This window comes from Rhodoferax sp. GW821-FHT07G04 (assembly GCF_059418585.1).
In genome coordinates this window covers 1325840-1740250 of the sequence record NZ_JBWKQD010000002.1, presented here as the reverse complement: position 1 = coordinate 1740250, position 414411 = coordinate 1325840, and the positions used below count along the sequence as shown (strand labels likewise).

Annotated in this window: 390 protein-coding genes and 2 riboswitches (1 of these 392 running past the window's edge); of the genes, 176 read left to right on the top strand and 214 right to left on the bottom strand. The window is 62.6% G+C overall.

Annotation, left to right across the window (positions count from 1 at the left end; translation table 11 throughout):
• Positions 1-271 precede the first annotated feature (271 nt).
• Positions 272-1165, bottom strand: a complete 894-nt coding sequence (locus AC07OO_RS17305) for a DMT family transporter (protein WP_495083328.1) — start codon at positions 1163-1165, stop codon at positions 272-274.
• 90 nt (positions 1166-1255) lie between these two features.
• On the opposite strand from AC07OO_RS17305, the gene AC07OO_RS17300 reads away from it, so the two are divergent.
• From AC07OO_RS17300 to AC07OO_RS17270, 7 genes are all read left to right on the top strand, one after another.
• Entirely contained in the window at positions 1256-2185 is a 930-nt protein-coding gene (locus AC07OO_RS17300; protein ID WP_495083327.1) for a LysR family transcriptional regulator, read from the top strand.
• Entirely contained in the window at positions 2182-3039 is an 858-nt protein-coding gene (locus AC07OO_RS17295) for a nucleotidyltransferase family protein (RefSeq protein WP_495083326.1), read from the top strand. Before AC07OO_RS17300 ends, AC07OO_RS17295 begins: the two co-directional genes overlap by 4 nt.
• Before the next feature lie 23 nt (positions 3040-3062).
• Positions 3063-3809 (top strand): c-type cytochrome, encoded by a 747-nt coding sequence (locus AC07OO_RS17290; protein ID WP_495083325.1) that lies wholly within the window; start codon positions 3063-3065, stop codon positions 3807-3809.
• 22 nt (positions 3810-3831) lie between these two features.
• Complete coding sequence (locus tag AC07OO_RS17285) at positions 3832-5145, top strand: c-type cytochrome (protein WP_495083324.1); 1314 nt, start codon at positions 3832-3834, stop codon at positions 5143-5145.
• Between the two features lie 99 nt (positions 5146-5244).
• Positions 5245-5931 carry a phytanoyl-CoA dioxygenase family protein gene (locus AC07OO_RS17280; RefSeq protein WP_495083323.1) on the top strand — a complete coding sequence of 229 codons (687 nt, stop codon included), beginning with the start codon at positions 5245-5247 and terminating at the stop codon, positions 5929-5931.
• A gap of 65 nt (positions 5932-5996) precedes the next feature.
• Positions 5997-7982, top strand: coding sequence for a sensor histidine kinase (locus tag AC07OO_RS17275; protein WP_495083322.1), 1986 nt, complete (start codon positions 5997-5999; stop codon positions 7980-7982).
• Complete coding sequence (locus tag AC07OO_RS17270; protein WP_495083321.1) at positions 7979-8635, top strand: response regulator transcription factor; 657 nt, start codon at positions 7979-7981, stop codon at positions 8633-8635. The genes AC07OO_RS17275 and AC07OO_RS17270 overlap by 4 nt, the downstream gene beginning before the upstream one ends.
• Positions 8636-8657: 22 nt before the next feature.
• On the opposite strand, the gene AC07OO_RS17265 is transcribed toward AC07OO_RS17270, so the two are convergent.
• Positions 8658-10166 (bottom strand): S10 family peptidase, encoded by a 1509-nt coding sequence (locus AC07OO_RS17265; RefSeq protein ID WP_495083320.1) that lies wholly within the window; start codon positions 10164-10166, stop codon positions 8658-8660.
• 58 nt (positions 10167-10224) lie between these two features.
• Positions 10225-10926 (bottom strand): TetR/AcrR family transcriptional regulator, encoded by a 702-nt coding sequence (locus AC07OO_RS17260; RefSeq protein ID WP_495083319.1) that lies wholly within the window; start codon positions 10924-10926, stop codon positions 10225-10227.
• Positions 10927-11008: 82 nt separating this feature from the next.
• Between AC07OO_RS17260 and AC07OO_RS17255 the strand changes: the two genes are divergently transcribed.
• From AC07OO_RS17255 to AC07OO_RS17245, 3 genes are read left to right on the top strand one after another with little or no spacing between them, the layout of a single operon-like run.
• Positions 11009-11434, top strand: a complete 426-nt coding sequence (locus AC07OO_RS17255) for an LIC_13387 family protein (protein ID WP_495083318.1) — start codon at positions 11009-11011, stop codon at positions 11432-11434.
• 28 nt (positions 11435-11462) lie between these two features.
• Positions 11463-11858, top strand: coding sequence for a DUF4345 domain-containing protein (locus AC07OO_RS17250; protein WP_495083317.1), 396 nt, complete (start codon positions 11463-11465; stop codon positions 11856-11858).
• A 49-nt stretch (positions 11859-11907) separates the two neighbouring features.
• On the top strand, positions 11908-13326 hold the full coding sequence (locus AC07OO_RS17245) for a putative bifunctional diguanylate cyclase/phosphodiesterase (RefSeq protein WP_495083316.1): 1419 nt from the start codon (positions 11908-11910) through the stop codon (positions 13324-13326).
• Here the strand turns inward: AC07OO_RS17245 and AC07OO_RS17240 are convergent.
• A complete protein-coding gene (locus AC07OO_RS17240; RefSeq protein ID WP_495083315.1) occupies positions 13254-13613 on the bottom strand; it encodes a PspC domain-containing protein in 360 nt (119 codons plus the stop codon). The genes AC07OO_RS17245 and AC07OO_RS17240 overlap by 73 nt on opposite strands.
• A 385-nt stretch (positions 13614-13998) precedes the next feature.
• On the opposite strand from AC07OO_RS17240, the gene AC07OO_RS17235 reads away from it, so the two are divergent.
• From AC07OO_RS17235 to AC07OO_RS17215, 5 genes are all read left to right on the top strand, one after another.
• Positions 13999-14214 carry a hypothetical protein gene (locus AC07OO_RS17235; RefSeq protein ID WP_495083314.1) on the top strand — a complete coding sequence of 72 codons (216 nt, stop codon included), beginning with the start codon at positions 13999-14001 and terminating at the stop codon, positions 14212-14214.
• Between the two features lie 37 nt (positions 14215-14251).
• Entirely contained in the window at positions 14252-14920 is a 669-nt protein-coding gene (gene lepB, locus AC07OO_RS17230; RefSeq protein ID WP_495083313.1) for a signal peptidase I, read from the top strand.
• Between the two features lie 170 nt (positions 14921-15090).
• Positions 15091-17442, top strand: a complete 2352-nt coding sequence (locus AC07OO_RS17225; protein WP_495083312.1) for an NADP-dependent malic enzyme — start codon at positions 15091-15093, stop codon at positions 17440-17442.
• Between the two features lie 152 nt (positions 17443-17594).
• Positions 17595-17990, top strand: coding sequence for a guanyl-specific ribonuclease (locus tag AC07OO_RS17220; RefSeq protein WP_495083311.1), 396 nt, complete (start codon positions 17595-17597; stop codon positions 17988-17990).
• A 34-nt stretch (positions 17991-18024) separates the two neighbouring features.
• Positions 18025-18426 carry a barstar family protein gene (locus AC07OO_RS17215; RefSeq protein WP_495083310.1) on the top strand — a complete coding sequence of 134 codons (402 nt, stop codon included), beginning with the start codon at positions 18025-18027 and terminating at the stop codon, positions 18424-18426.
• A 269-nt stretch (positions 18427-18695) separates the two neighbouring features.
• Here the strand turns inward: AC07OO_RS17215 and rsmA are convergent, their stop codons facing one another.
• Genes rsmA through AC07OO_RS17200 form a run of 3 tightly spaced genes read right to left on the bottom strand, consistent with a single transcriptional unit; the run spans position 18696 to position 23349 of the window.
• The gene (gene rsmA, locus AC07OO_RS17210) at positions 18696-19517 is read right to left on the bottom strand and encodes a 16S rRNA (adenine(1518)-N(6)/adenine(1519)-N(6))-dimethyltransferase RsmA (protein WP_495083309.1); all 822 of its coding nucleotides are present in this window, start codon (positions 19515-19517) and stop codon (positions 18696-18698) included.
• Positions 19518-19560: 43 nt separating this feature from the next.
• Entirely contained in the window at positions 19561-20871 is a 1311-nt protein-coding gene (locus AC07OO_RS17205; protein WP_495083308.1) for a peptidylprolyl isomerase, read from the bottom strand.
• A gap of 6 nt (positions 20872-20877) precedes the next feature.
• On the bottom strand, positions 20878-23349 hold the full coding sequence (locus tag AC07OO_RS17200; RefSeq protein ID WP_495083372.1) for an LPS-assembly protein LptD: 2472 nt from the start codon (positions 23347-23349) through the stop codon (positions 20878-20880).
• Between the two features lie 79 nt (positions 23350-23428).
• Between AC07OO_RS17200 and AC07OO_RS17195 the strand changes: the two genes are divergently transcribed.
• From AC07OO_RS17195 to AC07OO_RS17175, 5 genes are all read left to right on the top strand, one after another.
• Positions 23429-24547 carry an aminoglycoside phosphotransferase family protein gene (locus tag AC07OO_RS17195; RefSeq protein ID WP_495083307.1) on the top strand — a complete coding sequence of 373 codons (1119 nt, stop codon included), beginning with the start codon at positions 23429-23431 and terminating at the stop codon, positions 24545-24547.
• A 65-nt stretch (positions 24548-24612) separates the two neighbouring features.
• A complete protein-coding gene (locus AC07OO_RS17190) occupies positions 24613-25368 on the top strand; it encodes a 16S rRNA (uracil(1498)-N(3))-methyltransferase (protein ID WP_495083306.1) in 756 nt (251 codons plus the stop codon).
• A 236-nt stretch (positions 25369-25604) separates the two neighbouring features.
• A complete protein-coding gene (locus tag AC07OO_RS17185) occupies positions 25605-26876 on the top strand; it encodes an iron-containing alcohol dehydrogenase (protein ID WP_495083305.1) in 1272 nt (423 codons plus the stop codon).
• A 148-nt stretch (positions 26877-27024) separates the two neighbouring features.
• The gene (locus tag AC07OO_RS17180) at positions 27025-29331 is read left to right on the top strand and encodes a DUF8754 domain-containing protein (RefSeq protein WP_495083304.1); all 2307 of its coding nucleotides are present in this window, start codon (positions 27025-27027) and stop codon (positions 29329-29331) included.
• A gap of 145 nt (positions 29332-29476) precedes the next feature.
• On the top strand, positions 29477-30655 hold the full coding sequence (locus tag AC07OO_RS17175) for an MFS transporter (RefSeq protein WP_495083303.1): 1179 nt from the start codon (positions 29477-29479) through the stop codon (positions 30653-30655).
• Positions 30656-31439: 784 nt separating this feature from the next.
• On the opposite strand, the gene AC07OO_RS17170 is transcribed toward AC07OO_RS17175, so the two are convergent.
• The gene (locus AC07OO_RS17170; protein WP_495083302.1) at positions 31440-32282 is read right to left on the bottom strand and encodes an alpha/beta hydrolase; all 843 of its coding nucleotides are present in this window, start codon (positions 32280-32282) and stop codon (positions 31440-31442) included.
• 43 nt (positions 32283-32325) lie between these two features.
• Positions 32326-33786 carry a M20/M25/M40 family metallo-hydrolase gene (locus AC07OO_RS17165; protein ID WP_495083301.1) on the bottom strand — a complete coding sequence of 487 codons (1461 nt, stop codon included), beginning with the start codon at positions 33784-33786 and terminating at the stop codon, positions 32326-32328.
• Between the two features lie 152 nt (positions 33787-33938).
• On the opposite strand from AC07OO_RS17165, the gene AC07OO_RS17160 reads away from it, so the two are divergent.
• The gene (locus tag AC07OO_RS17160; protein ID WP_495083300.1) at positions 33939-34949 is read left to right on the top strand and encodes a Bug family tripartite tricarboxylate transporter substrate binding protein; all 1011 of its coding nucleotides are present in this window, start codon (positions 33939-33941) and stop codon (positions 34947-34949) included.
• Here AC07OO_RS17160 and AC07OO_RS17155 read toward each other — a convergent pair whose 3' ends face one another.
• From AC07OO_RS17155 to AC07OO_RS17095, 13 genes are all read right to left on the bottom strand, one after another.
• Positions 34950-35849, bottom strand: coding sequence for an esterase/lipase family protein (locus tag AC07OO_RS17155; RefSeq protein WP_495083299.1), 900 nt, complete (start codon positions 35847-35849; stop codon positions 34950-34952).
• Entirely contained in the window at positions 35846-36646 is an 801-nt protein-coding gene (locus tag AC07OO_RS17150; RefSeq protein WP_495083298.1) for an alpha/beta hydrolase family protein, read from the bottom strand. The genes AC07OO_RS17155 and AC07OO_RS17150 overlap by 4 nt, the downstream gene beginning before the upstream one ends.
• A 56-nt stretch (positions 36647-36702) precedes the next feature.
• On the bottom strand, positions 36703-38199 hold the full coding sequence (locus AC07OO_RS17145; protein ID WP_495083297.1) for a wax ester/triacylglycerol synthase family O-acyltransferase: 1497 nt from the start codon (positions 38197-38199) through the stop codon (positions 36703-36705).
• Between the two features lie 26 nt (positions 38200-38225).
• Positions 38226-39077 carry an esterase/lipase family protein gene (locus tag AC07OO_RS17140; protein WP_495083296.1) on the bottom strand — a complete coding sequence of 284 codons (852 nt, stop codon included), beginning with the start codon at positions 39075-39077 and terminating at the stop codon, positions 38226-38228.
• A gap of 256 nt (positions 39078-39333) precedes the next feature.
• Entirely contained in the window at positions 39334-41460 is a 2127-nt protein-coding gene (locus AC07OO_RS17135; protein ID WP_495083295.1) for a PAS-domain containing protein, read from the bottom strand.
• 147 nt (positions 41461-41607) lie between these two features.
• Positions 41608-43203, bottom strand: a complete 1596-nt coding sequence (gene treF, locus AC07OO_RS17130) for an alpha,alpha-trehalase TreF (RefSeq protein ID WP_495083294.1) — start codon at positions 43201-43203, stop codon at positions 41608-41610.
• Positions 43200-44534: an MFS transporter gene (locus tag AC07OO_RS17125; RefSeq protein ID WP_495083293.1), complete on the bottom strand. Its 1335-nt coding sequence runs from the start codon at positions 44532-44534 to the stop codon at positions 43200-43202. Before AC07OO_RS17125 ends, treF begins: the two co-directional genes overlap by 4 nt.
• A 68-nt stretch (positions 44535-44602) precedes the next feature.
• Complete coding sequence (locus AC07OO_RS17120; RefSeq protein WP_495083292.1) at positions 44603-47140, bottom strand: TonB-dependent receptor; 2538 nt, start codon at positions 47138-47140, stop codon at positions 44603-44605.
• Positions 47141-47304: 164 nt separating this feature from the next.
• The gene (locus AC07OO_RS17115) at positions 47305-48312 is read right to left on the bottom strand and encodes a LacI family DNA-binding transcriptional regulator (protein WP_495083291.1); all 1008 of its coding nucleotides are present in this window, start codon (positions 48310-48312) and stop codon (positions 47305-47307) included.
• Positions 48313-48369: 57 nt separating this feature from the next.
• Positions 48370-48852 (bottom strand): CYTH domain-containing protein, encoded by a 483-nt coding sequence (locus AC07OO_RS17110; protein ID WP_495083290.1) that lies wholly within the window; start codon positions 48850-48852, stop codon positions 48370-48372.
• A gap of 16 nt (positions 48853-48868) precedes the next feature.
• Positions 48869-49912, bottom strand: coding sequence for a threonine aldolase family protein (locus tag AC07OO_RS17105; RefSeq protein WP_495083289.1), 1044 nt, complete (start codon positions 49910-49912; stop codon positions 48869-48871).
• 59 nt (positions 49913-49971) lie between these two features.
• Positions 49972-51123 carry an ATP-binding protein gene (locus tag AC07OO_RS17100; RefSeq protein ID WP_495083288.1) on the bottom strand — a complete coding sequence of 384 codons (1152 nt, stop codon included), beginning with the start codon at positions 51121-51123 and terminating at the stop codon, positions 49972-49974.
• Between the two features lie 108 nt (positions 51124-51231).
• Positions 51232-51600: a VOC family protein gene (locus tag AC07OO_RS17095; RefSeq protein ID WP_495083287.1), complete on the bottom strand. Its 369-nt coding sequence runs from the start codon at positions 51598-51600 to the stop codon at positions 51232-51234.
• Between the two features lie 167 nt (positions 51601-51767).
• On the opposite strand from AC07OO_RS17095, the gene AC07OO_RS17090 reads away from it, so the two are divergent.
• Positions 51768-53351 (top strand): alkaline phosphatase D family protein, encoded by a 1584-nt coding sequence (locus AC07OO_RS17090; protein WP_495083286.1) that lies wholly within the window; start codon positions 51768-51770, stop codon positions 53349-53351.
• 11 nt (positions 53352-53362) lie between these two features.
• On the opposite strand, the gene AC07OO_RS17085 is transcribed toward AC07OO_RS17090, so the two are convergent.
• Both AC07OO_RS17085 and mtnP read right to left on the bottom strand, forming a co-directional pair.
• Entirely contained in the window at positions 53363-53941 is a 579-nt protein-coding gene (locus AC07OO_RS17085) for a hypothetical protein (RefSeq protein ID WP_495083285.1), read from the bottom strand.
• 205 nt (positions 53942-54146) lie between these two features.
• Entirely contained in the window at positions 54147-55031 is an 885-nt protein-coding gene (gene mtnP, locus AC07OO_RS17080) for an S-methyl-5'-thioadenosine phosphorylase (RefSeq protein ID WP_495083284.1), read from the bottom strand.
• Between the two features lie 181 nt (positions 55032-55212).
• Between mtnP and AC07OO_RS17075 the strand changes: the two genes are divergently transcribed.
• The 3 genes from AC07OO_RS17075 to AC07OO_RS17065 all read left to right on the top strand — a co-directional run bounded on the left by AC07OO_RS17075 (position 55213) and on the right by AC07OO_RS17065 (position 57347).
• Positions 55213-55962, top strand: a complete 750-nt coding sequence (locus AC07OO_RS17075; RefSeq protein ID WP_495083283.1) for a substrate-binding periplasmic protein — start codon at positions 55213-55215, stop codon at positions 55960-55962.
• 26 nt (positions 55963-55988) lie between these two features.
• Complete coding sequence (locus tag AC07OO_RS17070) at positions 55989-56729, top strand: substrate-binding periplasmic protein (RefSeq protein ID WP_495083282.1); 741 nt, start codon at positions 55989-55991, stop codon at positions 56727-56729.
• A 150-nt stretch (positions 56730-56879) separates the two neighbouring features.
• A complete protein-coding gene (locus tag AC07OO_RS17065; protein WP_495083281.1) occupies positions 56880-57347 on the top strand; it encodes a hypothetical protein in 468 nt (155 codons plus the stop codon).
• Here the strand turns inward: AC07OO_RS17065 and AC07OO_RS17060 are convergent.
• The 6 genes from AC07OO_RS17060 to AC07OO_RS17035 all read right to left on the bottom strand — a co-directional run bounded on the left by AC07OO_RS17060 (position 57344) and on the right by AC07OO_RS17035 (position 63061).
• A complete protein-coding gene (locus AC07OO_RS17060; RefSeq protein ID WP_495083280.1) occupies positions 57344-58186 on the bottom strand; it encodes a YiiX/YebB-like N1pC/P60 family cysteine hydrolase in 843 nt (280 codons plus the stop codon). The genes AC07OO_RS17065 and AC07OO_RS17060 overlap by 4 nt on opposite strands.
• Positions 58187-58224: 38 nt before the next feature.
• Positions 58225-59598: a chromate efflux transporter gene (chrA, locus tag AC07OO_RS17055; RefSeq protein WP_495083279.1), complete on the bottom strand. Its 1374-nt coding sequence runs from the start codon at positions 59596-59598 to the stop codon at positions 58225-58227.
• On the bottom strand, positions 59595-60506 hold the full coding sequence (locus tag AC07OO_RS17050; RefSeq protein WP_495083278.1) for a chromate resistance protein ChrB domain-containing protein: 912 nt from the start codon (positions 60504-60506) through the stop codon (positions 59595-59597). The genes chrA and AC07OO_RS17050 overlap by 4 nt, the downstream gene beginning before the upstream one ends.
• 111 nt (positions 60507-60617) lie before the next feature.
• Positions 60618-61205, bottom strand: coding sequence for a methionine biosynthesis protein MetW (gene metW, locus AC07OO_RS17045; protein WP_495083277.1), 588 nt, complete (start codon positions 61203-61205; stop codon positions 60618-60620).
• Positions 61202-62350: a homoserine O-succinyltransferase MetX gene (metX, locus tag AC07OO_RS17040; protein ID WP_495083276.1), complete on the bottom strand. Its 1149-nt coding sequence runs from the start codon at positions 62348-62350 to the stop codon at positions 61202-61204. Before metX ends, metW begins: the two co-directional genes overlap by 4 nt.
• Positions 62351-62500: 150 nt before the next feature.
• Positions 62501-63061, bottom strand: coding sequence for a TMEM165/GDT1 family protein (locus AC07OO_RS17035; protein WP_495083275.1), 561 nt, complete (start codon positions 63059-63061; stop codon positions 62501-62503).
• 171 nt (positions 63062-63232) lie between these two features.
• On the opposite strand from AC07OO_RS17035, the gene AC07OO_RS17030 reads away from it, so the two are divergent.
• The 4 genes from AC07OO_RS17030 to AC07OO_RS17015 all read left to right on the top strand — a co-directional run bounded on the left by AC07OO_RS17030 (position 63233) and on the right by AC07OO_RS17015 (position 65943).
• Positions 63233-63793, top strand: a complete 561-nt coding sequence (locus tag AC07OO_RS17030) for a cytochrome b (protein WP_495083274.1) — start codon at positions 63233-63235, stop codon at positions 63791-63793.
• A 50-nt stretch (positions 63794-63843) separates the two neighbouring features.
• Entirely contained in the window at positions 63844-64431 is a 588-nt protein-coding gene (locus tag AC07OO_RS17025; protein WP_495083273.1) for a YceI family protein, read from the top strand.
• A gap of 61 nt (positions 64432-64492) precedes the next feature.
• Positions 64493-65074, top strand: coding sequence for a YceI family protein (locus AC07OO_RS17020; protein ID WP_495083272.1), 582 nt, complete (start codon positions 64493-64495; stop codon positions 65072-65074).
• Positions 65075-65193: 119 nt separating this feature from the next.
• Positions 65194-65943, top strand: coding sequence for a DUF1223 domain-containing protein (locus AC07OO_RS17015; RefSeq protein ID WP_495083271.1), 750 nt, complete (start codon positions 65194-65196; stop codon positions 65941-65943).
• An 8-nt stretch (positions 65944-65951) separates the two neighbouring features.
• On the opposite strand, the gene AC07OO_RS17010 is transcribed toward AC07OO_RS17015, so the two are convergent.
• The gene (locus AC07OO_RS17010) at positions 65952-66572 is read right to left on the bottom strand and encodes a hypothetical protein (RefSeq protein ID WP_495083270.1); all 621 of its coding nucleotides are present in this window, start codon (positions 66570-66572) and stop codon (positions 65952-65954) included.
• Between the two features lie 241 nt (positions 66573-66813).
• On the opposite strand from AC07OO_RS17010, the gene AC07OO_RS17005 reads away from it, so the two are divergent.
• The 5 genes from AC07OO_RS17005 to AC07OO_RS16985 all read left to right on the top strand — a co-directional run bounded on the left by AC07OO_RS17005 (position 66814) and on the right by AC07OO_RS16985 (position 69875).
• The gene (locus AC07OO_RS17005; protein ID WP_495083269.1) at positions 66814-67248 is read left to right on the top strand and encodes a hypothetical protein; all 435 of its coding nucleotides are present in this window, start codon (positions 66814-66816) and stop codon (positions 67246-67248) included.
• Between the two features lie 74 nt (positions 67249-67322).
• Positions 67323-67745, top strand: coding sequence for a hypothetical protein (locus tag AC07OO_RS17000; RefSeq protein WP_495083268.1), 423 nt, complete (start codon positions 67323-67325; stop codon positions 67743-67745).
• A gap of 208 nt (positions 67746-67953) precedes the next feature.
• On the top strand, positions 67954-68334 hold the full coding sequence (locus AC07OO_RS16995) for a hypothetical protein (protein ID WP_495083267.1): 381 nt from the start codon (positions 67954-67956) through the stop codon (positions 68332-68334).
• A gap of 120 nt (positions 68335-68454) precedes the next feature.
• The gene (locus AC07OO_RS16990) at positions 68455-69117 is read left to right on the top strand and encodes a hypothetical protein (RefSeq protein WP_495083266.1); all 663 of its coding nucleotides are present in this window, start codon (positions 68455-68457) and stop codon (positions 69115-69117) included.
• Between the two features lie 197 nt (positions 69118-69314).
• A complete protein-coding gene (locus AC07OO_RS16985) occupies positions 69315-69875 on the top strand; it encodes a 3'-5' exonuclease (RefSeq protein ID WP_495083265.1) in 561 nt (186 codons plus the stop codon).
• A gap of 269 nt (positions 69876-70144) precedes the next feature.
• Here the strand turns inward: AC07OO_RS16985 and AC07OO_RS16980 are convergent, their stop codons facing one another.
• Positions 70145-71407, bottom strand: coding sequence for a YbfB/YjiJ family MFS transporter (locus AC07OO_RS16980; RefSeq protein WP_495083264.1), 1263 nt, complete (start codon positions 71405-71407; stop codon positions 70145-70147).
• A gap of 211 nt (positions 71408-71618) precedes the next feature.
• On the opposite strand from AC07OO_RS16980, the gene AC07OO_RS16975 reads away from it, so the two are divergent.
• The 5 genes from AC07OO_RS16975 (at position 71619) to AC07OO_RS16955 (ending at position 74449) form a co-directional block, all read left to right on the top strand.
• Complete coding sequence (locus AC07OO_RS16975) at positions 71619-72833, top strand: ABC transporter substrate-binding protein (protein ID WP_495083263.1); 1215 nt, start codon at positions 71619-71621, stop codon at positions 72831-72833.
• Positions 72834-72936: 103 nt separating this feature from the next.
• Positions 72937-73257, top strand: coding sequence for an ElaB/YgaM/YqjD family protein (locus AC07OO_RS16970; RefSeq protein ID WP_495083262.1), 321 nt, complete (start codon positions 72937-72939; stop codon positions 73255-73257).
• A 34-nt stretch (positions 73258-73291) separates the two neighbouring features.
• Positions 73292-73714 carry a phage holin family protein gene (locus AC07OO_RS16965; RefSeq protein ID WP_495083261.1) on the top strand — a complete coding sequence of 141 codons (423 nt, stop codon included), beginning with the start codon at positions 73292-73294 and terminating at the stop codon, positions 73712-73714.
• Complete coding sequence (locus tag AC07OO_RS16960; RefSeq protein WP_495083260.1) at positions 73695-74009, top strand: YqjK family protein; 315 nt, start codon at positions 73695-73697, stop codon at positions 74007-74009. The genes AC07OO_RS16965 and AC07OO_RS16960 overlap by 20 nt, the downstream gene beginning before the upstream one ends.
• A gap of 26 nt (positions 74010-74035) precedes the next feature.
• Positions 74036-74449 carry a hypothetical protein gene (locus AC07OO_RS16955; RefSeq protein ID WP_495083259.1) on the top strand — a complete coding sequence of 138 codons (414 nt, stop codon included), beginning with the start codon at positions 74036-74038 and terminating at the stop codon, positions 74447-74449.
• A gap of 191 nt (positions 74450-74640) precedes the next feature.
• On the opposite strand, the gene AC07OO_RS16950 is transcribed toward AC07OO_RS16955, so the two are convergent.
• Together AC07OO_RS16950 and AC07OO_RS16945 are read right to left on the bottom strand one after the other, a co-directional pair.
• Complete coding sequence (locus AC07OO_RS16950) at positions 74641-75948, bottom strand: hypothetical protein (RefSeq protein WP_495083258.1); 1308 nt, start codon at positions 75946-75948, stop codon at positions 74641-74643.
• A gap of 430 nt (positions 75949-76378) precedes the next feature.
• The gene (locus AC07OO_RS16945) at positions 76379-77371 is read right to left on the bottom strand and encodes a GlxA family transcriptional regulator (RefSeq protein ID WP_495083257.1); all 993 of its coding nucleotides are present in this window, start codon (positions 77369-77371) and stop codon (positions 76379-76381) included.
• Positions 77372-77572: 201 nt separating this feature from the next.
• Here AC07OO_RS16945 and AC07OO_RS16940 point away from each other — a divergent pair, with 201 nt between their 5' ends.
• On the top strand, positions 77573-79639 hold the full coding sequence (locus AC07OO_RS16940) for a M13 family metallopeptidase (protein WP_495083256.1): 2067 nt from the start codon (positions 77573-77575) through the stop codon (positions 79637-79639).
• Between the two features lie 14 nt (positions 79640-79653).
• Positions 79654-80412, top strand: a complete 759-nt coding sequence (msrA, locus tag AC07OO_RS16935; protein WP_495083255.1) for a peptide-methionine (S)-S-oxide reductase MsrA — start codon at positions 79654-79656, stop codon at positions 80410-80412.
• Between the two features lie 46 nt (positions 80413-80458).
• On the opposite strand, the gene AC07OO_RS16930 is transcribed toward msrA, so the two are convergent.
• The 4 genes from AC07OO_RS16930 to AC07OO_RS16915 form a co-directional block, all read right to left on the bottom strand.
• Entirely contained in the window at positions 80459-82471 is a 2013-nt protein-coding gene (locus AC07OO_RS16930) for an ankyrin repeat domain-containing protein (RefSeq protein ID WP_495083254.1), read from the bottom strand.
• Between the two features lie 71 nt (positions 82472-82542).
• The gene (locus tag AC07OO_RS16925; RefSeq protein WP_495083253.1) at positions 82543-83283 is read right to left on the bottom strand and encodes a PA3715 family protein; all 741 of its coding nucleotides are present in this window, start codon (positions 83281-83283) and stop codon (positions 82543-82545) included.
• 124 nt (positions 83284-83407) lie between these two features.
• Positions 83408-84169, bottom strand: coding sequence for a hypothetical protein (locus tag AC07OO_RS16920; RefSeq protein WP_495083252.1), 762 nt, complete (start codon positions 84167-84169; stop codon positions 83408-83410).
• A gap of 63 nt (positions 84170-84232) precedes the next feature.
• Positions 84233-87178: a hypothetical protein gene (locus tag AC07OO_RS16915; protein WP_495083251.1), complete on the bottom strand. Its 2946-nt coding sequence runs from the start codon at positions 87176-87178 to the stop codon at positions 84233-84235.
• 241 nt (positions 87179-87419) lie between these two features.
• On the opposite strand from AC07OO_RS16915, the gene AC07OO_RS16910 reads away from it, so the two are divergent.
• Both AC07OO_RS16910 and AC07OO_RS16905 read left to right on the top strand, forming a co-directional pair.
• Positions 87420-88361, top strand: coding sequence for a class I SAM-dependent methyltransferase (locus tag AC07OO_RS16910; protein ID WP_495083250.1), 942 nt, complete (start codon positions 87420-87422; stop codon positions 88359-88361).
• The gene (locus AC07OO_RS16905) at positions 88354-89073 is read left to right on the top strand and encodes a YkgJ family cysteine cluster protein (protein ID WP_495083249.1); all 720 of its coding nucleotides are present in this window, start codon (positions 88354-88356) and stop codon (positions 89071-89073) included. The genes AC07OO_RS16910 and AC07OO_RS16905 overlap by 8 nt, the downstream gene beginning before the upstream one ends.
• On the opposite strand, the gene AC07OO_RS16900 is transcribed toward AC07OO_RS16905, so the two are convergent.
• Positions 89065-91455: a heavy metal translocating P-type ATPase gene (locus tag AC07OO_RS16900; RefSeq protein ID WP_495083248.1), complete on the bottom strand. Its 2391-nt coding sequence runs from the start codon at positions 91453-91455 to the stop codon at positions 89065-89067. The genes AC07OO_RS16905 and AC07OO_RS16900 overlap by 9 nt on opposite strands.
• A 126-nt stretch (positions 91456-91581) precedes the next feature.
• On the opposite strand from AC07OO_RS16900, the gene AC07OO_RS16895 reads away from it, so the two are divergent.
• The 3 genes from AC07OO_RS16895 to AC07OO_RS16885 all read left to right on the top strand — a co-directional run bounded on the left by AC07OO_RS16895 (position 91582) and on the right by AC07OO_RS16885 (position 92741).
• Positions 91582-91779 carry a heavy-metal-associated domain-containing protein gene (locus AC07OO_RS16895; RefSeq protein ID WP_495083247.1) on the top strand — a complete coding sequence of 66 codons (198 nt, stop codon included), beginning with the start codon at positions 91582-91584 and terminating at the stop codon, positions 91777-91779.
• Positions 91763-92212 (top strand): Cu(I)-responsive transcriptional regulator, encoded by a 450-nt coding sequence (gene cueR / locus AC07OO_RS16890; RefSeq protein WP_495083246.1) that lies wholly within the window; start codon positions 91763-91765, stop codon positions 92210-92212. Before AC07OO_RS16895 ends, cueR begins: the two co-directional genes overlap by 17 nt.
• A 97-nt stretch (positions 92213-92309) precedes the next feature.
• Positions 92310-92741 (top strand): YMGG-like glycine zipper-containing protein, encoded by a 432-nt coding sequence (locus AC07OO_RS16885; protein WP_495083245.1) that lies wholly within the window; start codon positions 92310-92312, stop codon positions 92739-92741.
• Positions 92742-92755: 14 nt separating this feature from the next.
• Here the strand turns inward: AC07OO_RS16885 and AC07OO_RS16880 are convergent, their stop codons facing one another.
• Entirely contained in the window at positions 92756-93664 is a 909-nt protein-coding gene (locus tag AC07OO_RS16880; protein ID WP_495083244.1) for a recombination-associated protein RdgC, read from the bottom strand.
• A gap of 202 nt (positions 93665-93866) precedes the next feature.
• On the opposite strand from AC07OO_RS16880, the gene AC07OO_RS16875 reads away from it, so the two are divergent.
• Positions 93867-94457 carry a Spy/CpxP family protein refolding chaperone gene (locus tag AC07OO_RS16875; protein WP_495083243.1) on the top strand — a complete coding sequence of 197 codons (591 nt, stop codon included), beginning with the start codon at positions 93867-93869 and terminating at the stop codon, positions 94455-94457.
• 21 nt (positions 94458-94478) lie between these two features.
• Here the strand turns inward: AC07OO_RS16875 and AC07OO_RS16870 are convergent, their stop codons facing one another.
• The 4 genes from AC07OO_RS16870 to AC07OO_RS16855 form a co-directional block, all read right to left on the bottom strand.
• Positions 94479-94844, bottom strand: coding sequence for a glutaredoxin (locus tag AC07OO_RS16870; RefSeq protein ID WP_495083242.1), 366 nt, complete (start codon positions 94842-94844; stop codon positions 94479-94481).
• 110 nt (positions 94845-94954) lie between these two features.
• Complete coding sequence (locus tag AC07OO_RS16865) at positions 94955-95533, bottom strand: NnrU family protein (RefSeq protein ID WP_495083241.1); 579 nt, start codon at positions 95531-95533, stop codon at positions 94955-94957.
• 44 nt (positions 95534-95577) lie between these two features.
• Positions 95578-97134 (bottom strand): sensor domain-containing diguanylate cyclase, encoded by a 1557-nt coding sequence (locus AC07OO_RS16860; RefSeq protein WP_495083240.1) that lies wholly within the window; start codon positions 97132-97134, stop codon positions 95578-95580.
• 92 nt (positions 97135-97226) lie between these two features.
• Positions 97227-98180 (bottom strand): alpha/beta fold hydrolase, encoded by a 954-nt coding sequence (locus tag AC07OO_RS16855; RefSeq protein ID WP_495083239.1) that lies wholly within the window; start codon positions 98178-98180, stop codon positions 97227-97229.
• A gap of 440 nt (positions 98181-98620) precedes the next feature.
• Here AC07OO_RS16855 and minC point away from each other — a divergent pair, with 440 nt between their 5' ends.
• From minC to minE, 3 genes are read left to right on the top strand one after another with little or no spacing between them, the layout of a single operon-like run.
• Positions 98621-99427 carry a septum site-determining protein MinC gene (minC, locus tag AC07OO_RS16850; protein WP_495083238.1) on the top strand — a complete coding sequence of 269 codons (807 nt, stop codon included), beginning with the start codon at positions 98621-98623 and terminating at the stop codon, positions 99425-99427.
• Positions 99428-99447: 20 nt separating this feature from the next.
• A complete protein-coding gene (minD, locus tag AC07OO_RS16845) occupies positions 99448-100263 on the top strand; it encodes a septum site-determining protein MinD (protein WP_495083237.1) in 816 nt (271 codons plus the stop codon).
• A 3-nt stretch (positions 100264-100266) separates the two neighbouring features.
• A complete protein-coding gene (minE, locus tag AC07OO_RS16840; RefSeq protein ID WP_209393518.1) occupies positions 100267-100530 on the top strand; it encodes a cell division topological specificity factor MinE in 264 nt (87 codons plus the stop codon).
• 82 nt (positions 100531-100612) lie between these two features.
• On the opposite strand, the gene AC07OO_RS16835 is transcribed toward minE, so the two are convergent.
• The 5 genes from AC07OO_RS16835 to AC07OO_RS16815 form a co-directional block, all read right to left on the bottom strand.
• The gene (locus AC07OO_RS16835; RefSeq protein WP_495083236.1) at positions 100613-101779 is read right to left on the bottom strand and encodes a metallophosphoesterase; all 1167 of its coding nucleotides are present in this window, start codon (positions 101777-101779) and stop codon (positions 100613-100615) included.
• Positions 101780-101898: 119 nt separating this feature from the next.
• Complete coding sequence (locus AC07OO_RS16830; RefSeq protein ID WP_495083235.1) at positions 101899-102672, bottom strand: NRDE family protein; 774 nt, start codon at positions 102670-102672, stop codon at positions 101899-101901.
• A 13-nt stretch (positions 102673-102685) separates the two neighbouring features.
• On the bottom strand, positions 102686-103165 hold the full coding sequence (locus AC07OO_RS16825; protein WP_495083234.1) for an Lrp/AsnC family transcriptional regulator: 480 nt from the start codon (positions 103163-103165) through the stop codon (positions 102686-102688).
• A 213-nt stretch (positions 103166-103378) separates the two neighbouring features.
• Complete coding sequence (locus AC07OO_RS16820; protein WP_495083233.1) at positions 103379-104098, bottom strand: glutamine amidotransferase-related protein; 720 nt, start codon at positions 104096-104098, stop codon at positions 103379-103381.
• A 32-nt stretch (positions 104099-104130) separates the two neighbouring features.
• Entirely contained in the window at positions 104131-105219 is a 1089-nt protein-coding gene (locus AC07OO_RS16815; RefSeq protein WP_495083232.1) for a 3-deoxy-7-phosphoheptulonate synthase, read from the bottom strand.
• Between the two features lie 112 nt (positions 105220-105331).
• Here AC07OO_RS16815 and AC07OO_RS16810 point away from each other — a divergent pair, with 112 nt between their 5' ends.
• The 3 genes from AC07OO_RS16810 to infA all read left to right on the top strand — a co-directional run bounded on the left by AC07OO_RS16810 (position 105332) and on the right by infA (position 107407).
• Positions 105332-106552, top strand: a complete 1221-nt coding sequence (locus tag AC07OO_RS16810; RefSeq protein ID WP_495083231.1) for an MFS transporter — start codon at positions 105332-105334, stop codon at positions 106550-106552.
• 239 nt (positions 106553-106791) lie between these two features.
• Positions 106792-107130, top strand: coding sequence for a DUF6566 family protein (locus tag AC07OO_RS16805; RefSeq protein ID WP_495083230.1), 339 nt, complete (start codon positions 106792-106794; stop codon positions 107128-107130).
• A 28-nt stretch (positions 107131-107158) separates the two neighbouring features.
• Positions 107159-107407, top strand: a complete 249-nt coding sequence (gene infA / locus AC07OO_RS16800; protein ID WP_209393506.1) for a translation initiation factor IF-1 — start codon at positions 107159-107161, stop codon at positions 107405-107407.
• Between the two features lie 79 nt (positions 107408-107486).
• Here infA and gyrB read toward each other — a convergent pair whose 3' ends face one another.
• From gyrB to dnaA, 3 genes are all read right to left on the bottom strand, one after another.
• Positions 107487-110081 carry a DNA topoisomerase (ATP-hydrolyzing) subunit B gene (gyrB, locus tag AC07OO_RS16795; protein WP_495083229.1) on the bottom strand — a complete coding sequence of 865 codons (2595 nt, stop codon included), beginning with the start codon at positions 110079-110081 and terminating at the stop codon, positions 107487-107489.
• A 140-nt stretch (positions 110082-110221) separates the two neighbouring features.
• Entirely contained in the window at positions 110222-111328 is a 1107-nt protein-coding gene (gene dnaN, locus AC07OO_RS16790) for a DNA polymerase III subunit beta (RefSeq protein ID WP_495083228.1), read from the bottom strand.
• Positions 111329-111458: 130 nt separating this feature from the next.
• On the bottom strand, positions 111459-112871 hold the full coding sequence (gene dnaA / locus AC07OO_RS16785) for a chromosomal replication initiator protein DnaA (RefSeq protein ID WP_495083227.1): 1413 nt from the start codon (positions 112869-112871) through the stop codon (positions 111459-111461).
• Between the two features lie 262 nt (positions 112872-113133).
• Between dnaA and rpmH the strand changes: the two genes are divergently transcribed.
• The 6 genes from rpmH to AC07OO_RS16755 all read left to right on the top strand — a co-directional run bounded on the left by rpmH (position 113134) and on the right by AC07OO_RS16755 (position 118056).
• Positions 113134-113268, top strand: coding sequence for a 50S ribosomal protein L34 (rpmH, locus tag AC07OO_RS16780; RefSeq protein WP_006299042.1), 135 nt, complete (start codon positions 113134-113136; stop codon positions 113266-113268).
• Positions 113269-113351: 83 nt separating this feature from the next.
• Positions 113352-113759 carry a ribonuclease P protein component gene (locus tag AC07OO_RS16775; protein WP_495083226.1) on the top strand — a complete coding sequence of 136 codons (408 nt, stop codon included), beginning with the start codon at positions 113352-113354 and terminating at the stop codon, positions 113757-113759.
• On the top strand, positions 113756-114031 hold the full coding sequence (gene yidD, locus AC07OO_RS16770) for a membrane protein insertion efficiency factor YidD (protein ID WP_495083225.1): 276 nt from the start codon (positions 113756-113758) through the stop codon (positions 114029-114031). Before AC07OO_RS16775 ends, yidD begins: the two co-directional genes overlap by 4 nt.
• Positions 114028-115761: a membrane protein insertase YidC gene (yidC, locus tag AC07OO_RS16765; RefSeq protein ID WP_495083224.1), complete on the top strand. Its 1734-nt coding sequence runs from the start codon at positions 114028-114030 to the stop codon at positions 115759-115761. Before yidD ends, yidC begins: the two co-directional genes overlap by 4 nt.
• Positions 115762-115860: 99 nt before the next feature.
• On the top strand, positions 115861-117270 hold the full coding sequence (gene mnmE, locus AC07OO_RS16760; RefSeq protein ID WP_495083223.1) for a tRNA uridine-5-carboxymethylaminomethyl(34) synthesis GTPase MnmE: 1410 nt from the start codon (positions 115861-115863) through the stop codon (positions 117268-117270).
• A 45-nt stretch (positions 117271-117315) separates the two neighbouring features.
• Positions 117316-118056, top strand: a complete 741-nt coding sequence (locus AC07OO_RS16755; protein ID WP_495083222.1) for a hypothetical protein — start codon at positions 117316-117318, stop codon at positions 118054-118056.
• 1 nt (position 118057) lies between these two features.
• On the opposite strand, the gene AC07OO_RS16750 is transcribed toward AC07OO_RS16755, so the two are convergent.
• Positions 118058-118612, bottom strand: a complete 555-nt coding sequence (locus AC07OO_RS16750; protein ID WP_495083221.1) for an adenine phosphoribosyltransferase — start codon at positions 118610-118612, stop codon at positions 118058-118060.
• A gap of 106 nt (positions 118613-118718) precedes the next feature.
• Positions 118719-120704, bottom strand: coding sequence for a monovalent cation:proton antiporter family protein (locus tag AC07OO_RS16745; protein ID WP_495083220.1), 1986 nt, complete (start codon positions 120702-120704; stop codon positions 118719-118721).
• Between the two features lie 44 nt (positions 120705-120748).
• Between AC07OO_RS16745 and AC07OO_RS16740 the strand changes: the two genes are divergently transcribed.
• Genes AC07OO_RS16740 through AC07OO_RS16725 form a run of 4 tightly spaced genes read left to right on the top strand, consistent with a single transcriptional unit; the run spans position 120749 to position 123708 of the window.
• Positions 120749-121750, top strand: a complete 1002-nt coding sequence (locus AC07OO_RS16740) for a KpsF/GutQ family sugar-phosphate isomerase (RefSeq protein WP_495083219.1) — start codon at positions 120749-120751, stop codon at positions 121748-121750.
• A complete protein-coding gene (locus AC07OO_RS16735; RefSeq protein ID WP_495083218.1) occupies positions 121747-122298 on the top strand; it encodes a KdsC family phosphatase in 552 nt (183 codons plus the stop codon). The genes AC07OO_RS16740 and AC07OO_RS16735 overlap by 4 nt, the downstream gene beginning before the upstream one ends.
• Positions 122295-122912, top strand: coding sequence for an LPS export ABC transporter periplasmic protein LptC (lptC, locus tag AC07OO_RS16730; protein ID WP_495083217.1), 618 nt, complete (start codon positions 122295-122297; stop codon positions 122910-122912). The genes AC07OO_RS16735 and lptC overlap by 4 nt, the downstream gene beginning before the upstream one ends.
• 19 nt (positions 122913-122931) lie before the next feature.
• Positions 122932-123708 (top strand): SDR family oxidoreductase, encoded by a 777-nt coding sequence (locus AC07OO_RS16725; protein ID WP_495083216.1) that lies wholly within the window; start codon positions 122932-122934, stop codon positions 123706-123708.
• An 87-nt stretch (positions 123709-123795) separates the two neighbouring features.
• On the opposite strand, the gene rbp is transcribed toward AC07OO_RS16725, so the two are convergent.
• From rbp to AC07OO_RS16710, 3 genes are all read right to left on the bottom strand, one after another.
• On the bottom strand, positions 123796-124233 hold the full coding sequence (gene rbp, locus AC07OO_RS16720; RefSeq protein WP_495083215.1) for an RNA-binding regulator: 438 nt from the start codon (positions 124231-124233) through the stop codon (positions 123796-123798).
• Positions 124234-124442: 209 nt separating this feature from the next.
• Positions 124443-124664: a zf-HC2 domain-containing protein gene (locus AC07OO_RS16715; RefSeq protein ID WP_495083214.1), complete on the bottom strand. Its 222-nt coding sequence runs from the start codon at positions 124662-124664 to the stop codon at positions 124443-124445.
• A complete protein-coding gene (locus AC07OO_RS16710; RefSeq protein WP_495083213.1) occupies positions 124664-125230 on the bottom strand; it encodes a sigma-70 family RNA polymerase sigma factor in 567 nt (188 codons plus the stop codon). Before AC07OO_RS16710 ends, AC07OO_RS16715 begins: the two co-directional genes overlap by 1 nt.
• A 142-nt stretch (positions 125231-125372) precedes the next feature.
• Here AC07OO_RS16710 and AC07OO_RS16705 point away from each other — a divergent pair, with 142 nt between their 5' ends.
• The 4 genes from AC07OO_RS16705 to AC07OO_RS16690 are packed head-to-tail and all read left to right on the top strand — an operon-like array spanning position 125373 to position 129554.
• Positions 125373-125642, top strand: a complete 270-nt coding sequence (locus tag AC07OO_RS16705) for a BufA1 family periplasmic bufferin-type metallophore (protein ID WP_495083212.1) — start codon at positions 125373-125375, stop codon at positions 125640-125642.
• 19 nt (positions 125643-125661) lie between these two features.
• Entirely contained in the window at positions 125662-126555 is an 894-nt protein-coding gene (bufB, locus tag AC07OO_RS16700) for an MNIO family bufferin maturase (RefSeq protein ID WP_495083211.1), read from the top strand.
• On the top strand, positions 126552-127325 hold the full coding sequence (locus tag AC07OO_RS16695) for an HvfC/BufC family peptide modification chaperone (RefSeq protein WP_495083210.1): 774 nt from the start codon (positions 126552-126554) through the stop codon (positions 127323-127325). The genes bufB and AC07OO_RS16695 overlap by 4 nt, the downstream gene beginning before the upstream one ends.
• Before the next feature lie 30 nt (positions 127326-127355).
• Positions 127356-129554, top strand: coding sequence for a putative bifunctional diguanylate cyclase/phosphodiesterase (locus AC07OO_RS16690; RefSeq protein ID WP_495083209.1), 2199 nt, complete (start codon positions 127356-127358; stop codon positions 129552-129554).
• A gap of 6 nt (positions 129555-129560) precedes the next feature.
• Here AC07OO_RS16690 and AC07OO_RS16685 read toward each other — a convergent pair whose 3' ends face one another.
• The 8 genes from AC07OO_RS16685 to AC07OO_RS16650 form a co-directional block, all read right to left on the bottom strand.
• On the bottom strand, positions 129561-130115 hold the full coding sequence (locus tag AC07OO_RS16685) for a hypothetical protein (RefSeq protein ID WP_495083208.1): 555 nt from the start codon (positions 130113-130115) through the stop codon (positions 129561-129563).
• Between the two features lie 103 nt (positions 130116-130218).
• Positions 130219-130383 carry a hypothetical protein gene (locus tag AC07OO_RS16680; RefSeq protein ID WP_495083207.1) on the bottom strand — a complete coding sequence of 55 codons (165 nt, stop codon included), beginning with the start codon at positions 130381-130383 and terminating at the stop codon, positions 130219-130221.
• A gap of 95 nt (positions 130384-130478) precedes the next feature.
• On the bottom strand, positions 130479-131099 hold the full coding sequence (locus AC07OO_RS16675) for a GNAT family N-acetyltransferase (protein WP_495083206.1): 621 nt from the start codon (positions 131097-131099) through the stop codon (positions 130479-130481).
• Between the two features lie 36 nt (positions 131100-131135).
• Positions 131136-131744: a glutathione transferase GstA gene (gstA, locus tag AC07OO_RS16670; protein ID WP_495083205.1), complete on the bottom strand. Its 609-nt coding sequence runs from the start codon at positions 131742-131744 to the stop codon at positions 131136-131138.
• 381 nt (positions 131745-132125) lie between these two features.
• Positions 132126-133745 (bottom strand): GMC family oxidoreductase N-terminal domain-containing protein, encoded by a 1620-nt coding sequence (locus tag AC07OO_RS16665; protein WP_495083204.1) that lies wholly within the window; start codon positions 133743-133745, stop codon positions 132126-132128.
• 95 nt (positions 133746-133840) lie between these two features.
• On the bottom strand, positions 133841-134374 hold the full coding sequence (locus AC07OO_RS16660) for a hypothetical protein (RefSeq protein WP_495083203.1): 534 nt from the start codon (positions 134372-134374) through the stop codon (positions 133841-133843).
• Between the two features lie 97 nt (positions 134375-134471).
• A complete protein-coding gene (locus AC07OO_RS16655; RefSeq protein WP_495083202.1) occupies positions 134472-135917 on the bottom strand; it encodes a coniferyl aldehyde dehydrogenase in 1446 nt (481 codons plus the stop codon).
• A gap of 57 nt (positions 135918-135974) precedes the next feature.
• A complete protein-coding gene (locus AC07OO_RS16650) occupies positions 135975-136730 on the bottom strand; it encodes a class II aldolase/adducin family protein (protein WP_495083201.1) in 756 nt (251 codons plus the stop codon).
• Positions 136731-136831: 101 nt separating this feature from the next.
• Here AC07OO_RS16650 and AC07OO_RS16645 point away from each other — a divergent pair, with 101 nt between their 5' ends.
• From AC07OO_RS16645 to AC07OO_RS16600, 10 genes are all read left to right on the top strand, one after another.
• Positions 136832-137527 (top strand): Crp/Fnr family transcriptional regulator, encoded by a 696-nt coding sequence (locus AC07OO_RS16645; RefSeq protein ID WP_495083200.1) that lies wholly within the window; start codon positions 136832-136834, stop codon positions 137525-137527.
• A 403-nt stretch (positions 137528-137930) separates the two neighbouring features.
• On the top strand, positions 137931-139961 hold the full coding sequence (mnmG, locus tag AC07OO_RS16640) for a tRNA uridine-5-carboxymethylaminomethyl(34) synthesis enzyme MnmG (RefSeq protein ID WP_495083199.1): 2031 nt from the start codon (positions 137931-137933) through the stop codon (positions 139959-139961).
• Positions 139961-140584 carry a DUF4124 domain-containing protein gene (locus AC07OO_RS16635; RefSeq protein WP_495083198.1) on the top strand — a complete coding sequence of 208 codons (624 nt, stop codon included), beginning with the start codon at positions 139961-139963 and terminating at the stop codon, positions 140582-140584. The genes mnmG and AC07OO_RS16635 overlap by 1 nt, the downstream gene beginning before the upstream one ends.
• Complete coding sequence (gene rsmG / locus AC07OO_RS16630; RefSeq protein WP_495083197.1) at positions 140571-141251, top strand: 16S rRNA (guanine(527)-N(7))-methyltransferase RsmG; 681 nt, start codon at positions 140571-140573, stop codon at positions 141249-141251. The genes AC07OO_RS16635 and rsmG overlap by 14 nt, the downstream gene beginning before the upstream one ends.
• Before the next feature lie 424 nt (positions 141252-141675).
• The gene (locus AC07OO_RS16625) at positions 141676-142290 is read left to right on the top strand and encodes a LysE family transporter (protein ID WP_495083196.1); all 615 of its coding nucleotides are present in this window, start codon (positions 141676-141678) and stop codon (positions 142288-142290) included.
• Positions 142291-142369: 79 nt separating this feature from the next.
• Positions 142370-143155, top strand: coding sequence for a ParA family protein (locus AC07OO_RS16620; protein ID WP_495083195.1), 786 nt, complete (start codon positions 142370-142372; stop codon positions 143153-143155).
• A gap of 107 nt (positions 143156-143262) precedes the next feature.
• The gene (locus AC07OO_RS16615; RefSeq protein WP_495083194.1) at positions 143263-143823 is read left to right on the top strand and encodes an RBBP9/YdeN family alpha/beta hydrolase; all 561 of its coding nucleotides are present in this window, start codon (positions 143263-143265) and stop codon (positions 143821-143823) included.
• A gap of 2 nt (positions 143824-143825) precedes the next feature.
• Entirely contained in the window at positions 143826-144770 is a 945-nt protein-coding gene (locus AC07OO_RS16610) for a ParB/RepB/Spo0J family partition protein (protein WP_495083193.1), read from the top strand.
• A 150-nt stretch (positions 144771-144920) separates the two neighbouring features.
• On the top strand, positions 144921-145685 hold the full coding sequence (locus AC07OO_RS16605; RefSeq protein ID WP_495083192.1) for a class I SAM-dependent methyltransferase: 765 nt from the start codon (positions 144921-144923) through the stop codon (positions 145683-145685).
• A 2-nt stretch (positions 145686-145687) separates the two neighbouring features.
• A complete protein-coding gene (locus AC07OO_RS16600) occupies positions 145688-146446 on the top strand; it encodes an HD-GYP domain-containing protein (protein ID WP_495083191.1) in 759 nt (252 codons plus the stop codon).
• Between the two features lie 147 nt (positions 146447-146593).
• Here the strand turns inward: AC07OO_RS16600 and AC07OO_RS16595 are convergent, their stop codons facing one another.
• From AC07OO_RS16595 to AC07OO_RS16580, 4 genes are read right to left on the bottom strand one after another with little or no spacing between them, the layout of a single operon-like run.
• Positions 146594-147820, bottom strand: coding sequence for a hypothetical protein (locus tag AC07OO_RS16595; protein WP_495083190.1), 1227 nt, complete (start codon positions 147818-147820; stop codon positions 146594-146596).
• A gap of 1 nt (position 147821) precedes the next feature.
• Positions 147822-148274 (bottom strand): DUF805 domain-containing protein, encoded by a 453-nt coding sequence (locus AC07OO_RS16590; RefSeq protein WP_495083189.1) that lies wholly within the window; start codon positions 148272-148274, stop codon positions 147822-147824.
• A gap of 14 nt (positions 148275-148288) precedes the next feature.
• A complete protein-coding gene (locus AC07OO_RS16585) occupies positions 148289-148654 on the bottom strand; it encodes an iron chaperone (protein WP_495083188.1) in 366 nt (121 codons plus the stop codon).
• Between the two features lie 27 nt (positions 148655-148681).
• Positions 148682-149809 carry a threonine aldolase family protein gene (locus tag AC07OO_RS16580; protein ID WP_495083187.1) on the bottom strand — a complete coding sequence of 376 codons (1128 nt, stop codon included), beginning with the start codon at positions 149807-149809 and terminating at the stop codon, positions 148682-148684.
• 135 nt (positions 149810-149944) lie between these two features.
• On the opposite strand from AC07OO_RS16580, the gene AC07OO_RS16575 reads away from it, so the two are divergent.
• Complete coding sequence (locus AC07OO_RS16575; RefSeq protein WP_495083186.1) at positions 149945-150370, top strand: SRPBCC family protein; 426 nt, start codon at positions 149945-149947, stop codon at positions 150368-150370.
• 6 nt (positions 150371-150376) lie between these two features.
• Here AC07OO_RS16575 and AC07OO_RS16570 read toward each other — a convergent pair whose 3' ends face one another.
• The 3 genes from AC07OO_RS16570 to AC07OO_RS16560 all read right to left on the bottom strand — a co-directional run bounded on the left by AC07OO_RS16570 (position 150377) and on the right by AC07OO_RS16560 (position 154115).
• Positions 150377-151105 (bottom strand): response regulator, encoded by a 729-nt coding sequence (locus AC07OO_RS16570; RefSeq protein ID WP_495083185.1) that lies wholly within the window; start codon positions 151103-151105, stop codon positions 150377-150379.
• Entirely contained in the window at positions 151102-152676 is a 1575-nt protein-coding gene (locus AC07OO_RS16565; RefSeq protein WP_495083184.1) for an ATP-binding protein, read from the bottom strand. The genes AC07OO_RS16570 and AC07OO_RS16565 overlap by 4 nt, the downstream gene beginning before the upstream one ends.
• Before the next feature lie 131 nt (positions 152677-152807).
• Positions 152808-154115, bottom strand: a complete 1308-nt coding sequence (locus tag AC07OO_RS16560) for a cytochrome-c peroxidase (protein WP_495083183.1) — start codon at positions 154113-154115, stop codon at positions 152808-152810.
• Between the two features lie 179 nt (positions 154116-154294).
• Between AC07OO_RS16560 and AC07OO_RS16555 the strand changes: the two genes are divergently transcribed.
• Both AC07OO_RS16555 and AC07OO_RS16550 read left to right on the top strand, forming a co-directional pair.
• Positions 154295-155425 carry an NAD(P)/FAD-dependent oxidoreductase gene (locus AC07OO_RS16555; protein ID WP_495083182.1) on the top strand — a complete coding sequence of 377 codons (1131 nt, stop codon included), beginning with the start codon at positions 154295-154297 and terminating at the stop codon, positions 155423-155425.
• Positions 155426-155520: 95 nt separating this feature from the next.
• Positions 155521-156015: a thioredoxin family protein gene (locus tag AC07OO_RS16550; protein ID WP_495083181.1), complete on the top strand. Its 495-nt coding sequence runs from the start codon at positions 155521-155523 to the stop codon at positions 156013-156015.
• A gap of 45 nt (positions 156016-156060) precedes the next feature.
• Here the strand turns inward: AC07OO_RS16550 and AC07OO_RS16545 are convergent, their stop codons facing one another.
• Complete coding sequence (locus tag AC07OO_RS16545; protein WP_495083180.1) at positions 156061-157485, bottom strand: FAD-binding oxidoreductase; 1425 nt, start codon at positions 157483-157485, stop codon at positions 156061-156063.
• Between the two features lie 99 nt (positions 157486-157584).
• Here AC07OO_RS16545 and AC07OO_RS16540 point away from each other — a divergent pair, with 99 nt between their 5' ends.
• The 4 genes from AC07OO_RS16540 to AC07OO_RS16525 all read left to right on the top strand — a co-directional run bounded on the left by AC07OO_RS16540 (position 157585) and on the right by AC07OO_RS16525 (position 163107).
• Positions 157585-158163: a cob(I)yrinic acid a,c-diamide adenosyltransferase gene (locus AC07OO_RS16540; RefSeq protein ID WP_495083179.1), complete on the top strand. Its 579-nt coding sequence runs from the start codon at positions 157585-157587 to the stop codon at positions 158161-158163.
• 85 nt (positions 158164-158248) lie between these two features.
• Complete coding sequence (locus AC07OO_RS16535; protein ID WP_495083178.1) at positions 158249-159973, top strand: AAA family ATPase; 1725 nt, start codon at positions 158249-158251, stop codon at positions 159971-159973.
• Positions 159963-160838: a DNA adenine methylase gene (locus tag AC07OO_RS16530; RefSeq protein WP_495083177.1), complete on the top strand. Its 876-nt coding sequence runs from the start codon at positions 159963-159965 to the stop codon at positions 160836-160838. Before AC07OO_RS16535 ends, AC07OO_RS16530 begins: the two co-directional genes overlap by 11 nt.
• A 160-nt stretch (positions 160839-160998) precedes the next feature.
• A complete protein-coding gene (locus tag AC07OO_RS16525; protein ID WP_495083176.1) occupies positions 160999-163107 on the top strand; it encodes an acetoacetate--CoA ligase in 2109 nt (702 codons plus the stop codon).
• A gap of 112 nt (positions 163108-163219) precedes the next feature.
• On the opposite strand, the gene AC07OO_RS16520 is transcribed toward AC07OO_RS16525, so the two are convergent.
• On the bottom strand, positions 163220-163612 hold the full coding sequence (locus tag AC07OO_RS16520) for a hotdog fold thioesterase (RefSeq protein WP_495083371.1): 393 nt from the start codon (positions 163610-163612) through the stop codon (positions 163220-163222).
• 144 nt (positions 163613-163756) lie between these two features.
• Positions 163757-165682: a M3 family metallopeptidase gene (locus AC07OO_RS16515; RefSeq protein ID WP_495083175.1), complete on the bottom strand. Its 1926-nt coding sequence runs from the start codon at positions 165680-165682 to the stop codon at positions 163757-163759.
• A gap of 330 nt (positions 165683-166012) precedes the next feature.
• Here AC07OO_RS16515 and AC07OO_RS16510 point away from each other — a divergent pair, with 330 nt between their 5' ends.
• The 4 genes from AC07OO_RS16510 to AC07OO_RS16495 are packed head-to-tail and all read left to right on the top strand — an operon-like array spanning position 166013 to position 168423.
• Entirely contained in the window at positions 166013-166855 is an 843-nt protein-coding gene (locus AC07OO_RS16510) for a MotA/TolQ/ExbB proton channel family protein (protein ID WP_495083174.1), read from the top strand.
• 33 nt (positions 166856-166888) lie between these two features.
• The gene (locus tag AC07OO_RS16505) at positions 166889-167320 is read left to right on the top strand and encodes an ExbD/TolR family protein (protein WP_495083173.1); all 432 of its coding nucleotides are present in this window, start codon (positions 166889-166891) and stop codon (positions 167318-167320) included.
• A 24-nt stretch (positions 167321-167344) separates the two neighbouring features.
• Positions 167345-167767, top strand: a complete 423-nt coding sequence (locus AC07OO_RS16500) for an ExbD/TolR family protein (protein WP_495083172.1) — start codon at positions 167345-167347, stop codon at positions 167765-167767.
• Positions 167768-167769: 2 nt separating this feature from the next.
• On the top strand, positions 167770-168423 hold the full coding sequence (locus AC07OO_RS16495; protein ID WP_495083171.1) for an energy transducer TonB: 654 nt from the start codon (positions 167770-167772) through the stop codon (positions 168421-168423).
• Positions 168424-168491: 68 nt separating this feature from the next.
• Here AC07OO_RS16495 and waaF read toward each other — a convergent pair whose 3' ends face one another.
• From waaF to alr, 8 genes are all read right to left on the bottom strand, one after another.
• On the bottom strand, positions 168492-169496 hold the full coding sequence (waaF, locus tag AC07OO_RS16490) for a lipopolysaccharide heptosyltransferase II (protein WP_495083170.1): 1005 nt from the start codon (positions 169494-169496) through the stop codon (positions 168492-168494).
• A 43-nt stretch (positions 169497-169539) separates the two neighbouring features.
• Entirely contained in the window at positions 169540-169746 is a 207-nt protein-coding gene (locus AC07OO_RS16485; RefSeq protein ID WP_495083169.1) for a zinc-finger domain-containing protein, read from the bottom strand.
• A complete protein-coding gene (locus tag AC07OO_RS16480; RefSeq protein ID WP_495083168.1) occupies positions 169743-170687 on the bottom strand; it encodes a branched-chain amino acid transaminase in 945 nt (314 codons plus the stop codon). The genes AC07OO_RS16485 and AC07OO_RS16480 overlap by 4 nt, the downstream gene beginning before the upstream one ends.
• Positions 170688-170779: 92 nt before the next feature.
• A complete protein-coding gene (locus tag AC07OO_RS16475) occupies positions 170780-171193 on the bottom strand; it encodes a glycerate kinase (protein WP_495083167.1) in 414 nt (137 codons plus the stop codon).
• Between the two features lie 3 nt (positions 171194-171196).
• Positions 171197-172951, bottom strand: a complete 1755-nt coding sequence (locus tag AC07OO_RS16470) for a methyl-accepting chemotaxis protein (RefSeq protein WP_495083166.1) — start codon at positions 172949-172951, stop codon at positions 171197-171199.
• Positions 172952-173037: 86 nt separating this feature from the next.
• A complete protein-coding gene (radA, locus tag AC07OO_RS16465) occupies positions 173038-174429 on the bottom strand; it encodes a DNA repair protein RadA (protein WP_495083165.1) in 1392 nt (463 codons plus the stop codon).
• Between the two features lie 22 nt (positions 174430-174451).
• Positions 174452-175663 (bottom strand): HD-GYP domain-containing protein, encoded by a 1212-nt coding sequence (locus AC07OO_RS16460; RefSeq protein WP_495083164.1) that lies wholly within the window; start codon positions 175661-175663, stop codon positions 174452-174454.
• On the bottom strand, positions 175660-176784 hold the full coding sequence (alr, locus tag AC07OO_RS16455) for an alanine racemase (RefSeq protein ID WP_495083163.1): 1125 nt from the start codon (positions 176782-176784) through the stop codon (positions 175660-175662). Before alr ends, AC07OO_RS16460 begins: the two co-directional genes overlap by 4 nt.
• Positions 176785-176910: 126 nt before the next feature.
• On the opposite strand from alr, the gene lplT reads away from it, so the two are divergent.
• Entirely contained in the window at positions 176911-178194 is a 1284-nt protein-coding gene (gene lplT / locus AC07OO_RS16450) for a lysophospholipid transporter LplT (RefSeq protein WP_495083162.1), read from the top strand.
• Positions 178187-179092: an EamA family transporter gene (locus tag AC07OO_RS16445; RefSeq protein WP_495083161.1), complete on the top strand. Its 906-nt coding sequence runs from the start codon at positions 178187-178189 to the stop codon at positions 179090-179092. Before lplT ends, AC07OO_RS16445 begins: the two co-directional genes overlap by 8 nt.
• Here the strand turns inward: AC07OO_RS16445 and AC07OO_RS16440 are convergent.
• Entirely contained in the window at positions 179048-180313 is a 1266-nt protein-coding gene (locus AC07OO_RS16440; protein ID WP_495083160.1) for a GGDEF domain-containing protein, read from the bottom strand. The genes AC07OO_RS16445 and AC07OO_RS16440 overlap by 45 nt on opposite strands.
• 173 nt (positions 180314-180486) lie before the next feature.
• Here AC07OO_RS16440 and AC07OO_RS16435 point away from each other — a divergent pair, with 173 nt between their 5' ends.
• On the top strand, positions 180487-180969 hold the full coding sequence (locus tag AC07OO_RS16435; protein WP_495083159.1) for a glutathione peroxidase: 483 nt from the start codon (positions 180487-180489) through the stop codon (positions 180967-180969).
• Between the two features lie 20 nt (positions 180970-180989).
• On the opposite strand, the gene AC07OO_RS16430 is transcribed toward AC07OO_RS16435, so the two are convergent.
• Positions 180990-181676: a helix-turn-helix transcriptional regulator gene (locus AC07OO_RS16430; RefSeq protein ID WP_495083158.1), complete on the bottom strand. Its 687-nt coding sequence runs from the start codon at positions 181674-181676 to the stop codon at positions 180990-180992.
• Between the two features lie 54 nt (positions 181677-181730).
• The gene (locus AC07OO_RS16425) at positions 181731-182165 is read right to left on the bottom strand and encodes an EVE domain-containing protein (RefSeq protein WP_495083157.1); all 435 of its coding nucleotides are present in this window, start codon (positions 182163-182165) and stop codon (positions 181731-181733) included.
• Between the two features lie 113 nt (positions 182166-182278).
• On the opposite strand from AC07OO_RS16425, the gene AC07OO_RS16420 reads away from it, so the two are divergent.
• The gene (locus AC07OO_RS16420) at positions 182279-185248 is read left to right on the top strand and encodes an EAL domain-containing protein (protein ID WP_495083156.1); all 2970 of its coding nucleotides are present in this window, start codon (positions 182279-182281) and stop codon (positions 185246-185248) included.
• A gap of 85 nt (positions 185249-185333) precedes the next feature.
• Here AC07OO_RS16420 and AC07OO_RS16415 read toward each other — a convergent pair whose 3' ends face one another.
• The 7 genes from AC07OO_RS16415 to AC07OO_RS16385 form a co-directional block, all read right to left on the bottom strand.
• The gene (locus AC07OO_RS16415) at positions 185334-185582 is read right to left on the bottom strand and encodes a DUF2059 domain-containing protein (protein ID WP_495083155.1); all 249 of its coding nucleotides are present in this window, start codon (positions 185580-185582) and stop codon (positions 185334-185336) included.
• Positions 185579-185851 (bottom strand): DUF2059 domain-containing protein, encoded by a 273-nt coding sequence (locus AC07OO_RS16410; RefSeq protein WP_495083154.1) that lies wholly within the window; start codon positions 185849-185851, stop codon positions 185579-185581. The genes AC07OO_RS16415 and AC07OO_RS16410 overlap by 4 nt, the downstream gene beginning before the upstream one ends.
• Positions 185852-186040: 189 nt before the next feature.
• Positions 186041-187300: a glycolate oxidase subunit GlcF gene (gene glcF / locus AC07OO_RS16405; protein ID WP_495083153.1), complete on the bottom strand. Its 1260-nt coding sequence runs from the start codon at positions 187298-187300 to the stop codon at positions 186041-186043.
• A gap of 10 nt (positions 187301-187310) precedes the next feature.
• Positions 187311-188486, bottom strand: coding sequence for a glycolate oxidase subunit GlcE (gene glcE, locus AC07OO_RS16400; protein ID WP_495083152.1), 1176 nt, complete (start codon positions 188484-188486; stop codon positions 187311-187313).
• A gap of 75 nt (positions 188487-188561) precedes the next feature.
• A complete protein-coding gene (locus tag AC07OO_RS16395; protein ID WP_495083151.1) occupies positions 188562-189518 on the bottom strand; it encodes an SMP-30/gluconolactonase/LRE family protein in 957 nt (318 codons plus the stop codon).
• On the bottom strand, positions 189515-190381 hold the full coding sequence (locus AC07OO_RS16390; protein ID WP_495083150.1) for an aldose 1-epimerase: 867 nt from the start codon (positions 190379-190381) through the stop codon (positions 189515-189517). Before AC07OO_RS16390 ends, AC07OO_RS16395 begins: the two co-directional genes overlap by 4 nt.
• A gap of 136 nt (positions 190382-190517) precedes the next feature.
• Entirely contained in the window at positions 190518-190979 is a 462-nt protein-coding gene (locus tag AC07OO_RS16385; protein WP_495083149.1) for a nuclear transport factor 2-like protein, read from the bottom strand.
• A gap of 122 nt (positions 190980-191101) precedes the next feature.
• Between AC07OO_RS16385 and AC07OO_RS16380 the strand changes: the two genes are divergently transcribed.
• Positions 191102-191947 (top strand): helix-turn-helix domain-containing protein, encoded by an 846-nt coding sequence (locus AC07OO_RS16380; RefSeq protein WP_495083148.1) that lies wholly within the window; start codon positions 191102-191104, stop codon positions 191945-191947.
• A gap of 110 nt (positions 191948-192057) precedes the next feature.
• Here the strand turns inward: AC07OO_RS16380 and AC07OO_RS16375 are convergent, their stop codons facing one another.
• From AC07OO_RS16375 to AC07OO_RS16365, 3 genes are read right to left on the bottom strand one after another with little or no spacing between them, the layout of a single operon-like run.
• Positions 192058-193611 carry an ammonium transporter gene (locus AC07OO_RS16375; protein ID WP_495083147.1) on the bottom strand — a complete coding sequence of 518 codons (1554 nt, stop codon included), beginning with the start codon at positions 193609-193611 and terminating at the stop codon, positions 192058-192060.
• A gap of 13 nt (positions 193612-193624) precedes the next feature.
• On the bottom strand, positions 193625-193963 hold the full coding sequence (glnK, locus tag AC07OO_RS16370) for a P-II family nitrogen regulator (RefSeq protein WP_209393425.1): 339 nt from the start codon (positions 193961-193963) through the stop codon (positions 193625-193627).
• A 28-nt stretch (positions 193964-193991) separates the two neighbouring features.
• Positions 193992-194765, bottom strand: coding sequence for a TorF family putative porin (locus AC07OO_RS16365; RefSeq protein WP_495083146.1), 774 nt, complete (start codon positions 194763-194765; stop codon positions 193992-193994).
• 201 nt (positions 194766-194966) lie between these two features.
• Between AC07OO_RS16365 and AC07OO_RS16360 the strand changes: the two genes are divergently transcribed.
• Positions 194967-196523 carry a YifB family Mg chelatase-like AAA ATPase gene (locus AC07OO_RS16360; protein WP_495083145.1) on the top strand — a complete coding sequence of 519 codons (1557 nt, stop codon included), beginning with the start codon at positions 194967-194969 and terminating at the stop codon, positions 196521-196523.
• A 94-nt stretch (positions 196524-196617) separates the two neighbouring features.
• Here AC07OO_RS16360 and AC07OO_RS16355 read toward each other — a convergent pair whose 3' ends face one another.
• The 21 genes from AC07OO_RS16355 to metH form a co-directional block, all read right to left on the bottom strand.
• Positions 196618-197874 carry a protein kinase domain-containing protein gene (locus tag AC07OO_RS16355; protein WP_495083144.1) on the bottom strand — a complete coding sequence of 419 codons (1257 nt, stop codon included), beginning with the start codon at positions 197872-197874 and terminating at the stop codon, positions 196618-196620.
• Between the two features lie 60 nt (positions 197875-197934).
• Entirely contained in the window at positions 197935-199185 is a 1251-nt protein-coding gene (locus tag AC07OO_RS16350; protein ID WP_495083143.1) for a hypothetical protein, read from the bottom strand.
• Complete coding sequence (locus tag AC07OO_RS16345) at positions 199182-200114, bottom strand: ExeA family protein (RefSeq protein WP_495083142.1); 933 nt, start codon at positions 200112-200114, stop codon at positions 199182-199184. The genes AC07OO_RS16350 and AC07OO_RS16345 overlap by 4 nt, the downstream gene beginning before the upstream one ends.
• 4 nt (positions 200115-200118) lie before the next feature.
• Entirely contained in the window at positions 200119-201972 is a 1854-nt protein-coding gene (locus tag AC07OO_RS16340) for a secretin GspD/PilQ domain-containing protein (protein ID WP_495083141.1), read from the bottom strand.
• Positions 201973-201983: 11 nt separating this feature from the next.
• Complete coding sequence (locus AC07OO_RS16335) at positions 201984-202493, bottom strand: hypothetical protein (RefSeq protein WP_495083140.1); 510 nt, start codon at positions 202491-202493, stop codon at positions 201984-201986.
• Positions 202490-203125 (bottom strand): type II secretion system protein M, encoded by a 636-nt coding sequence (locus tag AC07OO_RS16330; RefSeq protein WP_495083139.1) that lies wholly within the window; start codon positions 203123-203125, stop codon positions 202490-202492. Before AC07OO_RS16330 ends, AC07OO_RS16335 begins: the two co-directional genes overlap by 4 nt.
• On the bottom strand, positions 203122-203826 hold the full coding sequence (locus AC07OO_RS16325) for a PilN domain-containing protein (protein WP_495083138.1): 705 nt from the start codon (positions 203824-203826) through the stop codon (positions 203122-203124). Before AC07OO_RS16325 ends, AC07OO_RS16330 begins: the two co-directional genes overlap by 4 nt.
• A gap of 24 nt (positions 203827-203850) precedes the next feature.
• Positions 203851-204906 (bottom strand): hypothetical protein, encoded by a 1056-nt coding sequence (locus AC07OO_RS16320; protein ID WP_495083137.1) that lies wholly within the window; start codon positions 204904-204906, stop codon positions 203851-203853.
• Positions 204907-205074: 168 nt separating this feature from the next.
• A complete protein-coding gene (locus tag AC07OO_RS16315) occupies positions 205075-208842 on the bottom strand; it encodes a hypothetical protein (RefSeq protein ID WP_495083136.1) in 3768 nt (1255 codons plus the stop codon).
• Positions 208843-208853: 11 nt separating this feature from the next.
• On the bottom strand, positions 208854-209264 hold the full coding sequence (locus AC07OO_RS16310) for a hypothetical protein (RefSeq protein ID WP_495083135.1): 411 nt from the start codon (positions 209262-209264) through the stop codon (positions 208854-208856).
• Entirely contained in the window at positions 209261-210097 is an 837-nt protein-coding gene (locus AC07OO_RS16305; protein ID WP_495083134.1) for a prepilin-type N-terminal cleavage/methylation domain-containing protein, read from the bottom strand. Before AC07OO_RS16305 ends, AC07OO_RS16310 begins: the two co-directional genes overlap by 4 nt.
• 3 nt (positions 210098-210100) lie before the next feature.
• Entirely contained in the window at positions 210101-210535 is a 435-nt protein-coding gene (locus tag AC07OO_RS16300) for a prepilin-type cleavage/methylation domain-containing protein (RefSeq protein ID WP_495083133.1), read from the bottom strand.
• A gap of 7 nt (positions 210536-210542) precedes the next feature.
• On the bottom strand, positions 210543-211037 hold the full coding sequence (locus AC07OO_RS16295; RefSeq protein WP_495083132.1) for a pilus assembly FimT family protein: 495 nt from the start codon (positions 211035-211037) through the stop codon (positions 210543-210545).
• A 188-nt stretch (positions 211038-211225) separates the two neighbouring features.
• A complete protein-coding gene (locus AC07OO_RS16290) occupies positions 211226-213409 on the bottom strand; it encodes an O-linked N-acetylglucosamine transferase, SPINDLY family protein (protein ID WP_495083131.1) in 2184 nt (727 codons plus the stop codon).
• A gap of 11 nt (positions 213410-213420) precedes the next feature.
• A complete protein-coding gene (locus tag AC07OO_RS16285; protein ID WP_495083130.1) occupies positions 213421-213702 on the bottom strand; it encodes a hypothetical protein in 282 nt (93 codons plus the stop codon).
• Between the two features lie 89 nt (positions 213703-213791).
• Entirely contained in the window at positions 213792-214172 is a 381-nt protein-coding gene (locus tag AC07OO_RS16280; protein ID WP_495083129.1) for a type II secretion system protein, read from the bottom strand.
• Between the two features lie 193 nt (positions 214173-214365).
• Complete coding sequence (locus AC07OO_RS16275) at positions 214366-214863, bottom strand: hypothetical protein (RefSeq protein WP_495083128.1); 498 nt, start codon at positions 214861-214863, stop codon at positions 214366-214368.
• 9 nt (positions 214864-214872) lie between these two features.
• Positions 214873-216111, bottom strand: coding sequence for a type II secretion system F family protein (locus AC07OO_RS16270; RefSeq protein WP_495083127.1), 1239 nt, complete (start codon positions 216109-216111; stop codon positions 214873-214875).
• A gap of 6 nt (positions 216112-216117) precedes the next feature.
• Complete coding sequence (locus tag AC07OO_RS16265) at positions 216118-217887, bottom strand: GspE/PulE family protein (protein ID WP_495083126.1); 1770 nt, start codon at positions 217885-217887, stop codon at positions 216118-216120.
• Between the two features lie 85 nt (positions 217888-217972).
• Positions 217973-218557 carry a DUF4124 domain-containing protein gene (locus tag AC07OO_RS16260; protein WP_495083125.1) on the bottom strand — a complete coding sequence of 195 codons (585 nt, stop codon included), beginning with the start codon at positions 218555-218557 and terminating at the stop codon, positions 217973-217975.
• 19 nt (positions 218558-218576) lie between these two features.
• Positions 218577-221402, bottom strand: a complete 2826-nt coding sequence (metH, locus tag AC07OO_RS16255) for a methionine synthase (RefSeq protein WP_495083124.1) — start codon at positions 221400-221402, stop codon at positions 218577-218579.
• A gap of 23 nt (positions 221403-221425) precedes the next feature.
• A riboswitch (S-adenosyl-L-homocysteine riboswitch) is annotated at positions 221426-221499 on the bottom strand.
• An 83-nt stretch (positions 221500-221582) separates the two neighbouring features.
• On the opposite strand from metH, the gene AC07OO_RS16250 reads away from it, so the two are divergent.
• On the top strand, positions 221583-222134 hold the full coding sequence (locus tag AC07OO_RS16250) for a cyclic nucleotide-binding domain-containing protein (protein ID WP_495083123.1): 552 nt from the start codon (positions 221583-221585) through the stop codon (positions 222132-222134).
• A 10-nt stretch (positions 222135-222144) separates the two neighbouring features.
• Here the strand turns inward: AC07OO_RS16250 and AC07OO_RS16245 are convergent, their stop codons facing one another.
• Entirely contained in the window at positions 222145-223227 is a 1083-nt protein-coding gene (locus tag AC07OO_RS16245; RefSeq protein WP_495083122.1) for a homocysteine S-methyltransferase family protein, read from the bottom strand.
• 27 nt (positions 223228-223254) lie between these two features.
• Positions 223255-223345, bottom strand: a riboswitch (S-adenosyl-L-homocysteine riboswitch).
• 267 nt (positions 223346-223612) lie between these two features.
• On the opposite strand from AC07OO_RS16245, the gene recQ reads away from it, so the two are divergent.
• A complete protein-coding gene (gene recQ, locus AC07OO_RS16240; protein WP_495083121.1) occupies positions 223613-225544 on the top strand; it encodes a DNA helicase RecQ in 1932 nt (643 codons plus the stop codon).
• Positions 225545-225706: 162 nt separating this feature from the next.
• Here the strand turns inward: recQ and AC07OO_RS16235 are convergent, their stop codons facing one another.
• Together AC07OO_RS16235 and AC07OO_RS16230 are read right to left on the bottom strand one after the other, a co-directional pair.
• Entirely contained in the window at positions 225707-226012 is a 306-nt protein-coding gene (locus AC07OO_RS16235; protein WP_495083120.1) for a hypothetical protein, read from the bottom strand.
• Positions 226013-226169: 157 nt separating this feature from the next.
• Complete coding sequence (locus AC07OO_RS16230; RefSeq protein ID WP_495083119.1) at positions 226170-228503, bottom strand: ATP-binding protein; 2334 nt, start codon at positions 228501-228503, stop codon at positions 226170-226172.
• An 87-nt stretch (positions 228504-228590) separates the two neighbouring features.
• On the opposite strand from AC07OO_RS16230, the gene AC07OO_RS16225 reads away from it, so the two are divergent.
• The 3 genes from AC07OO_RS16225 to AC07OO_RS16215 all read left to right on the top strand — a co-directional run bounded on the left by AC07OO_RS16225 (position 228591) and on the right by AC07OO_RS16215 (position 232357).
• On the top strand, positions 228591-229865 hold the full coding sequence (locus AC07OO_RS16225) for a threonine ammonia-lyase (RefSeq protein ID WP_495083118.1): 1275 nt from the start codon (positions 228591-228593) through the stop codon (positions 229863-229865).
• A 79-nt stretch (positions 229866-229944) separates the two neighbouring features.
• Positions 229945-230088 carry a hypothetical protein gene (locus tag AC07OO_RS16220; RefSeq protein ID WP_495083117.1) on the top strand — a complete coding sequence of 48 codons (144 nt, stop codon included), beginning with the start codon at positions 229945-229947 and terminating at the stop codon, positions 230086-230088.
• Between the two features lie 382 nt (positions 230089-230470).
• The gene (locus AC07OO_RS16215; protein ID WP_495083116.1) at positions 230471-232357 is read left to right on the top strand and encodes a phosphoenolpyruvate carboxykinase (GTP); all 1887 of its coding nucleotides are present in this window, start codon (positions 230471-230473) and stop codon (positions 232355-232357) included.
• A 140-nt stretch (positions 232358-232497) separates the two neighbouring features.
• On the opposite strand, the gene AC07OO_RS16210 is transcribed toward AC07OO_RS16215, so the two are convergent.
• Positions 232498-232914: a hypothetical protein gene (locus AC07OO_RS16210; RefSeq protein WP_495083115.1), complete on the bottom strand. Its 417-nt coding sequence runs from the start codon at positions 232912-232914 to the stop codon at positions 232498-232500.
• Positions 232915-233042: 128 nt separating this feature from the next.
• Between AC07OO_RS16210 and AC07OO_RS16205 the strand changes: the two genes are divergently transcribed.
• Together AC07OO_RS16205 and AC07OO_RS16200 are read left to right on the top strand one after the other, a co-directional pair.
• A complete protein-coding gene (locus tag AC07OO_RS16205; RefSeq protein ID WP_495083114.1) occupies positions 233043-234005 on the top strand; it encodes a LysR family transcriptional regulator in 963 nt (320 codons plus the stop codon).
• A complete protein-coding gene (locus tag AC07OO_RS16200; RefSeq protein ID WP_495083113.1) occupies positions 234002-234853 on the top strand; it encodes a metallophosphoesterase in 852 nt (283 codons plus the stop codon). The genes AC07OO_RS16205 and AC07OO_RS16200 overlap by 4 nt, the downstream gene beginning before the upstream one ends.
• Positions 234854-234880: 27 nt before the next feature.
• Here AC07OO_RS16200 and AC07OO_RS16195 read toward each other — a convergent pair whose 3' ends face one another.
• The 3 genes from AC07OO_RS16195 to AC07OO_RS16185 are packed head-to-tail and all read right to left on the bottom strand — an operon-like array spanning position 234881 to position 237457.
• Positions 234881-235816, bottom strand: a complete 936-nt coding sequence (locus tag AC07OO_RS16195; RefSeq protein ID WP_495083112.1) for a DNA ligase — start codon at positions 235814-235816, stop codon at positions 234881-234883.
• Positions 235817-235862: 46 nt separating this feature from the next.
• The gene (locus AC07OO_RS16190; protein ID WP_495083111.1) at positions 235863-236492 is read right to left on the bottom strand and encodes a TetR/AcrR family transcriptional regulator; all 630 of its coding nucleotides are present in this window, start codon (positions 236490-236492) and stop codon (positions 235863-235865) included.
• A 47-nt stretch (positions 236493-236539) separates the two neighbouring features.
• Positions 236540-237457, bottom strand: coding sequence for a LysR family transcriptional regulator ArgP (locus AC07OO_RS16185; protein WP_495083110.1), 918 nt, complete (start codon positions 237455-237457; stop codon positions 236540-236542).
• A gap of 188 nt (positions 237458-237645) precedes the next feature.
• On the opposite strand from AC07OO_RS16185, the gene AC07OO_RS16180 reads away from it, so the two are divergent.
• A complete protein-coding gene (locus tag AC07OO_RS16180) occupies positions 237646-237807 on the top strand; it encodes a hypothetical protein (RefSeq protein WP_495083109.1) in 162 nt (53 codons plus the stop codon).
• 117 nt (positions 237808-237924) lie between these two features.
• Here AC07OO_RS16180 and AC07OO_RS16175 read toward each other — a convergent pair whose 3' ends face one another.
• The gene (locus AC07OO_RS16175) at positions 237925-238863 is read right to left on the bottom strand and encodes a LysR family transcriptional regulator (protein ID WP_495083108.1); all 939 of its coding nucleotides are present in this window, start codon (positions 238861-238863) and stop codon (positions 237925-237927) included.
• A gap of 97 nt (positions 238864-238960) precedes the next feature.
• On the opposite strand from AC07OO_RS16175, the gene aptA reads away from it, so the two are divergent.
• Both aptA and AC07OO_RS16165 read left to right on the top strand, forming a co-directional pair.
• The gene (aptA, locus tag AC07OO_RS16170) at positions 238961-240340 is read left to right on the top strand and encodes an omega-aminotransferase AptA (RefSeq protein WP_495083107.1); all 1380 of its coding nucleotides are present in this window, start codon (positions 238961-238963) and stop codon (positions 240338-240340) included.
• A 90-nt stretch (positions 240341-240430) separates the two neighbouring features.
• Positions 240431-241945: a CoA-acylating methylmalonate-semialdehyde dehydrogenase gene (locus AC07OO_RS16165; protein ID WP_495083106.1), complete on the top strand. Its 1515-nt coding sequence runs from the start codon at positions 240431-240433 to the stop codon at positions 241943-241945.
• Between the two features lie 64 nt (positions 241946-242009).
• On the opposite strand, the gene darG is transcribed toward AC07OO_RS16165, so the two are convergent.
• The 9 genes from darG to AC07OO_RS16120 all read right to left on the bottom strand — a co-directional run bounded on the left by darG (position 242010) and on the right by AC07OO_RS16120 (position 253705).
• Positions 242010-243065 (bottom strand): type II toxin-antitoxin system antitoxin DNA ADP-ribosyl glycohydrolase DarG, encoded by a 1056-nt coding sequence (darG, locus tag AC07OO_RS16160; RefSeq protein ID WP_495083105.1) that lies wholly within the window; start codon positions 243063-243065, stop codon positions 242010-242012.
• A gap of 2 nt (positions 243066-243067) precedes the next feature.
• Positions 243068-243748, bottom strand: coding sequence for a type II toxin-antitoxin system toxin DNA ADP-ribosyl transferase DarT (gene darT / locus AC07OO_RS16155; RefSeq protein ID WP_495083104.1), 681 nt, complete (start codon positions 243746-243748; stop codon positions 243068-243070).
• 7 nt (positions 243749-243755) lie between these two features.
• Positions 243756-245372, bottom strand: coding sequence for a restriction endonuclease subunit S (locus tag AC07OO_RS16150; protein WP_495083103.1), 1617 nt, complete (start codon positions 245370-245372; stop codon positions 243756-243758).
• Positions 245373-245380: 8 nt separating this feature from the next.
• On the bottom strand, positions 245381-246850 hold the full coding sequence (locus AC07OO_RS16145) for a type I restriction-modification system subunit M (RefSeq protein ID WP_495083102.1): 1470 nt from the start codon (positions 246848-246850) through the stop codon (positions 245381-245383).
• A gap of 68 nt (positions 246851-246918) precedes the next feature.
• A complete protein-coding gene (gene hsdR / locus AC07OO_RS16140) occupies positions 246919-249408 on the bottom strand; it encodes an EcoAI/FtnUII family type I restriction enzme subunit R (RefSeq protein WP_495083101.1) in 2490 nt (829 codons plus the stop codon).
• 75 nt (positions 249409-249483) lie between these two features.
• Complete coding sequence (locus tag AC07OO_RS16135; protein WP_495083100.1) at positions 249484-249771, bottom strand: putative quinol monooxygenase; 288 nt, start codon at positions 249769-249771, stop codon at positions 249484-249486.
• 126 nt (positions 249772-249897) lie between these two features.
• Positions 249898-252285: a putative bifunctional diguanylate cyclase/phosphodiesterase gene (locus AC07OO_RS16130; RefSeq protein WP_495083099.1), complete on the bottom strand. Its 2388-nt coding sequence runs from the start codon at positions 252283-252285 to the stop codon at positions 249898-249900.
• A gap of 10 nt (positions 252286-252295) precedes the next feature.
• Complete coding sequence (locus AC07OO_RS16125; RefSeq protein ID WP_495083098.1) at positions 252296-252907, bottom strand: methylamine utilization protein; 612 nt, start codon at positions 252905-252907, stop codon at positions 252296-252298.
• A 45-nt stretch (positions 252908-252952) separates the two neighbouring features.
• Complete coding sequence (locus tag AC07OO_RS16120) at positions 252953-253705, bottom strand: hypothetical protein (RefSeq protein WP_495083097.1); 753 nt, start codon at positions 253703-253705, stop codon at positions 252953-252955.
• Positions 253706-253837: 132 nt separating this feature from the next.
• On the opposite strand from AC07OO_RS16120, the gene AC07OO_RS16115 reads away from it, so the two are divergent.
• Positions 253838-255214 carry a DUF3034 family protein gene (locus AC07OO_RS16115; protein WP_495083096.1) on the top strand — a complete coding sequence of 459 codons (1377 nt, stop codon included), beginning with the start codon at positions 253838-253840 and terminating at the stop codon, positions 255212-255214.
• Positions 255215-255226: 12 nt separating this feature from the next.
• On the opposite strand, the gene AC07OO_RS16110 is transcribed toward AC07OO_RS16115, so the two are convergent.
• Positions 255227-256042 (bottom strand): RMD1 family protein, encoded by an 816-nt coding sequence (locus AC07OO_RS16110; RefSeq protein ID WP_495083095.1) that lies wholly within the window; start codon positions 256040-256042, stop codon positions 255227-255229.
• A gap of 90 nt (positions 256043-256132) precedes the next feature.
• On the opposite strand from AC07OO_RS16110, the gene AC07OO_RS16105 reads away from it, so the two are divergent.
• A complete protein-coding gene (locus AC07OO_RS16105; protein WP_495083094.1) occupies positions 256133-258115 on the top strand; it encodes an ATP-binding cassette domain-containing protein in 1983 nt (660 codons plus the stop codon).
• A gap of 44 nt (positions 258116-258159) precedes the next feature.
• On the opposite strand, the gene AC07OO_RS16100 is transcribed toward AC07OO_RS16105, so the two are convergent.
• Positions 258160-258300 carry a hypothetical protein gene (locus tag AC07OO_RS16100; RefSeq protein WP_495083093.1) on the bottom strand — a complete coding sequence of 47 codons (141 nt, stop codon included), beginning with the start codon at positions 258298-258300 and terminating at the stop codon, positions 258160-258162.
• Positions 258301-258447: 147 nt separating this feature from the next.
• Here AC07OO_RS16100 and AC07OO_RS16095 point away from each other — a divergent pair, with 147 nt between their 5' ends.
• Positions 258448-258753 (top strand): hypothetical protein, encoded by a 306-nt coding sequence (locus AC07OO_RS16095; RefSeq protein WP_495083092.1) that lies wholly within the window; start codon positions 258448-258450, stop codon positions 258751-258753.
• 41 nt (positions 258754-258794) lie between these two features.
• On the opposite strand, the gene AC07OO_RS16090 is transcribed toward AC07OO_RS16095, so the two are convergent.
• The 4 genes from AC07OO_RS16090 to AC07OO_RS16075 form a co-directional block, all read right to left on the bottom strand.
• On the bottom strand, positions 258795-262064 hold the full coding sequence (locus AC07OO_RS16090; RefSeq protein ID WP_495083091.1) for a CHASE domain-containing protein: 3270 nt from the start codon (positions 262062-262064) through the stop codon (positions 258795-258797).
• An 80-nt stretch (positions 262065-262144) separates the two neighbouring features.
• Positions 262145-263401, bottom strand: coding sequence for a CaiB/BaiF CoA transferase family protein (locus AC07OO_RS16085; RefSeq protein ID WP_495083090.1), 1257 nt, complete (start codon positions 263399-263401; stop codon positions 262145-262147).
• Between the two features lie 79 nt (positions 263402-263480).
• Positions 263481-264674 (bottom strand): acyl-CoA dehydrogenase, encoded by a 1194-nt coding sequence (locus tag AC07OO_RS16080; protein WP_495083089.1) that lies wholly within the window; start codon positions 264672-264674, stop codon positions 263481-263483.
• Between the two features lie 146 nt (positions 264675-264820).
• Positions 264821-265441: a response regulator gene (locus AC07OO_RS16075; RefSeq protein WP_495083088.1), complete on the bottom strand. Its 621-nt coding sequence runs from the start codon at positions 265439-265441 to the stop codon at positions 264821-264823.
• Between the two features lie 159 nt (positions 265442-265600).
• Between AC07OO_RS16075 and AC07OO_RS16070 the strand changes: the two genes are divergently transcribed.
• The 6 genes from AC07OO_RS16070 (at position 265601) to AC07OO_RS16045 (ending at position 272820) form a co-directional block, all read left to right on the top strand.
• Positions 265601-266503 carry a LysR family transcriptional regulator gene (locus tag AC07OO_RS16070; RefSeq protein ID WP_495083087.1) on the top strand — a complete coding sequence of 301 codons (903 nt, stop codon included), beginning with the start codon at positions 265601-265603 and terminating at the stop codon, positions 266501-266503.
• Positions 266504-266611: 108 nt separating this feature from the next.
• Positions 266612-267118 carry a hypothetical protein gene (locus AC07OO_RS16065; RefSeq protein ID WP_495083086.1) on the top strand — a complete coding sequence of 169 codons (507 nt, stop codon included), beginning with the start codon at positions 266612-266614 and terminating at the stop codon, positions 267116-267118.
• A gap of 138 nt (positions 267119-267256) precedes the next feature.
• Entirely contained in the window at positions 267257-268618 is a 1362-nt protein-coding gene (locus AC07OO_RS16060) for an NAD(P)-dependent oxidoreductase (protein ID WP_495083085.1), read from the top strand.
• Between the two features lie 34 nt (positions 268619-268652).
• Entirely contained in the window at positions 268653-269966 is a 1314-nt protein-coding gene (preA, locus tag AC07OO_RS16055) for an NAD-dependent dihydropyrimidine dehydrogenase subunit PreA (RefSeq protein ID WP_495083084.1), read from the top strand.
• A gap of 70 nt (positions 269967-270036) precedes the next feature.
• Positions 270037-271482: a dihydropyrimidinase gene (hydA, locus tag AC07OO_RS16050; protein ID WP_495083083.1), complete on the top strand. Its 1446-nt coding sequence runs from the start codon at positions 270037-270039 to the stop codon at positions 271480-271482.
• A 147-nt stretch (positions 271483-271629) separates the two neighbouring features.
• Complete coding sequence (locus tag AC07OO_RS16045) at positions 271630-272820, top strand: Zn-dependent hydrolase (RefSeq protein ID WP_495083370.1); 1191 nt, start codon at positions 271630-271632, stop codon at positions 272818-272820.
• Positions 272821-273076: 256 nt separating this feature from the next.
• Here the strand turns inward: AC07OO_RS16045 and AC07OO_RS16040 are convergent, their stop codons facing one another.
• From AC07OO_RS16040 to AC07OO_RS16000, 9 genes are all read right to left on the bottom strand, one after another.
• On the bottom strand, positions 273077-273571 hold the full coding sequence (locus AC07OO_RS16040) for an SRPBCC family protein (protein WP_495083082.1): 495 nt from the start codon (positions 273569-273571) through the stop codon (positions 273077-273079).
• Entirely contained in the window at positions 273540-273887 is a 348-nt protein-coding gene (locus AC07OO_RS16035; protein WP_495083369.1) for an ArsR/SmtB family transcription factor, read from the bottom strand. Before AC07OO_RS16035 ends, AC07OO_RS16040 begins: the two co-directional genes overlap by 32 nt.
• A 33-nt stretch (positions 273888-273920) precedes the next feature.
• The gene (locus AC07OO_RS16030) at positions 273921-274382 is read right to left on the bottom strand and encodes an SRPBCC family protein (protein ID WP_495083081.1); all 462 of its coding nucleotides are present in this window, start codon (positions 274380-274382) and stop codon (positions 273921-273923) included.
• A 222-nt stretch (positions 274383-274604) separates the two neighbouring features.
• The gene (locus tag AC07OO_RS16025; RefSeq protein ID WP_495083080.1) at positions 274605-274979 is read right to left on the bottom strand and encodes a hypothetical protein; all 375 of its coding nucleotides are present in this window, start codon (positions 274977-274979) and stop codon (positions 274605-274607) included.
• Between the two features lie 171 nt (positions 274980-275150).
• A complete protein-coding gene (locus AC07OO_RS16020; protein WP_495083079.1) occupies positions 275151-277055 on the bottom strand; it encodes an MYG1 family protein in 1905 nt (634 codons plus the stop codon).
• A gap of 36 nt (positions 277056-277091) precedes the next feature.
• Positions 277092-277373 (bottom strand): hypothetical protein, encoded by a 282-nt coding sequence (locus AC07OO_RS16015; RefSeq protein WP_495083078.1) that lies wholly within the window; start codon positions 277371-277373, stop codon positions 277092-277094.
• 46 nt (positions 277374-277419) lie between these two features.
• Positions 277420-279507 carry an alkaline phosphatase gene (locus AC07OO_RS16010; RefSeq protein ID WP_495083077.1) on the bottom strand — a complete coding sequence of 696 codons (2088 nt, stop codon included), beginning with the start codon at positions 279505-279507 and terminating at the stop codon, positions 277420-277422.
• Positions 279508-279536: 29 nt separating this feature from the next.
• A complete protein-coding gene (locus tag AC07OO_RS16005; RefSeq protein WP_495083076.1) occupies positions 279537-280088 on the bottom strand; it encodes a hypothetical protein in 552 nt (183 codons plus the stop codon).
• Positions 280089-280164: 76 nt separating this feature from the next.
• Complete coding sequence (locus AC07OO_RS16000) at positions 280165-280638, bottom strand: group II truncated hemoglobin (protein WP_495083075.1); 474 nt, start codon at positions 280636-280638, stop codon at positions 280165-280167.
• Between the two features lie 112 nt (positions 280639-280750).
• Between AC07OO_RS16000 and AC07OO_RS15995 the strand changes: the two genes are divergently transcribed.
• Positions 280751-281386 (top strand): LysE family translocator, encoded by a 636-nt coding sequence (locus AC07OO_RS15995; protein ID WP_495083074.1) that lies wholly within the window; start codon positions 280751-280753, stop codon positions 281384-281386.
• Between the two features lie 99 nt (positions 281387-281485).
• Entirely contained in the window at positions 281486-282310 is an 825-nt protein-coding gene (locus tag AC07OO_RS15990; RefSeq protein ID WP_495083073.1) for an N-acyl homoserine lactonase family protein, read from the top strand.
• An 83-nt stretch (positions 282311-282393) separates the two neighbouring features.
• On the opposite strand, the gene AC07OO_RS15985 is transcribed toward AC07OO_RS15990, so the two are convergent.
• Positions 282394-284613: a TonB-dependent receptor plug domain-containing protein gene (locus tag AC07OO_RS15985; RefSeq protein ID WP_495083072.1), complete on the bottom strand. Its 2220-nt coding sequence runs from the start codon at positions 284611-284613 to the stop codon at positions 282394-282396.
• Between the two features lie 228 nt (positions 284614-284841).
• Here AC07OO_RS15985 and AC07OO_RS15980 point away from each other — a divergent pair, with 228 nt between their 5' ends.
• Positions 284842-285162 (top strand): hypothetical protein, encoded by a 321-nt coding sequence (locus AC07OO_RS15980; protein ID WP_495083071.1) that lies wholly within the window; start codon positions 284842-284844, stop codon positions 285160-285162.
• A 19-nt stretch (positions 285163-285181) separates the two neighbouring features.
• On the opposite strand, the gene AC07OO_RS15975 is transcribed toward AC07OO_RS15980, so the two are convergent.
• Positions 285182-285682, bottom strand: coding sequence for a hypothetical protein (locus AC07OO_RS15975; protein WP_495083070.1), 501 nt, complete (start codon positions 285680-285682; stop codon positions 285182-285184).
• A gap of 253 nt (positions 285683-285935) precedes the next feature.
• On the opposite strand from AC07OO_RS15975, the gene AC07OO_RS15970 reads away from it, so the two are divergent.
• Positions 285936-288299 carry a DUF6600 domain-containing protein gene (locus AC07OO_RS15970; protein WP_495083069.1) on the top strand — a complete coding sequence of 788 codons (2364 nt, stop codon included), beginning with the start codon at positions 285936-285938 and terminating at the stop codon, positions 288297-288299.
• Here AC07OO_RS15970 and AC07OO_RS15965 read toward each other — a convergent pair.
• Genes AC07OO_RS15965 through AC07OO_RS15955 form a run of 3 tightly spaced genes read right to left on the bottom strand, consistent with a single transcriptional unit; the run spans position 288296 to position 290097 of the window.
• Positions 288296-288565, bottom strand: a complete 270-nt coding sequence (locus AC07OO_RS15965; RefSeq protein WP_495083068.1) for a DUF2277 domain-containing protein — start codon at positions 288563-288565, stop codon at positions 288296-288298. The genes AC07OO_RS15970 and AC07OO_RS15965 overlap by 4 nt on opposite strands.
• A gap of 26 nt (positions 288566-288591) precedes the next feature.
• Positions 288592-289788 carry a serine hydrolase domain-containing protein gene (locus tag AC07OO_RS15960; protein WP_495083067.1) on the bottom strand — a complete coding sequence of 399 codons (1197 nt, stop codon included), beginning with the start codon at positions 289786-289788 and terminating at the stop codon, positions 288592-288594.
• Positions 289789-289791: 3 nt separating this feature from the next.
• Positions 289792-290097 carry an NIPSNAP family protein gene (locus AC07OO_RS15955; RefSeq protein ID WP_495083066.1) on the bottom strand — a complete coding sequence of 102 codons (306 nt, stop codon included), beginning with the start codon at positions 290095-290097 and terminating at the stop codon, positions 289792-289794.
• Between the two features lie 141 nt (positions 290098-290238).
• On the opposite strand from AC07OO_RS15955, the gene AC07OO_RS15950 reads away from it, so the two are divergent.
• The gene (locus AC07OO_RS15950; RefSeq protein WP_495083065.1) at positions 290239-290706 is read left to right on the top strand and encodes a cache domain-containing protein; all 468 of its coding nucleotides are present in this window, start codon (positions 290239-290241) and stop codon (positions 290704-290706) included.
• A 22-nt stretch (positions 290707-290728) separates the two neighbouring features.
• A complete protein-coding gene (locus AC07OO_RS15945) occupies positions 290729-291349 on the top strand; it encodes a tRNA-uridine aminocarboxypropyltransferase (protein ID WP_495083064.1) in 621 nt (206 codons plus the stop codon).
• Here AC07OO_RS15945 and AC07OO_RS15940 read toward each other — a convergent pair.
• Positions 291318-292649, bottom strand: a complete 1332-nt coding sequence (locus AC07OO_RS15940) for an ATP-binding protein (protein ID WP_495083063.1) — start codon at positions 292647-292649, stop codon at positions 291318-291320. The genes AC07OO_RS15945 and AC07OO_RS15940 overlap by 32 nt on opposite strands.
• Positions 292650-292675: 26 nt before the next feature.
• The gene (locus AC07OO_RS15935) at positions 292676-293341 is read right to left on the bottom strand and encodes a response regulator (RefSeq protein WP_495083062.1); all 666 of its coding nucleotides are present in this window, start codon (positions 293339-293341) and stop codon (positions 292676-292678) included.
• 173 nt (positions 293342-293514) lie between these two features.
• On the opposite strand from AC07OO_RS15935, the gene pal reads away from it, so the two are divergent.
• Entirely contained in the window at positions 293515-294054 is a 540-nt protein-coding gene (gene pal / locus AC07OO_RS15930) for a peptidoglycan-associated lipoprotein Pal (protein WP_495083061.1), read from the top strand.
• A gap of 40 nt (positions 294055-294094) precedes the next feature.
• Positions 294095-294634: a hypothetical protein gene (locus AC07OO_RS15925; protein WP_495083060.1), complete on the top strand. Its 540-nt coding sequence runs from the start codon at positions 294095-294097 to the stop codon at positions 294632-294634.
• 65 nt (positions 294635-294699) lie between these two features.
• Here the strand turns inward: AC07OO_RS15925 and AC07OO_RS15920 are convergent, their stop codons facing one another.
• The 4 genes from AC07OO_RS15920 to AC07OO_RS15905 form a co-directional block, all read right to left on the bottom strand.
• The gene (locus tag AC07OO_RS15920; protein WP_495083059.1) at positions 294700-295665 is read right to left on the bottom strand and encodes a ribonuclease Z; all 966 of its coding nucleotides are present in this window, start codon (positions 295663-295665) and stop codon (positions 294700-294702) included.
• Positions 295666-295778: 113 nt separating this feature from the next.
• The gene (locus AC07OO_RS15915) at positions 295779-296978 is read right to left on the bottom strand and encodes a YbfB/YjiJ family MFS transporter (protein WP_495083058.1); all 1200 of its coding nucleotides are present in this window, start codon (positions 296976-296978) and stop codon (positions 295779-295781) included.
• Positions 296979-297018: 40 nt separating this feature from the next.
• Positions 297019-297396: a VOC family protein gene (locus tag AC07OO_RS15910; RefSeq protein ID WP_495083057.1), complete on the bottom strand. Its 378-nt coding sequence runs from the start codon at positions 297394-297396 to the stop codon at positions 297019-297021.
• Between the two features lie 25 nt (positions 297397-297421).
• Positions 297422-298399, bottom strand: a complete 978-nt coding sequence (locus AC07OO_RS15905; protein ID WP_495083056.1) for a threonine ammonia-lyase — start codon at positions 298397-298399, stop codon at positions 297422-297424.
• Positions 298400-298503: 104 nt separating this feature from the next.
• Between AC07OO_RS15905 and AC07OO_RS15900 the strand changes: the two genes are divergently transcribed.
• The 3 genes from AC07OO_RS15900 (at position 298504) to AC07OO_RS15890 (ending at position 300443) form a co-directional block, all read left to right on the top strand.
• A complete protein-coding gene (locus tag AC07OO_RS15900) occupies positions 298504-298977 on the top strand; it encodes an Lrp/AsnC family transcriptional regulator (protein WP_495083055.1) in 474 nt (157 codons plus the stop codon).
• A 316-nt stretch (positions 298978-299293) separates the two neighbouring features.
• Entirely contained in the window at positions 299294-299761 is a 468-nt protein-coding gene (locus AC07OO_RS15895; RefSeq protein WP_495083054.1) for a hypothetical protein, read from the top strand.
• A gap of 229 nt (positions 299762-299990) precedes the next feature.
• On the top strand, positions 299991-300443 hold the full coding sequence (locus AC07OO_RS15890; RefSeq protein ID WP_495083053.1) for a cupin domain-containing protein: 453 nt from the start codon (positions 299991-299993) through the stop codon (positions 300441-300443).
• Positions 300444-300746: 303 nt separating this feature from the next.
• Here the strand turns inward: AC07OO_RS15890 and AC07OO_RS15885 are convergent, their stop codons facing one another.
• From AC07OO_RS15885 to AC07OO_RS15855, 7 genes are all read right to left on the bottom strand, one after another.
• A complete protein-coding gene (locus AC07OO_RS15885; protein WP_495083052.1) occupies positions 300747-301616 on the bottom strand; it encodes a helix-turn-helix domain-containing protein in 870 nt (289 codons plus the stop codon).
• A 14-nt stretch (positions 301617-301630) separates the two neighbouring features.
• Positions 301631-301993: a nuclear transport factor 2 family protein gene (locus AC07OO_RS15880; RefSeq protein WP_495083051.1), complete on the bottom strand. Its 363-nt coding sequence runs from the start codon at positions 301991-301993 to the stop codon at positions 301631-301633.
• 103 nt (positions 301994-302096) lie between these two features.
• Positions 302097-302714 carry a DUF4136 domain-containing protein gene (locus tag AC07OO_RS15875; RefSeq protein ID WP_495083050.1) on the bottom strand — a complete coding sequence of 206 codons (618 nt, stop codon included), beginning with the start codon at positions 302712-302714 and terminating at the stop codon, positions 302097-302099.
• A 110-nt stretch (positions 302715-302824) separates the two neighbouring features.
• Positions 302825-306505 carry an ATP-binding cassette domain-containing protein gene (locus tag AC07OO_RS15870; RefSeq protein ID WP_495083049.1) on the bottom strand — a complete coding sequence of 1227 codons (3681 nt, stop codon included), beginning with the start codon at positions 306503-306505 and terminating at the stop codon, positions 302825-302827.
• Between the two features lie 51 nt (positions 306506-306556).
• Positions 306557-307540 carry a hypothetical protein gene (locus AC07OO_RS15865; RefSeq protein ID WP_495083048.1) on the bottom strand — a complete coding sequence of 328 codons (984 nt, stop codon included), beginning with the start codon at positions 307538-307540 and terminating at the stop codon, positions 306557-306559.
• Between the two features lie 88 nt (positions 307541-307628).
• Positions 307629-308324 carry a glutathione S-transferase family protein gene (locus AC07OO_RS15860; protein ID WP_495083047.1) on the bottom strand — a complete coding sequence of 232 codons (696 nt, stop codon included), beginning with the start codon at positions 308322-308324 and terminating at the stop codon, positions 307629-307631.
• Between the two features lie 14 nt (positions 308325-308338).
• Entirely contained in the window at positions 308339-308755 is a 417-nt protein-coding gene (locus AC07OO_RS15855) for a DoxX family protein (protein ID WP_495083046.1), read from the bottom strand.
• Between the two features lie 78 nt (positions 308756-308833).
• Between AC07OO_RS15855 and AC07OO_RS15850 the strand changes: the two genes are divergently transcribed.
• Positions 308834-309730, top strand: coding sequence for a LysR family transcriptional regulator (locus AC07OO_RS15850; protein WP_495083045.1), 897 nt, complete (start codon positions 308834-308836; stop codon positions 309728-309730).
• A 164-nt stretch (positions 309731-309894) separates the two neighbouring features.
• Here AC07OO_RS15850 and AC07OO_RS15845 read toward each other — a convergent pair whose 3' ends face one another.
• Positions 309895-310581 (bottom strand): glutathione S-transferase family protein, encoded by a 687-nt coding sequence (locus tag AC07OO_RS15845; protein ID WP_495083044.1) that lies wholly within the window; start codon positions 310579-310581, stop codon positions 309895-309897.
• A 48-nt stretch (positions 310582-310629) separates the two neighbouring features.
• Here AC07OO_RS15845 and AC07OO_RS15840 point away from each other — a divergent pair, with 48 nt between their 5' ends.
• The 3 genes from AC07OO_RS15840 (at position 310630) to AC07OO_RS15830 (ending at position 314759) form a co-directional block, all read left to right on the top strand.
• Complete coding sequence (locus AC07OO_RS15840; protein WP_495083043.1) at positions 310630-312774, top strand: prolyl oligopeptidase family serine peptidase; 2145 nt, start codon at positions 310630-310632, stop codon at positions 312772-312774.
• A 236-nt stretch (positions 312775-313010) separates the two neighbouring features.
• Positions 313011-314330 (top strand): histidine--tRNA ligase, encoded by a 1320-nt coding sequence (hisS, locus tag AC07OO_RS15835; protein WP_495083042.1) that lies wholly within the window; start codon positions 313011-313013, stop codon positions 314328-314330.
• A 27-nt stretch (positions 314331-314357) separates the two neighbouring features.
• Entirely contained in the window at positions 314358-314759 is a 402-nt protein-coding gene (locus AC07OO_RS15830; RefSeq protein WP_495083041.1) for an ACT domain-containing protein, read from the top strand.
• 30 nt (positions 314760-314789) lie between these two features.
• Here AC07OO_RS15830 and AC07OO_RS15825 read toward each other — a convergent pair whose 3' ends face one another.
• From AC07OO_RS15825 to AC07OO_RS15815, 3 genes are all read right to left on the bottom strand, one after another.
• Positions 314790-316925, bottom strand: coding sequence for a carboxy terminal-processing peptidase (locus tag AC07OO_RS15825; RefSeq protein WP_495083040.1), 2136 nt, complete (start codon positions 316923-316925; stop codon positions 314790-314792).
• A gap of 117 nt (positions 316926-317042) precedes the next feature.
• Positions 317043-317687 (bottom strand): glutathione S-transferase family protein, encoded by a 645-nt coding sequence (locus tag AC07OO_RS15820; RefSeq protein ID WP_495083039.1) that lies wholly within the window; start codon positions 317685-317687, stop codon positions 317043-317045.
• An 81-nt stretch (positions 317688-317768) separates the two neighbouring features.
• Positions 317769-318782, bottom strand: coding sequence for a questin oxidase family protein (locus AC07OO_RS15815; protein WP_495083038.1), 1014 nt, complete (start codon positions 318780-318782; stop codon positions 317769-317771).
• Between the two features lie 60 nt (positions 318783-318842).
• Here AC07OO_RS15815 and soxR point away from each other — a divergent pair, with 60 nt between their 5' ends.
• Complete coding sequence (gene soxR / locus AC07OO_RS15810) at positions 318843-319307, top strand: redox-sensitive transcriptional activator SoxR (RefSeq protein WP_495083037.1); 465 nt, start codon at positions 318843-318845, stop codon at positions 319305-319307.
• Between the two features lie 19 nt (positions 319308-319326).
• Here soxR and AC07OO_RS15805 read toward each other — a convergent pair whose 3' ends face one another.
• The 4 genes from AC07OO_RS15805 to AC07OO_RS15790 form a co-directional block, all read right to left on the bottom strand.
• Positions 319327-320526, bottom strand: coding sequence for a DUF4382 domain-containing protein (locus AC07OO_RS15805; protein WP_495083036.1), 1200 nt, complete (start codon positions 320524-320526; stop codon positions 319327-319329).
• Between the two features lie 135 nt (positions 320527-320661).
• A complete protein-coding gene (locus AC07OO_RS15800) occupies positions 320662-321321 on the bottom strand; it encodes a lytic transglycosylase domain-containing protein (RefSeq protein WP_495083035.1) in 660 nt (219 codons plus the stop codon).
• Positions 321322-321323: 2 nt separating this feature from the next.
• The gene (locus tag AC07OO_RS15795; protein ID WP_495083034.1) at positions 321324-322316 is read right to left on the bottom strand and encodes a GGDEF domain-containing protein; all 993 of its coding nucleotides are present in this window, start codon (positions 322314-322316) and stop codon (positions 321324-321326) included.
• A gap of 90 nt (positions 322317-322406) precedes the next feature.
• The gene (locus tag AC07OO_RS15790) at positions 322407-323351 is read right to left on the bottom strand and encodes a DMT family transporter (RefSeq protein WP_495083033.1); all 945 of its coding nucleotides are present in this window, start codon (positions 323349-323351) and stop codon (positions 322407-322409) included.
• A gap of 125 nt (positions 323352-323476) precedes the next feature.
• Between AC07OO_RS15790 and AC07OO_RS15785 the strand changes: the two genes are divergently transcribed.
• Positions 323477-324292: an AraC family ligand binding domain-containing protein gene (locus tag AC07OO_RS15785; protein ID WP_495083032.1), complete on the top strand. Its 816-nt coding sequence runs from the start codon at positions 323477-323479 to the stop codon at positions 324290-324292.
• Positions 324293-324369: 77 nt separating this feature from the next.
• On the opposite strand, the gene AC07OO_RS15780 is transcribed toward AC07OO_RS15785, so the two are convergent.
• Positions 324370-324915 carry an Rrf2 family transcriptional regulator gene (locus AC07OO_RS15780; RefSeq protein ID WP_495083031.1) on the bottom strand — a complete coding sequence of 182 codons (546 nt, stop codon included), beginning with the start codon at positions 324913-324915 and terminating at the stop codon, positions 324370-324372.
• Positions 324916-325037: 122 nt separating this feature from the next.
• On the opposite strand from AC07OO_RS15780, the gene nhaR reads away from it, so the two are divergent.
• Positions 325038-325931 carry a transcriptional activator NhaR gene (gene nhaR, locus AC07OO_RS15775; protein ID WP_495083030.1) on the top strand — a complete coding sequence of 298 codons (894 nt, stop codon included), beginning with the start codon at positions 325038-325040 and terminating at the stop codon, positions 325929-325931.
• A 21-nt stretch (positions 325932-325952) separates the two neighbouring features.
• Here the strand turns inward: nhaR and AC07OO_RS15770 are convergent, their stop codons facing one another.
• The 3 genes from AC07OO_RS15770 to AC07OO_RS15760 all read right to left on the bottom strand — a co-directional run bounded on the left by AC07OO_RS15770 (position 325953) and on the right by AC07OO_RS15760 (position 327669).
• On the bottom strand, positions 325953-326717 hold the full coding sequence (locus AC07OO_RS15770; protein WP_495083029.1) for a substrate-binding periplasmic protein: 765 nt from the start codon (positions 326715-326717) through the stop codon (positions 325953-325955).
• Positions 326718-326888: 171 nt separating this feature from the next.
• On the bottom strand, positions 326889-327299 hold the full coding sequence (locus AC07OO_RS15765; RefSeq protein WP_495083028.1) for a hypothetical protein: 411 nt from the start codon (positions 327297-327299) through the stop codon (positions 326889-326891).
• A gap of 31 nt (positions 327300-327330) precedes the next feature.
• Positions 327331-327669 (bottom strand): hypothetical protein, encoded by a 339-nt coding sequence (locus AC07OO_RS15760; RefSeq protein ID WP_495083027.1) that lies wholly within the window; start codon positions 327667-327669, stop codon positions 327331-327333.
• Positions 327670-327903: 234 nt separating this feature from the next.
• Here AC07OO_RS15760 and AC07OO_RS15755 point away from each other — a divergent pair, with 234 nt between their 5' ends.
• The 13 genes from AC07OO_RS15755 (at position 327904) to AC07OO_RS15695 (ending at position 338291) form a co-directional block, all read left to right on the top strand.
• A complete protein-coding gene (locus tag AC07OO_RS15755) occupies positions 327904-328929 on the top strand; it encodes a sulfate ABC transporter substrate-binding protein (RefSeq protein ID WP_495083026.1) in 1026 nt (341 codons plus the stop codon).
• Between the two features lie 62 nt (positions 328930-328991).
• Positions 328992-329582, top strand: coding sequence for an NADPH-dependent FMN reductase (gene ssuE / locus AC07OO_RS15750; RefSeq protein ID WP_495083025.1), 591 nt, complete (start codon positions 328992-328994; stop codon positions 329580-329582).
• Positions 329583-329719: 137 nt separating this feature from the next.
• Complete coding sequence (locus tag AC07OO_RS15745) at positions 329720-329953, top strand: hypothetical protein (RefSeq protein ID WP_495083024.1); 234 nt, start codon at positions 329720-329722, stop codon at positions 329951-329953.
• 29 nt (positions 329954-329982) lie between these two features.
• On the top strand, positions 329983-330954 hold the full coding sequence (locus AC07OO_RS15740) for a sulfonate ABC transporter substrate-binding protein (RefSeq protein WP_495083023.1): 972 nt from the start codon (positions 329983-329985) through the stop codon (positions 330952-330954).
• Between the two features lie 54 nt (positions 330955-331008).
• On the top strand, positions 331009-332064 hold the full coding sequence (locus AC07OO_RS15735) for a sulfonate ABC transporter substrate-binding protein (RefSeq protein ID WP_495083022.1): 1056 nt from the start codon (positions 331009-331011) through the stop codon (positions 332062-332064).
• 11 nt (positions 332065-332075) lie between these two features.
• Complete coding sequence (gene ssuD, locus AC07OO_RS15730; RefSeq protein WP_495083021.1) at positions 332076-333233, top strand: FMNH2-dependent alkanesulfonate monooxygenase; 1158 nt, start codon at positions 332076-332078, stop codon at positions 333231-333233.
• Between the two features lie 33 nt (positions 333234-333266).
• The gene (gene ssuC, locus AC07OO_RS15725) at positions 333267-334223 is read left to right on the top strand and encodes an aliphatic sulfonate ABC transporter permease SsuC (protein ID WP_495083020.1); all 957 of its coding nucleotides are present in this window, start codon (positions 333267-333269) and stop codon (positions 334221-334223) included.
• A 68-nt stretch (positions 334224-334291) separates the two neighbouring features.
• Positions 334292-335104 (top strand): ATP-binding cassette domain-containing protein, encoded by an 813-nt coding sequence (locus AC07OO_RS15720; protein WP_495083019.1) that lies wholly within the window; start codon positions 334292-334294, stop codon positions 335102-335104.
• A 29-nt stretch (positions 335105-335133) separates the two neighbouring features.
• Positions 335134-335349 carry a TOBE domain-containing protein gene (locus tag AC07OO_RS15715; RefSeq protein ID WP_209393323.1) on the top strand — a complete coding sequence of 72 codons (216 nt, stop codon included), beginning with the start codon at positions 335134-335136 and terminating at the stop codon, positions 335347-335349.
• 20 nt (positions 335350-335369) lie between these two features.
• The gene (locus AC07OO_RS15710; protein ID WP_495083018.1) at positions 335370-336443 is read left to right on the top strand and encodes a methionine ABC transporter ATP-binding protein; all 1074 of its coding nucleotides are present in this window, start codon (positions 335370-335372) and stop codon (positions 336441-336443) included.
• A complete protein-coding gene (locus AC07OO_RS15705; protein WP_495083017.1) occupies positions 336436-337113 on the top strand; it encodes a methionine ABC transporter permease in 678 nt (225 codons plus the stop codon). Before AC07OO_RS15710 ends, AC07OO_RS15705 begins: the two co-directional genes overlap by 8 nt.
• A gap of 107 nt (positions 337114-337220) precedes the next feature.
• Positions 337221-338030, top strand: a complete 810-nt coding sequence (locus AC07OO_RS15700) for a MetQ/NlpA family ABC transporter substrate-binding protein (protein ID WP_495083016.1) — start codon at positions 337221-337223, stop codon at positions 338028-338030.
• Between the two features lie 18 nt (positions 338031-338048).
• The gene (locus tag AC07OO_RS15695; protein WP_495083015.1) at positions 338049-338291 is read left to right on the top strand and encodes a hypothetical protein; all 243 of its coding nucleotides are present in this window, start codon (positions 338049-338051) and stop codon (positions 338289-338291) included.
• 150 nt (positions 338292-338441) lie between these two features.
• Here AC07OO_RS15695 and AC07OO_RS15690 read toward each other — a convergent pair whose 3' ends face one another.
• Together AC07OO_RS15690 and AC07OO_RS15685 are read right to left on the bottom strand one after the other, a co-directional pair.
• The gene (locus AC07OO_RS15690; RefSeq protein WP_495083014.1) at positions 338442-340982 is read right to left on the bottom strand and encodes a hypothetical protein; all 2541 of its coding nucleotides are present in this window, start codon (positions 340980-340982) and stop codon (positions 338442-338444) included.
• 76 nt (positions 340983-341058) lie between these two features.
• Positions 341059-342477 (bottom strand): hypothetical protein, encoded by a 1419-nt coding sequence (locus AC07OO_RS15685; RefSeq protein WP_495083013.1) that lies wholly within the window; start codon positions 342475-342477, stop codon positions 341059-341061.
• A gap of 158 nt (positions 342478-342635) precedes the next feature.
• Between AC07OO_RS15685 and AC07OO_RS15680 the strand changes: the two genes are divergently transcribed.
• From AC07OO_RS15680 to AC07OO_RS15665, 4 genes are all read left to right on the top strand, one after another.
• Complete coding sequence (locus tag AC07OO_RS15680; RefSeq protein WP_495083012.1) at positions 342636-343007, top strand: hypothetical protein; 372 nt, start codon at positions 342636-342638, stop codon at positions 343005-343007.
• Positions 343008-343019: 12 nt separating this feature from the next.
• Positions 343020-343355: an MOSC domain-containing protein gene (locus AC07OO_RS15675; RefSeq protein ID WP_495083368.1), complete on the top strand. Its 336-nt coding sequence runs from the start codon at positions 343020-343022 to the stop codon at positions 343353-343355.
• Positions 343356-343664: 309 nt separating this feature from the next.
• Positions 343665-344960 (top strand): O-acetylhomoserine aminocarboxypropyltransferase/cysteine synthase family protein, encoded by a 1296-nt coding sequence (locus tag AC07OO_RS15670; protein WP_495083011.1) that lies wholly within the window; start codon positions 343665-343667, stop codon positions 344958-344960.
• Between the two features lies 1 nt (position 344961).
• Positions 344962-345483 (top strand): TlpA family protein disulfide reductase, encoded by a 522-nt coding sequence (locus tag AC07OO_RS15665; RefSeq protein WP_495083010.1) that lies wholly within the window; start codon positions 344962-344964, stop codon positions 345481-345483.
• Between the two features lie 80 nt (positions 345484-345563).
• On the opposite strand, the gene AC07OO_RS15660 is transcribed toward AC07OO_RS15665, so the two are convergent.
• Together AC07OO_RS15660 and AC07OO_RS15655 are read right to left on the bottom strand one after the other, a co-directional pair.
• Positions 345564-346787 carry a trans-sulfuration enzyme family protein gene (locus AC07OO_RS15660; protein WP_495083009.1) on the bottom strand — a complete coding sequence of 408 codons (1224 nt, stop codon included), beginning with the start codon at positions 346785-346787 and terminating at the stop codon, positions 345564-345566.
• The gene (locus tag AC07OO_RS15655; RefSeq protein ID WP_495083008.1) at positions 346784-348169 is read right to left on the bottom strand and encodes a pyridoxal-phosphate dependent enzyme; all 1386 of its coding nucleotides are present in this window, start codon (positions 348167-348169) and stop codon (positions 346784-346786) included. The genes AC07OO_RS15660 and AC07OO_RS15655 overlap by 4 nt, the downstream gene beginning before the upstream one ends.
• A gap of 318 nt (positions 348170-348487) precedes the next feature.
• Between AC07OO_RS15655 and AC07OO_RS15650 the strand changes: the two genes are divergently transcribed.
• From AC07OO_RS15650 to AC07OO_RS15625, 6 genes are all read left to right on the top strand, one after another.
• The gene (locus AC07OO_RS15650; RefSeq protein ID WP_495083007.1) at positions 348488-348958 is read left to right on the top strand and encodes a rhodanese-like domain-containing protein; all 471 of its coding nucleotides are present in this window, start codon (positions 348488-348490) and stop codon (positions 348956-348958) included.
• Positions 348959-349012: 54 nt separating this feature from the next.
• Positions 349013-349924 (top strand): serine O-acetyltransferase EpsC, encoded by a 912-nt coding sequence (gene epsC / locus AC07OO_RS15645; RefSeq protein ID WP_495083367.1) that lies wholly within the window; start codon positions 349013-349015, stop codon positions 349922-349924.
• A 7-nt stretch (positions 349925-349931) separates the two neighbouring features.
• The gene (locus tag AC07OO_RS15640) at positions 349932-350225 is read left to right on the top strand and encodes a helix-turn-helix domain-containing protein (RefSeq protein ID WP_495083006.1); all 294 of its coding nucleotides are present in this window, start codon (positions 349932-349934) and stop codon (positions 350223-350225) included.
• 63 nt (positions 350226-350288) lie between these two features.
• Entirely contained in the window at positions 350289-351221 is a 933-nt protein-coding gene (locus AC07OO_RS15635) for a family 2A encapsulin nanocompartment shell protein (protein ID WP_495083005.1), read from the top strand.
• A gap of 88 nt (positions 351222-351309) precedes the next feature.
• Complete coding sequence (locus AC07OO_RS15630; RefSeq protein ID WP_495083366.1) at positions 351310-353187, top strand: family 2A encapsulin nanocompartment cargo protein cysteine desulfurase; 1878 nt, start codon at positions 351310-351312, stop codon at positions 353185-353187.
• A 222-nt stretch (positions 353188-353409) separates the two neighbouring features.
• Positions 353410-354558, top strand: coding sequence for a sigma-54 interaction domain-containing protein (locus AC07OO_RS15625; protein ID WP_495083004.1), 1149 nt, complete (start codon positions 353410-353412; stop codon positions 354556-354558).
• A gap of 25 nt (positions 354559-354583) precedes the next feature.
• Here the strand turns inward: AC07OO_RS15625 and AC07OO_RS15620 are convergent, their stop codons facing one another.
• The 5 genes from AC07OO_RS15620 to AC07OO_RS15600 are packed head-to-tail and all read right to left on the bottom strand — an operon-like array spanning position 354584 to position 359799.
• Positions 354584-355411, bottom strand: a complete 828-nt coding sequence (locus AC07OO_RS15620) for an ABC transporter ATP-binding protein (RefSeq protein WP_495083003.1) — start codon at positions 355409-355411, stop codon at positions 354584-354586.
• A 44-nt stretch (positions 355412-355455) separates the two neighbouring features.
• Positions 355456-356238, bottom strand: coding sequence for an ABC transporter permease (locus AC07OO_RS15615; RefSeq protein WP_495083002.1), 783 nt, complete (start codon positions 356236-356238; stop codon positions 355456-355458).
• 12 nt (positions 356239-356250) lie between these two features.
• Entirely contained in the window at positions 356251-357156 is a 906-nt protein-coding gene (locus AC07OO_RS15610; RefSeq protein ID WP_495083001.1) for an ABC transporter permease, read from the bottom strand.
• Between the two features lie 35 nt (positions 357157-357191).
• Positions 357192-358274: an ABC transporter substrate-binding protein gene (locus AC07OO_RS15605; protein ID WP_495083000.1), complete on the bottom strand. Its 1083-nt coding sequence runs from the start codon at positions 358272-358274 to the stop codon at positions 357192-357194.
• A 37-nt stretch (positions 358275-358311) separates the two neighbouring features.
• A complete protein-coding gene (locus tag AC07OO_RS15600) occupies positions 358312-359799 on the bottom strand; it encodes a putative porin (protein WP_495082999.1) in 1488 nt (495 codons plus the stop codon).
• Positions 359800-360217: 418 nt separating this feature from the next.
• On the opposite strand from AC07OO_RS15600, the gene AC07OO_RS15595 reads away from it, so the two are divergent.
• Both AC07OO_RS15595 and AC07OO_RS15590 read left to right on the top strand, forming a co-directional pair.
• The gene (locus tag AC07OO_RS15595) at positions 360218-360694 is read left to right on the top strand and encodes a rhodanese-like domain-containing protein (protein WP_495082998.1); all 477 of its coding nucleotides are present in this window, start codon (positions 360218-360220) and stop codon (positions 360692-360694) included.
• Positions 360691-361398: a cytochrome b/b6 domain-containing protein gene (locus tag AC07OO_RS15590; protein WP_495082997.1), complete on the top strand. Its 708-nt coding sequence runs from the start codon at positions 360691-360693 to the stop codon at positions 361396-361398. Before AC07OO_RS15595 ends, AC07OO_RS15590 begins: the two co-directional genes overlap by 4 nt.
• Before the next feature lie 41 nt (positions 361399-361439).
• Here AC07OO_RS15590 and AC07OO_RS15585 read toward each other — a convergent pair whose 3' ends face one another.
• The 7 genes from AC07OO_RS15585 to AC07OO_RS15555 form a co-directional block, all read right to left on the bottom strand.
• Positions 361440-362093: a lectin gene (locus AC07OO_RS15585; RefSeq protein ID WP_495082996.1), complete on the bottom strand. Its 654-nt coding sequence runs from the start codon at positions 362091-362093 to the stop codon at positions 361440-361442.
• A gap of 105 nt (positions 362094-362198) precedes the next feature.
• Entirely contained in the window at positions 362199-362675 is a 477-nt protein-coding gene (locus tag AC07OO_RS15580; protein ID WP_495082995.1) for a c-type cytochrome, read from the bottom strand.
• Positions 362676-362733: 58 nt separating this feature from the next.
• Complete coding sequence (locus AC07OO_RS15575) at positions 362734-363405, bottom strand: c-type cytochrome (RefSeq protein WP_495082994.1); 672 nt, start codon at positions 363403-363405, stop codon at positions 362734-362736.
• A 59-nt stretch (positions 363406-363464) separates the two neighbouring features.
• Entirely contained in the window at positions 363465-364055 is a 591-nt protein-coding gene (locus AC07OO_RS15570) for a peroxiredoxin (RefSeq protein ID WP_495082993.1), read from the bottom strand.
• Positions 364056-364067: 12 nt separating this feature from the next.
• Positions 364068-364487, bottom strand: a complete 420-nt coding sequence (locus tag AC07OO_RS15565; RefSeq protein WP_495082992.1) for a hypothetical protein — start codon at positions 364485-364487, stop codon at positions 364068-364070.
• A complete protein-coding gene (locus AC07OO_RS15560) occupies positions 364484-365932 on the bottom strand; it encodes a DUF1501 domain-containing protein (protein ID WP_495082991.1) in 1449 nt (482 codons plus the stop codon). The genes AC07OO_RS15565 and AC07OO_RS15560 overlap by 4 nt, the downstream gene beginning before the upstream one ends.
• A gap of 49 nt (positions 365933-365981) precedes the next feature.
• On the bottom strand, positions 365982-368303 hold the full coding sequence (locus AC07OO_RS15555) for a DUF1549 and DUF1553 domain-containing protein (RefSeq protein WP_495082990.1): 2322 nt from the start codon (positions 368301-368303) through the stop codon (positions 365982-365984).
• 260 nt (positions 368304-368563) lie between these two features.
• Here AC07OO_RS15555 and AC07OO_RS15550 point away from each other — a divergent pair, with 260 nt between their 5' ends.
• On the top strand, positions 368564-369172 hold the full coding sequence (locus tag AC07OO_RS15550) for an RBBP9/YdeN family alpha/beta hydrolase (RefSeq protein ID WP_495082989.1): 609 nt from the start codon (positions 368564-368566) through the stop codon (positions 369170-369172).
• On the opposite strand, the gene AC07OO_RS15545 is transcribed toward AC07OO_RS15550, so the two are convergent.
• Positions 369099-371162 carry a S9 family peptidase gene (locus AC07OO_RS15545; RefSeq protein WP_495082988.1) on the bottom strand — a complete coding sequence of 688 codons (2064 nt, stop codon included), beginning with the start codon at positions 371160-371162 and terminating at the stop codon, positions 369099-369101. The genes AC07OO_RS15550 and AC07OO_RS15545 overlap by 74 nt on opposite strands.
• A gap of 146 nt (positions 371163-371308) precedes the next feature.
• Between AC07OO_RS15545 and AC07OO_RS15540 the strand changes: the two genes are divergently transcribed.
• The 6 genes from AC07OO_RS15540 (at position 371309) to AC07OO_RS15515 (ending at position 378147) form a co-directional block, all read left to right on the top strand.
• Positions 371309-372313, top strand: a complete 1005-nt coding sequence (locus AC07OO_RS15540; RefSeq protein WP_495082987.1) for a sulfate ABC transporter substrate-binding protein — start codon at positions 371309-371311, stop codon at positions 372311-372313.
• Positions 372314-372316: 3 nt separating this feature from the next.
• Positions 372317-373195: a sulfate ABC transporter permease subunit CysT gene (cysT, locus tag AC07OO_RS15535; RefSeq protein WP_495082986.1), complete on the top strand. Its 879-nt coding sequence runs from the start codon at positions 372317-372319 to the stop codon at positions 373193-373195.
• On the top strand, positions 373192-374088 hold the full coding sequence (gene cysW / locus AC07OO_RS15530) for a sulfate ABC transporter permease subunit CysW (protein WP_495082985.1): 897 nt from the start codon (positions 373192-373194) through the stop codon (positions 374086-374088). Before cysT ends, cysW begins: the two co-directional genes overlap by 4 nt.
• A 22-nt stretch (positions 374089-374110) precedes the next feature.
• On the top strand, positions 374111-375223 hold the full coding sequence (locus tag AC07OO_RS15525; RefSeq protein WP_495082984.1) for a sulfate/molybdate ABC transporter ATP-binding protein: 1113 nt from the start codon (positions 374111-374113) through the stop codon (positions 375221-375223).
• A gap of 119 nt (positions 375224-375342) precedes the next feature.
• Positions 375343-377334 (top strand): sensor histidine kinase, encoded by a 1992-nt coding sequence (locus AC07OO_RS15520; RefSeq protein WP_495082983.1) that lies wholly within the window; start codon positions 375343-375345, stop codon positions 377332-377334.
• A 150-nt stretch (positions 377335-377484) separates the two neighbouring features.
• Positions 377485-378147 (top strand): hypothetical protein, encoded by a 663-nt coding sequence (locus tag AC07OO_RS15515; protein ID WP_495082982.1) that lies wholly within the window; start codon positions 377485-377487, stop codon positions 378145-378147.
• Here the strand turns inward: AC07OO_RS15515 and AC07OO_RS15510 are convergent.
• Positions 378137-378715 (bottom strand): NUDIX hydrolase, encoded by a 579-nt coding sequence (locus AC07OO_RS15510; RefSeq protein ID WP_495082981.1) that lies wholly within the window; start codon positions 378713-378715, stop codon positions 378137-378139. The genes AC07OO_RS15515 and AC07OO_RS15510 overlap by 11 nt on opposite strands.
• Positions 378712-379176, bottom strand: coding sequence for a hypothetical protein (locus AC07OO_RS15505; RefSeq protein WP_495082980.1), 465 nt, complete (start codon positions 379174-379176; stop codon positions 378712-378714). Before AC07OO_RS15505 ends, AC07OO_RS15510 begins: the two co-directional genes overlap by 4 nt.
• 302 nt (positions 379177-379478) lie before the next feature.
• Here AC07OO_RS15505 and AC07OO_RS15500 point away from each other — a divergent pair, with 302 nt between their 5' ends.
• Both AC07OO_RS15500 and AC07OO_RS15495 read left to right on the top strand, forming a co-directional pair.
• A complete protein-coding gene (locus AC07OO_RS15500) occupies positions 379479-380138 on the top strand; it encodes a dihydrofolate reductase family protein (protein WP_495082979.1) in 660 nt (219 codons plus the stop codon).
• 108 nt (positions 380139-380246) lie between these two features.
• The gene (locus AC07OO_RS15495; RefSeq protein ID WP_495082978.1) at positions 380247-380804 is read left to right on the top strand and encodes a hypothetical protein; all 558 of its coding nucleotides are present in this window, start codon (positions 380247-380249) and stop codon (positions 380802-380804) included.
• A gap of 28 nt (positions 380805-380832) precedes the next feature.
• Here the strand turns inward: AC07OO_RS15495 and AC07OO_RS15490 are convergent, their stop codons facing one another.
• The 9 genes from AC07OO_RS15490 to AC07OO_RS15450 all read right to left on the bottom strand — a co-directional run bounded on the left by AC07OO_RS15490 (position 380833) and on the right by AC07OO_RS15450 (position 390326).
• Entirely contained in the window at positions 380833-381930 is a 1098-nt protein-coding gene (locus AC07OO_RS15490) for a patatin-like phospholipase family protein (RefSeq protein ID WP_495082977.1), read from the bottom strand.
• Positions 381931-382043: 113 nt separating this feature from the next.
• Complete coding sequence (locus tag AC07OO_RS15485; RefSeq protein WP_495082976.1) at positions 382044-382721, bottom strand: TetR/AcrR family transcriptional regulator; 678 nt, start codon at positions 382719-382721, stop codon at positions 382044-382046.
• Positions 382722-382817: 96 nt separating this feature from the next.
• Positions 382818-383822: an ABC transporter substrate-binding protein gene (locus AC07OO_RS15480; protein WP_495082975.1), complete on the bottom strand. Its 1005-nt coding sequence runs from the start codon at positions 383820-383822 to the stop codon at positions 382818-382820.
• 90 nt (positions 383823-383912) lie between these two features.
• Positions 383913-384878, bottom strand: coding sequence for an ABC transporter permease (locus tag AC07OO_RS15475; protein WP_495082974.1), 966 nt, complete (start codon positions 384876-384878; stop codon positions 383913-383915).
• Entirely contained in the window at positions 384875-385771 is an 897-nt protein-coding gene (locus AC07OO_RS15470; RefSeq protein ID WP_495082973.1) for an ABC transporter permease, read from the bottom strand. Before AC07OO_RS15470 ends, AC07OO_RS15475 begins: the two co-directional genes overlap by 4 nt.
• Positions 385755-386621, bottom strand: coding sequence for an ABC transporter ATP-binding protein (locus AC07OO_RS15465; protein ID WP_495082972.1), 867 nt, complete (start codon positions 386619-386621; stop codon positions 385755-385757). The genes AC07OO_RS15470 and AC07OO_RS15465 overlap by 17 nt, the downstream gene beginning before the upstream one ends.
• Positions 386622-386865: 244 nt before the next feature.
• A complete protein-coding gene (locus AC07OO_RS15460; RefSeq protein WP_495082971.1) occupies positions 386866-388668 on the bottom strand; it encodes an aminopeptidase P family protein in 1803 nt (600 codons plus the stop codon).
• Between the two features lie 266 nt (positions 388669-388934).
• Positions 388935-389198 carry a hypothetical protein gene (locus AC07OO_RS15455; protein WP_495082970.1) on the bottom strand — a complete coding sequence of 88 codons (264 nt, stop codon included), beginning with the start codon at positions 389196-389198 and terminating at the stop codon, positions 388935-388937.
• A 531-nt stretch (positions 389199-389729) separates the two neighbouring features.
• A complete protein-coding gene (locus tag AC07OO_RS15450) occupies positions 389730-390326 on the bottom strand; it encodes a hypothetical protein (RefSeq protein ID WP_495082969.1) in 597 nt (198 codons plus the stop codon).
• Positions 390327-390542: 216 nt separating this feature from the next.
• Here AC07OO_RS15450 and AC07OO_RS15445 point away from each other — a divergent pair, with 216 nt between their 5' ends.
• Genes AC07OO_RS15445 through AC07OO_RS15435 form a run of 3 tightly spaced genes read left to right on the top strand, consistent with a single transcriptional unit; the run spans position 390543 to position 393802 of the window.
• Complete coding sequence (locus AC07OO_RS15445; protein ID WP_495082968.1) at positions 390543-391982, top strand: sensor histidine kinase; 1440 nt, start codon at positions 390543-390545, stop codon at positions 391980-391982.
• A 59-nt stretch (positions 391983-392041) separates the two neighbouring features.
• Entirely contained in the window at positions 392042-392884 is an 843-nt protein-coding gene (locus AC07OO_RS15440) for a LytR/AlgR family response regulator transcription factor (protein WP_495082967.1), read from the top strand.
• A gap of 60 nt (positions 392885-392944) precedes the next feature.
• Positions 392945-393802: a lysophospholipid acyltransferase family protein gene (locus tag AC07OO_RS15435; RefSeq protein WP_495083365.1), complete on the top strand. Its 858-nt coding sequence runs from the start codon at positions 392945-392947 to the stop codon at positions 393800-393802.
• Positions 393803-393907: 105 nt separating this feature from the next.
• On the opposite strand, the gene AC07OO_RS15430 is transcribed toward AC07OO_RS15435, so the two are convergent.
• The 3 genes from AC07OO_RS15430 to AC07OO_RS15420 are packed head-to-tail and all read right to left on the bottom strand — an operon-like array spanning position 393908 to position 397612.
• Positions 393908-395602 carry an ABC transporter ATP-binding protein gene (locus tag AC07OO_RS15430; RefSeq protein ID WP_495082966.1) on the bottom strand — a complete coding sequence of 565 codons (1695 nt, stop codon included), beginning with the start codon at positions 395600-395602 and terminating at the stop codon, positions 393908-393910.
• A gap of 16 nt (positions 395603-395618) precedes the next feature.
• Complete coding sequence (locus tag AC07OO_RS15425; RefSeq protein ID WP_495082965.1) at positions 395619-396677, bottom strand: ABC transporter permease; 1059 nt, start codon at positions 396675-396677, stop codon at positions 395619-395621.
• Complete coding sequence (locus AC07OO_RS15420) at positions 396674-397612, bottom strand: ABC transporter permease (protein ID WP_495082964.1); 939 nt, start codon at positions 397610-397612, stop codon at positions 396674-396676. Before AC07OO_RS15420 ends, AC07OO_RS15425 begins: the two co-directional genes overlap by 4 nt.
• Before the next feature lie 105 nt (positions 397613-397717).
• On the opposite strand from AC07OO_RS15420, the gene AC07OO_RS15415 reads away from it, so the two are divergent.
• The 7 genes from AC07OO_RS15415 to AC07OO_RS15385 all read left to right on the top strand — a co-directional run bounded on the left by AC07OO_RS15415 (position 397718) and on the right by AC07OO_RS15385 (position 408801).
• Positions 397718-399547 (top strand): ABC transporter substrate-binding protein, encoded by a 1830-nt coding sequence (locus AC07OO_RS15415; protein ID WP_495082963.1) that lies wholly within the window; start codon positions 397718-397720, stop codon positions 399545-399547.
• A gap of 150 nt (positions 399548-399697) precedes the next feature.
• Positions 399698-401308: a peptide ABC transporter substrate-binding protein gene (locus AC07OO_RS15410; RefSeq protein ID WP_495082962.1), complete on the top strand. Its 1611-nt coding sequence runs from the start codon at positions 399698-399700 to the stop codon at positions 401306-401308.
• A gap of 12 nt (positions 401309-401320) precedes the next feature.
• Positions 401321-402241 carry an oligopeptide ABC transporter permease OppB gene (oppB, locus tag AC07OO_RS15405; RefSeq protein WP_495082961.1) on the top strand — a complete coding sequence of 307 codons (921 nt, stop codon included), beginning with the start codon at positions 401321-401323 and terminating at the stop codon, positions 402239-402241.
• Positions 402242-402248: 7 nt separating this feature from the next.
• Positions 402249-403175: an ABC transporter permease subunit gene (locus AC07OO_RS15400; protein WP_495082960.1), complete on the top strand. Its 927-nt coding sequence runs from the start codon at positions 402249-402251 to the stop codon at positions 403173-403175.
• Between the two features lie 7 nt (positions 403176-403182).
• Positions 403183-404199, top strand: a complete 1017-nt coding sequence (locus AC07OO_RS15395) for an oligopeptide/dipeptide ABC transporter ATP-binding protein (protein ID WP_495082959.1) — start codon at positions 403183-403185, stop codon at positions 404197-404199.
• Positions 404196-405200, top strand: a complete 1005-nt coding sequence (locus tag AC07OO_RS15390; RefSeq protein WP_495082958.1) for an oligopeptide/dipeptide ABC transporter ATP-binding protein — start codon at positions 404196-404198, stop codon at positions 405198-405200. Before AC07OO_RS15395 ends, AC07OO_RS15390 begins: the two co-directional genes overlap by 4 nt.
• Before the next feature lie 823 nt (positions 405201-406023).
• Positions 406024-408801 (top strand): TonB-dependent receptor plug domain-containing protein, encoded by a 2778-nt coding sequence (locus AC07OO_RS15385; RefSeq protein WP_495083364.1) that lies wholly within the window; start codon positions 406024-406026, stop codon positions 408799-408801.
• A 353-nt stretch (positions 408802-409154) separates the two neighbouring features.
• Here AC07OO_RS15385 and AC07OO_RS15380 read toward each other — a convergent pair whose 3' ends face one another.
• The 3 genes from AC07OO_RS15380 to AC07OO_RS15370 form a co-directional block, all read right to left on the bottom strand.
• Positions 409155-410474, bottom strand: coding sequence for a HAMP domain-containing sensor histidine kinase (locus AC07OO_RS15380; RefSeq protein ID WP_495082957.1), 1320 nt, complete (start codon positions 410472-410474; stop codon positions 409155-409157).
• A gap of 33 nt (positions 410475-410507) precedes the next feature.
• On the bottom strand, positions 410508-411224 hold the full coding sequence (locus AC07OO_RS15375) for a response regulator (RefSeq protein ID WP_495082956.1): 717 nt from the start codon (positions 411222-411224) through the stop codon (positions 410508-410510).
• Positions 411225-411414: 190 nt separating this feature from the next.
• Positions 411415-412749 carry an AmpG family muropeptide MFS transporter gene (locus tag AC07OO_RS15370; RefSeq protein WP_495082955.1) on the bottom strand — a complete coding sequence of 445 codons (1335 nt, stop codon included), beginning with the start codon at positions 412747-412749 and terminating at the stop codon, positions 411415-411417.
• A gap of 135 nt (positions 412750-412884) precedes the next feature.
• Here AC07OO_RS15370 and AC07OO_RS15365 point away from each other — a divergent pair, with 135 nt between their 5' ends.
• Positions 412885-413721 (top strand): M48 family metallopeptidase, encoded by an 837-nt coding sequence (locus AC07OO_RS15365; RefSeq protein ID WP_495082954.1) that lies wholly within the window; start codon positions 412885-412887, stop codon positions 413719-413721.
• Between the two features lie 91 nt (positions 413722-413812).
• Here the strand turns inward: AC07OO_RS15365 and AC07OO_RS15360 are convergent, their stop codons facing one another.
• Positions 413813-414411: the 3' portion of an exodeoxyribonuclease III gene (locus tag AC07OO_RS15360; protein WP_495082953.1), read on the bottom strand. Its footprint extends 193 nt past the window's final position; 599 of the gene's 792 nt are visible here — the last part of the coding sequence; the start codon falls outside the window, past its right edge; it ends in the stop codon at positions 413813-413815.

Sequence of the window (414411 nt, the reverse complement as noted above, 5' to 3'; positions counted from 1 at the left end):
GAGGTGTATAAGAGACCGCGCTGGGGCCGGAGGCGGGCGCCGCGCCGGGGTCTGCCGATGCGCAGGCCGCCAGCCCCAACAAGCCGCACAGCAGCCAAGCCCTGCGCAAGGGCAGCAAGTGGCTGTGTCCAAAGATCAGGGGATGGCGCATTGCAGGTCTCCAAAGGTTTATTTGCCAAGACCCCATAGTGCCAGCATCGCCACCGCCCCACCGGATGCCAGGCTTTGGAGCACAGCAGCAACCGTTGTTCCGGCTGGTTGCCCTTGGTGCTCACGCCCGCCGCGCCGTGGTCCACAGCGCCGCCAGCACGATCAGGCCGCCGCCCACCCATCCCATCACCCCCAGACTTTCTCGCAACCACAGCACGGCAAACAGCGCGCCAAAGGCCGGCTCGCTGCTGGTCAACAGCGCCACGCGGCTGGGCGCGCTGTATTTGAGCGCCCAGTTCTGCGCGAAGAATGCAAACACCGTGCAGCCCAACACCAGGTAGACCGTGGCCTGCCAGAACGCGGGCGTGCTCGGCAGCGCCGGCAGGCCGCTGCCGGGCATGCACAGGGCGAGTAGCAGGCTGCCAAAGCCGATGACCGCCGCCTGCACCGCCGTCAGCGCCAGTGCGGGCGCAGTGCTGCCGCGGGTCAGCTTGCTGGTCTGGCAGACGGTAATGGCGCGCAAGACGGCCGCCGCCAGCATCAGCGCGTCGCCCCAACCCATGTCGCCCACCAGGCCGCCGCTCAGCAAGGCCGCACCCAAGAGCGAGACGCCAGCGAACACAAACACCGCGCGCTCAGGCCGCTGGCGCAGCATGCCCCACTCCACAAAGGGCGTGAACACCACGCACAGGCTGATCAAAAAGGCTGCATTGCTGGCCTGGGTCAGCGCCACGCCAAAGGTTTCGGACAAGAAGATGCACAGCATCAACAGGCCCAGCGGCCAGCCGGCGCGCAGCGCGTCTTGCCATTGCTGGCGTTCCAGCTTGACCACGGTCGGCAGCAGCAGCACAAAGGTCAGGATAAAGCGCACCGCCAGAAAACCCAGCACCGGGTAGTAGGCCAGCGCGCCCTTGGCCACGCCATAGCTGGTGCCCCAGACGATGGCCACCGCCAGCAGCATCAGGTCCGACAGGCGTAGCAGGTGTTTGGGTTGGGAAAGGACCAGGGTGTTCATGGTGAATAGGCAGTTGTGAAACGTTCCCTGGATTGTTTATTTAATCTTCATTGCTGATAATCCAGGTTCAAAGAACAGCACTTGTGCGCTATGAGCATTAATCCCCCCCTGGACAACCTGCCCGACATGGCCGTGTTTGCCCGCGTCGTGGACGCCGGCAGCTTCTCGGCCGCGGCCCGTCAGCTGGGGCTGACGCCCTCGGCCGTGAGCCGCCAGGTGGCACGGCTGGAGGGCGTGCTGCACGTGCGCCTGCTGGAGCGCACCACGCGCAAGCTGCGGCTGACCGAGGCCGGCACCGCCGCCTATGACCGCTGCCAGTCGCTATGGACCGCCGCGCGCGAGGTGATGGCGCTCAGCGACACCCACACGACCCAGCCACGCGGCCTGGTGCGCGTCAGCATGCCCAAGGCTGTGGGCCGCCAGCTGATCCACCCGCTGATGCCCGGCTTTCTGCGTGCCTACCCCGAGGTGGATGTGCAACTGGTCATCACCGACCGCGTCGTCGATTTGTTTGAAGACGGCATAGACCTGGCCATACGCGCCACCGAGGCCCCGCCACCTGGCCTGGCCGGGCGCCCGCTGATGCCACTGCACCACCTGGTCTGCGCCAGCCCGGCCTACCTGGCCGCGCACGGCACACCGGCCCACCCGCGTGATCTGGCGCAGCACAGCTGCCTGTACCTGGGCGAGGACGAACGCGACCGCAACTGGCGCTTCCGCAAAGACGGCACCGAGACCAGCGTGCGCGTCCGCGGCCGCTACGTGGCCAACCACAGCGAGGTGCGGCTGGAGGGTGCGCTCGAAGGCTTTGGCATCGCCAGCCTGCCCGAGTTTGCCGCCGCCAAGCACCTGCACAGCGGCGCGCTGACGCAAGTGCTGCAGGACTGGGAACACCGCACCGACTACGCCGGCACCGCCTGGCTGCTGTACCCGCCCAACCGTTTTCTGGCGGCCAAGATTCGGGTGTGGATTGACTATGTGGTGGCGCATTTGGCGGCAGGGCAAAATCGGCAGCAATGACTGCTTCCGCCGATCCCTCTCCTTCTCTCCCGTCCCACACCAACGCCTCCGCCATGCTGCTGGCCGCCGGCCGCGGCGAACGCATGCGGCCGTTGACCGACCACACGCCCAAGCCTTTGCTGGCCGTGCAGGGCAAGCCGCTGATGCAGTGGCACCTGGAGGCGCTGGCGCGCGGCGGCTTTGACAACGTGGTCGTCAACACGGCCTGGTTGGGGGAGCAGATTGCGGACAGGTACTCTGATGACTTCAGCCTCCAGCCATCGTCGCATCTACATGAAGCGCTACCAAATCAAGAGCAATCTTCAGCAGCGGTCCGCATCCGATACTCCCACGAAGGCCGCGATTTCGGCGGCGCGCTGGAGACCACGGGCGGCATAGCCCGCGCGCTGCCGCTGCTGTGCCCCGCGCAAAGCGATGGCGTGTTCTGGGTGCTGGCCGGTGACGTGTTCGCGCCCGACTTTGTGTTCCATCAGACCGATGTGGACCGCTTCATCGCCAGCGGCAAGCTGGCCCACCTGTGGCTGGTGCCCAACCCCGCACACAACCCGCGTGGCGACTTTGGCCTGGCGCCCGAGCCCGGCCTGGGCGAGGGCATAGGGCTGGCGCTCAACCTGCCGGCCGACGACCCGCAACCCCGCTATACCTACAGCACCATAGGCCTGTACCGCGCCGCGCTGTTCACCCAGCCCTGGTGCGACATCCCCTGGGGCAACCCCCAGGGCGAGAAGGCCGCCCTGGTGCACCTGTTGCGCGCGGGCATGGCCCAGCAGCAGATCACCGCCCAGCTCTACACCGGCCGCTGGACCGACGTGGGCACGCCCGAACGGCTGGCTCAGCTCAACGCCGTCGCTTAAATTCAGGCCAGCACATGACCACCATGCCAAACCTCACCCTTGCCATCGGCCGCGCTCTGCTGCTGAGCACCTGCCTGCTGGGGCCTGCACTGCAGGCCGCCGAAACCGGCACCCCCGCCGCTGCAACAACCCCAGCCCCCCGCACCGTCCCCGACACCATGGCCCAGCGCATACAGGCCTGCACCGCCTGCCATGGCAAAGAGGGGCGGGCCACGAATGCGGGCTACTTCCCGCGCATTGCCGGCAAGCCGGCGGCCTACCTGTACAACCAGTTGCGCAATTTCCGCGACGGGCGGCGCACCAATGCGGCCATGACCCACCTGATAGACCACCTGTCGGACGCCTACCTGCGCGAGATGGCCGACTACTTTGCCAGCCAGGACCTGCCCTACCCACCACCGCAAACCGCCAATGCCCCGGCCGCCGTGCTGGAGCAGGCCCGGGTGCTGGTGCAGCAGGGCGACGCCCAGCGCCAGATTCCCGCCTGCACCCAGTGCCACGGCAAGACCATGACCGGCGTGCAGCCCGCCTTCCCCGGCCTGTTGGGCTTGCCGCGGGATTACCTGATTGGCCAGCTCGGCGCCTGGCAGACCGACAAGCGCCACGCCCACGCGCCCGACTGCATGGGCCAGATCGCCAAACGCCTGACAGTGGATGAGATCAGCGCCATGGCGACCTGGCTGTCGTCGCAAACGCCGCCGCCCGACGCCCATGCCGTTGCGGCCAGCACAGCGCCACTGCCCATGGACTGCGGCAGCGGCCGGCAATAAGAAGAAAGATGCGGCACCTACGATGACTACCCCTGCCACACCGTCTACCTCTTCCACCAACAAACCGACCCCAGGGTGGCTGCGCGGCGCGCGCGTGCTGCTGGTCCTGGCCGTGTTGGCCAGCGCGCTGGTCGCCTGGCTCAATGTGCGCGGCGAAGCCGATGTGGATCTCAACACCCCGGCACCTTCTGCCTCCACGCCCGAGCAGATCGCCCAGGGCGCCTACCTGGCCCGCGCCGGCAATTGCGCGGCCTGCCACACCGCCCGCGGCGGGGCGGCCTATGCCGGTGGGTTGGGCATTGCCACGCCCTTTGGCACGGTCTACACCAGCAACCTGACGCCAGACGCTGACACCGGCCTGGGCAAATGGACGCCAGGCGCCTTCTGGCGCGCCATGCACCACGGGCGCTCGGCCGATGGCCGCCTGCTGTACCCCGTGTTCCCCTACACCAGCTACACCCAGGTCAGCCGCGCCGACAGCGACGCACTGTTCGCCTACTTGCGCAGCCTGCCCCCGGTGGCCCAGCCCAACCGGGCGCACGAACTGGCCTTTCCGTACAACAGCCAGACGGCGCTGGCGGTGTGGCGGGCGATGTTCTTCCGCGCGGCAGAGTTTGTGCCCGACGCCGCACAGACCGCTGAGTGGAACCGCGGCGCCTACCTGGTACGCGGCCTGGGCCACTGTGCCGCCTGCCACGCCGGGCGCAATCTGCTAGGCGCCAGCCGCGGCGAACTGGCGCTGCAAGGCGGGGCCATACCCATGCAGCATTGGTACGCGCCATCACTGGCATCGGCCCGCGAAGCCAGCGTGGCCAGTTGGGACACCCAGCAGGTGGTGGCCCTGCTGAAGACCGGCACATCCGACCACGGCAGCGTCTTGGGGCCCATGGCCGACGTGGTGTTTGGCAGCACCCAATACCTGAACGACGCCGACCTGCGGGCCATGGCCAAGTACCTGAAAGACCTACCAGCCCAGACACCGCCACCGCCCAGCACCGCGTCGTCCGACTCCAGCCAGTACAACAACGGCAAAAAGCTCTACGCCCAGCACTGCGCCGAATGCCATGGCGAGCAGGGCGAGGGCGCACGGGGTGCCTATCCGGCGCTGGCCGGCAACCGCGTGGTGACCATGGACACCCCCGCCAACCTGGTGCAGATCCTGCTGCACGGCGGCTACCCGCCCGCCACGGCCGGCAACCCGCGCCCCTATGGCATGCCCCCCTTCGAGCAGACGCTGGACGGCCCGCAGACCGCCGCCGTGCTGACCTACATCCGCCGCAGCTGGGGCCATACGGCCAGCCCGGTGTCGGCACTGGAGGTGCTGCAGCACCAGTAGGCCTTGGGATGTCGTTTATACCTATTTTGGGTTTATTGAAGCCATCTCCCGGATGATTTTTATCAAATTGGCCTCTAGCCCTCGCCAAATGGACTTTTATTGCTATCAATAACTGAGTGCATCGCCGAGCACGGCTACGCCATCCTCCCCCCGATCCTGGATGCGGCCGAGTGCAGTGCCCTTGCCAACCAAGCAGGTGGCGCGGCGTCATCGGCATCCGGCGGCACACGCCGCCTGCTGCAACAGGACTGGTGCCGCGCGCTGGCTGAGCGCCTGCGCCAGCTCCCGGCCCTGGCGCCGATACTGCAGGCGCCCGGCTTGGTGGCCGTGCAGTGCACCTACTTTGAAAAATCCGCTGGCCGCAACTGGTTGGTACCGGTGCACCAGGATCTCAGCATCCCGGTGGCCCGGCGCGTAGACCACCCCAGCCTGGGACCGTGGTCCGAGAAGGAGGGCACGCTGTTCGTGCAGCCCCCGGTCGCGCTGCTGGAGCAGCTGATCGCCGTGCGCGTACACCTGGATGCCTGTACGGCTGACGATGGGCCGCTGCGCACCATTCCCGGCTCCCACCGCCTGGGCCGGATCGACGCAGAGGCCGCGGCCGCCCTGCGCCAAACCCAGCCCGAGCAGGTGTGCGCCGTGGAGCAGGGCGGCGCCATGCTGATGCGCCCGCTGCTGTTGCATGCCTCGTCCAAGGCCACCGGGATCAGCCGGCGGCGGGTACTGCATTTTTTGTTTGGGCCGGCAAGCCTGCCGCTGGGGCTGCGGTGGCAAGAAGCGGTTTGAATCGCGGTGTGATGCGCGACAGAGCGGACCAGGGCGCACGGCGGCTTCTTCAGTAGACTCCGACCATGTCGTCCACCCCCGCCATCGCCCACCACACCCAGCACGGTGAGGCACCGCCGTCGGCGGGCTTGTCGCCGTGGACCCGGTTTCTGTGGGAGACGCCGCTGCTGCTGTCCATCCTGTTCACGGCGCTGGTGGTGGTCTGGGCGCAGGACAACGACAAGCTGGAGCGCGAAGCGCTGCGCCAGTCGGTGATGGCCGACACACTGAGCCTGGAGGCGCAGTTGGCCGCGCGGTTGGAGACCGAGGCCGTCAAGCTGCGCGCGGCGGCCACGCATTTGCCCACCGCGGGCGCCGACCCCAACCGCCAACTGGCCAACCAACCCGAGATCGCCGCCGGCCTGGACCGGCGCTGGCTCAACGTGATCTGGCTGGACGCCGATATGCGCATCGTGGCCGAGGCGCGGCGCGAACAACGGCCCGGCTCCCCCAACCAGCCGGCCCAGCCCCAGGCCCAGGGCATCACGCTGCACCTGATCGCGCCGACCAGCGACGAACACCATCCCCATACCGGGCAGCTGATCGCCCGCTACGACCCAACCGACCTGATCCAGAGCAAGGACTTCTGGTGGCTGGCCGCGCAGTACGAGGTGCAATTGCTGTCCGGCCTGGGCGAGGTCATCGTGTCCACCGCAAGCCCGGGCCATGTCGCCCGCGGCGAGACCTATGAGACCCCCTTCAACGCGATCGCCGATGCCCGGCTGCGCCTGACCCAGCGCGTGCGCCAGCCCCACTGGTTCACCACGCTGCCGGTGGTGCTGATGGTGGGCTTTCTGGTGCTGATCAGCATTGCCACGCTGCTGTTGCGCCGCCAGATGCGGCAGGTCACGCGGGCCGAGGCGGCCTGGCGCACCGAGGCTGCTTGGCGCCAGTCGCTGGAAGAGTCGGCCCTGGTGGGCCTGCGCGCCCGCGACCTGGATGGCGACCTGCTGTTTGCCAACCGCACTTTTTGCGAAATGGTGGGCTATACCCTGGAGGAGTTGATGGCGCAGGGTGGGGCGTTTGATGACCAGGTGCAGGTCCGCCACGAGGGCAGCGCCAACCACCCCACGCAGCGCACCGGCCACGAGACCCGCTGGCGCCACCGCGATGGCCGCATGCTCGACGTGATGGTGTTCGAGTCGCCGCTGGTGGATGGTGCGGGAATCCAGGTGGGCTGGATGGGCTCCATCGTCGATGTGACCGAACGCAAACGCCTGGAAGAACTGGAGCGCCGCCAGCGCGAGGTGCTGAGCAACCACGCCCGCCTGTCCACGCTGGGCGAGGTGGCGTCCACGCTGGCCCATGAGCTGAACCAGCCGCTGACCAGCATCGTCAGCTACAGCGCGGGCATCGCCAAGGCCCTGGGCAAGCAACCCGGCACCCAGCCCGACCTGCTGGCCGCAGCCCAGGCCTTGTCGCGCCACGCGTCCATGGCCGGCGGCATCGTGCACCGCATACGCGCCCGCCTGGCCCGCAAGGAGCTGGTGATGGAGGCCCACGACATCAATGCCATCGTCACAGACGCGGCAGTCCTGCTGCAGCGCGATTTCAAACGGGCCAGCGTGACGGTGACGCTGGACTTGGACGACAGCTTGCCGCTGGTGCGCATGGACCGTATTGGCATCGAACAGGTCATCACCAACCTGCTGCGCAATGCCAACGACGCCATGGCGCACGCCCACCCGCCCCGCACGCTGAACCTGCGCACAGGGCTGAGCTTCATACCGCCGCTGGGCCGCGCCGAGGGCTGGGTCACGGTGACCATTACCGACAGCGGGCCGGGCCTGGGTGGGCGCGACATCGAAACACTGACCGAGGCCTTTTTCTCGACGAAGAAAGAAGGCACGGGCCTGGGGCTGGCGATCTGCCGCTCCATACTGGAGTCGCATGGCGGCGTGCTGCATGCGGAAGACGCGCCTGGCGGTGGTGCCCGCTTCAGCTTTTCATTGCCGCCCGACACCATGACCCACACAACACATACAAGCGACGAGACAACGACCACACCATGACAAGCCCTGAACCCGCCATCTACCTGTGCGACGACGACGAGGGCGTACGCTCGTCGATCGCCTTCCTGTTGCGCCAGCACGATCTGCAAGTGCACACCTACGCCAGCGGGCCTGAGCTACTGGCCGCGCTGGACAGCGCCACAAGCCCGCTGCGCGGCATCTTCGTGCTGGACGTGCGCATGGAGCCGTTGTCGGGCCTGCAGGTGCACGACGCGCTAATCGCCCGCGGCATGGGCAACCGCATGCCGGTGCTGTTCTTGAGCGGCCATGGCGATATACCGATGGCCGTGGGTGCCATGGCCAAGGGCGCATTCAGCTTTGTCGAAAAGCCCTATGCCGACGATGCCCTGGTGCAGCTGATGCACAAGGCGCTGGCACTGGAGGTGCAGTGGCATGGCCGCATGGCCCGCATCGACGCGCTGCGCCAGTTGATCGAGGGCCTGTCACGCCAGCAGGTGCGGCTGATGCCCATGGTGGCCGCCGGCGAGCTGAACAAGACCATTGCCTGGAAGATGGAGCTGAGCGTGCGCACGGTGGAAGAGCACCGGCGCAAGATCTTCGAGCGGCTCAATGTGCACTCCGCCGCCGAACTGGCCACGCTGCTGGCGGAGGCACGCACGGCGGGCATCACCATCCCCTCGGGTGAGATGTAGCCCTCTTCTGCCGTCCCTTCTTCTAACCCAACCAAACCTTCAAGTCCGCCTTCAACTTCTTCAAATCCTCGGTGCGCGTGTACATCATGTGACCGGCATCGTAGTAGCGGTGCGTGATGCGGGCCATGACCTCGGGCGGCACATCCATGCGGGCCAAGGAATAGTCGCTGGCCGAGTAGGGCGTACCCAGGTCGTAATAACCGCTGGCCACCAGGACGCGCAGATGCGGGTTGCGCCGCAGCGCCCGCGCCAGCGCGCCGCTGGTGCTGGTATAGCTGTTGCCCTTGGATTCACCCTGCAACCAGTTCCAGGATTTGTTGACGTCCATGGACAAAATCTCGTAGCGCTGGTCGGTCTGCACACCCAGTTGCTCGCGCATGTAAACGTTGCTGGCCATGGTGTAGGGGCCGACGATGGCTTCCATGCCGGGGTCAAACTCCCAGGTGCGCGATTTGCGGGCACCCATGGGGCCGGTGACACGGGCCTCCAGCCGGCCAACCATGCGGCCCTGGTCGCGCAGCAGCTCGCTGAAGAACAATTGGTCGGAGATGCGCAGGTCGTTGTCCTCGATGACGTCGGTTCGCAAGCCCGTCAGCTCGGCCAGGCGTTTGGCAATGCGACTGCGCTGCACCGGCGCCAGGCGCGCGCCCTGGTGCAGTGCGGCCAGGTAGTCGGTCTGCACAAAGGCCTCGGCCGCGGCCCGGGCCTGGGCGCCCGACTCGCCCAGCGGGCCCTTGAGCTTGCCGTGGTACTGGGCGGCAGCGGCAAAGCCGGGCACAAAGAGGGCGTGGGCCAGGTCGTTTTTGCCTTCAAACTCCAGCGTCTGGATGTCCATGGCGCAGCTCACCAGAATGACACCCGCCAGCGCGATGCCCATGTCCAGCAGTTTGTCGGCCAGGGCTGCGCCGCGCGTGGTGCCGTAGCTCTCGCCGGCCAGGTAGATGGGCGAGCCCCAGCGCTGCGTGCGGCCCAGGTGTACGCGTATGCATTCGGCCAAGGCCTCCACGTCGCCATCGACGCTGAGCATCTTCTTGCGTGCCGCCTCGCTGGCGGTCAGCGAATAGCCGGTGTGCGGCGGGTCCACAAACACCAGGTCAAAGTGTTCAAACCAGGTGTGGGGGTTGTCCTCCACGTTGTAGGGCGGGGGCGGCATGCTGCCGTCGTCGTTGATATGCACGCGCTTGGGCCCCAAGGCGCCCAGGTGCAGCCAGACCGAGGCCGAGCCGGGGCCACCATTGAAAGCAAAGAGGATGGGGCGATCCGCAGGCTTGGGGGCCACGCCCTTGTGCTGCAGCGTGTAGCTGGTCAGGAACAAGGCGGCATCGGGCTCGCCCTGGTGACTGTCGGACATATGAGCAACGATGGGTACAAAGCCCACGTTGGCGCTGTAGTGCAGCGTTTTGCCGCCCGCCAAAGTCACGCTGCCGGTACTGGTCTGCGCTGGCTGCAGCAGCAGGCGTTCCACGCGCTCACGTTGGCGTTTTTTCTCGTCGTTGTCGGAAAGGGTTTTGTCGTTGTTGGTGTCCACCATGCTGCGCCATGCCTCCTGGTATAGGTTTGAATTGCAAGGCGCAGTCTAAGGGAGTGGCTCAGGCTTTCTTCGCCGCGCGGGGCTTGGTGGCTTTTTGTGCGCTTTGGCCACCCGACAGCGCAGGCCCCAAGGCCCGCAGGGTCAACTGGCGTATCAACACTTCCGTATCGGGCGTGGGCCCAGGCAAGTCGTCGAAGGCACCGTCGATCAACAAATGGCTCACGCCATGGGACAGGCTCCAGCCGCACAGCGCCAGCTCGGGGCCGTTGGCCGCATCGTGTGCGCAGGCCGCTGCCATCAGCAGGCCAAAGGCGCGGTGCGATGCCGCCTGCAAGGCCGGATAGCTTGCGGCCTGGGTCAGTTGGGGTGCAAACATCAGCCGAAAGCGTGCCGGTTGCGCGCGCGCGCAGCGCACATAGGCCTGGCCGATCTGCAACAGACGCTCATGGGTATCGGGCGTGCGGCTGGCCTCTTGCATGGCGTCACCCAGTGCGGTGAAACCCCGCTCTGCTACGGCGGCCAGCAGGTCGTTGAGGCTGGGGAAGTGGTGGTACGGCGCGGCGTGGGACACGCCGGCCGCCTTGGCCACATCGCGCAGCGTGGTGCCGTGCACGCCGCGCTCGGCCAGCAGGGTCTCAGCCGCCAACAGCAGGGATTCGCGCAGGTTGCCGTGGTGATAAGTCTTGGGTGGTGGAGTCGGGGTCTTGCGCGCTGCGCGTTTGGCGGGGGTTGGTACAGCACGGTTTTTGGAGGCAGGCATGGCCTTATCTTGACATGAGAAAGATTATCATGCAACAATCTACTCACATCTTTCTGTTGTAAAGATTGCTCAGGAGCCTCCCATGCTGTTGTACGCCCCCGGTTTCATCGTCGCCAGTGCCGCCATATTGGGCCTGCTGGGCGCCTTGCACCTGCTGTTCACGTTCACGGGCAATCGTTTTGATCCGCGGGACGCAACCGTGGCCGAGGCCTTGCGGGCGGTGTCACCCATCATTTCGCGCCAGACCACAATGGCCCGCGCCGCCAAAGGTTTCCACGCCAGCCACAGTCTGGGTGCGCTGCTGTTCGCGCTGGTGTGGAGTTATCTGGCGCTGCTCCACTGGGCGATGTTGCAGCAATCGGCGTTCCTGATGGGGCTGGGCATGGCCATGCTGCTGGCTTACCTGGCGTTGGCCAAGCGCTACTGGTTCAGCGTGCCGCTGCGGGGTATCGCCGTCGCCAATGCCTTGTACGCCACGGGCCTGGGCCTGTGGCTTCTTGCCAATTGATGCACCCCCCACGCCAAGGAATCGAGCCATGAACAACAAACGCACACTGCAAGTGGTGAGTGCCTTGATGGGCACGGTGCCGGTGGCCACCGGTGTTGTGCAGATGATGGGCCTGCACGACCCGCTGTACGCCGGCCTGCATCTGCCGGCGGACGCCACGCTGGACAGCAATCTGCGCTTTCTAGCCGGTGTGTGGCTGGGCTTGGGGCTGGCGAACTGGTGGCTGGTGCCGCGCATCACCGAACAGACAGCGCTGTTTCGCGCCCTGTGGCTGATGATCTTCATCGGCGGACTGGGCCGCTTGTTGTCCCTGTTGCAAGTGGGCCAACCCCTGGTGCCCTTCGTTGCCTTCACGGCCCTGGAGGTGCTGGGCGCACCGCTTTTTGTCTATTGGCAGCACCGCGTCGTACAAAACAACAGTTGACGCTGGGCGGGGCTGGCATTAGCCTGTGGCCGATCCAGGCCGCCCGCCCATGCACACCCCGCCCGATACACCGCACCGATCGCCACGCCGCGAGCTGCACCGCCAGCGCGTGCGCATGACGCTGTGGATAGGCGCGAGCTTGCTCATCGTACTGGGCATTGGCTGGGCCATCTTCTTTGCCACCCAAGGGGCCTGGCCCATCGTGGCGGTGGATCTGGTCATGCTGGGCGCAGGCAGCGTGGTGGCGGTGCTGACCCACTACAAGCGCACACGTATGGCTTTCTTTGTGCTGCTCAGCAGTGCGTTCCTGGTCATCTGCGTCTTTTGCCTGGTGCTGGACATTGCCACCCCGCAGGCGCCACGCTCCATCCACAACTTTTTGCTGGTGCTGGCGATCGCCTCCCTGGTGTTCTTGCGCGACGACACCGTCGTCATGCGCTACAGCATTACTGGCATCTGCTGCCTCGGCTTTGTGGTGCTGGCCAGTTGGCCTGCGGGCATTGACATTGGCTACACGGTGCCCGAGAGCGTGCGCGTCGGCGGCACCTGGGTCAACAACCTGTTTTCGGCGCTGGGCATCTATGCGCTGGTCCATGTCATGGTGTCGGATCTGGCCGAGCATTCGGCGATGGAGGTGGCGCTGCGCAAGGGCATCATGCGCGGCGAGTTTTTCCTGACCTACCAGCCCCAGGTCACGTCGCAAGGCCAGGTGGTAGGGGCCGAGGCCTTGCTGCGCTGGCGCCATCCCAAGCTGGGGCTGGTGCCGCCCGATGAGTTCATTCCGCTGGCAGAGCAGACCGGCCTGATCCTGCCGCTGGGGGCCTGGGTGCTGGGCATGGCCTGTTCGCAGCTGGTGGACTGGTCGCGCAAGCCAGGTCTCGACGGGCTGACGCTGGCCGTGAATGTCAGCGTGCGCCAGTTCCGCCAGGCCGATTTTGTGCAGCAGGTGCAGTCGGTCATTGAGCGCACCGGCGTGCAGCCCAGCCGCCTGAAACTGGAGGTGACCGAAAGCTCGTTGGTGCACGACATGGATGACATCATTGCCAAGATGGAGCAGCTCAAGGCGCTGGGCGTGGGCTTCTCGCTGGACGATTTCGGCACCGGCTATTCGTCGCTGAACTACCTCAAGCGCCTGCCGCTGGACCAGTTGAAAATCGACCAGTCCTTTGTGCGCGATATCCTGACCGACAGCAACGACGCGGCCATTGCCCGCATGGTCATAGGCCTGGGTGACAGCCTGCACTTCGCGGTCATTGCCGAGGGGGTCGAAACAGTGGGGCAGCAGCAATTCCTGGTGCAGAACGGCTGCCACCTGTTCCAGGGCTATCTGTTCAGCAAGCCGGTGCCGGCCGAGGCTTTTGAGGCCTATGTGGCGGCCACCGGTACCGTGCCCGTTCAGGAGCTGCCCGTTGCCGGCATGCGAAAGGTGTCGGGTTCCAGCGGCACCAGAATCCACATCAGCGCATAGAACAGCAGGCCGGTGCCGGCGCAGATCAGCATCAGCGCAAACAGCAAGCGCCACAGCCAGGCATCCATGCCGGTCCATTGGGCCAGGCCGCCGCAGACGCCGCCCAGCCATTGGTCACTGCGGGAGCGGTGCAGGCCATTGAGCGCCGTGATGCCGGACCGGGGAGCTGCGGCGGTGGGTGTACCTTGCAGCAGGCATGCCTTGGCCTGCGCAAATTCGGCCTCGCTCAGCGCACCGCGGTTGCGCATTTGTTCCAGGTTTTCCAGTTCTTGGGCCAAGCTACTCATAGTGACATCCTCAGTTGTTGATTCCATGCCCACCTTGGCTACACAGACCCCAAGGGGTCCATGATCCAGGCTGCGGTGGGCTGAAGCCTCGGATGGGTCAAGAATAGGTAGCCCGGGCCTCGCATTCCAGCTGCATGCGACCAAGCGCAGTTTGCGCCGCATGGAATTCGAAAGCGCCGAGATGGACCGCAATGCCCCCAAAACGACCGGGGAGTGCGGAGGCGGAGCTGGCGACGAACCCAGCCTGCCGCGCGAATTCGACCGTTCTTCGCGCGCTGGCGCAGTCCATCGCAACGCGCTGGCGTAGGCAGGTCGCCACTTCTACAGTTCGTCCATCGGGTCCCAAAGACCACCCAGCCACACAGACAAGCAACCGGAGAACACCATGACGAACTTCACACGCAGCAACCGTTTCAGCCTTAGCGCCTTTGCCATCGCCGCCACGGCTTTTGCCGTTTTGCACGGCAGCATGCTGATGGGCTTTGACCAGCTTGCCAGCAACGGCCACACCAGCCCCGCGGCCAACCAAATGGCCAAGACGAATGCCGCAACGCCCACGATCAAGCTGGAGCGCGTGGTCATTACCAGCCGCCGCGCCTAAGCAGCGACCCAACAGCCGATCCACAGGAGCACACCGCATGCGCGACTTTCTGAAACAGAACCGCGGCTTCATCGCGTTCTTGTTGTGCTTTGGCTTCTTCCGCTTGGCGATTGCCGACTGGAACCCGGTGCCCACCGGCTCCATGCGCCCCAACATTCTGGAAGGCGATGTGGTGCTGGTGAACCGCGTGGCCTATGACTTCAAGCTGCCGCTCAGCGATGTGTCCCTGGTCAGCGTGGGCAACCCCGTGCGTGGCGACGTCATCACCTTCAGTTCGCCCACCGATGGCACCCGCCTGATCAAGCGCCTGGTGGCACTGCCGGGTGATGTTGTCGAGATGCGCAACGAAGTGCTGACCATCAATGGCGTCGTCGCGGAGTACAGCGAACCCAGCACACGCCCCGAGCCCCTCGAGAGCGGCGCCAGCACAACCGCGCTGCAGATCCGTGAGCGCCTGGCGGGCAGCGAACGCACTGTGCAGTTCCTGCCCGACGTGGGTGCACGGCGCAACTTCGGCCCTCTGGTTGTACCCAAGGACCACTATTTCTTCCTTGGCGACAACCGCGACAACAGCGCCGACTCGCGTTACATCGGCTTCGTGCCCCGGCACCTGCTGATCGGCAAGGCGCACCACATCGTGCTGTCCGCCGCCATCAAGGGCGACTGGCTGCCCCGCCTGGAGCGCACCGGGCAACGCATCGAATGAGTTAGCCGGCCACCCCGGTATCAGCTCATGCATTTTCCGCATTGAACTGTGGCAAATACGGGTGGTGGCCATGATCCACCCACGAAGCCCAGGTCTACAATGCAAGGCCCATAACAGGGCACCGGGCCATGCGCCTTCTTCGCACGGACAGGCGCCGCAGAGGATGCAAGATGCCAATTCAGACGCCGATTTCCCCTAAGCCACCGGTCTCCAATTCTGCGGAAAAAGGCGCGCAGTTGCGCCAGGCCGCCCTGGAGTACCACGAGTTTCCAATCCCGGGGAAGGTCGCCGTCAGCGCCACCAAGCAGTTGCTGAACCAGCATGATCTGGCCCTGGCCTACTCTCCCGGTGTCGCCGCGCCCTGCGAAGAGATCGTCAAAGACCCCAATAACGCCTTCAAGTACACCAGCCGCGGCAACCTGGTCGCCGTCATCAGCAATGGCACGGCCGTGCTGGGCCTGGGCGACATCGGCCCGCTGGCCTCCAAGCCGGTCATGGAAGGCAAGGGCGTGCTGTTCAAAAAGTTTGCGGGCATCGACGTGTTTGACCTGGAGATCGACGAGAAGCACGATCTGGACAAGCTGGTGGACATCATTGCTGCGCTGGAGCCCACGTTCGGTGGCATCAACCTCGAAGACATCAAGGCGCCCGACTGCTTTTACGTAGAGCGCAAGCTGCGCGAACGCATGAAGATCCCGGTCTTCCACGACGACCAGCACGGCACGGCCATCTGCGTGGGCGCGGCCATTTTGAATGGCTTGAAGATCGTCGGCAAAGACCCCAAGACCGTCAAGCTGGTCACCTCGGGTGCCGGTGCCGCGGCGCTGGCCTGCCTGGGCCTGTTGGTCAAGCTGGGCATCCCGCGCGAGAACATCTGGGTCACCGACCTGGCCGGTCTGGTCTACGAAGGCCGTACCGAACTGATGGACGAGGACAAGGCCCAGTTCGCCCAAAAGACAGAGCAGCGCACACTGCGCGAGGCCATCGCCGGCGCCGACATCTTCCTGGGCCTGTCCGCCGGCGGCGTGCTCAAGGCCGATATGGTCAAGTCCATGGCGGCCAAGCCACTGATACTGGCGCTGGCCAACCCCACACCCGAGATCCTGCCGGAAGACGTGAAGGCCGTGCGCGACGATGCCATCATGGCCACGGGCCGCACCGACTACCCCAACCAGGTCAATAACGTGCTGTGCTTTCCCTACATCTTCCGCGGTGCGCTGGATGCAGGGGCCTCCACGATCACCGTAGAGATGGAAATCGCCGCGGTGCATGCCATTGCCGACCTGGCACAGGCCGAGCAAAGCGAGGTCGTGGCCATGGCCTACGCCGGCGAGCAGTTGGCCTTTGGCCCCGAGTACCTGATCCCCAAGCCCTTTGATCCGCGCCTGATGATGAAGATCGCGCCGGCCGTGGCCCAGGCCGCCGCCGACAGCGGCGTGGCGCTGCGCCCGATCAAGGACCTGGATGCCTACCGCGAGCGGCTGCAAAGCTTTGTCTATGCGTCGGGCACGACGATGAAGCCCATCTTCACCGCCGCCAAGAAGGCACTCAAAAAACGCGTGGCCTTTGCCGAAGGCGAGGAAGAGCGCATCCTGCGTGCCGCGCAAATCGTCGTGGACGAAGGCATCGCGCTGCCCACGCTGATCGGCCGCCCCACGGTCATCGCCGAGCGGGTGGAGAAATTCGGCCTGCGCCTGAAAGAGGGCGTGGACTACAACGTCGTCAATGTGGAGCAGGACCACCGCTACCGCGACTTCTGGCAGACCTACCACCAGATGACCGAACGCAAGGGCGTGACGGCCCAGATGGCCAAGATCGAGATGCGCCGGCGCCTGACGCTGATCGGCTCCATGCTGCTGCACAAAGGCGATGTGGATGGCATGATTTGCGGCACCTGGGGCACCACCGCGGTGCACCTGCAATACATCGACCAAGTCATTGGCAAACGCCCGGCGCAGGGAACTGACCCCAGCCTGGACGTCTACGCCTGCATGAATGGCCTGATGCTGCCCGGACGCCAGGTTTTCCTGGTCGACACCCACGTCAACTACGACCCCACCGCGCCGCAGCTGGCCAAGATCACCATCATGGCCGCCGAGGAAATGCGCCGCTTTGGCTTCAAACCCAAGGCTGCGCTGCTAAGCCACTCCAGCTTCGGCAGCAGCAACGAGCCCAGCGCGCTGAAGATGCGCGAGACCCTGCGCCTGTTGCAGCAGCAGGCACCCTGGCTGGAAGTCGACGGCGAAATGCACGGCGATGTGGCGCTGGACGGTGCCGCCCGCAAGGTTCTGATGCCCAACAGCACGCTGCATGGCGACGCCAATCTGCTGGTCCTGCCCAATATTGACGCGGCCAATATCGCCTACAACCTGCTGAAGACGGCCGCCGGTGGCAATATTGCCATTGGGCCCGTGCTGCTGGGTGCCGCCAAACCGGTGCATGTACTCACTGCCAGCACCACGGTGCGCCGCATCGTAAATATGACGGCTCTGACCGTGGCCGATGCAAACGCTATCCGCTGAGGCTTTTCACGTAAGTTTGTACACACTAACAGCACAAAATTTTACAGAATCTTTGCTTAATTTTTAGGCAAGGTCTTGCTTTTTTGGGCGGAATACGCGACACTCCTCGTCTTGGATTTTTCGGGTTTACCCGGAGTCGCCTGAGAGGTTTCATGGTGCGCAGAGGTATTGCTAAGTTAGTGTTGACCAGCTTTTTGCTGGTGCTAACCGGGGCTTGGGGGGCTGTTCAAGCCAAGGAAACACATTCCATCGATGCAACGACAACCACGGTTGCATTGAACCAATTACCTCCGCAAGGTATCGAAACCTACCAGCTGATACACCAGGGTGGGCCTTTTCCGTTTGGAAAAGACGGTGTGGTTTTTGGCAACCGCGAGCGGGTGCTACCCGCCGCAAAGCGCGGCTACTACCACGAATACACCGTTAAAACGCCCCGATCACGCGACCGGGGTGCCCGTCGAATTGTGTGTGGAGGCCAAGCCACTGCACCGGATGCCTGTTATTACACGGCCGATCACTATGCGAGCTTTCGCAAGATCGTGCCCTGAAGCGAATTTGTACCTTTAAGAAAGTGAAGCGGGAATGGATATGCCACTTCGAACAGTCAGAACGAATATCGTTCAATCGATTCGGGCCTTTAGGGTGCCCGATTTGCAGGAAGCTGCGCAAGGCTTAGGCCACCACTTCCTGTATGCCAACTTGGCCGAAGCACAGACCAAACAAGACGTGCTGGACATGATTGGCCAACAGTTCAAGTTGCCGGCACACGTGGGCAAGAATTTCGACGCGCTGTACGACAGCATGACCGACCCGGTTCACAAGTCCGGCCCACAGCCCGGCTTTATCGCCGTGCTGGAGCACATCCCCGCCAACGCCAAGTTTGACAAGGAAGCCCGCGAGCAACTGCTCGACATCTTCCGCGACACGGCAGACTATTGGGGGGACCGGAAAATCCCCTTCCGGTGCTTCTATTCTTTTCTGTAGCCCGTTCTGCACAAACCAGCCAAGCAGAACGGGCGAATGAGGCAAACAGCACCATCGCTCAACCCGCAACATCCCTTGCAGGTATCGAGGTCGCTAACGAAACCGGCGAAAAAATGCCGACCGACAAGTTGTTGGACGTATCCCCGTTGGCGCTGCGCATGAGCAGCCCCTTCAACTCCGGATACTGGCTCGCGGCAGCGTAAAGGTAATCCCGTCTGAGGCGCGTCGCGCCTTGAATAAAGCCACTTCCTCTTGGAACGTGGCTTTTTTTACGCCGGCAGTGCCAAGCTGGGGTGCTGCACCAGGGCCACATAATCGGCCACGGGCACTTCTTCGGCGCGGCGTTGCACGTCAAATGTGCCACCAAAACCTTGTTCGTCGAGCCAGCGGCCCAGCGTATGGCGCAGGATCTTGCGGCGCTGACTGAAGGCTACCTGCACCAGCTCGCTGAGCAGCTTCACTTCCACGGTTGGTGGATGTTCCAGCGGCAGCATGCGCACGACGGCACTGTTGACCCGCGGCGGGGGATCGAAACTTTCGGGCGGCACGAACAACACGTTCTCCATCGCATAGCGCCACTGCAGCATCACGCTGAGGCGGCCATAAGCGGCGGTCGCGGGCTCGGCCACCATGCGGTCAATGACCTCTTTTTGCAGCATGAAGTGCTGGTCTTCAATCGCATCCACGGCGTCCAGCAGGTGGAACAGTATCGGCGTTGAGATGTTGTAGGGGAGGTTGCCCACGACCCGCAGCTTGCTGGGAGCAGCAGAAGCCGATGCGTCCGCGTTTGCTACTGAATTAGTAGCATCCCAACTAGATTGCACGAGGGCAAAGTCCACTTTCAGCACATCGGACTCGATGACGGTGAGCTGGCCATGGGCACGCAGGCGCACCGCCAGGTCGCGGTCCAGTTCAATGACCGTCAGATGGCCCAGGCGCTCCACCAAAGGCTGGGTCAGTGCCGCGAGGCCGGGGCCGATTTCTACGACACGCTGGCCCGGTTTGGGCGCGATGGCCTGCACGATGGCATCGATGATGCCGCCATCGGTCAAAAAGTGCTGACCGAAGCGTTTGCGTGCAATATGTTTCATGCGATGCCCCGACCCGGGCGGCGGTGGAGCCTGAGGGTCATATTTACTGTGGTGGCTCGCGCATTTCCACGAAGGCATTGGACCGGACTTCCTTGGCCCAGGTCGCGAACGTGGTGTCGTAGCGGCCGGCACGCAACTGGTTGCGGATGGCGTCGCGCACCTCCTGGGGCTTCATCTCCACCCGGCGGCGTTCCAGCAGCTCGATCAGGTGCACGCCAAAACGCGACACCACCGGTGGGCTGACTTGGCCTTCAGCCAGGCGGTTCATGGCTTCTTCAAACTCCGGCACAAAGGCGCCGGGGCCGACCCAACCCAGGTCACCGCCCTGGGTGTTGCTGCCGTCTTGCGAAAACTCGCGGGCTAGGGCCGCAAAGGTGGCGGTCTTGCTCTCAATGCGCTTCTTGAAGTCGGCCAGCTTGGCAACGGCAGCCGCCTGCGTCAACTCGGGGCTGGCGCGCAGCAGGATGTGGCGCGCATGGCTTTGCACCACCGCCATGGACGGTGCGGCCGCGGCCTTGCGCTCCACCACCTTCAATATGTGAAAGCCGGCATTGGTACGCACGATGTCAGACACCTCACCCACTGCCAGGCTTTGCGTCGCATTGACGAACGCCGGTGGATAGCGGTCCGCACGGCGCAGGCCCATCTGGCCACCATTGCTGCGGTCGGCCGCCGACACCTCTTGCACCAGGGTATTGAAGTCTTCACCAGCACGGATACGGGCCAGCACCTTTTGGGCTTGCGCCGACAAGGCAGCCACCTGATCCGCCGTGGCTTTTTCCGACACCGCGATCAGCAGGTGGCCCAGGTTGACTTCCTGCGCCCCGGGGTCCGATGCGCCGCCTTGTTCGGCCAGCGCGTTGTCGATGTCGGCCTCGGTGATGCGGATGCGGGTGTCGACCTGCTGTTCATGCAAACGGGCCAGCATGACCTGGTCGCGCAACTGCTTGCGGAACTGGCTGATGGAGATGCCGTCGCGCTGCACGCGGGCTCGCAGCTCGGGCACGTCGATCTGGTTCTGGCGCGCCACGGCCTGCTCGGACTGGTCGACGATGGAGTCGTCAACCCGGATGCCGATGTCATAAGCAACCTGCAGTTGCGCCTTCTCATTGATCAGGCGCTCCAGCACCCGGCGGCGCAATTCCTCCGGCGGCGGCGGGTTCTGGCGCTGCTGCGCCATTTCGTTGGTGATACGCTGAACGGCGGTACGAACTTCGCTGTTGGTGATGGGCTCGGAGTTCACAACGGCCACAATGTAGTCGGCTTGCCGAGCGGCCTGTGCTTGTGCACCAACCGCCCCTACGCTACACACAATACCAATGACGGGGGCTGCAGCCCAAATTCGAAAATTCATGGTCTCTCAATCGTAGTTACTAAAGCGGCTGTTCGTGCCGCCTGCATCACGCAAATTCTGGTAGCGCGAGATGTTCTGGGTCAGGGCCTGTATGGGGTTGCCGCCCACGCCCAGCCGGGTAAAGCCGACAAACTCCAATTGGAACATCACGCGACCTGTCGCCGTGGAACTGCTGGTTTGCACCCGCTCCAGCACGACCCGCGCCAGCCAGCAGCCCGCATCGTACTCGACACCCAAAACGGTGTCGACCAGGCGCCGCTCGTTAAGGCTGTAGTTAAGCCGCCCCACGCTGTAGTAGCGGCCTTCGCCCTGGCCCCGGCCGGCGCCCAGCTCCTGGCCCTTGTCACCCCACAGATTGTTCAGCGGCCACTGCCAACTCAAGTCCAGTTGCTCGCTGACATCGCGCTGGAAACGGTAGGCCGCGTTCAGCACCCGGTAGTTGCCGGGGTTATAGCGGGCACCCACGGTGGAACGGACGGACTGGTCGGTCTTGGCGTTGTACTGCACCGTGGAATCCAGCGCCCAGTTGTCCTGCACATTGACCGACGCACCCAGCATCACATCGCTGAAGCCGGCCTGCGCCGGTGCGTCGGTCGGGTTCAGGGTCACCTTCTGGTCGTCAAAGCGCAGGCGCTGCGCGACACCGAAGCGGGCCAGCTGGCCGCCAGTATCCGCGTCCAGGAAGCGGGTGGTCAGGCCCAGTGTCAGCAGGTTGTTGTCGGAGATCTTGTCGTGCCCGACGAAGGCGTTTTCGGTGAAGATGGTCGCAAAATTGAAGTCGTTGGTGGCCGTGTCGTAATTGGGCTGGGCACTCTGGTTGCGGTAAGGCGTGTAGACGTAGAAGGCCCGTGGCTCCAGTGTCTGCACCAGCTTGCGGCCAAACAGCTGGGTGTCGCGCTCGAACACCAGGCCGCTGTCCAGGCTGAAAGTGGGCACCACGCTGTCCGCCGTCTGCGAGCCATTCGCCAGCAGACTGTCGAACTGGTAGCCAGTGGCATGCAATTGCAACTTGGGCGTCACGAATCCGGCCGGGGCCAGCCAGGGCCGGCTGACCTGCAGCAGGGCCACGGCACGCTGGGCATTGGGCTGCAGCGTGCGCAGCTTGTCGGCATCGAACTGCGTGAAGTCGCCATCGATAGACCAATCGATGCCGTGCACATTGGTCAGCGCGTAACGCGCCGTCACCTGCGGCACGCGGTCGTAGGGGGGCACGATGGGCGCGGTCACGTCCTGCAGGGTTTGCCACTTCAGCAGGCGCAGGCTGCTGGAGAAGGCGCCCAGTCCCCACGTGGCCGTCAGACCCGAGGGCAGCAGGCGCTGGGTGGTGGCCACACCGACGGCGGCGCTGGTGTTGGCGATGGCATTGGCATCGGCGATCGTGCTGGTACCGGTGAAGTCGCGCCAGTAGTTATCGTCGCTGACGCGGTTGACATTGGCCGCCAGACTGACGGCGCCCACGGGTGTGGCCAGCGTGCCCTGGTGCAGGTAGGAATAGCCCCAGCGGTCGGTATTGGTCAGCTTGTCGCCAGGCATGTAGTTGGCGCGGACAATGCCGCTGTAGCTGGGCTCCAGGTAGCGGAACTCGGCGCCGACATCCAGGCCACGGCGTGTCATCAACATCGGCGTGATGGTGGCGTCGCGGTTGGGCGCAATATTCCAGTAGTAGGGCTGGGTCAGTTCCAGGCCATTGTCGGTGCCCCAACCCACGGTGGGCGGCAGCAGGCCGGACTTGCGCTTGTCGGACAGCGGGAAGCTGATGGCCGGCACCGGCAGGATGGGCACGCCCTTGAAGCTCAACACCGCGCCCTGGGCGACGCCGATGTCCTCGTCCGTATCCAGGCTGATGCGGGCGGCCCGCATGATCCAGTCGGGCAGCCAGTCCGGGCCGGGCTTGCGCCGGCAGGTGGTGTAGCTGGCGTTGTAGATGACGGTATGGCTCTCGTCGATAAATTCGGCGCGGTCGGCCTGGCCCTGGCCCTGGTTTTTCAGGAAGCGGTAGCGGGGCTCATCGAAGGAACCCTCAAAAGCCTCGACCTTGAGCTCCAGCTTGGGGCCTTCAAACACATCGCCCTTGCGGTTGATGCGCACATGGCCCTCGGCCTTGGCCTGGTCGCTGGGCTGGTCGTACTCCATGCGGTCGGCCTGGATGACGGTGCCCGCCTTGCGCAGCACCACATTGCCTTCGATGACGGTCTCGAGGTCGGGCCGGCCGGTCATGCGGTCGCCCTCTACAAAGATCGGCACCTGCTTGGCCTGATTGGGCGGCAATTGCTCCTCCAGCATGGGGCTGGACTTGAGCTGGGTGCTGTCGGCGTCGGCAACTGCACCCGCCGCCGGCGCCTGCGCCTGCGCAGCCCAGCTGGCGCAGGCCATTCCGACCAACACCACCACTTGCGACAGCGCAAAGCGTGGCCGCGCGGACAGGCACGGGCTCAGATCGTCGCGTATGGCTTCACGCGGGGAGCAGGGGGCGGGCATGGACAAGGGAATGGGGTTCTGCGCAGCGAGGCGTCACGAGCGGTGTTCTTTGGGGGCTTCTTTGTAGAATGGATTATCCATGAGCCCAACCCCCAGCCCCTCGCCTTTGGCCACACCCCAAAACCCCTTGTGGACCGATACCGCCCGCCAGGCCCTGTTTGAGACCTGGCTGGCCAGCCTGCAGGGCCTGCACCAGCTCGATGCCACCACGCTGCGGCTGGCCTCGGCCGACGCCAGCTTCCGCCGCTACCTGCGGGTGGACAGCAGCGCCGCAGGTGGTGGTAGCCGCATCATCATGGACGCGCCACCCGACAAGGGCGACTGCAAGCCTTTCGTGCAGGTGGCCGAATTGATGGCCCAGATCGGGCTGACTGTGCCCCAGGTCCTGGCCTGGGACGCCACCAATGGCTTCATGCTGCTGACCGACCTGGGCACGCACACGATGAAGGACGTGATCCAGCCCGAAGCCCCGCCACCGCTGGGCCTGTACCTGGACGCGGTAGAGACCCTGGTGCAGTGGCAATTGGCATCCCGCGAGGGCGTGCTGCCCCCCTACGATCGCGCTTTTGTGATGCGCGAGCTGGAGCTTTTCCCCCAGTGGTACATCACCGAGCACCGCAAATACACACTGGATGCCGCGCAGCGCCAGGTGCTGGAGAAGTCCTTTGCCGCCATCGCGGACAAGGCTCTGTCCTGGCCTATGGTCTTCATGCACCGGGATTTCATGCCCCGCAACCTGATGGCTCCAGTGGATACAACGCCCACATCCGGCAAACCTTCAGCAACCCGCCTGGGTGTTCTCGACTTTCAGGACGCCGTCTACGGCCCCATCACCTACGACATCGCCAGCCTGATGCGCGACGCCTTTCTGAGCTGGGAAGAAGACTTTTGCCTGGACGTGACCATCCGCTACTGGGAAAAGGCCCGCAAGGCCGGCCTGCCGGTGGGGGATGACTTTGGCGAGTTTTACAAGGGCGTGGAGTGGATGGGTCTGCAGCGCCACCTGAAGATCGCCGGCCTGTTTGCCCGCCTGACGCTGCGCGACGGCAAGCCCGCCTACCTGGCTGACACGCCACGCTTCATCGCCTACATTCGCGCCACCTGCTCACGCTACATGGAGCTCAAGCCCCTGCTGCGCCTGGTGGAGCGCATTGAGGGACTTGAGGTGCCTACCGCTTATTCCTTCGGCAGGGCTTAAGCCAAATTGGCCGGTGGCCCTCGTGGAATATACGTGTATAGCTCCCAAATCAATAGCGCTTTTACATGCCCCGCTTCTACTGCCCGACCCCCCTGCTGAGTGACGCGCTGCTGGACCTGCCGGCCGGCGCCGCTCGCCATGTGCAGGTGCTGCGCCTGCAGCCCGGGGACCGCATCACGCTGTTCAATGGCCGGCATGGCGCGCTGGCCGAAGCCGACGCATGGGCCAGCCTGGGCGGCGAGTTTGACGCCACCATCACCCACATGGGCCGCAGCGACGTGCAGGTCCGCGTGGGCGCCCACAGCGCCGTTGAGCGCGAGGCTGGCGCCACCGTGCACCTGGCCGTCGGCATGCCAGCCAATGACCGCATGGACTGGCTGGTGGAAAAGGCCACCGAACTGGGCGTGGCCAGTATCCAGCCACTGATGACCGAGCGCAGCGTGCTGCGCCTCTCCGGCGAGCGGGCGGACAAGAAGATCGCCCACTGGCAAAGCGTGGCCGTGTCGGCCTGCGAGCAATGCGGTGGCAACCGCGTGCCCCTGGTGCATAGCGTGCAAACGCTGGCCGCATGGCTGCAATCACTGCCCGCAGCGGGCGACGATGTACGCTGCCTGCTGTCACTGGCCGATGGCTCCAAACCCCTGGCCGCCACCACTCTTCAAGAGCGGCCAACCGTGTTTTTATCCGGCCCCGAGGGCGGTCTATCGGCCAGCGAAGAAGCCGCAGCCCAGGCCAAAGACTTCGCGCCGGTCAGCCTAGGTCCGCGAGTCCTGCGCGCCGAGACGGCCGCGCTCACCGCATTGGCCCGCTTGCTCGCCTAAAGGGGTCTGGGCGCCAGAGCGTTCTGCGCAGGTAAAAGGAGGAGGCCGAAGGCCGGGGGACACGGAGCAGAACGCTCTGGCGCCCAGACCCCGCCCCGCTAGAAACAACAACAACCAGACCGGACCATCAGGGTTTGTACGCGTCTAGGTTGGCGCCCCAACTCTTGCATGCATGGGCATACTACAGTGACGCCTTTGGCCAATTTGCGAGGAGACCTTTCTTGATACCCGAAGCTATGCGCAACTCCGTTCGAGCCACAGGTCTGGGCGCCCTGATGAAGGGTGCAGGTCTGCTGACCCGCTTCATTCCCATCCCCCAACCCACATTGCTCGTGGGCCCCGGCTCCAGCGGTCGTCTGGGCCAGGCCATTGCCGGCTTTGGCCACCGCAAGATCCTTATCGTCACCGACAGCATCATCTCCAAGCTGGGCCTGCTGAACACGCTGACCGATGCACTGACCGCCGGTGGCGCACAGTTCGTGGTGTTTGACGAGATCACGCCCGATGCCCCCATCCCGCTGGTGCAAAAAGGCATCGACTTCTACAAGGACCAGGGCTGCGACGCCATCGTCGCCTTTGGCGGCGGATCGTCGATGGACGCCTCCAAAGCGATTGCCGTGGCCGCCTCCAACCCGGGCAAGCAATTGAACCAGTTGGCCGGCTACCTGAAGGGCCTGCGCTCCCCGGTCAAGATCTATGCCGTGCCTACGACGGCAGGAACCGGTTCAGAGGTAACGGTCGCTGCGGTTATTTCCGACCCCGTCAACCACAAGAAGTTAGTCATCGTCGACCCACGCATGGTGCCCAAGATGGCCGCGCTGGACCCATCGCTGATGACCGGCCTGCCACCCCACATCACCGCCGCCACAGGCATCGACGCGCTGACCCACGCCATTGAGGCGTTTGTCGGCAACTGGACCACAGCCTATTCGGATGGCATGGCGCTGTCGGCCGTCGGCCTGATCTTTGAGAACCTGCGCACCGCCTACACCAACGGCACCAATCTGGAAGCGCGCGAAAAGATGTCGCTGGCCTCCACCTATGCCGGCTTTGCGTTCACGCGTGCCAACGTGGGCTATGTGCACGCCATCGCCCACCAGTTTGGTGGCCTGTACCACACGCCCCACGGCCTGGCCAACGCCATCATGCTGCCGCTGGTGCTGAAATATTCACACCCCGCCATCGTCGACCGCCTGGCCCTGCTGGCCGTGGCCGCCAAGGTCGGCACCGAAGACGAAGACAAAGACGAGCTGGCGCAGAAATTCCTGGACGCGGTGGACCAGTTGAATGCCGACCTGGGCATCCCCACCTTCCTGGCAGCGCTGAAAGAGTCCGACATCCCCGCGCTGGCCAAGGCCGCCTGCTGGGAGGCGCATACTGGCTACCCCGTGCCGCGCTATATGTCGCAGGAAGTGTGTGAAGATCTGATCCGCAAGGCGCTGCCGCCCAAGGCGGCCAAAGCCGCTGCAGCAGCACCTGCGAAGAAGAGCAAGAAGGCAGTAGGTTGAAGTGAATGGCGTGACGGCCCAGGTTTCACCGCCGGGCCGCCCCAAGGTGTGGACTTGGGGTTTTGCCAAACACGGCCCCCTTGGGGGGCAGCGACCCGCGTAGCGGCGGAGCGTGGTGGCAACATTTGTAACGTAAGAGGAGCGGTTGATGAAAAAAGTAGTAACAGTGACACTGGGTTCCTCCAAGCAGGATTTCGAATTCAAGACCCAGTTCTTGGGCCAATCCTTCTCGGTGCGCCGCATGGGCGCGGACCAAGACACGGGCAAGGCCTGGGAACTGATGCGCCGCCAGCAGGCCACGGCCGACGCCATTGGCCTGGGTGAGATCCCCGACCACTACCAGGTGGGTCTGCGCACCGTCATCAACAAGGAAACCCAGCGCCTGCTCAACGTCGTGACTCGCGTACCGGTGACCACCGGCGCCACACTGCGCCGCATGCTGCAGGTGCGCGCCGTGCGCTACGTGCAGAAGGAGTTGGGCCACTACTTCAACAACAACCTGGTGCTGTTCCTCTCGGGCATGCGCAACTACGACATGGCCGTGGCCATGTCCGACTACACCAAGAACCTGAGCTTTGCCGACGCGCTGTTCCAGACCGGTGCGCCCAAGATGCTGACCTCGCTGGACCAGCTGGAGCTGTATGCCAAGGGCAGCAAGTACATGCTGCAGGGCAAGTCCGGCCAGTTGCTGGAAGCAGCCATGTCCGGCTTCAAGAACAAGATGGTCGCCGATGTGGTGGCCAAGTCCCACGTCATCGTCGGCACGTTTGCTGAGCTCAAGGCGGTCAGCAATGCCACCAACCTGGAAGGCAAGACCATCATCACCTCGGCGGTAGACGACGAACGCCTGGCCTTCTTCACCAAGTGCAAGGTCAACCTGGTCATCGACGTGTCGCCCAAGCTGTTCCCCGAAGTGGTGGGCATCAACACCATCGAGGCCATGATCCTGGCCACGCTGGAGAAGCCACAAGAGGAAGTGTCGGACGACGATTTCGACGAAATCCTCAACGAGTTGGACATCAAGCCGCGCCTGCTGCACCCTACCGGCAAATTCCGCAACATCCGCCGTTTTGCGTTTGTGATCCATCCCTTGAGCCAGAACTACATCCGCAACGCCTTCCCGATTCCGAAGTCCACGCCCAAGTTCGTCATGGACAAGGTCGAGACCTTTGCCGCCCATATGCCTCCCATGGTGTATTGCAAGATGAGCAACATCGTCTCGCCCAGTGGCGCCGAGGCCGAAGGCTGGCTGATCAGCGTGGGCGGCACGCCCAAGGAAATGCTGTCGCGCAGCCCCGAGTTCACCTACCGCCGTCTGCTGCAAGCCTCCAAGATCGCCGAGAAGATGGGCGCGCAGATCATGGGCCTGGGCGCCTTCACCAAGGTGGTGGGCGATGCCGGCGTGACCGTGGCACGGCGCTCCAGCCTGCCCATCACCACCGGCAACAGCTACTCCGCATCGGGCGCGCTGTGGGCCGCGGCCGACGCCATGCGCCGCATGGGCCTGCTGAAGGTCAACACCCACAACAAGAAGGTGGCCGCCAAGACCATGGTGATCGGTGCCTCCGGCTCCATCGGCTCGGTCAGCGCGCGCCTGCTGGCCATGTCGTTTGACGAGGTGTATCTGGCCGGCCGCACGCTGTCCAAGCTGGACGAGTTGAAGGCTTCCATCCTCAAGGAAACGCCGGACGCCAAGGTCTTCACGACCATCGACTACAACGACCTGCTGGCCGACATGGACATGATCGTCACGTCCACCTCCGGTGCCGGCAAGGAGATCCTGGACATCATGCGCGTCAAGCCCGGCTGCGTCATCACCGACGTGGCGCGCCCGCTGGACCTGCCTGCAAGCGATGTGGCCAAGCGCCCCGACGTGCTGGTCATCGAGTCCGGTGAAATCGATTTGCCGACCAAGGTCAAGGGCTTGAAGAGCATCGGCCTGCCACCCAACGTGGTCTACGCCTGCCTGGCCGAAACGATCGTGCTGGCGCTGGAAGGCCGCTTTGAAGTGTTCACGGTCGGCCGCGACACCGAGTGGGAGAAGGTCAAGGAAATCTACAAGCTGGGCCTCAAGCACGGCATGAAACTGGCCGCCATCTCGGGCGTCAACGGCGTGTTCTCGGATGAAGCCATTGCCAAGGTCGTGACCCTGGCCAAGAAGGCACGGCTGACCTGGAAAGATGGCGCGGCCGCCAAGAGCGGCGGCAAAGCTGCAAAAGCAGCCCCTGCTGCTGCTGAAGCGCCCGCAGCCAAGAAGGCTCCTGCGGCGAAGAAAGCCGCTGCTAAAAAGGCCGTGACCGCCAAGGCGCCCGCTCCCGCCAAGAAGGCTGCGGTAACCAAGACCGCTGCGAAGAAGGCTCCGGCGAAGAAAGCTGCAACTGCCCCCGCTACCGCGAAGAAGGCCGTGGCCAGGAAGGCAGCGCCGCGCAAAACGGCGGCTGCAGTCGCAGCCTGACACCAATAGGCAGCGGCCTTACTAAGTAGACCGCAGCAACCACAACGCCTGTGCCGGCCCTTGCGATAGGGCTGCCACAGGCGTTTGTACGTCCACCCTCTGTAGCGCATGATGATGGTGGCGCGCCACGTACACTGGGCGCACCATGAACCGCAACCTCTGCCTGCTAGCCCTTTGCCAAGGGCTCTTCCTCACCAACAACGTCGCCTTCATCGCCATCAATGGCCTGGTGGGTCTGAGCCTGGCCCCCTTTGGTTGGATGGCCACGCTGCCCGTCATGGGCTATGTAGTCGGCGGCGCGTTGAGCACGCCCCTGGTGGCCCATACACAATCCCGCTTTGGCCGCGGCATCTCTTTCCAGATCGGTTTGCTGGTGGCCCTAGTCTCCGCCGGCGTGGCCGCGTGGGCCGTGGTGGATAAAAACTTCTGGCTCTTGGTGGGCGCCACGGTCGTGGCGGGCTACTACAGCGCCAACGGCCAGCTGTACCGCTTCGCCGCGGCCGAACTGGTGCCCGCACCCCAACGCGAAAGGGCCGTGTCCCTGGTACTAGCCGGTGGTCTGATTGGCGCAGTCGTTGGACCCAACCTGGCTGCACGCACGCGTGGCCTGCTAGGCGTGCCCTTTGCCGGCGCGTATGTCGTGCTCGCCGTGGTGGCCATCGTCGCGATGGTATTGATGGCCTTTATCCGCTTTCCTCCCCACGCCGCAGCGCCCAGCGGGCAAAGCGGCGGTAGTAACGACGGTGGGCGGCCGCTATCCGTCATCATGCGCCAGCCCGTGTTCATCGTCGCCTGCGCCAGTGCCGCACTGGGTTATGGCGTCATGAACCTGCTGATGGCCGCCACCCCGCTGGCCATGCAGCAATGTGGCCTGTCGTTTGACGATGCGGCCTTTGTGCTGGAGTGGCATGTCATCGGCATGTTCGCCCCCGGCTTCTTTACCGGCGGCTGGATCAAGCGTTTTGGCACGCTGCCCGTGATGGGTGTGGGCGTGGCGCTGAACTTGGCCTGCATCGCCATCGCGCTGTCGGGCGTGGAACTGCACCAGTTCACAGTCGCATTGTTTCTGCTGGGCGTAGGCTGGAATTTTGTGTTCACCGGCAGCACCACGCTGGCGCTCAGTGCGTATCGCCCCGAGGAGAAAGACCGAGCCCAGGCGGCCATCAATTTTTCTGTGTTTGCGGTGATGGCGTTTACATCATTTGCATCGGGTGCGTTGGTGACTACGCAGGGCTGGAGTTTGTTGAATTGGGGGTCGCTGGTGCCAGTGGCGCTGACGGCGGGGACGTTGGTGTGGTTGGCGAGTAGGCCGCGCGGGACCTGAAGACGGCCACGTCGATCAATCTGCTAAACGACCTCAGGTATGTCACCTAGTTCTCCGCACAGCCCATCCAGCACCCTCTGCAACCAAGTCTATGACGACGCCATCAACTGCGATCTGCGCTCTTCCAGGTCGCACATCGACCGGATAGTGGCGCACGCCGTTCGCAACATACCAAAAGGAGCCCTCGCGATTTGGGGGTACCTCCCTGTACCAGTACGGCAGTCCGCCAACCTGAATGCACCCACTGTCGTACACGGAACCGCAACTCGTACGCGGTGCCGAAGTGGGTACTGCTAGCACGACTGCCGGCGTGATGGTCAGCAGATGAAACTCATATGGGGGAAGCGATGTGCGCTCACGCGATCGACTTGCCCAGTCCGCAAGGGGCGCAATCTGCTTTGCGGTTTGATCGAGGTCACGAGCAACGCGATGACCGTCAATATGATGACCGTGAAGGTCAGTGAATATAAGATCACAGGTTCCGGAGTACATGAAAGTACTCCTGCAGCCACCCAGTACAGGCTGCCTATCGGTGCCGATTGCTATAGGTCCCACCAAGTCGGCGCCAGTACGCCCATCCTTCGCAGGAGGATATGCGCAGCCCGACAAGCTCGCGCCAGCCAAAAGCACTGATACCAGAAGAAAATTGCCCACGAGTGCGTCCTGACATCAAAGGCAATAGCAATGCATCAAATTTGATAGCAAACTATTCAACCCCGGCGAGGGCTAGATGCGAATTTGCTTCAGACGCTTCGCAACAAACCCCAAATTGGGTATAAAAGCCTCAGAACCGCTGATCCAACCACCGCTTCAACGCGCCAAACACTGGCTTGGCATCCACTTCGTTGAAGATCTCATGGTACAGATCGTCAAAGCATTGCGTGGTGACCACGTTCTGAGGGGCCAGCGCGGCAAAGGCACGGCTGCCGTCGGCGTTCAGCAAACGGTCGTCGCCGGCGTACATCAACAGTGTCGGCACGGTCCATTGGGGTGCGGCCTCCAGCGTCTTGGGGCCGGCCTCGGCGATGAAGCGGGCCAGCCGGGCCGAGATGCGGTCGTGCACCAGGGGATCGGCCTTGTAGGCGGCCACAACAGCGGGGTCGTGTGATACGAACTGGGGTTTGACGCCGTTACCCACGCGCAGGTTGGGTGCGATTTTGGGCAATATTGAAACCAAGAATTTCTGGAAGGCGTTCATCCCGGCATCCAAGGCCGGGGACGACATGACCAACCCCTCCACCGGGCGCATGGCCAGCGACACAAAGCGCCCTACCACCAGGCCGCCCATGCTGTGGCCCAGCAGGATCAAGGGCATGTTCTTGGGCATGCGGGCGCGGGTGCTGTCCACGATGTCGGCCAGGTCGTCCAGCAAGCGGGTATCGGTGGGCAGGCCACCGCGTGCGCCGTTGGACTCGCCATGGCCGACCTGGTCGTACCCCCGCACCGCAAAGCCCCAGGCATTGAGCTGGCGCGCCACGTGGTCGTAGCGGCCGGCATGCTCACCCAGGCCATGGACGACGATGACCACACCGCGCAGTTTGACGGTGGTGTCTATGGGCCAGTCTTGCACGATGACGTTGTCGCCGTCCGTGGCGGTGAAGGTGGATAGTCGGGATTCCGTGGACATGCGTCGGTGCGGTGCAGTGGTGGCCGGGGTGTGGATAGGTCTTTTATGGGAACTGTGCAATGACCTGGGCCACGGCCGCGGTCAGCTTCTTGGCATAGGGGATGTGCAGGAACTCATTCGGGCCATGCGCATTGCTCTTGGGGCCTAGCACGCCACAGATCATCATCTGCGCGGAGGGGAAGCCTTCCGACAGCATGTTCATCAGCGGAATGGTGCCGCCTTGGCCGATGTAGCCACAGGGCGCGCCGAAGTGGGTTTGCGAGGCCGCGTTCAAGGCTGTCTCAAACCACGGCGCGGTGCTGGGCGCGTTCCAGCCGGTGGCGCTGGACAGACCTTCAAAAGTGACCTTGGCCTGGTAGGGCGCGTTGTCTTCCAGCAAGGCCTTGAGTTCTTGCACGGCGGTAGCGGCCTCCACCAGCGGGGGCAGGCGCAGGGACAGCTTGAAGGCGGTGTAGGGGCGCAGCACATTGCCGGCGTTTTTCATCTCGGGGAAGCCGTCGGCACCGGTCACGCTCAGCGTGGGCAGCCAGGTGCGGTTCAGCAGGGCCTGCAGTGGGTCGGTCGTCGTGGGCAATGCAAACTGGGTGGAACCACCGCAGTCGTAGTGCGCCCAGGGGAAGCGTTTGTAGATTTCATCGCCCAGGATCGCGGCTGTGGCCTTGGCCTGGTTCAGGCGATCAGCCGGCACTTCGCAGTGGAAGCTGGCCGGCAGCAGGCGGCCGGTGGCGCTGTCTTCCAAACGGTCCAGCACCTGGCGCATGATGCGGAAGCTCGAGGGCACCAGGCCGCTGGCATCACCCGAGTGCACGCCTTCGGTCAAGACTTCGACCTTGAGCACGCCGCTGGCCATGCCGCGCAGGCTGCTGGTCAGCCACAGCTGGTCGTAGTTGCCGGCGCCCGAATCCAGGCACACCACCAGGCCGACATCGCCCAGGCGGGGCTTCAGTGCATCGATATAGGGCAGCAAATCGTAGGAGCCGCTTTCTTCGCAGCTTTCGATCAGTCCCACGATGCGGGGATGGGGCGCGTTCTGGGTCTTCAGCGTCTGGATGGCGGCAATGGCAGCGTAGGCGGCATAACCATCGTCCGCGCCGCCGCGACCATAGAGCTTGCCGTCATCGATCTTGGGTGTCCAGGGACCCAGGTCATTGCGCCAGCCAGAGAATTCGGGTTGCTTGTCCAGGTGGCCGTACATCAGCACGGTCTGCGTGGAGTCGGCCTTGGTGGCCGGCACTTCAAAGAACAGCACCGGCGTGCGGCCCGGCAGGCGGATCACTTCGAGCACCAGGCCGCTGACCTTTTGGGCTTCGATCCACGCGGCGGTGTTGCGCACCACGGTGTCGAGGTAGCCATTGGCTTCCCAGGCCGCGTCGAACATCGGCGATTTGGCGGGTATGCGGATGTAGTCCTGCAGTTGGGGAACAATCTCGGCGTCCCACAGCGCACTGACCTGGCTGAGGGTGTGGGCTGCATCGAGCACGGTGGGGGGTATACGGGCGTTCATGCAAATCTCCTTTTCTTCATTGGCTGCCATGTTTCGGCAGGCAAACCGCCATCATGCCACGACTGGCGCCCAGGCGCTGCGGGTGCCGCCCGCACCTGGAAAGCTTGCTACAGTGGTGGCGACATTGGCCCTTTCTTCATCGGAGTCCCCCCATGGTTTTTGCGCTTTCCTCCCGCCTTCTTGCCAACAGCAAACTCAGCCGCCGTCTGGCCGTCACACTGGCTGTGGGCGCGCTGTGTTTGGGTAGCAACCTGGCCCAGGCCCAAGGCGGCGGCACGGTCCGGCTGCTGGTGGGCTTTCCGCCGGGCGGCGGCACCGATGCCATCGCCCGCATACTGGCCGAGAAGCTCAAAGACCCGCTGGGCAGCAGCGTCATCGTGGAGAACAAGGCCGGCGCGGGCGGGCAGATTGCGGCTCAGGCGCTGAAGACGGCCGCGCCCGACGGCACGACGCTGTTTTTGTCGCACGACCACACGGTCTCCATCCTGCCGCTGGTGGTCAAGAACCCGGGCTTTGAGCCGGCGCGCGATTTCGTGGCCGTGGGCGGATTTGCCACCTTCGTGAATGCGCTGGCGGTGTCGGGCGGCACGCCCGCCAAGTCCATGGGCGAGTATGTAGCCTGGGTACAAAAGCAAGGCGCAGGCAAGGGCACGGTGGGTGTGCCGGCACCCGCGTCGGTGCCCGAGTTTCTGGTCAAGATGATTGGCCAAAAGTACAAGCTGGATCTGCAGTCCGCCCCCTACCGCGGCAGCGCGCCGATGATGGGTGACATGCTGGGCAACCAGATTGCAGCGGGCACGGGCTCGGTGCCCGACTTCATCGAGAACCACAAGGCCGGCAAGATACGCGTCGTCGCGGTAATGGGCAACGCGCGCCAGGCCACGCTGCCCGATGTACCCACCTTTGCTGAGCTGGGCCTGGCCGGCTTTGAAGACCTGCCCTACTACGGCATCTTTGCGCCCGCCGGCACACCGCAGGCAACCATCGACAAGATTTCCGCAGCGCTGGCCAAGGTGGTTGCGCTGCCCGAGGTGCACGACCGCCTGACCGCGATGGGCCTGACCGTGGCCTATATGACGCCGCAGCAACTGGCCAGCCGCGAGCAGGCCTACAGCCAGACCTGGGCACGCATCATCAAGTCGACCGGCTTCGTGCCGCAATAGCTAGAAATTTCCGCCCCGCATAAAACGCAACACGCCTTCGGCAAACCCAGCATCCTGGTCCACGAAGTCGTGCGACTCGTGGACTTCACACGCCGATAGGCTGGGCGCGCGGCCGACCGGGTGCGGCCCGCCGCTGAACCGCACCGCCTGCGCACGTGTGGCCCGGGCCTCGTTGAGCACCATGTCCAGCTGCTCGGGTGGCGAGCGTGGGCAGTTGTCGGCCGCGTGGCCCAACACCAGCAGTGCACCTGGGAAATTTTTCAGGTCGGTATCCGACAGGGACTGCGCGACCCAGGGCCTGCGCTTGCTGTTCTCACCCACCAGCATGGGTGACACCAGCACCACACCATCGGGTGCCTGCCCGCCGCGCAAACGTGCTGCCGCGTTGGCCGCGGACAGCGTGCCGCGGCTGTGCCCCAGCAGCCACACGGCCTGGGCGCCGGTGCGGGCGCGCACATCGGCCACCACACGCCCCAGGTCCACCGCGTGTTCGGTCTGGATGCGCAAGCCCGCGAGGCCATCGTCACTCCACCGATCCGATGGCGCGTCCACCAGCACGGTGGTGACACCCGCGGCCTGCAGGCGCGGCGCGCTACGCACGAGGATATTGCCTTTGAGACGCCGTGGGCAACCGGCATCGTCGATGTCCAGCCAACCGCCACCGCCGATCAGCAGGATGGCGGCTATCGCGCCCTTTCCGGCTGCGGTGCCATCGCCCGGCCGCGGGGTCTGCCAGCTGTAGCGCATCGTGGTGCCGGCATGGGTGGGGATGTCCACCACCGCACCGCAAACGGCGGACGGAGGTGCGGCGCCCTGCGCATGTACCAATGCCGTGGCGCAAACCAACAAGCCAAAGAGCAGGGCGCGCAGCATTGGCAGCATGGGCAGCAAGCTGTTCATTGCACCGGGTTTTGGATCCAGCGCGCGATGCGCTCCACGACGGATGCCTCGGCCCCGATGTAGCCATGGAAGTGCAGGGCCTCGCAGGGATCGCCCGACTCACCAACCCCCTCCTGCACCATCAGCAAGGCCTTCACCGGCGCCTGCTTCAAGGCTGCGGGAATGGCCTTGGCTTCATAGGGTGTGCAGACGCGGCAACCGTCACGCGCGTGGTGCACCACCAGCGTGGGGACGCGGATTTTGCCGAGGTCTTGCCGGGGCACAGCACCCGCCCACTTGTAGGCGGTGACAGACGATGTCAGCACCACACCGGCAATCTGTTCATGGGTGTCGCGGATGGCGGCGGCGGCGGCCGAGATCGTGCCCATGCTGGTGCCTACCAGCCAAAGGGGCAGCGGGCTTCTGGCCTTGATGGCGGTGAAGACGGCGAGGTTGTCGGCCGCATGCAATTCGCCAATGCGCACCACGTCATCGCTCAGGTCTATGGCATCAGACGGGCGGCCGACCATCACCACGTTGAACGGGTAGCTGGCCCACAGCTTGCCGGTTCGGATCAGGAAGTTCTGGCTGGCCGGCCAGCCGTCATGGCCCAACCTGCCATAGCCGCCACCGCCACCGGAGAACAGCACCACGGTGGCGGTGGCTTGCGGATTCCACACTGCAAACAGTGGCACGCGCACCTGGGGTCGTGTTTCCACCGACAACACTTCGCCCACACCAGGGGTTTGCGCCAGCCCGGCGCCAGCGCAAGCCAAGGCACTGAGCCAGACCAGCACAAACAGCCTCAGAGTTTTCATAGGCCCTCCTGTGGCTTAGTAGCGCCACGGGGTCCATCCTAGGCCAAGCCCGCAGCTTAGGCCAGCACAGCCGTTTCTTTGGCTTCAGCCTTAGTCGCTGGGCGTTTGCGCCGCAGCTTGGGTGCGGGCGCGGGTTTGGTCAACGCCAGGTATTCCTGGAAGCTGTCGCGCAGGCACTGGGCCAGCACGTCAGGGTCGGGCAACTGCTCGTAGCAGGACGTGAACGACACAACGATGGTGTCGTTGTAGCCGGTGACCGAGAAGACCAGACCCATGCCGTCAGAGATGGGCATGATGGCCGACAGATAGGTGAGCCGCGCGCCCAGCAGGTACAGCGGTTCGCGCGAGCCCGGCACATTGGTGATGGCGCAATTGGCCAGCGGTGCCCAGTCGCCCAGCAGGGCCGAGGCCGAACGCAGCATCTTGCTGGTGGCCACAATGGCCAGCGAAGGCGCTTGCTGGGCCAGCAGCGTCAGCTCGCGGGCGCTCAGGGCCTGGGCCATGACGGCGGATGAGGAGCTGGCCTGCTGGATGGCAGCCAGGCGCTGCACCGGATCGGCAATGTCGGTGCCCAGACCGACGCGCACCCAGGAGTAGTTGCCGGAGGGGTCGCTTACCAATTCAGCGTCTACATCGCTGTGCACGGCAATGGGGGCGGCCGCGACCAGGCTTTGCAGTGGCAGCTCATCTTGCTTGTACAAGTAATTGCGCAGAGCGCCTGCACAGACGGCTTGCACTACGTCGTTGACCGAGGCACCGGGCACCAGGTCGCGGATGGCCTTGAAGTCGGCCAGCGCAAAACGGCGGGTCTCGAACACGCGGTGCGGCGAGACCTCGGTGTTGAAGCGGGTCGTCGGAAAGGCGTGGGGCTTGCCCAGAAACTCGCCAGCGAAGGTCTTGACCGTAGCCTTGATCGCGGTCCAACTATTGCTCAGCGGTTGGGCCAGGCGCAGCGGCAGTGTCGCGAAGTTCAGACCCGCCAACCACAGCAGTTGCATATTGCCCGGTGGAGTTTCAGGGAACCAGGGTGCGGCCGGTGCCGGCGCAGCAGCCACCGGCGACAGGTCGTGCAACAGGCTGGTGATTTCGTTGCCGTGACTCACATCAATGGCGGCGTGGTGGATCTTCAGCAGCACCGCGAAACTGCCCACCGGCAGGTCCAGAAAACTGTCCAGCCCCTCGATGACATACATCTCCCACAGAGGCCGCTGCAGGTCTAGCGGGCGCGCGTGGATGCGCGAGGACTGGATGCAGAACTGGCGCCAGTCGCCCGGCTTGGGCAACGCGATGTGGCGCACGTGGTATTCGATGTTGAAGTTCTCGTCTTCCACCCAGTAGGGGTAGTCCAGGTCCAGCGGCACGCGCAGGATCTTTTCGCGGAAGTTGGGCAGCTTGTCGAGCCGGCTTTCCACGTGGGCCAGGATCTGCTTGAAGCGCACCATGCCACCGGGTGCGGTGGATTGGTCGTAGATGTGCAGCAGCGTGAGGTTGGAGTTGGCGTGCGCGCTGTCGGAGTAGATGTAAGCCGCGTCGTGTTCACTCAGTTGGCGCATGCAAAAGTTTCTTTCTGGGGTGCAGTTCAGAGGGTACCGGATACGGTGCAAGGGGCCTCTGGCGCGGCTGCGCCGGTGGCGCTCAGCACGCGGGCCAGCAGCCCCTTGGGGACGAAGGGCTTCCATTGGTTCTCGGGCTGGGCCAGCCGGTCGGCCACGATGGACAGCACGATACCGTTGAAGCCCAGGCCGATATGGCTGCCGGGCACCTGGATGTTTTCGTGCAGCGCCGGGTCGCCGTCGATGGTGGCCTCTTGCGGGGGCACCACGCCATCGGACAGCGAGTACAGGCAACTGGTGGGAATGGCCAGGCGGCGGCGCTCGCGCATGACCTTGACCTTGGGTTGCATCACGTGGGCGGCGGCGCCCAGGCGGTGCGATACCAGGCGGTACAGCGCCTTGACGGCCGTGGGCGACTGGCTGCCCGAGGCGTCCACGCTGACCGGGCTGCCCAGCGTGATGATGGAGCGCACGCACTCCAGCGAATTCTGCGCGCTGTACATGGAGAAAACACCGCCCAGGCTCCAGCCGACCAGGCTGACCTTCTTGCCGGTGGTGTAGTGCAGGTGGCGGATTTTTTGGGGCAGCGCATTGGCATGCTTGCTGCGAAAGCCCACATTGCGGCCCAGGCCCCAGGTATGGACGTCGTAGCCTTTGTTTTGCAACATTAGCTTCAGGCCGATCAAGGTGGTCTCTCCAGCCATGAAGCCGGGCACCAGCAGCACCGGGTGGCCGTCGCCGTGGGGGGCTTCCATCAGCAGGGGCAAAGAGGCGGGCAACAGGGCCATCTCCAGCAAACCACGGCCTTCCAGCAGCGAACTCAGCACATGCGGCGCGCCAACATGGCCATGGCGAACGACGGGACGGCGACGGTGCATTGACAAGACTCCTGTTCTGCGGATGTTCCAACTCCTGACAGTCTATGACGAATTGGTGACAGCAAAGTTAGGTGGTAAGCCTAAAAAATGGGCAAAAACAGGTTTTGCCGCCGGGCCGCCCCAGGGCGAGAACCCCCGAGGGGCTGAAGGCTACGGCTCCAAAGCCACCTGCGTGGCTTTGGACAGCCTGAAGAGCCCTAGCCTCTGGCTGGGCCTGATCAGCGACCCGCGCAGCGGTGGAGCGTGGGGGGCTACATCAAATATGGGCATCAAAGCCCACGTCTTCCGCCTGCGGCGCCCGCAGCGGCAGGCGAATTTTGAAGCTGCTGCCCTGGCCCGGGGTGGATTCCACGGCCAGGGTGCCGCCCAGCGTCTTCTTGACGAGGTTTTCCACAATGGTCATGCCCAGGCCCGTTCCGCCGCGGCCGATCTTGGTGCTGAAGAAGGGCTGGAAGAACTGCGCCAGCAGCTCTCGCGACATGCCAATGCCGTCGTCCGAGACCTGCAGGTCCACCCAGCCGAACTGGGCCTGGGCCGCGATGCGCACCGTGCCGTCGGTGCGCCCCTCAAAGGCATGCAGATAGGCGTTGTTAATCAGGTTGATCAGCACCTGACCCAGTGCGCCGGGGAAGCTGTCCAAGAGGATGTCGGACGGTACCTCGACCACCACCTTGTGGGTGTGGCGCTTGAGGCTGGGGCTCAACGTGTCCAACACCTCCTTGACGACATCGGCCAGGTCGAAGCTGCGGCGCTGCTCGCTGGCCTGGTCGGCGGCCACCTGTTTGAAGTTTTGCACCAGGGCCACGGCGCGGTGCAGGTTGCGCTCGATCAGCGCGCTGCCCTCCGACACCTCTTGCAAAAACGCCGCCAGGTCCGAGCGCTTGAGCTGGCCCGCGTCCACCTGGGCCTGCAGGCGCTTGGCCAGGTCGGTGCAGGTGCTGGCCGTGATCAGGCTATTGCCCAGCGGCGTGGCCAGCTCGTGCGTGACACTGGCCACCAGCGTGCCCAGTGTCGCCTTGGCGGCGCTGCGGGCCAGTGCCTCTTGCGACTGGTGCAGCGTCTGCATGGCCGCATGCAACTGGGCCGAGCGCTCGGCCACGCGCTCCTCCAGCGTCTCGTTGAGCTCATGGATGCGCTGCTCGGCCTCCTTGCGCTCGGCGATGTCCATGTGGGTGCCGGCCATCCACTCGGCGCGGCCGTCGGTTGTACGGGTGGACACCTGGCCATGGGCGGCGACCCAGACCCAGTGCCCGTCCTTGTGCTTCAGGCGATGCTCGAACCGGTAGTAGGGCGTCTGGTCCTTCAAGTGCTGCACCAGCGCGGTCTGGGCCAGGACTAGATCATCGGGGTGGAACAGCCGGGGCAGGGTGTCCAGCGTGAAGGGGCTGAGTTCTTCCAGCGTGTGGCCCGTCAGCTCGGCCCAGCGGGCATTGATCTGCACCTGGCCGGTTTGCAGGTTGACCTCCCAGGAGCCGGCATTCGTGCCCCGCAAGATGGCGCTCAGGCGTTCGCGCTCCAGCTGCAACGCCCGCTCATGGGCCTTGCGTTCGCTGATGTCCAGGTAGGTGGACACCATGCCGCCGTCGGGCGTGGGCATGCCCATGATCTCCAGCGTACTGCCGTCGCTGGGGCGGGTGCGCTCGAAGCGGTGGGGCTGGAACTGCTTGGCAATGGCGATGCGCGACTCGGCCAATTCCTTGACGTCCCCGGGGCCGTACTCGCCGCGCTCGGCGTTGAAGTAGGCCAGCTTTTCAAAGTGCACACCTGGCTGGCACAGCTCGGCGGGTAGCTCCAACAGTTCACCGAACTTGGCATTGCACAACTCAATGACGAGATCCGCATTGACGTAGCTGATGCCCTGGTTCACATTGCTGACGACCGACTCCAACAGCGCCGCCTTGCGCGCCAGCTCGGCCTCGCGGTGGCGCAGTTCGGCGGTGCGTGCCTCCACGCGTTGCTCCAGCTCGGACTTGAGTTCGCGCAGGGCTTGCTCGCGCTGGCGCGGAATGGTGACGTCGGTGTAGGTGGTGACCATGCCGCCGTCGGGCAGGGGGTGGCCATAGACTTCGATGATGGAGCCATCTGGTCGCACACGCTCAAACCGATGGGGCAGAAACTGGCGGGCCAGTTCCAGCCGCGGGCGCACCAGCTCTTCGACATCACCGGGGCCGTATTCACCCTGGGTGGCGTTGTGGCGCAGCGCGTCCTGCATGGTGGTGCCGGGTCGGCACAGGGCGTCGGGGAAATTCAGCAACTGCTGGAAGCGCCGGTTGGCGGCCACCATCACCAAGTCACGGTCGAACACGGTGAGGCCGATGTCGAGCTGGTCCAGCCCCTGCGCGAGCAGCGCCAGCTTGTCGCCCGACCCCAGTTCAATTGCCACGCGGACTCCCGAGCAGATGTGTGAGTTCTTGCCAAAGAGTGCCAGTCTACGCCTGCACGGCTTTCTATACCACCCATGCCGCGTTCAGGCCGACTGGGTTTTGTTAAATCGGGCGTTAGCCCTCGAAAAATATGCGTATATCGCTATCTATTTAGTAGCATCTGTCAAAGGAAAGTCTTTGCGCAGCGTGACGTAGGTGGCATTGGTCCAGCCGAAGCCATCCTGCGTGGCGTACTCGCCGCCGCCGCCGGGGCGAAAGGCCGTGACATCGTATTTCTCCAGCAGCCGGCCCGTCTCCAGGTAGACGCGGTGCACCGCCCCCAACCAGCGGGAAGCGATGTCGCGCGCCAGGTCCGCATGGCCATAGCGCAGCAGACCATGGGCCGCCATCCACTGCAACGGGGCCCAGCCATTGGGAGCGTCCCATTGCTGGCCAGTCTGCTGCAGCGTGGTCTGCAAACCGTTCTGCGTCAGCAACTGCGCCTGTACGACATGGGCACTGGACTCGGCCTGCGCATCGCTGGCCACACCCAGGTACAAGGGCACCAGCGCGGCGGCCGTCAGTTGCGGGCGCGGCTGGTGCTTGACCCACTGGTAGTCTACGTAATGGCCCTGCGCTTCGCTCCACAGATAGCGGTTGATGGCACGCTTACGCCGCCGCGCGCGCTGGGCGTAGTGCTGCGCGCCCGCAGTATCGCCTGCATGGGCACAGCCTTGGGCGATAGCACCTTCCAGGCCCCACAGCAGGCTGTTCAGGTCCGCCGGCAGAATCTCGGTGGTCTCGATGCTGTCCAGGCGCTGCGGGTCGGCGCACCAGCGGCTGCTGAAGTCCCAACCGCTTTCAGCCCCGGCGCGGAGGTTGCGGTAGACCTGGGCGGCGGGGCGGTCACTCTTCTGTGCGGTCAGCACATCGTCGCGGTAGGACTCCTCGCGGGGGTGGTCCGCTTCGTCCCAGTAGCGGTTCAGCAATGCGCCGTCGGGCAGGTGTACCAAGTGGCCGAGGGCCTGGCCGCGCGGCAGTTGCACGTCGGCGCCCACCTCGCCCTCCATCCAGTAGGCGTACTCGGCCTTGAGCTGCTGCAGGTACATGGCATAGGCGGCCCCCTCGTCGGCCAGGGGCGCTGCGCACTGCACCATCTTGAAGAAGAACGGTGGTTGCGAGCGGCTCAACATGTAGCTGCGGTTGCTGTTGGGGATGAAGCCGTAGCGGTCGATCAGGCTGGCGAAGTTGCGCAGCATGTCTTCGGCCAAGGGGCGGTAACCGTCTTCGACCAGGCCCAGCATGGTGAAGTAGGAGTCCCAGTAGTAGACCTCGCGGAAGCGCCCACCCGGCACTACATAGGGATGGGGCAGTGGCAGCAGTGTGCTGGTGCCTGGCAGCGGCGGCACCTCGTTGTCCGTACTGCGCACCAGCTGGGGCCACAGGCCGCGTATGCGTTCACGGATCGCATCCCATGGCGAGTTGGCCACGCCGGTCTGCGGCAGCACAAAATGCTCGGCGACAAAAGCAGTCAGCGAGAAGCCCGGCTCGTGCCGGCGCTGTTCGTACAGGCCGACCAGCAGGGCCGGTTGCAGGCTGCGGGGCAGTGCGTCGACGAAGGTTTTGCCATCGCTCAGCACGTCCTGCATCTGCACATCGACAAATAGCTGGCCATACATACGCAGTGGCGTGCGCTGGGCATCCAGCGCGCGTTGTTCAAGCGGCGTCTGTTGCGGCGCCGTTAAAGGAACTTCTCGCTTCATGGGGTCATGCCTGCGGCTGTGCGCGCGTCCAGCTTTTGTTGCTGCCATGCGGCTTGCAGCGCGTTCCTGCGCAGCGCGCGGTGGAACAGCCACAGGAACAGTGCCAACAGTGCAATCGGCACCAGTAGCAACGCAAAGGCAGTGCGGCCATCAAAGGCCATGAACAGGCGCCCAGTCACGAAGGAACCGAACGAACCGCCCAGCGCGGAAAAGATGACGATCAATCCGGTCATCGCAGCATGCCGACTTTTGGGCAGCACGCTGAGCATGGCGGAATTGATCGCCGGGTATATGGGGGCCAGGAACAGGCCAATCAGCGGGAACACATAGGCCACCAGCGGTGCGCTGACCCAACCCATATTCGGGTTGGGTTGTAAGCCAGCCGACAGCGGAAGCGTCATCAGTATCAACGTGGCAATCGCCACCACACAGAGGTTGACGACGCTGTACCAGCCGACCCGCGCAATCACTACGGCGCTGATCAGGCGGCCTAGCGCCGTACTGGCCGGCATGATGACGGCCAAGCCCACACTCATCGCCGCAGGCATGTGCAATACCTGGTTGTTGAAGCTGGGCAGCCAGGTGGCCACACCTTGCTCGATCAGCACATAGAGGAATGCGCTGAGCACAAACACCATGACCAGGCCAGACAACATCAGACGCAGCATGGCGCGAACGTCATCGGTCAGCGAGCCATTGCGTGCGGCACCCAGGCCACTGGCGCGGGCCTCGGTCTCATCCACGCGGCTGACGGCCAACAGGCAAAAGCCGATGGCGATGATGGCGGTCAGCACCCAGTAGACATTGAGCCAGGCCGTGGAGTCCGGGTGGGCGTTGTCCACCGCTGCGCTGAACAGCCAGTAGCCGCTCAACACGCCCAGCATGAACATGCCCTCCAGCAGATTAGTAAAGCTGGCATGGCTGCGCGCATCGCGCGTCAGCAAGCCAATCATCGAATAGGCCGAAACCTTGACCAGCGCAAAGGCCGTGCCGATGGTAATGAACAGCAGCTTGATGGCCCAGAAGGCCGACAGCACAGGCATCAGCGCGCAACCCAACCCCACGGCCGCCAGACCGATCAGCATGGCGCGCCGCAGCCCCAGGCGCGGCAGCAGCGAGGCCACGAGGAAGGAGACGATGGCAATCGGCAGGTCTTTGTAGGCGTCCAGCACCGCAGCGTCGGCACGGGTCACGCCCATGGACTGCACGGCCAGCAGGTTGATGGAGCCCACGCTGTTGAGCAGGGCGCCAAAGACCATATAAACCAGGATGACCGCGCTGCGGATCAGGCCTTGGCTGCCGGTAGAGGGGGTGGGGCTGAGGTTGTTCATGGCATTTGCGCAATGGGCAAGCGCCGCACGGGTGGCGGCGCCTGCAATGGAGGTCTGTGGCGAGAAGCTTAGAAGTGTTTGGTCAGAGACACCTGGATGGCGCGGCCAAAGATGGATCTACCCAAGAACACACCCTGCGCATTGGACCCACCGCCGATGATGCGCGCATTGCCTTCGGTCAAGCCCAGCGTGTTGGTCAGGTTGGTGCCCGTGACGCGGAACTCCAGGTCGTTCATGTCGACGACGAAGCCAGCATCCAGCGTGGTGTAGGCCGGCAAAGGCTGCAGGTTTTGCGTGTCGGAGAAGCGCTTGCCGATGTAGGCGACGGTGGCGAACACCTTGGTCGAGCCCCAGTCGCTATCAAACCGGTAGCTGGGGCTGAACCGGGCCTGGAATTGGGGCTGGCGCAGCACCTGGTTGCCGTCGTCGGGACCGCCGTCGTTGTATTTGCCAATGGACCACGCACCGCCGAAGGCCAGCTCCAGCCCGCGTGTGGGCCGGTATGCACCCTCAAACTCCAGGCCATTGGCCTCCGAGCCGCGGTTGAAGGTCAGTTGCGTGCCGTCGGCCAGCGTCTGGGTCTGGATCTGGCCGACGAAGGTGTTGCGGAACGCGGTCAGGAACAGGCTGTAGTTCTTGTCCGCGGCTTTCACGCCAATTTCGTATTGCCGCGTGTCTTCCATGACCCGCACGCCACCAATGCCCACCTCGTTGAGGTTGGGGAAGCGGCCGCCGGTGTTGATGCGCACAAAGGTGTTCAGGTTGTCGTTGATCAGGTAGGCGGCACCCAGCGTGGCCGATGTCTTGTTGAATGTGACGTCCACAGGGGTGTAGACGCCCGACAGATAACCGGCATTGTTGTTGTACAGCGTCAGCGGGTTGCTGTCCAGATCGCCACGGGCGCCACCGTCGAAGGCGCCGGTGACGCGCTGCTGCTCCCACCGCACACCGCCATCCAGGCGCCATTGCTTGTTGACCTGCCATTCATCGGCAATCGTGAAGGCGGTATTCTGGCCGTTGTAGCGCGCGTCCAGCGCACCGGCGCCGGATTCGAAGCCGTTGCGGGTCACCTGCACGCCGTTGTTGAGCACCACATTGATGGGCTGGGCATGTGACTGCGCCGTCATCAGCATGTTATTGCCCAGGTACCACTGCGTGTTGGCACTGTAGCTGGCGTTGTACAGGCCAAAGGTCAGCGTATGGCCGCCATCCAGTTCGCGGCTGATGCGTGCATCGTTGGTGAAGGCCTTGAGGTCCATGTCCACGCTCCACATGCCCACCGAAATGGCCTGCTGGTTCATGTCAGTAATCGGGGCGCCGCCCAGCGCATAGCTCGCCGTGCCGCCGGTGGCTGCCTTGCCCGCCGCGGCGAGCACCGCTGCGCTGCCATTGGCGGTGGACACCTTGCCGCTGATGTAGTCACCCAGGCTTACTGGGGTGGAGCCGGTGAACATGCCCTTGGTGGGTGTGGAGGCCGACATATAGCCCGCCTTGTCACTGAAGCTCCACTTGCCGAACTTCTGGTTGAAGTCGATGCCGTACATGCTGGAGCTCACGCCCCGCCCATCGGCCATGTCCACTGTTGTTGTGCCCGGCACGGCACCGGGCGAGGTCTGGAAATTGACGATGCGCGTGGCATTTCCCTGCAGTGCACCGGTCAGGGGATCTATGCCGGGATAGCCGCTGACGCTGCCGCCGTTATCGGTGGTGGTGTACGGTATGCCGGTGAAGAAGGTGTTCTTGTCACGCGTCACACGGCCCCACACCGACAGCTCGCCATCGTCTAGCTTGCGCGTCAGGTTGATGCTGGCCTGGCCGCCTTCGTCAGACGGGTATTGGGTGTCGCGCACACCGGTGGAGGTGCGGTAGAAGCCGCCGCCGCTGACATACCACTTGTCGCTCAGTTTGCCGCTGTAGTGCAGGTCCACGCGCTGCAGACCGCCGGTGCCGGCGGTATAGCCAATGCTGCCATCCGGCGTATCGCCCCCCTTCTTTTGGATGAAGTTGACGGTGGCACCGGCCTGCCCGTTGGACCAGATGGTGCTTGGGCCGCCGCGCAGCACCTCGACCCGTTCGATCGTGTTATCTAGTCGGAACAGCGCAGAGTTCTCGACGAAGAACAGCGACGAGGCGGGGTACAGCGGCACACCGTCGAGTTGCATCGTCACATAGGGCGCATCGCTGCCGGTGGGGAAGCCGCGCACCTCGACATTGGCATTGCCTACGCCGCCCGAGGTTTCCACATAAATGCCAGGGACGATCTTCAGCAGATCGGCCGTGCTGGAGGGCGCGGCCTCTTTGATCTGCTCTTCGTTGGCAGTAGAGATGGAGAAGCTGGTGGCCAGCTTCTTTTGCCCGGTGTTGCGCGCGGTACCGGTAACGACCACGGCGTTGAGGGTGTTCTTGTCGTCAGCACTTTGTGCACGGCCGGTGGCCGGCGCCTTGGCCGGACCGGATGCATCCGACGCGGCGGCTGGTGCGTCCGTGGTGGCACCAGCGGCGGGCGCTGGGGTCGCGGTCTGGGCATGGGCAGACTGGACCATCGTCGCAAGGGCGGCGACGGCCAGGCAAACCGGCAGAACCTGGAATGGGCGGATCGGGGACATGGGTTACTCCGTTATGAAATGGGACAGGGACCGTTAGTGCCAGGGCAGTGTAAAAGTGAAATGACATCGATGTCATTGGTACTAACCCGGAGGTTTGGGAACAGCCTGGTTTCATCAAAAATCGGGGAATGTCAGAGCGGCATGTGTGCGGCCGCCCGCCAAATTCAGGTGCCGCGCACCATCAGTTCGGTGGGCATGATCTCACTGTGCGCCGGCAGGCCTGCCACCAGGTCCAGCACCTTGCGCGCCAGCAACACACCACCGTGACGCCAGTCTTGGTGCACGCTGGTCAGCGGGGGCGCAAAGGTCTGGGCAGCGGGTGAATCGTCATATCCCACCACCGACACCGCATCGGGCACAGACAGGCCAGCGTCCGTCACCGCACGCACAGCACCCATGGCCAGCAAATCGCTGGCGGCAAACAGCGCGTCGGGCGGCGTGCTGCTGCGCGCCAAGTAAGCCTGCACGGCAGTAAAGCCCGCGCCGAACGTGAATGCGGCCGGCACCAGCGTATGCACCTTGAGCCCCGCACGTTTCAGCCGCTTTTGGAAACCCAAAAACCGCTCATTGATTTCAGCGTGGCGCGTGTCGCCCAGAAACACCAGTTCACGCCGGCCCAGCGTCAAGAAGCGCTCGGCTGCGCAAGCCCCACCGTGGAAGTTGTCGCTGCCCACGACCACGCCCTGGGACTGGCCTTTCTCCGCACCCCACACCACGTAGGGCAGGCCGCAACTGGCCACCGCTGGCACAGCCGCACCATGCGCGCCCTGACCCAGCAGGATGACACCATCGGCCGGCATGGCCAATGCGCCATTGCTGATGCTTTGCATGGCCGTCAGCAACACGCTGTAGCCACGCGTCGTCAGCTCCTGCGTGATGCCACCCAGCAGCTGTAGCGGGTAGGGCTCGGACATGGGGCGGTCCGCATCAGGCTGCATCTCCAGCACCACGGCAATCGTGTGGCTGCGGCGCAGGCGCAGGTTGCGTGCGCTGTGGTTGAAGCGGTAGCCCACCTCCTCGGCCAGGGCCTTGATGCGCGCGCGCGTCTCGGGCGTCACCAGCGGGCTGTCGCGCAGCGCGCGCGAGACCGTGATCTTGCTGACGCCGGCGAGCACGGCCAGGTCTTCCATGGTGTGGTTGTCGGGTGCGCCGGGGGTAGGGGTGCTTTTCATGGTTTCCATTGTCAGGTACTGGCGGGCGAAAGGTGCGAAGGTTTGCCTTGCTGCAAATCACTGTGCCACCTGTGACAAGGCGAACCCGCTGTATGGGGCATGGAGCGTGATCTCCTCGCCCGCAAAGCTGGGTGGCGTGTAGCCTGCAGCCTCTGTCCCGGACGCGAATTCGATTTCAAAAATGGCCAGCCCCGCATTGGGACTGATGTAGACGTCCAGCGAGCCGCCGGCGATGGCGTAGCGGTCTTTGACGACAACCTTGCACGGCAACAACGCCAGCGTGTCGAACTCTGCTGGGGTCAAGTAGATGCTGACAACCGGTTCGCTGCAAGGCGCTGCTTTGCCGTATTTCTTGCCGAGCTTGAGGACGGTGGGCTCTGCGTCTGCACTGATCTTGCGCAGGCGCAGATGCGATGCCGCAATGTACCGGTCTTCAATCGCACGCTTGGGAAGCCCTTGAAGCGAGTCGACCTTGGAGAGATCGACCAGCCAACGGCGCTCAATTTCTGTCAGCGCGTATTTCGGGGTGGCGTTGGGCATGCCCATTCCTCAGGGGCTAGCCTGCAAGCAGCGCAACCAGAACATCCGCCGCCTTTTCGCATTGCGTGCGATCCACATCCAGGTGGGTAACAGCACGTATGGTGCGCGGCCCAAACGCATTGACCAGCACACCCTGTGCACGGGCACGAGCGCTGAGCTGCGGCGCATCCAGTGCAATGGATGCGGGCAGGTGGAAGACCACGATATTGGTCTGCACCGTTGCCATGTCCAATAGCACCGGCGCGCCTGCGCGCAGCCGTTCGGCAAACGCGTAGGCGTTGGCGTGGTCCTCCGGCAGACGCGCCATATGGTGGTCCAGCGCATACAGGGCCGCAGCGCTGAAGATGCCGTTTTGCCGCATGGCGCCACCCAGGCGACGGCGGTGGCGATCGGCCGCAGCGATCAGATCTTTCGATCCGGCCAACAAGGAGCCACCTGGCGCGCCCAGCCCCTTGCTGAAGGCGACAGCCACCAGATCAAACGGCGCAGCCAATGTGTCCAGCGCAATGCCACTGGCGGCGCTGGCATTCCACAGTCGCGCACCGTCGAGAAAGGTGGCCAGCTTCAGCTCGCGTGCGACGGCGCAAATGCGCAGCACCTCGCCCTGGGGCACCATGACGCCGCCTGCGCGGTTGTGGGTGTTCTCCACCTGAACCAGCGTCGTCGTCGGAAAGACCGAAAGGCTGCTGGGCTTGACCGCGGCGCGCAGCTCCTCGGCCGTGAAGACGCCGCCCTGCCCGATCTCGTGGATTTGCACGCCAGCGTTGGCCGCTGCACCGCCCGCCTCGTGCCACGCGGCATGCGACTCGCGGCTGGCCACTACCTCGTCGCCCGGGCGCGTCAATGCGCGCAAAGCCGCCTGGTTGGCCATGGTGCCGCTGGGCAGCCACACGGCCGCCTCCTTGCCCAGCATCTCGGCCACGCGGGCTTGCAGGCGGTTGGTGCTGGGGTCTTCGCCGTATTGGTCATCGCCGACCTCGGCATGGGCCATGGCCACGCGCATGGCGGCGGTGGGGCGGGTCACGGTGTCGGAACGAAGGTCGATGGGAGTAGTGTTCATGGAATGCATATGCGTTGAAGCTGTCGGGATGGCTGTCGAGAAGAAGCTTACCGATGTACTTATCCGGGCAGGGCCTTTAAGCGACCATCCCCCAGGTACTTGCCCACATAGGCCTTGACCACAAAGTCCTTGAACAACCGGTCCTCGATCATGTAGCCCACACTGGGTGGCTTGGACAAAATGCCGGCCTTGCGCATGCGGTCCAGCGCCACGCGCACCTTGGCCAGCGTGGCCGCCTTGCCGGTGATGCGGGCCAGCGCTTGCAGGCTGTCCTTGCCCATGGGTGCCAGGCCGTGGGCCAGCACCACCAGCAAGGCCTGCTCCAACGGCTGCAGATTGGCCAGCACGCCCTGCCAGGCGGGCACGTTGCGGTCATCGGTCATGAAGCGGGTCAGGGCCTGGTCCACATTGGTGATGCCCTCGGCTGACATCTCTTTCACCAGGTCCTTCATCAACGCCGGCTTGTAGCCAATGTGTTCGAACAGGCCTTGCAAGGCCGCGATGTCCAGGCTCTTGTTGGGGTGTACATGGCTGAAGTGTTTGGCCAACTGCTGCAGGTAATCGGTGTCCAGAAACGGAAAGGTCAGCAACTGCGCGAATTGGTACATGGGGCCGCCGGCGGCCATCATCATCTCGCCCAGTTCCTCTTGCGATGAGCCGGTGAAGACAGCGTAGACCTTCTTTTTGTGTTTTTGCAGCACGGCGCGCACTGCGGCCACAGCCGCCTCACCGGACGTGGATTGGCCCAGCACCTGGATCTCGTCCAGCATCAGCAGGATTTGTTTGCCCGACGCGCTGGCCAGGCGGGTGATCAGCGCGTCCATGCGCAGCTCCGGCTTGTCGGGCAGGGTGCGGCGTGCCGGTTCGTCGCCCAGTTCGATACTGGCGCCCAGAGCACCAATCTTCTTGACCGCCGTCTTGGCGAGCTTGGAGGCAGACGAGGTCGGCACCTTGGCATCATCCAGCGCCTCTTCCAACGCGTGGTTGATGGCGTCCAGCGGCGAGGCGCGGTTGAGCCACAGGTCGGCATAGACCGGCAACAAGCCGGCGCGCTCTGCAGCGGGTGCCAGGTCGCCATCCAGAAAATAGGTCTTGCCCACGCGCCGCGGCGCGAACAGCGCAATAGGTCGCCCAGGCTGGGCCTTGAGCAGCGCGATATAGGAATCCGCCAGCGCCGGACGGCGGATGGCGATGTCGTCAAAGGTCTTCATAGTTGGGATTGTCATTCATTGCTATAAAAACAGCAATTGCTACGTTTTACGCAGCAAACAACAAGCCTTGATCGGGGCACGGGCGCAGTCTCATCTCAGCAAACCCGTTCATTGGGTGTTCTGCCCAATCCGCCACAAAACCCCGGAAGGATCGAACAGACAAAAGTCTTTCATCCGCCACGGCTGCTCTTCCAGGTCGGTGAGTTTGACGCCGTATTTGGACGCAACCCCGCTGGCTACAGCATGCTGGTGCCAAGCCTCCACGTCTTCTACCAGGATGTGCATCATGAAGTTCTCGGCCAGCGACTCTGCACAAAAGTCTTGCAACAAAAAGCTGACGTGACCAAAGTGGAAGTAGGCGACACCGCCGCCCTCTGAGGCCATGGTGAATCCCAGGTCTTTGTAGAACTGCTTGGAGATTTCGAAGTCTTTGGCCGGCACGAAGGCCTTGATTTCTGTCACGCGAAGATTGGGCATGGCATCCTCCCTGGATGGATGGTTCACACGTTGTTTGGCTTGTTCTCTGAAGGCACTTTACCAATCGCCCAGCAGGATTCTGGCAGACCACGTCACGCCGCTGACATCTGCATTTTCAAAAATCCAGACCACATCTGCATTTAACCCACCACCCTAGAGCCTCACCCATGGACCGTCGCAAGTTTCTCAACGCCACCACCGCCAGCCTGCTGGGCAGCAGCGGCACCGCTGCATTGGCCGCTACACCGCTGATCACCCCGGATGCGATGCGCCCGCAGATGGCGCACGGCATACAAAGCGGCGACCCGCAGGCCGATGGCGCCATCATCTGGACCCGCAGCGACCGCCCGGCGCGCCTGTGGCTGGATTGGTCCACCACCGCCAGCATGGCCAATGCCACCCGCGTGCGCGGCCCCTACCTGCTGGAGGACAGCGACTACACCGGCCGTCTGGACCTGACCGGCCTGCCCGCAGGGCAGGAGATTTTTTACCGTGTGGTGCTGCAAGACCTGCACAACGAGCGCGTGCTGTCCGAGGCACTGCCCGGCCACCTGCGTCTGCCAGCCATTCTCGGCAAAGCCCCACCGCGCGATGTGCGTTTCGTGTGGAGTGGTGACACTGCGGGCCAAGGCTGGGGCATCAACGAGGCCTGGGGTGGCATGAAGATTTATGAGCAGATGCGCCAAGTGCGACCGGACTTCTTTTTGCACAGCGGAGACACCATCTATGCCGACGGCCCGATCACGGCCCAGGTCAAGCTGGCCGATGGCACGCTCTGGAACAACGTCGTCACCGAAGAGGTCAGCAAGGTGGCCGAGAGCCTGAACGAATTCCGCGGCCGCTACCGCTACAACCTGATGGATGCCAATGTGCGCCGCATGGCCGCCGAGGTGCCGCAGATCTGGCAGTGGGACGACCACGAGGTCTGCAACAACTGGTCCGATTCCAAAGACCTCAGCGACGACAAGCGCTACACCGAGAAGAACATCCCGCTGTTGACCGCACGGGCCAGCAAGGCCTTCATGGAGTACGCGCCGCTGCGCCGCACGGCGGCCGATGTGGAGAACCAACGCGTCTACCGCTACTTGCCCCAGGGCCCGCTGTTGGACCTGTTCGTGCTGGACATGCGCAGCTACCGTGGCCCCAACAGCCACAACTTGCAGACCACCGAGACCGACGAGAGCGCCTTCATGGGTCGGCCACAAATCGCCTGGCTGCTGGACGGCCTGAAGCGCTCCAAGGCCACGTGGAAGGTGATTGCCGCCGACATGCCCATCAGCCTGCACGTGGGTGACGGCAAGGACGCCCAAGGCCGCGACAAATGGGAAGCCATTGCCAACGGCGACGACGGCGCGCCGCTGGGCCGCGAGATCGAAATCGCCCGGCTGCTGCAAGGCATCAAAAAGGCCGGCATCCACAATGTGGTGTGGCTAACCGCCGATGTGCACTACACCGCGGCGCATTACTTTGACCCCAACAAGGCGAAATTCAGCGATTTCGCACCGTTCTGGGAGTTCGTATCCGGCCCGCTGAATGCCGGCGGTTTTGGCCCCAACAAGGTGGATGCCACCTTTGGCATGCAGGTGGTGTACCAGAAGGCCCCCAACGAAGTGAACGCACCGCCCACCAATGGCATGCAGTTCTTCGGCCAGGTGGATATCGACGCCAAGGCCCGGGCGATGACGGTGACGCTCAAGGACATCGCCGGCGCGGCGCTCTACACCAAGACACTGGCACCGCACCGGGGCTGAGCGTTCGCAGGCTAAGCTTGGCACTCCTGGGGTTGCACCTCCACAGAATAGGTTGCAACCTTGTCATTGAATGATTCCGGCGGAACGCGCAGCGAGAACGCAATACTGACCTGGGACCGCCAGAGTTTCTTGGGATCTTCACAGTAGCTCTTGCGCACCTGTTGCTCAAACGCGGCCTTCTGCTTGGAAACGTCCGTAAAAGGAACCAAGGACGTGCCGGAGTAGCGCAACACATTGCCACCACCGTCCTCGACGCGATCAACCCGAATCTTGTCGCTCAGCATGCGTGGCATGGATGCCTGCAAGTCGGCGACGGTCCTTTTCAGGTTGCTCCCACCCTTGCCCGGCGCCCTGGCAGGACCGAACTGGGCCAGCAGCGCAAAGCCCAGTAGCAGCGCCGACCACACCCGCGGGGAGATGGAGAAGAGCGAGGTCTCGGGACCCAGGAAGTCCCGCGCCAAAAAAATCAGAACGGCGGACGCCGCCAATGCCGCAGCCGTCGCAGTACCACCAGCCGAACCCGCGGTAGCAGCCGGAGCGAGCGCGAGAAACAAAATCCACAGGCCTTTGCCTCTCCACCAGATGATCATGGATCCCCCTCCCTATGCCGATGACTTGGATGCTTCTGAGTGAACCCTAGCGATGATAAAGGCTGCGGCAGGACCAGATAGCTCCGAATGCCAAGCATTCAGGTTTTTGCGTGTCACTACAAAATAGATAGCGATACACACATAACCGACGAGGGCTAGCGCCCCATTTTGCTTACGACATGTGGCCGCAACATCCGGGACAGCATCATTCGAACAACACCGCCAACCGTTGGCGCACCTGGGGCGCCATGCTGGTCAACGGGGTCACCAGCGCCTGCCGCAGGGCGCTGTGGGCTGGGCTGACCGGCTGCTCGGCACCCAGCAGGCGGATCGCCTCGGTCACTACGCGCTGCGCGCGGTCGGCATTGTGTTGCAGCTTGGCCTGTACGGTGTCGGCCGTCACATGGGCCTCGACGGGGTGCCAGCAATCGTAGTCGGTGACCATGGCCAGCAAGGCATAGGCCATTTGGGCCTCGCGCGCCAGCTTGGCCTCGGGCATGCTGGTCATGCCGATGATGTCGGCACCCATGCCGCGGTACCACCGCGATTCAGCCTGGGTGGAGAACTGCGGCCCCTCCATGCACACATAGGTCGCGCCCTGGTGCAGCGCGATGGCGCCGCGGGTTGATGCGCTCTGCGTATCCAGCACCCGGCGCACGGCGCGCGCCAGGATGGCCGAGACCTCGGCGCAGACCGGTTGCGCCATGGACACATGGGCCACCGCACCGTGGCCGAAGAAGCTGCTCTCGCGGTGCTTGGTCATATCGATGAACTGGTCAGGCAGCACCATATCCAGCGGCTTGAATGCATCGCACAGCGAACCCACGGCCGAAATCGACAGCACATAGCGGGCACCCAGCTGCTTGAGGGCGTAGATGTTGGCGCGGTAGGGCACCTCGCTGGGCAAGAACTCATGGCCGCGCCCGTGGCGGGCCAGGAAGGCAACGCCGGCCCCATGCATGCGCCCGGTGACGACCACGTCGGACGGCGCGCCAAACGGCGTGTGCAAGCGGTGCTCTTCGGCGTCTTGCAGCCCCTCCATCTGGTAGAGGCCGCTGCCACCGATGATGCCGACCAGGGGCTGGCTCATGCGCGTCACCTCCAGGAAGTGCGATAGCAGTTTCCCACGGCTGCTGCTGTGCAGCCAGCGGGGCCATGGAGCCATTCTGCTGCACAAGCCTTGGCAGTACAAGCGAAGGGCCTTGGGCGCGCCTTTTTCTGTACAAATTCCTGGGCCGGGAGTAGCATGAAACCTCCACCAGGAGCGGGCGATGCACTTCTTACCCACGATCAGGCTCATAGGATTGTTTGTGCTGTCGTCTCTGGCAGTGGCTGGTGCCTGGGGTCAGACGCTGACCGTGGTGACCGAGGAATATCCGCCCTACAACTACCTGGACGGGCACAGCAAGAAGATTTCCGGCATGGCCACCGAGGTGGTGGAAGAGGTGCTGAAGCGCACCAAGCTGGCCTACAAGCTCGACATCTACCCCTGGGCCCGGGCCTACCAGTTGGCGCAGGACGCGCCCAATGTGCTGATCTACTCCATAGGCCGCAATGAAAAGCGCGAGACGCTGTTCAAGTGGGTGGACGTCATTGCGCCCTATGACGTGTACCTGTACCGGCTCAAGAGCCGCCCCGAGATCAAGGTCAGTGATGTCGAAGGCATCAAGCACTTCAAGATCGGCGCGGTGCGCGACGATGTGCGCGCCCAGTACCTGGAGAAGGCCCAGGTGCCGCTGGACCTGGTCATAGAAGACAGCGCCAATGCCAAGAAACTGGCCACGCAGCGCATTGACATGTTCCCCATCGACGAACTGGCCCTGGTGGCCCTGTACAAACGCGAGGGCCTGGACCCGGCCAGCGTGGTCAAGGTCTTCAAACTGGATGCCCTGTCGGCCGGGCTGTACATGGCATTCAGCAAGCAGACGTCGGACGAGCTGGTGCGCAAATGCCGCGCCGCATTGGCGGAGATCAAAAAAGAAGGCACGTTTGAAAAGATCCGCGTCAAGTACCTCAAGTAAGCACAACAACCACAGGAGACAACACCATGAAGTACGCTGCCCTTTGCCTGGCCCTGCTGGCCGCAACGCCTGCCGTAGCCAAGGATTTGACCTTTGTCGGTCAGGAGTACCCGCCGTTCAATTGGAACGAGGGGGGCGAGGTCAAGGGCGGCATGATGGAGGTCATCAAGAAGGCCTGCGACAAGCTCAAGCACAACTGCAAGTTCAGCATCATGCCGCTGGCCCGCGCCGTGCAGATGCTGGAGGACGGCAGTGTGGACGGCGTGATGAGCCTGATACCCAACGACGACCGGGCCAAGTATTCCAATTTCTCGCCCACCATCGTGGTGTCCAACCTGGCCTATTTCGGCGCCAAGGGCAAGACCAAGAAGGTGTCCAGCGTGAAAGAGTTGGACGGTTGGACAGTGGGGGCCGTGCGTGGATCGACCAGCTACAAGCTGGCCGCCGAACACCAGAAGCAGGTCAAGACCATAACCTTGGTCGAAGAGGTCAACAACGAAACCCTGATCAAAAAGCTGCAGGGCAACCGCTATGGCGACAAGGGCGCCATCATGGGCGGCGACGCAGTGCTGGAGTTTGAAGCCAAGAAGGTCAAGCTGGACCTGGAGCTGGTACTGAACGGCGACGCCCAGGGCTTCACCACCGCCTTCTCCAAGAAGAGTGTGGATGCCGCCCTGCTGGCCGATTTCAACAAGACGCTGGAAGCCATGAAGAAGAGCGGTGAGGTCAAGACCATTCTGGACAAGTTTGGGCTGAAGACCGAGTAGGGCGGCCTGCTCGACGCTTCCCTTTGGCGGGTATTGCCAAACGCTACCGCCGATACAGCGGCGCAGTACCCGTGCGGTTATCCGATGCCTTGGTGGCCGCGCCGCCCAAAGATGGGCGCACAAGCATGTGCTTGGGCCTCAAGGAAATGTATGCAATGGAATCGATCCCGCGTGTTTGCGCAACGCCGCCGTGTTGCGCTGGCTCTGACTGTAGCCGCCAGTGCGGCCGCGCTGACGGGCTGTTACGTGGTTCCGGTCAGCCAATACCCCACAACCTACCCCGCAGCCGTCACACCGGTGCCCGTGGTCGTCACGCCCGTGACCTTCGCCGCTCGGCTGTACCCGGCCAACGACCTGGCGACCAGCTATGGCATGGTCAACGCCATCGTCACCAGCGACCTGAATGGCCGCGGCAGCTTCAACAGCACGATCAATGGTGAGTCGTTTGTCGGGGAGTCCACCCGCAAGCCCGGCTCCTCCCGCGACGGCCTGGCCAACGGTGCGGGCAACCGGGGCAGTTACATCAACTGCGAATACACGATGAACTCAGCCACGCTGGGCACCGGCAGCTGCACGCTGTCCAACGGCGCGCGCTTTGCGATGCACATAGGCCACTAGGGCGTGGGGGTCGCACTGGCCAACTGCTCGGCCCGTTCGGTATCCGTAGCCGCAGGGCCGGCCTTCAGGTGCCCTACATAGTGCAAGGCCTGCTCGATGCGCACCGAGGGCACATCGCCCTCGCGCATGTGCAGCAGGTCGGCCGGGCTCACCAGCAGCGGGTCGGCGCTGGTGAGCGGCAGATGGGCCTGCTGGTAGGCCGCCAGCACGAACTGGGAGCAGAAGAAGCGGTCATTGCGCGCCACACCCAACTGGATGGCGGCCAGGCCGCGTATGCAGGCGTCGCGCACCAGGCCGGGCACCAGCGGCAACTCGCAATACTGGCGCTGCAGCGTGAACGGCGCCTGCAGCACCACCCCCATCACGTTGTACTTCTTGCCCGCCTGCGATTGCGCAAAGCTGCGCATGCTGTCGGCATGCTCGGCCCGCACACCGGGGTGGCGGAAGGCCACCACCGTGGATTCACCGTCGATGAACTCCGTCACGGCGCGGGTGCGTATGCCAGAGCCCACGGCCTCGGCAATCTGGTCGTCTCCCAGGTACAGCGCCGCATGGCTGACCGGCGACAGTGTCAGCAAGCGTATGCCCAGCGAGGTGACGCCATTCGTAGAGGACAGGATGATGTCACCCGGCTGCAGCGCCGCACTGCTGATGCTGCGTCCACCGTTGGCCGGGGTCAGCAGCAGGCGGTTCTGCACCTGCAGGGCCGGCGCACCCGAGGCCGGGTCGGTGCCTATACCGGTAGCGCAGGCGCCCAGCAGGGCCACCACCGCACCCAGGCCGGCGGCGCGCAACGCGCGGACCCAGCGGCCGGCATGAAAAAAAGGCGTCTGTGGCATGGGGCTTCCTCCTGTGAGCCCGCAGTGTAGTGGCTGGGTCAGACCCCACCCAGCAGCCGGGCGACCAGGCCCGCCAAGGCACAGGCGGCAATGACCGGAATCACACCCAGCTTGTAGCGCAGCAGCGCCAGCGCCGCCAGCCCGGTGATGAGCAGCGCCACAACATCCAGCCTTTGAAGCAACGAGCCGCCAGCCCCCGATTTGATTGCGATATGTGCTATAAAAAACAGAGCGAGACTGCTGATCACCCCCACCACCGCCGCCGTGATGGCAGTCAGCGGCGCCGTGAACTGCAGCTTGCCGTGGGTGGACTCCACCAGCGGCCCGCCGGCCAGGATGAACACGAAGGGCGGTAAAAAGGTGAACCAGGTCACCACCGTGGCCGCCAGCGCCGCGCCCAGGAACAGCGCGTCCGGCCCCAGCACGGCCTTGGTCCAGCCTCCAACAAAACCGACAAAAGCCACCACCATGATCAGCGGCCCCGGTGTGGTCTCGCCCAGTGCCAGGCCGTCGATCATCTGCGTGCCGCTGAGCCAGCCAAAGTGCTCCACCGCGCCCTGGTAGACATAGGGCAGTACCGCATAGGCGCCGCCAAAGGTCAGCAGCGCGGCCTTGGTGAAGAACCAGGCCATCTGCGCCAGGGCCGCGTCCCAGCCCTGCGCCAGCACCAGCGCGCCCATGGGCAGCAACCACAGCGCGGCACCGACCAACAAGACCATGGCCAGGCGGCTGGGCTTGAAGTGTGCATGGGCCGGCGTGGGGGTGTGGTCACCAATCACCCATTGCGCCCCTGCAGCCTCCTGTGCGTGGGCCTTGGCAGCGCCATGGCCGCCAGCGCCCGAGAACTGCTTGGGTGCCCAGTGCGAACCCAGCCAGCCGACCAGGGCAGCTGTCAGCACAATCCACGGGAACGGCACATCAAACACGTAGATTGCTATAAAACTACTAGCAGCAATGAGCCACAACACGGGGGCTACCGTGGGGTTTTTCAAAGTCTTGCTACCGATGCGGTGCACCGCCTGCAGCACGATGGCCGCAACCGCTGGCTTGATGCCGTACAGCAGGCCGGCCACCCAGGGCACGTTGCCAAAGGCCACGTACACCCAGCTCAGACCAATCAGCACAAACAGCGAAGGCAGTACAAACAAGGCCCCCGCGACGATGCCGCCCCAGGTGCGGTGCATCAGCCAGCCGATATACGTGGCCAACTGCTGCGCCTCAGGGCCGGGCAGCAGCATGCAGTAGTTCAGCGCATGCAGAAAGCGCGATTCAGAAATCCAGCGCTTTTGCTCCACCAGCTCGCGGTGCATGATGGCAATCTGCCCGGCCGGGCCACCAAAGCTGATGAAGCCCAAGCGTAGCCAGAAGCGAAAGGCCTGGGCGAATGAAACTTGGGTCTGCTGGTCACTCACGCTGCAACTCCTGCCGTTGTTGTTTGGGGTTTCCAATTGTGGGTCTCGTCCTGCGCGGCCACCCGGTCGCGGCACCATGCGTAGAGCGCGTCGTACAGCGGCATGGCGGCTTGCAGCATGGCATGGTCGTCGGCCGCATGCAGGCGCGACAGGCCCAGGGAGAACGCCAGCAGCCCGGCCGACTGCGGCGCCAGGTCCAGGCGGTCGGTATCGGCACCGCGCACGATGGTGGCCAGCAGGTCCAGCGCCGCATCGTGCAGGTCAAAGCCCTGCAGCAGGGCATCAAAGCTGCACAGAGGGCCGACATGCGACACCGGTGCGCCGGGAATGTCGTATGCCACGGCATTCAGCGCTTGGGCCTGCTCCAAGACCTGGGCCGTTGGCACGTAGAAAAATTCGGCCCGTGCATCGATGAAGCGGCGTACCAGCCAAGGGCAGGCAATGCGGTCGATCTTGGGCCGCTCGCGCGTGATCCAGCGCGAAGCTTGCTCACCGGTTACACCCCAATCGGGGCGCTTGGCAAACGTGAGCGCTGGCCGGGCGCGCCATTCGGCGATCGCCTGGGCATCGTCCTCGCCGTCCTGGCCGCCCTCTATGCCACCGGCAATCGGCTGGGCATGCCAACCGGCGGCTTGCAAGGTGGCCGCGGCCTCTTCGCTGACGTTGTGGCCATAGACGCAATAGACCCGCACATCACCCGGCGGACGGGACGCGGCAAAAGCGGCAACATCCTCGGGTGCGCAGCGTTGTGCGCCCGCCAGCAGGCGCGGGCTCTCGTCAAAGCGCGCCTGGCGGCGCACATCCAGCACCAGCGGCGCGTCGGCACGGCCGAGACCTGCGTTAAAGCCCTGGGGGGAAACGGAAGCGGGAGGGGAGACGGAAAGAATAGACGGATTTCGGGTGTCCACGGATTACTCCTTTTGCATTACCAGCAATTGGATGGGACACCATCTTGGGGCCCTGAGGGGCCCGACACCGGGGTGCTGCTCCCCCGATGGGCGCACTGTAGCACAGCCGGATCAGCGCGGCTGTGCCAGCTTATAGACGGAGGTACCGGCCCGCAAATTGGGCAGCAAACGCACAGTGCGGCCGTCTTGCAGGCCAAAGCTGTCCTGCACCTGCAGGCCATTGCGCGCGGCCAGCAGGGCCAAGTCGGCATGGGTGCCGACGCGGATGTTGGGCGTGTCATACCACTGGTAGGGCAGGCGCTTGGTGACCGGCATACGACCCTTGAGCACGCTCAGGCGGTTGGGCCAGTGGGCAAAATTGGGGAAGGCGACGATGCCCACGCGGCCTACGCGCACAGTCTCGCGCAACATGACCTCGGCATTGCGCAGGTGCTGCAGCGTGTCGATCTGCAGCACCACGTCAAACGAGGCGTCGTCGAACATCGCCAGGCCCTCGTCCAGGTTCAACTGGATGACATTGACACCGCGCTGCACACAGGCCAACACATTGGCGTCATCAATCTCCACGCCGTAGCCGGTGCAGCCGCGGGTCTGCTGCAGGTGGGCCAGCATGGCGCCGTCGCCGCAGCCCAGGTCGAGCACGCGCGAGCCCTGCGGCACCAACTGCGCCAATGCCTCCATGGTGTTCTTGTCCGTCATGCTGCTGCTCCCTTGGCAATGCTATCGAAGTAGGAGCGCACCACACCCATATACCGAGGGTCATCGAGCAAAAAGGCATCGTGCCCATGGGGTGCGTCGATCTCGGCGTAGCTGACGTCGCGCTGGTTGTCGAGCAGGGCCTTGACGATCTCGCGGCTGCGCTTGGGGCTGAAGCGCCAGTCGGTTGTGAAGCTGACCAGCAGGAATTTGCAGGTGGCTTGGGCCAACGCCTTGCTCAGGTCGCCGCCGTGGGCGCTGGCAGGGTCGAAGTAGTCCAAGGCGCGGGTGATCAACAGGTAGGTGTTGGCGTCGAAGTATTCAGCGAACTTGTCGCCCTGGTAGCGCAAGTAGCTTTCGATCTGGAACTCGATGTCTTGCGTCGAATATTTGTAGCCACTGGCGCTGTCCAGCACCGCCTCGCGCAAATGGCGCCCAAACTTTTCGTTCATCACGTCATCGCTCAGATACGTGATGTGGCCGATCATGCGGGCAATGCGCAGGCCGCGCTTGGGCACGGTGCCGTGTTCGTAGAAGTGACCGCCGTGGAAGTCGGGGTCGGTGACGATGGCACGGCGCGCCACTTCGTTGAAGGCGATGTTCTCGGCCGTGAGGTTGGGCGCGCTGGCCACGACCACGGCGTGGCGCACGCGGTCCGGGTACTGCAGCGTCCAGGACAGCGCCTGCATGCCGCCCAGCGAGCCACCCATGACGGCGGCCAGCGTGCGGATGCCCAGCACATCCAGCAGGCGGGCCTGGGCATTGACCCAGTCTTCCACTGTGACAACGGGGAAGTTGGCGCCATAGACCTGGGCGGGCGCATCTGGGTTGGCATGCATGGGCCCGGTGGAGCCAAAGCAGGAGCCGATGTTGTTGACGCCGATGACGAAGAAGCGATCCGTGTCCACCGGCTTGCCGGGGCCGATCATGTTGTCCCACCAGCCCTCGGAGTTGGCCTGGCCTTCGTAACTGCCGGCCACGTGGTGCGAGGCGTTCAGTGCGTGGCAGATCAGCACCGCATTGCTGCGCGCGGCATTCAGCGTGCCATAGGTTTCATAGCTGAGGGAGTAGTCGCGCAGCGACGCGCCGCTTTGCAAGGGCAACGCGTCGGCAAAGTGCTGTGACTGTGGTGTCGCGATCAAGGGCATACAAGAGACAAAACCAACCCCAACAAAACAAAACCCGGCGATGCTAAAAAACAAGGCCGGGTGGGGTGGTGTCTCGGTCCGTCTTTAGCTGCATTTATTAAGCGCCCGCAAGCTGGAGCAAATTGGCGCTGGGGGTCAGTATAACGAAAGTCAGGCTCGGGGCCACAGCGCGGCCACGCCCAAGGCCGCGAAGATCAGGGCCGAGACTATGTGGACCACGCGCAGTGGCAGCAGCTTGGTGATCTTGTCGCCCAGCCACACCACCGGCGCGTCGGCCAGCATCATGCCCAGCGTGGTGCCGGCCACTACCCAATAGGGGTTGTATTGGGCAGCCAGCATTACGGTGGCGATTTGCGTCTTGTCGCCCATCTCGGCCAAAAAGAACACGGCTACTGTCGTGCCGAAAACGCCGAAGCGCGGCGCCTCATCCTCGACCAGGTCATCGGCCTTGTCGGGTATCAGCATCCACACCGCCATGGCGATGAAGGATGCGCCCAGCACCCAGCGCAGCGTGTCGGGGCCCAGCACCGTCGTCACCCAGGCGCCCACGGCGCCGGCCAGTGCGTGGTTGGCAATGGTGGCTACAAAAATACCGGCGACGATGGGCCAGGGTTTGCGAAAGCGGGTGGCCAGCAGCAGCGCCAACAACTGGGTTTTGTCACCCATTTCCGCCAGCGTGACGATGCCGGTCGATGCGAGAAATGCGTCCAAAGGGGTTCCGAATGCGTATGTAGGAGGGCTGGGGTTGCGATTGTAGATTTCAAAAGCTTTGAACTATTGCGACAAGTAATTTGAACTTTTTTCGATGGTGACCCTCTTAAACTTTCCCGCAGCAGGGCCCCAGGGGCACTGCCCGACCCACCAACCTTGCACACGTTTTGTATGAACACTGCATCTGCATCCCGCCGCTACAGCGGCTTTGCCATCGCCCTGCACTGGCTGCTGGCGCTGGCGCTGGTCGGCATTTTTTCGGTGGGCCTGTACATGGCCGACCTGCCTTTTTCGCCCCAACGGCTCAAGCTGTTCAATTGGCACAAGTGGGCCGGCATCACGATCCTGATCCTGTCCGCCGTGCGCCTGTTGTGGCGCCTGACGCACAAGCCGCCGGCGCTGCCCCAGTCCGTAACCCTGGGCATGCCGGGCTGGCAGGTAACGGCCTACCACGCCACCCATGTGCTGATGTATGCGCTGTTCTTCACCGTGCCGCTGGTGGGCTGGGCCTATAGCTCGGCAGCAGGTTTCCCTATCGTGCTATTTGGCGTGCTGCCGTTGCCCGACTTTGTATCGGCCAGCAAGCCCTTGGCCGAGATGATCAAGCCCTGGCACCAATACACCGCCTTTGCACTGGCCGCCCTGGTGCTGCTGCATGTGGCCGCCGCGCTCAAACACCATTTCATCGACAAGGACGGCCTGCTGCAACGCATGCTGCCCGGCAAGGGCTGAGCCCAACCAACCCTCTTCCATCCCCAACACCACGACGGAGTACTGCATTCATGACAACGACAACTTCTTTCTCCCGCATCGCCCGCACCAGCAGCCTGGTGGTACTGGCGACGCTGACGAGCCTGGCCGCACAGGCCCAGCAAAAGCTGGTGCCGGCGCAGAGCGAGGTGGCTTTCACGATCAAACAAATGGGCGTGCCGGTGGACGGCCACTTCAAGAAGTTTGATGCCCAGATCGCGCTGGACCCCGCCAAGCCCGAGGCCGGCAAGATCGCCTTCACGATCGATATTGCCAGCGCCACGATGGGCTCGCCCGAACCCGATGCCGAACTGCCCAAGGCCACCTGGTTCAACACCGCCAAGTTCCCGCAAGCTACGTTCCAGTCCACCAGCATCAAAGGCCTGGGCGGCGGCAAGTTCGAGATCGCCGGCAAGCTGGCCATCAAGGGCAACACCCGCGATGCCGTGGTACCGGTCACGCTGGTGCAAAACGGCGCCACCACGACCGCCACCGGCGCTTTAAGCATCAAGCGCCTGGCCTTCAAGATCGGCGAGAACGAATGGGCCGATACCTCCATGGTGGCCGACGACGTGCAGATCAAGTTCAAGCTGGCGCTGACCGGCGTAGGCAAATTCTGATTTTTGGTTTTTCTTGTTTCCTTTTTCCCCTCAACCCTGTTTTTCAACGGAGCACTTTCCCATGCGTAAATCCCTGCTTGGCCTGGCTATCGCCACCACCACCCTGTTGTCTGCTGTCGCGGCCCACGCCGAATCGACCACCTACAACCTGGACCCCAGCCACACCTTTGCATCCTTCGAGATCGGCCACTTCGGCACCTCCACCAACAAGGGCCGTTTCGACAAGAAAGAAGGTTCGGTGCAGTTGGACCGTGCAGGCAAGACCGGCAAGGTCGAAGTGACCATCGACACCACCTCCATCAACACCGGTACCGCCGCCTTTGACAAACACCTGCAAAGCGCCGACCTGTTTGACACCGCCAAACACCCCACCATCAAGTTTGTTGGCGACAAGTTCACCTTCAACGGCGACAAGGTTGCCGAAATCGCCGGCACGCTGACGCTGCTGGGCAAGACCCAACCCGTGACACTGAAGGCCAACCAATTCAACTGCTACCAAAGCCCCATGCTCAAGCGCGAAGTCTGCGGCGGCGACTTTGAAACCACGATCGACCGCACCGCCTTTGGCATGAACTACGGTGTGGACTGGGGCTTCCCCAAGAACGTGCGCCTGATCATCCAGGCCGAAGGCGTCAAGCAGTAAGCAAGCGCCTGTCGCCCGTCTGTTTGTAAGAACGGCCGGTGTGGGGCGACCAATGGGGTATGCAACACCCTATGATCCCTGCCTCAGTCCGTCATCTCGCTTATCTGTGCCTCGCCGCAATGCTGGTGGTCACCGCATTGCCCGGCGAGGCCGCAATACCACCACCATCGCGCTGCGCGGTGCAGTCCGGCCCGCAACGCACCCCGGTTATTGAGCTCTATACGTCCGAAGGCTGCAGCTCGTGCCCGCCCGCCGACCAATGGTTGTCGGCACTGAAGGGCGCACCGGTTGTGGCCCAGGCCTTCCATGTCGGCTACTGGGATTACATCGGCTGGGTGGACCGCTTTGCGACACCCGCCAACACCGAGCGCCAGCGCGCGCTAGCCGCCACCAACCTCCTGAGCAGCATCTACACGCCCCAACTGGTGCGCGACGGCCGCGACTGGCCTGCATGGCGCGGCACACGGGCGCAGCAACTGTTCAACAAAGAAACTCTAACGGCACCCAACCAGCCACCGGCCCGCGCGTCCATCGCCTTGCAGCAGGGCGATCAGGGCGTGGACCAATTCTCGGCCCGCGTGACGCCTGCCGAAGGCGTAAGCACCTGGAGCGCCTATTGGACCGTGACCGAACACGACCACAACTCTCGCGTCAAGGCCGGTGAAAACCGCGGTGAATTTTTGCAACACGACTTTGTGGTGCGCCAGTACACACCCGTGGGGCGCTACCAAGGCGCGCAAACGCTGGGCTTTGTGGCCCTGGCGGCCACACCGGCCCACCCGCGGCAGATCAACTTGGTGGTGCAAGACCCCAAGACGGGTGAAACCCTGCAGGCCGTCAGCCTGCAATGCGGTAGCAGCAATTCCTGATTGGCCTTTTAGGCAAACACGTTGAGCTTGGCAGCAAATTGCTGCAGACCTTTTAGCGCGCTCCAATGTGCCTCGGCGGGCGCGGGGGCCTGGGGTGATGGCGTTGCACCCACTTGTTGGCGCTCACGGTCATCACGGTATTCGCGCAGGGCCGATACAGCCAGGGCCACGAAGTCGGGTTCTGCAGCCGGTTGTTGCTGTTGTTGCGGCTTGGCATTCGCAACCAACACGCCATCCTTGTCGACAGCGACATTGCTGCCACCGATGGCAGCTTGGCGGTCCACGGCCAACTGGTGCTCGCGCGCCATGGCGTCCGTGCTATTGCTGGCGGCATCACCGGCAGGCGGCATCCTGCGGCCCGGGGTGTAGAGCGGAATGTCCACCGGCTTGGCACCCGTGCCATCCGGCCACTGGATCTTGAGCACCACACTCTCGGTTCGGCTGGCTGGCCGCGTATCCGCCTGCAGCCCCCAGCCAGCCGGCTGTGCCCTGGCCCGCGAGCCAGCCCCGGCAACGCCACCTGCAGAGGAAGACGACGATGCATCTTTGTCACCGGCCGCAGCATTGCTGACGCCGCCGGCATTGGCATCGCGTGGGAACAGTAGGTGGTTATAGCGGTCGACTTGCATGGCACATCCCCTAGCATGGGTGGATGCTCCAAGTATCGGGATCCGCACGACAGATCAAGCCGGAAATAAAGGCGGATAAACCGGGTATTTCCGGGGCATACACAGGTTGCTGAACGCGCTTTTACGCCGTGGACGCGACGCAAAACGGCTGCATTCTCGGCTTCAGCAGGGCCAGTCAGTACAGGTCCTCACGCTATAGTGCGTGCGCCGAATGCGCCCAAGCACTTGATACAACACACGAATGAGACTGCTGCTCACTGCAATCCTCCTTGCCGGTCTACTGCTGGAAGCCTGCGATTCCTCACAGTCGGCACGCGTTGAAGAAACCCGCGCCAAACTCGTGGGCACTTGGCTGCGCGAAATTCAGACACCAGAATTGAAGGCCCGCAGAGTTCTGGCACTTGAGCCGGGCGGAAAATTCACCGAGCACACCCTATTGGTTGCACAACAGGGAGGAGACACCAGCCGCGAGGATGCAACCGGTGAGTGGTGGTTCGATGGAACAAATTTCAAACGCAAGTACACCCAGACCAACGGAAAACAATTAGGGGGTGGCCGCATGCACTACGCGACATACGAACTGAAATCGATCACGGATACCGATTTCGCTGGAATCGACCATGTCGACGGTGGTGAAATTCTGTACCAGAGAGTCAAGGCGGGCACCCTGCCATGACTCAGAATCCGAGTAATCGTTGAAACGCAAATGGTGTTCCTCGCATGATTTGCTAGCAACCATAGAGAAGTTCCGTGACCATTACTTTTGATGAGCGAGAAGATGACTGGTGGACCTGCACCTCGCTTGAGGTAGCCCAGGGACGTCCCGCTATTCGATTGACACTTACTTCCGATACCGAGCCGAGTAGCAGTTACATCGCCGCAGTCCTTGAAAAGCTTGGACATCTCGACGGACTAGTCAAATCAGCATCTGAACTGATTCTGGACAATTACTCATACGAGCACTACAAGGGGCTTGGTGTGTCAGAAGACAGGCTTGAACGGGAAGAGACGCCCGAAGCAATCGGCAGAAGGGCTGTGCTGCGCTCTGTGTGGTTCATGTCACAACAATGTGATGAATTTGAGTTGTCTTTTGAATTGCCTTGGGACGGGTATCACAGCTACGACGTGGAGTTTGAAAATGGTGAGCCTATTTGCTGCGCAGTCAATGGATAGTGCCGCCAACGCTGCACTCAAGCGGACCTGCGCAAGAAGCCGCTGTCCGCTTCGCGGCCAGTTACGGACGTTGGCTAACGACCGCTATTAAGCGAATTGGATAGACTCCAATGGGGCGCGGTAGGGATGTTCGCAACTAGACTCCAAACCAGGGGCTCTTTTCAGCCGGTACACATGCAGCCTGAAGTCAACCGCTAGCCTGGATCAAATGAAAAGTCTACTTGTTTCTGCAGTTGAGCCATACAGTCCTGGAGATGAATGCGCAGCGGTTACTCTGCGAAGCGACCAAGCCGAGATTGTTGTCTTCTGCCATCCGTGCAGGTTAGTTGCCGGCGAAACTGTTGAAAATCGGCTGTCTATTCTGGACGGAGATGTTCGTGCCGCATACCTCTCTGATTCGCCGGATGAGACCAAAGATTTACGTTCCCATCACAAGCTTGAGCGGGTTGGTAACTACGCCTATCGTGGTGTAGGCGAGGTGGTCAATGAAGCAGATGGACTTGTGGACGTTCTCGGATTCATTATCGATTTCGGTACCGTCCCGTGCGAAGGTGCAGTTGAGTTCGAGGTCGACCGCATTGACATCTAAGTCTTCGACCGCAGAGCTCGCTTTGGCGGCCAGTTGCAGTCATTGGTCAATGGCCGCTTTCTAGAAGACAATCTTTCCCGTTAAGCCTCCTCGAGGATGCCCAATTGCTAAACGACACATATGACCTGGTACGCAACGGAAGTTCTAGCGCAATGCAACGAAGCGCTGCTCTCGGCGGTGATAAAGGAGCCAAAGCTAGCAGCACGCGCTCATTTGATCAGTGAGCCGATCGGATACAGACTCAACGAAATAGAGTACGTATTCCGTCCCCCTCCAGCCGGGCTTTTGGTCTTGCGCCCGATCTGCGACCCGGACTCACACTGTGCAAGTTGGCATGAAGATGATGTGCTCTCCTGGCACGATTTGTCTGCTTCGCAAGACATCAGAGCACTTTCGCTCGAATCGTTTGGCGAGCACATTGATCAGGAGATATCTGAGGACCTTCCACCTGCATCATTCTTCAGATATCTAAAGAAGCTGAGCAAGGAGACCAAGGCAGATTTAGCATTCTTCCATTGCTTTATGTGGGGCGGAGACACAGAGCTTGAGTACGCATGGCTATTCGGCAGGCGTGAAGAGGCCACATTTGTTCTGAAGCCCGGCGTCGAGTCAACGGTGGCAAGAGTTCGCGCCGCAAGTGAACTCGAAATTGTCGAGGTAGATCTGCTTTCAGAGGTTCTTGCCTACCTTGGTGCACCCATTCACTCACCATACTGTGTGCTGCACGTTCGAGACTTTCCTTGGGAGCGCTTCAAGATTTTGCCGAATGGGCGCATCAGCTGATCCGTCCAATCGGTCGAAGCAGCGTCACCCTCGTGGCTGGATGCCGTATCTCGCTTAGAAGAAAGCTGGTTCCCCAACCACAATTTGCTTCGGTACGGATGCTTATGCGGATAGCCCAATACTCGGCCCGCATTCAATGCTGGGTTTCGGCGTCACCGCATACACATCACCACAAAGCAGATCTGATACTACTTCCAATGCAACCAAATTTCTATCTTGTTATCGACTTTGAAGCCACGTGCTGTGACAAAGGAACAGTTCCGCGTGAGCATATGGAGATCATAGAGTTTGGGGTCGTCATGGTCGAAGCCTCAAGCCTGCAAGTGGTAGACGAGTTTCAAAGCTTTGTTCGACCGATTCGACATCCCGAGCTGACTACCTTTTGTACCCAACTCACGTCGATACGACAGCAAGACGTGAAGTCGGCGCCGTCTTTCAAAGAAGTCATCGGATCATTCAAAACTTGGCTCTACCAGTACAACGGTTTTGTGTTCTGCTCGTGGGGCGACTACGATCTAAAGCAGCTTCGGCAAGACTGCGACTTTCACAAAGTTCCCTATCCAATCAGCGGTGCCCACATAAACGTGAAGCGCCTCATGACCGAGCAGCAACGCCTTGCTAAGAAGCCAGGACTCGGCGAAGCCATCCAGCTCGCAGGCCTCGCGTTCTCTGGCACTCATCATCGTGGAATCGACGATGCTCGCAATATTGCAAGACTACTTCCTTATGTGTTCGGTGATTCCACCCTGGGTGTTTAACTGCTTCTGGGGGGGGCGCTCGTCTGGACTTGCGTGACAGTTTCTACGCGAAAATTTGGATGTGTACAAACCGGGGACCGCACTCGCCGCATTTCTGCTGCACGCCGTGCCAGCTTGATACAACAGTCGTCGATGTCTGCTTTATGACAGCGAGTCTTGAGTCAAGGAAGACCGCTTTGCGTCGACACCCGCCACCCCAAACGCCAATACATTGAAGTACGCGCAAGCCTTCGGCATTGGCAAATCCCGCACGATGCAGAGCGCAGCCCCTACAACGCCCTCTGCTTCCAAGCCATCCCCGCCCCCAGCCACAGCGCCAAAGCGGAAACCACCAAGCCCCGCGCGAGCCCTCCAGAGCCATCCGCAATCCAACCCACAATCGTGGGCCCCACGATCTGCCCCGCGGCAAACACCGTGGTGAAGGCGCTGATGCCGGCCGCCCAGGCGCTGGGGGGCAGGTTGTGGCGCACCAGGGCGGTGGTGGAGGCCACTACCGATAGGAACACCCCGCCAAACAGCAGGCCCGAGGCCAGCACCGCCGGCCAGTACTGGGTCAGCGCAGGCAGGATGGTGGCCACACCCAGCAGGGCGTTCAGAATCGCCAGGGCCCGGCCGCTCTTGTGCCGGTCCAGCAAACCGGCCCAGATGCGTGACGAGGCCACCACGGCCAGGCCCAGCAGAGCGTAGAACAGCGTCACGGCCTGCGGGCTGCTGCCTTGTTCGCGCAGTAGGGCCACGACAAAGGTCATGTAGCCGATGTAGCCCATACCAAACAGCGTGTAGCCCGCCAGTGCAAAGCCAAATTGGCGCCAACGGAAGTGCGCCACCGCAACCTCGCCCACCGGCGCCCCCGCTACTGGTGCCTGGGCCTGCTCCGTCATGGCGCGCGCCGGCCACAGTAGCGCGGTACTGGCCAACACACAGACCAAGGCCAGCAGCCACCAGGCCCAGCGCCAGGCATGCAATTGCAAGCCCACCTGCTCCAGCGCCCAGGGCACCAGCAGGGCCGACAGCGCAATGCCAATCCCCGTGCCACCGTAGTACAGCCCCAGCAGCAGGCCGCTGCGCTGGGGCTGCTGCGCGCCCAGGCGGGCGGCCAACAGGCCCCCGGCGATGAAGACCCAGGCACTGGCCACGCCGGCCAACAGGCGCTGCACCAGCAGCGGCTCGGTGGCGGTGAAGAAGCCGCTCAAGGCCATGAACAGGCTGGCAGCAAAGGCACCGGCCCACAGCAGGGTGCTGGCGCCCACACGCCGCAGCAAGGCGGGTGTGGACAGGGCGCCCACAAAGTAGCCGAGGGCGTTGGCGGTGTTCATGGCGCCAGCCAGCGTGTAGCTCCAGCCCAGGTCTACCCGCATGGCTGGCAACAGTAGGCCATAGGCGAAGCGGGTGATGCCCAGGGACACAGCAGCCCCCAAAGACAGCGTGAGGGCCAGCACCCACACAGAACGGGTCGGCAGGGAGGATGGCAGAGGTGGTGATGTCAAAGCAGGCGCCCCATCGGAACACTGAAGAGAACGGCGAAGCTGCATTGTGCGGCATGGGCCACTCACTCTGTTTACTATCAAATTGGTAGCAAGTATCCCATATATGACGAGGGCTAGCGGGTCATTTGCCTTGCGGCACTCCCGGCTGACGCCTGCCTGACGCCGCGCCCCGATTGAGGGTATTCCTGAGGCACTGCCAAGCGATGCTCTTCTTAGACTGGCCCTACACCCCCCTGAACCTTTGGAGAGCCTTCATATGCGTACCGCACTTTTGCAAACCGCCCGCCGGATCGCAGCCGCCGCCGGTGGCTGCCTGTGCCTGGCGCTGGCCGCCCAGGCGCAAACCAACGCGACCCCGCTGAAGGTGGGCGTGATAGGCCCGTTCACCGGCCCCTCGTCCGACTTCGGGGTGCAGATGCTGCAAGGCATACAACTGGCCACCGAAGAGATCAATGCCGTAGGCGGCTATATGGGCCGGCCACTGGAGCTGGTGGTCAAGGACGACCAGGGCAACCCGGATGCGGGCCTGAAAGGCTCGCAAGAGCTGGCGGCCGCCGGTGTCGTGGCCACGCTGGGCTTTTGCAACACGGGCGTGGCGCAGAAGTCGCTGGAAATATTCCAGAACGCCAAGCTGCCGCTGATCATCCCCTGCGCCACCGGCTCGCCGCTCACGGCCAAATACCCGGCACCCGACAGCTACATCTTCCGCACCTCGCCGCGCGACGCCATCCAGGCGCCCTACGTGGTGGAGGACATCGTGCGCCGCGGCTGGACCCGCGTTGCCATCTTTGCCGACACCACGGGCTATGGCGACGCCGGCCTGAAGGATGTGGAAGCCGCCTTGGCCGCCAAGGACCTGAAGGCCGTCTACGTGGCCCGCTTTGCACTGGGCGTCAAGGACCTGCGCGAAGAATTGAAGGCCGCGCGGGACGCCGGTGCCGACGTGGTCTTCAGCTACACGGTGGGGGTGGAGAACGCCGTCATCGCCAACGGCCGCAAGGAGCTGAAGTGGAAGGTGCCCCAGGTGGGGGCCTGGCCGCTGTCGTTCCCGTTCTTCATCAACGGCGCCAAGGACGCGGCCGAAGGCGCGATGATGGCGCAGACCTTCATTGCCGAGCCCAGCAACGAGCGCCGCGCCGCCTTCCTGAGCGCCTACAAGCGCAAGTTCAAGCAGGCCATGGCCGTGCCCATGGCCGCTGCCCAGGGCTATGACAGCGCCTACCTGCTGGCATTTGCGCTGTTTGGTGTGCGCGAGGGCAACCCAACCGGCCCGGTGGTCAAGGCCGCGCTGGAGAACATCTCGCGCGTGTACTACGGCGTGGTGGCCACCTACGAGCGGCCCTTCAGCCTGAACGACAAGGACGCCATTACCCGCAACATGCTGGTCATGGGCAAGGTCAGCAACGGCGTGGTGACTTTTGCGCGCAGCGAAGACGCCAAGCACAACGCCATCGTCAAACGCAAACAGTAGGTAACAAATCCGCCGGGTGTCGGTGCCCCAGCGCCCCAACAGCGGGCGTGAATCTGCTACGCTGTGGCCTCGTGTTTTCCGAAACTTTTGAGAAAGAGGCGCCATGTCTGAATCCCCAACTTCTCCCCTCACTTCACAAGAAAAACTCGTGATGGATATCCGGGCCGTGATTGCCGACGCGGAAGACATCCTGAAAGCCACCGCCGACCAGACCGGCGAAAAAATTGCCAACCTGCGCGCACGCGTGCAAGACCGCCTGCTGGGCGCGCGCATCCGCCTCGACGCGGCCGAGGCCGCCATCGTGGACAAGACCCGTGCCGCGGCCCGTGCCGCCGATGACTATGTGCACGACTCGCCCTGGCAGGCCGTGGGCATAGGCGTAGGCGTGGGCTTCTTGCTGGGCCTGCTGATCGGCCGCCGCTGATCCCTGATCCCCCAACTGATTCCCATCACACAGCATGGACTCGGCACACGGCAAGGCACGTGGTAGCAGTGGCGGCGGTGCCTGGGGCGCGGCCCAGGGCAAGGCCGCCACGCTGCTGGGCATTGCACAGACGCGGCTGCAGCTGCTGGGCAACGAGCTGGAGGTCGGGCGCATCACCATCACCCGCCAGTTGGTGCTGGCCCAGGCTTTGCTGTTCTGCGTGGCACTGGGCGCGGTGCTGACTGTCATGGGCCTGGTCATCCTGTTCTGGGAGCAGCGCCTGGTCGTCGTTGCACTGGCTGCCGCACTGGTGTGGGGCTTGGCGCTGTATGTGTACTTTGCGTTGAAGCGCACGGCCCGCCGCTCGGCACCGCTGTTCAACGCCAGCCTGGCCGAACTGCAGGAAGACCTGCGCTTGTTGAAAGAGGCCACCGGCCATGGACGCACGCCTGGTTGAGCTGTATGTGGAGCGCGGGCGCCTGCGCGAGCGCATCGCCATGCAGCGCGGGCAATTGGTGCACGAACTGGCACCGCTGGTCGAGGCCTTGCACACCGTGGACCGCGCCCGCGCGATGCTGCTCCGGGCCAAGCTGTGGATGCAGGCCAACCCGGGCGTAGTGGCCGCAGCCGCAGTGACCCTCGTCGTGTGGCGGCCGCGTGCCGTGCTGCGCGTGGCGCGCTGGGGTTTCTCGACCTGGCGCCATTGGGGTCGCTGGCGCGACTGGGTGCGCGCGGGCCTGCGCGCCCTGTGAGGGCGCTTGTCGGATAATTCCCCACCATGGGATCCTCTGAATTGTCAAAACCGCCAACGGACGCCACCAAGCCGGCTGATCCGCTGCCTCCGTTTGACCCCAACCAGACGATCTCCTACCAGTCGCGCATGACACGCGCGCCCCGCTGGTTTGGCTCCTTTTTGGCCAGCAACAGCCGCGAAAAAAACCGCATGCGCGAGGAGCTGAGCAAGATCAAAGGCGCCATCCCGCTCTTGATGAAGCCGCGCAACGGCAGCAAGTGGACGCCGCAAGAGCGCCAGGAACTCAAAATCATGCTGCGCGCGGCATCGGCCGTCTACCCCTACCTGATCATCTGGGCGCTGCCCGGTTCCATCCTGCTGCTGCCGTTCCTGGCCTGGCACCTGGACGCCCGGCGCAAGAGCCGTGAGCGCAAGGCGGCGGCCGACCATAGGACCTGAAAAATCCTAAAGCGGCAACAGCAAGCAGTAGCCTGCAGCTGTTTCGATGATCAGGTATGCGGGCTAGGCCGGGTTGTCTTCCAGCAGAAGGACCGCTGTGGCCACCAAGCTCTACGCCAGCCTGATGCGCACCCTGCCCAAGCTATTGGGTGCCTGTTTACCAAGCGGCGGAGCAGGGTGGCAGAGTGTCTTCACCAAACTGCGACGGTTTGGGCTGATACCTTGAACTGGGTCATAGCAACCCCAGCCCCCTTAACCAGAAGTCCAATGGAATGCTTGCCAGCAGGTATTTGAGTTATAAGATGGCCCAGCGTGAAATTCCTTTGCGACATGGTTTTTCCTGCTTCAAAATATTGACTAACCCACGGTCCAACTTCATACTTGTCGTCCAACACAAGCCGGACGGAAACCAAGCCTCCGTTCTCTCCACCCAACTCGTCATACCAACGACCTTGCGTGGAGATCCACACATTGCCATTGTGTCCAGGAATAACATTGAACTCAGCGATTTGGGGGATTATTGGGTTCGAGTTGGGGTTTACCAATTCACCGTATTTGTTACCACTGGCGAAACCAGTATTACCACCGGCTGCGGCGACCAATGAACTGCCTTGCAATAAGTTGAATTGGACATCTGTGACGTACCAGTGCAACGGGTCTCTGCTGACAAATCGGTTGGCCCCTACGTTCCAACCGTGCTGACCATATGCCGCAGGCGGGCCGTCCACTGCCATGGAACTGATGGGTGCAATATCTTCGAAATCTTTGACTAGATCGTTGATGCCTGCTGCTTCGGGTATGGTCACTAGGCTATAGCCATCGCGGAAAATTTGCGTTTGCACATCCCCACTTTGTTCGGCACTCGTATTTCCTTGGTCCACCCGTTGCACGGTGCCGGTTTGGTAGAGGATGACGCCCTGGCCTCCAATATCCACACTGAGAGGTAGCACTGGGTACGGGGTTTCCTGGTTGATATGGTTGACGGGTGCGTCCAACACACTCTGGACCACCTGAGTAAAGCCTACCAGCGCGGCAATTTGCGCTGTGGCGGCGATTTTGAAGTTTCCGCTACCCAAGGTGCGCTTCGCAACCAGTTGAACGGTATGGCTCCCTGCAATGAGGTCTTTGGCTGCGGTTAATGCAAATGAATGGTGTGCATTGGGTCTCCCAAAGTACATAGCCGTAAGATTCGGCAACTCCACCCCATCGACTCGAATGCGCAGTTCCCCCACCGGGTACCCATTCACAGAATACCAACTACCGGTTGCGTGAAGCAAAGCGGGATGGGTCTCACAAACAGACACTGTCGTTGTAGCCACGATGACCTCTGGCGTGTCGCCAACCATTGCATCGGGGCCAGAAAGCTGCCCGACGGAAGAGCGTGGATCAATCAGCCCGTAATTTGTATTGCCGCAACTGCTTGATGCGAGAGCCAATGAAGAAAATGTGGAAAGGCCAGCAAATGCAATGGCCAAGAAATGACGCTTCATGCGTGGCATGGAAACTCCCTTTTTTAAAGTTATTTGGAGCGTGCAATATAGCAAAGCGGAATGAAACCACTCGCACTGCAGGTGCTTCAGTTACCGCATGACAACACACAACTAGCTGACAAATTCGTCCCAGCGTATGGGAAATTCGCGCTTGGACGACATTGAAGCGGTTGACCCGGACGCTTTGCTGCTATCGGGCAGGCTCGGTCTACCAGGATGTATGCCGGGTGTGCGGAACTACTGGGAAATGGGTACCCCCAAACCGCAGTGTGTTTTCGGCTCATTGCAAGTGTCGCCGCAGAGAACTTGGCAAGGCAAAGAACCGCAACCGCGGCCACCGTGACTTGGTTCTTGATGGAGATCACGTAGAACGCCGCTGAAGAGGTGGATACAAGGCAGTATCACACACCATATGGTGCGGAAATCCTAGCCCGGCCCACTAGGCCACCACACCTCGCAGCTTGATGTCCCGCGGCGAACCGCCCCAACGCCGCTTCCAGGCACGGCGCAAATGCAAGCCGGAGCTAAAGCCGGCTGACTCTGCGGCCAGCGTCACATTGGCGCCATGCTCCAGCGACTGGCGTGCGCGCTCCAGCCGGATGGTCTGCAAGAAAAGCAGTGGCGAGACACCTGCCTGCTCCACAAACAGCCGCAGCAGATGCCGCGGCGTGACACTGCCCACGGCGGCCAGTGTGTTCATGTTCCAGTCGCGCTGCGGCTCGGCGTTGATGGCGTCTTGCACGCGGTGCACGGCCATGTGCACATGGCCGCGGTGCGACAAGAACGGCGACAGCTCGGGGTCTTCGCTGGAACGGCGCAGATAGACCACCATGTCTTGCGCCACACTGGCCGCCAGGGCCTCGCCGCATTCGTTGGCAATCAGTTGCAACGCCAGGTCGATGCCGGCGGTAATGCCGGCACTGGAGGCCAGCGGACCATCGATCAGGTACACCCGGTTGGCCACCACCTGGGCCTGTGGCGCCAGCACGCGCAGTGTGGGCAGCAGCTCATGGTGCGTGGTGCAGCGGCGGTTGTTCAACAGACCAGCACGTGCGGCCAGCAACGTGCCCGAGCAGATCGTCACCAGGCGGTGCGGGCAGCCCTGCGCACCCAAGTGGCCATGCAGCACGCGGTTGAGCCAGTTGGCCGTGACCGTGGTCGCCGGGCTGGCCTTTCGGGCGTGAACCGAGGGCTGGCCCACCAGCACGATCCAGGTGGGCGTGGCAAGCTGCTCCGGCAGGGCCTCCAGCCCGGCCAGCGCCAAACCCACCGAGCTGCAGGCCTCGGGCTCGGCCCCAGCAAATCGCAACCGGAACTGCGGCGCCAGGCCTTGCAGCGACCGGTGCAGATTGGCCAGCCGAAACGCCTCCGCCGGGCCTGCGATGTCCAGCAACAGGGAATGGGGGCTGATGACAAACAGCAGGTCAATCATGGTTTGCGATGGGATCGTTTTTGGACATGGCGCTGCGCCGCCGGACTGGCCCATCTTCGTCGAATAAAAGCGAATTGGCAACTGTTTCGCAGTGTCTGAATTTGATCCAAATTTGTCCGGCGACCGCGCGACAGGCCGCCGCGGCACGCATAGCATCGCCACTGATCTTCCAGCCCCTCCATCCACCGAAAGCGAGCCAGCATGGCCACACCCCACGTCCAAGCCCCCATCGTCCGCCACATGGGTCGCATGCTGCTATGGGTCGTCATGCTCGGTGCCTGTGCTGGCTCTGTGCACGCGCAGCCCAGTGCCGATGAAGGCGTGGACACCCGCATCCTGCCCGGTGACGACTTCTTCGCCTATGCCAACGGCGCCTGGCTGCGCGACACCGCCATCCCCGCCGGCAAGGACCGCGTGACGGCGCGCAGCGAACTCAACGAACTGGGCCAGCGCCGCATCGCCGAGGTGATGGAGGCAGCGCGCAAGCAGCCTGCGGGTTCGCTGGGCCGCAAAGTGGCCGACTTCCATGCCGCCTACCTGAACCAGGCCGCCATTGGTGCGGCGGGCCTCCAGCCTATCCAGCCGCTGCTGCTGCGCATAAACCAGGTGCGCGACAAGGCGGGGCTGACCCGCCTCTTGGGCAGTGAATTACGCGCCGATGTCGACCCGCTGAACCTGGGTGTCTATACCTCCGCGCATGTGCTGGGCCTGTCGGTGGAGGCCGGTTTGCATGGAGAGAAGAACAACGTGGCCTTCCTGCTGCAAGGTGGCCTGGGCCTGCCCAATCGCGACGACTACCTGAACCCATCGCCCGACAAGCAGGCCCTGCGCACCGCCTACCTGGCCTATATCGCCAAGGCACTGATTGCAGCAGGAGCCAAACCCGCGGACACGACACTGTCGGCGCGGGCGAACGCCGTGCTGGCACTGGAAACAGCCTTGGCCCAAAGCCACGCTACACCGCAAGACTCTGCCGAAGACCGCAATGCCGACAACCTGTGGACCCGTGCAGACTTTGCGCACAAGGCACCGGGCATGGACTGGACCGCATTCTTCGCAGCCGCCGGCCTGGCCCAGCAGCAGGACTTTGTAGCCTGGCAACCCAGTGCCTTGCAGGGCCTGGCGGCGCTGGTTGCGTCCCAGCCTTTGCAAGCCTGGACCGACTATCTGCGCGTGCACGCCGTGGACCGCTATGCCGATGTGCTGCCGCCCGCCATTGCCCATGCGGCCCTGGCCTTGCGCAGTGCCCCGGGAGCGACCCCACAGCCACGCGAACAACGGGCCTTGGCGGCCACGCAAAAGGCCTTAAACGAGGCACTGGGGCGCCTGTATGTGGAGCGTTACTTCCCCGCGGCGTACAAGGCGCGCCTGCAAGCCATTGCCGCCAACGTCATTACCGCGTTTGAGCGCCGTCTGGCGGATGTGAACTGGATGTCGCCCGCCGCCAAGACCATTGCCCGCGCCAAGTTGCAGACGGTGTACTTTGGCCTGGGCTACCCCGAGCGGTGGACGAATTACGCCGGTCTGCGGATCAGCGCGCAAGACCCGGTGGGCAACCTGCAACGCCTGGCACTGTGGGACTACCGGCAGGCACTGGGCCGCCTGGGCCAGCCCGCTGACAAGCGCGCCTGGGCCATGGGCGCACACACGGTGGGGGCCGTTCTGCTGTTCCAGCAAAACGCCTACAACTTTCCGGCTGCGCTGCTGCAAGCGCCCAAGTTCGATGCCACGGCATCCGACGCCGCCAACTACGGCGCGATTGGCGCCATCATCGGCCACGAGGTCAGCCACTTCATCGACACACTGGGCATGGAATACGACGCAGCGGGCGCGCTCAACAAGTGGTGGACGCCCGCAGACACCGCCGGCTACCAAGCGGCCACCCAGGCCCTGGTGGCGCAATATGCCGGCTACCAGCCCCTGCCGGATATGGCCGTGAACGGCCAGACGACGCTGGTGGAAAACCTGGCCGACCTGGGCGGCTTGGCCGCAGCCTTCGACGCCCACCGCGCGGCTCTGGCCAGCAAGGGCCTCAACCAGGAAGCCCTGCGGCAACAAGACCGGCAATTCTTCATCGGCTTTGCGCGCAGCTGGCGCAGCAAGCTCAACGACACGGCCTTGCGCAAGCTTATTGCCACCGACAACCACGCCCCCGATGGGCTGCGCATTGCCACCGTGCGCAACCTGGACGCCTGGTACGAAGCCTTTGACGTGCAGCCCGGCCAACGCCTGTACCTGGAGCCCAAAGCACGCTTGCGCATCTGGTGAGTCACAATGGCGCCATGCACCGCCCGCCACGCGCTGAAACACCGGCCCAAGCGTTGATCGCTGTGGGCAAATGGCCTCTGCTGCTGGCGACTTGCGCCGTGGTCGTGGGAGCGGTCTACTTCGCATCCGGAACAGCGGTCGCAGAAGGCCCCACCGCAATACCTCCACCCAACGCGGAGGTGTTGGCGGCGGGCACGGCAGCAGCAGCTTCCGCAACTGCACCCCAGAGCATCGTGCTGGCCGGGGGCTGCTTCTGGGGCATACAGGCGGTCTTCCAGCACACCAAGGGCGTGCGCAATGCCGTGTCGGGATATACCGGTGGCCAGGCGGGTGACGCCAACTACGAGCGGGTCAGCGGCGGCGGCACAGGCCATGCCGAGGCGGTGCAGGTCACGTTCGACCCCCAACAGATCAGCTACGGGCAGATTCTGCAAATCTACTTTGCAGTCGCCCACGACCCCACGCAGCTGAACCGCCAGTACCCCGACAACGGCACCCAGTACCGGTCGGCAGTCTTCTACCAGGACGCTGCGCAAAAGGCCGCGGCCGAGCGCTACATCGCCCAACTAGACGCCAGCAAATCGTTCGCATCCAAGATCGTGACGCAGCTAAGCCCACTGCAGGGCTTCTACCCAGCGGAGCGGTACCACCAGAACTACGCCACGCTGCATCCCGACGCGGCGTATATCGCCCGCTTTGATCTGCCCAAGATCGGACATTTGAAGACCCTGCTGCCGGACTTGTACCGCGAGCAGCCGGCATTGGTTCCATAAAGGCCCGACCCAAGACCCGCCGGACCTGTATGGGAACCCTCGGCTGCTACAAACAGACCGCGGTGTGAATCTCCTGGCTGCGCTGGAAGAACTTCGCCCAATCACAGGCATCCTTGTCCTGGTTGTCTTTGAGTGATCGGTCCGCACCAATCCGCAGCAAGGTGCGAACCGTGGCCGCATCGCCAAACTGTACGGCCGTTTGCAAGGCTGTCTGCTGCCGGTAGGCCGGGGTGCGCTCATTGATGTTGGCCCCTGCGCGGACGAGGGCATCCAAGGACCCCGCAGCGCTCTCATACGCGGCAATGTGCATGGGAGTCCAGCCGGTGGGGTCGTCGGTTGACGTGGTCGCGCCGGCCTGAATCAGACGCTGGACCGCGGCCGCTGCGTCCGTACGCAATGCCTGCGTCAGGGCGGTCACGACTTGCCCCTGCTCGTTGGTATGGCCGGTGTTGACATGGGCGTGGGCCGCCAGCAGCCGCTCGACCATGGCCACGTTGTTGGCCGCCGCCGCGTAGCCTAGGGCGGTGCGGCCCGCATCGTCCGGGCTATGTGCATCAGGGCTGGCACCTGCGGCCAGCAGCAGGGGCACGATGTCGAAGTTTTCGGTCTTGAGCGCTTCCAGCAACAGGTCGTCCGGCGCCTCTGATGCAGGCGCCTTGCCCGCACCCCAGCCCGCGCGTGCGGCGATAGCCTGCGCACGGTCGCGCAGCGATGCCCACACCCGGTTCAGCCGACCCCGCAGACCATCCGTTTGATTGAGCGCGCTTTGCAGGCGTTCGCCACACCCTGCGCGCACCATGTCAAGCGGGCTCGCAAGCCCGTTACACGGATCGCTGGCGGCACCAGCCTTGGCCAAGGCGCGGTGCAGATTGAGGTAGGGGCCATGCTCTGGGTAGACCGTGGAGCCACCCTTAGATCGGATCTGCAGCTTGAGGCGGACACCATCGACCTCCAAGGCCGCGGGCAGCGGCATGCGAATCTCCGTGCCGACCTGCTCCTGCGACAGGCTCCAGCGCGTGACCTCGCGCAGATTGGCGTTCACGGCGATCGGATTGCTGTTTGCGAGTGTAGAAAAGCTCTTGTCCCCGTCTTGCGAAAGCAGCAGGCTCACCGACTCCACTTCACACACGCGGCTGTCTGGCGCGCAAGCCCCCACGGGCTGAACGGCCAACGACTCGACCCGCACGACGAGCGTGCCGTTCACCACACGCGCTTTGCCGACCAAGCGACCGCGCAAAGCCCAATCGTTGACCAGGTAGTTGGTCACGCGAAGGTCAAACGCTTCGGTGTCGACCGCGGTGGAATAGGCACCGGCACCGAACAGGGCCTTGGCACGTGTCCAGAGGTTCAGATCAAAAAAGAACGATAGTTGCCCAGCAATGGCCAGAGCAAAGAGTCCAAAGGCCCATGGGGCCCACCGCCTGCGAACGGCGGCCACTTGCTCGGGTGTGTACGCGGGTTGCTTGTTGCCAATGCTGCCCACATCGTGCGCCACGAACTGCGCTTCGCCCACACGGGCCTTGCGTGTCTTGAGGTCGAAGGTCCACTCCAGCCCACCGGCTTTCAGCGTCAGTGTCACGCGGTAAGTCGTTTCGCGGTCCGATGCTGCTGTGCTCGGCATATCGCTGGGCAGTGTCACCTCGGCCTGAACGCGGTGGGCATCTATGCGCGTGGCGTCATAGTCCTGGCTCCAGATCACGCCAAACCCGGTTTGGTTGCGCGCGGACGACTCGATTTTGGCTTCGACCAGCCATGGGTCCGCGGCAATGGACCGGTCCACCTGAAACTTGGCAACAACCGGCACACCATGCGGCACCGGGTCTTGCGACAAGGCCATACTGGCACCGCCACCCTTCAGCCGCTGGCGCCACAGGTACACCGCTCCCCACGTCACCGCCACACCGGCCAATGCAAACAGAGCCTTGAACCAGAAGGGGATGTCGCTGTTGGGGACCATCAGCTTGAGCACGACCGCGTCCCATACGATAGAGAACAGGGTCAAAAACTCAGCGCCTTGCCCGGCGCGGGTGCGGGATTGTGATCGTTCGGATTTTTTCATGGTGTTGATGGCAAGTCCATCGGTAACTGCTTTGTGCGGAACCCGCGCGTCGTGCAACGACGCGATCTGGACTATTTGTATTTTTTGCCGTCGAATTTCACTACGCGGCTAATCACCCGCTTCTTGGCAGTGATGGTGTCGGGTACTTTTTCCATATTGCTATCGACGTTGATGGTTTCAACAATGCGCAGATCTGAGAAGCCATGGCTGCTCGTATTTGCTATCGATAAAGTCCTATTTCCGTATTCCCATACGTCATGCCCGGTTGCTTTGCCTATACACCCGCTAAGTGCGTTTTGAAATTGCATATTCATCGCGAAGACTGGATGCAAATTTTTTCCATTTTGAACAAACAGCGTCAGCTCGTCCCACGAGGCCCCCTCCGCGCAACTAGGTCCCTTTGCAGAATTGTGGAATCTCAATCCGAAAGCTCGTACATCCTTGGATAGTTGGTATCTTGCGGTGTCAAAGTGCAAGCTGCTCACGCCAACGGCTGTAACCGCATCTTCACCGATTACGCCTTGGTAGCTGCCGAGAATGCGCATCGTCTTTTCGTCGATGATTGCGACAACCAGCGATTTTTCGTACTCAACGCCTTTGTCGTAAGCAAATGCTGCTAGCGATCTGTCTTCCTTGTAAGGCCATGATTTGCATGATTCAGAAACAATCATGCCGTCTTCGTTTTGAGGCTTAAACCCCTTAATCTTTAGGAACCGCCCGACAATATCTCGCGCTTCTTGCGCGCACGCGTCTTCATTCCCGGCGCTGGCAGAGACGGGGAATGCGAAAAAGACACATGTCAATATGACCATGCATACAAAAGGGAGGATCTGAACGTCCAGTACGTCTTGGTGCAAATGCGATCGGATTGAAGTCATGTGGTTTCAATTATTTTTTAAACTTGACAGGTCAGAGACACCATTTGCAACTGGACTGCTATTCTGAATACTTGAAGCTCTGGTCAAAATATCCCAGCAATTGCCCGGGTTGTTCAACAGGTTCGGCGAACAGGTCAAAGTCTGAAAGAAGCACCTCTCTTCCTGGCACAAAATCGAAAGTTCTTTCGACTCGCTTCTTTCCGCTTTTTACTCTCAGTATGTCGTCCTTAAACCGGTCAGTTGAGGAAGGTGCTTGCACGCGAAAGTGTTTGACCTTCCCGCTCAAATAGTTGACGCTGGACCCGTACTTGTAAGAGACGTATTCTTCTGTGACGGTAGTCCCATCCTTGCCCCTTTTGGGTTCGAAACCGATGTCCTGGCTCTCCACCCCTACCAGGGTCAGTACACCACCTTTCGGCCGAAACTGATATTGCGAGAAGTAGTCGGAGCAGCAGCCTCCGCTGCCTCTCAGAGAAAAGTACGCGGATCCATTTCTTATATCTACCGACGTCTCATGCCACCTGGGGTGCCGCGGCCACCACTTGGAGGCAGCTTGAAGCTGATACCGTCCCGCACCACTCAATCTAAAAACAGCAATTGCAATTTCTCGGGCGAATTCATCCGACAGCAAAACTAAAAAATGCTTTGAACCATCGATATCTCCAACCGAAGATTCCTGGAGGACCCTGCCAGGAAAGGCCTCCCGAATGGCCGAGTCCTCCGGTTGTCCAGCGATGCACATTGAGGACGCAAGAATCAACCCAAGGACATAGAAGATTTTTGACATTGCCGTACTGTAGTGTTGAATGTTGGCGGGCATGCAAGTAGGCAAACTTCATAAGGCCTGACACATACTTCTATCGAAGATTTGCTAAGCGCTGTTTCAGTCGTACTGCGCTTCCCTCGCCACGGCCTCACTGGCCAGCGCGCACTGCAGTTCGCGCTGTTCAATGTCCAGCAGGGCTTGTTGGAATTCGCGGCGCCACAGTGTATCGGTGACGTGCATTCGGCAGATGTTCTTTGCCGCAGTGTTCTTGTCAAATGCGCCGGTAGACTTCTTCAAGTCTGCCAGCAGTGTGTCGGCGTTAGCCATGTGCCCGAGCTTGCGTTCGGCATCGATCAGCAACAGCGTCGCCCGGCGGTCCACAAAGGGCGGCGTCATGCTGGCAAACAACAAGTCTGTGAACCAACCGCCCGTCGGGTTGACGGCCGGCGCCTTGGCATCGCGCACGGCGCTGGCCTGGCGGCTTGCGCCTTCCCAATCGCCATTGAGCCGGGCCACCATCGCCAACACCAGATGGGCGTTGCGCAGACTTGGCACCCACGCGTGTTTGTCACCCTGGTTCGCGGCTATCTGCGTTTGGGCTACTTGCGCGGCCTCATCGAGTTTTCGGTGCGCAACCAGCATCCACGCAAGCTCCTCCTGGATCACCTGGTTGTCTATAGGCGTCTTGGGCGCCTGGGACAGGCCGGCTGCAGCCAAACGCATCGTACGCTCTGCGGCATCCGTCTGCCCCACGCGATCCAGCGTGCGGGCCAAGTTGCGCCGCGCATAGGCCAGGCGTTTATCGGTCGGCTCCAGGCTGGCTGCAAACCCTGCCACGATCTCCTGGCGCATGGCCAGCATCGCGGCTTGGTCGGTGGTGGGGGTGCGCTGTTCCAAAACCTCGGCCAGCAGGACCCAATCTTCCGCATCGGGCTGCATGGCCAGCCGTTGCCGCAAGATGCGTTCGGCTTCCGATTGCAAGCCGGCAATTTCTGCAGCCGCACTTCCGTCTTCGCTGCTGGACAGTCTGGTGGCCAGTGCCATGGCAGCGGCCACGCGTGCGCGGTCCTGCGGCTTCAGCACGCCCGCTTCGGCGTATTGCTGCCGGGCCAGCCGCAGCGCGTCGTCGCGGTCACCAGCTTCGTCGGCATCATCAATCGCGGTCTTGAAGGCAGCCTGGCGCTCTACCGGCCCCTGCACCGCGGCCAGTGTGGCTTCGCGCTGCGCGCGCAGAGCCTTTTGCTGCTGCGCCAGTTCGGCCGCACCAGGCCGAGAAGCCGGGTCGGTTTGCGCGGAAGGGTTGGGCGAAGAATCCGCCGAGCGGTGTGCACCAGCTCCCAGGCCCTGGCCAATCGCCCCTACAACCGCCCTGGGTGACACCACGGTCAGCGCCAGCAGCCCTGCCACCGGCACCAGCGCACACGCGATGTACACGGCCATGCCCGCACCGGCCTCTCTCCAGCTCGGCACACGCCCCACAAAGCGCGGCAGCAGGGAGCGCCCAACCGTCAGCTTGGTGTCGTAGCTCCAAGCTTGGAATGGGGCCTGGGCCAGGAAGTCAAACAACTGCTTGGCGACCGCCGAGAAGACTTCTCCATTTGCAGGCTCCGGCATCGGCGTCCGCAGCAGCAGGGCAGAGGCCTTGGCCACGCGGTAGTGCTGCGGTGCGCCCAACAGCGTGGCGATGCCAATGGCCCCCAGCACGTTGTCGCCGCTCGATAGGCCTGCCGCCAGCAGCAGGCCGGCGCTGCCCACCGCAAAAATGAAGCGCAGCCAGGGCAGACGCCCGACCAGCAACAGCTCCACCACGCGCCCGCCATCCAGCGGCAGCACCGGCAGCATATTGAGCGCATTGATGAAGAAGGTGGCAAGCACCCCGGTCATCAGCAGCGGATGCCATGGCGCGCTGCTGTGGTCGGGGCCCAAGGCCACCCAGGCGAACGCGGCCAGCGCCAGCAGCAAACCCGGTACCGGCCCCGCCAGGTAGACCGCCAGGTGCGTCATCGGGCGGGCCTCGTGCTTTTCGCCGCTGGTGGCGCCGCCCAAGCCCGGCACGAAGAAGACCTGTACATCGCGAAAACCGGCCAGCTTCATCGCCATCCAATGCCCGGCCTCATGCACCAGGATCACGGCCGCGACCACCAGCGCCCCAGCCAGCCCCCACCACCAAGAGCCCACGGCCAGAAACGCGGCAGCGGAGCAGACGAAGACCCCGCGCTTGAACCAGCGCGGCGCACGCAAGCCGCGCAGCGTGCACAACGTGCGCACAAAGCCCAGTCGTTCGGCCACGACGCGGGCCGCGCCAAAGTCGGGAAGCGGCGCCGGTGCGGCGGCGCCCGTTGCTGACTTCGCCTTCTTTTTCATCTGCAGCGCGGCTTGGCGCATACGCCATGCAGACTTCACCGCCGCCACGAAGCCAAAGCCATAGACCACATGGCCATGGCGCTCGCCGCGCCGGTAGACGATCTTCTCTTGCTCCATGCGCGGCAGCAACTGTTCGGCCATCTTCTGGGCAACAGCCGGCGCATCGGCCGGATCGATGCGCGCCGCCGTGAATGCCTGGCGCGCCTGCAAGTGCGCCGCGATATGGCCTACCAAATCCGCAGCATTGCCATCGGCGATGGTGACATGGCGCGGATAGGGCATCAGCGCGTGGACCATGTTGTTGACCGTCAGCAGCGCCGTGTCGTCGACAAAGGTATTCCACAAATAGACTTCGCAAATCTTGTGGGGTGTGGGCGGCGTGGCGAGATAGACCTCGGCATGGATATCTTCGCCAGCGTGGTGGTAGACATCGCAAAAGCTGTTGGGCATGCCGGCGATGGAAATGAGCGAGCGCACACGCCGGGTGTTCATGTAGCGAAAGCCCTGGCGTTCGAGTTCGGCCCGCGCGGTGTCGAGCACGGGCAGGGCGTCTTCCACGGCGTCGCGCTGGACAGGGGCCAGCAGCGGCGCCCACAGCGGCATCTTCACCAGACGGCTGGCCACGATGATCAGCATGATCACCTGACCCAGGACCATCAACCCCAAAAAGGCAACCCCAAGCCCCAGCATCGAACCCATTGCAACTCCCGGTTGATTTGAATTGGTTTGTGGGGCGTATTGTGAAGCTTAGTCTTGGGATTTCTGGCCGTCGGTTCCACAGGGCGCCAGATGGTCTCCAAAAACCCCAATATAGGTATATTTTGATGCTTTGCAGGAAGTTATTGGTAAAATTAGCCCCTAGCCCTCGTCGAATATGCCTATGCAGCTATATATTTGATAGCTACCACAAACCTGCCCTCCTGCTCACCGTCCCTTACCCATGCAAGCCCTGCTCCACGCCATTGCAGCCATAGACGCACTGCCCACTGACGCGCAGCGCCTGTTCCATGGCCGCGGCGGGCTGCACCCGGGCTGCGAGCACTTGGCGCTGGACTACTACCCGCCGGTCTGGGTGCTGACCAGCTTCCAGCCGCTGGGCGACGACACACTGGGCCTGCTGCATGCTGCGTTGGCCGAACACCAGAGCCGGTTGGCGCCGGGCCAGCCGCTGAACTGGGTCTACCAATGCCGCGCCGATGGCGAGGCCGAGACCCGCCTGATGGCCGGCGGCGTGCCCGAGCCCCACCACATCGTCACCGAGGGTGACGCGCGCTACCGCGTGCATGTGCTCAAGGGCCAGAACCATGGCCTGTTTCTGGACATGGCCGAGGGCCGGCGCTGGGTGCGCGCCCAGGTGGCGGCCCACCCCTGGCCCGCCAAGGTGCTGAACCTGTTTGCCTACACCTGCGCCTTCTCGGTGGTGGCGCTGCAGGCCGGCGCGCGGCAGGTGACCAATGTGGACATGAGCCGCGGCGCGCTGGCCACCGGGCAGCACAACCACCAGCTCAACGGCCTGACGGGTGGGTCCAGCTTTCTGGCCCACGACATCTTCAGCACTTGGGGCAAGATCACGCGCGGCGGCCCCTACGACCTCATCATCGTCGACCCGCCCAGCTACCAGAAGGGCAGCTTTGTCGCCACCAAGGACTACGCCCGCCTGATGCGCCGCCTGCCCGACCTGCTGGAGGCCGGCGGCCACGCCCTGCTGTGCCTGAACGCGCCCGAGCTGGGCATGGCCTTCCTGCAGGACCAGATGCACGAACTGGCTCCGCAGCTGCAGTTTGTGCAACGGCTGCAGAACCCCGCTGCGTTTGCCGATGTATCGGACGAGCGGGCGCTGAAGGTGCTGGTCTACAAAGGACCCGATTACGAACATGGCTAGCAAGACCAACCCCCAAGCGCCTGAGACGCTGGACGCCGGCGACTTCGACACCTGGCTGGCCGATATCCAGGCCTCGTTCCAGGATGGCCAGGGCACAGATGTGGCCTGCGGCAGTTGCCGGGGCTGCTGCAGCTCGTCGTACTTCGTCCACATCCAGCCGCACGACACGCTGGCCCAAGCCGCCATCCCCAAACACCTGCAGACCAGCGCGCCAGGCATGCCCCCCGGCCATGCGCTGATGGGCTATGACGCCAACGGTCACTGCCCCATGCTGAAGGCCGGCAACTGCAGTATTTACGCGCAGCGGCCCTCCACCTGCAAAGACTACGACTGCCGCATCTTCAGCGCCGCGGGTTTGAGCGCCGGCGGGCAGGACAAGGCCACCATCAATGCACGGGTTGCGGCCTGGCGCTTCCAGTACGCCAGTGATGCGTCGCGCCGCACGCACCAAGCTATCGAAGCCGCAGCCCGGTTTATTCGCGACAACGCCAAGGCGTTCCCGGGCGGGCGCGTGCCGCAGCAGCCCAGCGAATTGGCTGTTCTGGCGATCAAGGTGCACGGCGTGTTCCTGGCCGACGCCGACAAGACCCCCCGCGATGCCCGGCAGACGGCCCTGGCCGTGATCGCCGCCAGCCGCGCCTTTGAGGCCGCCGCACATACGCGCCCAGCCAAGACCGCGGCCGCCGCCATCAAGCCATCGCCATCACACTGAAGTGGGTTTCCAGCGCTTGAGCAACAGCGCATTGGCCATGACACTGACCGAGCTGAGCGCCATCGCCGCACCGGCCAACACCGGGTTCAGATAGCCCAGCGCCGCCAGCGGAATGCCGGCCACGTTGTAGGCAAAGGCCCAGAACAGGTTTTGGCGGATCTTGGCCACGGTGCGGTGGGAGATGTCCAGCGCGGCAGCCACCAGTGCCACGTCGCCGCGCATCAGCGTGATGCCGGCGGCATGCATGGCCACGTCGGTGCCGGTGCCCATGGCCATGCCGACATCGGCCGCGGCCAGCGCGGGCGCGTCGTTGACGCCGTCGCCCACCATGGCAACCGTGTGGGGGTGGCGTTTGCCCAGCACGGGCGCGTTGTGCAGCGGCCCGCCTCCGATAGCCATGGGGAAGGCCGGAACGGTGGAGTCTTTGTGGCGCGCCATGCGCCGCCGTTCCACGCCGTGGCCTTCCTTGAGCGCCACCATCCACGCGGCCTTGTCGCCCGGCAGCACCTCGGCCATGACCTCGCCATCGGCCGGGTGCAGGCCCAACTGGCGGGCCATGGCCTCGGCAGCGCCGCGGTTGTCGCCAGACACCATGACCGTCTTGATGCCGCGCGCGCGCAGTGCGGCCAGCGCTTCCTTCGCCCCGGGCTTGGGGGCATCGGCAAAGGCCATCAGGGCGCGCAGCACGTAGCGGGCCGGGCCGGATGATGGACCACCACCCACGCGCTGGGCCATGGCCGACACCGTGGCGCCCTGGGCCTGCAGCGCATCGGCCTGGGCTTGCAAGGCATCCAGCGAAACGCCCAGGTCTTTCATCCAGCGCAGGCTGCCGATGCAATAGCTTTGCTCGGCGAGCACGCCAGCGCTGCCTTTACCCGGCACGGCCTGCAGCGCGGTGGGGGCGGTGAGGGCGAGGCCTTTCTCGGTCGCGGCGGCCACCACGGCGCGGGCCAGCGGGTGCTCACTGCCGCTTTGCAGGCTGGCGGCCAAACGCAAGGCTTCGTCAGCACCATCGGTCGCAACGACAAATGCGCTCAGGCGCGGTTGGCCCAGCGTCAGCGTGCCGGTTTTGTCGAAGGCCACCACATTCACCTGGTGCGCCCGCTCCAAGGCCTGAGCATCCTTGATCAAGATACCGTGGCGGGCCGCGACACCGGTGCCAGCCATGATGGCGGCCGGTGTGGCCAGCCCCAACGCGCAAGGACAGGCGATGACCAGCACGGCCACCGCATGGATCACCGCAGTCTCCAACGGGTGGCCGGTGAACCACCAGCCCAGCAGCGTGATCAGGGCCAGCGCCAGCACCACGGGTACAAACACCGCGCTGACGCGGTCCACCAGGCGCTGGATCGGCGCCTTGGCAGCCTGGGCGTCTTCCACCAGGCGGGTGATGTGGGACAAAACGGTGTCTACTCCCACCGCCGTGACCTGCAGCACGACACGGCCCTCGCCATTGATGGAACCGCCGGTGAGCTTGGCACCCACCTCCTTATGCACCGGCAAGGGCTCGCCGGTCAGCATGGATTCGTCGACCTGGGTCTGGCCTTGCAGCAGCGTGCCGTCCACCGGAAAACGCTCACCGGGTTTGACGGCCAAGCGGTCGCCGACCAGTACGTCCAGCACTGGAACATCCACCTCGCCTTCGCGCCGCAGCAGGTGCGCGGTGTTCGGCTGCAGAGCATGCAGCGCGCGTATGGCCGATGTGGCCTGCCGCTTGGCCCGCGCCTCCAGCCATTTGCCCAACAGCACCAGCGTGATGACAATGGCCGAGCCTTCGAAATAGAGGTGCACCATGGCGCCCGGCGGCGCGCTGAACCACAGCCAGACCGACAACGCCCAGCCCGCCGTAGTGCCAATGGCCACCAGCAAGTCCATATTGCCGGTGCCGGCCTTCAACGCATGCCAACCAGCCCTGTAGAAGCGCGCGCCCAGTACAAACTGCACGGGAGTGGCCAACAGGCATTGCAGCCAGGCCGGCAGCATCCAATGCCAACCCAAGCCTTCGCCCAGCATGGGCAGGGCCAATGGCGCGCTCAGCAACAGGCCCACCAGCACGGGCGCGAAACCGGCCCAGGGAGAGCCTTGCTTCTCGCCTGCCTCCATCTGCTCGGGTGTGCGCGGCTCGTAGCCGGCGTCGCGCACGGCCCGCCGCAGGCGCGCGGGCATTTGCTGGTCGCCGCCCGTGTAGGCGACGCGGGCGGATTCAGTGGCCAGGTTGACGCTGGCGTCGGCCACGCCGGGGACTTTTTTCAGCGCGCGCTCGACCCGGGCCACGCAGGAGGCGCAGGTCATGCCGCCTATGCCGAGGTCCAGCGCAAGGGAAGGGGAGGGTGCTGCGGTGCTGTGTGAGGTGCTCATGGTTCCAAGGCTAGGGCTTCCCATCGCGGCAAGGTCAAGCAATGCCCTGGGCCCTGCAGGGGCTGCGCGTGGTGGCTTGACTTTGCCACCGTGGCAAGGTTCAGACTATGCTCTCCATTGTGTGGGCTTTTGCCCAAGGATGCCCTTTCTATGAACCAGATTTTTACCGTCACCGGCATGACCTGCGGCCACTGCGAAAAGGCCGTCACCCGCGCCGTGCAGCAAGTAGACCCCCAGGCCCAGGTCCAGATCGACCGCACGCAGAACCGCGTGCAGGTGGAATCCACCCAAAGCCGCGAGGCGCTGGCCCAGGCCATTGCCGAGGAAGGCTATGCCGTCGCGACCTGAGCTCACCTACCCGGTCAATATCGGCGAGGCGGCACGCCGCTCCGGTGTGTCAGCCAAGATGCTGCGCTACTACGAATCCCTGGGGATGCTGGGCCAGGTGCACCGCACGGACAGCGGCTACCGCCAGTACAGCGCCGGCGATGTGCACACGCTGCGCTTCATCAAGCGCAGCCGCGACCTGGGTTTTTCCATGGCCGAGGTGGCCGAACTGGTGGGCCTGTGGCAGGACCGCAGCAGGGCCAGTGCCAGTGTCAAGCAGATTGCCCAGCGCCATGTCGACGACCTGAGCACACGCATTGCCGCGATGCAGGCCATGCAGCGCACGCTGCAAGAGCTGCTGTGCCACTGCCATGGCGACGCCCGCCCGGACTGCCCCATTCTGGACGATCTGGCGGGTCAATCCCCCAACGACAGGCTATCCGGCAATGTGTAAAAGCTTGTTACCCCGGTCAGCGGCAGTCGGTTTGCGCCGTTAGAGGGTGACAAACCGCTACGTTTAGCGGTACGGGCCCAAGGCCCCGGAGAACGCTATGCACACTCCTCGTATTTTGTCCCTCGCTCTGATCGCAGGCAGCCTGGCCGGTCTGGCCCCGTTGGCCCATGCCGATGAGTTTCAAACCGTGGTGGGCGCCGGTGTCGGCGCAGTGACCGGTGCCGTTATCGGCAAGCAGATCGGCGGACGCAATGGTGCGGTTTTGGGCGCCGGTGCCGGTGGCCTGATCGGCGCCAGCATTGCCAGCCAGAACCGCTATGCCCCGCCTGTGGCCATGGCACCCGCTTACCCTGTGGCCGCCCCGGTGTATTACCCGCAACCCGTGGCGGTGTACCAGCAGCCCGTGCCACAGTACCGCGTGGTGCAGCCCGTGACCTATTACCCACCCGTGGTTTACGCGCCGCCCCCTCCCTACTGGGGACACCACCACCACCGTCACCACCACGGCTATTACGATTACCGCTATTGAGCCTGTTGTAACCCCTAGGTGGCCACCATCTCGCCGCCCAGGGCTTCGATCAGATCGGGTATCAGCTTCCTGAGTTCGCCGGTGGCGATGGCGACATCGGCGTCGAAGTTGTCATCCTTGCCATCCGCCGGACTGGTGGCAGCGCCTTCAAACACCGATTCCAGAAACGCCAGCTTCTTGAGCTGCAGGCCTTCGGTCAGCACAAAGGACACGCGGTCCGCCCAGGTCAGTGCCAAGCGGGTGGGCACCTTGCCCATGGCGATGTGCTGGCTGACCTCGTCGGTATCCAGCGCATGGCGGGTGTAGCGCACCACGGCACGGGATTCATCCGCCGCCTTGAGTTCGCATTCGCGGTCCACGCTGAAGGAGGGTGGCCCCTCCTTGGTGGACAACCAGCCCGACATCGCAGAGGCTGGTGAGGTCTGGGTGTTGACCAGTTGCACGACCAGACCGTCCACCACCTTGATCAACCAAGTCATCACTTCATCGGCCTTGGCCTGGCTGCCCGCATCGGTCAGCAAAAAGCCGCCCGCCGGATCCACCCAGACCTGCACGCTGGATTGCTTGCTGAAAGCCATGGGCAGCAGGGCCAGGCGCGCGTCTTCGCTGATCTCGCGCTTTTCCTTCTTGCCCGGCTTGCGGCCGGTTGTGGCCTCGATGTGGTCCAACTGGTCCTGCACCTTGCGCTTGACGACCGAGCCCGGCACCACCTTGACTTCCATCATCAGCTTGAGCAGCCACTGGCCGCCAATCACTTCGACCATGGGACCGTGGGCCTGGCCGCGCGGCTCGACCCAGCCCACCGATTTTTCCTGGGAAGCACCACACTCCACAAACTGCGCCTTGCCCAGCGCCTCGTCCAGCGCAGCCAACTCCGTGGGCCAGCCCGCCACCAGACGGTAAATCATCAAATTCTTGAACACGTGTTTGCCTTTAGCGATCTAGGAAATTTTGCAAAAGCTCGTATTGTCGGTGCAGCGGCCAAACCTGAAGACTTCGTGCTTCACGATAACTTTACAAAGCCTTATGCGCAGGCAATGCACCAGATACACGCCGGGCGCACACTGATGGCCATCTGATTGCAATTCCTGCGGCAGACACAACAAGAAAAGGACACTTTCCACCATGACATCCGGTTTCAAACCCCTCATCGTTGCTGGCTTGCTGGCCACTGCCAGCTTTGCCACTTTCGCCCAAACTACGCCGGCTCCAACACCCGACGCGCGTCCTCCCATGGTGGGCGCCAGCGCGCCCCACGGCGGCCGCATGGGTGGAGGCGGCATGCGCGGCCCCATGGACCCGGCCAAGATGGAAGCCATGGTGGCCAAGCGCCATGCCGAACTGAAGGCCAAGCTGAAGATCACCGCAGAGCAGGAGGGCGCCTGGACTGCCTTCACCACGGCAATGAAGCCCTCCGCCGGCTGGATGGACCCCAGCAAGCGCCCGGATCGCGCCGAGATGGACAAACTCACCACGCCCGAGCGCATCGACACGATGCGTGCCCTGCGTGCCCAGCACATGGCTGACATGAATGCCGCCATGGACAAGCGCGACGAAGCCACCAAGACCTTCTATGCCGCGCTCAATGCAGACCAAAAGAAGACTTTTGACGCCGAGCACGCCCGCATGGGCGCCCGCCATGGTGAACACCGCCACGGCGGCAGCGGTGGCGCAACCAAAGGTGGTGACAAGCCCGCCCCGGCTACCACCAAGTAATTCTTCAGCAGCGGAAGAAAATCAGGCCAGCAGGGTCTTGAACTCGCCGCTATCCAGCAATCGCTTCAGATCATCGGCGCCCCCGACCAGGGTGCCTTTGACAAACACCATGGGAATCGTGGGCCAGCCGGTCCACATCTTCAGCGCATTGCGCTGGCGCCATAGCTTGAAGTAGCTGCCGTACTCGATGTAGTGGTAGGCAATGCCGGCATCATCGAGCAACTTGCGCGCCTTCTTGGGGAAGGGGTTCATGCTCATACCCACAACCACCACGGCATGCTGGGCCACGGCTGCCTGCACCTCTTTGACAATGCCCTGTTGGTTGGCTGCTATCTTGTCGCGGATAGCAGGGTGGATGCGGGATTCATCCAGAACTGAACGTGGCATGGGCAGGGCCTCCAACAGGAGAGTAAAAGCGCCCATTATGGATGCGCAGGGTGTTTGAAGCACCCACCGCGGCTCGGGCCATCCCAGGGCGGCGTGGGGACTTTGGGGCTTTAACCGAACGGCCGTATGCCGATCAGGAGACCGTGCAACACAAAGGCAAACAGCGCCCAGGCCGCAATACCCACCACGACGGTCAGGGCCGTACCGGCCATTCTCCCCGCTGGGTATTGCGTTCCCGCAGCGCGGTCACGCTTGCGCGCGGCGATGAAGTTCAAAACGCCCCAGGCCAGAAAGGCCCCAAACAACAGCATATGGGCCACTGTGCCATTGGCCAGCAAGTGGCCTAGTGCCCAGGATTTGACAGCCAGAACCATGGGGTGGTGCACCCGGGCTTTGATGCTATTGCGCGGCACATAGGCGGCGGCCAGCAGGATGAAAGCAATCACCGTGAACAGAGACGCCGCATGGCGCATGCCCATGGGCGGGTTCCACAGCAGGACCGGGGTTTCGCGCGCGACGCCAAAACCATAGACGATGAGGCCAAAGCCCAGCACCGACAGCAACGAATACAGGCCTTTGTAGGTGCCTTCACCCATGCGCTGCAAGGTTTGCGTGCGCCAGCCGTCGGCAAAGATGCGCACCGAGTGCACGCCCAGGAAAATCAGCAGTCCGGTGATGAGATAAACCATGGCAGACAAGTATCCAAAAAGGGTTGAGGGTTTGCAGTGGAGCGTCAGGCGCCCAGCACGCGGTTCTTGCCCGCACGCTTGGCCAGGTACATGGCCTTGTCAGCGCGCTTGATGGCTTCGGCACCCGTCTCATCGGCCACCAGTTGGGCCACGCCAGCGCTGAAGGTGATCAGGATTTTTTCGTTGCCCGACAGGAAGAATTTCTTGGTCAGCTCGCGCTGCAGGCGGGTCATGGCCTCTATGCCCTTGTCCAGCGGCGTATCGGGCAACAAGATGACAAACTCTTCACCGCCGTAGCGGGCCAGCGTGTCCTGCGGACGCATGGACTCGCGGGCCACCTTGGCCAAATGGGCCAGGGCGCTGTCGCCCGTCGCATGGCCCAGGGTGTCGTTGAGTTTCTTGAAGTTGTCGATGTCCAGCAAGGCCATGCACAGTGGTGTGTCTTTGCGGCGCACACTGGATATCTCGCGTTCCACCGCTTCTTCCAAACCCTTGCGGTTGAGCGCGCCAGTCAAGGGGTCGTGGCGGGCCTGGGTGCTGACGCGGTCCAGTTCCTGGTGCAGCTTGGCCAGCTCGACTTCGGTCTGGGTGGCGCGGTCACGCATGACCTGCAATTCGTCGCCCGCGGTCTTGCTCTGGGTGGCCATGTTGCGGGTGGCGCTGACCACTTCCTTGAGCACCGGCGCAATCTCGGCCAGCGTCTTGGCCTGCTCGATCTGGCGGGCGTTTTCTTCCAGCTTTTCGTGGAAGGTACCGGTGGACTTGGCCATCTCGGACAGGCGGTCGATAAAGGCCGCCAACATGTCGCGCATTTCGTTTTGCGCCTGCAGGGCCCTCTCCTTGGCATCTTTTTGTTTGAAGATGACGTCTTTGAGTCGGCGCTCCACATCGTCCAGGCGCCGCAGCGTCAGCGGTGGTGTGGAGGCCTGCATCAAGGCATCCATCTGGCCCTGCAGCCATTGCTCGTCCAGACTCAGATCGGCAATGTTCTCAAACACCATGTGCAACAGCTTGAGCAGTGCACTCTTGATTTCGGCCTGGTCTTCGGCGACAAAAGACACGCGGTCGCTGTAGCTCAGCAGCATGCTCTTGAGCGCCAGGATATCTGCGGAGCCACCCTGGCGCAAGGCAGTGGTCAGCGTCTTGCTGAGCTCGCCAAAGCGTTCGTCCTCGGTACCCAGCGCAGGTTGGGTGTACTCGATCATGCGGCCCAACTGGCCCAGGAATTCAGCGGTCAGGGCCGGCGCACTGGCGTTCAGTCCGGTCTTGGGTGCGGCGGTGGGGGTGGCCGGTGCATCGTCGCCACCACCGTTCATGGGCACGAAACCGCCATAGGCCACCAAGGCGTTCTTGACACCCTCCCAATTCATGCGGTCGATGGCGTAGTCCAAGAGGCCACGCTGCTTTTGCTGGCCCGGCGTCTTGGTCGGCAAGGCCTTGGAAATGTCGCGCAGGATGTCGGCCGGAAAGTGTGGAATGACCGGCACACCGGCAATCTCGTTGTAGATGGCCAGGTAATTGGCCGGCGTAGGTGCCAGCTTTTGCAGCGTCAATTGCTTGAGCGTTTCACGCGCAATCTCAAACGACTTTTTTTCACTCATGGCACGACACCTGCTATGGAATAAATAGCTTATTGGCCTCTGTGGTCGAGACCTGAAATGCTATTTAAACACCAATCCAAGGCCAGGCCGTTTCAGCGGGGCTGGGCCGCCAGGAAAGCCTTGAACGCCTCCACGGTTTTGGGGGCATCCTCTTCATGGGGCACATGGCCCAGTGCGTCAAAGACGACGAGCTTGGACCCCGCAATGTCGGCCGCAAAGCGCTGGGCATTCGCTACCGGAATCAGCCTGTCCTTGGCACCCCACATGATCAAGGTCGGCACCTTCAAGCCTTTGATGCGCGCCTCGTCGCCGCTCAAACGCTGCTCCATGCGGTAGGCCAGGGCCTGGCGGTTGCCGGCGCGCAGCGTCAGCTCGTAGTACCGGTCGATCAGCTCGGGCGTGACCTTGCTGGGGTCACCGTACACATTGCGCACGCTGCTGATGATGACGCCGCGGGGCAACACATGCTCCATCACGCTGCGCAAACCTGGCATGCGCGCGATCTGGAAACCGATGGGAACCGACTCCGATGCAAAGGGGTAGCCCGCAGCATCCACCAATGCCAATGCGCTGACCCGCTGGGGCAGGGCCAGGGCCGTGGCCCAGGCGATCTGGCCACCCAGGGAATTACCGGCCAGCACGAATTGCTTGACGCCCAACTGGTCGACCACATGGGTGACAAAACGCACATAGGTGGCAATCGTGTAGTCGTTGTCCGGCTGCGGGCCGGTCAGGCCGAAGGCGGGCAGGTCGAAACGGATCACACGGCGCTGCGGAGTCAGGCCTTGCACCCAGCCATCCCAGGTGTGCAAACTGGCCGAGGTGCCGTGCAACAGCACGATGGGCATGGGGTCATCGCGTGGGCCTTCGTCGCGCAGATGGACCTGCATGCCATCCACCGTGATGAACTGCGATGGCGGCGGAGCCCAGCGCGCGCTCAGCGCCGACACCGGCCGGTCAGGCGCCCAGGTGGCCAGCACACCGGCCAACGCAAAAATGGCCACGGCCACCAACAGAACACCCAAGATACGGAGGATTAATTTCATGGGGGTGAACTCTACACCCCTGTTGGGTGCGGCTGTCAAAGCACAAAGCTGTGGATAGTTCTGGCATAAGCCAGGACTTATCCACAGCATGGAAAGGAAATCAGAAGTTGTTCATGCTTCGGGTACAGATACGAAGCAGAGTCGCGCACAGGGGTTGAGGCTTTGTAAGTGTTTGATTCAAAACAAGAAATAGGCCTTGTGCACACAAATGGCCAAAGCTTACCTACTACTACTATCTTTAAAATAAGAATTTAAGAGATAGGACTGAACAAGTCGGCACTGAAAAAATGAAGTTTTCCAAGGCTGGTGTCGCCCTTTGGATTACTGCAGAAAAGAAGCTGGTGTGCGGGCCGTTTTAAGCCCGTCTATCAAGTAAGATTCGCCGACTTCGGGTTTCCCGAGGAAGTTTTCACCTGAGCTTGCAGTCCTCTTTCTTTTTCATGTCCCCTCCTTCCGCAGGTCACAGTGCCGGGCAAGCGCCTGCATCCTTCGAAATCAAGAGTGCACAACTGCCTTTGGTGGCCTTGCTGTTGAAGTCCAACGATGCGGAACTGCTGGCGGCCGATGTGCTGCGCCAGTTCGGGCCGGACGGTGAGAGCCCTGGCTTCTTCGAGCACGACGCGCTGGTCGTCGATTTCTCGCAACTGGATCCCGAGCAGGCCCTGTTTGACCTGGTGCCCCTGCTCAAGGTGTTGCGAACCTGCGGCCTGGTGCCGGTGGCCGCACGCGGCGGCAGTGCGCAAGTGATGGCTGCAGCATTGGCCGTGGGCTTGGTGGAGGCACCGCAAGAGGTGCACCGCAGCCGGCCGCCGGTGGCCGAACCGGCTGTGGAGCCGGTTCGGGAAGTGGTCCATGAGGTCGTGCACGAAGTGGTACGCGAGGTACCCGTACCGGGGCCGTCCACGATGGTCGTGGAGAAGCCGCTGCGTTCAGGCCAGAAGGTGTATGCCCGCGGCTGCGATCTGGTCGTGTTGGCCATGGTCAACCCAGGGGCCGAGGTGGTTGCCGATGGCAATATCCATGTTTACGCACCGCTGCGGGGCAAGGCCATGGCCGGTGCACGGGGTGACACCCATGCACGCATTTTCTCGGTGTGCCTGGAGCCCGAACTGATTTCGATCGCCGGTGTGTACCGCACCAGCGAAAACCCCCTGGCACCGAATGTGCAAGGCAAGGCCGCACAGGTGCGGCTGCAGAGCAGCGATGACGGCCAGGACAAATTGATCATTGAAGCCTTGAACAGCTGAATTGGAAGGCATAGACATTTATGGCAAGAATTATTGTGATCACCTCGGGCAAAGGTGGGGTTGGCAAGACCACCACCAGCGCCAGTTTTGCAACCGGTCTGGCCCTGCGCGGCCACAAGACCGCCGTCATCGACTTTGACGTGGGTCTGCGTAACCTGGACCTGATCATGGGTTGCGAGCGCCGTGTGGTGTACGACCTGATCAATGTGATCCAGGGTGAGGCCAATTTGCACCAGGCTTTGATCAAGGACAAGCAGTGCGACAACCTGTACGTGCTGGCCGCCTCCCAAACACGGGACAAGGATGCGTTGACACAAGCCGGTGTCGAAAAAGTCTTGCATGACCTGGGTGCCATGGACTTTGAATACATCGTCTGCGATTCGCCGGCCGGTATCGAAACCGGTGCGTTGATGGCCATGCATTTTGCCGACGAGGCCTTGGTGGTGACCAACCCCGAGGTGTCTTCGGTGCGTGACTCCGACCGCATTTTGGGCATGCTGGCCAGCAAGACCAAGCGGGCGATTGAAGGGCTGGATCCCATCAAGGAGCACTTGCTGATCACCCGCTACAACCCGGCCCGCGTGGACCAGGGCCAGATGCTGTCGCTGGAAGACATCCAGGACATCCTGCGCATCAAGCTGATCGGTGTGATCCCGGAGAGCGAATCGGTGCTGCAGGCTTCCAACCAGGGCATTCCGGCCGTACACATGCAGGGCAGCGATGTGTCGGAAGCCTACAAGGACGTCATCGACCGCTTCCTGGGTGTGGACAAACCCATGCGCTTCACCGACGCACCCAAGCAAGGCTTGCTCAAGCGCCTGTTCGGGGGGAAATAAACGATGGCATCGTTCCTGTCTTTCCTGCTCGGCGAAAAGAAGAAGACCGCCAGCGTCGCCAAGGAGCGGCTGCAGATCATTCTGGCGCACGAGCGCAGCGGCCGCAACGCCGCTGAGCCCGACTACCTGCCAGCTTTGCAAGCCGAACTGGTGGCCGTCATCAGCAAGTACATCAAGATCAACCAGAACGACATCAAGGTGCACCTGGAACGCCAGGACAACTTGGAAGTGCTGGAAGTGAAGATCGAGTTGCCAGAAAACCGTTGAGCTGCATTTGCTACTGAATTGGTAGCAACATGTTTTTATTTGACGAGGGCTATGGCCTCATTTTTCTTAAGCCACTTCGGGTTCAGGCCCGCACCAGGCGCAAGTGCGTGATCTCCGACGGTGCGCCAAAGCGTTTGGGTGGGCCCCAATAACCGGTGCCGCGGCTGGTGTAGACCCACAAGGCCTTGAGCTTGTGCAGGCCGGCGGTGAACGGCTGTTGCAAGGGCACAAACAAATTCCACGGCCAGAACTGGCCACCGTGCGTGTGGCCGGATAGCTGCAAATCGAACCCCGCATCCGCCGCCGCAACTGCACTGCGTGGCTGATGGGCCAGCAGCAGCTTGAAGACGGCGCGTTCCGGTGCATGGGCCAGGGCCTTGTGCGGGTCGCTGCGGTGGGTTTCGTCGAAATGGTGGGCGCTGTAGTCGGCTACGCCGGCCACGACCACCAGGGCCGGTTCCGGGTCTTGTGCGTCCATGCTGTGCTGCAAGACCACATGTTCGTTGATCAGCACCTTCAGGCCCAGGCCACGCAGCGCGTCTATCCAGCTGTGGGCGCCCGAGTAGTACTCGTGGTTGCCGGTGACGAAAAAGCTGCCATGCAGGGAGCGCAGTTGTGCCAGCGGCGCGACGTGTGGGCCCAACTCGGCCACGCTGCCATCCACTAGGTCACCGGTGATAGCGACCATATGGGCGTCCAGGCTGTTGACCTTGTCCACAATGCGCTGCAGGTAAGCGGTCTTGATCGTGGGGCCGACATGGATGTCACTGATCTGGGCCACCGTGAAGCCTTGCAAGGCCTCCGGCAGATTGGGGATGGGTACGTCGATCCGCACCACGGCAGCGGTGCGGCGCGCATTCCAGAAGCCCAGCACGGTGGCTAGCAAGGCCAGCAGCGGTAGAGCCACCGCTGTGGTGCTACGCCAAGCTTGCAGTTGCAATGCCTGGGGCCACACCCAAGCGACGGTTGCGGCCACCAACAACACCGCTTCGCGCACCAGGGTCAGCACCAGCAGCGATGAGAACAGACCCATGCATAACAAACCCAACCAGGTCAGCACCGTTGACAGCGGTGGCTTGGCGATGCGCCGGGCCAGCATGCCCATGGGCATCAACAGCGCGGATGCGGCCAGCACGACCCACAGGATGCTTCCCCACAAGGGGCTTATAGCCGTCAGGTCAGGTACAAAGCACCAGCCAATGGCGGCATGCAAGAAGATGGAGAACAGCAGCACGGGGGCTAGGGCCATGGCGGAGTGCACCGCGCAGATGCAAAAAGGAAAGAGCGGCGCGGCTGAGTGGTAAACCCTTTAGATGGAGGGTTCCACCCAGTGTTCAAGGTCTGTGGCTGGCGATTGGATGGCCGTATCTAAACCTGCAACGCAAATTGCTGTTCGGTCTCGCCCAACAAGCCCTGGGGGCCAAAGCTTTGTTCGATAAAGTGGGCATGGCCCTGGCGCAGGGCCAGCACGCTGCAAGCCCGCGTGCCATAGCCGGGGGTGGCGATAAAGGCGGCCGACAGCACCCGCTCCAACTCCAGTGGCACACCGGTGTGGGGGAGGGCATCGTCGCTGGCCAGGGTACGGTCTTGCAGCAGCGGGAACAGGCTGCGCAGATCGGACCCTGCATGGGGCGCTTGGGCTGCGAGGCCTGCTTGCAATTTGCTCAGTTTGGGCCAGGGTGTGTGGAAGTCGGCATTGGAAACGGCGCCCGGGCCCGGCGCATGGTTCAGTACCCGGGCGCTGCGGCTCTCCAGGCCCATCAGCTGCGAGCCATCGAACACCAGCAGGTTGAAGGGGTTGTAGTCCGTACAGTGCAGAGCCAGCTGCTGCAGGTAAGCGGGGGCCGACAGGTCGCTGTGCAGAAAGCCAGCGACCAGTTCACCGCGGGACGGCGTGTTGTCGCGCTGCGCCGTGCCCGAGCGGTAGTTGGTGAGTGCGGCGATACGTCCGTCGCGGCTGATGCCCAGCCAAGTGCCCCCGCCTTGCAAATCCTTGCCGGCCAGCACCTGGGCGCCGTTGGTGGCGGGCTCCCACCAGTGCAGCGGCAGGGCCGGGCGGGCGTAAAACTCATCGCGGTTGGCTAGCAATAGCAGGGGCGTGGTGGCGCTGTGGGGCTGCCAGTTCCAGGCGATCAGGCACATGGTGGGCCGTGGCCTAAGTGATGGTGCCGGTGGAGACGGCCAGTGCCGTCTTGTCGATCACCTGTCGCAGCACAAAACTGGAGTGCACGCCGGTGACACCCGTGATGCTGGCCAGCTTGTTGAGCAGCAGGGCCTGGTAGTGGTCCATGTCGCGTACAGCCACCTTCAGCTGGTAGTCGGCATTCTGGCCGGTGATCAGCAGGCATTCCAGCACCTCGGGCAGCAGGCCCACCGTGGCTTCGAAATTGGCAAAGCGTTCGGGCGTGTGCTTGTCCATGGATATGTGGATCAGCGCGGTGAGCGTCAGGCCCAGCTTCTTGGCATCCAGCAGTGCACGGTAGCCAACGATGAGGCCCGATTCCTCCAGCGCTTTGACGCGGCGCAGGCAGGGCGAGGGCGACAGGCCTATGCGGTCTGCCAGATCCTGGTTGTTGATGCGGCCATCCTGCTGCAGGATTTCCAGGATGTGCTGGTCGTAGCGGTCCAGTTTCATGATTCTGCCAATATGCTTTTGTATTTTGGCAGAGTATGCCTAATTTTTGCTAAACGCGGGCAACTACGCAATCTTATGCCCGGGGTGCCGGCCTACACTGGATGCATCTGTTACCGACAGACACCTCTTCTGCGACCCAGGCCACAAGCCCCGGTTGCGCAGCCCGGCCCACAAGGACGGGACATGCAAAACGCCAAAAACCCCGGGGCCGATTTATCCAGCGCTCCGGGGACTGTTTTCCAGAAACGCCACCACCAACCGCGCTACGTCCGCACCCTCGTGGCCGGCCGCCAGGGCCTGGCTGCGGGCGGCGTATTCCGCCTCTCCCAGGCGTTCCCGCTGTTCGTCCAGCAGGTACTGGCTGAAGCCCACATCAAATTCGGGATGCGCCTGCACGCAGAACACCTCGTCACCCACGGTAAAGGCCGCCACCGGGCAGAAGTCGCTGCGGGCGACCAGCCTGGCGCCCTTGGGCAGTTCCAGCACCTGGTCCTGGTGGCTGACGAGCAGAGATATTTGCTTGCGGTCCTGGCAAAAGGGCAGGTCAGGGCGCAGCCAGTCGTAGGTCATGCGGCCTTCGCCCCAGCCCTGCGGCGCGCGGGCCACCGGGGCACCCATGCAGAAGCCGATCAGCTGGTGGCCATAGCAGACGCCCACCATCTTCTTGCGCTGGGTCAGCAGCAGCGTGACGCGCCGGCGCAGTTCCACCGCCCAAGGCTCGTCCGAGAATGAGTCGGACTTGCTGCCGGTCAGCAGCACCGCGTCATAGCCGTCAAAGCTGGCGGGGTATTCGCCGCGCGGTGTGTTGAAGATGTCGTAGGTCCAGTCGGCGCCCACGCTGTCGAACAGACGCACGAACATGGTGCCAAAGCTGGTGTAGCGCGCGGCGAGTTCGCCGTCGAGGATGTCGTTGTCGAGGATGCAGAGTTTCATTGCTATCAATACCGTAGCTATAACCGTAGAATTTACGAGGGCTGATGGCCTCTGCGCGCACGCACGGCTGCCGCCAGCTGCTGCAGCACCGGCACTGTTTGCGCCATGCTGATGCAGGCGTCGGTGACCGACACGCCGTGCTGCAGGGTCTTGCCGGGCAGTATGTCCTGGCGGCCTTCGTTCAGGTGGCTCTCGATCATGATGCCGGTGATGCGGCGGTCGCCCATGGCGATCTGCTGGGCCACATCGGCGGCCACGATGATCTGGCGCGCATGCTGTTTGCTGCTGTTGGCGTGGCTGACATCGATCATCACCTGTTCGCGCAGGCCCGCGCCCTTGAGCAGGGCGCAGGCGGCGTCCACATCGGCCTTGGCGTAGTTGGTGGTCTTGCCACCGCGCAGGATGACATGGCAGTCGTCGTTGCCGCGCGTTTCAAAAATGGCGGCCTGGCCCATCTTGGTCATGCCCATGAAGGAATGCGTGGCTTGGGCCGCCTGGATGGCATCAGTAGCGACCTTGATGCCGCCGTCGGTGCCGTTCTTGAAACCCACGGGGCAAGAGAGCCCGCTGGCCAGCTGGCGGTGGCTCTGGCTCTCAGTGGTGCGCGCGCCAATGGCGCCCCAGCTGACCAACTCGCTGATGAACTGGGGCGAGAGCAAATCCAGGAACTCGGTGCCCACCGGCATGTCGATGGCCAGGATATCCAGCAGCAGCTTGCGCGCCATCTCCAAGCCTTCGTTGATGGCAAAACTGCCGTCCAGGTGCGGGTCATTGATATAGCCCTTCCAGCCCACCGTGGTGCGGGGCTTCTCGAAGTAGACGCGCATCACGACCAGCAGGTCGTCCTTCAGCGCATCGGCCTGTTCCTTGAGCTGCCAGGCGTAGTCCATGGCCTGCTCATGGTCGTGGATGGAGCAGGGGCCCACCACCACGATCAGCCGGTCATCCTTGCCGTGCAAGACGTTGGAGATGGCCATGCGGCTGTTCTCCACCAGGGCCTGGGCGGCGTCGGGTACCGGCAGCTTTTCTTCCAAGAGGGCGGGGGTGATCAGGGGACGCACCGCGCCAATGCGGGTGTCGTCGATGCGGGTGGTGTCGTGGGTGCTGAGTTCGGTTTTCATTACTATGAATTTTATAGCTGCTTGGGCTTATTGCCCGAGGGCTAGCGCCGAGTTTGTCAAATAGGTGTCAGCCGACAGGTGCCTGCCAGCATGGCTGCCGGACAATGGCGCCATGCACGCGCCGCTTCGTCTCTGGTTTCGTCTGGTTCCGGCCTATGCCGCTGGGTATTTTCTGTCCTATGGGTTGCGCAGCGTGAATGCGGTGATCGCACCGGAGTTGATGCAGGAGTTGCACATCACCGCCACGGGCCTGGGTTTGCTGACCTCGGCCTATTTTCTCGCGTTTGGCCTGTTCCAGCTGCCCCTGGGTCTTTTGCTGGACCGTTTTGGCCCGCGCCGGGTGGAAGCCGCGCTCTTGCTGGTAGCGGCTGCGGGTGCCGCGCTGTTTGCCAGCGGCACGTCGCTGCAGGCGCTGGCGGTGGGGCGGGCACTGATCGGCCTGGGGGTGTCGGCCTGTTTGATGGCCAGTTTCAAGGCCTTCAGCCAGTGGTTTCCCAGTGAACGCTTGCCGTCACTCACTGCCACCATCATGGTGGCGGGCGGCCTGGGCGCGCTATCTGCCAGCGTGCCGGTGGCGGCGGCATTGCCGCTGATCGGTTGGCGCGGGGTGTTCTGGTTGGTAGCCGCCTTGCTGGTAGCCGCCGCCGGCTTTTTGCTGACGGTGCCGGACCAGAGTGCGCAAGCACAGCGCGAGACGTTGGGCCAGCAGATCCGCAGCCTGGGGCACATCTATGGCAACCGGGTGTTCTGGCGCTTTGCGCCCCAGGGTTGCCTGGTGGTGGGCGGATTTATGGCCATCCAGGGTCTGTGGGCGGTGCCCTGGTTGATGGAGGTCAATGGCGTGACGCGGGGTGATGCTGCGGGCGTCCTGTTCCTGATGTCGCTGGCCATGCTGGCGGGTTTTTTGTTTGTGGCCACCTGCTCGACGGCCCTGGCACGGCGCGGCATCTCGCCCATGGCGCTGCTGCGCGCCGGCATGGGGCTGGCCTTGGTGGTGGAGCTGGCGATTCTGCTGGGGCTGGCGCAACCGGCCGCACTGTGGCCGTTGTTAGGCCTGTCGTTCAGCCTGGGCAATATCGCCTATTCGCAGCTGGCGGCGGCGTTCCCGGTGGCGTTGTCGGGGCGGGTGAATACGGCGCTGAATCTGCTGGTGTTTGTGGGCGCGTTTGGTTTGCAGTGGGGCATTGGCGCCGCAGTGGATGGTTTTACAACCACGGGCATGGGCCGAGCTGACGCCTTTCGGGCCACGCTGGCTGGCCTGCTGGTGACCCAGGTGATGGCGTTTGCCTGGTTTCTGGTGCCGCTGAAGGGCAAGTCGCCGCCGCGCGGGTAGACAGAAAATACGCAAATTTTCAGAACATGGTATATTCGGGGGTCGCATTTGGCGACTGGTCACGTAATCCCACCCCCAAGTGGTGCACGCGAACACCCCCGGCAGAGGGGTTGCCAGTCCAGCCCCTCAACTGCGGCCACACCAGTCATCTCACGGCTTGGTGATTTTCCCCCTCTGTCGACTTCGCCCCTGCTATGGCGAGTAAACCAATCTGTGGTTCCTAGTGGATCGCGTGTTGGATGGACAAAAAAGGGACCCTCGGCATGAGGGCATGCCAATTGTGCTTCCCCGCGCTACGGGCTATTTCGCCCCGCGCATGTTTGATTTTGATGATTTTTACGACAACAATAAAAGAAACGCCCATCACAATGGGCAAATACCGCATCGCAGCCTGCCCCCGTCAATTACCATGTGGGCAGTACGCCGCACAGGTTTCCATTGCCAGCGGCCGCGGTAGCGCTTCCACCGATCGTGTGATGCGATTCCACGACGAGTTTCCCTCGCACGACGCGGCAGCGCGCTACGCTATTGCACAAGGGATCGATTGGGTGCGTGACAACACACGCCCGACACACTGAATTCTGAGTTTTACAGGAGTACCACACCATGGCTAAAGAAGACTTGATCGAGATGATGGGCGTCGTCAACGAAGTGCTGCCCGATACGCGTTTTCGCGTGACCTTGGACAACGGTCACCAGCTGATTGCCTATTCCGCAGGCAAGATGCGCAAGAACCACATCCGCATTCTGGCGGGTGACAAGGTGTCGCTGGAATTGTCGCCCTACGACCTGAGCAAGGGCCGTATCAACTTCCGCCACATCGAAGGCCGCGGGCCGATGACGCCACGCCGCTAAACACGAATGAAAAAGGGCTGCAGTTGCAGCCCTTTTTTCTTACCCGGCCCCCTGTGTGAGGCCGGGTGGTTTTGGTTTGTCAGATATCGATATTGCCAGCGCGCAACGCGTTGGTTTCGATAAAGTCACGGCGGGGTTCCACCTCGTCGCCCATCAGCATCGTGAACACGCGGTCGGCTTCGATGGCGTCGTCGATCTGCACCTTGAGCAGGCGGCGCACCGTGGGGTCCATCGTGGTTTCCCACAACTGGCTGGGGTTCATTTCGCCCAAGCCCTTGTAGCGCTGGCGGCTGGTGGCGTTTTCGGCCTGGGTGATGAGCCAGGCCATGGCTTCGCGGAAATCGGACACCTTTTCTTCCTTCTGGCGCTCGCCTTCGCCGCGCATCACGCGGGCACCTTCGCTGAGCAGGCCCTTGAAGGTGTTGGCGGCTTCGGCCAGTGCGGCGTAATCGGCGCCGTGCACAAAGTCTTGGGTCAGCACGCTGCTCTTGACGTTGCCGTGGTGGCGGCGGCTGATGCGCAGAATGGGCTTGTCGCTGCGGGCGTCAAACTCGCCGGCCACTTCGGCATCCGGCAGGCGGGCTTGCAGGGCGGCGGCGGAGACTTCGGCGTCGGCGACTGTGTCCAGATTCAGTGCCACACCGTCGGCCACGGCGCGCAGGGCTTCGGCATCCATGAAATTCTTCAGGCGCGCGATGACGGCCTGGGCCACCTGGTGTTTGCGGGCCAGTTCGGACAGGGTCTCGCCGCTGATGGTTGTGCCATTGGGGCCGCCCGTGAAGACGGAGGCATGGACCAGGGCTACGCGCAGCAGGAAGCTATCGAGTTCGGCGGGGCCTTGCAGGTACAACTCTTCCTTGCCGGCCTTGACCTTGTACAGCGGGGGCTGCGCAATGTAGATGTGGCCGCGCTCGACCAGCTCGGGCATCTGGCGGTAGAAGAAGGTCAGCAGCAGCGTGCGGATGTGGGCGCCATCGACGTCCGCGTCGGTCATGATGATGATGCGGTGGTAGCGCAGCTTGTCAACGTTGAAGTCGTCGTTGCCGGTGGTGCCACCGGCCTTGCCGATGCCGGTGCCCAGCGCGGTGATCAGTGTCAGGATTTCGTTGCTGGTCAGCAGCTTTTCGTAGCGGGCCTTTTCCACGTTCAGAATCTTGCCGCGCAGGGGCAGGATGGCCTGGAATTTACGGTCGCGGCCCTGCTTGGCGGAGCCGCCGGCGGAGTCACCCTCGACGATGTAGATTTCGCACAGCGCGGGGTCTTTTTCCTGGCAGTCGGCCAGCTTGCCGGGCAGGCCCATGCCGTCGAGCACACCTTTGCGGCGCGTCATTTCGCGGGCCTTGCGGGCGGCTTCGCGGGCGCGGGCGGCTTCGACGATCTTGCCGCACAGAATCTTGGCGTCGTTGGGGCGCTCTTCGAGGAATTCGGTCAGCGACTTGGCGACGATGTCTTCCACGGGTGCGCGCACCTCCGAAGACACCAGCTTGTCCTTGGTCTGGCTGCTGAACTTGGGCTCGGGCACTTTGACGGAGAGCACGCAGCACAGGCCTTCGCGCATGTCGTCGCCAGAGACTTCGACCTTGGCTTTCTTGGCCAACTCGTTTTGGTCAATGTACTTGCCGATGACGCGGGTCATCGCGGCGCGCAGGCCGGTCAGGTGGGTGCCGCCGTCGCGCTGGGGAATGTTGTTGGTGAAGCACAGCACGGATTCGTTGTAGCCGTCGTTCCACTGCATGGCCACTTCGACGCCGATTTCGGTGCCGGGAATGCCGCCGTAGGTGTCTGCCGGGCGGCTGCCGGTGGCGTGGAAGGCATTGGGGTGCAGCACCTTCTTGTTTGCGTTGATGAAGTCGACAAAGCCCTTGACGCCACCAGCGCCCGAGAAGTCGTCTTCCTTGCCGCTGCGTTCGTCCTTCAGGCGGATGCGTACGCCGTTGTTCAGGAAGGAGAGTTCGCGCAGGCGCTTGGCCAGGATTTCGTAGTGGAACTCGCTGTTCTGTTGGAAGATGTCGGTGTCGGGCAGGAAGTGCACCTCGGTGCCGCGCTTCTCGGTGGCACCGGTGACCTTCATCGGCGAGACTTCAACGCCGTCCACGGTTTCCAGCAGCCGGTTTTGCACAAAGCCGCGCGAGAATTCGATCTGGTGCACCTTGCCATCGCGGCGCACGATCAGGCGCAGCCACTTGGAGAGCGCGTTCACGCAGGACACGCCCACGCCGTGCAGGCCGCCCGAGACCTTGTAGCTGTTCTGGTTGAACTTGCCGCCAGCATGCAGCTCGGTCAGCGCGATTTCGGAGGCCGAACGCTTGGGCTCGTGCTTGTCGTCCATCTTCACGCCGGTGGGAATGCCGCGGCCGTTGTCGGTGACGCTGATGGAGTTGTCGGAGTGGATAGTGACGACGATGTCGTCGCAATGGCCGGCCAGGGCCTCGTCGATGGAGTTGTCCACGACTTCGAACACCAGGTGGTGCAGACCGGTGCCGTCGGACGTGTCACCGATGTACATGCCGGGGCGCTTGCGCACAGCCTCCAGGCCTTCAAGGATCTGGATCGAGTCGGAACCGTAAGCATCGGTCGCGCCGGCCTGGTTGGTGTCGATAACCGGCTGGGCGCTGGAACTTTCTACACCACTGGCGTTTTCAGGGCTGGGGCTGGACTTGTTTTCTTCGGTCATAACGAACTCTCTCACTAAATCGGTTGGGGGCAGCGCATCGCTTTGCTCGGGTCTACCCCCCAATATTGAACAGCGCTTCAATGACCAAACCCCCGGTGTGCGGGGGTTTGGTTGCGTAAGCAGCTACTATTTTTGTAGCATCAGATCCTCATCGGCATCACCACGTACTTGAAGGTGGCGTTCTCGGGGATGGTGAACAGTGCCGAGCTATTGCCGTCGGACAACTCCAGTTTCACCATGTCCTGGCTCATATTGGCCAGGGCGTCGATCAGGTAGGTGACGTTGAAGCCGATCTCGATGCTGTCGCCGCCGTAGTCGATGTCGAGTTCGTCCACGGCTTCTTCCTGCTCGGCATTGTTGGATGCCACCCGCAGGCTGCCGGGGTCGATATTGAGGCGCACACCCTTGAACTTGTCGCTGGTCAAAATGGCGGTGCGTTGCAGGGTCTTCAGCAGCGCATCGCGGCCCAGCGTGATGCTGTTCTTGTGGTTCTTGGGGATGACGCGGTTGTAGTCGGGGAACTTGCCCTCGACCAGCTTGGTGACGAACTCCATGCCGTCAAAAATGAACTTGGCCTGGTTGTTGGCAAATTGCATTTCGATGGCGCCTTCGTTCTCGGACAGCAGGCGCTGCAGTTCGACCACGGTCTTGCGGGGCAGGATGACTTCCTGCTTGGGCACTTCGATATCGAGTGTGGCGGAGGCGAAGGCCAGGCGGTGGCCGTCGGTGGCGACCAGGCTCAGTTGCTTGCCCTCGGCGACAAACAGGATGCCGTTGAGGTAGTAGCGGATGTCGTGCACGGCCATCGCGAACGACACCTGGCTCAGCAGGCTCTTCAATGTCTTTTGCGGCACGCTGAAGACGGGGCCGAAGTTGGCTGATTCTTGCACCAGCGGGAAGTCTTCGGCGGCCATGGTTTGCAGCGTGAACTTGCTCTTGCCGCCCTTGAGGATGATCTTGCTCTGGCTGGATTCAAGCGACACGGTCTGGTCCGATGGCATGGTGCGCAGGATGTCGATGAGTTTGCGCGCACCGATCGTGGTCGTGAAGTTGCCGGTGTCGCCACCCAGTTCAGCGGTGGTGCGAATCTGAATCTCCAGGTCGCTGGTGGTGACCTGCAGGGAGGTGCCTGTTTTGCGAACCAGCACATTGGCAAGGATAGGCAAGGTGTGGCGACGCTCCACGATACCGGCCACGGACTGTAGTACCGATAGGACCTTGTCCTGCGTTGCCTTCAATACGATCATGTCTACCTCTTCTTTAATGTCTGTGATGGCGCCCCAAGCCCCCGGCGCCATTTTTTCAAAATCTAGCCATTTTCCCAGTTTTAGACGCTAGTTTGGGCGCTTGGACCTTTATCAGGCGTTTTATTCGTCGTCAGCCCTTGAGTGTCTGTTCTAGCACATGCAGCTGCTGGTTCAGCTCGGTCATTTGCTGGCGTTCGCCGCCGATCTTGCGCACGGCGTGCAGCACGGTCGTGTGGTCGCGGCCGCCAAACAATTCTCCGATCTCCGGAAGACTTTTTTGTGTCAACTCCTTGGCCAGGTACATCGCAATCTGGCGCGGGCGGGCGATGCTGGCCGGACGCTTCTTGGAGTACATGTCGGCGACCTTGATCTTGTAGTAGTCGGCCACCGTTTTCTGGATGTTTTCCACCGAGATTTGCCGGTTCTGGATCGACAGCAGATCGCGCAGCGCCTCGCGGGCCAGTTGGATGGAAATTTCCTTCTGGTTGAAGCGCGAATAGGCCAGGATCTTGCGCAGTGCGCCTTCGAGCTCGCGCACGTTGGAGCGCACGTTTTTGGCGACGAAGAACGCTACCTCTTCGGGCATGTCCGAACCTTCGACGCGGGCTTTGTTGATTAGAATCGCCACCCGCATTTCGAGTTCGGGCGGTTCAATGGCAACGGTCAGGCCCGAGTCGAAGCGTGACACCAGGCGCTCGTGGATGTCGGTCAGGCCCTTGGGGTAGGTGTCGCTGGTCATCACGATGTGCGACTTTTTGGCCAGCAGGGCTTCGAAGGCGTTGAAGAACTCCTCCTGGGTGCGGTCCTTGTTGGCGAAAAACTGCACATCGTCGATCAGCAGCAAATCCAGGGAGTGGTAGCGCTCCTTGAATTCGTCAAAAGTCTTGCGCTGATAGGCCTTAACCACATCCGATACGAACTGCTCGGCATGGATGTAGAGAACTTTGGATCCGGGCTTGTCGGCGAGCAACCGGTTACCCACAGCATGCATCAAGTGGGTCTTGCCCAGACCCACGCCGCCGTAGATGAACAGGGGGTTGTACAAGTGCCCGGGAATGGTGGCCACATGCATGGCCGCAGCGCGGGCCATGCGGTTGGCTGTGCCCTCGATCAAGTTCTCAAAGGTCAGCAAGCTATTGAGGCGGTTTTTAGGCAGACCCGATGCCGTAGACTCTGCGCCCGGCACACCTTCTTCGGCCGCGGCCAACTCGGCAACGGGTGCGACAAACGTAGGTTTGACAATGACTTCTTTAGGAGTGATTGCTAACTCAACCAGTACCGGCTGGCCATACATCTTTTCCAAGAGGGCAGAAATCCGGCCGCTGTATTGGGCCCGCACCCAGTCCAGTTTGAAGCGGTTGGCAACGAAGATGGTGACCTTGGAAAAGTCTTCCAGGACCTGGGCGGTCAGGGGTTTGATCCAGGTGTTGAACTGCTGTTCGGGTAGTTCCTGGGCGAGCTGGTCGACGCAGCTTTGCCACAGGCTCTGGCCTATGTCCAGGCCCGGCGACAGGGTGTGGTTGGTGGAGGGTCCCTCGGACATTATTCTTTTCAGCTTCTGTGGATAGTTATTAATTGCTGCGCCGGCGATTGTAATTTATCAAAAACTTATCCACATTTTTTCGGACAAACCCGAACTTAAGCCGATACGCCCTGTTTGGCGCGTAAGGTGTTGCCTCTGCTCAGAAAATTTGCGATAATCGGCGGTTCCCCTGATTGTGTTCGGGGCGATTTGACCGAGATCTGCTCTTTAGCTCGTTAGAAGTTGGGGGTTGGATCAGAACTGAGCCTGTTAGGAATTCCAAATGAAACGCACTTACCAACCTTCCAAAATCCGCCGTGCCCGTACCCACGGTTTCCTGGTTCGCATGAAGACCCGCGGTGGCCGCGCCGTCATCAATGCACGCCGCGCCAAGGGTCGCAAGCGCCTGGCTGTCTAAGTAGACACCCGACTGCGGGCCACTTCGATCCAGCATATGCATTTGCAGGCATTGCTGGTGTGCGGGTCTGGTGTGATGCCCCCGTGCAACGCTTGAAGACACGGCCCCAGTTTCAGGCAGTTTTGGCAGGTCAAACACTTGCCAGGACGGCGCACTTTGCCCTGCACTGCTGTGCGCTGGACTCGCCTATGGCGGATGCGCAGAGCGACGCAATGCCCGCTTTGTTTCCCCGTCCCGCCGTGTGGTTGGGCGCCATGGTTCCCAAACGGTGGGCCAAGCGCGCCGTAACGCGCAATGCCATCAAACGCCAGATCTACAACGTGAGTGCTGATTTCGAGCCCCTGTTGTCGGAGCGCGCGCACCTGATCCGGTTGCGTGCGGCTTTTGATCGCAGCCGTTTTGTCAGCGCCAGTTCCGACGTGCTCAAAGCAGCCGTGCGGGCTGAACTCCAGCAACTTTTTTCGCGCCTCCCCGTGCCGGCCGCAGCATGATGCAATCCCTGTTGATCGGCATCGTGAAGGCCTACCGGGTGTTTCTAAGCCCCTGGCTGGGCTCGGCCTGCCGTTTTGAACCCACCTGCTCGGTCTACGCCTTGCAGGCCTTGCAATCCCACGGTGCAGCCGCAGGTAGCTACCTGACCGTGGCGCGCCTGGGGCGCTGCCATCCCTGGTGTGCGGGTGGCTTGGACCCTGTGCCTGTTGAATCTCCCCGGCTGTTTACCCGGCTGATCCCTTCTTCTCCTTCTGAAAAGAAACCTTCATGAACGATATTCGCCGCACCATTTTGTGGGTGATCTTTGGCTTTTCCATGGTGATGCTGTGGGACCAGTGGCAGGTGTACAACGGCAAGAAGGCCACGTTCTTCCCCAGTCCCGCGCACCAGACGGCGCCGGCTGCTGCTGCTTCGGCGGCCGTTCCGGGGGCGAGCAACACGGCCGGTGTGCCGAGCGCTACAGCGACTACCACGGCGACCACTGGTGCTGTTGCGCCTGCTGCTGCCGCCAGCCCAGTCCCTGCGGTGCCGAAGGAACGCATTGAAGTCACAACCGATGTGGTGAAGCTGACCTTCGAGACCGAGGGCGGATCGCTGGTGGGTGCCGAGTTCCTGCAGCACACCGACATGACGGACAAGAGCAAGAATTTTGTGCTGCTGGACGACAGCAAGACCCGTGTCTACATGGCCCAGACGGGTGTCATTGGCGCGGGTGCTGCCGGCGCTTTCCCCACGCACAAGACGCCCATGACCTTCAGCGGAGCGCGCGCGCTCAAGGATGGCGAGAACGAATTGGTTGTGAAGTTCACGTCCGCGGACGTGGGCGGCATCAAGCTGGTCAAGACCTATACCTTGCACCGCGGCGCCTATGACATGGCCGTCAAGCATGAGCTGACCAATGTGTCCAACGCGCCGCTGTCACCGCAGTTGTATCTGCAGTTGGTGCGTGACGGCAACAAACCACCGGGCGAGTCATCCTTCTACTCCACCTTCACCGGCCCCGCTGTCTACACCGCGGCCAAAAAGTACCAAAAGGTGGAATTCGCGGACATCAAGAAGAAGAAAGCGGATTACGAAAAGCAATCCTCCGACGGCTATGTGGCCATGGTGCAGCATTACTTTGCCAGCGCATGGATACTGCCCGAAGGCGTGGTCCATGACAATTCTGTGGATGGCGTGGACATTGGCTCCACGGTTGCGGATTGCTGCTACCGTGCCACCATGATCACGGCCCCGGTAACGATCGCCCCCGACACCACCAAAGTGATCGATGCCACATTCTTTGCCGGCCCCCAGCAGGAGACCATGCTGGAAAAGCTGGCTCCGGGTCTGGAACTGGTCAAAGACTATGGCTGGCTGACCATCCTGGCCAAACCCCTGTATTGGTTGTTGGACAAGCTGCATGGCTTTATCCAAAACTGGGGCTGGTCCATCGTGGCCCTGGTGCTGTTGTTGAAGATTGCCTTCTACTGGCTCAATGCCAAGGCCTATGCCAGCATGGCCAAGATGAAGGCCATCAACCCCAAGATCACCGAGATGCGTGAGCGCCTGAAGGACAACCCCCAACAGATGCAGCAAGAGATGATGCGCATCTACCGCGAGGAAAAGGTCAACCCCATGGGCGGCTGCTTCCCCATCATGGTCCAGATTCCGGTGTTCATTGCGCTGTACTGGGTGCTGCTGTCCAGCGTGGAAATGCGCAACGCGCCGTGGATCTTGTGGATCAAGGACTTGTCCGCACCCGACCCCTTCTTCATCCTGCCGCTGGTCATGACCGCCACGACACTGCTGCAAACGGCGCTGAACCCCGCGCCGCCAGACCCCATGCAGGCCAAGATGATGTGGTTCATGCCGCTGATCTTCAGCGTGATGTTCTTCTTCTTCCCGTCGGGTCTGGTGTTGTACTGGATCACGAACAACATCTTGTCCATCTTGCAGCAGTGGATCATCAACACCCGCATGGGTGTGCCGCCTCAGTTCAATTTGCCCAAATTTGGGTAACCCCCCGAGGCGCTGCGCGCCTCCCCCCTTTGGAAGGGGGGCGATACCAGTGGACCGGCCAAGCCGGATCCACGGTATCCCTGGATAAACTCCCCCTCTATGCTCGCGCGCCACCAGGACCCGATAGTCGCCATTGCTACCGCCGCTGGGCGGGGGGCTGTGGGGATTGTGCGGATCAGTGGCAAAAACCTGGCTCCCTGGGTGGCGCATCTGCTGGGGCGCACGTTGCGGCCGCGCGAGGCGACATATCTGCCGTTCAATGACCGCGATGGCCAGCCCTTGGACCAGGGGCTGGCTTTGTTCTTCCCAGGCCCGCATTCGTTTACCGGGGAAGACGTGCTGGAGCTACAGGCGCATGGCGGGCCGGTGGTGTTGCAACTGCTGCTGGCGCGTTGCCTGGAGGCGGCGCAGGACACCCATCCGGCCACGGGGCAGGCCTATCTCAGCGGTATGCGCATTGCCCAGGCCGGGGAGTTTTCCGAGCGGGCTTTTCTCAACGACAAGATCGATCTGGCGCAGGCCGAGGCCATTGCCGACCTGATCGACGCCAGCACCGAGGCGGCGGCGCGCAGTGCGACGCAGTCCTTGTCGGGCGCCTTTTCCCGCGAGATCCATGGCCTGCGCGATGCGCTGATCCACCTGCGCATGCTGGTGGAGGCGACACTGGATTTCCCGGAAGAGGAAATTGATTTCCTGGAAAAGTCCGATGCTGCTGGGCAGTTGCAGCGCCTGCAGCAGGGCCTGCAAACCGTGCTGCAAAAGGCGGCGCAAGGTGCGCTGTTGCGCGAAGGCATTACCGTGGTTATTGCCGGGCAGCCCAATGCCGGCAAGTCCTCGTTGCTCAATGCGCTGGCCGGGGCCGAACTGGCCATCGTGACACCCATCGCTGGCACCACGCGCGACAAGGTGCAACAGACCATACAGATCGAGGGCGTGCCGTTGCACATTGTGGACACGGCGGGGCTGCGCCATAGCGATGACGATGTGGAGAAGATCGGCATCGCCCGTGCCTGGGAAGCCATAGAAGGTGCCGACGCGGTACTCTTTCTCCATGACTTGACCCGAGCAAGTGCTACAAATTACATAGCGGAAGATGCAATCATTGCGAGGGCTATCACCGAGAAACTCTCAAGGCAGGTGCCGGTGATCGATATCTGGAACAAGGCTGATGCCGCGCCGGGACACAACCCTGGTGACGGCATTGTGTTGTCCGCCAAAACCGGGGCGGGCTTGGACGTGCTGCGACGCAAACTGCTGGACACGGCAGGCTGGCAAACCTCCCAAGGGGGAGGCGTTTTCATCGCGCGTGAGCGGCATGTGCAGGCGCTGCGCCAGGTGGAAGGCCATCTGGAACTGGCGGGGCAGCACTTGGCTGCGCAGGACCAGTCCCTGGATTTGCTGGCCGAGGAGTTGCGCCTGGGTCAAAACGCCTTGAGTGCCATCACTGGTGAATTCACGTCCGACGACCTGCTGGGCGTGATCTTCTCCAAATTTTGCATTGGCAAATAGCTGGCATACACTGTTTGGAGTCGTGCCTCCCGAAAGCAAAAAAGAATGTCGCTTTTAAACTGGTTTGCCAAGAAGCCTGCCCCAACGACGACGATGGCCGAGAGCTCCGGCCTGGCCCATGTGGACGCCACCGTGCCGTTCAGCGCATCGGGCAAGCCGCGCGGGCGTTTGCCCAGCACCCCGCCGGGCAGCGCTGCCAACCGCAAGAACGAGCGGCTGGAGCGCCGCGAGTTGCTGTATTCGGTGGTGCGCGAGGCCATGATCAAGGCCGGGGTGTTGTCATCCACCTACAAATTCAAAGTCTTGTCGCTGGATTCTCGCGGCCGCCAGTACCTGATCATGATGGACTTGGCACGGCAGTACGCTGGCGAAACCGCGCGATTGGCCGAGATCGAGGGCCTGATCGCCCAGCATGCCAAGGCCCGGCATGATATTCTGGTGACGGCCGTGTACTGGCGTGTGAATGAGCATGTGTCGGCGGGCTTGTCCCGTGTCAGTGTGCCCCCTGTGGCCGCTGCTGCTCCCGCGGCAGCCAGAAAGCCGGTCGAAGCCCAACCAGCAACACCACCGGCGGCGCCCAAGCCCGCCTACGAACCCTTGCACCCGGAGGAGGTGGCTGCGTTCAAGCAGGCCCTGGCATCGGTGGCCAGCCCCACGCCACTGTCGGCGCCCGGTGAAATCATCAAGTCGGGCCGGCGCAATCCTGCACCTATGCCCACATTTGACGATACTGAACTGGATGACCGGCCCTCACCGCTGAGCGGCACTCAGTATGGGGATTTGTAGGCTAGTGCCCGGCGAAATCCACCAGCGTAAACAGCGGTAGACTGGAGTCGCGCAGTTTCTGTGAGCCGCCCAGTTCGGGCAGGTCCACAATGGCGGCGCCTTCCATGACGGTGGCGCCTAATTTTTCCAACAACTTCTTGCCAGCCATCATCGTGCCGCCGGTGGCGATGAGGTCGTCAATCAGCAGCACGCGGTCGCCGGTTTTGACGGCATCGGTGTGCAGCTCCACGGTGGCGCTGCCGTATTCCAGTTCATAGGTTTCTTCCACCGTCGTAAACGGCAGCTTGCCCTTTTTGCGAATGGGTACGAAGCCGACGTTCAGCTCGTAGGCCACTACGGCACCCAGGATGAAGCCGCGGGCATCCAGGCCTGCCACGACGTCGGGGCGCATGCTGGCGTCCATGTAGCGGTGCACAAAGGCATCGATCAGCACGCGGAACACCTTGGCATCCTGCAGCAGCGGCGTGATGTCGCGGAACTGCACGCCGGGCGCGGGCCAGTCCGGCACGGTGCGGATGTGGTCTCTAAGGTATTGGTTGATGCTGATGTGTTGCATGGTCGTCTGAAAATAAAGAAGAGGCCGAATAGGCCGCCAGCAGGCGCAGCCCGCATTGTGCCCTCACCCCGCCTGTCTATCGCCAGGCGGTGGCTCGCCGCAGCGATCAGCGGCTCAGGATTTTTTGCTCCGCCACGGCCAGTGCTTCGGCCTTGCCGGCCAGCACCAGCGTGTCGCCAGCCTTTAGTACCGCATCACCCTGGGCCAGACCGGCCTTGCCGTCGCCATGGCGCAGGCTGACGATGCGGACCTCCAGCGTATGCAGTGCAAAGGAGTCCAGGGAACGTCCCACGGCCTTGGCGTCGTGGGGAATGGCCAGCGTGGCCAGGCGTTCGTATTGCAGTTCATCGACGGTATCGTCGTCGGCACCGCGGAAGAAGCCGCGCAGCAGGTTGTAGCGGGCGTCGCGCTGGTCCTGCACGATGCGAATCACGCGGCGCATGGGCACGCCGACCAGGGCTAGCGCATGGCTGGCCAGCATCAATGAGCCTTCTATGGTTTCGGGTACCACTTCGGTCGCGCCGCCGGCTTGCAGCACTTCCAGGTTCAGGTCGTCCTGGGTGCGCACGATGACGGGTACCTGGGGTGCATGGGTGCGCGTGTGGCTCAGCACCTTGAGGGCGCCCGGTACATCCAGGTAAGTGATGACCACGGCGCTGGCCCGGGCCAGGCCGGAAGCCATCAGCGCCTGCAGCCGAGCGGCGTCGCCAAATACGACGGAATCCCCGGCGGCGGCGGCCTGGCGCACGCGGTCGGGGTCCAGGTCCAGCGCGATGTATTGGATACCTTCACCCTCCAGCATCTTGGCCAGGTTTTGCCCGCAGCGGCCATAGCCGCAGATGATGACGTGGCGGTTGGCGTTGATGGACTTGCGTGCGATGGTCGTCATCTGCAGCGACTGCAGCAGCCATTCGCTGGACACCAGCTTCATGACGATGCGGTTGCTGTACATCACGATGAAAGGCGTGGCCACCATCGAGAGCACCATGCTGGCCAAGATGGGGTTCAGCAACGCGGGGGGGACCAAGGAATTGCTTTGGGCCAGTGTCAGCAGCACAAAGCCGAATTCGCCAGCCTGGGCCAGGTACAGGCCGGTGCGCAGTGATACACCCGAGCTGGCGCCCAGCACCTTGGACAGGCCGGTTACCAAGGCAGCTTTGAACAGTGTGGGCACGATCAACAACAGCAGCACCAAGGACCAGCGCTCCATGACCAGGCGCAGATCCAGCAGCATGCCAATGCTGATGAAGAACAGGCCCAGCAGCACATCGTGGAAGGGGCGTATGTCGGTCTCCACCTGGTGCTTGAACTCGGTCTCGGAGATCAGCATGCCGGCGATGAAGGCGCCCAGAGCCAGGCTCAGGCCAGCCAGCTCGGTCATCCAGGCCAGGCCCAGTGTGATGAAGAGCAGGTTGAGCACAAACAGCTCTTCGCTCTTGCGCTTGGCCACGATCGTCAGCCAGCGCCGCATCACATGCTGGCCGCCGACCAGCAGGATGGTGATCAACAGGCCGGCCTTCAGCGCGGCGATCACCAGAGCGCTGGCCAGGTTCTCGCCGGTCGCGCCCAGTGCGGGTATCAACACCAGCAGGGGCACGACGGCCAAATCCTGGAACAGCAGCACGCCCATGACCCGTTTGCCGTGCTCGGATTCCCGCTCCAACCGCTCCACCATCAGCTTGACCACAATGGCCGTGCTGCTCATCGCCAAGGCGCAAGACAGCGCCAGGGCCGCCTGCCATGACATGCCCCAGGTTTGGGGAATGGCGGCCGCCAGCCCCATGGTGACCAGCGTGGCCACCGAGATGGTGACGGCCACCTGCAACAGGCCCAGGCCGAACACATGCTGGCGCATGGCGCGCAGCTTGGGCAGGTTGAATTCCAGACCGATGACGAACATCAGGAACACGACGCCGAATTCACCCACATGGCGCACGCTCTCCGAATCCTGCGAAAGTCCCAGTGCATTGGGACCTACTGCCACACCCACCGCCAAATACCCCAGCATGGGTGGGAGCTGGAAATAGCGGCAGGCGACGACACCCAGCACGGCCGCCAGAAGATAGAGAAGTGTTATTTCCAATCCGGTCATGGCCCCATACTAGCAAGATGCGTGCTGGTCTATAAAATGCCCGGATGATCGACCCTGCCAAGCGGCCCGCCGCACCCTCGGCCCAGCATGTGATTGCGATGGCGCATGAGACTTTTGATATCGAAGCCGCAGCCGTGTTGGGCCTGAAGAACCGGATCGGCCCGTCCTTTGCGCAGGCGGTTGAACTGATCCTGGGTGTGAAGGGCCGTGTCGTGGTCATGGGCATGGGCAAGAGTGGCCATATCGGGCGCAAGATTGCTGCGACCTTGGCGTCTACCGGCACCCCGGCCATGTTTGTGCACCCGGCTGAGGCCAGCCATGGCGATTTGGGCATGATCACACCCACGGATCTGGTCCTGGCTATTTCAAACAGCGGCGAGTCGCAGGAAATGGCTTCAATATTGCCCATGCTTAAACGCCTGGGCGCACCCATGGTGGCAATGACTGGCAATGGCCTGTCCACGATGGCCCAGCATGCCGATCTATGGCTGGACAGCGCCGTTGATAAAGAGGCTTGCCCCCTGAATCTGGCCCCAACCGCCAGCACCACGGCCCAGCTGGCCCTGGGTGACGCGTTGGCGGTGGCCCTGCTGGATGCCCGGGGTTTCCGGGCTGAAGACTTTGCACGCTCCCATCCCGGTGGTGCTCTGGGCCGCAAGCTGCTGACCCATGTCGGCGATGTGATGCGTTCGGGCGATGCCGTGCCCCGTGTGCCGCCCGATGCCAACTTCAGTGCACTGATGCGCGAGATGAGCGCCAAGGGCCTGGGTGCCACGGCGGTTGTTGATGCAGACAATCGGGTGCTGGGCATTTTTACTGACGGCGACTTGCGCCGCCTCGTGGAGCAGGGCGCCGATCTGCGCACCACGACTGCGCAAGAGGTCATGCACCGCGCACCCAGCACCATAGACGAACAGGCCCTGGCCGTGGACGCTGCTGAGCTGATGGAGCGTAACCGCATCACCAGCGTCCTGGTCACCGACGCCGATGGTCGCCTCTGTGGCGCGCTCAACAGCAACGACCTGATGCGGGCCAAGGTGATATGACTGTCAAGCCCGCGCTCAACTTCGATCCTGCGCTCTTGCTCAAGGCCCAGGGCATCAAGCTGGCCTTCTTTGATGTGGATGGGGTGCTTACCGACGGCGGCCTGCTGTTCTCGGAGTCGGGCGAGACGCTGAAGCGTTTCAACACCTTGGATGGACACGGCATTAAGCTGCTGCAACAGGGGGGCATCACGCCGGTGGTTATCACGGGGCGCGATTCCAAACCCTTGCGCGCGCGCTTGCAGGCCCTGGGTGTGCAGCATGCTTTCTTTGGCACCGAAGACAAGCGCCCCGCCGCCGAGCAAAGCCTGGCGACCCTGGGGTTGGACTGGAGCCAGGCCGCCGCCATGGGCGATGACTGGCCCGATCTGCCAGTGATGCGCCGCTGTGCCTTCGCCTGCGCGCCCGCCAATGCCCACCGCGAGGTGCTGGCCCTGTCTGACTATGTGACCACGGCCCACGGTGGCGCGGGCGCGGCCCGCGAGTTTTGCGATCTGTTGCTGGTGGCCAGTGGCCGCTATGTGGACCTGTTGGAGCGCTACACGCAATGATGTCCTTGCTGCGCGACGTGTGGGACCGGTCCTTGCTGTACTTCCCACTGTTGTCCATGGGCTTGCTGGCCTTGGGCAGCTATTGGTTGGTGCGCAGCACCCCCCCGGTGGGTGGTCCGGTGGCGCAGAAGATCGTGCAGCACGAGCCCGACTATTTCATGGAGAATTTTTCGGTGCGTACCTTCGACGCGACCGGCCGCGTGCGCACCGAGGTCATTGGGGCCAAGGCCCGGCATTACCCTGACACGCAGTGGCTGGAGATAGACAACATCCGCGTGCGCGCCTTTGATGAGCAGGGGCGTTTGACAACGGCGACCGCCCAACGCGGTCTGACCAACGAAGACTCTTCCGAGGTGCAACTGATAGGCCAGGCTCTGGTGGTACGCGAAGCCGACACCAGCCAGCCCGGGAACACCGCACCCCGCATGGAATTCCGCAGTGAGTTCTTGCACGCCTTCATGCATACGGAGCGGGTGCGCTCCCACAAGCCGGTGGAGTTTTTGCGGGGCCAGGACCGCTTCAGCGCCGACAGCCTGGACTTTGACAATGTGGAGCAGGTCTTGCAATTGAACGGGCGGGTCCGTGCCACGCTGACCCCGCGCCCCAGCCCCTAAACCGCACAAGGAGACCGCCGTGTCCAAATTGCTTTTTGTCACCGGTGCCTCCAGCGGCATAGGCCAGGCCCTGGCCTGGCGCTACTACCAGGCGGGCTACGCATTGGCCCTGGTGGCACGCCGTACCGAAGAGATGCAGGCCTGGGCGCAGAAGCAGGGTCTGGATCCTGCGCGTTACCAAATCTACAGTGCCGATGTCGCCGTGGTGGACAGCATTGTGGCGGCCACTCAGCAATGCCTGCAGCGCCAGGGTGTGCCGGATGTGGTGATTGCCAATGCCGGCATCAGCATTGGCATGGACAGTGCGGTGCGGGGTGATCTGGATGTGCTGTCGCGCACGCTGGCGATCAATAACGTGGGACTGGCTGCGACCTTCCACGCCTTCATAGATCCCATGGTGCAGCGGGGCTCGGGCGCTCTGGTCGGTATTGGTAGCGTAGCCGGTATACGGGGGCTGCCGGGCCATGGCGCCTATTGCGCCAGCAAGGCCGGGGTCATTGGTTACTGCGAAAGCCTGCGTGGCGAGTTGCGCGGCAGCGGCGTGAAAGTGGTGACGATTTGCCCCGGCTACATCGATACTCCGCTGACGCAGCACAACAGTTATTCCATGCCGTTCCTAATGCCCGTGGAAGCCTTTGCCGACAAGGCCTTTGACACTATTGCGGCTGGTACCAGCTATCGGGTGATTCCCTGGCAAATGGGCGTGGTGGCCAAGCTCTTGCGCATGCTGCCCAATGCGGTCTATGACAGGGCGCTGGCGGGACGGCCGCGCAAGAAGCGCATCACGGAATCCTGATGCCTGCACCCAAGAAAAGTGCATAGGCAATAAAAAAGGGCCCTAGGGCCCTTTTTGCATGGCGGAAAACCCGCCAATCTTGTGTGCTTAGTAGCTGTTACGACCGCCGCCGTAGCCGCCACCGCCGCCACCAGCACCGCCGCCATAACCACCACCGCCGCCGCCGCTACGGCCACCGCCGTAACCGCCGCCGCCACCACCGTAGCCGCCGCCACCGCTGCGGCCGCCGCCGCCACCAGCGCCGCCGCCGAAGCCACCGCTACGGGGAGGGCGTGCTTCCATGGGACGTGCTTCATTGACGACCAGACCACGGCCGCCGAATTGTTGGCCGTTCATGCCGCCGATGGCTGCTTGTGCTTCCGCGTCGCTGCCCATTTCCACGAAACCGAAGCCCTTGGAGCGACCGGTGTCGCGTTCCATCATGACTTTGGCGCTGGACACGGTGCCGTAGGTGGAGAATGCTTGTTGCAAGTCCTCATCACGGAAAGAATAGGGCAGGTTGCCCACGTAAAGTTTGTTGCCCATGTAAGGACTCCTCAAAATAACTCAAAACGCGATGTGTCCAAACCCGCAATCAACAAACCATTGAAGACTTAAAGCAGACGCGAAACTGGTAAATCACCGCAAACCCGTACACCGAAATTTCGGCAATACCGCACCATTATGCGGGTATTTTGACAACATAGCGAGTTTTTATTCAGTTTTGTGCTTGCCCGTTGTCGGGCCGCTGAATTTCAGTGTTCGGCCGGGGAATCATCGGCTCCGCCGTAATTACGCCAAGCCCGCAGGCCGTTGCGCATGCTCAGCATCTGGCGCTCGAACCGGGGACAGGCGTCGCAAATGGCCATGTGCATGCGCAGCGCCAGGCGGTCGGCCAGGCCCAGGTGGCGGTCTTCCCGGGCCACCACCATGGCGGTGACCTCTTTGCAGGTTCTCTTGAGTGGGTACATCGTCATCACGCGCTGGCTTTCATGAACCAGTTGAGCTCCAGGCACTCCCGCAAACGCAGGCGGGCCCGGTGCAATTGCACATAGAGGTTGGTCGGCGTCAGCTGTAATTCCTTACAAATCTCCTCACTGGAGAGTTCCAGCCACTCGCGCATCAGGAACAGACGGCCCTGGGTGGCGGGGAGTTTGTCGGCGCAGGCTTCCAAAATGGCGAAAAACTGCTGGCTGCTGGTCTGCTGCTCAGGGTTACCCCAGTCGGTAGGTTGCTCCACAAAGTGGCCGTCGGCCTGGAAAGCGATCATTTCCATCGGATCAGCCTGCTCGTCATCGCTGTCACCCAGGGCGCAGACCTCGCGGTGGTGGTGGCGCAGCGCATCGACCACCTTGTGCTTCAGGATGCCCACCAGCCAAGTCTTGAGTTGCGAGCGGTTGCCAAAGGACTGCGGCTTGGCCAGCGCGGCCAGCACGGTTTCGGAGACGGCATCCTCGGCCCAGGTCTCATTGCGCAACTGCAGGCGGGCGAATTTCAGCAGGTAATCCTGCAGCGCCACGATCTGCTCTTCAAAACTGGTCATACACGGACTCTTAGGTGATTTTTTTCGGCAACCCTGTAAGAATGCCGCTGTGCACCAGACTAAACCGTAACCAGCGACTTGGTGCATATGCGGCAAGCGCACACTGGTTGAACTTTAACCTGTCCACTCTAGGAGTTTCCAAATGACCCAACGTGCAATGATCGCTGCTACCGCAGCTGCTGTGATGTCCCTGTCGCTGGCTTCCATGCCCGCTGCCGCGCAAGACAAGGAAAAGTGCTTCGGTATCGCCAAGGCTGGCCAAAACGACTGCGCCAGCATCAGCGGCAGCCACTCCTGCGCCGGCCAATCCAAGGTCGATATGGACAAGATGGAGTGGAAATATGTGGCCAAGGGTACCTGCAAGGACATGAAGGGTCTGTCGCAAGACGAAGCCAAGGCTGCCAAGAAGTAAGCCAGCGAGCTAGGCCAACGTGGATACCGTAGGCATAGGCTGGCGGCATCCGCATTACGCCGAGTTGCTGGAACGCCGGCCCGCGCTGGCCTTTCTGGAAGTCCATTCCGAGAATTTCTTTGCCCCCGGTGGCGCGGCTTTGGCCGTGCTGGAACAGGGGCGCAGCCATTACCCCGTCAGCCTGCACGGCGTGGGCCTTTCACTGGGCTCAGCCGTGGGGCTGGATGCCTGGCACCTGGACCAGCTGGCCTGCCTGGTGCAGCGCATAGACCCGGTGCGGGTCAGTGACCACGCTTGCTTTGCGCGCGGTACGTTTCAGGGTCAGCCGGTGCATGCCGCTGACCTGCTGCCCATTCCCTTCACCACCGAGGCGCTGGATGTGCTGTGCAGCCATGTGCAGCAGGTGCAAGACCGGCTGCAGCGCCGTTTCATGGTGGAAAACCTGTCGGCCTACCTGCGCTGGAACGTTCCCGCCGACGAGCGCGTCTGGGCCGAGACCGAATTCCTGACCACGCTGGCCCGGCGCACCGGCTGCCAGCTGTTGGTCGACGTCAACAACATCTACGTCAATGCGCTGAACGCCCAACTGCGCTTTGGCGAAACTACCGATCCGCTGCACAGCTGCCGTGCCTGGCTGGATGCCATTCCCGCCGATGTGGTGGGCGAGCTGCACCTGGCCGGCCACTGCCATGTCAGCGACGAACATGGCGATATCGTCATCGACGACCATGGCAGCCGCGTCTGCGAGGCCGTGTGGGGGCTGTGCCGCCACGCCATCGCCCGCTTTGGCAAGGGCGTGCCCACGCTGATCGAGTGGGACACCGATGTTCCGGCGCTGGACGTGCTGCTGGATGAAGCCGCGCGTGCCCGTGACCTGGTTGCGGCAGAGCAGCCCACGGGAGCCCTCGCATGACTCCGCTGGCCGCCCAACAGCAGTTGCTCCTCAACGCCTTGCTGGCCTGGCCCGCAGGAAATGCTATTAAAGAGATAGCTACTCAAGTCCAGGATACGAGGGCTAGAGGCCTGAAGGTCTACCAGGCCAACGGCCACGCCCTGACCCACAGTGCCTTGCAGGCGGCCTACCCCGTGGTGGCCCAACTGGTGGGTGACGACGGCTTTGCCGACCTGGCCCGCGCCCTGTGGCATGCCCAGCCGCCCACGCGTGGCGATGTGGCCCAGTGGGGCGGCGGCCTGGCCGAGTTTCTGCAGTCCAGCGCGCAGTTGCAAGACGAGCCCTACCTGCCCGACGTGGCCCGCGTGGAGTGGGCCTTGCACCTGTGCGCCGGTGCGCCCGACGCCGAGCCCGATTTGGCGACGTTGGCCCTGCTGACGACGGAAGAACCCGAACACCTGCACGTAAGCCTGGCGCCTGGCAGCGCCTTGCTGCGCAGCGCCTGGCCGGTGGCCAGCATCGTGGGTGCGCACCTGGAGGGAAGTCCTTCGCTGCAAGAGGCCGGTGCCCAGTTGCGCCGTGGCGAGGCGCAGGACGTCGTGGTCTGGCGCGCCGGTTTGCGGCCCCGCGCGCGTCTGGCCCTGGCAGGTGAGTGCGATGCCTTGCAGGTGCTGTTGCAAGCGGGCTCGCTGGCCCAGGCCTTGGATGCGGCGCCCACGCTGGATTTTGCCCAATGGCTGCCGGTGGCGGTGCAAACCGGGCTGGTGCTGGCAGTGCAGCAGCGCACCTGAACCCACCCGACACCGATGGGAGCAAGCGCCATGGACACGTCACACACCACCCCCGCCGTGCAGCCCTTGCCGGCAGCCGCGGAAGACGCAGCCGCCCCGCGTGGCCTGCAGCGCCGGTGGCCGCAGCGCATAGGCTGGCGCCTGGCCCTGGGCTTTGGCGTGCTGGTGGTGTTGATGCTGGTCGCGCTGGCCCAGGCCACCTACCAGATCCGCACCATCACCGGCGTGACCCAGCGCTTTGCCACCGGTGACATGCAGCGCCTGCTGCGCGTGCAGGCGCTGAGCCTGCAGACCGAGGGCGTGGGCAATGCGCTGGTCAGCCTGATCAACGCGCCACGCGAAAGCCGCGAGTCGGTGTACGCCGATGTGGACGAACGCAACCGTCGCATCGATGGCATCGTCGAGTCCCTGGCCGTCGACCTGCGCGACGAGGATCAGGAGCAAAACCTCAAGCGCCTGGTCGAATGCCGCGCTGCCTATGCCGAGGCTTTTATTGCCATGGCGGACGAGATCGAGGCCAATGATCCGCAGGCCGCCGGGCGGCTGCTGAACACGCGCGTCACCCCGGCGCTCAAGACCATGCTGCTGGAGTCCAACACCCTGTTGCAACGCGAGCGCCAGCGCATAGAGACGCGGCTGGACGAGGCGCAAGCGCTGTTCGAGCAGGTGGCCATGTGGGTGGCCGGCCTGTCGGTGCTGGCGGTGGCGCTGGCGGTGTGGCTGGGTGTGCGCACCACCCGCAGCGTGGTCTGGCCGCTGGCCAAGTTGGAGCGCGCGGCCCAGCGCATTGCCAGCGGCGACTACAGCCGCCCCGTGCCCATGACGCGCACGCAAGAGGTCGACCGCGTGGGCATGGCCCTGAACACCATGACCGACGCCGTGGCCCAGCGCGAGCGCGATATTGCCCACCTGGCCTTCCACGACCCACTGACTGGCCTGCCCAACCGCACCGCGCTGTTCAAGCCGCTGGCGGACACGGACCAAGCGCCCAATTGCCTGGCCCTGATGGATCTGGCCCGTCTCAAAGCTATCAACGAAACCCTGGGCTACACCACGGGCGACACGCTGATCCAGCAAGCCGCCGAGCGCGCCAGCTTGGCGTTGCAACAGGCCGCGGCAGAGGGCTTGATTGGCCCCGGTCCCGTGGTGGCACGCCTGTCGGGCGGTACCTTTGCCGCCACCTTTTGTGCGGCCGACCGGGCCACGGTGGAGACGCTGCGCGAGCGCATCGAGCAGGCCATGGGCGCACCCGTGCATTGCAGCGGCCACAGCGTGGACCTGAGCCTTTGCTATGGCCTGGCCGACTCGGGCGACCTGTCGCAGGCGGGCGCCCAGGTCTTGCCGGTAGCCACGCTGCTGCGCAATGCCGAAGTGGCCCTGCACAGCGCCAAGCGCGCCGCCATGGGCCATGCCTGGCACAGCGAGGCGCAAGAGGCCGCGCGCTTGAGCCACCTGAGCCTGCTGTCCGACCTGCGCCAGGCCGTGGCGGCGTCGCAATTGCAGATGTGGCTGCAACCCAAGTTCTCGCTCGCCACCGGCCGCGCCGTGGGCGCCGAGGCCCTGGTGCGCTGGCAGCACCCCACGCGCGGCTTTGTGTCGCCGGCCGAGTTCGTGCCCTTTGCCGAGCAATCCGGCTATATCACCATGGTCACGCAGTGGATGCTGGAGCAGGCCTTGCACACGCTTGTAGCTTGGGCGCCCACGCACCCCGAGCTCAGCATCGCCGTCAATGTCAGCACCCGCGACCTGCAGCACAAGGGCTTTGCCGAGCGCGTGGCCGGGCTCATCGCGACCAGCGGCGTGCCCGCCAAACGCCTGCGCCTGGAGATCACCGAGAGCGGCCTGATGGACGACCCCACCCACAGTGTGGCCCTGCTGCATGCGCTGCGCGAGATCGGCACGCCGCTGTCGATCGATGACTTCGGCACCGGCTATTCATCACTCGCCTATCTGCAGAAATTGCCGGTCAGCGAGCTGAAGATCGACCGCAGCTTTGTCGACAAGATCGACCAATCCCCCGGCACGCAAAAGCTGGTGCGCGCCATGGCCGAGATGGGCCACGGCCTGGATTTGATGGTGACAGCGGAAGGCGTGGAGACCGAGGCCGAGCGTGAGACGATCACCCGCCTGGGCTGTGATGTGATGCAGGGCTACCTGGCCAGCAAGCCGCTGCATGGGGACAAGCTGCAGGCCTGGTTCGATGCGCTGCCACCCGCCATTGGGGTTTGAAGTGGGTTACGCGGCTTGGCCGTCCGCCTGCAGGTAACGCAGCACCGGAGACAACGCCGCAATATCCGGCGCGCCGTCTGCGATCTGGCTGGCCGATGTCCACGGATAACCCAGCGTGGCCAGCCAACCAAACACCGATGTGAACTGGCTGGGAGGCAGCACCTGCATCGCGGCAATGGTGATGCTCAACTGGGTGGCCAGGCCGCGCGGATTTTGCCCAAAGCTCCAGTCGTAGCGGCCGCATCCCACACGCACATTGCCACTCTCCTTTTCCGACATGCCGACCAGCCAGTGGCAGGAAAACCGCGGTGCGTGGGTATAGGGGCGCTTGAGGTAGAAGGAGTAGATGTTTTCGTAGGTGGCGCCGAATTGGCGGACCAGCACATCGGTGATGGCGTCCAGGCCCTGAGAGACCGCGGGGAACGCCATGTTGGTGGTCTGCACCTGCATGCGCAGCACGGCGGTCTCACTGAAGGCCTCCCGCATCAGGTGCGGACGGTTCTCGTCCTTGGCGTGGAAGTAGTTGCGCAGAACGGTGGCGGGGGATAGCTTGGATGTCATAGTGGGTTGGCGCGAATCCTATCGGAGCGCCCCACGTACGGCCAATGGATTTTTCTCCGATGCCAGCATCGAATGAATCGATGCTGCGGAACGTGCTGGTGTCTCAGGCCGCCAGCTGCTGTGTCGTTGTGCAAACCATTGCCAAGACCTCGGCGTTGGACTCTTCCTCCAGCGGCGCAAAGCCCAGCACCGGGCCATCGGGCTCGGAGAGCGCGAAGCTCAAATGGCTGCGCAGGTGCAAGGCGGTGGTGCTGGTAGGGTTTGTCAAGATACTATGAAATAAATAGCAAACTATTGAGATATGACGAGGGCTAGTGGCATGTTTTGCCATGGACCTTTGTCAATAACCCCATATTGGGGTTTTTAGACCCCGCCGCGACCCCTGTCCTGCTGGGTACGCCATTGCTGCGGCGTGATGCGGTGCAGGATGTGGCGCTTGAGCGGTGAGTCATCGGGCACGCGGGGATGGTCAAAGTCGGCGGCAACATCGCGCACCATGCCAATGCGCTCCATGACGGCGTGAGATGGTCCGTTGGTGGGTACTGATAGGGCGACCACTTGGGGTAGCTCCAACTGCGTGAACGCAAAGTGCAGCGCGGCGGCTGCGCCCTCGGTGGCGTAGCCCCTATGCCAGGCCGCAGTGGGCAGGCGCCAGCCGATTTCCACGGCGGGCATCCACGGGGCTTCATAGCCGGGCAGGCTCAGGCCCACAAAACCCGCGAAGGTATGGACCCCGGGCACCTCTAGCGCCCACATGCCCCAGCCGCGCTGGGCGATGGCGCCGCGGATGCGCTCGGCCTCGCCCAGAGACTGCTCGCGGGTGTTCAGCACGGGGAAGTAGCGGCGCACCTCGGGGTCGGCATTCATCGCGGCCCAGGCGTCCATATCGCTGTCTTTCCACTGGCGTAACAGCACACGCGGTGTGCGCAGTTCGACAGGCGCGGCAAAGGTGCGCAACAGCAAGGTGGGTACAGGGGGCTGCATGGGGCGCTTTCTCCGGCGAGGGCCAGGGCTGGTGGCTTACTTGAGCAGACCTTCGGCCTTCATGGCGGCAACCACGGCGGGGCGGGCACCCACGCGGGCGCGGTAGGCCAGCAGGTTGGCGTAGGGCGACAAATCCAGACCCACGTGTTGCGCCCAGTTGGTGACGGTGAACAGGTAGCCATCGGCCACGGTGAAGGTGTCGCCCATCAGGTACTGCTTGCCGGCCAGTTCACCGTCCACCCACTTCAGGCGGGACTGCAGCTTTTCGATGGACGCGGTCTTGGTGGCGTCGGGCGTGGTGGGGTAGAACAGCGGCGAGAAGGTCTTGTGCACTTCGGTGCCGATGAAGGTCAGCCACTCCTGCAGCTTGTAGCGTTCGTAGGTGCCGTTGGCCGGGGCCAGGTTCTTGGCGGGCACCTGGTCGGCGATGTATTGCACGATGGCCGGGCCTTCGTGCAGGCTGCGGCCGTCGTCCAGCGTCAGGTAGGGCACATAGCCCAGGGGGTTGATGGTGTAGTAGTCGGTGCCGTCCACCAGCTTGTGGGTCTTGGTGGGGGCCAGCACGGCCTCATAGGCCAGGCCGGCTTCGTGCAGGGCAATGTGGGGGGACAGGGAGCAGGCGCCGGGGGAGTAGTAGAGCTTCATGGTGGGGATCATCCTTCCTGGGCAAAATGAATTGGGAGGGCCATGCTAGCGGGCTTTGCGCATCTTTGCTGAGCGGGGTTTTGTTTGGGTCTGTTGTGTGCTGGGTGTGTGCTCGCCCGCAGCATGCCTTGGGTGACTGTTCTGCTCCGTGTCCCCCGCCCTTCGGGCTCCTCCTTTACCTACGCAGAACAGCCACCCAAGGCATGCTGCTCGAAGCTCTGTTGGCATCCGATGGGTGCTTACAAACCAAGCCGCACCGTATCAATCGGGTAGCGGGTTTTGCGCAGGTAAAGGAGGAGCCCGAAGGGCGGGGGACACGGAGCAAAACCCGCTACCCGATTGATACCAACGCCACGTTGGCATGCCCCTCAAAAGCCCCTTTTAAGCCAACACCACCTCTTTGCCACTGAGCCGTTTGGCCAGTCCCTGCGCCAGTCGGTTCACATTGCCGTAGATGGACAGCTGCGGATTGGCGCCAATGCTGGTGGGGAAGATGGAGCCGTCGTGGATGGACAGGTTTTCCAGTTGCCAGTGCACGCCGTCGGGGCGGGTGACGCCGCGCTTCTCATCCGCCGCCAGGCCGCAGCCACCCATGACGTGGGCACTGCCGATTTTGGTCAGCAGCGGCTGCATGGGCAGCGCATTGATGGCGGCCTTGGTCTCGGCCCAGGTGCTGGTGCCCACGCCCATCTCGTGGGCAGGGTAGACGGTCTTGGCACCGGCCTCGAACTGGATCTCGGCCATGGCCAGCATGCCGCGGCGTGCGCCCTCCAGCACGAAGTCGGTCAGCGGGTAGTCCAGCAGGGGCTGGCCATTGCTGCGCAGCTCGACCTTGCCGCCCACGGCCTGGTCGTGGAAGCCGTCACGCATCAGCGCCAGCATGACATTGGCGTTGGGGTACTGGCGGAACAGCTGGGCCTGCTTCTCGCCAAAGCCCGGCAGGTTCGCGCCGAAGAACACCGGGTGCAGTGGCGCTACTTCCAGCTTGAAGCCGATGGGTCCGTCAATGGGCTGGGTGCTGAGGAAGTGGTCGGAGTAGATGGACTGCGGCGCGCCATCCCATGGCGACACAGTATTGGCCATGATGGCGGTGGTGATGGCCACCGGGTGCAAGAAGGTGCGGGTGCCCAGCAGCTTGTGCGGGTCTGGCGCCTTGGAGCGCAGCAGCAAGGCGGGCGAGTTGATGGCGCCACCGGCCAGCACAAAATGTTTTGCTACGATTTGCGTAGCGGGTCCGCCAGCATTGACGGGGGCTGCATTGGGTTTTACAGCAATGCACTGGACGCTGTTGATCCGTCCATTGGCGATGTCGAAGCGCTCGGCCCGGGTCTCTACCAAGAGCGTGGCGCCGGCATCCAGCGCGGCCGGGATCGTGGTCACCAGCATGGACTGCTTGGCGTTGGTCGGGCAGCCCATGCCGCAGGAGCCCAAGTTGTAGCAGCCCTTGACGTTGCGTGGGATGACCGAGGCCTTGATGCCCAGCTTGGCTGCGCCACGGCGCAGCAACTCGTTGTTTTCGTTGGGCGAAGTTTCCCAGGGCGCGATGTTGAGCCGCTCTTCGGCCTGCTGGAAGTAGGGGGCCAGGGCCTCGGGGTTGTAGTCGGTCAGGCCGAACTTTTCTTGCCAGTATTTGAGGGTGGGGGCTGGCGTGCGGAACGAGCTGGTCCAGTTGACGGTGGTGGTGCCGCCCACGCTGCGCCCTTGCAGGATGGTGATGCCCTTGTCCTTGGTCTGGCGGCCAGCGGCCTCCTGGTACAGCGAGGCATAGGCCTCGGGCTCGCGCTGCTTGAAGTCCTTGCTGCTCTTGAGCTGGCCTTCTTCAACGATGACGACCGACAAACCGGCCTTGGTCAGCAGCTCGGCGGTGATGCCGGCCCCTGCGCCCGAGCCGATGATGGCCACGTCGCAGGTGATGCTGGCGGGCAGTGCGCCGTGCGCGCCGCCCAAAACTTTCCATCCTCGGGCGAGTCCTTCTTGTATGGGGTCCGGTAAGCTGCTCATGGAGGGTGTCTCTTTTTCTGCGATGGTGTTGTAGTTGTAGTCGTTGTGTCCGGCGGTGCGATGGGGGCCGGTAGCGCTTTTGGCTTTTGCTTTTTTTAGATGGGCCGCGGTCCGGGGTAGCCCAGCACGGCCCAGGATTCCTGGCCGGAGAAGTAGGAGGCACCCACGATGTCGTGCAGGGCCTGGTAGGCCTGCACGCGCAGCGACACGCTGGAGACGCGCATGGCGCTGAAGGCCGCGGTGATGTCGGCCACCGTGGCCGCATGCCAACTGGGCGACAGGCCCACCACGCCGCGCCGCCCGGCCGCCGTGGCTAGCAGGCCCAGCAGTTGCGACAGCTCGGCCTGCACATGCTCGGGCGTGCTGGCGATGAAGGCGTCGATGCGGTCCAGCAGCGCGTTGATGGCGATCTGGTTGGGGCCGGCGTCGGTGGGCAGTGTGCCGGCCAGTATGGTCTGGCCCACGCGGGAGAAGATCAAGCGCGAGTCTTCGGTCAGCTTGCCGTTGCTGGTCAGGCCGGGCTGCATCAGCGCCACCGCGCCGCCGGCCACGGCCAGTACCACGGCGGAGGCCAGGCCGAGTTTGAGTAAGGATCTTCGTTGCAAGTGGGGAGGTCCGTAATTGCTCATGGGAGTGCTTTTTAATCAGTTGGGGGCAGAGTTAAAGTCAGCCCGCAAGTTTTCTAGTCAGTTGGGGACAGAGCTGAAGGTCTGTCCCGCAAGTCGTTTATTTTTTGGTCAGCAAATTGAGATAAGTCGTGGCGAACTTGCCATAGGGCGGCCACAGGAATTTGATGGCGCTGAAGGGCGCCTGGTAGAACACGGGGCGCATCTTGGAGAAGGTGACGAAGCCCTCATACCCGTGGTAGTGGCCCATGCCGCTCTCGCCCACGCCGCCAAAGGGCATGTCGTGCTGGGCCGTGTGCAGGATGCCGTCGTTGACCGTGACGCCGCCCGACATCACATGTTCAATGAGGTGCTGTATCTTCTTTTTGTTCTTGCTGAAGGGGTAGAGGGCCAGTGGGCGCGGGCCGCTGTTGATGGCAGTGATGACGTCTTCGACATCGGTGTAGCCAATGACCGGCAGCACCGGGCCAAAGATCTCGCGCGTGCGCAGCTCGCAATCGGCCGGCGCGTTGAGCACCACATGGGGTGCAATCTTGCGCGTCTTCTTGTCCCACGCCTTGCCGGGCACCAGTTGCACCAGCGTGGCCCCGCGGTCGCGGGCATCTTCCAGCGCGCCGGTGATGCGGTTGAAGGCCCGCTCGTCGATGATGGAGGTGTAGTCCGGCGTGTCCAGCGTGGGGTAGCGGCCGCTGATGATGGTCTTGGCCATGTCGACAAAAGCTGAGACCTTGCCCTCGGGCACGTAGAGGTGGTCCACCGTGGTGCAGACCTGGCCGGCGTTGAAGCACTTGCCAAACAGCAGGCGCTCGGCGGCGGTGCGCAGGGGGAAGTCGTCCAGCACGATGGCGGGTGACTTGCCGCCCAGCTCCAGCGTCACTGGGCACAGGTTGGCGGCGGCGGCGGCCATGACGGCGCGGCCGGTCTGGCCCGAGCCGGTGAAGATGATGTGGTCGAACTTGAGCTTGGAAAACTCCACACCCACGCCACCGGTCTCGTCGAAGAAGGCCAGCTTTTCACGGGGGAAATAGGCCGGGATTTTCTCGATCAGCAGGGCGGTGATGTGGCGCGAGTTTTCTGACATCTTGACCATGGAGCGGTTGCCGGCGGCAAAGGTGCAGATCAGGCCGTTGAAGCTGGTCCAGATGGGGAAGTTCCACGGAATGATGGCGCCCACCACGCCCAGTGGCTGGGGGATGACGCGGTTGGAGGCGCCCAGGAAGTTTTTGACATCGATGTGGCGGGCCTGGGGCTTCATCCACTCCTTGAGGTGCTTCAGGGTGTGGCCCACGCCGTCGATGATGCTGAAGATCTCGGCAAACAGCGACTCATGGCGCGAGCGGTTGCCGTAGTCCTTGCTGATGGCTTCGACGATGGCGTCGCGGTTGTCCACGACAAAGGCTTTGAGCTTGAGCAGGTCGGCCTTGCGCTCGGCAAACGTCGGGTTGGGGTGGGCCAAAAAGGCAGAGCGCTGGAGTTTGAGCGTCTCTTCCAGTTCCAGGCGGATGGCATCGGTGGGGGTGACGGCGTGCAGTGAACGGGCGGTCATGGTGGTGGGTAGCTTTGCTAATAAGAAAGTAGGGTTGTCTTGTGGGCCGCAGTGTGGTCAGGTCTTGTAGCTGGGGTCCAGGCGGTCGGCCTTGCGGATCAGCGCGGGCCAGGCAAAGGCGCCGCCCATGCCACCGGTCTGCACCCGCATGGCTTCGGCCACGCCCTTGACGATGAGCGGATTGACCTCGGTGAGTTCGCCGCCAGCCTGGGCGCTGAGCTGGATCTGGCAGGTGGACTCAAAGATGTACATGGCCAAGAAGGCTTCGGCAATGCTGGTGCCCACGGTCAGCAGGCCGTGGTTGCGCAGCATCAGGAAATTGGCATTACCGAGGTCGGCCTGCAGGCGGGGTTTTTCTTCGTCGCGGAAGGCCACGCCTTCGTATGCGTGGTAGGCCAGCGAGCCCAGCACAAAGGTGGATTGCTGGCTGATGGGCAGCACACCGCGCTTTTGCGCACTGACGGCCACGCCGGCGCGGGTGTGGGTGTGCAGCACGCAGCCGGCGTCTTCGCGCACCTCGTGCACGGCGCTGTGGATCACAAAGCCGGCCGGGTTGACGGGGAAGGGCGAGTCGATCAGCTTGTTGCACTGCTGGCCCACCTTGACCAGGCTGCTGGCGGTGATCTCGTCAAACATCAGCCCGTAGGGGTTGATCAAGAAATGGTGCTCAGGGCCGGGGATGCGGGCGCTGATGTGGGTGAAGACCAGGTCGCTCCAACCATAGGCGGCCACCAGCCGGTAGCAGGCTGCCAGGTCCACGCGCAATTGCCATTCTTCGGGGCTGACCTTGTCTTGGAGCGAGGGAATGTGCATGGGCATGGTCCTGGACGATGACGGTTAGTCACGTTAACCGCCCAGGGGTTGCAAGACTGTTAAAAATCTTACAATTTAGGGTAATCACCGGGAGGAAATGGATGGCCGACTCAAAAGACGAATGGCTGGGAACTTTGTCGGCGAACCCGTGGTTTGGCGCACTGCCCTTGGCCGAGCGCAAGGCCATGCTCGCGGCGGCCGATGTGGTGCAGATGCGTGCCGGGGAAATGCTGTACCGCAAGGGTGATACCACGGGCGGTTTTTATGGCGTTGTGCAGGGCGCGTTCAAGGTGTCGACGCTGGGCGAGGACGGGCGCGAGGGCATCTTGTCGGTGGTGGAGGCGGGCAACTGGTTTGGCGAGGCGTCACTGGTGGATGGCCTGCCGCGCCCGCACGACGCCACGGCCGTGCAGGCCAGTGTGGTGCTGGTGATCCAGCCCCAGGCCTTCAAGCGCCTGATGCAACGCAGCGCCTTTGCCCGCGCCATTGCCCAGCTGCTGTGCGGCCGGGTGCGGGTGCTGTACGGCATGGTGGAAGACGCCATGCTGCGCTCCACCCCCACCCGCATCGCCCGCCGCCTGCTGACTTTGGCGCGCGGTGATGCCACCATGGCCAGTGATGCACGCAGCAGTGTGGCGGTGTCGCAGGAGGCGCTGGCGATGATGTTGGGGATTACGCGGCAGACGCTTTCCAAGGAGTTGAAGGTGCTGGTTAAGGACGGGGTGCTGGCTCTTGGATACGGGCGTATTGAAATACTGTCCATAGCGGAGTTGGAGCTTAGGGGGGCATTGGCTTAGTTTTTTCCTCTCTCGCTCGCGGCAGGCAAGGGGTGGGTGTTTTGCTCCATGTCCCCCGCCCGCTATGCGGGCTCCTCCTTTACTTGCGCAAAACACCCACCCCTTGCCTGCCGCTCGAGTTTTGTGGAGAACGGGCGGTTTGCCTTCTTCCATCTAGTGGCTCACCGATGTGCTACGCCAGATCCGTTGGGCTATGCGTTTTGCGCAGGTAAAGGAGGAGGCCTTGCTTGCAAGGCCGGGGGACACGTAGCAAAACGCATAGCCCAACGGATCCACCCAACCATGCAGCCCAACCAGGCCCAATTCTCCCCACGTGCCAAAAAACCAGGCACCCGGTAAAATCGCGGGCTATCCCCACTGGCGCACGCAAGAACGATCTGCCTTGCGCCCCACAAAGAACACCATGCTCTACCCACAAGAATTCGACGTCATCGTCGTTGGCGGCGGCCATGCCGGAACCGAGGCTGCGTTGGCGGCTGCCCGCATGGGCTCCAAGACTTTGCTGCTGAGCCACAACATCGAAACGCTGGGGCAGATGAGCTGCAACCCCTCCATCGGCGGCATTGGCAAGGGCCATCTGGTCAAGGAAGTAGATGCGCTGGGCGGCGCCATGGCACTGGCCACGGACGAAGGCGGCATCCAGTTCCGCATGCTCAACTCCAGCAAGGGCCCGGCCGTACGCGCCACGCGGGCCCAGGCAGACCGGGTGTTGTACAAGGCAGCCATTCGTCGCATGCTGGAGAACCAGCCGAACCTGTGGTTGTTTCAGCAGGCGGTGGACGACCTGATGGTGGAGGGCGATCGCGTGGTCGGTGCCGTGACCCAGGTGGGCATTCGCTTCCGGTCCAAGACCGTGGTGCTGACGGCCGGTACCTTCCTGGACGGCAAGATCCATGTGGGGCTGAACAACTACGCCGCCGGCCGAGCAGGGGACCCACCCGCCGTGTCATTGAGCGCACGACTCAAGGAATTGAAACTGCCCCAGGGCCGCCTGAAGACCGGCACCCCACCACGCCTGGATGGCCGCACGATCGACTTTAGCAAATGCATCGAGCAACCCGGTGATGGCGTGGCCGGCGGCATGAGCGATGTGATGCCGGTGTTCAGCTTCATGGGCAACCGGGCCATGCACCCGCAACAAGTGCCCTGCTGGATCACCCATACCAACAGCCGCACACACGACATCATCCGCAGCGGCTTTGACCGCAGCCCCATGTTCACCGGCAAGATCGAAGGCGTGGGCCCGCGCTACTGCCCCAGTGTGGAAGACAAGATCAACCGCTTTGCCGACAAGGACAGCCACCAGATTTTCCTGGAGCCCGAAGGCCTGACGACCAACGAGTATTACCCCAATGGCATCAGCACCAGCCTGCCGTTTGACGTGCAGTACGACCTGGTGCGCAGCATGGCGGGGCTGGAGAACGTGCACATCCTGCGGCCGGGTTACGCCATCGAATACGACTACTTTGACCCCCGGTCGCTGAAGAGCAGCTTTGAGACGCGGCAGATCAACGGCCTGTTTTTCGCAGGTCAGATCAATGGCACGACAGGCTACGAAGAGGCGGCGGCCCAGGGTTTGTTTGCCGGCGTCAATGCCGCACTGCAAGCCGGTGCACCTGCCGCCCAGTCGGCGGAGTGGGGCGCGGACACCTGGGTACCCGGCCGCAGCGAAGCCTACCTGGGTGTGCTGGTCGACGACCTGATCACCAAGGGCGTGACCGAGCCCTACCGCATGTTCACCAGCCGGGCCGAGTTCCGCCTGCAGCTGCGCGAAGACAATGCCGACGCCCGCCTGACCGAAACCGGCCGCAAGCTGGGCCTGGTGGACGATGCGCGCTGGGATGCCTTCTGCCGCAAGCGCGACGCTGTTTCACGTGAAACAGAGCGGCTGCGCAGCATCTGGGTCAACCCCAAGAACCTGGCGGCGAGCGAGTCCGAGCGCGTGTTGGGCAAGTCCATCGAGCACGAATACAACCTGGCGGACTTGCTGCGTCGGCCGAATATTGCCTACGCGGTGCTGATGTCGCTGGACGGCGGCAAGTACGCCAACGCCAACTTGCAGGCAGATGCCAGTGTTCCACGTGAAACAGCGGAGGCTGATTTTGTGGCTGCCGTGGTGGAGCAGGTGGAGATTGCCGCCAAGTACTCCGGCTACATCGACCGTCAGAACGACGAGGTGGAACGCGCCGCCCATTACGAGAATCTGCGTTTGCCGGCTGAACTGGACTATATGCAGGTGACGGCGCTGAGCATCGAAGCCCGCCAACGCCTGAACAAGCAGCGCCCCGAAACCTTGGGCCAAGCATCCCGCATGTCCGGCATTACGCCGGCCACCATCTCCTTGTTGCTGATCCATTTGAAGAAGGGCAACTTCCGGGGGTTCACGGCTGCAACGACCAAGAGCCTGGTAGGCGCCACCGAGGACGCAAGCTGATGGTGTTGATTGGTGGCAATGCCGCCGCTGTCGCGTCCCTCCCTCGACTGCGAGCGCGGCAGTTGCTCTTGCCGTTGCTGCTTGGCCTGACGGTGATCCCCGGCTTTGCCCAAGCGGCTGGCTTGTTCCGCTGCACGGCACCAGATGGCAAGGTGGTCTATGGCGACCAACCCTGTGCGCAGGGCCAGACGGTAGGGGAGGTCAAAGGCATTCCCGCATCGCCTTCACCTGCCACGGGTGGCAGCGCTACAGGCCAGTCCTCGTCGGTGCAAGAAATCCAGAACAAGGCCCAGCGCGACCGGGTGCATGCCGCGCTAAGTCCCGAATGCCGTACCCTGGGCGATAAGGCATCGCGGGTATTGCGCACCGATTCCGACGCATCCATGGACGAGGTCAAACGCGCGGTCAGCGAGTTTGAGGCCAAGTGTGGCGACCAGGTCGCGGAGGCCACGCGCAAAGAGAGCGCCCGCGCCGGTAGCCATTCCAACAAGCCAGACGCCGCCACCTGCCGCAAGCTGCGCGACGCGCTGGAAGCCGACCGCGCGCGCCTGGGCCGCATGACCGATAAAGAAAAAATGGCGTTCGCCGCCCAGCAAAACGAGGTGTCCGTTGCCTGCCACTAATACTTACGCCAACCACCGCCAGACCCTGGAGCAGGCCTTGCCCGCCCTGGGTCTTTCCCTGTCGGCCGAGATCATCACCGCACTGCTGGCCTATCTGGAGCTGATCCAGAAGTGGACCAAGGTCTACAACCTGACCGCCGTGCGGGACCCGGCTGAGATGCTGACCCACCACCTGTTGGATAGTCTGGCGGCTCTGGTTCCGCTGGACCGGCAGTTGAAAAGTTTGCGCGCGGCAACGCCAGATGCACCCATTCGACTGCTGGATGTAGGCTCGGGCGCTGGGTTGCCCGGCATTGTCATCGCCATTTGCCGGCCAGACATTACGGTGCATTGTGTGGACACGGTGGCCAAGAAGGCTGCTTTTATCCAGCAGGTGGCGGTGAGCTTGAAGCTGCCCAACCTGCGTGGCCTGCATGCGCGGGTGGAGTCTTTGACCGAGCCCTATGACGTGGTGAGTTCGCGGGCGTTTGCATCGCTGATCGATTTCACCAATTGGTCGGTGGGGGCATTGGCGGGGCAGGGCGTCTGGATGGCGATGAAGGGAAAGCATCCGGCGGACGAGATGGCGGCGTTGCCAGCGTCGGTGGAGGTGTTTCACGTGGAACAACTGCAAGTGCCGGGGTTGGGCGCTGAGCGGTGCATAGTCTGGATGCGCAAGAAGTCTTAAGAGGTTCCTGCTCGACTCCTCGCGTGGGGGATCGGTTGGGCTGCACGTTTTGCTGCGTGTCCCCCGGACTTGCAAGCAAGTCCTCCTCCTTTACCTCCGCAAAACGCACAGCCCAACCGATCTCGCGGTGCTTGATCGACGGGGCTCCGTAAGAAGACGGTCTCGGGTTAAGCGAGTCTTGTAGAAGTTCGGGTGTTCAAACGCAGCGCATCAGGTTCTCGCGGGAGGGGTGGGGTGTGCGTTTTGCGCAGGTAAAGGGGGAGCCCGAAGGGCGGAGGACACGGAGCAAAACGTGCACCCCGCCCCTCCCGCCAGCAACCAGAAACCAACGAGCAACAGGCATTCACAAGGCAGAGCAAAGACAAACTCCAACCCCTCAAAATTCCAACGTAAACTCACCACCTCCCCCTGAAGGAAAGTCCCCATGCTTGGCATCACCGACTACGGCTATTTTGTTGGCACCGTTCTGCTCTTTTTGCTGATCCCCGGCCCCGGTAATCTGGCGTTGATCACGTCCACCAGCAAGGGCCGCATCCGTGGTGGGCTGGCCGCAACCATGGGCCTGATTGCCGGTGACCAGGTGCTGATGTGGTCCGCCGTGGCCGGCGTGGCCGCGCTGCTGGCCGCCTACCCCGATGCCTTCCATGCCGTGCAGTGGCTGGGTGCTGCCTACCTGGCCTGGCTGGGTGCCAAGATGCTGCTGGCCAAACCCGGTGCTGCGCCGGTGCTCAATATCAAGGCCGGCCACTACTTCCGCCAAGCGCTGATGATCACGCTGCTCAACCCCAAGGCCATCCTGTTTTACATGGCTTTCTTCCCACTGTTCGTAGACCCGGCCAGCCAGCGTGGCCTGCTGACCTATGGCTTCATGGCCGGCACCATCGCCAGCATGACTTTTCTGTACGGCCTGACCTCCGTGCTGCTGACCCACTTTCTGGCTGAACGCATCCGCGCCAACCCCGTCATCTCCCGCGTGCTGGAGAAGATTGCCGGTGTGTTCCTGATCGGCTTTGGCATCAAGCTTGCGGTCTCGCGATGAGCCGGGCTTGTCCTGGTTCCACGTGAAACAACAATAGCCTGCCCCGTTTTCCCACCCTTCCCAGTAGCACTGACACTCCATGGCCAAAATCTTCTGCGTTGCCAACCAAAAGGGTGGCGTTGGCAAAACCACCACCACCGTCAACCTGGCAGCCGGTTTGGCCAAGGTAGGGCAGCGGGTGCTGATGATCGATCTGGACCCCCAGGGCAATGCCACCATGGGGTCGGGCGTGGACAAGCGCAAGCTGGAGCTGACGGTGTACGACGTGCTGTTGGAGTCAGCGTCCATCGCCGAGGCCCGTGCCCAGAGCGACAAGCTCAAGGAGGGCGGTTGCAGTTACGACATCCTGGGCGCTAACCGCGAACTGGCCGGCGCCGAGGTCGAGCTGGTGGAGGTGGAACGGCGCGACCAACGGCTCAAGCAGGCCATCGCCGCCGTGGATACCGAATACGACTTTGTACTGATCGACTGCCCGCCGTCGCTCTCCATGCTGACGCTGAACGGCCTGTGCTGTGCCCACGGCGTCATCGTGCCCATGCAGTGCGAGTACTTTGCGCTGGAAGGCCTGACCGACCTGGTCAACACCATCAAGCAGGTCAAGGCGAATCTGAACGACGACCTGCAGATCATCGGCCTGTTGCGTGTCATGTTTGACCCGCGCATCACCTTGCAGATGCAAGTGAGTGACCAGCTCAAGGCCCACTTTGGCGACAAGGTATTTGACTCCGTCATCCCGCGCAATGTGCGCCTGGCCGAGGCGCCCAGCTATGGCGTGCCGGGCGTGGTGTTCGACCCATCGTCCAAGGGTGCGCAGGCGTTTGTGTCGTTTGCCGAAGAGATGGTGGCGCGTATCGCGGCGATGTGATAACCGCTACTTTTACAGCCAAGCTGCTTATACAAAATCAGCCGCTAGCCCTCGTACAGACTGGCTAAACAGCTCCTGAAACAATAGCATTTCCCGGTACATCGATAGTGTCTACCCCACCCACCGTTCTCATCCTGCCCGGCTGGCAAAACTCCGGCCCTGACCATTGGCAAAGCCGCTGGGAAGCACTGTATGGCGACCAGCGCGTGCAGCAGCACGACTGGATGCAGCCCCTGCGCGGCGACTGGATGAGCCAACTGGAAGAAGCGATCCTGGCCGCGCCGCCCGGCCCCGTCGTACTAGCCGCCCATAGCCTGGGCTGCATCCTCACGGCCGCCTGGGCATCGCACTCACGCAATACCCAGCGCGTGGTCGGCGCACTCTTGGTGGCGCCCGGCGACCCGGAGCGCGAGGAACTGCGCGCCGCGCTCAAGAGCTGGTCACCCGTGGTGCTGCAGCGCCTGCCGTTTGCCAGCACCCTGCTCAACAGCACCAACGACCCTTACTGCAGCCGCGCCCGCGCGCAGCAGTTCGCCACCGCCTGGGGCTCAGAGTTTGTCGACTATGGCAACAAGGGCCACATCAACGCCGAGTCCGGCCTGGGCGACTGGCCCGAGGGCCGGACGCTGCTGAACCAATTGATAGAAATGAAGAAAGCGAACGCATAAGCATGGTCACGAAAAAACCCAAGGGCCTGGGCATGGGTCTGGAAGCACTGCTAGGCCCCAAGGTCAAGGAGCCCGTGGCGCTCGAAGCGTCTGCCGCCGCCAATGCAGCCGACGGCCTGCCCAGCACGCTGATGCTGGACGATATGGTCGCCGGCAAGTACCAGCCCCGTACCCACATGGACGAAGGCGCGCTGTACGAGCTGGCCGAAAGCATCAAGGCCCAAGGCATCATGCAGCCGATTCTTGTTCGTCGCTTGAGCGAAGGGGCGAACGCTGGCAAGTACGAAATCATCGCCGGCGAACGCCGCTTCCGCGCCGCCAAGCTGGCCGGCCTGGACCGCGTGCCGGTGCTGGTGCGCGACGTGACCGACCAGGCCACGGCGGCCATGGCGCTGATCGAGAACATGCAGCGCGAAGACCTGAACCCGCTGGAAGAGGCCCATGGCCTGCAGCGCCTGATCAAGGAATTCGGCCTCACCCACGAAACCGCCGCCCAGGCCGTGGGCCGCTCGCGCAGCGCTGCCAGCAACCTGCTGCGCCTGTTGAACCTGGCCGAACCCGTGCAGACCATGCTGATGGCTGGCGACCTGGACATGGGCCACGCCCGCGCGCTCTTGGCACTGGAGCGTGGCACGCAGATCACCGCCGCCAACCAGATTGCTGCCAAGAAGATGTCGGTGCGCGAGGCCGAAAGCCTGGTCAAGAAGCTCAGCGCCGAGTTCGAGTTGACCGCGCAGCCCAAGCCCAAGAAAGAAAAGTCGCGCGACCTCAAGCGTGTGGAAGAAGAGCTGTCCGACCTGCTGATGGCGCAGGTCGAGATCCAGGTCAAGAAACGCGTCAAGCGCGCCGGCCGGGTCGAGGAGATGGGTGAAATCATCATCCAGTTCGGCTCGCTGGACGAGCTCAATGGCCTGATCGAACGCCTGTCGCCGGGCGCCAGCCGCTGACACTGCTGCGCCAAACGGGTATAAGTACGCTATGAATAGCGTAGCTACTTATGCAGTACTGACGAGGGCTAGAGGCCTATTTGATGCACAGCCTTTCCCAATAAACCCAAAACGGGTAATTTGGAGCCCTTTCAAGCACCGAGGCATGGCATGCGCAAGCTGCTGACCACCTGGCCCCTGCCCGCCGTGCTGACCTGGGCCGCGGCCTGGCTGCTGTTCCGCCAGTTGCTGGGGCAGGGCATGGCGCTGGACACAGCACTGGGCGCCGCAACCGCCTTGGGCGTGGCCTTGAGCCTGCTGGGCAGCACCTGGTGGCGCCGGGTGCTGATCGCTGCGGGCTTTCCGCTGTCCCTGGCTTTAAGCCTGCCGTCCCTGGGTCTGGTGGCCGTGCTGCCTGCTTGGGCCTGGCTGGTCCCGCTGCTGCTGCTGCTGGCCGTCTACCCGCTCAACGCCTGGCGCGATGCGCCGCTGTACCCCACCCCCGCAGATGCTCTGGATGAACTGCCCCGGCACGCACCACTGCCCGATGGCGCCCGCGTGCTCGATGCCGGCTGCGGCCTGGGCCACGGCCTCAAAGCCCTGCGCCGCGCCTACCCCCAGGCCCAGTTGCACGGGCTGGAATGGAGTTGGCCGCTGCGCGGGCTGTGCGCGCTGCGCTGCCCCTGGGCCACTGTGCGCCGGGCCGACATCTGGGCGGCAGACTGGTCGGGCTTTGACATGGTCTACCTCTTCCAGCGCCCCGAGAGCATGGAGCGCGCCGTGGCAAAGGCCCAGGCCGAACTGCGGCCCGGTGCCTGGCTGGTGAGCCTGGATTTTGAAGCCCCAAGCCTCCAACCCAGCGCCCACTACAGCGAACCGGGTGGCAAAATGGTATGGTTGTACCAAGCGCCGCTGAACGGCCCCCAAGGAGATTGACCATGCCTTCCGCAAGCCCCACAGCAACGTCCGCCGCCGACACCGCCACCACCGACATCCAGCACGCGCAACAGGTGCTGATGTTCGCCATGGCCACGCTGGCCGAGCAGCGCGAGGCCGACTCCGAGAGCCACATCCTGCGCGTGCAAAACTATGTGCTGGCCCTGGCCAAGGCCCTGAGCAAGCACCCTAATTTCGAAGCCGTGCTGACCCCTGCCTATGTCGACACCCTGTACCGCAGCGCCCCGCTGTACGACATGGGCTCGGTCGGCGTGCCCGACCGCATCCTGCTCAAACCCGGCCGTCTGACGCCCGAAGAAATGGGCATCATGCGCACCCACACCACGCTGGGCCATGCCGCCATCGAGCGGGCCGAAAAGACACTGGGCCGCGCCTCGCCCCTGCTGGCCATGGTCAAGGAAATCGTGCTGTGCCACCAAGAGAAGTGGGACGGCAGCGGCTACCCCCGCGCCATCGCCGGCACCGACATCCCCTTGTCCGCCCGCATCATCGCGCTGGCCGACGTGTACGACGCGCTGATCTCCAGCAAGGTCTACAAAGACGGCGTGCCGCACGACAAGGCCGTGCAGATCATCTTCAGCGAACGCGGCACCCACTTCGACCCCGACATGGTCGACGCCTTCATCGAAATCCAGGACGCCTTCGCCGAGATCGCCCAACGCTATGCAGATACCGATGCGGACATGCAGCACAAGATTGAGTACATGGCGAATGCGATTGCGGAGGTGGCTACGTTGTGAGGGGGTGAAGGGCTGGTTCAACCCCGTAGTACGCGTTCGCGAAGGGCGGCTTACCGGTTATCTAGCCTAGCTTCCGTCAGACGCAGTTCAAGGTACTCGTGAACCTGCCCACCGCGGTGGTTCCCATGCCGGCTGCACAGATGGGGACTAGGGCTTCAATGCCCACTCGGTCAGCCAAGAGCAGGATGCGCCGACGTTGTTGCCTGGTCGAGAACCGAAAAGCAAAACGGAATTTTCCTTGACTGGAAAAGGCGTAACCACAGTGGGGCGCTTTTCGTGGCAAGAAGGGAGCGCAGCGCTTTGTATGCTCTCCTTGCCGGACTTCCCATCCAATCGGGAAAGCACGATTTCTCCCTCGACGCTACACGTCACCAACAAGTCACCGTTTCCGAGCACGGCCTGTCTCGGCTGGCATTTGTTCCATACTGAAGAGCGTCCTGGTTGAGGCGTAGCCGTATGCTTTAACGACACGCCCCATTGCATGGCACCTGTCAATGAAACCTTTGTCACGGTAAGCGGCTTGTCGTCGGCGGGGTCAGCCCAATGGACAAGAGCAAAATACCCATCAGGCGATGCTTCTATTGCGATGTCCGCAAATAGCATGCCGCTGTGCACATTGACGCTCGGGCGGATGACTCGCTCTGCAAGGACCTTCCCTTGGGAGTCGAATAGCCAGAATACAGCCTCTTCTGCGTACACGTTGTCGGGCAGATGGGCCTTTCGCAGCCCGACAAAGGCGATGTTTCCATCCGGCCCTTCGGCAATCCCGGCAATCGCGGGGATTCCGATGGTTTTTTCCCAGGCAATTTCTCCTTGATTGGAGATGCTTGCCAGCCATGTTCCGTTCTCTATTGATGTGCCTGTTACCAGAACGCCGCCATCCCGCCGAAGACGTAGCCTGAGGATTCGTTGGAGGGATCTTGAGCCAAGTTGCAGCCAAGATCGTTTGTCAAATACAAATTCGGCGAGCTTCCGCCCATCCCTACTGAATCGTCCCAGATAGGCGTCCGCCATATCGGCTCCGGGGAACCAAGTGCGCTCATTGGTTTGCCCACCTACCCAGATGTTGCCTTGGCTATCCAGTGCAGCATCATTGATGGATGCCTTAGTGTCCAGCAAGATAATCTCACCCGGTCCTTTTCGATCGATCGGAACAATCCTGCTGTCGACCGCTATCAATTCTCCATTGCCTGCCTGGAGCATTCGTGCAGGTAACTGCTCAGACCGTCGCTCGCGACTGTCGGCAATCGTCAACTGCCAATTCAATTGAAGTGCCTTTGGTTTTGGTGTTTGTTCAACTGCGATAGCTGGCGCCAAGCACATAGAAAGCACCAGCATCGCAAGCGCTCGAATCGTGGAAATAGCGATGCGCATGCTAGGAAGCCGCCCCATCCATCAGCACATGTTTCGTCTGGTAATACGCCGCAATAGCCGGGTACGACACCAGCAGCGCAACAGCAATCAAAATCCAGACCAGGAACAGCAGCCCAAAGCCCGACGACTTGGGCGGTGCGCCATACGCGTTCTCCACCTGCACGCCGGGCACCATGGCCAGGAAGGGCAACAGGATCAATGCCAGCAGAGGGAAGGCAAGCACCTTCACCAGCCAGGGCGGCGTGTTGAGGTCCTTCAGGCGGCGCGATGCCAGCCAATAAAACGCAAAGGCGAAAACGGCGCTGATGACTGAGACCACGCAATTGAGGGCATAGGCGGTTGCGCCGGGGTATCCGCGTACCCAGTGGCAAGCAAGAATGACTGCCACCGACCACAGCACCACGCTGAGTGCGGACCACAGGAGGAACCGGCCTACGCCGAGCCGCTGGTTCATGTTGATAAAGGGACTCACCAAAACGCATCATCCTCGCGCTCTGCAACCACGCGCACCCGGTACTCCGCGATCTTGCGAATCAGCTCTTCGGGCAGCGGTTTGTCGTAGGGGATCTGCAAAAAATTCTTTGTCGTCTTGTAGGGCTGCAACTCCTTGCGAAAGGCCTCCAGGCCCGCTGCGGTGGGGGCAAAGCTGAGGTGGGCTTTGTGCGCGGAGAAGGCGAACACAAACCGGGGTTCGACGAAGAAGGGATTGCCCCATTTGATCGCTTCCTCCGCCTTGGGTGCAGCGCTTCTGAGGATGGCGTACAGCCGCCGCAAATGCGGCTGGCCCTGGAGTGGGGCGGCCTGGATGTATTCGGGGATGGTCGTGGCAGGCATGTTGGTCGGGTCTGGTCTTGCTCCAGGCTATTGTGAGGCCGCTGTGGTTGTCGCGACTGCATCCGCCAGCAGGTCTAAAGCCTTGCGCACCGTGTCATCCGGCATCTGCAGCAACTGGTCGCCCACATACCACTCAAACATGCATTGCTGCGGCAGGGCCGCATTCACCGCGCGGCCAAACAGCCAGATGCCGTGCTCCTGGGCGATGCGGTTGCGGATGGCGTTGGCCGTCTCCGCCGCCACGGGCAGATACAGGTGCAGCATATTGCAGTGCGGCGTGGCCGGATTCACCATGAACTGCGGATAGGACTTTAGTAAGGTGTACAACCACTGCGTGCGCTGCAAGTAAGCCGGCATCTCGGCCAGACGCTTGTCAAACTGCATGGCCGCTGACACCACATAGGGCGACCGGCGGAACACATTGCCGCCCTGGCGCTGCATCCACACCTTGGCCTCTGCGATGAAGGACGCACTGCCCAGCAACATGGAGCCAGCCATGCCGCCAATGCCTTTGTAGAACGATACATAGACCGAATCAAAGCCAGCGGCAACGTCTTGCAAAGGCTTGCCATAACCGCAGGCGGCTTCCCACAAGCGGGCGCCGTCCATGTGCAAGTGAATGCCCTGTTCGCGGCAGTAAGCTTTGATGTCGTTCAAGGCATCCCACGCGGGCAGTTGGCCGCCGATTTCGCGCATCGGCAATTCGTATTGCGCGGCCGCCAGGGGCTCGGCCAATGCCTTCAAGTCTGCCACCGTCCAGGGTCTATGGGGGTCGCCCATTTGCAGCGCATGAAAGTGGTCCAGCAACTGGAAATTGCTGCGCTCGTGTTTGAGGATGTGCGATGTGGGGTGCAGCGCGACCCGTCGGTTGCTGCCGTTCTTCTTCGTCGCACAGGCCAGCCGCAGCGCGGTCGCTTGGGCCATGGTGCCGGTGATGCAGAAGACGGCCGCCTCCATGCCGAGCAAGCTTGCCACTTGTTGCTCAAACTGCTGTACCAGCACGCCTTCGCCATAGGTGTCGTGTGCGGCGTCGTGGTCTGCGCACCACCGCGCCATCGCGGCGAATTCGTCCGCGGGCCGCTGCTGGGCATGCCCAGGCAAGAAGCTATGGCAAGTCTGCCGGAGTGCCTGGATTTCTGCGGGTGTCAAAGTCATGGGGAATAGTGCGGTGGGGCGTGTGGATGCAACCGTGAGTGTGACACCGGCCACCCCTACTGACAACACGCTGTCAGTAGCCGGTTTTTACACTGAAGCCTCACTGACATCAACCATACGCCAAGGAGCAACCCCATGTCTTTTCAACGCACATTCAGCGCCACCACCACCGCAGCCCGTGCCACCCTCTGGGCCCTGTGGACCGACATCAACAACTGGTCCACATGGAACGCCGGTGTGGAACACGCCCAACTCGTGGGCCCGTTTGTGAGCGGCGGCACCTTCAGCATGACACCCAGCGGCCAGGACGCGCTGAGCTGCAAGCTCACCCAGGTGGAAGAGGGCGTGGCCTTCACCGATGAAACGGTGCTGGGCGATATCTGCGTGACGGTGGAGCACCGCATCGAAGCGGCGGATGCTGGCAAGCTGCGCGTCGTCTACAGCGCCCACGTCACCGGCCCCGGCGCAGAGCACATTGGCGCGGCCATCACCGATGACTTTGACGATGTGCTGGCCGCACTCGTCAAGCTGGCCGAGAGCCGCAGTGTGGCGATGGCCTAATAGACCTCAATCCACCTCAAACCGATAGCCCACGCCATAGACCGACGCCACACTGTGGCCCACCGCACCGGCAGCGTCCAGTTTGCGGCGCAGGTTTTTGATGTGGCTGTCGATGGCGCGGTCGCTGACATCGCGCAGGTCATTGTGCAATTGGTCCAGCAAGCGCGCGCGGCTGAACACATGGCTGGGGCGCGACATCAGCAGGCGCAGCAGGCGAAACTCGACCGGCGTCAGCGGCAGGGGGTGGTCGGCCCAGCGTATGGTTTGTGTGGCGTCGTCGGCCTGCAATGATGGGGCCGTGGTGGATGCGGTGGCTGGTGTTGCGGCTCCCGCGGACAGGCTGCCCTGCGCGCGCCGCAGCAGGGCCTTGATGCGGGCCACCACTTCACGCGGGCTGAAGGGTTTGCAGACATAGTCGTCCGCGCCCGTGTCCAACCCCAGCAGGCGGTCGATCTCGTCCACGCGCGCCGTCACCATGATGATGGGCACGGTGGAGAAGGTGCGCAGCTGTTCGCACACGGCCATGCCGTCTTGGCCGGGCAGCATCAGGTCCAGCACCACCAGTGCAGGGGCGATGGCGCGCACCAGCGGCACGGCGTCCAGGCCATTGCCGCAGACCGTGGTCTCGAAGCCGTGCATGTGCAAATAGTTGGTCAGCATGTCGGCGATCTTGGCGTCGTCTTCGACAACCAGGATGTGCTGCTTGTTCAGCATCGCTGCCATCGGCGTGTTCATGCCGTGTCTTTCTGGGCTGCTGCATCTGGTTGCACGGGCAGGCGCACCGTCAGTTGCAAGCCGCCGCGCTGTGACGCGCTGGCCGAGATCGTGCCTTTGTGCGCATGGGCGATGGAGCGGGCAATGGCCAGGCCCAGCCCGCTGCCGTGCTGACCGTCGCTGCGCTGGCGGGCCTTGTCGCCGCGGAACAGCGGCTCGAACAGTTCACGCATGTCCGAGGGGCTGACGCCGGGCGCGCTGTCGTCCACGGTCAGCGTGACGATGTGGCCCTCACTGCGCCAGTCCACCGCAATGCTGCCGGGTGCATCGGTGTAGCGCAGGCTATTGGTCAGCAGGTTGGCCAGCAGCTGTTCGATGCGACCGAAGTCCCAGTTCACGTCTATCGGTGCTGCCGCTTGGGATGGCAGTTGCAGCATCAGGCCGCGTTGCTGCGCCTGGGCCTCAAAGCGCTGCGCCACGCGCCACAGATGGGCATGGGCATCGCCGGGTGTGAAGTCGCAGCGCAGACCGTCCACATCGGCCACCGACAGGGTGTGCAAGTCATCGACCAGGCGCGTGAGTTGCAGCACCTCGTCGCGCAGGCTGACCATGACCTGGGGCGTGGGCTGGCGCGCGCCGTCTTCAATGGCTTCCATCTCGCCGCGCAGTACCGACAGTGGGGTGCGCAGCTCGTGCGAGATCTGGGCGATCCAAACGCGCCGCGCCGTCTCCAGCCGGGCCAGCTCGGCTGTCATCGTGTTGACGTCTTCCATCAACTGCGCAATCTCGCGCGCCCCGGTGGGTTGCAGGGGTTCGGGGCGGCGTCCGCGGGCGATGTCGCGGGTGGCGCTTTGCAGGGCCAGCAGCGGGCGGCTCCAGCGGCCCGCCATCCACCACGCGGCCAGCACGGCGGCGAGTATGGTGCCCAGCGCGGCCCACACCAGGCGGCTGGTCTGGCGCTGCAAGAAGCGGGCGTCCACGCCTTCGGGCTCGGGTTCGGGCAGCAGGTCCACAAAGGCGATCTCCACGCCATTGACCTTGATGGCGCGCGTAGTGCGCTTGGCATCGGGCGGCTGCGGCCGGCCGGCGAGGCGGTGGCCTTGCGCGTCGCGTAGCAGCATGCGCTCGCCCAGGCTGCCCTGGCCGCGGGGCGTGCGCGGGGCTGCATCCTCGGCGCGGGGCGGGGGTGGCGGCGTTGCCGGTTGGGGTGCTTCACCTTCAGGCGCGGGAGGACGTTGTTGCTGCTCCTGCCCTGGCGGGCCGTCTTCGGGACGTGGTGGGCGGCCATAGCCTCGCGGTGGCGGTGGACGTTGTCCCCGTGGTGCGCGTCCGACAAACTCGTCCATCAGCGCGCGCATGGGGTCCGGGTTCTGTCGCAGCCACTGCAGTTCAGGGTCGCTGGCGGCGCGGCCTTCCACCATGGTCACAAAGCGCATCAGCTGTTCATCGTCGCGCACCTGCAAATAGTCTTTGAAGCCGCTGCGCAAGTTCAGAAAACTCAAGCCACCCACAACCACAACGGCCACTACAACCGCCGATGCGATCAGCAGCGACAGTTGCAGGGCTATGGGTAAGCGGCGGCGTAATTGCATGAACGCATCTTAGCTAGGGGGACGCCTGGGCGGCTGAGCGTTCTGCTCCGTGTCCCCCGCCCGCTGCGCGGGCTCCTCCTTTACCTGCGCAGAACGCCCAGCCGCCCAGGCTTTCGGTGATAAGTTGCGGCTTAGGGTGCACGGAACCCGTCCGACAGCGTGTGCAAAAAGGCGACGATGTCGTTGATCTCCGGCTCGGTCAGCAGCGGTCCGGCGGTGGGTGCGCGGTTGAACGGTGCCTTCACCGATTCGATGTTGCCGCGGTACTGGGCCGGCAGGTCATTGGGTATGCCGCTGGGGCCGTACCAGCGCTGCGGGTTGGTGTTGCGCGTGGAGTAGAAGCGCACCACCTCGTTCAGGTTGTTGAAGAAGCCGTTGTGCATGAAGGCCGGGCGCTCGGCCACATTGCGCAGCGTGGGCATTTTGAATTTGCCGCAGAAGTTGGCAATCGTGGTGCCGGGCACCACACCGGCGGGCAGAACCGGCGCGGTGCGCTCGGGGCCACACAGGCCCAGGTCGTAGAAGGCCGGGTCGGCATTGCGGGGGATGGCCGTGTTACGCGGTATGCCGGTGGCGTAGTAGGTGAATTCGCTGAACAGTGAATCCTCGGGTTTGCCGGTGCTGGGGTCCATCAGATGGCAGCCGGCGCAGTTGGCGCGGTTGGGGTCCATGAACAAGGCCATGCCGCGTGCCTCATTGGGTGTGAACGTGGCCTGCTTGCGCAGCACGGCATCGTATTTGGAGCTGAAGGGTTGCAGCGCCGCGCGCTCAAAGGCGGCAATGGCCACGCCAATTTGGGCGTAGGCAGCCTCGGTGTCGTTGAAAATGTTGGCGCCAAATTGTTGGCGGAACAGCGGCGCATAGCGGGCCGCAGCAATCTTGTCGATGACGGCGCGCTTGCTGGCGTTGTTCATCTCCAGCGGGTTGAGGAAGGGGCCCAGGGCCTGAATCTCCAGCGTGTCGGCACGGCCGTCCCAGAAATGGCCGCCCACGGCCTCGGTCTCGCCATCCTCGGTGCGGAATGAAAACGCGGGAATGAAGCCGGTGTAGCTATTGGTCGGCGCATTGCGCAGACCCAAGGAGGTGGGCAGGCTGCCCTGGGCCACGCCGATGCGCGAGCCGTGGTTGCCGGCAAAGCCTTGGTTGGGCTGGTGGCAGGCCACGCAGGCCGTGCCGCGGGGTTCGGAGAGGTTGGGGTCATTGAAGATTTGCTGGCCCAGGTTGGCGCGGGCGTCGGCCAGCTGGGGTTGTTGTTGTGCGGGGGGTTGACCGGGCTGGGGTGGTGGAGGGGGCGGTGGCGCCGCTGCCTCTTCGGCTTGCGCCGCATTCGTGTCAGTGGTCGCGCCGCCGCCACCGCCGCAGCCACCCAGGGCCAGCAGCAGTGCGGCCGCGCCTGCGACCTGCAAAATCGTCCGGAAGCTGGGTCTGTTGTCGTCCATGGAAGTCTCCTAGTGGATGCCACCTCGGCATCGGTAGGGCAGACTGTGGGCGCCAAATGTGGAGGAAATGTGGATGCCGCTCCCGGCGGCAAGGCATGGAGCAAAATAGGCACCTAGCCCTCGTGCAGATTGATACTGTAGCTACAAAAATAGTAGCATTTAGATTTTGGAGTGGATCCATGCAGACTGCGGATGTCGTGATTGTGGGTGCCGGCATGGCCGGCGCGTCGGCCGCCTACTTTTTGGCGCCGCACTGCCGCGTGCTGGTGCTGGAGCGCGAGGCCCAGCCCGGCTACCACGCCACAGGCCGCTCGGCGGCCATGTATTCCGAGACCTATGGCAACGCCACGGTGCGGGCCATCACCACGGCATCCAAACCGTTCTACTTCAACCCGCCGCCGGGCTTTGCCGCCCATCCGCTGGTCACGCCGCGTGGCTCGCTGATCGTGGGCGCTGAGTCTGACCATGATCACCTGCGCGCCGTCTGGCAGGACATGCAGGCCCTGGTGCCCAATGTGCAGTGGTGGATGCAAAGCCACATCTTGCAGCGCGTGCCGGTTCTACGGCCCGAGGCGGCGCACTGCGGCGTGTATGAGCCCGACGCCATGGACATGGACGTGCACGCCATCCACCAGGGCTTTTTGCGCGGTGCCAAGGCAGCCGGTGGGCAACTGGTGTGCGGGGCGGGTGTGGAGCACATCCACCGTGAACCCGGTGGCGTTTGGCACGTAGACACGGCGGCCGGCAGTTTTTCGGCACCCGTTGTGGTGAACGCCGCGGGTGCCTGGTGCGATCAACTGGCGCAGTTGGCCGGAGTCACCCCCATCGGCCTGGTGCCCAAGCGCCGCACGGCCTTCACCACGGAGGCCCCGGCGGGCTGCGATATCGGCGTCTGGCCCTTGGTCATCGACGCGCAAGAGAGCTTCTACTTCAAGCCCGATGCCGGTGTGCTGCTGATGTCCCCCGCGAATGAGGACGCCGTGGAGCCGCAAGACGTGCAACCCGAAGAGCTGGACGTGGCCATTGCCGTGGACCGCATCGAGACGGCCACCACCTTGCAGATCCGCCAGGTGCGGCGCAAGTGGGCGGGGTTGCGCTCCTTTGTGGCGGACAAGTCGCCGGTGGTGGGTTTCGCGCCCGATGCGCCCGGCTTCTTCTGGCTGGCCGGGCAGGGTGGCTACGGGATCCAGACGGCGCCGGCCTTGGGAGAGCTGGCCGCGGCGCTGGTGCGGGGCTTGCCGGTGCCGGCGGCCATGGCTGCACTGGGGGTGCGCGCGGAGGACGTGGCAGCGGGGCGGGCTGGGTTGTGATGTGCGCTCCAGTCGCGGGCCTGAACCACCACTTCGGTTATTGTCCAACCCTCTCCACTTTCCCTTAGTGCCACGCACACGCACACACAACAACCATGCGCCTACTTCCTCGCACCCTGATTGGCATCTTGTTCAGCCTGGTGGCCCTCTGCGCCCAGGCGCAACAACAGCCACAAAACCTGCCCACCAAATTCGACCCCAAGCGCGATGCGGCGCGCGATGTGGCCACCGCCACGGCGGCCGCCAAGAGCGCCGGCAAGCGCGTCTTGGTCGATGTGGGCGGTGAGTGGTGCAAGTGGTGCCACATCCTGGACCGCTTCATCGAGGCTACACCCGAGGTGAAAGCCGCCATCGACGCCAACTTCGTGACGGTGAAGGTGAATTGGTCCCCCGACAACAAAAACGAGGCCCTGCTCTCCCAATGGCCCAAGATCGGCGGCTACCCCCACCTCATGGTGCTGGACACCAATGGCAAAGTCCTGCATTCGCAGAACACCGGTGTGCTGGAAGAAGGGGAAGGCTATGACAAGGCCAAGGTCATGGCGTTCTTGAAGGAGTACGCCGGGCCCAAGCCTAAGTTCATTCAGTGATTGTGCTGCCAACCCTCGTCAATAATGGCTAAGTAGCTACTAAATCTATAGCGTAAAAATCTTCCCCGGGTTCATGATGTTCAGCGGGTCCAGCGCCCGCTTGATCGCCCGCATCATGTCCACCGCGCCAGTGCCGGTCTCGGTCACCAGGAAATCCATCTTGTGCAGGCCCACGCCGTGTTCACCGGTGCAGGTGCCGCCCAGCTTGAGCGCGCGTTGCACCAGTTGGTGGTTCAGCCGCTCCGCGGTTTCGCGCTCGGCGGGGATGTTGGGGTCTATCAGGTAGCCCATGTGGAAGTTGCCGTCGCCCACGTGGCCGACCAGAAAGTAGGGGATGCCGGCCTCTTGCGTCTCGGTCACCGAATCCAAAAGCGCATCGGCCAGGTGGGAGATGGGCACGCAGGCATCGGTGGTGATGGCCTTGCAACCGGGGCGGGATTGCACGCCGGCAAAGTAGGCGTTGTGCCGCGCGGTCCACAGTTTGGTGCGCTCCTCGGGCGTGGCGGCCCAGGCGAAGGCGCTGCCGTTGTTGTCGGCGGCGATGGATTGCACCATCTCCACCTGCTCCTGCACGCCGGCCGGTGAGCCGTGGAATTCCATCAGCAGCATGGCGCTTTCGGGCAGTGTGAGCTTGGAGTGCTGGTTGACCGCGCGCACCGTGTTGCTGTCGATCAGCTCGCAGCGGGCGATGGGCACGCCCAGCTGGATGATCTGTATCGTGGTGTTGACCGCGTCGGCCAGCGACGCGAACGAGCAGGTGGCCGCCATCACCGCCTCGGGCAAGGGGTAGAGCTTGACGGTGACTTCGGTAACCACTCCCAGCGTGCCTTCGCTGCCCACCATCAGGCGGGTCAAGTCGTAGCCGGCGGATGACTTTTTGGCATGGGTGCCGGTGCGTATGGTTTCACCCTGGGCGGTGACCACTTCCAGTGCCAGCACGTTCTCGCGCATGGTGCCGTAGCGCACGGCATTCGTGCCACTGGCGCGGGTAGCGGTCATGCCGCCAATCGTGGCGTCGGCGCCGGGGTCAATGGGGAAGAACAGGCCGGTGGATTTGACCTCGTCGTTGAGCTGCTTGCGCGTGACGCCGGGCTGCACGGTCACGGTCAGGTCTTCTGCGTTGATGGACAGCACTTTGTTCATCTGGCTCACGTCCAGGCTGATGCCGCCCTGCACGGCCAGCAAATGGCCCTCCAGCGAGGTACCTACGCCAAAGGGGATGACCGGCACCTGGTACTGGGCCGCCAGCTTCACGACCTGGGCCACCTCGGCCGTGCTGTGGGCAAACACCACAGCGCCGGGCGGCGGCACGTCAAACGAGGATTCATCCCGCCCATGCTGCTCGCGCACCACCAGGGCGGTGGAGCAGCGATTGCCAAATTGCGCTTGCAGGGCTTCGATCAACGCGGGGGGAACCGGGCGCTGGTTCACTTCGGGCAGCAAGTGCAGGGGAGGGGTGGGAGCGTTCATGGCGGTGGTCTCCTGGGTGCAACGTGCGCGGCGCGCCGTCGTCTAAAGGATCAGTTTACGATGGGAGACTTTTTTTGTCCTTGCATGGAGCTGACTCTTATGGGCAACCGCCTCACACAAATCGCCACCCGCACCGGGGACAACGGCACCACCGGTCTGGGCGACAACACCCGCGTCTCCAAAGACAGCCTGCGCGTGCACGCCATGGGCGACGTGGACGAACTCAATTCCCACATCGGCGTGCTGCTGTGCGAAGCCATGCCCGAGGGCGTGCGCCATGTGCTGGTGGAGATCCAGCACCAGTTGTTCAACCTGGGCGGCGAGCTGTCCATCCCCGGTTACGAGCTGCTGAAACCCGAGGCTGTGTTGGCGCTGGACGAAGCGCTGGCGGAGCACAACGAACACCTGCCGCGCTTGCAGGAGTTCATCCTGCCAGCCGGCACCCGCGCCGCATCGCAGGCCCATGTGTGCCGCACGGTGGCCCGCCGCGCCGAACGCGCCGTGGTGGCGCTGGGTGCGCAGGACACGCTGAAGGACACTCCCCGCCAGTACCTCAACCGCCTGTCGGATCTGATGTTTGTGCTGTCCCGCGTGTTGAACCGTTACCGTACCGATGGCACGGTGGGGGACGATGTGTACTGGAAGAGCGAGCGCATGGCGAAGGCGGCGCAGGAGTAGGGCTGTAGGCGCTAAGTCTCAGCAGATCAAAGAAGAACGATATTCACAGTTGAGTGGAAACTTCAATAAGACATAAGGGAGCAACATGCCAAAGACACAACTCAAAAATATAACAATTGAAAAATTCCGCGCGCTCAACAACGTCGAAGTTGAATTCGGTGACTACATCACCGTTATCTGTGGGAAGAACGGCACATCCAAATCGTCAATCCTTGGGATTGCAGCGCAAATTTTTAGCTTTGAAAAAGACTATGTAACTGGCACAAGTCTTCGCGACTTCAAGCAAATTAGCGGTCAAGGCTTCAAATCACAGTACAAAGAGCACATCAGGATATCTGAGAAATTTGATGTACCAGGGTCGCTGTCGGCCGTCATTCACATGCACGATGGATATACCGACCAAGCTGCAACTGCCAATTTGGAGTTGATGACCCGTGGTGTTACTGAAAACGAAGCAAAAAAAATATTACCGCGCCCGGTCATCAGGAAAAACAGTATCGCGACCGGGAACACCAGCAGAAACTTCACACATCCTGTGATTTTTCTGAGCTTGAAGCGACTCTATCCAATTGCAGACCGTGACTACAAAGCAATAGATTTCGACTATTTGAAAGCCCATGAGCAGGAATTTATTTCTTTGACCAACGAGTTACTCAATCGGAACTCTATCAAGGCCACGGGCACGCACGGAACAATCAATTCTGCCGTGGCTCACGGTGACAACTACAACCATGAGTCGGTCTCGGCAGGTGAAGATAACGCGGGTCAGATCATCATGGCGTTGCTGTCGTTCAAAAAACTCAAAGCAGAGTATGCCGATTACAAGGGCGGCTTACTGCTGATTGATGAGGCCGATGCTGGCTTGTTTCCGACCGCTCAACTCAACCTGCTAAAAATTTTTGAACGTGAATGCAGGAAGCTCAACTTGCAGGTAGTCATGACATCGCACTCCCCAATCATGATCGAGTACGCACACGAGCAGAGTCAGCATGAACACAGCAAGAAATTTAAGACTATCTATCTGAGTAATACATACGGAGATGTGCAGGTCATGCAGGATTGGTCTTGGGCGAAGATCAGTGCCGACATCCACACGAGAACTGTCGGCGCGGGGCCAATGACAATCCTGCCAAGCGTCAACATTTATTTCGAAGACAAAGAAGCAGAAGACTTTTTTGATGCATTGATGAGTAGGCAGCCAGTTAAAAAATTCACCACTGCAATGTCAGAGGTGACACTTGGGTGCGCGAACTACGTAAATCTGATTAAAAACAAGGTACCCGAGTTCACTGAGAAGAGTGTGATTTGTCTTGACTCAGATGCACGTTCGCTCATCAACGGAAAGAACTATAGAACCGTTGTTCTTTTGCCCGGTGAATTGCCCCCCGATCAGTTGATTTTTCAGCATTTATATAACCTCCCTGCCGAAGATGGATTTTGGCAAAATGAGCTGCAATTTACTCGAGATGTATTCACAAATGCAGCACGGGAAACAATCAATGAGTTAAAAATTACGGGATTCAAAGTTGATCTCGATGAACGTATCAAAGCATACAAGGGCGCATTGAAGCCCCGTGACATTTTCAAGAAGTTTTACAAAGGCGATGAAGTGCAAAAAGTGCTGAGTTGCGGAACTAAACCCTATGGTGCGTGGAAGCATTGGATAGAAAGCAATCCAGCATTAGCTAACCAGTTTTTAGAGCAATTCAAGGCCACAATCTACGGTGTCATGAAAAGGGGTTACGCCGTTGACGATGCCAAACTCACCTCCTTGCAAGTCAAGTTGAAGAAGGTACCCGATGTTCTCTAATAGGCTCTACAGCCCACTGCGCTACCCCGGTGGCAAAGCGCCTTTTGCGCCGTTCATCGCCAAGCTGATGGAGGCCAATGGTGTTGTGGGTGGTCACTATCTGGAGCCTTATGCGGGTGGTGCAGGGGTAGCTCTCGATCTGCTTTTTCAGGGACATGCAAGCCACGTCCATATCAACGATGCTGACCCTGCTGTGTACGCGTTTTGGGTGTCTGTTACGCAGCATTCTGATGAGTTGCTTGAGTTGCTGGCATCAACTCCCATCACCATTGCTGAGTGGTTCAAGTGGCGCTCGGTACTCCGTGAAGACTGCCAAGCCAGCTTGATCGAGAAGGGGTTTGCTACGTTGTTCATGAACAGAACCAACCGCTCTGGCATTTTGAAAGCGGGCGTCATTGGCGGAAAGAGTCAGGAAGGTGCTTACAAACTGGATGCCCGTTTCAAGAAGGATGTCATTGCCGCACGGATTGTGGAGATCGCTAAACGTGCGAAAGACATCACCGTGTATAGCGAAGATTCATTGGCTCTTCTGAAACGCTGCAAAGAGTTTCTACCAAAAGAGTCGCTGATCTATCTTGACCCTCCTTACTACGTCAAGGGCAAGGGTCTGTACCGCAACTATTACGAGCATGACGATCACGTTGCGATAGCGAAAACTATCAAGGCTCAAGGGTTCAAGCGGAACTGGGTCGTGTCTTATGACAATGTTGACGAAATTCGCGCCATGTATCAACTCGTCAACACGAAAACATATGGACTCAACTACACGGCCCAACGGCGCTATGTAGGCAATGAAGTCATGTTTTTTAGCCAAGGCTTAGTTGTTACTGATGACTGTATCCCTCTGGCAAAAAAAGTCGCTTGATCTGATAAACGTATCCTGTTGTCAGGCGTTAAGCGTCGGCATTCCTTGGGCGGGGTAAAGGGTGGCTGGAGGTGTCACCCGCGTACGTGCACGACGACGCCGTACCATGCAACACTCGCTGACGCTCCCACAATAGTGACAACAGAACAGCCCCAAGAAAATGACGATCAGCATGTCCGAGATAACAGCCGCCCCCTACATCCCGCAAATCCGCCTGTACCAGGATTGGCTGGAGGCCAACCGCGGCCTGTCGTTCGCCACCTACCGCGAGCTGTGGAACTGGTCCATCACCGACCTGGATGCCTATTGGCAAAGCGTGTGGGATTACTTTGGCATGGAGTCGCCCACGCCGCATACCGCAGTGCTGGCCAAGAATGTGATGCCGGGCGCGGTGTGGTTTCCCGGCGCGCAGGCCAATTACGCGCAGCAGGTGTTTCGCCATGTGCAGCCTGCGCATGCTGCGGGGTTTGCCGCCATCGTCAGCCGCAATGAAAAGGGCGAACACCGCGAGCTGAGCTGGCCCGAGCTACGCCGTCAGGTCGCGTCACTGGCGCTGCACCTGCAGGCCCAGGGTGTGCAACCGGGAGACCGGGTGGCGGCGTATTTGCCGAATATTCCCGAGGCCATGGTGGCCTTTCTGGCCACGGTCAGCATCGGCGCGGTGTGGAGCATCTGCGCGCCGGATATGGGCACGAACGCCGTGCTGGACCGCTTCCAGCAGATCACACCCAAGATACTGATCGCCTGCGACGGCGTGCGCTACGGCGGGCGTGACTTGGACCGCATGGCTGTGGTGCAGTCGCTGGTGGATGCGCTGCCCACGGTGCAGCATGTGGTCTTGCATGCGAACCTGGGCACGCGCGATGTGTTCCAAGTTACTCATAATTTGATAGCAACACATGTAGATTTTACGAGGGCTACCGCCAGAAATGACGCAAGCACTTCGGCGTTTGAGCCACTCTGGCTGCCATTTGACCACCCGCTGTGGATCGTCTACTCCAGCGGCACCACCGGCCTGCCCAAACCCATCGTGCACGGCCATGGCGGCACCGTGCTGGTGGCGCTGGCGATGAAGGTGTTGCACAACGATGTGGGCTGCAGCTACGAGGCCAACACCTGGGGCGAGCGCTTCCACTGGTACAGCTCCACGGGCTGGGTGATGTGGAATGCGCAGGTGGCCGGTTTGCTGAATGGCACGACCTGCGTGATCTACGACGGTAGCCCGGCCGCGCCCGACTGGACCACGCTATGGCGTTTTGCCAGCGAAACCGGCGTCACCTTCTTCGGGGCCGGTGCGGCGTTTTATGCCAATTGTTTGAAGGCGGGGTTGGACCTGTCTGCCGTTGGGGATCTGTCGGCGGTACGGGCCTTGGGTACTACGGGATCACCGTTATCACCTGAGGCGCAAACTTGGGGAACCGAGCAGTTCAGGTGCATCGCGAAGAGCGATGCGCAACAAGACATCTGGTGGTGCAATATTTCGGGTGGCACGGACTTCTGCGGCGCATTTATCGGCGGCAACCGCGAGCTACCCCAAGAGCCGGGTGTCATGCAATGCCGCTTGCTGGGCTGCGCGGTCGAGGCGTGGAACGAGCAGGGTGAACCGGTGCTGGGCGAGGTCGGTGAACTGGTCTGCAGCCAGCCGATACCGTCCATGCCGCTGTACTTCTGGGGTGATGCGGGCAACGTCCGTTACTTGGCCAGTTACTTCGAGATGTATCCCGCTGGCCACGGCCGCAAGCCCGGCGGCGGGGATGCCCCTGCGGAAGCAGGCGGCGTCTGGCGCCATGGCGACTGGCTGCGTGTGGGGACCAAGGAGGACGGTGGCGAGGGCTGCGTGATCTTTGGCCGCAGCGACGCGACGATCAACCGCCACGGTCTGCGCATGGGCACCAGCGAGTTGTACAGCGCGGTGGAAGCCCTGCCCGAGGTCGTGGACAGCCTGGTCGTGGACCTGGAATACCTGGGCCGCGAGAGCTATATGCCGCTGTTTGTGGTGCTGCGGCCGGGCCTGGTGCTGGACGACGCCTTGCAGGCCACCATCGCCAACGCCATCAAGACCGCGCTGAGCCCGCGTTTCGTGCCCAATGCCATCTTCCAGGTCGCCGAGGTTCCGCGCACGCTGTCGGGCAAGAAGCAGGAGCTGCCGATCAAGAAACTGCTGCTGGGTCAGCCGCTGGAGAAGGTGGTCAACAAGGACGCGATGGCCAATCCGGGCTGCCTGGATTGGTACGTGGCGTTTGCACTGAAGAGACTGACCGGCACCTAGGAGCTGAGGGCAGCAAATCCGCGCCCGGCCGCCCCAAGCGGATTTAGCCCCCGGTGCGTAGCGACCCCTTTGGTAGTGGGGCGGCGACCCGCGCAGCGGCGGAGCGTGGGGGCTATTTCTTCGGCTCGAGGATGGCCATCGTGATGCGCGAGATGCAGGTCATCTCGCCCGCCTCGTTGTGCAACTCGATCTGCCACACATGGGTCGTGCGGCCGCGGTGGATGGGGCGGGCCGTGCCGGTGACCCAGCCGCTGGTCGCGGCGCGCAGGTGGTTGGCGTTGATGTCCAGGCCGACGGCGCGGGTGCCTTCGGGGCTGGACATGGCCGCGCCCAACGAACCCAGCGTCTCGGCCAGCACCACGCTGACGCCGCCGTGCAGCAGGCCATAGGGCTGGCGTGTGCGCTCGTCCACTGGCACGCGGGCGGTGATGAAGTCGTCGCCGATCTCCACAAACTCAATACCCAGGTGGGACGATGCCGAGTTGGCGCTGACGCGGGTCAGCATTTCGACGGTGACGGGTTTTTGCCAGATGGACGACATGGTGGTGTGCTCGTCAGAGTTGGACGTGGTGGTCGTCGCCGGGCCGCCCCAAGACGACCGCGGCCCCCTTGGGGGGCAGCGTAGTACGCGAAGCGACAAGCGTGGGGGTCATGCTTCTAGCAGGCCGCGTTTGCGCAACATGGGCTGCACTTGCGGGTCGCGACCGCGGAAGGCGCGGTAGGCATCCGCGGGGTTTTGGCGGTTGCCGCTGCTGTAAATGGTCTGCAGCAAACGCTGGGCGGTGGTGGCATCAAAAGGGCTGCCCGCCTCGGTGAAGGCGGCAAAACCATCGGCCTCCAGCACTTCGGCCCACATATAGACGTAGTAGCCGGCGGCGTAGCTGGAGCCGGAGAACAAATGCTGGAAGTGGCTCAGGCCATGGCGCAGGCCGATATCGGCGGGCACTCCCAGCTTGGCGCATTGGTCGGCTTCGAACTGGGCAATGTCCACGGCCGTGCCATTGGGCAGGGCGTGCAGGGCCATATCGATCAGCGCCGGGGCTGTGTACTGGATTGTGGCCCAGGCCTGGTCGAATTGGCGGGAGCGTTTGAGTTTTTCCAGCAGGGCGGCCGGCATGGGCTCGCCGGTGTCGACATGGCGGGCGTGGCGCTGCAGCACTTCGGGCTCCATGGCCCAGTTCTCGAACAGTTGCGAAGGCAGCTCGACAAAATCGCGTAGCACCTGGGTTCCGGCCAGGCGCTCGTAGCGCACCTTGGACAGCAGGCCATGCAGGCCGTGGCCGAATTCGTGGAACAGCGTGCGCACGTCGTCAAAGCTCAGCAGTGTGGGACTGGCCTTGGCGAAGTTGTTGTTGTTGATGACGATGGGCAGCGTGCCGCCGAAATGGCCAGATTGGCTGCGGAACACGCTCATCCACGCGCCGCTGCGCTTGGAGCTGCGGGCAAAGTTGTCGCCAATGAACAGGCCGACCAGCGCACCGTCTTGCGCACGCACCTCCCACAAACGGGCATCGGGATGGTGCAAGGTGGTGCCAGGCTGTTCAATAAAGCGCAGCCCGAACAGGCGCTGCGCACAATCAAACATGGCCGCCACCATGGCGTCCAGCGAGAAATAGGGTTTGAGTTCGGCGTCGTCCAGGTCAAAACGCTGGGCGCGGACCTTTTGCGCCAGGTAGCGCCAGTCCCAGGCAGCAATTGGCGTAGGCTCGCCCAAAGAGCGGGCCATGTCGGTCAGGGCCTGGCGGTCGACGTCGGCATAGGCCTTGGCGGGTATCCAGGCCTGGTTCAGCAGATCCAGCACGGCGCTGGTTTTGCCGGCCATGCGGTCCACCAGCTCGTAGTCGGCATACGTCTTGTAGCCATGCAGCGCGGCCTGCTCCTGGCGCAGGGCCATGATGCGGGCCGCGACCGGGCGGTTGTCGTGGGCGCCAGCGTTGGCACCCCGTGCCACACGGGCATGCCACAGGGTCTCGCGCAGGTCGCGGCGGCTGGAGAAGGTCAAGAACGGCTCGGCCAGCGAGGGCGACAGCGTGATGGCATAGGCGTCGTCGCCCAGCCCCCGCTGTTGGGCCGCGGCCCGGGCAGCCTGCAGCACAAAGGCGGGCAGGCCGGCGCGGTCGGCCTCGGTTTTGAGTTCCAGCGTGTAGGTGGACTCTTCGGCCAGCAGGTTTTGCCCAAATTGCGTGCACAGCGTGGCCAGTTCGGCCATGATCTCGCCGTAGCGCTGGCGCTGTTCACCCGTCAAGCGGGCGCCGGCGCGCACGAAATCGAGGTGCACCCGCTCCAGCAGGCGCAATTGCTCGGCATCCAAACCCAGCGTGTGGCGCTTTTCATGCAGGGCTTCGATGCGGGCAAACAGCCCGGCATGCATGAAGACCGTGTTTTCGTGCGCGGCCAGCCTAGGTGCCATCTGCAACTGCACGGCCTGCAACTCGGGCGAGGTCTCGCTGGCGGTCAGATTGTGAAACAGCAAGGTAATGCGGTCCAGCGCGCGGCCGGAGACATCCAGTTCTGCTATGGTGTTGTCAAAGGTTGGCGCTTCTGTGTTGGCCGCGATGGCATCTATTTCAGCCAAATGCTGGGGTAGTGCCCATTCGAACGCTGGCACGAAATGTGCTGAATTGACCTCACCGAATGGAGGCAGCCCGTAGGGCGGTTTCCAGGGTTGGAGTAGGGGGTTGGACATACGGTCAGCGGAAGATTCGTGGCGCATGGGGTGTGTTTTTGGCTGTAATCTAGTGGAAACCCTGATATCGAAAACGCTAGGTGCTGTTCCGGTGGGTGGATGCAAAGCACCATCCAGGCAAATTACAATAGCCGACTTTCAGTTTAGCAGTTTACGGACGCTGCGCCCCCGGATTCCGACCCGGCATCCAAACGACATTAGTATTTTTTCTATAAGGAAATGATTGTGCATACGAAGTTCAAAGAGTTGGTTCGCGCCTGGGCCCTGACCCTGAGTCTGGCTGTTGTCTCGGTGGCCGGTGTGACCACCCCCGCTATGGCCCAAACTGCCGAGCCAGCCGCTGCTGCCTCCGCCGCTGTGGTTGCCGCCGCCGACCCAGCCGCCAAGAAAGCCGACAGCTCGGCTGACAATCCTTACGGTATCGGTGCACTGTGGCACAACGCCCACTCCGTGGATATGGGCGTTCTGATCATTCTGGCCATCATGTCCATGGGTAGCTGGTACATCTTGGCCATCAAGATGCTGGAACAGCGCAAGGCCAACAGCTTCGCCCGCGAAGCCGCTGAAAAATTCTGGGGCGCTGGCACCGTTGCCCAAGGCGCTGCAGCTTTGAGCAAAGACAGCCCTTACCAGTTCATCGCCGCTGCTGGCGTGGACGCTACCAAGAAGCACGGTGGTCTGATGGGCCACATCCCTCTGAACGACTGGATCAGCATGAGCATCCAGCGCTCTGTGGACCGCGTGAACCGCGAAATGCAAGGTGGCCTGTCCTTCCTGGCTACCGTGGGTTCCATTTCTCCTTTCGTCGGTCTGTTCGGTACCGTGTGGGGCATCTATAACGCGCTGACCGCCATCGGTATGTCCGGCCAAGCGTCCATCGACAAGGTTGCCGGCCCCGTGGGTTCCGCGCTGATCATGACGGCTCTGGGTCTGGCTGTTGCCGTTCCCGCCGTGTTGGCTTACAACTACCTGATCGCCCGCAACAAGGGTGTGATGGACGACGTGCGCAGCTTCGGCAGCGACTTGCACTCGGTCTTGCTGGGTTCGGCTTCCAAGAGCTAAGCACGTGCGGTAAACGCGCAGAAAGTTAGCTCTATGTCCATGAATGTTGGCAGTATTGACGGTGAAGATGACGCCGTCATAGCAGCCATTAACACGACACCGCTGGTGGACGTGATGCTGGTGATGTTGATCATTTTCTTGATCACCATTCCCGTCGTCACGACCTCGATTCCCGTGACCCTGCCCAAAGAACGGGTGGAAATCCGGGAAACCAAGCCAGAAAACATCATTATTTCGGTCGACACGGCTGGCAGCGTCTTCTGGTATGACCAGAAGGTGACCAATGTGGAAGCATTGGTCGACAAGCTGAAAAAGGTCTCGACCGTCAAACCGCAACCTGAAGTGCAGATTCGCGGCGACTTGGCCTCCCGATACGAAGGTGTTGGCAAGGTTCTTTATGCATGCCAGCGCGCTGGTATCGTCAAGGTGGCGTTCATTACCGAACCCCCACCCTTGGGCGGTTGATAGCACGCCAGGAGGAATAGCAATATGTCTATGAATGTAGGAAACGCCTCGGGCGATCCTGAAGTGCTGATGGACATCAACACCACGCCCTTGATTGACGTGATGTTGGTGCTGTTGGTGATGTTGATCATCACCATCCCCATCCAGTTGCACGCGGTCAGCCTGGATATGCCGGTGGGTACGCCCCCCAGCAACAATATCAAGCCTGAAAAAATTCAGATCGATATCGACGAAAACAGCGTGGTCTATTGGCAAGGTTTGCCCGTTTCTGCGGGAGAGCTGGACACCAATATGGAAACGGTCAGCAAGCAGGATCAACAGCCTGAGGTTCACATCCGGCCCAACAAGTCGGCGTCTTATGCTGTGTTTGCCAATGTCTTGTCGGCGTCCAAGCGCAAGGGCTTGACCAAGATGGCGGTGATCGGAAGCGAGCAGTTCGTCCAATGAATATGAACACGAATACGCTTGGCCTGCACCCGGTTTACCGGCCAAAAGACCCTTCCAAGCGCTACAAGGGCATTGCCATTGTTATTGGCTTGCACATTCTGCTGCTGTGGGCGCTGATTTCCGGCACGGCCCATGACGTGATGAAGAAGACCAAGAAATCACTTGAAGCCGTGGTGATTCAGGAAGTCATCATCCCACCACCACCACCGCCGCCACCCAAGCAGATCAAGCCGCCAGAGGCGCCCAAGGTCGAGGCACCCCCTCCACCGTTCGTGCCACCACCCGATGTGGCGCCACCGGTGACCAATGCGCCGGTGATCCAGTCGGTGGCAGCACCACCACCTGTGCAGGCACCGATTGCGCCACCGCCACCACCGCAAGCTCCACCCGCGCCCGCGCCCAACCGCTCGGACATCCGTGTGGCTTGCCCCACCCAGGTTCAGCCTGAAATGCCTCGCAAGGCAACCCAGGATGGCACCGAAGGCACGGTCAAGGCCAGTGCGGTGATCCGTGATGGCGCTGTGCGTGAAGTGACGATTCTGTCCGGTCCGCGTGTGTTCCACGCAGCCGTCAAGGCCGCGATGATGCAATACAAGTGCTCGTCCGGTGGCGGTGAAATCACCGCTACACAAGAGTTTGTGTTCAAGCTCGAATAAGGCGGTTATTGCCCAATAAAAAAGCCACCCTCGGGTGGCTTTTTTTCTGCCTGCGTGTTTTGGGGGCGCTATAGAAACTTCAACACGTCGTCTGGGGCGATATCCACCAGACAGCGGGTGTGGCCCAACGGGCATTCGCGCTCAAAGCAGGGGGCGCAATCCAGCGGCGGTACATAGCCCGGGTCGTTCTTCAGCCAGATCACATGGGCCTGGTCGCTCAGCGGGGGCGTGTGCAAGGGGCTGGATGAACCAAACAGCGCCACTTGCGGCACGCCAAAAGCGGCGGCCACATGCATCAAGCCCGAGTCATTGCTGACCATGGCCTTGGCAGCGGCGATGGCGGCCAGGGCGTGGTCGAGCGAGGTGCGGCCCGACCAGTCCAAGCATTGGCCAGGCTGGGCCGCGTTGACGGTGCGGGTGATTTCTGCGCAGAGTGCCGACTCCTTGGACGAACCGAGCAGCACAACTGGCAGACTCAATTGCTCGGCCAACACCGCGAAGTGCCGAGCCGGCCAGCGCTTGGCCGGGCCGTACTCGGCGCCCGGCGCGAACACGTAGTAGCCCTGACGCTGCAGGTGCATGCCGGCCAATGCCGCGTCGATCTTCACGGCATCCAATTCCAGCTGGGGCTTGTCGTCCGCAATACCAACCTCGCCACTCAGCGCCGAGTAAAAGGCCACCATGGGCGGACGGGTTCCCTCGGGCGGGTTGGGCAGGCGCTGGGTCAACACCCAGCGGCGGGATTCGCCGTGGTAGCCCACGCGCTTCTTGATGCCGGCCCACCACGGCAACAGGGCGCTTTTGAAGGAATTGGGGCAGACATAGGCGATATCAAATTGCCCCTGCAAAGCACGGGCCAGACCGCGGCGTTCCTTCCACTGCAGCCCGCCATGGGCGAAAGGCAGTTCCAGCACCGAGTCGACCACTTGCGGCATGGCGCGGTAGACCGGGGCGACCCAAGGCAGGGCGCCGATCGTCAGGCTTTCGCCACGCGCATGCAAGCGGCGCAGCAGAGGCTCGGTCATCACCGCATCGCCAATCCATTGCGGGGCGATGACCAGGCTGCGGGTCATCCGTGCCTTTCTTCCAGCGGTAGCAGCACGAATGCGGGCATATTCAGTGCCCTGCGGCGAAGTGTTCGCCAGCCTTCAGGCGGTAGACGGTACTGCAGTAGGGGCACTTGGCTTCGCCGGATTTGCCCACATCCAAGTAGACCTTGGGGTGCGTGTTCCAGGTGTCCATCTTGGCCAAGGGGCTGGGACAGAACACGCCGCCCTGGTGGTTGAGGTCATGGGCCAGGAGTTCAACGGTAGCGGTTTTCATGAAGAGACTTTCGTGAGCCAGTGGGCGTATTTGGGGTTGCGGCCGTTGACGATGTCAAAGAAGGCGGTCTGGATTTTTTCGGTGATGGGGCCGCGTGAGCCGGTGCCCAGTTCGATGCGATCCAGCTCGCGGATGGGGGTCACTTCGGCGGCCGTGCCGGTAAAGAAGGCTTCGTCGCAGATATAGACCTCATCGCGGGTGATGCGCTTTTGCACCAGCTCCAGCCCCAGGTCCTTGCAGATGTGCATGACGGTGTTGCGGGTGATGCCGTTCAGCGCGCCGGCCGACAGGTCAGGTGTGTAGACGACACCGTTCTTGATGACAAACAGGTTCTCGCCCGCGCCTTCGGAGACGAAACCATTGGCGTCCAGCAGCATGGCTTCGTCGTAGCCGTCATCGGTGGCTTCCATGTTGGCCAGGATGGAGTTGGTGTAGTTGCTGACGGCCTTGGCCTGGGTCATCGTGATGTTGACGTGGTGGCGGGTGTAGCTGGAAATCTTGACGCGGATGCCGCGGCGCATGCCTTCTTCACCCAGGTAGGCGCCCCAGGGCCAGGCGGCAACCATCACGTGGATGGTGTTGCCCTTGGGCGAGACGCCCAGCTTCTTGTCGCCGATCCAGGTCAGCGGGCGCAGGTAGCAGCTCTCCAGTTTGTTCTCGCGCACTACGGCCTTCTGGGCTTCATTGACCTGCTCCTTCGTGAACGGAATCTTCATGCGCAGGATCTTGGCGCTGTTGAACAGGCGCTCGGTGTGCTCTTCTAGGCGGAAGATGGCAGTACCGTTGACCGTGTTGTAGGCCCGCACGCCCTCAAACGCGCCGCAGCCGTAGTGCAAGGTGTGGCTCAACACGTGGATCTTGGCGTCGCGCCAATCGACCATCTGGCCATCCATCCAGATTTTTCCATCGCGGTCGGACATTGAAGGGGGTAGGGGGCTCATGGCGGTTTTCCTTGGAAGAATCTTGGAATCGGAGAAACGCAGATTTTACGGCCGGGGTGGCTGCCAGACCAAGCTGCCAGCGCAGCACGGACTCAGGGCCGCAGCAATTCCCAGTGCACCAGCCGGCCGTACGCAAAACTGCAGCGTACGCTGGTCTGGGAGGCGTCGGTCCACTGGTATCGCAAAGGCTCGTCGTCGGGTTCTCCCAGCGACTGACCAATGGCCCGTGTCAGCGCCAAGACCTGTAGCAAAGCCATGCCCGCCTCCAGCCGGGCGTGCAGCATCACCGCGCTGGCGACCGAGCCTACGGGGTTTTGGGCCGTGCGCCGCAACACCATCAGCATGCGGCTCACGTGTAACAAGGCCCACATCACCAGGCCGCCCAGTGCCAGGGCCAAGCCCGGCCAGGCATACGCGCGGTAGGCCAGCACGCTGACGGTCACTATGGCGATGGCCACCAAGGTACGGGTTGCAAACAGCCGCAGGCGCGGCGTCATCCAAGCCATGGCTTAAAAAGTTTCCCAGTCGTCGTCCCCACCCTTGGGGGTGCTGGTTTTGGCGGGCGCGGTGGCGACCGGCGGCGCCAGCTTGGCGGGGGTGGGGGACGCCGGCTTGCGATGGGCCAGTGTAGTTTTTGGGGTGCTGGCGGTGTTCAGGGGTGGCCGTGTTGGCGCCTTACGGGCGGCAGGTGCCGCCATGGGTGCCGCTGGTGTTGCTTGGGCATCGAGCTTGAAGGTTGCCACCACGCCGGCCAGGCGGTGCGCCTGATCCTTCATGCTGCTGGCAGCCGCGGCGGACTCCTCCACCAAGGCCGCGTTCTGCTGCGTCATCTGGTCCAACTGGGCCACAGCCGCATTGACCTGGGCGATGCCATCGGCCTGCTCGGACGCCGCCGCGGTGATCTCGCCCATGATGTCGGTCACCCGCTGCACCGAGCCCACAATTTCCGTCATGGTTTCGCCGGCTTGGGCCACCAAGGCCGAACCGTCTTCCACCTTCTCGACGCTGGTGCTGATCAGTGACTTGATCTCCTTGGCAGCGTCGGCCGAACGGCCTGCCAGACTACGTACCTCGCTGGCTACCACGGCAAAGCCACGGCCCTGTTCCCCGGCCCGTGCTGCCTCGACCGCAGCATTGAGCGCCAGGATATTGGTCTGAAAGGCAATGCCGTCGATGACACTGATGATGTCCGAAATCTTGCGCGAGCTGGCATTGATCTGGTCCATCGTGGACACGACCTGGCCAACGACCTCGCCGCCGCGCTTGGCGACCTGGGCTGCGGAGGCTGCCAATTGGTTGGCCTGGCGGGCCGAGTCGGCCGATTGCTTCACATTGGAGGTCAACTCCTGCATGCTGGACGCGGTCTCTTCCAGGTTGGCGGCCGTCTGCTCGGTGCGCTGCGACAAATCGTTGTTGCCGGCGGCGATTTCTTCGCTGACGTCGGCCATGCTGTCGGTGCCCACACGCACGTCGGCCACCAGGTGCACCAATTGGTCTTGCATGTGGGCAATGGCCTTCATCATTTCGCCAAACTCGTCGCCCCGATCGGCGTTGACCTTGACGCTCAGGTCGCCGGCCGCAATGGTCTCGGCCACCCCGATGGCATCGCGCAGTGGCTGGCGGATTTGCTGGATCAGCCACCAGGTGCCACCGGCCAGAATCAGTATCAAAGCGGCCACCATCAGGCGTGCAAAGTTGGTCGAGCTTTGGCGTTCGCCGGCATAGTAAAGCTTGGCTTCTTCGAATTCGGTGGCCTGCAGCGCCACAATCTCGCGCAGCGTGGCCAGGTAGCGGTTGACGGCGGGTGTCAGCGTGGCGGTGAGTTCCTTCAGCGCAGCCTCCTGGTCGCCGCTGGTCTTGAGTTGCGTAGCCTTGGCGATGGAGGCCCGAATCACCGTGCCGTCGTCGACCGACTTGGCGATCAGGCTTTTGGTGGCGGGGGAATTGTTCATCGCCTCAATGCCCTTGCGCACATCGGCGATCTCTTGCAGGCCGGCTGCCACCGGATCTTTGAACAACTGGCCCACGGCCGGGTCGGAGCTGGTCAGCGTGGCCAGGGTGCGGGTGAAATTGGTCTCGGTCAGGCCGACCCAACGCGAATACTCGCGCGCCTTGATCAGACGTTCCGCCGCGTCGGCGTCCAGCCGGGCGCCCAGTGCGGCACCGCGGCCGGCGGTCACCAGCAGCGTGAACAACAACAGACCAATCACGACCCCCAGGGCCATCCACAACTTGGCGCCGACGGACACGTTGCTCAATTTCATGGTGTTGCCTCCAACAATGGAAGGCACATCTTAGACCGCGCCGCGCGCAGGTTTCTACAAAAAGGCCCGGGACAAACCCGAAGCCATCAACCCAGTCCGCGCACGACCTCCATGGCTTCTTCGACCCGGTCCACCGCATGGATGGTCAGGCCTTCGAACTCCTTGCTGCCGGACTTCTTGGGAGCATTGGCCTTGGGCACGATGGCCACGGTAAACCCCAACTTGGCGGCTTCCTTCAAGCGCTCCTGGCCGCGCGGTGCCGGACGCACTTCGCCGGCCAGGCCGATCTCACCGAAGGCAAAGAAGCCCTTGGGCAGCGGCTTGCCGCGCAGGCTGGACGTGATGGCCAACAGCACGGCCAAGTCGGCAGCCGGCTCGCTGATGCGCACGCCGCCCACGGCGTTGACGAATACGTCCTGGTCCATGCAGGCCACGCCGGCGTGGCGGTGTAGCACGGCCAGCAACATGGCCAAGCGGTCACGGTCCAGCCCCACACTCAAGCGCCGCGGCGAAGGCCCGCCGCTGTCGACCAGAGCCTGGATTTCTACCAGCAGTGGCCGCGTGCCTTCCAGCGTCACCATGACGCAGCTGCCGGGCACCGGCTCAGCGTGCTGGCTTAGAAAAATGGCGCTAGGGTTGCTGACGCCTTTCAGGCCTTTCTCGGTCATCGCGAAAACGCCGATCTCGTTGACGGCGCCGAAACGGTTTTTGATAGCCCGCACCAGGCGGAAACTGCTATGGGTTTCGCCTTCGAAATACAGCACTGTGTCCACCATGTGCTCCAGCACGCGAGGCCCGGCCAGCGCCCCCTCCTTGGTGACATGCCCCACCAGCACGATGGACGTGCCGCTGGATTTGGCGCAGCGTGTCAGGTGGGCCGCGCATTCACGCACCTGGGCCACCGAGCCTGGTGCCGATGTGAGCTGGTCCGAGTACACGGTCTGGATGGAGTCGATGACCGCCACGTCGGGCTGCTGGGCGTCTATGGTGGCCAGTATCTTGTCGAGCTGGATCTCAGCCAGCACCTTGACCTGGGAGCCGTGCAACCCCAGGCGGCGCGAGCGCAGCGCAACCTGGGCGCCACTTTCTTCTCCCGTGACGTAGAGGGTGGACTGCCCCCCGCGCTGCAGCGAATCCAGCGCCTGCAGCAGCAGTGTGGATTTGCCAATACCGGGGTCGCCGCCGATCAACACCACGGCGCCTTCGACAATGCCGCCACCCAGCACGCGGTCCAGTTCCTCGTGGCCGGTGGGCGTGCGCTGCACGTCGGTAGCATCGATGTCGGCCAGCACGGCTACCTCGGCAGTCTTGGCCAGCGCCTGGAATTGCGAGCTGTAGCGGTTCTTGGCCGGTGCGGCGCTTTCTGCCACCGATTCGATCAGTGTGTTCCAGGCGGCGCAACTGGGGCACTTGCCCAGCCACTTGGGGCTGGTGCCACCGCATTCGGTACAGGTGTAGATGGTTTTGTCTTTGGCCATGCCACCATAATACTGTACAAAATTACAGATGCTTGATGGCTGCCCTGGCCTTGCGCACTTTCTCCACGCTCAAGGTGACGCGCACGTTTTCCACCGTCACAGCCGCGGCAATGGTGGTGGCCGGCGTCGTGGTTTCCTTGCACAGGTGCTTGGCTATGGCCACGCCGTCTTTGTCCAATAGGGGGATGACCCAGGGCGTATTGGCCCGTTCGCCGCGTTGCACCGACAGCGCCGTCTCGCCATTGGCCAGCTTCACATAGGTGCCGGGTGGATAAAAGCCCGCCGCCTGGGCCATGGCCGACGCAATGCCCTGGGACACACCTTCAGCCCCCATGACCATGGACTTGACGGCCTTGACCGGCGACAGCGACACCCGCGTCTTGCGCGCGGCCATCTTGGCCACAAAGCTGTCGGCCATGGCCAGCACACGGCGCGCCATGGCGGTGGCGTCCAGGCCGTCGGCCGCGTCGGGCTCGTGGTGCCAGCGCACGATGTCCAGCACCTCGGGGTCGGCGATGCCAAAACCCTGCAGGATGGTGACGCTCTTTTGCGGATGCTCCTGGATCAGTGTGCGCTGCCAGTCCGTGGGCGCGGTCTTCTGGCGGGCCAGGCTGTCCTGGTCGCGCGCCATGCCAATATTCATCAGCAGGGCGGCGGTGAACAGGCCTTGCCGCTGCGGCTCGGCAATGGCCAGTTTGTGGGCCGTCAGGTGGCAGATCACGGCACACAACAGGGCGTGGCTGGCACAGTAACCCTGGCTGGTATCCGCCAGGGCCTGGAACAGGCAGAACAAGCTGTCGTCGGTATCGGCCTGCAGCAAATCCAGCGCCTTCTTCTCGATACCTACCAGGCGTTCCAGAGGGCTGATGGCCAGGCCGCCCTGGTACAGGATGCCGCGCAGCACTTCTTGCAGGTCCAGCCAGCCGCCATTGAGCTGCTCGCCAACGACGTAATCGGTGGCGCGGATCTCACTGGGCATGGGTGCCCGGGCGATGGCCTCTACATCGGCACCGGCGCTCAGCATGGCATGCACCATGCGCTCGTAGCTGCGTTGCCAGGCCTGGGCATCGGTGGGGGTGGACGAGGCGTTGTGGGCATGCAGCTTCTCGCGGTGCTCTTCCGATGTCACCGGCTGCCCCTTGCGCAGCAGCAACTGGCCGGCTGCGCTCCACACGTCCACCGGCAACGGCTTGCCCACTTCCAGCAAGGCGACCGGAATGGGCACGTATTTCATGCTGCCACCTCGACGGGAACCCGCTGGGCCAGGCCGCACATCAGTTCATAACCCACGGTCTGTGCGCGGGCCGCTACCTCGTCGATGGACAGCACCGCACCATTGGCGGCCGCGCCCCACAGCGTGACCACGCTACCGGGGCCGGCCTGGGGCACGGGTGTCAGGTCCACGGTCAGCATGTCCATACTGACCCGGCCCACGGTGCGGGTGCGCACGCCGTCCACCAGCACTGGCGTGCCGGTGGGACAGATGCGCGGGTATCCGTCGGCGTAGCCACAAGCCACGACGCCGATGCGCATCTCTTCCTGCGCCGTGAAGCTTGAGCCATATCCGACGCTAGCCCCCGCCGCCATTGTTTGAATAGCTATGATTTTTGCAGCAAGCGTCATCGTGGGCTGCAAGCCCCAGTCGGCCGCGGTGTGCTCGGGGAAGTCGGGCGCGCTGCCATACATGGCAATGCCGGGGCGCACCCAGTCGGACACCACATACTGGTCGGGCTGGGCGTCGGCCTGTGCCGGGTTCACGGTGTGGCGCAGCGTGGCGGCGCTGTTGGAGAGGCTGCGCTCGCCGGGCAGGTCACGCGTGGTGCGGGCAAAAATGGCCATCTGCTCGGCGACGCCCTTGGCGCCGTCGGCGTCGCTGAAGTGGGTCATCAACGAAATTTCATCCACCTGGGGCAGGGCGTTTAACCGGGCCCAGGCCGATCGGTAGCGCTCGGGTGTAAAGCCCAACCGGTTCATGCCCGAGTTCATCTTCAGAAACACGCGTTGCGGCACATTGGTCTTGTGCGCGGCCAGCATGTCGATCTGGGCCTCGCAGTGCACGGTGTGCCACAGGTCCAAGCGCGAGCACAGTTCCAGATCGCGCAGCTCAAACGCGCCCTCCAGCATCAGGATGGGGCCACGCCAGCCCAGGTCGCGCACGCGCTGGGCCTCGTTGAAGTCCAGCAGCGCAAAACCGTCGGCACCCCGCATGCCCTCGAACGCCCGCTCAATGCCATGGCCATAGGCATTGGCCTTGACCACGGCCCAGACCCGCGCGTCGGGAGCTGCGCTGCGCATACGCGCCAGGTTGTTACGAAAGGCCTGGGTGTGGATCGTGGCGAGAATGGGGCGGGGCATGGTAAAAACCTTGAGGACGGAGCTGACCCAATTCTGACACTGCGGGCGTGCTATAACCACGCCACGTTTGGAGACCTCCACAATAACCCCTCGCATCAGTTCCTCTGATGCGCGCAGACCCCACGCATGAAACGCGGCTTTTACACCATCATGTCGGCGCAGTTTTTTAGCTCGCTGGCAGACAACGCTTTGTTCGTGGCGGCCGTGCAGCTATTGCGCACCAGTGGCGCACAAGAGTGGCAGCAGGCTGCTCTGATCCCCATGTTCGCGCTGTTTTACGTGCTGTTGGCACCGTTTGTCGGCGCGGTGGCCGATGCGCTGCCCAAGGGGCGGGTCATGCTCTACAGCAATTCCATCAAGATCGCCGGCTGCATCATGATGCTGTTTGGCACCCATCCGCTGCTGTCGTACGCCATTGTGGGTCTGGGTGCTGCGGCCTATTCGCCGGCCAAATATGGCATCCTCACGGAGCTGCTACCACCCTCGCAACTGGTCAAGGCCAATGGCTGGATCGAGGGGCTGACGATTGCCTCCATCATCCTGGGCGTGTTGCTGGGTGGACAGTTGGTGGGCAAATCGGTGTCGACCTATTTGCTGTCGCTGGACATGCCCCTCGTCGACACCGGCATTGCAACCCCGCCCGAGGCCGCCATCAGTGTGTTGATCCTGGTCTACATCCTGGCGGCCTGGTTCAACACCCGCATTCCCGACACCGGCGTGCCCATGCGCGCCCTGCCCAAGCACCTGATCAGCTTGTTGCCCGATTTCTGGACCTGCAATCTGCGCCTGTGGCGCGACCGCCTGGGCCAGATCTCGCTGGGCACGACCACGCTGTTCTGGGGCGTCAGCGGCAACCTCAAATACATTGTGCTGGCCTGGGCCGCCACGGTGCTGGGTTATACCGTGACCCAGGCCTCGGCCCTGGTGGGCGTGGTGGCCATCGGCACCGCCGTAGGCGCGGTCGTGGCCTCGGTGCGTATGCGCCTGGACCAGGCCACCCAGGTCTTACCGCTGGGCATCGCCATGGGCGTGCTGGTGATCTTGCTGAACTTCATCACCAATGTCTGGGTGGCCGCGCCGTTCTTGATTCTGCTGGGCGGACTGGGCGGCTTTCTGGTTGTACCCATGAATGCGCTGTTGCAGCACCGGGGCCACAACCTGATGGGCGCGGGCCGCTCCATTGCCGTGCAAAACTTCAATGAGCAGGCCTGCATCCTGGGCCTGGGTGCCTTCTACAGCCTGTCCACCGGCATGGGGCTGTCGGCCTTTGGCGCCATCACGGTCTTTGGCTTGGTGGTGGCCGGGTTCATGTGGCTGATCAAGCGCTGGCATGAACGCAACTGCCGCGAGCACGCCGCCGACATTGCCAACCTGCTAGAAATCGCCCGCCACGACAACATGCATGGCTAGACTGAATAGTGCATTGGCAGCAGGCGGCCTGTTGCTCAATGCCTTCACCTGGGGCGTTTCCTGGTGGCCGTTTCGGCAGGTGCTGGATCTGGGCGTGCACCCCATGTGGGCCACCGCGCTGGTGTATGTCGCGGCCTGGGTCTGGTTGGCGCTGGTGCGCCCAGCGGCATGGCGCGGCTTTTTGCAGCACCCGGCTTTGTGGTGGCTGTTGCTGGCCTCGGGCATGACCAATGTGGGTTTCAACTGGGCCGTCACCGTGGGCGATGTGGTGCGCGCCGTGCTGTTGTTTTATCTGATGCCGGCCTGGTCTGTGCTGCTGGCCTGGCCCCTGTTGGGTGAAAAACCCAGCGCCGGTGCGCTGGGGCGTTTGCTGCTGGCGCTGCTGGGTGTGGTCATTGTGCTCAAGACGCCCGAATCCGCCTGGCCCTGGCCCGAAAGCCTGGCCGATGGTTTGGCACTGGTGGGGGGCTTCAGCTTTGCGCTGACCAATGTGATGCTGCGGCGCCTGCACCGGGTGCCGTCGGAGGCCAGCATGCTGGCCATGTTTGCCGGTGGCGCGCTGATGTCGGCCTTGGCGGCTTGCACGGGTCTGCACCTGGGCGTGGTGACGGCTCTACCCGCACCGGCCGGGGCCTGGCCCCTCTGGGTGGCGGGCTTGAGCCTGTTCATCCTGATCGGCAATATGGGGTTGCAGTACGGCGCCAAGCGACTGAGTGCCAGTACCACGTCCATCGTCATGCTGTCCGAAGTGGTGTTTGCCAGCGTATCGGCTGTGCTGCTGGGTGCAGGGGAACTGGGTGGCCGTGTGCTGCTGGGCGGGGCCTTGATCCTGCTGGCGGCGCTGCTGTCAACCTTATCCTTTGGCGGCGGCCACGGCGCTACCGGACCCTCCGCGTGAAAAGCCCATCACGGTTCCGGTGATCAGCGTATCGGCCCATTCCACGCGGTCGCGGCCCTGCTTCTTGGCCACGTACAGGGCCTGATCGGCCGCGGCATACAGGGCCTCTAATGAGGCGCGCTGCTGCGGCTCCAGGCCGGTGACGCCAAAGCTGGCGGTGATGGGCACCGTATGCTCAACCAGCTGCAGCGGGCGCTCGCGCAGGGTCTGGCGCAGTTTTTCGGCCAGCGCCAGCGCGCCGGCGCCGGGCGTGTCGGGCATCAGCACGATGAATTCCTCACCCCCCATGCGGGCCACGATGTCGGTGCTGCGCACCGCGGCCAGCAGGCGGGCTGCCACCTGCTGCAGCACCTGGTCGCCGGCGGGGTGGCCGTATTGGTCGTTGATCTGTTTGAAAAAATCCAGGTCCACCATCACGACGCAAATGTCGCAGGGCATGCGGACGGCGCGACCCAATTCCTGCTCGGCCAGTTGCATGAATTTGCGGCGGTTGAACAGGCCGGTCAAGGTGTCGCGCTCGGCCAGGGTCTCCAGCTCCTGCTGCTTGCGCAGCAAGGCCTCGTTGCTGAGCACCAGCTTGCGGCCCAAGAGCACGGTACGCGTGTACTGGTGCCACATCATTACCGAGATCAGCTGCGCCATCAGCACCGCAGCAATGGCCTGTATCTGCACGCTGGCCAGCAGTGCGGCATTCAGGTTACGGGTATCCAGAAAGCCCCAGAACAGCCCGAAGCTGATGCCAAACAGGGGTACCGACACCTTGGGCCGCATCAGCGACAACATGGCCACGCCCATGCAAATCACCAGAAAGGTGGCGATGCCATTGCCTATGCCGACATCCAGAATGGACGCGGTCGCGCCGAAGGCCAAGTACGCCGCGCAAATGGCAGTCTGCACTGCCAGGCCAGCCGGGCCGGCACCCTTGCCTGGGCTGCGCAACAGGCCATGGGCGAGCAGGCCGCAGACCAGCAGGGCCGCCGACAGCCCGGCCTGCAACCACGTCAGCGCGTCGGCCCAGGCTTGCAGAGGCGCCTGGCCTGCTGGCACCCGGTAGTGGGCAAACCACCAGGCGATGGTGGCATGCAGAGGCACGGCCAGCATCACCAGCACACGGCCGCGTTTGAGCGTGTCGATGGTGGCCACGCCCTGCACCTGGTCGTATTCCTGCTTCAGGCTTTGGGCGCCAGACAGTATGGTCCTGAACCCGGTTTCTGCGGTCACCCTTCGCCCTTCTCTGTGGTGGTGTTGGCCGTGCGGTCGCCTATGCGCCACGCACCGGTGTCTCCAAACTGCGAGAATCTTCACACCAATAGCACACCGGTGCAAGTGTTTTTGCCAGGGTGCTAAGGTCGGCCCACTCCACCCTTTCGTTCTTCCACTACGAGCAGCCCACTATGACCACTGTTTATGACTTCGACGCCCTCGCTATCAACGGCAAGTCCGTGGCTCTGAAAAAATATGCCGGCAAGCCCATGCTGATCGTCAACACCGCCAGCGCCTGTGGCTTCACGCCGCAGTTTGCGGGCCTGGAGGAATTGCACAAGACCTATGGCAAAAAGGGCCTGGTGGTGCTGGGCTTCCCGTGCAACCAGTTTGGTGCGCAAGACAGTGGCAGCAATGACGAGATCGCCGAGTTCTGCCAGCTCAACTACGGCGTCAGCTTCCCCATGATGGCCAAGGTCAACGTCAACGGCGGCGATGCCCACCCGCTGTACCAATGGTTGACGGCCGAAGCGCCTGGCCTGTTGGGCACCAAGGCCATCAAATGGAACTTCACGAAGTTCCTCGTCGGCAAAGATGGCCAGGTGCTCAAGCGCTACGCCCCTACCGACACACCGCAGAGCATGGCCGACGACATCGAGGCCGCGCTGGCCTAAGCCTGCGCTACGCGCGTCGCTCAGACCGGCGTAGCCCCGGCCTGGCGTAAAAAGTCCGCCAGCGTCTTGCCGGCCTCGTCCTTGAACACTGCGCCTTGCAGTTGCGGTGCGTCCATGCGGTCCAACCGGAAGGTGCGAAACGCGTGGCGCGTCTCACACCAGGCGGCCAGCGTCCAGACCCGGCCCCAGAAAAAGCAGCCCAGCGGGCGCAGGCTGCGCTCACTGGCTTGGCCGGCCACATCGCGGTAGGTGATCGTCAGTTTGCGGCGCGCCTGTACGGCCTCACGCAGTGTCTGCAGGGTTTGCTGGATGGCGGGGTCCACGCTGAACGAGGGTGCGTACAGCGCCAGGCTTTCGGCTGCGGCGCGCGTCTGGCGTGGCAGTATCGACAGAATCTTGCCCAGGGCTTGTTCGGCATCGCGGGCCAGCGCCGGGTCCAGCCAGGCCTGGGCCAGGCGGGTGGCCGCCACCAGGGCTCGGGCTTCGCCTTCGCTGAACATCAGCGGCGGCAACTCAAAACCGGCGCCCAACCGATAGCCCACACCGGCCTCGCCTTCGATGGGCACGCCCTGGTGCTGCAGCTCCGCCACGTCGCGGTAGACGGTGCGCTCGGACACCTCCAGCCGCTCGGCGAGGAAGGCCGCCGTGGTGAGACGGCGGCCGCGTATCAGCTGGACGATGTGGAAGAGTCGGTCGGCGCGGCGCATAGTGTGTTTGGCATTCTATGCTCCTAGCCCTCGTGCAAGCTGCGTGATCAGCTATCAAAAACGTAGCGAACCCAAATCGACCGCCATCGCCTGGGCAATCAGCCGCATGTCGTGGTCGCTGACGTCGAACAGGCCAAAACGGAATTTATAGCCCCAGCGCTGGCTGCTCTCCACGAATTCAAAGGCATCAAGCAGCGGCAGGATGGAAGCCTCTTGCGAAGGCACATAGCCCACGTCCCGCCGGTTGGGCACAAACCCGTCCCCAGCATCGAAGGGATACGGTTCTCCGGCTTGTACCAGCCCGATGGACACAAACCGCTGGCAGGTGTCCTTACCGCCCATCGTGACGGTAGGCGCGTAGTAGGCCAGGCGGTCACCGGGGCGCACGCGGCGTATCGGCGCGAGCTTGCCATGGCAGACCTGCATATAGCCGCCCTCACGGCCGCGGCGGGCATGGGCGGCGCAGGCAACGGCGATCCAGTTTTTCATCGTTTGACTCCGTGGTGTGGGTATGAAGAAGCCGCTATGGTGCGCCGGGTCTGCTGACAACGCAGTGTCAGGAGACTCTGCGCGCCGCGCTGAAAAGAAGCTACGGGAAAGCCATGAGCCGGCGGGCCTGTATCGCCTTCCATTGCCATCTGCCCCATGGGATACTGGTAGCCGTGAACGACGCCTTGCACTCCAACTCTGCCGGGGATGGCCCCTGGAAAATGGCCCTGGAAAGCTCGGGTGTTGGGGTCTGGGACTGGAACCTGGCCACCGGCATCCAAGTGCACTCGCGCCACTGGGAAGAGATGCTGGGCTTTGAGGCCGGCGAGCTCAACCACGGCTACCAGGACTTTGTGCGCCTGACCCACCCCGACGATTTGCCCATCGTGCAGTCCGCGGCCCAGGCCTATATGGACGGCCGGACGTCTGAATACGCGGTGGACTTCCGCATGCGCTGCAAGGACGGCAGCTGGAAGTGGATACTGACGCGCGGCATGGTGGTGGAGCGCGATCTGATCGGCTCACCGCTGCGCATGATAGGCACACACACTGACATTTCCGCCCGCAAGCGTGACGAGGAGGCACTGCGTACGCTCAATGCCGAGCTGTTGGAGAACAGCCAGCTGCTGCAGACCACGCTAACCAGCATCAGCCAGGGCATTCTGCTGTTTGACGCCAATCACCGCGTGCGCAAGTTCAACCCCCGGGTCTGCGAACTGCTGGACCTGCCGTTTTCGCTGCTGGCCGGCTTGCCTACCGAGCAGGATCTGGTGCACTTTCAGTTGCAGCGTGGCGACTTCGGCCCCAACGCGCAGTTGGTCGAGGGGCCTGCACGGCAAGGTCTGATCAATGCCGCCGCCGGCCCCACCGACACCCTGCCCACCCACTATCTGCGCGTGACGCCCGCCGGTCGCACGCTGGAGGTGCGCACCCAGTTCCTGGGCGATGGCAGCAAGGTGCGCACCTTTGCCGACGTCAGCGCCTATGTCAAGGCCGAGGCCGACCGCAAGCGCCTGAACCAGTTGCTGGAAGCCACGCAAACTATTGCCCGCGTGGGCGGCTGGGAGCGGGATTTCGTCAGCGGCATGGTGTACTGGACCGAGGGTGTCTACCGCATCCTGGAGGTCACGCCCGAAGAGTTCACACCCGGCGACTTGGCCTCCACGCAGCGCTTCTTCACACCGGCATCGCAAGAAGTGATCAGACCCATCGTGCCGCCCAACGACACGGTCACCGAGACCCAGCACGACCTGGAACTGGAAATGGTCACCTGGACGGGCCGCCACATCTGGGTGCGCTTCAAGGGTGCGATCGCCTGGGACAAGGGCCGGGCGCTCAAGCGCACCTCGGTGCTGCAAGACATCACCGAGCGCCGCCAGGCCGAAGCCGCGGCGCGTGAGAGCGAGGAACGCTGGAAGCTGGCGCTGGAGAGCATTGGCGACGGTGTGTGGGACTGGCATATCCAGGCCGGTACCGAATTTTTTTCCAAGCGCCTGCTGCAGATGTGTGGCTATGGTGGCGGTGACCTCAACAGCCGCCCCGAAGAGTTTGACGACCGTACCCACCCCGACGACGTGGAGCAACTGCTACAGGCCCGCAAGGACCACTTTGAAGGCCGCACACCCAGCTACCAGAGCGAGCGCCGCATCCTGTGCAAGGACGGTACCTGGAAATGGGTGCTCAGCCGCGGCATGGTCATCAGCCGCGATGCCGAGGGCAAACCGCTGCGCATGATCGGCACCTTCACCGACATCTCCAGCCGCAAGGAGGCCGAGGCCTTGATACGCCACCAGGCCTTCTACGACACACTGACAGGCCTGCCTAACCGGCGCATGCTGCGCGACCGGCTGGAGCAGGAGATCAAGAAGAGCAAACGCGACCACCAGCAACTGGCCATTCTGTTCATCGACCTGGACCACTTCAAGGAGGTCAATGACACGCTGGGCCACGACCGCGGCGACTTGCTGCTGATCGAGGCCGGGCGGCGCATACAGGCCTGCGTGCGTGCATCCGACACCGTGGCCCGCATGGGGGGCGACGAGTTCACGGTGATACTGACCGAGTTGCCCAGCAGCCACCACCTCGAAGGCGTTTTGCAAAAAATGCTGCACGCGTTGGGCGCGGTGTTCCAGCTCGGCACCGAACAGGTGTTTGTGTCGGCCAGCATCGGCATCACCATGTACCCCACCGATGCCACCGAGATCGAAGACCTGCTGAAGAACGCCGACCAGGCCCTCTATGTGGCCAAGGGCGCGGGGCGCAACCGCTTCAGCTTCTTCACGCCCGCCTTGCAAGAGGCCGCGCAGACCCGCGTGCGCCTGGCCAATGACCTGCGCACGGCGCTGGTCGAGCAGCAGTTCGAGGTCTACTACCAGCCCATCGTCGCGTTGGCCAATGGCAGCATCCACAAGGCCGAGGCGCTGATACGCTGGAACCATCCCACGCGCGGCATGGTCAGCCCGGCGTCCTTCATCCCCATCGCCGAGTCCAGCGGCCTGATCGTGGACATTGGTGAGTGGGTGTTCCAGCAGGCGGCACGCCAGGTGCGGACTTGGCGCAAGAGCCTGGCCCCGGACTTCCAGATCAGCGTCAACAAGTCACCGGTGCAGTTCCACCACACGAACACCGGCCGCGAGCCCTGGGCCACGCAGCTACTGGCCCAGCATCTGCCCGGCGATTCCATCGCGGTGGAGATCACCGAGGGCCTGCTGCTGGACACCAGCACCACCGTGACCGAAAACCTGCTGGACCTGCGCGCCGCCGGCATACGCGTGTCGCTGGACGACTTTGGTACCGGGTATTCGTCACTGTCCTACCTGCAGAAGTTTGACATCGACTTTGTGAAGATCGACCAGTCTTTTGTGCGCCACCTGGTGCCCGACTCCACGGACCTGGCCCTGTGCAAGGCCATCATCGTGATGGCCCACGCACTGGGCATGCGAGTCATTGCAGAGGGGGTGGAGACCGCGGAGCAGCGGGATTTGTTGGCCGCTGCCGGGTGTGACTACGCCCAAGGATTCTTATACGCCAAACCCATGGCCGTGGCGGATTTCGAGGCCTTCATCGGGAAGGGTGCACAGTAGACGCGTGTAGCGGCCGGAAGCGAGTGCTGGCGGGTGCACACGTGTTCCCGTTGCGCAGAGGCTAAACAGTCCGCGAAGCGTCTATCTACTTCTTCTCCTGGGCCTTGGTCTTGGTCGTTGCCAATTCGGCATCCACTTGTGCTTTCATCTCAGCCATGACCTTCGGCAGGAGAGACTGCAGCATGGACTGTGACAGTTCCATCGATTTCTGCATCACCACCGGCATCTTGCTGATCAAAGCCTGGCCCGCCTTGCTGATGTAAAACGTTGTGAGGTCATCCACTTCCTCCTGCTCGAATGTTTCGCGGTACAACTGGACGTATAGGGGTTTCATCTTCGACCAGTTAATTCCTCACGTATGACGAGGACTAACCTGGCCGGTAGCGCATCCAGTGCGCGCTGTTGTTCAACCGTCAGGGTTTTTCCCTGCATGGCCTGTTGCATTCCCTGGCGAATCATTTGGTCCATGGAGCCGTACATGGCATCAATCATCGATTCCATCTTGGTGACCGCAATGAGTTTTTCAATCGACTCTTGGCTGGCTGGTGCGGCATGGGAAACCAGTGCGTTGAAGAGCAAGATGGCGGCAAAAAATTTACGCATACTGAATATCTGGTGATTGAAAGACTGGGAATTGTGACGGCTATTCCGCTGTGACCTGAAGCGATTAGATGCCGATGGTCTTCACGTGGTCATTGCCATCGCGGTCTACCCGAAGATCCTCTAAGAGAATGACTGTATCCATGGTGTGTAAGGAATAGTCCAGAACTGATGGCGTTGCGCCGCGCGGCACTACCCTGCCCTGGTTAACTCCGCATCCAACACCTCCACCCAGTGCCGCACCGGCGTCTCGGTGCCGCTTTGCAGATGGGTGATGCAGCCGATATTGGCCGAGACTATGACCTCTTGCTGCAAGGCGCGCAGATGGCCCAGCTTGCGGTCGCGCAAGGGGTAGGCCAGTTCGGGCTGCAGTACGCTGTAGGTGCCGGCCGAGCCGCAGCACAGGTGGGCTTCGTTGGTGGCGGTTCGGATGGTGAAACCCAAAGTGCTCAGGTGCTGCTCGATACCGCCCTTGAGTTTCTGGCCATGTTGCAGCGTGCAGGGTGGGTGCAGGGCCAGATGGGGGGCCTGTTCGCGGATCTGTTGGGTCAGCGCCGGGTGCTTGGCCTGCAAGACCTCCACCAGGTCGGGTAGCAACTCGCTGAGGTCACGCGTCAGTGCGCTGATGCGCTGCGCCTTGGCGGCGTAGGCCGGGTCGTCACGCAGGATGTGGCCGTATTCCTTGACGGTGACGCCGCAGCCCGAGGCGTTCATGGCGATGGCCTCCACGGCGGAATCGGCATCCTCCACGTAAGGCCACCAGGCGTCGATATTGGCGCGCATCTGGGCCATGCCACTGTCCTGGTCATTCAGGTGGAACTTGACCGCGCCGCAGCAGCCGGCCTGGGGGGCGACCAGCGTCTGGATACCGGCTGCGTCCAGCACGCGGGCTGTGGCGCTGTTGATGTTGGGGGCCATGGAAGGTTGCACGCAGCCTGCCAGCAGCAGCACCTTGCGGGTATGTGTGCCTGTGGGCCAACTGCCCGCATCCTGCTTGGGTGGCACCTTGGTCTTCAAGGTGGTCGGCAGCAGCGGGCGCAGCATCTGGCCCAGCGCCATGGCGGGTCCAAACAGCGGGGAGGGCAGACCTTCCTTCAAGGCCCAGCGCACGGCGCGTTCGGTGGCGGGGCGTTCGACCTTGGCATCCACTAGCTTGCGGCCTATGTCCAGTAGGTGGCCGTAGTCCACGCCACTGGGGCAAGTCGTCTCGCAGTTGCGGCAGGTCAGGCAGCGGTCCAGGTGCAACTGGGTCTTACGCGTGGGCTCGTGGCCCTCCAGCACCTGCTTCATCAGGTAGATGCGGCCGCGCGGGCCGTCCAGCTCGTCGCCCAGCAGCTGGTAGGTGGGGCAGGTGGCGGTGCAAAAGCCGCAGTGCACGCATTTGCGCAAAATGGCCTCGGCGGCCTGGCCGTCGGCCGTGTGCTGGTATTCGGGGGCGAGCTGGGTTTGCATAGGGGCTTGGCTACCAGGCTGCGAACAGGCGGTGGGGGTTGAAGATGCCCTTGGGGTCCAGGCTCTGCTTCAGGCGCTGCTGGATGGCCAATTGCGTCGAATCGGTTTTGGAAAATTGGCCTGTAGCCCCTGTCAAATCTGCACTAGACGCTACGAATTGCATAGCGTTTCCTCCGTGCGATAGTGCCAAAGCCTGCAACTGTGCGGCGGCATCCACCGGCGCCCATAGCCAACGCAAGCCACCGTGCCACTCGATCAGTTGCGGCCAGGGCAGATCCAACACGGGAGCGGTCTGCGCCACGCTCAGGCGCCACAGCGCCAGGCCGGGGTCGGCAGGGCGGGCGAAAAAAGGCAGTTGCTGGTTGCGGCAGCGTTCCCAGTCGGCCTGGGCCTGGGCGGTGTCGTCCATGCGCTGGCCGGGTTGCTCGGACAGCATGGCGTGGCAGGCGGCGTCCACCGCGGCCACGGCGCCACGCAGGCGCACAAACAGCAGGTCCTGGCCCGCGGGGCCGGTCGTGTCGTCATGCACCCAGCAGCTCGCGTTCAGCGGCAGGGGCTGGCCGCCCCAGCGGTGCAGGCACTCCAGCGCGCGGGCCTGGTCCAGCGCAAACACCAGCGTGGCCTCGGCCGGGGCCACGGGCAAGACCTTCAGCGAGACCTGGGTGATCAGCCCCAGCGTGCCCATGCTGCCAACCATCAGCCGCGACACGTCATAACCCGCCACGTTCTTCATGACCTGGCCGCCAAACACCAGTAGCTCGCCCAGGCCATTGACCATGTGCAGGCCCAGCACATATTCACGCACCGCACCAGCGCTGGCCCGGGCCGGGCCGCTCAGGCCGGCGGCGACCATGCCTCCGACGGTGGAGCCTGTATGGGCAGACCAATGGAAATGCGGTGGCTCAAAGGCCAGGCACTGGCCGCGTTCGGCCAGCACGGCCTCCAGTTCGGCCAATGGCGTGCCCGCACCCACGGTGACGACGAGCTCCGACGGCTCGTAGCTGACGATGCCATGCAGGCCGCGCGTATCCAGCAGTTCGCCTTCTAGCGCATGGCCGTGGTGGTGGCCGTAAAAATCCTTGCTGCCACCGCCACGCAGGCGTAGTGGCGTGCCATCGGCCGCGGCGGCGCGTATGCGGTCGGTGATGTGCTGCAGCGCAGTGTCCAGAGAATCCATGGGCTGCATGGTAGCGGTGCCATGGCCGCCTGGGCGTGAAACTTTTGCAGGCCTTAGGCCCAAAAATTTACATGATGGGCGGTATCAGTCGGCGAAGCAGTTCACCCGCAGGCCCGGCACGTCCACCCGCGTGGAGAACACACAGCCCGACTGCGGAAACGCGGCCAGCTCGGCCGCGCTGCGCTTGTAGCGGGCCGTGGTTACGTAGAGCGTGCGGCCGTCTTCGCCACCCAGGCAGGGCATGGTGGGGCACATCGCCGGCACCGGGTATTCGGCCAGCAGTCGGCCGTCGGGCGCGAATTGGCAGATGCGTTGGCCTTCGAACATGGCGGCGTAGTAGTTGCCTTCTACATCCACCGCCGCGCCGTCGGGCCGGCCTCGGTAGGGGGGCAGGCCATCTGTGCGAGGGGCGTCCCATTGCCAATCGGTAGGCTTGGCGGGCAGCTGTTGGAAGACGCGGTGGGCGCTGAGTGCATTGGCCTGCACGTCGAAATCCCAGGCGTGGATGATGTGGTCGGGCGTGTCGGACCAGTAGGTGGTGCGGCCGTCGGGGCTCCAGCCCAGGCCGTTGCCGGTCAGCGCATCGCCGGCATGTTGCTGCACCCGCGGTGTGCGACCGCCACGGCAATCGATGGAGAACAGCGCACCGGCGCGGCTGGCCTTGGGCTCGTCGATGGTGCCCACCCACAAGCGGCCCAGCGCGTCGCACTTGCCGTCGTTGGCGCGCACGGGCACGGGGTCATAGGGCAGGGTGGTGATCAACTCCAGTGCACCCCGCCATTCGCGTGCGCGGAACACCCCGTCGCGCCGCGCAATGACCAGGCCGCCGCTGGTGGCAGGGGCGATGCAGCCGGGCTCGCTGGGCATGTCCCACGCGTCGACCGTGCCCATATAGACATTGGCGCGGCAGACCTTCTTGCCGGGAATATCCACCCAATACAGGGTCTGCTCCTGCGGGTGCCAGAAGGGGGATTCACCCAGCTCGAAAGCCGTTGGGCTTACGGTTTGCCAGTCCAGTGTCTTCACCAGGGCAGTTGTCATCGTGCGTGCTCCACTTCAATGCGCAAGGCGCAGGAAAAAGTCTGACCCGGCTGCAGGATGCAGACGCCCAGGTCCTCGGCGCTGGCCCCGGTTTGGGCCATGCGGTTGACCGCATCGTTGACATGGCTGACGGGTTCTATCGCAATGCTCTCGCTCTGCGGCGTGCTGTAGACCACCAAGCGGCTCAGGCTGGACACGATGCGGGTGTGCAGCAAGCTGTCGCGCAATTGCACGGTGCCGGCCCAGCCGTCAAAACAATGGTCCACGTCCAGCGTGCCGCAAGGGGTATCCAGCCCCGTGTGGGGTGCGCGGTGGGTTGGCAGCTTGTCGCTACCCATCTCCCAGCGGCCAGTGGCGTCGAACTGTACGTGGCTGCCGGGCCGTTTCACAAAGAAAGGGTGCCAGCCCAGGCCTACGGGTACCGTGGTGGGCGACTGGTTGGTAATGCTCAAAGAGAGTTCCAGCGCGTTGGCCTCGAGCTTGAAGGCCTGCGAGCTGTCGAAGTCAAAAGGCCATGCGGCATCGGCCCTGTGTTCGTAGGACAGCAGTGCAAAGCTGCCGTTCGCATCCAGCACTTGCCAGGGCCGCTCCCAGCCCACACCGTGGATGGCATGCGGGTCGGGCGCCCAGTTGCGGACAAGGGGGTGGGCCGTTCCTTGCCATTGCAACCTCGCCTGTCCGACCCGGTTGGAAAAGGGAACCAGGGGGTAACTGGCGGCGCTGCGCACCGAGTGCAGATCCTGCGCGGGCGTAGAGCGCAGCACCGGCACGTCGCCAAGCCACAGGCCCGCGACACAGCCACCGAGCGCGGGCTGGATATCGCATCGCAGATCGGCACAGTGCAGGGTCAAGGGGGTGGGCATGGAGTTTTCGGGGTGGGCGGTCAGCCTTCCATTGTGCAGCCAAGGGACGCAAAAAGGGAGCTGCCGGGAACCAGTGGGTTACCAAGGGCCCTGCCGGCTCCCTCGCAGTGGGTGCAGAGCAGATGGCTGCGTGTGCCTAGTAGACCGCCACGATCTTGCTGATCCGCCCGTCATGCACCGTCAGGTAGTCCATGCCACGGGCCAATGGCAAACCCCAGAAACGCATGGTCCACGACAGGACGAGCCGCCCGTCCTTGGCAAGCACCAACGGGCTATCGCCATCGGGTGCAAAGGTGGCCCAGCGGAAGCGTTCCAGGAATCGCAGGTAGTCATCGCCGCGGCGGCCGCCCGGTGGACTCTTGCTGCTGAGGACGACAAAGTCGGGGGTAAACAGCGCCGCAATGCCTGCGCGGCTGGGGTTGTGGTGCAGGGCCACATACTCCGCCACCAAATGGCGCGCAGCAGGGTCGGGCGTGCCGAGGCTGGTCGCGTTGTGGTTGGCGCCATCGTGCGCCTTCCAGCCGCTGAGATCGGCTTGGGCAACGGTGCAAAGGGTGGTGGCCAGTACGGCACTGCAGACACGTGAGAACAGGGGCATGGGGCTTCCTCCAATTGAAATACGACCGTGGGGACAGGGGCTGCATGCTGGCAGCCACCGTGCGGCGCGTCGATGACCCGGTGGGTCATGGAGCAGCGTTGCTTTGCCCGTAGGATCGGCCCATGTCCGCATCGCTTGCCCCTGCCGCTCCGCCCCCTGCCATGGCCTCGTTTGGCGCGCACCTGAGGCACTGGCGTACGTTGCGGCGACTGACCCAGATGGATCTGGCGTCGCAGGCGGCGATGTCCACTCGCCATTTGAGTTGTGTCGAGACCGGGCGTGCTGAACCGAGTCGGGAGTTGGTGCTGCGCTTGGCGCAATGCCTGGAGGTTCCCATCCGCGAGCGCAATGCGTGGTTGACGGCGGCGGGCTACGCGCCCATGTACCGCGAGCGCGGGCTGGACCACGCCGATATGGCCGTCGCATGCCGCGCCATTCAGACCCTGTTGACCTGCCACGAACCCTTTCCGGCCATCGCGTTGGACCGGCATTGGAATGTCGTGGCCACCAACCGTGCTACTACCGCGGTGCTGACCGGCCCGCAGGTGCCGGCATCTGTAGTCGGCGCGAATGTCATACGGTTGTGCCACGCCCCTGGCGGCCCGTCGCATGCCATTGCCAACCGGGCGCAATTGCGCCAGCACCATCTGCGGCGCCTGCAACAGCAAATTCGGGTGACGGCGGACCCGGTACTCGAGGCTTTGCTGGTGGAACTGAATGCTTATCCGGCACCGCCCACGATGCTGCACGCCCCGTTGGCCGACGATGGCTTGGGTGTTGCGGCGCCGCTGCTGCAAGTCCACAGCGCCGAGGGTTTGCTGAGTTTTTTCACGGCCAGCACCGTCTTCGGTTCGGCCAATGACATCACCCTGTCGGAGATGGCGATGGAGTTGTTTCTACCGGCCGATGCGTCGACGGCTGCCGCGGTTCCCCGGTTGATGGCGGGTGCGGTGGCGGGCCCCGGCTGAGGCCCGTAGGGCGAAAAAAAGCCCGGAGGAACTTTGCAGTTCGTCCGGGCCTGAGCCTTTTTGTGAAACCCTCGGTAGCGCGCTTGCGCGCGCCCCGTTTGCTGCTGGCTTTAGCGGCTGTAGGCCGTCTCGCCGTGCGAGGTGATGTCCAGACCTTCGCGTTCGTCTTCTTCGCTGACACGCAGACCGATGGTCTTGTCGACGATGAAGTAGGCGACGATGGAGACGATGCCGGACCACAGTACGGTCACACCCACGGCCTTGGCCTGGATCCAGACCTGGGCAGCGATGGAGTAGTCGGCCGGTGTCACCATGGTGGCGGTCACCCAGTCGCCCATGGCGCTCGGGCCACCCAACGAGGGCGATGCAAACACGCCAGTCAGCAGGGCACCCAGGATGCCGCAGACGCCGTGCACGCCGAACACGTCCAGCGAGTCGTCAGCACCCAGCAACTTCTTCAGACCGGTCACACCCCACAGGCCGGCAAAACCGGCGATCAGGCCGATGGCCAGGCCACCGCCGATGCCGACATTGCCGGCAGCGGGTGTAATGGCCACCAGGCCCGCCACGGCGCCAGACGCAGCGCCCAGCATGGATGCCTTGCCCTTGTGCATGGCTTCGCCGATGGACCAGGTCAGCACCGCGGCGGCCGTGGCGACCAGTGTGTTGACGAAGGCCAGGGCAGCAAAGCCATTGGCTTCCAGCGCGGAGCCGGCGTTGAAACCGAACCAGCCCACCCACAACAGCGCGGCGCCGACCATGGTCAGTGTCAGGCTGTGGGGCGCCATGGCTTCCTTGCCATAACCAATGCGCTTGCCGATGAAGAATGCGCCCACCAGACCGGCCACGGCGGCATTGATGTGCACCACGGTACCGCCAGCGAAGTCCAGCGCACCCCATTGCCAGATCATGCCGGCAGTGGCGTTGACCTTGTCCACGACTTCCTTGCTGGTGTATGCGTCTGGGCCAGCCCAGAACCAGACCATGTGGGCCATGGGGGCGTAGCTGAACGTGAACCACAGCACCATGAAGGCCAGCACGGCGGAGAACTTGATACGTTCGGCAAAGGAGCCAACGATCAGTGCGCAGGTGATGCCGGCGAACGTGGCCTGGAAGGCAGCGAACACGATCTCGGGAATGACAACGCCCTTGCTGAAGGTGGCGCCGTTGGCAAAGGTGCCTGCGACGTTGTCCCAGATACCCTTCATGAACAGGCGGTCAAAGCCACCGATGAACTGGTTGCCTTCGGTGAACGCCAGGCTGTAGCCGTAGATGAACCACAGCACAACGATCAGCGAAAACGTGACCATGACCTGCATCAGCACCGACAGCATGTTCTTGCTGCGGACCAGGCCGCCATAGAACAGGGCCAGGCCGGGCACGGTCATCAAAATGACCAGCAGCGTGGAGACCATCATCCAGGCGGTATCGCCCTTGTTGGGAACGGGAGCAGGTGCTGCGGCGGCCGAAGCAGCGGCGGCGGGTGCCGGTGCAGCAGCAGCCGAGGCCGCCGCTGCGGGGGCTTCAGCCGGCTTGGCCTCGGGTGCGGCAGCCGATGCGCTGGCAGCCGGCGCTGAAGCGGGTGCGGCAGTCTGGGCCAGTGCAGCCGATCCGGCTGTCAGCAGACCCCAGCCCAACGCAAGGGAAACGAGTAGTTTTTTCATGGCGTGCCTTCTGTCAGAGAGCTTCTTTGCCGGTCTCGCCGGTGCGGATACGCACGACCTGCTCCAGGTCGTACACGAAAATCTTGCCGTCGCCGATCTTGCCGGTGCGGGCTGCGCCTTCGATGGCTTCGATGACACGGTCCACCAGGGCGTCGTCAATGGCGGCCTCGATCTTGACCTTGGGCAGGAAGTCAACGACGTATTCCGCGCCGCGGTACAGCTCGGTGTGGCCCTTTTGACGGCCGAAGCCCTTGACTTCGGTGACTGTGATGCCTTGCACGCCCATGCCGGACAGGGCTTCGCGCACCTCATCGAGCTTGAACGGTTTAATGATCGCCGTTACGAGTTTCATGGTATTTCCTTGGAAGGTGGAGACAGGATCAGAAGGTGTACTTCAGGCCGACGGTGACACCGTTCTTGCCGAGGTTGTCAAAGCCGTTGGCCTTGTAGAAGGAGTCCTTGGCATCGGTGGTGATGGCGGCCACGGAGGCGCTCAGGCCGTTGCCGAAATCCTTGCCCAGCGTCAGCGAGTAGTCGTTGTAGTCGCCGGCGCTACCGGTCTGGTTGGGGATGGACTGGTGGCCGTAGTGCGGCGTCAGCGTGAAGCCATTGCCCAGGTCGAAGGCGGCGGCGACTTCGAAGTAGGAGCTGCCCTTACTGTCGGGGTTGGCAATGAAGTTGCTGGTGGACTGGCTGTACTTGGCAGTCACGATGCCGAAAGTGACGGCGCCATAGACTTCGGTGGTGTTGGCATTGACCAGCACGCGGTCCGCGGTGTTGTTGGGGTATTGGTAGGTGATGACACCCACATCGAAGCTGAAATCCTTGGCGATCTCGGCCTTGTAGCCACCGTAGATATCGACTTCCAGCGTGCCATCGGTGGCGCCCACATAGTCTTTGATCCAGTTGATGTTGGACGCCCAGGCACCGACATAGAGGCCGCTCTTGTGGGCAAAGTCCACACCGGCTTGCAGCGCGGGCTTGAAGGATGTTTGCGAAAGGCTGCGGAAGCGGTAGTCGCTGACCACGCCGACGTTGAAGCTCAGGCTGTTGGCTGGCTCGGGCGCGGCGGCTGGAGCAGCCGTCTGGGCCATTGCAGCGGTACCGACCAACGCAGTTGCGAGAACGAGGATGGATTTAGTTTTTAGGCTCATGGAATACTCCTGAAGGGTTGCGGGACGAAGCCTTAAAGCACGATGCATGCCATTGCCCTTTTTTCGGGCAAGGGTATGTTGCTGTAGACCAATCGGGGCGCTTGGCGTTATGCTATCTGTATAAATAAACAGGTATCAATGGGCTGCGCACTATTTTGGTGTGATCCTATTGCGGTGCGCACTAATTTGGGGGTTTTTAAAATGGGCTTGTCTTTGGTGCAAAGTCGCGCGTTGCGGGGGCTGGACGCGGCCAAGGTCACGGTGGAGGTGCATCTGGCCAATGGCCTTCCCAGCTTCACGCTGGTGGGGCTGGCCGATGTGGAGGTCAAGGAGGCCCGAGAGCGGGTGCGTTGCGCGATCCAAAACGCCGGCCTGGACTTCCCACATAACCAGAGGATTACCGTCAATCTGGCCCCGGCCGATCTGCCCAAGGATTCGGGTCGGCTGGACCTGCCCATCGCTCTGGGCATTCTGGCCGCCAGCGGGCAGATCGACGGTACACAGCTTGCCGCCTACGAATTTGCCGGAGAACTCTCTTTGACCGGTGCCCTGCAGCCGGTGCGTGGCGCGCTGGCCATGGCCCTGGCGCTGCATACCGGCAAGGTGGCCGCGCGGCTGGTGCTGCCACCGGGCAATGCGGAAGAGGCGGCCCTGGTGCCCGGCTCCGAGGTCTACCGGGCACGGCATCTGCTGGACGTGGTGCGGCAGTTTGTGCCCGCCGGTGCAACGCTGGACGCCCTGGCTGCCAACGACATTGCGCCGGCCGATGATGGCTGGGTGCGCATCGTCCCCGATCTGCTGCAGGTCCGCGCGGCCGAATGGCCCGACATGGCGGATGTCAAAGGCCAGGTCGGCGCCAAACGCGCATTGGAGATCGCCGCTGCGGGCGGCCACAGCGCCCTCTTGGTCGGGCCACCGGGTTCCGGCAAGTCCATGCTGGCGCAGCGCTTTGCCGGCCTGCTGCCGGCTATGTCCTGCGACGAGGCGCTACAAAGTGCCGCCATCGGCAGCCTGGGTGGCCGCTTCTCGATGGCCAGCTGGGGCGTACGGCCGACCTGCTCGCCGCACCATTCGGCCAGTGCAGTGGCCCTGGTAGGGGGCGGATCACCCCCGCGACCCGGTGAAGTGTCGCTGGCCCACAATGGGGTCCTTTTTTTAGATGAAATGCCGGAGTTCCAACGGTCCGCATTGGAGGCCTTGCGCGAGCCGCTGGAGACCGGTTGCATCACGATCTCCCGGGCGGCACAGCGTGCCGAATTCCCGGCCCGCTTCCAGCTGATCGGCGCCATGAACCCCTGCCCCTGCGGTTACCTGGGCTCGAGCGCCTACCAGTGCCGCTGCACGCCGGACCAGATCCACCGTTACCAGGCCAAGCTCAGCGGTCCGCTGATGGACCGCATCGACTTGCACGTGGAAGTGCCCAATCTGGCCCATGCCGATCTGCTGGGTGCGCCGGTTGGCGAGTCCACCGACAGCATCCGGACCCGCTGCGGCGCCGCGCGCCAGCGGGCCATGGATCGCCAGGGCAGCAGCAATATGGCGCTGCAGGGCCAGGCCATTGACCAGCATGTGCAGCTGGATGCCGATGCGCTGAAGTTTCTGAACGTGGCAGCCAGCCGCCTGGGCTGGTCAGCGCGGGGCACACACCGCACGCTGAAGGTAGCGCGCACCATTGCGGACCTGGCGGGCGCCAAGCACACGCAGGTGGCGCACCTGGCCGAGGCCATGCAGTACCGGCGCAGCGCCGGGCCACTATGAGTCAAACGGGGTGTCCTGCAGGTTACTCCTGAATTTATAGCGTCTTAGGCTTATTTCACGAGGGCTACAGCCTGATTTTGTTTAAGTGTCCAGCCTAGATCCGGGCTGAGCTGGCCAGCGGCCAGCGTTCGGTGATGTACTTGACCACGGCCTGTGCGCTGCCCATGCGCTCTGCCGGGTCCTTGTGCATCATGCGGTCCAGCAGGTCCTGCATGTCGCTGTGCTGTGCGGCCAGCCGCGGTGGTGGCGAGAACAAGTGTTGGGCCAACAGCACCTCCATCCGGTCGGCCGTGTAGGGGCGCTGCCCGGTCAGCATCTCGTGGAAGATGACGCCCAGGCAGTAGATGTCGCTGGCCGCGCTGACCGGCCGACCCGCCGCCTGCTCCGGGCTCAGGTAGAAGGGTGAGCCCACGATCTCGCCGTGCAGCGTGTGGCCTAGGCCATGGTCGGCGTGTTTGGCAATGCCGAAATCGATCAGAGCGACGGTGCCGTCCCGGCGCATCATCAGGTTGTCGGGCTTGACGTCGCGGTGCACGATGCCCCGGGCGTGGATCTGCGCCAGAGCCAGCGCCACCTGCACGGTCACGCCCAGCGCCTCGTGCTGGGTCAGGCCGGCGGCAATGCGCTGCTTGATATCGCCACGGACGAAATATTCCATGGACAAAAAGGCGTGGGCGTCGGTGATGCCCTGGTCGAAGATACGCGCCACGTTGGGGTGGTCGATCTGGGCCAGGATCGCGTATTCCTGCAAGAAGCGGTCCAGCAGCGCGCCGTCGTCATTGATGGCCGTGTCCAGCACTTTGAGCGCCAGTTCACGCTGGTCGGATTCGCGCACGGCGAGGAAGACCTCCGACATGCCACCGCTGCCGATCTTGCGCAGGATGCGGTAGCCCTTCACGACCACCGGGGGTTTGTGCTTGGCGCCCGTCTGCATGGCCATAGACGTGTCGGCTCCAGGCAGTGTGGCCTTGGCGGCCGCGGCGGGTTGGGTGCGCTTGATGCGGGCGGTGACGGCCTCCAGCAGTTCGTCGTGCGTGAAGGGCTTGCCCAGGTAGTCGTCGGCACCCAGGTTCATGCCGCGGCGCCGGTCGGCGCGCTCAGTGCGGGCGGACAGAAAAATCAGCGGGATGGTGGCGGTCAGCGGGTCGGCGCGCAACTGTTCCAGCATGCCGTAGCCGTCCAGCTCGGGCATCATGACGTCGGACAGGATCAGGCCGGGCAGGTGTTCGCGGGCCATCGCCAGGCCCTGGCGTCCATTCGCGGCTTCGACCACGGCAAAGCCCTCCATGCGCAGTAGCGACATGATGTTGTTGCGAATGGCGGTTTCATCCTCGACGACCAGAATCTTCACGCGAACTCCCCATCAGTCATGGCGCCGACCATACCATCGGGCGGCGCTGCGTCCAAGCGATTATTGCTCGCGCAGCGGCACGCCGGCTTGGCGCAGGTAGGCCAGGATGTCTTTGCTGACTGGACCCACGGCACGGGCCTTTTCGGCCATCTCGGCCGCGCTGCTGGTTTGGCCCAGGGCAGCCAGTGACACGGCAGTACCCAACAGCCAGCGTTGCTCGTCAGGGCGGGTCTGCAAGGCCATCATGTAGGCATGCACGCTATCGGGGTGGCGGCCCAGACGTTGTGCAGCATTGGCGCGGATGGCCCACAGATCCGCCTGATTGCCTAACAGGGGCTCCAGCCGGGTCAGCATCTCCCACACAGCACCATAGCGGGCTTCGGCCAGTTGCATGCGCGCCATTTCGCGCACCAGCGGCACCAATACGGTCGCGCTGCTGCCGGATGCGTTGCCGGCCTTGATGTTGCGCTCGGTGGTTGCGATGGATTGCTGAACCAGCTCCATGGCGGCTTCGCGCGAGCCACTGTTCCACAGGCTTTGGGCCTGGGCAATGGCATCGCCGCTGGCCTGCTGTTGGCGCTGGATCAGCGGTGTACTGCTGTTCGCAGAGGCGTCGCCCGTTGGGTTGGTTGCGGGGCGTATCTTGTTGCGGTCTGGCGGGGTGGGGGCTGGGGCCGCTGCCACGGGGCTGGGTGCAGCAGGTGTTGCGGAGGCCGCCGGTATAGGCGAAGGTGGCACGCGTGCCGCAGTAGGCAGTGGCGTGGACGATAGCAGCGCATCCAAAGCCCGCCGTGCCGACAGGCTGGACTCCATGCGCAGGTTGACGGAACCAGTGGCGGTTGTGGCCAGGGGTGCAGTTGGTGGCGCGCTGGCCACGGCAACCGTTGCGACGGATTCCGCATTGGTACCAGCAGGCGGACTCATCTGGCTGGCGTTGACAGGTGTTGCCTCGGTTGTGGTCGCCGAGGCTGCGGTACTTGGCGGTGCGCTGGCAGCTGGAGTGACCACGGCCGGTGCGGGGGCTGAAGCCGGGGACTGGCCCACCACGGCGACCGCCACCGGTGCCATGGAGTTGTTTTGGGCAGCGGACCACCACAGCCATGCTCCCCAAGCCGCACCTGCCAGAACCAGACTGCCCACGGCGAGTCCCAGGCGCATACGGTTACGCGCTGCATCGGTTGGGACACCACCCACACTGGCCGTGCCTTGGCGCAGCACCGACATGGCGGGGACAACGGGATCCGCGTTAACCGAAGGATTGCCCCCTTGGCGGTGGTCCAGGTCCCGCAGCATCTTGTTGATGACGCTCACAGCTTGCTCCTGGCGGGCGTGCGCAAGTCGGTATCCGAAAACGTGACCAAAGGACTGGGCGCTGCAGGGCGCTTTCGGGTCCAGATGCGGCGCCACCAGGGCAGGCGCGGCAGCACACCGGGGGTATCGCGCGCGGCCAGCCGCACGTGGGCAGCGCTGACGCGGTGCACGTTTTCTCCATAGGCCAGCATCAGGCATTTGTGGGCCAGCACATTGATCAGGCGAGGCACGCCGCCGCTGAGTTGCGCAATGGCTTTAGTGGCGCCAGCTTCGAACACCTGCACGTCAGTGTGCGCATCGACGGCGGCGCGGCCCATACGGTGGGTGAGATAGACCGGTACGTGCTTGGCCGGCATGGGCCCCAAGTATTCGCTGAAGGTAATGCGCTGCATCAGCTGGCGGATCTCCGGGCGGGCCAACTTGGTGTCCAGCTCGGGCTGGCCCAGCAGCACCAGTTGCAGCAGCTTGCGCTTCTCGGTCTCCAGGTTGGACAGCAGGCGCAGGCTCTCCACGGTGCGCAGCGGAATGGCCTGGGCCTCATCGATGCAGACCACGACCTGCAGCCCTTGCTGGGCGTGGTGCAGCAGGCAGTCGCGTAGCGCATTGAGCACGCTGTGGCGGCTGATGGGGGGCTTGAGCTTGATGTTCAGCTCCAGGGCCAGAGCCATCAGCAAATCGTCCGGCCCCATGTCGGGGTTGGGTATGTAGGCGGTTACAAACTCGCCCTGCAGGGTCTTGAGCAACTGGCGGCATAGCACAGTCTTGCCGCAACCCACCTCGCCAACAATTTTCAGGAAACCTTCGCCGCTGCGCAAGGCGACCAGCAGCGTATTGAGCGCGGCCTGCGCGCCCTCGTGCGGGTAAAAAAAGGACGAGTCTGGCGTGATGGAGAACGGGGCCTCACGCAGCGCAAAATGCCCCAGGTACATGCTCTTACTGCGTCCGTGCGGGTTCGACGTTGTAGGCGCTGCCATCCATGCGGATGACGCGCGCACGGCTGGCGTCCATGTCGTCCAGCGCAGCCCGGCTGCGCCGGGTCTGGGCTTCCCAATCGTCGGCGTTGCGGATGATGGTGGGCTTGATCAGCACGACCAGTTCCTTCTTGCGACCCGAGTTGGCCTTGTTGCCGAGTATGGAGGACAGGAAAGGCACGTCGGTGGTGCCGGGCATGCCGGAGGCGGTGCGGTTGGACTGCACTTGCATCAGTCCGCCGATGGCGACGATATTGCCGTCCTGGATGCGCACCATGGTGTCGGATTCATTGACGGCACTGGAAGCCAGCGGCAGCTTGTAGTTGCCGATAGTGCCCAGGTCCACCTGTTTGGTCTTTTCCGTCACCGTGGTGACGGATGGCCGCACATGCAAGGTGATATTGTTGCCTTCGTCAATCTGGGGCGTTACGTCCAGTGCAATGCCAGAGAAGAAGGGCGTCAGTGTCAGCGTCGGCAGGGTTGGCGCGGTGGATGTGCTGCTGGAGGTGGACGAGGTCCCTGCGGTGCCACCCGAAACATTGGTCACAAAGAATTCATCCGTGCCGACCTTGAGCAGCGCCTTCTGGTTGTTCAGCGTCGCGATGCGCGGGCTGCTGAGAATCTGGATATCGCCGCGTGTTTCCAGGAAGCCCAGAACCGCCTGGAACCCGTCCGTGGCCAGCGCCAGGCCAAACAAACCGCCGGTGCCAATGGGTAGTGCCGAGGTGTCAGCCAGTGCCGGTGTGCCGGTTCCGGGGAAGCCTGGCACATTGCCGGTCACGCCATTGATCAGCACATTGTTGCTGGTGCCGCCGCCGACCGTGCCCATGACGCCGGTATAACGGCCGGAATTGCGCAGCGCGGACCAATCGATGCCGCTTTGGTACCCGTCGCGCAGTTCCACCTCGACAATCTTGGCTTCCAGCATGACCTGGCGTTCTACGGCAATCTGCGCAGCCTTGAGGAACTGGCTGACTTGGCGCAATTCGTCGGGCATGGCCCGCACAGCCATGATGCCCGCCTGCGGACTGGTAATCACATTGCGTCCACCGCCGGTGCCGAGCATGCCTTTGACGGCGTCGGTCAATTCGGCCCAGAAGTCTGTGCGCGAACTCGTCGTGATGCGACTGGCCTCCAGCTGTTGAACGCTGGCGCCGGCGCTGCTGGTGCCGCCCTGCACGCCGTTGGCCGCCGTGTTCCCGCCACCGCTGTTGTTATTGGTGTTGCCGTTCGATCCGGCCGTTACCCGCAGTTCGCTGGTACCGACGCGCAGTGCATGCGGATAGTTGATCGTGAACACCCGGGTTTGTAGTGTGGGGGCGTAGACCACAATGCGCCGGCCCTCAATCTTGAAGTCGTAGCCGTAGACATCGCGAATGGCCTCCAACGCCTCGGTGACGGTGACTCCGCGCAGGGTTACCGACAGGGTGCCGGATACGTCAGGGTGCATCAGCATGCTGTAGCGCGTATCGGCGACGATGGCCAGGAACACCTCACGGGCTTGGGCGTTGTTCACCAGCAGATCCAGCCGCGGCTCGGCCGGGGCCGGGGCGCTCTTGGGCGCAGGTTCTGCCAGCGCGTCGCTCACTTTCGTCGGTACTTCGACGCTGGGCTTGGGAGGTGTCCCAGCTAACTCCGCGCGTACTGCCTCACCCACGTCCGGTGTGCGCAGGGGGCGGTCAGCAGCACAACCGACCAGCAAACTGGCGATCAACAGGGTACAAGCCAAGCCCGTGGCGCCTGTCCGAGAAGGCACTGTGTGGCCCAGGGCGCCGGGTAGAAACAGTTTCGTCATGGTGGCGGTTTTGGTAATCATGTGCTTGGGCTTCACGGTTGGGCATCTTCGCATGGCGTGGCTGTTGGCGGGGGAGTCGCGGCTACAGCGGCGGGCGAATGGCGCTTGGCTTTTGCTTTGGCAGGTTTGGCTTGACCGGGCGAGGCTTGGCTGGCCTGGTCTGCAACGGCGGGAGCGGGGGCTTGCAGGGTGGTGCAGGTCGGGGTGGTACGAATCTGCTTGCGCTCAATGCCGGCAAAGCGCGGCACCTTGAGCAGGGCATTGCCGTCGTGGAACCAGACCTCTTTTTCGGTGATGCGCTCGACGCGCAAATTGCCGACGGTATCGCCTGGTGCGTACAAGCGCGCACCGACCATCAGATAGGGTTTGCCGTCGCGTACCAATACGGTCATGCCTTCAACCCCCGCGGGCGCGGGCGTACCGGCGCCGGTTTCGGTTGGGGGCACGGTGGGGTCTCGGTTTTCCTGCGCGCAAGCAGGCAGCGAGTACTGCAGCACCAGCAGGACAGCACTGGTCCATAGCAAGGGGCGGATAGAGGTCATGGTGGGGCTCCCACGACAAAGACTTGCAAGGTCATCTCGGGCGCCTGCTTGGTGGTCTTCAGTTGCAAGTTGCCCCAACGCAAAGTGGGCAGGGCGGTTTCCAGTGTGCGTACGTAGCGTACCAAGTCGGCATAGCTGCCCGACACACTCAGCTCCAGCCCACGGCGTGACAAGACAGGTGCAGCCCCAGAGGCCGGTGCGGTGGTTGAAGGGCTTGCGACCTCCGTCTTCAGGGTGCCGGTGCTCAGCAGTGTGAGACCCTCTTGCCGGCGCAGAAACTGTACTAAGGCTTGTTCGATCGCCGGACCACCTTCTGCCAGGGGGGCAACTTCCTTGATGTCGCGGTTGACCGCTTCCAGTCGTAGGTTGGCCGCGGCAATCTCGTCGCGCACGGCCTTGCTGGGGTCTACCGTCTGTGCGACCGAACGAAGTTCGTCCTGCAGGCGCCGCAACTCGCTTGCTTGCGCTTCAAAACGTTGGCGGGCTTGCTTTTGTGCCACCTGCGCGGGCGTCAGCCACAAGGTGTCGGCCAGCGCCAGGCAGCTGACCAGGATTGCCAAAAACAGAAACACCCGCTCCCGCAGTTGCAAAGCGTCTATGCGGGTAGCCAATTGCTGCCATTGTTTTTTCATGGCCTGCTCCCGGGTGTGCTGGCTGCGGCGGCAGGAGTAGCTGCGGGGGGTTCCACGCTGACCAGGTTGAAGGCCCAGACCGCGCGCGCAGGCGCAGCGGTAGCCCCCGAGCTTGCCGACGCTGGGGCGGCAGGTACCGGGACGGCCGATGCGGCAGCCTTTTCAACCTTGACGGTTGACAGCTTCAGCCCTTGCATCAGTGGACTCAGGGACAGTTTGTCGACCCAATCATTCAAAGCGGCCGGCTCCAGCGTGAAGCCGCTCACCTCGAAGCGGGTGCCGTCCATACGGACCTCGTTGATCCAGACCGGTGTGGGAATGCTGCGCGCTACCCATGTCAACCGATCGGAATGCCCCCAGCCGGGGCGGAACATGCCCTCCTTCAGCGCATCACGCAGTCTTTCGCGCTGCAGCACGGTATTGCGCCGCTCGGTCAGCTGCGCGAGTAGCGCGGGATCCACAGGCGCGGCATTGTCCCGGCTGCGCTTGATGGCGCTTTGCAGATTCTCTACCTCCGCCGCGTGGGCTGAGACGGACTGCTGCAGGGACTCACTGGCGCGGTCCAGGTTCCAGACCCAGGCAGCGCACAAGGCTGTGCCTAGTATGAAGAATGCGCCCAAGGCAACCGCCATCGTGTGCGCAGAAAAGTAACGCTTTTGCGTCAGCAGTATCGGCGTGCACAGGTTGATTTGCTGGGGCATGGTCGTGGGTGCTGTTGCGTGGTTCTACAGCTTGCGGGTTTCCGTGCGCAGCAGGACGCCAAGCAGGGGCAGGCAATATTGCAGGTCGGCGCCCTCCAGCGTTTGTAGACCTAAAAAATGCGCATCCAGATTCATGGCCGACACCGTTTGACCCAACTCTCGGCTTAGCCAACCCGCCATTTCTTCGGAGCGCTCACCCGCATAAACACGCAAGCCCCCCAGCGGCATGCTGGACCATGTGCGGTCCCATAAATCCAGTGAACGTTGCACCTCCACAAAGACCCGCTGTACCAGTTCATCTTCGCTCTGGTTGGTGGATGCCAGGCTGCTGGTGGAGCCTCCTCCCGCATAGTCCGGCACGTATTCGCCAACCGGTGTGTAAGCGTCTGCGGCGGCTTCCGCACCCGTATCCACGCCTGCACCCCACGGCATAGTTAAGAAACCCAGCGGTAAATCCAACCTTCGCGTAAAGAACAATTCCTCATTTGCACTGATAGTCAGCAAGGCTTGCTGCCCTTCGGAAATCAGCAAAGCCGCATCGGCACGGTCCAATCGGCCGTCCGCTTTGGCTAACGCACTTTGCAAGTTGCGTTGGGCGGTTTCCTGGATGTCGATGACAGGGACCTTCCAATTCAGCGCATCACCCAGAGCCATGACTTCGCGTATGACCTCGTTCTTGGCAGCGACCACGAACAGGTGGTTCGGGCCTTTCTGCTGCCCGTCACCGACCTGCATCACATCCAAGGTGATGTCGTCGATGTGTACATTGACCATCTCGCGGATCTGGAAGCGTGCTGCGGCACGCAGTTCTTCTGGGGCCACGGGTGGCGCATCAATCTGCAGCAACTGGTACTGCTCGGGGCGCAGCATGATGTGTGCAACCAAGCCCTTGAGCCCCAATCCGTGCAGCCTACGGACAAAGTCCTCCATGCTGTCTGCGCCTTGCGTCTCTACCCCCAATTGCTGGATGACTGACAGCCCATCGGAGTTGGTGGACGCCCGGACAAAGGCAAATGTGCCCGCTGACCAGGACACGATGAGCTGATCTTGCGAGGATTTACCTTTCCAGGGCCAGCGCATGCCTAGGCGCGCTCCTGTGGTGCGCGTGGCAAATGGAAACCGGTTGCTGCAATCATGGTTGGCATCGCCTGTAAATATGCTGCTCTCATTTTAATAGCTACTAGAACAATCATGTCACTGATTGACAGGCTTTTGGCTATTGTTTGAAGAAATCGACGCCAATTTACGTCAATAGTTCTCGCGCCGGTAGATCAGTGGGCTTTTGAATAGGCCAAATGTTGCGCGTGCACTGGGGTCTCGGTCATAGGCAGGCGCGCTGCACCAATTGCCGCTCAGATAGGGACGGGCAGCAGATATAGACGTGCCCAACGGTGACGCAGGAGTGGTCGTGGGACAGGTTACCGGTGCGCCGGCACTACCCAGGTTGAGGATGAGGTCCAAGCTGCCTGAAGATACAGGGGCGGGCGAAGGCTTGGTGAGGTTGACTTGGCTCAACCCTGCGGCAAAGGGGGCCACTGATGCAACATGGCTCAACCCCATATTCGTGGCGGTAATCCCCCCCTGGTAGTTGATCAGGTTGACGTTGGCTGTAGCCAAACTGGTGCAGCTGTCTGCGGTATTGCGGACAAAGGAGCCGCCGTTCCAGTATTGCGCTTCAAGGGGCATGGCTAAATCTACCAGGCCGGAACCATAGGCGTTTTGCAGACGCAGACGTCCAAAGCGCATACGCGCGCCGCTGGCAAGCGTTGTCGCCGTACAGGTCCCGCTGGATGTTCCTGCCGTGTCGGCAGTGCAGGCGGTGTTGGTCTCGTCCATATTGCGATCGATAAGCAACACGCCGTCGGGTGTATCCGTCACGCGGACGCCGAATGCCAGCGTGTCAAATGCACCCCAAGTGGCATCAGCCGTCGTGGTAATCGGTCGTGCGAATTGCGTCGCAGAGTAGCTGGCGGCTCCCGCGCCGGCGCCAGTCCCCCAGGGGGCCGTGAAGGTCACGCGTGTACCCAATGCGGTGCCATTGTTATTGTTCTCGGCTTGGGTGCTCACTACCCCCTTGGCAAACACACCGCTGTAGTTTTGTGTTCTGGCATTGGCTGCATTTTGGGCTTCAATGGAAGCGGTGAGGCTAAAGGGTTGGGCCATATAGGTATAGGTACCTGCCGCACACCCAGGGATAAATGATGGACTGGTGACTGCGAAGTGATCGGGGATGAATCGGCCAAGTGACACCGCCGTCTTATTGCCAATGCTGCAGCCATATTGACCGCTACTCAGGGTATCTGCAAGATTTGCATTGCTTGCCGTGCTGGTCACGCAGTCCCCATTTGCGCTGTCCACCGCAGTGAAGCTATCGTCACGGAAGGCGCCGGGTGCCAGGTAGAGGTAACCGACCTCCGTATAGGTGGCGCTGACCGCCGCTGCATTGCCGGTCAGCGTGGCGGGCGCCAGCGTACCCACCACGCCACCATTCACCTGGGTCGCGTCTTGGGTCGTGATTTGTGCGGTCAACTTGGTCGCGTCGCGGGCCAGGCTGCCACTGTAATTGGTACCTGTGCTGGTGGTCGCCTGCAAGGTGAAGTTTGCTCCAGCCCTGATGATCGGGGTCGCTGTGGATGAGGGTGCAGCCGCAGTGGCTGTAGTCACGAGGGTCACAGCCGATGGCCGCACGGAGAAGTCGTCCGTGGAGCAGCTGACAATGCTGGGCGTCTGGCTGGCATCGGTCACCCGGCAGCGCAAGTCGGCATACGCTTTGGTTACCGTCATGTTGGCGGTACTTTTGCGTCCTAGTTCTGTAGGCTGATTGACTTTGGTAAACGTCAGCGTCTGGCTGACGGCCGGACTGATGGCAGTGCGGGATGCACAGGCCGTGGCGCCGGACCCGTCCACCAACTCTACTGTCACGCTCTTGTCCACATCGGAGGCATACAGGGTTTCGACTGCGTCTGCCGTGCCATTGCTGTCCGCGTCCTTGAGTGCTACCACGTCGAAGGCGAAAGCCGTACCTGCCAGCTTGGTGTAGAGATGTCCGGTCAGTGCATTGGCTCCGCTTTCCACGCAGTTGAAACCAAATGGCACAGCACATAAGAAGCTGCGACTCGCATCGCATGTTGTTCCGGTGGTGTAGTCGCTCACCACACAGGCCGATGCCGTACCGGTGTGTTCCGTGATCGCACCCGATGCCACGTTGATGTTCAGTGACTCGGTGAGGTTGTTGCTCAAACCAAAGATCACCGTATTTTCATTTGCAAATGTGTAGCTTGCGGTGCCGGCGCCGGCCACAACGGAGGTCAGCGAGTTAATGGCGCCACCTGAGACATTGGACCAGGTGCCGTGCGCGGGGGTGGTACTCAGGTTGATGCTGGTGCCAGCCAATGTGAACAGCGCGTGGGTTGCATCGTGTGCTTCGATGGTGATGTTGGCCGGCGCCGTGCAGCTGGAAACAGCGCCGTCATGCTTGATATGGAAGTGGTCCAGTGAGGTGCAGGTGGCGCGGGTCAAGGCCATATCCGCCGCCGCCTGGGGGGCACTGATTTCCACGGCATAGACATACACCTCGTCAATGCTGCCATTCGCGCCGTTGGGTGTACCGCCATTGGGTGTGACGCCAGAAGTTCGGTTGTCGCCAACGTAGATGGAGCTCACACCGGATAAAAAGCCATTGGTGGTGCCCCGCGTGGGAGCACCGTTTTGCAGCACCCCGTCCAGGAAGATTGCCAACGTCGTCTGGTTGGTGCCCGCGCGCACATTCCAGGCGATGCCGATGTGATGCCAGGTGTTGAGCGCGTAGGTTTGGGCCGGTGCGGTGGCGGTGATGGAGGTTCCAGCGCTGTCGGTCACAACAAAGGTCAGCGCACCCGTTGCAGACTTCATCAAGAAAAACGGCCGGTTGGCCACGGTCGTGGCGTCCAGCAGCATGGCGGCCGAGGTATTCCACTTGAGATTGGAGTTGAACCAGAAGTCAACGGAACCCTGGCTGCCAGGCACCATGGGCGTTGCCACCGCATCAATCGTGGTGTTCAGCGTATTGTTGGTAAAGCTGCCGCCCCGGCACAGCTTTCCACCGGGGAACAAACCCTGCGCCACATTGGTGGCTAACCCGACACGCGAAGCATGCTGGCTATTGCCGGACGTGTCTTTGACCTCACCCGCAACGCCCAGCCAGGCGCTCTCATCGAAACGGTACTCGGCTGCCTTCGAGACCAATTGGTTGGCCGGGTACCACAGGATGGATGTGCCAACCGTGGTGTCGATGAAATTCTGGTTGTAGGCGTATTGGGTGTAGTCGGTAGTCGTGAGCTGCACACCCACGGTCGCGCCCGATCCGGTGGAGGAGCCGGTCGTGTACTGGTAGCGGAAGTTGCCGTTGACGCCGGCCGTGCTTTCCAGCAACTGCACCTGGAAGTTGTAGCGAGTGGTCGTGTTGTAGAGCTTGACGTTGACCCACGAGATGACGAAACGGCGATTCGGCGCTGTGCCCAACAATTCATACTGCACCGACGCCCCGGCCGTGCTGTTGGCGGTGCCGGCGACGATGTCCAGCCAATAGGCGGCCATCAGCCGCTGGGGAACTGCATTGACGCAACCCGTATAAGCGCCGGGGCCGGCCGTGATCGGTAGCGCCTGAGAACTGTAGTCGCGATGAAAACCCGATACATCGGTGGGGAAGGCCAGTATGCCGTTCGAATACACACGCACGCTGCTGTAAGCAGTGCCCCCGAATGTGAAAGTGAATCCACCGGGGAAGGCTACGTCGGCCCAATCGTCATCGCCATTGGGATAGTCTGTACAGGCTGGCGATGGGCTGGTGGTGTGCCAGGTCACCGTGCTGGCCGTGCCGCTGGGGGTATCGTAGGCGAAGACGTCATTCCGATAGGCATAGGTCTGGGCCTGGGCAGTATGGCCGGCAAGCAAGACACTTGCCAACGCCAGTGCTTTTATCACCTCGGCAAACGCCACTGCCCAACGATGTGTAAAGCAACGCCAAGAATTGGTCATGAAAATGTCCCCTAGAACTCTACGGACGCGGATACGCTGCGCTCAATAAATCCAACGCTCCCTGGCACGCCACCAGTTGATGCAATAGATTGCATGCTCAAGATCGTCCGAGTGATGCCGCCTTCGTCGTAGGTTTGCGGTGTGCAGTTAACCACAACGGAGAATCCTTCTATTGGACTGGGTGCGGAAGCTACGGGTGTTGTGCAGGAGGCAGGCGCGGCGGGCAAGGCCACTGCAGCCCACTCCAAGCCTGCACGCGCTGCCCAATAGGCGCGCGAGCCCTGTATGTCCTGTGCTGAAGTGACTTGTTGGGTACCAGAAATGCTCACCATATATCCACCCAGCGCAGCGAGCAGCACCACTATCACGATAGCGGCGATGGCGGCAAATCCGCCTTGCGGGTTGTTGCGCAGCGACTTCATGGTGTGTTGTTCACATGGACTTCTTGGTATAGGCCAACGGACTCAGCACTGGGTGTGTCGGTCAACGTAATGCTGAGTTGCACCAACGCGTTGCGCTGCAGGTCGCTGTTGTTATAGACAAAGTTGCAAGCAGCCACATTGTTGGCCAGTATGGGGCCTGTTGCGTTGGCGCAGGTGGTGCCTGCCGCAGCCAGGGTCCGCACGGTACGGCGCAACGTGCCCGCAGCCGCATCGCACACGTAGGAAACCACCTGCTCACTGTTCGGGATGACATGGAATCGGTTGCTGGGCGAGGCCAGCGGAAATTGCCGTGGGGTGATATTGATTTTGATCTCGGGAGAGAGAGTCCCAGCCGCCACACTGGTCACCGCCGAGGTATTGTTCTGGGCATAGGCATCCGAGCCAGAGCTGTTGCCCAGGTTGTAGATCGCAATGATGTCTCCGCTCACGATCATCTGGTCGGTCAGCGCGCTGTTGGTACCCAGCATGTCGAAACTGCCGTCCGAGGTGCCAAAGTCCAGAATGTCGCCCGCCCCGGCCGCGTTGGTGACCGCGCGGTAACGCCCGCCCGTTCGGGTGGGAATGAACTCCACGCACTGGTTGCTGGTCTGACGTATGCTGTTGGGCAAGGCCTTGTGCAGGTCTCGTGCGATGCGTCGCAGCGTGGTGTCTGCTACATCGGTTAGCGCAGCACGCCGACCACTGGCGAAATAGCTGTCAATGGGGCCTCTCATGAAAGTCGCAACCATGCCGCTTATCGCACCCAGGATCACGATCACCATGATCAGTTCGACCAAGGTAAATCCGTGTTGGTAGCATTTCGTTTTACACATGGTCTAGTAATTGGTTCGCCATCCTGTGATGGTCACGCTTTCAGCTCCACGACTCACGGTAACGACCGCTCGCTTGGCTGCAATGCCGCCCAATGTCTGTAAAGTCACTGCTGCCTGGACTTGGTAGCCATAGACCGACGTTGGCATACCGGTCAGGATTGGACCGGTCGCCGATATGGTTTCAGTGAAGTTGTAATCGTCCACCGCATCGTACAGGTCACGTCCCGATTCCACCACGTTTGCTCCGCCATCTGGGTCCGCGTAGGCCTTTTGCAAAATCTCCTCCATGATCGAGTCCGCGAGCGCTGCTGCCTGCTTGCGCACCATGGGATCCGCGCTGGACTTTGTGACGGTGTTCATCACGGAAAGAATCCCGGCAAGCCCCGCACTGATCACCACAATAAAGATGATGACCTCGACCAGTGTGAAGCCGTGCAAGTACTTCCTAGTCATGGACAAAGCCGGTATCGGCCTCCACGGTAATAGGGGTGCTGTTGGCAACGGTTATGGTGACGGCCGTTGTCTGATCCGTGGCACCCAAGGGCGTAAACTGAAAAGGGCCAACGAGCGTAGTGGAGAGCCCGGTGCCCGCGCGGGGTGTAAACGGAGGGTTTAGTGCAGGAGCGACGACGGCTGAGGCGGCCGTACAAGCGACGGTCGCCGGGTTGTTTACAAACATGGTCATTGTCACGCCCGTTGCATTGACCGTCACACAGACGGTGCGGCGTCGGGCAATGGCGGTCTTTTGTGCAAAGCGCAGCACGGACAGGGTTTGGTCATGCATGCCCCGAGAATTGAACGTGTTCATGTCGAACATCCGTGGTGCAGCATACACAGCCAAGACACCCAGCACTACGATGACCATGATCAACTCGACCAGCGTGAAGCCGCGCACAGCACGCGCACCTGGTGGACGGTGAACTGAGCGATTGGGGTACATGGTGCTCTGCTTAAATTGCTATTGAGTTTATAGCAATCTAGTCAATGTTCACGAGACCCACAAGCGAATACTCTGCGTTAACTTTTTTGCGATGCGCAGTGCACGTGAGCGTATTGGCGTGCTGCATGGGATTCACTCCGTAAGGGGGTAGAGGACGGGCACTGAAATTCGTTCCCATTATCTGGCAACTACACGTTTGTCGGTAGCTGTTCGCCGCTGCACCAAGCCTGCCACATGCGACGGTACAAGGCCTCCAGGTCGCGGGTGAACTGCTCCGGCTGGCATAGCGGGCTGGCCTGCATGCGAGTGCGGATTTGGGGCCGCAATGCTGCCAGCCGCTCTGGCTGCATGGCCAGGGCAACGGCTCCGGCCACATAGGTGTCGATGCTGGGAAATGCCAGTTCGCCTTCCAAACCGATGTTGGCCAGGGCCGCGTACGACTGACGGGACACCACGGTATTGCCCTCCAGTGTGACCACGGGCACGCCCGCCCACAAAGCTTCCAGCGTGGTCATGCCACCATTGAAAGGGAAGGGATCGAGGGCAATATCCACATGCCCATACTCCGCGAACATCTCATGGTGGGCCGAAGTGCCGCGCAAATCCAGCCGCGCCGCATCAACGCCGCGTTGGGCAAAGCGTTCGATGAACTGTTGGCAGACGCCGTCGTCGGCCAAGGCCGCTGCTTTCAACACCAAGCGGCTCTCCGGCACGGCGCACAGAATCTTTGCCCAGGCATCCAGTACCTGTGGCGCTAGTTTGGCCAGCCGGTTGAAGGAGCCAAAAGTCACGAAGCCATTTTCCAAGGCGGGTGCTGGTGCCACCTCACCGGCGTAAACAGGCGCGCTGAAGCAAAAGCGCGTATGCGGCAGGTGCAGTACGCGCTCGGAAAATAGTTGCCCGCTGCCGGATGGACTGGTATACGGGTCGCTGATGAAGTAGTCCATGCTGGACATGCCCGCCGTGTTGAAGTAGCCAATCCAGGTGGCTTGCACGGGAGCGGGGTGCAGCGCAAAGCTTAGCAAGCGGTGGTTGCCCGTATGGCCCGATAAGTCCACCAGTACATCCACCTGCGCCTCGCGAATGCGCTTGGCCAGTTCCTGTGGTGTCTCAAACGCCACGTCTGACCAGGCATCCACGGCGGCGGCAATCTCGCCGGTGGTGCTGTCTTTCTTCAGCCCCGCGGAGAAGCAGTGGAACTCAAAGTGCTCCTTGTCGTGCATGCGCAATACATCGCGCAGCAGGAAGCCCACAGGGTGGGCAGCGAAATCCGCAGAAACGTATCCCACTTTGAGCTTGCGTTGCGGGTCGCGGTTGCGCTCGTTGAATTGCGCGGGCCGGGCCATCGGCGCTTCGTACTTGGCCGCCCAAGCCAGGTGGTGCTGAAAGACGTCTTCGCGCGAGAATTCGGGCAGGTAGTTCATCTCAAACAGCACGTTCGACGCCATGGGCATCTGGTTCGCGTCCTTGTCCGACACGTCCATGTAAATATCCAACGCCAACTTCGGGCTGCCCGTTTCACTCAGACAACCTGCCAGATTCACCTTGGCGCGCAGGTCTTGTGGGTAGGCTTCGATGGCCCTACGGCTTAAAGCCATGGCTTTTTCAAGGTTGCCGCATTCCTTGTGGGCAACCGCCAACAAAACCAGGCGCTGGTTGGTCTCGCCTTTTTCTTCTATGCAGCGTTCCAGGTAATCAACCACCAGTTCCTGGTGACCTGAAAAACCTTGCAAGGCCACCAGGCTGTAATGTGCCTCGGCATAGTCTGGGCGTATGTCCACGGCCTTTTGGTACTGCGCAATGGACTCCTTCAGTTTGCCCCTGGCGAACAGCACATTGCCCAGATTGCCGTAGGGCTCGGGTCGGGTGGGGTAGTCTTGCACCAAGCGTTCGGCTTCGACCTGCGCCTCTTCGAGTTGGCGCAGCTCTATCAGTGCCGCTACACGGTTCACCCGCACTTCATAGTATTGCGGGTCCAGCGCCAGGGCTCTGTCCAGCCAAGCCAGGGCTTGCGCAAAGGCATTGCGCGCCAAATGCCATTCGCCCAGATTGCCGAGTGTGCGCACATCCTTGGGGTCGAGCTGGTGTGCGCGCTCATAATCGGCCAGCGCCTGGTCGTAGGACAGGGCTAGCCGGTGGGCGATGCCCCGGGTGCACCACAGCGCGGCGTTTTCCGGTTGTTTTTGCAGCGCGGGTGCAATGGCCGCCAGTGCGGCGGCATGCTTGCCCTGCAGCAGTGCGCGCTTGGCCGCTGCGTGCATGGCCTCCACATCCCCTCCTTGGGCCGCGCGTATTTCCAGCAGAGCGGCTATGGACTGCAGGCCTTGCCTATCCAGCCAACCAATACACCAGCGGCTGATGAAGCTCAACATAGGGCCCGTGTTCAACCCACAAAAGCATGGAGCACCATGGAGAAGAGGATTTGGCGCACCACTTCCGGGGCATAGCCTGCTGCGAGCAGGCGCGGTTGCAGGCGGTGGGCCACGATCGCGCGACCCAGCAAGCCCAGACGGTACTGGTTGCGCACCTCGCGGGCCTGGGTATTGAATTTCTCCAGAGCCTGTGCCCACTCGGCCTTGCTTGGGGCCTTGTTCTTTTTGGGCTTGGGAATCACGGCCATGAACGCAGACTCAAGTGCCTGTGTGGCGTCGGAATATCGGCTCAATCGGACTTCCCCAAAAAAATTGGGTTGCTGAAAACTCAGCAACCCAGGCTACCTGACCGCAAAAATCGACTCAATGAGTCGAGACAGCTTTACGAAATAGCAATAGCAGTAAAGTTGGCCGTTACCGATGGTGTAACCGACGTATTGCCCACGACGCAAGTGGTGCCGCTGGAGCCGGCTGCCGCAGCAGTAATACCGTAGCCCGCTGGCATGCCGCCCTGCACGAGACCGCCAACATCCGAGCAATTCGCAACCGCTGAAGTGCCAGCCTTGGTGGAGCTGATGCTGCGGGAAGCGTAGTTGATGGTGGACGCGGCAGACAATGCGCCGGCTACGCCCTGAGTGGCGGCCGATACGGCGTCGGACTTCAAATCCACAAACTTGGGCAAGGCAACCGCAGCCAGCACGCCCAAGATGACGATTACCATCACCAATTCAATCAGAGTAAAACCGCCTTGGTTCTGTTTCATAGTAGTCACCTCAGTAAATAAAGACACGTTTTCCCGTAGCGGGAGACGAGACCAACGACCGCTCGAATCGACGGGTACGACCAAATTGTAGTCCTAACACATCGCGCTGTGCACGAAGTTTGAGCAGTAAACGTATGAATTAGTTCACGAAATTGCCACATATCTGCTCTTGCCGCCAGGAACAGATGGCCGTTTAAGGGGGCGCTTGATACAGCCAAGTGTAGGGTGCATACGGCACCAACCGGACTTCCTCCGCCGTTGCGACGATTCGAAACCAGATGGCATCGGCGGCCTGGATCGGTTCCAGCCATTCTGGGTACAGCAGGCGATAACCCACGCAAACGCATTCCGCATCAAACAGCCAGCTGCCGGGTTCCACCTTCTCTGCGTCTTGCATCGCCCATTCCCCGGCAAAGTTCGGTGGAACAGCTTTCAAGAGTTGGAACGGGTTCTTGACAACGGGGGACTTGTCCGCCACCCGTATGTGGCGGGTCAACTGCTCAACCAGCAGCGCAGCACGTAGCTGCGTTAGTGTGGACCACACACCGACCTGCTCGGCCCGGGCTTGCAGCACCCGCAATTGGCGCCCAAATACCCATAGCAGTGCAACGATCACCAAGACCAGGATGCTCCACTCCACCATGCGGCGGCTCCAGAATCCGCCGCCGCCGGGTGCCGGTCTCGTGGCCACGCTGGGGCCTCAACCGCCGCCGCGGCCCATGGCCGCCTGGCCCAGATTCCACAGGGGCAGGAACACGCCCAAGGCCAGCAGCAGCACCAGCACGCCAATGACGACCAGCAAGATGGGCTCGATGGCAGCCGACAAGCCCTTGATGTTGTAGTCGGTCTCCCGTTCGTACATGCTGGCAATCTCGAACAGCAGGTTGTCCAGCTCGCCGGTTTCTTCACCTACATTGATCATTTGCAGCACCACCGGCGTGAACACCCCGGTCGCCGCCGCACACCGCGAGATGCTCTCGCCACGCTCGATGCCGTCGCGCATCTGCTCAATGCGGGCGCCGATGAAGGCGTTGTCCACGGTCTGTGCCACCACCGTCAGGGCCTGCACCAGCGGCACGCCACTTTGGCTGGACAGCGCAAAGCTGCGGGCAAACCGCGCCAGTGTCGCCTTGAGAATGATGTCGCCGATGATGGGCAGTTTCAGTTTGCGCGAATCCCAACGGTAGCGCCCGTTCACGGTGCGCACATAACTGCGGGCCGCTACCGCCACCGCGATTCCTCCGGCAATCAGCATGGGCCACCACTTGATCATCCAGGCCGAGAATCCCAGCAGGCCGCGGGTGATCAGCGGCAGCTGCGCGTTGAAGCTCGCAAATACCTTGGCAAACACCGGAATCACAAAGAGGTTGAGGATCACGATGGCCACGGCCATGGCGATGACCACAAAAATCGGGTAGCGCACCGCTTGCTTGATGCGCTCGCGCACATCGCGCTCAAACTCCATATGCTCGTTCAGGCGCAAAAACACTTCGGTGAGCCGCCCCGTCATTTCGCCCACGCGGATCATGGAGATATAGAAGCCACCAAACAGGTCCTGGTGGCGGGCCATGGCAGCGGACAACTCCCGACCCTGGTCCAGGCTGGAGCGTATGTCCTTCAGCAAGTCGACCATGGCGGGCTTGGTGGCCGAGGCCTGCAGGCCGGAAAAGGCCCGCAGAATCGGTACCCCCGCCTTGTTCAGCGTGTACATCTGGCGCGAAAAAATCATCAGGTCTTCATCGACGACTGGCTTGCGGTTGATCTTTTCCCACCAGTTGTCTGCCTGCGCCTCGACCTCGACCTTGGCCAGAGCTATGTAAACCGGCGTGACGCCGATGGACCGCAACTGGTCCGCCACGCCGTTTTCAGTCATGGCGTCGAGCTTGCCATCGACCGCTTCGCCCCGGTTGTTACGCCCCCGCCATTCAAAAATTGCCATACGGGGTTAGCCCATGGCCTCGTCCGAGTCACCGACATCAAAACCCACCCGTAGCGCTTCAGCCAGCGAGGTACGGCCCTGGCGCACGATTTCCAGTGCGTGGTAGGCCATGGTGTGGCCCTTCATGCGTTCGCGCGCCAGGCGCATGAAGGTGGCGGGGTCGGAGGTGGAGGCCGCATGCGTCAGCTCGGTGTCCATCTCCAGCAATTCGTACACCCCTTGGCGACCGGAATACCCCGTGCCATTGCAGGCCGAGCAGCCCATGCCGCGCTTGGGGGATATGGTTTCACCCGGTTCCAAGATGGATTCCAGCCAGGCGTTCTCTTGTGCCGTGGGCGTTTGGGGCGCCGTGCACTCCTTGCACAGCGTGCGCAGCAGGCGCTGCGCGATGACGGCCTGCAGCGAGGTGGACACCATGAAGGCCGGAATGCCCATGTCCAGTAAACGAAACGGCGTGCTCATGGCATCGCGCGTGTGCAGCGTGGACAGCACCAAGTGGCCGGTGATGGCGGCGCGCATGCCGATTTCGGCGGTCTCGGCGTCGCGCATTTCGCCGACCAGTACCACGTCCGGATCCTGGCGCAGCACCGAGCGCAGCACGCGGGCAAAAGTCAGTTCGATCTTTTCGTTGACCTGTACCTGGGTGAGGCCGGGCAGGCGGTACTCGATAGGGTCCTCGACGGTGATGACCTTGAGCTCGGCCGCGTTGATCTCGGCCAGCGCCGCATACAGCGTGGTCGTCTTGCCGGAGCCAGTCGGCCCGGTGACCAGCACCATGCCGGCGCTGCGGCCCAGCACCTCGCGAAAGCGCTTGAGCATGGCGTCGGGCATGCCGATGCTGTCCAGCCTGCGCATGCCGGCACCCTGGTTCAGCAGACGCATCACCGCCGATTCGCCATAGGCGGTGGGCAGCGTCGAGAGACGCACGTCAATCGTGTTGTCCTTGATGCGCACGCTGAAGCGGCCATCCTGCGGCAAGCGCTTCTCGGAAATGTCCAGCCCGGCCATCAGCTTGAGCCGCTGGGCCAGTGCCGCACCGATGCGCTTGTCGGCCTGGGTTTGCACCTGTAGCACGCCGTCCACCCGCACCCGCACCTGCAAGCCGTCTTCTTGTGGCTCGATGTGCACATCAGACGCGCCCACCTGCATGGCGTCTTCGAACAGGGATTGCAGCAGACGCACCACGGGCGCGCCTTCCAGGCCCACGCTGGCAGTCAGTTCGCCGAAGTCCACCGCATCGCCCAGGTCTTTTTCCAGGGCACGGGCCAAGCCGCTGATTTCCTCGGTGCGCCGGTACAGACGGTCAAATGCGGGCACCAAGCCGCTCTCGGGCACCGCGGCGATGCTGATGTTGCGCTTCAGAATGCGGCTGAGTTCGTCAAAGGCAAACAGGTCCAGCGGATCACCCAGCGCCACCAGCAGCGTGTCGCCCTTGTCTTCCAGTACCAGGGCCTTGAAGCGCCGCGCGGCCGACTCCGGTAACAGTTTGACCACATCGGCCCGGAACGGGAAGGTCTTGAGGTTGACGAACGGAATGCGCAACTGGCGGGCCAGGCCGTTGGCCAGCAGCTCCTCGGTGATGATGCCGGTTTCTATCAGCAGGCGGCCCATCTTCTTGCCGGTGGTGCGCTGCAACTCCAGGGTTTGTTGCAACTGTTCCTGCGAGATCAGGCGTTGCTGCACCAGCACATCGCCCAGGCGCAGTTTCTCGGGACGACCTGGCGCGGGTCGCGGAGCGTCCGGCGCGGGAGGAGGGGCGCTGGCTGCCATATTCATGCGCGTGTTCCTTGTGGGTGTAGCAAAAATAATAGCACGGGGCGCCGTAAATCAGCGGGCTATTGCTGCGGCCGCATCGGCAGGGCTAAAACTTGTACTTGCTTCCGCATCCGCTGACATGGTTGCGGTTGCTGGACATGCACTGGTAGAACGCCCGCTTGTTGCCGCTGGAGCTTTCGCAATCACCCAGCGTGACCTCGGACTTGGCCTGGCGCAGTTTGGCTGCCGTGGCGTCGTATTCGGCCTGGGTGATGTAGCCGTCCTTGGTGTTGCGCTGGCCAACCTCCAGCATGGTATCGACCTGGGAGTGAATGTTGTCCACGGCTGCGGCGCAAGACAAGGGCTCGGTCTTGGGGTCCACCTTTTGCAGGCCTTTAACCAGGCCGTCGCGCATATCCGCCACGTCTTTGGGGATCTTCTTGGTGCCGTCGGGGTTGGCGCCACCCTGGCTGCTGGGGTTGTTGTTGCCGCCAAAACCGCTATTGCTGTTGTGCAGCTTGATGGGCTCTCCGGCTTTTTCGGTGTTGGGGGGCTGGGAGCCGTAGTGGACCTTGCCGTCGGCATCGGTCCATTTGTACACGCCCTGCGCCGTGGCGGCAGGCGCCAACAGTGTCGTCAGCAGCAGTGCGCCGGCCATGGCAGTGGTGGCGGTTATCCAGCGTGTCTTCATCCAAGCGCTCCCCGGTGTTCTACAAATTCGGCGCCAGCAGGCGCTGCAAGTCAGTCGCCTTCATCTGGCGGCGTTGGGCCAAATCTTGCAATTGGTCATCGCCGATTTTGCCGACATTGAAGTAGCTGCTGTCTGGGTGGCCAATATAAAAGCCGCTGACGCTGGCCGCTGGTGTCATGGCCAGGCTTTCGGTCACGCCCATGCCGATTTCCTCGCACTGCAAGAGCGCAAACATGTCCTGCTTGACGCTGTGGTCCGGGCAGGCCGGGTAGCCGGGGGCGGGGCGTATGCCCTTGTATTTTTCGGCGATCAGGTCATTGGCGCCCAATGCCTCTTGCACGGCATAGCCCCACAGATCCTTGCGCACCCGCTCGTGCAGGGCTTCGGCAAACGCCTCGGCCAGCCTGTCGGCCAGGGCTTTCAACATGATGGACGAGTAGTCGTCATGGGCGGCCTCAAAGGCCTGGGCGCGCTTGTCGGCACCTAGGCCTGCGGTCACCGCAAACAGGCCGGCGTAGTCCGGAACGGTTTTGCCATTCTGGCCGCTAGCCCTCGTCGCGTGGTCTTCATGCGCTCCTGATTTGGTAGCAATCTGCGGTGCCACAAAATCCGCCAAGCAGCGGCTGGGCATGGTCACGCCGTCCACCACCGGCTTCTCGGTCTGCTGGCGCAGGCCGTACCAGGTGAGCACGCGCTCGGTGCGGGTTTCGTCTGCGTAGAAGGCGATGTCGTCCTCGTCCACGCTGTTGGCCGGGTAGAGCGCGACCACGGCGTTGGCGGTCAGCCAGCGGCCATCCACAATTTTCTTCAGCATGGCCTGGGCGTCGGCGTAGACGCGCTTGGCCTCCACACCGACCACCTCGTCGTCCAGGATGGCCGGGAAGGGGCCGGCCAAATCCCAGGTCTGGAAGAAGGGCCCCCAGTCGATGTACTTGGCCAGCTCGCCCAGGTCGAAATTCTTGAACACGCGCCGGCCGAAGAACTTCGGCTTGGTGGCCGTGTAGCTGCTCCAGTCGATGGGCGTCTTGTTGGCGCGCGCCTTGTCCAGCGTCCACATCGGCGTCTGCTTCTTGTTGGCGTGTTGGGTGCGCACCCGTTCGTAGTCGGCGCTCAGCTCGTCCAGGAACTGGCCGGACTGGTCGCTCAGCAGGCTCTGCGCCACGCCCACGCTGCGCGAGGCATCGGGCACGTAGACGACAGGGCCTTCGTAGTGCGGCGCAATGCGCACGGCCGTGTGCACGCGGCTGGTGGTAGCGCCGCCGATTAACAGCGGGATCTTCTTGATGCGGAAGTAGTCGTCCTTCTGCATCTCGCCGGCCACGTACTGCATCTCTTCCAGGCTGGGCGTGATCAGACCCGACAGGCCGATGATGTCCGCGCCTTCCACCTTGGCGCGGGCCAGCACCTCGTGGCAGGGCACCATGACGCCCATGTTGACCACGTCAAAGTTATTGCACTGCAGGACCACGGTGACGATGTTTTTGCCGATGTCGTGCACGTCACCCTTGACGGTGGCGATGACGATCTTGCCCTTGCTACGCACGTCGCGCCCTGCCGCCTCGTCCTGGCGCTTTTCTTCCTCGATGTAGGGGATCAGATGCGCCACGGCGGACTTCATGACCCGCGCGCTCTTGACCACCTGGGGCAAAAACATCTTGCCGGCGCCGAACAGGTCGCCGACGATGTTCATGCCGTCCATCAGCGGGCCCTCGATCACGTGCAGCGGGCGCCCGCCGGTGGCCAGAATCGCGCGGTAGGCTTCCTCGGTGTCTTCCACAATGAAGTCGGTGATGCCGTGCACCATGGCGTGGCTCAGGCGCTGGCCCACCGGCACGGGCGCTTCGGGCGTGCCGCGCCATTCCAGCTTCTTGCTCTCGTCCTTGGCGCCGCTCTTGGCGGTCTCGGCGATCTCGACCAGGCGCTCACCCGCGTCCTCGCGGCGGTTCAGCACCACATCTTCGACGCGTTCGCGCAGCACGGGTTCCAGGTCGTCATACACGCCCACCATGCCGGCGTTGACGATACCCATGTCCATGCCGGCGGCAATCGCGTGGTACAAAAACACGGTGTGGATGGCCTCGCGCACCGGGTCGTTGCCGCGGAAGCTGAAGGACACGTTGGACACGCCGCCGGACACCTTCGCGCCGGGCAGGTTGTTCTTGATCCAGCGCGTGGCCTCGATGAAGTCCACCGCGTAGTTGTTGTGCTCTTCAATGCCGGTGGCGATGGCGAAGATGTTGGGGTCGAAGATGATGTCTTCCGGTGGAAAACCCACCTCGTCCACCAAGATGCGGTAGGCGCGTTCGCAGATCTCGATCTTGCGCGCATAGGTGTCGGCCTGGCCCACCTCGTCAAACGCCATGACCACGGCGGCGGCACCATAGCGGCGCACCAGCCGCGCCTCCTGCTTGAATTTTTCGACGCCCTCTTTCATGGAGATCGAGTTGACGATGCCCTTGCCCTGCACGCAGCGCAGGCCGGCCTCGATGACGCTCCACTTGCTGGAGTCGATCATTACCGGCACGCGGGAGATATCGGGTTCGCTGGCGATCAGGTTCAAAAAGCGGATCATCGCCGCCTGGCTGTCCAGCATGGCCTCGTCCATGTTGATGTCGATGACCTGGGCGCCGTTCTCCACCTGCTGGCGCGCCACGGCCAGGGCCTGCTCAAAGTCGCCGTTCAGGATCATGCGGGCGAAGGCTTTGGAGCCCGTCACGTTGGTGCGCTCGCCGATGTTGACAAAGGTGGCGCGGGGGGCGGAACCGTCGTCAGAAGGGGGAGCGCCAATCACGACCGGCTCCAGGCCGGACAGCATCATGGGGGCGACAACGGGAATAGAAGGCATGCATCTCACCTGTAAAACAGCGAACCAGGTGAGCGTCGTTGGGAACATCCAAGCCTGACACGCCACTGGGTGGCCTGCTGCAACGCTCCTTGGATAGGCGAATTTTAAAGGAGAACCCGTGCCCATTGCGGGCCGCCGTGGTTTACCATCGCTTTCATCCCCACCCCACAGCCCGCGGCCATGAGCTCACCTGACGACACCAGCCCCCGTGTACGGGCGTTTGAAACCGCCGCCGAGCTGCTGACGGCCCCCAATGCGCTGATCCACCTCACGCTGGAGGAGGCCCGCGTTGTTGTCGGTTACATGACGCCGCGCTTCATCCCGGCCAATACCACCTTCATCAAGGAAGGCGACGCCGCCGACGAAGGCTTCATGGCCTTGCTGCTGGAGGGCGAGGTGGTCGTGGAAAGTGTCACCGTCAGTCGCACCGAGCCGCTGACGATACGTGTGCTAGGCCCCGGTAGTCTGGTGGGCGAGGTGGGCCTGGTTGACCGCGAGCCACGCTCGGCCTCCTGCACCACCAGCGCCGATTCGCTATGCGCCATCCTGGCGCGCGATGCCTTTGAAGCCCTGATCAACGAAGAGCCGCGCATCGGCTCCAAGCTGCTGCTGGCGATTGCCGCGCGTCTGGCCGAGCGCCTGCGCGACAACGCCCGCAAGCTGCGCCTCTATGCCAAGCTGGCCAAGGCGATGCAGCTGGAGATCGACCGGGCGTTGTTGCCACGGGCCTGATCCGAGGCGTTCAGACCGCTTCTTTGTAGAACATATTGCGCCGCACGCTGCGCCCGGGCAGCGGCGCCACCGCATGGGCAATCGCGCCAATGTGGTCCGGCGTCGTGCCGCAGCAGCCGCCCACGATGTTCACCAGCCCCTCGGCGGCGAACTCACGCACCAGGCGGCTGGTTACGTCCGGCGTCTCGTCAAAGCCGGTGTCGCTCATGGGGTTGGGCAGGCCGGCGTTGGGGTAACAGCTGATGTAGGTGTCGGTGGCCACGCGGTTCAGCTCCTGGATGTAGGGGCGCATCAGCGCGGCACCCAGGGCGCAGTTCAGGCCAATGGCCAGCGGCTGGGAATGGCGCACGCTGTGCCAGAAGGCTGTGACGGTCTGGCCACTCAGAATACGGCCCGAGGCATCGGTCACTGTGCCGCTGATGATGATGGGCAGGCGTTCGCCGCTGGCTTCGAAGTATTCGTCAATCGCAAACAGCGCGGCCTTGGCGTTCAGGGTGTCGAAGATGGTTTCCACCAGCAACACGTCGCTGCCGCCTTCGACCAAAGCCTGGGTCTGGTCGTAATAGGCCTGGCGCAGCTCTTCGAAGGTCACGTTGCGGGCGCCGGGGTCGTTCACATCGGGGCTGATGCTGGCTGTCTTGGGCGTTGGGCCCAGGGCGCCGGCCACAAAACGGGGCTTGTCGGGCGTGCTGTATTTGTCGCAGGCGGCGCGGGCCAGTTGGGCGGATACGAGGTTCATCTCCACGGCCAGGTCGGCCATGTCGTAGTCGGCCTGAGCCACGGTGGTCGCGCCAAAGGTGTTGGTTTCGATCAGGTCGGCGCCGGCGGCCAGGTAACGTTCGTGGATGTCGCTGATCACATCCGGGCGGGTCAGGCTCAGCAGTTCGTTGTTGCCTTTGACATCCTTGGGGAAGTCCGTGAAACGGTTGCCCTGGGCGCCAGGGCCGGTGTAGCCCTCGCCGCGGTACTGGGCCTCGCCCAGCTTGAAGCGCTGGATCATCGTGCCCATGGCGCCGTCCAGGATGGCGATGCGGCTGGCCAAAATTCCGGGCAGGGCCTGGCCGCGGGTGTAAGCAGGAAGGTTCTTGGTCATGGGATGCGGCTCACTTTCTCGGGTGCAGACAAGTGAGCGCAGTTGGCAAAACCCAAGCCTGGCGGCCTGTGGCGAACTGTGTGCACAGTGCCGGGCCGCTGCAGCGCTCCTTGGGAAGAGCGCATTTTAGACCAGTGCGTAGCACCGTGCCGATAGCCCGATGCGTAGCCCTTGGAGCCTGGGTGGCCGAGCGTTCTGCGCAGGTAAAGGAGGAGCCCACGGGCGCAAGCCTGTGGGCGGGGGACACGGAGCAGAACGCTCGGCCACCCAGGCTTCAAGGGCGGTCATGCCCGACAATAGGGCATGCCAACCGGGGTTCCTCCCGGATAACTCTGCATGATTTATGGCGATAGCCCTCGTATTCATTGCGTAATGCGCTACTACTTTGATAGCAACTGATTCATCCGCCATTTCCAGCGAAACCCTCCACGCCATCCTGGAAGAGGTTTTTGGCTACCCGCAGTTCCGCGGGCCGCAGCAGGCCATCGTGGAGCACGTGGCCAATGGCGGCGACGCGCTGGTGCTGATGCCCACCGGGGGCGGCAAATCGCTGTGTTACCAGATTCCGGCCATTGCCCGCCAGCGCGCGGGGCTGGGCGTGGCGCTGGTCATCTCGCCGCTGATCGCGCTGATGCACGACCAGGTGGGCGCCCTGCACGAGGCCGGTGTCAGCGCCGAATTTTTGAACTCGACACTCAGCAGCGAAGAGGCCTACCAGATCGAGCAACGCCTGCTGCGCGGCGACATCACCTGCCTGTATGCCGCGCCCGAGCGGGTGACCAATCCGCGCTTTCTGGCGCTGCTGGACTCGCTGTACGAGCGCAACCAGCTGAGCCTGTTCGCCATCGACGAGGCCCACTGCGTCAGCCAGTGGGGCCACGATTTCCGCCCCGAATACCGTGCGCTGACCGTGCTGCACGAGCGCTACGCCGCTGTGCCGCGCATGGCCCTGACCGCCACGGCCGATGCGCTGACGCGTGACGACATCGTGGAGCGCCTGCAGTTGCAAGAAGCCCAGACCTTCGTCAGCAGCTTTGACCGCCCCAACATCCGCTACACCATCGTCGAAAAACGCGAGGCCGTGCAACAACTGCTGCGCTTCATCGAGCGCGAGCACGAGGGCGACGCCGGCATCGTCTACTGCCAGTCGCGCAAACGGGTGGAAGAGGTGGCCCAGACCCTGGTGGACGCTGGCATCCGCGCCCTGCCTTACCACGCGGGGCTGGACAGCCGCGTGCGCCAGGACCACCAGAACCGCTTTTTGCGCGAGGACGGTGTGGTCATGGTCGCCACCATCGCCTTTGGCATGGGCATCGACAAGCCCGACGTGCGCTTTGTGGCCCATCTGGACATGCCCAAGAACATCGAAGGCTACTACCAGGAAACCGGCCGCGCCGGCCGCGACGGCCTGCCGGCCTACGCCTGGATGGCCTACGGCCTGCAAGACGTCGTCAACCAGCGCCGCATGATCGACGAGAGCCCGGCCGGCGAGGAATTCAAACAGGCGCTGCGCGGCAAGCTGGACGCGCTGCTGGGCTTGGCCGAGGCGACGGATTGCCGCCGCGTGCGCCTGCTGGCTTACTTTGGGGAGCAGATGGGGGAGGGGGCTGTGGCCGCCGGCGATGCGGATGTGGCCAGCGGTGGTGCGCGCTACCGTTGCCAGAACTGCGACAACTGCCTGACCCCGCCCGAAGTGTGGGACGGCACGGACGCCGCACGCAAGCTGCTCAGCACCATCTACCGCATCCAGCAGTCCAGCGGCATGTCATTTGGTGCCGGCCATGTGATGGACATCCTGCGCGGCAAGACCACCGAAAAGGTCACCCAGCACGGCCACACGGCACTCAGCACCTTTGGCATCGGCGCGGAATTCAGCGAAGTGCAGCTGCGTGGCGTGCTGCGCCAACTGATCGCCATGGGGGCCGTGGCCGTGGACGCCCAGGCCTTCAACACGCTGCAGCTGACGGCCCAGTCACGGGCCGTGCTCAAGGGTGAGGTGGCGGTGCAGCTGCGCGAGTCCGTCTCCACGCCCGCCAGCCGCAAGAGCAAACGCTCGGGCGCCGGTTCTGCGGCAGTCAAGGCGCCGATTGCACTGGACGGGGATGGTTTGGTGCGCTACGCGGCGCTAAAAGCCTGGCGCGCCGAGGTGGCCCGCGAGCACAACCTGCCCGCCTATGTCATCTTTCACGACGCCACGCTGGCTGCGATTGCCAAACGGGCGCCGCAAACCCTGGACGATCTGCAGGGTATCAGTGGGATTGGGGCCAAGAAGCTGGAGGCCTATGCGCAGGAGGTGCTGCGGGTGGTGAACGCCTGAGCCTGACTTCGGACTTGGCTGGACCAGACAGTCGAGCCGCCGGGCGAGGGTGAACGCCAAAGTGAGGTAAAGGGGGAGGCCGAAGGCCGGAGGACACGAACGGCGGCGTTTGCCCCCGCTCGGCGGCGGGCGCCTACCTCAAGCGCACCGCCAAAAATAAACTTACTGAACCGTCGTACGGCGACGGAAGCAGGTCTCGTAAGACATGGCCGCACCCGACATGGTGTTCTGCAGACGGGCGATCGCGCGGCTATGGCGCTTGCCACCCTTGGCGTCGCAGACGTGCTGGCTGTGGTGCTGGATCAGGGCTTGCAGCTTGTTGCGGCAGGCATCCAAAACACCGGCGAAATTCAGGGCGATGTACGCGGAATGGTCGGCATTGGTGTGGCGGAATTCATCGGACCAGTAGTCAAACAGTTGCCACTGGTAGGTGCCTTTTTCAGGAACCTTGATCGTCTCTTTGTTCATATCAACACGTCAAAATGAAGAAGAATGGATACTTCTCAAGGCGCCTGGCTGTGCTTCCAACGGGCCGGCGATTGATGCATCCGCGTCCCTGTATGACGCACGAGCGTGCTAAACGGTTGACAGTTCTTTACAGATTTGGCCCCCCAAAAGGGCCAAATTAGTGGAAAAACCCTATTCCACGGGCCTCGCGCACCTCGGGTTTGATGCGATGCTCGGCCTCCAGCTGCTCTAAAAACTCGGCCGGCGACAGCTGAACGTCCAAAATGGCCGCCTGCCGTTTGACCGAGGAAAAGTCGCCAACACAGAGTTGATCCAGCACTAATAGACGCTTTTCCAGGGCCGGGTCCAGCTGCCGGGCATCACCACCGCAGCCCTCGGCCACAAACAAGGCCAGGCGCTGGTCCCGGCTGAGTGGCTTGAACTGGATCTTGAAGGTAAACCGGCGCAGCGCGGCCTGGTCTATGCGGTCCATCAGATTGGTCGTGCAGATGAAGATACCGCGAAAGCGCTCCATGCCTTGCAGCATTTCGTTGACTTCCGAGACCTCGTAGCTGCGTTGCGCACCCCGGCGATCCTGCAGGAAGCTGTCGGCTTCGTCCAGCAGCAGGACGGCGTTTTCGGCCTCCGCGTCGCGGAACATGGTGGCCATGTTTTGCTCGGTCTCACCGACGTATTTACCCATCAGGTCGCTCGCCTGGCGCACATGCAGGGGCTGGCCCAGCGTGGCAGCAATGTGTTCGGCCAGCGCGGTTTTGCCCGTGCCGGGTGGGCCATAGAAGCACAGGGTGCCGTGGCTTCTGGCCTGCAGGGCCTGCACCACGCGGGGGATCTCGAAGCGGCTTTCCACATTCAACCACTCGGGCTTGTAGTGGTGGGCGGCCAGCCGGCGCGCGCCATCGGCCGTGCGGTTGCCCAAAGCCATGTCGGCGTTTTTCAACTGCCGCTCAATCAAGGTTTCCAGTGCGTTCTCGGGCTCGGCCGCGGGGGGCTGCGCGGTGTTGGCCAAACCGGCGAAGCGCACGGCGGTGCGAATCTGGGCCGGGGTCAGCCCTTTGCGCTGGGCCAGGCGCCCTACAAAACCCTCGGATACGGCGACCCCATTCAGGGTTTTGCGCACCAGTTCTTCGCGGGCACCCGGCGGCGGCGATTTGAGCTCCAGGTGGTAGGCGAAGCGGCGCCTGAAGGCAGGGTCGATCTGCTCAATGCGGTTGGTGACCCAGATCGTGGGCACCACGTTCGACTCCAGCACCTGGTTGACCCAGGCCTTGCCGCTGACGCTGCCATTGGGTGGTGCCGCCGTCGCATCGGCGCGGGCCATCCACTGCGCGGCCTCGTTGGAAATCGGGGGGAACACATCCTCCACCTCATCAAACAACAGCGCGGCCTGGGCACTGCCTTTGAGGAAAACTTGGGCGATCTGCAACGAGCGGTAACGGTCCCGCCCGCTTAAGGAGTTGCCGTCGCGGTCGGCGTACTCCACCTCGAACAGATCCAAGCCGGCAGCCTGCACGACCACTTTGGCCAGCTCGGTCTTGCCGGTGCCGGGTGGGCCGTACAGCAGCACGTTGATGCCCACCTCTTGGCGGGCCACGGCATTGGTCAACAAATTGCACAAGACTTGGGCGTCTTCGGCGACAAAGGCAAAGTCGTCCATGCCCAATGCGCTTTTGGCCGAGAGGCGCGTGAACACGGCCATCAGTTCCGCTTGGTCGCGGTAAGGGCGCATCAGCACGGGGGGCAGTTTTTCGCTGACCTTCATCAAATCGGCCAGGTCGGTGATGTTGTGCTCGGAAATCAGGTTTTCGACCAGCCCAATGCGTTCCAGCCGCGAACCCGCGCGCAGCGCTTCGGCGACTTGGTCGGGGTTGACGCCGGCCACTTCGGCGATGGCGGCATAAGCCTCCGGCGCATTGTTGACCTTGAACTCCACGAGGATGCTGCGCATGTCGCGCTGGTAACGGGCCAGCGTGCCGTACAGCAGCAGCGCACGCTCGGCCTTGTTGAGCTGCAACAGGCCGGCCAGTGCATTGATATTCTTTTCGACCAGCGTGGACTGGCGTTTCAGCGAGTGGCGCAACCATTCGCCGGTGACGGTCAGCACCGAGATCAGGTCCTTGGGCTGGTCCTTGGCATATTCGTCCAGAAAGAAATACAGCGTGGCCTCGTCATACGGTCCGCGCCAGGCGCCGTGGCGGGCCAGGAATTCGGTTGCGTCCAGAGCCTCGTGGCCGCGCCACAACTCGTTGCTGACACAGCGACGCGCCAGAAATTCACGCAGCCGGGCCAGTACCGATAGCGGCCACACCAGATGGCGGCCGGCCAAGCCGACGATGCCGTTGAAGTCGCGGCGCACATTGAGCCCGGCGCCCTGGCGCGTGGCCAGGGTTAGCACAAAGTGCGAACACATCAAATCCAGAACCGGCGCCTCCAGCAGGCCCGGCGACGGGATCAGATGCCCACCCAGGGGCTGGGACAACAAACGCTTGGCCATCAAATGCCTCCAGCACAGTTGTTTACGGGGCCACCATACAGCAGACTGGCGCAAGATGGAAGTCTTAAAAAGAAGATTTCTGGCTAGATGAGAAAGTCAGTGTGGCCGCGCGCAGGCACGGGTTCGCCCCGCGATGCGGCTAAAAAGCAGCACAATGGCGGGATGATTGAATACCAAGACATCCAGGCGGCCGAACAACGGCTGCAGGGCCATCTGCTGCGCACACCCTGCGTGGCTTCCCAAACCCTGTCCGAGATCACCGGCGCACAGGTGTTCCTGAAGTTTGAAAATCTGCAGTTCACCGCCTCTTTCAAGGAGCGTGGCGCCTGCAACAAGCTGGCCCAGTTGACGCCGGAGCAGTCGGCGCGCGGCGTCATCGCGATGAGCGCGGGCAACCATGCTCAGGGTGTGGCCTACCATGCGCAGCGCCTGGGCCTGAAGGCGGTTATCGTGATGCCGCGCTTCACGCCTGGCGTTAAGGTTGAGCGCACCCGCGGTTTCGGCGCCGAGGTCATTCTGCATGGCGACACGCTGGAGCAGGCCCGTAGCCACGCCTATGCGCTGGCCGACGAGCGGCAACTGACTTTTGTCCACCCCTACGACGATGACGCCATCATCGCCGGCCAGGGCACGGTCGCGCTGGAGATGCTGGAAGACGTACCCGACTTGGACACGCTCATCGTGGCCATCGGCGGCGGCGGCCTGATCTCGGGTATGGCTACGGTGGCCAAGGCCTTGAAGCCGTCCATGCAGGTCGTGGGTGTGCAGACCGTGCGCTTTCCGGCCATGTTCAATGCCATTGAGGGCACGCAACACCCCCAGGGCACCAGCACCATTGCTGAAGGCATTGCCGTGGGCACGCCGGGGCGCATTCCGATGGACGTGATCCGTGCCCGGGTGGACGACTTGCTGCTGGTGGACGAAGGCGATATCGAGCAGGCCCTGGTCATGTTGTTGGAGGTCGAAAAGACCTTGGTGGAAGGTGCCGGCGCTGTCGGCCTGGCTGCCTTGCTGAAATATCCCGAGCGTTTCAAGGGCAAGCGCGTGGGCCTGGTGTTGTGTGGCGGCAATATCGACCCACTGCTCCTGGCCGCCATCATCGAACGCGGCATGGTGCGCGCCGGTCGTCTGGCCCGCATACGCGTAGGCGCGCGGGACGTGCCCGGCTCACTGGCCCGCATCACGGCCACCGTGGCCGAGGCTGGCGCCAATATTGAAGAGGTGCACCACCAGCGCGCCTTCACCACGTTGTCGGCGCAGAACGCCGAGGTGGAATTGGTGGTCCAGACCCGCGGCCATGACCATGTCAACGAGGTGTTGTCGGTGTTGCGGCAGGCCGGGTTCGACGCCCAACTGGGCTGAGTGCGGCGCAAAACTTGGTCCCAGGCCAGCGTATAGGTAAAATCGGCCCCAATTTCTATTGAAGCCTTGAAGGAATTCCATGTCTGCAGCTCCCTCTACTCCGCCGTCTGACCAAGCAACCGATCCGGTTGAGGCCATTGTTCCCCTGATTCCCTTTGTCTTGCCCGTCGTTGGCGGCGTGTTGATCTTCTTGCTGGCCTTCATCGCCGTGTACATGGCCTAAGGCCGCCTCAGCGCCTCTTTTTCTTTATCCCCAACCCCGGTACGTGCGCGGCTCAGCCAGCACGGTGCCGTGGGTCCCACCCCTCTCCTGATTTTTCCCGTTTGCTTGCTGTTGTGTGCTGCTAGCGCACAGGCCCTATTGCGCGTGCCGCAGGGCTGAAAGTACCGGCATTGTGCACATAACCTCATGCAAGTTTTGCATGAATGTTGTCGGTAACCCACATGTAACCGCGGTACCAGTTCTTAAAATAGAAGGTACCCGCCCCTGGAGTCTGCGCGAGACAGGGGGACGGTTGTATCCACGGTTTTGTGCAAAACGTTTTCTCAAAGTTAAAGGGTGGCCTTTATTTTGAAAAGACGATTTTCAAACTAGGAGCTACCGTATGAACGCACCCATGATGCAGGGCTTGAAATTGAACACGCCCAGTTACGTCAAAAACCCCAGGCTCATTGCCTGGGTGGCCGACATGGCCGCACTGACCAAACCCGATGCCATTTACTGGTGTGACGGTTCCGAAGAAGAATACCAACGTCTGTGCCAGCAACTGGTCGACGCCGGAACCTTCAAAAAGCTCAACCCCGCCAAGCGCCCCAACAGCTTCCTGGCCTGCTCCGACCCCACGGATGTGGCCCGTGTCGAAGACCGCACCTACATTTGCAGCGAGAAAAAGGAAAATGCCGGCCCCACCAACAACTGGATGGCCCCAGCCGAGATGCGCAAGCTGCTCGAATCGGGCCAGGCCGACGGCACCCCCGCGCTGTTTGACGGCTGCATGCGCGGCCGCACCATGTATGTGGTGCCGTTCTCGATGGGCCCACTGGGTTCGCACATCGCCCACATCGGCATTGAGTTGTCCGACAGCCCCTATGTAGCGGTCAACCAGCGCATCATGACCCGCATGGGCAAGGCCGTGTACGACGTGCTGGGTGTGGACGGCGAGTTCGTGCCCTGCATGCACACCACCGGTGCCCCGCTGGAACCTGGTCAAGCCGACGTGAAGTGGCCTTGCAACAAGACCAAGTACATCGTCCACTACCCCGAGACCCGCGAAATCTGGTCCTATGGCTCCGGTTACGGCGGCAACGCCCTCTTGGGCAAGAAATGCTTCGCGCTGCGCATCGCGTCCACCATGGGCCGCGACCAAGGTTGGCTGGCCGAGCACATGCTGATCCTGGGCGTGACAAACCCCCAGGGCAAGAAGTACCACGTAGCGGCGGCCTTCCCCAGCGCCTGCGGCAAGACCAATTTCTCGATGCTGGTACCACCCGAAGGTTTCGAAGGCTGGAAGGTCACCACCATCGGCGACGACATCGCCTGGTTGAAGCCCGGCGCGGATGGCAAGCTCTACGCCATCAACCCCGAAGCTGGCTACTTCGGCGTGGCCCCTGGCACCAACACGCTGACCAACCCCAACTGCATGGCCAGCCTGGACAAGAACGTCATCTTCACCAATGTGGCGCTGACCGATGACGGCGACGTCTGGTGGGAAGGCATGGAAAAGGACGCCGGCAACATGCCTGCGCACCTGATCGACTGGCAAGGCAAGGACTGGACGCCGGCTATCGCCAAGGAGACCGGCGCCAAGGCCGCCCACCCCAATGCCCGCTTCACCGTGGCTGCGACCAACAACCCCGCACTGGACGCACAGTGGAACGACGCCAACGGCGTGCCCATCGACGCCTTCATGTTCGGCGGCCGCCGTTCCACCACCGTGCCCCTGATCACCGAAGCCCGTGACTGGGTCGAAGGCGTCTACATGGCCGCCACCATGGGCTCCGAAACCACGGCAGCCGCTGTGGGCCAGCAGGGCGTGGTACGCCGCGACCCGTTTGCGATGCTGCCCTTCATGGGCTACAACATGAGCGACTACTTCCAGCACTGGCTCAACATGGGCGAGAAACTGGCCAAGAGTGGCGCCAAGCTGCCCAAGATGTACGCCGTCAACTGGTTCCGCAAGGGTGACGACGGCAAGTTCGTCTGGCCCGGTTATGGCGAAAACATGCGCGTGCTGAAGTGGATGATCGACCGCATCGAAGGCACGACCCCCGGCAGCGAAAATGGCTTTGGCGTGAGCCCGGCCTATTCCGAAATCAACTGGACCGGCCTGGATTTCAGCGCCGCCCAGTTCGCCAGCGTGACCAGCCTCGACAAGGACGCCTGGAAGCAAGAATTCGCGCTGCACGCCGAGTTGTTCACGCAACTGGCCTACCACCTGCCCCAGCAACTGGTCGATACCAAGGCCAAGCTGGAACAGCGCCTGACCGCGTAAGCGATTGATTCTGAGCGATTGATCCCGGGCCGCCTGGCACTAACAAAATACAGGCGGTCCGGTGGCCAAACCATTTGAAGTGGCCAAAAAGAAAGCCACCGCAATGCGGTGGCTTTTTCAATGGGCCAAAGAAACTGTTTTTATGCTTGGTGTTCGCTGCGCAAGGCTGCGATCTGCAGATCGCGCATCACGCGGTGGTCTTGCTGGGCCAATTGCAGCATGGCTTCGTCGGACCGGCGCTCGGCGCGGGCACGCGACCAGCGGGCCAGGGCAATAGCGGTCGACTCCGCCAGACGGCGCATTGGCGATGCCGACAAGGCCATTGCTCCGAAGGCCAGGGCCCACAAACCGACCCAGACAGCCAGCAGGTGGCCATCGGCCCAGGTCTCGATCAACTGATCGGCCACGACCAGCATAGCGGCCAAAGATGCTGCCAGCAGCATGCCGGCCAATGTGCGGGAGCTGAAGAAATCGAACGAGAAACGGCCGGGTTTGGCCGAGCGCGCCGCCACGCTGGCGGGTGTGAAATAAGGATGGACAGTGGTACTACGGGCCATGGCAACCTCCGAAGATGGGTTGAAAGAAGACGTGGAATTCAAAAGCATGGTGGCATCTTAGGGTTTTTACTAATATTATTCAACTTTATGTTGGTGATGTTTGGTATTCATAGGATTTATGATTTGCCATGTCTCCTGCTAACCTGCGCACCCTGGACCTGAACCTGTTGAAGGTGTTGGACGCCGTCATGGCCGAGCGCAGCCTGACCCGCGCGGCCCAGCAGCTGTCGCTGACCCAGCCGGCCGTCAGCAATGCCCTGCGGCGCCTGCGCGAAGCACTGGGGGACGAACTGCTGGTGCGCAAGGGCCGCAGCCTGGAGCCCACGGTGCGCGGCCTGGAGCTGTGGCAGGCCGTCCGCGACACGCTCAAGCGCCTGCAGGCCGCGCTGTCGCCCAGCGTGTTCGAGCCGGCTAGCGCCACGACCACTTTTGTGCTGACCATGGCCGACACCACGGCGGCCGAACTGCTGCCGCCGCTGGTCGCGCTGATCACCGCGCATGCGCCGGGCGTCTCGCTGCGCGTGGTGCCGCTCACCACCCGCGACCCCCGCCGTATGCTGGACGAGGGCCATGCCGACCTGGCGATTGGCTACTTTCCGGCCGCTATGAGTGACCTGACGGCCCGTGCGCAGGCGGGAGAGGCCGTGTCCTTCCTCCACCACCGCTTGTTCCAGGGCGACTATGTCTGCGTCATGCGCAAGGGTCATCCACTGGCCAGCGGTCCGCTTACGCTGGACCGCTATTGCGCGGCCCGCCACATGCTGGTCAGCTTTTCGGGGCGGGCCTTTGGTTTTAATGACGAGGCACTGGCCTCCTTGGGCCGCAAACGGCACGTCGTGCTGACCGTCAACCAGTTTTTCACCGCGGGCAAGGTCGTGGCCCACTCCGATCTGCTGACTGTGCTGCCGCGGCATTTCATCAACGTCACCGGCTTTGCTGACCAGCTCGTGCTGCGCGAGCTACCCTTTGCGGCACCCACCATCCAGGTGGACACGCTATGGCACCAACGGCAAGAGGCTTCCAGTGCCCATGCCTGGCTACGCGCCCAAATCGAATCCTTGGCGTCCACCGCCTTTGTCGTCGCCCCATGAAACTGCAATTGCTGTCCGACCTGCACCTGGAGGCGCACCCGCACTGGAAGGCCGAGCCCGCGCCGGGCGCCGACCTGCTGGTGCTGGCCGGTGATGTCGGCTCCTACCAGCCGGGTTCGCAGCTGGGGGACGCCGACTTCGGCCTGGGCCAGTTCTCGCCCCACAACGGCTGGCCCACGCCCGTGCTGTTTGTGCCCGGCAACCATGAATACGACGGCATGGACTTCGACGCAGCCCACGACCGCCTGCGCGCAACCTGCGCGCGGCTGGGCCTGGTCTGGCTGGAACGCGAGACCGTGGTGCTGGGTGGTGTGCGTTTTGTCGGCACCACGTTGTGGTCCGATTTCGACGCACTGGGCCCGACCGCCGGCACGGCGCCCCCCGCGCAGCGGCACGGCGCGCCACCGGTCAACCCACTGGCGCAATTGCTCAAGGCGCGTGACAAGGCCTTTCGCGCCGCCAACTACTACCTGCGCAAGACCGAGACCACCCGCAATGGCGAACCCTGGCTGGCCGAAGGTTTGCGCGAACAGGCCCTGGTCTGCCAGGAATGGTTGCGTGACGCGCTGGCCACGCCGTTTGACGGCACCACGGTGGCCGTCACCCATTTCGCGCCCAGCCTCAAGAGCGCCGACCCGCGCTATGGCCTGGTGCCGGGCACGGCCGGCTTTTGCAATGCGCTGGACGATCTGTTGCCACTGGCGCAGTGGTGGCTGCACGGCCACCTGCATGCGCCCAGCGACTACATCCACCGCGGCTGCCATGTGGTGGCCAATCCGCTGGGCTATGCGCGCAAGAACGAGCAGGTCAGTTTCCAGTCGAAGTGCTTAATAGAAATCGGGCCCTAGCCCTCGTCAAATCTAATTAATTGGCTATCAATTTGATAGCGAACGCGTGGACGGCAGGCCTTCAGACCGGTCAGAAGCCATGCGCACAAAGCTGGCGAAACGCGGCACACCCGCATCGGTCGACCCCCGGAACCGATAGGTCACCACACTGCCGACCGGCGGCGGATTGCGGCGCTGCGCATCCGACAGACCGGAGCCAATCTTGAAGCGCACACCGGGCGCCGCGGCATTGCCGCTGACCACGCTCTCTACCAGCAGCGCGCCCAACATGCCGGCGTACTTGCCGTGCCCGCCCTGGTGGCCCAGCACGCGGGCCTCGGCGTCCTCATGCGGCTTCACCTTCAGCAGATCGTCATTGCGCGCGGCGGTGTACAGCGATGCGCCGCGGTGCAGCACCAGGCCCTCACCCCCGCCTTTGACCACGCGGTGCATCTGCGCCATCAGTGCCGTGTGGGTGGTGGCGCGGGTCTGTATGACGGCCACGACCCAGGGTTGCCCGATCTGCGTGACCGCAGCATTCAACGCCCCAATGCGTTCGCTGAACGGGCCGCCCTGCGCCGGCATGTCAAACACCATGAAACGCATGCCGCGCCAAGCGGCGTCATCCGGTGTCTGCTGGCGCACCGTGGAACTGGCCCGTGCAAACTGGCCGTGGCCGGCCCACAGTTCGCCGTCCAGCGGCGTGGCGGGCCAGCCTGCGGTGAACCACGGCGGAGTCTGCACGCGTTCACCGCCACGTGTCAGCAGTTGCTGGCCGTCCCAGTAGCCGCGCACACCGTCGTACTTTTCGCTGACCCAGTAGTCGGTCAGGTCCACGCCGGGGCGGTAGACCTTGGCCAGCATCAGGGGAGCGGCCTCGGGGGCCGGGGTCTGGGCCAACGTGGGAATGCCCGCCAACCCCGCAACACCTCCCGTGCAGGCCAGCAGGAAGAGACGGCGGTTCAAGCGCAAGGGTAAATGCACGGCTGTGCTCCTGAATTTAGAGCGAACAAATCAGAACTGACGAGGGCTAGCGGGCATTCAACCCATCGAAGCAGGTGGACAGCACCAGGTCGATGATCTCGGCGTCGCTGTGTTGACCGCCCATCTTCAGAAACTCCAGCACCGGATCGCAGGCGCGGGCGTACAGCGTGTACAGGATGGCGATCGCGGGCAAACGCGGGTTGATGGTGCCTTGCTGCTGGGCCGCTTCGATCCACTCGCCCAACTGGTCACTGACTTCAATCAGGCCATTCATGTAGTCGCCATTGCCGATCAGCGTGGCGCGCAAGCTGGAGTTCTGGCTGGGCAGGGAGGGCATCTCGCCCCCGAGTTTGAGTTCCATGGTCCAGCGCACCACGGTGCGCAGCTTGTCGAGTGGGCTGGCGTCGGTAGGCAGGCCCTTGAGGTAGCGCTGGGCGCGGCGCATCACGTGCACCATGGCGGCGGCGGCCAGGTCTTCCTTGCTGGGGAAGTGCTTGTACAGACTGGCCTTGGCGATGCCCACCTGGGCGGCCACCTCGTCCACGGTCATCGCATCAAAGCCCTTTTCGGCCAGCAGGCGGTTGACGGCCTGGATGATGGCGTCTTCCCGCGCCTGCAGCATCTGGGTTTTGAACGAGACCTTGGGGGCGGCGGTGGCGGTGGGGCTGGATGGCATGCCCACAGTTTAGCCGCAGCCGTCGAAAAATACAGGGAGAGGCTAATTTATGACCGCGTAGTCTTCAGTGCCACTGCGGCAGCGGTGGACAGCGCGGCAGTCAGCCGGTCTATGACCACCGAATCCAGATTCCAGCAATGCCAATACAGGTTGACCGGCAGCGTGACCTGGGGCGCCAGGTTGACCAGCGCGCCATTGGCCAGCAGACCGCGCACCTGCAGCTCGGGTACCACGCTGACGCCCCAGCCCGCCAGCACGGCGCGCACCTGGCCCTCGGAACTGGGCACAAAACGCTGGCTCAGCGCAACACGGCGTAGGCCGCAGGCACGGCTGACGAAATCGGTCTGCAGGTCGTCCTTGCGGTTGAAGGCGATGAAGGGGATGCTGCGGAAGTTGTGCGGCGTCAGCCCTTGGGGGCAATGGGCCTCGGCATAGGCCGGGCTGGCCACGGCCACATAGTGCATCACGCCCAGCGGCATGACCTTGCAGCCGCGCAGGGCCTGCTTGAGCGTGGTCACGCAGCCCAGCACCTGGCCCTCGCGCAGCCATTCGTGGGTGAAATCCTGATCGTCGGTGATGATCTCCAAAGGCAGGCCACCACTGACCAGTTCGCCCAGCGCCGGCAGGGCCCAGGTGGCAATGCTGTCGGCGTTGATGGCGATGGAGATGCGGTCTTCCTCACGCAGCGCGCCAGCGCCGGGCGTCAGGTCCTGCAGATCGGTCTCCAGGTCGGCGCGCAGCAGGCGCATCTGCATCGCGTGCTTGATCAGCAGGCGCCCGGCGGACGTGGGCTTGATCGGGCGGCTGCGCACCAAGAGCACAGTGCCCACCTGGGCCTCCAGCGCGCGCAAGCGCTGGGAGACAGCCGACTGGGTGACCGACAGGCGTAGCGCGGCGCGCTCAAAGCCGCCCTCTTCCACAATAGCCGCAAGACACTCCAGCGCGTCGGAATCAAAGGTTCGCATAGTTATTAATATTTGCCAAGCGGGTTGAGGGGGTTGCACCCCGTTGGTCATTAGTTTAACTAATGTTCCTAAGGACTGAAAGTGCGATAAAACAGAGTGGCGCAGCCGCGCTGGAACGGCCGCTTTTGGGCGGTTTTTCCAACTTATGGCCTAATACTGCCTTTGCAAACTTGTCAGGACCGTAAAAAATGGGCAACAAAATCGTCACCGAAGCAGACCGTAAAGCCACTCCCCGCCCCGTAACTCCACCCGGCGTCTCGCTGCCAACACCCGGCCGTGGCCAACGCATCAGCCTGGAGCGTGGCGTCGCTACGCGCAGCAAGAAGAACCCTGGAAAGCGTCACCGCTGAAGCTAGGAGCCCCCACGACGGCTAAGAGCCCCCACGCTCCGCCGCTGCGCGGGTCGCTGCCCCCTCAGGGGGCTAATTTGCCTTGGGGCGGCCCAGCGGCAAATTGCTCCCTATTCCTCACGCGTTCGTTGCATGCGAGCGCGCTAGGCACTCCTGCAGCGCCCGCGTCGCCCGCGCAATCTGCGGCGACCTTCGTGTAATCGCAAAGAACTGGCAGTCGTATCTGAACACTGCCGGATCGATGGCGCGCATCTGGCCACCGCGCACGAAACTCTCCGCGTAGTGGTCGGGCAAAAAGCCCAAAAACTTCCCCGACAGAATCAAGGTGGCAATCGCTTCCTGGTCAAAGCCGGTCGCCTTGCGCGCCAGCCGCACCTGCTGGCTGATCTCCATGTTCGGCGAGTGGTAGCCCAGGCCAGCGAACTGGTGGGCGCGCAGGCCATCCCAGTCCTTGGGCTGGCTTTTCGCAGTCGCCCCAAACAGCGGGTGCGCGCGGCCGCAGTACAGCAGCATCACTTCGTCAAACAGCAGCGTGTACTCCAGCGTGTCCGAGCTGCGGTGGCCGGGGATGATGCCGATCTGGTACTGGCCGTCCAGCACGCCGCGCTCGATCGCCGTGAGCGTGGCCACATGGAGGTTCAGCGCCACATCGGGTGCCTGCTCGGTGAACAGTGCAATCGCCTCGGCAATATGGGCTTGCGGGTTGCTGGCGGTCTTGTCGAACATGGCCACGTGTAATTGCCCGCCCATGCGTTCATGGATCTCGTCCACGCCGCTGCGGAAGGCGTCGGTCGCGGCCAGCAGCGCCGTGGTCTGGTCGTAGATCTTCTGGCCCTCGGGCGTCAGCGCAAAACCGGCCCGGCCCCGGCGGCATAGCGTCAGACCCAGCCGCGTTTCCAGGTCCTTGATGTGGCGGCTGACGGTGGAGGTGCCGATGTTCAGCTCCAGCTCCGCCGCAGCCATGCCGCCGCAATCTACGACCGCGCGGAAGACCCGCAGCAGGCGCAGATCCATATCGCTGATCTGGCCGAGCACCGCGCGTTTCTTAACTTTCATTAGTTGCTAACCAAATAGTGATAACTGTTACTTTATAAGAGTAACAGAGCGAACCACAATGGTCTATTGATTGCCCACCGCAGAAGGACCACCCGCCATGAAGCTCAACGACACCACCCCATCGACAGCAGTCACCAGCACCAGCGCCTTCCCCGGCGACGCCGCGTGGATGGAGGCGCACTGGATGCCTTACACCGGCAACCGCAACTTCAAGGCAAACGCGTCCAATGGTGCGCGCATGATGGTCAGCGCCCAGGGCGCGTATTACACCGACAGCCACGGCCGCAAGATCCTGGACGGACTGTCCGGCCTGTGGTGTTCGGGCCTGGGCCATGGCCGGGCGGAGATCACCGAGGCCGTCAGCCGCCAGATTGGCACGCTGGACTACTCGCCCGCCTTCCAGTTCGGCCACCCGCTGTCGTTTGAGCTGGCCAACAAGATCCGCGAACTGACGCCCGAGGGGCTGGACCATGTGTTCTTCACGGGCTCCGGCTCCGAGTCCGCCGACACGTCCCTAAAGATGGCCCGTGCCTACTGGCGCGCCAAGGGCATGGGCACCAAGACCCGCCTGATCGGCCGTGAAAAGGGCTACCACGGCGTCAACTTCGGTGGCATCTCGGTCGGCGGCATCGTCGGCAACCGCAAGGTGTTTGGCCAGGGCGTGGAGGCGGACCACCTGCCCCACACCCAGCCCGCAGCCGGCTCGTTCTACAAGGGCATGCCACCCACCGGCGCCGAGTTGGCCGACGACTTGCTGAAGCTGATTGCGCTGCACGACGCCTCCAACATCGCCGCCGTCATCGTCGAGCCCATGTCCGGCTCGGCTGGTGTCGTGATCCCGCCCGTGGGCTACTTGCAGCGCCTGCGCGAGATCTGCACGGCCAACAACATCCTGCTGATATTCGACGAGGTCATCACCGGCTTTGGCCGCATGGGCGCCTACACCGGCGCGGCCGCCTTTGGCGTGACGCCCGACATCATGAACGTGGCCAAGCAGATCACCAACGGCGCGCAGCCGCTGGGCGCGGTCGTCGCCAAGAAGGACATCTACGACACCTTCATGGCCCAGGGCGGCCCGGACTACATGCTGGAGTTCCCCCATGGCTACACCTACTCGGCCCATCCCGTGGCCTGCGCCGCCGGCATTGCGGCGCTGGATGTGCTGGTCCAGGAAAACATGGTCGAACGCGTCGCGTCCATGGCGCCGTACTTCGAGCAGGCCGTGCACAGCCTGAAGGGCGCCAAACACGTGGCCGACATTCGCAACTACGGGCTGGCGGCTGGCATCACGATTTCCGCCGTGCCGGGTGAACCCGCCAAGCGCCCATACGAGATTGCGATGCGCTGCCTGGAAAAAGGTTTCTACGTGCGTTACGGCGGCGACACCATCCAGCTGGCACCACCCTTCATCATCGAGAAGGCCGAGATCGACAGCTTGGTCAACGCGCTGGGCGATGCCTTGAACGCCACAGCCTGATCAATTGAGTGCTCTTGTATTGATAGCGGTATGTGCAATCAGTACGGGGGCTAGCGCCACATTTCTCATATAGACACTCTGGAAAAAACCATGTCCCACCTCCCCACCATAGGCCATCTGATCGACGGCAAGCTGACCCACGGCGACAGCGCCGATCCGCGCTCACAAAGCGTCTACAACCCGGCAACCGGTCGCGCCGAAAAACGCCTGTTGCTGGCAGACAAAGCCACCGTGGTGCAGGCCATTGCCTCCGCGCAAGCAGCCTTCCCCGCCTGGCGCACTACGCCACCGCTGAAGCGCGCGCGGGTGATGAGCAACCTCAAGGTGCTGCTGGAAAAGCATTCTGAGGAGCTGTGCGCCCTGATCACCGCCGAACACGGCAAGGTGCTGTCTGATGCCGCAGGCGAATTGCAGCGCGGCATCGAGAACGTGGAATACGCCAGCTACGCCCCCGAGTTGCTCAAGGGCGAGCACAGCAAGAACGTAGGCCCCGCCATCGACAGCTGGAGCGAGTTCCAGCCGCTGGGCGTGGCAGCAGGCATTACGCCTTTCAACTTCCCCGCCATGGTGCCGCTGTGGATGTGGCCCATGGCCGTGGCCTGCGGCAACACCTTTGTGCTCAAGCCCTCCGAGCGCGACCCCAGCAGCACGCTGCGTATCGCCGAACTGGCGCTGGAAGCCGGCCTGCCACCGGGTGTACTCAATGTCGTCAATGGCGACAAGGAAGCCGTGGACACGCTGCTGCAAGACCCGCGCATCAAGGCCGTCAGTTTTGTCGGCTCCACCCCTATTGCCGAATACATCTACACCGAAGGCTGCAAACACGGCAAGCGCGTGCAGGCCCTGGGTGGCGCCAAGAACCACGCCGTGGTCATGCCCGATGCCGACATCGCCAACGCCGTCAATGCGCTGATGGGTGCGGCCTATGGCTCGTGTGGCGAGCGCTGCATGGCCATCCCGCTGGTCGTCGCCGTGGGTGACACCACAGCCGATGCCGTGGTATCAGCCTTGAAAGTCGAGATTGCGAAGATGCAGGTCGGCCCCGGTACCGCACCCGGCATGGACATGGGCCCGCTGGTCACCAAGCCGCACTTCGAGAAGGTCAAGGGTTACGTGAACCAGGGCGTGAAGGAAGGCGCCACGCTGGTCGTTGACGGCCGTGGACTGAAGGTGGCCGGCCATGAAGACGGCTACTACCTGGGCCCCTGCCTGTTCGACCACGTCAAGCCCGGCATGGTGATCTACCAGGAAGAAATCTTTGGCCCGGTGTTGGGCGTGGTGCGCGTGAAGACCTTGCAAGAAGCCATGGACCTGATCGACGCCCACGAGTACGGCAACGGCACCTGCATCTTCACGCGTGATGGCGAGGCTGCGCGTTACTTCACCGACAACATCCTGGTCGGCATGGTGGGTGTCAATGTGCCACTGCCCGTGCCCGTGGCCTACCACTCGTTTGGTGGCTGGAAGCGCAGCTTGTTCGGCGACCTGCACGCCTACGGCCCGGACGCCGTGCGCTTCTACACCAAGCGCAAGACCATCACGCAGCGCTGGCCGTCGGCCGGCGTGCGCGAAGGGGCGGTGTTTGCGTTCCCGAGCAGCAAGTAAGCACGCTCAAAACAAAAGGCCTAGTCTGATTTCAGACCAGGCCTTTTTTGCGTAGGCGGAAAAGCTATTGAACCTTGGCGTTGATCCAGCCTGCGTCAGCAAGGCGGTCCCATGCAGCATGCACATGGGCCCCTTGCATCAATCGCTTTTTCCGCGGGTTCCACTCCCCGATCGCTCGTAGCGCAGTCTCCGGCGAAACAACGCCTTGCTCGTGCTGCGCAACCCAATGCACAGTTGCCAGTAGCTCCATACCGTAGGGAGACTGAAACCCGTCAATAAGCGAATACAAGCGCTCCAAACGAGCATTGATTCCTGCATCACCATTTACAGCAAGAAATTCATCAGCCTCACGCAAAGCATCGGGCGCCGGTTCAATCTCTGAATCCACCGAGCCATCGCCCATACCCACAATGAAGTGACCTTCCATGCGATTCAACGCATGGCGCAGTTGCTCGGAGTAGGGGCCGTACAAATGCTTTTCAAACTGCAACCCCAGGTTTTGACCAGCGGCTTGCAAAAAGTAGCCGAGCTTCTGCACTTCGATTTTGGTCAGGCCGTAATTCAGGTCGCGGTATGTATCAATAGACTTGAGAATGGCGGCGCGGCCAATTGTCATTTTGGGGCGTGCGGTGCGCACTTCCATGCTCTTGGCTTTTGGCGCATCGCCTGGTTCAAACAAGCGTACTTCCACCTCGGGCAGGGCTTCAAACGCATCCTCAATCAAAGGCTTGACGACATTCCAGTCCAAGCCGCCGTTTCCACAACCAAGCGGTGGAATGGCAAGGGAGCGAATCCCCAGGTCTTTCACTTGGGCAATCAAGTCCCGCAAACCGTCCTCAATGAAAGCGAGCTTGGAATTGCCGCGCCAGTGGTCTTTCGTCGGAAAGTTGATGATGAAGTGCGGTTGCGCGTAGGCACCCGCGTCATACACGTTCATCTTGCCGGGCCGCACCACGCCAGCTTTGCAAGCTGCTTGGTACTGGGCAAAGTTATCGGGCCACTTGTTCTTGAACTGCAGCGCAATGCCCTTGCCCATGACGCCGACGCAGTTCACCGTATTGACTATGGCGTCAACATCGTCCTGCTTCAACAAATCGCCGTGGGTAAGGTGGATGCTCATGGTTACTGGCCCAGAAAGTACCAGTCGGTTTTTACTTCAGCCTGCAATGGTACTCCTGCCGCGTCCAGGATGGCTTGAACTTGGGCCACCTTGGCTGGAGTGCAGACCCCAATGCGAATGAACTGAAGCAATGGCACGCTACCATGCACCAGGAATTCCGCCATGCGCCGTTCCATGCGATCCACGTAGCGTTCTTCCTGATGGCGGTTCTGAAAATACTTGCAAAAGCCGTCCAGTCGAGGCGTCTCAGTCAACAAGTCCCAAGCCACCGCATCCAAGCGCGCCAGGTCGATGTACGGCTTGCTATAAGCCAGTGTGGCATTGCGGTCATAAAACACAAACGGCTCGCCTTGGCCAGCTACCCGGTCAACTGTGCTTTCCAGGTGAACGATGTCTTGCTGCGTCAAGGTGCAGCCCGCTACCTTGCCCGCATGAATGGCAGAGAGCATGGGCGAACGCGGCGCAAAGTAGAAGGGTACATAGTCATGGACTGCTCCACCCGGCGGATTGGGCAATGGCTTCGCCGCACGCACGCCCTGTGCTCCACCGTGCGCAATGTTCTGGTACGCCACACCGTTCGCTGCGCCACGATTCTTGGACAACAAAGCCCCTGCCTGGCAAATAGCAGGCAAATTGGCTATGGCCGTGATGTGGAACAAGCGGACAGGATTGGGGACTGGCATGGCGACCTCAGCTGGTTAAGGACTCTACCAGCGCCTCGGCCAGATGGGTTTGGGTGGATTGGCTGGCAGTCAGACGCTGGCGCAGGTCGGCGCACAGGCGGCGCAACTGGGCTACGCGGGTGACGATGCGGGATTGTTCGGCAAGGGGTGGGAGTGCAAATGTCAGCCGTGAAATCTCTGTGCTGTTGATGTTCTTGACGCCAGAAGTTGTCCGTATAGGTGCTTCGATTTGCGCCCTTATTTCAATTGTTTGCATCACTAAGACCAAGTATGTTGGCTCAACGTACTCGCGTCTGAATCGCGCACGTACCAAATAGCCTGCAAAAGCAAAGCCTTCAGACTCAGTACTCACAACTGCGGCGCTCCCCACGAGAGAAACGCTTCCGTTTGAACGAATTATGAGAAGGTCGCCAAGTTCAAGTCGAAGTTTCTCCTTCTCCCGCTCATCAAGAGCGCCAAACTTGAGGTCAGTTACGTCGATCCTGCCGCCTTTGAGATTCGGTATCCGAAGAACGGGCGTTCCGACTACGTCGTGCCCGCACTTAACCGACGTGCCGTACCGAAGCTCCAGCAAGATGTCTTCAAAGTTGACGTGCGACCAGGTCGGGGGGATCTCAGTTGAAGAGCTTCCACGATCACCAATCTCGACGGGCAAATCTTCGGCGGCTTGAGTTGAGAGCAGGCCGCGCACTGCCAGTTGGAGGATGGTTTGCTCCAGGGCGTCTACGGCCTCGGGGCGGTCAAGCAGCAGGTCGAAGTGAGTGGCGATGCGGTGCCAGTTCTCCGTCAGTTGCGCGGACGTTTCGCTCTCGGTGAGCGTGGCCAGCAGGGTGCTGACGAGTTGGGCGTGTTGGGTGGCTTCGAGCTGGCCTTTGGCTTCGAGCGCGTCGCACAGGCGCATGAGTTCTTCGACGCGGGTGACGATGCGGGATTGTTCGGCTTCTGGAGGTAAAGCAATCAGTAGGTTTGAAAGCGACTCTGTGTTGAGGGTCGCTCCCATCAACGCATCTTTCGAGACCCCGGTTTTAGAAACCGTGGGTAGCATGTATTTCAGAAATTCCGTTTGTAGCCCAGCGAGTGGCATTAGAGAAACGATAGCTTCGTTGTGATACGCGGGCACTCGCAATACGGCGATTTTGCCTATAGTGAGCTTGAAGCTCATGATCAATGTGCCGGCAGGCAACGGCTCATATCCAAAAACGCTGGCACCTCTATCTGTGATTTTTCGACTTGTATCAAAGACCTCGCCGAAGTGGGTCATGTCAGAAATGCTGACCCATGCAACCCCTTCATCACTCCAGTACTGAGGGTCTTTGCTGGGCGGTGTCTTTCCAATACGAAATGGAAGCAGAGAGCCAAGTCGTACCCATTCCCACCCCTTCGGCAACTGAAACGGATTTTCTTCGTCCGAAATTGGCGGCAAGGCCTTGTCTCGTTTAATCTTGCCCTCGGCAATCAGTCGGTCTTTCTCCGCCCGAATCTCCTTCAGCAGCGCACTCGCCGGTTCATCCTTTGGGTCTTGCGGTACCAGCTTGCCCTGCACCGCCAGCGTCAAGATCAGTTCACGCAGACGCGCCACGCCGCCGGGCGCAGTGGCCAATAGGTTCAAATTTGATAGCAGCATGCGCAGATTTACCGTGGACTAGCGAGCGATTTGGCCAATATGTCTTTCAACTCATCGCGCAGCGCCTGGGCTTCGTCCTGCAGGCGCGCATACGCAGCCAGCAGGTGATCCGGGTCATGGTCCACCACATCGCCCACATGGGGGTTCTTCTGGTCCAGGTTGTAGCCCGCCGCCTTGATCTGGTCGATGCTTACCTTCCAGGCGCGTTCGTTCTCCACGCGGCTGGCAAAGCCATCGGCCTCGCTGCCCCACCAGGCTTTCTCGGCGCCGAACTCTTCGATGCGGATGGGCTTGGTCTTGTTGTAGTTCTTCACGCCCGCGGGGTACGGGTGCTCGTAGTACCAGACGTCTTTGGTGGGCGTGCCCTTGGTGAAGAACAACAGATTGGTTTTGATGCCGGTGTAGGGCGCAAACACGCCGTTGGGCAGGCGCACGATGGTGTGCAGGTTGCACTCATTCAGCAGTTGTTCTTTGATGCGGGTCTTTACGCCTTCACCAAACAGCGTGCCATCAGGCAGCACCAGCGCGGCGCGGCCATTGGTTTTGAGGATGTGCTTGATGAGCACGAGGAACAAGTCCGCCGTTTCTTTGGTGCGTACATCGGCGGGAAAGCCTTGCTCGATACCCGGCTCTTCCACACCGCCAAAGGGCGGATTGGTGACTACCACGTCCACCCGATGAGCGGCGGTGTAGTCGCGCAACGGGCGAGCCAGCGTGTTGTCGTGTACCACCTGGCTGGGAACCTCGATGCCGTGGAGCATGAGGTTGGTGACGCACAGCATGTGGGGTAACTGCTTTTTCTCTACGCCACCAATGCAGGTTTGCAGCACGGCTTCTTGCTCGGTGTTCTTAACCTGCTTGCGCATGTGTTCGATGGCGCAGACCAGAAAGCCGCCGGTGCCCGTGGCGGGGTCAAGCACCTTTTCTCCCAGCTGGGGGTTGACCATGTCCACCATGAACTGGGTGACGGCGCGGGGGGTATAGAACTCACCCGCATTGCCGGCGCTCTGCAGGTCTTTGAGGATTTTCTCGTACAGGTCGTTGAACTGGTGGCGCTCGCTCTGGCGGTTGAAGTCGATGGCGTTGAGCTTGTTGATCACCTGGCGCAGCAGGTGGCCGCTCTTCATGTAGTTGTAGGCGTCTTCAAACACGCCGCGCACCACATAGCCGCGCGGGTTGCGCTGGGCGTCGCCACGCAGATTCTTCAGCGCGGTGAAAAGGTCGTTGTTCACAAAGCTCAGCAGCGCTTCGCCGGTGATGCCTTCGGCGTCCGCAGCCCAGTTGCGCCAGCGCAGGGGCTCGGGGATGGGGCTGGTGTAACTGTCGCGGGTGAGCTCCATTTCCTCCTCCAGCGCGTCAAACACTTTAAGGAACAAGAGCCATGTGAGCTGGGAAATGCGTTGGGCGTCGCCATCGACGCCGCTGTCTTGGCGCATCACGTCCTGGATGGACTTGATGACGCTGGAAAGGTTGGACATGCTTGTGGAAAGTCTTCTAAAGAAAAAAGGGCGCTAGCCCCCGTGAAATATGCGTAACCAGCTATGAATTAAATAGCGTTTATCGAGTAAAGCTCTCGCTCCAGCGTTTGCAGGGCGTCCAGGTATTGGGGGCGTCCGCCAAAACTTTTGATGATTTCGCCGGGGCGGCCAATATCGGTAAAGGGTTGCACGTTGAAAACGGTATCGGCCTCGATGGTAACAATGCCTTCGTCGGCGTATTTGTCCAGCAGTGCGTCGATCACTTTGCGGGCCACGGGGCCGTATTGGGTGAAGACGTTGCGCTTCTTGACCCGGCTGGCGCGCTCGCGCCGTGTGAGCGGGGGCATGTTGTAGGCGACGTGCAGCAGCAAATCAAACGGGTCCAGGTCTGTCAGGCCATTGTTGGCTAGCTCTTCTGCCAGCGCCTCGATCAACACGCCATGGCCTTCCAGTTCTTGCAGCAGTGCCGCCTTGCGATCCGCATCGTTCCAAGCCTGGAGGAACTTATCCAAAGAGTCGTATTGTTTGGTGAGGTTGATGCGGGTGTAGTCGCGCAGGCTCTCGGTGATGAGCTTGCCTTGGGCGTTGAGGTACTGCACGCGCTCTCGGGCCACTGCGACCGTAACCATTGCGCCAACGACATATTTCTTGGGTTCTTCGCCGTCCTGGGCGAAGGGGTCGAGGCTTCCTGTTGGCCGGCCTTCAACGCGTTCGGGTTGAGCAGCGTGCGCGCTGAGCGACGTCTCAGGAGGCGTGTCCGGTGGTGCGATGGGGTCGCCGGCCTTGGGCTCGTAAATCTGCACGGGTTCGCCGTCAAAGTCTTTGTCGGCAAAGAGTTCGGTGGCGCGCTTGAAGTCGAGGATGGTGAACCATGTCTTGCCCAAATCTTCACGCAGGCGTGTGCCACGGCCAATGATCTGCTTGAACAGCGTCATGGACTTGATGTTCTGGTCCAGCACGATGAGCTTGCAGGTTTGCGCATCCACACCCGTGCTCATGAGCTTGGAGGTGGTGGCAATCACCGGATAGGTTTTCTCGGGGTCGATGAAGTTGTCCAGCTCGCGCTTGCCCTCTACGTTATCGCCTGTGATCTGAACCACGTACCTGGGATGGGTGGCGCAGATGTCGGCGTTGGCATTGCTCAGGGCCTGACGCATGCGGGCGGCGTGGTCTATGTCTTCGCAAAAGACGATGGTCTTGGCATAGCGGTCGGTGGCCTTGAGGTAGTCGGTAATGCGCTGGGCAACAGCTTCATCCCGCTTTTCCAGCACCAGCTTGCGGTTCATGTCAGCACCGGTGTAGACGCGGTCTTCGATCAGATTGCCGTGCTTGTCCGTCATTCCCGCTGTAGGGCGCCAGCCAAAGGCGTCCTTGTCCAGATCGACGCGGATGACCTTGTAGGGCGCCAGGTAGCCGTCTTCAATGCCCTGTTTGAGGCTATAGGTATAGAGGGGTGCGCCAAAGTAGTCGCTGTTGGAGATGTCTTTGGTTTCCTTGGGCGTGGCGGTCAGGCCGACCTGGGTGGCTGTGCTGAAGTAGGTCAGGATTTCACGCCAAGCCGAATCTTCGTCAGCGCTGCCGCGGTGGCACTCGTCCACCACGATCAAATCGAAGAAGTCGGGGCTGAACTGTTTGTAGATGTTCTGCTCTTCTTCGGTACCGCTTACCGCCTGGTACAGCGACAGATAAATCTCGTAGCTCTTGTCTACCAGCTTGGTGGTTTTGTTGACGGCCAGCTCAAGCTCTTCCACCGTCACTTTGCCCTGCGCATCCACACGCTCCACGCCTTTGGCATTGGGACTAAGTTTTGCCATGGCGCCCTTGAAGGGGCGGAAGTCGTTGACCATGGTTTGGTCAATCAGGATGTTGCGGTCCGCCAGGAACAGAATGCGCTTTTGCCCACTGGGCTTGTCGGCCCGCCAGGGTGACTTCCAAAGCCGGTGGATGATCTGAAACGCGGTGTAGGTTTTGCCGGTACCGGTTGCCATGACCAGCAACACACGGTTTTGTCCGTTGGCAATAGCCTCTACCGTACGGTTGATGGCGTTGAGCTGGTAATAGCGAGGTGACTTGGCGGGGGCGTAGTCGAACTCGGCGACACGCTGAACATCAGGCGCCCAGCCTTTCCAAGCGCAATACCGTGCCCAAAGCTCTTGCGGTGATGGAAACTGGTCAAGCGAGATGTTTTGTTCCAGAACACCGGTCGCCAACGTGGCGTCGCGGAATACGAAGCCGTCGCCATTGCTGGTGAAGCTGAATGGCACCTCCAGCAACCCCGCGTAGTTGATGGCCTGCTGCATGCCTGCGCTCATCGACAGTCGGGATTTCTTGGCTTCGACGACGGCTAACGGGACATTGGGTTTGAAAAAGAGCGCATAGTCGGCGAACAGCACGGTGGTCTGGTCGCGCTTGGCGGTCTTGCCACGCACCACTACTCGTCCGGCACGCAGGGGGTATTGGGCGTATATCTGGTCGAGCGTGTGCCACCCTGCGGCAACGATGGCCGGGCGGATGACCTTGTCGCACAGGTCGCTCTCGGATAGGTTGTTTTTGCTCATGGCGGTCCCTGACCGAACATAACCCAAAAAATGCCCACCAACTGGCTCTGCGCTTGAGCAATACGCTGAATAGGTTTAAGCCAGCTTGATATACGCCAGAATTTCCGGCGCACCCGCCAGCAACGGACCGGCGGCCGCAAAGGCCGCGCCCACATGCGGCATAGTCATGTGGGCGTCGGCATCGGCCTTGCTTTTCCAGTGCTCCACCGTTTGCAGGATGTGCGGCGCCTGCTCCTGGCAGTAGACCTCGTACTGCACGCAGCCGGCCTCCTTGCGCGACTGCGCCGCCAGCTCAGCCAAGACTTTGCCGGCGGCTTCGGCGGCCTCGGGTTTTACGGTGATGCGGGCCAGAACGTAGTGCATGGTTGGGCTTCCTTTCGTATGCTGCGGTTGCGGATCAAATGCTACATATTTGGTAGCGATATGTGTTTATTTGACGAGGGCTAGCGGCGAAATTTGCATAAGCCATTGGCGCCGATCAGGCACCCCTCAGGCCATCTGCGGCTGGCGCGCATGCCAGCCGGCGCACCATGCCGCAAAGGTGTGGGCCGCGATCGGCTTGCTCATGAAGTAGCCCTGGGCCTCGTCGCATTCCAGGGCCTTGAGCTTGTCCCAGATCAGCGCGTTCTCCACGCCCTCGGCCACTACCGTCAGGCCCAGGTTGTGTGCCAGGTCCACGGTGGAGCGCACGATCTTGGCGTCATCCTCGTCGGTCTCCATGTTCATCACAAAGGACTTGTCGATCTTCAGTTCATCCACCGGCAGGCTCTTCAAATACGCCAGCGACGAATAGCCGGTGCCGAAGTCGTCGATGGACAGTTTGAAACCGCGCTGCGACAACAGGTTCAGCGTGGCCTGGGCGCGCTGCGGGTCGTCCATGATGGCGCTCTCGGTGATCTCCAGGCAGAAGGCGCTGGCCGGTAGCTGGTATTTCGCCAGTATGGTGTCCAGGCGGGCCGGAAACTCGATGTCCAGCAGGTCGCGGGTGGACAGGTTGATGGCCAGCTTGAACCCCGTGCCGGCGGCTTCGCCCAGGCTCCGGCTGATGCGGGCCGATTCTTCAAACATCCACATCGTCAGCTGGCGCACAAAGCCGGTCTGCTCGGCAAAGGGAATGAACTCCAGCGGCGGCACCAGGCCGCGCTGCGGGTGTTGCCAGCGCACCAGGGCTTCGGCTGCGACCACCCGACCCGTAGCCAGCGCGATCTTGGGTTGCAGGAACAGGCGCAGCTCGCCCTGGGCGACGGCATTGCGCAGCTCGGACAGCATGGACAGCGTCTCGGTGCTGGATGAGTCCAGCGATGCGTCGTACACCTGCATCAGCGTGGTCCGCGACTTGGCGGCATACATGGCCACCTCGGCGCGCGACAGCAGTGCATCCACATCCTGGGCGTGCTGCGGGAAACAGGCAATGCCCATGCTGGCGCTCATGTCCACGGCCTGTTCTTCGAAGGCCAACGGCTGCTCGAAAGACTTGGCAATGCGCTCGGCCACGTTGACCGCCGTGTCGGCGCTGGCGCCGGTCAGCATGACTGCAAACTCGTCGCCGCCCAGGCGGGCCACCATGTCGTTGACGCGCAAGTCCTGTTCTGTGAGCCGCCTGGCCACCGCGATCAGCAACTGGTCGCCAAAGGAGTAGCCCAGCACATCGTTGACATGCTTGAAGCGGTCAATGTCCAGCATCAGGATGGCCATGCTCGGGTTGCTATCGCTGTCTCGGCCGGCAATGCCGTTGCGTATCTGCTCCTGAACGGCCTCACGAAAGCGTGCCCGATTGGGCAGGCCGGTCAGGCGGTCCCAGTAGGCCAGGGTGCGGATTTCTGCCTGCTGTGCGCCGATGTTGATGCGCATGGCGTCGAAGGCCTTGGCCAGGCCGCCAATCTCGTCGTGCCGGTTGGTGTGCTGCATCGGCACGTCGTACTGGCCACGTCCCAAGGTTTCGGTGGCGTGCACCAAAGAGCGCAGTGGTGTGGTCACGCGCCGGGCCGCAAACACGCTGCCAATCGCAAACAACACGACGCCCAGACCGGTGATCCACGCCAGCGCCACCTGGGCCTGGCGGAATGGCGCCACCACTTCGTTGACGGATCGGAACAACAGCGTGCGTACGCTGCCAAACGAGCCGGCATCGAGCTTGACGCTGCGCGCGATCAGGCGGTCGTCGTCCACCGGCAGCTCCGCTACATCCACGGCAGCGGCCTCCAGCGCGCGCAGCGCACCGGCGGGTAGTGTGCTGGAGACTACTTGGCGGTCTTGGCCCGGCGCTTCGCTGACCAGCGCCAGGTGCATTTCGGAGATGGCCCGCATGTCTTCCAGCAGCTTTTGGTTGATGGGGAAACCCATCAGCACCCAGCCCACGACCACCGGCGCCTTGATGGGCACCAGCACAAACTGGTAGGGCGTGCGGCCCACCAGCGCCACCTGGCTGCCTTGGGCGTCGCGCACGCCGGGGCTGGCCAGGCGGCTCAGCACGCCTTGCAACTGTGTGCCGTCTTGCCCCTCGCCCACGGCGCGCAGGCCCATGCTGGTGTCCATCAGTGCGGTGATGGTGGCGCCTATGCGGGCGCCATGGTTCTCCAGCACCGAGCGTATCGTGGCCTCGTCCTTGGTGGCGACGGCTTCTCGAAAGCCGTAGTCGGCCGCCAGTAGCGCGGCACCCTGCTGCAGCTTTTGTGCGTTCTGGTCCAGCAGGCGGCGCCACACGCGCTCGCCAATTTGCAGCTCCTGGTCGAGCTGGCGTCTGGCACTTTGTTCAATGCTGATGCGCACCACACTGAAGACGGCCGCCTGCACGATCAGCAGCAGCGCCAGCGACAGGGCAACGATGCGCGATGACAGGCCCCAGTAATCGGGTCGCCACTCCAGTTTCTGCGTCATGGCGCTACCTTCATGGCGTCACCCCGGCCAAGTGGTAGCTCAGGGTTTGGTCGGTGGTGCCCACGGTCAGCGCCTGCTCGGCCGCCGGAGCGCCCACCGACAGGCCCGGGTGCCAGATGCGCATGCGGTAGCTGCCGGCAGGCACATCGCGCAGCGTGGCCACGCCCTTGGCGTCGCCGGTGGCAAAGAAGGGCGTCTCCACGACGACGACCCAGGCGCTCATGTTGTCGTGGATGTTGCAACCCAGTACCGCAATGCCGGGCTTGTCAAAGACCACGGGGCTGGCCGCGGTACCGGTGTAGAGCTTGAGTTCAAAGGTTTTGGTCGGCGAGAACGAGTACACATGGTGGCGCACCGTGTCGCGGTTGGGGAAGCCCACCGCCGTGCCCACGGTCACCACCAGCACGCGGGGCGCGAATTGCTTGTTGGCCTGTGCCATTTCTGCGCCGGTGATCGGCTTGGCCAGTTGCTTGGCCTGGCTGGATTCCAGAAACACCACGCCTTCGGGTAGCGCCTTGCCCGCGGCATCCTGCAGTTGCACAGCCACCGTGGCCGCATGCGCAAGCGGCGCCATGGTCAGCGCCGAAATCCACAACAGCAGAAACCGAAGGTCCAATTGCATGCGGGGGAATTAACTGGTGAGGAAAAGCCCAGTGTATAGCGCTTGTCAGAACAGGTACTGCACCCGCAGCGACAGCATGTCTGCCGCGCTACCGAAAACACTGCCCATCAAATAAGCAGCCTGGTATTCCACGCGCTGCTTGTCGGTCACGTGCCAGGTGCCGCTGACAACCGGCCCCCAGCGGTGCGACTGCCGCTCCGCGGGCAACCAACGGTTCCAGGTGCCCAGTTCACCAAAGCCTTGCATGCCGGTGTGCACCGCTGGGTTCCAGCGGTACTTGAGCTGCCACTGGTATTTGAGCTGGGGCGCTGTGGTGTTGCCCGGTGCCAGCGACTTCTCAAAAATCAGATTGCCGTTGAGCTGCACCCGGCCCACATCGGTTTGCAACACGGGCCCGAACTCCACGCTGTCACCGTCGGAGGATTCCTGGTCCCTGATAAGGTTGGTGTGCAGGGCCAGGTCCACATCCCACTGACCTTGCGTCAGTAGAAAATCATTTTGCCAATTCAGCGTGCTGGGCGTGGCGTTGGAAAAGGACGGCCCGATATAACTCATGTACAGCTCGGTGTACCAGCGGCTGTTGACGTTGTAGCCCAGGCCGATCTCGGGCCATACGACTTCGGATCCGCCCTTGCGCTTGACGGTCCAGTAGCGGGTGTCCACGTGGACGGTGCCCGTGTCATCGTAGGCCGTCACCAGGTAATAGCCGGGGTCCGCGCTGGCGATGGCGGGCCATAGTACCGCGACGCCCAGGGCGATCCGCGCACCGGGCATGAAGCAGGGGATCCACCGTGGCATGCGGCCAGCATATACCGCCGGCTGGGGAAGTACAACCGCCGAGCCCATGCAGGGTGTACGGCTGCGCAGGCCGGGCTTATCATCTGCCAGCGCCTATGCCATCGTTTGTCTTGGACCGCCCGAGGACCCGCCATGCCGCAACACCGCACCCCCCGCATCGCCCGCAGCCTCCCTGTTCGCCACTGGGCAGAAAGGCTGGCCCCAACATGGGCGCTGGCCTTGCTCACAGCGCTGTGCGGCGGCACGACGGTTGCCCAGGCGCAGAGCACTGAAAACCCGCCCTCTGCCCCCTCTGCGCTGTACCAGGCCTTGGGCGAAAAGCAGGGCATCCAGTTGCTGATGAACGATCTGGTGGACCGCCTACGGGCGGACAAAACCATCGGCCCCATGTTCATGAACATCAAGCCGGCCTACCTCAAGGAGCAACTGACCGACCAGCTGTGCCGCGTTAGCGGAGGGCCGTGCCGGTATGAAGGCGAGGAGATGAAGAAGTCGCACGCCGACCTGAAGATCGGCACGGGCGAATTCAATCTGCTGGTGGAGATCCTGCAAGACTGCATGAGCGCACGTGACATTCCCTTCGGCGTACAAAACCGCCTGTTGGCCCGCCTGGCGCCCATGCACCGCGAAATCATCACCGCAAGCCCCGCGGCCAACCGCCAAGGCAAATTGCTGCTGACCGGTGGTGTCAGCAGTGTGGACGGCGCAGCTGGCGGTGGGCTGACCCCCTGGGCCACGATTGGCACCTACGCCAGCGACCAGGCTACAGGCTTTACCGCCCATGCGACCCGCGTGACGACCAACGACTACGGCCTCAACACCTATGGCTTGGCGGTGGGCATCCGCAACCGGTGGGAAGTGTCCCTGGCCCGCCAGTCCTTCGACACCGGCGTCACCGGCCCCGGCCTGGGCATACCCGGCCTGCAACTGACGCAGGACATCCTGGGGGCCAAGTGGCGCGTGGCGGGTGAGGCCATCCTGGACAGCGATACCTGGCAGCCCCAGGTCGCAGTGGGTGTGGAGTTCAAGTCCCTGCAATCCAGCGGATTGGACGCTACGCTCTCGGCGCTCGGCGCCAAGAAGACCAGCACTGACCTGTATGTCAGCGCCACCAAGCTGTTTCTGGCCCAGGGCATCCTGGTCAATGGCACGCTGCGCGCTACCAATGCCAACCAGAACGGCTTGCTGGGCTTTGGCGGTACCCTTGGCGGCTCACGCGACCAGTACCAACTGATGCCCGAGCTGTCGCTGGCCTGGCTGGCCAACCGCAATCTGGCCGTGGGTGCGGAATACCGCCGCATGCCCAACAACCTGCAAGACCCCGGCGCCGCGGCGGGTCTGGGTGATGGCCTGCGTGCCCAGGACTGGAAGGACATCTTCATTGCCTGGGCGCCGAACAAAAGCGCCTCGGTGACGCTGGCCTATGTGGACCTGGGCGTCATCGTGCCGGCCACGACGGGGAACCGCACGCAGACGGGGGCTTATTTGTCGGTGCAGCTGGGTTTTTGATCCCGTGTTGGGTCAGCCCAGGTGCCGGCGGGTCAGCTCAAACAGGCTGAGCAGGATTTCGAACAGGATCAGGAAGATGACATACCACTCCAGCCGGTGAAGTTTCTTGTTGTCCCATATGTCTGCGAGCGTCTGCGCCGTGTCGGAAATCAGGTTTAGCTTTCGATTGAGGGCAGCCTGGCGCTCCTGCAGTTCGAATTCGTCTTCAAGGCTGGCGTACAAGCCGCCCAGCTGCGGGTGGGTCCACAGCACCTCGGGTTTGTCACCGATCTCCGCACGCCCCACCATGCGGTGTTCGATCAGCAGCATGTGCCCGATCTTGGACAGCAGGGTTTTGGAGCCTGCGCTGACATTGCCGTGCGTGGCCAGTTCCTGCGCCAGTGGCTCTATCTTGTCGAACTCGCTGCCCACCGTCTTCTCGTACAGGCTGAGCACCAAGTGTTTGCTCAGGGCGTCGGCAATGACCTGCACCTTCTCCAGTGACATCTGGTCGAGCGATACGGCACCACTTTGCACGCCTTCGCCGGTACTGCCACAGTTGATTTCGAGTTCTTCAATTTCTGGCGTCGAATAGGCGGTGGCGAGGAGAGGCCGTAACGAATCGACGAAGCGCAGCTCATCCATGCTTTTGACGCCAAATAGCACCACCACGCCATAGCGGAACAACACCGCAACTCCGCCGTCCGCATCGACTTCCAGCGTCAGCGGCGTGGTCGCCAGGCAGTCGACAATTTTGAAGGCCTTGAGGTCCAGGCGGTCGCCCAGCAGGATCGCACGTGCCTTGACGTACTGCCGGTTCTTGAAATGGGTGCTGAGATCGGGTTTCACCAGGGCTCCGGGAGTTGGCACCCCAGCAAGAATATCGCATCCACCGGGTGAAATGGGGTCGGCGGTGCCTCAGGGGATAATCCACCCCACATGGCACTTATTACCCTTCTCGACGCCCAGCTGGCATTCGGGCACGTCCCTCTCCTCGACCACGCTGATTTTTCCCTCGAAACCCAAGAGCGCGTAGGCCTGATCGGCCGCAACGGCGCCGGCAAATCCTCCATGCTCAAAATTTTGGGCGGTATGGAAAGACCCGACGACGGTACGTTGCAGGTGCAGGGCGGCACCCGCGTCGCCTACGTGGCGCAAGAGCCCATTCTGGACGGTGATGCTACGGTTTTCGTAGCTGTGCGCGCAGGTTTGGAGAGGGTGATCGGCCTGATCGAAGAATACTGCCTGGGCCACGGCGACCTGGACGCCATGCAAAGCGAGATCGAAACCCTGGACGGCTGGAACTGGGAGCAGCGCGTCAATGAAACCCTGCAACGCCTGCACCTGAACCCCGACGCGGTGGTGAGCACGCTCTCTGGCGGTACCAAGAAGCGTGTAGCGCTGGCACAGGCGCTGGTGGCCCAGCCTGATGTGCTGCTGCTGGACGAGCCCACCAACCACCTAGACCTGGACTCCATCGAATGGCTGGAGGGTCTGCTGGTGGACTTCAAAGGCTCCATCATCACCATCACCCACGACCGCTCCTTCCTGGACAACGTGGCCACCCGTATCGTCGAACTGGACCGCGGCAAGCTGATGAGCTACCCCGGCAACTTTGCGGCCTACCTGGTGCAGAAGGAAGAACAGCTGGCGCAAGAAGCGGTCATCAACGCCAAGGCCGACAAGCTGCTGGCGCAGGAGGAAGTGTGGATTCGCAAGGGCGTAGAAGCCCGCCGCACCCGTGCCACCGCCCGCATCAACCGTCTGCAGGAGCTGCGCGCCAACCGCGAAGCGCGCCGCGATGTGGTCGGCAGTGTGAACATGGACGTCAGCAGCGGCGACAAGAGCGGCAAGCTGGTCTCCGAGATGGTGCACGTCAGCAAGACCTTCACCAATGGGGACATCGAGCGTGCCATCGTCAAAGACTTCACCGCCACCATCCTGCGCGGCGACAAGATTGGCCTCTTAGGCCCGAACGGCGCAGGCAAGACCACGCTGCTCAAGCTGATTCTGGGCGAGCACAAGCCCGACCCGGCACCGGCCAACGCACCCAAGCCCGAACCCGGCCACAGCCCCTGGGGTACCGTGCGCCTGGGTGCCAACGTGACGGTGGCCTACTTCGACCAGATGCGCAACGCGCTGGACCTGGACGCCACGCTGGAAGACTTCATCAGCCCCGGCAGCGAGTGGATTGAGATTGGCAACCAGAAGAAGCACCGCAAGAGCTACTTGGGCGACTTCCTCTTCTCGCCCGCACGCGCGACATCCCCTGTTCGCTCTTTGAGCGGTGGTGAACGCAACCGCCTGCTGCTGGCGCGCCTCTTCGCCCGCCCGGCCAATGTGTTGGTGCTGGACGAGCCGACCAATGACCTGGACATCGACACGCTGGAACTGCTGGAAGACCTGCTGCAGAACTATGACGGCACCGTCTTCCTGGTCAGCCACGACCGCACCTTCCTGGACAACGTGGTCACCAGCACCATTGCCTACGAGGGCGACGCCAAGTGGCGCGAGTACGAAGGCGGCGTCAGCGACTGGCTGATCCAGACCCAGCGGGCTAACGCCATCAATGCAGCCCAAGGCAAAACCACGGCCAAGCCCTTCAATTATGAGCGCGAGCAGCTACAAAAGCAGGAGCAAGCTGTAGCCCAGGTGAGCGCCAACACACCGGCTGCACCACCACCAGCCAAGGCCAAGAAGCTCAGCTTCAAGGAGCAGCGTGAATTGGATGGTCTGCCGGAGTTGATAGCCGCATTGGAGGCAGAGCAGAAGGACATTGCCGGGGCGTTGGCCGACGGCAGCCTGTACGCCATCGACAATACGCGGGCCATGAAGCTGGCCACCCGCAGTGCGGAGATCGACGACGCGCTGATGGCGGCGTTGGAACGTTGGGAAACCCTGGGTAACACCGGCAAGTCCTGACGCGAGCCTGTGCGAGGGGATTCAGGTTAGCACCTGTTCGAGGCTCACCCGGCATAGAGCCTCTGGCAGCGTGGCCAGTGCGCTTTCAGCACAAAGGCCTTTTTCCAGGCCAAAAATTCGAAGCTGTACTGCCGCGCCTGGTTCGCTAGTTTGCGCAGCTTGGCGATGGAAGGGTCTTCTGGCATACCGCTCTACTCCCTGTAGCCCACCGCCGTGCAGGCAGCGGCCATTCTCTACAGCGGGGGTGGCCCCGTGTGTGACCTAGCGCACAGACCGGCGCACAGACTGTTTTTGACAATGGGTCATCTTCAACCGCACCTGGAAAGATGCCCATGGACATACCTACCCTGCCGGCCTCTGTGTCGGCTATTGCCAGCAGCCCATCGGCGCTATGGGGCAATGACCAGAGCCAGGCTTTTCATGTGGAGGCCTGGGCTACGTTGCTGGATGTGCTACGCGAGCAACTGCAGCGGACCGGCACCGAAACTCTCCCTGCACGCATCGTGACCATGGAGGGTCTGGCCCATGTCGATGGCACCCAGATGACCCAGGCGGTGTACCCTGCGGGGTTGAGCTCAGGCGACATGGAGGAACCATCCAACCAGTTGCGGCTCTTCACCGATCCGGAAATGCCGTGACCCCATGCGCCCTGGCGCGGTCCGAAACGGCGCGGGGTATTTCAACCCATCGGTTGTGAGCGACACAGGCGCGACAGCATTGCCACTAGATCGTCGAGCACAAAGGGTTTGCCGATATGGTCGTCCATGCCAGCCTCCAGGCAGGCCGCGCGGTCCGAGGCCATGGCGTTGGCCGTCATGGCAATGACGGGCAATGTAGTCAGCCCCAGCTCCTGGCGGATGCTGCGCGTGGCAGCATAGCCGTCCATGACCGGCATCTGCACATCCATCAGCACGGCATCGAAGGGCACTGTCGCGGCGGCCACGGCTGCCACGCCCAACCGTCCATCGTCGGCCAGCGTGACATCTGCGCCCTCTTGCGCCAGCAGGCCCTTGGCCACCAGTTGGTTGATCTTGTTGTCCTCCACGACCAGGAGGCGCAGGCCCTGCAGGCGTTTGGGTTTGCGGGGTGCCTCGGCACCGCCTGTGGTACCCGGCACCGCGTGGTGGGGCGGCACGGTGTCCGGCACGTCCGCCACGGGCAGCCGGATTGCAAAATAGAAGCGGCTGCCTTCGCCCACCACACTGTCGAGCTTGAGCTCGCCGCCCAGTAATTCGACTAGGCGGCTGGAGATGGACAGGCCCAGCCCGGTGCCGCCAAAGCGCCGCGTCGTCGAGGCCTCGGCTTGCGAGAAGCCGTCAAAGATATGGACCTGATTCTCCGGCGCGATGCCGATACCGGTGTCGCTGACGGCGAACTCCAGCACCACGTCGCCCTCACCCTGCTCCAGCACGCGCACCCGCAGCAGCACCTCGCCGCGGCTGGTGAATTTGATGGCGTTGCCGCCGAGGTTGATCAGCACCTGCTGCAGGCGCATGTCATCGCCCAGCAGGCCATTCGGCACGGCGGGGTCTACCGCGTAGCGCACCTCCACGGGTTTCTCGCCGATATTGGCGGCCAGGATGACCTCCAGATTGCCCAGCATCTTGCTCAGGTTGAAGGGCCGCGGGTCCAGCGTCATCTTGCCGGCCTCGACCTTGGAGAAGTCCAGGATGTCGTTGAGCAGGCCCAAGAGCGAGCGCGCCGCATCCTCGGTCTTGCCGGCGAAGTCTTGCTGCTCGGCGGTCAACGCGGTGTTCTGCAACAGGGTCAGCATGCCCAGGATGGCATTCATCGGCGTGCGGATCTCGTGGCTCATATTGGCCAGGAACTGGCTCTTGGCGATGTTGGCCTGCTCGGCGCGGGCCACGGCATCCTTGAGCTGGGCTTCGGCCAGTTTGCGGTCGTGGATGTCCTGGCTGGAGCCCGCCATGCGCAAGGCCCGGCCTTGGGCGTCGCGGTAGACCTTGGCCCGTGAGCGGAACCAGCGGTAGCCATGGGCCTTGGTGCGCACCAGGTTTTCTTCGTCATAGTCCCTGCGGCCGGTGAAGGCATCGACGCTGGCCAAGCGGTTTCTCTCCTGGTGCTCGGGGTGCAGGATGCGGGTGAAGCTGCTGGCGCCGGCGGGCAACTCTTCGGGGGTATAGCCAATCAGCGCGTAGTAGCTGGGCGACCACCACTGCGCGTCGTTCTGCACGTCCATCCAATCCCACAGGCCGTCGGTGCCGCCTTCGATGGCCAGGACCATGCGGTCCGACACCTCGGCCAGGGTTTTCTGGGTTTGCTTTTGCACCGTGATGTCGGTACCAATCTCCATGAAACCGACCAGGGTGCCGTGGGCGTTGTGCGTGGGCTGCACCTCGGTGTCTACCCAATACTCGCTGCCGTCCTTGGCGCGGTTGAGCACCTCGGCCCGGCAGGCCACGCCATGCGCCACCGCGTTGCGCAGCTTCTCCAGCACCGCCGGGTCGGCCTTGCCGCTGCCCAGCAGCTCGCCCGGCGTCTTGCCACGCGCCTCGTCCAGGGTGTAGCCGGTCATCCGCGTGAAGCCTTCATTGACCCAGGTGATGCGCATCAGCGGGTCGGCGATCATGACCGCGTTGTTGGTGTGCTGCACGACGCGGGCCAGGCGGTCCAGGTCGGTGGTCATGCGTTCGGCCAGGCGCTGCGCGCGCAGGCGTCCCAGCGCCAGCAACCACACGGTCAGCGCACCCAGCATGCTGGCCATGGCGCCGGCGATGGCGGCCAGCGCCAGGCTGGAGCGGTCTTGCGTGGCATTGAACAGCGCATTGCTGCGCAGGCGCAGCTGCAGCATCCGCCCGCCGACGGCAACCGCATGCACCTGTGTCCAACTGGCCGGCGCCTGCGGTTGGGCCGCCGCCCCAGTTGTGGGCGGGGCGCCTTCGGAGTCGTACAACAGGCGGTCCGGCTGTTCGACCGGGCCGTCCCACAGGTCCACGCGCAGGCCGTTGTCGGCAATGTCGGCCACACCGTTGAGCAGCTCGGCCACGGCCATGGGCGCATACAGCAGGCCCACCAGCGCCGCCTGGAATTGTTGGGGCGTGACCGGGTCCGCGCCGTGCCGGTAGACCGGCAGGAAATACAGCAGACCCGGTGTCTGCTGGGTATCCTGCACCAGCGTTAGCTTGCCGCTGAGCGCGGGTTCGCCGGTGTTCATCGCCCGTTCAGCGGCCTCGCGGCGTACCGGCTCCGCCCCGATGTCCATGCCGTAGGCGGCGTGGTTGTTGGCCATGGGCTCGATGAGTTTGACGATAAACAGATCCGCGGCGTCACCCTGGGTGTGCACCTCGAAATGGGGTGCGTTGTCGGCCCGCTCGGCGGCGATGAAGGCGTCCAAGCTCTCGCGGGGAACGCGTGCGATGAAGCCAAACCCCCGTATGCCAGGCAACTCGGCGGCCAGATCGCGCGACTCCACGTAGGCCTGGAACTGTCTGCGTGAAATTGCGGTGCTGGCCGCATAGGCGCCGCGTGCGCCCTTAAGCCCCAGCAGGGGTTGGTTGAAGCGGCGCTTGACTTCGGACTCAATGCGTTCGGCCCCGCGGTCAAACAGCATCTGGGCGTCCTTGTCCAGGTCCCGCTTGAGCCATAGCACCAGGGTCGCGGTGGCAGCCAGCCCCAGTATCTGGGCTGCGGCCGTCATCGCCAGTGCGGCGGTGATGTTGAAGCGCGCCTGTGTGCTGCTCAGGTTGTTGGTGCCGTTGCCCGGCGTTGCGGGCGATGGGGTCTTCAGCCGGTGCAGGTTGCTGGAGCATCGCCAGTACAGGGCCGGCGCGGCCAGCAGTACCAGCAGCGTCACATTGACCAGGGTTTCGCCAACCTGGTTCAAGCCGGGCGCTAGCACCGGCAGGCTGAGCATGACCAAGCCTTCGGTCAGCGCAACGATTGCGGTGATCTCAGCACAGAGGTGCACCGGGTTGAAGGATTGCTTCATGCCGCCTGGCTCGGAGCGTCACACAACGGGGTGACGGTGTCCCAGGATAGCAGAGGCTTTTGGAATCCCCAAGGCTTGCTTTAGACCACGCCTTGGCTGCGCAACCGTGCAATGGCGTCGGCGTCCAGACCCAGACCGGCCAGCACGGCATCGGTGTGTTCGCCCAGGGTGGGCGGCGCATGGCGCAGCACCGGCGGTGTGTCGGCCAGACGCAGGGGGCTGGCTACGGTTGCTATGGATTCAATAGCTGTACGTTCATTGGTTGCGAGGGCTAGCGGCTGATTGACCTTAAGGCCCCGGGCTACAACCTGTTCATCGGCAAAGGCTTCGTCCATGGCGTTGATCGGCCCACAGGGCACGGCCTTGTCTTCCAGCAAGGCGACCCACTGGGCCGTGGTGCGGGTCCGCGTGACGGCTTCGATCTGAGGGATCAGTGCGTCGCGGTTGGTGACCCGCAGGGTGTTGGTTGCGTAGCGCGGGTCTTGCGCCCACTGGGGCTGCCCGGCCGCTTCGCAAAAACGCGCGAACTGGCCTTCGTTGCCCACCGCCAGCAACATGGCGCCGTCCGCCGTGGCCAGGGACTGGTAGGGCACCAGGCTGGGGTGGCTATTGCCCTGGCGCTGCGGGACCTTGCCGGTGTTCAGGAAGCCCGCGGCCTGGTTCGCCAGAATCGTCATGCCCACATCCAGCAGCGCCATGTCGATGTATTGGCCCTGGCCGGTACGGTGCCGCACCTCAATGGCGGCCAGGATCGCGCTGCAGGCGTAGACACCGGTGAACAAGTCCGTCAGCGCCACGCCCACCCGCAACGGCCCGCCACCCGGTGTGCCGTCAGGGTTGCCGGTGATACTCATCATGCCGCTCATGGCCTGGATCATCAGGTCGTAACCGGCGCGTTCGGCATACGGCCCGTCCTGGCCGAAGCCGGTGACCGAGCAGTAGATGAGGCGGGGGTTGACGGCTTTCAGACTGGCATAGTCCAGGCCGTATTTGGCCAAGCCGCCGACCTTGAAGTTCTCCACCAGTACATCGCTCTGTGCGGCCATCTGGCGTATCAGGGCCTGGCCTTCGGGTTGGGCCATGTCGATGGTGACCGAGCGCTTGTTGCGGTTGCAGGCGGTGAAGTAGGTGGCGTGTTCTGTGTCCTTTCCGTCGCGGTCCTTCAGGAAGGGAGGGCCCCAGTGGCGGGTGTCGTCGCCATCGCCAGGTTTTTCCACCTTGATGACGTCGGCGCCGAGGTCGGCCAGCATCTGGGTGCACCAGGGGCCGGCTAAAACCCTGGAAAGGTCCAGGACCTTGATGTGGGGGAGGGCGGAGGGTTTTTCTTCGGTTTTCATTGCTTGTTTTCTGCTTTTACTTCTATTGGCAGTGAGGGTTTTGGCTGCACAGCACGAGCCCTCCCTCAAAAACACCAATTTAAAAAGCCGCAATCCCCGTCTGCGCCCGACCCAAAATCAGCGCGTGGATGTCATGCGTACCTTCGTACGTATTCACCACTTCCAGATTCACCAAATGCCGCGCCACCCCAAACTCATCCGAGATACCGTTCCCCCCCATCATGTCCCGCGCCAGCCGCGCAATATCCAATGACTTGCCGCACGAATTGCGCTTCAGAATGGACGTGATCTCCACAGAAGCCGTACCTTCATCCTTCATACGCCCCAAGCGCAGGCAGCCCTGCAGCCCCAGCGCAATCTCGGTCTGCATGTCCGCCAGCTTCTTCTGGATCAACTGGTTGGCCGCCAAGGGCTTGCCGAACTGTTTGCGGTCCATCGTGTACTGGCGGGCGCGCAGCCAGCAGTCTTCGGCGGCGCCTAGTGCGCCCCAGGCAATGCCATAACGGGCGGAGTTCAGGCAAGTGAACGGACCCTTCAAGCCGCGCACTTCGGGAAACGCGTTTTCCTCGGGGCAGAAGACGCCATCCATGACGATCTCGCCGGTGATCGAGGCACGCAAGCCGACCTTGCCGTGGATGGCGGGGGCGCTCAAGCCGGCCATGCCTTTTTCCAGCACAAAGCCGCGGATGGGGCCGACCTGGCCGCCCTCCAGCACTTCCTTGGCCCAGACCACGAACACATCGGCAATGGGGCTGTTGGAGATCCACATCTTGCTGCCGGTCAGCTTGTAGCCGCCGGCCACCTTGTGGGCGCGGGTGGCCATGGAGCCGGGGTCGGAGCCGTGGTCGGGCTCGGTCAGGCCGAAGCAGCCAATCCACTCGCCGGTTGCCAGCTTGGGCAAATACTTTTGGCGTTGCGCCTCGGTGCCGAATTCAAAAATCGGCACCATGACCAGCGAGCTTTGCACGCTCATCATCGAGCGGTAGCCGCTGTCCACGCGCTCCACCTCACGGGCAATCAGGCCGTAGGCCACGTAGTTCAGGCCGGGGCCGCCATATTGTTCGGGGATGGTGGGGCCCAACAGGCCCAGTTCGCCCATCTCGCGGAAGATGGCCACGTCGGTTGTGCCATCACGAAAAGCTTGCGTGACGCGGGGGGCGAGTTTCTCCTGGCAGTAGGCGGCGGCGGCATCGCGCACCATGCGCTCGTCGTCTGCGAGCTGGCTGTCCAGCAAAAAAGGGTCTTGCCAGTTGAAAGATGCGTGCTGGGCCATGGGGGATGTCTCCGTTGTGCTGATGGGGGCTGCCGGAATAAGGCAGTACGGAGAGCATGGTAGCCACTATGCCGCCGGCCACCAAACGATTGTTTGTCACCCAGATATGCGGCTATCGCATATCTGGGCCAAGGGAGGGCAGGTGACTACCGCCGTGTGATCTTGCTGGCTTCCACCATGCCGGGCACACCGTCGAGCTGCACAACCAGTTCCCCGCGGCGCAGGATGACGTTCTTCACCACCTCGGTGCGGTTGGCATACAGCACGCGGTCGCCCGGCTTGTACTGGGGCAGGCTGGGCATGGGCGGCGGTGCCGGGCGAGCCTGTTGCTGCGGTGCTCGGTTGCCCACGGCCGCGAGCTTGCGCGCAATGCCGGGATGCAATTGCGCCAGCTGCTCCAAGGCCGTGCGAACAGCTGCACGCATGGCATCCGCCGTGAAGGGCTTGGCCAGCAGAAACAGCGCGCCGGCTTCTTCGGCCTCTTGCTGGTGTGTGGGGCTGCTGGCCTGTGCCAGCAGCGCGAAATGGCAATCGGGATGGTTTTGCTGGATGGTCTTGTGCAGCGCAATACCGGTCAGAGCTTCCTTGGCAAACCAGTCGGTGATCAGAAAATCCGGCTTCAGCGACGCAGCCATTTCGGCTGCGGCATGCGGGTTGGACGTGGTTTTGATAGCAGCAGCATCAAAGCCGTAGCCGGACAGCAGTTGCTGCGTGAAAGTTTGCAGTGCCGGGCTGGGATCTGAAATCAAAAAACTAACGGCAGACATGGAGGGTAGGCAACAACGCACACAATAAAAAAAACCGGCAGAAAACTCCATTGCCGGACGCATATATTTTACCGGGAGCCGTCCGATCCTGCGTATCTTTACCGGGCGTGGCCACTGGGTCTGTCAGCCTAAATTCAGGCTCGCTACACTGGCTGCACCATGCGACGCAAGATCCCTGCCACCCACACGCTGCTGTGCTTCGAAGCGGCGGCTCGCCACGAAAGCTATACCCGGGCGGCGCAGGAACTGGCCTTGACCCAGAGCGCGGTGTCGCGCCAAGTGGCCGCGTTGGAGGAATATCTGGGCCAGGCCCTGTTCACCCGCACCCGCCACGGCGTGGCCTTGACGCCGCGTGGCCGCGAATACGCCGCCCAAGTCGCGGAGCGCCTGCTGGCGCTGGAGCGCGACACACTGAACGCCATGTCCACGCAGGGGACCCAAGGCGCGGTCCATTTGGCCGCCGTGCCTACCTTCGCTACCCGCTGGCTGATCCCGCATCTGCCCCAGTTGCAGGCGCTGCACCCCGATATCGTGGTGCATATCGAAACCCGCACCCGCCCTTTTTTGTTTGCCGACACTGGCTTTGACGCCGCCCTGTACGCCGGCACAGCCGAACAGGTGAGCAATTGGGCCGGCACCCAGGCCACGCTGCTGGTGGATGAAGAGGTGGTGCCAGTGTGTGCCCCCCATCTGCTGGGCGCTGCCGGGCAGATGCTCGACCCCCAGGCCGTGGCCGAACTACCACTGCTGCAGCAAAGCACCCGCCCCTTTGCCTGGAGCCAATGGTTCGAGGCCGCGGGCGTGGTCGCGCCCCACGCACTGTCAGGCCCGCGCTATGAGTTGTTCTCGATGACAGCCAGCGCCGCCATCCATGGCCTGGGCGTGGCGCTGGTGCCACGGCTGCTGGTGCAGGCGGAGCTGGCACGCGGCGACCTGGTTGTGGCCTGCGACCAGGCCCTGCGCGGCGAGCGGGCTTATTACCTGGTCACGCCGCTGCGCGATACCGAGCCGCAAGCCGTGATGCATTTTCGGCATTGGCTGGTTTTGGCGACCGCCGGGTAAAATCGGGGTCTGCGCGCCAAGAACATCTTGAGGGCACGCAGGCCTCGGCCCCATTTGACTGTCACCAGATTGGGTCACTCCTTTCCACTGTTTCCCCTCTTTTTTGTTATGAAAATCTTCTCTTTCGCCGTGTCCGGCGTGCGTTCTGCCTGCGCCAAAATGGTTCTGTGCGCGCTCCCGTTCATGATGGCTGCCGTGCCTGCTTCTGCGTCTTCGCTGAGCATGGGTACCGTTTCCAACCCGATGATCGCCGGCGGCACCTTGACAGGCGCCAGCGGCTTCGGCCTTATCGGTTCGACGCTGGGCTTCAATTTGACGATCAACGACATCGGCGCCCCCGTCCAGATTTATGTAGCCGCCTACGTGCCCGCAGGAACGCTGGGCTTGCCCGCCGATACCTGGTTTTGCCTCACGAACAGTGGTTGGCAGCAGATGACGGGAACTTATATCCCGGCTGCTACGGGCATCGCTGCGGGCACTACCGTGCGGGTTTCTCTCATTTCGAATATAGACCTCAACAACCTGCCCAAGTCCGAGGTGTACGTGGGCTATGGCACATCCGTAGCGGAGATGATCCAGGCTGCGCGCTACAAGGCCGTTGTCGCCATTCGTTGAGACAGCCTAGCCTGGGTATTCACCACCGTGGTCTCAGATACCACGGATAAACCCCTAGATACAAATTGGCACCACACTTGCTAGCATCCTGAGAAGAACCTGACTAAACGGTCAGATTTTCAACTCAGGAGTGCTAGCGTGTCTGACAACTCTTACCCCACCGACGTTCGCCCCGGTCGCCTTGTGGCTTCCGAATATGCGCAACGCTTTGCCGACTGTTCCCCTCGGCTGACCCGCACGCAGGCCTTGCTGGAGGCCGAGCGCTGCCTCTACTGCTATGACGCGCCCTGCGCCACGGCCTGCCCCACCAGCATCGACGTACCGTCCTTCATCAAGCGCATTGCCGATGACAACCTGCGCGGTGCGGCGCGCACCATTCTGGAATCCAACCCCCTGGGCGGCATGTGCGCCCGCGTCTGCCCGACCGAGAACCTGTGCGAGGCTGTGTGCGTGCGCAACACGCAGGAAGACCGCCCGGTAGCGATTGGCCGCCTGCAGCGCCATGCGGTGGACGCGCTGATGGAAAGCGCCAAGCCGCAAATCTTCACCCGCGCGCCCGTCACCGGTAAAAAGATCGCCGTGGTCGGCGCAGGCCCGGCCGGCCTGGCCTGCGCGTACACGCTGGCGCGCAAGGGCCACGACGTGGTGGTATTCGATGCCAAGCCCAAGGCCGGAGGCCTGAACGAATACGGCCTGGCCAGCTACAAGACGCCCGAGAACTTCGCGCAGCGCGAGGTGCAGTGGCTGCTCGATATCGGCGGCATCATCATCAAGAACAATTGGAAGCTGGAAACCCCGGCGCAGCTGGAGACGCTGCGCAAGGATTACGACGCAGTCTTTCTGGGCATGGGCCTGACCACCACGCACGCGCTGGGCGTGCCCGGCGAGTCCTTGGCCGGCGTGCAGGACGCGGTGGATTTCATCGCCACACTGCGCCAGACGCCCGACCTGTCCACTCTGCCCGTGGGCCGGCGCGTGGTCGTCATTGGCGGCGGCATGACCGCGGTGGATGCTGCGGTGCAAAGCAAGCTGTTGGGCGCCGAGAGTGTGCACATGGTCTACCGGCGCGGGCCCGAGGGCATGTCGGCCTCGGCCGAAGAACTGGAATGGGCGCAGACCAATGGCGTCACCATTCACCACTGGCTGGCGCCGGTGGATATCCTGAGTGCTCCCCTGGGTGAAGGCCGGCATGTCGGTGGTGTGCGTTTTGAGTACCAGGCCATCGTGGACGGCAAACTGAAACCCACGGGTGAAACCCAGATATTGGGCGCCGACATGGTGCTCAAGGCCATCGGCCAGAAGTTGGGTAACCCGGTGCTGGCCGCGGCTGGTCTGGCGATGGACGGCGGTCGCATCGCGACCGACGCCAATGGCACCACCAACCTGAGCGGCGTCTGGGCTGGTGGCGATTGCCGTGCCGGGGGGCTGGATTTGACGGTAGAAGCGGTGGAGCATGGCAAGCAATCTGCCAACGCCATCCACGCCTTCCTCACAGCCTGATCGCCGCGCAACCCCAGAGTATTGGAGAAACACCATGGCCAATCTGCAAACCACTTTCGCCGGCATCCAAAGCCCCAACCCCTTCTGGCTGGCATCCGCACCGCCCACTGACAAGGCCTACAACGTCAACCGCGCGTTTGAAGCCGGCTGGGGCGGCGTGGTCTGGAAGACGCTGGGCGAAGCCGGGCCACCGGTCGTCAATGTCAATGGCCCGCGCTACGGCGCACTGCTGAGCCCGGACCGCCGCCTGATGGGCTTCAACAACATCGAGCTGATCACCGACCGTGACCTGGAACTCAACCTGAAAGAGATACGCGAGGTCAAACGCCTGTGGCCGGACCGCGCCATGGTGGTCTCGCTGATGGTGCCCTGTGAAGAACAATCGTGGAAAGCCATCCTGCCGCGTGTCGAAGACACCGGTGCCGACGCCATCGAGCTCAACTTCGGCTGTCCCCACGGCATGAGCGAGCGGGGCATGGGCTCGGCCGTTGGCCAGGTGCCGGAATACATCGAGATGGTCACCGCCTGGTGCAAGCAGTACAGCCGGTTGCCGGTCATCGTCAAACTGACGCCCAACATCACCGACATCCGCCACCCGGCCCGCGCCGCCAAGAAGGGCGGGGCCGATGCGGTGAGCCTGATCAACACCATCAACTCCATCATGGGTGTGGACCCCGCCACGCTGAAGATGAGCCCCAACACCGGCGGCATGGGCAGCCACGGTGGCTACTGCGGCCCGGCCGTCAAACCGATTGCGCTGAACATGGTGGCCGAGATTGCGCGCGACCCGCAAACTGCCGGCCTGCCCATCAGTGGTATCGGCGGCATTGGCAACTGGCGCGACGCGCTGGACTTCATCGCGCTGGGCTCGGGCACGGTGCAGGTCTGCACCGCCGCCATGGTCTATGGCTTCAAGATCGTGCAGGAGATGAGCGACGGCTTGTCCAACTACATGGACGAGATGGGCTTTGCCAGTGTGAGTGAAATCGTCGGCAAGGCTGTTCCCACCGTCACCAACTGGCAGTACCTGAACCTGAACCACATCAGCAAGGCCGTTATCAACCAGGACAGCTGCATCCAGTGCGGGCGCTGCCACATCGCGTGCGAAGACACCTCGCACCAGGCCATCACCGCCATGAAGGACGGCAAGCGCTTCTTCGAGGTGAAGGAAGACGAATGTGTGGGCTGCAACCTGTGCGTGACCGTCTGCCCGGTGCCAGAATGCATCACACTGCGCGATCTGGCCCCCGGTGAAAAAGACTTGCGCACGGGGCTGGTTGTGAGCGATAAATACGCGAACTGGACGACGCACGCCAACAACCCGATGCGCACGGCCAATTCGGCCTAGAGGGCTTAAGCAAAATAGGCCTCTAGCCCTCGCCAACGCTGCTTGAGCAGCTACCAAATCAGGAGCATCTATGTCTGAAACCCTGTTTATCCGAGGCGGTACGGTAGTCAATGCCGATCGCGCCTTCAAGGCCGATGTCATCACCAAGGACGGAAAAATTGTTGCCGTGGGCGAGGGCCTGATGGAGCCCGCCGGCTGCACCATTGTGGACGCCGGTGGCCAGTACGTGATGCCCGGCGGCATAGACCCGCATACCCACATGCAGCTGCCGTTCATGGGCACGGTCACCATGGACGACTTCTTCACCGGCACCGCGGCCGGTCTGGCGGGCGGCAACACCAGCATCATCGACTTCGTCATCCCCAACCCGCAGCAGTCCATCATGGAGGCCTATCAGACCTGGCGCGGCTGGGCCGAGAAGTCTGCCGGTGACTACGGCTTCCACGTCGCCATCACCTGGTGGGACGAGACCGTCAAACGCGACATGGGCACGCTGGTGCAGCAAGAGGGCATCAACAGCTTCAAGCACTTCATGGCCTACAAAAACGCCATCATGTGTGACGACGAAACCTTGGTGAACAGCTTCAAGCGCTGCGTGGAACTGGGCGCCATGCCCACCGTGCACGCCGAGAACGGCGAACTGGTCTTTCTGCTGCAAAAGACCGTGGCCGAGATGGGCATCAAAGGCCCCGAGGGCCACCCGCTCTCAAGGCCCCCCATGGTGGAGGCCGAAGCCGCCAACCGCGCCATTGCCATTGCCGATGTGCTGAACGTGCCCATCTACGTGGTGCACGTGAGCTGCATAGAAGCGGCCGAGGCCATCGCCCGCGCCCGCGCCCGCGGCCAACGTGTGTATGGCGAGGTGCTGGCCGGCCATCTGGTCATAGACGACAGCGTCTACCGCCATCCCGACTTTGCGACCGCCGCAGCCCACGTGATGAGCCCCCCGTTCCGCCCCAAGGGCAACCAGGACTTTCTGTGGCGCGGCCTGCAGGCCGGCAACCTGCACACCACGGCTACCGACCACTGCACCTTTTGCGCCGCGCAAAAGGCTGCCGGCAAGGACGACTTCAGCAAGATCCCCAACGGCTGCGGCGGGGTGGAAGAACGCCTGGCCGTGATTTGGGACGAAGGTGTCAACACCGGCCGCCTGACGCCATCCGAGTTTGTTGCCATCACGTCCGCCAACACCGCCAAGCTGTTCAACATCTACCCGCAAAAAGGCAGTGTGAGTGCAGGCGCCGACGCCGACATCGTGATCTGGGACCCGGCCGGTACCAAGACCCTGTCCGCCAAGACCCAGCACAGCAAGGGCGACTTCAACATCTTCGAAGGCCGCACCGTCAAAGGCATCCCCAGCCACACCATCAGCCAGGGTGAGCTGGTGTTTGTCGAAGGCGATTTGCGCGCAGTGCAGGGCAAGGGCCGTTACATCAAGCGCCCGGCCTTTGGTGTCAACTTTGCGGCTACCAAGCTGCGCGCCGAGACCTTGGCCCCCACCGCCGTCAAACGGTGATTGATAGCTAGAGGAAGCACCACCATGAGCCGCAAAACCCACCACACCGTTACCGACGACGGCGATACGCATATCGACACCCACATCGACACGGTGCTGGATATCTCCAACATCCACATCAATGGCGACCGCCTGTGGGCCTCGCTGATGGAGCTGGCAAAGATCGGCGCCACACCCAAGGGGGGAGTTTGCCGCCTGACGCTGACCGACCTGGACAAGCAGGGCCGCGACCTGGTGCTGCGCTGGGCGCGGGAGGCGGGCATGACCGTCATGATCGACAAGATCGGCAACGGTTTCATGCGCCGCGCGGGGCGCAACAACAGCTTGCCGCCCATCATGACCGGCAGTCACATCGACACCCAGCCCACCGGCGGCAAGTTCGACGGCAACTACGGCGTGCTGGCGGGGCTGGAAGTGGTGCGCACACTCAACGACCTGGGCATCGAGACCGAAGCCCCCATCGAAGTGGCCTTTTGGACCAATGAAGAGGGCTCACGCTTTGTGCCGGTGATGATGGGCTCGGGTGTGTTCGCCAAGGCCTTCACGCTGGAGCACGCCTATGCCGCGACCGACACCGAGGGCAAGACCGTCAAGGGCGAGCTGCAACGCATTGGCTACATAGGCACCCAGGAGCCTGGTGACCACCCCATCGGCGCGTATTTTGAGACGCATATCGAACAGGGCCCGGTGCTGGAAGACAACAACGTGACCATTGGCGTGGTCAGCGGCGTGCTGGGCATACGCTGGTTCGACTGCACCGTGACCGGTATGGAAGCCCATGCCGGTCCAACCCCTATGGCATTGCGCAAGGACGCGATGCAGGTGTCCACCCGCATCATGCAAGAGGTGGTGGCCAGCGCGCTGCGCCACCCGCCGCATGGGCGCGGCACCGTGGGCATGGTCCAGGTCTTCCCCAACAGCCGCAACGTGATCCCCGGGCGCGTAAAGTTCAGCATCGACCTGCGCAATGCCACCGACGCGCTGGTGGACAAAATGGCCGACGAGGTCAAGGCCTTCGCCGCCAAGGTGGCCAAGGAGAGCGGGCTGGGTGTGAAGATTGAAATGGTGTCCAGCTACTCGGCCATTGCCTTCCACGAGGAATGTGTGGACGCTGTCGGCCGCGCCGCCAAGAAGCTGGGCTACAGCAATATGCCAGCTGTCTCCGGCGCCGGCCACGACGCCGTCTACATGGCCAAACTAGCCCCCGCTGGCATGATCTTCATCCCTTGCAAGGACGGCATCAGCCACAACGAGATTGAGGATGCGAAGCCTGAGCACATCACAGCAGGGTGCAATGTGTTGCTCCACGCGATGTTGGAGCGGGCGAGGGTGGTTTGATCGGCAGATGCTCGCCGGGCCCCACGGCTGAAGAAACCAATTAGCCCTTTGTACTTGCCAGGCAGAAAGCGACCACGGCATTGGCGTGGCCATAGGTCTTCTCGATGGACGGAAAATACGAAGCGGGGCCTTTGACTTTTTCGGGTGTTGCCATGGTTTGAACTCCTTGGAATATGCAAGCAAAGCAAAGCAAAGCAAAGCAGAGCGGATTCTATTTTTGCCAGCCGTGGTTGCATACCCATGTGCGATCACGGATTCAGCTCGCCTTCGCCGCCCTCGGCAGCGCCTTCCCAGTCTCCAAAAACGTCTTGAGATTCGACAGCACGGCAGGCCAGCCACCCGATATACCCGCCAGCATCTGCGGATCCTTCTCCAGGTCCACATGGCTTACCGTCAAACGGACCAGTCCGTCGATGCGCTGCTCGATATCGATCTCCACGCGTGAGTGTTTAGACTCATCACCTACTTCACTGGGGCGTGCCCAGGTGTAGACCAAGCGGCTGGGCGGGGTGCACTCCACTACCTTGCCGCAGATGTCTACGATGCGAGAGCCGTCCACGCGCTGGTGTTCCCATACGGAGCCGACTTTCCAGTCCGAGATGTTGACGCGGGCGCACTCCGATGTGGGGCCCACCCAGTACTGGGCCATGATGTCGGTGTCCATGAAAGCCTCCCACACTTTCTCGGGTGTGGTGGCGATGTAGCTCACATAGACAAAGCTAGGTTTTGTGGGGCTTGGGTTTGTTGTCATTGTCTTTACCTTCTTTTTCCAGTTTCTGTTTCAGGTTGTGCAGCGCGTCCAGGCGGCTGTGTTCGAACTTGGCGATCCACCGTTTGTGGATCTCGTGCAGCGGCACGGGGTTGATGTAGTGCAGCTTCTCGCGTCCCTGCCAGACCACCGCAACCAGGTTGGCGGCTTCCAGCAGTTGCAGGTGCTGGGTGACCGCCTGGCGCGTCATGTCCATGTGTTCGCATAGCGCGCCCAGCGTCTGGCCGCTCTCGCTGTGCAATTGGTCCAGCAGGCGTCTGCGGGTGGGGTCGGCCAGTGCCTTGAAAACTTTGTCGATATCCAAAACGTGCTTACTTTCATTGGTGGCACCCTAGTCCGCACCGTCGCCGCTGATGTGCGGGTCGTTGGGGTTGGGGCTGCCCTTGCCGGTTTCCACCAGCGCCTTCAGGCTCATCAAATACATCGCCCACTTGGTGCTGCAATGGTGCATGAATTCCACCGGCTCTTTCCACCCCTGGTGCTTGAAGAGGACGATGGCATGGTTGCCGGATTGTTTGAGATTAAAACTGATTCGCGTGCCGATCCACTCTGCGGGTCCATCGACGACCTTCCAGAGCACTTGGCGAGGGGGTTCCAGTTCCAACACTTGCATGTCAAAGCCACCGATTTCCACCCCACCGGCGCTGAAGCGGAAGCGGAGTGCGCCGCCCGCTGCGGCGTCGCCTTGCGTGTTGTGGGTCCACCAGGCCGCCAGGCCTGCGCGCGTGGTGAGTGCTTGGTAGACAGCGTCTACCGACGATTGGATGCCGACTCTGTGCAGGATATCCGCCATGACTTATCTCCTTGGGTTGTGCAAACGGTTGCGGGTTAAAAGCGTTGAAAAATTATATGCAAGTAAACACTTGCATGTCAAGCTGAGGATTTTTAGCAGCTGCGTGTGGGCGCAGCGCGGGCGGAGCAACGCATCGCTGCTTGCGACGTTGGGAAGGGCAGGGTGGCTAGGAAAAGCGCATGGGGGCAAGCCTTGTTCGCCAACCCAAAGGGCAGTTAGCTCTCAGGGGTCGAGCTTGCAGTTCTTCTTTTTAGCTTCGGCGGCAATGGCCTCGCGGTAGGCGGTCAACTCGGCCAAATTGGTCTTGGCATCTACCTGGTCATCCCAGCTGAAGAAACCCAATCCAAAGATGGCCAGGGTGGCGACGCCGATCACATTGCCCGCCGTCGTGTTGTTGCTGGTCCGGCGGATTTCTTCTGCCAATTTCTTCTCCGCAGCGGTAAAGTTGCGGTGCTCCTTGACGAGCTCTTCGCAGCCGGCGGCTTCAATCTGCTTCTGATCCTCGGCCGTGACGTGGTGGGACCAAGCCGATGTGCCAGACAAGGCGAGGGATGCGGCCAATGGCAAGGCCACGAAAATCTTGGGGAGCTTGTGCATAAGAAAGAGCCCTTCCGCCACGCATGGCAGTTGAATCCGCAAAGCGCCGCCCAAGACTTTGGTTGTGTGGCTTGGGTACCGTGGGAACAGGAATCTCCTCAGGCCATTCGTTTCCACGCAAAGGCAATTTACTGCCGGCCCTGAGCGATGTCAACCGCGCAGCGGGGCGTCTTAGGCCAGCGCCAACTCCGCCAAGCGCACCGCACCCTCCAAACTCCGCGCCCCGCCAATGAACAAGTTCAAGTGGCAGAACACGCTGTCCTCCACCCCGGTCACGGCGGCCAGTTCCTGGTCCCGCAAACCGGCCCAGCTCTTGGGCAGGTCCAGGCGCGCGGTGAAAGAACCGGGCTCCACCGGCACGGTCTTGAGCTGGTATTGGTTGCCATCCGAATCGGGGTAGATGACGAACAGCACCTCGGGCATTTCGTCCACCACCACACGGGTCCACGGCATGCCGCCTTCGGTCAGGTGCAGCACGCGGCCGCCCAGCAGGCGCGGCGCGTTGCGCACAATGTCCATGGAGCGGATCTGGCCCAGCTTCTTGCTGATGGCGTGGTCCAGAAACTTGCGCGTGATGGCGATAGCCTCTATGAAACGGGCCTCTTGCAACTGGGCCTTGGTGGTGTTGTCCAGGCCTTGCTCTTCCATCCAATGCGTGTTGAGCTGGGAAATGAGACTGGACAGGCCAAAGATGCCGGGCGACACATCGCCCTGGCCGGTGTCCACGATGTCCAGGTACTGCACCAGTGAATGGTCGATGGAGCGCACCACCTCGCCCACGGCATGCTCATCCAGGCTCTGCCCGTGGGTGCCGGCCCAGGCCTTCACATAGGCGCTGCCATGGGCCGCCCACACCAGGCCGGCGCTGGCATAGCCAACTCCCGGCACGGTCTGGCCGTCTGCGCCGGTGTGGGCAGGCCGTGCGCCATCAAAGCCGCGCTGGTGGTGGTCAAAGCGGCCCGTGGCTGCGTCCCAGCTTCCGCCCACATCGACGGCGAAGTCGGCGGCGTCTATGAGCTCTTGTTTGCGGGTGCGAACCAGGGTGTGCGATGGGAAAACCCCCATCAGCACGCCGACGCCGAACACATCATCCGCATGGAAGCTACCGTTGTGCGTGGCGATGGTCGTGTTGGGTGCGGGCGCAGAAGGCGCGGCATTCGCAGGCTTGCCGTGTTCATACAGCACCAAAGCGCGGTACACGGCGCTGTGGCTGGGTGTGGCCACACCGTGCTCTAAGCCCAGGTGGTGCATGCGGCCCGACAGCCAGCGCAGCTCCAGCGGCTTGCCGCGCTCCAGGTCTTCGGACATCGACGAGCGGAACGCATAGGGCATGGCCGCCAGCTTGGTCATGATGTCGTCCACCAGATCGTCGCGTGCGACCTTGCCGGCCTTTTTGCCGATGGCCACGCCCTCTTCGATGAGTTGGCGCTGCAGTGCACGGGTCTCGGGGTTCTCCAAGATCTGGCCCATGCTGGCCCGCAGCAACGACGTGGTGGCTGACAGTGCCGATAGCGCAATGAACTTCTCCCACAGCACCGTGTCCACCCGGTCTGCCAGCTTGGCATCCAAGGCCTGGGCTTTGGCGCAGGCTGCTGCGAACGCGGCCATCACCGGATCGCCGTTCGCTCCATCGGCCACGATGAGGTGCAGCCCGCCTGGGCTGCGGATCACGCCTGGTCGGTCAATGACGGCCGATACATAGATGACACCGGCTCGGACTTGGGCCTGCGGTGCCTGGCGCGCAATCATCGCAGCGCTGTCGATGCCGTTCTGCAGCGTCAGCACCCGCGTGGCGGGCCCAATCAGCGGAGCCATGGCCGTAGCGGCCGATTCGGTGTCCCACAGCTTCACGGCGAAGATGACCAGGTCCACGTGACCTATGTCCGCAGGCGTATCGGTGGCAGTCACTAGCGGCAGGTGGATGGGGTGCAGCGGGCTTTGAATGTGCAGCCCCTCTTTGCGCAGGGCCGCCAGATGGGCACCCCGTGCAATGAACGTCACGTCCTCGCCGGCGGCCTGCAGGCGCGCGCCCACATAGGCACCCACGCCGCCCGAACCCATGATTGCGATGCGCATAGTGTTGGCTCCTTTGCGTCGTCTCGGAAAACAGGCCTAGTTCAGGCGCTGGCTTTGGGGGTTTTTGAGCTGCTCCATCAGCGGATCGGGTTGGCCGCCTTCGGCGATATGGCTCTTGTACCAAACCGTCAGGATGGAGGTCACCACGGGGCCGGGGTCTTGGCAGACCTTGTCGAAGTCCAGCCCGTTGATGCCGCAGATCAGCTTGACCAGGTCCATGTCCAGGTCAATGGCGTCGTCTGCGCAGCGGCGCAGCTTCAGGTCGGCAAAGGTGTAGCCCTCGGGCAGTTTGAGGGTCAGCAGGGAGTCGGTTGGCATGGTGGCGGGTTGGCTTTGTCACAGCAAACCCGCATTGTCGCGCGGTTCAGGGTTTGCGTTTGGGCTTGCCGCCGGTGGGTGCCAACGCCAGTCCCGGTGGCAGGACGACGCCGTGTGTGGCCTGCGCCAGCTTGAAGAAGACATCGGTGTTGTCCATCACGCCGGTGAACGACCAGGCGCCCGGGCCAAAGGCCGACAGGGGGATGTCGGTGGCCGTGTGCACCGCGCTGTCGCCCGGCACCTGGCCCGTGACCAGGAACTTGCCATCGGCATCGCGTGCCAAGGGGTTGGCGGGGTACATGGCCAAGGGCGCCACCTTCACAAAGGGCTGCTGGCTGTCTTGCAGGGGGCGCTCGTTGGTGCGGAAGTCTTCATACCGGTCCGCATTGGCGCCATAGCCCACCAGCAGGCGGTTGTCGATATCGGTGGTCTCGGGGTAGCCATCGGCCGCGATGCGGTACTTGGGGAAGCCCGCCTGTTCGTAGACGCCGACCACCTTGTCGCGGATATTGGCGCTGCCGCCCTCGCGCACCAGCTCTTGCAGGCGTGCATCGCTGACGCGCGATCCGCCGATCAGTGCCGCGCCCGAGCATTCGTGGTCCGCCGTGACGATGACCAGCGTATCGCCCCGCTGGGCCGCAAAGGCCTGCACCCGCTTGATGGCGCGGTCGAATTCGATGGTGTCCAGCATCCAACGCTCGGTGTCCATGTTGTGGGCCTGCTTGTCGATGGAGGCGCCTTCGACCATCAGCACAAAGCCGTTCTTCTGGCGCTCCAGCACGGCCAGCGCCTTGGCAGCCATCTCGTCCAGCATGGGCTGGTCGGGGAAGCCATAGTCATCCACGACGCGACCCGTGGTCACGCCGCGCAGTTTGGCGCGCCGGCCGTCCATCTTGTCCAGCGCCACATTCATGTTGGAGTGGGCGAACAGGCCCAGCAGGCGGTCGGTCTTGGTGGCGTCGATGGCATCCAGCGCGGTCTTGTCCGCGGCATAGCGGAAGCCCGCGGTCTGGAAGTCCGCCAGCAGGTCGCGGTCCTTGTCCAAGGCACCGGCGCTGCCGCCCCAGCGCTTGACGATCTCCGCGGTATGCGCGTCGGTGGCCGAGAAGGCGTAGTCCGTCTTGTCGCCGCGTGCCGAGCCCGGCGTGCTGGCCGGTACAAACCATTTGCGACCGCCGCCCATCAGCACCGTCAGGCCCGTGCGTGCGCGGTCGTCCAGGAACTGGTCGACGATGCCGGTGCCGGCACCGCGGCTGCTGGTGTGCACCGCATTGCCCGCCGGCGTGGCGTCAAACACATCGGCGGTAGTGACCACGCCCAAGGCCTTGCCCTGCGTGCGGTGCAGGTATTCGCTGAGGTACTCGATGCGCGGGTTGTCAAAGGGGTCGGTCGTATCGTCGGGGAACACGCCCTCTTCGTTGTTGTTGTTCTTGTTGCCCAACACATAGCTGGTCATGCCGGGTGCCGAGTCGGTCACCACCGAGTTCAGCGACGCGGTCTTGACCATGCCGGTCACGGGGAAGCTGTCCATCGCCAGGGGGTTGATGACCTTGCCCTGGGCATAGCCACCGGCCACGATGCGCGCCGCTGTGCGCTGGGCCGCGCCCATGCCATCGCCCAGCATGATGATGATGTTCTTGACCTTCTGGCCGCCCGCCAGCAGCGGGATGATTTCGAAATTGCCGGTGGCCTTCACCATCTGGCCATCGCTCTGGCTGGCCTCTACCGTGAAGCTGTGCACACCGGGCTTGAGCGCACTGACGGCGCGCACGGTGGCGATGCTGGCATTCTGTGGCACGCCGGCCAGGCAGCCGGTGGCGCAGGAGCGCAGGGCCACAGTGGCGTCTACGGCCTTGCCATCGACCGAGAACTGCGCGCGCGTGATGGACTGGCCGGCGTCGTCGGGCCGCAGTGTGGCCTGCAGGTCAAAGCGCTGGCCGGGCAAGAAGCGGGCGATGATGGGCGCTGCACGGCCGCTGCTGAACAGTTCGCTGGGCGGTGTCAGGCGGCTGACTTCGGGTGCTGCAAAAACCACCCCCGCCTGGGTGGCGCACAGCACTAGCACGCTGCGCGATAGCCAGGACAGGGGGTGTGACAGCAACTGCAAACGGGAACTAGGGGAACGGCGGGACATGGCGATGGGGACTCTTGTTATGGCGAAGTTCAAAGGGACGGTGTTAGGGGCGCGGCCGCTGCGTGGGCTTGCGGCGGTGTAGACGGTGGCGTCAGGCGCAGACGCACCCAGTGGATGCGGCCGTCTGCGGCCTCGTGCCGGCCCACCTGCAGCTCGCCGCGCACTTCCACCAGACCACGGGCGTAGGGCATGGACCAGGCGTGCGCACCCTCGGCCAGGTAGACCAGCACGGTGGTAGCGGGCAGATCGTCGGCTTCACCGTCGGCGTGTTCACTCAGTTGCACCGGTCGGGGTGTCAGCAGAAACTGGCCCGCCGTGGTCTCTTCCTGCTGCACCATGTAGCCGACCAGGCGCACCGTGTGGCCATGGGCCTGGCGCAGGCGCTCGGTCATCTCCAGGCCCTTGGGCCCAATGGGGGTGCGAAAAAAGTCCTGGAACGATAACGTTGGTGGCGGCTCGGGTGGCGCGCTCTGGGCACCTGCTGGCGTCGCGCACAGCGCGGCCAGCATGAGTAGCGCGGCCGTGCAGAGCAGGCGCGCGGGGGCGATGATGGGGGAACGGTGGTGGCTAGGCGGCTTCACAGCCAGCTAGCGTATTAAATCAGGGTGACAAAACGGTGACAGACCGCCCCGACCCGGATCAGGCCTGGGCCAGGGCTCAGCCTTGGTAGGGGCCCTTGACCTCGCCCCAACCCCAGCGCGGCATGGGCGCGTGTTCGTTGACCTCGGCCCCTTCTTGGGAATTGATGACGGCTAGGCGTGATCCCCACTCCAGGTAGCCGACCAGCGCGGAACGGAACTCCGGGTCGTCGGGCAGCGCCAGCTCGTCCGCCGTGGCCAATAGCAGGCTCACCCACTGGCGCCGCTGTTCGTGCGAGAGGTGGCGGTGCAGGTGCTGGCGGATCATGTGTGGATGGCCGCCATGCTCGGCGGAATAGGTGGCCGGCCCGCCCAGCACCTCGCCCAGGAAGGCGGCAACGTGGGCGGGGTGGTCCGCACCCATGTGCGCAAACACCGGGCCCAGTAGCGGGTCTTGTTTCACGTGCTCGTAGAAGCGCGTCGTCAGCCGGTTCAGCGGCTCAATGCCGCCAATCCATTCATACAAAGTGGGTGTTGTGCTGCCAGCGGTCATGGTGGTCAATGCCTTGCTCAGAGTGTCCCATCTAAATGCGACGGCATGCGCGCATTTCAAGCCCGCTCCGGATTCTGATAGCCTTGCTTTCCCTGCTTACGGAGAAATGTCCATGACCCTCAGCACTTGGTGGCTGTTCATCCTGATGACGTTTGTGGTATCGGCCACGCCCGGCCCGAATATGCTGCTGGTCATGAGCACCAGCGCCCGCCACGGCGTGCGCCCGGCCATCGTCGTTATGGCGGGCTGCATGACAGCCCTGTTGGCGATGATGGGCGTCTCGGCCGCCGGCCTGGGCGCCTTGCTGCATACCTTTCCCGCCGTGTTCGATGCCCTGCGCCTGGCCGGTGCCGCTTACCTGGCTTACCTGGGTGTGAAGTGCTGGCGTGCGCCGGTGGATGCCGCGCCCGACGGTGGCAATGCAGCAGCAACCGTCCAGCCCGCCGCGAACCTGGGTGCCATCTACCGCCAGGGCTTCTTGGTGGCGGCCAGCAACCCCAAGGCGATCCTGTTCGCCGCGGCCTTCTTCCCGCAGTTCATCAACCCGGATGCGGCCAAGCTGCCGCAGTTTGGCATCCTGCTGGTCACCTTCACGGTCATTGAGGTGGCCTGGTACTTCGTTTACGCCCTCAGCGGCAAATCGCTGGCCACCTACCTGCGGCGCGCGCCGGTGATGCGCGCCTTCAACCGCGCCACTGGCGGCGTGTTCATCGGTTTTGCCGCGTTGATGGCAACGGCTCATGAGTAAACAAGCCGCTAGCCCTCGAAAAATAGGCCTAATGCGCTCCTGATTTTGCAGCGTTACTTATCCAAAACCGGCCCCACCCTGGCCATACAGGAGATATCCATGCACCGTAAACACACGCTGACCCTGCTGACGCTGGCGCTCACCGGCGCCTTCTCCGCATTGCCAGTCGCAGCCCAGACCGCGCCCGAGCTCGCGCTGACCCGCATCGACTGCGGCACGCCGGTGCTCAACGACGTGGGTGCGCGTTTCTCGGACACCTATGCCTACAAGGACCTCAAGGTCTTGTTTACCTACAGCTGCTACCTCATCCAACATGGCAGCGACTACATGCTGTGGGACACGGGCCACAGCATGAGTGCGGGCGCGCCGGCACCCAAGGTCAGCATCGTGGACCAGCTGGCGCAGCTCAAGCTCAAGCCGGAGCAGATCAAGTATGTGGGCATCAGCCACTACCACGGCGACCACACGGGGCAATTGCCATCCTTCACCGACGCCACGGTCTTGATTGGCAAGGGAGACTGGGATGGCCTGACCGCGCCCAAGCCCAATCCCGGTGTCAACGCCGCGCCCTTTGCCCACTGGATCAGCGGCGGCGGCAAGATTGAGCCGCTGGTGGGTGACAAAGATGTGTTTGGCGATGGCACGGTGGTCGTGCTCAACACCCCAGGCCACACGCCGGGCCACCACAGCCTGTTGGTGCGGCTCAAGGAAAAAGGCAATGTGCTGCTGACCGGCGACCTGGCCCACTTCCACGAGAACTACGAAGGCAATGGCGTGCCGGTCTTCAACGCTCACCGGGGCGACACGCTGGCCTCATTGGACCGGTTCAAGAAGGCGGCGGCCAACCTCAAAGCCACCGTCATCATCCAGCACGATGCGCGTGACGTGGACAAGCTGCCCGCATTCCCCGCCGCCGCGCGGTGATCAAGTGGCATTTGAAAAACTGACCGTTAGCCCTCGTCAAATCGTCTCAATGCGCTATTCAATTGATAGCACATGGTTTTTGACTACAGCTTGATCTCCACGCCAAAGTTGTAGGTCGTGCGCCCCACATTGGTCGTCGTGTTGCTGTAGCCGCCGGCATAGGTGGTTTGCGACTGCGTGTCCACCGGCGCCAGGTTGTTGACGGCAAAGCGGGCCGAGAAGGTGCGGCTGAAGTTCCACAGCACAAACATATCGGCGCTGCGGCTGCGCGTCTGCTCCAGGGCCTGGGTGGCGCTTTGCTGCGTGGCGTAGCCGGGCGTGAAGCCCAGGTTGCCGCCAACGGTCATCGGCAATGTGCTGGCGCGGTAGTCAAAGCCGAAGGTGCCCGACCAGGGTTGCTGGCCGTCCAGCCGGTTGTTGGGGCCGGGCAGGGCCTCCACATTGGAGCGGTAGAAGCTCAGCGAGCCGCGCAGGTTCAGCGGCAGCTTGGCATCCACCAGTCCTGACAGCAATTCACCGGCGCGGCCCTTGACCTCCAGCTCAATGCCGCTGGTCTGCGCCTTGGAGAAATTCAGCGGCTGGGCTACCCAGCGTTGCACGGGTGCATAGTCCACGGTCTGCAAGGTGCTGACCGTGCGTATCAGGTCGGTGATGCTGCGGTGGAAGAAGCCGATGCTGACCAGTCCTCCGCCGGGGAAATACTTTTCATAGGCCACATCCAGGCCGGTCGCCAGTTCGGGCAGCAGATTGGGGTTGCCCAAGCGGTCCGGCGACAGTTCGGTGTTGGTCTTGCTGACATCGGGGAACAACGAGCTGATCGAGGGCCGGCCCAGCAACTGGCTCAGGCTGGCGGCCTTGTAGCTGCGGGTGATGCTGGCGCGCACCATGTCGCGGCCGGCAGGGTCAAACTTGTAGTTCAGGTGCCACATGGGGGTGACCACGCTGCTGGTGTTGCTGACGGCCGTGCCCACGCCCTGGCTTTGCGTGTTGATGCGCTCGCCGCGCAGGCCCAGGTAGGTGGACCATTGCTTGCTGATTTCCCACTCGTCCTGCACAAACAGGGCCTGGCGCTCGATCCGGGCGGAGAAGGGCTGGCCTTCGAAGTCGCTCAACTGCGGTACGCCTTGCTCTGTCACCGAGCGTTTCTCTTCACGCTGGCGCCACTCCAGGTCCCAGCCCACACTCAGGCTGTGCGCATCGTTGAGCAGGCGGGTGTAGTTGCCGGCCTGGGTCAGGCCCATTTCTTCGTTGTCGCCCAGGCTGCGCCGTTGGGGCTGGCCGTTGTGCACGGTTTGCACGTCGTAGGTCACCTTGTTGGATTGCACGCCGGCTTTCAGCTCGACGCGATCGGCGGCGCTGAGATGGTTGATCCACTGCAGGTTGCTGCGCACGTTCTGCCAGATGCCCTGGCCGCTGCTGTCGTCGTCCAACGTGGGGCTGCCGAACAGCACCTGGTTGGCATAGGTGGAGCGGTTGTTCCACTCGCCACGCTGCAGAAAGCTTTGCCAGTTCAGCGTCTCGTCATCGCTGATGCGCCAGGTCACGCGCGGGCCAATGTTCAGGCCCCGGCCAAAGTTGAGCTGGTCCAGCGATTGGGTCGACTGCGACAGCAGGCCGTCGGTGCCGGGCTGGCTGCGCTCGATGACGGACTGGTTGAGATTGCGCCATTCAAACACCGAGACTGGCAGCGACAGCGAAATGCCATCCCACTTCTCGCCAAAGGTAAAGATACCGCCCACGGTGGGGCGCTCGGCGTTGTAGACCGTGCCCACGCGCAGATCGCGCTGCGAAACCTTGGGCGCTTCTTTCAAGATGATGTTGATGGAGCCGGCCACCGCCTGCGCGCTCTGGTCCGCCGTCGGGCCCTTGGTCACTTCGATGCGCTCCACCTGCGAGGGGCTCAACTGGTCCAACGCAAAGCCGGGAGGCGCCGGGTCACCATTGATCAAGACCTGGGTGTAACCCGCGCCCAGGCCGCGCATGCGTGGCGCGTTGCCCTGCATGTTGACGCCGGGCAGGCGCTTGAGCACATCGGCGACGTTGTTGTCGCCGTACTTGTCCATCTCTTCGCGGCCGTAGACCTGCTTGGCAACCCGTGCGCGGCGGCGCAAATCGTTGTCACTGGGCTGCTTGCCCAGGATCTCGACTCGATCCAGGCGGGCACCCGGCGCGCGGGTCGTGGTGCTGTTGTCGCCCACGCCACTGGGGATGTCCTGAGCCAGGGCCGGTGTCAGCAATCCTGTGCACAGGCTGGCGAGCATGCTGGTACAGGCGAGGGCAATTTTGGAGTACGGAAAGTCCATGGTCGTTTGTTGGGTTCAATGCAGCGTATTTTTGGGGAAGCCGACGGGCCAACCTTGTTGGCACGATGTGTGACGGCGTGACTGTAACGTAAGCCTGTGATGCGGCAGCCGGTATGCGACGAAGTGCCGGATACAGGGTGCCAAGCGTGGCGGTTGCGCAGCGTCAGGCGCTGCGGCTATTCCAACAAGGCGCCGTGGGGTCTTTGGCGTCGGGGGCACAATACCCGCATGAATCCGCTATTTGAAGTCGTGGCCGGCGTCCTGCGGGGGCTGGTCAAAGTCGCGTTGCTGGTGTTGGCCGCCTTGTTTGCATTGGCTGTGTTGTGCGTGGGGCTGGTCATCGTCACCGTGGCGGTGCTGCGCTTCCTGCTGACCGGGCGCAGGCCAGCGGTTATGACGACCTTCAGCCGCTTCAACCAGGCCGCGCAGCAGTTTCGCCCCGGTGGCCGATCCGGCGCACGCCCTGAAAGCGCCGATATCGTGGACGTGCAGGCCCACGAGGTGCGCCCTGCGCCGAGTGCCGCGCTACCGCACAAGACGGTGGAGTAAGTCTGGCGCAGCCTACAGGCTAATCGTAGGTGGCCACGGGCTGCGGCAGTTCGTCGTCCAGGTACAGCTCGTACTCGTCCCAGCCGTCTGCGCCAAAGTGCTCGTCGCATTGCGCGGCGATGTCGTCAAACGTCGTGAACTCCATCACAAACATGATGGTGTTGAACACCTGGCGATAGCGGCGGCCTTCGCTGTCTTCCAACTCGCCCTCGTCGTCATCCACATGGCGGCAGCAATGCACCCAGACGTATTGCCCCTCTAGTTCGTCCTCGGCTTCCAGCACCTGCAGCGCAAAGGCTTCATCCTCCGCGCTGGGCCATGTGGCCTTGGTCAGCTGGTAGGCCGTGCCGTGGCGGGGGTGGGCGGGGTCCAGCTCCAGGTCTATGGTCTGCCAATCTGCTGACACCTGGTTTGCCACATCGGCCAACTCCTGCTGTGTGATGTCACCTTCCCAGTAGACATCGGTGATGTGGCGCGAGGTACCGACCTCGCCATCCCACAGGCTGGCTTTGTGTTTCATGGTGTCCGGGTGCATGGGCGATCTCCTACGTGGTTCCGTGCTTGTGGGTGGCACTGTAGCGCAATGGGGAGCTATTGCGTGCGCTGCCCAACAGATGGCTGCTGCACTCAAGCCCAAGATGTGCCGCAGAAGGCAGAGGCTGCCCCGGGCATTTGCAACAGTGCGTAAACGCCGCCATCCCAAGACCAGGGGCCTGCGTTGCATAAAGACATGCCGGCTACGCCGATGCATTTTGCGCAGGGATGGAATTGCTATGCCACACCACCACACGACACTTCGCCACCGATTCACCCGCTTCACGCTAGGCCTGTGCCTCTTGCTGCTCACAGGCTGGGCGCACGCAGACCCACCCATGCGCGTGGCGCGCCTGGCCTACACCGAAGGTCAGGTCAGCTTCTCTGCGGCGCAGGACTCCGGCAATTGGCTGCAGGCCGGCATCAATCGGCCGCTGACGACCGGCGACCAGTTGTGGACGGATAGCCGATCGCGGGCCGAGGTCGATATCGGCGGCACGGCCCTGCGCCTGGGAGAAAACACCGGTGTGGCCTTGCTGAATGTGGGCGACACCATCACGCAGATTCGTCTGCAGCAGGGCACGCTCAAATTGCATGTGCGCTATCTGGACCCGAGCCAGATGATAGAAGTGGACACACCCAACCTCGCCTTGACGCTGCACCAGCCGGGTGACTACCGTCTGGATGTGGACCGCAACGGCGAAGCAACCGAGGTGGTCGTACAACGCGGCCAGGCCCAGCTCTATGGCGACGGCGCAGCCTATGCCGTGCAGGCCGGGCAGGGTTACCGCTTCTTTGGCACGGCTTTGTCGGACTACGACAGCCTACTCCCTCATCTGGATGATGACTTCGACCGCTGGGCCAGTGCCCGCGACAGCCGCGTGGCTGTGGCCGTCGCCGCTCGCTATGTATCGCCCGAACTCGTGGGTTTCGAAGACCTGGATGTGCATGGCGACTGGCGCAACGAAGTGGGCTATGGCTATGTCTGGGTTCCCCGCCGCGTGCGTGTGGGCTGGACCCCGTATTGCGATGGCCATTGGGCCTGGATAGCCCCCTGGGGCTGGACCTGGGTGGACGATGCGCCCTGGGGCTTCGCCGTGTCGCACTATGGCCGCTGGGCCCATGTCCGCAGCACCTGGGTATGGGTTCCCGGCCCTGCGCGCGAGCGGGCCGTCTACGCACCCGCACTGGTGGCCTTTGTCGGTGGCCGGCATTTCCCGGGCGGGGTGGCACCGGTCGGTGGTGCGATAGGCTGGTTCCCGTTGGCGCCGCGCGAGGTCTACCGGCCTTCGTATGCTGTCAGCCGCCGCTATTTCGAACACATCAACCACAGTAATGCGGTGATCGCACCCATGGTCGTTACCAACATCTACAACATACACAACACGACGACCACCACCAATATCTCTCCCATCAGTTACAGCAACCAAGGTGTGCGGGGTGCGGTGGTGGCTGTGCCTGCACAGGTGTTTGCGCAGTCGCAGCCGGTGGCCAAGGCGGCCATCACGTTACCCAAGGATGCGGCCGCGCGCGCGCCGGCCGAGCATGTGGTGGCCATTGCCCCGCTGCCGCAAAGCGTGCGGGGCGGGGCACCGGTAGCCAGCGTCAAACCACCGGAGCAAGCCCACGCGCACCCGGTCATAGCCCGCACCGCGCCTCCAGTACCCCAACCAGTACCCCAAGCGGTGGTTGCCACGCAGCCGCACCAATCCCCGCAGCAGGGTATGAAGCCATCTGCACCCTCTGCGCCTGCAGTGAAGCTGGTGACAGCGGTCTCACCGCCATCCCCCGGCGCTGTGCCACCCCCACTGCCAGCACGCGCGACCCGGCCACCGGAGGAACGCCACAAACCTGACGCGACCCGACCGGTTGCCGCAGCACCCGCCGATGCCGCAGCGTCTGCCGCGCAGGCCGCGCACAGGGACGAAGCCGCCAAGGCGGAAGCTGCGCGGGCCGAGGCTGCGCGAGCCGCAGCGGCAAAGGTACAAATGGAAAGAGCACAAATGGACAAAGCGCAGGCCGATAACAACAAGGCGCGCCTGTTCAAGGAAGAAACCGACAAAGCCCAGGCTGCCGCCGCGAAAGCCCAGGCCGCCCGGGAAGATGCCATCCGCGCCGAAGCCGCCCGCGCGGCGGCAGCCCGGTCACAGGCCGAGCAGGCAAAAGCCCAAAGGGAGGAAGCCGCAAGGGCACAGGCAGCCGCTCAAGCAGCCCAGGCTGCGCAAGCCCAGCATGCGGCAGCCGCTGCAAAGGCCGAAACGGACAAGGCCGCAGCCGCGCGGGAAGCCGCAGCCCGTGCCGAAGCCGCCCGGGAATCGGCTGCACGGGCTGCTGCGGCACAGCAACAGCACAAGGCCGAGGCCGACAGAGCCGCTGCAGCGCGTGAGGAGGCCGCCCGCGCCCACGCTGCCAGGGCAGAGGCGGCCAAAGCGGCTGCGATCCGGGAAGAGGCTGCCCGTGCGCAAGCTGCTGCTCGGGCCACCGCTGCGGCACAGCAGCATCCTGCACAGGCCGAACAGCCTCACCATGGTGCCCAGCCGGCCCATGAACCCCACAAGGACAAGAAAGACGGTAAAAACGAAGGCGACGCGAAAAAGCCCTAACGCGGAAACCGCGCCAGCGAAGCAGCCCGCGCCTTGGCCGCCTCCACTTCGCGGTTGCGCGGCTCGGCATGGGTGACCATGGATGCGATCAAAACCCGGGCCGAGGCGGCCACCTCTTCCACGGCCCGCTCAAACGCGGCTTCATTGGCCTTGGACGGCACCGTGAAGCCGCTGAGCTTGCGCACAAATTGCAGCGATGCGTCGCGTATCTCCAGCTCGGTCGCCGGCGGTTCGAAGTTGAACAAGGTCTTGATGTTGCGGCACATGGTGCTTGCTCTCCGGGTCGGGTCCGTCAATGTCCAAGCGCCTGGTAGGCCAGCCGCTTGAACTCAAAGGTATAGGGGTTGCCAAAGCCCATATAGCGCTGGGTCATCAGCACACCGGCGATGTTCAGCCGCGGGTTCATCCACCACACGGTGCCGGCGATGCCACCCCAGCTGACTTCATCAGCCGCCTGCGGCGGGTCGAAGCGGCCGGGCGTGTTCAGCACTGATGAGCCCAGGCCAAAGCCGCGGCCCGGATTGGTCGGCATGTTCGGGAACTGCACGCACAGGCCATTGGGCAACTGGTTGCGGTGCATCTGTGCCAGGGTTTCGGGCATGAGCAGCGTGGGGCCGCCGGGTATCAGCGACTGCAGCAGGCGCACCATGTCGTCCAACGTCGACACCAAGCCCCCACCACCGGACTCGCGCGGAATCTGGCGCAGGTAGGCACCGGGAAAGGGCTTGTCATCCATGCGGCGCAGGCCGGGCTTCATCGGGTCCAGCAGGTCCACGCCGCCATACAGTGGGGTCAGGCGCCCTTGCTTGGCTGCGGGCACCCAGAAGTCGGTGTCTACCATGCCTAGGGGTTCAAAGATGCGCCGCGCGAAGAAGGCGCCCAGGCGCTCACCCGTTACCACCTCGACCAAGTAGCCCAGCACATCGGTGGCCACCGAATACTCCCACTGTGTGCCGGGGTGAAAGGCCAACGGCAAAGGCGCTAGCACTTTCAGCATCGCTGCCGTGGGGCTGACGGGCGTGTGTACGCCCCGCGCGTTGTAGGCCGTGAACAGCAAGCTGCCAGGGTCAAAAGCGCCGTAGGACAGGCCCGAGGTGTGCGTCATCAGGTGCTGCACGGTGATCGGCGAGCGGGCCGGTTCGGTCTGGTCCAGCGCGGTGGCACCGGCCCGCAGTACCTGGCGCTGGCCCAGCTCGGGGATGTAGCGCTCTATGGGGTCGTCCAATCGCAACTGGCCCGCTTCGACCAGCATCATGACAGCGCAGGACGTCACCAGCTTGGTGTTGGAGAAGACGCGGAAGATATGGTCCTCGCGCAGTGCGATGCCGGCTTCGGTATCGGCATGGCCGCAGCAAAAGCGGTCCACGACTTCGCGCCCGCGCAGCAGAGCGGTGGACACGCCGGCCAGGTAGTGCCGGTCCACTTGCGACTGCATGGCAGCGTGCAGCGCGCCGAAGTCCTCTGCGTGTGTTGTGGGTGTGTGGGCCATGCTTCAGTCGAATACGGGGCGGAAGAAACTGCGCTCGTAGCTGATGATGCAGCGGGTGTCGTTCGCGTACTGGAATGCTGCTTGGCATTCAGGGTCTTGCATCGATTGCATCCGGTACTCTTCGTACGCGGCCAGCGACGGAAAGCTGAACATCGCCAGCGCAATATTGTTGGCCCCTTCGGACGGTAGAAAGTAGCCGTGGTGGGTGCCGCCAAAGCGGTTCACCAAGGGAATCCACAGCTTGCCATAGTGTTCGAATTCGGCGAGCTTGTAGGGGTCAATGACGTAGCGCAAATAGCAGGTAATCATCTTCTCGGAGCGGCGGTGGATGGACAGCGTTCTACTATACGGGGCGCTCCAATCGCTGTGGGCCAGGGGTGCAAAAAATCACCTGCTGAGTGGTGAAAGGGCCTATAGTGGAATTCCAACATTCTTCCAACGGAGACCACTATGAAACGACGTGTTTTTGGTGTGATGGCGGGTGTGCTGTGCCTGGCTCTGGGCACCGCGGTGCAGGCCAATGAACGGGGTACGGCCGACGAAGCCAAGGCCCTGGTCAAGAAGGCGATTGCTTACCTGAATGCCAACGGCCGGGAGAAGGCTCTCGCCGAATTCAACAACACCAGCGGTCAGTTTGTGTCCAAGGACCTCTACGTCTTCGTCTACAACATCAATGGCGATGGCATCAACCTGGCCCATGGTGCCAACCCCAAGATGGTGGGCAAGAATTTGTTGGAACTCAAGGACGGTGACGGCGTGTTCATCGTCAAGGAATTCGTCAAGACGGCCAACAGCAAGGCCGGCAACGGCTGGGTTGACTACAAGTGGCCGCACCCGGTGACCAAGGCCCTGGAGGCCAAGTCCACCTACATCGAACGCGCGGGCGATCTGCTGGTTGGCTGCGGCATCTACAAATAGCCCATCGGCAACCCAGGGCACCTTGTCGCCAGCGCGCCCCGTGTGCGCGGTCTGTGCCCGGCCGCTGAAGGCCTGCATCTGCCAGTGGATCACCCCGGTGGCCGAGGCGACCGAGGTGCTGATACTGCAGCACCCGATGGAAGTGGGCCATGCCAAGAACAGTGCGGGCCTGCTGCATCGGAGTCTGTCCAACAGCCGCATGCTGACGGGCGAGGCCTTTGACACCGCCAGCCTGCAAACAGCACTGCAGCCGCCCAAGTACAACGTCTTGCTCTACCCCCAGACCGCACAGGACCCTGCCCCTGCCGCAGATCCGAGCCTATTGCAAGACCCGTCACGCTGGCGCCTGGTCGTATTGGACGCCACCTGGCGCAAGAGCCGCAAGATGCTGCACCAAAGCCCGTCGCTGCGGCAACTGCCACGTCTGTCGCTGGAGGGCGTTGCGGACTCGCTGTACACCATACGCAAAGCCCACCAGCCGGGGCAGCTGTCCACGCTGGAGGCTGTGTGTACAGCATTGGCGCAGGTGCAGGGAGGTGGCGAAAAATTCCAACCCCTGTTGCGCGCCTTCCAAGGCTTTGTGGCCCAGCAGTGGGCCTTTAGGCCGACCCCTACGCAGGGCGGGGCTGGAAGCCGACGCTGAGCCTAAAGCCCCCCAGGGCCTGTGACTGGTCCACGTGCAGCGTGGCGCCGTGCATGTCGGCAATCGTCTTGACAATGGCCAAGCCCAGGCCACTGCCGCTGACGCCCTGGTGCGGTCCGGCCACGCGGTAGAAGCGGTCGAACAAGCGCGCCCGGTCTGCGGCGGGAACGCCGGGTCCGCTGTCCTCCACGGTGAGTCGCACCACGGCGCCCTCTTGCGCCACCGAGACATTGACCGTGCCCCCTTCAGGCGTGTACTTGATGGCGTTGTCCAGCAGGTTGCGCAGCAAGATGGCCAGCGCGTCTTGATGCCCCAGTATCCGGCCATCCTGGGCCTCCACCAGGCCCAGGTCGATGCGCCGCGCATGGGCCGATTCCCACAGCTCGCCCACAATGCTTTGCGCCAGCGCCGCCAGTGGCACGGGCTCCTGGGGCGTGGGGTCGGGCGTGCCCGTCTGCTGGCGCGCCAGCACCAGCAACTGCTCCACCAGGCGGGTGGCCCGCTCAATGCCGGCCGCCAGACGGGCGATGGCTACATCGCGTGCAGCGGCATCACCGGCCCGGCGCAGGCCCTCCACCTGCAGTTTCAGGGCCGACAGCGGTGAGCGCAATTCGTGGGCCGCATCGGCGATGAAATTCTTCTGCGCATCAAAAGCATGGCGCACGCGGTGCAGCAGCAGGTTGAGTTCGCGTACCAGGGGAAAGATTTCGGCCGGCAAACCGTCTTCATTGACCTCGGTCAATTCGTCGGCCCGCCGCAGCGCCAGTTGGCTGCGCACGCGGTCCGCCGGCGCCAGCGAGGCGCTGACCACCCACCACATCAACAGGATCAGCACCGGCACCATGACCACGATGGGGCTGACGGCCTTGAGTGCCAGCTTGCGGGCCAGGCCGCGGCGGCCCGAACGGTCCTGCGCCACCTGTATCAACCGGTCGCCCGATTGCAGTGAGAACAGCCGGTAGTTGGCACCGTCGGCCTCGAAACGGGTGAAGCCTAGATCGGCTTCCAATGGCAGATTGGCCCGGGGTGACGACTGGAACAGCAGCTTGCCCGCCGGGTCGGTGATCTGAATCAGAAACTCGAAGCTGGTGTCCGTGTCGTCTCGGAAACTATTGGCCAGGTAGCCGCCTATGGGCAGGCCCTTGCGCAACGACAACGCCATCTGCTCCATCTGGTAATCGAAAATTTCTATGGTCTGGTCCAGCGAGGTGCGGTAGGCCACAAAGGCCTGCACCGCCGCCGTGAGAACCACCACGGTGAACAGCAGCAACAGCAGGCGGGCGCGCAGCGAGTGCGGCATGGCAGGAGTCGTGGTGGGGGCCGCGCTCACAGACCCGCCTTCGGCACCATATAGCCCACGCCACGCACGTTCTGGATCAGGTGGCTGCCCAGCTTCTTGCGCAGGCCGTGGATGTAGACCTCCACCGCGTTGCTGCTGACTTCGTCTTTCCAGCTGTAGAGTTTGTCTTCCAATTGCTTGCGCGACAGCACCACGCCGGGCCGCGCCAGCAATTGCTCCAAGATGGCCCACTCGCGGGCTAGCAGGTTGACCGTCTGGCCCTGCACCAGCACCTCGCGGGTCACTGGGTCGATGCTGACACCCAGGTGCTCGTAAACCGGCTCGGCACGGCCCGAAGCCCTGCGTATCAGCGCGCGTATGCGGGCCAGCAGCTCGTCGATCTCGTAGGGTTTGACGACGTAATCGTCCGCGCCCATGTCCAGACCCTGCACCCGCTGCTCCACCGCATCGCGGGCGGTGGCAATCAGCACCGGTGTGCGGTTCTTGCGGGCGCGCAGCCGGCGCAGCACCGCCAAGCCATCGCGCTTGGGCAGGCCCAGGTCCAGCAGTACCAGGTCATAGGTCTCGGTGTCCAACGTGGTGTCGGCCATTTCGCCGTCCTTGACCCAGTCCACCGCATAGCCGTCGGCGCGCAGCAGATCCAGCACGGACTCGCCAATCATGGGGTCGTCTTCCACCAACAGTAAGCGCATCAAGAAATTTCCATGGTTGTGCCCAAGCGTGCGGCCTATTGTGCCCAGGCCAGGGCGCAGCCGCGTGCCCTTTGCAAGAGCTTTACTCCGCAGCAACCGGGTTTAAGTTTCACCTAAGTCTGCGGCGAAACAATCAGTTGCATCTACCCCCCACCCTGAGGAGCACATACATCATGCAATTCGCCAACAAACTGGCCCTGAGCGCCGTCACCGCCACGACGATCCTGCTGGGAGCTTGCAGTAGTACGCCTGTGACACCCTCGACCCCTACGCCTCCACCAACGCCCGATGTCAAGCCTGTCTGCTGCGCTCCGCAAGTGGTGACCCCGGTAGTACCCAAATCCATCGTCCCTCACCTAGACCCTGCCAGCCCGCTCTACCAAAAGCGCAGCGTCTACTTTGACTTCGACCAGTACACCGTGAAGCCGGAGTACACGCCGGTACTGGAGATGCACGGCAAGTACCTGGCTGCGCATGGCGACATCAAGGTCCGGGTTGAAGGCAATACCGACGAACAGGGCGGCACCGAATACAACTTGGCCCTGGGGCAAAAGCGCGCTGAGGCCGTGGTCCGCGCGCTGAAGGTTTACGGCGCCAAGGAGGCGCAACTGGAAGCAGTGAGCTTTGGCAAAGAGAAGCCCAAGGCTAGCGGCCATGACGAGGCTGCCCGCGCCGAGAACCGCCGCGGCGATCTGGCCTACCCCACCAAGTAAAGCCGCAATTCCGCCAAGGCGCGGCTCCTAGAATTGGGGCATGCATTCCCGTTCAAGCATCCCCATCGGGCGCAGCGGCCTGGTTCTCGCGATTGTGCTGGCCGCCCTGTGCGCCGGTTTCGCCCATGCCCAGGACCCGGTGCTGGACCAGCACCTGCTGGGGCTGGCTGAGCAGGATGTGGCCAGCGTGGTACCCCAGGCGCGCCGCATGGCCAAGCCCGTGCTGGGTCCGCGCGGCGCCCGCGGCCTGTTCGCGGTGGATGGCGTGGCCGAGGCGGGCCAATCGAACGTGGAAGTCACGCTGTTCTTCCGCAAAAAAGTCCTGGAGCGCATCGAAAAGCGCAGCCGCGCACCCGAACCCCAATGCCAGGCGTCTTATGCCAGCCTCGTCGCCCGGCTCGCGGCCCAGTACGGCGGAGGCGGGCAAGAGAGCGTCAACCCGGATGCCGAGCAAAACGGATCCGCTGCCTGGGTGCAAGACAGCTTCAAGGTCATGGCCTACCGCATGCAGGCCGCCAACCGTTGCGAGCTGCTGGTGGCCATCGAGCCCCATATGCCTAAAGACGCGAGCGACCTCTAGCCCTCGTCGAATTTATCTGCGTCGCTCTGTATTTGATAGCAAATGCCATTAGTGGCGTTGCCGTATCACTCCGAGACCGGCACCAGCACACCCGAGCGGCTCAGCCGCAGCCGCGCGAAGTCCTGGGCCAGAAACAGCCGGCCGGTGTAGTGGGCCGCCGCCTCGGCCTCAATGTCGGCGATGGAGGGGCTTTGTGTGGTGTCCGGCTGGTAGCGGGCGCTGAAGTGGGTCAGCACCAGGTTGGGCAGCCCGGCAGATTGCGCGAACGCGGCTACGTTGGCGGCCGAGCTGTGGCCAAAGCTGGCGCCCAGTTTGTCGGCCACGGCTTGCGTGTAGGTGGCCTCATGCACCAGCACCTGGGCGCCTTCGCAGCAGGCGGCCAGCAGCGTGGGCTGTTCGTTGTCGCCACCGACGACGATCTTGCGGGCCGCGTGTGGGTAGCGCAGGTAGTCCGCACCGCGCAGTGTGCGCCCGGCGTGGACTACATCCTCCCCTTTGTGCAGGCGGCCCCATAGCGGCCCCTGGGGCACCTGTTCGGCGATCAGCCGTTCGGTGTCCAACTGCGCCTCTAGCTGCAGCTCGGTGAAGCAGTAGGCGTAGGAGGGCACGCGGTGCGACAGCGGCGCGCGGCTGACCGCCCAGTGGCCATCCTGCCAGGTGTCCAGGCTTTCGGTGGCGACAAACTCCAGCGCATAGGGCAGAAAGCTGGCGGTGTGCTCCAGCGTGGCACGCAGCCAGGCCTCGATGCCCTGGGGCGCCACGATGGGCAGCGGGTCTTTGCGGCCCGCCATGGCCGCGCTGGCCAGCAGGCCCGGCAGTCCATAGCAGTGGTCGCCATGCACATGGGTGATGAAGATGGCCCGCAAGCCATTGGCCGACAGCGGCGTGTGCAACAACTGGTGCTGCGTGGCTTCGCCGCAGTCGACCAGGTACCAGGCCTTGTGGCCGCCATCGGGCGCCAGCGCCAGGCCGGTCACATTGCGGTGCTTGGTGGGCATGCCGGATGAGGTGCCCAAGAAAAGGAGGTCCATGTGCTCAAAAATACCTGAACTGGGTTTGTTGGAAGGCGTTTTTAGATTTTCGCAGTAAAAATTGCCACTAGCCCTCGTCAGGTGGTCATATGATGCTATCTATTTGGTAGCTACTATTTCCGTGACTGCGGATGGCGCAGCGCCAGCCAGCCATACAGTGCGGCCCCCACCAGCAGGGCTGTGGCCGCCGTCTCCAGCGACCATGCAAAGCCCTGGCCTGGGTTGGCACTGTGCGCCAGCAGCAGCGCCACCCAGGGCGGCCCTGCGATCTGCCCCAGGCCATAGACGGCGGTCAGCAGGCCGATGAAGCCCGACGCGCCAGCGGGCCGCAGGCGGCGCACCTCTTGCATCGCGAACAAGGTTATGGCGGTGAACGGCAGGCCAATCAGCAGGCTGCCCAGCGCAAAGCCCGCCAGGCTGGGCCACCACACGCCCACCAGAATGCCCGCCGCCTGCAACACATGGCAGCCCATCAGTAGGTGGCGCCGGTCCCAGTGCACGGGCAAGCGCAGGGTCAGCAGCGCGCCGGCGCTGACGCCCACGCCAAACAGCGGCCAAAACAAATCCAGCCAGACCGAGCCCGGCAGCGTCTGGCGCGCAATCACCGGCAAAAAGGTGGCGGTCACGATGTAGCCAAAGCCGGCCGTGCCATAGGCCAGCGCCAGCACGGCCATGGCGCTGCCCCCGGCGTCAGTGGTGGAAGCCGTGGGCACGGCGGGTGCCACCGTGCCCCGCAACTGCGGCCACACCCACGCGGTCAGCACCAGGGCCAGTAGCGCAGAGGCCATCCAGCCCTGCGCGGCCGTCAGCCCGCCGGCCACCATGGCAGTTGCGGCCAAGCCGCTCACAGCAATGCCCAGGCCGGGGCCTACATAGATGACGCCCGCCAGCCGCGGTGCGTCCAGGGCCGCTAGGCGCGCCAGGCACCAGCCCGAGGTGTAGACAAACACCACGGCGCTGGCCACGCCCGCCAGAAAACGCCACAACGCCCACAGTGCGGGTACATGCAAGGCCATGCCGGCGGTCAGCAGCACCGTGGCCGCCAGCCCCAGGCGCATGGCCCGGGTGTGGACGATGGGCTTGAGCGCCGGCCAGCGCGACCAGGCCCAGGGCTGCAGCGCGCAGGCCATGGCGCCCAGCCAGTAGCCGATGTAGTTGGCCGTGGCCAGCCAGCTGGCGCCGGCCAAGTCCACGACACCGTCGTGCAGCATCATCGGCAACAGTGGCGTGAACGCAAAGCGGCCTATGCCCATGGCCACCGCCAGGCACAGCATGCCGGCCAGCGCAAGGGTGATGGGTTTTTGGGGCTGCATGGCCCCGATTGTGCAAGGGCTGGAATACCCGGGCGCGGTCTCAGGCCGCGTGGTTGGTCAGCACCTCGATGCGGTGGCCGTCCAGGTCGTGGAACATCGCGCCAAAGTAGGTGGGGCTGACGTCGGGCCGCAGGCGCGGCGTGAAGATGTCGCTGCCTTCAGCCGCCAGCGCAGCCGCGTGGGCGTCTGCCACGGCGGTGCGCGAGGCCGCTCCCAGTGCCACATGCGTGCCTTTGGCCGTGGGGGTCTCGTCCTCGGCCAACGGGTACAAGAAGAACGACCACTGCGCGGCCGTGCCAAATGCGGCTTCGGCGCCAGTGTCGCGCAGCAGCTCTATGCCCAAGGGGGCGAGCGCGCGCTGGTAGAAGGCGACGGCACGCGCGTAGTGGCGGGTGCCCAGGGATACATGGTCAATCATGGGGTTTTCCTTTCGTGGTTGTGGGCTACATCAGCCATTGGCCGATTTGTGCGCGGGTGAGGTTGCTGCCGCACAAAATAGTGGCGAGGCGTTGCGTGCGCAACGCGGGGTGCTCCAGCACAGCGGCAATGCCCACTGCACCGGCCGGCTCAACCAGCAGGCCGGCGTGCTCGAAGACCAGACGCATGGCCCGCTCGATCGCCGCCTCGCTGACCAACAACACATCGTCCACCGTGCCCTTCATGTCGGCCAGTGCCCCGGGTATGGGCATGCGCACGGCAATACCGTCGGCAATCGTGTTGACCATGCCGCGGTTCACGGTGCGGCCCTTGTGCCAGGAGGCGGCCATGGCATCGGCCCCAGCGGCGCTGACGCCCACCACCTGCACATGGCGCGCATGGGCCTTGATCCAGCGGCCTATGCCGGTCAGCAGTGCGCCATTGCCCAGTGGCACCAGCACGGTGTCAAACACGGCCGGCCCTGCCAGCAGCTCGCGCCCTATGGTGCCTGCACCCTCGGCGATGCTGGCCTCATGGCCGTCTTCGACGAAGTAGGCACCGCTGTTGGTACAAAAGCGTTTGGCCTCTTCCTTGGCGCGGTCAAAGTCGTCGCTGTAGAGGCGCACCTCGGCGCCCAGTGCGCGCATGCGCTCCACCTTGTAGGCATTGGCGCTGGTGGCGCTGTACACCACCAGCGGCCGCTGGCGTGTGCGGCACACGTACGCCATGGCCTGGCCCCAGTTGCCGGCCGTGGCGCAGACCAGAGGGCGCCCGACCAGGCGCTCGGCGTTCTGGTGCATGAAGAAGTCGGCGCCGCGGCCCTTGAACGAGCGCAATGGGTTTTGCGTCTCGACCTTGAGCAGCACCTGGGCCCCCAGGGCCTGCGACAGGGGCTCGCAATCAAATTGCGGGCTGTTCAGAAAAACCGGGTCCACCAGCGCGGCCGCGCGCGCGATGTTGTCCAGCGAGAGGCGGTGGGTGGAAGAATTGATAATAGTGGGCATAGGCCAAGAGTGTCGGCGCGGTGGCGCGGCGCTCGGCCGCTTTCCATGCCCCCTGTGCGCGGCTTTGCCGCAAAGTGAGTGCCGCCCGTGCGGCCAACCGCCCTATGCCTTCAGACGCAGCCCTTTTGGACCCCTTCGACCGCCAGATCCTGGCCCTGTACCAACGCAACACCCGTTTGCCGGCCGAGCAGATCGGTGCCCAGGTCGGCCTGTCGGCGGCGGCCGTGCAGCGGCGGCTCAAGCGCCTGCGCGAGACGGGCGTCATCCTGGCTGAAGTGGCGGTGCTGGACTGCCAGCCCCTGGGCCTAGGCGTGACCGCCATCGTGCATGTGGATCTGGTGGATGAGTCGGCCCGGGCCACGCGCGTGTTCCGCGAGCGGGTCACCGCGCGGGGCGAAGTGCAGCAATGCTATGGCGTGACTGGTGCAGCCGACTACGTGCTGGTCGTCATCGTGCCCGACCTGGCCGCGTATGACGCCTTCTGCAAGGCCTGCCTGCTGCACGACACCAATGTGCGCAGTTTCACGACGCATATCGTGCTGGACGCAGCCAAGCGCACAGGGCCGTTGGCGTTTTGAACCTTGCTTTGTTTGCTTGCGGTTGTCGTACGGTGCAAAAATGGGTGAGGCAATAGTCAAGCTCGATCTAACCGCAGTGGGGTGGAAGCGGTCATCCGTTCGGCGCACCCAATAGAAAAGACCTGACCATCCGTCACTAGAATCGCTCGAAGACAGTCTGCGGGGTTTATCGGATTTTTATACCTGTATAGATTTCAGGAAAAACCGTTGCAAGCAAGGCTGCAAGCCATTCTCAGGAGGTATTCATGTCCAGCTTATACCGCAGCGCCCAGATTAATCCGCAGGTTTTGCGGTATACATTGAGTTAGGCTTTGAGATGACACCTTTCACCAAAGTAATCCTTGAAGGTATAGGTCGAAACGAAGAGACCGCATTCCTCGCCGCGGAAGGTTCCGCAATGGCATTCACTTACGGTACTGGTTCGAACGTCGGAATCGCTAAGGAGCACCTTTCCTTTCTAAAGGAGCACCCGCCAACGGCAGAAGACATTGAGGCGATCGCCGCAGCACTGGTCGGCTACTTGACCGGCTCGGCGCATAGAAAATACGCGTCGTCCGCTGTCTTTGCCCTTGGAAAGATCAACGACACTGAACTCGTACCGTTTCTTCGAGAGCAGCTCAGACAAGTAGTAGACGAACTGATTGCCAAAAATGCAATGCTAGGCAACCTGATCTGCGCGCTGGGAAATCTGGGTGAGGCGGTCATCTCAGAACAGAAATTCTCCAGCGCAGAATTAGAGAAAAACTTGAGAGATGCACGCCTTTACCTGATGCGCGGCGCATGAAAATTCTTAGCTTGCAACCAAATTCTGGTGCGGCCATAGCGGCCCACACGGCTTCCCCTCCGCGCCACGGCCTAACTTGGCGTTCAACAGGGACGTCTCGTGCTTCGCACGTGCCGCCCGTTAACTTAGGCGTTAGGCCGCAGAAACCAGCTGCACTCACTCGCATGCGCCGCCTACACCTGGCGAGCACCTACAGTGTGACCACTCATCTTTCACCGGTAACTCAACGATGATCATCCAAAAGAGTCAGGTGCCCGTCGAACGGGCGGAGCGCGAATTCTTCGGTGTCACAGACACCATGCGGCTGTCGGACGCGGGAGGTCTGTCACAGTACGGGGCTTACGTGCAGACCCTTCACCCTGGCGCCCGTTCATCCAATAACCATTGGCACGAGAACGAAGACGAGTTTCTATACGTGCTGTCTGGGGAGGTGACCGTCACCGAACAAGGCCACGCACAAGTACTGCGCCCTGGCGACGCAGCATGTTGGCCGGCCGGCGTACCTCACGCGCATCATGTTTCAAATCAATCAGACGGGCTGTGCTCCTACCTCATCGTCGGCACCCGCGTGGAGCAGGATATTTGCCACTACCCAGACACAGGTAGAACCTTGCATAGAGTCGGCAAAGATTGGCGGCTTCTCGAGGCAGATGGGCAGGTCTTCAAGACCGGCTCCTTCTGAGGTGGCGCTACTGCGGCCTATCTCCTTGATCGAGGCAAGGACCAACGGTGCAATACCATCGGTTCCGCCTCAACTCGAACGTTAAAGCGCAAGATTCAACCAGTTGAATCCAAGGGTCTATCCCGATCGTTGGGCATGAAGACGTTCGTGCGGTTTCAGGTCGTGTGGCCTGGACCGGTTTTCGCAGTCGCAACTGTCGCGAAGGTCGCGCGAAATAACGGATTTGCGGTCTAGTTGACCAAGCGAACACTAGTAATTTTCGGCGGGTCGTCCCAAGGGTTCACGAAGTGCGGTGAAGCAAAACTACCCTATCGGTACTGCGTAGTGCATCAGCGATGTGTCGGCCGTGGGGTGGTAGCGGGAGTCATACACCTCCAGATCGACGCCACCGCTGTGCGACACGCCAGATGACAGCAGCCAGCTGGAATAAATGTAGTTGACCGTGTTGTCGATTTCGTTGACCGGACCTTGGTGGGCAAACTTGGCATACCGTGCGCCCGGAACCTCCAGCGCCAGCATGCCTTCGGGCAGCGCCGCTTTCTGGCTGACTTCGATCGCTGCAAAGTACTGCAGTTGATCCGAAGACTCTCGCATCGGGCTGACCACGCCATAGCAAACACCGGGCACGGCATGCGGCACTTCGCCCAGCCGGGGCAAGAAGCTGGCCCACAGCGGCGGCAGCTTTTTGGCCAAATTATTCTTCTCGGAGTCGATGCCGTAGAAGAGCGTGCGCACGCCTACCAATTGCATGGCGCGCTGGTCATACACCTCGGGCACCAGCGACACATTGCGGTGGATATGGCGTAAGTAGTCCGCGTCCAGTTCCACTTTCTTCACAAACTGGGATCGGCCACCCGACACGCGGTACTGGCCGGGTGTGAGCTGGAAGCAGGCTTTGAAGGCGCGGCTGAAACTCTCTTGCGTCTCATACCCGGCAGCCAAGGCGATGTCCAGTATGGGCAGCTTGGTGGCGCGCAATTGGTCCAATGCCTTGGTGAAGCGGCGTGACCGGATGTAGGTCTTCAAGGTCTCGTTGGTCAGCGCCCGGAACACGCGCTGAAAGTGCCACTGGCTCAGGCCCGCGGCCTTGGCCACATCCGACAGCGCGATCTCCGTGTCCAGATGCGCTTCCACATAGTCAATGCCTTGCTGGACACGTTGGAGGTAGTGCACGGCCGGGGTTGCCGTCAAGCGGTCGTGGCGAAAAATCCGGCCATGGCCACCAGCTTGCCGTCACCGTTGTATTGGCCATAACTCGTGCCTTCACCGATAACCTGGCCCGCGCCGTCCATCATGTTCCAGGTGGCCAGGCTGCACTGGTGGTGGGCGCTGAACGTCTTGGTCTGGAAATACCCGTTGGGCACCTGCTGGTGGAATGCGTCCATGTAGGCGGTCAGCTCCTGCCAGCCCTGGGCGGCAGTGTTGGGGTCGTTGTATACGCATTGCGGATCCAGACTCTGCGCAAACAAGGCCTGTCGGTCTGCGGCGGTGCTGGCTTTCCAGGACGCGGTATAGGTTTCCCAGGTGAGTTTCAAAAGGTGGGTATTCATCGCAGCTCCAAGGTGGTTTGTGTAAAGCCGGATTGTTCGCTGCGGTAGACCACCCCTTTGATATTTTGTGCTTTTGATTGCAAAGTGCCTGATGAAGGGTTGTCTACGGTGCTGTAGGCAGCTTCACCACCACCTTGCGCACCCCCTTGGGCGGTGACGGAAAGTCGGTCAGCACGGCTTCAAAGAGCGCGGGCAATACCTTGCTGGCGTTGAACCACGACTGCTCGTTGCTTGCTGTGCTTTCATAGACCAGTTTGCCGGTGTTCAGATCGCGGATTTCCAGGCGTACCCGGGTGACATAGACCTCGCGGTCTGGCCAGGGCGATGCGTAAATCCAGCGGCCACGCCAGAACCGGGCGCGGCTATAGGGGAAGCCAAACGGCCGCCCAAAGAACGGGTCGGGGTAGACCAGCACGGCGTCCGATGTGCCGGCGCCGATCTGCACGCTGTAGCGCGCACCCGTGTCATTGCGGCTAAAGCCCCGGCGCTCCAGCGCGGCCTGGGCCATGCCCTCCAGCAGTTGGGCCTGGCTGGCGTCCTGGTCTTGCGAGGGCAGCCGCTCAAACCGGAATGTGCCCGCCTGCACGGGCTGGGGTGCGGTAGCAAAACTCTGCACATCGCTTTCCACGGTGGACACCGTAGCGCAGCCACCCAAAGCCAATGCGGCCGTGGTGAGTGTGGCCACCAGCAGGGCCTTTGAAAGGGTATTGCTCACAGGCATGGGTATTCCTCCTCTTTCACGCAGTGTCCTTCAGGCATCATGGCTCGGATGGTGGTGTGATTCAAGTCCGGCCTTGTAAAGTTGTGCAAGCCTTGCACCGGCACCCGGCATCAAGCCGGAATGGCCGTCGCGCTGCGGTCCACCACCGTCGTGCGCCCGTGCTCTACGTGCACCCACTGGTCGCATAGCGCCAAGGAGCTGGGCCGGTGCGCAATCAGCAGGATGGTGGTGTTGCGCAGGTGCTTTTGTATGGCTGCACGTATCAGCTCATCGGTCTCCACGTCCACGCTGGCCGTGGCCTCGTCCATCAGCACCACGCGGGCCTTGGACAGCAGCGCACGGGCCAGGCAGATCAGCTGGCGCTGGCCGGCGCTGATATTGCGGCCACCTTCTTCCAGCGGTGTCGCCAGGCCCTGGGGCAGGCTGGCGATGAAGTCGGCCAGGCCGATCTGTGCGAGGGCCGCCTGGATGTCGGCATCACTGTAGTCGCCCGTCACGTCGATGGAAGCGCGTAGCGGCCCCAAGAACAGCACGGGGTCCTGCGGCACATAGGCAATGGCCTGGCGCAACCGTGTGTGTGGCACCTGCAGGATGTTGACGCCATCGACCAGGATATCGCCGCGCTCCACGCTCAGCGTGCGTAAGAGTGCCAGCAGCACCGTGGACTTGCCGGCGCCGGTGCGGCCCAGCAGGGCCACATGGCTGCGCGCCGCCACGGTGAAGCTCGCATCTTCGACTACGGCTGGCAACTCGGGCGCATAGCGCAGGCAGGCCTGGCGGAATTCAATGCGCCCGGCGCTGGGCCAATCGGCAGGAACCGCGGCGGGTGCCGGCATCGCTGCGGAGGTGCTTTCTTCCGCCGGTAGCTCGGCCCACTGTTGGCAGCGTTCCCAGGGCACCAGCACGGTGGCCAGTGCGAAGAAGTCGCGGCACAACCGGTCTATGCGTTCCAGCAGGCCAAAGGTCAAAGCCAGCAGCAGGCCCACGGTGCCGGCACCCAGCGTGGGCAGCCAAGGCAGGGGCCCCAGCCAGAACAACGGAAAGACCAGGCAGGCCATCAGCACACACGACACCACGGTCAGGCGCATGCTGAGCCAGAAGATCAAATTCCAGCTGCGCATTTCGGTGTTCAGGCGCAGCCGGTTGGCGGTGTCAAAGCGCTCCACCAGGTTGGTTTCGCGGCCAAAGGCGCGCAGCGTGGAGTGGCCGCGCAGGCCGTCGCTGAACAGCGAGAAGACCGGCGAGCGCACCACGGAAGACATGCGCGCGTTCTCGCGCACCGCTACGCCATACAGGCGCGATACCCGTACCGATACGTACGCGGCCAGCGTGAAGGGCAGGGCCGCCAGCGCGCTGACGCCCACCACGCCCAGCGCGCAGGCCAGTGCCGTGGTGCCGCCCTGCGTGAAGCGGAAGCCGCGGGCCGCCAGGCCCACATCGAGCTGCTGAATATCGTCCGAGAAGCGGTTCATCATGCGCCCCGATGGCGTGGTCTCGAAGAGGCGCAGCGGGGACTGCATAACGCCGGTCAGCATGTTGTCGTGCGCCCTTTGCGCGGTGTGGGCGCAGGCGCGCCGGAAGGTGGCCTGGGCGATGTAGCCCACGACCAGGATGACCAGCGTCAGTGCCGCAAAAGCCATGAAGAACTGCCACGGGCTGATCGCGTGGTTGCCGTCCATGCGCGACATCAGCACCTGCTGGGTCATGGGCAGGGCGCTGGCCAGGAACATCAGGCCTATGACCAGCACGGCACCCCAGATGGCGTGTCCGCGCCAGCCGCTGTCGCCCAGCGTCAGCAGCAGGTTCTTCCAGACAGCGGCCCGCACCTTGCCCACGGCCTGGCCTTCGGCGACCGTCAGGTTTTCTTCCTTCTCCGACACGGAGCGCGCACCGCCGTCGAGCTGCTGTTGCACGGCGGCATGGTCACCGTGGCCTTCTTGTTCGATGCGCAGGAAGTTGGAGAAGCGCGGGTGCTCGGCGCGCAGTTGCTCCAGCGTACCGAAGGCGCAGCGGCCATCGGCATCCATGAAGAGGATGCGGTCGAACTTGTCCAGGTGGGCCAGCCGGTGGGTCACGCAGATGCGCGTACGGTCCTTCCACGCGCCAAAGACCAGGTCTTCGGCCACGCGCCGTTCGGTGCCCACGTCCAGTGCCGAGAAGGGGTCGTCCAGCACGACCACATCGGCCGGGTGCAACACGGCGCGGGCCAGCGACACCCGTTGCTTTTGCCCGCCCGACAGGTTGAGCCCACGTTCGCCAATCTCGGTGTCCAGCCCGCCCGGCCATTGGTTGACCTCTTGCGACAGGTTGGCCAGTTCCAGCGCCTGGTGGATATGCGCATCGCTCAAATGCGCACCGGTGCCATACAGCGTCAGGTTGTCGCGCAGCGTGCCGCTGGCGATGAAGGTCTCCTGCGGGCAGTAGGCAAAGCGTGGGTTGCCGCTCCAGTGCAGGCTGCCGTTCGTGGCCGCGTACTCCGACAGCAGCAGGCGCAGCAGCACGGTCTTGCCGGCGCCCACCGGCCCTACGATGGCCAAGCTCTGGCCTGGTTGAAGCTCCAGTGAAAGACCGCTGAGAATGGGCTGGCCGGGAACGGCGCTGAAGCCCAGGTCGCGCACCTGCAGGCCAACCGGACCGGCCGCCGCGGCCGGGGTTGGGTCGGCTTCTTTCAGGTTGAAGTAGTCCAGCAGGCGCTTGGCCGAGACATCGGTTTGCGCCAATATGCCCGCCACATCGCTGAGCACCACAAAGGGAAACTCCAGGCCTTGGAAGATGAGCAGAGTGGGCAGCAGCATGGCGGCATTGAGCTCTCCGCCGTGCCAGATGTAGAGGCCGTAGGTGAAAGTGGCCACCACCAGGCCGGTGCATGAGAACACCAGCGACGAGCGGGTCTGCAATAGCATCACCGAGATCAGGCGGTCCACCTCGGCGCTGCGGGCCTTGCGGGTACGGCCCAGAAAGATGTCCGACCAGCCTGAGAGTTTGATGACCTTGATGGCTGACAAGATTTGCGACAGCAGGTCCAGCCGCTGGTCGCGGGCTTTGAGCAGGTCGGTCTGGCGCCGGCTGGTCTCCCGCACGATGTACTGCAACACCGGCACGGAGAGCGCCATCAGGCCCAGGCCCATCAGGGCCGTCACGCCCAGGTAGCGCCACAGCAAGACTGCCGCAATGCCGATGTGTACCACCACCATGCCGGCATCGACGATGCGCTCCACACAGTTGCTGACGGCCGCCACGTCGACGTGCATCAGGTTCTGCGTATTGCCCTGCGGCAGCTCGTGGCGCACGCGCGGGTCCAGGCGGAACCACTTCTGGGCAAAGGCCTGCATCAGTGCACTGCGCTGCAACAGGTGAGCCTGGGCGAAGGCCTTCAGGTAGCGGATAAAACTGACGTTGTTGATGTAGATGACCAGCGGGAACGCCAGCAGCAACGTCACGTGTTCCGGTAACCAAGGGTTGGCCTTGATCGCATCGAAGTGCGTCATGACCTGTTCGATCAGCAGGGCCGGGGCGGCTGCGGCGATCGTGGAGATGACCATGTAGACCAGGGTGCGCCATAGATGGGGCCGCGTGGAATGCAGGATGCTGCGGATGAAGGCCCATGAACCATGGGCGGTATCCAGTTGCAGCAGCGCACGGCCATGGGTTTTTTCCATGGCTTCCAGGGCGGGTTCTATGGCCTGCGCACCGGGCGCGGGCGCGCCGCGGGCCATGCCCTGGAGTTGGGGTGTCAGGTGCCGTTGGTAGTCGTCAATCAGGGACCGTAGTAAGGCAAGCGGATAGCGCAAAAACATCCACCTGAGTATCGCACTGGGGATGCGTTCGACGGGTGATTACCCCTACTTCAAGCTGCTGCAATCGGCGCCGCCCGTCATGCGCACCTGCAGCGGTGCGGTCATGCCCTGCTCGTATTTGTTCCACACGCTCTCCGGCACCGTGCAGGTCCAGTTCTTGCCACCGGCCTGCAGCTGCAGCACATAGCTTTCGCTGCGCGGTCCGGCACGTTCCGCGCCCAGGCCGTTGCCGACCAGGCTATTGGCAGTGGCCATATTGCCCAGGGCGGGCCACATGGGTGCGGCCGCCGTTTCCGGCCCGGCCTTGAGTGTGCGGAAGGCGCGCCAGCGATTGACCTGGAAGCGGCAGCGGTTGTCGTAGATGGGTTCCTCGCGGTAGCGCGGCGTGCATTCCTTGCGCTTCACAAAGGTGCCGTCGCCCTTGTCGACGCGCGTGTCGTGGCAGGTCTGACCATCTTCTATGCGGCGCGTGGAGCGTTGCTCGCGGCTTTGGCTGATGGCATAGGCATCGCCCGGCACGCTATCGCACCAAGCGGAGTCGGACACGGGGCCAAACTGCTCGATCTGGATCTCGCGTTGCCAGCTGCGCCCGGCCACCGTGGCGGTGGTCTCGTGCTTGCTGGTGAATAGCACGCCCAGTGCCACGACCATCAAGGCGACCAGCGCGAAGACCCAGCGCCATCGGCCGGAGCGTGGCTTGGCGGGTGCGGCAATGGGTGCGGGTGTAGCGGCTTTGTCCTCCACGATGGCGACGGGCTTGGTGCCGTCCTGGCCGGCCCCACAGTTGGTGCAGTGGGCCGCCGCGGCCGAATTGGGCGAGCTGCAATAGGCGCAGCTCCAGTCCGCGCCCACAAACTGGTGGTTGCGGGCTTCGACCTCTTGGCCGGGTTCGGGGAAGTAGCGCTTGGTCGGGTCCTGCGCCGCGCCGCACGTTGGGCAGTGGCGGTGGGAGTCGCCCAGCAGCCCCTTGGTGTTGCACTGGCTGCAATCCCATAGCATCTCGTAATAGATCTCTTTGTCTTCCGCCATATCCCGTCCCATGTTGTGAGGCTTTGCAGCACGCGTGCTGGAAGCGGGATTATTGCGCGACTACTCCCTGGTATTCGGCCATATGCGCTCAGACCAAGGCAAGCTGATCGCTGCCCGCCATGCGCCGTGACAGCGCCGACTGGCGCGCCAGCAGAAAGCCGCGCAGTAACTCGGGGTAGTCGGCTCGCACGGCATCGCGCACCGAGGGGCGGGCAGCCAGTGCCGCACGCCAGGCACGGACCTTGGGTGTATGGGCAAAGAAGCCAAAGTCGCCGATCGCGTCGAACACATCGAAATAGCGGAACACCGGGCCGAACACCGCGTCGACCATGGAGAAGCGCGCGCCGGCAAAGTAGGGGCCGTCCGCGCCCGCCGTCAACGCGTCTTCCAGCTGCAGGAGCTTGGCGGCAATCTCCTGGGCTTTGGCGGCCAGACGCGCATCATCGGGTGCGGCGTAGAAGCCGGCTATGGTGTTCAGCACTGCCGAACCAAATTCCATCCAGCCGCGGTGCTGTGCACGGGCCATGGGACCGTGCGGGTGCAGTGTGCGCAGCGTGGTCTCTTCCAGGTATTCGCAGATGACGGCAGACTCAAAAATAGCTTGCCCGTCCACCAGCAGCACGGGCGTCTTGCCCAGCGGCGAGACCTTCAAGAACCAATCGGGCTTGTTGGCCAGGTCGATGTCGATGCGCTCAAACGCGATGCCCTTCTCCTCCAGCACGATGGCTGCGCGTTGCACATAGGGGCACAGCAGATGGCTGATGAGAGTGAGTTTTTGTTCCATGGTGTGTACTCCTTTCAGGCTGTCAGTGTGAGGCGCTTGCTGTGGCGCAGCGCCAGCGCGCCATCGCCCAGCAGCCACAGCGCGATGGAGGCCACGACCAGGAACACCGGGTATTCCCAACCGCCATTCGGGCTGGTGTGCACCCAGCCATTGCCAAAGTGCACCGACGCGGCCACCGCCATCACCGGTACCAGGGCCAGTGATACCTGGCGGGCATAGATGCCCAGTACCAGGGCAATGCCACCCAGCAGCTCCACGGCAAACACCGGGTAGGCCAGGAAGCCGGGGAAACCAATGCTGGTAAAAAACTGCGCCGTACCGGGCAGCGTGAAGACGAACAGCTTGAGCAGGGCGTGGGCGATCCACATGACGCCCAGGCTGACACGCAAGAGCGTGGTGCCATAGGCAGTGGGGTTGTAGGTAGGGTTCATTGCAAATCTCCAAAGGGTTAGGGGTGGATGTACTGTAGGATTTCGTATTTGCAATGAAAATAGGCATGGATGCAAAGCATGGCTGCAACAACGCAATACAAACTGAGTGCCGCGGACCTGGAAGTGGTGCTGGCCCTGGCCCGCACCGGCACGCTGGCCGACGCCGGTGAGCGCCTGGCGCTGGACGCGTCCACCGTGTTCCGCACCATCCAGAAGGTGGAGAAGGGCCTGGGCCAACGCCTGTTTGAGCGCTCCCGTGCGGGTTACCAAGCGTCAGAACTGGCGCAGCAACTGGCCGGGCACGGCGAGCAGGTCGAGGCGCAGCTGGAAGCCGCGCGTTCGGTGTTGCAACTGCAGCCCGAGCAGGTGTCCGGCACCGTGCGCATCACGACAACGGACACGGTGCTGCATGGCCTGGTCGCGCCTGCGCTCAAGCCCCTGCAGGCCAGCCACCCCTTGCTGGGCTTTGATCTGCACGCCGGCAACGAACTGGCCAGCCTGACGCGGCGTGATGCGGACATCGCCGTGCGCGCCACCAAGCGCCCGCCCCAGCACCTGGTGGGCAAACACATAGGGCCGATACGCGTGGCGCTGTACACCACCAAAAACGCGGGGAAGAAGGGCGGCATCAAGCGCTTCGACGACACCGTAGCCGCGCAGGCCAGCTGGATCGCGCCCGACGACGCACTGCCCGAGCATCCCTCCGTGGTGTGGCGCAAAAAGCACTTCCCCAAGGCAGTGCCGCGCTACCGCGTCAACAGCATCTTGACCGTGGCGGAGTTGGTGGCGCAGGGGCTGGGCATAGGCATACTGCCCGTGTTTCTGGCACAGCGGCGCACGGATGTGGTGCCCCTGACCGAGGTGCTGGACGAATGCCAGACCGAGCTGTGGCTGCTGACCCATACCGAGTCACGCCACCTGCGGCGGGTGTCAGCGGTTTACGGCTATTTGTCCCAGAACCTGCTGCTGGAATAGACAAAGAAGCCTGGGTGGCGGTGCGTTCTGCGCAGGTAAAGGAGGAGGCTCACGCATTCGCTGCCGCGAATGCGCTCACCTTGTGGCAAATAGGCCATGCACGGCCATCAGCCGTGCGTGGCCGGGGGACACGGAGCAGAACGCGCCGCCGCCCAGGCTTCTGCCTAGGCCATCACCACAGGACCGCCTTTCGCGATACCCCGCTGGTAAGCCGGACGCGCCACCATGCGGTCGCGGTAGGCTTTGAGCTTGGCATATTGCGAGGCATTGGCGCTGCGGGCCAATGCGGCTTCCACCGCGAAACTCATCTGGAAGTCGGCAATGCTGATGGCGTCACCCGCAAACCAGGTGTTGCGGCTCAGATGGTCTTCGATGAAGGCCAGGGCCGTGGCCACATTGGGGTCAATCAGCTTGGCCTGCACATTGCCACACAGCGTACGCGCAATCGGCCGCACAAAGAAGGGCATGGGCTGCTTGGGTATGGTCATGAACACCAGCTTCATCACCAGCCAGTTCATCAGCGAACCCTCTGCATAGTGCATCCAGAAGCGTGACTGGCGATAGGCCTTGCTGCCCGGCGCGGGCTGCAACTGCGCCAGCTCGCCCCGGGCCTGCGCGCCGTAGCGCTCCACAAGGTATTCCAGAATGGCGCCCGACTCGGCAATGGTCTCGTCGCCATCGGTGATGACCGGCGACTTGCCCAGCGGGTGCACCGCCTTCAGCGCGGCCGGTGCCAGCTTGGTCTTGGGATCGCGCTGGTAGCGTTTGATCTCATAGGGCAGGCTCAGCTCTTCGAGCAACCACAGCACGCGCTGCGAACGGGAGGTTTCCAGGTGGTGTACGGTGATCATGCGAATGATTATCCACACTATGATGCCGGCTTCGTTACAGGAGCCTGCATGCGTTTTTCCGTGTCCGTTGCCACCCGCTGGGTGGCGTGCTGCGTCACCGCACTCTCGTTTTCACTGTCCATTGGAGCCCAAACCGTGTCCCCATCCGATGACCCCTACCTCTGGCTGGAAGAGGTGCATGGCGAGCGTGCCCTGGCCTGGGCACGCGAACGCAATGCCCAGTCGCAAGCCGTGCTGGAGGCTGTGCCCGGCTTCGCGCAGACCCGCGGCAAGCTGCTGGAAGTGCTGGACAACCGCGACCAGATTCCCTACGTGACCCGCCGCGGCGCGCACCTGTGGAACCTGTGGAAGGACGCCACCAACAAGCGCGGCCTGTGGCGCCGCACTACGCTGGCCGAATACCGCAAGCCCCAACCCCAGTGGGAGACGCTGCTGGACGTGGACGCGCTGGCCAAGGCCGAAAATGAAAACTGGGTCTGGGCCGGTGCGGACTGCCTGGCGCCTGACTACACCCGCTGCCTGGTGTCGCTGTCACGCGGTGGCGCGGACGCAACCGTGGTGCGCGAGTTTGACCTGGCAACGCGCGCCTTTGTCACCAAAGACGGCTTTGCATTGCCCGAGGCCAAGTCCCAGATGGATTGGAAGGACGCCGACACCGTGCTGGTCTCCACCGACTTTGGCCCCGGCTCCATGACCAAGAGCGGCTATGCCCGCATCGTCAAGGAATGGAAGCGCGGCACGCCGCTGGCGGACGCGCGTACGGTGTACGAGGCGCAAGAGAGTGACGTGGCGGCCTCCATCAGCGTGGACCGCACACCCGGCTTCGAGCGCGTGGTGGTCGGCCGTGCGACCGACTTTTTTAACACCGAAGAATTCCTGGTGCAGGGCAAGGACCTGAAACGCCTGGACAAACCGACCGACGCCACGCTGCTGTGGCAGCGCGATTGGGCATTCCTCCAACTGCGTAGCGACTACACCCTAGGTACCAAGACCTACAAGGCCGGCGCGCTGTTGGGTATTCGGTTCGATGCCTGGCTGCGCGGCGACAAAGCGTTTGATGTGCTGTTCGAACCCACGGCCACACGCTCCATCGCGCGCGGTGGCGTCAAGCTGACGCGCGACCATGTGCTCTTGAGCATCCTGGACAACGTGGCCGGCCGTATCGAGGAACTCAGCTACCAGAAAGGCCACTGGGTCCGCCGCGCGGTCAACGCGCCTTTCCCCGGCACGCTGAGCGTGGGTGGCCTATACGACCCCTTTGTCAAAGATGACCTACTGGCCAATAGCTACTTCCTGAACTACGCCGACTTCATGACGCCGGACAGCCTGTACTTGGGCCAGGCCGGCAGCGACCAGCGCGAGCTGCTGAAGAGCCGCCCCCGCTTCTACGACGCTGACGGCATGCGCGCCGAGCAGCAATTCGCCACCAGCAAGGACGGCACCAAGGTCCCCTACTTCGTGGTCTGGCCCAAGGGCGCCAAGGCGGACGGAACCAATCCCACCATCCTCTACGGCTACGGCGGCTACCAGATATCGGAGCTGCCGCGCTACAGCGGCGAGTACGGTGTGGCCTGGCATGCCAAGGGCGGCGTGCTGGTCGTGGCCAATATCCGCGGTGGCGGCGAATTCGGCCCCACCTGGCACACCTCGGCTACCAAGGCCAATAAGCAGCGCAGCTATGACGACTTCGCCGCCGTGGCCGAAGACCTGATCGCGCGCAAGATCACCAGCCCCCAACACCTGGGCATTTATGGCGGCAGCAACGGCGGCCTGCTGGTCGGTGCCGTCATGCTGCAGCGTCCGGAGCTGTTTGGTGCCGTGGTCTGCAGCGTGCCCTTGCTGGACATGCGCCGCTACCACATGCTGCTGGCGGGCAATAGCTGGATGGCCGAGTACGGCGACCCTGACATCGCGGAAGAATGGGCCTGGATCAAGCCCTACAGCCCCTACCAGAACGTCAAGCCCGGCGTGCAGTACCCCAAGGTGCTGTTCACCACGTCTACGCGCGACGACCGCGTCCACCCCGCCCATGCCCGCAAGATGGTGGCCCGCATGCTGGAGCAGGGGCACAAGGACGTGCTGTACTACGAAAACATGGAGGGCGGCCATGGCGGCGCGGCTGACAACAGCCAGCGTGCGCAGCTGCAGGCGCTGCGCTTTGCCTTCCTGTGGAGCGCGCTGGGCGGGCAATAAGGACTCAAAATACCCAATTGAGGTATTTTTGAGAGGGTTTGGACGAGAATATTAAAGATTTGGCCTATAGCCCTCGTCCCATATGAATATATCGCTATAAAAAATATAGCAATCCCATTTGGGTTACTTGAAGGCGCAAACCCTGCAGAGTGCGTCCTGGGAGCTGCGCGGGGCCGACAATTTACACTTGGGCCCTGCCACACCGGCACGCATCCCACTCCAGACCCCTACCGACCATGAGCAAGTTTGCCCCCATCAGTGGCTTCCCCGAATGGCTGCCCGAGCAGCGCCTGCTGGAACAGCAGTGCATGGACACCATCCGTCGCCAGTACGAGCTGTACGGCTTTGCCAATATCGAAACCCGCAGCGTAGAGCCCACCCAGGTGCTATCCGGCAATGGCGACGACAAGGAAATCTATGTGCTGGCACGCCTGCATGAAGACGCCACCGAGGCCAAGAAGCCGCCCGAATTTGGCCTGCGTTTCGATTTGACGGTGCCCACCGCGCGCTACGTGCAGCAGTTCAAAGGCCAGCTGAGCTTCCCGTTCAAGCGCTACCAGATGCAAAAGGTCTGGCGCGGCGAGCGCCCGCAAGAGGGCCGCTACCGCGAGTTCACGCAGTGCGATATCGACGTCATTGGCGATGGTGAGCTGCCCAGCTACTACGACGCCGAGGTCGTGCGCCTGATGGCCGTGGTCACCAGCCAGTTGCCGATCCCCCCCGTCACGCTGCGCGTCAACAACCGCAAGCTGCTGCAGGGCTTTTATGAGGGCCTGGGCATTGCCGATACCAATGCCGTGCTGCGCGTTGTCGACAAGCTGGACAAGATTGGCGCACCCAAGGTCGCCAACCTGCTGCAGACCGAACTGGGCCTCTCCGAAGCCCAGGCCAACCAATGCCTGGCCATCGCCAGCATCAAGACAGCCGATACCTCGTTTGTGGCCCGCGTGCAGGCACTGGGCATCCAATCCCCGCTGCTGGAAGAGGGCCTGCGTGAATTGACCGAGGTGCTGGACAACGCGGCTGACCTGAACGCCGCCCGCCTGGCCGCTGGCCTGCCGCCTTCCGTGTCGGCCGACCTGGCCATTGCCCGCGGCCTGGCCTACTACACCGGCATGGTGTGCGAGGGCCAGATGCAGGGCTTCGAGTCGTCGGGCTCGGTATGCGGCGGCGGACGCTACGACAACCTGGCCGGCGATGCCAAGGTCAAGCTGCCCGGCGTGGGCATGTCCATCGGCTTGACCCGCATCCTGGGCCTGCTGTTTGCCAAGGGCCAGTTGAAACCCACGCGCAAAACACCGACCGACGTGCTGGTGGCGCTGAACGACGACGCCAGCCGCCCCGCGGCCACGGCCCTGGCCAACCGCCTGCGGGGCCGCGGCATTGCCACCGACCTGTACCACGCACCCAAGGCCTACGGCAAGCAGATCGAGGCGGCGTCCAAGCGCGGCATTCCTTTTGTCTGGTTCATCGGCGAGAACGCCAGCCACCAGGTGAAGAATTTGCTGACCGGCGAGCAGGTGGCCGCCGACCCCGAGACTTGGTTGCCGGGCTAAGCGCAAGCAAGTCAACCCTCAGCCCACATGGACCAGCCCATCTCCGACCTAGCGACGCTGATACGCAGCATGGAGCCGGCCTTGAATGCCGGTACCTATGCCTATGTGTCGGTGCCCTATGGCACCGATGTATCGGGATGGGACGCCATTGCCACCGTGCGCGAGTCCGAGGGGCTGACGGCGGTCGTGGCCGAAGAGTTGGCCCTGCGGCTGGGCCTGACGGTGCTGTTCCGTTGCGCATGGATCACGCTGCATGTGCATTCCGACCTGCAGGCCGTTGGCCTGACCGCTGCCTTCGCCACTGTGCTGGGTCAGGCCGGCATCAGCTGCAATGTGGTGGCCGGTGCCTACCACGACCATATCTTTGTGCCGGTGGAGCGGGCCGAGCAGGCCTTGGCCGCGCTACGGCAGTTGCAGCAGCGGTCCTGACCGGAGCCACCGCTGCCTGACGCAGCATCTTTACTGCGTGTTCACCTGCGGTGAGATCTGCTTCATGCGGGCCGCCAAGTTGACACCAGGCTTGCGCAATTCGACGGCATCGCCCAGTATGTGGGCAGCCTCGATCAACAGCACGTCCTTGTCGTTCTTTCGGGCCTTTTCGGCGGCCAGCTCCACGCGCAGATCGCGCTCACCGGCTTGCAGTCCATCGTCCTTGTCCGCTGCCGCGGCACTCTTGGCGGCGGTGTCACCCGCCTTGGCGGTAGCGGCTTTGCGCGCGGCCAGCTTGGCTTCCTGGGCTTCCTTTTCCTTGCGCCGCGTGGCTTCGTTCAAGGACAAATCGTTTTGCTTGCGGATGCGGTTGTACTCGGCAATGTCTTCTTGCAGGTATTGGAAATCCTTCTCGCCCTTGATGCGGGCCTTGTGCTGGGCCACCAGGATCGGCAGCACGTCTTGCACCACTCCCTTGGGGCTGAAGCTTGCCGCCGAGATCTGTGTCCAGGGCAGGGCGTTGTCGTAGCTGGATTCACCGTATTCGCCGGTCTCCATGACGCCGGGGAAGGCCAGATCGGGCGTGACGCCACGCAACTGCGTGGTGCCGCCGTTGATGCGGAAGAACTGGGCGATGGTCAGCTTGACTTCACCCAGCAACGGTTTCTCCGATTTGACGATGCGGTCCAGGTCGAACATGGTTTGCACCGTGCCCTTGCCAAAGCTGGGCTCGCCCAAGATCAGGCCTCGGCCATAGTCCTGGATGGCGGCGGCAAAGATTTCCGACGCCGATGCCGAGTTGCGGTTGATCAGCACGCCCATCGGGCCTTCCCATGCGGGCTGCGACTGGGGCGAGGATTTCACCTCAACGCTGCCATTGGCATTGCGTACTTGGACGACCGGGCCCTTGCCGGTGAACAGGCCGGTCAGTTCAATGGCCTCGGACAGCGAGCCGCCGCCGTTGTTGCGCAGGTCCATCAAAATGCTGTCGACCTTCTTGTCTTTCAGCTCCTTGATCAGCACCGCCACATCGCGCGATGTGCTCTTGTAGCCTTGCTCACCCTTTTGCTTGGCGGCGAAGTCTTCATAGAACGAGGGCAGGGTGATGACGCCCACGGTATGGGTGGCGCCGCCTTCGGTGAAGGTCTGTATCGACGACTTGGCCGATTGCTCCTTCAGGCTGATGGGTTTGCGCACCAGCGACACCAGCTTGTGTTTGCCGTCCGGGCCTGCGTCGGCCGGCAGCACTTCCAGCCGCACCACCGTGTCCAGCGCACCGCGTATCAGGGCCACGGAGTCGTCCAGGCGAAAGCCCGTGACGTCCACGACGTTGCCGGTCTCGCCCTGGGCCACGCCGACAATGCGGTCGCCTACATTGAGCTGGCCCGACAGCGCGGCCGGCCCGCCGGCCACCAGTTCGCGGATGGTGGTGTACTCATCTGCTTCCACCAGCACGGCGCCAATGCCGATCAGCGACAGGCGCATCGAAATATTGAAGTTTTCCGCCGTGCGGGGCGCCATGTAGTTGGTGTGCGGCTCGATGGCCATGGTGTAGGCGTTCATATAGGTGTTGAACGCGTCTTCGTTGTTCAGGCGGGCTATGCGCTTGATGCTGTTGTCATAGCGCTTGCCCAGCACTTCGACAATGCTCTTGTCGTCTTTGCCCGCCAGCTTGAGCCGCAGCCAGTCGTTCTTGACGCGCTTGCGCCAAAGGTCTTGCACCTCGGCCTCGGTCTTGGGCCAGTCTTGCTTGCTGCGCATGAATTGGTAGCTCTCGGCGGTGTCAAACTTGAAACCGGACTTGAGCAGGCTGCGGGCATAGGCATAGCGCTCGGTGGCCCGCTTCACATACAGGTTGAACATTGCAAACGGCCGGGCCAGGTCGTCGTTGAGCATGTCCGAACCCAGCTTGGTGCGGGCTTCGGCCAACTGGTCGACATCGGCCTGGATGAACAGCAGCTTCTCGGAATCCAGCGCCTTGAGGTACTGGTCAAAGATCTTGACCGACAAGGCCTCGTCTACCGGCGTGGCCTTGTAGTGGTAGCGCGATAGCAGCTCCGCCGCCAAGTGCGCCGCTTTGGCCTCTTGCGCATCGGGGGTCAACACCGCGCCCTGTGCAGCGCCAACAACACAGGCAAAAAGCAGTCCCAGTAGTTTCAATTTCATCCGATTTCGCCTCTATCGACGGGGTATAAAAAAGCCTGCAGCGCAACTCAACAGCGCGCAGGCCCGGTGTTGGAGTACCCCGGGTCCTGAAAGTTCACACCCCATTATGCGGCGGGCTTAGACAGGCCAATGCTGGCAAAAGACGGGTGCAATGGCCGTATGTGTTTCGATACGTTCCAGCAGATCGGCAAAGGCAGGCTTGTGCTGGCGCAGGTAAGCCCGTGTGCCCGCCCATTTGCTGACCACGGCGGCCAAGATGTCCAGCGCCCCTGGCGCCGCACCGCCCAGGTAGGGCTGGGCCGCAAAGCTGTCCGCAAAAATGCCCCAGTGCTTGTGCAGCTGTGCGCGTGCGCCCTGGCGCACCTTCTCCTGCGCGGGCTTGGCTGTCGCCGTGGTCCAGCGCGCGGGGTAATCGTTGATGCTCAGCGCGGCATAGCAATTGGCGGCAATGAAGACCAGGCCGCGAATCGCCTGTGCGCGGGCGCTGGCGTCGCTGGGCAGCAGGCCGCTGTGCGGATGGGTCAGGCCCAGGTGGATGAGGATGGCGGCGCTTTCCGTCATCACCGAGCCATCGGGCAGCACCAGCGTGGGAATCTGGCGCAGCGGGTTCACGGCGGCCAGCGCGTCCACGTCGGAGTCGGCCTCCCAGCTGGAGGCGCGCACGTAGTGGTAGGGCAGGCCACACCACTGCAGCGCCGTCTCTACTGCGGCAGAGCCGGAGCCTTTGGAGCCAAAGAGGGTGTGGGTGGCATCAGCGGGCATGGTGGTGTGGCTCCTTTGCACAGCAATGGGTGCCATTTTGACCCCACACCGCGGTGGTGCCCATAGCCGCCCATCGAATGGCTATAGACAACAAGCCAGCGTGGCGGCGCGCAGGTAGTGGCCGTCATCGCCATACACCGCCGCCTCCTCGCGGCAGGCATGGACTAGCTTGACCACGTGGTCATCGTCGGACGCAATGGCCGCTGCAATGACGCTGTCCCAGCCATGGGGTGCGGCAGTGGGCACAGATGCCAGGGGCCTGACCTGCGCCGCCAGGTAGGCAGCCACAAAGTTCTGTGCCAACAGAGTTTGCGCCTGCACCGAATCCTCCAACCACGGCAGCAGCACGCGCAGCGCCTGCAGGCCGGTGACCATGTGCAGCACCGTGAAATTGGGGTTGGCCGCATAACGTGCCACAGCCAACAGGGCCAGTTCGCGGATGCGTAGGCCCAGGCTGGGCGCGGGGGCCAGGGCAGCGGCCAGTGCCTGGTAGGTGGCGGATGAAGTGGCATCGGCCATGCGCAGCGAGATCAGAGGCTTGGGACTGCGCCAACCGACGGACTCCTGCACCAGGCGGCTGGACCAGGTTTCCAGGTCCAGCAGGGCCATAGCCGCCGGTGCCGCTGCCAAAGGCTGCCAGCGCCAGGCCCAGTAGGCCAAAGCGGCGGCCAGTTCGCGGCCATGCCCGGCCTGCATCGCGTGGGCTGTGCGGATGACGCCGTGGAAGGCGGCGGCCGCCACGCCGGGCATCAGCGCGGGCAGGGCTTCGCGCAGGCTGGCGTCGGCACCCATATCGGCAACCCGGGTGTTGAAGTGATCCAGCAGCGCGGGGTAAGCGTTATCTTGGGCCCGCAGAGCGAGCCAGTTGCTGGTTGATGCGTCTTGGACCGGCGCGGGGGCGGTATGGCCCTCAAAGCGCTGGCTGTAGCGGGCGTAGAAGGCGTGCATACGCTCAGGGCTCGCCCCCAGGCTGTGCAGCGCGTGCAAGGCCATCGGCAGGTGGTTGGTCAACTGGTCGCGGTATTCGGGTGGCAGTCGCAGACTGGCATCCAGCAGCGTGTGCAGGGCGGTGGTGTTGTCGGAAGTGGTGTGCATGGCGGTGTTTCAAAGGTTTTGAAAATAGACAGGCTTATCATGCAAGTTCAAGTTAACTTGATGTCAAGCATGAACGACACCCTCATTCCCATCGGCGAGTTGGCGCACCGCAGCGGCGTGGCCGCCAGTGCACTGCGGTTTTACGAAGACGCAGGCTTGCTGACCAGCCAGCGCAATGACGCGGGGCGGCGCCAGTTCGCCCGCAGCGACCTGCGCCGCGTGGCCTTCATCCGTGCCGCCCAGGCGGTGGGTCTGACGCTGGACCAGATACGCGACGCCCTGGCCAGCTTGCCCGATGGCCGCACGCCCACGCAGAGGGACTGGGAGCGCCTATCCGGCGCCTGGCGGCCCGTGCTGGACCAGCGCATTGCCGACCTGACCCGCCTGCGCGATCAGCTGTCGTCCTGCATTGGCTGTGGTTGCCTGTCGCTGACCCGCTGTGCGCTGTACAACCCGGGCGATGTAGCGGCCCGTCGGGGCGCCGGGGCCCGTTACCTGCTGGGCGACCGGCCGCCCAAGCCCTAGGGCTTTGGATATGGCGGGCTCAGGGGAAGGTGAAATTGGTGTTGACCGTCATGCCCGCGGCCAGCGTGCCGAGGACGGTGAGCTTGTCGGCGAAGCCAGTCAAGCTGGCACCCAGGCTGTATTTGCCGGCAGCCGAAGCGTCGGCCGTCAGGACCAGAGGGATGGACGGCGCCGTGTAGGGGCCGACCAGTGGCGCGCTGACCGGCAGGGTGAAGGCATAGGCGCCGGTCACGTCATCCACAAAACGGCCGGCAACCTGTACCGTAGGCCCTGTGCTGAGTGTTTGCAATGCGCGGACATAGCTTCCGACCGTGGCCACACCCGTTGCACTGGCCGTGGCCGAGACCGGTGGGTTCAGAGCCAGGGTGGACGTGTTCAGCGATGTCACCGCGTCAGCGCTTATGACAATGCCGGTCACCACCGCCGTGGTGCGGCCCGTCGCTGCCACGACCAGCGTATAGGTGCCAGGGGCCACGGGCTGCAACAGGAATTTGCCGGTGCTGTCCGGAGCCGTGGACTTGATGACGGTGCCACCTTGCTGCAAGGAAATACTGAAGTTGCTGCTTGCCGCCGCCGCCGCGTCTACAAAGCCCGATACGCCGGAGACATAACGCGGCACCACAGTCACAACCGGCTTGAGCAGGTATTGGCCGGAATTGCCCGCCGTGACCACCGACTTGCAGGCGTCGAAGTCCAGCACAAAGTCCGCCATCTGGTTGGCGGCGATGTCGATGCCAATATTGGTTTTGACACCGGACTGCTGGCCGCTGGGGGTCTTGAGTGCGACTTCGGACTTGTCGCTGCTGAGGACCACGGAGTTGGCCAACGGTGTAGCACCGCTGTTGTCAGCCAGAACCAACCGTAGCTGCGTATAGCGGCCCGTGGGTAGCGGGGTCTGCCCCAATTCACTGAGCAGCCCGTTGGTCAGGCCCAGCAGGTTGATCCGTTTGGCGGGGCTCAGCACGATTTCTGCCCAGCCACTGTCCGTGTCGCTGGCGCTGCTGCTTTGGTGCACGCGCACTTTTTGCACGGTCACATTCACCGCGTCATAGCCGCAGGCTGGCGCATCGGTCATGGCCAGCCGCAGTGTGCCGGTGCCGGACGGGGGCGTGGGCACGGTGACGGTGGCGCTGCCACCCCCTCCGCCGCAGGCGCTGAGCAGCAGTGCGGCCATGGCGTTGAGCATGGTCCAACGGAGGGATGTTGTCAGTGTGTTCATGGTGGCCTCTCTCTTCCAACGGGTGGAGGAATAGTAGGGAGAGGCGGCACCTGAATCCATGCGCTGGCGCACATAGCGGTGCAATGCTTTGTTGCATTGGTAAGCGGCGGTAACGGCAGTATCCCTCTCGCCAGATCAGCCGCGCTGCGCGTCCTTGTAGCGTTGGTACAAGATCTTGACCCGCTGCACATAGACCTGGGTCTCGGCAAAGGGCGGTATGCCGGCGTATTTCTGCACGGCCTCGGGCCCGGCGTTGTAGCCCGCGCAGACCAGGCTGATGTCGTTCTTGAAGCGGGCCATCAGGCCGGCCAGGTACTGCGTGCCGCCGCGGATGTTTTCACTGGGCAGCAGGGCGTCCGCCACACCCAGCATGCGGGCCGTGCCCGGCATCAGCTGCATCAGGCCGGTGGCACCCTTTTGTGATCGCGCCCGCGGGTTGAAGCCCGACTCGGCGTGGATGATGGCACGCACCAGGGCCGGCTCCACGTCAAACTGCCGTGCGGACCGCGCAATCTCCTCGGCATACTCCTCCAGATGCAGCGGCGTGGTGTGCCAGTTGATGTTGGAGTGCAGATTGCAGGCATAACACGACGGGGTGTAGACCACATACGGAATCTTGGCCGGCGGCACGTCCGAAAACGACGGTGTGCCCCCCTTCAGATACTTGTAGATTTTGGGGCCGGGCTTCTTGGCCGGGGCCTCGGCCTCGGTGGCGCTGGTCAGAGGAGTGAAGGCCAGGCATAGCAAGGCCAGCAGGGCGCTACCCAGGCAGCGCGGGTGGTGAATCAATTGCAAAACTACGAAAGGTCCATGTGGGTGGGCAAGGCGTGTATCGCAATCCGGTTGCGGCCGCCTTCCTTGGCGCGGTACAGCGCCTGGTCCGCCGAGCGTATCAGGTCGTTAAGCGTCGTGCCCGGCTGCCACTGGGCGATGCCGCCCGAGATGTGGATCAGCAGCTCGCGGCCGTCTTGCAAAGTCAGCGGTGCCGCGGCCACGCTTTCGCGCAGGCGGTCGGCGGTCAGCTGGCCGTGGATGATCTCGGTGCCGGGCATCAGCACAATCATTTCCTCACCGCCGTAGCGGGCGCACAGGTCGGTGGAGCGCAGGTTGCGCCGCAGCAGGTTGCCCATATGGCGCAGGGCCTCGTCGCCGCAGGTGTGGCCGAATTGGTCGTTGACCTTCTTGAAGTGGTCGATATCTACCATCAACAGCGACACGTGCTGGCCGGTGCGCTCACACAGCTCCAGTTGCTTGGGGAACACTTCTTCAAACCAGGCGCGGTTGTGCAGGCCGGTCAGCGCATCGGTCTCGGCTTTGCTGCGGTATTTACGCTGCAGCTCCAGGCTGCCCAGCAGCACGGCATTGTTCTCGCGGATGCGCCGGGCCAGCACATGCAAGAGGTTCAGCGCCATGACCTGCTGCACGGCCAGCATGCGCCACAGCACGGGCTTGGAGATGATCAACAGTTGGGTGGGCACGGCAGCCACCACATAGGCCGACGGCGCGCTGGCGTCGATGATGGACAGCTCACCCACGCAGTCACCCACGCCCAGGCGCACCAGCGGGTTGCTGATCTTGGGCTCCAGGCAGACCAGCAGTTCACCGTGCAGCACGATGTAAATATGGGTATTGATGTGTTTGGGGTCCAGCAGCACCTGGCCCGGCTCTATGGCCTGGATGCGGCTTTCTTTGAGCTCGGCATCCACGCTGGCCAGGTCCACATCCTTGAACAGCCCGGAGCCCTGAAGAATGGCAGGAACGTGGTCAGCGCTGAATGCGGGTGTTTTCATGGGCAGGCATGGGTGGCTGTCTGATGCACCCATTCTCCACCATTGCCCATGCCTGCGGGTGCCTATTTGGCACCCTGGCTGGATGGGGCCTCAGGGAGCGGCACGCTGCCAGCGCGCATGCCGTCGCAGCACCCAGTCGCCACCGCCGCTGACCAGGATGATGCCCAGCAAGACCGGCACTGCGGCGATCAGGAAACGGGCCTCCATCGGCTCCTGCAGTAGCCAGGCACCCAGCGCCATGCCGAACAGGGGCGTCATGAACGAGAACACGCCCAGGCGCGAGGCCAGGTACTTGCGCAGCATCCAGAACCACAGCAGAAAGCTGGCAAACGACACCACCAGCCCATGGAAGGCCAGGCTGGCCCATACGCGGGGCGTGGGCTCGAAGTGGGCCTGGCCGGTGGCAAAGGCGGCGCCCGTCAACAGCACGCAGGCTGCCAGCAACTGGTAGAGCAGGGTTTGCGTGGCGGGCGCCGTAGCCAAGCGCGAACAACGCACCACCACCGTCGTGGCGCCCCAGGCCGCACCGGCCAGCAGGCCCAGAAAATCGCCCCACAGCGCATGGCCGGCGCTGGCGGCCGGCGCGGTGGTGTCCGCGCCACCACCCACAAAGGCCAGGGCCAAGCCGCCAAAGGCCAGCGCGATGCCCAGCCACTGCACGGCGCCCAGCCGTTCGGCGGGCAGCTTCCAGTGCAGGCCCAGTGCCGCAAAAATCGGCGCTGTGTACAAGAACACCACCATGTGCGAGGCGCTGGTGTGGCGCAGGCCTTCGCCCACCAGCAAAAATTCCAGGCCAAAGAGCAGGCCCACGAGCAGACCGGCACGCCAGGTCTGCGCCAGTTGCATGCGCTCCCCCCGTACCAGCATGACCAGCCCGACCAGCAGCGCTGCCACGCCCGAGCGCAGCCCGATCTGGAAGATGGGCGCAATCTCGGCCGCCATGGCCTTCAACGCCACCTGCTGCAACCCCCACACCAGGCACAGCAGCAACATCAGGCCAATGGCCTGCCCATCCAGCGCCTTGCGCGTATCCATGTCGTTCCCCCAAAAGGTTTGTCAGCGTGGGGAAATTATGGAATTGACGGCTTTGCTTGATATAGTGAATAACAGACAAGCCATAGCGCCCAACCGCCAATCGCCTCCGACCGGCCCTTACACCTATGCCCATACTGCCGCCCAAGCTCGAGGTCCCGCTGCACAGCCCGCAGCTGCCCGCGCCCATCATGTTCCGCAGTGCCTATGTGCCGGCCCAAGGCCTGTACCCGCAGCACCAGCACGCCTGGGGCGAGTTTGTGTATTCGTTCAGTGGCGTCATGGAGGTCAAGGTGGCCGAGCACCACTACCTGGCGCCGCCGCACTACGGCATCTGGCTGCCGCCTGACCTGGAACACGTGGGGCTGAACCGGCTGGAGGCCCACCACTGCTCGCTGTATGTGGCGCGGCCGGGCTGCGCAGTGCTGCCGGCCACACCCTGCGCCCTGACTGTGAATCCCTTGGTGCGTGCGTTGCTGGAGCACCTGCGCCAAGTGGCGCCGGATGACTTGGCCACACCCGAAGGAGGGCGGTTGTTGCAGGTGCTGCTGGACCAGTTGGCCCATGCGCCGCGCGCCGGCAGCTACCTGCCAGGCTCGGACGACCCGGCCCTGGGCGCTGTGCTGCGCATGCTGCAGGCCCAACCGGGTGACAATCGCTCGCTGCCCGAGTTGGCCCTGGCCGCCCACAGCACCGAACGCACGCTGACGCGCCGCGCCCAGCGCGACCTGGGCATGTCGGTGGCGGAGTGGCGCCAGCGTCTGCGCGTGGTCAAGGCCATGCCGCTACTGGAGGCCGGCCAGACGGTGGAGACCATTGCGCTGGACCTGGGCTACGGCAGTGCGTCGGCCTTTATCAGCATGTTCAAACGCCTAGTCGGCGCCACGCCGGACGAGTACCGCAAGGGCAGCAGCAAGCCGCTGCCGCCAGAGCGTGCTCAGTAAAAACTGGCAATAGCCCCCGTCGAATATGCTTGGTTAGCTATCGATTTAGGAGCGATGCCTTGCGCGCTGCGATCCGCTCAGTGGCGGCCCGCCCACACATTGGCCAGTGCGAACACCGAGTTGGGCGTGCTGGGCCGTGGTTTGGTTTGCTTGGGCTTGGCAAACACGCCCTTTTGCACCGGGCGGCGCTCTTCCACCTGGAAGCCCTTGGCCCTTTGCTCGTCGGCCAGGCTCTGCAGCGTGACCGTCTTCAAATAGGCCACGACGGTGGTCTGCAGTGCATCCCACAAATCCTGGGTCATGGCCTGGGCCGTGGCCGAGGTTTCGCGCGGGCTGCTGCTGCCGTCGCTGTGCGCAGTGGCGGCACCGTCATCGATCGCGCCCACGATGTCGGCCACCGAAATGCTGGCCGCTGCGCGGGCCAGCGTGTAGCCGCCGCCCGGGCCGCGGGTGCTCTCCACCAGGCCATGCTGGCGCAGTTTGGCAAACATCTGCTCCAGGTAGGACATGGAGATGCGGTGGCGCTGGGCCAGGTCGGCCAGGGGTACGGGCGTGGATGTCTGGCGCAGCGCCAGGTCAATCATCGCGGTGATGGCAAAACGGCCTCGTGTACTTAAACGCATGGGACTTTCTCCTTCCAGCTCAAAAGGTGGCTGGTGAAGCGTGAATGTAGGCCTCACAATGCTTCGTGTAAATTCGAATTTATATCAATTTAACTTCGGTAAAACTGAAGTATTAGGACAATATGAACTTCAAGCATCTGCATTATTTCTGGGTCACAGCCAAAGCTGGCGGCATCATGCGCGCAGGTGAGCAGTTACACACCACGCCGCAAACCCTGTCCGGCCAGATCAAGCTGCTGGAAGATTGGTTGGGCCGCAAGCTGTTCCGCAAGAGTGGCCGCAAGCTGGAGCTGACCGAAGATGGCCACCTGGCTATGGGCTATGCCGACCAGATCTTCACGCTGGGCACCGAGCTGGAGACCGCAGTGCGCCAGGCCCATGGCGGCCAGCGCCTGCTGGACTTCAAGGTCGGCGTGGCCGACTCCGTGACCAAGTCCATTGCCTACCGGCTGTTGGAGCCGGCCCTGGCCGTGGCCGAGCCGGTGCGCATGGTCTGCCACGAAGGCAAGTTCCCCGACCTGCTGGCCCAGTTGGCGCTGAACCGGCTGGACCTCGTCATTGCCGACGAACCCATGTCCAAGCGCCTGAACGTCAAGGCCTTCAACCACGCGCTGGGCCGCACGGCCATGAGCTTCTTCTGCGCCCCGTCGCTGAAGGCGCAACTCAAGGGGCCGTTCCCGCAGTGCCTGAACGGCTTCCCGCTGCTGATACCCGGCGCCCAGGCCTCGGTGCGCCAGCAACTGGAAGGCTGGTTGACCCGCCACCAGATCCACCCCCGCATCATTGGCGAATTCGACGACGGCGCCCTGATGAGCGCCTTCGGCCGCGAAGGCCGTGGCGTGTTCATGGCGCCCACCGTCATGGAGCGCGACACCGTGGAGCAATACGGCGTGGAGCTGATTGGGCAGACCGAGGAACTGGTGGACGAGTTCTATGCGGTGTCGGTGGAGCGGCGCATCACGCACCCGTGTGTGGTGGCCATCACCGGCGCAGCGCGGGGGCAGTTGTTTGGGTGACGCGCCTGTGCGTTACAGGTTTCAGCGGCCCGCAGCCTTGCTCAGGCTGGCACCAGTGATGCGCGCCAGGTCCCCGTTGGCCTGACCTAGGCGCAGGATCTTGTTCACCTCGTTCAGCAGGTCCTGCTGGTGCAGGCTTTTGGCAAAGGCCAGGTAGTTGGGATCGATCTTCAACGGCACGGGCAGCACCTCGAACTTGTCCCGCTGTGCATACAACTCGCGGTCCTGCTGCAGAAGCTGCTGAAAGCCGGCGACGCCGCCATTGAACAAACCGGCGTCCATGCGCCCGGCCAATAACTTGCGCAGACGGCTGTCGGGGCCGTTGTCCTCCTCCAGCCGGAACAGGCCCGCCTTGTGCGCGCTGTCGAAAGCATCGCCATAGGAGCCGCGCCGGCCAATGCCAATGGTCTTGCCATTGAGGTCCGGGATCGCCTTGAAATCAAACGCCTTACCCGCCAGCACCACCAGCATCACGCTGTCGGTGTACAAGGATTCGGAGTAGTCAAACACGGCCTCGCGCTCTGCGGTCTTGGAGATGCCAACGATGCCCCCTTCACCATCCAGCGCGCTTCGGTAGGCCCGGCTCCACGGGGCAAGCCGAATGGTGAACTGGTGGTTGGGTAGCCTGTCGTCAATGTATTTCAGGATATCGACCAAGATGCCCTTGCTCTCGCCATTCTGGAGATACGCCTTGGGTATGGAATAGTCGCTGCCGAAGATCTCGATGTCGGCTGCCCACGCATGGCTTGCGCTGGCAAGCGTAGCCGCAAGAGCAATGACAAGCATGACAGCACGCCGCAGCACAGGCACCATGAACACATCCTCTCTCACACGTATCCGCCCATATCCACCCAAGGAATCGCCCCACAGGGAGTGCCCGCGCCGGCATCCGGTCACCATCGGTGGAATGCCAGCATTGGCGGCGCAAGCATACCCTGCCCAAGGGCCGCGTATGGCTCAGGTCTGCGCCCGCAGGTAAGCCCTGACGGCCGGATCGGCCTCCACCACGGCTGACGCGACTTCAACGGCGCGCGCATGCGCGGCCGGATGAAAGGCCGTCGCATCATGGACCGACAACGCATAGGCATGGGGTGTCCAGTCCATCCAAATGCTGGAAGGCTCTACCAGTGCAAAGCGCTGAGGTCTTGTACAGCGGAAGGCCAGCGAAACGCTGCTGGTGGATGCTCCGCTTTGCAGCAGCACAACCAAAAGCTCGACGTCGCTGCACCTGTCCGGAAACCAGCGGGCAACATAGAACGCGACGCCCTGCTCCCCGTCGTAGACATCGCCACGCGCCAGTGCGCCTATTTCGGCAGTGTCGGCAAAACCGTCCTCGTATCGGCTTTGTAGGGCTTCAATGTGCAGCATGCAGGGGGCAGGGGATTGACTTGCGGCGCGATCAAAGTGGCCGGCCAGCGCGCTTTACAAGCCGAAACTTCTTTGCCTGAATTTCCAGCAAGCCGTCGGTGAGATAAATCCACAGTGTGTTGGCCTTCAGGTAGCCATTTGCAATATTGCCGGCCAAGCTATTGGCTTTGAGTTCGGCGACATTGATCGAACTGTTGAATCGCTCTACACCCTGGCACAGGATCTGATACGGATCGCGCTGCGGCGCTTGGTCGTCTTTGTAGAAGTGGCCGTTGATCTGGGCAGTGGCCTTGCCCTTGTCGTCTATGCCGAACGCAACGTCAACCAACCTACCGTCGTGCCAAAAAAGGGTGCTGAGAGTTTTGCTCATCTCGTACGTGTTTACCTAGTCACCATCATGATTTTGTCGCATTACAGCACGCGATTTCTTCGCGTGGTGCGAGCGTCGCCACGGGCGCGAAGCCGAGCAAGTCAGGCTGTTTTAGATGTTTTGGTAATTTGAAACAAAAAAAACAGTAGTTCCAGTTTTAACGATCCACTCCCAGAATCCATTCCATCGCACTTCCGCGTTCGGTTTTTTCAAAAAATTCTGGAGTAAACGACCATGTCCATTCGCCCCGCATCCCGCCGGTTTTTCACCGCGCTGGCCCTCACCACTGTGCTGGCCGGTGCCAGCTTCAGCGCCCTGGCCCAAAAGCCGGTGGAACTGCTCAATGTGTCGTACGACCCCACCCGCGAGCTGTATGTCGAATTCAATGCCGCCTTCACCAAATACTGGAAGGCCAAGACCGGCCAGGACGTGACCATCAAGCAATCCCATGGCGGCTCGGGCAAGCAAGCCCGCTCCATCATCGACGGCCTGGATGCCGATGTGGCCACGCTGGGCCTGGCCGGTGACACCGACGCCTTGGTCAAAAACGGTGGATGGGTCACGCCCGACTGGCAGAAGAAGCTGCCGCACAACGCATCGCCCTACACCTCCACCATCGTGCTGGCCGTGCGCCAGGGCAACCCCAAGAACATCAAGGATTGGGACGACCTGATCCGCCCCGATATCAAGGTCATCACCCCCAACCCCAAGACCTCGGGCGGCGCTCGCTGGAACTATCTGGCAGCCTGGGAATTTGCCAAGCGCAAATTCGGCTCTGACGCCAAGGCCAAGGAATTCGTCGCCAAGCTGTACGGCAATGTGCCCGTGCTCGACACCGGTGCCCGCGGCTCCACCATTACCTTTGCCCAGCGTGGTCAGGGTGACGTGCTGATTGCTTGGGAAAACGAGGCCTATCTGCTGGAGAAGGAATTCGGCTCCAAGTTCGACATCGTGGCACCTTCGTTGAGCATCCTGGCTGAGCCTGCAGTGGCCGTGGTCGACAAGAACGTCGACAAGAAAGGCACCCGTGCCGTGGCCGAGGAATACCTGAAGTATTTGTACACTGAAGAAGGCCAGGACATTGCCGGCAAGAATTTCTACCGCCCCGCGGTGTCGGAAAAAGCCAAGGCCAAGTACAACAAGCAATTCGCGCCCATCAAGCTGTTCAATATCGACGATGCCTTCGGCGGCTGGACCAAGGCCGACAAGGAACACTTCGCCGATGGCGGCAGCTTCGACCAGATCTACGTGAAGCGATAGAAAAACCGGCAGGCTGTCACACACCTACAGAATTACACGGATCGCTCAGGGAGAACACCAACATGACAGTGCTATTGGTAGCAGGCAGCCCGTCCGAGCATTCGCGCTCCGCCGCGTTGCTGGACGCGGTGCAGCAGCGCCTGCACCTGCGCGGGGTAGATGTGGAGCGCCTGCACATCCGTGACCTGTCGCCGCAAGCCCTGCTGCTGGCCGATGTGAGCCACCCCACGGTAGCGGCCGCGACGGCCCAGGTGGCGCGGGCCCGCGCCATCGTCGTCGCCACGCCGGTCTACAAGGCGGCCTATAGCGGTGTGCTCAAGGTGTTTCTGGATCTGCTGCCGCAAACCGCGTTCAAGCACAAGCATGTGCTGCCGCTAGCCACTGGCGGCAGCCCGCACCACATGCTGGCCTTGGACTATGCGCTGCGGCCCGTGCTGCAGTCCCTGGGTGCAGCCCATATCCTGCCGGGCATCTATGCCACCGACGCCCATGTGGTGGTGCTGCCCAGTGGCGGGTACCAGGTGCAGCCGGACATTGCCGCGCGCCTGGACGACAGCGTCAACCAGTTGATCGCCGATGCCTTGAAAGAAATCCCCTCAGTCGCCGGGCGGTTTGCGCCGGTGCATTTCTCACAGGTGCGATGTAGCGTGTAGCCGCACACCTGCATAGGGGGTTCGGGTCTCTACCAGCCGGCCTCCGCTTCCAAGCTCTTGCGAAATCTTGACCCCGCAGCTGCGGCATGGGCGAAGCCTTGCCGCGCCACCCCCAAAGGACACCCAAGGACACCGACATGACGACCCAGACGACGACCACCGACAACGCTCCAAGCGCCGCAACCACTACCCCGGCCGCCCCCTGGCGCGCAGGCTTGCGCAACCTGGCCATAGGCCTGGTGGTGTTGGCCGTCTTTGTGCTGCTGACCAGCCTGCTGCTATTGCCCGTGGCCCGTGCACAGACCACCAGCAACACCACCCACCCCAAGGCCATCTCCGTCAAGGAATCCAGCTGGAAATCCACCCTCTGATACCGCCCTAAGACTTCGACAGTAACACCATGAGCAACTTCAATACATCTTTGTCCCGCCGCCGCGTGCTGCGCCTGGCCGGTACTGCCACTGCCCTTGCGGCCAGCCCGTTGGCCTTTGCACAAATCAAAGCATCCGGTCGCGTGCTGCGCGTGGGTCACCAAAAAGGCTGGCTGTCCATCCTCAAGGGCCGTGGCACGCTGGAGAAAGAATTGGCACCGCTGGGCGTCTCCGTCACGTGGACCGAATTCAATGCTGGCCCGGTGCAACTGGAAGCCCTGAACGTAGGTGCTATCGATTTTGGTGACGTGGGCGAAGCGCCCCCCATCTTTGCGCAGGCCGCCGGCGCGCCGCTGGTCTATGCCGGCGCCACCGTGCCCCGCCCCAAGCTCGAAGCCATCATCGTGCCCAGGGCCTCGGACATCAAATCCGTGCTCAACCTCAAGGGCAAGCGCGTGGCCTACAACAAGGGTTCCAACGTGCAGTACTTCCTGGCCAAGCTGCTGGAGAAGAATGGCCTGAAGTACACCGATGTGCAACACGTCCACCTGCCCCCGCCCGACGCACGCGCCGCGTTTGAGAAGGGTGCCGTGGACGCCTGGATCATCTGGGACCCTTTTCTGGCCGCCGCGCAAAAGACACTGGACGCGCGCCTGCTGGTCGATGCCACCGGCGTGGTCAACAACCGCAACTACTACTTCACCTCGCGCGACTTCGTCAGCAAGAACGCCGACGTGCTGAAGATCGCCATCCGCCAGATCAACGATATCGACACCTGGGCGTCCAAAAACAAAACCGCCGCTGCCAAGGAACTGTCCCAGGTGCTGGGGCTGGACACCGGCATCACCGAGCTGTATTTGAACCGCGCCGAGTTCGGCACCGCACCGGTCAACAGCGGCATCCTGGCCGAGCAGCAAAAGATTGCCGACACCTTCTTCGAACTGAAGCTGATCCCCAAGAAGCTCAACCTGCTGCACGCCGCACCGGTGGACCTGGGCTGAGCCACACACACACACACACGCAACCGCACGCAAACCCACACCAGAGGTCGCACCATGCCTGAAGCCACCGCAAACACACAACGCTACCGCCAGCGCCTGCTGGGCCTGCTGTCGGTGACGGCCGGTATCTGGAGCCTGACCGGCCCCATCGCCGTGGGCCAGGCCTGGGCGCAGGCGCCCGTTACGGCGGTGACCAAGGCACCGGAGCAACTGCGCATCGGCTACCAAAAGTCGGCTGCCAACCTCGTCATCGTCAAGCAACAGGGCGCGCTGGAAAAGCGCTTTCCCAACACCAAGGTCAGCTGGATTGAATTCCCAGCCGGGCCACAGTTGCTGGAAGCCCTGTCGGTCGGTGCGCTGGAGTTTGGTCTGACCGGTGATTCGCCCCCCGTGTTTGCCCAGTCCGCCGGCAAGGCCTTGGTCTATGTGGGTGCCGAGCCGGCCAAGCCTTTGAGCTCGGCCATCCTCGTGTTGCGCAATTCACCGATCCGCAACCTGGCGGAGCTGAAGGGCAAGAAGGTTGCATTGCAAAAGGGGTCGAGTGCGCACTACCTGGTCGTCAAGGCCCTGGCCAAGGCCGGCCTGCAGTGGACCGATATACAGCCCATCTACCTGGCCCCGGCCGATGCCCGCGCCGCCTTTGAGCGCGGCAGTGTGGATGCCTGGGCCATCTGGGACCCGTTCTTTGCCGCCACCGAGCTGGCCATACAGCCCCGCATCCTGACCACGGGCCGCGGCCTGTCCAGCAACAACTCGTTCTACCTTGCGTCCGTGCCCTTTGCCGAACAGCACCCCCAAGCCGTGGCCGCGCTGTTTGATGAGCTCACCAAGGCTGACCGCCTGGTGCAAGAAAACCGGCCCGAGGCCATCAAGCTGATCGCCAACTTCAGCGGCCTGGATGCTGGCGTGGTCAGCCTTTTCCTGCAACGCCGTCCACCATCTCCGGTAGGGCTGCTCACCGGCAAGACGGTGCAAGACCAGCAGCAGGTAGCCGATGCCTTTGCCGGCCTGGCCCTGATACCCAAACCCGTGCAGGTAGCCGACATCGTGTGGAAGCCCGCGCAGCCCTCCGTCTTTGCCGCCGTCGCCACGCCAACTACCCGCCAATAAGGAAAATTGCTATGAACGTTCTCTGGTTCCTCCCCCTGCACGGCGATGGCCGTTATCTCGGCACCCAACAAGGCGCGCGCGCCGTGGACCTGCACTACCTGAAGCAAATTGCGCAAGCTGCCGACGAATTGGGTTACAGCGGTGCGCTATTGCCCGTGGGCCGCTCGTGCGAAGACCCGTGGATCGCCGCGGCCAGCCTGATCGCCGTCACACGCCGCCTCAAATTCCTGGTGGCCCTGCGCCCCACCACGATATCGCCCACCTCCGCCGCGCGCCAGGCCGCCACCTTTGACCGCTTGAGCGAAGGCCGCTTGCTGGTCAATGTCGTGGCCGGTGGTGACGCCAGCGACCTGGAGGCCGATGGCACCTTTCTGACACACGATGAGCGCTACGAACACGCCCGCGAATTCCTCGACATCTGGACCCGCCTGATGGCCGGCGAAGAGGTCACGCACCACGGCAAGCACCTGCAAGTCAACAAGGCCAAGCTCTTGTTCCCGCCGGTGCAGCGCCCGCACCCGCCGCTGTACTTTGGTGGCTCCAGCAACGCGGCGCATGACATCGCCGCCGAGCAGACCGAGCTCTACCTGACCTGGGGCGAGCCCCCGGCCGAGGTGGAGAAGAAATTCGCCGACGTGCGCAAGCGCGCCGCCGCTGTGGGCCGCACCGTGCGCTTTGGCGTGCGCCTGCACGTGATCCCGCGCGAGACCAATGAGCTGGCCTGGGCCGCAGCCGAAGACCTGATCAAACACCTGGACGACGAAACCATCGCCAAGGCCCAGTCCGCGTTCTCCAACATGGATTCCGAAGGCCAGCGCCGCATGCGCGCCTTGCACGGCGGTAGCCGCTCCAAGCTGGAGATCAGCCCCAACCTGTGGGCCGGCGTGGGCCTGGCGCGCGGCGGTGCCGGCACGGCCTTGGTGGGCGATGGCGAGACCATTGCCCGTCGTTTGAAGGAGTACCAGGACATTGGTGCTGACACCTTTGTGCTGTCCGGCTACCCGCACCTGGAAGAGGCCTACCGCTTTGCCGAGCTGGTGTTCCCCCACATCGGCATCCAGGCGCCATCGCGCGTGGAGAACCCCCATCTGGTCAGCCCGTTTGGCGAGGTCGTGGGCAATACCCATGTGCCGGCCCATGTGTCTGCCACCGCCAAGCGCGCGGCCTGAGCCTGTCAACAACCCCCAAAGCCCCTTGTTGCCATGAGCCATCCCCTGATCGAACTGCAAACCACGCCGGTGGCCAGCGTGCAGCCGGAAGAACCCTGGTTTGGCCCCACGCTGGGCTTCCGCATCCCCGACGGCGACCCGCTGGCCGCGGGCGTGCGCGCCCTGGGACGTGGCATCGCACGGGCGCTGGCACAGGCCCAGCGCGCGCTGCTGCAGGCCGCGCGGGCCTTGCTCACCGGCCTGGCGCCGTGGATCGTGCCCGTGCTGCTGGTGGCCGTGTGGCATATCTCCAGCGCCTCAGGCTGGTTGTCCACCCGCGTGCTGCCGGCGCCGCTGGATGTGGTCAACGCCACGTGGACGCTGGCCGAGTCGGGCGAGCTGTGGAAGCATGTGCGCGTCAGCGCCGGCCGTGCCTTGACCGGCCTGGCCATCGGCGGCGGCCTGGGTCTGCTGTTGGGCTTGCTGACCGGCTCGGTGCGCATCTTCGAGACGCTGTTGGATTCCACGATCCAGATGGTGCGCAACATCCCCGCGCTGGCCATGATCCCGCTGGTCATCTTGTGGTTTGGCATCGACGAGTCGGCCAAGCTGTTCCTGATTGCGGTGGCGGTGTTCTTCCCCATCTACCTCAACACCTTCCACGGCATCCGCAATGTGGACCCGGGGCTGGTCGAGATGGGCCGCACCTACGGCCTCTCCCGCTGGGGTTTGTACACCCAGATCATCTTGCCCGGCGCGCTGTCCAGCATCCTGGTGGGCCTGCGTTTCTCGCTGGGGCTGATGTGGGTGATCCTGATCGTTGCCGAGACCATCTCGGCCCAGGCCGGCATTGGCTACCTGACGATGAATGCGCGCGAGTTTCTGCAGACCGACATCGTGCTGGTGGGCATCCTGCTGTACGCCGCACTGGGCAAGCTGGCCGACTGGTTTGCCCGTGGCCTGGAGCGCTACTGGCTGCGCTGGCACCCTGGGTACCAGAGCGCCCATTAGCCATCGTTCACCAATCACTACTGATTTGATAGCTACATACGTATATTCGACGAGGGCTGGAGGCCAATTTGACCAATGACACTGTCAATAAAACCCAATTTGGGGTTGGATTGCGCCTGAAGAACATTGGCAAGCGCTATGGCGCGCGCGAGGTGCTGCGCAACACCCAACTCACGGTCGAGCCAGGCCAGTTCGTCGCCATCGTCGGGCGCAGCGGCTGCGGCAAGAGCACGCTCTTGCGCCTGGTGGCGGGGCTGGAAGCGGCCAGCGCTGGCGCCATCGCGGTCGATGGCCAGCCGCTGGGCGGACTGTCCAGCAGCACCCGCATCATGTTTCAGGACGCGCGCCTGCTGCCCTGGAAACGCGTGGCCGACAACTTGGCGCTCGGCCTGCCCAAAGACCAGCGCGCCGCCGCACAAGACGTGCTGGAGCGCGTGGGCCTGGGCGACCGCGGCCGCGACTGGCCGGCCCGCCTCTCGGGCGGCCAGCGCCAGCGGGTGTCACTGGCACGTGCCCTGGTGCACCAGCCGCGCTTGCTGCTGCTGGACGAACCCCTGGGCGCGCTGGACGCACTGACCCGTATTGAGATGCACCGCCTGATCGAAGGCCTGTGGCAGGCCAGCGGCTTCACCGCGCTCCTGGTCACACACGACGTGCAAGAGGCCGTGGCCCTGGCCGACCGCGTGATCCTGATCGAAGACGGCAGCATCGTGCTGGACGAAACCATCAACCTGGCTCGGCCCCGCAACCACGGCGATGCCGCCTTTGCCGCGCTGGAGAAACGCATCCTGGACCGCGTGCTGCAAAAGCCCGACACGGAACCGACCACCGACACCAACTGGCTGGGCCAACCCGCCCACGGCCTGCGTTGGGCCATTTAGTTTTTTAACGGACTTTTAAGGAGAACCCCATGTCCATCCAAGCCATCAACGTACGCAACCAATTCAAGGGCAAGGTCAAAGAGATCATCCGCGGCGATGTTGTCTCCGAGATCGATGTCGAGACACCCTGGGGCATCGTCACCTCCGTCATCACCACCCGCTCGGTCGACCAGCTGGAACTGAAGATCGGCAGCGATGTCGTGGCCCTGGTCAAGTCCACCGAAGTGTCTATTGCCAAGCTGTAGAGCAAGGAGTTTTCTATCCCATGATCCGCCTCGAAGACATCCACTTGTCCTATCCTGCAGCCACCGGCCCCGTGCCGGCGCTGCACGGTGTGGACCTGCATATCCGTGAAGGCGAGGTCTTTGGCGTCATCGGCCGCAGCGGCGCGGGCAAGAGCTCGCTGGTGCGCGCCATCAATCTGCTGAACCGGCCCCACCAGGGGCGGGTTCTGGTTGCGGGGCAGGACCTGACGGCGCTGGACGCGACGCAACTGCGCCAGGCCCGCCAGGGCATAGGCATGGTGTTCCAGCACTTCAACCTGCTGTCGTCGCGCACCGTATTTGAAAACGTGGCCTTGCCGCTGGAGCTGGCCGGCGTGCGCCCCGCTATCACCAAGGCGCGGGTCGATGAACTGCTGGACCTCGTAGGCCTGCACGCGCTGCGTGACCGCTACCCGGCCCAGATCAGCGGCGGCCAGAAGCAGCGTGTGGGCATTGCCCGCGCACTGGCCAGCAATCCCAAGGTGCTGTTGTCGGACGAAGCCACATCGGCGCTGGACCCAGAGACCACGCGCTCCATCCTGGGCCTGCTGCGCCAGATCAACCGCGACTTTGGTTTGACCATTGTGCTGATCACGCACCAGATGCAGGTCATCAAACAGGTGGCCGACCGCGTAGCCGTCATCGATGCCGGCCGCATCGTGGAGCAGGGCGCCGTCATCGACCTCTTCACGCGGCCCCAGCATGCGACCACGCGCAGCCTGATAGACGAAATCCTGCCGCAAGATCTGCCGCCTAGTGTCATTGCCCGCATCCAGGCGCTGATGGCGGTCAGCACGGCGCAGGGTAGCTCGCAGAGCAATCTTTTATTGCGTCTGGCCTTTGCCGGTGACGACGCAGGCCAACCCCTGCTCAGCGACGTGATACGCCGCTACGGGTTGGACCTGAACATCGTGCACGGCCAGATCGACGACATCCAGGGCCAGACCTTTGGATCGCTCGCCGTGCATGTGCGCGGCCCCAGCGGCCCGCTGGCCGAGGCCGTGGCCCACCTGCGCAGCGCCGGCGTGCAGGTGCAGGAGCAGGTGCTGGAAGGGCAGGAGCTGCACTATGTTTGATACCCTCACTTCCACATTCACTCCGCAACTGCTGGAGCTGTTTGCCACCTCGCTGTGGGAGACCATCGTCATGGTCGGGCTCTCGGGCTGCATCGGCGCGCTCTTGGGCCTGCCGCTGGGCGTGTACCTGCACCTGAGCAGCCCAGGCGGCGTGTTGCAGAACCGCGCCGCCAACCGCGTGCTGGGCACCGTGGTGAATGCCGTGCGCTCCACCCCCTTCATCATTTTGCTGGTGGCCATCATCCCGTTCACGCGGCTGATCACCGGGTCCAGTATCGGCACGGCCGCGGCCGTGGTGCCGCTGACGCTGGCCTCCGCCCCCTTTGTGGCGCGTTTGATCGAGACGGCGCTGCGCGAGGTGGACCATGGCCTGGTGGAAGCCGCGCAGGCCATGGGTGCCAGCACCCAGCAGATCGTGTTCAAGGTGCTGCTGCCCGAGGCGCTGCCCGGCATCGTGGCCGCGCTGACCATCACGCTGGTCAGCCTGACCGGTTACTCGGCCATGGCCGGTGCCATCGGCGGTGGTGGCCTGGGTGACCTGGGCATCCGTTACGGCTACCAGCGTTTCCTGCCCGAGGTGATGCTGGCCGTGGTGCTGGTGCTGATCGTGTTGGTGCAGGCGGTGCAGAGCGCGGGTGATGCGCTGGTGCGCCGCATTAGCCACCGTTAGCTAGCGCCGGGAGTGCTCAAGCATTTCTGATCGCTAGCCCTCGTCGAATATGAGCATGTAGCTCATAAATTTATAGCAATCTCATTTTTTAGTTGGAGTTTTCTTTGATGTCGATAAACAAACGTTCCCTGATCCAAACCGCCACCGCACTGCTGGTGGCCGCTGCCCTGTCGTCGCCCGTGTTGGCCGCTGAGGACAGCAAGGCGCTGAAGATCGGCGTCACCGCCGGTCCCCACGCGCAGATCTTTGAGCAGGTCAAAAAGCTGGCTGAGAAGGAAGGCCTGAAAATCCAGGTCGTCGAATTCAGCGACTACATCCAACCCAACGCCGCGCTGGCCGCTGGCGACCTGGACGCCAACAGCTACCAGCACAAGCCCTTCCTGGACCAGCAGGTCAAGGACCGCGGCTACAAGATCACCAACGTGGGCTACACGGTCAACTTCCCCATCGGCATCTATTCCAAAAAGGTCAAGAGCCTGGCCGAGCTGAAAGAGGGCGCCAAGTTCGGCATCCCCAACGACCCCACCAATGGCGGGCGCGTGCTGTTGGTGCTGCAAGACAAGGGCCTGATCAAGCTCAAGCCCGAAGCCGGTCTGAAGGCCACACCGCTGGACATCATCGACAACCCCAAGAAGCTGAAGTTTGTGGAGCTGGACGCGGCCCAACTACCCCGCTCGCTGGATGATCTGGACGCATCCGCCATCAACACCAACTACGCATTGCCCGCCGGCCTGAGCCCCGCCAAGGATGCGATTGCGCAAGAGAACGCCAAGAGCCCCTATGTGAACCTGATAGCGGTGCGCGAACAGGACAAGGCCCAACCCTGGGTGGCCAAGCTGGTCAAGGTTTACCAGTCCGAAGAGATCCGCAAGTTTGTGCAGGCAGAGTTCAAGGGGGGGGTGGTGATTGGGTTTTAGGCAATAAGGGCTTGCAGCGTGATCAGTATCGATATCCCTGGCTTTGGCCAGTTGCGCCTGGAGCACTTGGTCAGCGATTACAACGGCACGCTGGCCGTGGACGGTGCTTTGCTACCCGGCGTGGCCGATCTTCTCAAGCAGTTGTCCGCTTCTGTGCAGATCCACGTCATCACGGCCGACACCTTTGGCCTGGCGCGTGCACAACTGGAAGGGCTACCGCTGAACCCCGTGATACCGCACATACCGGCAGCAACCTACTGAAAGGGCGATTGCGTTCGCATCCCGAGGTGGCAGAGCGGTTTTACGAGTATGTGCTGCAGCGTGCTTTGGTGTCCCGCCATCACGATGAGAACCGCTAACGCGGTATTGGCGAGAGCTAGAGGCTGACTTTCTCTATTGGTGTGGGTTAATCTACACTTTCTTTGATCGAATTTGCCTACGCTTTTCGAACGCTTGGTCCCAATCATCCTGCCAAGACGGAAGGCTTAAATAGATCTGTTGGCTAGCGTTGCACAGTTCCAGAAGGGTATGTACATTCGGGAAACGATTCTGAAGTTCTTCGCTCCAGCATCTTGGGGGGCGCTTCCAGGTCAATAACTCAGCCCCTGTGAGGATCAGAACAGGGTTCAATGGCCGCTGCGCTTTCCAGTACTTCCGGCCGCGCTTGGCTAGCCGAGACAGCGCCGAAACTTCCTCTTTCGTCAGACTTGCGCGCAAGGTGCTAAAGACCAATATAGCGCCGGGGAACGTCTCCCCAAGGTATCGCATTCGCTGAAAGTCTTTTGCCTTAAACGGGCCGTACGACTTGCATTCCCCGAACAAGATACCTTCGGTGCCTTCGCCATAGCTCACTTCCCGCCAGAACATGGCGAGGTCAGCCTCTAGGTCAGCCTTATCGGGCGCAGTCGCCTCGAAGCTGAGAACCGATGTCGTTCGACGCGCAGATGACATGCGGCCCGATAGCGCCTCCAGTGTGAGCAATACCGAGAATGCGCCATCGGCGAAATTCGGTACGCTAAATGGCCCAGCCGTTCTGTAAAACCATCCGCCTCTACCTTGATCAATGTTTCCCGCTGCCGGAAACTTACTCAAACACTTTGGGCAATCGAGCACCTCACCCAACGCCGACATGGAGAACCAGCTGTTTCGTTGGCAGTTCGGGCACTTCGCCTGTAGACCGAGCTTAAAGACACCCTTCTGGATGAACCATTCGTAGCGGTTTGCATTGAGTTTTCGCTTGACTTCCACGACAGAGGCTTCGCGCTCTGAAACAACTTTGTCGTTCTTCTGGTCGCCGTTCCGACTAACCGAACCTCCGTTCATGTGCTCGATAAGGCCAAGGACATCTTTATCAGCAAGCATGATCGACTCGCCACTCAGTTGCTTGTATATCTGTTTGGCCAGAATTCCGGGAGTCGATAGCTTCGCCTCCCATCCGCGATCCTTAAGCCAAGCAAAAAATATCTGTTCTGACTCAGGCACTTTTCGAGATTCCCCGGACAGACTCCGGACAACTTTAACCAAGCCGTGACGGCCGACGCGCCATTCGCCGAACATACCGGCATGGTCGGACAAAGCATGAAGCAGGTGATTGCCCTCAACCTTCGGATAGACCTCGGCTAGGTGCTTATCCGTACCATAAAGCCGTAGGTCGAACTCGTTCACGCATACGCCATCACTTCGAAACCATGTTTGGCGCGCGAAGGATGGAATCAGTGGCTTCATTCGAATCGAGAGGTCTTGCGTTCCCGCGATGTCAATTGATTCCTCCTCTTCGCCATAGACGTCTGCAACGCCACCGTCCTTGCCTCTCGCCCAATCGTCCCAGAGCCTTGGATACCAATGTTGAAGTGACATCTGCCGTGAGGCAATACTCGGTGCACCATCTTCGGCTACCTGCATCAACGTCTTGGTGAAAGCCTCCATCTCATCCATCGTGCAGTGGCGACTGCGAACAAATGAAGCGACGTCGAAGTTGTTGGACCCCGTCCCCCTAGGACGACGATGCTCGTCAAGAAATTCAAGCACGACCTTCCTGAACGAATCCTCGTGCAAGAACTGCTTTGGCAATGGAATGACAGGACGACCGGAGGCTCTGAGGTTCCAAAAATCAATGATGTCTTCGACGCTTGAGGCATCCATGAAAAAGACCGAGGCGTTTCCACGGAAGCTGTTTCCGCCATAAACGCGTATGGCCCACTGGGTAATCCGCCTTGGGAAGAACACGTGTCTCTCGGTCAGCTCATGAAAATTGTCGGCTCGCGCCTCCGGCTTGGACAGTTCTAGTGCTGTCGAGAACTCTTTATCGATGGCTGCGGCGATGTGTGGGGGGTATTCCCCAAAAACGCTCGCCCAAAATAGGGCCAACGTTTTGGGAATTGCAGGGACGACGGCCTCGGCGGGAAACTTTGCCTTGAACTTGAAATGCTCTTGAAAGATGTCAAGCAGTACGTCAAGCACCCCAACCCCGTACGAGGGATCGGTAGCGTCTCGACCTCCGCGAGCACTCCAGAACTCTTCCGGCTTGACGACCTCCAACTTCGAGTCGAGCACGTATTTCGGAAGCCCCTTCCCGAACTGGACCAAGATGTCTGGATCAAATCCATCCAAATAACCTCGTACCACGTTTGCTGCGAGCGGAGCCTTCATAGGCCCGTCGCGCCAACTTGCTGGCATGCGTTTGTGTACGGGGATGATAGGAAAGAATGCACCTCCCCATAGGCTGCAGGCCAGTCGAATGGCTTCGCGCACTTGCGTAGGACTATTCGGATCGACCATTAGCGCCAGCTTGAGCGGGCGCACCTTAATGTTTGCGGTGCCGAGCACTTTCTTCCCGTTTTTTCTTAGAAATTCCGAGTCTAGCTGCTTGCACTTCGGACTTAATAAAACAAACCGCTTGGAAAAATCGATTCCACCTCCTTTGGGTATTCCATGAGTCAGCTGGACATGCACTACAACTTGGCCATGTTGCAGCGGGGGCCTCCTAGCGCGCCAGGTGGCACTAATCATCCATCAAGATTTATCCGAATCAGATTGACTCGTCAGGTTTGGACCGCAGAGGAATCCAGAAATCTCTCTCGTACCATCCACGGCCACCTATTCGCAATAAAAATGAGCCAGGCGATATCCCTTCAGGCAGGCCCATCTCAAGAAGGACGAAGATCACACGCTCAAGCAAGATCGCTAAGTGCCATTCTGCAACCGACACGACGTCAAGCGACACAAAGGAGCCGCGCCCATGAGACATTGCGTTACGAATTTCTCGCAGACCGCGTTCCTTTTCCGACCCCAGGAGGGGCCAGAGATCTGCACAACAATTGACCATCGCTGGGTACACACGAAAGCACGCTTCGAACTTGTCCCGAACGCTTGGCCGATTGACGACGTTTATGAGCCCTCCGATCCGATCTGAGATCTCTGTAGCGTTTTCGCCTGCTTCGGTGAGCACTGTTTTCTGCAATCCTTTCAGAAGCTCCATGATTGCGTTATCTGTGATTCCAGGACTGCTTACTGTCCGATCCATCCGAAATGCGGACTCGATAACCCTCTCAAGTGCGGAGAACATGAACAAGAAGCGATCCTCTGTTCGTGACTGGCGGTGAGGATTCACCGCAACTGATAGATGTCGAACCAATGATCGAGTTTTCTTGTCGGCCTTTCCATATGCATGAGCCAAACTCGTAGCAGATTCCGCGAAGACTTGAGGGCGAGCAACATAGTCTCCGCGATCTTCGTGGGCGGAAGGCGTAGCATTAGGCGCAAGAGGGGCGATCCACGTTGAGACGGCTTCGCCATCGGTGTATGTCCATCCGTGCAGTGTTACGGCTTGACGAAATAGAACAGACAAGACCTCCAGCGAACTCTCGAATTTAGCAACCCTCTTGTCAACTTCGATCGGACCCTCCGGCGGCAGCTCTGCCACTGCACTGAACCCAGCAACAACCGTAGCGCCGGGAATATCCGCATCTCGGTGGTAAGTCGTCACCCATTCGGCCACGAACCGTGTTGCGCCGAGGCCGGGGAGATCCAGTGTGAACAAATCCTCTGAGCAAGCTTCGTCACCAAAGCAAACGAAGCTCGATTCCTTTCGCAAAAAGGAAATGGGAGCAAGATGGAAGCGAATTTCCCTCACGTTGCCGACCTGCGGGCGTGAGACTGTCAACCTTTTAATGTGAAGTAGCTCGATAGCCTCCAATCCGAGGGATCCTCTTGATGTAGTCGGGAAAACACGCCAGTGCAGTTCCGTCATGTTGATTGCGACTCGACCACTTTTTCCCGATAGAACGCATGGATTCTCTGGCGGTTTTTCGGTCATGTATTGGGCTGGAACCGAAAGTCGGATCGTCGCCTTCTGGCCTCCAACTTGTGGCAACTGAACTTCGCAATAAACAGGAAGCTTAGTCCCGTCGGAGCCTCTCAACTCGGCATCAAAATTCAACTTCGTCATCTTCACCTCAGAACCATCAATGCCCGGCTTCGAGCGAGGGGCCAGACGGTGACGTACGGTCACTCTGCGACAGCATACACTTTGAACACCTTCAATGGCCGTTCCTGACCCGGCCCAATAGTCGCAACCTGACGCATTGCCAGCGGGAGCTGGCCCGCATGGCGCTGACCCGCACAGAGATCGACGGCACGCTGCTGCGAGTCACTGCACTAGGTATGGCCGAGCTTGTGCTGACGCTTGAGACACCTGCCGATGCAGCCGCCGCCACCGTGGTGGTCCCGTGCAGCGCTGGGGGTACAACATGCCCGCCTTCGATGTGGGGGCTGAGGCAGCGGCTTGGTTCAGCGCTTTTTTTGGGGCAGGCCGGGCTACGCCCGGTGCGTTTCGACCCCACACACCGGCGCGCATGGGATACCCAATGGACGGGCGACGACACCGCGTTGAATCTCTTCAGCGATGGATTCCCGCTGCTCGTGTCCAGCCAGTCTGCGTTGGACGGTCTGAACCGCCGGCTGTTGGACCAGGGCTAGCCCAAGGCGCAGCTGCAACGCTTTCGCCCCAACATCGTCATCGATGGCGTGCCGGAGCATGAAGAAAACCTGGCCGCCGAACTGCTGCTGTTGCAGCCTGCAGAAGATCCTAGCTCGGTCGCTGTCCAACTGCGTTTGGTCAAGCCCTGTCCGCGTTGTCCGATCCCCAACATCGACCCCGGAACCGCGCTCAGCGCGCCGCATGTGATCGTCTGCCTGGGCACCTACCGACAAGACGCGCGGGTGAATGGCGCCGCGAGCTTTGGGATGAACGCGATTATCGTCGCCGGCTTAGGCCGAGCCCTGCGAGTGGGCCAGGCCTTGGAGCTGGACTACGGCTTCGCCTAACCGGCCATGCCTTGCGCATGCTATCAATGCAATAGCTAATAAATCAGCTTGAACGGGAGCTACAGGGTCCTTCACCTTGAGCAATCCGCCCGCCACGACCAAAACCCGTCAATGGCTCCCAGGGGTAGATGCCGCGCACGGCCCGGTGCGGGCATGCGGCCGCGCCTGCAGTTTTTAAACACGACGCTACAGATGTTTTGGTTGTTTGAAGCTGACGTTTTATTCGTTGGAGTTTTGATTGCCGGCACTTAGAGTCAAAACCCACTCGCCAATATTTACCCACTGCAACCGATAAAAAGAAAGCGCCCGATGTCCCAAGCATGGAAGTTTGAAACCCAATCGGTACACGCCGGTTACTCGCCCGACCCCACAACCAAGGCGGTGGCTGTGCCCATCTACCAGACGGCGGCCTATGCCTTTGACAGTGCGCAGCACGGGGCCGACTTGTTTGACCTCAAGGTGCCGGGCAACATCTACACCCGCATCATGAATCCGACCAACGACGTGCTGGAAAAGCGCGTCGCAGCACTGGAAGGCGGCATTGCCGCGCTGGCATTGGCATCCGGCCAGGCGGCTGTGACCTATGCCATCCAGACCATAGCCGAGGCGGGTGACAACATCATCGCCACCACCGCGCTGTATGGCGGCACCTACAACCTGTTTGCCCACACGCTGCCGCAGTTCGGCATCACCACACGTTTTGCCGATGCGCGCGACCTTGATAGTTTTGAGGCTTTGTTTGACGACAAGACAAAGGCCGTGTTCATCGAGTCCTTGAGCAACCCGCAGGGCGCGGTGGCCGACATCGCGGCCATTGCGGCAATAGCCCACCGCCACGGCGTACCACTGATCGTGGACAACACGGTGGCCACACCTTATCTGCTGCGTCCGTTCGAGCATGGCGCCGACATCGTCGTGCATTCGCTGACCAAATACTTGGGCGGCCACGGCACGAGTATTGGTGGTGCCATTGTGGACAGTGGCAAATTCCCCTGGGCCGAATACAAGACCAAGTTCAAGCGCCTGAACGAACCCGACCCCAGCTACCACGGTGTGGTCTACACCGAAGCCCTGGGGCCAGCGGCCTATATAGGCCGTGCCCGTGTCGTGCCACTGCGCAACACCGGCGCCGCCATTTCACCGTTCAACGCCTTTCTGATTTTGCAGGGCATAGAGACCCTGGCACTGCGGGTGGAGCGCATCAATGACAACACGCTGAAGGTCGCCCGCTACCTGCAACAGCACGCCAAGGTGGAATGGGTCACTTATGCGGCCTTGCCCACGCACCCCGACTACGCGCTGGCGCAGAAGTACCTGGGTGGCAAGGCGTCGGGGTTGTTGACCTTTGGCGTCAAGGCGACCAAGGGCGATGGCCTGGCCGCTGGTGCGCGCTTCCTGGATGCGCTGAATTTGTTCACACGCCTGGTCAATATTGGCGACGCCAAGTCGCTGGCCACGCATCCAGCGTCGACCACGCACCGCCAGTTGTCGCCCGACGAATTGCTCAAGGCCGGCGTTTCGGAAGATGCCGTGCGCTTGTCTGTTGGCATCGAGCACATCGACGATCTACTGGCGGATTTGGAGCAGGCGCTAGCGGCTGTTTAGCATGGCTTTTCCGCAACTGTTTCCGAAGCTCTTGCTGTTGGCCGGTGTGCTCTTAGCAGGCTTGGCGCCCGCTTGGGCCGAAGCGCTCCCAGCGTCGGCGCTCAATGCAACACTGGTTGGCATCGACAAGAAAAACCACCGGCTCAGCGAGTGGAATGGCAAGCTGCGCGTGCTGAACTTTTGGGCTACCTGGTGCGGACCTTGCAAAAGCGAAATTCCGGTTCTGCAATCCGCAGCAGACGCATGGCACCAAGATGTCGTGGTCATCGGTGTGGCGTTGGACAACGCGAATGACGTGCGTCGATTCAGCCAGCAGGCCGGCATTCGCTACCCCATGCTATTGGCCGAAAAGCAAGGCCCTGGCTTGATGCACAGCGGCGGCAATCTGTCGGGCAGCTTGCCCTTCACCTTGCTGCTGGACGGGCGGGGCAACATCCTGCAGCGCCACGCTGGCCCCATCGCTGCCAATCAACTGGACCGCTGGCTGCGTGAGGCGGCGGTCACCACCGCATCATCCAACTGAGAAGGAGGCCGTTACGCGCATTGGCTGCGGTGGGCCTGTTCTTCAACAGCGCCTGGGCAGTGGATGTTTTGCTGCTGTTGCTACTGCGGGATCGCCGCAAATCCGCTTTGCAGACCGGCCTTCAGGTCGCTGATGTGTTCAATGCCAACGGACAACCGGATCAGTGAATCCGTGATGCCCAAGGCCGCGCGTTGTGCGGGCGGAATGGTGGCGTGCGTCATGATCGCCGGATGCTCGATCAGGCTCTCGACACCACCCAGGCTCTCGGCCAGCGCAAAGATCTTGCAATGCTCCAGGAAGGCGCGCGAGCCCGCCAGGTCGGTATTGAGCTCCACCGAAATGATGCCGCCAAAGCCCTGCATCTGGCGCTGTGCCAGCGCATGCTGCGGGTGGGATGGCAAGCCCGGGTAGTAGACCTGCTTGACACCGGGGTGCGATTGCAGCCAATGCGCCAGTTCCAGCGCGCTGGCGCACACGCGTTCCATGCGCAGTGCCAGCGTCTTGACGCCGCGCAAAGCCAAGAAGCTGTCGAATGGCCCCGCGATGGCACCGACCGAGTTCTGCAAAAAGGCCAATTGTTCGCGCCACGCAGACTGGTGTTCTTTGCCGCCCACGATGGCGATGCCGCCCACGATGTCGGAGTGGCCGTTCAGGTATTTGGTGGTGGAATGCACGACGACATCAAAACCGAAATCCAGCGGGCGCTGGATGTAGGGGCTGGCAAAGGTGTTGTCGGCCACGGCGATGATGCCGCGCTCGCGGCAAATGGCGCCAATGCGTTCCAGGTCGGCCAGCTTCAGCATCGGGTTGGTGGGTGTTTCCACCCACACCATGCGGGTGTCGGGGCGAATGGCGCGTAGCAGGTTCTCCGGGTCGGTCAGGTCTACATAGCTGAACGCCAGGCCCGCGCTGCGTTTGCGCACGCGCTCAAACAGGCGGTAGGAACCACCATACATGTCGTCACCCGCAATGATGTGGGCGCCGTGGTCGGCCAGTTCCAGCACCGTGGCAATAGCGGCCAGGCCCGAGGCAAAGGCAAAGGCCTGCGCGCCGTTTTCCAGGTCGGCCACACAGCGCTCCAGTGCCCAGCGGGTGGGGTTGTGCGAGCGCGCATAGTCCAGGCCCTGGTGCACGCCGGGGCTCTTCTGCACATAGGTGGAGGTTGCGTAAATGGGCGGCATGATGGCGCCCGTGGACGGATCGGGTGACTGCCCCGCATGGATGACGCGGGTGGCAAAGTGCGCGCGCGGTTCGTCTGGCGACGTGTTGTCAGATGCTGGGAAGTGTTGTTGCTGTTGTGTCATGAAGCGGCTTTGCGAAGGTGGTTGAGAAGGTCCATGCGGGTGATCAGGCCGTAGAAGCTGGTGTTGTCCGCAACCACGGCGACCAGTCCACGTTCCAAAATCGTTTGCAAGGATGCCAGGCTGGCCGAAGGGAGCAAGACTTCGACCGGTGAGGCCATCGTGGTCCTGACGGGCAACTGGAATTGTGCGTTGTCGGTGTGGACCTTCAACAGCAGATCCGACTCGTCGATGATGCCGACCACGCGCTGGTCTTCCATGACCGGCAGTTGCGAAATCTCCGTGCTGCGCATGCGGTTGAATGCCACGAGCAGGGTGTCGTCGGGCGCCACGCTGACAACACTGCCTTCGTCATAGCGGCGGCTGATGATGTCGCGCAAGTCGCCAAACAAAGGCCGGGTTTTCAGGCCATGGTCAAACAGCCAGTGGTCGTTGTAGACCTTGGAGAGGTAACGCGTGCCGGTGTCGCAGACGAAGGTCACCACGCGCTTGGGGGTTGTCTGCTCGCGGCAATACCGCAGCGCCGCAGCGAGCAGCGTGCCGGTGGACGAGCCGGCCAGAATGCCTTCCTGGCGCAGCAGCGTCAGCACGGTGGCAAAACTCTCGGTGTCCGGAATGCTGTAGGCCGCCTTCACGCGCGACAGATCGGCAATGGCCGGGATGAAGTCTTCACCAATGCCTTCGACCGCCCACGATCCTGCATCGGTGGACAGGTGTCCGGTCTGGATGTATTCGGCCAGAACGGAACCCAGCGGGTCGGCCAGAACCATTTCAAGTGCGGGCTGCGTCTCCTGGAAATAGCGGCTCAGTCCGGTGATGGTGCCTGACGAGCCCACGCCGCACACGATGGCGTCCACCGCATGGCCTGTCTGTTCCCAGATTTCCGGTCCGGTGGTCGTCTGGTGGGCGAGGGGGTTGTTGGGGTTGTTGAACTGGTCGACAAAAAATGCGCCGGGTATCTCCTGTGCCAGTCGCGCCGCGTAATCCTGGTAGTACTCGGGGTGGCCCTTGCCGACGTCCGAGCGCGTGATGTGCAACTCGGCACCCAGGGCCTTGAGGTGCGCAATTTTTTCGGACGACATCTTGTCGGGTACGACCAAAGCGATTCGATAGCCCTTGGCCCGCGCGACCAGTGCCAACCCCAGGCCAGTATTGCCAGCCGTCGCTTCAACAATGGTGGAACCGGGTTTGAGTTTGCCGTCGCGTTCGGCGGCTTCAATCATCGTCAGGCCAATGCGGTCCTTGATGGAGCCACCGGGGTTTTGCGATTCCAGTTTCAGGAACAACTGGCAGACACCGGTATCGATGCGCGTCACCTCGATCAAAGGTGTATTTCCGATGAGATTCAAAACTGCCGGGAAACGATCCCCACGAGCATCAGACATCAAAACCTTTCTAGCGCTAAAGCGCTGGATGGTATCGAGCAACGTTTGCGGAACGAGCACGGTTTTCGCATAAGCAAGCATGATAAGTGCAGAAGGAAATTCACGCTCGTTATGCGCGGACGGCATTTGATAACGCGAAATCAGCCGCTCCACACAGTGCCAGGGCTCGGTACTTCCGTCAGATGTTTTCGCTATTTCAAATCTATTTCTAATTCGTTTGAGTTTTGTTTTGCAGCACGTAGAGTTGCTTCCGCTGCCCATAGCCATCCCTGTTTCAGCGGTGGTGGGCAATTGATTGGATGTAAGAGGACGATAGATATGACAGCTGCAACAGACGACATCACAAGCTTGGCCGAACGGCTGGAATCGGTTCGCACATTGGCCCTGGCAACAGGCCTGGCCTATGCCGGTGGCGTTGCACCCCGGCTGGCGTGGGAGCTTTTCTCCGCTGGCGAGGCGCAGTTGGTGGATGTGCGCACGGCGGAGGAACGCAAGTTTGTTGGCCACGTACCGGGCAGTCTGCATGTGGCCTGGGCCAGCGGCACCAGCCTGACGCGCAATCCGCGCTTTGTGCGCGAGCTTGAAGCCAAGGTTGGCAAGGACGCCACTGTCCTGCTGCTGTGCCGCAGTGGCAAGCGCTCGGTGGCTGCGGCCGAGGCTGCAGCCAAGGCGGGCTTTACGCGGGTCTTCAACGTGCTGGAAGGCTTTGAGGGTGAGATCGATGCCCAGCAACACCGCGGCGTGCAAGACGGCTGGCGCCTGCTGGGCCTGCCCTGGGTGCAGGACTGACGAGAAAAGGGACGCGCGATGAGCTTGCATGTACTCAAACCCCTAGAGATCCGTATGCCCTTGTTTGACGTTAAGGGCGTGGTGGCCGAACTGGCCGCCGAGCGCCAGCGCTGGCGCCAGTCCCAGCAGCGCTCCACCGAGCCGGGTGGGCGCGAGCTGCCGGCACGCGATGCGCTGGCGCAGGTGCTCGATGGTCTGCGTGGTGTGTTGTTTCCGATGCGGCTTGGCCCATCGGACCTGCGCCAGGAGAGCGAAGACTTTTATGTGGGGCACACACTGGATTCGGTGTTGCATGCCTTGCTGGCCCAGGTCCGGCTCGAGTTGCGCTATGAACTACGCCATTTTGCAAACCTGAACGAGACCGACATCGAGGCTCGCTCGGTGCAATTGGTGCGCGACTTTTCGCAGGCCTTGCCGCAAATACGTGCGCTTCTAGATAGCGACGTGCTGGCCGCCTATGACGGCGACCCGGCGGCCCGCAGTGTGGACGAGGTGCTGCTGTGCTATCCCGGCATTCTGGCCATGATCCACCACCGGGTGGCGCACCAACTGTATGTGCTGGGTGTGCCTTTGCTCGCGCGCATCGTCGCCGAGTTGGCGCATGGCCAGACGGGCATTGACATCCATCCGGGCGCCAGCATAGGTGCCGGCTTCTTCATTGACCATGGCACCGGTGTCGTGATCGGTGAGACTGCCGTCATCGGCAAGCGTGTGCGGGTCTACCAGGCCGTGACGCTGGGCGCCAAGAGCTTTCCCAGCGATGCCGACGGCAACCCACTGAAGGGTTTGCCACGCCACCCCATTGTGGAGGACGATGTGGTCATCTATGCAGGAGCCACGGTGTTGGGCCGCGTGACCATAGGCCGTGGTGCCAGCATTGGCGGCAATGTCTGGGTCACCCACGATGTGGCGCCCGGTGCGCATATCACCCAGGCCCGTGCACTGCATGCGGCGGTGGGAGGCTAGGCCGCTTATGTCCATACCCGACACCGACGCCGAGTGCCAATTTGTTGTCGTCTTTGGCTTGACCGTGCGCGCCTTGCGCGAGCAACGCGGCTGGTCGCAAGAGGCTCTGGCGGAACAGGCAGACTTGAACCGCTCTTACGTTGGCGAACTGGAACGTGGTAAGGCGATTCCTTCCATGATCACCTTGCGCAAGCTGGCCGGTTCGTTTGAGTTGAGTCTGGCGAATTTGATGGCGCACACCGAACGCCGTATGCAAAGCGCATTGGTTCAAGGCATTGAATTGACGTCTATAGCATGTTGAAAGATGGCTGCGCCCAGCAGACACTCGCATGCGAATTTTCTTCCCAACGCAGATAAGGTATCCATGGCTTCCAATACAACTGTCCCAACAACACTGGGCGATCATGCGGCGCGGCAGCTGGCCAACGCGACCAAAACCACCGCGCAACTGTCAACGATCTCTCCGCGCTGGCTCACGCACCTGTTGCAGTGGGTACCTGTTGAGGCGGGCATCTACCGCCTCAACACGGTCAAGAATCCCGAGTCCATCAAGGTCACCTGCACCGCCCGCCAGTCCGAGAACCAGTTGCCCCGCACCTTTGTGGATTACGACGCAGCACCGCGCGAGTTTTTCCTGAACGCGGTCAGCACCATCCTCGACGTGCACACCCGCGTCAGCGACCTGTATAGCAGTCCGCATGACCAGATCAAAGAGCAACTGCGCCTGACCATTGAGACCATCAAGGAAAACCAGGAAAGCGAACTCATCAACAACCCTGACTATGGTTTGTTGTCCCAGGTGACTGACGAGCAGCGCATCTTCCCGCTGACTGGCGCACCTACGCCAGACGATCTGGACGAGTTGCTGACCAAGGTGTGGAAAGAGCCAGCCTTCTTCCTGGCCCACCCTGTCACCATCGCCGCCTTTGGTCGCGAAGCCACGCGTCGCGGCACACCACCACCCACCATCAGCCTGTTCGGCTCGCAGTTCATCACCTGGCGCGGCATTCCGCTGATTCCGTCGGACAAGATCCCCGTCGCCGATGGCAAGAGCAAGATCCTGTTGGTCCGCGTGGGCGACAAGCGCCAGGGCGTGGTTGGTTTGTTCCAGCCCGGCCTGCCAGGCGAACAAAGCCCCGGCTTGTCGGTGCGCTTCATGGGCATCAATGACCAGGCGATCTCCAGCTACCTGATTTCCCTGTACTGCTCGCTGGCTGTGTTGACACCCGATGCGGTGGCTGTGCTGGACGACGTGGAAATCAACAAGTACCACGACTATCCCGATACCTACAAGTAATCACTAGCCGTAATCCACTGTGACTACTTCAGGCATCCCTGCTGCACCTGCAGCGGCCCCCCCTATTGACCCGGCGTTGATTGCGCAAATGGCCAATGCGCTGTTTGCCAGCGGTCCGTTGGGTCCATCGGGGTTCTCTACGCTGAACTCTGGCGCCCCCGGCCTGCAGGCTCCTGTGAACTTGGCCCCTGCCGGTTCACCGCTGGCCAGCCCCGCTGGCCTGGGACCTAGCGTGCCCGGAACCCCGTTTCCACAAGGCTTGGCGCCCGGTGCCAACCTGATTCCCGCCTCGCCCACACCGGTACTGTCATTGGCCAACCGCATCCCTGCGTTGCAGCCCCATGCAGTCGCCGGCAATGGCGTGCCGGACCGCGTGTTCAGCGAAGCCCCTGCCTACGAGCCCCGCTTTGGCAGTGGCGTGTTGGGCGTGCCCGAAGCCAGCACCGCCGTGGCCCCGGTGGCCAGCCAGAATGCACAACCCGGCTCCGGTGGTGCGTCACCGTTCTACTTTTTGAACGAGCGGTACGGCCACCCCGCGCCCAACGCGGCCGCGCCCACGGTGCCCAGCCTGGGTTCGGGCGTCAGCCCGTCCGCAGCCGGTGTGCCTGTCACCACGCCATCGACCGAGCCCAAGTACTACTTTGTGGATTCGGTCGTGCTGCCCAGTGGCTATGTCACACCGGCGAAGGCTGCGCCTAACGGCAACTTGCCCCAGGTCGCGCAAGTGGGTAGTGGCCAGCGCCCGCCGTTTGATGTGCACGCCGTGCGTCGCGACTTCCCTATCTTGCAGGAGCGCGTCAACGGCAAGCAGCTGGTGTGGTTTGACAATGCGGCCACCACGCACAAGCCGCAAAGCGTGATCGACCGCATCGCCCATTTCTACGCGCACGAAAACTCCAACATCCACCGTGCGGCGCACGAACTTGCTGCTCGCGCGACGGACGCGTACGAAGGCGCTCGCCAGCGGGTAAAGAACTTCATCAACGCGCCGGATGTGAATGAGGTGATTTTTGTGCGCGGCACCACGGAGGCCATCAACTTGGTGGCCAAGAGCTGGGGCGGTCAACACATCCAGGCCGGTGACGAAATCATCGTCTCCAACCTGGAGCACCACGCCAACATCGTGCCCTGGCAGCAGCTCGCTGCGGCCAAGGGTGCCAAACTGCGCGTGATCCCGGTGGACGACAGCGGCCAGGTGTTGCTGGACGAGTACCAGAAGCTGCTCAACGACCGCACGAAGATTGTCTCCGTCACGCAAGTGTCGAACGCGTTGGGAACGGTCACTCCCGTCAAGGAAATCGTGGCCATGGCCCACCGTGCCGGTGCGAAAGCATTGGTGGACGGTGCGCAATCCATCTCGCATATGGGCGTGGATGTGCAAGACATTGGCGCGGACTTCTTTGTCTTCTCCGGCCACAAGGTGTTCGGCCCGACCGGCATCGGCGTGGTCTGGGGAAAACGTGAGATTCTGGAAGACATGCCGCCCTGGCAGGGCGGCGGCAACATGATTGCCGACGTGACCTTCGAGAAGACCGTGTTCCAGCCCATCCCGAACAAGTTTGAGGCCGGTACGGGCAACATCGCGGATGCGGTAGGCCTGGGCGCCGCCATCGACTACGTGAGCAAAGTGGGCATTGAAAACATTGCCCGCTACGAGCACGAGTTGCTGGTCTACGGCATGCAAGCTTTGGGCTCCATACCCGGCGTGCGCTTGATCGGCACCGCGACCGACAAGGCCAGCGTGATGTCCTTTGTGCTCAAGGGCTACACCACCGAGGAGGTGGGCAAGGCCCTGAACGACGAAGGTATCGCGGTGCGCACCGGCCACCATTGTGCGCAGCCCATACTGCGCCGCTTTGGCGTGGAGACAACCGTGCGTCCCTCGCTCGCGTTCTACAACACCTTTGACGAGATCGACCGTCTGGTCGCCGTCGTGCGCCGGCTCAGCTCGGCGCGCAACACCTAAGCTTTGCGAGAGACGATGCGCAGGCGGCTTAATCGGCCGCCTGCGCATGCGTGCGCGTGCGCAAGGCATGCAGTGGACTCAATAGACGTGTGGGTAATAAGGGTCCAAATATTAAGTAGTTCCAGTTTTATTGATCGCATTCCACAATGAACGCGTCGTCATGTTGCGCGTTCGTTGTTTCGGCCCAGCACATGCAAAAAACTTCTACTACTTTTAACCACCATGAGCCACTTGTTAACCTTTCCGGACGGGGGCCTGCACGCCCTGTCCATCCGCGCCAAGGCGCTGGTATTTGAAGATCCACAGTCACAGGCATTGCTGGCACGTCTGGACCAGGTCGCCCCCACTGAAGCGACCGTACTCATCATCGGAGAGACCGGTACCGGCAAGGAGTTGCTGGCGCGCCGGGTTCACCAGGGCAGCGGTCGGCGCGGGCCTTTCATTGCCGTCAATTGCGGCTCCTTCAGCGAGTCACTGATTGATGCTGAACTGTTCGGCCACGAAAGTGGGGCCTTTACCGGCGCCAGCCAGGCCCGGGCCGGTTGGTTTGAGGCGGCCAATGGTGGCACCCTATTCCTCGACGAAATCGGGGATTTGTCGCTGGCGCTGCAGGTGAAGCTATTGCGCGTGCTGCAAGAGCGCCAGGTCGTTCGTATTGGTTCGCGCAAGCCCATAGAGCTCAATGTGCGCTTGGTCGCAGCCACCAACGTGGAGCTACGCGACGCCGTCAACGCGGGCCACTTCCGTTCCGACCTCTACTACCGGCTCAGTGTGGCAACGCTCGAACTGCGACCCTTGTATGAACGCCCCGGGGATATCTTGCCTCTGGCCCGGCACTTTCTGGCCAGTTATGCCAAGCGTCTGGGATTGGCCCATGCGGCGTTGACCTCACAAGCGGAACAGGCCCTGCTGGCGCACAGCTGGCCCGGCAATATCCGCGAGCTGGAAAACGTCATCCACTATGCCCTGATCGTGGCGCCGGATGGCTTGGTCAATGCCAATGATTTGCAAGGCCTGCACCGTTCGTCCCGCCTTGCTTTGCGAACGCTGCCCACGCCATTTGCGCCCACACAAGAGGAGCCCCAAGTCCTTGCGCCGGCTCCTGCGCAGGACAGTTTGAACCGCAAACTGGCCGCCTTGTTGCGTGCCAGTTTGCAAGGCAACGAGCCCGTGTTGTTTGAAGAGATACAGGCTACCGTGGTCTCTGTGGTGTATGAGGCCTGCCAGAGCAACCAGGTGCAAACCGCACGGGTGCTGGGTCTGTCCCGCAACGTCTTGCGCACACTGCTCAAACGCCATAAATTGATCGAAGCCACGGGGGAGCTCTGTGTGGATGAAGAAGCAGCGCAGTGCGATGCGGTCGACGCCTGAGGTTCAGGCGCCGTCTGCTTTGCAATCAATACGAATACTGCCAGTCTGAAAACCGCAGCGGACGTTGCAGTGGCGCGTCATGCGCTGGCACACGCGCCAGAGCGCCACCGAACTCGTTGAGCACATCGTTCTTGATGGCCAAAAAACCGGCGGCGTTGCGGTCGCGTGTGCGCAGCAGCGGAACGTCCACAATGCGCTTGACACGCCCCGGGCGGGGCTGCAAGACGACGACACGGTCACCCAGTAGCACAGCCTCTTCCACATCATGGGTCACCAGGATCGCGGTAATGCCTTCCGTGCGCCAGATGCGCTCCAGCTCCAGTTGCAAGTGGTTGCGAGTCAATGCATCCAATGCGCCAAAGGGCTCGTCCAGCAACAGTACTTCGGGCCGGTTGACCAATGCCCGTGCGATTGCCACGCGCTGCGACATGCCGCCCGAGAGCTGGTGCGGGTAGTGCGATTCGAAGCCCTTGAGTCCGACCAACGCAATGTGTTCGGCTACCGACTTGGCCTTGCTGGCCTCACTGCCTTCTGCATTCAACACACCGATGGCGATGTTCTGTTCTACGGTCAACCATGGAAACAGGCGGTGCTCCTGAAACACAATGCCGCGTTTGAGGCTGGTGCCGATCACCTGTTCACCGTCCAGCAATATGTCGCCTTTGTAGTCGCCCTCCAGCCCGATGATGAGGCGCAGCAGCGTGGACTTACCGCAGCCGCTACCCCCCACGACGCTGACAAACTCTCCGGGCTTGATCGACAACGATATGTTGTCCAGCACAGGAAGCGTTTCCCCATTGACCAGGTAGTTTTTACTCAGTTGCTTGATTTCTAGCGTGCCAGTGTCGGCCATAGTTCGGCTCCTTTAACAGTTCTCAACAATAGGGAAGGCCTGGTTTACACGCGGTGCTGCCAACGCAAGGCGTAGGCCTCCAGCCGGTCGGCGATGCGGTTCAGCATGCCACCAATCAAGCCGATGGCAAGCATCCCCACAATGATCAACTCCACATTGAAGGCAGCTCGGCCTTTGATGATGATGTTGCCCAGGCCATTGCTCCAATTGGCCAATAAAAACTCCGCGCCAATGGTGGCTACCCAGGCCGACACTAGGCCCATGATCAGGCCGGTCGCAATCTGAGGTGCAGCGGCCGGCAGAATCAGGCGTGTCAGCAACTGCAGGCGATTGAATCGAAACACCCTGGCCACGTCGGCCTGAGTCTGCGTCACGCCGCGCACACCTTCGACCGTGCCCAGCGTGACCGGGTATAGCGCAGACAAGGCGATGAAGACGACCTTGGACAATTCGCCATAACCCAGCCAGGTAGAGAGCAGCGGCAGCCACGCGAACAGTGAAATCTGCCGCACCGTGTGAAAGCTAGGCCCAATTAACTGGTCGGCCCAGCGCGAGACACCCAGCAGCAATCCCAATGCGATACCTCCGCCCGCACCCAGTACAAAGCCGGCTGCGTCACGTCCCAGACTGAGCAGTACGCCCTGCCAGAACACCGGGTCCAGCAGGGCCTTGCCCGCCACGCCTGCGACGTTCGCCGGTGGCACGATCAGGCGCGTGTTGACCCATCCATTGGCGGTGACGAGCCACCACAGGGCTAGCAGGGCGATGGGTGGCACCCAGCCACGCAGATCGATGCGCCGGGGTGTTGCTTGAACGATATTGGCCATGTCGACGACTCCTCAAAACGCACTGCGGCGCCAGGCCAGTAGGTAGGACTCCAGCCACCGCAAGACCCAATCCAGCAGCACACCAACCGCACCTATCGTCACCATGCCGGCTACCACCAGGTCTGGCTGGGAGAGCTGGCGGCCCCATACGATCAGGTAGCCAATACCTTCGCTGGAGGCCAGCAACTCAACAAACACCAGCGATAGCCAGGCCTGCATGACGGCTTGGCGCAGACCTGTGAACAAGCTGGGTGTTGCGGCGGGCAGTACCACCCGCCAAAGCACCTGCTGCGGGCTGAAGTGATAGACCTGAGCCACCTCGCGCAAGGACGTCGGAATCTGCGCAATGCCTTTCAGGGTATTGAGCGCGACCGGTACGACCACAGCGATGGAAATGGCGGAGATCTTCAACGCCTCATCAATGCCTACGAAAATGATCAGCAGTGGTATCCAGCCCAAAACCGGAAACTGGGCCAGGACACTGAAGCTGGGGTATAGGTAGGCCCGCAGCGTGCGCGATAGCCCCAGGCCCAGGCCCAGCACAAATCCTGCGGACCCGCCGATGAGCAGGCTCCAGGCGACGCGTTTGGCGCTGTAGCCCAGGTGACTCAGCAAATCGCCGGAGTCCCACAACTCCTGCAAGGTCTGCCATACCAGCGTGGGTGCCGGCAGCAATTGCTCGGCAATCCACTGCTGGCGGGAGGCCACGAACCACAGTGCAAAGAGCAGTGCCGGAAGCACGGCGCCGCGCGCGACGACACCCGCCGCCAAAGCTGCGTGCTTTGCAACACCGCGCAGCAAGGCTCCGGTTGCCTGCAAGCGCGGCACTAGACGCGTATCGGCTGTAAGTGCCTCCGCCGCTGGTGGCGCGATGGCCCCCGCAGAGAATATGCGCGCGTCGTCAGTTGCAACACCCATGGATCACACTCCCTTCTGTTACGCCCGTTGCCTGCCTAAATCTTGCGTCCGGGGACTTTGATCTTTCCATCGGCATCGAACTGCGGCCAGTAGTCTTCCAGCTTGAGTTCCTTCAGCGCCTGGTTGAGGTACTTGGGTTCCAGCCACCCGTCCAGACTGACATCCTTGCGGATCAGCTTGTACTTCTTGGTCTCTTCGATAGAGTGGGTCAGGCTGGACACGTAGTACTCGTCCAGCAGCGGGTTGATGCGGTTGCGCAGGTCCTTCTCTGTTGACCAGTCCTGCTTGTAGTCGATGTACGGTGTTCCCGAGGTGGACCAGGCCTGCAGCATCTTCTCTCGATTGGTTTCTTGTGTGCTCCAATGCGCCACCTTGACAAGGCGGGTCACCAAACGCTGCACGATGGCTGGATACTTTTGCTCAAAGGTCTCGCCAACCCATACCGTGCCCGGTCGGGTGATCTTGGGATCATCGGTCAGCTCCAGAATGCGGCGCGCGATGCCACGGGCTTCCAGGTCAAATGGTGTGGTGTTGGCTCCGTCAATATTGCCGGTGGCCAATGCCGCTTTGGTGGAGTCACCGTCCAGGCTGACGATGCGGAAATCCTTGTCCGTGAAGCCAAATTTGTCCAGCCAGCGGTACAGCGTCAACTGGCCGGCCGTGCCTTTGAAGGTTGCCAGTGTCTTGCCCTTGAGGTCGGTCACCGTTTTGGCCGTGGAGCCCGCCGGCACCACAAAGTAGCTGCTGCCCAAGCGGCCAGAAGACAGCACGATCTTGTGTTTCAAACCGGTTGAGCGGCCGACAATCAAGGGAAGATCACCGTGGCCAAAGGCCACATCGGTCAAGCCATTGGCGAACGACTCATTGAGTGCGGGGCCAGCGCCCGGGAAGAATTTCCATTCGATCTTGATGCCGTCGGCACGGAACTCGTCATCGATCTCCTTGAACAAATTGGCGTTGCTGGGGTAGCTGCCCCCTGAAATGGGCCGCCCGCCTGTGCCTGCGCCGGGAAAGCTGATGCGTATCACGGTGGGCTTTTCCTCCGCAAACGCGGGCAGGCTGCCAAGGCCCAGGAATGTCAATGCGCCGAAGAGCGCGGCAAGGGTACGTCGTTTCATAGGTCGAATACTTTGAAGATAGAAAGAAGAGGGTGGATCAGAAGCCGTACTGGAACTGCACTTGCAGCGCACGCACGGCTTCGGGCCGGTCCGCTGTGAAGCCGCCCGCTGCCGGCGCATCGTTGCGGGTCAACAAGTAGTTGATCTGCAGCTTGGTTGTTTCGGCGAAGAAGACGTTCAGGCCAAGCGTGGTGATCTGTGTTTTGTCGCCAATGCTGCTGGCGCGGGCGATGGGGTCGTTGAGCGTGTCCGAGTCCAAGACGTCGTAGCGCAGGAAAGCCTGGTAGGACTTGGGCCAGAAGTCGTCGTACTTGGCCAGTGTCTTCTCGCTGGCCAGGAATTGCTCGCCCCAGGTGTAGCCAAAATTGATGTACTGGCCGGTCGCTTTCTTGACATAGGTCGGTGCACCGGGCGCGGCGTTCGCAGCGTTGAGCAGCGTGTCATCTTCACCCTGTACGAACTCATAGGCGATCGAGAACGGCAAGTGCGTGTAGTTGATGTCAAACCCTGTGCGCCGCGATTCTGAGAACCCGACCACTGCGTTTGATGTGGTGTTGACCAGATTGTTGTAGCCTCGGTAGTGCGACACGCCCAGTTTCAACTCGCGCAGCCAGCTGTTGTAGTCCGACGGCAGCGTGAAGGCCAGACGGCCTACCCAGTCCTTGCGGTCGTTGTTGTCGGACTTGTTGGGGCCGTTGCCATTGACGATGCCGAAGGCGTATTCCAGTAGTGAGGACCGGTAGTTGTTGGTGTAGTCCACGTTGACCCAGGCGTCGCCCCGGTAGATCAATCCAATCTGCCGCGTGTTGATGCCGCTCAGAGCCGATGTGAACTGCGCGGAATTGATGACCGGGCGAATTTCTTCCGTGGCCTGCGCTTCCAGTCCGAAGGGCACAAGCTGCTGCCCGAAGGTCAACGCACCCTTTGCATCCTCTTGCCCCCCGTTGGTGGGGAAGAAGCTGTAGGTCAGGCTGGCATTGGTCAGATTGAATTGGTTGCCATTGGCCGATGCCACGCCCAATGTGCGGTCTGCGCTGGTGGTCGATTGCGGGCTGCCAGCAAAATTGCTGCCCGTGGCAAAGCCCAAGGCATAGGTCAAATTCTTGCCGGCGTCGTAGTCGCGGTACAGGGTGCCTGCAAGCGACAGCGTGGCCGACGGTATATCGAAGCTTGTATCCCGCGGCGTGGCCTGGTAATTGGTGTTGCCACCGGTGGCGCCATTGGCCACCCCCGCGTTCTGCGGCGGATCTTGCCAGCTGGCCCGTGCCTGTACCGTACCGCCAATGGTGGTGTTGCGGGTGACCGCAGGCACCTTGCGTTCCAGCGTGCGTGCCGTTTCGTATTTGTAGTTTTCGAAGTCGGACCGCACCCCTTGAATATCCGCTTTGGTGGCCACGGTGTTGGCGTCAATGGTGGCTTGGTCGGCATCGGTGGCGGTGGCTTTGGGTGCGCCTGCAGCTTGCGCTTTCAGCAACTGACTTAGCTCCTTGACCTGCTCACGCAGTGCGTCGATTTCGCTTTTCAATTGTGCCGTGGTTTGAGCATGTGCAGCGGTACTTGCCAACGCCAAGCAAGTGGCTCCCGCCAAGACTGTTTTTCTAAATCGATGCACTGTAAAAAACCCTTTTTGAGTGTTGCAAAGTCCGTGTCCTCTGGTGTCTGGCGTTGTTGTGTCCATCCGTGCGCAGAGACTCTTTGTTACGCAGAAGCCGTGCCAGGGAATACCCGTGCTTTCCGTGCGTTCTTGCTGGCATTCGCACACGGAACGCGGAGTGGGCTGTTGCGAATCGAACAGGTTTGCTGAATTTGCAGCGGTGCCTGCAACGCTTTCCCCCGGCCTCTCTTGTGGGAGCACGCCTCGCATGCATGGCACGTTTGTTGCCATCAATAGACCTTGCAAGTTTCCTTAGCAGCTACCTCAACACACAAAGAAAGTGAATCCAATGCGCATCGATAAAACGCTACTAGCAACGGCTTTTCTGGGTCTGATCTCCTGCTCCGCGATGAGCCAGCAAGCCACTGTGCCGACACCGATAGCCGCTGCCTCGGCGGCGCAAGCCTGGACCTACCAAACCCCACAACTGACGCGCGTCCAGATAGATGCGCTGCTGAACAAACCCCAGGAGCTGCTGGTTATTGACGTGCGCCGCCCCGACGAGTTAACCGCCAAAGGCAGCTTTCCGGTGTACCTGAACGTCCAAGCGAAAGACCTGGAAAAGAGCCTGGACTACATTCCCAAGGACCGTGTGATTCTCACCGTCTCCAACCATGCACACCGGGCCGGCGCCGCTGGTGATGTGCTGACCAGCAAGGGCTTCAAGGTCGCGGGGGCGGCAGGCTCTGAAGACTATGAGGCCCAGGGCGGAACCATTACCCGCGTACTGCCACCTCCACCCAAAACAGCCGCGGTGACCCCATGAGTCGCCTCGCGCCTGCTGGCCTTCAACGCGAGGAGGTATCTACCGCCACGGTGCGGGGCTCCATCCGCCTATGGGATTTGCCCTTGCGCATCTTTCATTGGGCCTTGGTAGTGGCGGTGGTGACCGCTATCGTGACCGGAAAAGTCGGTGGCGACTGGATGGCCGTGCATGCCAAGATGGGACTGACGATCGTTGGCCTAGTCGTGTTTCGCGTGGTGTGGGGACTGATAGGCTCGACCCATGCCCGCTTCGCGAGTTTTGTTCCAACCTGGTCCAAGCTGCGTGCCCATCTGACAGGGCGTTGGCGCGGTGTGGGGCACAACCCGCTGGGCGCGCTGTCGGTGTTTGCGCTGCTGGGCTTGCTGGCGGTACAGGTCACGACCGGGCTGTTCAGCAGCGACGACATTGCTTTCAATGGGCCGCTGTTCAACCTCGTTGATGAAACCCTGGCCGGTCGCCTGGGTGGCCTGCACAAACAACTGTCCAACATCCTGCTAGGGCTGGTAGGCCTGCATGTGCTGGCTATCGCCTTTTACCTGCTCTTCAAGCGCGACAACCTGGTCAAACCCATGGTGACGGGCTGGAAAGAGGTGGATGCTGATGCCGCCCACACCGCCACCGTGCGGGGTAGCGCCATTGCCTTGGGTGTGGCCGTAGTCGCTGCATTGGCTGCGGTGTATGTCGCCAGTGGTGCCAGTCTGTGAAGCGGTCGTGCACTGCACGATCGCTTCACAGGTTTGCAAACTCAGTTCACGGCAAAGCAATAGAGCAAGCCGGCACCGCCAGTGGCCAGCAGGTTGGCCTGTCCGCAGCCCCGGCTGGCATGTGTCGAGTTCCACGACGTGTTGCCGCCACCCGTGCGGTCAAAGTGGCCAACCTGCGCTGAGCCTTCCACGGCGCTGCTGGTGAAGTTCTTGCAGGTGTGGTCGGCTGCGTCGCTGAAGGCACGGCCGTCGGGTGTGGAGCCCGTCAAGATGTCGTGCTCGTTGGGCTTGTCGCCAGCGCGCTTCACCGCTTCGTTCTTCTCAGTGAATGCAGTGGCCCAGGTCAGGTTGTTGCCCAGGCGTGCTTCATCCAGCGTATCGCCATGCAGGTGGGAGAGGTTCTTGGCAACCACGGCACCGCGCACGTTGTACCAAGGACCTTGACCGATGCGGTCGCGCGCATTCACGGCCGCCTGTGCTCCGCTGGCTTGTGTGCTGAGGTAGGCGTGCCAGGTCTTGCCACCAGCACCGACTGCGCTGGCCAGCTTTTGGCAATGCGCGTCGGCGCCGGTCAGGCCGCCCAGGTCCGCGCCCTTGCCGCCCCCTTCGCTGGTGACAAAGAAGCTGAACAGCTTTGCTGCGTCGGTGGCCGATACAGGTGCGGGTGGTGCGGCGGGCGCAGGAGTCTGGGCCATGGTTGCGAACGGCGTACACAGCGCCGCGCATAGTCCGGCGGTCGCAAGGATTCTGTGAGAGGTTGACATAGATGTTTACAAAGTAAGTTTGTGGAAGGGATGGGGCTAGTCTTTGACCCGGAAGTCGTCATGGCAGGTCTTGCAGGCCTTGCCGACTTTTCCGTATTGCTCTTTCACCGCGGTGGCTTCGCCTTGCGCAGCCACGCGGGCGAGTTCGGTGGACTCCTTGGCGAAGTCGGCGAACAAATCCTGGGTGCGCTTGTTGTTGAAGAGTTCTGCCTTGGCCGCGGTGTCATGCCAGCCCTTGCCCTGTTCGGTGCCGGTTGCGAACAGGTTGGGCAGTCCCGAATGGGCGATGGCGGCGAGGGCGTTGGCAGCACGCGTGACATCGTCCTTGCTGTATTGCCCGTCCAGAGAGGCCTTGATACGGCCGAAGTTCCAGGCGATGTACTGGAAGGCGGATTGGCGCGATTTGATCAACGCTTCGGGTTTGGGTGCCGATTGGGCGTAGACCGCTATCGAAGCGGAGCCAAAGGCGGCAACCAAGGCGACTGCTGCGAGTGAGGTAAGTGTCTTTTTCATAGGCTTGCGTTGGGGTGAAGTGGGCGAAGGGGTGAATGGAGCACGTTGCTTTTCCTTTCTAAAGTTCGGACAGATAGTGGGTTAAGGATTTAATTTCTTCATCAGTCAAGGGCTTGGCGATGCGGTTCATGCTGGCGCCCTTGCTATTGCTTCTGTCGCCGCTGCGCCAGTCACGCAGTTGCCGCTCCAGGTAGTGTTGGTCTTGTCCACCAATGCGGGGAATGGTTTCGGCTGCCGCAGAGTGGCCCTGCCCGGCATCGCCGTGGCATTGCACACAGGCCAGGATGCCGCGCTTGTCATCGCCATGGGTGTAGAGCTCGCGCCCTGCCGTGTCCACCGTGTCGGTACTGCCGCGCATCCGAGGTTGGCTGGCGAAGTAGGCGGCGATATCGGCCATGTCGGCGGCATCCAGGCTGCGGGCCATGATGCCCATCACGTCCTGGCGCCGCACGCCGCTGCGAAAGTCCTGCATCTGCTTGACCAGGTAGTCCGGATGCTGGCCTGCCAGCCGGGCGAACTTGGCGCCGGGCTCCGTGGTGTTGCCCTGGCCATTGGCGCCATGGCATTCCTGGCAGCGCTCGGCCTCGGATTTCGTTTGGCCCAGCACGGCATTGCCCGCAGAAGGCGAGGCAGCCGTTGCAGGCGGTTTTGCCTTTGGGGCAGCGGGCCAGGCGGGGTTGCCGCTGACGGCAGCGAGCAGGCCCAGGCAGGCCAGCATGTGCCGCAGCATGCTGGGGCCGGTGGCTGCGGGGGCAGATCGGATTGGGTGTGCATGGGGCAGGCGCCACATCACAACTGGGATAGCTTGGAACGGGCCAGCTTCTGTACGGCATCCAAGGCCTGGTCGACATTCTCTGCCGGTGCGGTGCCGGCCACGGTGGCGGCGATCTTGCCATCGGGCGTGATGATGAAGGTGGTGCGCTCGGCGAATGCGTGGTCGATGTCGGCACCGCGGCTATCCTTGCGCCCGCTCACCGCGTCACGCACGACCAGGTTGTAGGCCTTGGCAATCTTGCCATCGGCGTCCGATGCTACGGCCAGCTTGCCGGCGCAGTATGCGGGGTCGGCCGAGAAGTCGTTGAGGCGGGCAATGCTGTCCAGCGATACGCCGACAACACTGGCGCCGGCTGCAGCAAACTTGTCGATATTGACTGCAAAGGCATGGGCCTGGATATTGCAGCCACCGGTGTAAGCCGATGGGTAGAAATACACGACGACCGGACCTTTCTTCAGCGCGTCCTTCAGGGAGTAGGTGAATGCCTTTCCCGCCAACGAGGCTTGGGCTTCGAAGGGGGGTGCGCTTTGGCCCTCCTTGAGCGCGGCATGGGTCGTGGTTATGGACAGAGCCACCAGTGCGGTGGCAATCAGTGAAAACTTCATGGGGCGGGGCTTTCAGGATTTCTTGTAAAAGTTGTGGCAGGTCTTGCAGGTTCTGGACAGCGCAGTGGCCGCGTCGGTGGCCGTCGCGTAGTCGCCGGCCGCTACCGATCGCAGAATCTGCTGTGTGAATGCGTGGCTTTTGCCGGCGAGTTCAACGGCGTCGGGTGCATCACCCTTCTGGCTGTAGTACGCCTGCACTTTGGCGAACATTTCGCTCAGTTCTTGCGCATCGGTATTGGCCCCGTTGGCGGCCTTCAGTGCGATGTTGGAAGCCAGGCTCTTGTTGCTGTCCTCTATGGCCTGCATCAGATCCACCCCAAAACCGTCTTCGGCGGAACGCACACCCGCAGCCCCTGCCGCCAGCACTGCGCCGGCAACAAGGACCCGAAGAAAGCCTGCTGCACGCTTTCTATGCGCAATGTCTTTCGTCAAGCCAGCAGCTCCTGAACGACCTTGCCATAGACCACGGTGGGGCGCTCCGAACGACCGTTGTTCAGGAATGTGGTCTTCAGATGGTCAAGCCCCAATAGTTGCAGTACCGTAGCCTGCAGGTCATAGGTGTCCACCGCGTTGTCCTTGTCTGCGGTTTGCAGTCCCAGTTCGTCGGTTTCTCCGTGGGTGTAGCCGGCCTTGATGCCGCCACCGGCCATCCACTGGGTATAGCCCCAAGGGTTGTGGTCGCGTCCATTGCCGCTTTGGCCATACGAGGTGCGGCCGAACTCCGAGGTCCAGACCACCAGTGTGCTGTCCAGCATGCCGCGGTCCTTCAGGTCGGCCAGCAGGCCGGCAATGGGCTTGTCGACCATGCGAGACATCAGACCGTGGTTCTTTTCCAAATCGCTGTGGGCGTCCCAACTGGTGATGTCGGTTTGGCCGTCGGGGGCGCCAGTGACGACCTGGATGAAGCGCACGCCGCGCTCGGCCAACCGGCGTGCGCGCAGCAGGGTGTTGCCGTAGGAGGCGCTGACCTCATCGTTCAGTCCATACAACTCCTTGGTGGCGGCAGACTCCTTGGTCAGGTCCACGGCTTCCGGTGCCACTGCCTGCATGCGATCGGCCAGCTCGTAGGATTTCAGGCGCGCGCGCAACTCGGTGTCTGAGGGGTATTTCTCGGCCCCCAGGTTGTTCAGTTGCTTGAGCAGATCCAGCGAGGCGCGCTGCTGGGTCGGTGCACGAAGCTCGGGGCGGTCCAGGTACAGGATGGGCGATGGGCCTGGGCGGAAAGCCGTGCCCTGGTACACCGCGGGCAGGAAGCCGGAGCTCCAGTTGACCGAACCTGCGCTGGGCTCGGTCTTGCCGTTGTACAAGACCACATACGATGGCAAGTCGGGGTTGGCGGAGCCCAGCGCATACGACACCCAGGCCCCCAGTGAAGGCCGGCCGGGGCTCAGATCGCCGGTGTTGAGTTTGAGGATGGAAATGTCGTGCGTTGCACCCACGGTGACGCTGGATTTGATGAAGGCCATCTTGTCCGCATGTTGCGACAGGTGTGGCACCAGGTCCGAGAACCAGGCACCGCTCTCGCCGTGCTGCTTCCAGGTCCGGTTTGATGCGAAGAGCTTGCCCACACCGCCTTGGGTGCTGGTCTTGATGCCTTTCAGGAAAGATGCAGGAATGTCCTGGCCGTGCAGACGGACCAGTTCGGGTTTGTAGTCGTACAAATCCAGCGTGCTGGGTGCGCCGTTCTGATGCAACCAGATCACCGTTTTGACCTTGGCAGGGAAGTGCGGCAGTTTGGCCGCCAGCGGATCGGCGAGGTCGGCCGCATGGGCTGCCGAGAATGCGCCTACGCCAGGCAGCAGGCCGCTCAATGCGGCACCGCCGACCAGTCCCTGGCCTGATTTGATCAAGAAGTCGCGGCGTGAATTGTGGCTCATGGTGTTTCCTTGTGTGGATATGGATGGATTGGATGCAAGCGAAGCGAAATCAGAAGCGGTAGGCAAAGTCGTTGGAGTTGGCAACGGTGTGGACCAGGTCCACAAAGGCCGCCGCGCGCACGGGGCTGAAGTGCGCCGTGGTCTCTTTCAGATGGGTTGGCAGGGCGGCTTCAAACCGGCCACCGGTGGCCTTGGCGGCAATCACCTTTTCCTGCTGGTTCAGGAAGCCCTGCAGCAGGGTCTTCTCAGCCTTGTTGGGGTTGCGTGAATACAGCACCTGGTAGAGCCGGTTCAACTGTGCGCTTTCGTCTTGCCCCGCCTCATTGATGACGCGGCCTGCCAGGGCCTGCGACCAGCCGAACACGATGTCGCTGTTGAACAGCGTCAAGGCCTGCAGCGGTGTGGTGGTCACGTCGCGCTTGTGGTGAGGCTGCGAGGGGTTGGCCGGGTCAAAGGTCTGCAGCAGCGGATAGGGCACACTGCGCCGCACGAAGACATAGATGCTGCGGCGGCGGGCGTCTTCCGCACTTTGGGCTTCTTGCCACAGATTGCCTGCGCCCAGGTTGCCGGGTACGGGTGGGAAGACGGCAGGCCCGCCTACCTTGTCCACCAACTCACCCGACGCGTAGAGCAGGGAGTCGCGGATTTCCTCAGCGTCCATGCGCTTGCGTGGGAAGACGGCCAAGAGCTTGTTGTCGGGGTCTGCGGCCAGCGCGTCCTTGCGCTCGGCCGAGGACTGGCGGTAGACGCTGGACAGCAAGATCTGGCGTTGCAATTGCTTCACGCTCCAACCTTTCTGCGTGAAGTCATTGGCCAGGTAGTCCAGCAGTTCGGGGTGCGTGGGCTTGGTACCCGCGCGACCAAAGTCGGCCACCGTGCTGACAATGCCGGTTGCGAAGTACTGGCTCCAGACGCGGTTCACATAGACCCGTGCGGTCAACGGGTTGGATGCGCTGGCAATCCAGTTGGCCAAGGCTGTCCGACGGCCCGACGATGTGGCGGTTGGTGTGATCTGGGGCTTCACATTGCCGGCCCACAATGCCGGGAAGCCGGGCTGAACCTCTTCCAGTGGACGCTCGTGCACGCCGCCGAAGCGGACAAAGGTGGGAGGCGAATCCGCACGTCCCAATTCGCTGGCGGCGGTCAAAGTGACCGAGCCGCTGCCAGGTTTTTGCTTATCGAACTTCTTCAGCTCGACGGTCAGCTTGTCATAGGCTTGCCACTTTTCGACGTTCGCGGGCTTGTAGTCGTTACTGTCCTTGTCGGTGGCGGTCAGTTTCAGGTAGCTGGCAATGTCGGCATCCGTGGTCACGGTCTTGAGGCGGAAGTTCACCCAGCGGTCCAATGGAGTCCACTCGCTCTCGGGCTTGAAGATGGCTTCCCGGCTGTCGGTCAGGTAGCGCTCCTTGTGGTACTTGTAACCCTCCTCCCGCACCGAGTCCAGGATGGCCTTTTGCTTGGCGCGGATGTCCTTGGTGAGCTCGTTGTAGGCGTTGCGTGCCTTCTCGAACTCCAGGTCGTGTGGCCCTTTGTCGGTCAGAGAAGCCTTCTCGTCAAAGCTGGTATTGGCAAAGAACGCTTGCAACTGGAAGTATTCCTTTTGGCTGACCTTGTCGGCCTTGTGGTTGTGGCAGCGCGCGCAACCAATCGTGGCGGAGAGAAAGGTCTCGCCCACCAGGTCGGTCATGTCGGTGGCGATTTGGTATTTGCGTTGCACCAGGTCGCGCGAGTTGCTGTTGTCCGGGTAGCCGGCCAGGAAGCCGGTCGCAATCTTGGCCTCCTGGCTACCGGGCCACAGCTCGTCACCGGCAATCTGTTCCTGTATGAAGCGGTTGAAGGGCTTGTCCTGGTTGAAGGCATTGATCACGTAATCGCGGTAGCGCCAGTTGTTGGGCCGCGTGTTGTCGTTCTGAAAACCGGCGCTGTCGGCGTATCGGGCCAGGTCCAGCCAGCGGCGCGCCTGCCGTTCGCCAAAGTGGTGGGACGCCAGCAGTCGATCGACCAGCTTCTCATCGGCGTTGGGTGATTTGTCGTTCACATAGGCCTTTACCTCTTCGGGCGTGGGCAGCAGGCCCCAGGCATCCAGCGTGGCACGTCGGATGTAGGTGGCGCGGTCTGCAACGGGCGAGGGTGTCAGGCCCTTGGCCTCCAGCTTGGCCAGCACGAAGGCGTCGATGGGTGTGCGCACCCAGGCCGATTGCTTGACGGCGGGCACATCGGTTGGCTTGACGGCCTGGTAAGGGGACCAGGTCTTGTTGGCGGCGGGTGCAGCGGCGGTCGCTGAGCCAGCGGGTGCGGGTTTGCTATCGGCAGCGACGGCCAGTGCCGTGCTCAGGCCCAGCAGAAGGGGAAGGTAGAACGTGTGTTTCATCGAGTAGCTCCATGGACGGAGCGCTACTCTTTGCAACTAGCGGGCCAGGCTTTTGGCCTGCTTTTGCGTGCTTTTGCAACACAAATGGCCTGGGGTCTGCTGGGCTTCCAACACGGTGGCCATAGCAATGGTGAATACGCAACACCAGGCGGTGCAGGCGTCTATATCCCAATAAACGCATAAACAAAGAAGAACATAGTCGTTGGAATTCTGCGCATCGCTGACCACAATCCCGCTTCATCTTTGAGTAACCGCAACCTATGGCAACCGTTCCCTCCATCATCATCGTGCCCGGCTGGCGCGACTCCGGGCCCGGCCATTGGCAGAGCCTGTGGGCCGACAGCCTGCCCGGTGCACAGCGCACACAGCAGGACGATTGGGTGGCACCTGCGCGCCAGGCCTGGGTGGGCTCGTTGGCGCGCCAGATATTGGCAGTGGATGGCCCCGTGGTGATCGCGGCGCACAGCCTGGGCTGCATCGCCACGACGCATTTGCCGCCCGAAGCCGCTGCGCGCATCCAAGGTGCCTTGCTGGTGGCCCCGGCCGACCCTGAGCGCCGCAGTGTGCTGGCCGACTTTGCGCCCGTGCCCTACCAGCCCTTGCCCTACCGCAGCATTCTGGTGGCCAGCAGCAACGACCCCTATTGCCCCGTGCGCACGGCCGGTGCCTATGCCCGCGCCTGGGGCAGCGAATTCGTGCGCCTGCAAAACGCCGGCCACATCAATGTGGAAGCCGGCTTTGGCGCCTGGCCGCTGGGCTTGGCGCTGTTGCAATCACTAGTGGGCAGCGGTTGGTTCAGCGACCCAGGTATTTCTCAAACCAGGCCAGAAAGCGCTGCTGCATATCCTGTCGGTAGCTTGGCAGCTTGAGGCCATGGTACTGGCCGGGGTAGATCACCAACTGCGTATCCACACCCAACATCTTCAGCGCCTGGTACATCTGCTCCCCGCCGGTGATGGGCACATTGAAGTCCAGCTCACCGCCTAGAAACAGCGTCGGTGTGCGGATGCGGTCGGCGTGGAAAAAGGGGTAGGACACCTTGATCCACAGGTCTTGTGACTTCCACGGCGGACCCATCTCCCGCTCGTATTGCACGCTGTACTGGTCGGCGCCAAACATGCTGAGTTGGTTGGCACTGCCCGCACCGCTGACGCCGGCCTTGAAGCGCGCGTCGCTGGCGATCACGTAGTCGGTCAGGATGCCGCCATAGCTCCAGCCGCCCAGGCCCAGGCGCGCCGGGTCGGCAATGCCTTGTTTGACGGCCCAGTCCACCGCGCCCAACAGGTCTTGCACTTCCTTGTTGCCCCAGTCGGCATAAATGGCTTGCTGGAAGGCATCGCCCCGGCCGCTGCTGCCGCGGTAGTTGACCTGCAGCACCACATAGCCACGGGCGCTGAGGAGCTCACGCATCACATTGCCATCACTGGCCAGGCGGTGCGCATCCTGGCCATTGGGGCCGCCATGGATCAGCAGCACGGTGGGGTATTTCTGGTCAGTCTGGTAGTTTGGTGGCAGTGTCATCAGGCCATGCACCTCGGTGCCGTCCTTGCTGGCGGAGCTGAACTCCTCCGTACGTCCCCACTGCAAGCTGGCGACCCAGTCGTCGTTGTGGTGGCTCAGACGTTGCAAGGCGGGTGTGGTGTTGGTGGGTTTGAAGACATGCACTTCATCGGGCTGCTTGGCACTACCGGCCAGCACGGCCAACGTGCCATTGCCTGCCACGGACAGGTAGGACACGCTGGCTTGTGTGGGTGTGATCCGCTGCACAGCGCTGGCGTTGCCTGTTGCCGCGTTGACGCGCACCACGTAGCTGCTGCGGTCATCGTCCACGATGCCATACAGGCTGCGCCCATCGGGTGCCCAGGCCATTGCATTCTGGAAGCCGCGCTCCAGGCTTTGGCTCAGCACGTTCACAGGCCCGCCATCCCGGCTGACGCTGGCCATGCGGTAGCGTTGGTAGGCGGAGAAGCGCACATCGCTGCCCATCAAAAAGGCCAGCGAGCGGCCATCAGGGCTCCACAGCGGGTAGCTGTCTTCGTCGGTGGTGAAGGTGGCCAGCTTGCGGGGCGCTGCTGCTCGCCCGGTCTGCGTGGGCAGGTCCATGACCCACAGGCTGGTTTCTTCGGTGCGGTCGGCCTCGGGTGCGCGGTTGCTGAAGAAGGCCATCTGGCGGCCATCGGGCGACCAGGCCGGCGCGGTCTCGCCAAAGTTGCCACTGGTCAGTTGCGTGAGTTGGGACGTAGCCAGATCCAGCGCAAACAGGTGGTTCTTTTGCGGGCCCAGGTAGCCCTCAATGTCCTGCTTGAAGTGGAAACGGTCGATGACGATGGGCGGTTTGGTTTTGCGCTTCCAGCCCTCCATCTGTTCGGGCTCTTCGCGGGGGTCGGCATCGGGTACCACCAGCACCAGGCGTTTGCCATCGGGCGACCAGCGGAAGTCGTTGACGCCGGTCTTGGTGGCGGTGACCTGCTCGGCCTCGCCGCCGCTGCGGCTCAGGCGCCATACTTGGGCGTTCTTGCGCGCGGCCTCGTCCTCGCCACGCTCGGCCAGAAAGGCCAGCCACCGACCCTGCGGGTCCCAACGCGGCTTGCCCTTGACGTCGCCCGAGTGGGTCAGCCGCAGGTGCTGCTTGCCATCGGTGCTGCTCATCCACAGGTCTTTTTGCTGTCGGTCCTTCTCGGTGTTGGCGGTCTGCACCGTATAGGCCACCCACTGGCCATCGGGGGATATCTGCGCCTCGCCAACCGGGCGCAGGGCCTGCGCGTCGCTGGCTTGCATGGGATGGGGCGGGGCAGCAACAGCCGGGGCTGCGCTCAGGCAGGCCAGCAGGCCCGCCACGGCGGCGATGCGTGGGATCATGTCGGGGTTCTTAGCGGTGTGACAGAGAAACCTGGAATATACAAACAACTAAGAATTCGTTGGCGAGTGGGGTTGAACTGGGCAGAATCGCCAGATCAGCCGGCTGAACCCTTGCCGCATTGGCTGCCCAACCCACTGGATGATCCATGAGCCTTAAGCAAAAAACCACGCTAGCCCTCGCCGCAATTGCGTTAACCGCTAGCAATTTGGTAGCGGCACAAACCACCACGCTGCTCAACGCCTCTTACGACGTGGCACGCGAGTTCTACAAGGACATCAACACCGCCTTCGTCGCCAACTACAAGAAGACCACCGGCAAGGACATCAAGATCGACCAATCCCACGGTGGCTCCAGCGCCCAGGCCCGGGCTGTCAACGACGGGCTGGACGCCGACGTGGTGACGATGAACACGACGACCGACGTCGACTTCCTCGCCAACAGCGGCATCGTCGCCAAGGACTGGACCAAGAAATTCCCCAACAACGCGGCCCCCACCAGCTCCACGATGCTGTTCCTGGTGCGCAACAATAACCCCAAGGGCATCAAGGACTGGGACGACCTGATCAAGCCCGGTGTGCAGGTGGTCGTCGTTAACCCCAAGACCGGCGGCAATGGCCGCATGGCCTATCTGGCCGCCTGGGGCCAGGTGCGCAAGAAGGGCGGCACCGACGCCCAGGCCCTGGAGTACGTGACCAAGCTGTACAAGAACGTGCCGGTGTTGGCCAAGGGTGGCCGTGATGCCACCACCATCTTTCTGCAACGCAATATTGGCGATGTGCTGATCACGTTTGAATCCGAAGTGGTGTCGGTGGACAAGGAATTTGGCGCCGGCAAGGTGGACGCCATCCACCCCACAAGTTCCATCGTGGCGGAGAACCCCGTGGCGATTGTCGAGCGCACCGTGGCCAAGAAGGGCACGGCCGAGCAGGCCAAGGCCTATCTGAACTTCCTCTACACCGACGAAGGCCAGGAGATTGCGGCCCAGCATGCGATCCGCCCCACCAACCCGGCCCTGTTGAAGAAGTACGCCAGCACCTTCAAGCCCATCCAGCTGTTCCGTGTCGAAGATTATTTTGGCTCGTTTGCCGAAGCGCAGAAAACGCACTTCAACGACGGCGGTCAGTTCGACAAGCTGTACACGGTCAAGTAAGCCATGTCGGCAACGCTTACCACCGACTGGCAGCCAACACAGCAGCCAGCACGACGGCCCACGCGCCGCGTATTGCCAGGCTTCAAGCTGACGCTGGGCTTCACGCTGTTCTACCTCAGCATCATCGTGCTGATCCCGCTGTCGGCGCTGCTGTTCAAGACCTTCACGCTGACCTGGGACCAGTTTGTGTTCGCGGTCAGCAGCCCACGCGTCATGGCCGCTTACCGGCTGACCTTCGGCGCATCCTTCATCGCAGCTCTGGTCAATGCCGTGTTTGGCCTGCTGATTGCCTGGGTGCTGGTGCGCTACAGCTTCCCTGGCAAGAAGCTCATTGATGCCCTGGTGGACTTGCCCTTTGCGCTGCCCACGGCTGTGGCTGGGATCTCGTTGACTGCGCTGTTGGCCAGCAATGGATGGATCGGCGGCCTGCTGGAGCCCTATGGCATCCAGCTCGCCTTCAACCGCAACGGTGTCGTCATTGCATTGATCTTCATCGGCCTGCCCTTTGTCGTGCGCACGGTGCAGCCGGTGCTGGAAGACGCCGAGAAAGAGTTGGAAGAGGCCGCCACTTGCCTGGGCGCCACGCGCTGGCAGACCTTTCGTTATGTGATTTTCCCGACCGTGGCACCGGCTTTGCTGACCGGTTTTGCGATGGCCTTTGCCCGCGCCATTGGCGAATACGGTTCCGTCATCTTCATCGCCGGCAATATGCCCATGGTGTCCGAGATCACGCCGCTGATCATCATCGGCAAGCTGGAGCAATATGACTATGCCGGAGCGACCGCCGTGGCCGTGGTCTTGCTGGTCATCTCGTTTGCCTTGCTGCTGGTCATCAACGCACTGCAAGCCTGGCAGCGCCGTCGCTCGGGAGCCGCGTCATGAGCACGACCACCGTACGTCGCGCAAGCGCAGGCACTACGGAACCCGCTTGGGTCAAATGGACGTTGATCAGCCTTGCGCTGGGCTTTATCTTCCTGTTTCTGATACTGCCCCTGGCCGCCGTCTGTGCCGAGGCCTTGCGCAAGGGGCTGGATGCCTACCTGGATGCCTTCAAAGAGCCCGATGCCTGGAGCGCGATCCGCCTGACGCTGATCACCGCCGCCATTGCCGTGCCGCTGAACCTGGTGTTTGGTGTGGCCGCAGCCTGGGCCATTGCAAAGTACGAATTCAAAGGCAAGGCCTTGTTGACCACGCTGGTAGACCTACCGTTTTCGGTGTCCCCAGTCGTCGCAGGCTTGATCTATGTGCTGATGTTTGGTGCCCAGGGTTGGTTTGGCCCGTGGCTGCAGGCGCATGACATCAAGATCGTGTTCGCCGTACCTGGCATTGTGCTGGCCACCATCTTTGTGACCTTTCCCTTCATCGCCCGCGAGCTGATCCCGTTGATGCAGGCCCAGGGCACCGAGGAAGAGCAGGCCGCCCAGGTGCTGGGCGCTACCGGCTGGCAGACTTTCTGGCATGTAACGCTGCCCAACATCAAGTGGGGCCTGATCTATGGCGTGATCCTGTGCAATGCGCGGGCCATGGGTGAGTTCGGTGCGGTGTCCGTGGTGTCGGGCCACATCCGCGGTCAGACCAACACGATGCCGCTACACGTCGAAATTTTGTACAACGAATACCAGTCGGTGGCTGCGTTTGCCGTGGCCTCGTTGTTGGCCTTGTTGGCCTTGGTCACGCTGGTCATCAAGTCCTTTGTGGAGTGGCAATTCGAGCGCGACCAGAAGGCCGCTGCCGCCTTGCCCCCTGAGCGTCCATTGAGCCCTGTTCAGCCCTGAAGCCTATATTTCGAGAAACACCATGAGCATCGCCATTCGCAACGTCAGCAAAGACTTTGGCACTTTCAAGGCCCTGCGCGATGTGTCGCTGGACATCGAGTCCGGCGAACTCGTCGCCTTGCTCGGCCCTTCGGGCTGCGGCAAGACTACGCTGTTGCGCATCATTGCCGGCCTGGAAACGCCCGACCAGGGCAATATCCTGTTCAGCGGCGAAGACACGACCGACGTGCATGTGCGCGAGCGCAACGTGGGCTTTGTGTTCCAGCACTACGCGCTGTTTCGCCACATGAGCGTGTTCGACAACGTGGCCTTTGGCCTGCGCATGAAGCCCCGCGCCACACGCCCCAGCGAGGCGGTCATCAAGCAGAAGGTGCACGACCTATTGGGCCTGGTGCAACTGGATTGGTTGTCTGACCGCTACCCGGCGCAGCTGTCCGGCGGCCAACGCCAGCGCATTGCCCTGGCCCGTGCGCTGGCCGTGGAGCCCAAGGTGCTGCTGCTGGACGAACCCTTTGGCGCCCTGGATGCCAAGGTCCGCAAGGAGCTGCGCCGCTGGTTACGCCGTCTGCACGACGACCTGCACGTCACCAGCATCTTTGTGACCCACGACCAGGAAGAGGCCCTGGAAGTGGCCGACCGCGTGGTGCTGATGAACAGTGGCAAGGTGGAGCAGATTGGTTCTCCCCAGCAGGTGTGGGACCACCCTGCCAGCCCGTTTGTCTATGGCTTTTTGGGTGATGTGAATCTGTTCAACGGCCGCGCCCACGAAGGCGAAATGCTGATCGGCGAAGACCACCACGGCGTGCGCCTATCCAGCCCCGAGCACCGCGAAACGCAGGACACCAAGGCCTTTGCCTACGTGCGACCCCACGATCTGGATGTGCGCCGCTATGTGGCGGGCGGTGCACACAACGCCGACGGGCAGGCGCGCGGCATCCCCGCCAAGCTGGTGCGCGCCATTGTGGTCGGGCCTATCGCGCGGCTGGAGTTGCAGCCCTTGGACGCCTCCGCCGCGGGCAGTGGCGACATCATCGAGGCGCAAATTCCGGCGCAACTATTCCAGTCCCAGGGTTTCAAGGAGGGTGAGACCCTGGAGCTGACACCGCGCAAGGCCAAAGTCTTTGTAGCGTCTTGAACCGCAGGCCCCTGGCAGACTTGTCAGGGGCCTTTTTTCTGCGGGCTGCGTATTGACAAAAGTCCGGCCAAGGCTGACATTGACAGCAAGACCGACCCCCTCCCCCCGCAACGCTCTCAATGACCCTGGCCACCCGCACAGCCCTCTTGCTCAGTGGCATCTTCACCCTGGTGTTCGGCGTGGCCGTGTGGCTGTCCCTGAATTTTTTCGAAGAGCGCTATGTCTACCTGGCCGGGCGGCACCAGTTGACCACGCTGCAGGGCTATGCCGAGACGGTCGAAGGAAAAATCAGCACCGTGCACACCACGCTGGCCGGCGCCGGCAAGCTGGTGGATGCCCAACTGCTGGCCAAGCCTGCCGAGGCCCAGCGCTTTTTGGACTCCCGAACCTTCTTGCAGCGCAACTTCAAGCAGGGGCTGTTCCTGTTCGATGCCGATGGCCGCATGGTGGCCGCCAGCCCCACCAGCATGGCTGCGACGCGCGGCACGGCCATTACCGACATTGAAAGCCGCCTGGTGCAGCGCACACTGAACCAGCGCACGCCCCAGGTCAGCGCGCCCTTTGCGCTGCCGGGCGCACCCAAGGCGCCGTTGATCGCGCTGAGCGCGCCGGTCTTTGGGCCGGATGAACGCGTCATCGGCGTCATCCAGGGGAGCCTGGAGCTGCTGGACAAAAACTATGCTGGCAATCTGGCCCAGGTCAAAGTAGGGGAGACGGGCTACCTCTACATGCTGACACGGGACCGCACCATGCTGCTGCACCCCGACCCTACGCGCAGGCTGGCACTGGCGGCCAAGCCGGGCCAGAACAAGGGGCTGGACCGCGCCATCGATGAGCACTTCGACGGCACCACCGAGACCATCAACTCCACCGGCCTGCACGCGCTGGCTACCTTTGTGGAACTCAAATCGCTGGGCTGGATACTGGCGGGCAACTTCCCGATGTCCGAGGTGCGCGAGCCCTTCCGCCAATCGCTGCACACCATTGCCGGCTTTGCGGTTGTGGCCTGCTTGCTGCTGTTTTTGCTGATCGCCTTGCTGGTGCGCCGGCTGCTGTTGCCGGTGCGCTTGTTGACCCAGCATTTGGCCGAGGTGGGCCAAGGCAAGGCACAACCGATTGGCCTGCCCAACACGGGGGAGCTGGGCCTGATGACCCAGGCCTACAACCAGATGCTGACCGATCTGCAGGCCAGCGAATCCGCCCGCGTAGACGGCGAGCGCCAGCTGCGCGAGCTCAATGCCTTGCTGGAGCAGCGCGTGCGCGAGCGCACCGAAGAGCTGGAGACCACCAACACCGAATTGACCCAAACCCTGAGCACCAACCTGGCCATCAAGAACGAACTGGTGCGCTCCGAGAAGCTGGCTGCGCTGGGCAATCTGGTGGCGGGCCTGGCCCACGAGCTCAATACCCCGGTTGGCAATGCGCTGCTGGCCGCCAGTGCCCTGCGTGCACGTACCGAAGACATTGGCGAGAAGCTGGACGCTGGCGCCATCAAACGCAGCGACTTCAAGGACTACAAGGACGAGAGCATTGGCGCCGCCATCCTGGTGGAGAAGAACCTGCACCGCGCCGCCAGCCTGATCGACAACTTCAAGCAAGTGGCCGTGGACCAGACCGCCGAGCACCGCCGCACGTTCAACGTCGACAAGACCATCGAAGAGGTGCTGTCCACGCTGGAGTACCTGGTGCGCACCCGGCCCATTGCCGTACACCTGGATCTGCATGCCGATGTGACCATGGACAGCTACCCCGGCCCGCTGGGCCAACTCATCGTCAACTTCTTCACCAATGCGCTGACGCATGCCTTCCCCGGTGACACCAAGGGCAATATCTGGATCCGCAGTGCGCGCCATGCGGATGACGGGGTGAAGATCGAATTCAAGGACGACGGCTGCGGCATACCCGATGCCCACATCGAAAAGGTGTTCGACCCCTTCTTCACCACCCGCATGGGCCAGGGCGGCAGCGGCCTGGGCCTGAGCATTGCGTTCAATATCGCGACCGGCATGCTGGGCGGCACGCTGGAGGTGGTCAGCGCGCCGGGGCAGGGGAGTAGCTTTATTGTGGTCTTGCCGCGGGTGGCGCCGGTCGCGGTGGTGGCTACAGCTTAAGGAAATGGTGCGTTAGCCCTCGTCAAATCTGCATGATGTGCTATCAAAATAGAAGCGCATGCCAGGTGTAACAACCCGTATCGCAGTGGCAAGGGTGCGAGGGGTTACAGTAGCCCCCTGATTTCCTTTGTCCCCCCCCTCTGTATAGCAATGAAAAGACAACTCACCGTTTTGGCCTGGCTGCTGGCCGCTGGCTACGCCCAGGCGCAAAGCTCTGCCCCGGCCACGCCCGCCGCTTCCACTGCCGCGCCTGCAACTGCCGCGGCCACGGCCTCCACACCGGCCAAGAAAGAATTGGTCGCCCGCGTGCTGGTGCTGCAGCAAGCCGCCATCGAGCAAACCGCACAGACCATCGTGGAACGCCCCGCGATCCAACTGCAACAGCAGGCCGGCATGGCCTTGCAGACCCGTGTGCCCCCCGAAAAACGCGAGGCTGCCGCCAAGCTGGTGCAGGCCGATCTCAAAAAATATGTGGATGAAGTCGGCGCCTCCGTGCGTCAGCAAGCCATCAAGCTAGCCCCGTCGACTGTGGGCGCGCTGCTGGAAGAAAAATTCACCGAAGCCGAGCTCAAGGAGCTGATCGGCATCATGGAATCCCCGGTCAACCGCAAGTTCACGCAGCTGGGCGGCGACCTGCAAAAGGCCTTGGGCGAAAAACTGGTGGCCCAGACCCAGGCCACGGTGGCACCCAAGATCAAGGCACTGGAGCAAACCATCGTCGCCCACCTGGGGCTGCCGCCCGCGCCCGCCGCAGCCGGCAAAGCGTCCGAGCCTGCGCCCGCAGCCGCGAACAACAAGTCGCCTAAGAAGTAGCGGAGCGCTGGCGCAGCTTGTTGATAAACCGCCCCATATGCGGATCGCTGCGCGCCAACGGAACATCGGCCAACGCAAACCAGCGCACGGCGTGGAACTCGCCCGCATCAAAGCGGATGGGCTGCGTGCGCCCTGTCTGCACCACGTACCACAGTGACACATCGGTGTGGCCCGCCGTCAGGCCCACCGTGTCGGCGCAGGTGATCATCACAGGCGGGCCTATGGGATGCTCGGCGTTGAAGCCCAGCTCTTCGGCCAGTTCGCGGGCCACCGTCTCACGCGGATGCTCGCCCGGCTCCACATGGCCACCGGCGGGCAACCACAGCTGGGCGTTCTTGTGGTCGACCAGCAGGATGTGCTGGGCGTCTTCATCGACAACGGCAAAGTAAGACACCAGGTGCTTGGGCGGCGTGGCCGGCTTGGCTTGGCGGATCAGTTCCACGCCCGAGTCCACCCAGGCCAAGGTTTCCGCCTGTTGCTGTGCCTCCAGTGCGTCGTTCGGTGTGATGGCCGCTATCTCGGCGCGGATCTTGTGGCGCTGGCGTTCAGCAAGTGTGATGGTGTTCATGCTTCGCTTGCACGTAGCGTGCAATAGGACCGCTCGGCAAACTTGCCGCCGGGCATGCCCCAGCTGTGCGTGATGCGCAACTCTCCACCGGGCTTCAGCGCCAAGGTGATTTCTTCGCGAAAGATTTGGACCGTGTCCCGTGGTCCGCTGGCGAAGACGACGGCCAGCGTGCCGTCTTCTTCATCGTGCGAACTGTCGATGGCGCGGTGCGGCAGCACGAAGGGCAGCTCCTCCATCACGGGCCACAGGCACAGCGCGCCATCGGGCGTGGCCGCCAGCAACGTGGCCTCTTGGTGCAAGTGCTTGCCATCGGCGCGGGTGGCCGTGTAGTGGAGCATCAGCGCGCTGGCGTTGACCAGCGGCTGCATCTCCAGCCGCCCCACAAAGTCTTCACCTTCATGGTTGGTGCCGGTGCCTGTGAAGTTTGCGGGCTGGGATAGCAGGGCTGCGAGTAGGTTCATATGCATGCTCTGGGGTTTGTGTTCAATTGCGCATCCATGCGCGTTGGTTTGTTCTTTGATCAAGCTTGCCGGTTGTGGCGGAGCGCGGTGCCACCCCGTGATAACAACTCCGCGGGTGCGGCAAACAGGTAGTGGGATTGTTCACACTCCAATTCTTCGCGCGAGCCATGCCCCCATAGTACGCCTGCGGACCATAGACCATTGCGGTGGGCAGCCGTCAAATTCTGAAGCCTAGAATCGTTGGACAGACTGTACGCAGGTTTGCTGCACATATTTTCCAGGTAACCACACGGAGGCATCAGATGACACGCGTTCGCGTTGAAGGCTTCACCATTTCGCTCGACGGATACGGAGCCGGTCCCAGCCAGGACCTCAACAATCCGCTCGGCATCGGCGGGACGGATCTGCACCAGTGGCTGTTTCCAACGCGCACCTTCCAGCGGGCCTTGTTTGGCAATGATGGCGGCGCGACCGGGGTTGACGATGATTTTGCTGCGCGTGGCTTTGACAATGTAGGAGCCTGGATTCTCGGGCGCAACATGTTCAGCCCGCACCGCGGCCCCTGGTCCGACATGGATTGGAAAGGCTGGTGGGGAGACAATCCACCGTACCACGTTCCGGTCTTTGTACTGACACACCATGTACGCCCCTCGATAGCGATGGACGGCGGTACGACCTTTCACTTTGTCACCGGCGGCATCCACGAGGCGCTTCAGAAGGCCCGTGAAGTAGCTGGCGAGCGTGACGTACGCATCGGCGGCGGGCCACACACCATCCAGCAGTTCCTGCGAGAAGGCCTCATTGACGAACTGCACATCGCCATCGCGCCAGTATTGCTAGGCAGTGGCGAGCGCCTGTTCGAGGGGGTTGATCTGCGGGCCCTAGGGTATGAATGCGTGCAGAGTGCGGCCACGCAGAAGGCTACGCACGTTGTGTTGCGACGCAAAGCGCGTGCTGGCTAATGCAATTCTGACAAATCGCTCACGTGTCCAGCGCTTGCCAATGCGAATAGGCGAAACTCTAGTGTCTCGAATCTTTTTGATAAGGCTTTATCGTCGCCTGAAGACAAATTGGCGTTTGACAGTGAAACAGATTTCTTCGCGTATTACATAGACAGGATTATGGGTAAACAAGTGCCGGTAGTGATGTCGCTGCAGGACGAGGTTGAGTTTCTGAGCTTTCTGCGCGGCACCGCCGACGTCCGTATTTTTCGAAGCTCTGCACCGACTTCGTCGCAGCTGGAGGTCGTGGACTTTCTGGATGACTCGGTACCCTGCACACAGTTCTTTGTTACGAATACCGCATTCGGTTGGATACCGACTGTTTGTATCGTGCCCGCAGATGCGCCCGTGGTCGAGCGCCGTGGCTGGGCATACATCAGTGGTTCCGGGGTTGCTCCGATGATTGAGTACGATCGCCATAGCCCTATGCATGGTGGTGGGCGAATCTATTGGCCCAAGGTTTTCTGTTCACCAGCCGCAAACCTCGCCTACGAGATTGCTGAGTTCGAGCAGTGGTATGGCGTCATTGCCCGTTGGATCAAGAAGAGGGGGCTGAAGTCTGCATCCGAGAGTTACGGCCCTTACTACATGCCCCATGCATGGGCCATGCGAGGTGGGAAGAGCTAGATCCCGTTCATTCGCGCAGAGCCCACCCTCACAAGCGGTTATACCGATTCACCAACCGCATACCTTGCTGCGTGCCCGGGTTGTCCCGCGCAAAGGCCTCGCGGGCGCGGGCGTAGCCGAAGTTCCAGTGGTCTTCCATGTGCTGCACAAACACCGGGTAGCTGGGCGGGGCCTCCAGGCGCACGCGGTTCTCGCGCCAGGCCAGCACTTTGCGCAAATAAGGCTTGGCCAGCGCGTGCTCGATGTCGGATGTGTCTATCCACACATCGGCATGCTGGGCATGCACGCGGCGCAGGCGCTGGTTGGCGTCCGTGCCCAGCACGGCGCGCCATGCGGGGACCGACATCACCTGGTCAAACGGCGCCTTGAATTCCATGACCACACGGTCGGCCAACTGATGGGCCATTTCGATGGGGAATAAATCCACCACGCCGCCCATGTAGTGCGCACCGCCGTGCGCATGGCAGGCGAAGTAGTACATGTCCGATACCGAGATGCGGGCCGCGTGGTCCAGCGGCATCGTGGTGTCGGTAGTCACCTGCGGCGCGACGGCGCTATTGCCCCATTCGGTCGTGCCCAGGGGCGCGGGTACGCCATGCAGCAGCTCTGCCGCACGCGGGCCGCAGAACACCGTTTGCTCAAACAGCTTGCGCCGCCCACGCCGGTGACCCACCTCGGCCGGCGTGTACAGCAGCTTGCTGCCCACCAGGGCCACATCGGGGCCGCGTTGGGCAGGAGGTGTGGATGTTGCCAATTGGGGCAAGGCCGGCAGTGCAAACAGGTAGTTACCAAACAGATCGGGCACGCGCGGCGCGGGCTTGCGGTTGATGGCGCGGCTGGCTACATCCAGCAGCGTGCGGTGGATGGTGGCCGCCGGGGCAGGGCGTATGCCGCTCCAGAAGCGGTGCATCTCGGGGGAGGCCAGCCAGGCTTTTTGCGCAGCCGGGTCGGGCAGGGTGTGGATCACCGCCGCGGCGATGGCGCCACCGCAACTGGCCAGCACCAGGTCGGGCGCCTGCCCCGCATCGCAGGCCGCGGCATACATGCCCAGGTAGATGCCGAAGCGGAAGCCACCGCCGGACAAGACCAGGCACTGCCGGTATTTATGGGATTGTGTTTGCACCATGCGCCCAAAATAGCACAAACTCCGTCAAGGGGCTGTGCGCATGTGGCTGACTGAATGCACTACATATTTAGTAGCTATTCATCTATATTTCACGAGGGCTGTAGCCCAATTTCCTATAAGCCACATCCCCGCATCAGCAGCGACACCACATGCTCGGTGGCGCGCACATGGTCTTTTTTGCTCAGCGCCTTGCGTCCCAGCACGGCGCAGACCTGCACGTCGAAGTCGGCATAGGTTTGGGTGGCGGCCCATATCGTGAAGAACAAGTGGGTGGCGTCCACCGGGGCCATGCGGCCGGCGTCTATCCAGCCTTGGATGACGGCGGACTTCTCGACGATCAGGGGCCGCAGCTCGCTCGTCAAGATGGTCTTGACCACGGGCGCGCCGTGCAGCATCTCGTTGGCAAATACCTTGGAGCCATCGGGCCGCTGGGCCGATAGGTCCATCTTCACGCGGATGTATTGCTCCAGCGCGGCACGCGGGTCGGCGTCGGCCGTGATGCCTTGGGCGGGGGCCAGCCAGTCGCTGAGCGTGCGGGCCAGCACGGCGCGGTACAGCACATCCTTGCTGCCGAAGTAGTAGTGCAGGTTGGCCTTGGGCAGGCCACTGGCCGTGGCGATGGCGGCCATCGTGGCACCGCCAAAGCCGGCACGGGCGAATACCTTTTCGGCCGCGGCCAGGATGCGGTTTTCGTTGGACTTGCGGATCTGCCCTTTGATCGGGTCTTCTTCGGCTGCGGGCGCCGCGGAGCTGCGCGCCCGTGGATTAGTTTTGGCTTGTTGTGATTTCATGCGGACAGAAAAGGGGGCGCACCGCGCAATGCGATGCAACCCCGGACAGACATGGTAGAGCCGAAAAGCTAAACAGTTTACTGACTGACTGGTGGTTTACTTGGCCGCGGCGTCCCACACCACATGCGACATGGCCGCCGCGCCGGGGTCCTTCTTGATGACAGGCGAGCTGCCGCCGGCCAGCAAGACCTTGACGGTGCGCTCATACGCAGCGGGCTCCAAGTAGCCAATCTTGGGTGTGCCCGCATTGGTGATCAGTTTGGCCACGTTTTCCATCTGGCGCTTTTGCACCTTCAGCGTGGCGCTGCCGGAGGCATCCGCAGCGACCACCACCTTGGCGGCGGCCTCGGGGTCTTTGACGGCATCATTCCAGCCCTTGAACGTGGCCTTCAAAAACTTGGCCATGCGCGCCACAAAGGCCGGGTCCTTGAGCTTGGGCTCCAGCACATAGAGGCCGTCTTCCAGCGTGGCCACGCCTTCTTTTTCATAGAAGAATGTGACCAGGTCGCTCTCCTTGACGCCGGCGTCCACCACCTGCCAGTACTCGTTGTAGATCATGGTCGAGATGCAGGCGGCCTGGTTCTGCAGCAGCGGGTCTACATTGAAGCCCTGCTTGAGGATCTTGATGTCGGTGTCGGGCTTGTTGCCCAGCTTGCTCATCCAGTTCAGGAAGGGGTATTCATTGCCGCCATACCAAACGCCCAGCGTCTTGCCCTTCAGGTCCTTGGGGGTGGCCACGCCGCTGGCCTTTTTGCAGGTCAGCATCAGACCCGATTGGTTGAACACCTGTGCGATGTTGACCAGGGGCACGCCAGCCTCGCGCGAGGCCAGGGCGGATGGCATCCAGTCCACGACCACGTCAGCGCCATTGCCGGCAATCACCTGCGCGGGCGCAATATCGGGGCCGCCGGGCTTAATGGTCACCTCCAAGCCCTCGGCCTTGTAGTAGCCCTTGGCCTGCGCCACGTAGTAGCCGGCAAACTGCGCCTGGGGCAGCCACTTCAATTGCACAGTCACCTTGTCGGCGGCGTGTGCGGTCATGCCGCACACCGCCACTACCGCGGCCATCAGGCCTTTGCTCACCAGAGAAGAACGATTCATAGAACACTCCTTGGGTTTGGGATGGAAACAAAACACAACTGAACTAACGACTACGAAGAAAAACTAAAACGGGCACGGGGCCTGGGACCATTATTGTTGACCCCGAATCGACGGATGCCAAAACGCGGCACGCCGCTCCAAAGCAACAAGCAAGGCATAGGCCAACGAGCCGGTGACCGCGGCCACCACGATCGCACCCCATACCAAAGACATGTTCATCTTGGCCGCCTCGGTCGATATCCGAAAGCCCAGGCCCACCGTGGGTGAGCCAAAAAATTCGGCGACGATGGCACCAATCAGGGCCAGCGTGGCATTGACCTTCAGCGCACCAAAGATGAAGGGCGTAGCCGAAGGCAGGCGCAGTGACCACAGCGTGCGGCCATAACTGGCGGCATAGCTGTGCATCAGCTCGCGCTCCAGCTTGCCCGATGCCTGCAGGCCCGCCAGCGTGGACACCAGCATGGGGAAGAAGGTCATCAGCACGACGACCGCGGCCTTGGACGGCCACTCAAAGCCAAACCACATCACCGCGATTGGCGCCACCGCCACCAGCGGCACGGTGCTGGTGAGCGAGGCCAGGGGCAACAAGCCGCGCTGCAGAAACGGCATGCGGTCAATCGCCACCGCCACAGCAAAGCCCAGGCCACTGCCCAGCAGCCAGCCCACGCACACGGCCTTGAGCACGGTTTGGCTGAAGTCGTCCCACAGCTTGGTGGGGTTGTCGATCAGGGCCTGCAGGATCAGCGTGGGGGCGGGTAGCAGCACGCGCGGCACCTCCAAGGCAACGACCAGCATCTGCCAGAAGTACAACACCCACAGGCCAAAGAGGCCCGCGGTCAACACGCCGTCCCAGCGGGTGCCCTGAATGGCGGCTACGCGGCGTAGGGTCCACAGGGCAACCACACCCAAGGTGGCAAGCATCACCCAGAATACGGCGGTGGGCGGGCTGCTGCCTTGGGCCGCGGGGTGCAGGAACAGCAGGCTGGCGCAGGCCAGCGTAGCGAGCACCGCAACAGCCGTGGTGCGCAAGGATGGGGGGGCTGCCGGCTTCTTCATGGCTGCCTCCTATGCCGCAAAACCACATGCTCTGTGCCGGCCACCAGTGTGGTCAGCAACAGGCCCAACAGCGCCGACATCACCAGTGCCGACCAGATGGCCAGTGTGTTGCCATAGTAGGAGCCGGTCAGCAGGCGCGCGCCCAGGCCGGCCGTGGCACCGGTGGGCAACTCAGCCACCATGGCGCCGACCAGGCTGGCCGCAATGCCTACGCGCAGCGCTGGGAACAAAAAGGGCAGGGCTGCAGGCAGGCGCAGCATCCACAGGGCCTGCCAGCGGGTGGCGGCATAGGTGTGCATCATCTCGGTCTCAATCACCTGCGGCGAGCGCAAGCCCTGCACCATGGCCACGGTGACGGGGAAGAACGAGAGGTACATCGCAATGGCCGCCTTGGGTGCCAGGCCCTCCAGGCCCAAGCTGCCCAAAATCACCAGCACGATGGGCGCAATCGCCAGCACCGGCACGGTCTGCGAGGCCACGATCCATGGCAGCAGGGCGCGGTCCAGCGTGCGCGAGTGCACGATGGCCACAGCCAGCAGCAGGCCCAGCAGCGTGCCCAGTACAAAGCCGACCAGCGTGGTCTGACCGGTGACGGCCACGTGGAACAGCAAATTGCGCGGGGAATCCAGCGGCCAGTCCACCAGGCTGGACCAGAAGTCCAGCGCAATCTGGTGCGGGGCGGGCAGCACCGGGCGCTCCATATTCAGCGTGGTGCTGAGCACGTCTTGCCAAGTGAAGGGGTTGCCGGTGGGCGTCAGCACGCGTTCGATGGCGGCGCTGGCATTCATGGCCCAGGCGGCGCCGTACCAGATCAGCAGCAGCGCAAGCAGCACCACGGCGATCGGAGTTGCCTGCTTGAACAGGCCGATGGCAGACTTATTCGTGGTGGCCATCTGCAAGGGCCTCGCGCACTTCGTGCGCCACATCCATGAAGGCCTGCGTGTCGCGCAGGCCCAGGTGGCGTTCGTCGGGCAGCGGGGAGTCAATGACCTTGACAATGCGCCCGGGCCGCGGCGACATCACGACGATCTTGGTCGACAAATAGACCGCCTCGGCAATCGAGTGGGTCACAAACACCACGGTGCGGCGCTCGCGCTGCCACAGCTGCTGCAATTGTTCGTTGAGCCGGTCGCGGGTGATTTCGTCCAGCGCGCCAAAAGGCTCGTCCATCATCAAGATCTTGGGCTCAAAGGCCAGCGCGCGGGCGATGGACACGCGCTGCTGCATGCCGCCCGATAGCTGCCACGGGTATTTGCCTTCAAAGCCTTTGAGGCCCACGCGCTCCAGGTGCGCCAGGGCCGTGCTACGGTTCTGTGCTTTCTCGCCACCCTGAATCTGCAGCGGCAGCATCACGTTACCCAAAACGGTGCGCCAGGGGAACAGCGCGGGTGCCTGGAACACATAGCCATAGGCGCGGGCCAGGCGGGCCTCGTGCGGGCTGACGCCGTTGACCTGTACCTCGCCCTCGGTGATGTGCTCCAGGTCGGCGATCACGCGCAACAGCGTGGTCTTGCCGCAGCCCGAGGGGCCGATCAGGGAGACGAACTCGCCTTCGGCTATGCGCAGGTCGATGTTGGAGAGGGCGTGGACGGGGGTGTCGGCCGTCTGGTAGACCAGGCTGGCGTTGCGGACCTCCACCGCGGCGGTGGCAGATGCGGCAGCGCCGTCACTGCTGCCGGGGTTGCTGTCGCAGCCGGATGCGGACCTGGCACTGGGTGGCGCGGTGGATGGATCAGGTTTCATGGATAAAAACTAACCATTTGGTCAAATTATTGTAGGCCTTGCTTGCAAGATCCGTACCGCAATTTAGCCCACTATCCGCATTTACCCTGCCCCGGACTTACCCGCGTGTCCCCGGGGGCCTGCTCCAAGGCTGGAGGCCGGCTATTTCTACCCAATATGGGTTAGTTGAACAAGTGTCCAACGAAAAATGGCATTTAGCCCTCGTCGGTGCTTGTTATGCAGCTATCGAATGTATAGCGATCGCTCAGATCGCCTCGGTGCGCCGCAGCAGCCAGTCCAGCGCCGCGCCGCTGACCAGCGGTGAGAGTCGGGTGCGCACGGTGGCGTGGTAGGCGTTGAGCCAAGCGGTCTCGTCGGCGCGCAGCAGGCTCTTGTCGATGCAGCGGGTGTCGATGGGGCACAGCGTCAGCGTCTCGAATTCCAGGAAGTCACCAAACTGCTCCGTGGTCTTGGCGGGCACGTTCAGCACCAGGTTCTCGATGCGCACGCCCCATTGGCCAGCGCGGTACAGGCCGGGCTCGATGGAGGTGACCATGCCGGGCTGCATGGCCATGTTGGCGTCGGGAATGGCCTTGGAAATGCTTTGCGGGCCTTCGTGCACATTGAGGAAATAGCCCACACCGTGGCCGGTGCCGTGGCCGTAGTCCATGCCGTGTTCCCATAGCGGGCCGCGGGCCAGCGCATCCAGCATGGGCGACAGCGTACCCAACGGGAAGCGCGCGCGCGACAGGCCGATGGTGCCCTTGAGCACGATGGTGTAGTCGCGCTTTTGTGCGGCGCTGGGCGTGCCGATGGGCCAGACGCGGGTGATGTCGGTCGTGCCGCCGGGGTATTGGCCGCCGGAGTCGATCAGCAGCAGGCCGTCGCCCTCGATGACCGCATGGCTTTCGGCCGTGGCGCGGTAGTGGGGCATGGCGCCGTTGGCGTTGAAGCCGGCGATGGTGTTGAAGGACAGGCCGACAAAGCCGGGGCGCTTGGCGCGCTCCGCCGTCAGGCGCTCGTCAATCGTCAGCTCGGTGATGCGCTCTTTGCCCAGTGCGGATTCAAACCAGGCGTAGAAGGCGCACATGGCGGCGCCGTCCTGCTCCATGGCGGCACGCACGTGGGCGGCCTCAGATGCGTTCTTGCGGCTCTTGAGCAGGGTGCTGGGGTTGATGGCTTCCACCACCTTCACCGCTGCGGGGGCGCTTTCGCGCAGGCCCAAGGTGACGCGGCGTGGGTCCAGCAGCAGCACGGCATCGGCCGGCAATGTGGATAGTGCGGGGCCGGCCAGTGCATAGTCTTGCACGGCTACGCCGTCTTCCTTCAGGCGCGCGGCCAGGGCGGCGGGCACTTTGCCGGTGGCCACAAACAGCGTGGCACCGTTGGCGGTGATCAGCGCGTGGGCCAAGAAAACGGGGTTGTACGACACATCGGAGCCGCGCAGGTTGAACAGCCAGGCGATGTCGTCCACGGTGGAGATGAAGTGATGGCTGGCGCCCATGTGGGTCATGGCCGAGCGAACCTGGGCCAGCTTGACGCTGCGCGGCGCGCTGGCAAAGGCGGCTTCGTGTTCGTAGATAGGGGCCAGCGGCAGCGATGCGCGGTCGGGCCAGATGCTGGCAAACAGGTCCACATCGGTGCGCACGGTGGCGCCGACTTTGGCCAGTGTGTCGCGCAACTGTTGCGCTGCGGCCAGGCCCAGCACGGCGCCATCAACGCCGACCACTTGGCCATTGCCGGTGTTTTGCGCCAGCCACTGCACGTGGTGGGTAGATGCGCCGGTATCGATCTTGACCAGCTCAATGCCGGTGTGGGCCAGCTCGGTTTCGGCCTGTGTCCAGTAGCGGCTGTCGGCAAACAGCGCGGCGCGGTCGCGCGTGACGACCAAGGTGCCCATGGAGCCGGTGAAGCCGGACAACCATTCGCGGCCTTGCCAGCGCGCGGGCAGGTATTCGGACAGATGGGGGTCGCTGGAAGGCACCAGGCAAGCGGCCAGGCCCAGCTCCGTCATGGTGCTTTGGGCGCTGGCGATGCGTTGGGCAAAAACTTCAGGGCTGGCAGTCATCGCGGTTCCTTGTGGGAAGGGGGTTGGCGCCTGGGGTGGGGCGCAAACCTGCGATTGTAAAGAGTGGCTTTCGCGTTTGCCGCTGTGCGGCCGTAGTCCCTTCATGCAAGAGCGTTTCTGAGGGCGCCCGCCACAGGGCCGGGGTGAACGCCGCCGTTCGTGTCCCCCGCCCCTGCATGGTGCTTGCCATGCAGGGGCTCCTCCTTTACCTCACTTTGGCGCTCACCCCAGCCCAGCGGCTGGAGGTTCCTCTATGAGTCTCTCTCTTACAGGCGGGTTACGCCGGGCACATAACCCACGAGTTCGCCGTTGACATACAAGGCGCCTTCGGGCGCGCCGGCTTCGGCATAGAACTCGTAAACCATCTCGGTGGGTGCGCGTTGGCGGGCCCGCTCGGTGGCGCTCAGGGCGCGCGACAACTGTGCCAAGCTATGGCTGACCGCACGCAACATGCCTGCTAACAGGCGACGAACAGATGGACCGTGTGGGGCGTAGTACGGGGCGGTCCGGGTGTGAAAACTTCCTACCATGGTGATGTCTCCTGGCTGGGCGGCCGCGTCCTGGGCGGGCGCCGGATTGATTTATTGACAACTGGGGGGTCTGGCGTGGGCGGCTACGGGGCCGCGGGATCGCACAGGTTTTTGCAGACAAATATTGGCGGGCAACAGGGTGAAATGCGACATAGGTATCTCCTTCGGTTGGTGGTGGTGGCAGAAAAAAACAGGTACAAAAAAAGCCCGGACTGCTTTCGCACCCGGGCTTCTGTGGAGAGAAGAACGCTTGACAGGTCAAGCGTGCACTCGTCGTCTCACAGACGCCCCCGGTCGGGCGCGACGGTTATTTCCACCTCGATTGGCACGGTCCAATGGCTTGGCCGACAGCTGCGCCGCGCGCTGGCTGAGACAAGCAATTTCAAAAACAAACAGGACCATGGAAAACGGGTGGAGGGTTGATCGGACTTGCAGTGCGGGTGCTCTAGGCACCATGGGCGCTGCAAACTTGCTCAAATGATAAATTAAGATTAATTTTGAGCAAATAGTTTTTATCAAAAAAGATAAAAACTATTTCTTCTGTCGCAGAGGTGCAACACCGGCTTGGGAGCGCAGCCACAGGGAGTGGGCGTCCGTGGTGGGGGAGGCCTGGGCTGTGGCGGGGGCCGTGGCTGGCGCCTTCGGTTTCGTGGCCGTGGTGGGTGCCGCGGCGGGCTTGGCCTCGCTCGCGGTGGGGGTCAGCACCTCACCCAGCAGGTCCAGCAAACGGGTACGCGCCCGTTGCGGGTGGCGGCGGTAATAGGTCAGCACCAGGCCAATGATGAAGCGCTCGTCATCATCCCGCGGGGCGTGGCTGTCGCTGGCGGATTCGGCCACTGCAGCGGGTTTGGCGGGGCTGGCGCCTTGGGCGTGGACCTGGTCCATCCAGCCGTGGGGCTTGTGGCATAGCTGCTCGAACTGGCGGGCCAGGCGCTCCCCGATCTGGCGGGAGCGGCCCTTGATCTGGCTCCAGTAGCTGGGCTGTATCTGCACCTTTTCGGCAAAGCGGCCTTCCAGCCCTCGCAGGGTGGCGGCATCGGGGTGTTTGATCGTGTTGCGCACAAACTCATCGAACAAGGCTAGTGCGTTGTCAAAGCGGATCTGTGCCAGGTCGAAAGGGCTGGACATAGGTGCGAATGATAAACCTGCCTTGCGCAAGGCCTATGGCAGGCCCGCCCGCCGTCCCCGCTGCGTCCCGGGAGATAGACCCATCGCGTCATCGGTTTGTCACGGTGTTTTGCAGTTTGTGCACGGCTTTGGGCAGTGCGTCGCCTGCTGCTGGCGGCGCCCGCGGCGGTCTGGGTACAGTCAAGGCATTCATAGTCGTTGAGTGAGCCTTTTGCCATGAGCAGTCCCAATATTCCGCAACCGATCTCCAGCGCCTGGACGCGCTTTGCCACGGCCTGTGTGGCCACCTACCACCGCTACGGGAATTGGTTGGTCAGCATCAGTTGGTGGCGTTTCATGGGGCTGTCCTTGCTGTTGCTGATTGCCGTGGGGGTTATCCACGATCTGCCGCCCTTTAGCTGGACCTATGTCGAGCCCGTGCACCGGCACGCAACCCCTAAACCGCCTCAGCCGCCCAAAGCCCGTGCAGAAGTGCACAAAGAGAAGTCTTCGAAAAATGGCAAAGACGGACTGGATATTGTGGTCAACGAGCGCGGTGTGAAGGTCACTTCCATCCCGGCTACGCCTGTTCCACCCACGCCCGCACCCGCAGCGTCGCCCGCGCCCGCGGCGCCGGCCGCCCCAGCTGCGAAGGCCGAAGTGGCCGAGCCGGCCACTCCCAAGCCGGAAATCCATATCACGCTACCGCCAGGTGCAGACAACGAAACCGTGCGCGAAGCCATAGCGGACGCCAAGCGGGACATCCAGGATGCCATGCAAGAGGCACGCAGAGACGCCAAGCAGGCGGCAGAGGACGCCCGGAGCATTGCAGAGGAGGCTAGAGACGCCGCCGAAGAGGCCATGGGCGTATGGCGGCCCTCGTCGGGGCGCATCCACACCTACGGCGAATCCATGATGCCGCTGACGATGTGGTTCATCCTGCTGTCGGGCATCTTGAAGATCACCTACAAGGGCAAGGTTCAGGCCGAGGCCAAGGCCGCACAGGCTACCGAGGTGGCTGAGTCCGAATCGCTGAAACGCCAGGTCATCGAGGCCCGCATGGCCGCGATGCAGGCCCAGGTGGAGCCGCACTTCTTGTTCAACACGTTGGCCAGCATTGACCACTTGATAGAAACCGACCCGGCCCGCGCCAGCATCATGCAAAAGAATTTGATTGCCTTGTTGCGCGCCAGCATGCCCAGCATGCGAGAGGCCAATGCGCAGGGCAGCACGCGGGACCTGGGCAAGGAGCTGGCCGTGATACGCCCCTATCTGGAGATCCTGAAGGTGCGCATGGAAGAGCGCCTGCAGACCGAGGTGCGCGTCAGCGACGGCTTGCTGTCCGCCGAGTTCCCGCCCATGATGCTGCAAAGCCTGGTGGAGAACGCCATCAAGCACGGGCTGGAGCCCAAGGCCGAGGGCGGGCAGTTGACCGTCAGCGCCGAGATTGTGCATGGCAAGCTGGCCGTGGCCGTCGTCGACACCGGTCTGGGCTTTGGCAAGGCCGCCACCGCAGGCACCGGTATTGGTTTGAGTAACATCCGGGAACGCTTGGCTTTGCTGTACGGCGGCAAGGCCAGCCTGAATGTGGCGGAGACAGCCGGCGGCGGCACCACGGTGACGATCACGGTGCCCTATGTGGTCCGCACCGAAGACCCGCCGGCGCCGGCCGCATGATGGCCGCAGCAAGAGACGACAACACAAGAAACAATGCTTTGCATGGATGGAGTGAACCAATGACCCGCGCCCTGATTGCCGATGACGAACGCCTGATGCGTGAACAGCTGCGCGCCCGCCTGCAAGAGGTGTGGCCCGAGCTGGAGATCGTGGCCGAAGCCAAGAACGGCCTGGAGGCCGTGGCCCTGACCGAGCAGCACCACCCCGACATCGTGTTCCTGGACATCCGCATGCCCGGCCTGACCGGTGTGGACGCAGCGCGGCAAATTTCTCAGTTGCCCACCTTTGACGAGGCCGATGGCTGGCCGGGTTGCGAGATCGTCTTCATCACCGCCTACGACCAGTACGCCGTGCAGGCCTTTGAGCAGGGCGTGGTGGACTATGTGCTCAAGCCCGCCGAGCGCGAGCGCCTGATGGTGACCGTGGACCGCATACGCAAGCGCATGGCGGACCGCGCGGCGTCGTCCGCGTCGATCAGCAGCGCGGACGACTTGCCAACCCCCCTACCCGCCCACACGCCCGATATGCAGCAACTGCTGCAAAAGCTGGCCGGCCAGCTCAACCCCCAAGGACCCGCGAAGCTGCAGTGGATACAGGCCACGGTGCGCCAGGCCATCCAGATGATTCCGGTGGAAGACGTGCTGTTCTTCGTGTCCGACGAAAAGTACACCCGCGTGCAGACCGCCACGCTGGAGGCGCTGATCCGCAAGCCCATCAAGGAGCTGGTCGAAGAGCTGGACATGCAACTCTTCTGGCAAATCCACCGCTCCACCTTGGTCAACATCAAGGCCGTAGCTGGCGTCAGCCGCGATGAGCGCGGCCGCCAACTGGTCAGCGTGCGCGGCAGCAACGAGAAGCTGGAAGTGAGCCGCAGCTACACCGGCCTGTTCAAGGCCATGTAGTCCACGCCCTCATCCGCGCTGTTGGCAGGCCCGTCAGCGACAATGGCCGCCACTATGTTGATGGTTCGTCTGTTTCGCCTGCTGGGCCGCCTGCCTTTGTCCTGGATGCAGCGCCTGGGTGCGCTGCTGGGCTGGCTGGCGTGGTTGTTGTCCGGTGCCTACCGCCGCCGCCTGGAGCAGCAGGCATCCGACGCCGGGTTCACCCCCGCGCAGTACCGCCCCGCCGTGGGTGCAATCGGCACCATGGTGACCGAGCTGCCGTGGCTGTGGCTGCGCCCACAGGGCCAGGGCGTGCTGCACCTGGTGCAGTGGGACGGCGTGCAGCACTTTGAGGCCGCGCTGGACGCGGGTCAGGGCGTCATCCTGGCTCTGCCGCATCTGGGCTGCTGGGAAATGATTGGCCAGTCTCTGGCCGAGCGCTATGGCCCTACGCGCGGCCCTCTGGTGGCCTTGTACCGGCCGGCGCGCAAGGCCTGGCTGGCACCTTTGGTGGCCAGCTCGCGCGACCGCCCCGGCCTGAAGGCCGTGCCCACCAGCGTGTCGGGCGTGCGCAGCCTGATCCGTGTGCTGCGCGGCGGCGGCTATACCGCCATCCTGCCGGACCAGGTTCCGCCCCAAGGCCAGGGTGCCTGGGCCCCGTTCTTTGGCCGGCCTGCCTACACCATGACGCTACTACCAAGGCTGGCCCAGCAAAGCGGCGCCAAAGTGCTGCTGTGTTGGTGTGAGCGCCTGGGGGCCGGCAAGGGCTATGTGATGCACTTCGAGCCTTTGGACGCGCCTGCACTGCACGACGCCCAAGCCACGCCCGAGGCGGCCACGGCCGCCGTCAACGCCGGCATGGAGCGGCTGATCGCCCGTGCGCCGGGCCAGTACCTGTGGTCTTACAACCGGTACAAGCAGCCGGCGCAGGATGCCTGAGTAGAGCGTTGGATTTTGGATGCGCTACAAATTAAATAGCGCATTAAACATATACGACGAGGGCTAGCGGCCGATTGACCTTAAGCCGATCGGCCCAAACTCTGTTCAAGCGACCGCGGGTGCCGCCGTCCGTGCTGCCAGGCCCTTGGGAATGGCCTTGAGCAACTGCTGGGTGTAGGCGTGCTGCGGGTTGCGGTAAATCTCTTCGGCCAGGCCGCGCTCCACAATCTCGCCCTGGCTCATGACCAGCATGTCGTCAGCCATGTACTTGACCACGGCCAGGTCATGGCTGATGAACACGTACGACAGGCCAAACTCTTCTTGCAGGTCCAACAGCAGGTTCAGCACCGTGGCCTGTACGCTGACGTCCAGCGCGCTGACACTTTCGTCGCAGACGATGATCTCGGGCTTCATGGACAGGCAGCGCGCAATGGCGATGCGCTGGCGTTGGCCGCCAGAGAATTCATGCGGGTACTTGCCAAACGCATTGCGGGGCAGGCCTACTTTCTCCAGCAGGGCCAGGGCCATGCGGGCGCGCTCGTCTTCGTCTTTGCCAATGCTGTGGATGCGCATGGGCTCCATCAGGATCTGCGCAATCGTGAAGCGGGGGTTCAGGCTGGCATAGGGGTTTTGGAAGATGATCTGGATGCGGCTGCGGTATGCGCGCATCTGGTCGGCGTTCAAATGGGCCAGGTCCTTGCCGTCAAACAGAATGCTGCCGGTGGTGGCATCGGTCAGGCGGGTCAGCATCATGCCGATCGTGGTCTTGCCCGACCCGGATTCACCCACCACACCCAGCGTGCGGCCCTTGTGCAGCGTGAAGTCGGCCTGCTTGACCGCGGGGAAGATGGTGTGGCCGAACAGGCCGCGCTTGAGCTTGTATTCCTTGCGCAGGCCGCTGACCGTGACCAGGGGCGCGCCGGTGGCGGCCGTGCTGACGCGCTGCTCGGTGACGATGGGGCGGTTTTCCACAAAATCGTCGATGACGGGCAGGCGCTTGGGGCGGTTGTCCAGGTTGGGGCGGCAGGCAATCAAGGCCCGTGTGTAGGTGTCCTTGGGGGCGTTGAAGATGGTTTCCACATCGCCGGTCTCGCGCACTTGGCCGTGGCGCATGACGATGACCTGGTCGGAGATTTCGCCGACCAGGCCCAGGTCGTGGCTGATGAACAGCACGCTCATCTTCTTGCGCTGCTGCAGCTTGGAGATCAGGTCGGTGATCTGGCGCTGCACGGTCACGTCCAGTGCGGTCGTGGGCTCGTCGGCAATCAGCAGCTTGGGCTCGCAGGCGATGGCGATGGCGATCATCACGCGCTGCTGCTGGCCGCCCGACAGTTCGTGCGGGTAGGCCTTGAGGCGCTCCTTGGGGTTGGGAATGCCCACCTCGGTCATCAGCTCCAGCGCCCGGTCCAGCGCCTGGCGCGGATTCAGGTTCATGTGGATGCGCAGCACCTCGGCAATCTGCTCACCAACGGTGAACACGGGGTTCAGCGAGCTCATGGGCTCCTGGAACACCACCGAGATGTCCTTGCCGCGCATGGCGCGGATGTCTTCGGTGGGGGCGGTCAACAAATTGTTGCCGTTGTAGAGGATCTTGCTGTCCGGGCTGACGATGGCGTTTTCGGGCAGCAGGCGCACGATGCTCATGGCGGTGACGCTCTTGCCGCTACCGGATTCGCCGACCAAGGCCACGGTGGAGTTGGCGGGGATGTCGAAGCTCACACCCTTGACGGCTTGGGCCGTCTCGGTCTTGCTCATCCGAAAGGAAACCTGCAGGTCTTGAACGCTGATTAGATTGGTCATTCTTGTTCTCCAGCGATCAACGCAGTTTGGGGTCCAGCGCGTCGCGCAGCGCATCGGTCAACAGGGCGAAGGCGGTCACAAACGTGGCCATCATCGTTGTGGCGGCAATCAGCTGCCACCACTTGCCCTGCACCAGCTCGGATTGCGCCTCGGTCAGCATCGTGCCCCAGCTCACCATGTCCAGCGGCACGCCCAGGCCCAGGAAGGACAAGATCACCTCGGCCTTGATGAAGCTCACCACATGCAGGCTCAATTGCACCAGCACCACGTGGCTGATGTTGGGCAGTATGTGCACAAACATGCGCGACATGTGGCTGGCGCCAATGGCCTCGGCCGCACGCACGTACTCGCGGGAACGGTGCTTGATGTATTCGGCGCGCACCAGGCGGTAGATGCCGGTCCAGCCCACCACGCTCAAGATGATGATGACGGTCCACACGCCGCCGCTGATGACCTTGGCCATGGGGCCGGATTTCAGCACGGCGGCTACGGACAGCATCAGCAGGATGTAGGGGATGGACGTGAACACGTTGTACAGCCATTCCAGAAAGTCCCCGGCCTTGCCGCCGAAGTAGCCGCCAATGGCGCCCAGGATGGTGCCGATGATGGTGGCAAACAGCGCTGAGATCAGCCCCACCGTGATGGAGACCTGGCCGCCCTTGATGACCTTGCTGACAATGTCGCGGCCCAGTTGGTCGCCGCCAAAGGGCAGGGTGTCGGACTTTTCAGCCGCCTTGGTATTGAACTTGGAGGCCCGCTCGGCCCACTCTTTGTAGCGAGGCGCCAGCGGGTCGATATCGCTGATGTCTACGGCCGCACCCTCTGCGCCTTCGACGACCGCGGTTTGTGATCCATCCACAATCTTGCCAACGAAGTGGGGCGGGGCGAAAGCCGTGCCCACTTCCTTTTGCCAGTCCTTGGCTACCAGCCCCAACTGGGCCAACACCACCAGGCCGATGAACAGCAGCGTGATGACCAGCGAGACCATGCCCACGCGGTTGCCCTTGAGGCGCTTCCAGGCCGATGCCCAGACGCCGGGCGAATGGGGTAGCGCTTGCACAATATCCAGACTCATTTCAGCACCACCCGTGGATCAACAAATTTATAGAGAACGTCGGTCACCAGGTTGATGACCATGGTCAGGGTTGCCAGGTACACCGTGGCGGCCTGGATGACGGGGTAGTCACTGCGGTTCACGGCGGTTACGACTTCGCGGCCCAGGCCGGGAATGGAGAAGAAGGCTTCAATCAGGAAGGAGCCGATGAAGATGCCGGGTAAGAGCGTGGCCACATTCGTCAGGATGGGGATCATCGCGTTGCGCAGCACATGCTTGAACAAGATGGTGTTCTCGGTCACGCCCTTGGCGCGGGCCGTGCGCACATAGTCGTGGCCGATCTCGTCGAGGAAGAAGCTGCGGTACAGGCGCGTTTCGGGCGCCAGGCTGACCAGCACCACCAGCAAGACGGGCAGCGGCGCGTAGGTGGTCAGGTTCTTCCACAGGCTGTCGCTCCAGCCCTGCACCGGGAACCAGCCTAGCAGGAAGGCGAATACATATTGCCCCACGACGATGTAGACCAAGAGGCTGATGGACAGCGCCACGGTGGAAATCAGCATCACGGTGCGGTCGATCAGGCTGCCGCGCACATAGGCCACGGCCATGCCGGCGGTGATGGCCAGTGCCAGTTGCAGTATCAGGATGGGGACCATGATGGTCAGCGTGACGGGCAGGCGTGTGGCGAAGATCTCGGAGATGGCTTCGTTCGTGGCCCAGCTCTTGCCCCAGTTGAAGGTGAAGATCTGCTGCATGAAGATCCACAACTGCTCCCAAACCGGGCGTTCCAGCCCCAATTGGGTGCGAATGGATGCAATTTGGGCCTTGGTGGCACTTTGGCCGGCCATGATGGTGGCCGGGTCGTCGCCGAACCATTTGAACAAAAAGAAGATCAGAAGAATCACACCCACGAGGGTGGGGATCATCTGCAAAAGGCGTCGGATGATGTATGAAAACATAAAATTTGTCGTTTCACTAGGGTGAAACGCCCATGGAACTTGCGCAAGGCGCGGATTATGCTTCACGCTTTGCGTCACCGCATCAGTGTTTGTCTGAGGATAGAAATGAAGGTTGTTAAGTATTTAGGGGCTGCGGCTGTGTTATCGCTGGCCCTGACCCAGGTCCATGGTGCCGAATCGGCGAACCAGCCCGAAAAGGTGTTCCGCTATGCGTTCCGGGTCGCTGAGACGGGGTTCGATCCGGCCAAGATTTCCGATCTGTACTCGCGTACGGTCACCGAAAACGTGTTTGAAGCGCTGTACACGTTTGACTACCTGGCGCGGCCGGTCAAGGTCATTCCCTTGATTGCGGATGGCATGCCGGTCATCACCGACGACTTCAAGACCTACACCATCAAGCTCAAGCACGGTATCTATTTTGCGGATGACGCGGCCTTCTGTGATGCAGAGGGCAAGAACTGCAAGAAGCGCGAAGTGACCGCGCAAGACTTTGTCTACAGCATCAAACGTATATACGACCCCAAGACCATCAGCCCGGTGGCCAGCGACTTTGAAGAGCTGAAGCTGGTGGGGATGAACGAGTTGCGCGCCAAGGCCGAAAAATCGAGCACGGGATTTGATTACGACACGGAGGTCGAAGGCCTGCGGGCCTTGGACCGCTACACCATCCAGTTCAAACTGATGGAGACCCGTCCACGTTTCCTATACAACCTGGCGGACTCCAGCATCGTGGGCGCGGTGGCACGCGAAGTCATCGAAAAGTATGCCGACAAGACCATGGAGCACCCGGTGGGCACGGGGCCTTTCAAGCTGGACCGCTGGAAGCGTTCGTCGAGCATGACCTTTGTCAAGAATCCGAACTTCCGCGAATCCTATTACGACGCCCAGCCCGCCCCGGATGACGCCGACGCGCAAGCCATCTACAAGCAGATGAAGGGCAAGCGCCTGCCCATGGTGGACAAGGTGGAGGTGTCCATCATTGACGAGGAGCAGCCCCGCTGGCTCGCCTTCCTGGGCAACGAGCATGATTTCTATGAGCGCATGGCGCCCACCTTTGCCTACCAGGCCATACCCAATAACAAGCTGGCGCCCAACCTCGTGAAGCGCGGTATTGTGATGGCGCGGACGGTGTCACCCGATGTGGTGGTGCACTACTTCAATATAGAGGACCCCATCGTCGGTGGTTACACACCCGATAAGGTGGCCCTGCGCCGCGCCATTGCGCTGGCCTTCCACTCGGAAGAGGAAATCAAGCTGCCGCGCCGCAACCAGGCCATGGCCGGGCAGAGCACGATTCAGCCCATGACCTACGGCTACGACCCGAAATTCAAGACCGAAATGAGCGAATACAGCCCGGCCAAGGCCATGGCCTTGCTGGATATGTATGGGTATGTGGACAAGGACGGTGACGGCTGGCGCGATATGCCGGACGGCAAGCCCTTGGTCATTGAATACGCCTCGCAAGCGGATGCGCTGTCGCGGGAATTGACCGAGATCTGGCGCAAGAGCATGGACGCCATTGGCGTCAAGATCAAATTCAAGATTGCCAAGTGGCCCGAAAACCTGAAGGCCGCCCGCGCCAACAAGCTGCAGATGTGGGGGCTGGGCTATAGCGCCAGCGTGCCCGATGGTGATGGCGCGCTGGGCCTGGCCTATGGTCCTGCCAAGGGCGAAGGCAATCTGTCGCGCTTTGATTTGCCGGCTTTCAACAAGTTGTATTTACAACAGCAGGTCATGCCCGATGGCCCTGAGCGCCTGGCCGTGATGCAACAGGCTTCCAAGCTGATGGTGGCCTATATGCCCTACAAAGTGAGTGCGCACCGCATCATGACCGACATGCTGCACCCCTGGTTCTCGGGCTATCTGCGCCATCCCACATCCCGTGCATTCTGGAAGTACATCGACGTCGACATGACCAAGGTGCCCAAGTCATAAAGGGTTTACCCTCATGACCCCGGCCCACCGGGGTGCTGGGGGGAGCCCCTACAATTCGGCACTTTCCTCAAATGCTTATCTGCAACCCGGGAGGGCGGTCGGATGTTCGCACAACGAACCCATGCCTGCCTTCAAATGATTAGGAACACCATGCAATTGCGCACCCAACTGACGGCCGTCGCGGCCCTGACCTTGGCATTGGCCGGCCCCAGCCTGGCTGCGATCCTCCCACCCGGCACCCAACTGCATGCAACGCAGAACCTGGTGCGCAGCAATGGTTCCGAACCCGAGAGCATGGACCCCGCGGTGGCAGAAACTGTGCCCGCCAACCAGATTCTGCGTGATCTGTTCGAAGGCCTGACCGCTACCGACACCACCGGCAAGACCGTCCCCGGCGTGGCCGAGAGTTGGAAGCAGACCAATCCCACGACCTGGGTCTTCAAGCTGCGCACCAATGCGAAGTTTTCCAATGGTGACCCCATTGTTGCGGACGATTTCGTCTACGGCATCCGTCGCTTCGTGGACCCCAAGACAGCATCGCCTTATGCTGCCACGTTCGGTAATTTCCTGCTGAATGGCCTGGAAGTGGCGCAAGGCAAAAAGCCTACGACCGAACTGGGCGTCAAGGCGCTGGACAAGCACACGCTGGAACTCAAGACCCAGGACCCGGTGCCTTTCATGGCAGAGCTGGTTGCCAACACCCAGTTGGGCCCCGTTCACAAAGCCACGGTTGAGAAGTTTGGCAAGGACTGGGTCAAGCCCGGCAATATGGTCGGCAATGGCGCGTTTGTGCTGAAGGACTGGCAGGTCAACAACCGTATCGTCGTGGAAAAAAATCCCCAGTATTGGGACGCTGCCAATGTGCAGCTGGCCAAGGTGACTTATCTGCCCATTGAAGACCAGTTTGCGGACATCAAGCTGTGGGAGTCCGGTGAGACGGACTACGTTTACCAAATGCCCCCAGGCGTGTTTGATAAGTACAAGGCGCAGTACCCCAAGGAACTGCGCAACCAGGCCATCATCGGCGTGCGCTACTACGATTTCCAGACCAAGGACCCGGTGTTCAAGGATGTGCGCGTGCGCAAGGCCTTGTCCATGGTCATCGACCGCGAAATCTTGTCCAAGCGCGTCACGGCCGATGGCCAACCACCCGCGTACAGCCTGATCGTCAATGGCGTGGTCGGCGCGGACCCCACGCCCTACGAGTGGGCCAACTGGCCCATGGACAAGAAAGTGGCTGAGGCGAAAAAGCTGTTGGAGCAGGCTGGCGTGAAGCCCGGCACCAAGTACACCTTCTCGTACAACACCAGCGAATACCACAAGAAGATGGCCGTGTTCGTGGCCTCTGAGTGGAAGACCAAGCTCGGCATCATCATGGAAACCGAGACCATGGAATTCAAGGTGCTGGCCAAGAAGCGCCACGATGGCGCGTTCCAATTGGCGCGCAATGGCTGGCTGGCTGACTACAACGATGCGACCACCTTTCTGGCTCTGGTGCGCTGCGACTCCGACCAGAACACCAACTTCTATTGCGACCGTGAAGCCGAAGCCCTGATCCAGAAGGGCAACCAGTTGACCGATGCGGCCAAGCGCAAGGAATTGCTGACCCAGGCCTCCAAGAAGATCATGGATGGCTACCCCATCATCCCCATGGTGCAGTATTCCTTGCCGCGTTTGATCAAGTCCTATGTCGGCGGCTATTCGGAGTTGAATCCGCAAGACCACTACCGCAGCAAAGACTTCTACATCATCAAGCACTAAGGGGCTTTCGCGATGTGGTCTTACACCCTGCGCCGCATTCTGGCGGCGATCCCGACCGTGTTCGTCGTGATCACGGTCTGCTATCTGCTTTTGCATGCCACGCCCGGCGGTCCCTTCGACAGCGACCGCAAAGTGTCGGCCGCCGTGCTGGCCAACCTGGAGGCCAAATACCACCTGGACCTGCCGCTGTGGCAGCAATACCTGTTGTACTTCAAAGGCCTGCTGCAAGGTGATCTGGGTGCTTCGTTCCGCTATGCGGACTGGTCCGTCAATGACCTGGTAGCGGCCGCGTTGCCGGTGTCTCTGGGTATCGGTGGCATCGCCATGTTGCTGTCGGTGGTGATCGGTGTCAGCCTGGGTATTTTTGCCGCGTTGCGGCAGAACAGCGTGGTGGACCACTTTGTAATGCTGTTGGGCAACGTGGGCAGCGCCGTGCCCAGCTTCGTGCTGGGCCCGGTGATGATCATCATCTTTGCGATCGCTCTGAAGTGGTTGCCTGCGGGTGGCTGGCATGATTTCGATTTTCGTTTCATGATTCTGCCCATCGCGTTGCTGACCATCATCAATGTGTCCACCATTGGTCGCGTTATGCGCGGCAGCTTGATCGAGGTGATGCACAGCAACTTCATCCGCACGGCGCGCGCCAAAGGCCTGCCCACCCGCGTGGTGGTGATGCGCCATGCATTGAAGCCCGCGCTATTACCTGTGGTCTCGGTGCTCGGCCCGCTCGCGATTTCGTCGATCACAGCCGCACTGGTTACGGAGACCGTGTTTTCCTTGCCCGGTCTGGGCAAGTTGATCGTGAATGGTGCGGGCAACCGCGACTACACCCTGGTGCTGGGCTTGGTGGTCTTGATCACCGTGTTGACCGTCACCTTGAATCTGCTGGTGGACTTGGCCTATGCCTGGCTGGACCCCAAGATTCGTTACTGAGTTTCCTATGCTGACTCCCCAAGAATCTTCTGGCCTGGTGGCCAAAGTGGCCGAGGCCGCTGCGCAGCCGGGAGCCGCGCTTAGCGGTGGCCGCAGCCTCTGGTCCGACGCACGCCGCCGTTTTCTCCGCAACAAGGCGGCCCTCATCAGCCTGGGCATGCTGACCCTGATTTGCCTGGCCTGCATCATCGGTCCCGGCCTGCTACCCCATGCTTTCGACAGCACCGACTGGGAGGCCATGAGTTTCCCTCCGAGCATGGTCAACTCCCATTTCTGGGGAACGGACGACGCGGGGCGCGATCTGCTGGTGCGTTGCCTGATCGGTGGGCGCATTTCGCTGACCGTGGGCTTGATGGCCACTTTTTCGTCTGTGACGTTGGGTATCGTGTGGGGTGCGACGGCGGGTTTTGTCGGCGGCAAGGTCGACGCCTTCATGATGCGCGTTGTCGACATGATGTATGCCATCCCCTACCTGCTGATCGCCATTCTGCTGGTGACCATCTTGGGGCGCGAGTTCTACTTGGTGGTGCTGACGATCACCGTGTTTTCGTGGATGGACATGGCGCGTGTGGTGCGCGGACAAACTCTGTCTCTGCGCTCCAAAGAATATGTAGAGGCCGCGCGCTCCATTGGCGTGACCACGCCGCGCATCATCTTCCGCCACATCGTGCCCAATCTCTTGGGCGTGGTGGTGATCTACACCACCGTGACGGTGCCTGGCGTCATCTTGACTGAGTCGGTGCTGTCCTTCCTGGGGCTGGGCATTCAAGAGCCTATGACCAGCTGGGGCGTGTTGATCCAGGATGGCGCCAAGACCATGGAGGCAACGCCGTGGATTCTGCTGTTCCCCGCGGGTTTGCTGTCCATCACCCTGTATTGCTTCAACTTCATTGGCGACGGTTTGCGTGACGCGCTGGACCCTAAGGAACGGTGACCAGAACATGCATTTATTGGACGTCAAACAACTGGGGGTGCAGTTTCAAACCCCCGACGGCGTGGTCAGCGCCGTCAATGGCATCAACTTCACGCTGAACCGCGGCGAGACCCTGGGCATTGTGGGCGAGAGTGGCTCGGGCAAGAGCCAATCCATGCTGGCGATGATGGGCCTGCTGGCCATCAATGGCCGTGCGACGGGGCAGGTGCTGTACCAGGGCCAGGATCTGATCAGCATGCCAACGGCAGACCTGAATCGTGTGCGCGGCAACCGTGTCGCGATGATCTTCCAGGACCCGATGACATCACTCAACCCCTATCTGACGGTTGAACGGCAGATGACCGAAGTGCTGGAGTTCCACAAGGGCATGAGCCGCAAGGACGCGCGCGTCAAAGCCATCCAGGCACTCGACGCGGTCAAGATGCCGGAGGCCGCAAGGCGCATCGGCATGTATCCGCATGAGTTCTCGGGTGGCATGCGCCAGCGGGTGATGATTGCGATGTCGTTGTTGTGCGAACCCGATGTCTTGATCGCTGACGAACCCACAACCGCGTTGGACGTGACCGTGCAAGCGCAGATCCTGATTTTGATGCGCGAGCTGCAACGCGATTTCGGCACCGCCATCATCATGATCACCCACGACCTGGGCGTTGTTGCCGGCTTGTGCGACAAGGTCATGGTCTTGTACGGTGGCCAGGTCATGGAGCAAGCCAATGCCGAGGCTATTTTTTACAAACCCTCGCATCCCTACACCGGCGGTTTGCTGGCAGCTGTGCCGCACCTGGAGGGCGGAGACGCGCCGATGCTGGCCATTCCCGGGTCGCCGCCCAATATGGCGAAATTACCTGCGGGTTGTCCTTTCACCGAGCGTTGCGTGATGGCGCTGCCCCAGTGCGGTACCGTGCGTCCCGTGCTGACCCAGGCTTCACACGATGCTCAGGTGCTGCGAGCCTGCCATCTCCCCGTGGAAGATGTATCGCAGAATTTGCAGCGCTTGAAAGCGGAACAAGGAGTCCCAGCATGAGCGCCGCCGCTACTCCCAACACGGGCAAGGCCTTGTTGTCCGTCAAGAATTTGCGCGTCCATTTTCCGATTCGGGGTGACAGTCCCTGGCCCTGGGCGCCCAGCCGTGTTCTCAAGGCGGTGGACGGCGTGTCGTTTGAGTTGCATGCCGGTGAGACGCTGGGCATCGTGGGTGAGTCGGGCTGTGGCAAATCCACATTGGCCCGCGCCTTGCTCAACCTGGTGCCTATCACCGATGGCAGCGTCATGTGGCATGGCGATGAAATGCGAGGCGCCAGCCAGGCGGCATGGCAGGCCAAGCGCAAAGCCGTGCAGATGATTTTCCAGGATCCGCTGGCGTCGCTGGACCCCCGTATGACGGTGGCCCAGATCATCGGTGAGCCGTTGCGCACACACCGCCCTGAATTGAGCACCGAGCAGCACAATGAAATGGTCTTGGCCATGATGCTGCGGGTTGGCTTGACTGCTCAGCAGATCAACCGCTACCCCCATGAATTTTCAGGTGGGCAGTGCCAGCGAATCGGCATTGCCCGCGCATTGATCTTGAAGCCCCAGGTTGTGATTTGCGACGAGCCGGTGTCTGCATTGGATGTGTCCATCCAGGCCCAGATCATCAACCTGCTCAAGGAATTGCAGGCGGAGATGGGCTTGGCGCTGATCTTCATTGCGCACGACTTGGCGGTCGTGAAACACATCAGCCAGCGGGTCATGGTGATGTACCTGGGTCGCGCGATGGAGGTGGCGGGCAAACACGCGCTGTACGACACGCCGCACCATCCCTATACGCAAGCCCTGTTGGCTGCCATTCCCATACCGGACCCGCGGATAGAGCGCGGCAAGACATTGCAGCTGTTGCAAGGGGACTTGCCATCGCCGATCAACCAACCATCGGGCTGTGTGTTTCGTACACGCTGTCCCAAGGCGATCGCGCAATGCGCGCAAGCTATTCCACCTTTGCGTTCGGTCGCACCACAGGCCCACAGCGCCTGCATCTTGGACTGAGTCTTGCTCTGAACGGTGCAAAACGGCCCTGTGGTTGGGCCGTTGTTGGTGCACGCCAGACTTGATTTCGCATCCGCGCCGGTTTAAGCACGGTGCAGCAGATGCGATGCACCTTTTTTGCAGGCCAATTGGCGCCAACTTTTACAGAGTTTTCACTCTAAATCGGGGTGCTTTAACGAAGCTGTAATCGGGCTGAAACAGTATTTATTTATATCCGTTGTGCCGATGTAACAGTATGGTTACTTTTACTGAAGACCCTTATTTACAAAACGCTGACAGGCTTTTTAACATGGCGCACGGAAGTTATTTTGCTTGCGGGTTCGATTCTTGCTGAATTGTTTCCGTCAGTGCAGCTAACTGATGAAACTGTAAGTGGGTCTGCACCATTTCGGGGAGGGAGCTTTACCGAGTTGCCAATACCGGGGTATGCGGGCCGTCAAACCATTGACAGGGAGGAATGAGACTCCCGAAACTTTTTGGAGATGCCTTTATGGGTCGAAATACAACATTCAAGCGAACTGTGTTCGCACATGCAGTACTGCTGGCAATTGCAGCAACTGTGTCTACCGGAGCAATGGCACAGTCCAATGCCACAGGTAACATTTTTGGCCAGGCCAAAGCAGGTGAAACAGTCCTGATCGAAAGCGAAACTGGCGTTAAGCGTACGGTCGCCCCTGATTCCAATGGTCGTTTCCAAGCCCTGTCGTTGCCCACCGGTAACTACAAAGTCACCTTGCAAAAAGGTGGAGCTGTCGTCAGCTCGAAGAATGTCGAAGTTTTGATCGGTCAAGGTAGCGAAGTTTCCTTTGCAACCTTGGACGCAGTGGTTGTGACCGGTCAGGCCAAGAAGCTTGACGTGACAACTGCCAACGCCGGCAACGTGTTCACAGCCAAGGAACTGGCTGCATTGCCCATGGCTCCTGCCGTGTCCAATATTGTCCAAATGGCACCCGCTACGACACGTGGCGACTACCGTTACGGCAACAACGCTGCCAGCTTCGGCGGCGCTGGTCCTTCGGAAAATGCCGCGTTTATCAACGGCTACCCTGTTACCAATGGCTTGTACCAAGTCGGCTACTCCTCCCTGCCCTTCGGTTCGATCTCCCAAGCGCAGATCATTACTGGCGGTTACGGTGCTGAATTCGGCCGTTCCACTGGTGGCGTGATCAACATCACAACCAAGAGCGGTTCCAACCAGTGGGAAGCCGGTGTCGGCGCCACATGGGCTCCTAACTCCCTGCGCGCCAAGGCCAAGAACATTGTTTACCCCGTGACTGGCTCCGCCAACACGGTGGGTACCGATGGCCTGGTCCAGAACTACAAAGAAGGCGATGTTCGCGACGAATACGGCATCAACGGTTTCGTTGGTGGTCCGCTGGTCGAAGACAAGTTGTTCATGTACTTCGCGGCTGAAAAGACCAATGTCGAGCGTCAAACGGCTCGTCTGGCACGCACCGCGACCACCAACGGCACCGTTGGCTGGTTGGAGCAGTACTCGACTGTTCCCCGTTCGTTGTTGAAGTTGGACTGGAACATCACACCTGACCACCACCTCGAATACACCCGCATCGACGACAAGTCGGAAGTGGAAGACCGTTACTACAGCTTCAACTACACCACACTGCAACGCGGTAGCGTGCAAAACGGTGGCGCCAAGTTTGTCAACTACGCCAGCGGTATTTTGGGACTGGGTGCAACCGGCGCGGCTCTGCAAGCTGCCCAGGGCGCTTCCATTGATATCTTGAAGTACACCGGCTATTTCACCGACAACTTCACCGGCCAGATCGTTATCGGTCAGAGCTACACACCGTACAAGCAAGATCCGTTCGGATACCAGCCTACCGTGGCGCCCATTACGGCTCCTCTGGATTCCCGTGCTGACGGCATCAACTACATCCCCAGCAACCCACAAGGTTTTGCCGCTGCCGTGTTGCGTCCTGACGCACAAAGCACCAACAAGGCCCTGCGTGTTGACTTGGAATACAAGGCAACTGATTCCCACACCCTGCGCGGTGGTGTTGACTCGGTCAACATCCGCGGCGTGAACGGCACCACCAGCGCTGGTGGCAACACCTGGAACTACGTGCGTGCTGCTGACTTGGGCGTGTCCGTGCCCAACGGCTACACCATGTCCCCACAACAAGGTGGCGGTCTGGGTGCTACCTGTACCGTTGCGGGTCAGCCTGGCGTTGGTGGTTGCTACGTGACCAAGAACGTTCAAACCGTGGGTGCTATCCCCACCGTAGAACAGTCCGCTATGTACATCGAAGACCGTTACCAAATGACCAAGGATGTCTTGTTGACATTCGGTCTGCGTAACGAAGCCTACGCCAACAAGAACACCGCTGGTGAAACCTTCGTTGAGCAGAAGCAACAAATCGCTCCACGTTTTGCTGCTACCTGGGACGTGTTGGGTGATGCTTCCTTCAAGGTGTTCGGTACCGCTGGTCGCTACAACCTGCCATTGCCAGCCAACTTGGCCGTGCGTTTTGCCGGTCCATCGGTTAACACCGACACAGCCTACACCTACACCGGTGTGGACCCTGTGACTGGCGCACCTCTGGGTCTGCGTCAAATCAGCCCCGCACTGTCTGCCAACAACGAATTGGGTCAAGAAAAAGACGTTCGTGACTTGGCTGCAGTGGACATCAAGTCGCACTCGCAAGACGAGTTCAGCGTCGGCTTTGAAAAGGCTTTGGGCAGCGACTACAACATGGGCGCCCGCCTGACATACCGCAAGCTGAAGAGCACGATCGACGACTACTCCGATAGCCGTGCCATCGTCAAGAAGCTGAAGCAAATGGGCGTGGCTGACACCAGCTACTTCGAAGGCGTGTGGGCCGGTGCTCTGTTCAACCCCGGCATGCAAAACACCTTCAATGTGGCTATCAGCCCCACACAGCGTACGAACGTGACGTTGAGCGCTGCAGAACTCGGTTTCCCCGATGACCTGCAACGCGACTACACCGCGATCGACCTGATGTTCGAACACCCATTGAAGAATGGCTGGTACGGCAAGCTGATGTACACCTGGTCGCGCGACTACGGTAACCACGAAGGCCAAACCAAGTCCGACAACGGCCAAGCTGACGTGGGCTTCACTTCGACCTGGGACTTCCCAGAAAACAACCTGAACAGCGTGGGCCGTCTGCCCAATGACCGTACGCACCAGTTGAAGGCTTATGGCCTGTACGAACTGAACAGCGAATGGGCATTTGGCGCCAACATGTTGGCTGCCTCCGGCCGCCCAACCAGCAAGACTTGCAGCATCCCCAACGGCATGGACAAAGACGGTGTTGGCCTGATCCAGTACGGATCGACCTTCTACCTGTGCCCAGGTCAAGGCGGTCGTGCTGATGCTGGTGACCTGCCATGGGACATCCGCTTCGACTTGAACCTGCAATACAAGCCTGACGCCGTCAAGGGCTTGGTCTTCAAGCTGGACGTGTTGAACGTGTTCAATGCCCAAACCGCACAAGCTGTGGACGAAGGCCAAAACAACCGTTTGCTGTACACCACCAGCCCAACGGCCAACATGGTCCTGTCCTATACCGACCCACGCTCTGTGCGTCTGGGCGTGCAGTACAGCAAGAAGTTCTAATCGGGTGCCGTTCAGGCTGATAAGAGATTCCCTCCTATTGGCCTGATCGCATTCAAGAATTGCACTAACAGGAAGGGCCGCCCCGCAAGGGCGGCCTTTTTTATGCCTGGGGCTTTTTGCGGGCAAAAAAAAGCCACCCTGAGGTGGCTTTATAAAAGTCCCCCGAGAGGGACGTCGTTGGATTCTTTTAGAGCTGCCTTGTATTCAGGCTTTTGCTCCCTAGCTCTTGGGCTGTGACAGCATTGGGGTCAACTGTAGGGGGTATGCTGCACTTGCGGTATCCCCTATTTATGTGGTTTTGCGCCCAAACTCCACAAAATCAGCGTCCCGAAGATTGGGAAATCCCGTGCTTTTCAGATGCCGGAATCAGCTAGCGGCAATTGGATTTCAAAACAGGCGCCACCCGTGGGGCGGTTGCTGCAGCGGACCGTGCCACCGTGACGCAGCGTAATGGACTTGACCAAAGCCAGCCCCAAACCCACGCCACCGTCGCGCTCGGAGGCGCCGGGTAGGCGGTAAAAGGGCTCAAAGATCCGGGCCTGGAACGCTTCGGGCACGCCGGGACCGTTGTCGCAGACGCGGATGCATGCACATGCTCCCACTTGGCTCAGCGTCAGACTGGCTTCGTCATTGGCATAGCGCCGGGCATTCTCAAGCAAATTGCGCACCGCCCGGCGCAGTAGTTTGCTGACCCCGGGGACAACGAGCTGACCATTGGGCAGCTCCATCTCCAGCGTTGCATCCGTGCGGGCACACTCTTCTGCTGCCAGGCCCAGTAAATCCACAGGCTCAATACTGCCCAAATCCGCTTCTTTCGCGTCCAAACGGCTGGCCAGCAGGATTTCGTCGATCAGCTGGTCCAGCTCGGCAATATTGCGGGCGATTTCGTCTTTGGCCCGCCCGCCCGCGGCGTCTGCGGGGCTGACCATGAACTCCAGGCCCATGCGGATGCGTGTCAAGGGTGAGCGCAGCTCATGCGATGCGTTGGCCAACAGCGACTTTTGCGAGACCAAGAGAGCATCACGCGTGTTCACAAGGGCCTCGATCTGCTGTGCCGCGTGGTTGAAGCGGGTTGCCAAGAAACCCACTTCGTCGTCGCCAGCCACGGCCACCCGCACGCTGAGGTCTCCATCGCCCCACTTTTGCACGCCGTGCTGCAGCGCTTCCAGCCGGCGGGTCAGCCGCCGCACAATGGGGTAGGTTGCCAATGCCACGGCCACACCGACCAGGCCGAGGGTCCAGAAGAAGCCAAAGGGGGCGCGCCAGTTGGATTGCGGCGGACGCGGTAGATGGATATGTATGACCTGGCCATCCTGCATGCGCACGTCGAATTCCGGGCCGGCCCCGTAACGACCCCGCGGCTCGCGGGGCAGGTCGTCACCATTGGCGCCGCTGGCGTCAGGTGGAGCTCGGTCCCCGCCGCCGGCTTCCCCCTCCAAAGGCGGTGGCGGAGGCCGTTCACCAGGTGACTTGGGCATGACCCAGGCCGGAGCGCCTGCCGAGCGCCCCAGGCGCGCCCGGCCATGGCCAATGACTTCGCCGGACTGGTTGCGTGCCACGACTTCGCGCAACGGTGCGTCCGCAGCCATGCGCCAAGCCCAGCCCACCAGCAGCGTCAGCACAGCGACGGCAGCCACCACGGCCAGCCAGATGCGGATGTAGAGGCGGTTCATGGTGCAAGGCCGATGGTGTGCCGCAGCGCGGTATCAGTCTTGTTGGCGTGCGAACACATAGCCCACGCCGCGTACGGTCAGTATGCGCTTGGGGACCTTGGGATCGGCTTCGATGGCCGCGCGAATGCGACCCATATGCACGTCTATGGAGCGGTCAAAGGCATCCAGCTCCCGGCCGCGCACGGCTTCCATGATCTGGTCCCGTGTCAGCACGCGGCCAGCCCGTTCGGCCAAGGCCACTAGCAGGTCAAACTGGTAGGAGGTCAGGTCGCAAGCGGCGCCTGCGACCGATACGGTGCGTGCGTCGCGGTCGATCTCCAAACCGCCGAATCGCATCGTCAATTGCTCGGCGCTGGGGCTTTCCCCGCGGCGGCGCAGCACGGCCCGGATGCGGGCCAGCAGTTCGCGGGGCTCAAAGGGTTTGGGCAGGTAGTCATCGGCACCGATCTCCAGGCCGATGATGCGGTCCATGGCGTCGCCCTTGGCGGTCAGCATCAGCACGGGCACCTGGGCCAGCGCGGAGGGCAGAGAGCGTATGCGCCGGCAGACCTCCAGGCCATCGATATCGGGCAGCATCAGGTCCAGAATCACCAGATCGGTGCCCACGCCCTTGCTGGGGCTATTAAGCTGGGCCAAGCCGGTGGTCCCGTCGCCTGCGCAACTCACGGTAAAACCGGACTGCTCCAGGTATTGCGCCACCATGGCGGCCAGGCGGGCATCGTCTTCTATCATCAACAGGTGTTGGCTCATCCTCGGAGTCTATCCCCGGCGACCCAGCAGCGTATGCGTGCCACCTGAACCGTCTGTAAAGTTTGGTAAAAACGGCGGGCACCCAATCGTTGACCTTTGACAGGCGATTTGCTACTAATTTAATAGCGCATCAAGCAATATATCCGAGGGCTAGCGGCTCAATTTTCAAATACTACCATGGGCGGTGCAATCAATCTTTGAGTCGCTGCATGCGCCACAGCAGAAGCAACAACAACAACGGCGGAATGGCCGTCAGGCCGGTCGCCACAAAGGCGGTGGCGTAGGCGCCGAGCAAGCCATGGGTGGGTGTCAGTGTCTCTACCGCAATGCCCGAAAAGCCCTTCAAAAATTTGCCCAGCAAAGCGTAGGTGGAAGACAGCATCGCGTACTGGGTGGCGGTATAGCCCAGGCTCGTCAGACTGGACATATACGTGACCAGGGCCACGCCGGCAAAGGCCTGAGCGAAGGCATCCAGCGTCATCACCGAGGCAAAGAGCGCGGTGCTGGCGTGGAAACTGAGCAAGGCAAATGCTGCCGTGCCACAGCCCTGGAGTATCAGCCCCGCGATCAGTGTCGGCAAGAACCCGAGCCGCACGGCGCTGAGACCGGCTGCGGCAATGCCGAACAAAGTGGCGACCAGACCAAACGAGCCGCGCACCCAGGCAACCGTATCCTTGGACAGCCCCAGGTCATGGTAGAACGGGTTGTACATGGGGCCCATGACAAAGTCAGGCAGGCGGTACAGCGCCACCATCAGCAACATCACGAGCCCGGCGGTCTTGTGCTTGGTAAAAAAATCCACGAAAGGGCCGACGACCGCGTCGGCGATACCGCGCAAGGTCCACAGAGGGGGCTTTTGGTGCAGCACCACGTCGGCGCGTAGGGGTTCGGCGGCATAGAGGGTTGCGATCATGCACAACGCCATCAGCACCGCCATGCCCACGTACGACATGGACCACCCCACACGTGCCGCCGCGGCGATGATCAGAGCATCAGTGACCAGGAGGGCCATGCGGTAGCCGAGCTGGGCTGCCGAGGTCATCAAGCCCACCTCGTCCGCATCGGAAGCTGCCTCGATGCGCCAAGCGTCGATGGCAATGTCTTGCGTAGCCGATGCAAAGGCCGTCAACAACGCAAAGGCGCCAATGGCCACGAGTCCACCCGCTGTGCCCACGGCCGCCATGCCGAGCAGCCCGATGCTGACCAGGATCTGGCACAGCAACATCCAACCCCGCCGCCGACCCAGACGACCCAGCAGGGGCACGTCGACGCGGTCCACCAGCGGTGACCAGTAGACCTTGAAGGCGTATGCAAAGCCAACCCAGGAGATGAAGCCGATGGCGACCAGACTGGTGCCGTCATCCCGCAACCAATAGCCAAAGGTATTGGCGGTCAACAGAAAGGGCAGGCCCGACGCGAAGCCCAGCGCCAGCATGACCGCGACCTTGGGTTGCTTGAGTTCATGCAGCACCTCCAACGCTGAGCGCTTGCGTCGCGTGGTGACCGTGCTGCTACTTTCGGCCATGACCGCCCCCTTCAGCCCCAGAACACAGTGAAGCGGATCGCCCACAGTGCTTCGATGTGTTGTCAATCCATTGGGCCGTGTAAGCCAATGGCGGGGCAGTAGGCGTTGGTAGGGTCATGGAGGAATAATACCGTTATGAAAATTGCCTCTTCGCAGTACCTGGCCGTCTTGAGCGTCACGCTTGCACTTGCTTGCGGCATCTCCCCGGCCCACGCCCGTGAAGGGGTGGAAGTCGGCGGCAACTCCGCGCTCGCCAAGCTCGTGCCTGCCGAGCAGGTCGAGCGCTCGGCCGCGCAGCAATACAGCCAGCTATTGGCCCAGGCCGACAGCAAGCGGGCTCTGGCTCCCAAGGACCACCCCCAGCTCGCGCGCCTGCGCAACATCGGCCAAAAGCTCCTCCCCTTCGCATTGGACTGGAACCCGCGCGCCCGCAATTGGCAGTGGGAGGTCAATTTGATCAATTCCAGCCAGATCAACGCGTTTTGCATGCCCGGCGGCAAGATCGCCTTCTACACCGGCATTCTGGAGAAGCTGCAGCTGTCGGACGACGAGGTGGCCATGGTCATGGGCCATGAGGTGGCCCACGCCCTGCGCGAACACGCGCGTGAGCGCATGGCCAAGACCACGGCCACGCAGGGCCTGGCCAAGCTGGGCGGTGCCCTGATCGCCGGCTACTTCGGCATTGATTCGCGCCTGACGGACGCGGCCGCTGGGGGCGTCGCCAACCTGCTGACGCTGGAGTTCAGCCGCGAAGACGAATCCGAGGCCGACTTGGTGGGTATGGAGCTGGCGGCACGCGCGGGCTTTGACCCCCGCTCGGGCGTGACGCTGTGGCAAAAAATGGGTGCGGCCAACAAGAACGCGCCGCCCCAGTGGCTGTCCACCCACCCTTCGGGCACTACGCGGATTGCGGACATCCAGGCCAATCTGCCCAAAGTCATGCCCTTGTACGAGCGTGCGCGCAAGCCCTGACGGGCCTTTTGCGCCAAAGCCCATTGGTCAAAAACGCTGGTAGCCCTCGTCAATATTGGGTATGCCGCTAGCAAATTGCTAGCGATCGGGGTCACCCTGCGAAATCGTAGGTGATGGTGATGGGTGCGTGGTCCGAGAACTTTTCTGTTTTGTAGATGTCCACGGCGCGTGCCGCGGCCGCCATCGCCGGTGTGGCCAGGTGGTAGTCCAGACGCCACCCCACGTTGTTGGCATAGGCCTGGCCGCGGTTGCTCCACCACGTGTAGCAGGTGTCCGTGGTGTTGGGCTCCAGTTGCCGGTAGACGTCGATGATGCCGCCTTCGGTCGTCAGCTTGGTCACCCAGGCACGCTCTTCGGGCGTGAACCCGCTGTTCTTCTGGTTGCTGCGCCAGTTCTTCAGGTCTACTTCCTTGTGCGCGATGTTGATGTCACCACACAGGATGAAGTCGCGCTGGGCCTTGAGTGCCTGCAAGTGCGGGTACATCTTGTCCAAGAAGCGGAACTTGGCCTGTTGCCGGTCTTCGCCCGACGAGCCACTGGGGAAATAGGAACTGATGATGGAGTGCTTGCGCGAAGGGGTGTCAAAGCGCAGCTCCACATAGCGGCCCTCGCCATCGAACTCGCCACCGTCAAAGCCGACGATGACGTCGCTGGGCTCCAGCCGCGTGTAGGCGGCCACGCCCGAGTAGC

Coding starts and splice junctions, on each gene's coding strand:
- AC07OO_RS17005 (WP_495083269.1), top strand. CDS start 66,814: ATGAGACTGCTGCTCACTGCAATCCTCCTTGCCGGTCTACTGCTGGAA.
- AC07OO_RS16020 (WP_495083079.1), bottom strand. CDS start 277,055: ATGCGCATCGCAATCATGGGTTCGGGCGGCGTGGGTGCCTATGTGGGC.
- yidC (WP_495083224.1), top strand. CDS start 114,028: ATGAACGATATTCGCCGCACCATTTTGTGGGTGATCTTTGGCTTTTCC.
- AC07OO_RS16920 (WP_495083252.1), bottom strand. CDS start 84,169: ATGCCCGCCAACATTCAACACTACAGTACGGCAATGTCAAAAATCTTC.
- mnmG (WP_495083199.1), top strand. CDS start 137,931: ATGCTCTACCCACAAGAATTCGACGTCATCGTCGTTGGCGGCGGCCAT.
- cueR (WP_495083246.1), top strand. CDS start 91,763: ATGCCGTCGCGACCTGAGCTCACCTACCCGGTCAATATCGGCGAGGCG.
- AC07OO_RS16820 (WP_495083233.1), bottom strand. CDS start 104,098: ATGAAACTCTGCATCCTCGACAACGACATCCTCGACGGCGAACTCGCC.
- AC07OO_RS16965 (WP_495083261.1), top strand. CDS start 73,292: ATGGACTCGGCACACGGCAAGGCACGTGGTAGCAGTGGCGGCGGTGCC.
- AC07OO_RS15950 (WP_495083065.1), top strand. CDS start 290,239: ATGAAACGACGTGTTTTTGGTGTGATGGCGGGTGTGCTGTGCCTGGCT.
- AC07OO_RS17300 (WP_495083327.1), top strand. CDS start 1,256: ATGAGCATTAATCCCCCCCTGGACAACCTGCCCGACATGGCCGTGTTT.
- AC07OO_RS15740 (WP_495083023.1), top strand. CDS start 329,983: ATGAGCAACTTCAATACATCTTTGTCCCGCCGCCGCGTGCTGCGCCTG.
- AC07OO_RS16745 (WP_495083220.1), bottom strand. CDS start 120,704: ATGACCGGATTGGAAATAACACTTCTCTATCTTCTGGCGGCCGTGCTG.
- AC07OO_RS16360 (WP_495083145.1), top strand. CDS start 194,967: ATGGGCTTGTCTTTGGTGCAAAGTCGCGCGTTGCGGGGGCTGGACGCG.
- AC07OO_RS16165 (WP_495083106.1), top strand. CDS start 240,431: ATGTCCCACCTCCCCACCATAGGCCATCTGATCGACGGCAAGCTGACC.
- nhaR (WP_495083030.1), top strand. CDS start 325,038: ATGAACTTCAAGCATCTGCATTATTTCTGGGTCACAGCCAAAGCTGGC.
- AC07OO_RS17165 (WP_495083301.1), bottom strand. CDS start 33,786: ATGAACGCCCGTATACCCCCCACCGTGCTCGATGCAGCCCACACCCTC.
- AC07OO_RS15420 (WP_495082964.1), bottom strand. CDS start 397,612: ATGTTTTCATACATCATCCGACGCCTTTTGCAGATGATCCCCACCCTC.
- AC07OO_RS16040 (WP_495083082.1), bottom strand. CDS start 273,571: ATGACAACAAACCCAAGCCCCACAAAACCTAGCTTTGTCTATGTGAGC.
- AC07OO_RS16045 (WP_495083370.1), top strand. CDS start 271,630: ATGGAGCTGGCAAAGATCGGCGCCACACCCAAGGGGGGAGTTTGCCGC.
- AC07OO_RS15715 (WP_209393323.1), top strand. CDS start 335,134: ATGTCCATCCAAGCCATCAACGTACGCAACCAATTCAAGGGCAAGGTC.
- rbp (WP_495083215.1), bottom strand. CDS start 124,233: ATGGGCAACAAACTTTACGTGGGCAACCTGCCCTATTCTTTCCGTGAT.
- AC07OO_RS15975 (WP_495083070.1), bottom strand. CDS start 285,682: ATGAAACACAAAGCCAGCCTGTGGGATGGCGAGGTCGGTACCTCGCGC.
- AC07OO_RS15985 (WP_495083072.1), bottom strand. CDS start 284,613: ATGGACTTTCCGTACTCCAAAATTGCCCTCGCCTGTACCAGCATGCTC.
- AC07OO_RS15860 (WP_495083047.1), bottom strand. CDS start 308,324: ATGGAACAAAAACTCACTCTCATCAGCCATCTGCTGTGCCCCTATGTG.
- AC07OO_RS15615 (WP_495083002.1), bottom strand. CDS start 356,238: ATGGCCAATATCGTTCAAGCAACACCCCGGCGCATCGATCTGCGTGGC.
- AC07OO_RS16690 (WP_495083209.1), top strand. CDS start 127,356: ATGGACACGTCACACACCACCCCCGCCGTGCAGCCCTTGCCGGCAGCC.
- AC07OO_RS16810 (WP_495083231.1), top strand. CDS start 105,332: ATGCACGCGCCGCTTCGTCTCTGGTTTCGTCTGGTTCCGGCCTATGCC.
- AC07OO_RS16530 (WP_495083177.1), top strand. CDS start 159,963: ATGTTCTCTAATAGGCTCTACAGCCCACTGCGCTACCCCGGTGGCAAA.
- alr (WP_495083163.1), bottom strand. CDS start 176,784: ATGCCCCGCCCCATTCTCGCCACGATCCACACCCAGGCCTTTCGTAAC.
- AC07OO_RS16260 (WP_495083125.1), bottom strand. CDS start 218,557: ATGAAGACACGCTGGATAACCGCCACCACTGCCATGGCCGGCGCACTG.
- mtnP (WP_495083284.1), bottom strand. CDS start 55,031: ATGAGCCAGCCCCTGGTCGGCATCATCGGTGGCAGCGGCCTCTACCAG.
- AC07OO_RS16335 (WP_495083140.1), bottom strand. CDS start 202,493: ATGACCTCTATCCGCCCCTTGCTATGGACCAGTGCTGTCCTGCTGGTG.
- AC07OO_RS15555 (WP_495082990.1), bottom strand. CDS start 368,303: ATGAAACACACGTTCTACCTTCCCCTTCTGCTGGGCCTGAGCACGGCA.
- AC07OO_RS17010 (WP_495083270.1), bottom strand. CDS start 66,572: ATGCAAGTCGACCGCTATAACCACCTACTGTTCCCACGCGATGCCAAT.
- AC07OO_RS15995 (WP_495083074.1), top strand. CDS start 280,751: ATGACCCTCAGCACTTGGTGGCTGTTCATCCTGATGACGTTTGTGGTA.
- AC07OO_RS15745 (WP_495083024.1), top strand. CDS start 329,720: ATGACGACCCAGACGACGACCACCGACAACGCTCCAAGCGCCGCAACC.
- AC07OO_RS16970 (WP_495083262.1), top strand. CDS start 72,937: ATGTCTGAATCCCCAACTTCTCCCCTCACTTCACAAGAAAAACTCGTG.
- AC07OO_RS15520 (WP_495082983.1), top strand. CDS start 375,343: ATGACCCTGGCCACCCGCACAGCCCTCTTGCTCAGTGGCATCTTCACC.
- AC07OO_RS15710 (WP_495083018.1), top strand. CDS start 335,370: ATGATCCGCCTCGAAGACATCCACTTGTCCTATCCTGCAGCCACCGGC.
- AC07OO_RS16550 (WP_495083181.1), top strand. CDS start 155,521: ATGCGCCTACTTCCTCGCACCCTGATTGGCATCTTGTTCAGCCTGGTG.
- AC07OO_RS17205 (WP_495083308.1), bottom strand. CDS start 20,871: ATGAATTTTCGAATTTGGGCTGCAGCCCCCGTCATTGGTATTGTGTGT.
- AC07OO_RS16120 (WP_495083097.1), bottom strand. CDS start 253,705: ATGCCACGGTGGATCCCCTGCTTCATGCCCGGTGCGCGGATCGCCCTG.
- AC07OO_RS17065 (WP_495083281.1), top strand. CDS start 56,880: ATGCAATGGAATCGATCCCGCGTGTTTGCGCAACGCCGCCGTGTTGCG.
- AC07OO_RS16580 (WP_495083187.1), bottom strand. CDS start 149,809: ATGACTTTGACACCCGCAGAAATCCAGGCACTCCGGCAGACTTGCCAT.
- ssuC (WP_495083020.1), top strand. CDS start 333,267: ATGAGCCATCCCCTGATCGAACTGCAAACCACGCCGGTGGCCAGCGTG.
- AC07OO_RS15650 (WP_495083007.1), top strand. CDS start 348,488: ATGACAGCTGCAACAGACGACATCACAAGCTTGGCCGAACGGCTGGAA.
- AC07OO_RS17095 (WP_495083287.1), bottom strand. CDS start 51,600: ATGCCCAATCTTCGCGTGACAGAAATCAAGGCCTTCGTGCCGGCCAAA.
- minE (WP_209393518.1), top strand. CDS start 100,267: ATGGCATCGTTCCTGTCTTTCCTGCTCGGCGAAAAGAAGAAGACCGCC.
- rpmH (WP_006299042.1), top strand. CDS start 113,134: ATGAAACGCACTTACCAACCTTCCAAAATCCGCCGTGCCCGTACCCAC.
- AC07OO_RS16325 (WP_495083138.1), bottom strand. CDS start 203,826: ATGCCCCAGCAAATCAACCTGTGCACGCCGATACTGCTGACGCAAAAG.
- waaF (WP_495083170.1), bottom strand. CDS start 169,496: ATGACCCGCAGCCTGGTCATCGCCCCGCAATGGATTGGCGATGCGGTG.
- AC07OO_RS16390 (WP_495083150.1), bottom strand. CDS start 190,381: ATGCCCACCCCCTTGACCCTGCACTGTGCCGATCTGCGATGCGATATC.
- AC07OO_RS16865 (WP_495083241.1), bottom strand. CDS start 95,533: ATGGTTTATCTCATCACCGGACTGCTGATTTTCCTGGGCGTGCACTCG.
- AC07OO_RS15665 (WP_495083010.1), top strand. CDS start 344,962: ATGGCTTTTCCGCAACTGTTTCCGAAGCTCTTGCTGTTGGCCGGTGTG.
- AC07OO_RS16435 (WP_495083159.1), top strand. CDS start 180,487: ATGACCACTGTTTATGACTTCGACGCCCTCGCTATCAACGGCAAGTCC.
- AC07OO_RS15875 (WP_495083050.1), bottom strand. CDS start 302,714: ATGCCTGTGAGCAATACCCTTTCAAAGGCCCTGCTGGTGGCCACACTC.
- AC07OO_RS15395 (WP_495082959.1), top strand. CDS start 403,183: ATGCATTTATTGGACGTCAAACAACTGGGGGTGCAGTTTCAAACCCCC.
- AC07OO_RS16870 (WP_495083242.1), bottom strand. CDS start 94,844: ATGCCACGTTCAGTTCTGGATGAATCCCGCATCCACCCTGCTATCCGC.
- cysW (WP_495082985.1), top strand. CDS start 373,192: ATGAGCACGACCACCGTACGTCGCGCAAGCGCAGGCACTACGGAACCC.
- infA (WP_209393506.1), top strand. CDS start 107,159: ATGGCTAAAGAAGACTTGATCGAGATGATGGGCGTCGTCAACGAAGTG.
- AC07OO_RS16595 (WP_495083190.1), bottom strand. CDS start 147,820: ATGCGCATCGCTATTTCCACGATTCGAGCGCTTGCGATGCTGGTGCTT.
- AC07OO_RS16070 (WP_495083087.1), top strand. CDS start 265,601: ATGCGACGCAAGATCCCTGCCACCCACACGCTGCTGTGCTTCGAAGCG.
- AC07OO_RS15970 (WP_495083069.1), top strand. CDS start 285,936: ATGCCACACCACCACACGACACTTCGCCACCGATTCACCCGCTTCACG.
- AC07OO_RS16235 (WP_495083120.1), bottom strand. CDS start 226,012: ATGAACAAAGAGACGATCAAGGTTCCTGAAAAAGGCACCTACCAGTGG.
- AC07OO_RS15590 (WP_495082997.1), top strand. CDS start 360,691: ATGAGTCGCCTCGCGCCTGCTGGCCTTCAACGCGAGGAGGTATCTACC.
- AC07OO_RS16220 (WP_495083117.1), top strand. CDS start 229,945: ATGTCTGCAGCTCCCTCTACTCCGCCGTCTGACCAAGCAACCGATCCG.
- AC07OO_RS16910 (WP_495083250.1), top strand. CDS start 87,420: ATGCAAGCCCTGCTCCACGCCATTGCAGCCATAGACGCACTGCCCACT.
- AC07OO_RS16560 (WP_495083183.1), bottom strand. CDS start 154,115: ATGGACGACAACAGACCCAGCTTCCGGACGATTTTGCAGGTCGCAGGC.
- AC07OO_RS15940 (WP_495083063.1), bottom strand. CDS start 292,649: ATGCCGCACTCGCTGCGCGCCCGCCTGCTGTTGCTGCTGTTCACCGTG.
- AC07OO_RS16100 (WP_495083093.1), bottom strand. CDS start 258,300: ATGCCAGAAGACCCTTCCATCGCCAAGCTGCGCAAACTAGCGAACCAG.
- AC07OO_RS16985 (WP_495083265.1), top strand. CDS start 69,315: ATGCAACCAAATTTCTATCTTGTTATCGACTTTGAAGCCACGTGCTGT.
- AC07OO_RS17155 (WP_495083299.1), bottom strand. CDS start 35,849: ATGAACAGCTTGCTGCCCATGCTGCCAATGCTGCGCGCCCTGCTCTTT.
- AC07OO_RS15445 (WP_495082968.1), top strand. CDS start 390,543: ATGAGCAGTCCCAATATTCCGCAACCGATCTCCAGCGCCTGGACGCGC.
- lplT (WP_495083162.1), top strand. CDS start 176,911: ATGAAACGCGGCTTTTACACCATCATGTCGGCGCAGTTTTTTAGCTCG.
- AC07OO_RS16150 (WP_495083103.1), bottom strand. CDS start 245,372: ATGCTGCTATCAAATTTGAACCTATTGGCCACTGCGCCCGGCGGCGTG.
- AC07OO_RS16485 (WP_495083169.1), bottom strand. CDS start 169,746: ATGAAAACCGCTACCGTTGAACTCCTGGCCCATGACCTCAACCACCAG.
- AC07OO_RS15990 (WP_495083073.1), top strand. CDS start 281,486: ATGCACCGTAAACACACGCTGACCCTGCTGACGCTGGCGCTCACCGGC.
- AC07OO_RS15460 (WP_495082971.1), bottom strand. CDS start 388,668: ATGACTGCCAGCCCTGAAGTTTTTGCCCAACGCATCGCCAGCGCCCAA.
- AC07OO_RS16310 (WP_495083135.1), bottom strand. CDS start 209,264: ATGAAGTCGCTGCGCAACAACCCGCAAGGCGGATTTGCCGCCATCGCC.
- AC07OO_RS15880 (WP_495083051.1), bottom strand. CDS start 301,993: ATGAATACCCACCTTTTGAAACTCACCTGGGAAACCTATACCGCGTCC.
- AC07OO_RS15935 (WP_495083062.1), bottom strand. CDS start 293,341: ATGCGCTTACTGTTGGTGGAAGACGACCCCATGATTGGCGAGTCCGTG.
- AC07OO_RS15780 (WP_495083031.1), bottom strand. CDS start 324,915: ATGCGTTTAAGTACACGAGGCCGTTTTGCCATCACCGCGATGATTGAC.
- AC07OO_RS17140 (WP_495083296.1), bottom strand. CDS start 39,077: ATGCACCGTCGCCGTCCCGTCGTTCGCCATGGCCATGTTGGCGCGCCG.
- preA (WP_495083084.1), top strand. CDS start 268,653: ATGGCCAATCTGCAAACCACTTTCGCCGGCATCCAAAGCCCCAACCCC.
- AC07OO_RS16860 (WP_495083240.1), bottom strand. CDS start 97,134: ATGAGTGAAAAAAAGTCGTTTGAGATTGCGCGTGAAACGCTCAAGCAA.
- AC07OO_RS17225 (WP_495083312.1), top strand. CDS start 15,091: ATGCCAATTCAGACGCCGATTTCCCCTAAGCCACCGGTCTCCAATTCT.
- AC07OO_RS15500 (WP_495082979.1), top strand. CDS start 379,479: ATGACACGCGTTCGCGTTGAAGGCTTCACCATTTCGCTCGACGGATAC.
- AC07OO_RS16875 (WP_495083243.1), top strand. CDS start 93,867: ATGACATCCGGTTTCAAACCCCTCATCGTTGCTGGCTTGCTGGCCACT.
- AC07OO_RS15850 (WP_495083045.1), top strand. CDS start 308,834: ATGGCTGCAACAACGCAATACAAACTGAGTGCCGCGGACCTGGAAGTG.
- AC07OO_RS16735 (WP_495083218.1), top strand. CDS start 121,747: ATGACTGTCAAGCCCGCGCTCAACTTCGATCCTGCGCTCTTGCTCAAG.
- AC07OO_RS16010 (WP_495083077.1), bottom strand. CDS start 279,507: ATGTCCCGCCGTTCCCCTAGTTCCCGTTTGCAGTTGCTGTCACACCCC.
- AC07OO_RS16570 (WP_495083185.1), bottom strand. CDS start 151,105: ATGAACACGCCGATGGCAGCGATGCTGAACAAGCAGCACATCCTGGTT.
- AC07OO_RS16105 (WP_495083094.1), top strand. CDS start 256,133: ATGGCACTTATTACCCTTCTCGACGCCCAGCTGGCATTCGGGCACGTC.
- AC07OO_RS16755 (WP_495083222.1), top strand. CDS start 117,316: ATGTCGCTTTTAAACTGGTTTGCCAAGAAGCCTGCCCCAACGACGACG.
- AC07OO_RS16200 (WP_495083113.1), top strand. CDS start 234,002: ATGAAACTGCAATTGCTGTCCGACCTGCACCTGGAGGCGCACCCGCAC.
- AC07OO_RS15450 (WP_495082969.1), bottom strand. CDS start 390,326: ATGTCCAGCCCTTTCGACCTGGCACAGATCCGCTTTGACAACGCACTA.
- AC07OO_RS15570 (WP_495082993.1), bottom strand. CDS start 364,055: ATGAAGTTTTCACTGATTGCCACCGCACTGGTGGCTCTGTCCATAACC.
- AC07OO_RS15475 (WP_495082974.1), bottom strand. CDS start 384,878: ATGAAGAAGCCGGCAGCCCCCCCATCCTTGCGCACCACGGCTGTTGCG.
- AC07OO_RS16990 (WP_495083266.1), top strand. CDS start 68,455: ATGACCTGGTACGCAACGGAAGTTCTAGCGCAATGCAACGAAGCGCTG.
- AC07OO_RS16805 (WP_495083230.1), top strand. CDS start 106,792: ATGGACAAAAAAGGGACCCTCGGCATGAGGGCATGCCAATTGTGCTTC.
- AC07OO_RS15410 (WP_495082962.1), top strand. CDS start 399,698: ATGCAATTGCGCACCCAACTGACGGCCGTCGCGGCCCTGACCTTGGCA.
- AC07OO_RS16320 (WP_495083137.1), bottom strand. CDS start 204,906: ATGCGCTGGCCCTGGAAAGGTAAATCCTCGCAAGATCAGCTCATCGTG.
- AC07OO_RS17070 (WP_495083282.1), top strand. CDS start 55,989: ATGAAGTACGCTGCCCTTTGCCTGGCCCTGCTGGCCGCAACGCCTGCC.
- dnaA (WP_495083227.1), bottom strand. CDS start 112,871: ATGTCCGAGGGACCCTCCACCAACCACACCCTGTCGCCGGGCCTGGAC.
- AC07OO_RS16445 (WP_495083161.1), top strand. CDS start 178,187: ATGGCTAGACTGAATAGTGCATTGGCAGCAGGCGGCCTGTTGCTCAAT.
- AC07OO_RS16205 (WP_495083114.1), top strand. CDS start 233,043: ATGTCTCCTGCTAACCTGCGCACCCTGGACCTGAACCTGTTGAAGGTG.
- AC07OO_RS15390 (WP_495082958.1), top strand. CDS start 404,196: ATGAGCGCCGCCGCTACTCCCAACACGGGCAAGGCCTTGTTGTCCGTC.
- AC07OO_RS17285 (WP_495083324.1), top strand. CDS start 3,832: ATGACTACCCCTGCCACACCGTCTACCTCTTCCACCAACAAACCGACC.
- AC07OO_RS17200 (WP_495083372.1), bottom strand. CDS start 23,349: ATGCCCGCCCCCTGCTCCCCGCGTGAAGCCATACGCGACGATCTGAGC.
- AC07OO_RS17295 (WP_495083326.1), top strand. CDS start 2,182: ATGACTGCTTCCGCCGATCCCTCTCCTTCTCTCCCGTCCCACACCAAC.
- AC07OO_RS16715 (WP_495083214.1), bottom strand. CDS start 124,664: ATGACGATGTACCCACTCAAGAGAACCTGCAAAGAGGTCACCGCCATG.
- AC07OO_RS17190 (WP_495083306.1), top strand. CDS start 24,613: ATGCCCCGCTTCTACTGCCCGACCCCCCTGCTGAGTGACGCGCTGCTG.
- AC07OO_RS17220 (WP_495083311.1), top strand. CDS start 17,595: ATGGTGCGCAGAGGTATTGCTAAGTTAGTGTTGACCAGCTTTTTGCTG.
- AC07OO_RS15605 (WP_495083000.1), bottom strand. CDS start 358,274: ATGAAACGACGTACCCTTGCCGCGCTCTTCGGCGCATTGACATTCCTG.
- AC07OO_RS16460 (WP_495083164.1), bottom strand. CDS start 175,663: ATGAAATACGTGCCCATTCCGGTCGCCTTGCTGGAAGTGGGCAAGCCG.
- AC07OO_RS15960 (WP_495083067.1), bottom strand. CDS start 289,788: ATGGCCCACACACCCACAACACACGCAGAGGACTTCGGCGCGCTGCAC.
- AC07OO_RS16385 (WP_495083149.1), bottom strand. CDS start 190,979: ATGCCCCTGTTCTCACGTGTCTGCAGTGCCGTACTGGCCACCACCCTT.
- AC07OO_RS15365 (WP_495082954.1), top strand. CDS start 412,885: ATGAAAATTGCCTCTTCGCAGTACCTGGCCGTCTTGAGCGTCACGCTT.
- AC07OO_RS17100 (WP_495083288.1), bottom strand. CDS start 51,123: ATGAAGACCTTTGACGACATCGCCATCCGCCGTCCGGCGCTGGCGGAT.
- AC07OO_RS17125 (WP_495083293.1), bottom strand. CDS start 44,534: ATGAACAACCTCAGCCCCACCCCCTCTACCGGCAGCCAAGGCCTGATC.
- AC07OO_RS16470 (WP_495083166.1), bottom strand. CDS start 172,951: ATGAAATTGAGCAACGTGTCCGTCGGCGCCAAGTTGTGGATGGCCCTG.
- AC07OO_RS16500 (WP_495083172.1), top strand. CDS start 167,345: ATGTCTATGAATGTAGGAAACGCCTCGGGCGATCCTGAAGTGCTGATG.
- AC07OO_RS15815 (WP_495083038.1), bottom strand. CDS start 318,782: ATGCACACCACTTCCGACAACACCACCGCCCTGCACACGCTGCTGGAT.
- AC07OO_RS15640 (WP_495083006.1), top strand. CDS start 349,932: ATGTCCATACCCGACACCGACGCCGAGTGCCAATTTGTTGTCGTCTTT.
- AC07OO_RS17235 (WP_495083314.1), top strand. CDS start 13,999: ATGACGAACTTCACACGCAGCAACCGTTTCAGCCTTAGCGCCTTTGCC.
- AC07OO_RS15655 (WP_495083008.1), bottom strand. CDS start 348,169: ATGTCTGATGCTCGTGGGGATCGTTTCCCGGCAGTTTTGAATCTCATC.
- AC07OO_RS15670 (WP_495083011.1), top strand. CDS start 343,665: ATGTCCCAAGCATGGAAGTTTGAAACCCAATCGGTACACGCCGGTTAC.
- AC07OO_RS16305 (WP_495083134.1), bottom strand. CDS start 210,097: ATGTGTAAAACGAAATGCTACCAACACGGATTTACCTTGGTCGAACTG.
- AC07OO_RS15620 (WP_495083003.1), bottom strand. CDS start 355,411: ATGGCCGACACTGGCACGCTAGAAATCAAGCAACTGAGTAAAAACTAC.
- AC07OO_RS16740 (WP_495083219.1), top strand. CDS start 120,749: ATGATCGACCCTGCCAAGCGGCCCGCCGCACCCTCGGCCCAGCATGTG.
- AC07OO_RS15435 (WP_495083365.1), top strand. CDS start 392,945: ATGGTTCGTCTGTTTCGCCTGCTGGGCCGCCTGCCTTTGTCCTGGATG.
- AC07OO_RS17290 (WP_495083325.1), top strand. CDS start 3,063: ATGCCAAACCTCACCCTTGCCATCGGCCGCGCTCTGCTGCTGAGCACC.
- AC07OO_RS16510 (WP_495083174.1), top strand. CDS start 166,013: ATGATTGTGCATACGAAGTTCAAAGAGTTGGTTCGCGCCTGGGCCCTG.
- gyrB (WP_495083229.1), bottom strand. CDS start 110,081: ATGACCGAAGAAAACAAGTCCAGCCCCAGCCCTGAAAACGCCAGTGGT.
- AC07OO_RS15925 (WP_495083060.1), top strand. CDS start 294,095: ATGCATTCCCGTTCAAGCATCCCCATCGGGCGCAGCGGCCTGGTTCTC.
- AC07OO_RS16540 (WP_495083179.1), top strand. CDS start 157,585: ATGGGCAACCGCCTCACACAAATCGCCACCCGCACCGGGGACAACGGC.
- AC07OO_RS15485 (WP_495082976.1), bottom strand. CDS start 382,721: ATGAAATCACAACAAGCCAAAACTAATCCACGGGCGCGCAGCTCCGCG.
- AC07OO_RS16520 (WP_495083371.1), bottom strand. CDS start 163,612: ATGCTGACCCGCGTCAGCGCCAACTCGGCATCGTCCCACCTGGGTATT.
- AC07OO_RS16750 (WP_495083221.1), bottom strand. CDS start 118,612: ATGCAACACATCAGCATCAACCAATACCTTAGAGACCACATCCGCACC.
- AC07OO_RS15840 (WP_495083043.1), top strand. CDS start 310,630: ATGCGTTTTTCCGTGTCCGTTGCCACCCGCTGGGTGGCGTGCTGCGTC.
- AC07OO_RS16610 (WP_495083193.1), top strand. CDS start 143,826: ATGGTCACGAAAAAACCCAAGGGCCTGGGCATGGGTCTGGAAGCACTG.
- gstA (WP_495083205.1), bottom strand. CDS start 131,744: ATGAAGCTCTACTACTCCCCCGGCGCCTGCTCCCTGTCCCCCCACATT.
- AC07OO_RS16130 (WP_495083099.1), bottom strand. CDS start 252,285: ATGACGCAGAAACTGGAGTGGCGACCCGATTACTGGGGCCTGTCATCG.
- AC07OO_RS16345 (WP_495083142.1), bottom strand. CDS start 200,114: ATGTACCTGGGGCATTTTGCGCTGCGTGAGGCCCCGTTCTCCATCACG.
- AC07OO_RS15915 (WP_495083058.1), bottom strand. CDS start 296,978: ATGCAGCCCCAAAAACCCATCACCCTTGCGCTGGCCGGCATGCTGTGC.
- AC07OO_RS16585 (WP_495083188.1), bottom strand. CDS start 148,654: ATGCCTGCCACGACCATCCCCGAATACATCCAGGCCGCCCCACTCCAG.
- AC07OO_RS15375 (WP_495082956.1), bottom strand. CDS start 411,224: ATGAGCCAACACCTGTTGATGATAGAAGACGATGCCCGCCTGGCCGCC.
- AC07OO_RS17020 (WP_495083272.1), top strand. CDS start 64,493: ATGCGTAAATCCCTGCTTGGCCTGGCTATCGCCACCACCACCCTGTTG.
- AC07OO_RS16215 (WP_495083116.1), top strand. CDS start 230,471: ATGAACGCACCCATGATGCAGGGCTTGAAATTGAACACGCCCAGTTAC.
- AC07OO_RS17265 (WP_495083320.1), bottom strand. CDS start 10,166: ATGGTGGACACCAACAACGACAAAACCCTTTCCGACAACGACGAGAAA.
- AC07OO_RS15825 (WP_495083040.1), bottom strand. CDS start 316,925: ATGAAATTGAAACTACTGGGACTGCTTTTTGCCTGTGTTGTTGGCGCT.
- AC07OO_RS16145 (WP_495083102.1), bottom strand. CDS start 246,850: ATGTCCAACCTTTCCAGCGTCATCAAGTCCATCCAGGACGTGATGCGC.
- AC07OO_RS15700 (WP_495083016.1), top strand. CDS start 337,221: ATGTCGATAAACAAACGTTCCCTGATCCAAACCGCCACCGCACTGCTG.
- glcE (WP_495083152.1), bottom strand. CDS start 188,486: ATGCAGCCCATGGATTCTCTGGACACTGCGCTGCAGCACATCACCGAC.
- AC07OO_RS16710 (WP_495083213.1), bottom strand. CDS start 125,230: ATGACCAGTTTTGAAGAGCAGATCGTGGCGCTGCAGGATTACCTGCTG.
- AC07OO_RS17150 (WP_495083298.1), bottom strand. CDS start 36,646: ATGAAAACTCTGAGGCTGTTTGTGCTGGTCTGGCTCAGTGCCTTGGCT.
- AC07OO_RS16665 (WP_495083204.1), bottom strand. CDS start 133,745: ATGAGCAGCTTACCGGACCCCATACAAGAAGGACTCGCCCGAGGATGG.
- AC07OO_RS16480 (WP_495083168.1), bottom strand. CDS start 170,687: ATGAGCCCCCTACCCCCTTCAATGTCCGACCGCGATGGAAAAATCTGG.
- AC07OO_RS17025 (WP_495083273.1), top strand. CDS start 63,844: ATGACAACGACAACTTCTTTCTCCCGCATCGCCCGCACCAGCAGCCTG.
- AC07OO_RS16660 (WP_495083203.1), bottom strand. CDS start 134,374: ATGAGCAATTACGGACCTCCCCACTTGCAACGAAGATCCTTACTCAAA.
- AC07OO_RS16915 (WP_495083251.1), bottom strand. CDS start 87,178: ATGGGTTCGATGCTGGGGCTTGGGGTTGCCTTTTTGGGGTTGATGGTC.
- metH (WP_495083124.1), bottom strand. CDS start 221,402: ATGCCTTCTATTCCCGTTGTCGCCCCCATGATGCTGTCCGGCCTGGAG.
- treF (WP_495083294.1), bottom strand. CDS start 43,203: ATGAAGCGAGAAGTTCCTTTAACGGCGCCGCAACAGACGCCGCTTGAA.
- AC07OO_RS16535 (WP_495083178.1), top strand. CDS start 158,249: ATGCCAAAGACACAACTCAAAAATATAACAATTGAAAAATTCCGCGCG.
- pal (WP_495083061.1), top strand. CDS start 293,515: ATGCAATTCGCCAACAAACTGGCCCTGAGCGCCGTCACCGCCACGACG.
- AC07OO_RS16365 (WP_495083146.1), bottom strand. CDS start 194,765: ATGAGCCTAAAAACTAAATCCATCCTCGTTCTCGCAACTGCGTTGGTC.
- AC07OO_RS17195 (WP_495083307.1), top strand. CDS start 23,429: ATGAGCCCAACCCCCAGCCCCTCGCCTTTGGCCACACCCCAAAACCCC.
- AC07OO_RS16565 (WP_495083184.1), bottom strand. CDS start 152,676: ATGCAATTACGCCGCCGCTTACCCATAGCCCTGCAACTGTCGCTGCTG.
- AC07OO_RS15440 (WP_495082967.1), top strand. CDS start 392,042: ATGACCCGCGCCCTGATTGCCGATGACGAACGCCTGATGCGTGAACAG.
- AC07OO_RS17250 (WP_495083317.1), top strand. CDS start 11,463: ATGAACAACAAACGCACACTGCAAGTGGTGAGTGCCTTGATGGGCACG.
- AC07OO_RS16930 (WP_495083254.1), bottom strand. CDS start 82,471: ATGAAAAAATCCGAACGATCACAATCCCGCACCCGCGCCGGGCAAGGC.
- AC07OO_RS16815 (WP_495083232.1), bottom strand. CDS start 105,219: ATGAAAACCGAACTCAGCACCCACGACACCACCCGCATCGACGACACC.
- glcF (WP_495083153.1), bottom strand. CDS start 187,300: ATGCAAACCCAGCTCGCCCCCGAATACCAGCACACGGCCGACGGCCAG.
- AC07OO_RS16430 (WP_495083158.1), bottom strand. CDS start 181,676: ATGCGCCGCGCCGACCGACTCTTCCACATCGTCCAGCTGATACGCGGC.
- ssuE (WP_495083025.1), top strand. CDS start 328,992: ATGACAGTGCTATTGGTAGCAGGCAGCCCGTCCGAGCATTCGCGCTCC.
- AC07OO_RS17110 (WP_495083290.1), bottom strand. CDS start 48,852: ATGCCCAACGCCACCCCGAAATACGCGCTGACAGAAATTGAGCGCCGT.
- msrA (WP_495083255.1), top strand. CDS start 79,654: ATGCACCGCCCGCCACGCGCTGAAACACCGGCCCAAGCGTTGATCGCT.
- AC07OO_RS17105 (WP_495083289.1), bottom strand. CDS start 49,912: ATGAACACTACTCCCATCGACCTTCGTTCCGACACCGTGACCCGCCCC.
- AC07OO_RS15490 (WP_495082977.1), bottom strand. CDS start 381,930: ATGGTGCAAACACAATCCCATAAATACCGGCAGTGCCTGGTCTTGTCC.
- AC07OO_RS15425 (WP_495082965.1), bottom strand. CDS start 396,677: ATGAGTCTGGATATTGTGCAAGCGCTACCCCATTCGCCCGGCGTCTGG.
- AC07OO_RS16955 (WP_495083259.1), top strand. CDS start 74,036: ATGGGATCCTCTGAATTGTCAAAACCGCCAACGGACGCCACCAAGCCG.
- AC07OO_RS15895 (WP_495083054.1), top strand. CDS start 299,294: ATGACACCTTTCACCAAAGTAATCCTTGAAGGTATAGGTCGAAACGAA.
- AC07OO_RS17270 (WP_495083321.1), top strand. CDS start 7,979: ATGACAAGCCCTGAACCCGCCATCTACCTGTGCGACGACGACGAGGGC.
- AC07OO_RS16825 (WP_495083234.1), bottom strand. CDS start 103,165: ATGAAACTGGACCGCTACGACCAGCACATCCTGGAAATCCTGCAGCAG.
- AC07OO_RS17090 (WP_495083286.1), top strand. CDS start 51,768: ATGGACCGTCGCAAGTTTCTCAACGCCACCACCGCCAGCCTGCTGGGC.
- AC07OO_RS17160 (WP_495083300.1), top strand. CDS start 33,939: ATGGTTTTTGCGCTTTCCTCCCGCCTTCTTGCCAACAGCAAACTCAGC.
- AC07OO_RS16975 (WP_495083263.1), top strand. CDS start 71,619: ATGCGTACCGCACTTTTGCAAACCGCCCGCCGGATCGCAGCCGCCGCC.
- AC07OO_RS16000 (WP_495083075.1), bottom strand. CDS start 280,638: ATGACCGCTGGCAGCACAACACCCACTTTGTATGAATGGATTGGCGGC.
- AC07OO_RS15380 (WP_495082957.1), bottom strand. CDS start 410,474: ATGAACCGCCTCTACATCCGCATCTGGCTGGCCGTGGTGGCTGCCGTC.
- AC07OO_RS15625 (WP_495083004.1), top strand. CDS start 353,410: ATGAGCCACTTGTTAACCTTTCCGGACGGGGGCCTGCACGCCCTGTCC.
- AC07OO_RS15735 (WP_495083022.1), top strand. CDS start 331,009: ATGCCTGAAGCCACCGCAAACACACAACGCTACCGCCAGCGCCTGCTG.
- AC07OO_RS15635 (WP_495083005.1), top strand. CDS start 350,289: ATGGCTTCCAATACAACTGTCCCAACAACACTGGGCGATCATGCGGCG.
- AC07OO_RS17115 (WP_495083291.1), bottom strand. CDS start 48,312: ATGAAAAGCACCCCTACCCCCGGCGCACCCGACAACCACACCATGGAA.
- AC07OO_RS15805 (WP_495083036.1), bottom strand. CDS start 320,526: ATGAACACACTGACAACATCCCTCCGTTGGACCATGCTCAACGCCATG.
- AC07OO_RS15560 (WP_495082991.1), bottom strand. CDS start 365,932: ATGAGCCACAATTCACGCCGCGACTTCTTGATCAAATCAGGCCAGGGA.
- cysT (WP_495082986.1), top strand. CDS start 372,317: ATGTCGGCAACGCTTACCACCGACTGGCAGCCAACACAGCAGCCAGCA.
- AC07OO_RS16940 (WP_495083256.1), top strand. CDS start 77,573: ATGGCCACACCCCACGTCCAAGCCCCCATCGTCCGCCACATGGGTCGC.
- AC07OO_RS16420 (WP_495083156.1), top strand. CDS start 182,279: ATGAGCCGGCGGGCCTGTATCGCCTTCCATTGCCATCTGCCCCATGGG.
- soxR (WP_495083037.1), top strand. CDS start 318,843: ATGTCAAGCATGAACGACACCCTCATTCCCATCGGCGAGTTGGCGCAC.
- minD (WP_495083237.1), top strand. CDS start 99,448: ATGGCAAGAATTATTGTGATCACCTCGGGCAAAGGTGGGGTTGGCAAG.
- AC07OO_RS16645 (WP_495083200.1), top strand. CDS start 136,832: ATGGCCGACTCAAAAGACGAATGGCTGGGAACTTTGTCGGCGAACCCG.
- AC07OO_RS16125 (WP_495083098.1), bottom strand. CDS start 252,907: ATGCAATTGGACCTTCGGTTTCTGCTGTTGTGGATTTCGGCGCTGACC.
- AC07OO_RS17305 (WP_495083328.1), bottom strand. CDS start 1,165: ATGAACACCCTGGTCCTTTCCCAACCCAAACACCTGCTACGCCTGTCG.
- AC07OO_RS15515 (WP_495082982.1), top strand. CDS start 377,485: ATGAAAAGACAACTCACCGTTTTGGCCTGGCTGCTGGCCGCTGGCTAC.
- AC07OO_RS15400 (WP_495082960.1), top strand. CDS start 402,249: ATGCTGACTCCCCAAGAATCTTCTGGCCTGGTGGCCAAAGTGGCCGAG.
- AC07OO_RS17275 (WP_495083322.1), top strand. CDS start 5,997: ATGTCGTCCACCCCCGCCATCGCCCACCACACCCAGCACGGTGAGGCA.
- AC07OO_RS16905 (WP_495083249.1), top strand. CDS start 88,354: ATGGCTAGCAAGACCAACCCCCAAGCGCCTGAGACGCTGGACGCCGGC.
- AC07OO_RS15465 (WP_495082972.1), bottom strand. CDS start 386,621: ATGAAACCTGATCCATCCACCGCGCCACCCAGTGCCAGGTCCGCATCC.
- rsmA (WP_495083309.1), bottom strand. CDS start 19,517: ATGAAACATATTGCACGCAAACGCTTCGGTCAGCACTTTTTGACCGAT.
- mnmE (WP_495083223.1), top strand. CDS start 115,861: ATGCTCGCGCGCCACCAGGACCCGATAGTCGCCATTGCTACCGCCGCT.
- AC07OO_RS16395 (WP_495083151.1), bottom strand. CDS start 189,518: ATGACAACTGCCCTGGTGAAGACACTGGACTGGCAAACCGTAAGCCCA.
- AC07OO_RS16590 (WP_495083189.1), bottom strand. CDS start 148,274: ATGAACCAGCGGCTCGGCGTAGGCCGGTTCCTCCTGTGGTCCGCACTC.
- dnaN (WP_495083228.1), bottom strand. CDS start 111,328: ATGATCGTATTGAAGGCAACGCAGGACAAGGTCCTATCGGTACTACAG.
- hydA (WP_495083083.1), top strand. CDS start 270,037: ATGTCTGAAACCCTGTTTATCCGAGGCGGTACGGTAGTCAATGCCGAT.
- AC07OO_RS15980 (WP_495083071.1), top strand. CDS start 284,842: ATGAATCCGCTATTTGAAGTCGTGGCCGGCGTCCTGCGGGGGCTGGTC.
- glnK (WP_209393425.1), bottom strand. CDS start 193,963: ATGAAACTCGTAACGGCGATCATTAAACCGTTCAAGCTCGATGAGGTG.
- AC07OO_RS16230 (WP_495083119.1), bottom strand. CDS start 228,503: ATGGCCAAGCGTTTGTTGTCCCAGCCCCTGGGTGGGCATCTGATCCCG.
- AC07OO_RS16065 (WP_495083086.1), top strand. CDS start 266,612: ATGAAAATCTTCTCTTTCGCCGTGTCCGGCGTGCGTTCTGCCTGCGCC.
- AC07OO_RS15415 (WP_495082963.1), top strand. CDS start 397,718: ATGAAGGTTGTTAAGTATTTAGGGGCTGCGGCTGTGTTATCGCTGGCC.
- AC07OO_RS16635 (WP_495083198.1), top strand. CDS start 139,961: ATGGTGTTGATTGGTGGCAATGCCGCCGCTGTCGCGTCCCTCCCTCGA.
- AC07OO_RS17015 (WP_495083271.1), top strand. CDS start 65,194: ATGCTGGTGGTCACCGCATTGCCCGGCGAGGCCGCAATACCACCACCA.
- AC07OO_RS17030 (WP_495083274.1), top strand. CDS start 63,233: ATGAACACTGCATCTGCATCCCGCCGCTACAGCGGCTTTGCCATCGCC.
- AC07OO_RS16380 (WP_495083148.1), top strand. CDS start 191,102: ATGTCCGCATCGCTTGCCCCTGCCGCTCCGCCCCCTGCCATGGCCTCG.
- AC07OO_RS16115 (WP_495083096.1), top strand. CDS start 253,838: ATGCCGCAACACCGCACCCCCCGCATCGCCCGCAGCCTCCCTGTTCGC.
- oppB (WP_495082961.1), top strand. CDS start 401,321: ATGTGGTCTTACACCCTGCGCCGCATTCTGGCGGCGATCCCGACCGTG.
- AC07OO_RS16855 (WP_495083239.1), bottom strand. CDS start 98,180: ATGAAATTAATCCTCCGTATCTTGGGTGTTCTGTTGGTGGCCGTGGCC.
- AC07OO_RS16250 (WP_495083123.1), top strand. CDS start 221,583: ATGAGCTCACCTGACGACACCAGCCCCCGTGTACGGGCGTTTGAAACC.
- AC07OO_RS15765 (WP_495083028.1), bottom strand. CDS start 327,299: ATGCTGCACATTGAAGCCCTACAAAGCCGATACGAGGACGGTTTTGCC.
- AC07OO_RS16495 (WP_495083171.1), top strand. CDS start 167,770: ATGAACACGAATACGCTTGGCCTGCACCCGGTTTACCGGCCAAAAGAC.
- AC07OO_RS16295 (WP_495083132.1), bottom strand. CDS start 211,037: ATGTACCCCAATCGCTCAGTTCACCGTCCACCAGGTGCGCGTGCTGTG.
- AC07OO_RS15890 (WP_495083053.1), top strand. CDS start 299,991: ATGATCATCCAAAAGAGTCAGGTGCCCGTCGAACGGGCGGAGCGCGAA.
- AC07OO_RS15660 (WP_495083009.1), bottom strand. CDS start 346,787: ATGACACAACAGCAACAACACTTCCCAGCATCTGACAACACGTCGCCA.
- AC07OO_RS15540 (WP_495082987.1), top strand. CDS start 371,309: ATGAGCCTTAAGCAAAAAACCACGCTAGCCCTCGCCGCAATTGCGTTA.
- lptC (WP_495083217.1), top strand. CDS start 122,295: ATGATGTCCTTGCTGCGCGACGTGTGGGACCGGTCCTTGCTGTACTTC.
- AC07OO_RS16705 (WP_495083212.1), top strand. CDS start 125,373: ATGACCCAACGTGCAATGATCGCTGCTACCGCAGCTGCTGTGATGTCC.
- darT (WP_495083104.1), bottom strand. CDS start 243,748: ATGCCAGTCCCCAATCCTGTCCGCTTGTTCCACATCACGGCCATAGCC.
- AC07OO_RS16650 (WP_495083201.1), bottom strand. CDS start 136,730: ATGCACATTCCCTCGCTCCAAGACAAGGTCAGCCCCGAAGAATGGCAA.
- AC07OO_RS16030 (WP_495083081.1), bottom strand. CDS start 274,382: ATGGCGGATATCCTGCACAGAGTCGGCATCCAATCGTCGGTAGACGCT.
- AC07OO_RS16015 (WP_495083078.1), bottom strand. CDS start 277,373: ATGCCAACCGACTCCCTGCTGACCCTCAAACTGCCCGAGGGCTACACC.
- AC07OO_RS16245 (WP_495083122.1), bottom strand. CDS start 223,227: ATGACCAAGAACCTTCCTGCTTACACCCGCGGCCAGGCCCTGCCCGGA.
- AC07OO_RS17180 (WP_495083304.1), top strand. CDS start 27,025: ATGAAAAAAGTAGTAACAGTGACACTGGGTTCCTCCAAGCAGGATTTC.
- AC07OO_RS16085 (WP_495083090.1), bottom strand. CDS start 263,401: ATGAAAACCGAAGAAAAACCCTCCGCCCTCCCCCACATCAAGGTCCTG.
- AC07OO_RS16545 (WP_495083180.1), bottom strand. CDS start 157,485: ATGAACGCTCCCACCCCTCCCCTGCACTTGCTGCCCGAAGTGAACCAG.
- AC07OO_RS15920 (WP_495083059.1), bottom strand. CDS start 295,665: ATGGACCTCCTTTTCTTGGGCACCTCATCCGGCATGCCCACCAAGCAC.
- AC07OO_RS15705 (WP_495083017.1), top strand. CDS start 336,436: ATGTTTGATACCCTCACTTCCACATTCACTCCGCAACTGCTGGAGCTG.
- AC07OO_RS17245 (WP_495083316.1), top strand. CDS start 11,908: ATGCACACCCCGCCCGATACACCGCACCGATCGCCACGCCGCGAGCTG.
- AC07OO_RS16950 (WP_495083258.1), bottom strand. CDS start 75,948: ATGCCACGCATGAAGCGTCATTTCTTGGCCATTGCATTTGCTGGCCTT.
- AC07OO_RS17185 (WP_495083305.1), top strand. CDS start 25,605: ATGCGCAACTCCGTTCGAGCCACAGGTCTGGGCGCCCTGATGAAGGGT.
- AC07OO_RS15455 (WP_495082970.1), bottom strand. CDS start 389,198: ATGGTAGGAAGTTTTCACACCCGGACCGCCCCGTACTACGCCCCACAC.
- AC07OO_RS15630 (WP_495083366.1), top strand. CDS start 351,310: ATGGCCAATGCGCTGTTTGCCAGCGGTCCGTTGGGTCCATCGGGGTTC.
- AC07OO_RS15795 (WP_495083034.1), bottom strand. CDS start 322,316: ATGAAAACACCCGCATTCAGCGCTGACCACGTTCCTGCCATTCTTCAG.
- AC07OO_RS16290 (WP_495083131.1), bottom strand. CDS start 213,409: ATGTTGAGCTTCATCAGCCGCTGGTGTATTGGTTGGCTGGATAGGCAA.
- AC07OO_RS16505 (WP_495083173.1), top strand. CDS start 166,889: ATGTCCATGAATGTTGGCAGTATTGACGGTGAAGATGACGCCGTCATA.
- AC07OO_RS16575 (WP_495083186.1), top strand. CDS start 149,945: ATGTCTTTTCAACGCACATTCAGCGCCACCACCACCGCAGCCCGTGCC.
- AC07OO_RS16075 (WP_495083088.1), bottom strand. CDS start 265,441: ATGTCTGCCGTTAGTTTTTTGATTTCAGATCCCAGCCCGGCACTGCAA.
- AC07OO_RS16475 (WP_495083167.1), bottom strand. CDS start 171,193: ATGGCTTGGATGACGCCGCGCCTGCGGCTGTTTGCAACCCGTACCTTG.
- AC07OO_RS17260 (WP_495083319.1), bottom strand. CDS start 10,926: ATGCCTGCCTCCAAAAACCGTGCTGTACCAACCCCCGCCAAACGCGCA.
- AC07OO_RS16330 (WP_495083139.1), bottom strand. CDS start 203,125: ATGAAAAAACAATGGCAGCAATTGGCTACCCGCATAGACGCTTTGCAA.
- AC07OO_RS15595 (WP_495082998.1), top strand. CDS start 360,218: ATGCGCATCGATAAAACGCTACTAGCAACGGCTTTTCTGGGTCTGATC.
- AC07OO_RS15900 (WP_495083055.1), top strand. CDS start 298,504: ATGCCTTCAGACGCAGCCCTTTTGGACCCCTTCGACCGCCAGATCCTG.
- AC07OO_RS16885 (WP_495083245.1), top strand. CDS start 92,310: ATGCACACTCCTCGTATTTTGTCCCTCGCTCTGATCGCAGGCAGCCTG.
- lepB (WP_495083313.1), top strand. CDS start 14,252: ATGCGCGACTTTCTGAAACAGAACCGCGGCTTCATCGCGTTCTTGTTG.
- AC07OO_RS15865 (WP_495083048.1), bottom strand. CDS start 307,540: ATGGCGGAAGACAAAGAGATCTATTACGAGATGCTATGGGATTGCAGC.
- AC07OO_RS16225 (WP_495083118.1), top strand. CDS start 228,591: ATGAGAAAGTCAGTGTGGCCGCGCGCAGGCACGGGTTCGCCCCGCGAT.
- AC07OO_RS15760 (WP_495083027.1), bottom strand. CDS start 327,669: ATGAGCAAAACTCTCAGCACCCTTTTTTGGCACGACGGTAGGTTGGTT.
- AC07OO_RS17060 (WP_495083280.1), bottom strand. CDS start 58,186: ATGCCACAGACGCCTTTTTTTCATGCCGGCCGCTGGGTCCGCGCGTTG.
- AC07OO_RS15910 (WP_495083057.1), bottom strand. CDS start 297,396: ATGATTGACCATGTATCCCTGGGCACCCGCCACTACGCGCGTGCCGTC.
- aptA (WP_495083107.1), top strand. CDS start 238,961: ATGAAGCTCAACGACACCACCCCATCGACAGCAGTCACCAGCACCAGC.
- AC07OO_RS17240 (WP_495083315.1), bottom strand. CDS start 13,613: ATGAGTAGCTTGGCCCAAGAACTGGAAAACCTGGAACAAATGCGCAAC.
- radA (WP_495083165.1), bottom strand. CDS start 174,429: ATGGCCAAAGACAAAACCATCTACACCTGTACCGAATGCGGTGGCACC.
- AC07OO_RS15955 (WP_495083066.1), bottom strand. CDS start 290,097: ATGATTACCTGCTATTTGCGCTACGTCATTGACCCCTACAAGCTCGCC.
- AC07OO_RS15610 (WP_495083001.1), bottom strand. CDS start 357,156: ATGGGTGTTGCAACTGACGACGCGCGCATATTCTCTGCGGGGGCCATC.
- AC07OO_RS15680 (WP_495083012.1), top strand. CDS start 342,636: ATGGCGCTGACCCGCACAGAGATCGACGGCACGCTGCTGCGAGTCACT.
- AC07OO_RS15550 (WP_495082989.1), top strand. CDS start 368,564: ATGGCAACCGTTCCCTCCATCATCATCGTGCCCGGCTGGCGCGACTCC.
- AC07OO_RS16945 (WP_495083257.1), bottom strand. CDS start 77,371: ATGATTGACCTGCTGTTTGTCATCAGCCCCCATTCCCTGTTGCTGGAC.
- AC07OO_RS16410 (WP_495083154.1), bottom strand. CDS start 185,851: ATGCGTAAATTTTTTGCCGCCATCTTGCTCTTCAACGCACTGGTTTCC.
- AC07OO_RS16315 (WP_495083136.1), bottom strand. CDS start 208,842: ATGACCAATTCTTGGCGTTGCTTTACACATCGTTGGGCAGTGGCGTTT.
- AC07OO_RS15525 (WP_495082984.1), top strand. CDS start 374,111: ATGAGCATCGCCATTCGCAACGTCAGCAAAGACTTTGGCACTTTCAAG.
- AC07OO_RS16555 (WP_495083182.1), top strand. CDS start 154,295: ATGCAGACTGCGGATGTCGTGATTGTGGGTGCCGGCATGGCCGGCGCG.
- AC07OO_RS16625 (WP_495083196.1), top strand. CDS start 141,676: ATGCTTGGCATCACCGACTACGGCTATTTTGTTGGCACCGTTCTGCTC.
- AC07OO_RS16980 (WP_495083264.1), bottom strand. CDS start 71,407: ATGCAGCTTCGCCGTTCTCTTCAGTGTTCCGATGGGGCGCCTGCTTTG.
- AC07OO_RS16090 (WP_495083091.1), bottom strand. CDS start 262,064: ATGAAGCAATCCTTCAACCCGGTGCACCTCTGTGCTGAGATCACCGCA.
- metX (WP_495083276.1), bottom strand. CDS start 62,350: ATGCCCTTGATCGCGACACCACAGTCACAGCACTTTGCCGACGCGTTG.
- AC07OO_RS15430 (WP_495082966.1), bottom strand. CDS start 395,602: ATGACCAATCTAATCAGCGTTCAAGACCTGCAGGTTTCCTTTCGGATG.
- AC07OO_RS16895 (WP_495083247.1), top strand. CDS start 91,582: ATGAACCAGATTTTTACCGTCACCGGCATGACCTGCGGCCACTGCGAA.
- AC07OO_RS15470 (WP_495082973.1), bottom strand. CDS start 385,771: ATGGCCACCACGAATAAGTCTGCCATCGGCCTGTTCAAGCAGGCAACT.
- AC07OO_RS15905 (WP_495083056.1), bottom strand. CDS start 298,399: ATGCCCACTATTATCAATTCTTCCACCCACCGCCTCTCGCTGGACAAC.
- AC07OO_RS16340 (WP_495083141.1), bottom strand. CDS start 201,972: ATGATTACCAAAACCGCCACCATGACGAAACTGTTTCTACCCGGCGCC.
- AC07OO_RS15770 (WP_495083029.1), bottom strand. CDS start 326,717: ATGCTTGTCATTGCTCTTGCGGCTACGCTTGCCAGCGCAAGCCATGCG.
- AC07OO_RS16900 (WP_495083248.1), bottom strand. CDS start 91,455: ATGGGAAGCCCTAGCCTTGGAACCATGAGCACCTCACACAGCACCGCA.
- AC07OO_RS16280 (WP_495083129.1), bottom strand. CDS start 214,172: ATGAAACAGAACCAAGGCGGTTTTACTCTGATTGAATTGGTGATGGTA.
- AC07OO_RS15545 (WP_495082988.1), bottom strand. CDS start 371,162: ATGATCCCACGCATCGCCGCCGTGGCGGGCCTGCTGGCCTGCCTGAGC.
- AC07OO_RS16600 (WP_495083191.1), top strand. CDS start 145,688: ATGCCTTCCGCAAGCCCCACAGCAACGTCCGCCGCCGACACCGCCACC.
- AC07OO_RS15855 (WP_495083046.1), bottom strand. CDS start 308,755: ATGAACCCTACCTACAACCCCACTGCCTATGGCACCACGCTCTTGCGT.
- darG (WP_495083105.1), bottom strand. CDS start 243,065: ATGAGCATCCACCTTACCCACGGCGATTTGTTGAAGCAGGACGATGTT.
- AC07OO_RS16210 (WP_495083115.1), bottom strand. CDS start 232,914: ATGGCCCGTAGTACCACTGTCCATCCTTATTTCACACCCGCCAGCGTG.
- metW (WP_495083277.1), bottom strand. CDS start 61,205: ATGACGGACAAGAACACCATGGAGGCATTGGCGCAGTTGGTGCCGCAG.
- AC07OO_RS16960 (WP_495083260.1), top strand. CDS start 73,695: ATGGACGCACGCCTGGTTGAGCTGTATGTGGAGCGCGGGCGCCTGCGC.
- AC07OO_RS17215 (WP_495083310.1), top strand. CDS start 18,025: ATGGATATGCCACTTCGAACAGTCAGAACGAATATCGTTCAATCGATT.
- minC (WP_495083238.1), top strand. CDS start 98,621: ATGTCCCCTCCTTCCGCAGGTCACAGTGCCGGGCAAGCGCCTGCATCC.
- AC07OO_RS15575 (WP_495082994.1), bottom strand. CDS start 363,405: ATGCTGCGGCACATGCTGGCCTGCCTGGGCCTGCTCGCTGCCGTCAGC.
- AC07OO_RS16925 (WP_495083253.1), bottom strand. CDS start 83,283: ATGGTCATATTGACATGTGTCTTTTTCGCATTCCCCGTCTCTGCCAGC.
- AC07OO_RS15790 (WP_495083033.1), bottom strand. CDS start 323,351: ATGGATACGCGCAAGGCGCTGGATGGGCAGGCCATTGGCCTGATGTTG.
- AC07OO_RS16270 (WP_495083127.1), bottom strand. CDS start 216,111: ATGGCAATTTTTGAATGGCGGGGGCGTAACAACCGGGGCGAAGCGGTC.
- AC07OO_RS17255 (WP_495083318.1), top strand. CDS start 11,009: ATGCTGTTGTACGCCCCCGGTTTCATCGTCGCCAGTGCCGCCATATTG.
- AC07OO_RS16185 (WP_495083110.1), bottom strand. CDS start 237,457: ATGCGAACCTTTGATTCCGACGCGCTGGAGTGTCTTGCGGCTATTGTG.
- AC07OO_RS15755 (WP_495083026.1), top strand. CDS start 327,904: ATGTCCATTCGCCCCGCATCCCGCCGGTTTTTCACCGCGCTGGCCCTC.
- AC07OO_RS16080 (WP_495083089.1), bottom strand. CDS start 264,674: ATGGCCCAGCACGCATCTTTCAACTGGCAAGACCCTTTTTTGCTGGAC.
- AC07OO_RS17085 (WP_495083285.1), bottom strand. CDS start 53,941: ATGATCATCTGGTGGAGAGGCAAAGGCCTGTGGATTTTGTTTCTCGCG.
- AC07OO_RS15830 (WP_495083041.1), top strand. CDS start 314,358: ATGGACCAGCCCATCTCCGACCTAGCGACGCTGATACGCAGCATGGAG.
- AC07OO_RS16675 (WP_495083206.1), bottom strand. CDS start 131,099: ATGCAGCCCCCTGTACCCACCTTGCTGTTGCGCACCTTTGCCGCGCCT.
- AC07OO_RS15480 (WP_495082975.1), bottom strand. CDS start 383,822: ATGAATCGTTCTTCTCTGGTGAGCAAAGGCCTGATGGCCGCGGTAGTG.
- AC07OO_RS15685 (WP_495083013.1), bottom strand. CDS start 342,477: ATGACGAAGTTGAATTTTGATGCCGAGTTGAGAGGCTCCGACGGGACT.
- AC07OO_RS16685 (WP_495083208.1), bottom strand. CDS start 130,115: ATGACATCCAAGCTATCCCCCGCCACCGTTCTGCGCAACTACTTCCAC.
- AC07OO_RS17175 (WP_495083303.1), top strand. CDS start 29,477: ATGAACCGCAACCTCTGCCTGCTAGCCCTTTGCCAAGGGCTCTTCCTC.
- AC07OO_RS16375 (WP_495083147.1), bottom strand. CDS start 193,611: ATGAAAAAACTACTCGTTTCCCTTGCGTTGGGCTGGGGTCTGCTGACA.
- AC07OO_RS16835 (WP_495083236.1), bottom strand. CDS start 101,779: ATGGCCCTAGCCCCCGTGCTGCTGTTCTCCATCTTCTTGCATGCCGCC.
- AC07OO_RS16830 (WP_495083235.1), bottom strand. CDS start 102,672: ATGTGCCTGATCGCCTGGAACTGGCAGCCCCACAGCGCCACCACGCCC.
- AC07OO_RS16135 (WP_495083100.1), bottom strand. CDS start 249,771: ATGCACTACGTTCTGGCCCGCATCACCGTAAAACCCGAGGCCGCCGAA.
- AC07OO_RS16425 (WP_495083157.1), bottom strand. CDS start 182,165: ATGAAAAACTGGATCGCCGTTGCCTGCGCCGCCCATGCCCGCCGCGGC.
- AC07OO_RS16695 (WP_495083210.1), top strand. CDS start 126,552: ATGACTCCGCTGGCCGCCCAACAGCAGTTGCTCCTCAACGCCTTGCTG.
- AC07OO_RS17120 (WP_495083292.1), bottom strand. CDS start 47,140: ATGTCCCCGATCCGCCCATTCCAGGTTCTGCCGGTTTGCCTGGCCGTC.
- AC07OO_RS15585 (WP_495082996.1), bottom strand. CDS start 362,093: ATGGCCCAGACTCCTGCGCCCGCCGCACCACCCGCACCTGTATCGGCC.
- AC07OO_RS15510 (WP_495082981.1), bottom strand. CDS start 378,715: ATGAACACCATCACACTTGCTGAACGCCAGCGCCACAAGATCCGCGCC.
- epsC (WP_495083367.1), top strand. CDS start 349,013: ATGCCCTTGTTTGACGTTAAGGGCGTGGTGGCCGAACTGGCCGCCGAG.
- hsdR (WP_495083101.1), bottom strand. CDS start 249,408: ATGAGCAAAAACAACCTATCCGAGAGCGACCTGTGCGACAAGGTCATC.
- AC07OO_RS17145 (WP_495083297.1), bottom strand. CDS start 38,199: ATGCGCCAACTGAGTGAACACGACGCGGCTTACATCTACTCCGACAGC.
- AC07OO_RS16415 (WP_495083155.1), bottom strand. CDS start 185,582: ATGAAACCCCTATACGTCCAGTTGTACCGCGAAACATTCGAGCAGGAG.
- yidD (WP_495083225.1), top strand. CDS start 113,756: ATGATGCAATCCCTGTTGATCGGCATCGTGAAGGCCTACCGGGTGTTT.
- AC07OO_RS16605 (WP_495083192.1), top strand. CDS start 144,921: ATGCGCAAGCTGCTGACCACCTGGCCCCTGCCCGCCGTGCTGACCTGG.
- hisS (WP_495083042.1), top strand. CDS start 313,011: ATGAGCAAGTTTGCCCCCATCAGTGGCTTCCCCGAATGGCTGCCCGAG.
- AC07OO_RS16620 (WP_495083195.1), top strand. CDS start 142,370: ATGGCCAAAATCTTCTGCGTTGCCAACCAAAAGGGTGGCGTTGGCAAA.
- AC07OO_RS15505 (WP_495082980.1), bottom strand. CDS start 379,176: ATGAACCTACTCGCAGCCCTGCTATCCCAGCCCGCAAACTTCACAGGC.
- AC07OO_RS17170 (WP_495083302.1), bottom strand. CDS start 32,282: ATGTCCACGGAATCCCGACTATCCACCTTCACCGCCACGGACGGCGAC.
- AC07OO_RS16095 (WP_495083092.1), top strand. CDS start 258,448: ATGGACATACCTACCCTGCCGGCCTCTGTGTCGGCTATTGCCAGCAGC.
- AC07OO_RS16995 (WP_495083267.1), top strand. CDS start 67,954: ATGAAAAGTCTACTTGTTTCTGCAGTTGAGCCATACAGTCCTGGAGAT.
- AC07OO_RS15370 (WP_495082955.1), bottom strand. CDS start 412,749: ATGGCCGAAAGTAGCAGCACGGTCACCACGCGACGCAAGCGCTCAGCG.
- AC07OO_RS16525 (WP_495083176.1), top strand. CDS start 160,999: ATGACGATCAGCATGTCCGAGATAACAGCCGCCCCCTACATCCCGCAA.
- AC07OO_RS15785 (WP_495083032.1), top strand. CDS start 323,477: ATGCCCATACTGCCGCCCAAGCTCGAGGTCCCGCTGCACAGCCCGCAG.
- AC07OO_RS15580 (WP_495082995.1), bottom strand. CDS start 362,675: ATGAAAAAGACACTTACCTCACTCGCAGCAGTCGCCTTGGTTGCCGCC.
- AC07OO_RS16655 (WP_495083202.1), bottom strand. CDS start 135,917: ATGACCGCCCGTTCACTGCACGCCGTCACCCCCACCGATGCCATCCGC.
- AC07OO_RS15965 (WP_495083068.1), bottom strand. CDS start 288,565: ATGTGCCGCAACATCAAGACCTTGTTCAACTTCGAACCGCCGGCGACC.
- AC07OO_RS16190 (WP_495083111.1), bottom strand. CDS start 236,492: ATGCCATCCAGCCCCACCGCCACCGCCGCCCCCAAGGTCTCGTTCAAA.
- AC07OO_RS15820 (WP_495083039.1), bottom strand. CDS start 317,687: ATGCCCGCTGATGCCACCCACACCCTCTTTGGCTCCAAAGGCTCCGGC.
- AC07OO_RS16025 (WP_495083080.1), bottom strand. CDS start 274,979: ATGCACAAGCTCCCCAAGATTTTCGTGGCCTTGCCATTGGCCGCATCC.
- AC07OO_RS16175 (WP_495083108.1), bottom strand. CDS start 238,863: ATGAAAGTTAAGAAACGCGCGGTGCTCGGCCAGATCAGCGATATGGAT.
- AC07OO_RS17075 (WP_495083283.1), top strand. CDS start 55,213: ATGCACTTCTTACCCACGATCAGGCTCATAGGATTGTTTGTGCTGTCG.
- AC07OO_RS16180 (WP_495083109.1), top strand. CDS start 237,646: ATGGGCAACAAAATCGTCACCGAAGCAGACCGTAAAGCCACTCCCCGC.
- AC07OO_RS16265 (WP_495083126.1), bottom strand. CDS start 217,887: ATGAATATGGCAGCCAGCGCCCCTCCTCCCGCGCCGGACGCTCCGCGA.
- AC07OO_RS15845 (WP_495083044.1), bottom strand. CDS start 310,581: ATGATCACCGTACACCACCTGGAAACCTCCCGTTCGCAGCGCGTGCTG.
- ssuD (WP_495083021.1), top strand. CDS start 332,076: ATGAACGTTCTCTGGTTCCTCCCCCTGCACGGCGATGGCCGTTATCTC.